At 61.9% G+C, this 442,484-nt stretch carries 444 protein-coding genes, 2 tRNA genes, 1 other RNA gene and 6 pseudogenes (2 of these 453 running past the window's edge); 263 read left to right on the forward strand and 190 right to left on the reverse strand.

Annotated elements, in window-relative coordinates:
• A protein-coding gene (locus ACLGGT_RS10975) for an ATP-binding protein (protein WP_437196105.1) crosses the window boundary here: on the forward strand, positions 1–261 show its 3' end. 2,655 nt of this gene lie to the left of the window's left edge; the window shows 261 of its 2,916 coding nt (coding positions 2,656–2,916); its start codon lies off the left edge, out of view; it ends in the stop codon at positions 259–261.
• Here ACLGGT_RS10975 and ACLGGT_RS10980 read toward each other — a convergent pair.
• Positions 234–935 (reverse strand): winged helix-turn-helix domain-containing protein, encoded by a 702-nt coding sequence (locus ACLGGT_RS10980; RefSeq protein WP_437196106.1) that lies wholly within the window; start codon positions 933–935, stop codon positions 234–236. The two genes, ACLGGT_RS10975 and ACLGGT_RS10980, sit on opposite strands and share 28 nt — an antisense overlap.
• Positions 936–1,094: 159 nt before the next feature.
• Here ACLGGT_RS10980 and ACLGGT_RS10985 point away from each other — a divergent pair, with 159 nt between their 5' ends.
• The 4 genes from ACLGGT_RS10985 (at position 1,095) to ACLGGT_RS11000 (ending at position 7,559) form a co-directional block, all read left to right on the forward strand.
• Positions 1,095–2,036 carry an ABC transporter substrate-binding protein gene (locus ACLGGT_RS10985; RefSeq protein ID WP_008281804.1) on the forward strand — a complete coding sequence of 314 codons (942 nt, stop codon included), beginning with the start codon at positions 1,095–1,097 and terminating at the stop codon, positions 2,034–2,036.
• Between the two features lie 73 nt (positions 2,037–2,109).
• Positions 2,110–3,141, forward strand: coding sequence for a quaternary amine ABC transporter ATP-binding protein (locus tag ACLGGT_RS10990; RefSeq protein WP_081507785.1), 1,032 nt, complete (start codon positions 2,110–2,112; stop codon positions 3,139–3,141).
• Complete coding sequence (locus ACLGGT_RS10995; protein ID WP_437196108.1) at positions 3,138–5,093, forward strand: ABC transporter permease; 1,956 nt, start codon at positions 3,138–3,140, stop codon at positions 5,091–5,093. Before ACLGGT_RS10990 ends, ACLGGT_RS10995 begins: the two co-directional genes overlap by 4 nt.
• 174 nt (positions 5,094–5,267) lie before the next feature.
• Positions 5,268–7,559, forward strand: a complete 2,292-nt coding sequence (locus ACLGGT_RS11000) for an arginine/lysine/ornithine decarboxylase (RefSeq protein ID WP_008281807.1) — start codon at positions 5,268–5,270, stop codon at positions 7,557–7,559.
• Positions 7,560–7,568: 9 nt separating this feature from the next.
• Here ACLGGT_RS11000 and ACLGGT_RS11005 read toward each other — a convergent pair whose 3' ends face one another.
• Positions 7,569–8,918, reverse strand: coding sequence for a glutamine synthetase family protein (locus ACLGGT_RS11005; RefSeq protein WP_008281808.1), 1,350 nt, complete (start codon positions 8,916–8,918; stop codon positions 7,569–7,571).
• Between the two features lie 196 nt (positions 8,919–9,114).
• Between ACLGGT_RS11005 and murJ the strand changes: the two genes are divergently transcribed.
• Entirely contained in the window at positions 9,115–10,653 is a 1,539-nt protein-coding gene (murJ, locus tag ACLGGT_RS11010; RefSeq protein WP_375554189.1) for a murein biosynthesis integral membrane protein MurJ, read from the forward strand.
• A gap of 223 nt (positions 10,654–10,876) precedes the next feature.
• On the opposite strand, the gene ACLGGT_RS11015 is transcribed toward murJ, so the two are convergent.
• Entirely contained in the window at positions 10,877–11,563 is a 687-nt protein-coding gene (locus tag ACLGGT_RS11015; RefSeq protein ID WP_081507790.1) for a rhomboid family intramembrane serine protease, read from the reverse strand.
• 74 nt (positions 11,564–11,637) lie between these two features.
• Between ACLGGT_RS11015 and trpS the strand changes: the two genes are divergently transcribed.
• From trpS to ACLGGT_RS11035, 4 genes are all read left to right on the forward strand, one after another.
• Complete coding sequence (gene trpS, locus ACLGGT_RS11020) at positions 11,638–12,666, forward strand: tryptophan--tRNA ligase (RefSeq protein WP_008281811.1); 1,029 nt, start codon at positions 11,638–11,640, stop codon at positions 12,664–12,666.
• 71 nt (positions 12,667–12,737) lie between these two features.
• The gene (locus ACLGGT_RS11025) at positions 12,738–13,220 is read left to right on the forward strand and encodes an RNA pyrophosphohydrolase (protein WP_081507791.1); all 483 of its coding nucleotides are present in this window, start codon (positions 12,738–12,740) and stop codon (positions 13,218–13,220) included.
• Positions 13,217–13,702 (forward strand): hypothetical protein, encoded by a 486-nt coding sequence (locus ACLGGT_RS11030; RefSeq protein WP_081507792.1) that lies wholly within the window; start codon positions 13,217–13,219, stop codon positions 13,700–13,702. The genes ACLGGT_RS11025 and ACLGGT_RS11030 overlap by 4 nt, the downstream gene beginning before the upstream one ends.
• 49 nt (positions 13,703–13,751) lie before the next feature.
• Positions 13,752–16,649 (forward strand): error-prone DNA polymerase, encoded by a 2,898-nt coding sequence (locus tag ACLGGT_RS11035; protein WP_437196109.1) that lies wholly within the window; start codon positions 13,752–13,754, stop codon positions 16,647–16,649.
• Positions 16,650–16,729: 80 nt separating this feature from the next.
• Here the strand turns inward: ACLGGT_RS11035 and ACLGGT_RS11040 are convergent, their stop codons facing one another.
• Entirely contained in the window at positions 16,730–17,218 is a 489-nt protein-coding gene (locus ACLGGT_RS11040) for a peroxiredoxin (RefSeq protein WP_037298091.1), read from the reverse strand.
• A 90-nt stretch (positions 17,219–17,308) separates the two neighbouring features.
• Between ACLGGT_RS11040 and ACLGGT_RS11045 the strand changes: the two genes are divergently transcribed.
• Positions 17,309–18,511, forward strand: a complete 1,203-nt coding sequence (locus ACLGGT_RS11045) for an NAD(P)/FAD-dependent oxidoreductase (RefSeq protein ID WP_437196111.1) — start codon at positions 17,309–17,311, stop codon at positions 18,509–18,511.
• On the forward strand, positions 18,508–19,065 hold the full coding sequence (rsmD, locus tag ACLGGT_RS11050; protein WP_437196112.1) for a 16S rRNA (guanine(966)-N(2))-methyltransferase RsmD: 558 nt from the start codon (positions 18,508–18,510) through the stop codon (positions 19,063–19,065). The genes ACLGGT_RS11045 and rsmD overlap by 4 nt, the downstream gene beginning before the upstream one ends.
• A 226-nt stretch (positions 19,066–19,291) precedes the next feature.
• Here rsmD and ACLGGT_RS11055 read toward each other — a convergent pair whose 3' ends face one another.
• The gene (locus ACLGGT_RS11055) at positions 19,292–20,545 is read right to left on the reverse strand and encodes an FAD-dependent monooxygenase (RefSeq protein ID WP_437196113.1); all 1,254 of its coding nucleotides are present in this window, start codon (positions 20,543–20,545) and stop codon (positions 19,292–19,294) included.
• Positions 20,546–20,593: 48 nt separating this feature from the next.
• On the opposite strand from ACLGGT_RS11055, the gene ACLGGT_RS11060 reads away from it, so the two are divergent.
• The 7 genes from ACLGGT_RS11060 (at position 20,594) to ACLGGT_RS11090 (ending at position 27,431) form a co-directional block, all read left to right on the forward strand.
• Positions 20,594–21,937, forward strand: a complete 1,344-nt coding sequence (locus ACLGGT_RS11060; protein ID WP_437196114.1) for an amidase — start codon at positions 20,594–20,596, stop codon at positions 21,935–21,937.
• Positions 21,938–21,941: 4 nt separating this feature from the next.
• Positions 21,942–22,562, forward strand: coding sequence for an FMN-binding negative transcriptional regulator (locus ACLGGT_RS11065; RefSeq protein WP_437196115.1), 621 nt, complete (start codon positions 21,942–21,944; stop codon positions 22,560–22,562).
• A 61-nt stretch (positions 22,563–22,623) separates the two neighbouring features.
• Positions 22,624–23,226 carry a glutathione S-transferase gene (locus tag ACLGGT_RS11070; protein ID WP_422002644.1) on the forward strand — a complete coding sequence of 201 codons (603 nt, stop codon included), beginning with the start codon at positions 22,624–22,626 and terminating at the stop codon, positions 23,224–23,226.
• A 222-nt stretch (positions 23,227–23,448) separates the two neighbouring features.
• Positions 23,449–24,009, forward strand: a complete 561-nt coding sequence (gene petA, locus ACLGGT_RS11075) for a ubiquinol-cytochrome c reductase iron-sulfur subunit (protein ID WP_437196116.1) — start codon at positions 23,449–23,451, stop codon at positions 24,007–24,009.
• Between the two features lie 12 nt (positions 24,010–24,021).
• Positions 24,022–25,344, forward strand: coding sequence for a cytochrome b (gene petB, locus ACLGGT_RS11080; RefSeq protein WP_008281823.1), 1,323 nt, complete (start codon positions 24,022–24,024; stop codon positions 25,342–25,344).
• Positions 25,345–25,354: 10 nt separating this feature from the next.
• On the forward strand, positions 25,355–26,206 hold the full coding sequence (locus ACLGGT_RS11085) for a cytochrome c1 (protein WP_008281824.1): 852 nt from the start codon (positions 25,355–25,357) through the stop codon (positions 26,204–26,206).
• A gap of 184 nt (positions 26,207–26,390) precedes the next feature.
• Positions 26,391–27,431 carry a fatty acid desaturase gene (locus tag ACLGGT_RS11090; protein ID WP_008281825.1) on the forward strand — a complete coding sequence of 347 codons (1,041 nt, stop codon included), beginning with the start codon at positions 26,391–26,393 and terminating at the stop codon, positions 27,429–27,431.
• Positions 27,432–27,606: 175 nt separating this feature from the next.
• Here ACLGGT_RS11090 and ACLGGT_RS11095 read toward each other — a convergent pair whose 3' ends face one another.
• Both ACLGGT_RS11095 and mutY read right to left on the reverse strand, forming a co-directional pair.
• The gene (locus ACLGGT_RS11095) at positions 27,607–28,746 is read right to left on the reverse strand and encodes an alkane 1-monooxygenase (RefSeq protein WP_081507798.1); all 1,140 of its coding nucleotides are present in this window, start codon (positions 28,744–28,746) and stop codon (positions 27,607–27,609) included.
• A gap of 30 nt (positions 28,747–28,776) precedes the next feature.
• The gene (gene mutY / locus ACLGGT_RS11100) at positions 28,777–29,838 is read right to left on the reverse strand and encodes an A/G-specific adenine glycosylase (protein ID WP_437196117.1); all 1,062 of its coding nucleotides are present in this window, start codon (positions 29,836–29,838) and stop codon (positions 28,777–28,779) included.
• An 82-nt stretch (positions 29,839–29,920) separates the two neighbouring features.
• On the opposite strand from mutY, the gene ACLGGT_RS11105 reads away from it, so the two are divergent.
• The 3 genes from ACLGGT_RS11105 (at position 29,921) to ACLGGT_RS11115 (ending at position 32,531) form a co-directional block, all read left to right on the forward strand.
• Positions 29,921–30,430, forward strand: coding sequence for a DUF721 domain-containing protein (locus ACLGGT_RS11105; RefSeq protein WP_081507800.1), 510 nt, complete (start codon positions 29,921–29,923; stop codon positions 30,428–30,430).
• Between the two features lie 27 nt (positions 30,431–30,457).
• Entirely contained in the window at positions 30,458–31,066 is a 609-nt protein-coding gene (locus ACLGGT_RS11110) for a DsbA family protein (RefSeq protein WP_437196118.1), read from the forward strand.
• 115 nt (positions 31,067–31,181) lie between these two features.
• Positions 31,182–32,531, forward strand: coding sequence for an aminotransferase class III-fold pyridoxal phosphate-dependent enzyme (locus ACLGGT_RS11115; protein ID WP_008281831.1), 1,350 nt, complete (start codon positions 31,182–31,184; stop codon positions 32,529–32,531).
• A gap of 83 nt (positions 32,532–32,614) precedes the next feature.
• Here the strand turns inward: ACLGGT_RS11115 and ACLGGT_RS11120 are convergent, their stop codons facing one another.
• Entirely contained in the window at positions 32,615–32,899 is a 285-nt protein-coding gene (locus tag ACLGGT_RS11120) for a conserved coiled coil protein (RefSeq protein ID WP_081507803.1), read from the reverse strand.
• 124 nt (positions 32,900–33,023) lie between these two features.
• A pseudogene (locus ACLGGT_RS11125) lies at positions 33,024–33,449 on the reverse strand (alanine:cation symporter family protein); the annotation flags it as partial.
• 72 nt (positions 33,450–33,521) lie between these two features.
• Between ACLGGT_RS11125 and ACLGGT_RS11130 the strand changes: the two are divergent.
• Positions 33,522–33,788 carry a transposase gene (locus ACLGGT_RS11130; RefSeq protein ID WP_437195341.1) on the forward strand — a complete coding sequence of 89 codons (267 nt, stop codon included), beginning with the start codon at positions 33,522–33,524 and terminating at the stop codon, positions 33,786–33,788.
• A pseudogene (locus ACLGGT_RS11135) lies at positions 33,773–34,711 on the forward strand (IS3 family transposase); the annotation flags it as partial. The gene ACLGGT_RS11130 and the pseudogene ACLGGT_RS11135, both read left to right, overlap by 16 nt.
• Before the next feature lie 14 nt (positions 34,712–34,725).
• Here ACLGGT_RS11135 and ACLGGT_RS11140 read toward each other — a convergent pair.
• Both ACLGGT_RS11140 and ACLGGT_RS11145 read right to left on the reverse strand, forming a co-directional pair.
• A pseudogene (locus tag ACLGGT_RS11140) lies at positions 34,726–35,838 on the reverse strand (alanine/glycine:cation symporter family protein); the annotation flags it as partial.
• A 27-nt stretch (positions 35,839–35,865) separates the two neighbouring features.
• The gene (locus tag ACLGGT_RS11145) at positions 35,866–36,300 is read right to left on the reverse strand and encodes a universal stress protein (protein ID WP_008281834.1); all 435 of its coding nucleotides are present in this window, start codon (positions 36,298–36,300) and stop codon (positions 35,866–35,868) included.
• Positions 36,301–36,558: 258 nt separating this feature from the next.
• Between ACLGGT_RS11145 and ACLGGT_RS11150 the strand changes: the two genes are divergently transcribed.
• The 4 genes from ACLGGT_RS11150 to ACLGGT_RS11165 are packed head-to-tail and all read left to right on the forward strand — an operon-like array spanning position 36,559 to position 39,921.
• Positions 36,559–37,005 carry a TIGR01244 family sulfur transferase gene (locus tag ACLGGT_RS11150; protein ID WP_375554175.1) on the forward strand — a complete coding sequence of 149 codons (447 nt, stop codon included), beginning with the start codon at positions 36,559–36,561 and terminating at the stop codon, positions 37,003–37,005.
• Complete coding sequence (locus ACLGGT_RS11155) at positions 37,002–37,721, forward strand: 2-dehydro-3-deoxygalactonokinase (protein WP_437196121.1); 720 nt, start codon at positions 37,002–37,004, stop codon at positions 37,719–37,721. Before ACLGGT_RS11150 ends, ACLGGT_RS11155 begins: the two co-directional genes overlap by 4 nt.
• Positions 37,718–38,938 carry a 3-deoxy-D-manno-octulosonic acid transferase gene (locus ACLGGT_RS11160; protein WP_081507805.1) on the forward strand — a complete coding sequence of 407 codons (1,221 nt, stop codon included), beginning with the start codon at positions 37,718–37,720 and terminating at the stop codon, positions 38,936–38,938. The genes ACLGGT_RS11155 and ACLGGT_RS11160 overlap by 4 nt, the downstream gene beginning before the upstream one ends.
• Positions 38,935–39,921, forward strand: coding sequence for a tetraacyldisaccharide 4'-kinase (locus tag ACLGGT_RS11165; protein WP_437196123.1), 987 nt, complete (start codon positions 38,935–38,937; stop codon positions 39,919–39,921). Before ACLGGT_RS11160 ends, ACLGGT_RS11165 begins: the two co-directional genes overlap by 4 nt.
• A gap of 4 nt (positions 39,922–39,925) precedes the next feature.
• On the opposite strand, the gene ACLGGT_RS11170 is transcribed toward ACLGGT_RS11165, so the two are convergent.
• The 7 genes and pseudogenes from ACLGGT_RS11170 to ACLGGT_RS11200 all read right to left on the reverse strand — a co-directional run bounded on the left by ACLGGT_RS11170 (position 39,926) and on the right by ACLGGT_RS11200 (position 48,423).
• On the reverse strand, positions 39,926–41,239 hold the full coding sequence (locus ACLGGT_RS11170) for a M16 family metallopeptidase (protein WP_437196125.1): 1,314 nt from the start codon (positions 41,237–41,239) through the stop codon (positions 39,926–39,928).
• Positions 41,236–42,576, reverse strand: coding sequence for a M16 family metallopeptidase (locus tag ACLGGT_RS11175; protein WP_437196126.1), 1,341 nt, complete (start codon positions 42,574–42,576; stop codon positions 41,236–41,238). The genes ACLGGT_RS11170 and ACLGGT_RS11175 overlap by 4 nt, the downstream gene beginning before the upstream one ends.
• A 74-nt stretch (positions 42,577–42,650) precedes the next feature.
• Positions 42,651–43,162 (reverse strand): annotated as a pseudogene (locus ACLGGT_RS11180) (DUF3035 domain-containing protein).
• 51 nt (positions 43,163–43,213) lie between these two features.
• A complete protein-coding gene (lspA, locus tag ACLGGT_RS11185; protein WP_008281842.1) occupies positions 43,214–43,684 on the reverse strand; it encodes a signal peptidase II in 471 nt (156 codons plus the stop codon).
• A gap of 7 nt (positions 43,685–43,691) precedes the next feature.
• Positions 43,692–45,281, reverse strand: a complete 1,590-nt coding sequence (gene purH / locus ACLGGT_RS11190; RefSeq protein WP_437196128.1) for a bifunctional phosphoribosylaminoimidazolecarboxamide formyltransferase/IMP cyclohydrolase — start codon at positions 45,279–45,281, stop codon at positions 43,692–43,694.
• A gap of 24 nt (positions 45,282–45,305) precedes the next feature.
• Positions 45,306–47,060 carry a heparinase II/III family protein gene (locus ACLGGT_RS11195; protein ID WP_008281844.1) on the reverse strand — a complete coding sequence of 585 codons (1,755 nt, stop codon included), beginning with the start codon at positions 47,058–47,060 and terminating at the stop codon, positions 45,306–45,308.
• Positions 47,061–47,154: 94 nt separating this feature from the next.
• Complete coding sequence (locus ACLGGT_RS11200) at positions 47,155–48,423, reverse strand: RsmB/NOP family class I SAM-dependent RNA methyltransferase (protein ID WP_437196129.1); 1,269 nt, start codon at positions 48,421–48,423, stop codon at positions 47,155–47,157.
• A 69-nt stretch (positions 48,424–48,492) separates the two neighbouring features.
• Between ACLGGT_RS11200 and ACLGGT_RS11205 the strand changes: the two genes are divergently transcribed.
• Positions 48,493–48,684: a DUF1674 domain-containing protein gene (locus ACLGGT_RS11205; RefSeq protein ID WP_008281846.1), complete on the forward strand. Its 192-nt coding sequence runs from the start codon at positions 48,493–48,495 to the stop codon at positions 48,682–48,684.
• 18 nt (positions 48,685–48,702) lie between these two features.
• Here the strand turns inward: ACLGGT_RS11205 and ACLGGT_RS11210 are convergent, their stop codons facing one another.
• Both ACLGGT_RS11210 and dapB read right to left on the reverse strand, forming a co-directional pair.
• Entirely contained in the window at positions 48,703–49,056 is a 354-nt protein-coding gene (locus ACLGGT_RS11210; protein ID WP_081507812.1) for a dihydrodipicolinate reductase, read from the reverse strand.
• Between the two features lie 58 nt (positions 49,057–49,114).
• A complete protein-coding gene (gene dapB, locus ACLGGT_RS11215) occupies positions 49,115–49,933 on the reverse strand; it encodes a 4-hydroxy-tetrahydrodipicolinate reductase (RefSeq protein ID WP_219436125.1) in 819 nt (272 codons plus the stop codon).
• A 162-nt stretch (positions 49,934–50,095) separates the two neighbouring features.
• Here dapB and rbfA point away from each other — a divergent pair, with 162 nt between their 5' ends.
• From rbfA to ACLGGT_RS11235, 4 genes are read left to right on the forward strand one after another with little or no spacing between them, the layout of a single operon-like run.
• On the forward strand, positions 50,096–50,491 hold the full coding sequence (rbfA, locus tag ACLGGT_RS11220; RefSeq protein WP_037298203.1) for a 30S ribosome-binding factor RbfA: 396 nt from the start codon (positions 50,096–50,098) through the stop codon (positions 50,489–50,491).
• On the forward strand, positions 50,478–51,236 hold the full coding sequence (locus ACLGGT_RS11225; protein ID WP_437196132.1) for a phosphodiester glycosidase family protein: 759 nt from the start codon (positions 50,478–50,480) through the stop codon (positions 51,234–51,236). Before rbfA ends, ACLGGT_RS11225 begins: the two co-directional genes overlap by 14 nt.
• Positions 51,237–51,272: 36 nt before the next feature.
• Entirely contained in the window at positions 51,273–52,178 is a 906-nt protein-coding gene (truB, locus tag ACLGGT_RS11230; RefSeq protein WP_008281851.1) for a tRNA pseudouridine(55) synthase TruB, read from the forward strand.
• Positions 52,175–52,750, forward strand: coding sequence for a DUF1643 domain-containing protein (locus tag ACLGGT_RS11235; protein ID WP_008281852.1), 576 nt, complete (start codon positions 52,175–52,177; stop codon positions 52,748–52,750). The genes truB and ACLGGT_RS11235 overlap by 4 nt, the downstream gene beginning before the upstream one ends.
• Here ACLGGT_RS11235 and ACLGGT_RS11240 read toward each other — a convergent pair whose 3' ends face one another.
• Together ACLGGT_RS11240 and ACLGGT_RS11245 are read right to left on the reverse strand one after the other, a co-directional pair.
• Entirely contained in the window at positions 52,751–53,383 is a 633-nt protein-coding gene (locus ACLGGT_RS11240) for an enoyl-CoA hydratase/isomerase family protein (protein WP_437196135.1), read from the reverse strand.
• Positions 53,380–54,129: an SDR family oxidoreductase gene (locus tag ACLGGT_RS11245; protein WP_437197412.1), complete on the reverse strand. Its 750-nt coding sequence runs from the start codon at positions 54,127–54,129 to the stop codon at positions 53,380–53,382. The genes ACLGGT_RS11240 and ACLGGT_RS11245 overlap by 4 nt, the downstream gene beginning before the upstream one ends.
• A gap of 130 nt (positions 54,130–54,259) precedes the next feature.
• On the opposite strand from ACLGGT_RS11245, the gene ACLGGT_RS11250 reads away from it, so the two are divergent.
• The 4 genes from ACLGGT_RS11250 (at position 54,260) to ACLGGT_RS11265 (ending at position 58,998) form a co-directional block, all read left to right on the forward strand.
• Positions 54,260–55,780, forward strand: coding sequence for a DUF2125 domain-containing protein (locus ACLGGT_RS11250; RefSeq protein WP_437196136.1), 1,521 nt, complete (start codon positions 54,260–54,262; stop codon positions 55,778–55,780).
• 111 nt (positions 55,781–55,891) lie between these two features.
• Positions 55,892–57,244, forward strand: a complete 1,353-nt coding sequence (locus ACLGGT_RS11255; protein WP_437196138.1) for a TldD/PmbA family protein — start codon at positions 55,892–55,894, stop codon at positions 57,242–57,244.
• On the forward strand, positions 57,231–58,010 hold the full coding sequence (locus ACLGGT_RS11260) for a 3'(2'),5'-bisphosphate nucleotidase CysQ (RefSeq protein ID WP_437196139.1): 780 nt from the start codon (positions 57,231–57,233) through the stop codon (positions 58,008–58,010). Before ACLGGT_RS11255 ends, ACLGGT_RS11260 begins: the two co-directional genes overlap by 14 nt.
• Before the next feature lie 67 nt (positions 58,011–58,077).
• A complete protein-coding gene (locus ACLGGT_RS11265) occupies positions 58,078–58,998 on the forward strand; it encodes a DMT family transporter (RefSeq protein ID WP_008281859.1) in 921 nt (306 codons plus the stop codon).
• Here ACLGGT_RS11265 and ACLGGT_RS11270 read toward each other — a convergent pair.
• Positions 58,937–59,755, reverse strand: coding sequence for a glycosyltransferase (locus ACLGGT_RS11270; RefSeq protein WP_008281860.1), 819 nt, complete (start codon positions 59,753–59,755; stop codon positions 58,937–58,939). The genes ACLGGT_RS11265 and ACLGGT_RS11270 overlap by 62 nt on opposite strands.
• A 15-nt stretch (positions 59,756–59,770) precedes the next feature.
• The gene (locus tag ACLGGT_RS11275; protein ID WP_437196142.1) at positions 59,771–60,589 is read right to left on the reverse strand and encodes a putative rhamnosyl transferase; all 819 of its coding nucleotides are present in this window, start codon (positions 60,587–60,589) and stop codon (positions 59,771–59,773) included.
• Between the two features lie 329 nt (positions 60,590–60,918).
• Here ACLGGT_RS11275 and rpsL point away from each other — a divergent pair, with 329 nt between their 5' ends.
• From rpsL to ACLGGT_RS11420, 29 genes are all read left to right on the forward strand, one after another.
• Entirely contained in the window at positions 60,919–61,290 is a 372-nt protein-coding gene (rpsL, locus tag ACLGGT_RS11280; protein WP_008281863.1) for a 30S ribosomal protein S12, read from the forward strand.
• 12 nt (positions 61,291–61,302) lie between these two features.
• Positions 61,303–61,773 (forward strand): 30S ribosomal protein S7, encoded by a 471-nt coding sequence (rpsG, locus tag ACLGGT_RS11285; RefSeq protein WP_008281864.1) that lies wholly within the window; start codon positions 61,303–61,305, stop codon positions 61,771–61,773.
• Positions 61,774–61,793: 20 nt separating this feature from the next.
• A complete protein-coding gene (fusA, locus tag ACLGGT_RS11290) occupies positions 61,794–63,917 on the forward strand; it encodes an elongation factor G (RefSeq protein ID WP_008281865.1) in 2,124 nt (707 codons plus the stop codon).
• 84 nt (positions 63,918–64,001) lie between these two features.
• Entirely contained in the window at positions 64,002–65,177 is a 1,176-nt protein-coding gene (tuf, locus tag ACLGGT_RS11295; RefSeq protein WP_008281866.1) for an elongation factor Tu, read from the forward strand.
• Positions 65,178–65,259: 82 nt separating this feature from the next.
• Positions 65,260–65,568: a 30S ribosomal protein S10 gene (rpsJ, locus tag ACLGGT_RS11300; protein ID WP_008281867.1), complete on the forward strand. Its 309-nt coding sequence runs from the start codon at positions 65,260–65,262 to the stop codon at positions 65,566–65,568.
• Between the two features lie 12 nt (positions 65,569–65,580).
• A complete protein-coding gene (gene rplC / locus ACLGGT_RS11305; RefSeq protein ID WP_008281868.1) occupies positions 65,581–66,423 on the forward strand; it encodes a 50S ribosomal protein L3 in 843 nt (280 codons plus the stop codon).
• Positions 66,420–67,037 (forward strand): 50S ribosomal protein L4, encoded by a 618-nt coding sequence (gene rplD / locus ACLGGT_RS11310; RefSeq protein ID WP_008281869.1) that lies wholly within the window; start codon positions 66,420–66,422, stop codon positions 67,035–67,037. Before rplC ends, rplD begins: the two co-directional genes overlap by 4 nt.
• Positions 67,034–67,330 carry a 50S ribosomal protein L23 gene (locus ACLGGT_RS11315; RefSeq protein WP_008281870.1) on the forward strand — a complete coding sequence of 99 codons (297 nt, stop codon included), beginning with the start codon at positions 67,034–67,036 and terminating at the stop codon, positions 67,328–67,330. Before rplD ends, ACLGGT_RS11315 begins: the two co-directional genes overlap by 4 nt.
• 190 nt (positions 67,331–67,520) lie before the next feature.
• Complete coding sequence (locus tag ACLGGT_RS11320) at positions 67,521–68,279, forward strand: class I SAM-dependent methyltransferase (protein WP_437196146.1); 759 nt, start codon at positions 67,521–67,523, stop codon at positions 68,277–68,279.
• A 269-nt stretch (positions 68,280–68,548) separates the two neighbouring features.
• On the forward strand, positions 68,549–69,391 hold the full coding sequence (gene rplB, locus ACLGGT_RS11325; protein WP_008281872.1) for a 50S ribosomal protein L2: 843 nt from the start codon (positions 68,549–68,551) through the stop codon (positions 69,389–69,391).
• Positions 69,392–69,394: 3 nt separating this feature from the next.
• Positions 69,395–69,673 (forward strand): 30S ribosomal protein S19, encoded by a 279-nt coding sequence (gene rpsS / locus ACLGGT_RS11330; protein WP_008281873.1) that lies wholly within the window; start codon positions 69,395–69,397, stop codon positions 69,671–69,673.
• A 3-nt stretch (positions 69,674–69,676) separates the two neighbouring features.
• The gene (gene rplV / locus ACLGGT_RS11335; RefSeq protein ID WP_008281874.1) at positions 69,677–70,057 is read left to right on the forward strand and encodes a 50S ribosomal protein L22; all 381 of its coding nucleotides are present in this window, start codon (positions 69,677–69,679) and stop codon (positions 70,055–70,057) included.
• Positions 70,057–70,764, forward strand: a complete 708-nt coding sequence (gene rpsC / locus ACLGGT_RS11340; RefSeq protein ID WP_437196147.1) for a 30S ribosomal protein S3 — start codon at positions 70,057–70,059, stop codon at positions 70,762–70,764. Before rplV ends, rpsC begins: the two co-directional genes overlap by 1 nt.
• A gap of 13 nt (positions 70,765–70,777) precedes the next feature.
• Positions 70,778–71,191, forward strand: coding sequence for a 50S ribosomal protein L16 (gene rplP, locus ACLGGT_RS11345; RefSeq protein WP_008281876.1), 414 nt, complete (start codon positions 70,778–70,780; stop codon positions 71,189–71,191).
• A 100-nt stretch (positions 71,192–71,291) separates the two neighbouring features.
• Positions 71,292–71,912 carry a 2OG-Fe(II) oxygenase family protein gene (locus tag ACLGGT_RS11350; RefSeq protein ID WP_437196149.1) on the forward strand — a complete coding sequence of 207 codons (621 nt, stop codon included), beginning with the start codon at positions 71,292–71,294 and terminating at the stop codon, positions 71,910–71,912.
• Between the two features lie 209 nt (positions 71,913–72,121).
• Positions 72,122–72,328, forward strand: coding sequence for a cold-shock protein (locus tag ACLGGT_RS11355; protein WP_008281878.1), 207 nt, complete (start codon positions 72,122–72,124; stop codon positions 72,326–72,328).
• Positions 72,329–72,494: 166 nt separating this feature from the next.
• Positions 72,495–73,073, forward strand: a complete 579-nt coding sequence (locus ACLGGT_RS11360) for a hypothetical protein (protein ID WP_437196151.1) — start codon at positions 72,495–72,497, stop codon at positions 73,071–73,073.
• A gap of 229 nt (positions 73,074–73,302) precedes the next feature.
• A complete protein-coding gene (rpmC, locus tag ACLGGT_RS11365) occupies positions 73,303–73,503 on the forward strand; it encodes a 50S ribosomal protein L29 (RefSeq protein ID WP_008281879.1) in 201 nt (66 codons plus the stop codon).
• A gap of 12 nt (positions 73,504–73,515) precedes the next feature.
• Positions 73,516–73,746: a 30S ribosomal protein S17 gene (gene rpsQ, locus ACLGGT_RS11370; RefSeq protein ID WP_008281880.1), complete on the forward strand. Its 231-nt coding sequence runs from the start codon at positions 73,516–73,518 to the stop codon at positions 73,744–73,746.
• A gap of 79 nt (positions 73,747–73,825) precedes the next feature.
• A complete protein-coding gene (gene rplN / locus ACLGGT_RS11375; RefSeq protein WP_008281882.1) occupies positions 73,826–74,194 on the forward strand; it encodes a 50S ribosomal protein L14 in 369 nt (122 codons plus the stop codon).
• A 1-nt stretch (position 74,195) separates the two neighbouring features.
• The gene (gene rplX / locus ACLGGT_RS11380) at positions 74,196–74,507 is read left to right on the forward strand and encodes a 50S ribosomal protein L24 (protein WP_008281883.1); all 312 of its coding nucleotides are present in this window, start codon (positions 74,196–74,198) and stop codon (positions 74,505–74,507) included.
• Complete coding sequence (gene rplE, locus ACLGGT_RS11385; protein ID WP_081507828.1) at positions 74,500–75,063, forward strand: 50S ribosomal protein L5; 564 nt, start codon at positions 74,500–74,502, stop codon at positions 75,061–75,063. The genes rplX and rplE overlap by 8 nt, the downstream gene beginning before the upstream one ends.
• 19 nt (positions 75,064–75,082) lie before the next feature.
• Positions 75,083–75,388 (forward strand): 30S ribosomal protein S14, encoded by a 306-nt coding sequence (gene rpsN / locus ACLGGT_RS11390; protein WP_008281885.1) that lies wholly within the window; start codon positions 75,083–75,085, stop codon positions 75,386–75,388.
• Between the two features lie 13 nt (positions 75,389–75,401).
• Positions 75,402–75,794, forward strand: a complete 393-nt coding sequence (gene rpsH / locus ACLGGT_RS11395) for a 30S ribosomal protein S8 (protein ID WP_008281886.1) — start codon at positions 75,402–75,404, stop codon at positions 75,792–75,794.
• An 11-nt stretch (positions 75,795–75,805) separates the two neighbouring features.
• Complete coding sequence (rplF, locus tag ACLGGT_RS11400; RefSeq protein WP_008281887.1) at positions 75,806–76,339, forward strand: 50S ribosomal protein L6; 534 nt, start codon at positions 75,806–75,808, stop codon at positions 76,337–76,339.
• An 11-nt stretch (positions 76,340–76,350) separates the two neighbouring features.
• A complete protein-coding gene (rplR, locus tag ACLGGT_RS11405; protein WP_008281888.1) occupies positions 76,351–76,710 on the forward strand; it encodes a 50S ribosomal protein L18 in 360 nt (119 codons plus the stop codon).
• 12 nt (positions 76,711–76,722) lie between these two features.
• Positions 76,723–77,289 (forward strand): 30S ribosomal protein S5, encoded by a 567-nt coding sequence (gene rpsE, locus ACLGGT_RS11410; protein WP_008281889.1) that lies wholly within the window; start codon positions 76,723–76,725, stop codon positions 77,287–77,289.
• Between the two features lie 12 nt (positions 77,290–77,301).
• A complete protein-coding gene (rpmD, locus tag ACLGGT_RS11415; protein ID WP_008281890.1) occupies positions 77,302–77,490 on the forward strand; it encodes a 50S ribosomal protein L30 in 189 nt (62 codons plus the stop codon).
• 218 nt (positions 77,491–77,708) lie between these two features.
• Positions 77,709–78,146 (forward strand): GFA family protein, encoded by a 438-nt coding sequence (locus tag ACLGGT_RS11420; protein WP_437196156.1) that lies wholly within the window; start codon positions 77,709–77,711, stop codon positions 78,144–78,146.
• A 27-nt stretch (positions 78,147–78,173) separates the two neighbouring features.
• On the opposite strand, the gene ACLGGT_RS11425 is transcribed toward ACLGGT_RS11420, so the two are convergent.
• On the reverse strand, positions 78,174–79,148 hold the full coding sequence (locus ACLGGT_RS11425) for a glutathione S-transferase family protein (protein WP_437196158.1): 975 nt from the start codon (positions 79,146–79,148) through the stop codon (positions 78,174–78,176).
• Between the two features lie 298 nt (positions 79,149–79,446).
• Between ACLGGT_RS11425 and ACLGGT_RS11430 the strand changes: the two genes are divergently transcribed.
• The 15 genes from ACLGGT_RS11430 to ACLGGT_RS11500 all read left to right on the forward strand — a co-directional run bounded on the left by ACLGGT_RS11430 (position 79,447) and on the right by ACLGGT_RS11500 (position 95,767).
• Positions 79,447–79,671 (forward strand): DUF6732 family protein, encoded by a 225-nt coding sequence (locus tag ACLGGT_RS11430; RefSeq protein WP_081507831.1) that lies wholly within the window; start codon positions 79,447–79,449, stop codon positions 79,669–79,671.
• Positions 79,668–80,936 carry a sirohydrochlorin chelatase gene (locus ACLGGT_RS11435; protein WP_437196159.1) on the forward strand — a complete coding sequence of 423 codons (1,269 nt, stop codon included), beginning with the start codon at positions 79,668–79,670 and terminating at the stop codon, positions 80,934–80,936. The genes ACLGGT_RS11430 and ACLGGT_RS11435 overlap by 4 nt, the downstream gene beginning before the upstream one ends.
• 65 nt (positions 80,937–81,001) lie before the next feature.
• Entirely contained in the window at positions 81,002–81,646 is a 645-nt protein-coding gene (locus ACLGGT_RS11440) for a precorrin-8X methylmutase (RefSeq protein WP_151978401.1), read from the forward strand.
• Positions 81,643–82,854: a precorrin-6y C5,15-methyltransferase (decarboxylating) subunit CbiE gene (cbiE, locus tag ACLGGT_RS11445; protein WP_151978403.1), complete on the forward strand. Its 1,212-nt coding sequence runs from the start codon at positions 81,643–81,645 to the stop codon at positions 82,852–82,854. Before ACLGGT_RS11440 ends, cbiE begins: the two co-directional genes overlap by 4 nt.
• A gap of 53 nt (positions 82,855–82,907) precedes the next feature.
• Positions 82,908–83,609, forward strand: a complete 702-nt coding sequence (gene cobI / locus ACLGGT_RS11450; RefSeq protein WP_437196161.1) for a precorrin-2 C(20)-methyltransferase — start codon at positions 82,908–82,910, stop codon at positions 83,607–83,609.
• Positions 83,600–85,417 (forward strand): precorrin-3B C(17)-methyltransferase, encoded by a 1,818-nt coding sequence (cobJ, locus tag ACLGGT_RS11455; RefSeq protein ID WP_437196163.1) that lies wholly within the window; start codon positions 83,600–83,602, stop codon positions 85,415–85,417. The genes cobI and cobJ overlap by 10 nt, the downstream gene beginning before the upstream one ends.
• Positions 85,414–86,187 (forward strand): precorrin-4 C(11)-methyltransferase, encoded by a 774-nt coding sequence (gene cobM, locus ACLGGT_RS11460; RefSeq protein ID WP_437196165.1) that lies wholly within the window; start codon positions 85,414–85,416, stop codon positions 86,185–86,187. The genes cobJ and cobM overlap by 4 nt, the downstream gene beginning before the upstream one ends.
• A 312-nt stretch (positions 86,188–86,499) precedes the next feature.
• Positions 86,500–87,072: a helix-turn-helix domain-containing protein gene (locus ACLGGT_RS11465; RefSeq protein WP_008281900.1), complete on the forward strand. Its 573-nt coding sequence runs from the start codon at positions 86,500–86,502 to the stop codon at positions 87,070–87,072.
• Positions 87,073–87,082: 10 nt separating this feature from the next.
• Positions 87,083–87,703, forward strand: coding sequence for a LysE family translocator (locus tag ACLGGT_RS11470; protein WP_437196167.1), 621 nt, complete (start codon positions 87,083–87,085; stop codon positions 87,701–87,703).
• On the forward strand, positions 87,703–88,074 hold the full coding sequence (locus tag ACLGGT_RS11475) for a GFA family protein (protein WP_437196169.1): 372 nt from the start codon (positions 87,703–87,705) through the stop codon (positions 88,072–88,074). Before ACLGGT_RS11470 ends, ACLGGT_RS11475 begins: the two co-directional genes overlap by 1 nt.
• Positions 88,075–88,085: 11 nt before the next feature.
• Positions 88,086–90,530, forward strand: coding sequence for a GcvT family protein (locus tag ACLGGT_RS11480; protein WP_437196171.1), 2,445 nt, complete (start codon positions 88,086–88,088; stop codon positions 90,528–90,530).
• Positions 90,527–91,597 carry an alcohol dehydrogenase catalytic domain-containing protein gene (locus ACLGGT_RS11485; RefSeq protein ID WP_437196172.1) on the forward strand — a complete coding sequence of 357 codons (1,071 nt, stop codon included), beginning with the start codon at positions 90,527–90,529 and terminating at the stop codon, positions 91,595–91,597. Before ACLGGT_RS11480 ends, ACLGGT_RS11485 begins: the two co-directional genes overlap by 4 nt.
• Positions 91,594–92,490: a homocysteine S-methyltransferase family protein gene (locus ACLGGT_RS11490; protein WP_437196173.1), complete on the forward strand. Its 897-nt coding sequence runs from the start codon at positions 91,594–91,596 to the stop codon at positions 92,488–92,490. Before ACLGGT_RS11485 ends, ACLGGT_RS11490 begins: the two co-directional genes overlap by 4 nt.
• 87 nt (positions 92,491–92,577) lie before the next feature.
• The gene (locus tag ACLGGT_RS11495; RefSeq protein ID WP_437196174.1) at positions 92,578–95,025 is read left to right on the forward strand and encodes a GcvT family protein; all 2,448 of its coding nucleotides are present in this window, start codon (positions 92,578–92,580) and stop codon (positions 95,023–95,025) included.
• Between the two features lie 97 nt (positions 95,026–95,122).
• Positions 95,123–95,767, forward strand: coding sequence for a pseudouridine synthase (locus ACLGGT_RS11500; protein ID WP_437196175.1), 645 nt, complete (start codon positions 95,123–95,125; stop codon positions 95,765–95,767).
• Positions 95,768–95,863: 96 nt separating this feature from the next.
• On the opposite strand, the gene ACLGGT_RS11505 is transcribed toward ACLGGT_RS11500, so the two are convergent.
• Positions 95,864–96,370, reverse strand: coding sequence for a PRC-barrel domain-containing protein (locus ACLGGT_RS11505; RefSeq protein WP_008283212.1), 507 nt, complete (start codon positions 96,368–96,370; stop codon positions 95,864–95,866).
• Between the two features lie 228 nt (positions 96,371–96,598).
• On the opposite strand from ACLGGT_RS11505, the gene ACLGGT_RS11510 reads away from it, so the two are divergent.
• Together ACLGGT_RS11510 and ACLGGT_RS11515 are read left to right on the forward strand one after the other, a co-directional pair.
• Positions 96,599–96,784 (forward strand): PLDc N-terminal domain-containing protein, encoded by a 186-nt coding sequence (locus ACLGGT_RS11510; protein WP_008283213.1) that lies wholly within the window; start codon positions 96,599–96,601, stop codon positions 96,782–96,784.
• Positions 96,785–97,054: 270 nt separating this feature from the next.
• A complete protein-coding gene (locus tag ACLGGT_RS11515) occupies positions 97,055–98,632 on the forward strand; it encodes a phospholipase D family protein (RefSeq protein WP_437196177.1) in 1,578 nt (525 codons plus the stop codon).
• On the opposite strand, the gene ACLGGT_RS11520 is transcribed toward ACLGGT_RS11515, so the two are convergent.
• Both ACLGGT_RS11520 and ACLGGT_RS11525 read right to left on the reverse strand, forming a co-directional pair.
• The gene (locus ACLGGT_RS11520; RefSeq protein ID WP_037298994.1) at positions 98,629–99,684 is read right to left on the reverse strand and encodes an AI-2E family transporter; all 1,056 of its coding nucleotides are present in this window, start codon (positions 99,682–99,684) and stop codon (positions 98,629–98,631) included. The genes ACLGGT_RS11515 and ACLGGT_RS11520 overlap by 4 nt on opposite strands.
• A gap of 64 nt (positions 99,685–99,748) precedes the next feature.
• Entirely contained in the window at positions 99,749–100,480 is a 732-nt protein-coding gene (locus ACLGGT_RS11525) for a Crp/Fnr family transcriptional regulator (protein WP_008283216.1), read from the reverse strand.
• 82 nt (positions 100,481–100,562) lie between these two features.
• Between ACLGGT_RS11525 and ACLGGT_RS11530 the strand changes: the two genes are divergently transcribed.
• Positions 100,563–100,958 carry a hypothetical protein gene (locus ACLGGT_RS11530; protein ID WP_437196180.1) on the forward strand — a complete coding sequence of 132 codons (396 nt, stop codon included), beginning with the start codon at positions 100,563–100,565 and terminating at the stop codon, positions 100,956–100,958.
• Between the two features lie 5 nt (positions 100,959–100,963).
• Here the strand turns inward: ACLGGT_RS11530 and ACLGGT_RS11535 are convergent, their stop codons facing one another.
• Both ACLGGT_RS11535 and ACLGGT_RS11540 read right to left on the reverse strand, forming a co-directional pair.
• A complete protein-coding gene (locus ACLGGT_RS11535; RefSeq protein ID WP_437196181.1) occupies positions 100,964–101,305 on the reverse strand; it encodes a phage holin family protein in 342 nt (113 codons plus the stop codon).
• Positions 101,306–101,308: 3 nt separating this feature from the next.
• Complete coding sequence (locus tag ACLGGT_RS11540) at positions 101,309–101,638, reverse strand: DUF883 family protein (RefSeq protein ID WP_037273548.1); 330 nt, start codon at positions 101,636–101,638, stop codon at positions 101,309–101,311.
• Positions 101,639–101,809: 171 nt separating this feature from the next.
• Here ACLGGT_RS11540 and ACLGGT_RS11545 point away from each other — a divergent pair, with 171 nt between their 5' ends.
• Positions 101,810–101,980: a DUF1328 domain-containing protein gene (locus tag ACLGGT_RS11545; protein ID WP_008283220.1), complete on the forward strand. Its 171-nt coding sequence runs from the start codon at positions 101,810–101,812 to the stop codon at positions 101,978–101,980.
• A 53-nt stretch (positions 101,981–102,033) separates the two neighbouring features.
• On the opposite strand, the gene ACLGGT_RS11550 is transcribed toward ACLGGT_RS11545, so the two are convergent.
• Complete coding sequence (locus ACLGGT_RS11550; RefSeq protein ID WP_008283221.1) at positions 102,034–102,852, reverse strand: response regulator; 819 nt, start codon at positions 102,850–102,852, stop codon at positions 102,034–102,036.
• Between the two features lie 111 nt (positions 102,853–102,963).
• On the opposite strand from ACLGGT_RS11550, the gene ACLGGT_RS11555 reads away from it, so the two are divergent.
• From ACLGGT_RS11555 to ACLGGT_RS11570, 4 genes are all read left to right on the forward strand, one after another.
• Positions 102,964–103,134, forward strand: coding sequence for a NepR family anti-sigma factor (locus tag ACLGGT_RS11555; protein WP_008283222.1), 171 nt, complete (start codon positions 102,964–102,966; stop codon positions 103,132–103,134).
• Between the two features lie 20 nt (positions 103,135–103,154).
• Complete coding sequence (locus ACLGGT_RS11560; RefSeq protein ID WP_037299000.1) at positions 103,155–103,697, forward strand: RNA polymerase sigma factor; 543 nt, start codon at positions 103,155–103,157, stop codon at positions 103,695–103,697.
• On the forward strand, positions 103,694–105,451 hold the full coding sequence (locus ACLGGT_RS11565; RefSeq protein ID WP_422002542.1) for a sensor histidine kinase: 1,758 nt from the start codon (positions 103,694–103,696) through the stop codon (positions 105,449–105,451). The genes ACLGGT_RS11560 and ACLGGT_RS11565 overlap by 4 nt, the downstream gene beginning before the upstream one ends.
• Positions 105,452–105,534: 83 nt before the next feature.
• A complete protein-coding gene (locus ACLGGT_RS11570; RefSeq protein ID WP_008283225.1) occupies positions 105,535–105,675 on the forward strand; it encodes an entericidin A/B family lipoprotein in 141 nt (46 codons plus the stop codon).
• An 82-nt stretch (positions 105,676–105,757) separates the two neighbouring features.
• On the opposite strand, the gene ACLGGT_RS11575 is transcribed toward ACLGGT_RS11570, so the two are convergent.
• Positions 105,758–106,354, reverse strand: coding sequence for an exopolysaccharide biosynthesis protein (locus tag ACLGGT_RS11575; RefSeq protein WP_008283226.1), 597 nt, complete (start codon positions 106,352–106,354; stop codon positions 105,758–105,760).
• A 248-nt stretch (positions 106,355–106,602) separates the two neighbouring features.
• On the opposite strand from ACLGGT_RS11575, the gene ACLGGT_RS11580 reads away from it, so the two are divergent.
• Entirely contained in the window at positions 106,603–107,130 is a 528-nt protein-coding gene (locus tag ACLGGT_RS11580) for a hypothetical protein (RefSeq protein ID WP_008283227.1), read from the forward strand.
• Between the two features lie 179 nt (positions 107,131–107,309).
• Here ACLGGT_RS11580 and ACLGGT_RS11585 read toward each other — a convergent pair.
• A tRNA-Lys gene (locus tag ACLGGT_RS11585) sits at positions 107,310–107,385 on the reverse strand.
• A gap of 108 nt (positions 107,386–107,493) precedes the next feature.
• Between ACLGGT_RS11585 and dapF the strand changes: the two genes are divergently transcribed.
• The 5 genes from dapF to ACLGGT_RS11610 all read left to right on the forward strand — a co-directional run bounded on the left by dapF (position 107,494) and on the right by ACLGGT_RS11610 (position 114,622).
• Positions 107,494–108,327, forward strand: a complete 834-nt coding sequence (gene dapF, locus ACLGGT_RS11590) for a diaminopimelate epimerase (RefSeq protein ID WP_081507851.1) — start codon at positions 107,494–107,496, stop codon at positions 108,325–108,327.
• The gene (mtaB, locus tag ACLGGT_RS11595; RefSeq protein WP_008283229.1) at positions 108,324–109,583 is read left to right on the forward strand and encodes a tRNA (N(6)-L-threonylcarbamoyladenosine(37)-C(2))-methylthiotransferase MtaB; all 1,260 of its coding nucleotides are present in this window, start codon (positions 108,324–108,326) and stop codon (positions 109,581–109,583) included. Before dapF ends, mtaB begins: the two co-directional genes overlap by 4 nt.
• Before the next feature lie 193 nt (positions 109,584–109,776).
• Positions 109,777–110,955: an aminotransferase class I/II-fold pyridoxal phosphate-dependent enzyme gene (locus ACLGGT_RS11600; protein ID WP_008283230.1), complete on the forward strand. Its 1,179-nt coding sequence runs from the start codon at positions 109,777–109,779 to the stop codon at positions 110,953–110,955.
• 18 nt (positions 110,956–110,973) lie between these two features.
• Positions 110,974–113,934, forward strand: coding sequence for a DNA translocase FtsK 4TM domain-containing protein (locus ACLGGT_RS11605; RefSeq protein ID WP_437196185.1), 2,961 nt, complete (start codon positions 110,974–110,976; stop codon positions 113,932–113,934).
• Between the two features lie 82 nt (positions 113,935–114,016).
• Positions 114,017–114,622, forward strand: a complete 606-nt coding sequence (locus tag ACLGGT_RS11610; protein ID WP_008283232.1) for a LolA family protein — start codon at positions 114,017–114,019, stop codon at positions 114,620–114,622.
• A 25-nt stretch (positions 114,623–114,647) separates the two neighbouring features.
• Here ACLGGT_RS11610 and ACLGGT_RS11615 read toward each other — a convergent pair whose 3' ends face one another.
• Positions 114,648–115,253, reverse strand: a complete 606-nt coding sequence (locus ACLGGT_RS11615; protein ID WP_008283233.1) for a lytic transglycosylase — start codon at positions 115,251–115,253, stop codon at positions 114,648–114,650.
• 190 nt (positions 115,254–115,443) lie between these two features.
• On the opposite strand from ACLGGT_RS11615, the gene hspQ reads away from it, so the two are divergent.
• Positions 115,444–115,770 carry a heat shock protein HspQ gene (gene hspQ / locus ACLGGT_RS11620; RefSeq protein WP_008283234.1) on the forward strand — a complete coding sequence of 109 codons (327 nt, stop codon included), beginning with the start codon at positions 115,444–115,446 and terminating at the stop codon, positions 115,768–115,770.
• A gap of 44 nt (positions 115,771–115,814) precedes the next feature.
• Here the strand turns inward: hspQ and ACLGGT_RS11625 are convergent, their stop codons facing one another.
• The 3 genes from ACLGGT_RS11625 to ACLGGT_RS11635 all read right to left on the reverse strand — a co-directional run bounded on the left by ACLGGT_RS11625 (position 115,815) and on the right by ACLGGT_RS11635 (position 118,449).
• Entirely contained in the window at positions 115,815–117,392 is a 1,578-nt protein-coding gene (locus ACLGGT_RS11625) for a gamma-glutamyltransferase family protein (RefSeq protein WP_437196188.1), read from the reverse strand.
• Positions 117,393–117,613: 221 nt separating this feature from the next.
• A complete protein-coding gene (locus ACLGGT_RS11630) occupies positions 117,614–118,060 on the reverse strand; it encodes an ATP-binding protein (protein ID WP_437196190.1) in 447 nt (148 codons plus the stop codon).
• A 50-nt stretch (positions 118,061–118,110) separates the two neighbouring features.
• Positions 118,111–118,449: an STAS domain-containing protein gene (locus ACLGGT_RS11635; RefSeq protein ID WP_437196192.1), complete on the reverse strand. Its 339-nt coding sequence runs from the start codon at positions 118,447–118,449 to the stop codon at positions 118,111–118,113.
• Between the two features lie 94 nt (positions 118,450–118,543).
• Here ACLGGT_RS11635 and ACLGGT_RS11640 point away from each other — a divergent pair, with 94 nt between their 5' ends.
• Positions 118,544–119,716 carry a thiolase family protein gene (locus ACLGGT_RS11640; RefSeq protein WP_422002531.1) on the forward strand — a complete coding sequence of 391 codons (1,173 nt, stop codon included), beginning with the start codon at positions 118,544–118,546 and terminating at the stop codon, positions 119,714–119,716.
• A gap of 6 nt (positions 119,717–119,722) precedes the next feature.
• On the opposite strand, the gene ACLGGT_RS11645 is transcribed toward ACLGGT_RS11640, so the two are convergent.
• Entirely contained in the window at positions 119,723–120,187 is a 465-nt protein-coding gene (locus ACLGGT_RS11645; protein WP_008279795.1) for a GNAT family N-acetyltransferase, read from the reverse strand.
• A gap of 132 nt (positions 120,188–120,319) precedes the next feature.
• On the opposite strand from ACLGGT_RS11645, the gene ACLGGT_RS11650 reads away from it, so the two are divergent.
• Positions 120,320–120,775, forward strand: coding sequence for a GAF domain-containing protein (locus ACLGGT_RS11650; protein WP_037297256.1), 456 nt, complete (start codon positions 120,320–120,322; stop codon positions 120,773–120,775).
• A gap of 285 nt (positions 120,776–121,060) precedes the next feature.
• On the opposite strand, the gene ACLGGT_RS11655 is transcribed toward ACLGGT_RS11650, so the two are convergent.
• From ACLGGT_RS11655 to ACLGGT_RS11680, 6 genes are all read right to left on the reverse strand, one after another.
• Complete coding sequence (locus tag ACLGGT_RS11655; protein ID WP_437196195.1) at positions 121,061–121,846, reverse strand: carnitinyl-CoA dehydratase; 786 nt, start codon at positions 121,844–121,846, stop codon at positions 121,061–121,063.
• Positions 121,843–123,891 carry an acetate--CoA ligase family protein gene (locus tag ACLGGT_RS11660; RefSeq protein ID WP_437196197.1) on the reverse strand — a complete coding sequence of 683 codons (2,049 nt, stop codon included), beginning with the start codon at positions 123,889–123,891 and terminating at the stop codon, positions 121,843–121,845. Before ACLGGT_RS11660 ends, ACLGGT_RS11655 begins: the two co-directional genes overlap by 4 nt.
• A 277-nt stretch (positions 123,892–124,168) precedes the next feature.
• The gene (locus tag ACLGGT_RS11665; protein ID WP_437196199.1) at positions 124,169–125,329 is read right to left on the reverse strand and encodes an acyl-CoA dehydrogenase family protein; all 1,161 of its coding nucleotides are present in this window, start codon (positions 125,327–125,329) and stop codon (positions 124,169–124,171) included.
• Between the two features lies 1 nt (position 125,330).
• A complete protein-coding gene (locus tag ACLGGT_RS11670) occupies positions 125,331–126,740 on the reverse strand; it encodes a carnitine 3-dehydrogenase (RefSeq protein ID WP_437196201.1) in 1,410 nt (469 codons plus the stop codon).
• Positions 126,740–127,501: an SDR family oxidoreductase gene (locus ACLGGT_RS11675; RefSeq protein ID WP_437196203.1), complete on the reverse strand. Its 762-nt coding sequence runs from the start codon at positions 127,499–127,501 to the stop codon at positions 126,740–126,742. The genes ACLGGT_RS11670 and ACLGGT_RS11675 overlap by 1 nt, the downstream gene beginning before the upstream one ends.
• The gene (locus ACLGGT_RS11680; protein ID WP_151978455.1) at positions 127,498–128,412 is read right to left on the reverse strand and encodes a 3-keto-5-aminohexanoate cleavage protein; all 915 of its coding nucleotides are present in this window, start codon (positions 128,410–128,412) and stop codon (positions 127,498–127,500) included. The genes ACLGGT_RS11675 and ACLGGT_RS11680 overlap by 4 nt, the downstream gene beginning before the upstream one ends.
• Positions 128,413–128,490: 78 nt before the next feature.
• Here ACLGGT_RS11680 and ACLGGT_RS11685 point away from each other — a divergent pair, with 78 nt between their 5' ends.
• Positions 128,491–129,438, forward strand: a complete 948-nt coding sequence (locus tag ACLGGT_RS11685) for a GlxA family transcriptional regulator (RefSeq protein ID WP_151978457.1) — start codon at positions 128,491–128,493, stop codon at positions 129,436–129,438.
• A gap of 6 nt (positions 129,439–129,444) precedes the next feature.
• On the opposite strand, the gene ACLGGT_RS11690 is transcribed toward ACLGGT_RS11685, so the two are convergent.
• The 4 genes from ACLGGT_RS11690 to ACLGGT_RS11705 all read right to left on the reverse strand — a co-directional run bounded on the left by ACLGGT_RS11690 (position 129,445) and on the right by ACLGGT_RS11705 (position 131,453).
• On the reverse strand, positions 129,445–129,948 hold the full coding sequence (locus tag ACLGGT_RS11690) for a periplasmic heavy metal sensor (RefSeq protein WP_008279805.1): 504 nt from the start codon (positions 129,946–129,948) through the stop codon (positions 129,445–129,447).
• Complete coding sequence (locus ACLGGT_RS11695) at positions 129,948–130,310, reverse strand: hypothetical protein (RefSeq protein ID WP_232279157.1); 363 nt, start codon at positions 130,308–130,310, stop codon at positions 129,948–129,950. Before ACLGGT_RS11695 ends, ACLGGT_RS11690 begins: the two co-directional genes overlap by 1 nt.
• On the reverse strand, positions 130,294–130,887 hold the full coding sequence (locus ACLGGT_RS11700) for an RNA polymerase sigma factor (protein ID WP_437196206.1): 594 nt from the start codon (positions 130,885–130,887) through the stop codon (positions 130,294–130,296). The genes ACLGGT_RS11695 and ACLGGT_RS11700 overlap by 17 nt, the downstream gene beginning before the upstream one ends.
• 74 nt (positions 130,888–130,961) lie before the next feature.
• On the reverse strand, positions 130,962–131,453 hold the full coding sequence (locus ACLGGT_RS11705) for an EF-hand domain-containing protein (protein ID WP_437196208.1): 492 nt from the start codon (positions 131,451–131,453) through the stop codon (positions 130,962–130,964).
• A gap of 224 nt (positions 131,454–131,677) precedes the next feature.
• On the opposite strand from ACLGGT_RS11705, the gene ACLGGT_RS11710 reads away from it, so the two are divergent.
• Together ACLGGT_RS11710 and ACLGGT_RS11715 are read left to right on the forward strand one after the other, a co-directional pair.
• Positions 131,678–132,067, forward strand: a complete 390-nt coding sequence (locus ACLGGT_RS11710; protein ID WP_008279809.1) for a DUF983 domain-containing protein — start codon at positions 131,678–131,680, stop codon at positions 132,065–132,067.
• 21 nt (positions 132,068–132,088) lie between these two features.
• Positions 132,089–132,781, forward strand: a complete 693-nt coding sequence (locus ACLGGT_RS11715) for an NUDIX hydrolase (RefSeq protein ID WP_437196210.1) — start codon at positions 132,089–132,091, stop codon at positions 132,779–132,781.
• 214 nt (positions 132,782–132,995) lie between these two features.
• Here ACLGGT_RS11715 and ACLGGT_RS11720 read toward each other — a convergent pair whose 3' ends face one another.
• Both ACLGGT_RS11720 and ACLGGT_RS11725 read right to left on the reverse strand, forming a co-directional pair.
• Entirely contained in the window at positions 132,996–133,898 is a 903-nt protein-coding gene (locus tag ACLGGT_RS11720) for an EamA family transporter (protein WP_437197413.1), read from the reverse strand.
• A gap of 33 nt (positions 133,899–133,931) precedes the next feature.
• On the reverse strand, positions 133,932–134,948 hold the full coding sequence (locus tag ACLGGT_RS11725; protein WP_037297258.1) for a ribose-phosphate pyrophosphokinase: 1,017 nt from the start codon (positions 134,946–134,948) through the stop codon (positions 133,932–133,934).
• A 102-nt stretch (positions 134,949–135,050) separates the two neighbouring features.
• On the opposite strand from ACLGGT_RS11725, the pseudogene ACLGGT_RS11730 reads away from it, so the two are divergent.
• Together ACLGGT_RS11730 and ACLGGT_RS11735 are read left to right on the forward strand one after the other, a co-directional pair.
• Positions 135,051–135,649: pseudogene (locus ACLGGT_RS11730) on the forward strand (2-hydroxychromene-2-carboxylate isomerase).
• Positions 135,612–136,466 carry an alpha/beta fold hydrolase gene (locus ACLGGT_RS11735; protein ID WP_437196211.1) on the forward strand — a complete coding sequence of 285 codons (855 nt, stop codon included), beginning with the start codon at positions 135,612–135,614 and terminating at the stop codon, positions 136,464–136,466. Before ACLGGT_RS11730 ends, ACLGGT_RS11735 begins: the two are co-directional and overlap by 38 nt.
• 58 nt (positions 136,467–136,524) lie before the next feature.
• Here ACLGGT_RS11735 and ACLGGT_RS11740 read toward each other — a convergent pair whose 3' ends face one another.
• Both ACLGGT_RS11740 and ACLGGT_RS11745 read right to left on the reverse strand, forming a co-directional pair.
• Positions 136,525–138,450, reverse strand: a complete 1,926-nt coding sequence (locus tag ACLGGT_RS11740) for a hypothetical protein (protein ID WP_437197414.1) — start codon at positions 138,448–138,450, stop codon at positions 136,525–136,527.
• Positions 138,365–139,393, reverse strand: coding sequence for a hypothetical protein (locus ACLGGT_RS11745; protein WP_437196213.1), 1,029 nt, complete (start codon positions 139,391–139,393; stop codon positions 138,365–138,367). The genes ACLGGT_RS11740 and ACLGGT_RS11745 overlap by 86 nt, the downstream gene beginning before the upstream one ends.
• 166 nt (positions 139,394–139,559) lie before the next feature.
• On the opposite strand from ACLGGT_RS11745, the gene ACLGGT_RS11750 reads away from it, so the two are divergent.
• Positions 139,560–140,060, forward strand: coding sequence for a L,D-transpeptidase family protein (locus tag ACLGGT_RS11750; RefSeq protein WP_437196214.1), 501 nt, complete (start codon positions 139,560–139,562; stop codon positions 140,058–140,060).
• 3 nt (positions 140,061–140,063) lie between these two features.
• On the opposite strand, the gene ACLGGT_RS11755 is transcribed toward ACLGGT_RS11750, so the two are convergent.
• On the reverse strand, positions 140,064–140,453 hold the full coding sequence (locus tag ACLGGT_RS11755) for a YbhB/YbcL family Raf kinase inhibitor-like protein (protein ID WP_151978468.1): 390 nt from the start codon (positions 140,451–140,453) through the stop codon (positions 140,064–140,066).
• An 81-nt stretch (positions 140,454–140,534) separates the two neighbouring features.
• Positions 140,535–141,188 carry a YggS family pyridoxal phosphate-dependent enzyme gene (locus ACLGGT_RS11760; RefSeq protein ID WP_437197415.1) on the reverse strand — a complete coding sequence of 218 codons (654 nt, stop codon included), beginning with the start codon at positions 141,186–141,188 and terminating at the stop codon, positions 140,535–140,537.
• A 112-nt stretch (positions 141,189–141,300) separates the two neighbouring features.
• On the opposite strand from ACLGGT_RS11760, the gene ACLGGT_RS11765 reads away from it, so the two are divergent.
• Positions 141,301–141,804: a DUF3576 domain-containing protein gene (locus ACLGGT_RS11765; RefSeq protein ID WP_008279819.1), complete on the forward strand. Its 504-nt coding sequence runs from the start codon at positions 141,301–141,303 to the stop codon at positions 141,802–141,804.
• Here ACLGGT_RS11765 and ACLGGT_RS11770 read toward each other — a convergent pair.
• Positions 141,785–142,423, reverse strand: coding sequence for a cation transporter (locus tag ACLGGT_RS11770; RefSeq protein ID WP_008279820.1), 639 nt, complete (start codon positions 142,421–142,423; stop codon positions 141,785–141,787). The two genes, ACLGGT_RS11765 and ACLGGT_RS11770, sit on opposite strands and share 20 nt — an antisense overlap.
• A gap of 74 nt (positions 142,424–142,497) precedes the next feature.
• On the opposite strand from ACLGGT_RS11770, the gene ACLGGT_RS11775 reads away from it, so the two are divergent.
• The gene (locus ACLGGT_RS11775; RefSeq protein ID WP_008279821.1) at positions 142,498–142,950 is read left to right on the forward strand and encodes a MerR family transcriptional regulator; all 453 of its coding nucleotides are present in this window, start codon (positions 142,498–142,500) and stop codon (positions 142,948–142,950) included.
• On the opposite strand, the gene ACLGGT_RS11780 is transcribed toward ACLGGT_RS11775, so the two are convergent.
• Entirely contained in the window at positions 142,911–144,152 is a 1,242-nt protein-coding gene (locus ACLGGT_RS11780; RefSeq protein ID WP_422002506.1) for a glycosyltransferase, read from the reverse strand. The two genes, ACLGGT_RS11775 and ACLGGT_RS11780, sit on opposite strands and share 40 nt — an antisense overlap.
• A 149-nt stretch (positions 144,153–144,301) precedes the next feature.
• On the opposite strand from ACLGGT_RS11780, the gene leuS reads away from it, so the two are divergent.
• Genes leuS through holA form a run of 3 tightly spaced genes read left to right on the forward strand, consistent with a single transcriptional unit; the run spans position 144,302 to position 148,348 of the window.
• Positions 144,302–146,845, forward strand: a complete 2,544-nt coding sequence (leuS, locus tag ACLGGT_RS11785) for a leucine--tRNA ligase (RefSeq protein ID WP_437196216.1) — start codon at positions 144,302–144,304, stop codon at positions 146,843–146,845.
• Positions 146,832–147,323 (forward strand): LPS assembly lipoprotein LptE, encoded by a 492-nt coding sequence (gene lptE, locus ACLGGT_RS11790; RefSeq protein ID WP_437196218.1) that lies wholly within the window; start codon positions 146,832–146,834, stop codon positions 147,321–147,323. Before leuS ends, lptE begins: the two co-directional genes overlap by 14 nt.
• Positions 147,320–148,348, forward strand: coding sequence for a DNA polymerase III subunit delta (holA, locus tag ACLGGT_RS11795; RefSeq protein WP_151978479.1), 1,029 nt, complete (start codon positions 147,320–147,322; stop codon positions 148,346–148,348). The genes lptE and holA overlap by 4 nt, the downstream gene beginning before the upstream one ends.
• Positions 148,349–148,530: 182 nt before the next feature.
• On the opposite strand, the gene ACLGGT_RS11800 is transcribed toward holA, so the two are convergent.
• Positions 148,531–149,760 (reverse strand): sulfotransferase domain-containing protein, encoded by a 1,230-nt coding sequence (locus ACLGGT_RS11800; RefSeq protein WP_437196220.1) that lies wholly within the window; start codon positions 149,758–149,760, stop codon positions 148,531–148,533.
• Between the two features lie 308 nt (positions 149,761–150,068).
• On the opposite strand from ACLGGT_RS11800, the gene ACLGGT_RS11805 reads away from it, so the two are divergent.
• On the forward strand, positions 150,069–150,656 hold the full coding sequence (locus ACLGGT_RS11805; protein WP_437196222.1) for a glutathione S-transferase family protein: 588 nt from the start codon (positions 150,069–150,071) through the stop codon (positions 150,654–150,656).
• On the opposite strand, the gene ACLGGT_RS11810 is transcribed toward ACLGGT_RS11805, so the two are convergent.
• Positions 150,632–151,804, reverse strand: a complete 1,173-nt coding sequence (locus tag ACLGGT_RS11810; RefSeq protein ID WP_437196223.1) for a TIGR03862 family flavoprotein — start codon at positions 151,802–151,804, stop codon at positions 150,632–150,634. The two genes, ACLGGT_RS11805 and ACLGGT_RS11810, sit on opposite strands and share 25 nt — an antisense overlap.
• Positions 151,801–153,132, reverse strand: a complete 1,332-nt coding sequence (locus tag ACLGGT_RS11815) for a mechanosensitive ion channel family protein (RefSeq protein WP_437196224.1) — start codon at positions 153,130–153,132, stop codon at positions 151,801–151,803. Before ACLGGT_RS11815 ends, ACLGGT_RS11810 begins: the two co-directional genes overlap by 4 nt.
• Positions 153,133–153,233: 101 nt before the next feature.
• On the opposite strand from ACLGGT_RS11815, the gene ACLGGT_RS11820 reads away from it, so the two are divergent.
• Positions 153,234–153,500 carry an HNH endonuclease gene (locus ACLGGT_RS11820; protein WP_437196226.1) on the forward strand — a complete coding sequence of 89 codons (267 nt, stop codon included), beginning with the start codon at positions 153,234–153,236 and terminating at the stop codon, positions 153,498–153,500.
• Positions 153,501–153,505: 5 nt separating this feature from the next.
• Here ACLGGT_RS11820 and ACLGGT_RS11825 read toward each other — a convergent pair whose 3' ends face one another.
• From ACLGGT_RS11825 to ACLGGT_RS11850, 6 genes are all read right to left on the reverse strand, one after another.
• A complete protein-coding gene (locus ACLGGT_RS11825) occupies positions 153,506–154,549 on the reverse strand; it encodes an aldo/keto reductase (protein WP_437196227.1) in 1,044 nt (347 codons plus the stop codon).
• Between the two features lie 189 nt (positions 154,550–154,738).
• The gene (locus tag ACLGGT_RS11830) at positions 154,739–155,668 is read right to left on the reverse strand and encodes a hypothetical protein (RefSeq protein WP_437196229.1); all 930 of its coding nucleotides are present in this window, start codon (positions 155,666–155,668) and stop codon (positions 154,739–154,741) included.
• Between the two features lie 268 nt (positions 155,669–155,936).
• Positions 155,937–156,464, reverse strand: a complete 528-nt coding sequence (locus tag ACLGGT_RS11835; RefSeq protein ID WP_422002487.1) for a DUF6505 family protein — start codon at positions 156,462–156,464, stop codon at positions 155,937–155,939.
• The gene (locus ACLGGT_RS11840) at positions 156,461–157,168 is read right to left on the reverse strand and encodes a biotin/lipoate--protein ligase family protein (RefSeq protein WP_008279834.1); all 708 of its coding nucleotides are present in this window, start codon (positions 157,166–157,168) and stop codon (positions 156,461–156,463) included. Before ACLGGT_RS11840 ends, ACLGGT_RS11835 begins: the two co-directional genes overlap by 4 nt.
• Entirely contained in the window at positions 157,165–158,229 is a 1,065-nt protein-coding gene (gene apbC / locus ACLGGT_RS11845) for an iron-sulfur cluster carrier protein ApbC (RefSeq protein WP_008279835.1), read from the reverse strand. Before apbC ends, ACLGGT_RS11840 begins: the two co-directional genes overlap by 4 nt.
• A 1-nt stretch (position 158,230) precedes the next feature.
• Complete coding sequence (locus ACLGGT_RS11850) at positions 158,231–158,425, reverse strand: DUF6494 family protein (RefSeq protein ID WP_008279836.1); 195 nt, start codon at positions 158,423–158,425, stop codon at positions 158,231–158,233.
• A 24-nt stretch (positions 158,426–158,449) separates the two neighbouring features.
• Here ACLGGT_RS11850 and ACLGGT_RS11855 point away from each other — a divergent pair, with 24 nt between their 5' ends.
• Positions 158,450–159,268: a hypothetical protein gene (locus tag ACLGGT_RS11855; protein ID WP_437196232.1), complete on the forward strand. Its 819-nt coding sequence runs from the start codon at positions 158,450–158,452 to the stop codon at positions 159,266–159,268.
• Here the strand turns inward: ACLGGT_RS11855 and ACLGGT_RS11860 are convergent.
• A pseudogene (locus ACLGGT_RS11860) lies at positions 159,262–161,216 on the reverse strand (4Fe-4S binding protein). The gene ACLGGT_RS11855 and the pseudogene ACLGGT_RS11860 sit on opposite strands and share 7 nt — an antisense overlap.
• A gap of 348 nt (positions 161,217–161,564) precedes the next feature.
• Between ACLGGT_RS11860 and ACLGGT_RS11865 the strand changes: the two are divergent.
• The 10 genes from ACLGGT_RS11865 (at position 161,565) to ACLGGT_RS11910 (ending at position 171,412) form a co-directional block, all read left to right on the forward strand.
• The gene (locus tag ACLGGT_RS11865; protein WP_008279839.1) at positions 161,565–162,170 is read left to right on the forward strand and encodes a DUF3305 domain-containing protein; all 606 of its coding nucleotides are present in this window, start codon (positions 161,565–161,567) and stop codon (positions 162,168–162,170) included.
• Positions 162,167–162,799: a DUF3306 domain-containing protein gene (locus tag ACLGGT_RS11870; RefSeq protein WP_437196233.1), complete on the forward strand. Its 633-nt coding sequence runs from the start codon at positions 162,167–162,169 to the stop codon at positions 162,797–162,799. Before ACLGGT_RS11865 ends, ACLGGT_RS11870 begins: the two co-directional genes overlap by 4 nt.
• Positions 162,796–163,416, forward strand: a complete 621-nt coding sequence (locus ACLGGT_RS11875; RefSeq protein WP_375554115.1) for a TorD/DmsD family molecular chaperone — start codon at positions 162,796–162,798, stop codon at positions 163,414–163,416. The genes ACLGGT_RS11870 and ACLGGT_RS11875 overlap by 4 nt, the downstream gene beginning before the upstream one ends.
• A 54-nt stretch (positions 163,417–163,470) precedes the next feature.
• Positions 163,471–163,662 (forward strand): ubiquinol-cytochrome c reductase iron-sulfur subunit N-terminal domain-containing protein, encoded by a 192-nt coding sequence (locus ACLGGT_RS11880; RefSeq protein ID WP_008279842.1) that lies wholly within the window; start codon positions 163,471–163,473, stop codon positions 163,660–163,662.
• A 99-nt stretch (positions 163,663–163,761) separates the two neighbouring features.
• Positions 163,762–166,647 carry a formate dehydrogenase subunit alpha gene (locus tag ACLGGT_RS11885; protein WP_008279843.1) on the forward strand — a complete coding sequence of 962 codons (2,886 nt, stop codon included), beginning with the start codon at positions 163,762–163,764 and terminating at the stop codon, positions 166,645–166,647.
• Positions 166,648–166,659: 12 nt separating this feature from the next.
• Complete coding sequence (gene fdh3B, locus ACLGGT_RS11890) at positions 166,660–167,256, forward strand: formate dehydrogenase FDH3 subunit beta (protein ID WP_008279844.1); 597 nt, start codon at positions 166,660–166,662, stop codon at positions 167,254–167,256.
• Between the two features lie 131 nt (positions 167,257–167,387).
• Complete coding sequence (locus ACLGGT_RS11895) at positions 167,388–168,599, forward strand: formate dehydrogenase subunit gamma (protein ID WP_008279845.1); 1,212 nt, start codon at positions 167,388–167,390, stop codon at positions 168,597–168,599.
• A 2-nt stretch (positions 168,600–168,601) separates the two neighbouring features.
• Positions 168,602–169,912, forward strand: a complete 1,311-nt coding sequence (locus ACLGGT_RS11900; protein WP_437196234.1) for a c-type cytochrome — start codon at positions 168,602–168,604, stop codon at positions 169,910–169,912.
• Positions 169,913–169,916: 4 nt separating this feature from the next.
• Positions 169,917–170,054: a hypothetical protein gene (locus ACLGGT_RS11905; protein WP_008279847.1), complete on the forward strand. Its 138-nt coding sequence runs from the start codon at positions 169,917–169,919 to the stop codon at positions 170,052–170,054.
• Positions 170,051–171,412: a sigma-54-dependent transcriptional regulator gene (locus ACLGGT_RS11910; protein WP_008279848.1), complete on the forward strand. Its 1,362-nt coding sequence runs from the start codon at positions 170,051–170,053 to the stop codon at positions 171,410–171,412. Before ACLGGT_RS11905 ends, ACLGGT_RS11910 begins: the two co-directional genes overlap by 4 nt.
• Positions 171,413–171,416: 4 nt before the next feature.
• Here ACLGGT_RS11910 and ACLGGT_RS11915 read toward each other — a convergent pair whose 3' ends face one another.
• Positions 171,417–172,145: a FadR/GntR family transcriptional regulator gene (locus ACLGGT_RS11915; protein WP_008279849.1), complete on the reverse strand. Its 729-nt coding sequence runs from the start codon at positions 172,143–172,145 to the stop codon at positions 171,417–171,419.
• A gap of 85 nt (positions 172,146–172,230) precedes the next feature.
• Here ACLGGT_RS11915 and ACLGGT_RS11920 point away from each other — a divergent pair, with 85 nt between their 5' ends.
• The 6 genes from ACLGGT_RS11920 (at position 172,231) to ACLGGT_RS11945 (ending at position 176,906) form a co-directional block, all read left to right on the forward strand.
• Entirely contained in the window at positions 172,231–172,965 is a 735-nt protein-coding gene (locus ACLGGT_RS11920; protein WP_151979741.1) for a DUF2182 domain-containing protein, read from the forward strand.
• 15 nt (positions 172,966–172,980) lie between these two features.
• On the forward strand, positions 172,981–173,610 hold the full coding sequence (locus tag ACLGGT_RS11925; protein ID WP_437196237.1) for a DUF1326 domain-containing protein: 630 nt from the start codon (positions 172,981–172,983) through the stop codon (positions 173,608–173,610).
• The gene (locus tag ACLGGT_RS11930; protein WP_008279852.1) at positions 173,610–174,125 is read left to right on the forward strand and encodes a DinB family protein; all 516 of its coding nucleotides are present in this window, start codon (positions 173,610–173,612) and stop codon (positions 174,123–174,125) included. The genes ACLGGT_RS11925 and ACLGGT_RS11930 overlap by 1 nt, the downstream gene beginning before the upstream one ends.
• Positions 174,122–175,234, forward strand: a complete 1,113-nt coding sequence (locus ACLGGT_RS11935) for a dimethylsulfoniopropionate demethylase (RefSeq protein ID WP_437196240.1) — start codon at positions 174,122–174,124, stop codon at positions 175,232–175,234. Before ACLGGT_RS11930 ends, ACLGGT_RS11935 begins: the two co-directional genes overlap by 4 nt.
• Positions 175,235–175,344: 110 nt before the next feature.
• On the forward strand, positions 175,345–176,337 hold the full coding sequence (acuI, locus tag ACLGGT_RS11940; protein WP_437196241.1) for an acryloyl-CoA reductase: 993 nt from the start codon (positions 175,345–175,347) through the stop codon (positions 176,335–176,337).
• Positions 176,338–176,390: 53 nt separating this feature from the next.
• Complete coding sequence (locus tag ACLGGT_RS11945) at positions 176,391–176,906, forward strand: N-acetyltransferase family protein (RefSeq protein WP_437196242.1); 516 nt, start codon at positions 176,391–176,393, stop codon at positions 176,904–176,906.
• Positions 176,907–176,908: 2 nt separating this feature from the next.
• On the opposite strand, the gene ACLGGT_RS11950 is transcribed toward ACLGGT_RS11945, so the two are convergent.
• Entirely contained in the window at positions 176,909–177,703 is a 795-nt protein-coding gene (locus ACLGGT_RS11950; RefSeq protein ID WP_437196243.1) for an alpha/beta fold hydrolase, read from the reverse strand.
• Entirely contained in the window at positions 177,704–178,300 is a 597-nt protein-coding gene (locus ACLGGT_RS11955; protein WP_437196244.1) for an amino acid synthesis family protein, read from the reverse strand.
• Between the two features lie 127 nt (positions 178,301–178,427).
• On the opposite strand from ACLGGT_RS11955, the gene ACLGGT_RS11960 reads away from it, so the two are divergent.
• Positions 178,428–179,315 (forward strand): LysR family transcriptional regulator, encoded by an 888-nt coding sequence (locus tag ACLGGT_RS11960; RefSeq protein ID WP_008279858.1) that lies wholly within the window; start codon positions 178,428–178,430, stop codon positions 179,313–179,315.
• 22 nt (positions 179,316–179,337) lie between these two features.
• Here ACLGGT_RS11960 and ACLGGT_RS11965 read toward each other — a convergent pair whose 3' ends face one another.
• Both ACLGGT_RS11965 and ACLGGT_RS11970 read right to left on the reverse strand, forming a co-directional pair.
• Positions 179,338–180,072 carry an anti-sigma factor family protein gene (locus tag ACLGGT_RS11965; RefSeq protein WP_437196246.1) on the reverse strand — a complete coding sequence of 245 codons (735 nt, stop codon included), beginning with the start codon at positions 180,070–180,072 and terminating at the stop codon, positions 179,338–179,340.
• A 27-nt stretch (positions 180,073–180,099) separates the two neighbouring features.
• On the reverse strand, positions 180,100–180,606 hold the full coding sequence (locus ACLGGT_RS11970; protein WP_437196247.1) for an RNA polymerase sigma factor: 507 nt from the start codon (positions 180,604–180,606) through the stop codon (positions 180,100–180,102).
• Between the two features lie 99 nt (positions 180,607–180,705).
• On the opposite strand from ACLGGT_RS11970, the gene ACLGGT_RS11975 reads away from it, so the two are divergent.
• Positions 180,706–182,199, forward strand: a complete 1,494-nt coding sequence (locus tag ACLGGT_RS11975) for a S8 family serine peptidase (RefSeq protein ID WP_437196249.1) — start codon at positions 180,706–180,708, stop codon at positions 182,197–182,199.
• A gap of 9 nt (positions 182,200–182,208) precedes the next feature.
• Here the strand turns inward: ACLGGT_RS11975 and ACLGGT_RS11980 are convergent, their stop codons facing one another.
• Together ACLGGT_RS11980 and ACLGGT_RS11985 are read right to left on the reverse strand one after the other, a co-directional pair.
• The gene (locus tag ACLGGT_RS11980) at positions 182,209–183,531 is read right to left on the reverse strand and encodes an ABC1 kinase family protein (RefSeq protein ID WP_437196251.1); all 1,323 of its coding nucleotides are present in this window, start codon (positions 183,529–183,531) and stop codon (positions 182,209–182,211) included.
• A 64-nt stretch (positions 183,532–183,595) separates the two neighbouring features.
• A complete protein-coding gene (locus ACLGGT_RS11985; protein ID WP_437196253.1) occupies positions 183,596–184,621 on the reverse strand; it encodes a LacI family DNA-binding transcriptional regulator in 1,026 nt (341 codons plus the stop codon).
• 471 nt (positions 184,622–185,092) lie between these two features.
• On the opposite strand from ACLGGT_RS11985, the gene denD reads away from it, so the two are divergent.
• The 8 genes from denD to ACLGGT_RS12025 are packed head-to-tail and all read left to right on the forward strand — an operon-like array spanning position 185,093 to position 192,481.
• The gene (denD, locus tag ACLGGT_RS11990) at positions 185,093–186,076 is read left to right on the forward strand and encodes a D-erythronate dehydrogenase (RefSeq protein ID WP_437196255.1); all 984 of its coding nucleotides are present in this window, start codon (positions 185,093–185,095) and stop codon (positions 186,074–186,076) included.
• Positions 186,077–186,132: 56 nt separating this feature from the next.
• Positions 186,133–187,101, forward strand: a complete 969-nt coding sequence (locus ACLGGT_RS11995; protein ID WP_437196258.1) for a TRAP transporter substrate-binding protein — start codon at positions 186,133–186,135, stop codon at positions 187,099–187,101.
• A gap of 60 nt (positions 187,102–187,161) precedes the next feature.
• Positions 187,162–187,662: a TRAP transporter small permease gene (locus tag ACLGGT_RS12000; RefSeq protein WP_151978530.1), complete on the forward strand. Its 501-nt coding sequence runs from the start codon at positions 187,162–187,164 to the stop codon at positions 187,660–187,662.
• Complete coding sequence (locus tag ACLGGT_RS12005) at positions 187,659–188,945, forward strand: TRAP transporter large permease (RefSeq protein ID WP_437196260.1); 1,287 nt, start codon at positions 187,659–187,661, stop codon at positions 188,943–188,945. The genes ACLGGT_RS12000 and ACLGGT_RS12005 overlap by 4 nt, the downstream gene beginning before the upstream one ends.
• Positions 188,942–189,832: an L-threonate dehydrogenase gene (gene ltnD, locus ACLGGT_RS12010; RefSeq protein WP_437196262.1), complete on the forward strand. Its 891-nt coding sequence runs from the start codon at positions 188,942–188,944 to the stop codon at positions 189,830–189,832. The genes ACLGGT_RS12005 and ltnD overlap by 4 nt, the downstream gene beginning before the upstream one ends.
• Positions 189,832–191,073, forward strand: coding sequence for a 3-oxo-tetronate kinase (gene otnK, locus ACLGGT_RS12015; RefSeq protein WP_437196263.1), 1,242 nt, complete (start codon positions 189,832–189,834; stop codon positions 191,071–191,073). The genes ltnD and otnK overlap by 1 nt, the downstream gene beginning before the upstream one ends.
• On the forward strand, positions 191,070–191,714 hold the full coding sequence (gene otnC / locus ACLGGT_RS12020; RefSeq protein WP_151978536.1) for a 3-oxo-tetronate 4-phosphate decarboxylase: 645 nt from the start codon (positions 191,070–191,072) through the stop codon (positions 191,712–191,714). The genes otnK and otnC overlap by 4 nt, the downstream gene beginning before the upstream one ends.
• Positions 191,714–192,481: a hydroxypyruvate isomerase family protein gene (locus ACLGGT_RS12025; protein ID WP_437196264.1), complete on the forward strand. Its 768-nt coding sequence runs from the start codon at positions 191,714–191,716 to the stop codon at positions 192,479–192,481. Before otnC ends, ACLGGT_RS12025 begins: the two co-directional genes overlap by 1 nt.
• Before the next feature lie 21 nt (positions 192,482–192,502).
• On the opposite strand, the gene ACLGGT_RS12030 is transcribed toward ACLGGT_RS12025, so the two are convergent.
• The 3 genes from ACLGGT_RS12030 to ACLGGT_RS12040 form a co-directional block, all read right to left on the reverse strand.
• Entirely contained in the window at positions 192,503–193,546 is a 1,044-nt protein-coding gene (locus tag ACLGGT_RS12030; RefSeq protein WP_008279875.1) for a patatin-like phospholipase family protein, read from the reverse strand.
• Between the two features lie 104 nt (positions 193,547–193,650).
• Complete coding sequence (locus ACLGGT_RS12035; RefSeq protein ID WP_437196268.1) at positions 193,651–194,664, reverse strand: NAD-dependent epimerase/dehydratase family protein; 1,014 nt, start codon at positions 194,662–194,664, stop codon at positions 193,651–193,653.
• Positions 194,665–194,683: 19 nt separating this feature from the next.
• The gene (locus tag ACLGGT_RS12040; RefSeq protein WP_437196270.1) at positions 194,684–195,853 is read right to left on the reverse strand and encodes a MalY/PatB family protein; all 1,170 of its coding nucleotides are present in this window, start codon (positions 195,851–195,853) and stop codon (positions 194,684–194,686) included.
• A 98-nt stretch (positions 195,854–195,951) separates the two neighbouring features.
• On the opposite strand from ACLGGT_RS12040, the gene def (ACLGGT_RS12045) reads away from it, so the two are divergent.
• From def (ACLGGT_RS12045) to ACLGGT_RS12065, 5 genes are read left to right on the forward strand one after another with little or no spacing between them, the layout of a single operon-like run.
• Positions 195,952–196,470, forward strand: coding sequence for a peptide deformylase (gene def, locus ACLGGT_RS12045; protein ID WP_008279878.1), 519 nt, complete (start codon positions 195,952–195,954; stop codon positions 196,468–196,470).
• A gap of 3 nt (positions 196,471–196,473) precedes the next feature.
• Entirely contained in the window at positions 196,474–196,968 is a 495-nt protein-coding gene (def, locus tag ACLGGT_RS12050; protein ID WP_437196272.1) for a peptide deformylase, read from the forward strand.
• Positions 196,969–197,026: 58 nt separating this feature from the next.
• Positions 197,027–197,935 (forward strand): methionyl-tRNA formyltransferase, encoded by a 909-nt coding sequence (gene fmt / locus ACLGGT_RS12055; protein ID WP_008279880.1) that lies wholly within the window; start codon positions 197,027–197,029, stop codon positions 197,933–197,935.
• Between the two features lie 4 nt (positions 197,936–197,939).
• Positions 197,940–198,182, forward strand: a complete 243-nt coding sequence (locus ACLGGT_RS12060) for a hypothetical protein (protein WP_437196275.1) — start codon at positions 197,940–197,942, stop codon at positions 198,180–198,182.
• A 3-nt stretch (positions 198,183–198,185) separates the two neighbouring features.
• Positions 198,186–198,425 carry a GlsB/YeaQ/YmgE family stress response membrane protein gene (locus ACLGGT_RS12065; protein ID WP_008279882.1) on the forward strand — a complete coding sequence of 80 codons (240 nt, stop codon included), beginning with the start codon at positions 198,186–198,188 and terminating at the stop codon, positions 198,423–198,425.
• 3 nt (positions 198,426–198,428) lie between these two features.
• On the opposite strand, the gene ACLGGT_RS12070 is transcribed toward ACLGGT_RS12065, so the two are convergent.
• Genes ACLGGT_RS12070 through ACLGGT_RS12080 form a run of 3 tightly spaced genes read right to left on the reverse strand, consistent with a single transcriptional unit; the run spans position 198,429 to position 199,968 of the window.
• Positions 198,429–199,052, reverse strand: a complete 624-nt coding sequence (locus ACLGGT_RS12070; protein WP_008279883.1) for a trimeric intracellular cation channel family protein — start codon at positions 199,050–199,052, stop codon at positions 198,429–198,431.
• Positions 199,049–199,516: a ribonuclease HI gene (rnhA, locus tag ACLGGT_RS12075; RefSeq protein ID WP_008279884.1), complete on the reverse strand. Its 468-nt coding sequence runs from the start codon at positions 199,514–199,516 to the stop codon at positions 199,049–199,051. The genes ACLGGT_RS12070 and rnhA overlap by 4 nt, the downstream gene beginning before the upstream one ends.
• Positions 199,516–199,968 (reverse strand): DUF3429 domain-containing protein, encoded by a 453-nt coding sequence (locus ACLGGT_RS12080; RefSeq protein WP_008279885.1) that lies wholly within the window; start codon positions 199,966–199,968, stop codon positions 199,516–199,518. Before ACLGGT_RS12080 ends, rnhA begins: the two co-directional genes overlap by 1 nt.
• Before the next feature lie 127 nt (positions 199,969–200,095).
• Here ACLGGT_RS12080 and ACLGGT_RS12085 point away from each other — a divergent pair, with 127 nt between their 5' ends.
• On the forward strand, positions 200,096–201,520 hold the full coding sequence (locus tag ACLGGT_RS12085; RefSeq protein ID WP_437196277.1) for an FAD-binding oxidoreductase: 1,425 nt from the start codon (positions 200,096–200,098) through the stop codon (positions 201,518–201,520).
• 13 nt (positions 201,521–201,533) lie between these two features.
• Here the strand turns inward: ACLGGT_RS12085 and ACLGGT_RS12090 are convergent, their stop codons facing one another.
• Positions 201,534–202,499, reverse strand: coding sequence for a fatty acid desaturase (locus tag ACLGGT_RS12090; RefSeq protein ID WP_437196278.1), 966 nt, complete (start codon positions 202,497–202,499; stop codon positions 201,534–201,536).
• A gap of 108 nt (positions 202,500–202,607) precedes the next feature.
• On the opposite strand from ACLGGT_RS12090, the gene ACLGGT_RS12095 reads away from it, so the two are divergent.
• Positions 202,608–203,471, forward strand: coding sequence for a helix-turn-helix domain-containing protein (locus ACLGGT_RS12095; protein WP_219435260.1), 864 nt, complete (start codon positions 202,608–202,610; stop codon positions 203,469–203,471).
• A 13-nt stretch (positions 203,472–203,484) separates the two neighbouring features.
• Here the strand turns inward: ACLGGT_RS12095 and ACLGGT_RS12100 are convergent, their stop codons facing one another.
• The 7 genes from ACLGGT_RS12100 to ACLGGT_RS12130 form a co-directional block, all read right to left on the reverse strand.
• Positions 203,485–203,901, reverse strand: a complete 417-nt coding sequence (locus ACLGGT_RS12100; protein WP_151978552.1) for a hypothetical protein — start codon at positions 203,899–203,901, stop codon at positions 203,485–203,487.
• Positions 203,898–205,232 carry a FliI/YscN family ATPase gene (locus tag ACLGGT_RS12105; protein WP_008279891.1) on the reverse strand — a complete coding sequence of 445 codons (1,335 nt, stop codon included), beginning with the start codon at positions 205,230–205,232 and terminating at the stop codon, positions 203,898–203,900. Before ACLGGT_RS12105 ends, ACLGGT_RS12100 begins: the two co-directional genes overlap by 4 nt.
• The gene (locus tag ACLGGT_RS12110; protein WP_437196279.1) at positions 205,229–205,948 is read right to left on the reverse strand and encodes a FliH/SctL family protein; all 720 of its coding nucleotides are present in this window, start codon (positions 205,946–205,948) and stop codon (positions 205,229–205,231) included. The genes ACLGGT_RS12105 and ACLGGT_RS12110 overlap by 4 nt, the downstream gene beginning before the upstream one ends.
• 75 nt (positions 205,949–206,023) lie before the next feature.
• Positions 206,024–207,061: a flagellar motor switch protein FliG gene (gene fliG, locus ACLGGT_RS12115; protein WP_008279893.1), complete on the reverse strand. Its 1,038-nt coding sequence runs from the start codon at positions 207,059–207,061 to the stop codon at positions 206,024–206,026.
• Positions 207,058–208,752 (reverse strand): flagellar basal-body MS-ring/collar protein FliF, encoded by a 1,695-nt coding sequence (gene fliF, locus ACLGGT_RS12120; RefSeq protein ID WP_437196280.1) that lies wholly within the window; start codon positions 208,750–208,752, stop codon positions 207,058–207,060. Before fliF ends, fliG begins: the two co-directional genes overlap by 4 nt.
• A 31-nt stretch (positions 208,753–208,783) precedes the next feature.
• The gene (gene fliE / locus ACLGGT_RS12125) at positions 208,784–209,110 is read right to left on the reverse strand and encodes a flagellar hook-basal body complex protein FliE (protein ID WP_008279895.1); all 327 of its coding nucleotides are present in this window, start codon (positions 209,108–209,110) and stop codon (positions 208,784–208,786) included.
• A 12-nt stretch (positions 209,111–209,122) separates the two neighbouring features.
• The gene (locus tag ACLGGT_RS12130; RefSeq protein WP_008279896.1) at positions 209,123–210,259 is read right to left on the reverse strand and encodes a sigma-54 interaction domain-containing protein; all 1,137 of its coding nucleotides are present in this window, start codon (positions 210,257–210,259) and stop codon (positions 209,123–209,125) included.
• A 364-nt stretch (positions 210,260–210,623) separates the two neighbouring features.
• Here ACLGGT_RS12130 and ACLGGT_RS12135 point away from each other — a divergent pair, with 364 nt between their 5' ends.
• From ACLGGT_RS12135 to ACLGGT_RS12185, 11 genes are all read left to right on the forward strand, one after another.
• Entirely contained in the window at positions 210,624–210,932 is a 309-nt protein-coding gene (locus tag ACLGGT_RS12135) for a hypothetical protein (protein WP_008279897.1), read from the forward strand.
• Positions 210,933–211,071: 139 nt separating this feature from the next.
• Positions 211,072–212,283, forward strand: a complete 1,212-nt coding sequence (locus ACLGGT_RS12140) for a chemotaxis protein CheA (RefSeq protein ID WP_375554091.1) — start codon at positions 211,072–211,074, stop codon at positions 212,281–212,283.
• Positions 212,283–213,092 carry a CheR family methyltransferase gene (locus tag ACLGGT_RS12145; protein WP_008279899.1) on the forward strand — a complete coding sequence of 270 codons (810 nt, stop codon included), beginning with the start codon at positions 212,283–212,285 and terminating at the stop codon, positions 213,090–213,092. The genes ACLGGT_RS12140 and ACLGGT_RS12145 overlap by 1 nt, the downstream gene beginning before the upstream one ends.
• A complete protein-coding gene (gene cheB, locus ACLGGT_RS12150; RefSeq protein WP_237183463.1) occupies positions 213,092–214,219 on the forward strand; it encodes a chemotaxis-specific protein-glutamate methyltransferase CheB in 1,128 nt (375 codons plus the stop codon). The genes ACLGGT_RS12145 and cheB overlap by 1 nt, the downstream gene beginning before the upstream one ends.
• A gap of 2 nt (positions 214,220–214,221) precedes the next feature.
• The gene (locus ACLGGT_RS12155) at positions 214,222–214,743 is read left to right on the forward strand and encodes a chemotaxis protein CheW (protein WP_081507917.1); all 522 of its coding nucleotides are present in this window, start codon (positions 214,222–214,224) and stop codon (positions 214,741–214,743) included.
• 147 nt (positions 214,744–214,890) lie between these two features.
• Positions 214,891–216,696 carry a methyl-accepting chemotaxis protein gene (locus ACLGGT_RS12160; RefSeq protein WP_437196281.1) on the forward strand — a complete coding sequence of 602 codons (1,806 nt, stop codon included), beginning with the start codon at positions 214,891–214,893 and terminating at the stop codon, positions 216,694–216,696.
• Between the two features lie 67 nt (positions 216,697–216,763).
• The gene (locus tag ACLGGT_RS12165) at positions 216,764–217,168 is read left to right on the forward strand and encodes a response regulator (protein ID WP_037273780.1); all 405 of its coding nucleotides are present in this window, start codon (positions 216,764–216,766) and stop codon (positions 217,166–217,168) included.
• Positions 217,169–217,205: 37 nt separating this feature from the next.
• Entirely contained in the window at positions 217,206–220,973 is a 3,768-nt protein-coding gene (locus tag ACLGGT_RS12170) for an Hpt domain-containing protein (protein WP_437196282.1), read from the forward strand.
• Between the two features lie 62 nt (positions 220,974–221,035).
• Positions 221,036–221,434 (forward strand): flagellar export chaperone FliS, encoded by a 399-nt coding sequence (gene fliS, locus ACLGGT_RS12175; RefSeq protein ID WP_008279906.1) that lies wholly within the window; start codon positions 221,036–221,038, stop codon positions 221,432–221,434.
• On the forward strand, positions 221,431–221,760 hold the full coding sequence (locus tag ACLGGT_RS12180; protein ID WP_008279907.1) for a hypothetical protein: 330 nt from the start codon (positions 221,431–221,433) through the stop codon (positions 221,758–221,760). The genes fliS and ACLGGT_RS12180 overlap by 4 nt, the downstream gene beginning before the upstream one ends.
• Complete coding sequence (locus tag ACLGGT_RS12185; protein ID WP_437196283.1) at positions 221,760–221,981, forward strand: hypothetical protein; 222 nt, start codon at positions 221,760–221,762, stop codon at positions 221,979–221,981. The genes ACLGGT_RS12180 and ACLGGT_RS12185 overlap by 1 nt, the downstream gene beginning before the upstream one ends.
• Before the next feature lie 18 nt (positions 221,982–221,999).
• Here ACLGGT_RS12185 and ACLGGT_RS12190 read toward each other — a convergent pair whose 3' ends face one another.
• Both ACLGGT_RS12190 and ACLGGT_RS12195 read right to left on the reverse strand, forming a co-directional pair.
• Complete coding sequence (locus tag ACLGGT_RS12190) at positions 222,000–222,146, reverse strand: hypothetical protein (protein ID WP_008279909.1); 147 nt, start codon at positions 222,144–222,146, stop codon at positions 222,000–222,002.
• Between the two features lie 55 nt (positions 222,147–222,201).
• Positions 222,202–222,702, reverse strand: a complete 501-nt coding sequence (locus tag ACLGGT_RS12195) for a hypothetical protein (RefSeq protein ID WP_437196284.1) — start codon at positions 222,700–222,702, stop codon at positions 222,202–222,204.
• A 119-nt stretch (positions 222,703–222,821) separates the two neighbouring features.
• Between ACLGGT_RS12195 and ACLGGT_RS12200 the strand changes: the two genes are divergently transcribed.
• The 11 genes from ACLGGT_RS12200 to ACLGGT_RS12250 all read left to right on the forward strand — a co-directional run bounded on the left by ACLGGT_RS12200 (position 222,822) and on the right by ACLGGT_RS12250 (position 234,174).
• Positions 222,822–223,199, forward strand: a complete 378-nt coding sequence (locus ACLGGT_RS12200; RefSeq protein ID WP_050775728.1) for a hypothetical protein — start codon at positions 222,822–222,824, stop codon at positions 223,197–223,199.
• Positions 223,200–223,835, forward strand: a complete 636-nt coding sequence (locus ACLGGT_RS12205) for a hypothetical protein (protein WP_437196285.1) — start codon at positions 223,200–223,202, stop codon at positions 223,833–223,835. It begins immediately after the preceding gene.
• Between the two features lie 127 nt (positions 223,836–223,962).
• The gene (gene flgG / locus ACLGGT_RS12210; protein WP_437196286.1) at positions 223,963–224,751 is read left to right on the forward strand and encodes a flagellar basal-body rod protein FlgG; all 789 of its coding nucleotides are present in this window, start codon (positions 223,963–223,965) and stop codon (positions 224,749–224,751) included.
• An 11-nt stretch (positions 224,752–224,762) separates the two neighbouring features.
• The gene (locus tag ACLGGT_RS12215; protein WP_437196287.1) at positions 224,763–225,425 is read left to right on the forward strand and encodes a flagellar basal body L-ring protein FlgH; all 663 of its coding nucleotides are present in this window, start codon (positions 224,763–224,765) and stop codon (positions 225,423–225,425) included.
• 11 nt (positions 225,426–225,436) lie between these two features.
• Positions 225,437–226,549 carry a flagellar basal body P-ring protein FlgI gene (locus ACLGGT_RS12220; RefSeq protein ID WP_422002406.1) on the forward strand — a complete coding sequence of 371 codons (1,113 nt, stop codon included), beginning with the start codon at positions 225,437–225,439 and terminating at the stop codon, positions 226,547–226,549.
• A 13-nt stretch (positions 226,550–226,562) separates the two neighbouring features.
• Complete coding sequence (locus ACLGGT_RS12225; protein ID WP_437196288.1) at positions 226,563–226,889, forward strand: rod-binding protein; 327 nt, start codon at positions 226,563–226,565, stop codon at positions 226,887–226,889.
• Between the two features lie 3 nt (positions 226,890–226,892).
• Positions 226,893–229,301, forward strand: coding sequence for a flagellar hook-associated protein FlgK (gene flgK, locus ACLGGT_RS12230; protein ID WP_437196289.1), 2,409 nt, complete (start codon positions 226,893–226,895; stop codon positions 229,299–229,301).
• Complete coding sequence (locus ACLGGT_RS12235; protein WP_437196290.1) at positions 229,226–230,899, forward strand: flagellar basal body rod C-terminal domain-containing protein; 1,674 nt, start codon at positions 229,226–229,228, stop codon at positions 230,897–230,899. The genes flgK and ACLGGT_RS12235 overlap by 76 nt, the downstream gene beginning before the upstream one ends.
• Before the next feature lie 8 nt (positions 230,900–230,907).
• A complete protein-coding gene (flgL, locus tag ACLGGT_RS12240) occupies positions 230,908–232,146 on the forward strand; it encodes a flagellar hook-associated protein FlgL (protein WP_008279918.1) in 1,239 nt (412 codons plus the stop codon).
• Between the two features lie 50 nt (positions 232,147–232,196).
• Positions 232,197–232,973: a transglycosylase SLT domain-containing protein gene (locus tag ACLGGT_RS12245; protein ID WP_375554084.1), complete on the forward strand. Its 777-nt coding sequence runs from the start codon at positions 232,197–232,199 to the stop codon at positions 232,971–232,973.
• A gap of 130 nt (positions 232,974–233,103) precedes the next feature.
• On the forward strand, positions 233,104–234,174 hold the full coding sequence (locus tag ACLGGT_RS12250; protein ID WP_437196291.1) for a sigma-54 interaction domain-containing protein: 1,071 nt from the start codon (positions 233,104–233,106) through the stop codon (positions 234,172–234,174).
• Here the strand turns inward: ACLGGT_RS12250 and ACLGGT_RS12255 are convergent.
• The 3 genes from ACLGGT_RS12255 to ACLGGT_RS12265 form a co-directional block, all read right to left on the reverse strand.
• Positions 234,160–236,811 carry a hybrid sensor histidine kinase/response regulator gene (locus ACLGGT_RS12255; RefSeq protein WP_081507931.1) on the reverse strand — a complete coding sequence of 884 codons (2,652 nt, stop codon included), beginning with the start codon at positions 236,809–236,811 and terminating at the stop codon, positions 234,160–234,162. The genes ACLGGT_RS12250 and ACLGGT_RS12255 overlap by 15 nt on opposite strands.
• Before the next feature lie 3 nt (positions 236,812–236,814).
• Positions 236,815–237,309, reverse strand: coding sequence for a hypothetical protein (locus tag ACLGGT_RS12260; RefSeq protein WP_081507932.1), 495 nt, complete (start codon positions 237,307–237,309; stop codon positions 236,815–236,817).
• A 229-nt stretch (positions 237,310–237,538) separates the two neighbouring features.
• A complete protein-coding gene (locus ACLGGT_RS12265; RefSeq protein ID WP_151978570.1) occupies positions 237,539–238,105 on the reverse strand; it encodes a hypothetical protein in 567 nt (188 codons plus the stop codon).
• Between the two features lie 162 nt (positions 238,106–238,267).
• Between ACLGGT_RS12265 and ACLGGT_RS12270 the strand changes: the two genes are divergently transcribed.
• Both ACLGGT_RS12270 and ACLGGT_RS12275 read left to right on the forward strand, forming a co-directional pair.
• Positions 238,268–238,975 (forward strand): hypothetical protein, encoded by a 708-nt coding sequence (locus tag ACLGGT_RS12270; protein WP_437196292.1) that lies wholly within the window; start codon positions 238,268–238,270, stop codon positions 238,973–238,975.
• Complete coding sequence (locus tag ACLGGT_RS12275) at positions 238,972–239,670, forward strand: PDZ domain-containing protein (RefSeq protein WP_437196293.1); 699 nt, start codon at positions 238,972–238,974, stop codon at positions 239,668–239,670. Before ACLGGT_RS12270 ends, ACLGGT_RS12275 begins: the two co-directional genes overlap by 4 nt.
• Positions 239,671–239,685: 15 nt before the next feature.
• Here the strand turns inward: ACLGGT_RS12275 and rpoN are convergent, their stop codons facing one another.
• Positions 239,686–241,008, reverse strand: a complete 1,323-nt coding sequence (gene rpoN, locus ACLGGT_RS12280; protein ID WP_437196294.1) for an RNA polymerase factor sigma-54 — start codon at positions 241,006–241,008, stop codon at positions 239,686–239,688.
• 184 nt (positions 241,009–241,192) lie between these two features.
• Positions 241,193–242,671, reverse strand: a complete 1,479-nt coding sequence (locus ACLGGT_RS12285; RefSeq protein WP_081507937.1) for a flagellin — start codon at positions 242,669–242,671, stop codon at positions 241,193–241,195.
• A gap of 249 nt (positions 242,672–242,920) precedes the next feature.
• Between ACLGGT_RS12285 and ACLGGT_RS12290 the strand changes: the two genes are divergently transcribed.
• Genes ACLGGT_RS12290 through ACLGGT_RS12305 form a run of 4 tightly spaced genes read left to right on the forward strand, consistent with a single transcriptional unit; the run spans position 242,921 to position 247,594 of the window.
• Positions 242,921–243,682, forward strand: coding sequence for a motility protein A (locus ACLGGT_RS12290; protein ID WP_008279922.1), 762 nt, complete (start codon positions 242,921–242,923; stop codon positions 243,680–243,682).
• A gap of 17 nt (positions 243,683–243,699) precedes the next feature.
• On the forward strand, positions 243,700–244,851 hold the full coding sequence (locus tag ACLGGT_RS12295; protein WP_437196297.1) for a flagellar motor protein MotB: 1,152 nt from the start codon (positions 243,700–243,702) through the stop codon (positions 244,849–244,851).
• A gap of 59 nt (positions 244,852–244,910) precedes the next feature.
• Complete coding sequence (fliD, locus tag ACLGGT_RS12300; RefSeq protein ID WP_081507939.1) at positions 244,911–246,536, forward strand: flagellar filament capping protein FliD; 1,626 nt, start codon at positions 244,911–244,913, stop codon at positions 246,534–246,536.
• Between the two features lie 53 nt (positions 246,537–246,589).
• Complete coding sequence (locus tag ACLGGT_RS12305) at positions 246,590–247,594, forward strand: Hint domain-containing protein (protein ID WP_437196299.1); 1,005 nt, start codon at positions 246,590–246,592, stop codon at positions 247,592–247,594.
• A 22-nt stretch (positions 247,595–247,616) separates the two neighbouring features.
• Here the strand turns inward: ACLGGT_RS12305 and ACLGGT_RS12310 are convergent, their stop codons facing one another.
• From ACLGGT_RS12310 to flhA, 3 genes are read right to left on the reverse strand one after another with little or no spacing between them, the layout of a single operon-like run.
• Positions 247,617–248,345, reverse strand: coding sequence for a sigma-70 family RNA polymerase sigma factor (locus ACLGGT_RS12310; RefSeq protein ID WP_081507941.1), 729 nt, complete (start codon positions 248,343–248,345; stop codon positions 247,617–247,619).
• Complete coding sequence (locus ACLGGT_RS12315) at positions 248,342–249,460, reverse strand: hypothetical protein (RefSeq protein WP_437196301.1); 1,119 nt, start codon at positions 249,458–249,460, stop codon at positions 248,342–248,344. The genes ACLGGT_RS12310 and ACLGGT_RS12315 overlap by 4 nt, the downstream gene beginning before the upstream one ends.
• Positions 249,461–249,471: 11 nt before the next feature.
• The gene (gene flhA / locus ACLGGT_RS12320) at positions 249,472–251,622 is read right to left on the reverse strand and encodes a flagellar biosynthesis protein FlhA (RefSeq protein ID WP_151978586.1); all 2,151 of its coding nucleotides are present in this window, start codon (positions 251,620–251,622) and stop codon (positions 249,472–249,474) included.
• A 162-nt stretch (positions 251,623–251,784) separates the two neighbouring features.
• Between flhA and ACLGGT_RS12325 the strand changes: the two genes are divergently transcribed.
• Genes ACLGGT_RS12325 through ACLGGT_RS12345 form a run of 5 tightly spaced genes read left to right on the forward strand, consistent with a single transcriptional unit; the run spans position 251,785 to position 254,847 of the window.
• Positions 251,785–252,303, forward strand: coding sequence for an LPP20 family lipoprotein (locus ACLGGT_RS12325; RefSeq protein ID WP_437196302.1), 519 nt, complete (start codon positions 251,785–251,787; stop codon positions 252,301–252,303).
• A 3-nt stretch (positions 252,304–252,306) separates the two neighbouring features.
• Positions 252,307–253,395: a flagellar assembly protein T N-terminal domain-containing protein gene (locus tag ACLGGT_RS12330; protein WP_437196304.1), complete on the forward strand. Its 1,089-nt coding sequence runs from the start codon at positions 252,307–252,309 to the stop codon at positions 253,393–253,395.
• The gene (flgA, locus tag ACLGGT_RS12335; protein WP_151978588.1) at positions 253,392–254,090 is read left to right on the forward strand and encodes a flagellar basal body P-ring formation chaperone FlgA; all 699 of its coding nucleotides are present in this window, start codon (positions 253,392–253,394) and stop codon (positions 254,088–254,090) included. Before ACLGGT_RS12330 ends, flgA begins: the two co-directional genes overlap by 4 nt.
• 60 nt (positions 254,091–254,150) lie before the next feature.
• Positions 254,151–254,453: a flagellar biosynthesis anti-sigma factor FlgM gene (flgM, locus tag ACLGGT_RS12340; protein WP_008279932.1), complete on the forward strand. Its 303-nt coding sequence runs from the start codon at positions 254,151–254,153 to the stop codon at positions 254,451–254,453.
• Positions 254,454–254,466: 13 nt separating this feature from the next.
• Positions 254,467–254,847, forward strand: a complete 381-nt coding sequence (locus tag ACLGGT_RS12345; RefSeq protein ID WP_008279933.1) for a hypothetical protein — start codon at positions 254,467–254,469, stop codon at positions 254,845–254,847.
• Positions 254,848–254,914: 67 nt separating this feature from the next.
• Here ACLGGT_RS12345 and ACLGGT_RS12350 read toward each other — a convergent pair whose 3' ends face one another.
• The 5 genes from ACLGGT_RS12350 to ACLGGT_RS12370 all read right to left on the reverse strand — a co-directional run bounded on the left by ACLGGT_RS12350 (position 254,915) and on the right by ACLGGT_RS12370 (position 259,423).
• Positions 254,915–255,211 carry a 4a-hydroxytetrahydrobiopterin dehydratase gene (locus ACLGGT_RS12350; protein ID WP_008279934.1) on the reverse strand — a complete coding sequence of 99 codons (297 nt, stop codon included), beginning with the start codon at positions 255,209–255,211 and terminating at the stop codon, positions 254,915–254,917.
• A complete protein-coding gene (locus ACLGGT_RS12355) occupies positions 255,208–256,392 on the reverse strand; it encodes a GNAT family N-acetyltransferase (protein ID WP_008279935.1) in 1,185 nt (394 codons plus the stop codon). The genes ACLGGT_RS12350 and ACLGGT_RS12355 overlap by 4 nt, the downstream gene beginning before the upstream one ends.
• A 55-nt stretch (positions 256,393–256,447) precedes the next feature.
• Positions 256,448–257,215, reverse strand: a complete 768-nt coding sequence (locus ACLGGT_RS12360; RefSeq protein WP_437196308.1) for a glycerophosphodiester phosphodiesterase family protein — start codon at positions 257,213–257,215, stop codon at positions 256,448–256,450.
• Positions 257,212–257,673: a RidA family protein gene (locus ACLGGT_RS12365; RefSeq protein ID WP_008279938.1), complete on the reverse strand. Its 462-nt coding sequence runs from the start codon at positions 257,671–257,673 to the stop codon at positions 257,212–257,214. Before ACLGGT_RS12365 ends, ACLGGT_RS12360 begins: the two co-directional genes overlap by 4 nt.
• A 151-nt stretch (positions 257,674–257,824) precedes the next feature.
• Entirely contained in the window at positions 257,825–259,423 is a 1,599-nt protein-coding gene (locus ACLGGT_RS12370) for a phosphoenolpyruvate carboxykinase (protein WP_219435282.1), read from the reverse strand.
• A 370-nt stretch (positions 259,424–259,793) separates the two neighbouring features.
• On the opposite strand from ACLGGT_RS12370, the gene ACLGGT_RS12375 reads away from it, so the two are divergent.
• From ACLGGT_RS12375 to ACLGGT_RS12405, 7 genes are read left to right on the forward strand one after another with little or no spacing between them, the layout of a single operon-like run.
• Positions 259,794–260,495: a response regulator transcription factor gene (locus ACLGGT_RS12375; RefSeq protein ID WP_422002380.1), complete on the forward strand. Its 702-nt coding sequence runs from the start codon at positions 259,794–259,796 to the stop codon at positions 260,493–260,495.
• Complete coding sequence (locus ACLGGT_RS12380; protein ID WP_008279941.1) at positions 260,495–262,207, forward strand: sensor histidine kinase; 1,713 nt, start codon at positions 260,495–260,497, stop codon at positions 262,205–262,207. Before ACLGGT_RS12375 ends, ACLGGT_RS12380 begins: the two co-directional genes overlap by 1 nt.
• A gap of 4 nt (positions 262,208–262,211) precedes the next feature.
• Positions 262,212–262,649 (forward strand): HPr kinase/phosphorylase, encoded by a 438-nt coding sequence (locus ACLGGT_RS12385; RefSeq protein WP_437196311.1) that lies wholly within the window; start codon positions 262,212–262,214, stop codon positions 262,647–262,649.
• 12 nt (positions 262,650–262,661) lie between these two features.
• Positions 262,662–263,591, forward strand: coding sequence for an RNase adapter RapZ (gene rapZ, locus ACLGGT_RS12390; RefSeq protein ID WP_008279943.1), 930 nt, complete (start codon positions 262,662–262,664; stop codon positions 263,589–263,591).
• Between the two features lie 14 nt (positions 263,592–263,605).
• The gene (locus ACLGGT_RS12395) at positions 263,606–263,998 is read left to right on the forward strand and encodes a PTS sugar transporter subunit IIA (RefSeq protein ID WP_008279944.1); all 393 of its coding nucleotides are present in this window, start codon (positions 263,606–263,608) and stop codon (positions 263,996–263,998) included.
• 16 nt (positions 263,999–264,014) lie between these two features.
• Positions 264,015–264,290: an HPr family phosphocarrier protein gene (locus tag ACLGGT_RS12400; RefSeq protein ID WP_008279945.1), complete on the forward strand. Its 276-nt coding sequence runs from the start codon at positions 264,015–264,017 to the stop codon at positions 264,288–264,290.
• Between the two features lie 48 nt (positions 264,291–264,338).
• Complete coding sequence (locus tag ACLGGT_RS12405) at positions 264,339–265,226, forward strand: lysophospholipid acyltransferase family protein (protein ID WP_008279946.1); 888 nt, start codon at positions 264,339–264,341, stop codon at positions 265,224–265,226.
• Between the two features lie 3 nt (positions 265,227–265,229).
• On the opposite strand, the gene ACLGGT_RS12410 is transcribed toward ACLGGT_RS12405, so the two are convergent.
• Positions 265,230–266,105 (reverse strand): 3-hydroxybutyryl-CoA dehydrogenase, encoded by an 876-nt coding sequence (locus ACLGGT_RS12410; protein WP_008279947.1) that lies wholly within the window; start codon positions 266,103–266,105, stop codon positions 265,230–265,232.
• Between the two features lie 160 nt (positions 266,106–266,265).
• Between ACLGGT_RS12410 and ACLGGT_RS12415 the strand changes: the two genes are divergently transcribed.
• Positions 266,266–267,099: a DUF6473 family protein gene (locus tag ACLGGT_RS12415; RefSeq protein WP_375554070.1), complete on the forward strand. Its 834-nt coding sequence runs from the start codon at positions 266,266–266,268 to the stop codon at positions 267,097–267,099.
• 48 nt (positions 267,100–267,147) lie between these two features.
• Here the strand turns inward: ACLGGT_RS12415 and ACLGGT_RS12420 are convergent, their stop codons facing one another.
• The 6 genes from ACLGGT_RS12420 to ACLGGT_RS12445 form a co-directional block, all read right to left on the reverse strand.
• Positions 267,148–268,074: an electron transfer flavoprotein subunit alpha/FixB family protein gene (locus tag ACLGGT_RS12420; protein ID WP_037297306.1), complete on the reverse strand. Its 927-nt coding sequence runs from the start codon at positions 268,072–268,074 to the stop codon at positions 267,148–267,150.
• Positions 268,074–268,832 carry an electron transfer flavoprotein subunit beta/FixA family protein gene (locus ACLGGT_RS12425; RefSeq protein ID WP_008279950.1) on the reverse strand — a complete coding sequence of 253 codons (759 nt, stop codon included), beginning with the start codon at positions 268,830–268,832 and terminating at the stop codon, positions 268,074–268,076. The genes ACLGGT_RS12420 and ACLGGT_RS12425 overlap by 1 nt, the downstream gene beginning before the upstream one ends.
• A gap of 166 nt (positions 268,833–268,998) precedes the next feature.
• Complete coding sequence (locus tag ACLGGT_RS12430) at positions 268,999–269,571, reverse strand: cob(I)yrinic acid a,c-diamide adenosyltransferase (RefSeq protein ID WP_008279951.1); 573 nt, start codon at positions 269,569–269,571, stop codon at positions 268,999–269,001.
• A 3-nt stretch (positions 269,572–269,574) separates the two neighbouring features.
• A complete protein-coding gene (locus tag ACLGGT_RS12435) occupies positions 269,575–269,781 on the reverse strand; it encodes a twin transmembrane helix small protein (RefSeq protein WP_008279952.1) in 207 nt (68 codons plus the stop codon).
• An 89-nt stretch (positions 269,782–269,870) separates the two neighbouring features.
• Positions 269,871–270,701 (reverse strand): SDR family oxidoreductase, encoded by an 831-nt coding sequence (locus ACLGGT_RS12440; protein ID WP_437196314.1) that lies wholly within the window; start codon positions 270,699–270,701, stop codon positions 269,871–269,873.
• A gap of 39 nt (positions 270,702–270,740) precedes the next feature.
• Positions 270,741–271,361: an SH3 domain-containing protein gene (locus tag ACLGGT_RS12445; protein ID WP_437196316.1), complete on the reverse strand. Its 621-nt coding sequence runs from the start codon at positions 271,359–271,361 to the stop codon at positions 270,741–270,743.
• 157 nt (positions 271,362–271,518) lie between these two features.
• Between ACLGGT_RS12445 and ACLGGT_RS12450 the strand changes: the two genes are divergently transcribed.
• The 3 genes from ACLGGT_RS12450 to ACLGGT_RS12460 all read left to right on the forward strand — a co-directional run bounded on the left by ACLGGT_RS12450 (position 271,519) and on the right by ACLGGT_RS12460 (position 275,120).
• A complete protein-coding gene (locus ACLGGT_RS12450) occupies positions 271,519–273,825 on the forward strand; it encodes a DNA topoisomerase IV subunit A (RefSeq protein ID WP_008279955.1) in 2,307 nt (768 codons plus the stop codon).
• A 65-nt stretch (positions 273,826–273,890) separates the two neighbouring features.
• Positions 273,891–274,676: an inositol monophosphatase family protein gene (locus tag ACLGGT_RS12455; RefSeq protein WP_037297120.1), complete on the forward strand. Its 786-nt coding sequence runs from the start codon at positions 273,891–273,893 to the stop codon at positions 274,674–274,676.
• 78 nt (positions 274,677–274,754) lie between these two features.
• On the forward strand, positions 274,755–275,120 hold the full coding sequence (locus ACLGGT_RS12460) for a hypothetical protein (RefSeq protein ID WP_008279957.1): 366 nt from the start codon (positions 274,755–274,757) through the stop codon (positions 275,118–275,120).
• Between the two features lie 9 nt (positions 275,121–275,129).
• Here the strand turns inward: ACLGGT_RS12460 and ACLGGT_RS12465 are convergent, their stop codons facing one another.
• Positions 275,130–275,480, reverse strand: a complete 351-nt coding sequence (locus tag ACLGGT_RS12465) for a GFA family protein (protein WP_437196318.1) — start codon at positions 275,478–275,480, stop codon at positions 275,130–275,132.
• A gap of 13 nt (positions 275,481–275,493) precedes the next feature.
• The gene (locus tag ACLGGT_RS12470) at positions 275,494–276,240 is read right to left on the reverse strand and encodes a rhomboid family intramembrane serine protease (protein WP_437196320.1); all 747 of its coding nucleotides are present in this window, start codon (positions 276,238–276,240) and stop codon (positions 275,494–275,496) included.
• A 131-nt stretch (positions 276,241–276,371) separates the two neighbouring features.
• On the opposite strand from ACLGGT_RS12470, the gene ACLGGT_RS12475 reads away from it, so the two are divergent.
• Positions 276,372–276,968, forward strand: a complete 597-nt coding sequence (locus tag ACLGGT_RS12475; RefSeq protein WP_437196322.1) for a LysE family translocator — start codon at positions 276,372–276,374, stop codon at positions 276,966–276,968.
• Between the two features lie 12 nt (positions 276,969–276,980).
• On the opposite strand, the gene putA is transcribed toward ACLGGT_RS12475, so the two are convergent.
• Entirely contained in the window at positions 276,981–280,412 is a 3,432-nt protein-coding gene (gene putA, locus ACLGGT_RS12480; RefSeq protein ID WP_437196323.1) for a bifunctional proline dehydrogenase/L-glutamate gamma-semialdehyde dehydrogenase PutA, read from the reverse strand.
• A 101-nt stretch (positions 280,413–280,513) separates the two neighbouring features.
• Here putA and ACLGGT_RS12485 point away from each other — a divergent pair, with 101 nt between their 5' ends.
• Entirely contained in the window at positions 280,514–280,996 is a 483-nt protein-coding gene (locus tag ACLGGT_RS12485) for an Lrp/AsnC family transcriptional regulator (protein WP_008279962.1), read from the forward strand.
• A gap of 70 nt (positions 280,997–281,066) precedes the next feature.
• Positions 281,067–281,152 (forward strand) — tRNA-Leu (locus ACLGGT_RS12490).
• 417 nt (positions 281,153–281,569) lie between these two features.
• On the opposite strand, the gene ACLGGT_RS12495 is transcribed toward ACLGGT_RS12490, so the two are convergent.
• The 4 genes from ACLGGT_RS12495 to ACLGGT_RS12510 form a co-directional block, all read right to left on the reverse strand.
• Positions 281,570–282,964: an MATE family efflux transporter gene (locus ACLGGT_RS12495; RefSeq protein ID WP_437196325.1), complete on the reverse strand. Its 1,395-nt coding sequence runs from the start codon at positions 282,962–282,964 to the stop codon at positions 281,570–281,572.
• A 553-nt stretch (positions 282,965–283,517) separates the two neighbouring features.
• Positions 283,518–284,147 carry an isochorismatase family cysteine hydrolase gene (locus tag ACLGGT_RS12500; RefSeq protein WP_437196327.1) on the reverse strand — a complete coding sequence of 210 codons (630 nt, stop codon included), beginning with the start codon at positions 284,145–284,147 and terminating at the stop codon, positions 283,518–283,520.
• A 123-nt stretch (positions 284,148–284,270) separates the two neighbouring features.
• Positions 284,271–286,514 carry a xanthine dehydrogenase family protein molybdopterin-binding subunit gene (locus tag ACLGGT_RS12505; protein ID WP_437196329.1) on the reverse strand — a complete coding sequence of 748 codons (2,244 nt, stop codon included), beginning with the start codon at positions 286,512–286,514 and terminating at the stop codon, positions 284,271–284,273.
• A 3-nt stretch (positions 286,515–286,517) separates the two neighbouring features.
• Complete coding sequence (locus ACLGGT_RS12510; RefSeq protein WP_081507961.1) at positions 286,518–286,976, reverse strand: (2Fe-2S)-binding protein; 459 nt, start codon at positions 286,974–286,976, stop codon at positions 286,518–286,520.
• A 186-nt stretch (positions 286,977–287,162) separates the two neighbouring features.
• Here ACLGGT_RS12510 and ACLGGT_RS12515 point away from each other — a divergent pair, with 186 nt between their 5' ends.
• Positions 287,163–288,164, forward strand: a complete 1,002-nt coding sequence (locus ACLGGT_RS12515; protein ID WP_437196331.1) for a helix-turn-helix domain-containing protein — start codon at positions 287,163–287,165, stop codon at positions 288,162–288,164.
• Positions 288,165–288,506: 342 nt separating this feature from the next.
• Here ACLGGT_RS12515 and ACLGGT_RS12520 read toward each other — a convergent pair whose 3' ends face one another.
• Entirely contained in the window at positions 288,507–289,361 is an 855-nt protein-coding gene (locus tag ACLGGT_RS12520) for a MurR/RpiR family transcriptional regulator (RefSeq protein WP_081507963.1), read from the reverse strand.
• A 181-nt stretch (positions 289,362–289,542) separates the two neighbouring features.
• Between ACLGGT_RS12520 and ACLGGT_RS12525 the strand changes: the two genes are divergently transcribed.
• From ACLGGT_RS12525 to ACLGGT_RS12545, 5 genes are all read left to right on the forward strand, one after another.
• The gene (locus ACLGGT_RS12525; protein WP_219435297.1) at positions 289,543–290,352 is read left to right on the forward strand and encodes a transporter substrate-binding domain-containing protein; all 810 of its coding nucleotides are present in this window, start codon (positions 289,543–289,545) and stop codon (positions 290,350–290,352) included.
• Positions 290,353–290,431: 79 nt separating this feature from the next.
• Positions 290,432–291,175: an amino acid ABC transporter permease gene (locus ACLGGT_RS12530; protein ID WP_008279970.1), complete on the forward strand. Its 744-nt coding sequence runs from the start codon at positions 290,432–290,434 to the stop codon at positions 291,173–291,175.
• On the forward strand, positions 291,172–292,047 hold the full coding sequence (locus tag ACLGGT_RS12535) for an amino acid ABC transporter permease (RefSeq protein WP_151978620.1): 876 nt from the start codon (positions 291,172–291,174) through the stop codon (positions 292,045–292,047). Before ACLGGT_RS12530 ends, ACLGGT_RS12535 begins: the two co-directional genes overlap by 4 nt.
• Positions 292,048–292,058: 11 nt before the next feature.
• Positions 292,059–292,805 (forward strand): amino acid ABC transporter ATP-binding protein, encoded by a 747-nt coding sequence (locus ACLGGT_RS12540; RefSeq protein ID WP_081507966.1) that lies wholly within the window; start codon positions 292,059–292,061, stop codon positions 292,803–292,805.
• 6 nt (positions 292,806–292,811) lie between these two features.
• Positions 292,812–294,200: an aspartate ammonia-lyase gene (locus ACLGGT_RS12545; protein ID WP_422002310.1), complete on the forward strand. Its 1,389-nt coding sequence runs from the start codon at positions 292,812–292,814 to the stop codon at positions 294,198–294,200.
• Between the two features lie 325 nt (positions 294,201–294,525).
• On the opposite strand, the gene ACLGGT_RS12550 is transcribed toward ACLGGT_RS12545, so the two are convergent.
• The 6 genes from ACLGGT_RS12550 to ACLGGT_RS12575 form a co-directional block, all read right to left on the reverse strand.
• Positions 294,526–295,923: an MATE family efflux transporter gene (locus ACLGGT_RS12550; protein ID WP_437196335.1), complete on the reverse strand. Its 1,398-nt coding sequence runs from the start codon at positions 295,921–295,923 to the stop codon at positions 294,526–294,528.
• 181 nt (positions 295,924–296,104) lie between these two features.
• On the reverse strand, positions 296,105–297,487 hold the full coding sequence (locus ACLGGT_RS12555) for an aldehyde dehydrogenase family protein (protein WP_437196337.1): 1,383 nt from the start codon (positions 297,485–297,487) through the stop codon (positions 296,105–296,107).
• A gap of 43 nt (positions 297,488–297,530) precedes the next feature.
• Positions 297,531–299,186, reverse strand: coding sequence for an acetolactate synthase large subunit (locus ACLGGT_RS12560; protein WP_437196339.1), 1,656 nt, complete (start codon positions 299,184–299,186; stop codon positions 297,531–297,533).
• A gap of 178 nt (positions 299,187–299,364) precedes the next feature.
• Complete coding sequence (locus ACLGGT_RS12565; RefSeq protein ID WP_219435302.1) at positions 299,365–299,697, reverse strand: antibiotic biosynthesis monooxygenase family protein; 333 nt, start codon at positions 299,695–299,697, stop codon at positions 299,365–299,367.
• Between the two features lie 94 nt (positions 299,698–299,791).
• Positions 299,792–300,775, reverse strand: coding sequence for a zinc-dependent alcohol dehydrogenase family protein (locus ACLGGT_RS12570; RefSeq protein ID WP_081507972.1), 984 nt, complete (start codon positions 300,773–300,775; stop codon positions 299,792–299,794).
• Positions 300,776–300,790: 15 nt separating this feature from the next.
• Entirely contained in the window at positions 300,791–301,117 is a 327-nt protein-coding gene (locus ACLGGT_RS12575; protein ID WP_437196342.1) for a hypothetical protein, read from the reverse strand.
• 734 nt (positions 301,118–301,851) lie between these two features.
• Between ACLGGT_RS12575 and ACLGGT_RS12580 the strand changes: the two genes are divergently transcribed.
• From ACLGGT_RS12580 to ACLGGT_RS12615, 8 genes are all read left to right on the forward strand, one after another.
• Entirely contained in the window at positions 301,852–302,103 is a 252-nt protein-coding gene (locus tag ACLGGT_RS12580) for a DUF1427 family protein (RefSeq protein WP_151978634.1), read from the forward strand.
• Between the two features lie 256 nt (positions 302,104–302,359).
• The gene (locus tag ACLGGT_RS12585) at positions 302,360–303,949 is read left to right on the forward strand and encodes an MFS transporter (protein WP_437196344.1); all 1,590 of its coding nucleotides are present in this window, start codon (positions 302,360–302,362) and stop codon (positions 303,947–303,949) included.
• Between the two features lie 85 nt (positions 303,950–304,034).
• Positions 304,035–304,868 carry an alpha/beta fold hydrolase gene (locus tag ACLGGT_RS12590; RefSeq protein WP_437196346.1) on the forward strand — a complete coding sequence of 278 codons (834 nt, stop codon included), beginning with the start codon at positions 304,035–304,037 and terminating at the stop codon, positions 304,866–304,868.
• A gap of 93 nt (positions 304,869–304,961) precedes the next feature.
• The gene (locus tag ACLGGT_RS12595) at positions 304,962–305,546 is read left to right on the forward strand and encodes a glutathione S-transferase family protein (RefSeq protein ID WP_437196348.1); all 585 of its coding nucleotides are present in this window, start codon (positions 304,962–304,964) and stop codon (positions 305,544–305,546) included.
• A gap of 20 nt (positions 305,547–305,566) precedes the next feature.
• Positions 305,567–307,081, forward strand: coding sequence for a VOC family protein (locus ACLGGT_RS12600; RefSeq protein WP_437196349.1), 1,515 nt, complete (start codon positions 305,567–305,569; stop codon positions 307,079–307,081).
• Positions 307,082–307,401: 320 nt separating this feature from the next.
• Entirely contained in the window at positions 307,402–308,169 is a 768-nt protein-coding gene (locus tag ACLGGT_RS12605; RefSeq protein WP_437196350.1) for an amino acid ABC transporter substrate-binding protein, read from the forward strand.
• Between the two features lie 3 nt (positions 308,170–308,172).
• Entirely contained in the window at positions 308,173–308,847 is a 675-nt protein-coding gene (locus tag ACLGGT_RS12610) for an amino acid ABC transporter permease (protein WP_437196352.1), read from the forward strand.
• Positions 308,844–309,593, forward strand: a complete 750-nt coding sequence (locus ACLGGT_RS12615) for an amino acid ABC transporter ATP-binding protein (RefSeq protein WP_437196353.1) — start codon at positions 308,844–308,846, stop codon at positions 309,591–309,593. The genes ACLGGT_RS12610 and ACLGGT_RS12615 overlap by 4 nt, the downstream gene beginning before the upstream one ends.
• A gap of 211 nt (positions 309,594–309,804) precedes the next feature.
• Here the strand turns inward: ACLGGT_RS12615 and ACLGGT_RS12620 are convergent, their stop codons facing one another.
• Together ACLGGT_RS12620 and ACLGGT_RS12625 are read right to left on the reverse strand one after the other, a co-directional pair.
• Entirely contained in the window at positions 309,805–311,061 is a 1,257-nt protein-coding gene (locus ACLGGT_RS12620) for a DUF5996 family protein (protein WP_437196355.1), read from the reverse strand.
• A gap of 186 nt (positions 311,062–311,247) precedes the next feature.
• Positions 311,248–312,711: a catalase gene (locus tag ACLGGT_RS12625; RefSeq protein ID WP_437197416.1), complete on the reverse strand. Its 1,464-nt coding sequence runs from the start codon at positions 312,709–312,711 to the stop codon at positions 311,248–311,250.
• Positions 312,712–313,792: 1,081 nt separating this feature from the next.
• Here ACLGGT_RS12625 and ACLGGT_RS12630 point away from each other — a divergent pair.
• Complete coding sequence (locus ACLGGT_RS12630) at positions 313,793–314,704, forward strand: helix-turn-helix domain-containing protein (RefSeq protein WP_008279992.1); 912 nt, start codon at positions 313,793–313,795, stop codon at positions 314,702–314,704.
• A 264-nt stretch (positions 314,705–314,968) separates the two neighbouring features.
• Here ACLGGT_RS12630 and ACLGGT_RS12635 read toward each other — a convergent pair whose 3' ends face one another.
• Both ACLGGT_RS12635 and ACLGGT_RS12640 read right to left on the reverse strand, forming a co-directional pair.
• On the reverse strand, positions 314,969–315,601 hold the full coding sequence (locus ACLGGT_RS12635) for a LysE family translocator (RefSeq protein WP_437196357.1): 633 nt from the start codon (positions 315,599–315,601) through the stop codon (positions 314,969–314,971).
• A gap of 530 nt (positions 315,602–316,131) precedes the next feature.
• Entirely contained in the window at positions 316,132–316,785 is a 654-nt protein-coding gene (locus tag ACLGGT_RS12640) for a hydrolase (RefSeq protein WP_081507983.1), read from the reverse strand.
• A 701-nt stretch (positions 316,786–317,486) separates the two neighbouring features.
• On the opposite strand from ACLGGT_RS12640, the gene ACLGGT_RS12645 reads away from it, so the two are divergent.
• Positions 317,487–318,287, forward strand: a complete 801-nt coding sequence (locus ACLGGT_RS12645) for an alpha/beta hydrolase (protein ID WP_437196359.1) — start codon at positions 317,487–317,489, stop codon at positions 318,285–318,287.
• A gap of 157 nt (positions 318,288–318,444) precedes the next feature.
• On the opposite strand, the gene ACLGGT_RS12650 is transcribed toward ACLGGT_RS12645, so the two are convergent.
• From ACLGGT_RS12650 to ACLGGT_RS12700, 11 genes are all read right to left on the reverse strand, one after another.
• Complete coding sequence (locus ACLGGT_RS12650; RefSeq protein ID WP_437196361.1) at positions 318,445–318,750, reverse strand: hypothetical protein; 306 nt, start codon at positions 318,748–318,750, stop codon at positions 318,445–318,447.
• A gap of 171 nt (positions 318,751–318,921) precedes the next feature.
• A complete protein-coding gene (locus ACLGGT_RS12655; RefSeq protein ID WP_437196363.1) occupies positions 318,922–319,830 on the reverse strand; it encodes a ring-cleaving dioxygenase in 909 nt (302 codons plus the stop codon).
• A complete protein-coding gene (locus ACLGGT_RS12660) occupies positions 319,827–320,792 on the reverse strand; it encodes a pirin family protein (RefSeq protein WP_437196364.1) in 966 nt (321 codons plus the stop codon). Before ACLGGT_RS12660 ends, ACLGGT_RS12655 begins: the two co-directional genes overlap by 4 nt.
• 15 nt (positions 320,793–320,807) lie before the next feature.
• Positions 320,808–321,032 (reverse strand): hypothetical protein, encoded by a 225-nt coding sequence (locus ACLGGT_RS12665; RefSeq protein ID WP_422002277.1) that lies wholly within the window; start codon positions 321,030–321,032, stop codon positions 320,808–320,810.
• Positions 321,029–321,853, reverse strand: coding sequence for an efflux RND transporter periplasmic adaptor subunit (locus tag ACLGGT_RS12670; protein WP_081507989.1), 825 nt, complete (start codon positions 321,851–321,853; stop codon positions 321,029–321,031). Before ACLGGT_RS12670 ends, ACLGGT_RS12665 begins: the two co-directional genes overlap by 4 nt.
• On the reverse strand, positions 321,850–322,092 hold the full coding sequence (locus ACLGGT_RS12675) for a XapX domain-containing protein (protein WP_437196366.1): 243 nt from the start codon (positions 322,090–322,092) through the stop codon (positions 321,850–321,852). Before ACLGGT_RS12675 ends, ACLGGT_RS12670 begins: the two co-directional genes overlap by 4 nt.
• A gap of 11 nt (positions 322,093–322,103) precedes the next feature.
• Positions 322,104–324,104, reverse strand: coding sequence for an amidohydrolase (locus ACLGGT_RS12680; RefSeq protein ID WP_437196367.1), 2,001 nt, complete (start codon positions 324,102–324,104; stop codon positions 322,104–322,106).
• Positions 324,105–324,246: 142 nt separating this feature from the next.
• Positions 324,247–324,942 (reverse strand): hydrolase, encoded by a 696-nt coding sequence (locus tag ACLGGT_RS12685; RefSeq protein ID WP_437196369.1) that lies wholly within the window; start codon positions 324,940–324,942, stop codon positions 324,247–324,249.
• Between the two features lie 266 nt (positions 324,943–325,208).
• Positions 325,209–326,177: an alpha/beta fold hydrolase gene (locus tag ACLGGT_RS12690; RefSeq protein ID WP_437196370.1), complete on the reverse strand. Its 969-nt coding sequence runs from the start codon at positions 326,175–326,177 to the stop codon at positions 325,209–325,211.
• Between the two features lie 654 nt (positions 326,178–326,831).
• Positions 326,832–326,999 (reverse strand): hypothetical protein, encoded by a 168-nt coding sequence (locus tag ACLGGT_RS12695; RefSeq protein ID WP_437196371.1) that lies wholly within the window; start codon positions 326,997–326,999, stop codon positions 326,832–326,834.
• On the reverse strand, positions 326,996–327,433 hold the full coding sequence (locus ACLGGT_RS12700) for a nuclear transport factor 2 family protein (protein WP_151978668.1): 438 nt from the start codon (positions 327,431–327,433) through the stop codon (positions 326,996–326,998). Before ACLGGT_RS12700 ends, ACLGGT_RS12695 begins: the two co-directional genes overlap by 4 nt.
• A gap of 56 nt (positions 327,434–327,489) precedes the next feature.
• On the opposite strand from ACLGGT_RS12700, the gene ACLGGT_RS12705 reads away from it, so the two are divergent.
• Entirely contained in the window at positions 327,490–328,113 is a 624-nt protein-coding gene (locus ACLGGT_RS12705) for a TetR-like C-terminal domain-containing protein (protein WP_437196373.1), read from the forward strand.
• 178 nt (positions 328,114–328,291) lie between these two features.
• On the opposite strand, the gene ACLGGT_RS12710 is transcribed toward ACLGGT_RS12705, so the two are convergent.
• Both ACLGGT_RS12710 and ACLGGT_RS12715 read right to left on the reverse strand, forming a co-directional pair.
• Positions 328,292–328,579 carry an Atu4866 domain-containing protein gene (locus ACLGGT_RS12710; RefSeq protein WP_199861257.1) on the reverse strand — a complete coding sequence of 96 codons (288 nt, stop codon included), beginning with the start codon at positions 328,577–328,579 and terminating at the stop codon, positions 328,292–328,294.
• 23 nt (positions 328,580–328,602) lie between these two features.
• Complete coding sequence (locus tag ACLGGT_RS12715) at positions 328,603–329,325, reverse strand: SDR family oxidoreductase (protein WP_437196374.1); 723 nt, start codon at positions 329,323–329,325, stop codon at positions 328,603–328,605.
• A gap of 114 nt (positions 329,326–329,439) precedes the next feature.
• Here ACLGGT_RS12715 and ACLGGT_RS12720 point away from each other — a divergent pair, with 114 nt between their 5' ends.
• Positions 329,440–330,324 (forward strand): LysR substrate-binding domain-containing protein, encoded by an 885-nt coding sequence (locus tag ACLGGT_RS12720; RefSeq protein ID WP_437196375.1) that lies wholly within the window; start codon positions 329,440–329,442, stop codon positions 330,322–330,324.
• Positions 330,325–330,433: 109 nt separating this feature from the next.
• Here ACLGGT_RS12720 and bla read toward each other — a convergent pair whose 3' ends face one another.
• The gene (gene bla / locus ACLGGT_RS12725; protein ID WP_437196376.1) at positions 330,434–331,318 is read right to left on the reverse strand and encodes a class A beta-lactamase; all 885 of its coding nucleotides are present in this window, start codon (positions 331,316–331,318) and stop codon (positions 330,434–330,436) included.
• Between the two features lie 186 nt (positions 331,319–331,504).
• Here bla and ACLGGT_RS12730 point away from each other — a divergent pair, with 186 nt between their 5' ends.
• From ACLGGT_RS12730 to ACLGGT_RS12755, 6 genes are all read left to right on the forward strand, one after another.
• Positions 331,505–332,401: a LysR family transcriptional regulator gene (locus ACLGGT_RS12730; RefSeq protein WP_437196377.1), complete on the forward strand. Its 897-nt coding sequence runs from the start codon at positions 331,505–331,507 to the stop codon at positions 332,399–332,401.
• 260 nt (positions 332,402–332,661) lie between these two features.
• On the forward strand, positions 332,662–333,279 hold the full coding sequence (locus ACLGGT_RS12735) for a TetR family transcriptional regulator (protein ID WP_437196378.1): 618 nt from the start codon (positions 332,662–332,664) through the stop codon (positions 333,277–333,279).
• Between the two features lie 54 nt (positions 333,280–333,333).
• Complete coding sequence (locus ACLGGT_RS12740; protein WP_437196379.1) at positions 333,334–335,598, forward strand: prolyl oligopeptidase family serine peptidase; 2,265 nt, start codon at positions 333,334–333,336, stop codon at positions 335,596–335,598.
• A 15-nt stretch (positions 335,599–335,613) separates the two neighbouring features.
• Positions 335,614–336,033 (forward strand): GNAT family N-acetyltransferase, encoded by a 420-nt coding sequence (locus tag ACLGGT_RS12745; RefSeq protein WP_081507999.1) that lies wholly within the window; start codon positions 335,614–335,616, stop codon positions 336,031–336,033.
• Between the two features lie 262 nt (positions 336,034–336,295).
• Positions 336,296–336,823: a hypothetical protein gene (locus tag ACLGGT_RS12750; protein WP_437196380.1), complete on the forward strand. Its 528-nt coding sequence runs from the start codon at positions 336,296–336,298 to the stop codon at positions 336,821–336,823.
• A 15-nt stretch (positions 336,824–336,838) separates the two neighbouring features.
• Entirely contained in the window at positions 336,839–337,237 is a 399-nt protein-coding gene (locus ACLGGT_RS12755) for a CPBP family intramembrane glutamic endopeptidase (RefSeq protein WP_437196381.1), read from the forward strand.
• A 145-nt stretch (positions 337,238–337,382) separates the two neighbouring features.
• On the opposite strand, the gene ACLGGT_RS12760 is transcribed toward ACLGGT_RS12755, so the two are convergent.
• Positions 337,383–338,429: an alpha/beta hydrolase gene (locus tag ACLGGT_RS12760; protein ID WP_437196382.1), complete on the reverse strand. Its 1,047-nt coding sequence runs from the start codon at positions 338,427–338,429 to the stop codon at positions 337,383–337,385.
• A 77-nt stretch (positions 338,430–338,506) separates the two neighbouring features.
• Positions 338,507–339,361: a type I methionyl aminopeptidase gene (gene map, locus ACLGGT_RS12765; RefSeq protein WP_437196383.1), complete on the reverse strand. Its 855-nt coding sequence runs from the start codon at positions 339,359–339,361 to the stop codon at positions 338,507–338,509.
• Positions 339,362–339,477: 116 nt separating this feature from the next.
• Here map and ACLGGT_RS12770 point away from each other — a divergent pair, with 116 nt between their 5' ends.
• Positions 339,478–339,684 carry a ParD-like family protein gene (locus ACLGGT_RS12770; RefSeq protein ID WP_008280023.1) on the forward strand — a complete coding sequence of 69 codons (207 nt, stop codon included), beginning with the start codon at positions 339,478–339,480 and terminating at the stop codon, positions 339,682–339,684.
• A 104-nt stretch (positions 339,685–339,788) separates the two neighbouring features.
• Here ACLGGT_RS12770 and ACLGGT_RS12775 read toward each other — a convergent pair whose 3' ends face one another.
• The 3 genes from ACLGGT_RS12775 to ACLGGT_RS12785 form a co-directional block, all read right to left on the reverse strand.
• A complete protein-coding gene (locus ACLGGT_RS12775; protein WP_437196384.1) occupies positions 339,789–340,001 on the reverse strand; it encodes a hypothetical protein in 213 nt (70 codons plus the stop codon).
• A gap of 68 nt (positions 340,002–340,069) precedes the next feature.
• On the reverse strand, positions 340,070–340,258 hold the full coding sequence (locus tag ACLGGT_RS12780) for a hypothetical protein (protein ID WP_437196385.1): 189 nt from the start codon (positions 340,256–340,258) through the stop codon (positions 340,070–340,072).
• An 854-nt stretch (positions 340,259–341,112) separates the two neighbouring features.
• Complete coding sequence (locus ACLGGT_RS12785; protein WP_375554047.1) at positions 341,113–341,958, reverse strand: LysR family transcriptional regulator; 846 nt, start codon at positions 341,956–341,958, stop codon at positions 341,113–341,115.
• Positions 341,959–342,058: 100 nt separating this feature from the next.
• On the opposite strand from ACLGGT_RS12785, the gene ACLGGT_RS12790 reads away from it, so the two are divergent.
• On the forward strand, positions 342,059–343,369 hold the full coding sequence (locus ACLGGT_RS12790) for an aspartate aminotransferase family protein (protein ID WP_437196386.1): 1,311 nt from the start codon (positions 342,059–342,061) through the stop codon (positions 343,367–343,369).
• 390 nt (positions 343,370–343,759) lie between these two features.
• Here ACLGGT_RS12790 and ACLGGT_RS12795 read toward each other — a convergent pair whose 3' ends face one another.
• The gene (locus ACLGGT_RS12795; protein WP_437196387.1) at positions 343,760–344,713 is read right to left on the reverse strand and encodes an AraC family transcriptional regulator; all 954 of its coding nucleotides are present in this window, start codon (positions 344,711–344,713) and stop codon (positions 343,760–343,762) included.
• A 99-nt stretch (positions 344,714–344,812) separates the two neighbouring features.
• Between ACLGGT_RS12795 and ACLGGT_RS12800 the strand changes: the two genes are divergently transcribed.
• Positions 344,813–345,694, forward strand: a complete 882-nt coding sequence (locus ACLGGT_RS12800; RefSeq protein ID WP_437196388.1) for an NAD(P)H-binding protein — start codon at positions 344,813–344,815, stop codon at positions 345,692–345,694.
• A 109-nt stretch (positions 345,695–345,803) separates the two neighbouring features.
• On the opposite strand, the gene ACLGGT_RS12805 is transcribed toward ACLGGT_RS12800, so the two are convergent.
• From ACLGGT_RS12805 to ACLGGT_RS12820, 4 genes are all read right to left on the reverse strand, one after another.
• Positions 345,804–347,120 (reverse strand): sensor histidine kinase, encoded by a 1,317-nt coding sequence (locus ACLGGT_RS12805; protein WP_437196389.1) that lies wholly within the window; start codon positions 347,118–347,120, stop codon positions 345,804–345,806.
• Positions 347,117–347,791: a response regulator transcription factor gene (locus ACLGGT_RS12810; RefSeq protein ID WP_081508008.1), complete on the reverse strand. Its 675-nt coding sequence runs from the start codon at positions 347,789–347,791 to the stop codon at positions 347,117–347,119. Before ACLGGT_RS12810 ends, ACLGGT_RS12805 begins: the two co-directional genes overlap by 4 nt.
• 216 nt (positions 347,792–348,007) lie before the next feature.
• The gene (locus ACLGGT_RS12815; RefSeq protein WP_008280031.1) at positions 348,008–348,415 is read right to left on the reverse strand and encodes a DUF6220 domain-containing protein; all 408 of its coding nucleotides are present in this window, start codon (positions 348,413–348,415) and stop codon (positions 348,008–348,010) included.
• 3 nt (positions 348,416–348,418) lie between these two features.
• Positions 348,419–348,997, reverse strand: a complete 579-nt coding sequence (locus ACLGGT_RS12820) for an NAD(P)H-dependent oxidoreductase (protein ID WP_037297157.1) — start codon at positions 348,995–348,997, stop codon at positions 348,419–348,421.
• 91 nt (positions 348,998–349,088) lie between these two features.
• Here ACLGGT_RS12820 and ACLGGT_RS12825 point away from each other — a divergent pair, with 91 nt between their 5' ends.
• Entirely contained in the window at positions 349,089–349,994 is a 906-nt protein-coding gene (locus tag ACLGGT_RS12825; RefSeq protein ID WP_008280033.1) for a LysR family transcriptional regulator, read from the forward strand.
• An 85-nt stretch (positions 349,995–350,079) separates the two neighbouring features.
• Here the strand turns inward: ACLGGT_RS12825 and ACLGGT_RS12830 are convergent, their stop codons facing one another.
• A complete protein-coding gene (locus ACLGGT_RS12830; RefSeq protein WP_008280034.1) occupies positions 350,080–351,000 on the reverse strand; it encodes a LysR family transcriptional regulator in 921 nt (306 codons plus the stop codon).
• A gap of 205 nt (positions 351,001–351,205) precedes the next feature.
• Here ACLGGT_RS12830 and ACLGGT_RS12835 point away from each other — a divergent pair, with 205 nt between their 5' ends.
• The 4 genes from ACLGGT_RS12835 to dusA all read left to right on the forward strand — a co-directional run bounded on the left by ACLGGT_RS12835 (position 351,206) and on the right by dusA (position 354,903).
• Entirely contained in the window at positions 351,206–352,192 is a 987-nt protein-coding gene (locus ACLGGT_RS12835; RefSeq protein ID WP_437196390.1) for an alpha/beta fold hydrolase, read from the forward strand.
• Positions 352,193–352,276: 84 nt separating this feature from the next.
• Positions 352,277–352,675 (forward strand): RidA family protein, encoded by a 399-nt coding sequence (locus tag ACLGGT_RS12840; protein WP_151978701.1) that lies wholly within the window; start codon positions 352,277–352,279, stop codon positions 352,673–352,675.
• Between the two features lie 86 nt (positions 352,676–352,761).
• Positions 352,762–353,679, forward strand: coding sequence for an alpha/beta fold hydrolase (locus tag ACLGGT_RS12845; protein WP_437196393.1), 918 nt, complete (start codon positions 352,762–352,764; stop codon positions 353,677–353,679).
• A 210-nt stretch (positions 353,680–353,889) separates the two neighbouring features.
• Positions 353,890–354,903: a tRNA dihydrouridine(20/20a) synthase DusA gene (dusA, locus tag ACLGGT_RS12850; RefSeq protein ID WP_437196395.1), complete on the forward strand. Its 1,014-nt coding sequence runs from the start codon at positions 353,890–353,892 to the stop codon at positions 354,901–354,903.
• Here dusA and ACLGGT_RS12855 read toward each other — a convergent pair.
• Positions 354,878–355,792, reverse strand: a complete 915-nt coding sequence (locus tag ACLGGT_RS12855; protein ID WP_437196396.1) for a LysR family transcriptional regulator ArgP — start codon at positions 355,790–355,792, stop codon at positions 354,878–354,880. The genes dusA and ACLGGT_RS12855 overlap by 26 nt on opposite strands.
• Positions 355,793–355,910: 118 nt before the next feature.
• On the opposite strand from ACLGGT_RS12855, the gene ACLGGT_RS12860 reads away from it, so the two are divergent.
• Together ACLGGT_RS12860 and ACLGGT_RS12865 are read left to right on the forward strand one after the other, a co-directional pair.
• Positions 355,911–356,504: a LysE/ArgO family amino acid transporter gene (locus tag ACLGGT_RS12860; RefSeq protein ID WP_081508016.1), complete on the forward strand. Its 594-nt coding sequence runs from the start codon at positions 355,911–355,913 to the stop codon at positions 356,502–356,504.
• Positions 356,505–356,599: 95 nt separating this feature from the next.
• Complete coding sequence (locus ACLGGT_RS12865) at positions 356,600–357,520, forward strand: DMT family transporter (RefSeq protein ID WP_008280041.1); 921 nt, start codon at positions 356,600–356,602, stop codon at positions 357,518–357,520.
• A 12-nt stretch (positions 357,521–357,532) separates the two neighbouring features.
• Here the strand turns inward: ACLGGT_RS12865 and choV are convergent, their stop codons facing one another.
• From choV to ACLGGT_RS12890, 5 genes are all read right to left on the reverse strand, one after another.
• Positions 357,533–358,561 carry a choline ABC transporter ATP-binding protein gene (choV, locus tag ACLGGT_RS12870; RefSeq protein ID WP_437196397.1) on the reverse strand — a complete coding sequence of 343 codons (1,029 nt, stop codon included), beginning with the start codon at positions 358,559–358,561 and terminating at the stop codon, positions 357,533–357,535.
• Complete coding sequence (gene choW, locus ACLGGT_RS12875) at positions 358,558–359,394, reverse strand: choline ABC transporter permease subunit (RefSeq protein ID WP_008280043.1); 837 nt, start codon at positions 359,392–359,394, stop codon at positions 358,558–358,560. The genes choV and choW overlap by 4 nt, the downstream gene beginning before the upstream one ends.
• A complete protein-coding gene (locus ACLGGT_RS12880) occupies positions 359,394–360,119 on the reverse strand; it encodes a hypothetical protein (protein ID WP_008280044.1) in 726 nt (241 codons plus the stop codon). Before ACLGGT_RS12880 ends, choW begins: the two co-directional genes overlap by 1 nt.
• A 2-nt stretch (positions 360,120–360,121) precedes the next feature.
• A complete protein-coding gene (gene choX, locus ACLGGT_RS12885) occupies positions 360,122–361,051 on the reverse strand; it encodes a choline ABC transporter substrate-binding protein (RefSeq protein ID WP_081508018.1) in 930 nt (309 codons plus the stop codon).
• 103 nt (positions 361,052–361,154) lie between these two features.
• Complete coding sequence (locus ACLGGT_RS12890) at positions 361,155–362,708, reverse strand: ABC transporter substrate-binding protein (RefSeq protein ID WP_151978708.1); 1,554 nt, start codon at positions 362,706–362,708, stop codon at positions 361,155–361,157.
• A gap of 254 nt (positions 362,709–362,962) precedes the next feature.
• Between ACLGGT_RS12890 and betI the strand changes: the two genes are divergently transcribed.
• The 4 genes from betI to ACLGGT_RS12910 all read left to right on the forward strand — a co-directional run bounded on the left by betI (position 362,963) and on the right by ACLGGT_RS12910 (position 367,531).
• The gene (betI, locus tag ACLGGT_RS12895) at positions 362,963–363,550 is read left to right on the forward strand and encodes a transcriptional regulator BetI (RefSeq protein WP_232279164.1); all 588 of its coding nucleotides are present in this window, start codon (positions 362,963–362,965) and stop codon (positions 363,548–363,550) included.
• Complete coding sequence (gene betC, locus ACLGGT_RS12900; RefSeq protein ID WP_219436257.1) at positions 363,547–365,055, forward strand: choline-sulfatase; 1,509 nt, start codon at positions 363,547–363,549, stop codon at positions 365,053–365,055. Before betI ends, betC begins: the two co-directional genes overlap by 4 nt.
• A 73-nt stretch (positions 365,056–365,128) precedes the next feature.
• Complete coding sequence (gene betA / locus ACLGGT_RS12905; RefSeq protein ID WP_437196398.1) at positions 365,129–366,787, forward strand: choline dehydrogenase; 1,659 nt, start codon at positions 365,129–365,131, stop codon at positions 366,785–366,787.
• Between the two features lie 63 nt (positions 366,788–366,850).
• Positions 366,851–367,531 carry a thermonuclease family protein gene (locus tag ACLGGT_RS12910; RefSeq protein WP_437196399.1) on the forward strand — a complete coding sequence of 227 codons (681 nt, stop codon included), beginning with the start codon at positions 366,851–366,853 and terminating at the stop codon, positions 367,529–367,531.
• A 72-nt stretch (positions 367,532–367,603) separates the two neighbouring features.
• Here the strand turns inward: ACLGGT_RS12910 and ACLGGT_RS12915 are convergent, their stop codons facing one another.
• Complete coding sequence (locus ACLGGT_RS12915) at positions 367,604–368,296, reverse strand: metal-dependent hydrolase (RefSeq protein ID WP_422002222.1); 693 nt, start codon at positions 368,294–368,296, stop codon at positions 367,604–367,606.
• A 143-nt stretch (positions 368,297–368,439) separates the two neighbouring features.
• Here ACLGGT_RS12915 and gatC point away from each other — a divergent pair, with 143 nt between their 5' ends.
• From gatC to ACLGGT_RS12975, 12 genes are all read left to right on the forward strand, one after another.
• A complete protein-coding gene (gatC, locus tag ACLGGT_RS12920) occupies positions 368,440–368,727 on the forward strand; it encodes an Asp-tRNA(Asn)/Glu-tRNA(Gln) amidotransferase subunit GatC (protein WP_008280054.1) in 288 nt (95 codons plus the stop codon).
• Positions 368,727–370,214 carry an Asp-tRNA(Asn)/Glu-tRNA(Gln) amidotransferase subunit GatA gene (gatA, locus tag ACLGGT_RS12925; RefSeq protein ID WP_437196400.1) on the forward strand — a complete coding sequence of 496 codons (1,488 nt, stop codon included), beginning with the start codon at positions 368,727–368,729 and terminating at the stop codon, positions 370,212–370,214. The genes gatC and gatA overlap by 1 nt, the downstream gene beginning before the upstream one ends.
• Before the next feature lie 37 nt (positions 370,215–370,251).
• Entirely contained in the window at positions 370,252–370,980 is a 729-nt protein-coding gene (locus tag ACLGGT_RS12930) for a hypothetical protein (RefSeq protein WP_037297337.1), read from the forward strand.
• Between the two features lie 64 nt (positions 370,981–371,044).
• Positions 371,045–371,671 carry an N-acetylmuramoyl-L-alanine amidase gene (locus ACLGGT_RS12935; protein WP_437197417.1) on the forward strand — a complete coding sequence of 209 codons (627 nt, stop codon included), beginning with the start codon at positions 371,045–371,047 and terminating at the stop codon, positions 371,669–371,671.
• A gap of 12 nt (positions 371,672–371,683) precedes the next feature.
• An RNA gene (gene rnpB / locus ACLGGT_RS12940) (RNase P RNA component class A) lies at positions 371,684–372,097 on the forward strand.
• A 35-nt stretch (positions 372,098–372,132) separates the two neighbouring features.
• The gene (locus ACLGGT_RS12945; protein WP_008280058.1) at positions 372,133–372,639 is read left to right on the forward strand and encodes a DUF2244 domain-containing protein; all 507 of its coding nucleotides are present in this window, start codon (positions 372,133–372,135) and stop codon (positions 372,637–372,639) included.
• 123 nt (positions 372,640–372,762) lie between these two features.
• Positions 372,763–373,542 (forward strand): 23S rRNA (adenine(2030)-N(6))-methyltransferase RlmJ, encoded by a 780-nt coding sequence (gene rlmJ / locus ACLGGT_RS12950; RefSeq protein ID WP_437196401.1) that lies wholly within the window; start codon positions 372,763–372,765, stop codon positions 373,540–373,542.
• A 171-nt stretch (positions 373,543–373,713) separates the two neighbouring features.
• Positions 373,714–375,207, forward strand: a complete 1,494-nt coding sequence (locus tag ACLGGT_RS12955) for a pentapeptide repeat-containing protein (RefSeq protein ID WP_437196402.1) — start codon at positions 373,714–373,716, stop codon at positions 375,205–375,207.
• Between the two features lie 223 nt (positions 375,208–375,430).
• A complete protein-coding gene (gene ctaD / locus ACLGGT_RS12960) occupies positions 375,431–377,104 on the forward strand; it encodes a cytochrome c oxidase subunit I (RefSeq protein WP_008280062.1) in 1,674 nt (557 codons plus the stop codon).
• Positions 377,105–377,114: 10 nt separating this feature from the next.
• Positions 377,115–377,255, forward strand: a complete 141-nt coding sequence (locus tag ACLGGT_RS12965; RefSeq protein WP_437196403.1) for a hypothetical protein — start codon at positions 377,115–377,117, stop codon at positions 377,253–377,255.
• 82 nt (positions 377,256–377,337) lie between these two features.
• Positions 377,338–377,748, forward strand: a complete 411-nt coding sequence (locus ACLGGT_RS12970) for a DM13 domain-containing protein (protein ID WP_008280064.1) — start codon at positions 377,338–377,340, stop codon at positions 377,746–377,748.
• Between the two features lie 123 nt (positions 377,749–377,871).
• The gene (locus tag ACLGGT_RS12975; RefSeq protein WP_437196404.1) at positions 377,872–378,258 is read left to right on the forward strand and encodes a hypothetical protein; all 387 of its coding nucleotides are present in this window, start codon (positions 377,872–377,874) and stop codon (positions 378,256–378,258) included.
• Here the strand turns inward: ACLGGT_RS12975 and ACLGGT_RS12980 are convergent, their stop codons facing one another.
• On the reverse strand, positions 378,259–379,191 hold the full coding sequence (locus ACLGGT_RS12980; protein WP_219436265.1) for a hydrogen peroxide-inducible genes activator: 933 nt from the start codon (positions 379,189–379,191) through the stop codon (positions 378,259–378,261).
• Between the two features lie 139 nt (positions 379,192–379,330).
• On the opposite strand from ACLGGT_RS12980, the gene ACLGGT_RS12985 reads away from it, so the two are divergent.
• Positions 379,331–379,558 carry a YdcH family protein gene (locus tag ACLGGT_RS12985; RefSeq protein WP_037297165.1) on the forward strand — a complete coding sequence of 76 codons (228 nt, stop codon included), beginning with the start codon at positions 379,331–379,333 and terminating at the stop codon, positions 379,556–379,558.
• 457 nt (positions 379,559–380,015) lie between these two features.
• Positions 380,016–380,945, forward strand: coding sequence for a dihydroneopterin aldolase (locus tag ACLGGT_RS12990; protein ID WP_008280068.1), 930 nt, complete (start codon positions 380,016–380,018; stop codon positions 380,943–380,945).
• A 10-nt stretch (positions 380,946–380,955) separates the two neighbouring features.
• Here the strand turns inward: ACLGGT_RS12990 and ACLGGT_RS12995 are convergent, their stop codons facing one another.
• The 3 genes from ACLGGT_RS12995 to proS form a co-directional block, all read right to left on the reverse strand.
• Positions 380,956–381,639, reverse strand: coding sequence for an ABC transporter ATP-binding protein (locus tag ACLGGT_RS12995; protein ID WP_375554025.1), 684 nt, complete (start codon positions 381,637–381,639; stop codon positions 380,956–380,958).
• Positions 381,632–382,918 (reverse strand): lipoprotein-releasing ABC transporter permease subunit, encoded by a 1,287-nt coding sequence (locus ACLGGT_RS13000; RefSeq protein ID WP_437196406.1) that lies wholly within the window; start codon positions 382,916–382,918, stop codon positions 381,632–381,634. Before ACLGGT_RS13000 ends, ACLGGT_RS12995 begins: the two co-directional genes overlap by 8 nt.
• Before the next feature lie 266 nt (positions 382,919–383,184).
• Positions 383,185–384,540 (reverse strand): proline--tRNA ligase, encoded by a 1,356-nt coding sequence (gene proS / locus ACLGGT_RS13005; protein WP_437196407.1) that lies wholly within the window; start codon positions 384,538–384,540, stop codon positions 383,185–383,187.
• Between the two features lie 256 nt (positions 384,541–384,796).
• Here proS and ACLGGT_RS13010 point away from each other — a divergent pair, with 256 nt between their 5' ends.
• The gene (locus ACLGGT_RS13010; protein WP_437196409.1) at positions 384,797–386,155 is read left to right on the forward strand and encodes a KAP family P-loop NTPase fold protein; all 1,359 of its coding nucleotides are present in this window, start codon (positions 384,797–384,799) and stop codon (positions 386,153–386,155) included.
• Between the two features lie 65 nt (positions 386,156–386,220).
• Here ACLGGT_RS13010 and argE read toward each other — a convergent pair whose 3' ends face one another.
• Both argE and ACLGGT_RS13020 read right to left on the reverse strand, forming a co-directional pair.
• On the reverse strand, positions 386,221–387,384 hold the full coding sequence (gene argE / locus ACLGGT_RS13015; RefSeq protein WP_437196410.1) for an acetylornithine deacetylase: 1,164 nt from the start codon (positions 387,382–387,384) through the stop codon (positions 386,221–386,223).
• A 2-nt stretch (positions 387,385–387,386) separates the two neighbouring features.
• Positions 387,387–389,207, reverse strand: coding sequence for an ABC transporter ATP-binding protein (locus ACLGGT_RS13020; protein ID WP_008280074.1), 1,821 nt, complete (start codon positions 389,205–389,207; stop codon positions 387,387–387,389).
• A 275-nt stretch (positions 389,208–389,482) separates the two neighbouring features.
• On the opposite strand from ACLGGT_RS13020, the gene ACLGGT_RS13025 reads away from it, so the two are divergent.
• The 3 genes from ACLGGT_RS13025 to ACLGGT_RS13035 all read left to right on the forward strand — a co-directional run bounded on the left by ACLGGT_RS13025 (position 389,483) and on the right by ACLGGT_RS13035 (position 393,205).
• Positions 389,483–391,183: a peptide ABC transporter substrate-binding protein gene (locus ACLGGT_RS13025; RefSeq protein WP_437196411.1), complete on the forward strand. Its 1,701-nt coding sequence runs from the start codon at positions 389,483–389,485 to the stop codon at positions 391,181–391,183.
• A gap of 89 nt (positions 391,184–391,272) precedes the next feature.
• Positions 391,273–392,280, forward strand: a complete 1,008-nt coding sequence (locus ACLGGT_RS13030) for an ABC transporter permease (RefSeq protein ID WP_081508034.1) — start codon at positions 391,273–391,275, stop codon at positions 392,278–392,280.
• Positions 392,273–393,205: an ABC transporter permease gene (locus ACLGGT_RS13035; protein ID WP_008280077.1), complete on the forward strand. Its 933-nt coding sequence runs from the start codon at positions 392,273–392,275 to the stop codon at positions 393,203–393,205. Before ACLGGT_RS13030 ends, ACLGGT_RS13035 begins: the two co-directional genes overlap by 8 nt.
• 271 nt (positions 393,206–393,476) lie before the next feature.
• On the opposite strand, the gene mltG is transcribed toward ACLGGT_RS13035, so the two are convergent.
• Both mltG and fabF read right to left on the reverse strand, forming a co-directional pair.
• Entirely contained in the window at positions 393,477–394,634 is a 1,158-nt protein-coding gene (mltG, locus tag ACLGGT_RS13040) for an endolytic transglycosylase MltG (RefSeq protein ID WP_008280078.1), read from the reverse strand.
• On the reverse strand, positions 394,634–395,893 hold the full coding sequence (fabF, locus tag ACLGGT_RS13045; protein WP_008280079.1) for a beta-ketoacyl-ACP synthase II: 1,260 nt from the start codon (positions 395,891–395,893) through the stop codon (positions 394,634–394,636). The genes mltG and fabF overlap by 1 nt, the downstream gene beginning before the upstream one ends.
• Positions 395,894–396,097: 204 nt before the next feature.
• Between fabF and ACLGGT_RS13050 the strand changes: the two genes are divergently transcribed.
• The 4 genes from ACLGGT_RS13050 (at position 396,098) to folP (ending at position 399,100) form a co-directional block, all read left to right on the forward strand.
• Positions 396,098–397,075 (forward strand): Ldh family oxidoreductase, encoded by a 978-nt coding sequence (locus tag ACLGGT_RS13050; protein WP_437196412.1) that lies wholly within the window; start codon positions 396,098–396,100, stop codon positions 397,073–397,075.
• Between the two features lie 77 nt (positions 397,076–397,152).
• Positions 397,153–397,557, forward strand: a complete 405-nt coding sequence (locus tag ACLGGT_RS13055; protein ID WP_081508036.1) for a c-type cytochrome — start codon at positions 397,153–397,155, stop codon at positions 397,555–397,557.
• Between the two features lie 53 nt (positions 397,558–397,610).
• Positions 397,611–398,009, forward strand: coding sequence for a DUF4864 domain-containing protein (locus ACLGGT_RS13060; RefSeq protein ID WP_151978742.1), 399 nt, complete (start codon positions 397,611–397,613; stop codon positions 398,007–398,009).
• 80 nt (positions 398,010–398,089) lie between these two features.
• Complete coding sequence (gene folP, locus ACLGGT_RS13065) at positions 398,090–399,100, forward strand: dihydropteroate synthase (RefSeq protein ID WP_437196413.1); 1,011 nt, start codon at positions 398,090–398,092, stop codon at positions 399,098–399,100.
• A 133-nt stretch (positions 399,101–399,233) separates the two neighbouring features.
• Here the strand turns inward: folP and ACLGGT_RS13070 are convergent, their stop codons facing one another.
• Both ACLGGT_RS13070 and ilvC read right to left on the reverse strand, forming a co-directional pair.
• Positions 399,234–400,151, reverse strand: a complete 918-nt coding sequence (locus tag ACLGGT_RS13070) for a DMT family transporter (protein ID WP_437196414.1) — start codon at positions 400,149–400,151, stop codon at positions 399,234–399,236.
• Positions 400,152–400,218: 67 nt separating this feature from the next.
• Positions 400,219–401,241 carry a ketol-acid reductoisomerase gene (gene ilvC / locus ACLGGT_RS13075; RefSeq protein WP_081508039.1) on the reverse strand — a complete coding sequence of 341 codons (1,023 nt, stop codon included), beginning with the start codon at positions 401,239–401,241 and terminating at the stop codon, positions 400,219–400,221.
• Between the two features lie 127 nt (positions 401,242–401,368).
• Here ilvC and ACLGGT_RS13080 point away from each other — a divergent pair, with 127 nt between their 5' ends.
• The 3 genes from ACLGGT_RS13080 (at position 401,369) to ACLGGT_RS13090 (ending at position 403,471) form a co-directional block, all read left to right on the forward strand.
• Positions 401,369–401,824, forward strand: a complete 456-nt coding sequence (locus ACLGGT_RS13080; protein WP_081508656.1) for an Lrp/AsnC family transcriptional regulator — start codon at positions 401,369–401,371, stop codon at positions 401,822–401,824.
• On the forward strand, positions 401,821–402,279 hold the full coding sequence (locus tag ACLGGT_RS13085; protein WP_422002189.1) for an Lrp/AsnC family transcriptional regulator: 459 nt from the start codon (positions 401,821–401,823) through the stop codon (positions 402,277–402,279). The genes ACLGGT_RS13080 and ACLGGT_RS13085 overlap by 4 nt, the downstream gene beginning before the upstream one ends.
• A gap of 64 nt (positions 402,280–402,343) precedes the next feature.
• The gene (locus tag ACLGGT_RS13090) at positions 402,344–403,471 is read left to right on the forward strand and encodes an aminotransferase class V-fold PLP-dependent enzyme (RefSeq protein WP_437196416.1); all 1,128 of its coding nucleotides are present in this window, start codon (positions 402,344–402,346) and stop codon (positions 403,469–403,471) included.
• 3 nt (positions 403,472–403,474) lie between these two features.
• On the opposite strand, the gene ACLGGT_RS13095 is transcribed toward ACLGGT_RS13090, so the two are convergent.
• From ACLGGT_RS13095 to ACLGGT_RS13105, 3 genes are all read right to left on the reverse strand, one after another.
• On the reverse strand, positions 403,475–404,677 hold the full coding sequence (locus ACLGGT_RS13095) for a UbiH/UbiF family hydroxylase (RefSeq protein ID WP_437196417.1): 1,203 nt from the start codon (positions 404,675–404,677) through the stop codon (positions 403,475–403,477).
• A gap of 34 nt (positions 404,678–404,711) precedes the next feature.
• The gene (locus ACLGGT_RS13100) at positions 404,712–404,930 is read right to left on the reverse strand and encodes a hypothetical protein (protein ID WP_008280090.1); all 219 of its coding nucleotides are present in this window, start codon (positions 404,928–404,930) and stop codon (positions 404,712–404,714) included.
• 86 nt (positions 404,931–405,016) lie between these two features.
• The gene (locus ACLGGT_RS13105; RefSeq protein WP_037297349.1) at positions 405,017–405,661 is read right to left on the reverse strand and encodes a pyrimidine 5'-nucleotidase; all 645 of its coding nucleotides are present in this window, start codon (positions 405,659–405,661) and stop codon (positions 405,017–405,019) included.
• A 102-nt stretch (positions 405,662–405,763) separates the two neighbouring features.
• On the opposite strand from ACLGGT_RS13105, the gene ACLGGT_RS13110 reads away from it, so the two are divergent.
• Positions 405,764–406,414 carry a GntR family transcriptional regulator gene (locus tag ACLGGT_RS13110; protein ID WP_008280092.1) on the forward strand — a complete coding sequence of 217 codons (651 nt, stop codon included), beginning with the start codon at positions 405,764–405,766 and terminating at the stop codon, positions 406,412–406,414.
• On the opposite strand, the gene ACLGGT_RS13115 is transcribed toward ACLGGT_RS13110, so the two are convergent.
• Both ACLGGT_RS13115 and carA read right to left on the reverse strand, forming a co-directional pair.
• A complete protein-coding gene (locus tag ACLGGT_RS13115; RefSeq protein WP_437196418.1) occupies positions 406,355–408,286 on the reverse strand; it encodes a glycosyltransferase family 2 protein in 1,932 nt (643 codons plus the stop codon). The genes ACLGGT_RS13110 and ACLGGT_RS13115 overlap by 60 nt on opposite strands.
• A gap of 95 nt (positions 408,287–408,381) precedes the next feature.
• Positions 408,382–409,530, reverse strand: coding sequence for a glutamine-hydrolyzing carbamoyl-phosphate synthase small subunit (gene carA / locus ACLGGT_RS13120; RefSeq protein ID WP_008280094.1), 1,149 nt, complete (start codon positions 409,528–409,530; stop codon positions 408,382–408,384).
• Positions 409,531–409,693: 163 nt separating this feature from the next.
• Here carA and ACLGGT_RS13125 point away from each other — a divergent pair, with 163 nt between their 5' ends.
• Positions 409,694–410,152: a GatB/YqeY domain-containing protein gene (locus tag ACLGGT_RS13125; protein ID WP_008280095.1), complete on the forward strand. Its 459-nt coding sequence runs from the start codon at positions 409,694–409,696 to the stop codon at positions 410,150–410,152.
• Between the two features lie 6 nt (positions 410,153–410,158).
• Here the strand turns inward: ACLGGT_RS13125 and ACLGGT_RS13130 are convergent, their stop codons facing one another.
• Genes ACLGGT_RS13130 through ACLGGT_RS13165 form a run of 8 tightly spaced genes read right to left on the reverse strand, consistent with a single transcriptional unit; the run spans position 410,159 to position 419,240 of the window.
• Positions 410,159–411,073 (reverse strand): FAD:protein FMN transferase, encoded by a 915-nt coding sequence (locus ACLGGT_RS13130; protein ID WP_437196420.1) that lies wholly within the window; start codon positions 411,071–411,073, stop codon positions 410,159–410,161.
• A 1-nt stretch (position 411,074) separates the two neighbouring features.
• Entirely contained in the window at positions 411,075–411,647 is a 573-nt protein-coding gene (locus tag ACLGGT_RS13135) for a nitrous oxide reductase accessory protein NosL (protein ID WP_437196422.1), read from the reverse strand.
• The gene (locus ACLGGT_RS13140; protein ID WP_151978896.1) at positions 411,644–412,477 is read right to left on the reverse strand and encodes an ABC transporter permease; all 834 of its coding nucleotides are present in this window, start codon (positions 412,475–412,477) and stop codon (positions 411,644–411,646) included. Before ACLGGT_RS13140 ends, ACLGGT_RS13135 begins: the two co-directional genes overlap by 4 nt.
• On the reverse strand, positions 412,474–413,367 hold the full coding sequence (locus ACLGGT_RS13145; protein WP_437196424.1) for an ABC transporter ATP-binding protein: 894 nt from the start codon (positions 413,365–413,367) through the stop codon (positions 412,474–412,476). The genes ACLGGT_RS13140 and ACLGGT_RS13145 overlap by 4 nt, the downstream gene beginning before the upstream one ends.
• The gene (locus ACLGGT_RS13150; protein ID WP_437196426.1) at positions 413,336–414,670 is read right to left on the reverse strand and encodes a nitrous oxide reductase family maturation protein NosD; all 1,335 of its coding nucleotides are present in this window, start codon (positions 414,668–414,670) and stop codon (positions 413,336–413,338) included. Before ACLGGT_RS13150 ends, ACLGGT_RS13145 begins: the two co-directional genes overlap by 32 nt.
• Positions 414,671–414,673: 3 nt before the next feature.
• Complete coding sequence (gene nosZ, locus ACLGGT_RS13155; protein ID WP_151978893.1) at positions 414,674–416,626, reverse strand: TAT-dependent nitrous-oxide reductase; 1,953 nt, start codon at positions 416,624–416,626, stop codon at positions 414,674–414,676.
• A gap of 2 nt (positions 416,627–416,628) precedes the next feature.
• Complete coding sequence (locus ACLGGT_RS13160) at positions 416,629–418,857, reverse strand: 4Fe-4S binding protein (RefSeq protein WP_437196427.1); 2,229 nt, start codon at positions 418,855–418,857, stop codon at positions 416,629–416,631.
• The gene (locus ACLGGT_RS13165) at positions 418,854–419,240 is read right to left on the reverse strand and encodes a hypothetical protein (RefSeq protein ID WP_437196429.1); all 387 of its coding nucleotides are present in this window, start codon (positions 419,238–419,240) and stop codon (positions 418,854–418,856) included. The genes ACLGGT_RS13160 and ACLGGT_RS13165 overlap by 4 nt, the downstream gene beginning before the upstream one ends.
• A 139-nt stretch (positions 419,241–419,379) precedes the next feature.
• Here ACLGGT_RS13165 and ACLGGT_RS13170 point away from each other — a divergent pair, with 139 nt between their 5' ends.
• A complete protein-coding gene (locus ACLGGT_RS13170; RefSeq protein WP_437196431.1) occupies positions 419,380–419,850 on the forward strand; it encodes an RrF2 family transcriptional regulator in 471 nt (156 codons plus the stop codon).
• 84 nt (positions 419,851–419,934) lie between these two features.
• Positions 419,935–422,262, forward strand: coding sequence for a Tex family protein (locus ACLGGT_RS13175; protein WP_437196433.1), 2,328 nt, complete (start codon positions 419,935–419,937; stop codon positions 422,260–422,262).
• 305 nt (positions 422,263–422,567) lie between these two features.
• Here the strand turns inward: ACLGGT_RS13175 and ACLGGT_RS13180 are convergent, their stop codons facing one another.
• The 4 genes from ACLGGT_RS13180 to ACLGGT_RS13195 all read right to left on the reverse strand — a co-directional run bounded on the left by ACLGGT_RS13180 (position 422,568) and on the right by ACLGGT_RS13195 (position 429,359).
• The gene (locus ACLGGT_RS13180; RefSeq protein ID WP_437196435.1) at positions 422,568–425,027 is read right to left on the reverse strand and encodes a tetratricopeptide repeat protein; all 2,460 of its coding nucleotides are present in this window, start codon (positions 425,025–425,027) and stop codon (positions 422,568–422,570) included.
• 508 nt (positions 425,028–425,535) lie between these two features.
• Positions 425,536–426,402 carry a Hint domain-containing protein gene (locus ACLGGT_RS13185; RefSeq protein WP_081508055.1) on the reverse strand — a complete coding sequence of 289 codons (867 nt, stop codon included), beginning with the start codon at positions 426,400–426,402 and terminating at the stop codon, positions 425,536–425,538.
• 420 nt (positions 426,403–426,822) lie between these two features.
• Positions 426,823–428,043: a glycosyltransferase gene (locus ACLGGT_RS13190; RefSeq protein ID WP_437196436.1), complete on the reverse strand. Its 1,221-nt coding sequence runs from the start codon at positions 428,041–428,043 to the stop codon at positions 426,823–426,825.
• Positions 428,040–429,359 (reverse strand): glycosyltransferase, encoded by a 1,320-nt coding sequence (locus ACLGGT_RS13195; RefSeq protein WP_437196438.1) that lies wholly within the window; start codon positions 429,357–429,359, stop codon positions 428,040–428,042. The genes ACLGGT_RS13190 and ACLGGT_RS13195 overlap by 4 nt, the downstream gene beginning before the upstream one ends.
• Positions 429,360–429,684: 325 nt before the next feature.
• On the opposite strand from ACLGGT_RS13195, the gene ACLGGT_RS13200 reads away from it, so the two are divergent.
• The 3 genes from ACLGGT_RS13200 to ACLGGT_RS13210 all read left to right on the forward strand — a co-directional run bounded on the left by ACLGGT_RS13200 (position 429,685) and on the right by ACLGGT_RS13210 (position 435,070).
• On the forward strand, positions 429,685–432,915 hold the full coding sequence (locus ACLGGT_RS13200; RefSeq protein ID WP_437196440.1) for a glycosyltransferase: 3,231 nt from the start codon (positions 429,685–429,687) through the stop codon (positions 432,913–432,915).
• Between the two features lie 72 nt (positions 432,916–432,987).
• The gene (locus tag ACLGGT_RS13205; protein WP_437196442.1) at positions 432,988–433,731 is read left to right on the forward strand and encodes a hypothetical protein; all 744 of its coding nucleotides are present in this window, start codon (positions 432,988–432,990) and stop codon (positions 433,729–433,731) included.
• Position 433,732: 1 nt separating this feature from the next.
• Positions 433,733–435,070, forward strand: coding sequence for a hypothetical protein (locus ACLGGT_RS13210; protein WP_437196444.1), 1,338 nt, complete (start codon positions 433,733–433,735; stop codon positions 435,068–435,070).
• Here ACLGGT_RS13210 and ACLGGT_RS13215 read toward each other — a convergent pair.
• The 3 genes from ACLGGT_RS13215 to ACLGGT_RS13225 form a co-directional block, all read right to left on the reverse strand.
• The gene (locus tag ACLGGT_RS13215; RefSeq protein ID WP_437196446.1) at positions 435,027–435,761 is read right to left on the reverse strand and encodes a class I SAM-dependent methyltransferase; all 735 of its coding nucleotides are present in this window, start codon (positions 435,759–435,761) and stop codon (positions 435,027–435,029) included. The two genes, ACLGGT_RS13210 and ACLGGT_RS13215, sit on opposite strands and share 44 nt — an antisense overlap.
• Positions 435,762–435,890: 129 nt before the next feature.
• Positions 435,891–436,163: a hypothetical protein gene (locus ACLGGT_RS13220; RefSeq protein WP_437196448.1), complete on the reverse strand. Its 273-nt coding sequence runs from the start codon at positions 436,161–436,163 to the stop codon at positions 435,891–435,893.
• 95 nt (positions 436,164–436,258) lie between these two features.
• Complete coding sequence (locus ACLGGT_RS13225) at positions 436,259–439,171, reverse strand: polysaccharide pyruvyl transferase family protein (RefSeq protein ID WP_437196450.1); 2,913 nt, start codon at positions 439,169–439,171, stop codon at positions 436,259–436,261.
• A gap of 181 nt (positions 439,172–439,352) precedes the next feature.
• Between ACLGGT_RS13225 and ACLGGT_RS13230 the strand changes: the two genes are divergently transcribed.
• On the forward strand, positions 439,353–442,343 hold the full coding sequence (locus ACLGGT_RS13230) for a glycosyltransferase (RefSeq protein WP_437196452.1): 2,991 nt from the start codon (positions 439,353–439,355) through the stop codon (positions 442,341–442,343).
• A 66-nt stretch (positions 442,344–442,409) separates the two neighbouring features.
• On the opposite strand, the gene ACLGGT_RS13235 is transcribed toward ACLGGT_RS13230, so the two are convergent.
• Positions 442,410–442,484, reverse strand: partial view of a cytochrome P450 gene (locus tag ACLGGT_RS13235; RefSeq protein ID WP_219436295.1) — the 3' portion only. 1,086 nt of this gene lie beyond the right edge of the window; 75 of the gene's 1,161 nt are visible here — the last part of the coding sequence; its start codon lies off the right edge, out of view; the stop codon is at positions 442,410–442,412.

The following is a 442,484-nucleotide window of genomic DNA, read 5'->3' on the forward strand; positions in this document are numbered from 1 at the left end:
TTGGCGGCGGCGGTGGACGCAGAGGATGCGGCGGGCGTGGCCAAAGTGGCGCACCGGATGAAGGGGGCGGCGGGCAATTTCAGCTTGCCGGGGTTGAGCGCTGGATTGCGGGCCCTGGAAGAGGCGGCGCGCGCGGGTGACGCGGGGGCGATGCGGGGCGCTATGGCCGCTTTGCCTGCAGAGATTGCGGCGGCGCGTGCCACGCTTTTGCGCGCGGCAGATGGGTTGGCGGATCAGTCCAAGGTGGCGGTGAATACATAGCCCTCGCCATGGGCGGTGGTGATGAGGCGCGGCGCGCCGGGGTCTTCTTCCAGCTTGGTGCGCAGGCGGCGGATGATGACATCGACGGTGCGGGTATCGGGATGCTCTTGGCGGTGGGTGATCACGGTCATCAGCCGGTCGCGGCTGAGCACGGCACCGGGATGGCGCAAGAGTTCGGCCAGCACCTCGTATTCGGCGCGGGTGAGGCGGATGGGTTGCCCATCCGGGCCGGTCAGTTGCCGGGTGGCAAAGGCAAAGCTGAAGCCGTGAAATCGCAGGTTTTGGCGTGAGAGGCGGCGCTGGGCCTCGGTTCGGCGCAAGAGGTTCTTGATCCGGGCCAACAATTCGCGGCGATTGAACGGTTTGCAAACATAATCATCGGCCCCCAGTTCCAGCCCAACGATACGGTCTACGTCATCGCTGAGGCTGGTGGTGAGGATAATGCCGATATCCGAGCGCGCGCGTTGTTCGCGGGTGATCTGCAGCCCGTCCTTGCCATTGAGCGTGATGTCGACAAGCAAGAGGTCGGCGCGGTCGCTGCCCAGCATTGTTTCGGCCCGCTCTGCGCTGTCAAAGGCGGTGACGGTATAGCCATGCGACATCAGATACTCCGCCAGCGTGGTGCGGGTAACGGGCTCATCCTCAATGATGACGATATGGGCGGCTCTTGGCACGTTGGAGCCCTTTGCAAGGTTTCCTCCTGTTAATATTTTTTCACAATTAAGTCCAGTTCGTTCATGCCGCCCCTCTGACGTGTTCATATCCGATCCCTAAGCTCCCCTTACCAAAGCCCGGAAAACGGGCGGGATACATCAACACAGGGAGTTTCAAGAATGACACAGCGTTTACGACTGATCGGCGGGGCCGCCGTGCTCGCCCTAGCGGCGACTGGCGCCTTGGCGGATTCCGAAGATCCGATCGTCATCCCCATTCACAACTGGTCGAGCCAGATCGTGATGAGCAATGTGGTTGGCCAGATTTTCGAATCCATGGGCAACAATGTGGAATATGTCTCGACGGACAGTCAGTCGGTCTATGAATCGGTGCGTCTGGGCGATGTGGCGCTGGAGATGGAGGTTTGGGAGGGGGCATTTGGTGCCTCATTCCGTGCCGCGCTGGAAAAGGGCGGGTTGCATGATGCGGGCGATCACAACGCGGTGACGCGCGAGGATTGGTGGTATCCGATGTGGACCAAAGAGGCCTGTCCGGGTCTGCCTGACTGGCAGGCGCTGAATGAGTGCGCTGCTCTTTTTGCGACGCCGGAGACCGGGGACGCCGGGCGGTTCCTTGGGGGGCCGGTGGACTGGCTCAAGCATGACCAAGAGCGGGTTGATGGGCTGGGCATGAATTTCAAAGTGGTCAATGCCGGTTCTGCCGCAGCCCTCTGGGCGGAAATCGGGGCCGCTGAAAAGACCAAAAAGCCCATCGTGGTCTTTAACTGGACGCCGAATTTTGCCGAAGCTGTTTGGCCGGGCGAATTCGTCGAGTTCCCGACTTGGGTGGAAGGGTGCGACAAGGACCCGGCGGTTGGGCCGAACCCGGACAAGACCTATGATTGCGGCAATCCCGCCAATGGCTACATGAAAAAAGCCGCTTGGGATGGGATGAAAGAGAAATGGCCGGACGCCTATGAAATGCTGACCAAGATCAGCTTTACCAACCCGCAGATCGCGGAAATGGCCAAGCTGGTGGACATCGACGAGATGGAGCCAGAAGAGGCTGCGACGCATTGGCTGGAAGAGAATGGCGATGTTTGGAAGGTCTGGATCAACTGATCCGATCTTAAAATCTGCCCCGCCCGTGGTGCGCCATGGGTGGGGTTTTCCATAACAAACAAGGGGGTGTCGCGTGCCGGTTTCTGAACCCGTGATTTCATGCCGCAATGTCTGGAAACTATTTGGCCCTGCGCCCGAGGCGTATCTGGGCGGCCTTAAGGGCGATCCCGGGTTCGAGGTTATTCGGCAGGCGGGCTATATCTCGGCGGTGCGTGATGTGTCGCTTGATATTGCGCGGGGCGAGATGCTGGTGATCATGGGCCTTTCGGGGTCTGGCAAATCCACGCTGGTGCGGTGCCTGTCGCGGTTGATCGAGATTACCGGCGGCACGGTGTCTGTCGAGGGGCAGGACATTGGTGCGCTGAGCGAGACGCAGTTGATCGAATTGCGGCGCAACAAGATGGGCATGGTATTCCAGAGTTTTGGCCTGCTGCCGCATCGCACGGTGCTGGAGAATGTGGCCTTTCCGCTGGAAATGCGCGGGCAGAATCGGGCCACGCGGCGCAAGCGGGCGCTGGAGGTGATCGAGCTGGTGGGGCTTGGCGGGCGCGAGGATTACTTTCCGCGTGAATTGTCAGGTGGGCAGCAGCAGCGGGTTGGGATTGCCCGTTCTCTCGCCATCGAGCCCGATATCTGGTTCCTGGACGAGCCGTTTTCGGCGCTTGATCCGCTGATCCGGCGCGAAATGCAGGATGAATTCCTGCGTTTGCAGGGGATGCTGGGTAAGACAATTGTCTTTATCACCCATGATTTCGACGAGGCGCTGCGGCTGGCGGACCGGATTGCGATCATGAAAGACGGTGCGGTCGAGCAATGCGACACGCCCGATCAGATCGTTCTGAATCCGGCCACCGATTATGTGCGCAAATTCACCGAAGAGATTGAGAAAGCGCGGGTGGTGCATGCGTCCGGCTTGGCGCGGCCCATCAACGGCGTGATGCCCGAGGGGCTGCCGGTGGCGGGCAAGAGCACGATCCGTGCGCTGGCGCGGCAGTTGATCGACGATCCGCGCGAGAGCTTGCCCGTGGCGGATGAGGCGGGGCGGATTACCGGCGTGCTGAGCCGCAAGGAGGCGCTGGACGTGCTGCTGGGAGGGCAGGCATGAGCGAGAGCGCCCTGCCGCTGGCGACCACCGCCAAACCGCGCCTCAATCCGGCTTGGGTGGTTCTGGGCCTTGCGCTGTGCCTAATTCTTGCTCGGCCCTATTTGCCCGAGGGGCTGATGCGCCCGGTCGAGGGGATGATCCTGCCGCTGGCGGATTGGATCAACGCGGTGTTCACATGGCTGCGCGATGATCTGGGCCTTATCCATGTGACCCGTGCCTTTGCCGATGGGATCGAGTGGCTGCTCGATGTGACGGCGAATATTCTCTATGGCAAGAACCGCTGGCCGCGTATCGGCCCGCTGCCATGGATCGTGGTGGCGCTGAGTGCGGGATGTCTGGGCTATTGGCTGGGCGGTTTGCGGCTGGCGCTTTTGGCGGGGGGTACGTTTGTCTGGATCGCGCTGATGGGGCAATGGCAATGGGCGATGGAAACCCTGTCGGTGATCGTGGTTGCGGCCCCGGTGTCGGTTCTGCTCGGTCTGATGATGGGGGTGGCGACGTGGCGCTGGCGCTGGGTAGAGGCGGTGATGAATCCGGTTCTCAACATCGCGCAATCGCTGCCGCATTTCGCCTATATGATCCCGGTTGTGGTCTTTATCGGGGTGGGCCCCAAGGCGGGGGCGATTGTCACGATCATTTTCTCGGTGCCGCCGATGATCCGCATGACCCTGCTGGGCCTGCGCAAGGTGCCGCCCGAGGTGATCGAGAGCGGCAAGATGTGCGGCAGCACAAGCTGGCAATTGATGACGCGGGTGCGTATCCCGACTGCACGCACCGAGATTTTGGTGGGCGTCAATCAGGTGATCATGCAGTGTCTGGCGATGGTGGTTCTGGCCAGTTTCATCGGCATGCCGGGGCTGGGGCAGAAGCTGTTGCAACTGTTGCAGGCGCTCAAGATCGGGCGCTCGATTGAAATCGGCATCACGATCGTTCTGTTGGCCGTGGCGCTGGATCGGTGTTCCAAGGCCTGGGCCGAGCGGCAGCCGGTGCATCATGAGCCGGGGCTAAGCTGGACCGCGCGGCACCGGGTGATGAGCGTTTGGGCCGCATTGATGGTGGCGGGGTTTGTGCTGTCGGCGGTGGTGCCGTTCTTTGCCGAGGTCGGGCGGGGGCAATCGCTTTCGGTGGCGGACCCGCTGGATGCGATGATGTCTTGGGTGATCGTGACGCTTGATCCGGTGACGCAATGGTTGCGGTGGTTCCTGATCACATGGGTTCTGATCCCGGTGCGCGATGCGCTTTTGTGGTTGCCCTACACGGCGGTGCTTGCCCTGGTCGCGGCGGCGGGGCTGGCGGTGGGCGGCTGGCGTTCGGCGCTGATCTGCGTTGGCTTTATCGGCTATATCGCGATCACCGGCTGGTGGGACCGGGCGATGATCACGGTCTACACGGTGCTGGTGGCTGTGGCTGTGGCGACGAGTTTCGGCTTTCCCTTGGGCATCTGGGCTGCGCGGTATGAGGCGCGGGCCAAGCGGGTCTTGCTGCTGTGTGACAGTCTTCAGACCTTTCCGAGTTTCATCTATCTTATTCCGGTGATCATGCTTTTTGGCGTCAATGATGTGGCGGTGGTGGGGGCGGTGGTGCTGTTCGCTGCCGTGCCGCTGATCCGCTATACCATCGAGGGGCTGCGCGGCGTGCCCGAGGCGGTGATCGAGGCGGCGGATATGTCGGGGGCCACGCGCGGCCAGAGTTTGTGGCATGTGCGCCTGCCCTTGGCGCTGCCCACGATCATGGTGGGGATCAATCAATCGCTGATGTTTTCGCTCTTCATGGTGATCATCGCGGCCTTTATCGGCACGCAGGATCTGGGGCAGGAAATGCAGCGCGCGCTGAGTTCCACCGATGTGGGCAAAGGCCTTGTGCTGGGGTTTGCCGTGGCCTTTATCGGCTTGGCGGCGGATCATCTGATCAACAAGATGGCCGAGGGACGGCGCCGCACACTGGGTCTTTGACCCGGCAGGCGGCATGAGCGCGCGCAAAGCGGCCTTCGGGTCGCAGCGGGGCTTGACCTTGGGGCGCACAGCAGAAACAAGCTGCGCGGAGTAGGATTCCCTCAGAGTTTGGGGGGTCCTCTCGCGACGTTTGGCGTGATCGCCCCCCTGCTGGTCTCCTGAAAGGAGAAGTTGATGAAATTCCACTTTCCCATTGTCATCATCGACGAAGATTTCCGGTCCGAAAACTCTTCCGGGCTTGGTATTCGGGCCATGGCCAAGGCTATGGAGGACGAGGGGTTCGAGGTTCTGGGCGTCACGAGCTATGGGGATTTGTCGCAATTCGCGCAGCAGCAATCGCGCGCCAGTGCCTTTGTTCTGTCGATTGACGATGAGGAATTCAGCCCCGGTCCCGATATTGATCCGGTGATCACCAATCTGCGCAATTTCGTGCAAGAGGTGCGGCGCAAGAATGCCGATGTGCCGATCTATGTTTACGGCGAGACCAAGACGAGCCGCCATTTGCCCAATGACATCCTGCGCGAATTGCACGGATTTATTCATGCGTTCGAGGATACGCCCGAATTCGTGGCGCGCCATATCATCCGCGAGGCCAAGATTTATCTGGAGGGCATTCAGCCGCCGTTCTTCAAGGCGTTGCTGGATTATGCCGAGGACGGGTCGTATTCTTGGCATTGTCCGGGGCATTCGGGGGGCGTGGCCTTTCTCAAAAGCCCGATTGGCCAGATGTACCATCAGTTTTACGGCGAGAACATGCTGCGCGCCGATGTGTGCAATTCGGTCGAGGAGCTGGGGCAGCTCTTGGATCATGACGGCGCGATTGGCGCGTCAGAGCGCAATGCGGCGCGGATTTTCAACGCCGATCACTGTTTTTTCGTGACCAATGGCACCAGCACCAGCAACAAGATGGTCTGGCATCACACGGTCGCCCCCGGTGACGTGGTGGTGGTGGACCGCAATTGCCACAAGTCGATCCTGCATAGCATCATCATGACTGGGGCGATTCCGGTGTTCCTGCGGCCCACGCGCAATAACTTTGGCATCATCGGGCCGATTCCGCGCGGCGAGTTCGAGATTGACGCGATCAAGGCCAAGATCCGCGCCAATCCGCTGTTGAAGGGGGTTGATCCCGATACGGTCAAGCCGCGCATCCTGACCTTGACGCAATCCACCTATGACGGGGTGCTCTACAATACCGAGGTGATCAAGGATCTGCTTGATGGCTATGTGGAAAACCTGCATTTCGATGAGGCGTGGTTGCCGCATGCCAGTTTCCACCCGTTCTATAGCAGTTTTCACGCGATGGGCCGGTCGCGGGAACGGCCGCTGCATTCGGTGACTTATGTGACGCAGTCGATCCACAAGCTGCTGGCGGGGATCAGTCAGGCCAGCCATGTGTTGGTGCAGGACAGTCAGACCACCAAGCTGGATCGCCACCTCTTTAATGAGGCGTATCTGATGCATACCAGCACCAGCCCGCAATACAGCATTATTGCGAGTTGCGATGTGGCAGCGGCGATGATGGAGCCGCCTGCAGGCACAGCGCTGGTCGAGGAGAGCATCGCGGAATCGCTGGATTTCCGGCGGGCGATGCAGAAGGTCGATGCCGAGTTCGGCGATGACGACTGGTGGTTCCAAGTCTGGGGTCCGGATGTTCTGGACGAGGAGGGGATCGGTGAGATGCGTGACTGGGTGCTCAAACGCACCGATGCGCATGGCGTGCAAGCCTCGGATGGGGAGGAGTCTTGGCATGATTTCGGCGAGATGGCGCCGGGGTTCAACATGCTTGATCCGATCAAGGCCACGATCATCACGCCCGGTCTCAATCTGGACGGGCGGTTCGAGCAGACGGGGATTCCGGCCTCGATTGTCACCAAATATCTGGCCGAGCATGGTGTGGTGGTCGAAAAAACCGGGCTTTACAGCTTTTTCATCATGTTCACCATTGGCATCACCAAGGGGCGGTGGAACACGCTCTTGACCGCGCTGCAACAGTTCAAGGACGATTACGACAAGAACCAGCCGATGTGGCGGGCGATGCCGGAGTTTTGCGCCAAGCAGCCGCGCTATGAAGGCATGGGGCTGCGGGATCTGTGCCAGCATGTGCACACGCTTTATGCGAAATACGATGTGGCGATCCTGTCGACGGAAATGTATCTGAGCGATCTGACCCCGGCGATGACGCCGAGCGAGGCCTTTGCCCATATCGCGCGGCGCACCACCGAGCGCGTGGCGATTGACGATTTGGAAGGCCGGGTGACGACCAGCCTTGTGACGCCCTATCCGCCGGGTATTCCGCTTTTGATCCCCGGCGAGGTGTTCAACAAGACCATCGTGCAATATCTGCGGTTCAACCGCGAGTTTGGTCGCGAATGCCCCGGTTTCGAGACCGATATTCACGGGTTGGTGCAGGAAGTGGGCGAGGATGGCGTGACGCGCTATTTCGCGGATTGTGTGGCCGGCTGAGGCCGGGCGTCACACGCTTTCGAGATAGGCGTCATACTCGAAATCGGTCACGTAGCGCGTGAAGCGTTTGAGTTCCTGCATCTTGCATTCCACCAGCATGGTTTGCAGGCGTCTGGAAAAGATGTCCTGCACATGCCGCCCTCGGCGAAAGGCCTGAATGGCGGTGGCCCAGTCGAGCGGCAGGTGGTCGAGTTTCTGGCTATAGGCGTCGCCGTCGATGGGCGGGCAGGGTGCTATTCCCTGTTCGATGCCGATGAGCGCGCCGCCCAGAATGCTGCCCAGCACGAGGTACGGGTTGGCATCGGCCCCGGCGACGCGGTGCTCGATGCGCCGCGCCTTGTGGTTGCCGCCGGGGATGCGGATCGCCGCCGTACGGTTTTCATAGCCCCATGAGATGCCGGTGGGCGCATGGGTGCCGGGCAGAAGGCGGCGATAGGAATTCTGGTGCGGCGCGAAGGTGAGCGTGTTTTCGTGCATCGTTTCCAGCAGCCCGCCCACGGCATTGAGAAGGAGCGGTGTGCCGGTGTCACCGCCATTGTCAAACAGGTTGACTCCGTTTTCATCGACAAGGCTGAAATGCACGTGAAAGCCGCTGCCCGAGCGGTCGCCATAGGGTTTGGCCATGAAGGTGGCGGCCATGCCGTGTTTGCGCGCGATGCCGCGCACGAGGCGTTTGAAGAGCACGGCATCATCGGCGGCCTGTAGGGGATCGGCGACATGAACCATGTTGATTTCGAACTGGCCCGCGCCGTTTTCGGAGATGGCGGCATCGGCGGGGATGCCCTGTTCGTGGCAGGCGTCGTAGACGTCGTTGAGGAATTCGTCGAAATGTTCCAGCTCATCGAGGGAGAGCGCGCCGTCGGAATCGAGCCGTTTGCCGGTCACGGGCGAGCAGGGCGGGCGCGGCTGCGCCTCGCGCGGGTCGCAGAGGTAGAATTCGAGTTCGGTGGCCACCACGGGGGTCAGACCGCGTGCCTTGTAGCGCTGCACGATATTGGAGAGCGCATGGCGCGGGTCGCCGGGAAAGGGGCTGCCATCCTCGGTGTGCATCCAGAACATCACCAGCGCCGAGGGGCGGCTTGTCCAGTTCACCATGACGATGGGCCGCCCGGTATGTTCGCAGATACCGTCGGAATCTCCAGTTTCGAACACCAGTTCGTTATTCTCGATATCCTCGCCCCAGATATCCACGCTGAGCACCGAGAGCGGCAGGCGCAGCCCGTCGTCCATGATCGACTTGGCCTTTTCAATCGGCAGGCGTTTGCCGCGCATCGCGCCGTTGAGATCGCAGACGCAGGCAAAGACGGATTCGATTTCGGGCCGTTCCTGAAGCCATTGGCGGATATTGGTCGTGGTCATTTCACGTCTCTTTCTGTCGGCATGGACGGGAGTGTGCCGATGTCCTCTGCCCTTACCTTGTCGTGTCGTCGCGGGACTGGGTAGCGAAATATGCGTGCGCGCCGGAAAATGCGGGCGGTTTGCGCCGTTTGCGCCCCCTTCCCCCCGGCGTGGTGATGGTCTAATCCTCGTCTCTGATCCCGGCGAAAGGCCCCGCATGAAACCTGTCCGCCTGCTTTCTGGCATTCTCACCGTTGGCGGTTGGACCCTGCTGAGCAGGCTTTTGGGGTTCGTCCGCGATGTGCTGATCGCGAGCTATATCGGCCCCGGCGCTGTGATGGATGCCTTTGTTGCAGCGTTTCGCCTGCCCAATATGTTTCGCCGGTTCTTTGCCGAAGGGGCGTTCAACGCGGCCTTTGTGCCGATGTTTTCCAAGCGGTTGGAGGCGGGCGATAACCCTTTGGGCTTTGCGGCGCTGGCCTGTTCGGGGCTTAGCCTTGTGCTTTTGGGGCTGACGGGGCTGTGCATGGTGTTCATGCCCGCGCTGGTCTGGGCCACGGCAGAGGGATTCGTGGGCGATGCGCGGTTCGACCTGACGGTCGAGTTTGGGCGGATCGTGTTTCCCTATATCTTTTTCATCTCATTGGCGGCGTTGTTTTCGGGGATGCTCAATGCGGCGGGGCATTTTGCGGCGGCGGCCGCCGCGCCGGTGTTGCTGAATGTCTTGTTGATCGGCACGATGAGTTTTGCTGCCGTCACGGGCGGGGCGGTGGCGCAGGCGCTGGTCTGGACCATTCCGGTGGCTGGGGTCGCGCAATTGGCGCTGGTGTGGCATGCGACGCGACGGGCGGGGCTGAGCCTGCCCTTGGTGCGGCCCCGCTGGACGCCAGAGATGGCGCAACTGGTGCGGATTGCCATTCCGGCGGCTTTGGCGGGCGGGGTGGTGCAGATCAACCTTGTGGTCGGGCAATTGGTGGCCTCGAACACCGAAAAGGCGGTGAGTTGGCTTTATTCTGCCGACCGGCTCTATCAATTGCCCTTGGGGGTTGTGGGGATTGCGGTGGGCATCGTGCTGCTTCCTGATCTCTCGCGGCGGCTGAAGGCGCAGGATGATGTGGGCGCACGCATGGCGCTGTCGCGGGCGGGCGAGATCGCACTGGCGCTGACCATTCCCTGTGCCGTGGCGCTGATCGTGATCCCCATTCAACTGGTGTCGGTGCTGTTCGAGCGCGGGGCGTTTGGCGCGGATGACAGTGCCGCGACTGCCTTGGCGGTGGCGATTTACGGGTTGGGCCTGCCGGCGTTCGTGTTGCAAAAGATCCTGCAACCGCTGTTTTTCGCGCGTGAGGATACGCGCAGCCCGTTCCGCTATGCGGTTTGGGCGATGGCGGTGAATGGGGTTTTGGCGGTGGGGCTGGCGATGCTGATCGGCTGGATTGCGGCGGCGATTGCCACGACAATCGCGGCATGGATCATGGTGGTGCAACTGGCCGCCGGGGCGCGGCAGTTTGGCGAGGTGGCGCGGTTTGATGCGCAATTCCGGCGTCGGTTGTGGCGAATCTGTCTGGCCTCGGTGCTGATGGGGGCGGTGCTCTGGGGTGCGGGTGTGGTGCTTGGGCCGCTTTTCGGCATGGGGGGCTGGCGGTGGCTGGCGCTGTTGGTGCTGATCGCGGTGGGCACGCTGGCCTATGCGCTCTTTGGGCAAGGGCTGGGGGCGTTCCGGATACAGGAAATCCGGAGCAGGTTAAGGCGGTAAGAGGGTCGTCTTCACGCGCGGAATCAAGGTGCCGTAGGCACCGCCGCGCGGATCGCTGGGCCGTCCCGCGGCCTAGCGATTTTGAGAAGGCGCGGTTCGCTGAGAGATTATACTGACTCGGCAGGCATAAAGTGGCAGCCACGCCTGTTGTTTCGCTAGTCCCCGGCCCAGCGATCCACGCGGCGGCGCTTCGCGCCTTGATTCCGCGCGGGCAATGCCCCCCTCAGTCGTGACGCAGCTTGGCCCGCAGGCGGGACCAGCCGCCGGGGCTAAGCACGAAGGACGCCAGAAATCCGCTGGCAAAGCCACTGACATCGGCGATCCAGGTGGCATTGCCGCCAAACAACAGGCCAAACACCAGTTGTAGCCCCATCAGCACGCCTATGAGGGTGAAGGCCCGGACCTGATTGGTGCCCATCTGCCCCAGCCTGAGCCACATGATATAGGTAAAGCCGCCGATCAGGCCGTAAACGCCGGGAAAGGCCCCGATGAGCCAGGGCCGCCCCGGTGCCACAAGGCCAAAGATCACGGCCCCCACCACTGTGCTGACCGCGAAGAGAACCAGAACCGCCCAGTGACGGAACACGTCCGAGACGAATTTACCCATCGCCAAAAGCAGCACGCCCGCGAAAAGCGCGTGGGTAAAGCTGCCATGGATGAAGGCATAGCTGAGCAAGCGGCGCAGATGTTCCGCCGGATAGGCATTGTGTTCCAGCATCCAGCCAAGGATTTCGCCGTTGAAGCCGTAATCCTGGATCGCCGCCGCGCGCCAGCCCACGGCATCCGGGCCGCCCACAAGCCCGCGCGCGCCCAAGGTAAAGGCGGCTTCGACCCCCATGATCACCAGAAAGAGGGCGATCAGGAAGGGCGGCAGGGGGTTGACGGGGGCGGGTGGTCCTTGGTCGGGCATGGCACCTCTCCTTGACGGGGCTGTGGCGCATGGGTAAGCGAGGCGGGCAGAGAAATCCACCACGGAGTTGCGTCATGACCGAGGCGGCCTTTACCCCCCGCGTGTTTTCGGGAATCCAGCCCTCGGGCAACCTGCATCTGGGCAATTACCTGGGTGCATTGAAGCGGTTTGCCGAGGCGCAAAACAAGGGCATCCAGACGCTCTATTGCATGGTGGACCTGCATGCGATCACGGTTTGGCAAAACCCGGCTGATCTGGCCCGTGCAACGCGGGAATTGGCGGCGGGGTTCATTGCCTCTGGTCTCGATCCGGCCAAGTCCATTCTCTTCAATCAGTCTCAGGTGGCCGAGCATACGCAAATGGCTTGGGTCTTTAACTGTGTGGCGCGCATGGGGTGGATGCAACGCATGACGCAGTTCAAGGACAAGGCGGGCAAGAATGCGCAGAACGCCTCGCTTGGTCTGTTTGCCTATCCGGCGCTGATGGCCGCCGATATCCTGACCTATCACGCCACGCATGTGCCGGTGGGCGAGGATCAAAAGCAGCATCTGGAATTGACGCGCGACATTGCGATCAAGTTCAACCATGATTACGGCGTTGAGTTCTTTCCGATCCCCGAGCCGGTGATCGAAGGGGCGGCGACGCGGGTGATGTCCCTGCGCGACGGATCGAACAAGATGTCGAAATCCGATCCCTCAGATATGAGCCGCATCAATCTGACGGATGACGCCGACACCATCGCCAAGAAAATCCGCAAGGCCAAGACCGACCCCGAGCCGCTGCCCTCTGAGGCGGCTGGGCTGGAGGGGCGGCCAGAGGCGCGCAATCTGGTGAATATCTATGCAGCGCTGGCTGATATGACGGTGGATCAGGTGATGGCCGAGGCGGGCGGCAAGCCGTTTTCCGAGTTCAAGCCGATGCTGGCGGATCTGGCCGTTGACCGCATCGCGCCGATTTCCACGGAAATGGCGCGGCTGATGCAGGATCTGTCCGAGATTGACCGGATTTTGGCGGATGGTGCGGCGCGGGCGCGCACGATTGCCGCACCGATCCTGCGCCAGACCTATGAGATCATGGGCATGGTCGGCACGCGCGAGGTGTGAGGGGGCTGGCCTCTTGACGCCTACGGCTGCACGCCGCACTCTGCCCGCGACCCAAGCTGAGAGGCCCGACGATGACGCCCGAAGAGATTGCGAAACTGCCCTATCGCCAGTGCGTGGGGGTGATGCTGGTCAATGCGGCGGGGCAGGTGTTTGTGGGCCAGCGGATCGACAATGAGGTTCCCGCCTGGCAGATGCCGCAGGGCGGGATCGACAAGGGCGAGAGCGTGACCGAAGCCGCCCTGCGCGAGTTGTGGGAAGAAACCGGCGTTACAGCGGACAAGGTGCGCGTTGAGGCTGAAACGACCGGCTGGCTGACCTATGATCTGCCGCAGGAGATGGTGCCGCGCATCTGGAAGGGGCGGTATCGGGGGCAAGAACAGAAATGGGTGCTGATGCGGTTTCTGGGCCAAGATACAGATGTGAATATCGCCACCGATCACCCGGAGTTTTCCGAATGGCGCTGGTTGCCGCCCAGTGATCTGGAGGCCAATATTGTGCCTTTCAAGCGCGCGGTTTATTCCCGTGTGCTGGACGAATTCGGGGCGTTGCTGTGATCCGGGCGGCGGTTCTTGCGCTGGGCTTGGTGTTGGCGGGACCGGCGGTTGCGCTGAGTTGCTTTCCACAGGATGTGGCCGAGACCTATCGGCGCGCGGCAGAGGCGGCGGAGACCTATATCGTGGTGCATGGGCGGCTGTCCTTTGATCCGGCGCGTCTGCCCAGCACGGATATGATCCCGCAACAAAAGCCCGCGCATACGCTTATTCCGGCGCGGTTGACGGGGCAGGCGCTGACAAAGGGTGGGTTCGATCAGGCGTTTGATCGTGCCATCACGCTTGATGTGCAATGTTTTGGCCCGTGGTGCGCCTCGGCGGTGCCGGGAACCCAGTATCTGGGATTTCTGGAGCGGCGGGACGGCGGTTATGTGCTGGCGGTGGACCCCTGCGGCGGCATGGGCCATGCAGAGCCGACGCCCGCGATGCTGGACAAGGCGCTGCGCTGTCTGCAAGGGGGCGCTTGCACAGCTGAGCGCCGCTGAGGGCGACCATAGCAGGGCTGGAAATTGGAACAAAAGGTGAACATACTGCATGGGTCTGGGAATCAGTGCCGCCATGCCCTTTGCCGAGCTTTCTGCCACGTCGAATTTCACCTTTCTCACCGGGGCGTCGCATCCTGAGGAGTATATCCGCCATGCCGCGGCGCTGGGCCTGTCGGGTGTGGCGATTGCCGATGTGAATTCGGTTGCGGGCATCGTGCGCGCCCATGCCGCAGCGCGCGAGATTGCGCGCGAGGTCGCCGCGCGGCAGGCACTGGAGGCACGGCAGGGGCCCATCGGGCCACCTGCGCCGCAGCCTGCAGCACCGCCCGATTGGGCCAATTGCCCGCGCCTCATTCCTGCCGCGCGGCTGGTGCTGCGCGAGGGGATCGAGATCACCGCCCTGCCGCTGGATCGCGGCGGCTGGGCCAGCCTTTGTCGCCTCATCAGCCTTGGGCGGCAGCGGGCGATAAAGGGCGCGTGCGATCTGGGGTTGGCGGATGTGCTGGCGGGGGCGGCGGGGCTGCATCTGTTGGTGCACCCGGCACCGGGGCGCGCGTGGCAGGCGCAGCTGCTGCAATTGGCGGCGCACTGGGGGGGCTCTGTCGCGCTCTTGCTCAGCCCGCGCTATGACGGGCGCGATCCGGCGCGGTTCGAGCGGTTGGCGGGGCTGGCGGCGCGGCTGGGCCTGCCGACGGTGGCGGCGGCGGCACCGATCCTGCATCGCGGCTATCGCCGCCGTCTGGCCGATGTGCTGAGCGCGATCCGCCTGGGGGTGACGGTGGACCGACTGGGCCGTCATGCGCTGCGCAATGCCGAACAGCGCCTGCGTTCAGAGGAGGAGATGCGCCGCCTTTTTGCGGGGCATGAGGGGGCGGTCAGCCGCGCCGCGGCACTGGCGGCGCGGCTGGATTTTTCGCTGGATGAATTGCGCTATGAATATCCCAGCGAGGTTGCCGAGAATGAGACCCCCGCGCAGCGGCTGCGGCGGTTGGCGGAGGCGGGGCTTGAGTGGCGTTATCCGGGCGGGGCGCCTGCGCGGGTGCGTGGCATGATGGAGCATGAATTGGCCCTGATCGCCAAGCTGCGCTACGAGCCTTATTTCCTGACCGTGCATGACGTGGTGGCTTTTGCACGCTCACGCGGCATCCTGTGCCAGGGGCGCGGATCGGCGGCCAATTCGGTGGTCTGCTATTGCCTTGGTGTCACCTCTGTCAGCCCCGAGATCGGCACGATGGTGTTCGAGCGCTTTGTCTCTGAGGCGCGCGACGAGCCGCCCGATATCGACGTGGATTTCGAGCATGAGCGCCGCGAGGAGGTGATCCAGTGGATCTATGAGCGTTACGGGCGGCATCGCGCGGGCCTCTGCGCCACGGTGATCCATTACCGCACCAAGCGTGCGATCCGCGAGGTGGGCCGCGCCATGGGCCTGTCAGAGGATTTGCTGGGCGCGATGACCTCGCAGATCTGGGGGCATGGCGGTGAGGGCGCGCTGGAGCCGGCGCGCCTGGCCGAGATCGGGCTTGATCCGCGCGATCCGCGTCTGGCGCGAACGCTGGCGCTGATCCGCGAGATCATCGGCTTTCCCCGGCACCTGAGCCAGCATGTCGGCGGCTTTGTCATCACCGAGGGGCGGCTGGATGAATTGGTGCCCATCGAGAATGCCAGCATGGAGGGGCGCACGGTCATTTGCTGGGACAAGGATGACATTGACGCGCTGGGTATTCTCAAGGTCGATGTGCTGGCGCTGGGGATGCTGACCTGTATCCGCAAGGCCTTTGACCTTTTGGGGCAGCATCGCGGGCAGGCCTATAGCCTGGCCACCCTGCCGCCCGAGGACGCCCAAGTCTACGAAATGCTGAGCCGCGCCGACAGTCTGGGGGTCTTTCAGGTCGAAAGCCGGGCGCAGATGAATTTCCTGCCGCGCATGCGCCCGCGCACCTTTTACGATCTGGTGATTCAGGTGGCGATCATCCGGCCCGGCCCCATTCAGGGTGATATGGTGCATCCGTTCATCCGCCGTCGCAATGGCGAAGAGGCGGTCAGCTTTCCCTCGGATGATCTGGGCCGGGTGCTGGGCAAGACGCTGGGCGTGCCGCTGTTTCAGGAACAGGCGATGCAGATCGCCATCATCGGCGCGGGGTTCACCCCCGAAGAGGCGGACCGTTTGCGCCGGTCGCTCGCCACTTTCAAGAAGCACGGCAATGTCAGTGAATTTCGTGCGCGGTTTCTGCGTGGAATGCAGGCCAATGGCTATGACAGCGATTTCGCCGAACGGTGTTTTTCCCAGATCGAGGGCTTTGGCAGCTATGGGTTTCCCGAAAGCCATGCCGCCAGTTTCGCGCATCTGGTCTATGCGAGCGCCTGGCTCAAATGCCATCACCCGGCGATCTTTGCCTGTGCGCTGCTGAATTCGCAGCCGATGGGGTTTTATGCGCCCGCCCAGATCGTGCGGGATGCGCGCGAACATGGCGTGACGCTGCGCCCGGTCTGTATCAACGCCTCGTATTGGGACAATACCATCGAGCCGGACAGCCGGGGACGGTTGGCGCTGCGTCTGGGGTTTCGCCAGATCAAGGGCGTGGCGCAGGACGAGGCGGACTGGATCGCAGCGGCGCGGGGCAATGGCTATGTCGGCCCCGAGGATGTCTGGCGGCGGGCGGGGGTGGCCCCGGCGGCGCTGACACGTCTGGCCGAGGCGGATGTCTTTGCCGCGCTTGGGCTTTCGCGGCGCGACGCACTCTGGCAGGCGCGGGCGATTGGGGCAGAGCGGCCCTTGCCATTATTCGCGCGCGATATTGATGGAGAGGGGATTGTCGAGCCTGCGGCGCATCTGCCCGCCATGACGCTGGGCGAGGAGGTGGTCGAGGATTATACCGCCCTGCGCCTCAGCCTGCGGGCGCATCCGCTGGCGCTCTTGCGTCACATCCTGACGCCACCGGGACTGTAGGGTTTGGGCGTGGCTGTTTCTTTATGGCCCAAATACTACGGGGAGCGCGAGGGGCTGGCCCCTCGCACCCTTGGCCCGCTTTACATCGCCGCGAGCAGCGATTCGCCGGCGGTCACTTCGCAGGTGCCGGGGCTTTCCTCGACATGCAGCACCGTCACGGTGCCATCCTCGACCGCCATTGCATAGCGCTTGGAGCGCGCCAAGAGGCCAGCGGGCGGCGCGTCGAAATCAAGGCCGATGGCCTTGGTAAAGGCGCTTTCGGCATCGGCGAGCATGGTGATACCGGCCTCTGTGGCGCCGGTGGCCTCGCCCCAGGCCTTCATCACGAAGGGATCATTGACCGAGACGCAGATGATTTCATCCACGCCTGCCGCGTCGAACTGCGCCTTGGTGCGGATGAAGCTGGGGACATGCGCCGCGGAACAGGTGGGCGTATAGGCACCGGGCACAGCAAAGATCACCACCTTGCGGCCCGCGGTCAGGCTCTTGAGATCGACCGCTTCGGGGCCCTTTTCGCCCAGTTTCAGAAGGGTTGCATCGGGCAGTTTGTCGCCGGAAGAAAGGGTCATGGTCGTTCCTTGTCTGTCGAGGGTTTCGGGATGGATGTAGGTATAGGCCGGTGATAGGCAAGTGACCATGCCAAAGAAGGGGAAAGCAAGATGACGGGTGTCGTGGTGATCGGAGCGGGGCAGGCGGGGGCCTCGCTGGTGGCAAAGCTGCGCAGTGAGGGCTATGACGGCCCCATCACGCTGATCGGCGAAGAGCCGGTGCCGCCCTATCAGCGCCCGCCCCTGTCCAAGAAATACCTGCTGGGCGATATGGCGCTGGAGCGGCTCTATCTGCGGCCCGAAAGCTATTATGCCGAAGCGGGCATTGATCTGCGGTTGGGCCTGCGCGTCACGGCGATTGACCGCGCGGCGCAAGAGGTTGTGATCGGCACAGAGCGGCTGGGCTATGCGCATCTGGTGCTGGCCACGGGATCGCGCCCCCGCCACCTGCCTGCGGCGATTGGGGGGGAATTGGGGGGCGTGCATGTGGTGCGCACGCTGGCGGATGTGGATGCGATGGCACCGGGTTTTGTGCAGGGGGCGCGCGTGCTCATTGTGGGCGGCGGCTATATCGGGCTTGAGGCGGCGGCGGTCGCGGCCTCGCGCGGGATGCAGGTGGTATTGGTCGAGATGGCCCCGCGTATCTTGCAACGGGTGGCGGCCAAAGAGACTTCGGATTATTTCCGCGCGCTGCATGGGCGGCACGGGGTGGATATCCGCGAGGGTGTGGGTTTGGAGCGGCTTCTTGGCGATGGTCAGGTCAGCGGTGCGCACCTGACAGATGGGACCGAGGTGGCCGTGGATATGGTGATTGTCGGCGTGGGGATCGTGCCCGATACCGCGCTGGCCGAGGCGGCGGGGCTGGCGATTGACAATGGCATCGCGGTAGATGCCCAAGGGCGCACGTCTGATCCCACAATCTGGGCTGTTGGCGATTGCGCGTCTTTTCCCCATGGCGAGGGGCGTTTGCGGCTCGAGAGCGTGCCCAATGCCATCGACATGGCCGATTGTGTGGCGGGCAATATCCTGGGGGCCGCTGTGGCCTATGTGCCCAAGCCGTGGTTCTGGTCGGATCAATATGATGTAAAGTTGCAGATTGCGGGGCTGAGCACCGGCTATGACCGGATCGTGACGCGCGATGGGGCGGCTTCGGTGTCGTTCTGGTATTTCCGGGGGGATCAGTTGCTGGCGGTGGACGCGATGAACGATCCACGCGCCTATATGGTGGGCAAGCGGTTGATTGATGCGGGCAAGACCGCTGATCCGGCGGTGGTCGCGGATGCGGCGGCCGATCTCAAGGTGTTGCTGGGGTGAGGATCATCGGCGGGGCGCATCGCGGGCGGGCTCTGGCCAGTGTCGGCAAGGGCGATGTGGCGGCGCATCTGCGGCCCACGTCGGACCGGGTGCGCGAGGCGCTGTTCAACGTCTTGGCCGGGGGCTATGGCGATCCCGTGACGGGCGCGCGGGTGCTTGATCTTTTCGCGGGCACCGGGGCGCTAGGGCTTGAGGCGCTGTCGCGCGGGGCGGAGGCCGTGAGTTTCATCGAAAGCGGGCGCAAGGCGCTGTCGCTCTTGCGGCAGAACATTGCACTCTGCCGGGCCGAGGAGGAGACGCGCGTATTCCCTCTGGATGCGCGCAAGCCGGGGAATAATCCCATGGTGCCGCATGATCTGGTCTTTCTCGATCCGCCCTATGGCAAGGGGCTGGGCGAGGAGGCGCTCGCGGCGGCGCTGGCAGGGGGATGGATTTCTGACGGGGCGCTGATTGTCTGGGAGGAAAGTGCTGCAATCACCCCGCCTGAAGGTATGCGGATGATCGAAGAGCGGCGCTATGGCGATACGATGATCCGGTTTCTGGAGCGCGGGTAAGGTAGGTTGATGCCGACTTTTGCCCCATGTGCCCCGCGCGGAATCAAGGCGCGTAGCGCCGCCGCGCGGATCGCTGGGCCGTCCCGCGGACCAGCGATTTGGAGGTGTGGCGCTGCTCTGGCGGGTCACACGGAATTTGCTGGCATAAAGTGGCATCCACTTCCGTTGCTTCGCTAGTCCCCGGCCCAGCGACGGCGCGCCTCAGTGCCAAAATCTGCAGCCCCTCTTACCCTTTCATCAACTCGGGCAAATCCCCTGTCAGCCCTGCGGCCTCGCGGATGAAGCCCCGGCGCAGGCGTGGCATATGGCTGATCGCGCCCATGCCAAGGTCGCGGGCGGTGCGCAGGATCGGGTTGTCATTGGAGAAGAGCCGGTTGGTGAGGTCGGTGGCCAAGGCCAGTGTCGCGGTATCGAACCGCCGCCATTGTTGATAACGGGCAAGCACATCGGGTGCAGCGATATCCTCGCCCCGGCGGTTGGCTTCGGTCATCACCTGCGCCAAGGCGGCCACATCACGCAGACCTGCGTTCAGCCCCTGACCGGCAATCGGGTGCATGCCGTGGGCGGCGTCGCCGATCAGAGCGAGCCGGTCGGCGACAAAGCTGTTGGCCACCGTCAGGCTGAGCGGGTAGGTATAGCGCGCGCCGCGCAGCTTGATCGCGCCCAGAAAATCGCCGAAGCGAGGCCGAAGCACCTCCATGAAATCTGCATCGGGCAGGGCTGCGAAACGGGCGGCGGTGGCGTCTGTTTCAGACCAGACGATCGAGCTGACATTGCCCGGCAGCGGCAGGATGGCAAGCGGGCCGGGGGGCATGAAGAATTGATGCGCGATGCCGTGATGCGGTAATTCGTGTTCGATGGCGGCGACAAGTGCTGTTTGACCATAGCCCCAGCCGGTGCGCCGGATACCTGCGCGCGCGGCGGTGCCTGAGCTACGCCCATCGGCCCCGATCAAAAGCCGCCCGGTCAGGGTTTTGCCCGAGGCAAGCGTGAGGGTGACGCTGGTGGCGGCACTTTCTTGGGCTGTCACCGTGTCGTTGGAAACTTGGGTGATCAGCGGTTGCTCTGCCATGGCCTCGATCAGGGCGCGGCGCAAAAAGCGGTCTTCAAGCATATGGCCCATGGGGCCTTCTTCGATCTCGGCATGGTCGAAATGCAGAAAGAAGGGCGATGGCCCCTCGCCCGCGCGCCCGTCCGAGACCTTGATTTCCAGCATGGGTTGGGCGTTTTCGGCCACGCGGTTCCATATCCCGAGGTTTTGCAAGAGCCGCACGGAGGCGAGCGCCAAAGCATAGGACCGCCCGTCAAACGCCGCGTTCTTGCGGGTCGGTTCGGGCAGGGCGTCGATCACGGTGCTGGAAAGCCCGGCCTGTGCTGCGGCAAGCGCAAGAGCGGGGCCATTCAGGCCACCGCCGACGATGAGAAGATCGCTGTCATGTGTCATGCCGCCCAATATGTGCGTGCGCGCGGGATTGTCCATGCGCCGCTCTGCCGCTAGCAATGGTTTTTGAACGGATAGGGGGACGCGATGCAGAACTGGCTCAGGATGACGGCGGGCGATCTGGGGCGCGGCATTGCGCGCGGCGAGATTGACTCCGAGGCGCTGTGCGAGACCTATCTGGCGGCGATCACCGCCCATCCGCTGCGCGATCGAATCTACAGCTCTGTGACAGAGAGCCGCGCGCGGGCTGAGGCGGCGGCGGCATCGGCACGGGCCAAGGCGGGGCAACGTCTGGGCCTGCTGGACGGGGTGCCGGTCAGCTGGAAGGACCTCTTTGACAGCGCGGGTGTCGCGACCGAGGCGGGATCGGCGCTGTTGAAAGGCCGGGTGCCGGAACGAGATGCCGAGGTGTTGCGCAATGGCACGGCGGCGGGGCTGGTGTGCCTTGGCAAGACACATATGAGCGAATTGGCGTTTTCCGGACTGGGGCTGAACCCGGTGACGGCAACGCCGCCTTGCGTGAACAACGCAGATGCTGTGCCCGGCGGATCATCTTCGGGGGCGGCGGCGAGCGTGGCGTTTGATTTGGCCCCTTGCGGGATCGGGTCGGATACTGGCGGGTCGGTGCGCATCCCTGCGGCGTGGAACGATCTGGTCGGGCTCAAGACCACGTCGGGGCGGGTGTCTTTGCAAGGGGTGGTGCCGCTCTGCCTGCGGTTCGACACGGTTGGACCGCTGGCGCGCTCGGTCGAGGATTGCGCACTGATGTTGGCGGCGCTGGAAGGGCGCAAAGCGGCCGATTTGCGTGGGGCTTCGCTCTTGGGGTTGCGGTTTGCGGCGCTGCGCACGGGCGTGATGGAGGATATTCGGCCCGAGCCTGCGCGTGCGCATGCGCTGGCGCTGGAGATGCTGCGCGATGCGGGCGCGGTGATCGACGAGATCGAAGCCCCAGAGGTGGCCGAGGCGCTACCGCTGTCGCCGGTGCTGTTTACGGGCGAGGCCTATGGTTTGTGGCGCGAGGTGATCGAGGCGGCCCCGGACAAGATGTTTGCGCCGATTCTGGAGCGGTTCCGCAGTGGCAAAGATATAAGTGCGGCGGATTATGTGGCGGGCTGGCGCAAGTTGGAGGCGCTGCGTGCGGCGTGGACCGCGCGGGTTGCGGGCTATGATGCGGTGCTCATGCCTTCGGCCCCCAACCTGCCGCCGGATCAGGCGCGGCTTTTGGCGGACCCTGACTATTACGTGACCGAAAACCTGCTGACCCTGCGCAATACGCGGGTGGGCAATCTTTTGGGGCTGTGTGCCGTGACGCTGCCCACAGGGGTGCCAAGCTGTGGGCTGATGCTCTGCGGTCAGCCCTATGGCGAAGAGCGGCTGTTGCGGGTGGCGCAGGCCGTTGAGGATATTCTCTGCCCCCGGCGCGAGGACTAAGGCCATGCATCCCAATCCTGCTTTTCGTCAGACACCGAGCGAGCGCAATCTGGAATTTGCCCGCGCGCGGGGCTTTGGCATTCTGGCCGTTTGCAGCCCCGAGGGGCCGCTGATGAGCCATATTCCGTTTCTTTTGAATGCCGACGGCACGCGGGCCGAATTTCATCTGGTGCGGTCAAACCCGATTGCGCGGCTTTTGACCGGGCCGTTGCGCGCGCGGTTGGCGATAGAGGGGCCGCAATCCTATGTCTCGCCCGATTGGTATGGGGTCGAGGATCAGGTGCCCACGTGGAATTACGTGGCTGTGCATCTGGTGGGCGAGGTCACGTTGCAGCCGCAGGAGGGGATGCGCGACCTTTTGGATCGGCAATCGGCGGAGTTCGAGGCGCGGCTTGCGCCCAAGCCGGAATGGCGGGCCGAGAAGATGACACCCGAGGTGTTGGAGCGGATGATGCGGCAGATCGTGCCCTGTGCGATGCGCGTGGACGAGATCGCAGGCACGTGGAAATTGGGGCAGAACAAGCCCGAGGAGGTGCGCCTGCGCGCCGCCGATCATCTGGGGCCGGCGGGGCAGGGGCAAGAGAGTGACTTGTTGGCGGAGTGGATGCGCGCGCCGCCTGCCTGAGCGGCTTTACAGCGTTGGGGGCTGCGCCTAGGGTCGCGGCGAACATCTAAAGGAGCGCGCCATGAAACTGATTTCCTCGCCATTGTCCCCCTTTGTGCGCAAGGTCCGCGTGCTCTTGCTGGAATCCGGGTTGGACGATCAGGTTGAGGTGGTCGATGTGACCACCACACCGCTTGAGACCGATCCGCAGGCGGCGGCGGCCAATCCGCTGGGCAAGATACCGGCGCTGGTGCGGCTGGACGGCCCGGCGATCCATGACAGCCGGGTGATCACCCGCTATCTGGATGCGCGCGCTGATGGGCGGTTTTATCCCGAGGCGCGGCTCTGGGAGGTGCTGACGCTGGAGGCGATTGCCGAAGGGATCATGGAGGCGGCGCTCGCGATGACCTATGAGGCGCGGTTCCGGCCCGAAGAGATCCGCTATGCCCCTTGGGTCGAGGGGCAATGGGCCAAGGTTGCAAGGGCGCTGGATGCCGTTGAGGGCCGCTGGATGAGCCATCTCGCGGGGCCGCTCGATATGAGCCATATCGCGCTGGGCTGTGCGCTGGGCTATCTTGATTTCCGCCATGATGCGCGCGGCTGGCGGGTTGGGCATCCGGCGCTGGAGGCGTGGTATGCCAAGATGGCCGCGCGCGACAGCATGATGCGAACAGCCCCCGCATAAGCCCCGCCAACAGGCGAGAGAGGGGGGCCATTGCGCTGTCTGATTTCGCGATAGAAGCCGGTCAAGCGCGACAGATGCGCGCTCTGACCAAATCTTGGGGTATTGCAGGCTGGACGGCCCCCCAAAGCCCCGCTAAATAGCCGCACAGACTGGCCATGGGAATCCCGTGGCCTAACATCGTATGAGGCCGATTGCGGCTCTGATATATAGGGAGTAATTCTCGTGTCCCACGCAGAAGATCACGAAGGCACCCGGAGGGATTTCCTCTATTATGCGACCGCAGGCGTCGGTGCCGTGACCGCAGGTGCGGCCATCTGGCCGCTCATCAACCAGATGAACCCTTCGGCGGATGTGCAGGCGCTGTCCTCGATCCGCGTCGATGTTTCGGGTGTTGAGCCCGGCACGCAGATCAGCGTCAAATTCTTGGGCAAGCCGGTTTTCATCCGTCGCCGCACGAAAAAAGAGATCGAAGCTGCCCGTGCCGTTGAGCTGGCGGAACTGCCGGACCAGAATGCACAGAACCGTAATGACCTCGCGCTTGATGCGTCGGACCAGAACCGCACGCTGGATGAGGCGGGCGAATGGCTCGTGATGATCGGCGTGTGCACCCATCTGGGTTGCGTGCCGATTGGCGACGGATCGGGCGATTTTGGCGGCTGGTTCTGCCCTTGCCACGGGTCGCATTACGACACGGCTGGCCGTATCCGCAAAGGTCCGGCGCCTGAGAACCTGTGGATTCCCGTCGCCACATTCCTCGACGAAACCACGATCCAACTGGGATAAGGAAACGCGCAAATGTCCGGAATTCCGCACGATCACTACGAGCCCAAGACGAGCGGCGAGAAATGGCTGCATTCGCGCCTGCCCATCGTCGGCTTGCTCTATGACACCATCATGATCCCCACGCCCAAGAACCTGAACTGGATGTGGATTTGGGGGATCGTTCTGACCTTCTGTCTGGTGCTGCAAATCGTTACCGGCATCATTCTGGTGATGCATTACACGCCGCATGTCGATCTGGCCTTTGCCAGCGTTGAGCATATCATGCGCAACGTGAATGGCGGCCACTTCATCCGCTATTTGCACATGAACGGCGCGTCGCTGTTCTTTGTTGCGGTTTATCTGCATATTTTCCGCGGCCTCTACTATGGGTCCTACAAGGCCCCGCGTGAGGTGACATGGATCATCGGCATGCTCATCTATCTGATGATGATGGGTACGGCGTTCATGGGTTACGTGCTGCCTTGGGGCCAGATGTCGTTCTGGGGGGCCACGGTGATCACCGGTCTCTTTGGTGCGATCCCGTTCATCGGCGACTCGATCCAAACGTGGCTTTTGGGCGGGCCGGCGGTGGACAATGCCACGCTGAACCGCTTCTTCTCGCTGCATTATCTGCTGCCGTTCGTCATTGCCGCACTGGTTGCGCTGCATATCTGGGCGTTCCACACCACCGGCAACAACAACCCAACCGGGGTTGATGTGCGCCGCACGTCCAAGGATGAGGCCGCTCGCGATACTGTGCCGTTCTGGCCCTATTTCGTGATCAAGGACCTGTTCGCGCTTGCCGTGATCATGGTGGTGTTCTTTGCGGTCGTCGGCTTTATGCCCAACTACCTTGGCCACCCCGACAACTACATCGAAGCGAACCCTCTGGTCACGCCTGCGCATATCGTGCCGGAATGGTACTTCCTGCCGTTCTACGCGATCCTGCGCGCCTTTACCGGCGATGTCTGGGTGGTGATGTTCGCCAGCTGGATCACCGGTGGCATCATCGACGCCAAGTTCTTTGGTGTGTTGGCGATGTTCGGGGCGATCGCGGTCATGGCGCTGGCCCCGTGGCTGGATACCTCTTCGGTGCGGTCGGGCCGCTATCGTCCGATGTTCAAGTGGTGGTTCTGGCTTTTGGTGATCGACTTTGTGGTGTTGACCTGGGTTGGCGCAATGCCCGCCGAGCCGCCCTATTCGACCATCTCGTTGATCGCGTCGGCCTATTGGTTCGCCTATTTCCTGGTGATCCTGCCGCTCTTGGGCGTGATCGAGAAACCCGAGGCCCAGCCTGCCACCATCGAGGAAGACTTCGATGCGCATTATGGCAAGGCCCACACGCCCGCCGAATAAGAAAGGACGGATGACAATGTTCAAGACAACAGGCATTGCGGCCCTTGTGGCCCTGTCCCTCTCGACTGGCGGCGCATTGGCCGCCGGGGGCGAGGGGCATATCGAGGACGTCGCCTTTTCCTTTGAAGGTCCGTTCGGCAAGTTTGACCAAAACCAGCTTCAGCGCGGTCTGAAGGTCTATACGCAGGTCTGCGCGGCGTGCCACGGCCTGCAATATGTGCCGCTTCGGACCTTGGGGGACGAGGGGGGGCCGCAGCTGCCTCAGGATCAGGTCTTTGCCTATTCCGAGCAGTTCGAGGTGTTCGACCCGGAGCTTGACGATTTCCGGCCCGCCACCCCGACCGACCATTTTCCGGCTGTCACCTCTGCCAGCGCGCCGGACCTGAGCCTTATGGCCAAAAAGCGTGCAGGGTTTCATGGCCCCTACGGCACCGGTCTGAGCCAGCTTTTCAACGGCATGGGCGGGGCGGAATATATCTACTCGCTGATGGTCGGCTATCACGAAGCGCCGGAATGCGCGCCGGAGGATTTCACCGGCACGTATAACGCGGCCTTCACCGCCGGTGGCTATCCGGACGAGTGCAAGGATGAGGATGGCCATCACACGGTGCCCGGTAGCTGGATCGCCATGGGTCAGCCGCTCTGGGGTGACGATGTCGAATATGACGACGGCACCGTTGCCACGCTGGAACAGCAGGCCGAGGATGTTGCGGCCTTTCTGATGTGGACCGCAGAGCCCAAGATGATGGCGCGCAAGCATGCGGGCCTGACCGGGGTGATCTTTCTGACGATCCTGTCGGTATTGCTCTATCTGACCAACAAGCGGATCTGGGCGCCGATCAAGGGCAAGAAGACAAGCTGAGTGAGTCGACCCATTTTATGAACTGCAAAGCCCCGCAAGGTCGTCTTGCGGGGCTTTTGCGTGACGTAGGGTCATAAATTTCTCAAACGTGGTCAAATAGCGCAGGGGTTAGGGTGACGCAACGTTTGCAAACGCTGGTCAATCCTCTATGAGTTTGGCAATCGGTACCAAAAAAAACAGGCACATGCTCGATCAACCCCACCCCGCCCCGCTGCCACCCGAAACACGTGCTGGCAGGGAATGGGCGCAACTCCTTGCGAAATACCGCGAGCCGAGTTCGCCCCGTGCTGCATTCGAACTGGCCGTGACCGTTGGTCCGTTCCTCGCACTTTGGGGGCTGGCTTGGTGGGCTTTGTCGCTGAGTTATGTGCTGAGTGTCGTGCTGGCGCTTTGTGCCGCGCCGTTCCTCTTGCGCCTCTTTGCGATCCAGCATGATTGCGGCCACGGGGCCTTTTTCAAGAGCCGGTCGATGAATGACTGGCTTGGCCGGGTGCTTGGGGTGGTGACGCTTACGCCCTATGACGTGTGGCGGCATTCGCATTCGATCCACCACAGCTCCTCGGGCAATCTGGGGCGGCGGGGGATTGGCGATATCGACACGCTGACGGTTGCGGAATATGCTGCGCTGACGCCGTTTCAGCGCCTGAAATACCGGGTTTACCGCAACCCGCTGGTTCTGTTCGGGCTGGGGCCGGGGTATATCTTTTTGCTGGAAAACCGTCTGCCGCTCGGTTTCATGGGCAAAGCGCGCTATTGGGTTAGCGCAATGGCCACCAATGCCGCTTTGTTGCTGGTGCTGGGTTTGGTGGGCTGGTTCGGTGGGCTGATGCCGATCCTCTTGATCTTTTTGCCCTCGACCGTTCTGGCGGCGACGGCGGGGGTGTGGCTGTTCTACGTGCAGCATCAATTCGAGACCACCCATTGGGAGGCCGAGGAAAACTGGCAATTGCATGATGCCGCCCTTGAGGGCAGTTCGCATTACGTGTTGCCCGGCTGGCTGCAATGGCTGAGCGCCAATATTGGGATTCACCACGTGCATCACGTCAACAGCCGTATCCCGTTTTATCGGCTGCCTGAGGCGTTGCGCGATCACGCGCAATTGGCGGAAATCAACCGGATGACCATCCGCGAGAGCCTCGCCAATGCGCGGCTCCACCTTTGGGATGAACAGGGACGCCGGTTGTTGTCTTTTGCCGAGGCACAGGCGGTGATCGAGCGCGCTTGACCTGACCGGTGCGTTGCCTCTCTGACGTGCAGGAGGGGCCGCCAAGCGCATCCATGCAGTTCTTTCTCAGAGGGCTGCACGATCCTTGTCAAACTCCATCAGTTTGACCCTTTGGATACCGCTTACTTCAGTGTCGATACGCCGCGCGCGGCCTTTGGCCCCGGCCGATGTACGTCTAGCGCGGCATCGGGGTGCTGGCGCGATTATAGGGTCGCCAATTGGTGATCTCGGGGTAATACATCTCGCGCCAGCGGCGCACGCGGGGGTTCATCACCCGCCGCCAAATGGGCGGAACCATGGCGGCCATGGTCATCACCGGATAGCCATAGGGCAATTGCGGCGCGTCCGCCTCGGTATAGTTCTGCAAGAGCGGAAAGCGGCGATCGGGTTTGTAGTGATGATCGGAATGGCGTTGCAGGTTGATCAACAGCCAATTTGACGCCTTGTGTGCCGCGTTCCAGCTATGGCGCGGTTGAACATGCTCGTATTTGCCGCCACCGAGATGTTTGCGGGTGAGGCCGTAATGTTCGATGTAGTTTACAAGCTCTAGCTGCCAAATCGCGACAAAGGCTTGCCAGAAAAACAGGCCAAGCCCAATCCAGCCGCCGATCAGAACGGCAAGCAGGGCCATGAAGCCTTGGAGTGCCCAGTATTTGAAAAACGGGTTCTTGAGGTCGTGCCAAGGCAAGTTGCGGCGGGCGAGCATCTCGGCCTCGGCCTTGAAGGCTGACTGCCAGCTTTGCCGCAGCACGCGAGGGAAAAAGCGGTGAAACCCCTCGTTATAGCGGGCTGTGACGGGATCGCGGGGGGTGCCGACGTAGCGGTGGTGCACCAAAAGATGCTCTGACCGGAAATGCGAATAAAGCACCATGGCGAGCAGAACATCGCCAAGAAATCGCTCGCTCCGGTTTTTCTGGTGCATGAGTTCATGGCTATAGTTGATGCCCACAGTACCGGTGATCACCCCCACCCCGAAGAACAGAAGGATGGTTTCCAGCGGGCTGAGATGCGCGTCGCCCGGGCCTGTGACATACCAGATCAACCAATAGAGCAGGCCAAATTGGAACGGTGCCCAGATCAGGGTGATCGCGCGATACCAGGTCAGTTGATCGTCGCGCGTCTCAAGATCGGCATTCTCGGTATAGAGCCCGAGAAAGGCGTCGAGGATCGAGAAAAAATACCATGTGGTCAGAGGCAACAAAAGCACGGTCCAGCCGCCTTGCAATGCGCCCAGCACGGCCACAGGGAGCAAGATAAGCGACATCCAGAAGGGCAGGGCGCGGTGCAGTTGGGCAACCTTGTCGGCGGGTATCATGGAACGGTCCTGAGAAGTTTCGCGCTTGCGTTATGGGGCATAGTTTAGCGCAGCCCGCGCGAGGTCAAAGACCTTTCGCATGAGGGTTGGCAGCTCTGTGGGGCGAAACGCTGCGTCAGATAGGAACATGCCACGTTCGGGGGGCACGCCATTGGGCACAAAGGCCACGTGGACAGTGAGGCGGAGGTGGAAATGAGTGAAAGTGTGGCGCGCTTCGGCCTCTAGCTGCTGCCAGTCGGCGGCGATGGGCGGTGTGGGGAGCGGAGATTCGCCCCAGTCGCTGCCGGGCCAGCCCAGCATGCCGCCCAAGAGGCCGCTATCGGGGCGGCGTTCCAAGAGCCATGCGCCATCGGCCCGCCGTGCGACATAGGCGTGACCATGGCGCACCGGCTTGGGCGTTTTGGGCAGTTTGCGGGGGAGATGTTGGGCGGTGCCTGCGGCGCGGGCCGCACAGGGCGCACGCCACGGGCAAAGACCGCAGGCGGGGGATTTGGGCGTGCAAATGGTGGCGCCAAGATCCATCACCGCCTGAGCATAATCGCCGGGCCGCAAGCGGGGGGTAAGGCGGGCTGCCGCCTCGGTCAACTCGCGCTTGGCGGTGGGGAGGGGGGTATGGATATCATAGAGCCGGGCCATCACCCTTTCGACATTGCCGTCTACCACGACATGCGGTTGATCGTGGGCAATCGCGGCAATGGCGGCGGCGGTATAAGGCCCGATGCCGGGCAGGGCGCGCAGGCCGTCGAGCGTGTCGGGAAATCGCCCGCCATGATCGCGCACCACAACGCGCGCGCATTTCAGAAGGTTTCTGGCGCGGGCGTAATAGCCCAGTCCGGCCCATTCCCCCATGACCTGCGCATCCTCGGCCGCTGCAAGATCGGCGACGGTGGGCCAGAGCGTGGTGAAGCGCAGGAAATAGGATTTGACCGCCGCGACGGTGGTCTGTTGGAGCATCACCTCGCTCAGCCAGATACGGTAGGGATCGGGATGGGCACCAGCCGCGCGGGCTGCGGGGCTGATCCGCCAAGGCAGGTCGCGGGCATGGGTATCATACCACGCAAGCAGGCTTTCGGCCTCGGCGAAATAACGCATAGTTTACCCCCTTGCCGCGCAATCGGCTCTGGTATCCCCTGTCACATGCCATAGATTAGCGCCAGTGAGGAGAGCGCCAACCATGACCAGCCGCAAGGCCGCGACATACGGGTTCAAACGCACCTCGGCGTTGCTGCAGACCAGCATACGCCGCGCCTCCGAGAGCCGTGGATTTGCGCAATCGCGGCTATTGACGCATTGGGCCGAAGTGGTGGGCGACGACATCGCCGCCATCGCGCGGCCCGTCGAAGTGTCCTATGCGCGGCAGGGGATGGGGGCGACGCTCACGCTGCTCACGACCGGCGCGCAGGCCCCGATGCTGGAGATGCAGAAGGAAAAGCTGCGCGAGCGGGTCAATGCCGTCTATGGCTACAATGCCATCGCGCGTATCCGCATCACTCAGACCGCGCCCGTGGGCTTTGCAGAGGGGCAGGTGGAGTTCACCCATCGGCCCAAAGTGGCGGCCCCGCCCGTCGTGGCACCCGAGACGTTGCAAACCGCCACGAGCCTTGCCGCGCCTGTGACCGACGATGGATTGCGGGCGGCGCTGGAAAGGCTGGCGCGCAACGTGTTAACAAAGTCACAACACTGACTGACCCATCAGACCAAGGATAATGATATGAAACACTTGATCGCAACCGGGGCGCTGGCCCTTGCCATGCTTACCGGCCCCGCCGTGGCGCAAGAGGCGGCCCCGGATACATCGCAAATCGTCGAAATGACGATGGGGCCAGAGGATGCCAAGGTGACGATCATCGAATACGCGTCCTTTACCTGTCCGCATTGTGCCAATTTTCACAAGGGGCCGCTCAAGCAGTTGAAGGCTGAGTATATCGACACGGACAAGGTGCATTTCATCTATCGCGATGTCTATTTTGACCGGTTCGGCCTATGGGCGTCGATGGTGGCGCGCTGTGGCGGGCCCGAGAAATTCTTTGGCATCTCGGACATGATTTATGAGCAGCAGGGGGAATGGACCCAAGGCGAGCCTGCCGCGATTGCCGACAACCTGCGCCGGATCGGCAAGGTTGCCGGGCTAGAGCCGGATGCGGTTGAGGCCTGTCTCAATGACACCGAAAAGGCCAAGGCGCTAGTCGCGTGGCATCAAGAGAACGCCGAGGCCCATGGCGTCGAGTCGACGCCGACGCTGGTGATCAACGAGCAGAAATATGCCAACATGGCCTATGATGATCTCAAGGCGATCATCGAGGAAAAGCTGGCGGAGTGATCCACCAAGCGGGGTTGGGTCGGGATTGCGTATCCCGGCCCGTTTATCCCTCTGGACAGTTTCGCACGGCAGTGGCAGAATTTGATCAAATTCCCTCTACCTGCCGGAGCACCCCATGAAAGACGACAATTTCCTGCGTGAGATGAACGCGCGCCATCTGTGGCACCCGATGGGGCATCCCGGTGAGCAGCAGGCCAATGCACCGAAAATCATCAAAAGTGCCGCAGGTGTGCGGATCACCGATATCGACGGGCATGATCCGGTGGATGCGGTGGGGGGCCTGTGGTGCGTCAACCTTGGCTATTCCAACGATGTGGTGAAGCAGGCGATTTCCGATCAGCTTTGGCAATTGCCTTATTATTCTGCCTTTGCCGGCAGCACCAACCCCGCGGCCATCGAAGCCTCTTATGCGGTGCAGGAGTTCTTTGCCGAGGATGGGATGACGCGCGTCTTTTTCACCTCGGGCGGGTCAGATAGCGTGGACACGGCGCTGCGCATGGCGCGGCAATATCACCGCCTGCGGGGGGAACCCACGCGCACCAAGTTCCTGAGCCTGAAAAAGGGCTATCACGGCACCCATTGGGGTGGTGCGTCGGTCAATGGCAACAACCGGTTCCGGATCACCTATGAGCCGCTGTTGCCGGGCTGTTTTCATCTGCCCAGCCCCTATACCTATCGCAACCCGTTCGATGAGACCGATGGGGCCAAACTGGCGGAAAAGATTGCTGCCGCCATGGTGGATGAGATCGAGTTTCAGGACCCCAGCACGATTGCCGCCTTTATCATGGAGCCTATTCAAGGCGCTGGTGGTGTGATCGTGCCGGATGCGTCCTTTATGAAGCATATGCGCGACATCTGCGACCGCTACGGCATTCTGATGATCTCGGACGAGGTGATCACCGGATTTGGGCGCACGGGGGATTGGACCGGAGCCCGGCATTGGGGCGTCAAGCCCGACATGATGACCATCGCCAAGGGCATCACCAGCGGCTATTTCCCTGTGGGCGGCGTGGTTCTGGGCGACAAGGTCGCCGAGGTATTTGAAAAGGCAGGGCCAGAAGGCAGCATCTGGACAGGCTACACCTATTCGGCGCATCCCGTGGGGGCGGCGGCGGTGGTGGCCTGCCTGTCAGAAACGCTGCGGCTGGATACCAAGAGCAATGCCGCCGTGCGCGGCACGCAGCTTTATGAAGGGGTCAAGAAGCTGGCCGAAAAATACGACATCATCGGTGATGTGCGTGGCGGTCATGGCTTGATGATGGGAATCGAGCTGGTCAGCGACCGCGCGAAAAAGACGCCCATGGATGCCGCGACCATGAAGCGGGTGCATCAGGCGACGTATGAGGCGGGGGCGATGGTGCGTCTGGGGGCGCATAATATCCTGATGTCGCCGCCTCTGGTGATTTCCGAGGCTGAGGTGAACGTGATCCTGTCGGCGCTTGACGCCGGGTTTGCGGCAGCCTGAGCAAGCCATTCTACCTCTGAAAAAGCACGCAAGCGCCTGTTATGGCGCTTGCGTGGTGGCAGTTGAAAAGGCTGGGCAGACAGTCAGCCAAACCGACCCCATGCTGATTTCATGGCTTTGGACATGTTGTCCCAAGCCTCGTCTGCGCCGGTCTTGAAATCTTTCCACGCTTCGATGCTGGCGGCCTCGATCTTGTCATACTGGGCTGCCATGTCGGCGCGTTTTTCGCGCAGCTCTTTGATCTGCTCCTGATACTTGATCTGCATGTCGGCAGACGCCTCGCGCGACTGGGCTTGCAGCTTGTCGATTTCGGCTTTCCATTGATCGAGTTGGGCTTGCAGCTTGTTCTGGTATGTCTCTTTGTCCATAACGGGTCCTCCTTGAGGGAAAATCGTCGTGTCGTTCTGACGTCTACCTATGCATGATCTGCGTGAATCCAAAGGGGCCAGCGGACATCCGCTGGCCCCCATGATTGTCAAATCGGGTGAAAAGTTACTCGAACTTCTTGATTTCGCCTGATTTAAGCCGGCTGAGATAGCTGTCCAACTCGCGTTTGACGATGGGCATCAGGATGTAGAGCCCGATGATATTGACCACTGCCATGGCAAAGATCGCCGCATCCGAGAAGTCGATCACCGGGCCAAGATTGGCGGCGGCACCGATCACCACGAAGATGCAGAAGATCACCTTGAACACCAGTTCCTTGGTCTCGCCTTCGCCAAAGAGATAGGTCCAGGCCTTGAGGCCGTAATAGGACCAGCTGATCATGGTGGAAAAGGCAAAGAGCACGACGGCGATCGCCAGAACATAAGGAAACCAGCTGATCGCACTGCCAAAGGCAGCGGAGGTCAGACCAACGCCCGAAGTGCCGCCGACGGTTTGGATCGCGGTGCCCGCTTCGTTGAGCAGGTAATTGCCATCCGGTCTGACGTTGCCCCCTGCATCTAATCCAGTTTGAGATAGACTCTGGCCCAACCGAAAGGACCAGAGATGAAGCGCAGCAGATTTACCGAAGATCAGATCATTGGCATCCTGAAAGAGCATGAGGCGGGTATTTCCGTGGCCGATCTGTGCCGCAAGCACGGTGTCAGCGATGCAACTGTCTATAAATGGAAAGCCAAGTATGGCGGCATGGATGTCAGTGAGGCGAAGCGTCTGAAGGCGCTTGAGGATGAGAACGGGAAGCTGAAGAAGCTGCTCGCCGACGCCATGTTGGACAACTCGGCTCTGAAAGACTTGCTCGGAAAAAAATGGTGACGCCCGCCGCGAAGCGGCAAGCGGTCGCACATCTTGTGGAAGGCCACGGGATGAGCGAACGGCGGGCGTGTCGGGTCATCGGCTGCTGCAGGATGACGATGCGCTATGAGGCGATCCGGCAGGATGATCCCGCGCTGCGGGAGAGGCTGAAGGAACTGGCACGAGTTCGCCGCAGGTTCGGCTATCGGCGTCTGCATGTGTTTTTGCGGCGTGAGGGCCATGAGGTCAATCACAAGCGGCTGTTCCGCATCTACCGCGAAGAGCGGCTGCATGTGCGCCGTCGCGGTGGGCGCAAACGTGCCATGGGAACACGGGCCCCGATGGTGTTGCCGTTGATGCCGAACCAGCGCTGGTCGTTGGACTTCGTATCCGATCAACTGACGGATGGCCGCCGGTTCAGAATCCTAACCGTGGTCGATGACTGCACCCGCGAATGCCTCGCGCTCATCGCCGACACTTCGCTGTCCGGGGCCAGAGTGGCGCGTGAACTGGCGACGCTGTTCGAGGCCCGTGGAAAGCCCGGAACAGTGGTCAGCGACAATGGGACCGAGTTCACCTCGAACGCGATCCTGACGTTCGCCGATGACCGCAAGATCGACTGGCATTACATCGCGCCAGGCAAGCCGACCCAGAATGCCTTCATCGAAAGCTTCAACGGTCGACTACGCGATGAGCTGTTGAACGAGACCCTGTTTCCGTCCCTGAACCATGCTCGCGTCACGCTGGCCGCCTGGCGCAAGGACTACAACACCGAACGCCCCCATTCCCGCCTCGGCTGGCAAACGCCCGCCGAGTTCGCACAGACCTTCACCCCGCAACGGGGCCTGACGCTGCGCAATACGCAAAGCTCCGCGCCAGACCCCGTTGCCCAATCCGCCGAAAACGGCAAAACTCAAACCCGGAGTCTCGCTCACGCTGGATAAAAGTTGGGGGCAACGTCAGGTCCTGCAACAAGCTGCCCGGTGATGATGATCACAAGAGCGGTCATGGTGCAGATCACCACGGTGTCGATGAAAGGCTCAAGCAGCGATACGAACCCTTCGGTGATTGGTTCCTTGGTGCGCACGGCCGAATGGGCGATGGCCGCTGAACCGACGCCAGCCTCGTTCGAGAAGGCGGCGCGTTTGAAGCCCTGAATGAGCGCGCCGACCATGCCGCCCGCAACGCCAAGCCCGGTAAAGGCCCCTTCGAAAATCTGGCCAAAAGCCCAGCCGATCTGATCCGCGTTCATCACGATGATGATAAGCGCTGTGCCGACATAGAGGATACCCATGAACGGCACGACCTTTTCTGTGACCCGCGCGATGGATTTCAGGCCGCCCACGATCACCGCAAAGACCACACCGGCAAAGATCACGCCGGTGATCCAGCCCGGATATGCGCCAACGATGCCTGCAATCTGCTGATGCGCCTGATTGGCCTGAAACATATTGCCGCCGCCAAGCGCGCCAAGGATACAAAAGATCGAGAAGAGCACGGCGAGGATTTTGCCACCCGGCACGCCGCGTTCGGCAAAGCCCTTGGTCAGGTAATACATCGGGCCGCCGGAAACGCGCCCGTCGGGGTATTCGTTGCGGTATTTCACGCCCAAGGTGCATTCGGTGAATTTAGACGCCATGCCCATGAGGCCCGCAAGGATCATCCAGAAGGTGGCGCCGGGGCCACCGATGCTGACCGCAACGGCGACGCCTGCGATATTGCCAAGGCCGACAGTGCCCGAGAGGGCCGTCGCGAGCGCCTGAAAATGGCTGACCTCACCGGCATCGTTGGGGTCGGAGTAGTCGCCTTTGACCAATGCAATGGAATGGCCGATCGCGCGAAACTGGATAAAGCCGAAATAGAGCGTGAACACGGTGGCACCAATCACCAACCAAGCCACGATCCACGGAAAGGAGGTGCCCGGAAAGTTGGAAAAGATCAGATTGACGAACCAGCCGGTTGAACTTGCGAAGATCTGATTGACCTTTTCATCAACGGATTGTGCATGGGCGGGCATGGCAAGCAATGCCGCCCCGACCGCAGCCGCCGCAGGAAATGCGTATCGTTTCATTTTTATCATCCCTGTTGTTTCTATATTTTATGGAACAATGGTGCAGGGCACCGGCGCTGTCTGCACGAGCGCACCGGCGACCGATCCGAACACCCGCGCGCCAATCGCCGACTGACCATCGCGCCCGATCACGATTTGAACGGCGTTCACCTCTTTGGCGATACGGCAGAGCAGATCGGCGGTATTGCCGTAGCGGATCATGGTCTCAACCGGCATCCCGCTGTCCTGCAATTCGGCCACGACGGTGGAAGTGATCGCCTTTTCGGCGCGTTCCATTTCTTCGCGGCGGCGTTTGTGGCGCTCTTCCAGTTCGCTTGCGGTCAGGAAGGAATAGGGCGACCATTCAAGCACATGCGCCAGAACGATGGTGCCGCCCTGAGCGCGTGCGCGGTCTACCGCGAATTCCAAGGCGCGTCGCGATGACACGCTGCCGTCGTAGCCGACGACGAACTTTCCAGACATGACAGGATCTCCCTCGTTGTTGTTGCTTGTCCGGGCATCCTGACGGCGCCCGGTAGGTTACTCTACCAGAGGTTACGTCTGCGGTTTTCCCGGATTTCCCGGTTTTGCAGGCCGAACGCTGTAAATTTCGGCAAAATTCGGGATGTCCTGCAAGAATCTTCGGCTTTGAAGCCGAGTTGCGTGCGTGGCGTATCGCCGCGCGCCGCTCTGTCACGGTGACGTCTGTCCCATTGAATCCGGCGGGGGATTTGCGCATAGATGGGCCAAACCCTGCTGGAGAGCCTCATGGACTTGCGCCTGATTACCCAAGATTTCACTGTGTCCCCGCAGATCGAGGTGGCGGATGTGGCCGCTCTCGTCGATGCCGGATATCGCTCGATCCTGTGCAACCGACCGGATGGCGAGGATTATGGGCAGCCTGCGTTTGATGCCGTTGCGGCGGCGGCAGAAGCGGCGGGGCTGGTGGTGCGGTGGGTGCCCATCCATTCGGGGCAGATGACGCAGGCTGCGCTGGACGAGTTTCGCGTGGCGCTAGAGGAAATGCCCAAGCCGATCCTTGCCTATTGCCGCTCTGGCACGCGCTGCACGATGCTGTGGAGCATCACGCGGTTCGAAGACTTGGGTGCGGACGAGATCCTGCGCGCGACCGCGAAGGCGGGCTATGACATGTCCGGTCTTGTGGCGCAGCTTGAACGCCGACAATGACCGATTGGGCCGCCATCGGCCATGACGGAGCGTGCGCGCGCGCCTTTGTGATGCAGGGCGCGCGGATCGTCGAGCAGGCCGCAGCCCCGGATGAAGCAGCTGCGCGGGCGCAGCTGCTGTCGATGCCGCAGCGGGTGTTCCGGATCGGTGAGGGGCAGGGGGATCACCTGCCCACGCAGGTATTGCCCCAAGGTGGGCGGGGTCTGGCCCCGTTGGTTCAGGACACCCCGCCCGATGTGATTGACGCTTGGGTGCGCCTTTTGCTGATCGGTCTTTTGCAGGCGCGGGCGCAATGGGATGGGGTGGCTTGGGTGGTCGGGCGCGACCTGAGCCATTGGGTGCATCTGAGCGCGGGCGAGGCGGTGAGTTGCCAGAGCTTTGTGACGCCCCGGCTGGTGCGTCTTTTGGGCGGTGCGGTGCTGCCCTGCGCCGAGGCCATGGCTGATACGCTCAGCCGTCCGGAACGATTGGCAGCGCATCTGCGGGGGGCTGAGGTGCGCGGGGATTCAGCCGCGATCACCGGGCATCTGTTGGCGGCGGAATTGGCGGCGGCGCGGCCCTATTGGCTGGGGCAAAGCGTGGTGCTGATTGCGGATGGATCACAAGCAGAGGGCCTTGCCGGGGCGCTGCGAGAGCATGGGGCGCCGGTCGAGCATGTCGCGCCTGAAAGTCTGACTGCATCGGCCTTGGCGGCGCTTGCCGGGGTGCTGGCGTGAGCCGGTCGCTTAGCCTATCGGCCTATTTGGCCTATGCGCGCCGCGCCGGGCGCGCGGGCCCTGTGCCGGATCAGGTGCGCCCGCCCGGACCCTTGATTTGGGCGCATGCGGTCGATGCGGCGCGCGCGGACACGCTGGTGCATCTTGCGGAGCGGTTGGCGGCGCAGCGGCGCGGCTTGCATCTTTTGTTGACCACATCAAGCACGACCCCGGCCCGGACCGACATGGCGGCATCGGTCATCTGGCAGACAGTGCCTGAGGATAACCTGCCCGCCGCTGAGGCATTTTTGGCCCATTGGCGGCCTGATATCTGCGTGTGGACGGGCGGTGATTTGCGGCCTGCGCTGCTGATCTGTGCCTCGCGGATGGCGACCCCGCTTTATCTGGTTGATGCCGACGAGGAAAATCTGGACCGGGCAAGCTGGCGTTGGTTTCCCGACATGCCGCGCGCGGTGCTGGGGCTATTTACGGAAATCCTGACGCGGACCGAAGCGGCGGCACGGCTGGTGCGCCGCTTTGGGGCACCCGAACGGATCGTGACCGTCACGGGCGCGTTCCAAGAAGGGGCGATGACGCTGCCGTTTAATGCCGCCGAGCGCGAAGAGATGGCGGGCCTTTTGCGCAGCCGACCGATCTGGTTGGCCTCGCGCATCCACCGCGATGAATTGGCAACCGTGCTGGAAACCCACCGTGAAGTCAGCCGTCTGGCGCATCGCAGCGTACTGATCCTTGTGCCGGACGATTTGCAGGACTGCGCCGAGATGCGCGCCACGCTGGAGGCGCAGGGTTGGCGGGTGGCGGTCTGGTCCGAGGGCGAGATCCCAAGCGAGACAACGCAGGTGATTCTGGCCGATACGCGGGGCGAGATGGGGCTGTGGTATCGTCTGGCCCCGGTGACGTTCATGGGCTCGTCGCTGGTGTCTGGACAACACGGGCGCGATCCCAATGAGCCTGCCGCGCATGGCTCGGCAATCCTTTATGGCCCCAATGTGGGCCGCTATCTCAATCGCTATTCGCGCTATGCCGAGGCGGGGGCGGCGCGGATCGTGCGCGACAGCCCGACGCTGACAGCGGCGGTGCAGCGGTTGATTGCGCCGGATCAGGCGGCGGTGATGGCGCATGCGGCGTGGGATGTGGCCTCGCGTGGGGCGGCTGTGACTGACCGCATTCAAGATATGCTGCTGGATCGGCTGGATAGGCTGGACGCCGCGCGATGAGCCTGCCCGCCTATTGGTTCACGCCACCGGATCGGCCCGGTTTGCGCGCGCGGCTTTTGACCCCTTGGGCGCTCTGGCGTGCGCGGCGCGCGGGGGCAGATCAGGTTGGCTGGCGTGCGCCGATGCCGGTGATCTCGGTCGATATGTTGGCGGCGGGGAGCGTGGGCAATTTGCCTGCGGTGCTGGCGGTGATCGGGCAGGTTCAGAGGCTTGGGTTTGCGCCCGTGATCCTTGCGCGCGGGGCGGTGGGGCCGGTTCGGATTGATCCGCGCCGCCATGGTGCGGAGGAGGCTGGGGGCGCTGCGCTGCTTGCGGCCGATTTTGCGCCGACTTGGGTTGCGCCCGACTGGGCTGAGGGCGCGCGGGCGGCCTTGGCGGAGGGGTCTGCCGATTGTCTGGTGATGATGGGCGGGCTGCGCGATCCCGCGTTGATCAAGGACCTGTCCATTGGGGTGGTCGATGCCGTGCGCGGCTTTGGCAATGGGCGGTGTCGTCCGGCCGGGCCACTTGCCGAGCCGTTGGAGGCTGCGTTGGCGCGGGTTCACCTGATGCTGACGGTGGGGCCGCATGCCGCGCAGGCGCGGTTTGCAGCGCTATGGGGCGCGCGGATTTCATCGCCGGTGATGGCGGGCGAATTGCAACCGCTGGAAACGGGCATGGATTGGGCGGGCGCGCGGGTCTTGGCCTTTGCGGGGGGCGAAGATCCGGCGCTTTTCTTTGCCATGTTGCGGGGGCTTGGGGCAGAGCCTGTGCGCTTTGAGGCGTTGGCCACCAAGGAAGCCTATGGTCCGGGCCTATTGGCGCGGTTGGAGCGAGAGGCGTCTTTGCGCCGCGCCCAACTGGTGACGACAGAAGAGGATGCCGTGCGGTTACCACTGGCGTTCCGGCGCAAGGTGATCAGCCTGCCGATGCGCTTGCAGGTGCCAGACCTTGCGCCGTTGGATGCGGCCCTGACGCAGGCGGGGCTACGTCAGGACAAATGATCCGTCAGTTGAGGGTGCTGTCCAATCCAACAGGCTGACCCACCACGACAAAGGTCAGCGTTTCCGGATCGAGCAATTCGCGCGCGACACGGTTGATATCGTCGAGCGCGACGGCATTCACCTTGTCATTGCGCGTTACGATGTAATCGGTCGGCAACCCCTCCATCTGCATGCCGACGGCGATGTCGGCGATGGGTCCATTCCCCTCGAACTGCAAAGGGTAGGCGCCGGTCAGATAGGTTTTGGCGTTTTCCAGCTCTTCAGGTGTGACACCCTCTGTGTGGATACGGTCCCATTCGTCACGAATGACAGTGATCGCCTCGGCGACGCGGTCGTTGGCAGAGGCGACAGACCCCATCCAGAGTTGGGCTGCATCCTTGTCCGCGAGATAGGAATAGACGCCATAGGTCAGGCCGCGCTTTTCACGAACCTCGCTCATCAACCGACTTTCAAAGCCGCCACCGCCAAGGATGTGGTTGAGGATATAGGCGGCAAAGAAATCGGGATCGTCGCGGTCGATGCCCGGTTGGGCAAAGGCGACAATGGATTGCGGTGTCGCAAAATCCGTGACCTTCACACCGCCCGGCAGATTGGGCGAGACATTGCCCGGCAGCGGTGCGCCGCTTTCGGGCAGGTCGCCAAGCAGGCTATCGAGAAGGGCGGCAAGCTCTGCCTCGGTGATGTCGCCCACGGCAGAGACATAAAGCCTGTCACGGGCCAGAGCGCCCTGATGTGCGGCCAAAATATCGTCGCGGGTAAGGGCCGTGACGCTCTCGATGGTGCCGTCAAGCGATGAGCCATAGGGATGATCGCCGAACACGAGGCTGTCAAACGCTTGTCCGACGATATCGCGCGGATCGGTTTGCGACGCGTTGATGATCGACAGGATCTGGGCGCGCACACGCTCGATGGCGTCGGGATCAAAGCGCGGCTCTACGAGGCTTGAGCGCAGGAGATCAACCGCTTGATCGCGGTTTTCGGTCAGAAACCGTGCTGAGACGCTGACGCGGTCGTCATTGACGGAATAGCGGAAATCGGCGGCGAGGGATTCAGAGGCGCGCGCAAAGCCCTGCGCGTCCATCTCGGCGGCGCCTTCCTCAAGCAGGCCGACCATGAGATTGGTCACGCCGCGCTTGCCCTCCGGATCAAGAGAGCCGCCGCCGCGAAAGCGCAATTCAAGCGCCACGAAGGGGATCGAGTGATCCTCGACCAGCCAAGCCTCAAGCCCGCCGGGCGTGGTGATTTCCCTGACCTCGATTTCAGCGCGCGCGGGCAGAGCAGCCAGCAAAAGAACGAAACTCAGAACGAAACGGATCATTGCGTGACCTCCGGTGCCATAAGCCAGCCTGTGACAGATTGCGTGCGGTCCAGCACGTCGCGTGCGGCCTGCAGGATGTCTTCTTCGGTTGTGGCCTGAATGATCGCGGGCCACGCTTGCACATCGGCCACGGTCAGCCCCTGTGTCAGCGCCTGACCATAGCGATTGGCCAAGCCGCCGGCATCGTCACGGGCATAGGTTTCCGAGGCGCGGAATTGCGTCTTGATACGCTCAAGCTGTTCGGCATCCACGCCTGTTTCCAGGAATGTCAGAAGCGCCTCGTCCATCGCTGCCTCGGCCTGTTCCAGTGTGACACCGGGGGCGGGCACGACAAAGAGGTCAAAGGTGGTGTCATCCAGCGACAGGCCCGAATAAGACGCGCCAACCTGCACCGCTGTCTGGTTCTGGAATTGCAGTTTCTCGGCCAGAAGGGATGTTTGACCGCCACCCAGAATATCGGCCAGCAGGGTCAGCGCTGCGGCCTTTTCCTGTGCGCCGCTATCACGCTCGGGGGCGAGATAGGAGCGGGTCACATAGGGTTGCGAGACGCGCGCGTCGCGCATCGTGATCCGCCGCTCGGCAAGTTGCGGCGGTTCTTGCGGGCGGGCGCGCTCGGGCAGGGCAGGGTTGGCAGGGATGGGGCCGTAATAGGTGTCGGCCAGAGCGCGCACCGCGTCAGGCGTGACATCGCCCGCGATGATCAGGATGGCGTTATTGGGGGCGTAGAATGTTCGATAGAAGTCAAGCGCCGCGTCAAGATCGAGGGCCTCCATCTCGTGCCGCCAGCCGATGATCGGCACACCGTAGCGGTGATTGAGATACTGCGTCGCGTTCTTTTGCTCACGGAACAGCGCGCCGGGGCTGTTTTCGACCCGTTGATTGCGTTCTTCGATGATCACATCGCGCTCGGTCAGGATATCGGCCTCGTCGAGCTGCAGATTGGTCATACGGTCCGATTCCATCCGCATGACCAGCTCCAGCCGGTCGGCGGCGATGCGCTGGAAATAGGCGGTGTAATCATAGCTGGTAAAGGCATTGTCCGAGCCGCCATTGCGCGCCACGGTGGCGGAAAATTCGCCGGGTTCCATGGTCTTGGTGCCCTTGAACAGTAAATGTTCAAGAAAATGTGCAACGCCCGAGACGCCCGGCGTTTCGTCGGCAGACCCGGCGCGATACCACAGCATTTGCGTGACGACTGGGGCGCGGTGATCCTCGATCACCACCACATCAAGCCCGTTGTCGAGCGTGAAATGCGTCACCTGATCGGTGGTCGCGGCTGATACTGGGGCCGCGAGCGGTAAGAGGGCCAGCGTCAGCCCGGCAAGGAAATGTCGCATTTACGGTCTCCGGTCTAAGTCGCATTTGATCAAGTAGATACGCCTTGGCCGCGCCGTTTCAAGCGGTTGGGTGTTCACTCTGGCGGGGGTGGGCTTGCCGGGGTGAGAACGCCGCGGTTGCGCAGACGTTGTTCCTCTGAATAGGCATCCAGCCATTCGCGGCGGTAGGCCTGAACATAATCGTCGCCGGGCAGGAAGCGCAGCACGTCGACGCGGCCATGCGCCTGACGCAGGGCCTTGTCCTCGGCGGCGAGGGTCTGGCGGATGGCGGGGGTGGCCCCGTAACGGTTCGCGTGATTGACGAGCGCGCCATTGCCTGCGACCCCACCTGCCGAATTGCCCCCAAGGCGGCCAAACCATCGGCGAGCGGGTTTTGATCCGTCAGATTTGCGCCACCGGGGTTCGGGGCAGGCAGGCTGGCCAAATCCTCGGGTGTTTGCAAGGGCTTGCCGGGAATAATGGAAAACTCGTCAGGCCCGTTTCCGGTATGACGAATCTTGCTGAGCGTGACGTCGTCGCGCCCGCCGCACCCGGCCACGAAAGTGGCCACAAGAAGGGTCAGAACTGTTTTTCGCGGCATCGCCATCGCCACTCTCCTGCAAGGTCATGGGAGCCTTATCGCATTCAAAGCCCGAGGTCACGAGGGCTTTTTGCCAGACGGCAGCAGAACCATACCAAAGGCCCCGACGAAAACCGCAATGTCGGCCACGTTGAACGCATAAGGATTGGTAAAGCCGCAGCAAGACATATTAAGGAAATCCGCCACCGCGCCATAGATCAGCCGGTCGATCACATTACCGAGAGCGCCGCCAACCAGCAGCCCCGCCGCCAAGCGGTGCCAGCGGCCCAGGGGTTCGGTATGCACCCACCAGAGCACGGCGCCTGCGATGACCAGCGCCACCGCGATCAGCACCCAGCGTGTGACCGGATCATCACCGGCGAGAATCCCGAAATTGATGCCGTAGTTCCACGCCATGCGGAGGTTGATAAACGGCGGCCACAGGTCAATCGCCCCGAGACTGCGCAGGTCCATCGCATGTACCACAAGATATTTCGTGGCCTGATCCAGCAGGAAGATCCAGAATGCTGTCCAGAAAACAATCCGCATCGGCGCGTCAGTGCCGGAAATGGCGCATGCCGGTGAAGACCATCGCCAACCCCGCCGCATCCGCCGCTGCAATCACCTCGTCGTCGCGCATCGAGCCGCCGGGCTGAATGATCGCGGTGGCACCCGCCTCTGCGGCGGTCATCAGGCCATCTGCAAAGGGAAAGAACGCATCCGAGGCCACGACGCTGCCTTGGGTCAGGGGGGCCGCCAGACCAAGGGTTTCGGCCATGTCCACCGCCTTGCGCGCAGCGATGCGGCAGCTATCGACCCGGCTCATCTGGCCTGCGCCCACGCCCACGGTGGCCCCATCCTTGACGTAGACAATGGCGTTGGATTTGACGTGTTTCGCCACTTTCCACGCAAAGAGCAGATCCGCCAATTCGCGCGGGTCGGGCGCGCGTTTGGTCACGACCTTGAGGTCGCTTGCGGCGATATGGCCGGTATCCTTGTCCTGTACCAGATAGCCGCCGGACACCTGCTTGATCATCCGCCCCGCCGTGGCGGGATCAGCCAGCCCGTCTGTCAAAAGGAGGCGCAGGTTTTTCTTCTTGGCGAAAATACTCATGGCACCGGCGTCGGCCCCGGGGGCAATCACCACCTCGGTGAAAATTTCTGCAATCTCTTCTGCGGTGACGGCATCCAGCGGCTGATTGAGCGCGATGATGCCGCCAAAGGCCGAGGTGCGATCGCAATCAAAGGCGTGTTTATAGGCCTCAAGCAGGGTCGCGCCACGCGCCACGCCGCAGGGGTTGGCGTGTTTGATAATGGCGCAGGCAGGGCCATCGGCCGGGGCGAATTCGCTCACCAGTTCAAAGGCCGCGTCTGTGTCGTTGATGTTGTTATAGCTCAGTTCCTTGCCCTGCACCTGCCGGGCGGTGGCCACGCCGGGCCGGTCCGAGCCATCGGTGTAAAAGGCTGCTGCCTGATGCGGGTTCTCGCCATAGCGCAGGGTTTGCGCCAGCGTGCCAGCAAAGGCGCGGCGGCGCGGCGCGGCATCGTCGATGGCCCCGGCCAGCCATGTGCTGACCGCTGCGTCATAGGCGGCGGTGCGGGCATAGGCGATTTGCGCCAGTCGTTGACGGAAGGCACGTGTGGTCTGGCCGTTATGCGCGTCCAGCTCTGCCAGAAGCGGCGCGTAATCGGCCACATCCACGACCACGGTGACAAAGCCGTGGTTCTTGGACGCGGCGCGGATCATCGCCGGGCCGCCGATGTCGATATTCTCGACGCAGTCCTCATAGTCGCCACCGCGGGCGACGGTTTCCTCGAACGGGTAGAGGTTGACGACCAAAAGGTCGATCGGACCAATCCCATGCGCCTGCATCGCCGCCTGATGCTCGGGATTGTCGCGCAGCGCCAAAAGGCCGCCATGCACCATCGGGTGCAGGGTTTTCACGCGCCCGTCCATCATCTCTGGAAAGCCTGTCACCTCGGCCACGTCACGCACCGCAAGACCGGCGTCGCGCAGCGCCTTGGCGGTGCCGCCGGTGGACAAGAGCTCGACCCCGCGCGCGGCCAGCGCTTGGCCAAGCTCGAGAAGCCCGGTCTTGTCGGAAACAGAAAGAAGGGCGCGGGTGATGGGCGCGTGATCGGTCATGTCGGGCGGTCCTGCCTTGTCGGTTCACTCATCGGCCACGGGATCAAGCGCCTCCTCCTCGACATCGCGGATGCCGACCGGGGTATCTTGCGCCTTGGCCAGTGACCATCTCAGATGGGTCGCATAGTCCATCGCGCGACCGGATAAAACGATCTGTTTGGTCGCACGCGGTTTGAGGCGCGTTTTTTCAAGATACACACTCGGTTGCAAGGACAAAGCGGCGCGCGCGTCGCTGCGGAACACCCAAATTTCGCCGCTGCGCAGCGCCAGAGAGATGGCGGCCCCCCCCATATCGACCGAGGCATCTACATCCGGGTGCAAATGAAAGCGGATATCATAGGCAATGCCCTTCATGCGGGTCTCGTCTAGGGCGCGGTCAAAGCGGCGTTTGTCCGTCTCTTCGATGGCGAGCAGCATATCCTCACCCACCAGCGCGCGCCCGTCCAAGGTAAGGTCGAGTTGACGCACATGGGTAAGGCCATGACCGCGCAGATAGCCGTCCTGCGCCCCTTCAAAGCGCAGCCCGTCGGGGGCCTTGGTCAGGTTGACCGGCACATGGCGCGGCGCTTCGCTCAGCCAGTCGGGGTGGCGTTTGTCATTGCTCAATCGCGCGCTGGAGCCATTGGCCAGCACCAGCGTCGAATGCGAGGGCGTGGCCCGGCCCGCCCGTCGCCATTCTGGCCCAAAACTATGGCCTGAGCCGCAATTGACGATCAGCGGGCGTCGGCCCGAGGTCAGTTCCAACGCAAGGGTCGAGGCATGCGCCCCCGAGGACGCCGCGCCGGTGGGTGGCGGGGCCGCGTCGATGATCACGCTGGTGCGGCCCGCGCCAAGCCGCGCAAAGCCCATGGCAAACCCGTCCGTGCGCCGGGTCTTGACCCCGCTGGTGGCAAGCGCGCTGTCAAGCCGCCCTTCCAGCCCGCGCCCGCCGCCGTGAAATCGGGCCAGCCCGCCATCGGCATGGCGCAGGCTGCGCAGCGTGGGGGCGATCCGTTCGATGGCGCGCCAATGCGCCTCGCCTGCGGTCCTGCCGGATTCGCTGAGCGCCATGGCGGCCCATGTGAGCAGGGTAAAGACCTCTAGCAGCTCTTCTGGGTTGCGGGTGGGCACGCCGCCCTGCGCGTCGATCTGCGTCTCGCATTCTCGCGCCAGCGCCGTCAGCGCCGGATCGAGATGCGGGTGCATCCCCTCAAGCGACAATCCGGCATAGATCAACCCGGTCAGCGCCTCGAACCGAGGCAGACCGGGGCGGGCGGCCTGCCATCGGCGGGCAAGAAAGGCGGTCTGCTGCGCCAAAGAGCGGTAAAAGGGGCCAGACGCCTGTGACGGCTGGCCGCTGAGCACGAAAAGCGCCTGACTGATCCAGCGAATCAGGCGGCGGCCAGTCAGATCCGGGGTCCAGCCCGGTCCGGTGCCGTTGCCATAAAGGTCGATCCAAGCCCAGAGCCATTCTTGCGCGCGCGCCCGTGCCGCCGCATCGCCCGCCGCCGCCAGATCGTCGAGCCAGCCAAAGCCGTGCAGTTGCGCAGCAAAACCCGCGTCGGGCGGGTCAAGTTTCCAGATGAGCGTGTCCGGGGCCTCTATGAGGTGCCCCGCAAAGACGAAATTTCCTGCGCACAGCTGACGGCCCCGCGCGAGATAGCCGATGCTGCGCGGTTCCGGCTGCGACAGAAAGGCGGTGGCAGGGCGGCTGAGCGCGGCGCGGCGTGCCGCCAGCCGGTTCAGCAGGCGCGACCAGCGCTCTGGCCAGCGTTCTGGCAAGGGATCGGATGTGGACATATGCCGTGCCTCTGGACGCTTCTCGCGGCGTTGATGAGCACACTATAGCGGTGGGGGGAATCAAGTCACCGTTTCTTTGTTGGCTTTTCTGGCCTTAAAACCGGAGGCAGGCGATATAGAATCCATCCATTCCACCCAAGTCTGCCCAGTAATCGGGCCGCAGACGCAGCCCGCCTTCTTCGGTGATCCACGCGGGATCAATCCCCGGCTGCGCAAGGGCCGCGCGGTCTACTGTGAGGCCGGGATGACGCGCCAGCGCTTCCTCTACCTGACATTCGCCCTCGTCTGGCAAAAGCGAACAGGTGCAAAAGACAAGCCGCCCGCCGGGTTTCAGGAGGGTCAGCGCATGATCCAGCATCTCAGCCTGAAGGGTGATGAGCGCGCCAAAGTCTGAGCCGTCCTTGGCATGGGGCAGGTCGGGATGCCGCCGAATGGTGCCGGTCGCCGAACAGGGCGCGTCGAGCAGAATTGCGTCATAGGGTCCCCCCTGATGGGCGCGGGCATCCTCGACACGGCAGGTGGCCTCAAGCCCGGTGCGCGCAAGGTTTTCGGCGACACGCGCCATGCGGCGCTCTGACAGGTCCAGCGCTGTCACCTCGGCCCCTGCCGCGGCCAGTTGCAGCGTCTTGCCCCCCGGTGCGGCGCAGAGATCCAGCACTGTTTCGCCGGGCTGCGGGGCCAGAACCTGCACCGGCAAAGCGGCGGCAGCGTCCTGCACCCACCATGCGCCCTCGGCATAGCCGGGCAGGGCCGAGACCTGCCCCGGATCGCTGCGCCGCAGGGAACCCGTAGGCAAAAGCGTGGCACCCAGACGGTCTGCCCAGCCCTGCGGATCCGATTTCAGGGTGATGTCGAGCGCTGCCCCGGCGAAATGTGCGCGTTCCATCGCGGTGACGGCCCCCTTGCCCCAAGCCTCGACCAATGGGCCACGCAGCCAATCGGGCAGGCCGGGCTGGCGCAGGTCGTTCCAACTGCGCGGGGCCTCTTCGGCCACTTTGCGCAGCACGGCGTTGACCAGCCCCTTGAGATTGGCGTGACGCGGGCTCTGGCCGATAATGTCTACGGCGTCATTGACCACGCCATGCGACTCGCCGCCCTGTGCCAGCTCTACGGTTGCCAGACGCAGCACGTTCTGCACGGGCAGGGGCGGCCCCTTGCGCAGGTGGCGCGACAAGAGGCGGTCGGCGCGCGCCAGCCCGCGCAATGTTTCGGAGGCCAGCCGTTGCGCGCGGGCGCGGTCGGCGGGGGCAAGCGGATCAAGCGCGCCGCCCGCGATGAGATCGGACATAAGCCGCCCCTCGCCCAACACGCGGTCGAGCAGATGCGCCGCGGCGGAGCGGGCGGTGAGCTTGGGCTTTTTCATGGGCCATGTCCTTGGCGAAGGGTTGGCTGTGCGATATATCAGGGGGGTCTTGCCAAGGAAAGCCCGTCCATGACCGATGATACACAGACGCCGTCCCGTGATTTGCCCCCCGCAGCACAGCGCGCGCTTGCCGAAGCCGAGGCGCGGCGCAAAGCGGCCGAAGCACTGGACCTGCCGCGCGAATTGGGCGGCCGGCGTGAAGGTTTGGAACCCGTGCGCTACGGCGATTGGGAGAAGAAGGGCCTTGCCATCGACTTTTGAGGGGGCTGGCGCGCGGCGTTATCTCAGGCTGAGATCGGCAAACTGTCCAGCGCCCTGATCCGAGATGAAGCGCAGCGTGTTGCCCTGCACCCGCACGGCCTGACAGTTGGGGCCAAGATCCATGCTGCCCCAATAAAGATCACGGCAGAAGTAATCTCCGTTCCAGCGCCATGCGCCGGTCACATCGCGACCAAAGGCACGGCCTTTGATCTGGCCATCTGAGGTCACGTTCAAGGTGATGCCGAACCGCGTTAGATCACGGCCCTCGATCAGAGAAACGAAGCGGTCGCGTTTTGTCACCGGGGCAAAGCCCTCTGCCATGGCAGGGGCGGCAAGGCCGAGGATCAAAAGAACAGCAAGGACAACGCGCATCGGGACACCATAGACAAGTTGGTTTCTAAGGTGGTTACGCAGGAGTGCCCGGATCGGATCAGTTATCGCCGAGGCCCAGAACGTCGATCATGTCATAGCTACCCGGTTTGCGCCCCAGCCCCCAGAGTGCGGCCTTGAGCGCGCCACGCGCAAATATCGCGCGATCCGTGGCGATGTGGCGCAGGACGATCCGCTCGCCCGCCGCTGCAAAGATCACGTCATGCTCGCCCACGATGTCGCCGCCGCGAATGGCGGAAAAGCCGATGTGCCCGCGCGTGCGTTTGCCGGTGATGCCGTCGCGGGCGCGGTCGCTGGCCCGCTCGAGCGCCACCCCGCGCCCCTCTGCCGCCGCTTCGCCCAGCATGAGCGCCGTGCCCGAGGGTGCATCGACCTTTTGATTGTGATGCGCCTCGACGATCTCGATATCGAAATCCTCGTCCAAGGCCGCTGCCACGCGCTTGGTCAGTTGGGTAAGCAGGTTGACACCAAGGCTCATGTTGCCCGCGCGAATGATGACCGCATGGCGCGCGGCGGCGTCCAGCTTCGTCAAGTGCTCTGCCTCAAACCCGGTTGTGCCGATCACGTGCACGACCCGCGCCTGAGCTGCCAGAATGGCGAATTCCAGCGTGGCGGCAGGCGCGGTAAAGTCGATCACCGCATGGGCGCGCGCGATTGCCTCGAGCGGGTCATCGGTCACTGTGACACCGATCTCGGCCCCGCCCATGGCGCGGCCCACATCCTGCCCGATCCAATCGTGTCCGGGTCGCTCCAACGCGCCGATCAGCTGCGCGCGGGGGCTCTCAGCCAGCGTGCGGATCAGCATCTGGCCCATACGGCCCGAGGCCCCTGTGATCACGATGCCCGGCAGGTCGGTCATTGGTGGCTCCTTGGTGGTGATTGCGGGCCTGCATAGCGCGCCGGGCTTGAAGCGGCAAGGGCGCGGGTGACGGCACGGTCTGGGCAGGAGTATTTCAGCCAAGAAGAAGCTGGGCCGATTTCTCTGCTTGGAAATGCTGGTCCAAGCGATTAGATGCGGGGCATGGCAAAGAACAAGTTTCATGATGGGCCCGGCCCTTCGCAACGGCAGCTTCGCGTGGGCGAGTTGATCCGCAGGACGCTGTCCGAAGTGCTGATGCGCGGCGACATCCACGATCCCGACCTCAACCGTATTTCGGTGACGGTGGGCGAGGTGCGCACCTCGTCTGATCTGAAGATCGCGACGGCCTATGTGATGCCGTTGGGGGGCGAGGGGCAAGACGATCTGATCGCGCTCCTTGCGCGCAACAAGAACGAGTTGCGGCGCATGATCGGCAAGAAGGTGGGGCTGAAATACGCGCCCGATCTGCGGTTTCGGCTGGACGAGACCTTTGACCAGATGGATGAGACGCGACGCCTCTTTGATCAAGATACGGTGCGTCGGGATGTTGAAGGCTAGGCTCGGTCTTTTGCTTGTGGCGGTGTTCGGCTCTGGCGCGGGGCAGGCCGCAGAGTGCCGTGCCGAACGGTTCGAGGGCGAAAGCTATACCGTTTGCGCAGTGGACATGGTGCGCGATGACCTTCGGCTTTTTCTAAACAGCGCCGAGACCGGCACGCCGCTGGGCAGCTTTGGGGCAATTGAAGGCAAGCTGAAGGCCGAGGGCAAAACGCTGGTCTTTGCGATGAATGCAGGGATGTACCACGCAGATCGCAGCCCGGTGGGGCTGTATGTGGAGGCGGGCCAAGAGATGCGCGGCCTTGTCACCCGCGATGGCCCCGGCAATTTCGGGCTGTTGCCCAATGGGGTGTTTTGCATCCGTGATGGCCGCGCCGATGTGATCGAGACCCTGCGGTTTGCGCGCGAGCGCCCGCGCTGTCGTGATGCCAGCCAATCGGGTCCGATGCTGGTGATTGATGGCGCGCTGCATCCGCGGTTTCTGGTGGAAAGCGACAGCCGCTATATCCGCAACGGGGTAGGCACGTCGGAAGACGGGCGGCGGGCCTGGTTCGTGATCTCTGACCGGGCGGTGAATTTTCACACATTCGGGCGATTTTTTCGCGATCACCTGAGAGTGCGCCAAGCGCTTTACTTTGATGGCAAGGTATCGCGTCTGTTCGCGCCGGGCTTGGGCCGCTCTGACATCGGCTTTCCTCTGGGGCCGATGGTGGGCGCGGTGATTGACGCGGATGCTGCGGTGGATTAGGCGCTGCTGGCTTAGGCAACAGGCAAAGGGCCGGGCATGGCACGCAAACGCAAAGGGCGCGAGATTTCGGGGTGGCTGGTGGTGGACAAGCCCGCTGGCATGACCTCAACCGCCGTGGTCAACAAGGTGAAATGGGCGTTGCAGGCGCAAAAGGCGGGCCACGCCGGCACGCTCGACCCTGAGGCGACGGGGGTTTTGGCCGTAGCGCTTGGCGAGGCGACCAAGACGGTGCCCTATATCACCGACGCGCTCAAAGCCTATACGTTTTGCGTGCGATTGGGGCAGGCGACCAACACCGATGACACCGAGGGCGAGGTGATCGCCGAGAGCGACCGCCGTCCCACGGATGAGGACATCAAGGCGCTGCTTGGTAGCTTTGTCGGGGATGTGATGCAGGTGCCGCCGAAATATTCCGCCGTCAAGATTGACGGGCAACGCGCCTATAAGTTGGCGCGTGAGGGCGAAGAATTCGAAGTGGCAGCGCGGCCTCTGTGGGTTGAGGAATTGCTGCTCGTGGACCGGCCTGATGCGGATCATGCGGTGTTGGAAATGACCTGTGGCAAGGGCGGTTATGTGCGCTCGGTCGCACGGGATCTGGGCGAGAAGCTGGGTTGTTTCGGCCATGTGGCGTGGTTGCGGCGCGTTTGGTCGGGCCCGTTCGAGGCCGAGGATGGGTTGAGCATCGAGGACATCGACAAGCTGGCGCACACTCCGGAGTTGGAGGCGCATGTACGCCCGCTTGAAGAGGGGCTCGCGGATGTGCCCATGGTTGCGGCCACGCCCGAGGGCGCGGCGCGCCTGCGCAATGGCAACCCCGGCATGGTGATCGCGCAGGGCATTGAATATGGCGACGAATGCTGGGCCGCGATTGACGGCAAGGCTGTGGCTGTCGGGCGCTACAAGGCGGGGGAACTGCATCCTAGCCGGGTGTTTAATCAATGAGTGGGACTGCCCCCGATCATCTGCATGATCCGGGCGGCAAGGTGCGCTTGCGCCTGCCTGACGGGGTGGTCGGCGGGGCGGAATACTCGGCCTGCGGGCGGTATCGGCAGGTTTTGAGCCGCGATTGGACGGCTGACGGGGTGGCCCCGCGACGGGTGCTATTCGTGGGGATGAACCCGTCAGTCGCGAGCGCCGAGGTCTCTGATCCGACCTGTCATCGAGAAGTGATGTTCGCCAAGGATTGGGGATACTCGTTTTATTTCAAGGGCAACATGCTGGATTGGCGGGCGACCTCGCCCAAAGACCTGCCACGTGATCCCAATGAGGCGTGCAGCGAAGCGAATATCCCGGCACTGGTGGCAATGGCGGAGCAATGCGAAGTGGTTGTGCTGGCGTTTGGGAAACTTCACGCGCGGTATCAAGGGGTTGTGCGGCAGGCCCTGTGCGAGATTGCCGCGACGGGCAAGCCGCTGATGTGTCTTGGGTTGAACAAGGACGGATCGGCCAAACATCCGCTTTACCTGCGCAAGGATACACGGCTCAGGCCATTTCCTATGCCTGTGGTCGGGTGATCAGACCATCACGCGACACATCGCCTTGAGGGTGGTTGCATGGGCGGCTGAGGCGGAGAGGGCTGGTGCGGCCAATTCCTGCGCGGCTGCCAATACGCCGTCGCGCGGGACCACGCGGTCGAAAAGACCCCAGCCGAGCGCCTCTTCCGTGCTGAGCCGCGCCCCGGCCAAAAGGATCATCCGGGCGCGCGCCGGACCGATCAGGGCGGCAAGGCGGGCCGGGTCGCTGGGTTGCGGCAGAAATCCAAGCTTCATCACCGGATAGAATGCGCCCGCGCCTTCGGCGGCGATGCGGATGTCACAGGCGAGCGCCATGCCCATGGCCCCGCCTGCGACCGTACCGTTGAGTGCGGCGATGCTGAGGCCGGGCAGGGCCGCGATAGCGCCTGAGAGGCGTTCCCAAACCGGGCTGGTGGCAAGGCCGCCATGCACGGCCTCAAGATCGGCCCCGGCGGAAAACACGCGGCCTGCGCCGGTCAGGATGAATACGCGGGCCGCTTGCGCGGCTTCGGCGATTTCGGCCAAGTCGGTCAGCATCGCTTCGGTCAGGGCATTGGCCTTGTCCGGGCGGTTGAGGGTGGCAATCCAAAGCCCGCCGTCGCGTTCGAGCGTGACCAGAGGGGCCGTGGTCATACCAGCCCGACCCGGCGGCGGATGGCCTCGTCACGCAAGGAAATCTCTTGTCCTGCAAACTCAGCGGCATCAGGGCTGCACATCCACAAAAGGGCACGGGCGGGCCAGTCGGCGGGGATATGCATGGACCAGTCCAATTGACTAACGGGATTCACGCCGCTGGCCTTGATCTCGCGCTGCATGTCGGTGGCGACGGTGCCGGGCGAGAGACCCATGATGCGCACACCGGCGGATGCGGCCTCAAGATCCGCGCAGCGGGTGAGCATCGCGGCCCCGGCCTTGGAGGTGCAATAGGCGCTCCATCCCTCGAGTGGGCTATGGGCTGCCCCAGAGCTGACGGTCAGGATGCTGCCCGAGCCGCGCGTGATCATGCCGGGCAGGGCCGCGCGCATGCCGTTGAACACGCCCTTGAGGTTGATGTCGATGGCGCGCGCCCATGCTTCTGGATCGGCCTCTGACAGGCTGGTGATCGGCTCGATCACGCCTGCATTGTTGATGAGTACATCCAACTGACCAAAGGCCGTGTGGCAGGCGGCGACGGCGGCCTCCATTTCCCAGTAGCGGCTGACATCGCAGGGGATGGCGATGGCCGAAGGGCCAATTTCGCCAGCCAGTTCGGCAATCGCCTCGGCGTTGCGCGCGACCAGTGCCACCTGCGCGCCCGCAGCGGCAAAAACCCGCGCAGCGGCGGCACCGATCCCTTTGCTGGCGCCGGTGATGAGAACGCATTTGCCTTGCATATCCATAGTATTCCCCTTCATCAGTGCCCCCGTCCTAACGCCGGGGTGGGCCAAGTTCCAGTCAGATCATCCCTTGACCATGATGCCGGGACAACCGAAGTTGTCGGTAACTCCGATTTTCAAAAAGGTGCTCTCGATGTCCTATATGCGCACGCTTGCCGCTTCTACCTCTGTTCTTTGCCTGTCGGCGACAGCTGGATTTGCTGATCTAACCGCCGCCGAAGTCTGGCAGGATTGGCAGAGCTATCTGGAAAGCAATGGCTATACCGTGACGGCCCAGACCGCGCAGGCGGGCGACACGCTGACGATCCGCGATCTGGCGATGCGGTTGGCCGTCCCCGAAGAGGGCGGCACGGTCGAGCTGCGCATGGGAGAGATGCAACTGGTCGAGCAAGGCGACGGATCGGTGGCCGTGATCCTGCCCGAGGTCATGCCGATTGCGATGGACCTCAAGGACGAGACCGGTGAGCAGGTGGCGATCACGATGCAGGTTGCGCAAAAGGGCATGGAAATGGTCGTGACCGGGGACCCAAGCGCCATGACCTATGACTATGCGGCGCAAGAGGTGGCGATGACGCTGAACGATATCGTCACGAGCGAGAACACAGTTGAAATTGGTTTGGCCGAAATTCGCATGACCGATATGGAAGGTCAGCATCAGAGCGCGCTTGATGGTGGCATGCGCGCCGTCACACAAGAGCTGACGGCTGGTCCGGTGGTCTATGAGATTGATTTCACCGACACCGAGGAAGGTGGGCGCGCCGAAATTCAAGGCACGATGGCGCGGCTGAGCATGACCGGGGATGGCGATATGGTCGATGGCGTTGACACCACCGACATGGCGGCGGCCTTGCGCGCCGGGTTTCGGGTGGACAGCCTAATCGACTATGAAGATGGGAACACGGCCTACACGCTGACCAGTGAGGACGGGGTTGTCGAGGGAACGCAAAGTTCGCAAGGCGGTCAGCTGCGCGTGGGTATGGGGCCGGACGGCTTGCTCTATGGCGGCGAGGGGCGCGACGTGCGCATGGCCTTGGAGGGCAGCGCGATGCCATTTCCGGTGACGGCCGAAATGGCGCGGATGGGGTTCAACCTATTGATGCCTGTGTCCAAGAGCGACGAAACGCAGGATTTCGCCTTGGGGCTGGAATTCGGCGGGTTTACCATGGCCGACTCGCTTTGGGCGATGTTCGATCCGGCTGCGCAGCTGCCGCGCGATCCCGCGACGATCAATGTCGACCTGTCGGGTAAGGGCCGGCTCTTTTTCGATCTGCTGGACCCGGAACAGATGACCAAGCTTGAGGAAAGCGACGAGGTGCCGGGCGAGGTTGAAAGCCTTGTTCTGAATGACCTGACGGTGGAGCTTGCGGGTGCCAAGCTGACCGGGGCAGGGGCGTTTACCTTTGATCAGTCGGACTTGACCAGCTTTGATGGGGTGCCCGCACCGGAAGGCGCGATTGATCTGCGTCTGGTCGGGGGCAATGGTCTGCTGGATACGCTGATCGGCATGGGTTTTGTGGCCGAGGATCAGGCGATGATGGTGCGGATGATGGCCGGCATGTTTGCGCGCACGGGGGCGGGCGAGGATGAGCTGACCTCGCGCATCGAAGTGACCGAGGACGGGCAGGTTCTGGCCAACGGTCAGCGTCTGAAATAACGCGAAAATTATCGCACAGAGGGGCCACGGGCGCAGGCGCGTGGCCCTTTTGCTTGGGCGCGGGCTTGCGCGTGGGGGGGCGGCGGTCTACCTCAGGGCGGCAACAAGGAGATGTCCATGGCGAAAGCGCTCGATGAATTGACCCACGCGCTGATTGATGCGGCGCTGAAGGCGGGGGCAGAGTCTGCGGATGCGATAGCCCTGCGCGGGCAGTCGATCACAATCGACATGCGCGGTGGCACGCTAGAGCAGGCAGAGCGGGCCGAGGGCGTGGACATCGGTTTGCGGGTCTTGATCGGGGGCCGGCAGGCGACGGTTTCAGCCTCGGATACCGGGGCCATGACGATTGCGGCCTTGGCCGAACGGGCGGTGGCGATGGCACGGGAAGCCCCGGTTGATCCCTATGCCGGGCTGGCCGATGCGGGGCAGCTGGCGAAAGATTGGGATGTGGCGGCGCTGGAACTGTGTGATCCGGCACCCGAGCCTGCGCCCGATGCCTTGGCACGGATGGCACAGGAGGCAGAGGCGGCGGCCTTGGCGGTTGATGGTGTGACGCAGGTGCAATCCGCGACGGCAGGTTACAGCCACCGCGCGGTGCATATTGCGGCAAGCAACGGGTTTTCGGGTGGCTATGCCCGCAGCGATACCGGCCTGTCTTGCGTGGCGATAGCGGGGACAGGCACCGGTATGGAGCGCGATTATGATGGCGATAGCCGGATTTTCGCCAGCGATTTACGGGATGCGGCGGAGATCGGGCAAAGGGCCGGTCTGCGCGCGGTGGAGCGTCTGGGCGCGCGCCGTCCGCGCACCGGGGCCTATCCGGTGCTGTTTGACGAGCGTGTTTCTGGCACGTTGATCGGGCATCTCTTGGCTGCGGCGAATGGCGCGTCGGTGGCGCGGGGGTCGTCTTGGCTGCGGGGGCGGTTGGGCGAGCAGGTGCTGCCCAAGGCGCTCTCGGTGTTGGAAGACCCGCACCGTACGCGCGTGAGCGGGTCGCGCCCCTTTGATGCAGAGGGGCTGCCGACCGCCAAGCGGGCGATTGTGCAGGACGGCATGCTGATGGGCTGGACGCTTGATCTGGCCAATGCGCGCAAGCTGGGGATGCAGAGCACGGCCAATGCCACGCGCGGCACATCCTCTGCGCCCTCGCCGGGGACGTGGAATATCGCGCTCACGCAGGGCGCGCAGAGCCGCGATGATCTGATCCGCGAGATGGGAACGGGCCTGTTGGTCACGTCGATGATCGGCTCGACGATCAATCCCAACACCGGCGATTATTCGCGGGGGGCGGCGGGGTTTTGGGTGGAGAATGGCGAGATTGCCTATTCGGTCAATGAATGCACGATCGCGGGCAGTCTGCCAGAGATGTTGCGCCGCCTGATTCCGGCCAATGACGCGCGCACGCATTTGGGGCGGGTTGTGCCATCGCTGCTGATCGAGGGGCTGACGCTTGCCGGGGAATGACCTCGCACTCTTGATCGAGGCTGCGCGTGAGGCGGGCCGGATTGCGACCGCCTATGTCGGTGGGCCATTAGAGGTGCAGGACAAGGCCGGGGGGGCAGGCCCGGTGACGGCGGCGGATCTCGCGGTCAATGCGATGCTGGCGGAGCAATTGCGCAGCGCACGGCCCGACTATGGTTGGTTGTCGGAAGAGAGCGAGGATACGACCGCACGATTGGCGGCGGATCGGGTGTTCATTGTCGATCCCATCGACGGCACGCGCAGTTTCATCGAAGGCAATCACAATTGGGCGCATTCGCTCGCTGTGGCGCAGGGCGGTGTGGTGGTGGCCGCCGCGATCTATCTGCCGATGCGCGACAAACTCTATGCCGCGGCTGCGGGTGAGGGGGCCACGTTGAATGGCCTGCCGATCCGGGCCACGGGCCGGGCCGATCTGGTGGGGGCGTCTATTCTGGCCTCCAAGCCGAATTATGCGCCCGAGCATTGGCGTGATGGCCACGTGCCCGAGGTGGCGCGCGCCTTTCGCCCGTCTTTGGCCTATCGCCTCAGCCTTGTGGCGGAGGGGCGCTATGATGCGATGATGACGCTGCGCCCGTCCTGGGAATGGGATATCGCGGCGGGCGATCTGATTTTGCGCGAGGCAGGCGCGATGACCTCCGACCGCCGCGCCGCACCGCTGCGGTTCAACAATCCGGTGCCGATGGTGGATGGTGTTTTGGCCGCGAACCCGATGCTGCACGGAGCTTTGCACGCCGCATTGGCGGGGTGATGCCCCTTGCACCCAGCGGCGATCCACGTCTAATGCGCAGGCGACAGGATCAAAAAACAGGCACATCATGCCCCGCTCCGACAATCTGACCGGCGCCCTCTTGATGATGGGTTCTATGGCGGCGTTTACGCTGAACGACGCCATGATCAAGGCGTTGGCCGGGCAAGTGCCGCTGTTTCAGGTGATGTTCCTGCGCGGATTGGTGACGACGATCCTGGTCGCGTTGATTGCCTGGAAGATGGGCGCGCTCAAGCGGCATTTGCCGCGCGAGGACTGGGGGCCGGTGTTCTGGCGCATGGTGGGCGAGATCGGATCGGCCTATTTCTTTGTCACAGCGCTTTATCACATGCCGCTGGCCAATATCAGCGCGATCATGCAGGCCCTGCCGCTGACGCTGACGCTGGCTGCCGCGCTCTTTTTCCGCGAGCCGGTGGGTTGGCGGCGGATGGCCGCGATCATGGCGGGGTTCATCGGCGTCATGCTGATCGTGCGGCCGGGAACCGAAGGGTTCAACATCTATTCGGTTTATGGATTGGCGGCGGTGGCCTTTGTCACGCTGCGCGATCTGGCAACGCGGCGGTTATCGCGTGATGTGCCCTCTATGCTGGTGACGCTGTTCAATTCGTTCTTCATCATGGCCTTTTTCGGTCTGGGAAGCCTGACCGGAGAATGGGTGGCGTTGGATGGTCGGGCCGCTCTTTTGATTTGCGGTGCCGCGGTGATGATTATTGGCGGCTATCTGTTTTCGATCATGGTGATGCGCGTCGGCGAGATCAGTTTTGTGGCCCCGTTCCGCTATACCAGCCTGATCTGGGCGCTGATCCTCGGCTGGCTGGCCTTTGGAGACTGGCCGCAGACCTTGACCTTGGTCGGGGCCGGAATCGTGGTGGCGAGTGGTCTTTTCACCCTCTACCGCGAGGCGCAGATCAGCCGACGGGCCAAGGCGGATTTGAAAAGACAGCTTTCACTTGGTCCTCGTCCACGTTGAACTGAGACTTGAAGAACGCCGCTTCGCGTGCATCGATCGGATGCATCGGGCCGGTCTGGTATTTGGCATGCGAGTCGTTGTCGCTATGTTTGGCCCGCAAGTACATATGCGGGCCGGGCTGGATCAGCGTGGGCATATCAAAATGCAGCTTGTGATGGCCAAAGTTCATAACGGTCAGCGGATCACCGGGGCGAAACAATACCGCAAGGCCACAGGCCCAAAAGGGCGCCTGAAGCTCTTCGGCGATGATCCCGCGGTCTGAGAGGGTGACGGAATAGCCCCGGTTATAGTCAATGGCTAAATGCCGCCAGCTCTTGCGCATGGTGCGGGTGTGTTTCTCGAACCAGCGCAGGCTGCGCACAAAGCTGAGGCCGACGGCATCATCATCATCGAGGCGGAATTGCATGGAAAGGTCGGTATCCTCGCCCAGTTCCTCCTTGATCGCCAGTTGCATGGCAAGGCGATGCTTCATCGGTTCGCTTTCGATGATTTTGATCTGCGGCACCGGGGCGGTCAGGTCATGCAGCCGGTCCAAGTAGGGTTTCGGCATGTTCTGCCCGATCATCACCAGGAAGGTGAAATCGGGGTTCTGTTGGGCGGCAATCGAGGGCAGGGTGAGGCATTCAAAATGGCGAAAGCGCAGCTCCATCCGGGCGGGGGCATAGAGATAGGCCTCGCGCTCTTTGACAGTGTCATGCATCCGTTTGAAGCCGCCCAAGGCGGGATAGGAAAACCGGCAGATTCCGATCACGCGCATGCCCTGTCCTGACCTCTAGCGAAAGCTGGCGCGGACGTTGTCCGCATCAATATGAAATTGTGCGCGAAAGAGTGCTTCGCCCTCGGCATCCAACAGCGACAGTTTGGGCATTCTGACCCCCTCTTTCTGGCGCGAGTCGTTATAGCCGTTATGCCCGCGCACGAACATCGGTTCCTCTGGCCAAGAAAGCGTGGGCACATTCTGCCAGAGGCGGGCGTGGGAATAGTTCATGATCGTATGACGCACACCGGGGCGCACCGAAAGGGCAAGGGCCGGTGTCCACATATGCTGAAACGTGGCCGAGGCCAGAATCCCATCCGGCGTGGGCGTTGCGACAAATCCATTGACGAAATCAATCGCGACGTGGCGATTGCTGCGCAAAAGCCCACGTGCGTTCGTGGCCAGTTTGCGCAGCCGTTTGACAAAATGCACGGAAACCGCATCGTCATCATCCATGCGGAATTGCAGCGATGGCAAATCGCTGTCGATAAGGGCCTCGTTGATGACCTCTCGCATCACGTCGCGGTGGCGCCCCGGGGCACGGACGATGACGCGCGCCTGTGGCAGGCCGCTGAGATTGTCCATCAGGCGGGCGTGGTCCAGGCGCGGCATATTGGGGCCGATGACCACCAGTAGGGTGAATTCCGGATCGCTCTGTGCGCGCAGGGGCGGCAAGGTGAACTGCTCAAACAGGCGAAAGCGTTCCTGCATCCGTTCGGGGGCATAAAGATAGGCCTCACGTTCGGCGGTTTCAGTATGTTCGACCTGAAATCCGCCAAGGGCTGGATAGGAAAACCGGCACAGGCCGATCACCTGCGAATTTGCATTTTCCATCCTGCCCTGCATGCTTTAGACTGCCGCTATCGACTGTGGCATTGGCCTGCTGTGAACGCAAGTCCGGACCTGTTGACAACCCCCGCGACTCCCCCTATACGCGCCCCATCCATGGCTGAGGGGGTCGCCCCGTCGCCTGTATCAGAACTGTAGTGGTCAAGATCCGGGCGAATGCGCCCCGATCCTCTGGAAACCCACCGCGTCGGACCCGATTGATAGGGTGCGATTGCGGTCTTTGCGTATTGCGGACGCGTGATTCGCTTTTGATTAACCGCATGGGGCTGGTCCTTGTGCAGACACATGTGTTGAGAGACGGGGAAATAACCGGAATGCCAACGATCCAACAGCTGATCCGCAAGCCGCGGCAGCCGAAAGTCAGAACCACCAAGTCACAGCATCTTCAGGGCTGCCCGCAAAAGCGTGGCGTCTGTACGCGCGTCTATACGACGACGCCGAAGAAGCCGAACTCGGCCATGCGTAAGGTTGCCAAGGTGCGCCTGACCAATGGCTTTGAGGTCATCAGCTACATTCCCGGCGAGAGCCACAACCTTCAGGAGCACTCTGTGGTTCTGATCCGTGGCGGCCGTGTAAAAGACCTTCCCGGTGTGCGTTACCACATCCTGCGCGGCGTTCTCGATACGCAAGGCGTCAAGGATCGTAAGCAGCGCCGTTCGAAATATGGCGCGAAGCGTCCGAAGTAAGAGGAATCACAGATGTCTCGTCGTCACGCCGCAGAAAAACGCGAAGTCCTGCCCGATGCCAAGTATGGTGATCGGGTTCTGACCAAGTTCATGAACAACCTGATGATCGACGGTAAGAAATCCGTCGCTGAAACGATCGTCTACAACGCGCTCGAGCGCGTCGAAGGCAAGATCAAGCGCGCCCCCGTGGAAGTGTTCCACGAAGCGCTCGACAACATCAAGCCGTCGGTCGAAGTGCGCTCGCGCCGCGTCGGTGGTGCCACCTATCAGGTGCCCGTCGAAGTGCGCCCCGAGCGTCGTGAAGCACTGGCGATCCGCTGGCTGATCAACGCGTCGCGCTCGCGCAACGAGAACACGATGGAAGAGCGTCTGGCAGGCGAACTGCTTGATGCAGTCCAGAGCCGCGGTTCGGCCGTGAAAAAGCGCGAAGACACCCACAAGATGGCAGACGCAAACAAAGCGTTCAGCCACTACCGCTGGTAAACCTCAGAGGCATTTGAATCATGGCACGCGACTATCCCCTCCAGCGTTACCGGAATTTCGGGATCATGGCCCACATCGATGCGGGCAAGACCACGACCACCGAGCGCATTCTGTTCTACACCGGCAAGTCCCACAAAATCGGCGAAGTCCACGACGGCGCCGCAACGATGGACTGGATGGAGCAGGAGCAGGAACGCGGTATCACCATTACTTCGGCTGCGACCACGACCTTCTGGCAACGTCAGGAAGATCCGGGCGCAGAGGGTGCGTCGGATACCAAGTACCGCTTCAACATCATCGACACCCCCGGCCACGTCGACTTTACCATTGAAGTCGAGCGTTCGCTGGCGGTTCTCGATGGCGCGATCTGTCTTTTGGACGGGAACGCCGGTGTCGAGCCGCAGACCGAAACCGTGTGGCGTCAGGCTGACCGCTACAAGGTGCCGCGTCTCGTGTTCGTAAACAAGATGGACAAGATCGGCGCTGACTTCTTTAACTGCGTCAAGATGATCAAGGACCGCACCGGGGCTATCCCCGCGCCTGTGGCTCTGCCGATCGGTGCCGAAGATCAACTCGAAGGCATCATCGACCTGATCAAGATGGAAGAATGGGTCTGGAAGGGCGAAGATCTGGGCGCGTCCTGGGTTCGCCAGCCGATCCGTGACGACCTCAAGGATATGGCCGACGAATGGCGTGCCAACCTGATTGAAGTCGCCGTCGAAATGGACGACGACGCGATGGAAGGGTATCTCGAAGGCAAAGAGCCCGATGAGGCAACGCTGCGTTCGCTGATCCGCAAGGGCACGCTGTCTCTCAGCTTTGTTCCCGTTCTGGTTGGCTCTGCCTTCAAGAACAAGGGCGTGCAGCCGCTTCTGAATGCCGTGATCGACTTCTTGCCGTCGCCGCTCGACGTTCCTCCGTATATGGGCTTTAGCCCGGATGACGAGACCGAGACCCGTAACATCGCGCGCCATGCCGATGATGCAGAGCCGTTCTCGGCACTCGCGTTCAAGATCATGAACGACCCGTTCGTGGGATCGCTGACCTTTACCCGGATTTACTCGGGTCAAATGAAAAAAGGTGACGCGATGCTCAATTCGACCAAGGGCAAGAAAGAGCGCGTTGGCCGGATGATGATGATGCATGCCATCAACCGCGAAGAGATCGAAGAGGCGTTTGCAGGCGATATTATCGCTCTGGCCGGTCTGAAAGAGACCACCACGGGTGACACGCTCTGCGATCCGACCAAGCCGGTTGTTCTGGAAACCATGACCTTCCCCGATCCGGTTATCGAGATCGCGGTTGAACCCAAGACCAAAGGCGACCAAGAGAAAATGTCGGCGGGTCTGGCCCGTCTGGCGGCAGAAGACCCCTCTTTCCGCGTCGAGACCGATATTGAATCCGGTCAGACGATCATGAAGGGCATGGGCGAACTGCATCTCGACATTCTGGTTGACCGTCTGCGTCGCGAGTTCAAGGTTGAGGCCAATATCGGTGCGCCGCAAGTGGCTTACCGTGAGACCATCAGCCATATGGTCGAGCATACCTACACCCACAAGAAACAGTCGGGTGGTTCGGGTCAGTTCGCCGAGGTCAAGCTGGTCATCACGCCGACAGAACCGGGCGAAGGCTTTAGCTTTGAAAGCAAGATCGTTGGCGGTGCCGTGCCCAAGGAATATATCCCGGGTGTCGAAAAGGGTATCCGTTCGGTGATGGACAGCGGCCCGCTCGCTGGCTTTCCGGTGATCGACTTCAAGGTCGCGCTGATCGACGGCAAGTATCACGACGTGGACTCTTCGGTCATGGCGTTCGAGATTGCTGGCCGGATGGGCATGCGCGAAGGTCTCAAGAAGGCCGGTGCCAAGCTGCTCGAGCCGGTTATGAAGGTCGAAGTCGTGACGCCCGAGGAATATACCGGCAACGTCATCGGCGATCTTACGTCGCGGCGTGGGCAGGTTTCGGGTCAGGAGCAGCGCGGCAACGCGATTGCGATCAATGCAAACGTGCCGCTGGCCAATATGTTCGGCTATATCAACACGCTGCGCTCGATGTCTTCGGGACGCGCCCAGTTCACCATGCAATTCTCGCATTATGAGCCGGTTCCGCACAACATCTCTGAAGAGATCCAGAAGAAATACGCATAACGGCGGTGGGCAATTTGCCCACCCTACCACCCCTGTAGGGTGCGCCATCGCGCACCGCATTCGAACCAAGAAGGAGCCAGAACAATGGCAAAGGAAAAGTTTGCACGTAACAAGCCGCATGTGAACATCGGCACGATTGGTCACGTTGACCACGGCAAGACGACGTTGACGGCGGCGATCACCAAGTATTTCGGCGAGTTCCGGGCCTATGACCAGATTGACGGGGCGCCTGAAGAGAAGGCGCGCGGGATCACGATCTCGACCGCGCATGTGGAGTATGAGACCGAGGCGCGTCACTATGCGCATGTCGACTGCCCCGGCCACGCCGACTATGTGAAGAACATGATCACCGGTGCCGCCCAGATGGATGGCGCGATCTTGGTTGTGAACGCGGCTGACGGCCCGATGCCGCAGACGCGCGAGCACATCCTGCTTGGTCGTCAGGTGGGCATCCCCTTCATGGTCGTCTACATGAACAAGGTCGATCAGGTGGATGACGAAGAGCTGCTCGAGCTGGTCGAGATGGAGATCCGCGAGCTGCTGACCTCCTACGACTATCCCGGCGACGATATTCCGATCGTGCGCGGCTCGGCGCTGCATGCGATGAACGGCACCCAGCCGGAGATCGGCGAGAACTCGATCCGCGCGCTGATGGAAGCGGTCGACAGCTATATCCCGACGCCCGCACGCGCCGTGGACCAGCCGTTCCTGATGCCGATCGAAGACGTGTTCTCGATCTCGGGCCGTGGCACGGTTGTGACCGGTCGTATCGAGCGTGGCGTGATCAACGTCGGCGACAGCATCGAGATCGTGGGCATCCGCGACACCAAGACCACCACCTGCACGGGCGTCGAGATGTTCCGCAAGCTCTTGGATCGTGGGGAAGCGGGCGACAACATCGGCGCACTCTTGCGCGGTGTGGACCGTGAGGGTGTCGAGCGCGGCCAGGTGCTGTGCAAGCCCGGTTCGGTCAAGCCGCACACCAAGTTCGAGGCTGAGGCCTATATCCTGACCAAGGAAGAGGGTGGCCGTCACACGCCGTTCTTTGCCAACTACCGCCCGCAGTTCTACTTCCGCACCACGGACGTGACCGGCACGGTGATGCTGCCCGAGGGCACCGAAATGGTGATGCCGGGCGACAACCTGAAGTTCACGGTTGAGCTGATCGCGCCCATCGCCATGGAAGACGGCCTGCGCTTCGCCATCCGCGAAGGCGGCCGCACCGTCGGCGCCGGCGTCGTGTCGAAGATCATCGAGTAACAACCTTTAAGGGTTCGACGAGGGAGGCCGGATGGTCCGGCCTTCCTCCTATCAACTCCAATGCCGCGAAAGGCTAAGACAAATGCAAAGCCAAAATATTCGCATTCGGCTCAAGGCGTTTGATTACCGTGTGCTGGATGCCAGCACGCAGGAAATCGTCAATACCGCCAAACGGACCGGTGCCCAGGTGCGTGGGCCGATCCCGCTGCCGAACAAGATCGAGAAATTCACGGTTCTGCGTAGTCCGCACGTGAACAAGAAATCCCGCGACCAGTTCGAGATCCGGACGCATAAGCGTCTCTTGGACATCGTCGATCCCACGCCGCAGACGGTGGACGCGCTGATGAAGCTCGACCTCGCCGCTGGCGTGGACGTGCAGATTTCGGTTTAAGGAGAGCAAGAGATGTTGCGCTCTGGTGTGATCGCGAAAAAAGTCGGCATGACCCGGCTTTTCCTCGAAGACGGCAAACAGGTTCCTGTGACCGTTCTTCAATTGGACAAACTTCAGGTGGTGGCACAGCGCACCCCTGAGAAAGACGGCTACACGGCCGTGCAACTCGGTGCGGGAACCGCCAAGGCCAAGCGGACGACGCAGGCCATGCGTGGCCACTTCGCCGCAGCCAAGGTTGAACCCAAGCGCAAGATCGCGGAATTCCGCGTAGCGCCTGAGGCCCTGATCAATGTGGGCGAGGAAATCACTGCTGACCATTACTTTGAAGGTCAGTTTGTGGATGTCTCGGGCACCTCGATCGGTAAAGGCTTTGCCGGTGCGATGAAGCGTCACAACTTTGGCGGTCTGCGGGCCAGCCACGGTGTGTCGATCAGCCACCGTTCGCACGGCTCGACCGGTCAGTGTCAGGACCCGGGCAAGGTGTTCAAGGGCAAGAAAATGGCCGGGCACATGGGGGCTGTGCGTGTCACCACGCAGAACCTTCAGGTCGTCAAGACCGACGCCGACCGTGGCCTTATCATGATCAAGGGCGCTGTTCCGGGGTCCAAAGGTGGTTGGGTGACGATCAAGGATGCGGTGAAAAAGCCGTTCCCCGAGAACGCCATTCTGCCCGCTGCTCTGCGCTCTGCTGCTGAAGAGGCTGCCAAAGCTGCTGAGGCTGCGGCCGCTGCCGCTGCGGCTGAAGCAGAAGCTGAAGCCAAGCGTCTGGCCGAAGAGGCCGCCGCCGCTGAGGAGGCTGCACTGAAAGAGGCTGAGGCCAGCATTCAGGCTGAGAAGAAGGAAGGCGAAGAATGAAACTCGACGTGATCAAACTGGACGGCGGGACGGCCGGCTCGGTCGATCTGGGCGAAGACATCTTCGGCCTGGAGCCGCGCGCAGACATCCTGCACCGCGTCGTTCGTTGGCAGCGCAACAAGGCGCAGGCCGGCACGCACAAGGTCAAGACCCGGTCGGAAACCAGCTATTCCACCAAGAAGATCTATCGCCAAAAGGGCACCGGCGGCGCACGCCACGGTGACAAGAACGCGCCGATCTTCCGCCATGGTGGTATCTACAAGGGTCCGACCCCGCGCAGCCACGCCCATGACCTGCCCAAGAAGGTTCGCGCGCTTGGTCTCAAGCACGCTCTCTCGGCCAAAGCCAAGGCAGGCGCGCTTGTCATCCTTGACGAGGCATCTTCGAACGGCAAGACGGGGGAATTGGCCAAGCAGGTCAAGAACCTCGGCTGGAAGCGCGTGCTGGTGATCGACGGCGCACAGGTGAATGCAGAATTCGCCCGTGCCGCAGCCAATATCGAGGGTCTCGATGTGCTGCCGTCGATGGGCGCAAACGTCTATGACATCCTCAAGCGTGACACGCTCGTGATCACCAAAGCGGGTGTCGAAGCACTGGAGGCTCGTCTGAAATGAGCGCGAAACCTGAACATTACGATGTGATCCGCAAGCCGATCATCACTGAAAAGGCCACTATGGTCTCGGAAAATGGGGCTGTGGTGTTCGAAGTCCACATGGACGCCAACAAGCCTGCCATCAAGGAGGCCGTTGAGGCACTCTTTGGGGTAAAGGTGACGGCTGTGAACACCACGATCACCAAGGGCAAGCAAAAGCGCTTCCGGGGTCAGCTTGGCCGTCGGAATGACGTCAAGAAAGCTTATGTGACCCTCGCCGAAGGCAACACGATCGACGTGACCACCGGTCTCTGATCGTGATTGGGTAACACCCACGCTACGAATTAAGCGTGAACCCCGGCTGCCGAGAGGTGGCCGGGGTTTCGCTTTTCACGGTCTTGTATGACCCTTGTGATCGCTTTTCGCTTGTCGAAAAGGGGCGACTTTCCTCTGGAATGCTGGCATTTATCTGCAAGTTGGCGGCGTTGCAGAGAGTAGGATCGACATGCAGCTTGAAATAGACATTGCCGCCGAGGCAATGGAGGATCGGATCGCGTCACTTAACCTTACCTGCTTTGATCGCGGCGATTATGTGAACCTGATCTTGCAGCGTTCTGAGGTGATGTTTGACCGGCCCAAATCGGGGCGGATCATCAAAGCCTGGCAGGAGGGCGACGATGCCCCGATCCAAGCCGTGGTGGATGAGATGGGAGACACGATAGCGCGTCGTGCGGCAGGCGTCATTCACGCCGAATACAAGTTAATCAAGAGCCTCCTACAGGATCTCAATCCCAAGCGGATCGCGGATATTGGCTGTGGCTATGGGTTTTTCGATCTCTTTGCGGCGCAGGATCTGGGGTGCAAGGTGCTCTTGATCGACTTAGAGGAGAACACGCATCGTCATTTCGGGTTCAACACCGAAGGTGCCGCCTATTCCTCGCTGAGCCGCGCCAAAGGGTTGCTCAAGGCGAACGGGATCAAGGCTGACAGAATTGAAACGCTCAATCCAATGACAAAGCCAGCTGAGACGGCCAAGTCCGTCGATCTGGTTGTCAGCTTTCTCTCCTGCGGGTTCCACTATCCTGTGGATATGTATCTGCCATTTCTCGACAAGGTTTTGCGTCCCGGTGGGGCTGCGATATTCGATCTGCGCCGGAGCACGGCGAAGGTGCAGGCCGAAAAGCTGGAGACGTTCGGCACACTGACAGATCTCGACTCGCCCCCGAAAACACGCCGTGTCATGCTGCACAAGGCTGATGCGTAAAATGCCAGAGGCACTGGACGAGGTGATGATCGGTCTGGGCCTTTGATCACTGGTGGTTTCCGCCTGTAAATCTTGGGCAAACCCCTTGACCGCGCATGTGGCCTCCCTTATCAGACCCCATCCGCAAGGCCCCGGATTCGTCCGGGGCTTCGCTGTTGTTCGCAAGGGCAACTCTAACCGGGGACCTACGGGGCCTCATACCTTGGCCACCCTCGGGGGCTATAACATAGGCGGGTTTACCTGCCGTAAGCAAACGGAAGACAGAAAGCATGGCACTCAAGTCGTATAAGCCGACGACGCCGGGCCAGCGTGGGCTGGTGCTGATCGACCGTTCGGAGCTGTGGAAAGGACGTCCGGTCAAATCTCTCACTGAGGGTTTGACCAAGAATGGCGGCCGGAACAATACCGGACGGATCACGATGCGTCGCAAAGGCGGCGGGGCGAAACGCCTCTATCGTATCGTCGATTTCAAGCGGACGAAATTTGATATCTCGGCAACCGTGGAACGGATCGAATATGACCCGAACCGGACCGCATTTATCGCGCTGATCAAATATGAAGATGGCGAGCAAGCCTATATCCTTGCACCGCAGCGTCTGGCGATTGGTGACAAGGTCATCGCGTCGGCCAAGGCCGACATCAAGCCGGGTAACGCGATGCCGTTCTCGGGCATGCCCATCGGCACGATCATTCACAACATCGAGCTTAAGGCCGGCAAGGGCGGGCAGATTGCGCGCGCCGCTGGCACCTATGCGCAATTCGTGGGCCGCGACGGTGGCTATGCTCAGATCCGTCTGAGCTCGGGCGAGCTGCGTCTGGTGCGCCAGGAATGCATGGCCACTGTTGGGGCCGTCAGCAACCCCGATAACTCGAACCAGAATTACGGCAAAGCGGGCCGTATGCGCCACAAGGGCATCCGCCCGTCTGTGCGTGGTGTGGTTATGAACCCGATCGACCACCCCCATGGTGGTGGTGAGGGTCGGACCTCGGGTGGTCGTCACCCGGTTACGCCTTGGGGCAAGCCCACCAAAGGCGCGCGCACCCGCAACAAGAACAAGGCGTCGCAGGATCTCATCGTGCGCTCGCGTCACGCCAAGAAGAAGGGCCGCTAACACATGGCACGTTCTGTATGGAAAGGCCCCTTTGTCGATGCCTATGTCTTGAAAAAGGCCGAGGCAGCGCGCGAGTCGGGGCGTAATGAAGTTATCAAGATCTGGTCGCGTCGTTCGACGATCCTGCCGCAATTCGTGGGTCTCACGTTTGGCGTCTACAACGGCCACAAGCATATCCCTGTCAACGTCAGCGAAGACATGATCGGTCAGAAGTTCGGTGAATATTCACCGACCCGGACCTATTACGGTCATGCCGCAGACAAAAAAGCGAAGCGGAAGTAAGTCATGGGCAAGGAAAAGAACCCCCGCCGCGTGGCAGACAACGAAGCAATGGCCAAGTTGCGCATGCTTCGTACCAGCCCGCAGAAGCTGAACCTCGTTGCCGCGATGATCCGTGGCAAGAAGGTCGACAAGGCGCTGACCGATCTCACTTTCTCGAACAAGCGCATCGCGCAGGACGTCAAGAAGTGTCTTCAGTCCGCAATTGCCAATGCTGAGAACAACCACAATCTCGATGTGGATGGTCTGATCGTGGCAGAGGCCTATGTCGGCAAGAACCTTGTGATGAAGCGGGGCCGTCCGCGTGCCCGTGGTCGCTTTGGCGCGCTGAAAAAGCCGTTTTCGGAGCTGACGATCAAGGTTCGTGAAATTGAGGAGCAAGCCTAATGGGTAACAAAGTCAATCCGATTGGCATGCGCCTTCAGGTGAACCGTACCTGGGATAGCCGCTGGTATGCCGACACCAAGGACTATGGCAATCTGCTGCTCGAAGATCTTGCGATGCGCAAGTTCATCGGCGAAGAGTGCAAACAGGCCGGGATCAGCCGTGTGATCATCGAACGTCCGCACAAGAAGTGCCGCGTCACGATCCACACCGCACGTCCGGGCGTGATCATCGGCAAGAAAGGCGCCGATATCGAGGGTCTGCGCAAGAAGCTGGCGGCAATGACCGCAAGCGAATTGTACCTCAATATCGTCGAAGTGCGCAAGCCCGAGCTGGATGCGGCCCTTGTGGGCGAGAGCATCGCACAGCAGCTTGAGCGTCGTGTGTCCTTCCGTCGCGCCATGAAGCGCGCCGTGCAGAACGCAATGCGCATGGGTGCTCTTGGTATCCGGGTCAACGTTTCGGGTCGTCTTGGCGGTGCCGAGATTGCGCGGACCGAATGGTATCGCGAGGGCCGCGTGCCGCTGCACACGCTGCGTGCGGACATCGACTATGCTCCCGTCGAGGCCACCACGGCCTATGGGATCATTGGTATCAAGGTCTGGATCTTCAAGGGTGAAATCATGGAGCACGATCCCGGTGCCCGTGACCGCAAGGCCCAGGAACTCCAGGATGGTCCCGCGCCCCGTGGCGCCGGCGGCCGCCGTTAAGGAGGAATGAAAGATGCTTCAACCAAAGCGCACTAAATTCCGCAAGCAGTTCAAGGGCCGGATCAAAGGCGAAGCCAAAGGCGGCTCTGATCTGAACTTTGGCACTTTCGGTCTCAAGGCCACCCAGCCCGAGCGTATCACCGCCCGTCAGATCGAGGCAGCTCGTCGTGCCATGACGCGCCACATGAAACGTCAGGGCCGTGTCTGGATCCGGATTTTCCCGGATGTACCGGTCTCGTCCAAGCCCACCGAGGTTCGGATGGGTAAAGGTAAGGGTTCGGTCGATTACTGGGCCTGCAAGGTCAAGCCGGGCCGGGTCATGTTCGAGATCGACGGTGTGAGCGAAGAGATCGCATTTGAAGCGCTGCGTCTGGCGGCGATGAAATTGCCGATCAAAACCCGCGTCGTGGTCCGCGAAGACTGGTAAGATCAGCGGGTTCACACCCGCCCTACGGATTGCCCCCGTGCGAGAGATCGCGCGGGGGTTTTTCTTTGCCACTTGCTTGGCACCACGCTAAGAGCGAGCCATGCCCAATATCGATTCCCTCTTCGTGACCCGCCTCTATCGTGCCGCCCTGAGCGAGCACGGACCTGCCATTGATGCCAAGGAATTGGAGGCGTCCTGCTATTCCATCGCCGAGGATGACGAGGCGGGGCAGGAGTGGTGCGACGAGAATGGATATCCCGGCTATACCTCTTATGCCTCGCTCAGCGACCTGCCGTGGCGGTTTCCGATCTTTGCCGATCTTGTCAAGGTGCTGGATGTCCATGTGGCGGCCTTCGCCCAGGATCTGGAGTTCGATCTCGACGGCAAGGAATTGAAGCTAGAGGACATATGGATCAACATCCTGCCCGAAGGCGGGATGCACGCCAGCCATATCCATCCGCATTCAGTGATTTCCGGCACAACCTATGTGGCGATGCCTGACGGCGCCAGCGCGCTCAAGCTGGAAGACCCAAGGTCTGCCCGGATGATGGCGGCCCCTGTCCGCCGCAAGGACGCGAGACAGGAATTGCGCACCTTTATCTACGCCAAGCCGGTGGTAGGGGATGTGCTGTTGTGGGAATCATGGCTGCGTCATGAGGTTCCGATGAACATGTCGGAAGACGACCGGATCAGCGTCAGCTTCAATTATTCTTGGAATTGAGGGTGCAAAAACACCCGTTTTCCGCCGAATCTAAGGTCTTTTGGGATTTCCCCTTGTAAAACGCGGCAAACTCCCCCATGTGCAGGGTGCTAACGTTATTCTATTTCGATCATCTGCTCCTCTAAACCGGCTGTCAGTATCTCGATCCAGACCGACCACGCCGCGACTGCCGCATTCCCGCGGGCAGCACTACCAGAGGAGACATCACGATGGCCAACGGCACCGTGAAATGGTTCAATTCCACCAAAGGCTTCGGCTTTATCGCGCCCGACAATGGCGGCAAGGACGTTTTTGTCCACATCAGCGCTGTTGAGCGCGCAGGCCTGACCGGCCTCGCCGACAATCAGAAAGTGACCTTCGACATCGAATCCGGCCGTGACGGCCGTGAGAGCGCGTCGAACCTCCAGCTCGCATAAGCGATCTGATCTGATGGGAACGGCCTCGGGGAAACCCGGGGCCGTTTCTATTTGGTGTGGGATAATTCAAGAGGCTGTATCGCCAAATAGCACGTGAGACTTGACGCGACTGATCAAGGGTTGTGAGGTGCTGAAGTTGTAAAAGTTAGTGTTCAAAGGAAGAACGGTGAAGCGTTCCACCACTTACGAGCTTGATCCGGGGCCGAAGCGCATTCTTTGGATCATCATATGGGCATGTGTGATCAATTTCGTGATCCATCTTTTCCCAATCTCATTGCTGAGCCTGTTTGATATTTATCCGTCTGATTTTGCGCAGGAGATCGCATTAGACCATACCGGGCAGCTTCAAGAAAAACTGAATAGGGCAAATGCTACCGTTGAAATGCTGATTGGCCTTGTCCTCCAGATGACGCTTGCAGCGTTGATGGTGGCTTGGGTTATGATCCGTGAGGTGTTTCGCGGTCTTGCTCGCGGATGGCAGGCCGTTGTTTTGAAACTGGATTGCTATGTGCTGCTCCTAGGTTTGAATGGTTTTTCATGGGGCCTCCTTATGGTTCTGATCCTAAAAGGTTTCGCCGCCTTTGAGGGATCGCGGTTGGGGAGTGCGCCACAGTTTACATTGTTTGCTGTCGCGGGCTTGGTCCTTTTATCTCTGATATTGGCCTTCGCATTTCTTGTAGATCCGGCGAAGGCGCAAGCCAATTTGTCAAATATGAGGGCGACGAGACGGGCGAATGGATGGTAAATGAAGCGAGAGTGTGGGCATAATAACGGTGACAAAGGGAAGGTCTGGTTCTTTATAACCAAGGATGTCCAAACTCCCCTTGCCCTCTGCTACCGCCTCCCGTATAGAGCCCCAATCCGCTTGCCCGGCCAGTCCGGGGATTCGGGTATTTGCAATTCATCCACCGGGTTTCGAGTTACCCTGAGCAAACCGTCAGGGGCTGGCCGGTGTTTTGAGAAAGGAAAAGGCGATGAACGCCAAGGAACTGCGTGACAAGACCCCGGATCAGCTCCGGGAAGAACTCACCAACCTGAAGAAGCAGCAGTTCAATCTGCGTTTTCGGGCGGCTACCGGCCAGTTGGAGAACCCCGCTCAGATGCGTATTGCCCGCCGCGACGCCGCGCGCGTGCTGACCATTCTGAACGAAAAAGCCAACGCGGCAGCAGAGTAAGGAGCCCGAGATATGCCCAAACGTATTCTTCAAGGGGTCGTGACCTCTGACGCAAACGCCCAGACCGTAACCGTATCGGTCGAGCGTCGTTTCAAGCACCCCGTGCTTCAGAAAACCATTCGTAAGTCCAAGAAATACCGGGCTCACGATGAGAACAACACGTTCAAAGTGGGCGATGCCGTTCGGATCATCGAATGCGCGCCCAAGTCCAAGACGAAACGCTGGGAGGTGCTGGAGGCATAAGCCTTTAGCGCCTTTTGGCATTAATCGAAACCCTGGGGACAAGGCAGTGCATCGCCCCCCATAGGTCGGGAGAAACCAAATGATCCAGATGCAGACCAACCTGGATGTTGCTGACAACTCCGGCGCTCGCCGAGTTCAGTGCATCAAGGTTCTGGGTGGTTCCAAGCGTCGATACGCATCCGTGGGCGACATCATTGTCGTCTCGGTCAAGGAAGCCATCCCGCGCGGTCGCGTGAAGAAGGGCGACGTCCGTAAGGCCGTCGTCGTGCGCACCGCCAAGGAAGTCCGTCGTGAAGATGGCACCGCCATTCGCTTTGACCGCAACGCCGCCGTGATCCTGAACAACGCAGGTGAGCCGGTTGGTACCCGTATTTTCGGGCCGGTCGTTCGCGAGCTGCGTGCCAAGAACTTCATGAAAATCATCTCGCTCGCCCCGGAGGTGCTGTAAGATGGCTGCTAAACTGAAAAAAGGTGACACCGTGGTTGTTCTGTCCGGCAAGGACAAGGGCCAAAAAGGCACGATCACCAATGTTGACCCGAAATCCGGCAAGGCCGTGGTTGAAGGCGTGAACATGGCGATCCGCCACACCCGTCAGAGCCAGACCAGCCAAGGTGGCCGCATCCCCAAGGCGATGCCCATCGACCTGAGCAATCTGGCGATTGTTGACAAGAACGGCAAACCGACCCGGGTTGGCTTCAAGATCGAAGGCGACAAGAAAGTCCGTTACGCCAAGACCACGGGGGACGTGATCGATGCTTGATACCGCAACCTATACCCCGCGCCTGAAAGCCCACTTCCGTGAGGCCATCAAGCCTGCTCTGAAAGAAGAGTTTGGCTACAAGAACGACATGCAGATCCCGCGTCTGGAAAAGATCGTGCTCAACATCGGCTGCGGTGCCGAGGCTGTGCGCGACTCGAAAAAGGCGAAGTCGGCTCAGGAAGACCTGACCACGATCGCTGGTCAGCGCGCTGTCGTCACCAAGGCCCGCAACTCCATCGCCGGTTTCCGCGTTCGCGAAGACATGCCGCTTGGGGCCAAGGTCACGCTGCGTGGCGACCGTATGTATGATTTCCTTGACCGTCTGATCACCATTGCGATGCCGCGTATCCGCGACTTCCGCGGGGTTTCGGGCAAGTCGTTCGATGGTCGTGGCAACTATGCCATGGGCATCAAGGAACATATCATCTTCCCCGAGATCAACTTCGACAAGGTCGACGAAGTTTGGGGGATGGACATTGTCATCGCAACCACGGCGAAGACCGACGCTGAAGCCAAGGCGCTGTTGAAGCATTTCAACATGCCCTTCAACAGCTGAGCCGGGGGAGGATAGATCTATGGCTAAGAAATCAATGATCGAGCGCGAGAAGAAGCGCCAGGTGCTGGTTGACCGTTTCGCCAAGAAGCGCGCCGCTCTGAAAGTGATCATCAATGACCAGAGCAAGCCGATGGAAGAGCGTTTCCGCGCCTCTCTCAAGCTTGCGGAACTGCCGCGCAACAGCTCGGCCACACGGCTGCACAACCGGTGCCAGCTTACGGGCCGTCCGCATGCGTATTACCGCAAACTTAAAGTGTCCCGGATCATGCTGCGCGAGCTCGGCTCGAGCGGGCAGCTGCCCGGCGTCGTGAAATCGAGCTGGTGAGGAGGTCAGAGATATGAACGATCCTATCGGCGATATGCTCACCCGTATCCGCAACTCGCAGATGCGTGGCAAGTCCACGGTGTTGACCCCCGCCTCGAAAATGCGCGTGCGCGTTCTCGATGTGTTGGCCTCCGAGGGCTACATTCGTGGCTATGAGATGACACAGGATGCCAATGGCCATCCTGCCATCGAAATCAGCCTGAAATACTATGAAGGCACGCCTGTCATTCGCGAAATGAAGCGGGTTTCCAAGCCCGGTCGTCGCGTCTATCTGGGCGTCGATGACATTCCGCAGGTCCGTCAGGGTCTGGGTGTGTCGATTGTCTCCACCTCCAAGGGTGTGATGTCGGATGCAGCCGCGCGCGCAGCCAATGTTGGCGGCGAAGTGCTCTGCACTGTCTTCTAAGGAGACCAGACATGTCACGTATCGGCAAGAAACCCGTTCCGCTGCCCTCCGACGTCACTGTGACGCTGTCGGGACAGAAGATCGAAGTCAAAGGCCCCAAGGCAACCAAGACCTTTACCGCGACGGATGATGTCACCATCACCATCGAGGAAAATGCGATCTCGGTAATGCCGCGCGGCAAATCCAAGCGTGCGCGCCAGCAGTGGGGGATGACCCGTACGGTCATCGCCAACATGGTGCACGGCGCTCGGGATGTCTTCAAGAAAGAGCTGGAAATCCGTGGTGTGGGCTATCGTGCCCAGATGGCGGGCAACGTGCTCAAGCTGAACCTCGGCCTCAGCCATGATGTCGATTTCCCCATTCCGGACGGTGTAACCGTGACCGCACCCAAGCAGACTGAGCTTGTGGTTGAAGGCACGGACAAGCAGCTCGTTGGTCAGGTCGCGGCAAATATCCGCGACTGGCGGCGTCCCGAACCCTACAAGGGTAAGGGCATCCGCTACAAAGGCGAGTACATCTTCCAGAAGGAAGGCAAGAAGAAGTAAGGACGCGACAGATGGCAAACAGCAAAAGAAAACTGTTCCTCAAACGCCGCCTGCGCGTTCGGAACAAACTCCGCAAGGTCAATGCAGGGCGCGTGCGCCTGAGCGTTTTCCGCTCCAACAAGAACATCAGCGTGCAGCTGATCGACGACGTCAACGGTGTGACGCTCGCGGCGGCCTCGACCCTCGAAAAGGATCTGGGCCTGGTGGGCAAGTGCAATGTCGAGGCGGCCACCAAGATTGGCACCGCGATTGCCGAGCGGGCCCAAAAGGCCGGCATCACCGAGGCCTATTTCGATCGGGGCGGCTTTCTGTTTCACGGGCGTGTCAAGGCAGTTGCCGACGCCGCGCGTGAAGCTGGCCTGAAGATTTAAGGAGACGAGAGAATGGCAAGAGAAGACAACCGCCGCGACCGTCGCGAACGCGAGGAAGCCCCGGAGTTCGCCGATCGTCTCGTCGCGATCAACCGTGTGTCCAAGACAGTCAAGGGCGGTAAGCGCTTTGGCTTCGCGGCGCTGGTGGTCGTGGGCGATCAAAAGGGCCGCGTCGGCTTTGGCAAAGGTAAAGCCAAGGAAGTTCCCGAGGCGATCCGCAAGGCCACCGAAGCTGCCAAGCGCGCAATGATCCGCGTGCCGCTGCGCGAGGGCCGCACCCTGCACCACGACATGGAAGGTCGCCATGGCGCCGGCAAAGTCGTGATGCGCACAGCTCCGCATGGTACCGGCATCATCGCCGGTGGTCCGATGCGCGCCGTGTTCGAGATGTTGGGCGTTCAGGACGTGGTCGCGAAATCGACCGGGTCGCAAAACCCCTATAACATGATCCGCGCCACGCTCGATGGTCTCCGCAAAGAGACCAGCCCGCGTATGGTGGCGCAGCGCCGTGGCAAGAAGGTGGCTGACATCCTGAAAAAGGGTGACGAAGCGCCGGTTGCTGAAGCGGCAGAAGCGTAAGGAACCGGACAAATGGCAAAAACCATCGTCGTCAAGCAGATCGGCAGCCCGATCCGCCGCCCTCAAGATCAGCGTCAGACCCTGATCGGTCTGGGCCTCAACAAGATGCACAAGACCCGCGAGCTCGAGGATACCCCCTCGGTGCGTGGCATGGTCAACAAGCTGCCGCATCTAGTTAAGATCATCGAAGAGCGCGGCTAAATCCGCTCTGGCTGGAGTATCCCAGCCCATCGCACAAAAGCGCCCCGGTCCAAAAGGATCGGGGCGTTTTGCATTTTGCGCCGCTGTCATCCTTTAGTCGCGTCCGACCAGAATCAGCGCCGGGCTCGGACGTGGAGCGTGATAGGTTCAGAGCCGGGGTTGAGCCGAGGGCTTTCGCCTTGGATCACCCATCCGCATCGCTTTGAGGAGGAAGGCCGATGTCTGACCAATGTTCTGGTGGTTGCGACCACATTCACACCCATACCAAACACGCGCCGATCGACAATCACACCTGCCACTGTTCCGTCTGCAAGAACGTCACAGGTCAAGACACCACGCATGTGGTGTTTTACAACCATGGTGATGTTGTTGCGGACAATGAGGCGGGGATGAAACGCCAGCCGTTCAATGCTAACAATCCCGATGGTCCGCTCGAGCTTTGCACTTGCGGGACGTGCGGCGCTCCCATCATGCTGGATGACAAGCAGCATCGCATCCGGGTGATCGTGCCCAATCTGATGGGCTATGGTGACCAGATCGGTGCCGCAAGCTATCATGCGTTCTATGATCCGGCCACAGGCGTACCCAAGCCCAGCGATGGCCGCCCAGTCTATGCCGCGCTGCGCCCTGATTTTGTCTGGCCGCAGTCATCCTGAGCCTTTTTGCCTTGGTCGGGGCGATGCTCAGCCCCGACCAAGTGGCGCATCAAAATCCAGCACCGGATTGATCGGGATGATCCGGTTGGGATTAATGGTGTCATGGCTATAGTGATAGTGGCGTACGATATGCTCGAAATTGACCGTCCCCGCCACGCCCGGCCATTGGTAAAGGTCGCGCAGATAGCCCCATAGGTTCGGATAGTCGACGATACGCGCCCGGTTGCATTTGAAATGCAAATGATAGACCGGATCAAACCGGATGAGCGTGGTAAAGAGCCGCCAGTCGGCCTCGGTCGCGTTGTCGCCCATCACGTAGCGGTGTTGGTCAAGACGGCCTTCGAGCCAGTCGAGACTGTCGAAAAGCGGGTGCACGGCGCTCTCATAGGCCTCTTGGCTGGTGGCAAAACCGGCCTTGTAAACGCCGTTGTTCACGGTGTCGTAGATACGCGCGTTCACAGGCTCGATGGCGGCGCGCAGATCTTTTGGCCAGAAATCGAGTGTGTTGCCGGTGATATCGTCAAAGGCAGAATTGAACATCCGGATGATTTCGGCGCTCTCGTTCGAGACGATGGTTTCACGCTCTGTGTCCCACAGGATGGGCACGGTGACACGACCGGAAATGTCGGGGTCGGCCTTGAGGTAGATGTCACGTGCGTAAGGCAGACCATAAAGACGGTCGCCGGTTGCACAGGGGAAATCGGTGCGAAATTCCCAACCCTCTGACAGCATATCGGGATGCACGATTGAGACGTCGATGTGATCTTCCAACCCTTTGAGCGCGCGAAAGATCAACGTGCGATGCGCCCAAGGGCAGGCCAGCGAGACATAGAGGTGATAACGCCCGCTTTCCGCCTTGAAGCCGCCGTCGCCCGAGGGGCCAGCCGTGCCGTCGGCGGTGATCCAGTTGCGGAATTTCGCGGTCGAGCGCACGAATTTTCCGCCCGTTGATTCGGTGTCATACCAAGTGTCTTGCCATTTACCGTTGACCAGTTGACCCATGTGATTACTCCTCTTTGGCATTAATCTAGGGGCATGGGCTGGCCCCAGTAATCCGCAGCACCGCGCAGCGCCCGTGCAGGGCTGCACATGTCGCGAACGGGGCCGGGGGCTTCGTTTCTTCGTTTGCAGCCTTGGGGCGCTGCGCCTATACACGGCCTATGACGAAGCCCGCAACCGGGCCGGAAAGGTGTGCACGGATCGGCTGACCCATGTCGGGGGCAGATCGCGCGTCGTCGGGGCCGTTTGGCCCGATCGCCCCTTTTCCCCCTGTTGCGCGACCGAGGATAAGGGGACTGCCATGCGACTTGCCACCATTCTGACCGCGCTCTTGAGCGGAACTGCCGCCTATGCCCATCCGGGTCATCTGGCAGAGGTTGCGGGGCATGGCCACTGGTTGGGAGCAGCCGCACTTGGGGCCGCGATTGCCATTGGCCTCTGGTCCGGTCTGCGCGCGCGCAAAGAGCGGGCAGAGACGCAAGAGAACGAAGAAGAGGCCGCCGACGAGGCGCCGCAGGAGGCATGAGCATGGTCAAGACGGGTGTGATGATCTGCGGACACGGGTCGCGCAGTCAATCGGCGGTGGATGAATTCAGCGTATTGGCGGATAAACTGCCGGGCTATCTGCCGGATGACTGGCTGATGGAATATGGCTATCTCGAATTTGCCAATCCGGTGATCCGTGACGGTCTTGACCGGTTGCGCGCGGCTGGCTGCGAGCGAATTCTGGCTGTGCCGGGGATGCTCTTTGCGGCGATGCATTCCAAAAACGATATTCCCACCGTGCTTAATACCTATGCCGCAACGCATGGTATCGAGGTGCGCTATGGTCGCGAATTGGGGGTGGACCCCAAGATGATCGCCGCCGCAGGGGCACGGATACGCGAAGCGATTGACCGCGCCAATGTGAAGTACGGCGAGGTTGGGGTGCATGACACGTGCCTTGTGGTGATTGGGCGCGGCGCGTCTGATCCCGATGCTAATGCCAATGTCGCCAAGATTGCGCGCCTTTTGCATGAGGGTATCGGCTTTGGCTGGTGCGAAGTGGGCTATTCCGGTGTCACCTTCCCGCTGGTCGAGCCATGCCTGCAACATGTGGTTAAACTGGGCTACAAGCGTGTTGTGGTGTTCCCCTACTTCCTCTTTTCCGGCATCTTGATAGACCGCATTTATGGCTTTACCGACCGCGTCGCCGATGAACATCCGGGCATGCAATTTGTCAAAGCAGGGTATTTGGGCGACCATCCCAAGGTGCTGGAAACCTTTGTCGAGCGTGTGACAGAGCAATTGAGCGCCGTGCCGCCCCCCAATTGTGGCACCTGTCAGTATCGCACGCAGATCCTCGCCATCGAGGGCGGCGCGGTGCAGCGGATCACGCCCGAACAGCGCGCCGCCTTGGCTGAGGCACGGGGCACCGGGCATCCGGCCTTTGGCGATGTGCCGCCGCCCACATGCGTCATGTGTAAATATCGCACGCAAATCCTGGGCTTTGAGGCCGAGGTTGGCGCTGTGCAAGAAAGCCATCACCACCATGTCGAAGGGCAGGGGGCCTCTGCGCCTGGCTCGAACGTGGCGGATTGCACGCTGTGCGACACCTTCTGCACCGGTCTGTGTCGGTTGGAGGCGCAGGCGAAGCATCACCACCATGACCATGATCACGGGCATCACCACCACCATGATCACGATCATCCCCATGACCACCATGACCATGATCACGACCATCACCACGCGCCCTATCCCCATGCCCGCCATCCGCATGGGCCCGAAAGCGCGCGGCGGACCAAGGCCTGACTGCGTTTCTTCTTGGTAAAAATACTCCCGCCGGAGGCTCCGACACCGGCCGCAATCGCAAAGGGTTGATTTTGCGCCCCTACGAAAAGAACCCCTCGGCCATCTATGAGATGAGCTTTGCCACGGTACGCCAAGAGGCGCGGCTGGATCGGTTTGGCCCAGGGATGGAGAGCCTTGCGATACGGCTCATTCATGCCTGTGGAATGGTCGAGGTGGCGGATCGGCTGGCGTTTTCCAGCGGGGCCTATGCCGCGGGCCATGCCGCCTTGCAGGCCGGTGCGCCCGTGTTTTGTGATTGCGAGATGGTTGGCGCCGGGATCATCCGCCGCTATCTGCCCTGCAACAATGAGGTGATTGTCACGCTGAACGATCCGCGGGTGCCGGGAATCGCGGCGGAGATCGGCAATACACGTTCAGCAGCGGCAGTTGAGTTGTGGGCAGAGCGGCTAGAGGGGGCCGTGGTCGCGATTGGCAATGCGCCCACGGCGCTTTTCCACCTTTTGGAACTGCTCGATCAGGGGGCACCGCGTCCGGCGCTGATCCTTGGCTTTCCTGTGGGATTTGTTGGGGCGGCAGAGAGCAAGGCCGAACTGGCAGACAATCCACGCGGCTGCGAATTTGTCGCTCTGCGCGGGCGGCGCGGCGGATCGGCGATGGCAAGTGCGGCGGTCAATGCGCTGTCTGCCGGTTTGCCGGAGGTGGGCGCATGACGGCCACTGCGGATCCTTGGCTGCATATTGTGGGCATTGGCGAGGATGGGATGGCCGGACTTTTGCCCGCAACCCGCGCCATTCTAGAGGCCGCAGAGGTGATCGTCGGCGGTGAGCGGCATCACCTTTTGTCCGAGGCTGTGACGGCAGAGCGGATCGCTTGGCCCTCGCCTTTCGACGCGCTGACAGGCCTATTGGCGGGATTGCGGGGGCGGCGCGTCGTGGTGCTGGCCACGGGCGACCCGCTCTGGTTCTCGGTCGGCGCGCGCATCGGGCGGTCTTTGCCCCCCTCCGAGATCGTGTATCATCCGCAGCTTTCGGCCTTTCAACTGGCGGCCGCGCGCATGGGCTGGAGCATGGCGGACCTTGAGACATTGACGGTGCATGGGCGCCCCGTCGAGCAGATGATCGCGTTTATTCAACCTGATGCCCGGCTTTTGATCCTGACCACGGGGGCTGAAACGCCCGCACAGATTGCGCAGTTTCTGACCGAGCGGGGGTTTGGACAATCGCGGATGACAGTGCTGGCCAATATGGGCGGGGCTGAGGAGGCGCGGTTTGACGGGCTGGCCGAAAGTTGGGCGCATGTGGTGCCGCCTTTCAACACGCTGGCCGTCGACTGTGTGGCCGCCCCTGATGCCGCGCTGATGCCACGGGTGCCGGGGCTGGCGGATGACCTCTTTCAGCATGATGGCACGATGACCAAGCGTGAGGTGCGGGCCGCCACGCTGGCCAAGCTGATGCCGATGCGCGGCGCGCTACTGTGGGACATCGGCACCGGCTGTGGTTCGGTTGCGGTGGAATGGATGCGCGGCGCGCGCTATGCCCGCGCGATCGGGATCGAGCCGCGCGCGGATCGGCGCGCGATGGCGGCGGCGAATGCCTTGGCACTTGGTGTGCCACGGTTGGAACTGATCGAAGGCCGCGTGCCCGAGGCATTGGACGGTCTCGAGGCACCTGATGCAGTTTTCATCGGTGGCGGGCTGACCGAGGCGGTGTTTGACGCCGCTTGGGCCGCGTTGCGCCCCTTGGGGCGGCTGGTGTGCAATGCCGTGACGCTCGAGAGCGAGGCGGTGCTGGTGGCGCTCTACAAGCGACACGGTGGCGAATTGGTCAAGTTGCAAATCAGCCGGGCCGAACCGGTGGGGGGCTTGACCGGCTGGCGACCCCTTATGCCGGTCACGCAATGGAGCCTGGTGAAGCGATGAACGGTGGGCGTCGGATTTGAGTAGTTCTGGAACGATGAAAGGCAGGGTCTCGCATGGCCGGTAAGCTTTATGGCGTGGGCCTTGGGCCGGGGGACCCCGAGTTGATGACGCTGCGGGCGCATCGGCTGATTGCTGGCGCGACAGTGGTGGCCTATCCGGCATTGGCGGGCGGCGAGAGTTTCGGGCGGGCGATTGCCGCGGGCGCAATTGCGCCGGGCGCACGCGAGATCGTGATGGATGTGCCGATGAGTGTCGAGCGCGCTCCGGCGCAGGCGGCATATGATCGGGGAGCCGCGGAAATAGCTGACGCGCTTGACGGGGGCGACAATGTGGTGTGCCTCTGTGAAGGCGACCCCTTCTTTTATGGCTCGTTCATGTATCTCTTTGCTCGGCTGAGCGGGCGCTACGAGGTCGAAGTCGTGCCCGGTGTCACCTCGATCGCCGCTTGTGCGGCGCGGGCGGGGCGACCATTGGTGGCGCGCAACGAGCGCTTGACGGTGTTGCCCGGCCCCTTGCCCGAGGCCGAGTTGCGGGCGCGGATCGAAGGGGCCGAGAGTGTCGCCATCATGAAGGTGGGGCGGCATCTGGCCAAGATCCGGGGGGTGATCGAAGGTTTGGGCCTGACTGCCGAGGCTGTCTATGTCGAACGCGCGAGCCTTGCCGAGGAAATTGTCTGCCCCTTGGCGCAAGCACCGGAAAAGGCACCATATTTTTCAATGATTCTGCTCACGAAAGGGGCCGATCCATGGCTGTGAGACCTGTTGTTCTGGCGCTGAGCCGGTCGGGTGAAGCCGTCGCGCACCGTGTAGCCGCGTTGATTGACGGCGATGTGCATGGGCGCGACGGGCGAGTAGACCACGCCGCGGCGTGGTTTCCCAATGCGCTGGATCACGCGCGCGATCTATTTGCCGCCGGGGTGCCGGTGGTGGGGGTTTGTGCCAGTGGCATCTTGATCCGGGCGGTGGCGCCGCTCTTGAGCGACAAACGCGGCGAGCCGCCGGTGGTGTCGGTCAGTGACGACGGGGCGGTTGTGGTGCCGCTCTTGGGCGGGCACCGGGGGGCCAATCGGTTGGCAACGATGATCGCCGAAGGGTTGGGGGCCGTGGCGGCGGTGACGACGGCGGGCGATGTGGCGATGGGCGTGGCGCTCGATGCGCCCCCTCTGGGTTATCGGCTAGCCAATCCCGGCGACGCCAAGGCGGCGATGGCGGCGATGTTGGCGGGTGAGGGCGTCAGGGTCACGGGAGAGAATATATTTGATATCAATGATGTAGGGGGCGCTGTCGAATTGGCAGTGACCGAAGCGCCGGTGGTGGGCAATGATCGGCGGCTGGTCTATCATCCGCAGCGCTATGCGCTTGGCCTTGGCTGCGCGCGTGGATGCGCGACCGAGGAACTGTGGGATTTGGTCTGTCGGACGCTGGAGGAGAGCGGGATTGCACCGGGGGCGATTGCTTGTGTGGCGTCAATTGATCTCAAGGCCGATGAGGCGGCGATGAATGCGGTGGCGCGGCGCTTGGGTGTGCCGTTTCGCCTGTTCTCGGCGGCAGAGTTGGAAGCCTATGCCGGGCAGTTGGCGAACCCATCCGAGGTGGTCTTTGCCGAGGTCGGATGCCATGGCGTGTCCGAGGGGGCGGCGCTGGCGTGTGGTGGGCAACTGATTGTAGAAAAACGGAAAACTGCCAATGCAACCTGTGCGCTGAGCCGCTCTGAGGCGGTCATTACAGAGATGCCGGGGCGGGCGCGGGGACGGTTGAGCGTGCTGGGTATAGGCCCCGGTCAGGCAAGCTGGCGGACACCGGAGGTGTCGCGGCTTGTGGCTGAGGCGGATGAGTTGGTGGGCTATGGCCTTTATATCGACCTGCTAGGACCCTTGGCGGCGGGCAAGAGTCGCAGCGATTTTCCGCTGGGAGGCGAGGAGGCGCGGTGCCGATATGCGTTGGAACAGGCGGGGCAGGGAAAGAGTGTTGCGCTAATTTGTTCAGGAGATGCAGGTATTTACGCGATGGGGGCGCTGGTTTTCGAGCTGCTCGATCGAGGGCCGGAGGCGCAAGGCGTGAGTGACGCGGCGCGGCGGGTTGAGGTTGTGTGCTCGCCCGGTGTGTCGGCGCTTCAGGCGGCGGCGGCGCGGGCGGGGGCCCCGCTTGGGCATGATTTTTGCACGATTTCGTTAAGTGACCTATTAACGCCGCGCGAAGATATCATTCGGCGGTTGAATTCTGCGGCAGAGGGCGATTTTGTGATCGCTTTCTATAATCCGGTATCCAAAACGCGGCGCACTTTATTGTCCGAGGCGCGGGATATTTTGCTCAAACACCGCCCGGCGGATACACCTGTGCTGTTGGCAAGCTCGCTGGGGCGACCGGAAGAATCCTTGCGTTACAGGCGTTTGGTCGATTTGCAGGTGGATGAGGTGGATATGTTAACGGTGGTGCTGGTGGGGTCGTCCAACAGCCGTTTGGCGCAGTTGGGCGAAGGGCCGCGCATGTTCACGCCGCGCGGCTATGCGCGCAAGATTGATGGTGATCTGGCTGAGGTCAGAACAGGAAAGGCATTGAAATGACTGTCTATTTCATCGGCGCAGGGCCGGGTGATCCGGAGCTTTTGACCAAGAAGGCAGAGCGCATCATCGGGCAATGCCCCGTGTGCCTTTACGCCGGGAGCCTTGTGCCAGCCGAGGTTGTGGCCGGTGCGCCCGAGGGCGCGCTGGTGATGGACACCGCGCCGATGACGCTGGAGGATACCCATGCGGTCATTTTAGACAGCCATACCAAGGGCTTGGACGTGGCGCGGGTGCATTCAGGCGATCCGTCACTCTATGGTGCGATTGCGGAACAAATTCGTAAACTTCGGGCGGATGGGATTGATTATCAGATCATTCCGGGGGTTCCGGCCTATGCGGCGGCGGCGGCGGCACTGGGGCAGGAATTGACCGTGCCGGAAATCGCGCAAAGCATTGTTTTAACACGGGTTTCCATGAAGTCCACGTCGATGCCAGAGGGTGAGACGCTGGAGAATTTCGCGCGCACCGGGGCGACGCTGGCGATCCACCTTGGTATCCGTAACCTACGGGAAATACACAGAATTTTGGCACCTTACTATGGTGATGACTGCCCCGTTGTGGTGGCCTATCGCGTGGGGTGGCCGGATCAGATGTTTATCCGGGGCACGCTTGCGGATATCCACGCCAAGGTTCGCGCCGAGAAAATCACCCGTACTGCCTTGATTATGGTAGGAAAAGTTCTGGGCGAGATTACCGATTTCAAGGATAGCGCGCTCTATGATCCGGTCATGCCGCATGTGTTGCGGCCTAAGGTGGTGGCGAAGGCCTAGACCTTACGATTCGTAAGGTTTGTAAGGGGATTTTGTAAGGTCGGCGTTTTTCTTCGCGCGGAACAAGGCCGAAGGCCGCCGCGCGATCGCCGACCCGCCCCCCGGGGCGGCGATTGGCTGAGGTTTTGGCACCCACGGACGTAGGGCAGGCTTTGCCGAGATAAACTGCCCCTCACACGCGTCGGATCGCCACCCCGCGGGTCGGCGATCGCGCGGCTGAAGGAAAGCCGATGCGCCCGTGAAATTTCATTTGATTTTTTCACGGAATCGGCGCAGCGTGAAAATTGAGCGGAAATTTTCACGAGACCCTCCATGCAGCAGACCGAGATCAACGCGATGCGCAGCCTTGGCGCGGACCTGCGCGCCCTGCGCAAGGCGCGCGGGCTGACGCTGGCGGCACTGGCCGAGATGCTGGGGCGGTCGGTTGGGTGGCTGTCTCAGGTCGAGCGCGATCTGTCGGAACCGTCGATCAGCGATCTGCGGCAGGTGGCTGAAGTGCTGGGCGTGCCGATGTCGTTGCTGTTCGGCCATGCGAGCGCGCCCGCCGAGGAACAGGGCTATGTGGTGCGCGCGGGCGCGCGACGGCCGATGGGATCGGGCGAGGAAGGGTTGATCGAGGAGTTGCTCTCGCCGGACCTGACCGATGATTTCGAGGTGATCCATTCGACATTCCGCCCCCGGTCCAAGATGCAGCGCCCGGCGCAGCGTCCGACGCAGGAGGTGGGGTATATCCTGTCGGGGCGGCTGGACCTGAGCATCGGCGCGCGGAAATTCACCGTTGGCCCCGGCGACAGTTTCCGGTTTCGCGGTGAGCCCTATGCCTGGGCCAATCCCTATGACATTCCGTGCGTGGCGATCTGGGTGATCGCCCCGCCGGTGTATTGAGGGCGCGCGCATGAGCTATCACGCCTGGACCGTCTTTGCGCTCTTCTGGGTGGTGTTTGTCACCACGCCGGGGCCGAATGCGGTCAATTGCATCACCAATGGGATGACGATCGGGTTTCGACGCAGCCTGTGGGGGGTGTTGGCGATCCTGACGCAGGCGACGCTGTTTTTGTGCCTGTCGGCGGCGGGGGTGACGGCGCTGATCGCGGCCTCGCCGGTGGCGTTTCAGGTGGCCAAGCTGATCGGGGCGGGGTTTTTGATTTACCTTGGCGTGCGCGGCTGGATCATGGCGCGGCGGCCTGTTGAGGCGGGGGAGGCCCCGAAAGGCTCGGTCTATTGGCGGGCCTTGGCGATTGCCACGATCAACCCCAAGAGTGTGGCGGGGTATCTCGCGGCATTTAGCCAATTCGTGCAGCCTGATGTGCCGATTGGCGCGCAGATGTGGGTGATTTTCCCCACCGCGCTGAGCCTGACGACGCTGAGTTATATGGGCTACACCGCGCTTGGGGCGGGGCTTGGCCGGGCGGCGCTGGGCGCTGTGTTCAATGTCTGGCTGCGGCGGGGCATGGCCGCCTGTTTCGTGATCTATGGCGTGGCCTTGGGCAGCGCCGCAACACCGGGGAGAGGATGATGCACAAGGGATCGTGTCTGTGTGGAGATGTGACATTTGTTGTGACCGCACCCCCGGAAGGGGCGAGTGCCTGTCATTGCGGGCAATGCCGCAAGCAATCGGGGCATGTCTGGGCCTCGGCCTATGTGGCGCGGGCGGAGTTGAGCATTTCCGGACCGGTGAGCTGGTATGCGGCGAGTGACATCGCCAAGCGCGGGTTTTGCCCCAAATGCGGCGCGTTCCTGTTCTGGGCCGCGCACGCGGAGGACACCATCAGTTTCGCGCTAGGGGCGCTGGAGGCGCCGACCGGGCTGCGGTTGGAGAAGCACATCTTTGTCAAGGACAAGGGTGATTATTACGACATCGCGGACGGCGTGCCGCAAACGGATTGAGGGAGAGGGACATGGCGGAGTTTCCGGGCACGGCACGGGTTGTGATCATCGGCGGGGGCGTGGTGGGCGCGTCTTGCCTCTATCATCTGGCCAAGGCGGGGTGGGCGGATTGTGTGCTGCTCGAAAAGAACGAATTGACCGCTGGCAGCACATGGCATGCGGCGGGCAATGTGCCGACGTTCTCGACAAGTTGGTCGGTGATGAACATGCAGCGCTATTCCACCGAGCTTTACGCGCGGCTGGGGGCCGAGGTGGAGTATCCGATGAATTATCACCAGACGGGGTCAATCCGTCTGGCGCATAGCCGCGAGCGGATGCAGGAATTTCAGCGCGCGCGGGGGATGGGCAAGTATCAGGGGATGAACCTTGATATTCTGGGCGTGGATGAGATCACGGCGCGCTATCCGTTTCTGGAAACGCATGATCTGCAAGGCGCGCTCTATGATCCCAATGACGGCGATATTGATCCCGCACAGGTGACGCAGGCGCTGGCCAAGGGCGCGCGCGACATGGGGGCGACGATCCTGCGGTTTACGCCCGCGACCGGGGTGCGGCGCGAAAACGGCGAGTGGATTGTTGCGACCGAGAAGGGCGAGATCCGGTGTGAGTATGTGGTCAACGCCGCCGGATATTATGCGCAGCGGGTTGGCGAATGGTTCAAGCCCTATGGCGGGCGCACCGTGCCGATGATGGTGATGAGCCATCAGTATCTATTGACCGATGAAATCCCGGAATTAGAGGCGTGGAGCCGGGAGCAGGGGCATAAATTGCCGCTCTTGCGAGATGTCGACAGTTCTTATTACCTGCGGCAGGAAAAGCACGGGCTGAACCTTGGGCCCTATGAGCGCAATTGCAAGGCGCATTGGGTCGATCCCTCTGATCCGATGCCGGAGGATTTCAGCTTTCAGCTTTACCCCGACGATCTGGAGCGGCTGGAGTGGTATATCGAGGATGCGATGGCGCGGGTGCCGTTGCTGGGACAGGCGGGGATTGCCAAGGTCATCAACGGGCCGATCCCCTATGCGCCCGATGGTCTGCCGCTGATTGGCCCGATGCCGGGGGTTCCGAATGCGTTCGAGGCCTGCGTCTTTACCTTTGGCATCGCGCAGGGCGGGGGGGCCGGCAAGGTGCTGGCGGAATGGGTGACGGAAGGCGCGACGGAATGGGATATGTGGGCCTGTGATCCGCGCCGCTACACTGATTACACCGACCCGGAATATTGTGTGGCCAAGGGGATGGAGGTGTATGGGCATGAATATGCGATGCATTTCCCGTGGCATCGCTGGCCTGCGGCACCGGATCGCAAGATGTCGCCGGTGCATGACAAGGTTAAGGCCTTGGGCGGCGTGATGGGCGTCTATAACGGCTGGGAGCGGGCCAATTGGTTTGCGCAACCGGGCGATGATACGTCAGAGGCGGCGACGCAGACCTGGGACCGCGCGGGGCCTTGGGAGGCGCGCATCCGTGAGGAATGCGAGGCGGTGCGTGATGCCTGCGGCGTGCTGGATCTGCCGGGGTTCACCCGGCTCTGGATCGAGGGCGCGGGGGCCGATGACTGGCTGCGGGGGTTTGTGACCGGCGGGTTGCCTAAGGTCGGGCGGATGAACCTTGTTTATGTGGCCGATAAGCGCGGTCGCATCGTGACAGAGTTTTCTTGCATCCGTCTGCAAGAGGATAGTTTCGTGCTGATCACGGCCTCGACCGCGCAATGGCATGACGGCGAATTGGTACGCCGCGCCTTGCCCGAGGGGCTGAGTCTGCGCGAGACCACGGCGGAGCGCGACGCGCTGCTCCTGGCGGGGCCCAAGAGCCGCGAGATATTGGCAGGGCTGAGCGATGCCGATCTGAGCCTGCCGTGGCTGAGCCATCAGCATGCGAGTGTTGCGGGGCAAAAGGCGTTTCTGGCGCGGGTCAGCTTTACCGGCGAGTTGGGCTGGGAAATCCATGCCGAAAACGCGGCGATCCCTGCGATCTATGACGCGTTGATTGGCGCAGGTGTGAAACCCTTTGGCATGTTCGCGCTGAATTCCTTGCGCATCGAGAAGGGCTATCGCGCGTGGAAAGGCGATCTGAGCACCGATTATTCGATGTTGGAAGGCGGGCTGGAGCGGTTCGTCAAATTCGACAAGCCGCAGGAGTTTACCGGCAAAGCAGCACTTTTGGCCGAGAAACAGGCGGGCGTGAAGAAGCGTTTTGTCACGCTGATCGTCGAGGCCAAGGCGGCGGATGCGCCCTATATGTCGACGCTCTGGCATGAGGGGCAGATCGTGGGCGAGACCACGAGCGGTGCCTGGGGCTACCGGGTGAATGCCAGCGTGGCCTTGGGCATGCTGCGCGCCGATCTGGCGGTGCCGGGGACCGAAATCGAGGTGGAGATTTACGGAGAACGCTGCCGCGCGGTGGTGCAGCCCGATGCGCCGCTCTGGGACCCTGAGAATGAACGGTTGCGGGCATGACCCTGCCCGCGACCATGCGCGGTGTGATCCTCACCCGTCATGGAGGACCCGAGGCATTGGAATGGCGCGAGGATATCCCGCTGCCACGGCCCGGCCCCGGTGAGGTTTTGGTGCGGGTGCGGGCGGCGGGCGTCAACAACACCGATATCAACACCCGTGAGGGGTGGTATGCGGCAGAGGTGACAGGGGCCACGGGCGAAACGGCGGATGGTGTGGCGCGTGGCGGCTGGGCGGGCGCGCTGGGGTTTCCGCGCATCCAAGGGGGTGACCTGTGCGGCGTTGTGGTGGCGCGGGGGCCGGGGGTTGAGACCCCGGCGCTGGGCGCGCGTGTGACCTGCCCCATCAACATCCCGCGCCCGACCGAGGAAAATCCGGTGGGTTTTGTTGCGCTCGGGTCCGAGATTGACGGGGCCTTTGCCGAATATTGCCTGATGGCGGCGGCTGATCTTTATGACGTGAGCGATGTGCCGCTTTCGGATATCGAGATTGCGGCCTTGCCCTGTGGGTTTGGCACGGCGCTGGGCCTCTTGGAGCGGGCGGGTGTGGGGCCGGGTCAAGAGGTGCTGATCACCGGGGCCTCGGGCAATGTCGGCCTTGCGGCGGTGCAGCTTGCGGCGGCGATGGGCGCGCGCGTCACCGGCATCGCCGCCCCTGCCAAGGCGGCGATAGTGCGCGCTGACGGTGCAGCGGCGGTGATCGCACGCGACGCGCCGTTGCCGCAGAACCATTTTCACGCGGTGATTGACCTAGTGGGAGGGGCGGGGGTTGTCGCGCTGATTGATGCGCTCCGTCCCGGCGGGCATTATGCCGTGGCTGGGGCGATTGCCGGGCCAATGATCACGGTTGATCTGCGACGGATTTACCTGCGTGATATCACGCTGCATGGCTGCACCTATCAGGCACCGCAGGTCTTTGCCCGGCTGATCGAGATGGCGCGCGCGCGGCGCGTGCGCCCCCGGATCGCCGCCACCTACCCGTTGCGCGACATCGCCCGTGCGCAGGCGGATTTTCAGGCCAAGACCCATGCTGGGAAATTGGTACTTTTACCCCCGGAGGACAAAAAATGACCGAAATCACGCTGCTCGATGGCTCTATCGGGCAGGAATTGGTGAAACGCTCGGGTGACCGGGCGACGCCGCTCTGGTCGACGCAGGTGATGATCGACCATCCCGGGATCGTGCGCCTGGTGCATGACGATTATTTCGCGGTGGGGGCCACGGTGGCCTCGACCAATACTTATGCGGTTCTGCGGGATCGTTTGGCGCGCGTGGGATTGCAGGATGAGGTGGCGCGGCTCACGGATGTTGCGGTGGGGGCGGCAGTGGCTGCACGCGATGCGCATGGGGCGGGCCGGGTGGCGGGGGCCATCGGGCCGCTGGTGCAATCCTATCGGCCCGATCTCTGCCCACCTGCGTCCGAAGCGGCGGCGCTTTATGCCGAGAATGTTGCGCTGCTCAAGGATCGGGTGGACCTGATCCTGCTGGAAACCATGTCCTCGGTCGATCAGGCGCGGGGCGGGTTGATGGCGGCGGGGCTGAGTGGTTTGCCGGTCTGGCTGGGGGTGACGGTCATGGATGATGACGGCACGCGGCTGCGCTCGGGCGAGGCGTTGGGGGATCTGGCGGCGCTGGTGGCCGAGTTTGGCCCCGAGGCGGTGTTGATCAACTGCACGCGGCCTGAATCGGTGGCGGCGGGGTTGGAGATCGTGAAGGTGTTTGGCCTGCCCTTTGGGGCCTATGCCAATGGGTTCACCTGTATCAGCGCGGGCTTTCTTGGGGCGGCACCTACGGTCGATGCGCTGGAGCAGCGGCATGATCTGACCCCGGCTGCCTATGCCGAGTTTGCCATGGGGTGGGTGGATCAAGGGGCCAGTATCGTGGGCGGCTGTTGCGAAGTGGGGCCTGCGCATATCGAGGAACTGGCGCTGCGGTTGCGGGCGGCTGGGCATGACATCGTCTGAGGCGTTCATCTGGCCGAAAATACCTCGGGGGTGTGGGGGCAGCGCCCCCACCCTCGTTTCTTTCATCATCGTTTCATGGGGTTATGAATGACCGATCTTCCAACTCAGGCCCGTGTGGTCATCATCGGCGGCGGCGTCGTGGGCTGTTCTGTGGCCTATCATCTGACCAAGCTGGGCTGGCGCGATGTGGTTCTTTTGGAGCGTAAGCAGCTCACGTCGGGGACCACTTGGCATGCGGCGGGGCTGATCGGGCAGTTGCGCGCGACGGCCAATATGACGCGGCTCGCGCGCTATTCGGCAGAGCTTTACACCGGGCTTGAGGCCGAGACGGGCGTTGCCACCGGGTTCCGGCAGGTGGGATCGGTGTCGGTCGCGCTGACGGGCGAGCGGCTGGAGGAACTCAAGCGCAATGCCGCGATGGCGCGGGCCTTTGGCGTGCCGGTCGAGGAAATGAGCCCGGCCGAGATCTACGCGCGCTATCCGCATCTCAACCTTGACGGGGTCACGGGCGGTGTCTGGCTGCCCACCGATGGGCAGGCGGACCCGGCCAATATCGCGCTGGCGCTGGCCAAAGGCGCGCGCAACCGGGGCGCACGGGTGCAGGAGCGCGTGAAGGTCACGCGGATTGCCCGTGCGGGCCGCCGGGTGACAGGCGTGGATTGGCAGGGCGAGGATGGCAGTGCCGGCCATATCGCCTGTGAGATGATCGTCAATTGCGCGGGCATGTGGGGGCATGAGGTGGGCCGGATGGCGGGCACCAATGTGCCGCTGCATGCCTGCGAGCATTTCTACATCGTGTCCGAGCCGATTGCGGGCCTTCGCCAATTGCCGGTGCTGCGGGTGCCGGATGAATGCGCCTATTACAAGGAAGATGCGGGCAAGATCATGCTGGGCGCGTTCGAGCCCGTCTCGAAACCCTGGGGGATGAAGGGCATCCCGGAGAGTTTTGAGTTTGACCAGCTGCCCGAGGATTTCGACCATTTCGAGCCGATTTTGGAGGCGGCGGTGAACCGGATGCCGATGCTGGCCGAGGCGGGAATTCACACGTTCTTTAACGGTCCGGAAAGTTTTACCCCTGATGATGCCTATCATCTGGGGCTTTGCCCCGAAATGGACAATGTCTGGGTGGCGGCCGGGTTCAACTCGATCGGTATTCAGTCGGCCGGGGGGGCGGGGCATGCGCTGTCGCTCTGGATGGATGCGGGGGAGCGACCGTTTGATCTGGGCGATGTGGATGTGGCACGGATGCAGCCCTTTCAGGGCAATAAGACGTATCTTTTCGAGCGCTCCAAAGAGACGCTGGGCCTGCTTTATGCCGATCACTACCCCTACCGGCAAAAGGCCACGGCGCGCGGTGTGCGGCGCACGCCGTTTCATGCGCAACTCTTGGCCCAAGGTGCTGTCATGGGCGAATTGGCAGGCTGGGAGCGGGCCAATTGGTATGCCGAGGCCGGGCAGGAGCGGGAGTATCGCTATAGCTGGAAGCGGCAGAATTGGTTTGAGAACACGGCAGCCGAGGTGCGCGCCCTTCGCGAGGCTGTCGGTCTCTATGATATGTCGAGTTTTGGCAAGCTGCGGGTTGAGGGAGCCGGTGCCGAAGCCTTTCTCAACCATGTCTGCGGGGCGGATATGTCTGTGGCCCCGGGGCGGATTGTCTATACGCAGTTCCTGAATGCCAAGGGCGGCATCGAGGCGGATGTGACGGTGACGCGGCTGAGCGAGACGGCCTATTTGGTGGTGACACCGGCCGCAACGCGGCTGGCGGATGAAACATGGCTGCGGCGGCATGTCGGGGCTCACCCGGTGGTGATCACCGATGTAACGGCGGGCGAGGGCGTGTTGGCGGTGATGGGGCCGAAGGCGCGCGATCTTTTGCGCGCGGTCTCGCCTGATGATTTCTCGAACGACGCGCATCCCTTTGGGCAGGCGCGGCAGATCGAGATTGGCATGGGTGTCGCGCGGGCGCACCGCGTCTCTTATGTGGGAGAGTTGGGTTGGGAGATCTATGTAAGTGCCGATATGTGCGGCCATGTGTTCGAGGTGCTGCACGCGGCGGGCGCGGATCATGGCCTGCGCCTGTGCGGGATGCACGCGATGGACAGTTGCCGGATCGAAAAGGCATTTCGGCATTTCGGCCATGATATCACCTGCGAGGATCATGTGCTGGAGGCCGGGCTTGGCTTTGCCGTGGCGACAGGAAAGGCCGATTTCATCGGGCGCGAGGCGGTGCTGGCCAAGCGCGCGGTGGGGTTGGAGCGGCGCTTGGTTCAGTTTCGCCTGACGGACCCTGAGCCGATGCTCTATCACAATGAGCCCTTGCTGCGGGATGGCGAGATCGTGGGCTATCTGAGTTCGGGGGCTTACGGCCATCATCTGGGGGGCGCGATGGGCCTTGGCTATGTGCCCTGCGCGGGCGAGAGCGCGGAGCAGGTTTTGGCCTCGAGCTATGAGGTCGATGTGGCCGGGGTGCGGGTAAAGGCAGAGGCGTCACTGAAACCGATGTATGATCCCAAATCCGAGCGCGTGAAGGCGTGAGCAGGGTGGGGGGCCAGCCCCCCACGCCCCCCGAGGTATTTCGGGCCAGATGAATGTGGGAGTGGTCATGGCGGGGCGGGTCGTGTAAGGCGCGGCCATGAGTGACTATGATCCGCCAACCGATCCGCTCGAGGTGCTGCATGACGATCATGAGATCGTCGTGGTGAACAAGCCTGCGGGCCTTTTGAGTGTGCCGGGCAAGGGCGAGCATCTGGCCGATTGCCTGATGGCGCGGGTGCGCGATGTGTTTCCCACCGCGCTGTTGGTGCATCGGTTGGACCGCGATACATCGGGCGTGATGATTTTTGCGCTGACGCCGCATGCGCAGCGGCACCTGGGGCTGCAATTCGAAAAGCGGCAGACGCGCAAGACCTATGTGGCGCGGGTCTGGGGGCGGCTGGAGCCGGAGGTGGGCGTGGTTGATCTGCCCTTGATCGTGGATTGGCCCAACCGCCCGCTGCAGAAGGTGTGCCATGAGACCGGGCGCGCGGCGCTGACGGAATGGCGGGTGCTGCGCGCGAGCGAGGAAGAAAGCCGGGTGCGGCTGAGCCCCAAGACCGGGCGCAGCCATCAGTTGCGGGTGCATATGCTGGCGCTGGGCCATGTGATTTTGGGTGACCCTCTTTATGCGAGCGGCGCGGCGCGGGAGCATCCGCGCCTGATGCTGCATTCCGAGGAATTGCGTCTGCGCCATCCGGATGGCGGTGCCGGCGTCAAGTTTCGGGCGGCGGTGCCGTTTTGAGGCCAATGTGGGTCACGGTTTAGCAAAGCCGCCGCGTCAAGAAAAAGGGCCGGGCAAAGATGCCCGGCCCGACCAAGAGAGGATGTGGCGAGGGGGTTAGCCTTGCCATTCTTGCATGGTCTCGAAGTCCTCGACCGTGAGGCTGGTGGTGGCCTGGATCGAAGACGTCACGCTGTCCGCGTCATGGGTCAGGGTGATGTCGTCAAAGTCTACGGCGACCGGCTTTTCGCCCAGCCCGAGAAAGCCGCCAACATCGACGATGACATGCTCGACCTGACCATCATCGGTCACGACAATGTCCGAGATTTCGCCGACATGCTCGTCTGCGCTGTCATAGAGCGCCACGCCTTGCAGATCCTCGGCGGTGAGGGCCGCGCGTTCCTCGCCGGACAGTTCCGGCATGGTTGCGGCGTCGGCATTGGTGGTTGTGTCTGACGTGGCGCCAGTTTTGGCCTCTGGGGTCGAGTTGGCCCCCGATTGGCCGGTGGTCATGTCAGAGGATTCGGTCGCGCTTGGGGCGGTCTGATCGGTGGTGTCCGACTGCGCCAGAACCGGCATTGCGCTGAGTGCGACGATTGCGGTGGTTGCGAGAATGCGTTTCATGGAGGAACTCCTTTGTCCTGCTGTGATGAGAGGCCGCAGAGAAGCGGCGCCCTGTCAATCCAACCGTCAGAGGCGCAGAAGGTTTCAAAAATCGGTCAAAATATACTTGTGATCCTGAGGGAACTTTGAGGGCTTTTGTGCGTTTCTCGGGGACGTGCCCCCGCCTGTTGCGGGCTGGCCTTTGCGGGTTCCAGATGTGGCGCGCCCTGCAAGATTGGAGTTTTGAACATGCTTGAGATTACCGGCATTGGCGGGATCATTCTGTTGATCCTCGATATTTGGGCTATCATTTCGGTTGTTGGGTCGGGGGCGACGACAGGCAAGAAGGTGCTTTGGGTTGTGTTGATCCTGTTGCTGCCGCTCTTGGGCTTTATTCTGTGGTTGTTGTTCGGGCCGCGGTCTGGGCGGGTGTGACGCCGTCTTTGTGCCAAGGCCGAGGGCCGCTTGTCTTTGGTGTCGCCGAATTTTTCAGGGAACCGAACGGGGGGAGGCGCGTTACAAGAGCATGGTCAGCGTGAAGCGCTGACTGTCCGGAGCCTGACTGTCATCCCCCAGATGCAAGCCAAGCTCTGCTGCACCCGGCCCGTGTCCCTAGGGTGCTTGCCCCCGCCTGTCCCGGCGGGGGCATTTACGACAGATCGTCCGGGAAACCGGCCTTTGATTCAACCTCTGATCGGCAGGACCATGACCCAGAGCAGGCCCGCGCAGGGTGATACAGCGGCAGATGCGATTACAGACCTCAAGCTTCTGATTACCGCAGAAGAGGCGTATCCGGCTTTGGAGCGTGCTTTTTTGGAGGCGCAGACAGAGATTTCGGCCTGTTTTCGGGTGTTTGATTTGCGGACGCGGCTGCGCTCGGACGAGGCGCGCGCGATTGGCGCGACGTGGTTTGATCTGGTTGTTCACACGCTTGATCGTGGGGTGTCGATCCGTCTGCTGGTATCCGATTTCGATCCGATCGCGGCGGTGCATCTGCATCGGTTGGCGTCGCAAACACTGCGCCAGATCGCGGCGGTACGTGAAATGGCGCAGCCAGAGGCGCGGCTCGACTTTACCGTGGCATTGCATGAGGCCAAGAGCGGGATATTCCCCCGCGTGCTGTTCTATCCGCTGGTGCGGATGAAAATCCGCGAGATGGTGGACCGCTGGTGCCACATGACCAAGCCGGAACGCGAGCGGTTCCGGGTTGAGACGCCGCGCTTGCGCAGCCTTTGCCGGGTGGATGACCGGGATCAACTGTGTTTTCCGGCGCGGTTGATGGACCTGCATCCGGCGACACATCATCAGAAGCTGGCGGTGTTCGACCGCCGTCTGGTTTATATCGGGGGTCTCGATCTTAATGAGCGGCGGTATGATACCAAGCAACATCGCCAAGAGCCGAACCAGACCTGGCATGATGTGCAGGTTCTGGCGACGGGCCCGGTTGCCAAGGCAGCACAGGCACATCTGGAGGGGTTTCTGGCGGCGGTTGCGCGTAAATCCGCGCCGCCGCCCTCTGTGCCGGGATTTTTGCGCACGCTGTCGCGTCGCCGGTTGAGCGCGCCGATGCGGTTGTCACCGCATACGGTGCTGCGCGAGATCGAGAGCGCGCATTTGGCGGCCATCGCCAAGGCGGAGCGGCTGATTTATCTGGAAACGCAGTATTTTCGGTATGTGCCGCTGGCGCGGGCCTTGGCGCGGCGGGCGCGGCAATGCCCGGAGCTGCGCCTGATCCTTGTGCTGCCGGCGGCCCCCGAGGAGGTGGCGTTTTCGAGTGATCCGGGGCTGGATGGGCGGTTTGGCGAGCATCAGCAGGCGCGCGCGCTGGCCTATCTCAAGGCGGCGTTCGGGCCGGAGCGTTTGGTGATCGCGTCGCCGGTGCAGCCGCGCGCCAGCGACAGCGCCGCGCGGGATGCGCTGGAGGGCGCGCCCCTGATTTATGTGCATTCCAAGGTTTCGATCTTTGATGAGGCGGAGGCGATTGTGTCTTCGGCCAATCTCAATGGGCGCAGCATGAGATGGGACACCGAAGCGGGGCTGCATGTGACCCGGCGCGATCAGGTGGCCGAGATTCGGGCAAAGGTCATGGGCTGTTGGTTGCCAAAAGAGGCGGATTCCTCGTTTCTGGATCTCGAAACGGCCTTTGGCGCGTGGCAGGGCATGGTTGGCAGCAATAGCGTGTTGCCGCCCCGGCATCGTGAGGGATTTCTGGTGGATTACGATTCCGATGTTGCCAAGGCGATTGCCATGCCCCTGCCGGGCATGCCCGAAGAGGTGGTTTAAGGCCCGCTCTTGTCTGGTTCCCCGTCGACTGCGAAGATGTCGAGCAGGGCCAGGGCGATAACCAGAACCGGAATGGCGATGATGCCGCCGATGGGCCCCCATAGCCAGAGCCAGAACACCAGCGACACGAAGATCAGGAGCGGGTTTACAGAAATGTGGCGTCCGACAAGGGCGGGCGTTGCAAACTGGGCCTCAAGCATGTTGAGCGCGAGAAAGATCGCCGGGGGGGCCAGAACCATCAGATCGTCAAAGGCCACGATGCCTGCCACGAGCAGCCCCGCAGTTACGGTCATTGGCCCGACGTAGAGCACGAAGTTAAGCAAGGCCGCGACCATGGCCCAGACGAAAGGCCCCGGCAGGTTGATCAACAAGAGTGCCCCGCCCAAGGCCGCGCCAAGGCCGGCGTTTATGCTGGAAATTGCAAGGAAATAGCGGGCCACCAGCCGTTCGGCATTGGTAAAGCGGCGTAGAATATCGGCGGTATCGTCCGGGGTGCCGATCCAGAGCGACAGCCATGCGTACATGCCCTTGCGGGTCAGCAAAAAGAAGAAAAGCGTACCGCAAAAGACCAGCGCCTGCGCCAGAACCAGAGGGGCCATGAAGAGCGCACTTGTGATGCTTGGGAGGCTGCCGCCTTCTCCGGCGTCCTTTGCGGGGGTTGGAGCGGCACCAAGTGCGGCTTCGACCTCTCGGTTGATTTCTTGCAGACCGCGAATGAGGTTGCTGAATTCCGCGATGATCGAGCGGAGTTCGTATTGGATGCGCGGCAATTCTTCGGCGATCTGCCAGATCACGGGTTCGGCCAGTATGGCCAAGATGCCAATGGCCGAGACCCCGAGGATCAGCACGGTTGAGGCGGCGAGACCTGTGGAAAATCCGATCCTTTCGAAGACATCCGTGACAGGGGCGAGCATGACCCCGGTGACGATGGCCAAGGTCATCGGTGCGAAAATATCCCCGCCGATCTTGAGGGCGGCAAAGCTGAGGATGAGGGCGATCACGATCACCGCCATGCGAAGAGTCGGATCATCGTTGACGAATAATCTGTGCATGACGATGAGAACGCATGAGCGTGCGATTGGTTCCGTGGCGCAGGAAAATGAACCTGTGACGGTTTTAGATCAGCGGGCGGGTCATCGGGGTGCGGTCACGGTCAAGTTGGGCAATATCACAAAGACGGTCACGATCATGCAGCGTCAGTCGACCGTTCTGCCATGTGGCGGCCCCCTGTTCGCGCAGGCGTTTGAGCATCTTGTTGACATGCACCACCGAGAGGCCAAGCGCGTCGGCGAGATCCTGTTGCCGGTAGGGCAGGGGCATGTCTGCGCCACGGGTCAGGCCAATCGCCGCGCCGCGATCAAAAAGGCGCACAAAGGCGCGCGCGATGCGCTCGATCCCGCTCATATGACCGAGGATCGCAAGGCTCTCGCCTAGAAGGTGTTCTTCGACGGCAGCGATCCAGGTCAGGTCATAGGCGCGGTCGGGATGGTCGCGAAACAAGGCCCAAAGGCGTTTGCGGTCAAAGACGCAGAGTTTCATATCTGTTGTCGCCTCGACGGAATGTTGCATTTCCTGCATCACCCCCGCCTGTAGCCCGATGAAATCGCCGGGCATCACAAAGTTGATGACCTGTCGTTCGCCCGAGAGCAGGGTCTTGTAACGCAGGCCCATGCCGCGCAGGGCGGTGTAGAGTTGCGGGCTGTTGGAGGCCTCCATCATCAGGGTGGCGCCGCCTTCAACCTCAAGCTCGCCGGTTTTGAAGCTTTGCATGAAGGCCACCTCTGCGTCCGTCATTGGCGCAAAGATGGCGCGGCTGCGCAGCGGGCAATTCTGACAATCTGTAACCATGGGAAAACTCCGTCGAGATGTCATAGTTTAATGCAGAAGGTCGGAATATGTTCCAGAATGAGGGATGTTTGGACCTGATACGATGAAAGAGCCCCTTATGCCCTATGATGAGACGACGCCGCCGGAGCCGCCGGTTTATATCGTCATGGACAGCAACATATTGATTGCAGAGGATCTTTGCGGGTCGCTGCAGGCGGCGGGCCCCTGTCGTGTTCTCAATGTGCCGCACCCGGATGAGTTGATTCGCGTGCTGGACGGAGAGGCGCGGATTTCGGCGGCGTTTCTGGAAATGCGCTATGATCAGGTGCTGGAGGCGGAGCTGGACCGCGCGCTCGCCCTGCGGGGCGCGCGGATCGTGCTGACCATGGGCGAAGACGACGAGATCAAGGTTGTCAAGCAAGGCTGGGCCATGCTTGTGCGCCCGTTTACCGATGACATGGTGCGCGGTGTGTTGCAGCCCTTGGTCAAGGGTGTGTGACGCGCCTAGGAGCGTGGGGCGCGCGCGGCGCGACCGGCGTTCAAACCCACGGCAAAGGCCTCGGCGACCTGGAGCAGCGGTTCTTTGGGGGTGGCGGGCTGTGGGGCGGTCTCTGGGCCGGTGGACTGACCGCCAAAGGCCAGAAAGCAGATGCCAAGGAGCAGATAGAGAGCCCCGATCACGGCATGGGCGACAAGCGCGCTCTCATAGGTGGCGATCAGAATCCAGAGCGCCACGGTCAGAAAGGCCAAGCCCGCCATGCCAAAAATCACGCCAGCGACGGTAAAGGCCGCCGCGCGCGCCGCATGGCGCGCCCGACGGCGGAAGTGAGAGACAAGGCCGCTCATCGGTTATTTCCGGCCTGTGAGGAACCCGAGCAAAAAGCCCACCCCGACCGCAAGGCCAACCGCGGCTGCGGGTTGGTTGCGCACGGCGTCGGCTGCCTGTTGGCCCATGTCTTCGGCGCGGTGCTGTGCTGCGTGCAGCTGTTCGGAACTGGCGTCGCGCAGCTGTGAGACCTTGCGGCGTGCGCCATCCACCGCCGCATCGCGGGTGGTGCCGCCAAGGCCTGCGAGGGTTTTGGAAATGGCCGAAATATCCTCTCTCAAGGTCGAAATCTGCTGGGAGAGGTGATCCATCTCGTCTTGCGGCGATGTGTCGGCGGATTTTGCCTGTGCCATTGGGGCGTCCTTTCATGTTGTTACGATGGGTCAACGCGGAGGGGCGCGCGAGGTTCCGGTAATTCTGGAAAAAAGCGGTTTCTGAGGGAAAAGACGGGGCGGCGGGAACCAAACAGGGCTGTGACCGTTGGGTTAGCAATCGAAACCATGTTGCTTTGAAAGGAGATTCCAATGCTGTATTGGGCGCTTGTCTTTTTGGTGGTCGCGCTGATCGCCGGTGTTTTGGGGTTTGGTGGCGTTGCCTCGGCTTCGGCGGGGATTGCGCAGATCCTGTTTGTGGTCTTTCTTGTGTTGTTTGTCGTGGCGATGATCGCACGGGCCTTGCGTGGCCGCGCGCCGTGAGTGAGACGGCATAAGACCCCGCGCCCATTGCGCGGGGTCTTTTTCTGGTCAGCTCAGCCCTGAAGGGTTTCGGTGCTGGCAAAGAACATGGCTTGGCTCACGGCGGATTGCACCTGTTCCTCGCTATAGGGTTTGGTGATCAGAAAGGCCGGTTCTGGCCGTTCGCCGGTCAAGAGCCGTTCGGGGAAGGCGGTGATGAAGACGATGGGCCGCTCTCCCAGTTCGTTGAGGATGTGATTGACCGCGTCGATGCCAGAGGATTTATCGGCCAGTTGGATATCGGCGAGGATCATATCGGGCGGGTCTCGACGGGCGAGTTTCACGGCCTCATCGCGGGTGCGGGCAATGCCGGTGACGTCATGGCCCATATCTTCGACAATGGCGCGGATATCCATGGCGATGATCGCCTCATCCTCGATGATCATGATCCGCCCGCTGATCGCATTGGTCATTTCGGTGCGGGCGATGCTCAAAAGCGTGCTGACCTCGTCTGCGGTGCCGCCGATGATCTGGGCGATATCGGAGACGCGAAACCCCTCGATGCTGTGCAGCAACAGCGCCTCGCGGGTGTTCGGGGTGAGGGTGGACAGCCGCCATTGCGCGCGTGCCTCGGGGGAAGAGGCGCTGTCAGCCTCGGCGATGGGGGCACCGGAGGACATCCATATCTTATGAAAGGCATGGAAGAGCGCAGGTTTCGGCGCAAGACCGGCATTGAAGACAGTGCGATCCTCGAGCAGGGCCTCGAGCGTGGCGAGCGCGTAATGATCGCCCGTCTGCTGATTGCCGGTCAGGGCGCGCGCATAGCGGCGCAGATAGGGGAGGTGTTCGGCGATCTGAGTGCTCAGGTCTGGCTGGCGCGGTGTGTCCGTCATGTCTGTCCTCAAAAATGTATCCTTTGAGGGAACCAAACGCCGAGCTGCGTGTTATGTTCCCGACCGGGTGCAGAAAAGTGCCGTTCTCTTAGTGGCAGATGAATAGGCGAAATGGAAAAGAATCGCAGGACCAAGAAATTGACGCAAACGATCGACGAGAATCTCCGGCGTGCCTATGCGGACACGGCCAAGGAGCCCGTACCGGACCGCTTTATCAAGCTGCTGGAGCAGTTGCGCGAGCAGTCGGGCGAGAAGCAAAAGCCGTCTGGTGATGACTCGTGATGGATTCTCGGACGCCCCAAATGGACCCGCGCGACGAATTGATCGGGCATTTGCCTGCGATGCGCGCCTTTGCGTTGAACCTGACGCGCAATTCCGCGACGGCGGATGATCTTGTGCAGGATGCGGTGGTCAAGGCGTGGGGCAATTTTGACAAGTTCAAGCCCGGCACCAATCTGCGCGCGTGGTTGTTCACCATTCTGCGCAACACCTATTATTCCCTGTATCGCAAGCGTCGCCGCGAGGTTGAAGACCCCGATGGCAAGATGGCTGGGCAATTGTCGGAAAAGCCCGCGCATGACGGGCATCTGGCGATGACGGATTTCCACGCGGCCTTTGCGCAATTGACCGATGAGCAGCGCGAGGTTCTGGTTCTGGTGGGCGCAGAAGGGTTTTCCTATGAGGAGGCCGCCGAAATGTGCGGCTGTGCGGTAGGCACGATCAAGAGCCGCACCAACCGCGCGCGCAAACGGCTGGCGGAGTTGATGCATCTGGACGATGAGGATGAGTTGGCGATGACCGATGCCGCGACGATGGCCGTCGTAACCGGAACCTCAGTTGCATGAGGTTGCGTCTGGCCGCGCTGAGCGGGCTCTGGACGCCTAATCTGGCGCTGCAATTGGGCATTGGGTTGAGCCTTGCCATTCTGCCGCTTGGTTTTGTGTCGGTCTATCAGACCTATAAGGTTCTGGAAGAACGGCAGGCCCTGTCGGAAACCGCGCTTTTGGAGCAGACCCAGCAGGCCGTGTCAGAGAGCCGCGACATCATCCAATCCGCGCTGAGCACAGCCGAGACGCTGGCGATCACGGTATCGGTCTTTGATACCGCTGAGGCGACCTGCGATGCGGTGATGGCGCGGGTTGTGGAAGAGAGCCCGATCTATAGTTTTGCGGGGTTTGTCGATGACGCGCTGTCGCTGGTCTGTGCATCGAACGGCGGGCGGCAGGACCTGAGCAATCTTGCGTCCATCCGCTCTGAGCTTACGGGGCGGCGGACCGAGATTTTGATGCATCCGCTGGAGTTCATTGGGGGGATTGCCACGGTTAGCGTGGCGGTTCCGGTGTTCGCGGCGGGGCAATTTCGGGGAACGGTCTGGATCGCGGTGCCGATCAGCGCCTTGAATGACCAACTGTCGACGGTGGTGCCCGATGTTGATCTGGTGCTGTTTCAATCCGAGGGCGAGATTGTCGCCACGGCGGAGTTTTCGGATTTTCGGCGCTCGGTTTTGCCGGCCTCGCATGGGTTGCAGGATCTGGCCGATACCGGGCGGCAGACGTTTCGCGATGTGAATCAGGATGGCAATACCCGCGATTTTGCGGTGGTGCCGATTGTGGGCGACCGGGTATTGGCGCTGGGCAGTTGGGAGCCGCGACACAGGAGCGGATTGCTGCCGGGGTATGAGGGCACCTTTGCGCTTTATCTGCCGCTGGCGATGTGGGTGATCACGATCATCGTGGCCTATATCGGGGTCAATCATCTGGTGATCCGGCATGTGCGCCGTCTGCGATCCTGGATGCGGCTATACGCGGCGGGGCGTGGCGATCTGGACAAGGCCCGGCTGGACAATGCGCCCGAAGAGTTGGAGGTGGTGGCCGAGGCATTTCGGGCGATGACGCGGCGGCTGTCAGAGCAGGAGCGGCGGCTGGAAGAAGACCTGAACGAGAAGACCGTGCTATTGCGCGAGGTGCATCACCGGGTCAAAAACAATCTTCAGCTTATCTCAAGCATGCTCAACATGCAGATCCGCGCGACGGGCAGTCTTGAGGCCAAGCATCTTTTGCGGCGGGTGCAGGATCGGGTGATGGCGCTGTCGGCGATCCACCGATACCTTTATCTGGCGCGCAAGCTGTCGCTGGTGCGGGCCGACAAGCTGCTTGAAGATATCATTCAGCAATTGGTTATCGTCGGAACCTTGGACGATAGGGGGCGGCAGATCGCGGTGACAACCGCGCTGGAGCCTGTGGAAATCAGCCCGGATCAATCGGTGCCCCTGTCTCTTTTGACGACAGAAGCCGCGATTAATGCCGTGAAATATTGCGGCATGACCAGTGGCACCGATGCCTGGATCAACATCGCGTTGAAAGCGGTGTCGGAGGATCGTTTTTGCCTGAGCGTTGTGAATTCGCGCGCGCCAGATGGGCAGGCTGCGGAGGAGGCTGAGGTCACGCCGATTGATGGGTCGGGGCTGGGATCGAAGCTGATTGAATCCTTTGTGGCCCAGTTGAACGGCACGCTTGAGATTTCGCCGCAGCCGGACCGGTATGAGCTGCATGTTGTCTTTCCGATGACATGGCCCACCCAAGACGAGGACGACGCCTGAGTTTGCCGGAAACATGCGGAGCGGAGGGAACCGAATAGGCCGTGCTGCGTTGTCATTGCACAAGAAATCAAACGGAGAACGCAATGACACGTGCAAAACTTTCCCTCATTTCGCTGCTCTTTATGGGTGTTCTGGCAGGCTGCGAGACGGTCGAGGGTGCCGGTCGCGACATCGAGGATGCCGGACAGGCGGTGACGGGTGCATCGCAGGATGTGCAGAGCTGACCGTTTGATCCGACCCTGCAAGACATATGAGGCGCGCATCTGGTTGATGGGCGCCTCAGGTGCATTCAGGGGCGGGCCACGGTCACGACATCACGAGGGTTGCGACGCCGGTCGCGACCCCGATGGCCAAGAGCATCCCGAGCAAGACCAAGAGACCGTCGCCGACAAACATGCCAACGGCGAGCGCGGTAATCACCACGCCCAAGATCGACGAGGTGAAGGGGATCAGTTCGAGGAATGGCATCACCGCGCCCAAGATCAGGCAGAACAGCTGTGGCAGGATCACCAGCGGTTCTGTCACCAGAATGTGCAGCCGCCGACGCGTGACCCGGTCAAGCCAGCGCGCGGGGATGCGAAACCAGCGATAGACCTCTCGCACCCGGCTTGTGCGCAGGCGGGCAGCGCGGCTCCAGCGTGGTAGCCAGAGCGATGAGCGGTGGACCATCTGCTGCAAAGAGACCGCCGCGATGATCAGCCCGCACAGGGTGGTAAAGCCGGGCACCCCGCTGAGGGGCGAGACCAGCGCCAAGGCGGGCAGAATCAGCAAAGGTGCGAAATTGGCGCGGCCGAGCGTATCCACGATATCCCCCACGCTGGTGTAATCGCCGGTCAGCGCATCCCATCCCTGCTCGACCAGATCGGCCGCTGTTTCATGATCCGGTGCTGCATCCTTTGGCATGTCTGGCGCTGTGCTCCTGCTCTGGCCTGTAGTCGTTGTTTGGAAGAATAACGCCGTGGTGGCCCTGTGGTTCCGGCGTTGGGTGGGTCCGGCATGCATCGGTTTTGGCGGAGTATTCAGGTTTTTGGGAACCATACCAGAGGGCGCGCGTTCTTTGAGCACATCACGCCACACAGGCGTGCGTGTCACCGGCCCGCCGCATCTGATGCATTGCGGGTTTGATACGACCCATAGAAGGAGACTTTGCAATGAAACGGCTTCTTACGACAGCACTTTTCACCGGGATGACTTTGGCCAGCGTTGGCCCAGTTCTGGCCATGGACAAGACCCTCTCGGGCCTTGACGTCAAGGTGGATCTCAGCGCTTACGCGGACAACAATGTCCTGAAATATTGGCCGACCCTTGAGGCGGACCTTGCCACGGCGATCGCGTCGAAAGTGACGCTGAATGATACCGCTGACGCGCCAAGAATCGCAGTTGAGATCAACAAAGTGGCGATTGATGGCGATACGATCCTGCCGGATACCGGCGAGTTCAACCAGCTGGAAGGGACGGTTTCGACCTTTGAGGGGCTTAACGATGCCGTTGCCACCAATGCCGATAGCCTGGAGAATCCCGATGAACAGATCGGCAGCTATGCGTTGCAAATGACCGCTGTCAGCGGCGATACCCCGGCCCCCGAAGGTTGGGTCACGATCGAGCCGTCGCAAGACGATTTCTACGCGGCCCTGGTCGATGCCTATGCAACAACCGTGGTCGAGCGTCTGGACGATTGATCTGGCTTAGCGCGGCGATATGGGGCGTGGCGCAGATCTGCGCCCCAGATTGAGCCGATAGGCCCAAAAACCACGAGAGGGCGGCGACTTAACGGTCGCCGCTCTTGGCCATTCAGCGCTATTGCACGCGCGCTGAACGGCATATCGCATCGGGTTTCTTACGCCCATTTTTTGAGTAGTGGTGAGCCGTGCAGGATTCGAACCTGCGACCCACTGATTAAAAGTCAGTTGCTCTACCAACTGAGCTAACGGCCCACTAGACGCGCTATCTAGAAAGAGCGGGGCGGGGGGTCAACCCCGAAAGTGCAAGATTATTCCGCGATCTGCTGGATTCGTCGCGAGGCGCGGTTTATATGCGCGAGCATGGACCAAGTTGATCATACCGGGCTGCCCTTTTTCAAAATGCATGGGCTGGGAAACGATTTTGTCGTGCTGGATGGGCGTGGCCGCGATCTGGGGCTGACGCCTGCGTTGATCATGGCCATCGCCGACCGGCATCGGGGCATTGGATTCGATCAATTGGCGGTGATCTCTCAAGGCATGGGCGATGCACATTTGACCTTTTACAACGCCGACGGTTCGACCTCTGCGGCGTGCGGCAATGCCACGCGCTGTATCGCGCGGCACCTGATGGACGAGAGCGGCAAGGCGCGGCTGGAGCTGAGCACGGCGCGCGGCGCGCTGGTGGCGGTGGATGCCGGTGGCGGGCTGACATCGGTGAACATGGGGCAGCCGCAGCTTGACTGGGCCGAGATCCCGCTGGCTGAGGCGATGGATACGCTGGAATTGCCCATCGAGGGCGGGCCGGTGGCCACGGGCATGGGCAATCCGCATTGCACGTTTTTCGTGGCCGATGCCGAGGCGGTGCCGCTGGCGCAATTCGGGCCGCGTTATGAGCATCACCCGCTTTATCCTGAGCGGACCAATGTGCAGGTGGCCACGGTGATTGGCCCCGACCATATCCGCATGCGGGTCTGGGAGCGGGGGGTTGGGGTGACGCTGGCCTCTGGCTCGTCGTCCTGTGCGACGGCGGTGGCGGCGGCGCGGCGGGGCCTAACGGGGCGCGCGGTGCGGGTTGATCTGGATGGTGGCACGATCCATGTCGATTGGCGCGAGGATGGCGTCTGGATGACCGGCGAGACCGCACATGTGGCAAGCGGCGTGTTCACGCCCGCGTTTCTGGCGGCGCAGAGATGAGCCAAGCGCCGAAATTCACCACGCTGGGCTGTCGCCTGAACGCTTATGAGACCGAGGCGATGAAGGAGTTGGCGGGCCAAGCGGGGCTGGGCAATGCCGTCATCGTCAACACCTGTGCTGTGACATCCGAGGCGGTGCGCAAGGCGCGGCAGGAAATCCGGCGCTTGCGGCGCGAGAACCCGGAGGCGCGGTTGATCGTGACCGGATGCGCCGCGCAGACCGAGCCGGAAACCTTTGCCGCAATGCCCGAGGTGGATGCGGTCATCGGCAATACCGAAAAGATGGCGGCGGACACATGGGCGCGGCTGGCGGGCGATTTTATCGGCGAGACCGAGCGCGTGCTGGTTGATGACATCATGTCGGTGCGCGAAACGGCGGGGCATCTGATTGACGGATTCGGCAGCCGCAGCCGCGCCTATGTGCAGGTGCAAAACGGCTGCGATCATCGCTGCACCTTTTGCATCATCCCCTATGGCCGGGGCAATTCGCGCTCTGTGCCTGCGGGCGTCGTGGTCGAGCAGATCAAGCGCTTGGTGGGGGCGGGGTATAACGAGGTTGTGCTGACCGGCGTGGACCTGACAAGCTGGGGGGCGGATTTGCCCGCGGCACCCAAACTGGGTGATCTGGTGATGCGGATTTTGCGGCTGGTGCCAGATTTGCCGCGCCTGCGGATTTCGTCGATTGATTCCATCGAGGTGGATGAAAACCTGATGCAGGCGATTGCCACAGAGCCGCGCCTGATGCCGCATCTGCACCTGAGCCTGCAACATGGCGATGATCTGATCCTCAAGCGGATGAAGCGGCGGCATTTGCGTGACGATGCCATCCGCTTTGCCGAAGAGGCGCGGCGCTTGCGGCCCGAGATGACCTTTGGCGCGGATATTATCGCAGGCTTTCCGACCGAGACCGAAGCGGCGTTTGAAAACTCGCTGCGGCTGGTCGAGGAGTGTCATTTGACATGGCTGCATGTGTTTCCCTATTCGCCTCGCCCCGGCACGCCAGCCGCCCGGATGCCGCAAGTCAAAGGCCCGGCGATCAAGGCACGCGCCGCGCGGTTGCGGGCCGCCGGTGAGGGGCGGGTTGCCGCCCATCTGGCCGCACAGCAGGGGCGCGAGCATGCCGTGCTGATGGAGGCCCCGCGCATGGGCCGGACCGAGCAATTCACCGAGGTGGTTTTCGACCGCGATCACCCCGAAGGCCAGATTGTGCGGGCGCGTGTCACGGGCTGGCAGGGCGGGCAATTAACGGCGGCCTAAGCGCTCATACTGTGGCCAGAGCGCGTGAGGCCGGGTCGCAATGCGGTTTTTCAGAACGATGAAAGCTGAGCGCCTTGCCAAAAATGCCACAATTCGGGGGCTAGGCCCTTGGTTTTGCTGGACCTGAGGGCAGGGCTTGGGTAGATTCAGGGAAACGGGACGCGAATGATCCCGAACCTTGAGGCAGTATCAGATGTTTCCCGAGCGGTTTGCGAACCTACCGGCCTATGCGTTTCCGCGTCTGCGGACCCTGCTTGACGCTCATGCGCCCGGCGGAGAGGTCGTGCATATGACGATTGGCGAGCCAAAGCACGCGTTTCCGCGCTGGATCGTTGATGTCATTGCAGAAAATGCCGATGGCTTTAACTCTTATCCCGTCAATGAGGGCATGCCTGAGTTGTTGCAGGCGGCCGGCGATTGGGTGGGGCGGCGCTATGGCGTGACGCTTGATCCGGCAAGCCGGATCATGGCGCTGAACGGCACACGCGAGGGGCTTTATAATGCGATGATGGCGCTCAGCCCCGAAGTGAAGGGCGGCAAGCGCCCGGTCGTGCTGGCACCGAACCCGTTTTATCAGGTCTATATGGTGGCGGCGCTGAGCGTGGGGGCGGAGCCGATTTTCCTGAACGCCACCCATGAAACCGGGCATTTGCCGGATTTCGCGGCGCTGTCCGAAGAGGTGTTGAACCGCGTCACGGTGGCCTATCTGTGTTCGCCCGCCAATCCGCAGGGCACAGTGGCGAGCCGCGCCTATTGGGCCGAGTTGATCGGGCTGGCGGAGCGTTATGATTTCCGCATTTTCGCCGATGAATGCTATGCCGAGATTTACCGCGATACGCCGCCGGTGGGTATTCTGGAGGTCGCGCAGGAGATGGGGGCTGATCCTGAGCGGATCGTGGCGTTTCACAGCCTGTCGAAGCGGTCGAACCTGCCGGGGCTGCGCTCGGGCTTTGTTGCCTCTGGCCCCAAGAATATCGCGCAGATGAAGCAGTTGCGCAATTATGCCGGATCGCCCTTGCCGATGCCGTTGCAGCATGCGGCCGCGCGGCTCTGGGCGGATGAGGCGCATGTGATCGAAAATCGCCGTCTTTATGGCGAGAAATATGAGATTGCCGATGAGATTCTGGGCAATCTGCCCGGCTATCGCAGCCCGGAGGCAGGATTTTTCCTGTGGTTGCCGGTCGAGGATGGCGAGGCGGCGACGCTGCGGCTTTGGCAGGAAACCGGCGTGCGGGTGTTGCCGGGGGCCTATCTGAGCCAAGAGGCAGGCGGCGTGAACCCCGGTCAGGGGTATATTCGGGTCGCGATGGTGGCCCCCAAGGATGAGATGGCAGATGGTTTGAGACGGCTGCGCGCCTGTCTCTATGGATGATTGAGGACGAGGGACGAGATGGCATATCAGACGCGCGGGCGCGACCCCTTGCTGGACAGCAACATGGCTGAGGCAATCGAGAAACGCGGCAAGGAATTGCTGGGTCTTGTGCTGATGGCGGTGGCGCTTATGGCGGCGGCGATGGTGGTCTCTTACACTCCGGACGATCCAAGCTGGATGTCGGCCACGGATGCGCCGGTGCAGAACTGGATGGGCCGGTTGGGCGCGTCGGTGGCGGCGCCGCTGTTCATGATCATCGGTTGGGGATCCTGGGGATTTGCCATTGTTCTGGGGGTCTGGGGCGCGCGCATGGCGCTGCACCGGGGCGAGGACCGGGCGATGGGTCGGCTTATTTTCGCGCCGATCTGGCTGGCGATACTGGCGCTCTATGCCGCGTCGTTGACGCCGGGGGCGGAGTGGGCGCAGACCCATAGTTTCGGTTTGGGCGGGCTTTTTGGTGACACGGTTTTGGGGGCCTTGCTGGGTATTCTGCCGGTCGGGGCGAGTGTGGGGCTCAAGCTTTTGTCGTTGGTGCTGGGGGTTGGCGTGCTTGGGATGGGGGCGTTCGTGCTGGGCTTTACACGGGTAGAGTTGCAGCGCATGGGCCGCTTTCTGCTGGTGGGGGTGATCCTGTGCTATGCCGCGCTGATGAAAGCGATGGGTCGTGGCGCGGGTGGTGCAGCCCAAGCGGGGCAGGCGATGCAGGCCATGATGGCGGAACGACGCGCACGCCGGGGTGAGGCGGCTGTTGCGCGCGCGGCGGTGCCGCTGCGGGCAGAGCCTGCGCTGGACGGCGCGCGGGTGCGACGCGCAGATCCCGTTTCGTTGACAGCCCAGCGGCACGCGCCGGTCGCACACAAGCCTGCGCAGCCGGTGGACAAGCCCGGTGGGCTGTTGGCGCGGATGCCGATGCTGATGCGCAAGCCCGAGGTCATGCCCGAGCCGGAATTGGTAGAGGCCGCGACCTATGAGGGCGAGGCCGAGATGCCCGGTGATGACCGGATCCGGGCCAAGATTTCCGATGTGATCAAGGCGCGGGTGCGTCAAAGCCCGGCGGTGCAGATCGCATCTGTGGCCCCCCTGACCAAGGGCCGGGGGCGTGGGCCTGATCCTTTGATCCTGAACACTGCGCCGCGTGGTGTTTTGCCGCCCGAGCCGCCGCTGACGGCGCGTCATGTGGTGCAAACGCCGCTGAGGGCCGAGCCGTTACTGCGCGCCGCCGCCGCACCGGTGAGCATGGCCGCGCCCATGTTGGAGGTGACGGAGGACGACGATTTCGACGCGATGATCGAGGCATTTGGGCAAGATGATGCGCCCGAGATGGCGGCACCTGCGCCGCGCATTCCGATGCCTGAGCCGCGCAAGGTTGTGCAACATGCACCGCGCAAGCCCTTGCAGCCGTCGTCGCGGGCCATGGCCGAAGCGCAGCCGGCGCTGCGTTTTGAGGCCCCCGCGCAGCCGGTTTATGAGTTGCCGCCGCTCAGCCTATTGGCGGACCCCGAGCATATTCAGCGCCATCATCTGAGCGACGAGTCGCTGGAAGAAAACGCTCGGATGCTGGAGAATGTGCTGGATGATTACGGCGTGAAGGGCGAGATCGTCAGCGTGCGCCCCGGCCCCGTGGTCACGATGTATGAGCTGGAACCGGCACCGGGCCTAAAGGCGAGCCGGGTGATTGGTCTGGCGGATGATATCGCGCGGTCGATGTCGGCGCTGTCAGCGCGGGTATCCACCGTGCCGGGGCGATCGGTGATCGGGATCGAATTGCCCAATGACAACCGCGAGATGGTTGGATTTCGGGAAATCCTGTCAAGCCGGGCCTATGGCGATGGCAATCAAAAGCTGCCTTTGGCCTTGGGCAAGGATATTGGCGGTGATCCCATTGTGGCCAACCTTGCCAAGATGCCGCATTTGCTGATTGCGGGGACCACGGGATCGGGCAAATCGGTGGCGATCAACACGATGATCCTGAGCCTGCTCTACAAGCTGACGCCGGAAGAATGCCGGTTGATCATGATTGACCCCAAGATGCTGGAACTGAGCGTCTATGATGGCATTCCGCATCTGCTATCCCCTGTTGTGACCGATCCGAAAAAGGCGGTGGTTGCGCTCAAATGGGTGGTGGCCGAGATGGAGGACCGCTATCGCAAGATGTCCAAGATGGGCGTGCGCAATATCGACGGCTATAATGGCCGGGTCGAGGAGGCGCTGAAAAAGGGCGAGATGTTCAGCCGCACGGTGCAGACCGGGTTTGACGATGACACCGGCGAGCCGGTGTTTGAAACCGAAGAATTCGCACCCGAGAAGATGCCCTATATCGTCGTCATCGTCGATGAGATGGCCGATCTGATGATGGTGGCGGGCAAAGAGATCGAGGCCTGTATTCAGCGGTTGGCGCAGATGGCGCGCGCAAGCGGTATTCACCTTATCATGGCGACACAGCGCCCGTCGGTGGATGTGATCACCGGCACGATCAAGGCGAATTTCCCGACGCGGATTTCGTTTCAGGTGACATCGAAAATCGACAGCCGCACCATTCTGGGCGAGATGGGCGCCGAGCAGCTTCTTGGCATGGGCGACATGCTCTATATGGCGGGGGGCGGCAAGATCACCCGCTGCCATGGCCCCTTTGTGAGCGATGAAGAGGTTGAGGAGGTGGTTAATCACCTCAAGGCTTATGGCCCGCCGACCTATGTGGGATCGGTGCTGCAAGGGCCGGATGAGGACAAGGCCGAGAGCATTGATGCGGTGCTGGGCCTTTCATCAGGCAGCGGGGCCGAGGGTGATGACCTGCTTTATGATCAGGCGGTGGCGATTGTGATCAAGGATCGCAAATGCTCGACCTCTTATATCCAGCGGAAACTGGCGATTGGCTATAACAAGGCTGCGCGTCTGGTCGAGCAGATGGAGGATGAGGGCGTGGTCAGTTCCTCGAACCATGTGGGCAAGCGCGAAGTGCTGGTGCCGGAGCCGCAGTAGGACCGGCGGTGCCTCGCTCAGCTGTGAAAAATTTACGCCCCGCGCTGGTGCAATCCCGCGCGGGGTGTCTTATCTGTGGGGTATGAACAAGATGCGTTTTCTTATGGTTCCCGTCCTCTGGGCGGCGATGGCCCTCCCGGCGGCGGCGGAAAAGCTGTCTTTGCCGGAAATCTCAAACTATCTGAACGGTTTGCGGACCGCCCAAGGTGCGTTTACCCAGATCAACGAGGATGGCACGATCAGCACGGGCCGGATTTTGATCAAGCGCCCCGGTCGGGTGCGGTTTGAATATGACCCGCCCGAACAGGCGCTGGTGGTGGCTGATGGCGATACGGTGGGGATTATCGACCCGCGCTCGAATGATGGGCCGGTGGGCTATCCACTTCACCGCACGCCGCTGAAAATCATCCTGGCGCGCAATGTGGACCTGACGCGCGAGCGGATGGTGGTGGGACATGCGAGCGACGGCACCTCGACCACGGTGCGCGCGCAGGACCCGGCGAATCCTGAGTATGGCAGCATTGATCTGGTCTTTACCGGCAGCCCCGTGGAATTGCGTCAATGGGTGATCCATGACGGCAGCGGCAGCCAGACCACGGTGGTTCTGGGCGATATGCAGCGCGATGTGCGGCTGAATGACGAGAGTTTCGTCATTCCGGGCAAAGAGCGGATGCGGGTGGATCGCTGAGCCCGCGCCGCAGGCCCAGCAAGGATCAGATCAGACCGCGCCCAAGAGCACAGGTGCCAAGCTGCGCGCGGTAATTTTGTGACCGGGTTTCGACACTGTCGGCGACACGCAGCAGCCACGGCTTGCTGTTGAAACTGCCGCGGGCATAGCCGGTGCGCCCGTCGTGATAGGCGAGATACTGGTTGCGCGCGTCCGTGAGCGGGATGCCAAGGCTCTGGTTGGATTTGGCCATGTACCAGCCCATGAAATCGGTGGCATCGGCAATATTGGTGCGCTGAGCGGCGAAACGGCCTGTCTCGCGCTGGTATTCCTCCCATGTGCCGTCCAGCGCCTGGCTATAGCCATAGGCCGAACTGACCCGGCCCGTAGGAATCACCCCAAGGGTCCAGCGAAACGGGGTGCGCGCATCGCTGATGAATTTGCTTTCCTGATAGATCGTGGCCATCTGCACATGGGCGGGCACGCCCCATTTCCGCTCTGTCGCGCGGAAGGCGCGGGCGTATTCGGGGCGCTCGTCCAGAATGGCGCATGCGTGGTCTAGATTGCGCGGGGCGGTGCCATAGCCCGTGCCGCCACCGCCGCAGGAAGCCAGCACAAACAACACCATCAACGCGCGAAGAGTTCTGCTCATATGCCTCTCGCTCTCTTTTTTTATGCAGTTTACTGGAAATTCTGGCCGGGGGAAATCACGAATTCGCCGCGGTTGCGCGCTGCAGCGCTGTAACGCCTACGTTCACAGACTGTTTCTCGCATGATTCAGCCGACTGTTGGACAAACCACCCTTGAAAGGTTTACACTCTGGCATTAGGGGCAAACGCGATATGATTAAAACACGTGCAAAATACCATCTGGGCCAAGTGGTCCGTCACAAGAAACACCCGTTCCGCGGGGTGATCTTTGATGTCGATCCGCAATTCTCGAATACCGAGGAATGGTATGCCTCGATTCCCGAGGATAGCCGCCCATCCAAGGAACAGCCGTTCTATCACCTGCTCGCGGAAAACGAGCAAAGCTACTATGTGGCCTATGTGAGTGAACAGAATCTTGTCGCCGATTATTCCGGCGAACCGGTGGGCCATCCCGATATTCCGGACCTGTTTGGTCCGTTCGAGGATGGGCATTATCCGCTGCATTTCCAGTTGAATTGAGTGGGCGAGGGTGGGTTTGCACCCACCCTCCCTGTGTTGCCTGATCAATAGCCCAAGGCGCAGCCGTCCTTGCGCGGGTCGCTGCCACCTTCAAGCACGCCATCGTCATGGATATAGATCGCCTGCGCGCCGCCAATGGGGCCGGGCATGCGCAGGATGTCGTGGCCCATATCGGCGAGGGTCTGCGCCACAGCGTCGCCATAGCCCCGCTCAAGGTTGAGGCCCAGAGGATCGGCAAAGGCGCGCGGCGCGTCGATGGCGGATTGCGGGTCCATCCCGAAATCGCGCAGGTTCGACACCAGACGTGCATGCCCCGTTGATTGATACGAGCCGCCCATCACGCCGAAGGGCATGGTTACGCGGCCATTTTCCACCAACATGCCGGGAATGATCGTGTGCATCGGGCGTTTGCCGCCGCCGAGTTCGTTGGGATGCCCCTCTTCCAGCGTAAAGCCTGCGCCACGGTTTTGCAGCAGAACGCCGAATTTTTCAGACGCGATGCCAGAGCCGAAACCGTGGAAGATGGAATAGATCAGCGACACCGCCATGCGGTCACGGTCCACCACGGTGATATAGATCGTGTCGCGATGCACGGCCTCGGTCAGGGGTTTGGCGGCGGCCATGGCGCGTTTGGGATCAATCAGCGCGGCGAGTTTTGCGGCGGTCTCGTCTGAGAGCATATAGTCGAGTTTGCGCATGTGATCGGGGTCGGCGATAAAGCGGTTGCGCGCGTCATAGGCCAGTTTGGTTGCTTCGGCCTCGATATGGGTGCGTTCGACGCCAAACGGGTCCATTCCGGCAATGTCGAAATGTTTCAGGATGTTGAGCAGCAGAATCGCGGTGGCACCTTGGCCGTTTGGTGGATGCTCGACCAGATTGGCGCCTTTGTAGTCGCCACTGACCGGGGTGGTATAGTCACTGTGTTGGTTGGCGAAATCGGCCGCTGTGTGGGTGCCGCCCAAGGCGTTGAGCGTGGTGATGATGTCCTCGGCCACTTCGCCTTCGTAATAGGCGGCACGCCCGTCGCGGGCGATGCGGCGCAGCACCTCGGCCTGACCGGGGGCGCGGAACATCTGGCCTGCTGTGGGCGGCGTGCCTGAGGGCATGTAATGGGTGAGGCCATGACCCTGAAGCGCGGCACCCGCCGTGGGCCAGTCAAAGGCCACACGGGGGGCCACTGGCACGCCCTCTTCGGCATAGCGGATCGTGGGGGCGAGGAGGGTATCGAGGCCAAGCCGGCCGTGATCGGCGCTGAGGCGGCAAAAGGCGTCGATGGCACCGGGGACGGTGACGGCATGTGCGCTTTGAAGTGGCACGGTGTCATGGCCTGCGGCGCGCAGGGCGGCGGCAGAGGCCCCGGCGGGCGCGCGGCCAGAGCCATTGAGCGCGTGGATGGTGGGATCGCCCGGTTTGGTGAAGAGGACGAAGCAATCGCCGCCGATGCCGGTCATTTGCGGTTCGCAAATGCCCAAGAGGACCGCGCCAGCAATCGCCGCGTCCATGGCATTGCCGCCGCGTTCGAGAATGTCGATGGCGGTTTTGGCCGCAAGCGGGTGCGAGGTCGCGCACATTCCGTTGGTGGAAAAGGTGGCCGAGCGGCCGGGCTTGTGAAAGTCGCGCATGTCTTGTCCTTGTGTCCGTGATGGGGGGACACTAGGCGCAGTTTGCGGCTTTGCCAATCGGGGGAGAAGAGTAAGCCTCGACGCCGCGCGCTGGGTGGGGGCAATTACACGCGACGCCGAGGGAAGCCATATGCAGCTACGGGTTTCGGTATGACGGGGTTCTGCGGCGCGAGTTGGCCGGGATTAAGGTAAGATTGCGGCGGTCTAACCCTAGGGTTGTGTCAGAGCGGGGCGCGGTGGAATTCGAGGGTCAAATGGTTGCATCCGGCGGCGCGGCGATAGTCGATCTGGTCGGTAAGATCGCGAATCAGAAACCAGCCAAACCCGCCCTCGGGCAAGGCACCGCGCGCGACGTCATGCTCGGGCAAGAGGCCGTCGGGGGGGCAAAGGCCGGGCAGGGCCGCGCCCTGATCGCTGAGTATGGCGACAAGCCGGGCCGGATGAAGCGCAAGCGCGATCTGGATGTCGCCGGGGGTCTCGGGCGGGTAGGCATGTTCCACGATATTGTTCAGCGCCTCGGCCAGCACGAGTTCGACGGTGCCACATGCCTCATCGGGCATGGCGCAGGCGTGCAGCCAGTCGCGGGTGCGCGCCAGCACCTCGCGCACGGCGAGGTTTGAGGCACGGGTGTGAAGCGTGAGGTGCTGAGCCGCAGGATCGGGGATCACGGCGCGCGACCTCTGGCAAGGGTCATCATGGGGCCGCCCATCCTGCCCGATCACCCTGTTGCGCGGGATTGGAGGGTGCGCAGATCGTCATGGATGGTGAACACCGTATCCATCCGTGTGAGGCGAAACACCTTGGCCACATCGGGGGTAAGACAGGCGAGGTCGAGCCGCCGCTCGCCGCCCATTTGTTTCATCGCGGCGACGAGGGCGCCAAGGCCGCTTGAATCGACAAAGGTGACATTGCCAAGATCGAGCACCACATGCCCCGCCCCGGTGGCGGTGGCGGCGCGCATGGCGTCCTTGAAGCGGATGGCGGCGGCGGCGTCGATACGCGCCTCGGCCACGGTGATGATGGTCAGGTCGGGATGGTGAGTGGCGTGCAAGTCCATGGTGCCTCCGGCAGGATACGTAGTAATACAGGGCACGCTAGACCCAATTCCTTACCATTCGGTATGCAGGATCAGGATTTGCGAGGAGGCAAAGATGCAAGAGGTGGTGATTGCCGGGGCGTCGCGCACGCCCATGGGTGGATTTCAGGGCGATTTCGAGGGTGTGCCGGCGGCAGAACTGGGCGGCGCTGCGATTCGCGCGGCACTGCTGGATGCCGGGGCTGAGACCGTGGACGAGGTCTTGATGGGCTGTGTGCTGCCTGCGGGGCAGGGGCAGGCCCCGGCGCGGCAGGCCGGTTTTCTGGGGGGGCTTGGCGAAGAGGTGCCTGCCACCACGCTCAACAAGATGTGCGGGTCGGGGATGAAGGCGGCGATGATGGCCTTTGACCAGATTGCCTTGGGTCATGCCGAGGTGATGATCGCGGGCGGCATGGAATCGATGTCGGGCGCGCCCTATCTTTTGCCCAAGATGCGGGGCGGCGCGCGGCTGGGTCATGCGCAGGTGGTCGATCATATGTTCCTTGATGGGCTCGAGGATGCCTATGACAAGGGCCGCCTGATGGGCACCTTTGCCGAGGATTGCGCCGAAGTGTTTCAATTCACCCGTGAGGCGCAGGATGCCTATGCGCTGGCCTCGTTACAAGGTGCGCTTGACGCGCAAGCCTCGGGGGCGTTCGCGCGTGAGATTGCGCCGGTGACGGTGCGGGGGCGCAAGGGCGAGGTGGTGATCTCTGCGGATGAGCAACCCGCCAAGGCGCGGCCCGAGAAAATCCCGACGCTGAAACCCGCGTTTCGCGCGGAGGGCACGGTGACGGCGGCCAATTCCAGCTCGATCAGCGATGGTGCTGCGGCACTGGTGCTGGCGTCGCGCGCGGCGGCCGAGGCGCGGGGCCTACAGGTGCGCGCGCGGATCATGGGGCACGCGAGCCATGCGCAGGCCCCCGGCCTTTTTACCACCGCCCCGGTGCCTGCGGCGCGCAAGCTCTTGGACCGGCTGGGATGGAGCGTGGCGGATGTCGATCTCTGGGAGGTGAACGAGGCCTTTGCGGTGGTGCCGATGGCGTTCATGCACGAGATGGGCGTGGCGCGAGAGCGGCTTAACGTCAATGGTGGGGCCTGTGCGCTGGGTCATCCGATTGGGGCGTCCGGCGCGCGGATCATGGTGACGCTGCTCAATGCGTTGGAAACACGCGGGCTGCGCCGTGGTGTGGCCGCCATCTGCATCGGTGGCGGCGAAGGCACGGCGATTGCGATTGAGCGGGTCTGACGCCCCTCAGGCCGCCTCGAGATCGCGCCGCATGGTGGCCATGCCCCGGCGGCGCGACAGTTCTTCGTACCCCGCCTTGCGGTAGAGGTTGAGCGCGGGCGCGTTGTCGAGTTCGACCTTGAGGGTGATGGTCAGCGCCTTGAGTTGGCGGGCGGCCTCTTCGGCGAGGGACAAGAGCACCTCGCCGGTGCCGCCGCGCATGCGTTCTTCGACAAACACATAGGTGAGGTGGCGCACCTCGGGGCCGACGCCCACGCGCAGGGCGAAAAAGCCCACTTCTTGCCCGTTCTCATCACAGAGATAAAAGGTTTCGTCCTCAAGGTCGCCCACCCATTTCAGCGCCCATTCGCGTGCGTCAAACGGATGGCTGGCCTGTGGATTGACCAGCGCAAGATCATCCTTGTCGGTCAAAAGGCGTGCCAGAGGTTCAAGATCACGGGTCTGGTTGCGGTGCAGGGTCAGCCGGGACATCTGTCGTATTCCTTATAGTCCATGTCGTAATTTTATCGCGGGCGCGTCTCTGCCATGGGTGGACACAGGATGCAACCCAAAGGCTGCATGCAGGCTCTGGCCTTGGCGCTTGGGCCGTGGCATAGGGCTGTCATGCGTATTGATTATGACCATATCGCCCGCACCATCGCCGCGCTTACCGAAGGGGAGAGCGACGCCGTTGCGCTCATGGCTACGGTGGTGTGCGAGGTGCACCATGCGGATGATCGGTTCGACTGGACCGGGTTTTACCGTGTCACCGCGCCTGAGATGCTCAAGATCGGGCCTTATCAGGGCGGGCATGGCTGCCTGAGCATCCCGTTTTCGCGCGGGGTTTGCGGTGCGGCGGCGCGCACGGGCACGGTGCAATTGGTGCCGGATGTCGAGGCATTTCCGGATCATATCGCCTGTGCGAGTTCCACCCGCTCAGAGATTGTGCTGCCGGTGCGCGACGGGGCGGGGCGGCTGATTGCGGTGTTCGACATCGACAGCGATCAACCGGCGGCCTTTACCGAAGAGGATGCGGCGCGGCTGAGCGAGATTCTGGCGGCTGTGTTCGGACGGATTTGAGGGGCTGTGAGGAGGCAGGACGGGTTTTGGCCTGAAGCGGACATTGGCCCCAAGCGCTTACGCGCGGAATCAAGCCCGAAGGGCGCCGCGCGATCGCTGGGCCGTCCCGCGGCCTAGCGATTTTGAGATGTAGCGCATCTCTTTCAAGTCATACGGACTTTGCTTGCATTAAGTGGCAGTCACTGCCGTTGCATCGCTAGTCCCCGGCCCAGCGACCGCGCGGCTCATCGCACAGGTCCAATGTCCCCTGCAGGCCATTCCCCGCTCTGGCCAATCGAAACCTCGTCAGCGCCCTTTCCACACAGGATCGCGTTTTTCGGCAAAGGCGCGCGCGCCCTCTTTCTGATCGTCCGAGGCGTAGAGGGTATCCACAGTCTCGAACTGTCGCCGGGTGATGCGGTTCATCGCATCCTGAAAGCGCATGGCCTCGGCCTCGCGCACGATTTCCTTGATCGCGGCATAGACCAGCGGTGGTCCGGCGGCGATAGTCTGGGCCATGGCGCGCGCCTCGTCCATCAGCCGGTCGGCGGGGTGGATGTGGTTGACCAGCCCCCAGTGCGCGGCCTCTTTTGCATCGAACCAGCGGCCCGTGATCAAAAGCTCCATGGCGATGTGATAGGGGATACGCTTGGGCAGTTTGACACTGGCCGCATCGGCCACGGTGCCCGAGCGGATTTCGGGCAGGGCGAAGGTGGCGTGATCTGCGGCCAGAATGATATCTGCTGAGAGCGCCAGTTCCAGCCCGCCGCCACAGGCGATGCCATTGATCGCGGCAATCACCGGCTTGTTCAGCCCGCGCAATTCCTGCAATCCGCCAAAGCCGCCAACGCCATAATCGCTGTCGGGGGCCTCGCCCTCGGCGGCGGATTTGAGATCCCAGCCGGGGCAAAAGAATTTTCCGCCCGCGCCGGTCAGGATGGCAACGCGCAGCTCGGGATCGTCGCGGAAGTCGCGGAACACCTCACCCATGATCCGGCTGCTCGCGGCGTCTATGGCGTTGGCGCGTGGGCGATCCAATGTCACCTCAAGCACGGCCCCGTTGCGTTCGGTGCGAATGGGCGTGTCGGTCATGGTCTCTCTCCCTTGGTGATGAGCGCATCCACGGCGACCGCATCCGATGCGGTGCAGAGGAGCGGGTTGATTTCCACCTCTTCGAGGGTCGCGGCATGGGCGATCACATAGTCCTGAACGGCCATGACCGCCTTCAGAATGGCGGCGTGGTTGGCGGCGGGCTGGCCACGATAGCCGCCCAGCAGGGGTGCTGTGCGCAGGTGGCTGAGGGCTTGGGTGAGGTCGGCCTCTGTCACCGGCAAGAGCAGGCTGGTTGTATCGCGCAGGATTTCGGTCAGCGTGCCGCCTGCGCCCAAGGTCAGCACAAACCCATGCGCCGGGTCGCGCAGCACACCGATCAGCAGTTCCGCGATAGGGGCCGCGATCATCTCTTCGATGAGCCAGCTTTGGCAGGGCATGGCGCGGGCCTTGGCCTGAGCCTCGGCAAGGTCGTCCGCGTGGTGGACAAAGATCACGCCGCCTGCCTCGGTCTTATGCGCCAGACCCTCGGCCTTGATGACCAGCGGCAAAGCCATGTCGCTGAGGGTTGTGGTAAGCTCGGCGGGTGTTGCGGCACGGCGCGCCTGTGGGATGCGCAGCCCGTGGGCGGCGAGCGCCGCCTTGGCCTCGGCCTCGGTCAGGGTGCGGGGCTGCGTCGGCGTGCCGGGCAAGAGGAGCGGCAAAGGCGTGCTGCGCGCCTGTCCCAGCCACGCGGCGCGGGCGATGGCGGTGAGCCCATCATCCAGCCCGGCAAGCGGGATCAATCCGCTTGCAATGGCGCGCTCGGCCACGCTCTCTGACAGGCAATCGGGCAGGGTCGCGATGAGCGCGAGCGGTTTGCCCACCCGGCGCTGCGCCTCTGCGCCTGCCTCGAATATGCAGTCCCAAGCGGAGGGATCACAGCGGTCGGGGCGTGGAAAATCAGCGATCATCACGCCGATATCGGCAGGGCCATCAAGAGCGGCGGCAAAGGTGGCGGCCATGGCGGCCGCGTCACCCCAAATGAATGTGTGGTAATCCAAAGGGTTGGCCAGCGCCACCCGTGGCCCAAGTGCGGCGCGCAGGGCGCGGGATTGTGTTGGCGTGAGCGGTGGCAGGGTGAGGGCGTGATCAAGTGCGGTGTCGGCCATCAGGCTTGCCTCGCCGCCCGAGCAAGAGATCGAGACCACGGCATTGCCGGGCAGCGGGCCTGCAAAATGCAAGAGTTTCAGGGTCTCCAGCATCTGCGGCAGGGACGTGACCTGCGCAACTCCCAATCGCGCCAAGAGGGCCGCCGCCCCGGCCCCGCTCCCGGCCAAAGAGGCGGTGTGCGATTGCGTGGCGGCGCGCGCCTGATCAGAGCGCCCGGATTTCAGTGCGACGATGGGCTTGCCTGCCCGGCGCGCCGCCTGTGCCAGCGCCTCGAAGGCGCGCAGATCGCCCACCCCCTCGATATGCAGGCCAAGGGCGGTGACGCGGGGATCCTCTAACAGCGCGCGGCCAAGCGCCGACAGGCCCAGCTGTGCCTGATTGCCCACGGTCATCAGATAGGCAATGGGCAGGCCGCGCGCCTGCATGCTGAGATTGATCGCGATGTTCGAGCTTTGCGTGAGGATTGCCACGCCGCTCTTGCAGCGTTGCCCACCATGCTGATCGGGCCAGAGGAGCGCGCCATCGAGATAGTTGACGAAGCCATAGCAATTCGGGCCGATGATCGGCATGTCGCCCGCGGCGTGCAACAGGCGCGCCTGCATCTCAGCGCCGTCGCCCAGCTCGGCCTCGGCCTCGAGAAAACCTGCGGCAAAGCAGACAGCGCCGCCCGCGCCCATCTCCCGAAGCTGCGCGATTTTGGCAATGGTGGCGTCGCGGTTGACGCCGACAAAGACCGCATCGGGCACGCCGGGCAGGGCGGATAGCGCGGGATAGGCGCGCGCGCCGCCGATCTCTGCCTTGGTCGGATGCACCGGCCAGACCGGCCCGGCAAAGCCCATGGCCACAGATTGCCGGATAAGATTGGCGCACCATGTGCCGCCGCCGATCACGGCGATGGAGGCGGGGCGCAGCAGGCGAGAAAGGTCACGGGTCATCGTGTGGCACTTTGGACAAGAGAAGAGCAGGGGCGCTGCCCCTCTGGCCCTGCGGGCCATTCACCCCGAGGTATTTTGGGCCAGATGAAAGGGTTGGTTAACCATTTTGCGGCAGTTTGACAGGGCGGTACAGGCTGAGGAGCCGATGACCGCGCCAGGTGAAGCCCCCTGTCCGTAACGGGCAGGGGGTGCGCCTGTTTCATCTGGCCCAAAATACCTCGGGGGGTCCGGGGGGCGGCGCCCCCCGGCGTGTCGGCGCCGCAGGCGGCGATCCGTCTCATGCGCCGAGGGGCCGCAGCATTTCGCGGCTGATGATGTGGCGCTGAATCTCGGATGTGCCGTCCCAGATGCGTTCGACCCGTGCATCGCGCCAGAAGCGTTCGATGGGCAGGTCATCCATCAGCCCCATGCCGCCGTGGATTTGCAGCGTGGCATCGGTGACGCGGGCCAGCATTTCGGAGGCGTAGAGCTTGGCGCTGGCGATCTCGCGGTTGGCGGGCAGGCCCTGATCCAGACGCCACGCGGCGTTGAGGGTCAGAAGATCGGCCGCGTCGATTTCGGTGATCATATCGGCCAGCTGAAAGCTGACGCCTTGGAATTTGCCAATGGCCTGCCCGAATTGTTCCCGCTCTGCCGCGTAGCGCAGCGCGTGGTCAAAGCAGCGGCGTGCGCGCCCGACCGCCATCGTGGCCACGGTGATCCGGGTGGCGTAGAGCCATTCGTTCATCACGGCAAAGCCGCCATCCACCTCGCCCAGAACCTGGGCATCGGGCAGGCGGCAATCGTCGAATTCAAGCACCATGTTCTTGTAGCCGCGATGGCTGACGGATTTATAGCCGTCGCGGATTGTGAAGCCCGGCGTGCCGCGATCCACGAGGAAGGTGGTGATGCGTTTCTTGGGCCCCGTGTCGGTCTGATCCTCGCCGGTGGCGACAAAGACGATGACGAAATCGGCGTGATCCGCGCCCGAGATGAAATGTTTGGTGCCGTTGAGCACCCAGTCACCCCCGTCGCGTCGCGCGGCGCATTTCATGCCGCGCACGTCTGATCCGGCGCCCGGTTCGGTCATCGCGAGGGCATCCATCCTCTCGCCGCGCACCGCTGGCAAGAGGTAACGCTCGATCTGTTCGCCCGTGCAGGCCATCAGGATATTCTGCGGTCGCCCAAAGAAATGCGTGAGCGCCATGGAGCCGCGCCCGAGTTCGCGCTCGACAAGGGCAAACTCGAGATGGCTCAGCCCTGCGCCGCCGACGGCCTCGGGGAAATTGCAGGCGTAGAACCCAAGGTCGATGGTTTTTTGCTTGATGGCTTGGGCCACTTCGGGGGGCACTTCGCCGGTGCGCTCAACAAGGGGCTCATGGGGGTATATCTCATTCTCGACAAAGCGGCGCACCGCTCCGACAATCATTTCTTGCTCGTCGGTCAGTCCGAAATGCATCTCAGGCCTCCTTGTGCTGTTTGGCCAATGCCACGACCCGCGCCAGCACATCGGCGCGCGGATCGCAGGATTTGCGGGACTTGAGATCCACATGCAGCATGAACTGGTCCGAGGTGGCGAGGAGCGCGCCATCGCTCTCGCGTTTCATTTCGTGGAAGCAGCGGAGTTTCTTGCCCTCGCCTTGGGTGACGCGCGTCTCGACGCGGATATGCTCGCCGGCATGCGCCTCGGCCAGAAAGCTGATGGTGTTCTCGACGGTGAAATAGCTCAGCCCGCCAGCGATATAGGCTGTATCGGCCCCGACATGGGTCATCACCGCATCGGCGGCATCGCTGAAAAGCTGACCAAAGCGCCCCTCGTTCATATGGCCGTTGTAATCGGTCCAGTCAGCGGGAATGACGCGGCGGGCGCTGGTGATGGGGGGGGCGTCGGTGAGGGTGGTCTTGATCGTCTGCTGGTGTTGGTTGATCAGCCGCCCCGCTGCATTGCCCTGTTGGCGCAGCGCACGCAGCATGGCGACAAGGTTATTGTCGCGTTTGCGTTCGAGTTCGCGAATGCTGAGGTGGCCGGATTGCGCGTCGGACTGATCGGCGATCGTCTGGGCCAGTTCATCCGTCAGTTCCGGCACATCCATGAGTTTGGTCCAGGGCCACGACAGGCAAGGGCCGAACTGGTCGATGAAATGTTTCATGCCCGCCTCGCCGCCCGCGATGCGGTAGGTTTCAAAGAGGCCCATTTGCCCCCAGCGCAGGCCAAAGCCGTAGCGGATGGCGTTGTCGATTTCCTCGGTGGTGGCGATGCCGTCCTTGACGAGCCAGAGCGCCTCGCGCCACACCGCCTCGAGGAAGCGGTCGGCGATATGGGCGTCGATTTCCCGGCGCACATGCAGCGGGAAATGACCGAGCGAGGTGAGGATATCCTTGGCACGGGTGATGAGGGCGGGGGGATTTTTCTCGGTCGTGACCAGTTCGATGAGGGGCAAGAGATAGACCGGGTTGAACGGATGTGTGACGACGATCTGTTCGGGGCGCGCGGCACCGTCTTGCAATTCCGAGGGTTTGAAGCCTGAGGTGGAGGAGCCGATGATCGCCCCTGCGTCGCAATGCTCTTGCAGCGCTTGGAAGACCTTGTGTTTCAGGTCCAGCCGTTCGGGCACGCTTTCTTGTATCCAGTCCGCGCCCATGACGGTTTCGGATAGGGTTGTATGAAAGGTCAGGTGCCCCTCGGCGGGCAGGGCAACGTCATAAAGCATGGGCAGGGCGTGGCGGGCATTGGCCAGCACGGCGTCGATCTTGCGCGCGGCCTCGGGATCGGGGTCGAACACCCGCACATCCCAGCCATTGAGAAGGAAACGCGCGGCCCAGCCGCCGCCGATCACACCGCCGCCGATGATTGCTGCTGTTCTCGTCATTAAACCATGCTCTCCGTATGTCCGTCCACGGCCAGTATCTGGCCCGTTACCTTGCTTGCGGCGGGGGAGGCGAGGAACAGCGCCATATCCGCCAGATCATCCGCCGTGACCCATGTGCGCAGGCTGGTGCCCCGCGCATAGAGCGTGCGGACCTCATCCTCGGTCCGGCCCGAAGCGCGGGCCTCCATTTCCACCACACGCTCCATCCGCGGGCCTTCGACCGCGCCGGGGGCGATGGCGTTGACGCGCACACCGGCGGGGCCAAGCTCCATCGCCAGTGTCTTGGTCAGCCCCACCAGCCCCCATTTGGCGGCCACATAGGGGGTGCGATAGGGCACGCCGTGCAGGCCAGAGGTGGAGGTGGTGATCAGGATCAGCCCCGCGCCTTGCGCCCGCATCACCCGCGCCGCCCAGCGACAGGCGAGAAAGGTGCCAAAGAGATTGACGCCAACACAGGCCTGCCATGCGGCATAATCGAGATCCTCGATCCGGCCTGCGGGGCCGCCGGTGCCAGCATTAGCGCAGAGCACATCGGCCCCGCCCCATGTGGCCTCGACATGCCCCAGAAAGGCGGTCATCTGCGCCTCGTTGGTCACATCCGCCTGACGGGCGATCATCAAAGGGTGGTCCGCCTGCATAAGGGCCACCGCATCGCCATCGGCATCGCAAATCGCCACCCGGTCGCCGCGCGCGGCAAAGCGTTCGGCCAAGCGCTGCCCGATCCCCGACGCGCCGCCGGTGATCACGACGCGCTGGCTCATCCGCGCGGGGCCCGTTTGGTGAGGCGCAGTTTCTGGCGCACCTCGGCGGGGGTCATGAGGCGTGCGCCCAAGCCCTCGATGATGCCCTTTGCCTTTTCCACGAGTTGCGCATTGGTGGCCAAAACGCCACGGTCGAGCATGAGGTTATCCTCGAGCCCGACGCGCACATGCCCGCCTGCCAGCACAGAAGCCGCGACATAGGGCATTTGGTGGCGGCCCAGCGAAAAGGCGGAAAAAGTCCAAGTGTCTGGCACGTTGTTGACCATCGCCATGAAGGTGTTGAGATCATCCGGTGCGCCCCATGGCACGCCCATGCAAAGCTGCACCAGCGCATCGGGTTCCAGAATGCCATCCTTGACCAATTGCTTGGCATACCAAAGGTGGCCGGTGTCAAACGCCTCAATCTCGGGTTTTACGCCCAATTCGGTCATCATCCGGCCCATGGCCTGCAACATGCCGGGGGTGTTGGTCATCACATAATCGGCCTCGGCGAAATTCATCGTGCCGCAATCGAGCGTGCAAATCTCGGGCAGGCATTCGGCGACATGGGCGACACGTTCGGTTGCCCCTGCCATATCGGTGCCCTTGGGTGAGAGGGGCAGGGGGGATTCCACCCCGCCAAAGATCATGTCGCCGCCCATGCCCGCCGTCAGGTTCAGCACAACATCGGTGTCGCTGTCGCGGATGCGGTCGGTCAACTCGCGAAAGAGTTTGAGATCGCGCGAGGGAGCGCCGGTTTCGGGGTCGCGCACATGGCAATGCACCACGGCGGCCCCCGCCTTGGCGGCGGCAATGGCGCTTTCGGCGATGTCTTTGGGCGAGCGGGGGACATGCGGGCTTTTGTCTTGGGTGGCGCCCGATCCGGTGACGGCACAGGTAATGAAAACCTCGCGGTTCATGGTGAGCGGCATGGCATCCTCCGGTTTGTGTGTTTGGGCCAGCCTAGCGTGCTGGTATGGCTTTTGATTTTGCCGTATCAGACAATAATCATGCTGGAATGGACAAAATCACCAAACGCCCCGGTGCGTATCGCGCTGTTGCTCTTTGACAGGTTTTCAAACCTGTGCCTTGCCAATTGTCTGGAGCCGCTGCGCGCCGCAAATACGCTGGGGCCGCGCCGTGGCTTTGACTGGCAGATCCTGACGTTGGACGGCGCGCCTGCGCGCTCGTCCAGTGGGATCGAGGTGCTGGCGCATGGCGGGTTGGGGGCGCTGACGGCCTGCGATTACCTTTTTGTGCTGGCAAGTTATGATCACGACCGGCACGACACTGCCGCCGCGCGTCGCGCGTTGCAAGCGGCGGCGCGGCGGGCGGGGGTGACGGTGGGGCTGGATAGCGGGCCGTGGCTTTTGGCCTCGGCGGGGCTATTGGATGGGCGGCGGGCGACGGTGCATTGGGATTTGCTGGATGCCTTTACCGAGCGGTTTCTGACGGTCACGCCAGAGCGCGCGCGGGTGCTGCGCGATGGCACGCGGATGACCTGTGCGGGGGCGATGTCGGCGCTTGATCTGACGCTGGGGCTGATCAGCGATCACTTGGGCATGGCGGTGCGGCTGGATGTCGAGGCGCTGTTTCTTCATGGCGATCCGCCAGTGACCCCGACACGCGAGGATGTGGCCGTGGGCGATCCGCTGGTGCGCCGGGCGTTGGGATTGATGCGCGATCATGTCGAGCGGCCCTTGTCGCTGAGCGATCTGGCACGGCGGTTATCGTGCCAGCCGCGCACGCTGGATCGACGGTTTCGGGCGGGCCTTGGGGCACCGCCGGGGGCGGTGTACCGGCATCTGCGCTTGGCGGCGGCGCGCAAGCTGGTCGAGAACACGCGGCTGGGTATGGCGGAGATTGCGCTGCGCTCGGGCTACGAATCGCCTGCGGCGCTGACCCGCGCGCTGCGGCGGCAGTATGGCACCACGCCGCGTGCTTTGCGGCACGGCTGAGCGCTGTCAGTCTTTTCGATGTTTTTCGCGTTTGGCGCGGTATTCGGCGATCTGCGCCTCGAGCCGGTCGGCATAGGCGGCGCGGTCGGCGTCGGACATGGCGGCGAGATGTGTCAAAAGCACCTCCTGTCCCATCTCAAAGCGCGCGGCGAACCCATCGCGCTGGGTGCGCATCTGGGCCGCGACCCGGTCAGCGTTAAACGGCACGGCGCGCAGGTCGATCACAAGCGCGTCGAAACTCTCGCCGATGTTTGGGCCGTTGTTCGTGCGGCTGCGCCATGCGTCCCGCATCGCGCGGCCTATGGCGCGGCGGTCGGCATCCGAGAGAGCGCGCGTGAGCGGCCCACCGGCCATATCGAGCCGCGAGGGGTGATGACCGGCGTGATCGCCGCCATGGCGCAGCGCCCAGCCCGCTGCCAACCCCGCCACCGCAAGGTTCAGCGCCAGAGAGGCCACCAAAAGCGCCCGCACCCAAGGCTTGGTCCGGCCAGTGCCCTGCTGCTCTGTCATCAGAAATCTCCTGCCAGTTCAAACACCGCTTCGGGTGTGATATCGACCAGATAGGCCGCCTCGTTGCTGCCAGATAGCCCCTCGGGCAGGGTGGTGCCGATCCAGACGCCCGCCACAACGGCCGTTGTCAGCCCGGCCATAGCGGGCCAACCGCCCAAGAGGCGATAGAGCTGTTCCAAAAGACCAGAGCGCGGCGCGGCGCGGGCGGCCTCAGTCCGGCGGGTGATCCAGACCTGTTCGGCCTCGGCATCGCTGAGCACGCGCGCCAGCAACTCTGCCGACGGTGCGGGCGGATGGGCGCGGGCGGCGTCAAAAAACGCGCCAAGCCCGCCAATATCCTGATCCTTATCGCTCATCGACATATCCCAACTCCTCTTGTCGCCCCGCCAGAAGCGCGCTGAGTGCGCGCTTGCCGCGTGAGGTCAGACTTTCGACCGCCTCGACGGTCACGTCCATGATTTCGGCAATCTCGGGGTTCGCCAACCCGTCGATATGGCGCAGCACCACCGCTTGGCGTTGCCGTTCGGGCAACTGATCGAGCGCGGATTGCAGCGCGTCGGCGCGGGCGCGGTCCTGCATCCGTTCGGCGGCGCTGGCCTGTTCATCCTCGGGCTCTGGTATCGCATCAAGCGGCAGATTGCCGCCGCGCGCCCGTCTGCGCCGGTCGATGCAAAGATTGGCCACCACGCGGTAAAGCCAAGTGCTGACCTTGGCCTCGCCGGGTCGCCAATCGGGGGCCTGACGCCAGAGCCGCAAGAGCGCCTCTTGCGCTACATCCTCGGCCTCGGTGCGGTTGCCCAAGAGGCGGTAGGCATGCGCCATGACGCGCGGTGTCAGGCGCAGCGTGAGGAGGCGCGCGGCCATGGCGTCACCGTCCGCGAACCGCGCCAAAAGCGCGTCATCGGGCAGATCCTCCATGGCGTCGAATGGCATGCGCATCACCCTTTAGCGTATCCTTCGGATCGGCCCCTGACCAGAGGCCCGGCGCGGGGGTATCCCCGCGCCGCAAGATGTTACTCGCTGGCCTTATTGTCTTTCATCATGCCGTGATGCTTGCCGTGCTGGGCGCGCATCTGGGAAAACTCTTCCTCGGAAATCGCGCCATCGCCATCGGCGTCCATCTTTTCGAACATTTTGCCCTTGTTGCGCGCCTGCATCTCGTCGGGGCTGAGCATGCCATCGCTGTTGGCATCGTGCCGCTCAATCATGTGATCGGCATAGGCGGCCATGCGCTCGGCCTGACGTTCAGTCATGCGGGCGACCAGCTCGTCCTTGGACAGGGCCCCGTCGCCATCGCTATCGGCACCTTCGAACCGCGCCTGCATGTGGTTGGCCATCTCTTCTGGCGTGATCTTGCCATCGGCATCGGCGTCCAGCTCTTCAAAGCTGTGCTGCATGCCCATGCCTTTGCCCATCTTGCCCTTGTGGCTGTCGGCCTGTGCCACGCTGAGCCCACCGGCCAGAATCGCCGCTGTCAGGCCCACCATCAGAACTGTCTTTTGCATTATCGTCTCTCCCTCAGGGATTTGATGCCTTGTCGTGAAGCGCCCGGATCGTTGGGGCGTTTCTAAGGTCTCTTACGCGGGGCGCGGGCCGCTCCGTCGCAAGGGATGAAATTTTTTGCAGACGCGGTGCAGGCTTTGCGACATCGCGCCGCAAGGACGGTCTGTCATCTTTCCTCTATGTCCCGCGTGCGCCATGTTTGCGCAAACGCAAAGCGAGGCTTCTCATGGGCGATACGACGATGACACAGACTGACCGCGCCCTTTGGCCTGCGGTGCGCCGGGGGTTTTCCCGGAAATGCCCGAACTGTGGCAGTGGCCCGCTTCTGAGCAGCTATCTCAAGCTGCGCGATACCTGCCCTGTGTGCCGCGAGGATCTGAGCCATGCGCGCGCTGATGATGGCCCGGCCTATCTGACGATTCTGATCGTGGGGCATCTGATGGCACCGCTGCTGCATATTGCCTTTGTACAGTTCCGGCCCGAGCCTTTGGTGCTGTTCACGATATTCGCTATTGGCACCATCGCGCTGTCGCTCTACCTTTTGCCCCGATTGAAGGGGGCCATTGTGGCCTTTCAATGGGCGCGGCTGATGCATGGGTTCAAAGAGAGCCACTAGCCCCGCCGCAAAGGGGCAGGCATGAGCGCAATCGACAAGACCGCTATTCGAGACGCCGCAACCGTCATTGTGCTGCGTGATCCAGAGCGGCCGCATGTTCTGATGGGGCAGCGCGGGGCCGAAGCGGCGTTTATGCCCAACAAATTCGTCTTTCCCGGAGGGGCGGTGGATGCGGGCGATGCCGAAATTCCGCTTGTGCGCCCCTTGCCGCCGCTTTGCGCTGCGCGCCTGACCGAGGATTGTGAGCGCGATCTGAGCCATGCGATTGCCGCCGCCGCCATCCGCGAGTTGTGGGAAGAAACTGGTTTGGCGCTTGGAATGCCCGGCGCATGGCCGGGTGATGTGCCCGGTGATTGGCAAGGCTTTGCCGCGCGCGGTCTGGTGCCGGTGGCCGATCAGCTGCAATTCGTGTTTCGCGCCATCACCCCGCCGGGGCGTCCGCGCCGGTTCGATGCGCGGTTCTTTTTGGTGCATGCCGAGGCGTTGGCGGGGGACCCGGATGATTTTTCCGCTGCCTGCGAAGAATTAAGCCACTTGCAGTGGATTCCCCTGGAAGAGGCGCGCCGGTTTGATCTGCCGTTCATCACCGAGGTGGTGCTGGCAGAGGTCACGGCGCGGGCGCATGACCGCAATCCGCCTGTATCGGTGCCGTTCTTTCGCAATGATGACGAAGAGAGCCTGTTCTTGCGGCTGAAGGGCGCGGCGTCTGGGTGACGTGGGACCTCCCCGAGTTTCCTCTTGCGCGGAATCAAGGTGCCGCAGGCACCGCCGCGCGGCGCCCGACCGCCCCCCGGGCGGGCGCCTTTGCAGCGGCTCATCTCATTGAACCCGCGGAATACTTGGCAGGCATAAACTGCCCATCACTTCTGTTGCAGCGCCCTCCCGCGGTCGGGCACCGCGCGGCTTAACGCTAGGGGCCAAACGCACCTTACCTAAGCGCCACCACCGCGATCACCGAGAGCGTGATCAGCGCAATGCCCCAGCCCTCGCGCCGGGTGATGCGCTCGCCAAAGAAAAGCACCGAGGCGAAGAGCGAAAAGATCACCTCGACCTGTCCGACCGCAAAGACCATCGCCGCGTTTTGGAGCGTGAAGGCGGTGAACCAGCAGAGGCTGCCCGCCATTCCGGTCAGCCCCATCCAGACTGCCGTGCGCCGCGCTGCGATGACGCGCCCCACCTGGCCCGGTTCGCGCCACATCAGCCAAAGCGTGAGGGCGACGGCCTGCATCACCGTCACCATCATCAGCGACAGACCGGCCCGCAATAGCGGGTCTGCGCTGGCAATCTCTAGCGTGGCACCGCGATAGCCCACGGCAGAGACCGCAAAGAACGCGCCTGAGGCCAGCCCAAGCGCTGCGGCACGATTGCCAAAGCGCCGCCACCAACGCCCTTCAAATCCCGGCGTTTCCGACAGGATCAGCACACCAATCAGCCCCAAGAGGATCGCGCCAAGGCCCAGCCACGTGATTTGATCCCCCAGAATCACAAGGCCGACAAGGGCCGTCTGCACCACTTCGGTTTTCTTGAAGGTGATGCCCACGGCGAAATTGCGCTCTGCAAAGAGCGCCACCACGCACCATGTCGCGAGAATCTGCGCCAGCCCGCCCGAAATCGCATAGGCCCAGAACAGCGGGGTGTAGCCCGGCCAAGTGGCACCGGTTGCAGCCAGATAGACCAACGAGAGCGCCACCACGAAAGGTGCTGAGTAGAAAAACCGCGCCAGCGTTGCGCCGCCTGCGCTGAGCGCGCCCATGCTCAGGTGTTTTTGCAGCATGAAACGCAGCGTCTGGAACGCTGCCGCTGCAATCGAGAGAACGATCCACGGCTCCATGCCCGTCACGCGCCGCGTTCGGGCGCGGCTGGCTTAGCCGCCAAACTGTCCCTCATAGACCGGCTCGAGCGTCGGCGTGTCAAAGAGCGACGACACGCTCGTGCCATTCCAGATGTTCAGGATGGCTTGGGCAAAGACGGGGGCTGTCGGGATGATGCGGATGTTGGGCGTGGCACGCACCGCCTCGGTGGGCAGGATCGTGTCGGTGATGACCATGGATTTCAGAACGGATTTGGTGATCCGCTCGACCGCCGGTCCAGACATGACGCCATGGGTGGTATAGGCATGTACCTCGGATGCGCCGTTTTCCATCAGCACTTCGGCCGCTTTGCACATCGTGCCGGCGGTGTCGCACATGTCGTCAACAATGATGCAGATTTTGTCTGTCACATCGCCGATCACGGTCATTTCCGCCACTTCGCCCGCCTTTTCGCGGCGCTTGTCCACGATCGAGAGAGGGGCGGTGATCCGCTTGGCCAGCTCGCGCGCGCGCGCCACACCGCCCACGTCGGGCGAGACCACCATCACATCCTGCATCCGGCCCTTGAACTGGGTCATGATGTCGAGCGCAAAGATCGGGGAAGCGTAGAGGTTATCCACCGGAATATCGAAAAAGCCCTGAATCTGCGCGGCGTGCAGGTCCATGGTCAGCACGCGTTCTACCCCGGCCTCGACGATCATATTGGCGACAAGTTTCGCCGAAATCGGCGTGCGCGCCTTGGAGCGGCGATCCTGACGGGCGTAGCCGAAATAGGGGATTACGGCGGTGATCCGCGCCGCCGACGACCGGCGCAGCGCGTCGGCCATGATCAGAAGCTCCATCAGGTTGTCATTGGCTGGGTTCGAGGTGGGCTGGATGATGAACATATCCTCGCCGCGCACATTCTCGTAGACCTCGACAAAGATTTCCTGATCGTTGAAGCGTTCGACACGGGCGTCGACCAAGCCCACATTGACCCCGCGATGCATCGACATCCGCCGGGCAATCGCCGTGGCAAGCGGCAGGTTGGCATTGCCCGAAATGAGCTTCGGTTGCGATGTGGCTGGCATGATGGGGTCCCCGGCTGTGCAATATGACAGATTCGTGATGTTGACACCGCTTAGCATGTGGTCATGCTCAGGCAAAGCGATGCAGCAAAGGAACGTGCCGAAATGGCCCATATCGACTATTATTTTTCAACCCTCTCGCCCTATGCCTATCTGGCGGGCGCGGGGTTAGAAGAGATTGCGGCGCGGCATGGGGCCAGCCTCAGCTATAAACCGCTCGATATCATGGCGCTGTTTGCGCGCACGGGCGGTGCCGCACCTGCGGACCGGCACCCCATCCGCACCGCCTATCGCAATCAGGAATTGCCGCGTCAGGCCAAGAAACGCGGTATGGCGCTGACGCTTAAACCTGCGTTCTGGCCCACCAATCCTGCGCCGTCCTCCTATGCCATTATCGCCGCGCAGGCGGCGGGGGGTGGTGATCTGGGGGGCTGGTGCAGTCCATTCTGCGGGCCTGCTGGGCGGAAGAGCGCAACATCGCCGAGGATGAGGTGATCCGCGATTGCCTTGAACGCGCCGGTTTCGATCCGGCCTTGGCGGACAAGGGATTGCTCAGCGGGGCGGAAACCTATGCCGCCAACCTCGAAGAGGCGGTGGCGGCTGGCGTGTTTGGTGCGCCCTTCTATGTGGTGGATAGCGGTCAGAGTTTCTGGGGTCAGGACCGGCTTGAGGATCTTGATCTGCATCTGGCGGGCAAGCTCTGATCCCATGCCGCAGGGGGTAAGGGGCGGGTTTCCGACCCATTGGACAGAGCTGGGCCATGGGCCTCGGCATGCCTTGGCGATCCACTGCTCGCTGTCGCATAGCGGCAGTTGGGGGCCGCTGGCGCGCGAGTTGGGCGGCGCGCTGCGCCTTACCGCGTTCGATCTGCCGGGGCATGGGCAAAGCGCGGCCTGGACCGGCGACGGTGAGATTCAGGCAGTCAGCACCGCGATGGCGGCGGGCTTGCTGGAGGCACCCACGGATATCATCGGGCATTCGTTCGGCGCGACGGTGGCGTTGCGGCTGGCGGTCGAGCGTCCGGATCTGGTGCGCACGCTGATCCTTTATGAGCCGGTGTTTTTTGCCGTGGGTCTGCACGATCAGCCCGGTTTGCGCGCAGGCCACGAGGCCGAAATGGCCGAGTATGCGGCGGGCATGGCGGCAGGGGATTTTCTGCGCGCCGCCGAAGGGTTTACCCGCGTTTGGGGCGACCGGCGCGGCTGGACCGCACTGCCTGAGGGCGCGCGCGCGGCGATGGCGGCGCAGATGCCGCTGATCGAGGCCGCGACCGATGCGCTTTATGGCGATGCGGGCGGGATGCTGTCGAGCGGCGCGTTGACGCGGATCAGCGTGCCGGTTCTGTTGATGGAGGGCAGCGCCTCGCCGGCGATCATTGCCGCGATCAATGCGGGGCTGATGGCGCGCATACCAGAGGCGCTGCGCGTGGTGGTGCAGGGCGCGGGGCATATGGGCCCGATCAGCCATGCGAGGGGCGTTGCGGAAGAGATCAAGGGGTTTCTTGGGGGGGTGCAGGGGTAACGCAGGACGGCCCAGCGATCGCGCGGCGGCGCTTCGCGCCTTGATTCCGCGCGCGGCCCTACATCAAATCACTGAGCGCCACCGCTTGACCGGGTGTGTCGGCGAATTCCACCGTTTCGACATCGACCAGCACGACCGCCCCTTGCGGTCCTTCAAGGATCACCCGCGCGCCGTCGCGCCCGATGCCATAGGTTTCGCGGTCTCCGGGCAGGATTGCCAGATCACGGCCCGCGCCGCCGTGGATGCGGTCATGGCCGCCATTGCCCACAAACACATCATCCCCGGCCGCGCCGAGCAGGATATCGGCCTTGGCCGTGCCCTCAAGCCGTGCGCCCTCTGGCCCGGCGACCTCGGTTCGGCCGTGCAGGAATGTGCCCGTCGCGCGGTCCGCATCCCATTCCGGTGCCTGCGCATTGGCCCGCATCAACGCGTCCCAGCGAGGGGTCGTATCGTCGAGATGCCGGAGCGCGCCCCAACTGCCCCATTTCGAGGGGGCGGCGACATCGACGAACGCGTTGAAAAGCGTGCCGCCTGCAGCTGTCCAGCCGCTTAGCAATTCGTCATAAAGCACGCCCATCTGTGGGCTGTAATTGAAGCCGATGAAGAACTCGGTCAGCGCGTCATTCTCGACCACGGCCCCATGCCCCACCACATGCGTGCCGCCCTCATACATCACCAGTCGCAGGCCGTGCTGGGCGGCGATCCCGGCGTGATAGGGCAGGATATCGCGCAGCAATTCCCCCAAGGAGCCCCGGCGCAGCGCCTCGGCGGCCAGATCATAGGCAAGATCATAGCGATGTGCGGCCAGATACGCCTCGGGGTCCGCGCCGAGTTCGACCGCCTTGGCGCGGGCGATGGCCGCGCTGGTGGCGATCCAGCCCTGAATGGTGCCAAGCTGATCCTCGCCGCCCAAGTCAAAGCCGAAATAGCCGGTGACGGCATAGGCGTCAAAGCGGGTGACAGGTGGCGCGGTCAACTGCCCTTGCGCAAGGGCCAGAGGGGCCATCAAGAGCGGCTCTTCCAGCCCCGGCCAGCCGGTATGGGTGCCCACGACGATCGCTAGCCGTTTTTCTTGGCCGGTGAATTCCGCGCGCCAGATATCGGCCATCTGCGCGGCGCGCAGGCCCGCGAATTGCATCCAGGCATCGTCCCCCGCCGCGTCGCCCCAGAGCGCCAGCGCTTGATCACGGGCCCAGACCGTTTGAGGAAACATGAAATTCCAGACCTCGTTGGAATATTCCACATGCGCCTTGAGGTCGGGGGCGAGATGATCGCGCAGATAGGCGGCAGAGCCCCGGATATAGCCATCATCGGCCATATGCGGCATGTTCACCCAAGGGTCAGCACCGATCTGATTGGCGAGCGCGACCATCACCTCGAGCGGCGCGCCGCGCCAGACATAGGTGGCGTCTTGGGGCAGGGGGCGATCTTCCCATGTGACCTGTGGCGCGCCATTGGTGAACATCCAGTCCATGAAGCGGATCACGCGCAGATCGGCCACTTTCTCGATCCAGAGCGGGTTGAAGATCACGCCCAAGTCATGCAGTGCCAATTGATCCTCGCGCACCACGGTGATGTCGCGCAGGGGGTCGGCCGGATCTGTCTCAAGCAGGCTGAGCGCCACCGGACCATCGCCGGGTGTCACATCGAAGCGCACCTCACGTTTGCCATAGTCATACCGGACATTATCGGCGCGGCCGACGACCCGGATCAGCCCGGTGCCCGTATAGCGCAGCACATAGCGCCCTTTCAGATGCGTGGCGGCGGCGGGCTGATCGGTCAGGATGAAGGCCTCGAGCGCCTTGGCTCCGTCGGGCAGGGCCAAGGGCCAGCCGAAGGCGTCGAGATAGCCCCCCGCCAATAACGTCTCGGTGGTGAAGGCGCCCCATTGGTCGGCGCTATGGCCGACCCAAGGGCGCGCGGTTTTCATCACATCGACGAAAGGATGCTGGCTCGACCAATCCGCGATGCCGTTCAGGCCCATGCCCAGGCTTGGGTTGGCGAGGCCTGCGCCGGATGAGATGCCTGCCGTGGCCACCGCTTGCGCCGGGGGGGCTCGCTTGGGTGGTGTCGCGCAGGCCGAGCGCTTGGGCCACTTCTTCGGTCAGGCGGGGATAGGTGTCGCGCACCAGCGGATGCAAGATGTCGGGGAGCGCAAACCCGGTCGGTGCCGGCGTTTCATAGAGCGCGCTATACGCCACGAGCGCGGCCAGAAAATATTGCGTGGCGGTGCCGTGCGGGGCGTCATCGGAATAGAGCGCTTCGACGGGCATCTCCTCTAACAGGCCGGTTTGCAGGCCGGAGAGCACGGATGAGACCGGCAGAAGCGTGATCTCGATGCCGGGGCGCGCCGCCTGCAAACCGGCCACATAATCACGAAACCAGTCGTGATAATCGCTGAGCGCGTAGCCGTGCCAGCGCCGCAGATTGCGATCCGAAGGCGGAAAGCCACGGGTAAAGCCGCCCATGTCGGGCCAGCCTTCGTAGATCACGATGCGCGCGCCGGGCCAGTCGGCGGTGGCGCGGTCGATGACCTCAAGGGTTACCGAAACCGGGCTGGCATTGTCAGGGTTGTCCCCCTCAAACGCGGCATCAGGCGATTGATATTGAATGAAATTAGCCGGCGTAATGAGCACGGTATCAGCGGCACCGCGCCGGGCTGTCACACCGTCAAAGGACCAGTTGGGGGCGATGCCCTGCGTGGCAAAGTCGCGCAGAAACCCCCATTGCCCCGACAGGGTCAGATCGCGCCCTCCTGCCTGTGCCAGTCGCGCCAGCCAGTAGGGCACATTGGTGGCCGGATCGTCGCTGAGGTGATGCACCAGAGAATTGCCAAACACATGCGCGCTGAGCGCTCCACGCTCGGCCTGCGCCGGGATGGTGCCCAGCATGAGAAGCGCCCCGATGAGGCCTATCAGATGTCGCATGGTCCGGTTCCCCCTGTCTTTGCCCCAATATAGAGGCGGCGCGCGCGTCTTGCCACCATCTGCGGTGGCCAGGGGAGAGGGGGAATTTTGAGTATTTGCACCAAGAAGAAAGCAGGGCCTGCACTTCGCGCTTGGCCCGCCCTGAGGGATCAGGCAGAAAGGGGCCATGACGCCTGATGATCTGGTTCTTACCCCACTTGGCCTGCGGTTTCGTGGGCGGCGCTATCCCTGCACCATCGGGCGTGGCGGGGTATCGGCGCGCAAGCGCGAAGGGGATGGGGCGACGCCGGTGGGCGCGCATCGCATCGTGGGGCTGCTCTATCGCCCTGACCGCATGGCGCGGCCCACCGATTGGGCGGTGCCGATCCGGCCCGGTGATCTGTGGTCGGACGATCCTGGCGACGCGGATTACAACCTTATGGTGCGCGCGCCCTATCCGCATAGCCATGAGGTGCTACGCCGCGCCGACCCGCTTTATGATCTGGTGTTGATCACCGATTGGAATTGGCCGCAGGCGGTGCGGGGGCGGGGATCGTGCATCTTTGTTCATCGTTGGCGGCGACCGGGCTATCCCACCGCAGGCTGTATCGGGCTGCGCCCCGATCACCTGCTCCATATCGCGCAGCAGATTACCTTTGGCGCGCGATTGATCGTGCCGCCGCGCTGATACCTATTCGGGATATTTTCGGCTTGCCGTGGCGCGGGCCAGAACCTTTTTGTCGGCGCGCGCTGTGGCGGTCCAGACATAGGTATGCACACCGCCCGGCGGACAGGGGCTTTTGTATTTGAAGGCTCCGAAGGGCAATTGCCCGTCGCTTCCTACCTTCAGGCGCCCGCCGCCGTGGTTGTAGTTGGGCGCATCGCGATCCTTGAGGGAGAATTCGATGGATGTGGTGCCAGCCGGAACCCCGCGCAGCACAAAGGCGGGGCTGCCGACCGTATTGGGCTTGCCGGTGCGGCAGGCAGGGATATTGCCCCAGTCAAAGGATATCGTGAATTCGGCCGCAGCCGTGGTGGCAGACAAGGCAAGAGCGGCAAGCGATAGAGATAAAAGGCGCATTGGTGTCTCCGATGCAATCCGTTTCTACCTGGAAAACACTACACCAGCGCGCCCGACCTGACAACAAATGCGCGTGTCGGCCTAGCCGTAGTCGCGTTCTCCGAAGATCGCAGAGCCAACGCGGATATGCGTGGCCCCCTGCGCAATCGCGCTCTCGAAATCGCCGCTCATGCCCATCGAAAGGCCCGAAAGCCCGTTGCGCGCCGCCATTTTCGCCAGCAGGGCGAAATGCAGGCTGGGTTCTTCTTCGACCGGGGGGATGCACATCAGCCCTTTGACCGGCAGATCGAGCGCGCGGCACTCGGCCACAAACCCATCAATCTCTTGTGGCAGAACGCCCGCCTTTTGCGGCTCTTCGCCAGTGTTGACCTGAAGGAAAAGGTCCGGGCAGCGCCCCATTTCCTGCGCCAGCCGCGCGATGCCCTGTGCGATTTTGGGGCGGTCGACGGAATGGATGGCCTGAAACATCTCCATCGCCTGCCGTGCCTTGTTGCTCTGCAAGGGGCCGATGAGATGCAAGACTATGTCGGTGTAGCGGTCCTGAAAGGCTGGCCATCGCCCGGCTGCCTCTTGCACCCGGTTTTCGCCGAACACGCGGTGTCCTTGATCCAGCACAGCGGCGACGCGCTCTGCGGGCTGCACCTTGGAGACGGCGATCAATTCCACATCCTGCGGCGCACGCCCAGCTGCGGTGCAGGCCTTGTCCATCCGTGCCCTGATTTCGCTCAGACCCATAATCGTCCTCATTCATTGCGTTGTTCTTGCATGCCACAGGGGCCACCCCCCGCACAAGTGCGCGACAGACCGTCAAACGGCTTGCCCCTTAGCCCCGGCTTGGATAGTAGGGATGGAAACAATCCCGGACGGTGCCATGACCCATTCGCGTTTCAAGATCTTCGGCCTGACGCTGGCCAGTCTCGTGCTTCTGAGCGGCTGCGGCGCGTTCCAGAATGCGACCTTGGACCCAGAGGCCATGCGCGTTAAAGGCGGCAGAGAAAGACAGGCGGCCGCGAATGAAGGCTCTCTGCTGGATTCGTTTCGTGGGGCGAGGGACACCGTCAAGGTCAACCGCTTTCTCTGGACGGCGTCTCTGCAGGTGTTGGATTTCCTGCCGATTGAGGCCGCCGATCCCTTTACCGGCGTGATTTCAACGGGCTATGGCACCCCACCGGGGGGCGGGCAGGCCTATCGCGCCACCATTCTGATCAGCGACCCGGCCCTTGACGCGCGGTCCCTCAACGTTGCGCTGCAAACGCGGGGCGGTTCGGTGGATGCCGCAACCGAGCGCGCGGTCGAGGATGCGATTCTCAACCGCGCTCGGCAATTGCGGATCAATGCGGCGCGGTTCTGAGGACCCCCTTGGCATGGCGGCGCTCTGTTAGCGCCTGCCGGATGATCTGTTGCGACGAGTTGACAAAAAGGCCCGCCATGAGCCCGGCCACGATCAGGTCGGGCCATCCGGTCTCGGTGCCCCAAACCGCAAGCGCTGCGACCATCACCGCCACATTGCCGATGGCATCGTTGCGCGAACAGAGCCAGACTGAGCGGACATTGGCATCGCCATCCTTGTAGGCCCTGAGCAAGAGCACGCTTGCAACATTCGCCATGAGGGCAAGAAACCCGATGCTGCCCATAATCTCGGCCTGTGGCACGCCCAGATAGATCACGCGATAGACGGTGCTGCCCAGCACCCACAGCCCCATCGCCATGAGGCTGAGACCCTTGAACAGCGCCGCCGTAGCCCGCACCCGGAGGCTGGCACCGATCACGGCCAAAGACAGCCCATAGGTCAGGGCATCGCCCAGAAAATCCAGCGCATCGGCCTTGAGTGCCTGCGATTGTGCGGCTTGGCCTGCGGCCATTTCCACCCCGAACATCGCGGCATTGAGGGCGATCACGATCCAGAGCCGTTGCTTGTAGGCGGCTGAGAGCCCATCGAACTGGGCCTCATGGCCACAACATCCCGCCATGCTGCACCTCCTTTGCATTTGCGTCAGGGGCAATGTAATCTCTCTAGTAACTAGAGCTTCAAGGGGGTTTCGGGATGTTTTTGTCGATTGGCGAGCTGTCGGCGCGCACGGGCGTCAAGGTGCCCACCATCCGCTATTATGAATCCCGTGGCCTGATTGCTGTGCCTCTGCGCAGTGCGGGCAATCAGCGGCGCTACGGGCGGGCAGAGCTGGAGCGGTTGGGGTTCATCCGCCATGCCCGCGATCTGGGGTTCTCACTCGAGGCGATTGCGGCGCTGATCGAGTTGCAGGATCACCCCGACCGCGGGTGTGGGTCGGCCACCCGAATCGCGCAAGGTCAGCTTGGGGCGGTGCGGGAGAAAATCCGGCGATTGCGCGCACTTGAGACCGAGTTGGCGCGCATTGCAGAGGGATGCACGGGCGAGGGGGCGGCACGCGATTGTTATGTGCTGGCGTCTTTAGCCGACCACGACCTGTGCCGCCGGGATCACCCGGCGGAGGCCAGATCCTCGACCCAGCGAAGCTGACGCGGCAGGCAGATGCCGCGCAGATCATAGCGCGCGCGGATCAGTTCGCGCGCGGTCTTGCCCAACTGCGCCCGTGCTCCGGCATCCTCCAACAAGGCGCAAATCTCATCCACCAGCGCCTCGCGGTCAAAGAAATCCACGAGCCGCCCGGTCTCGCCATGGGTGATGACCTCGCGCACCGGGGCGGTATCGCCTGCGACTATCGCGGCGGAACAAGACATCGCTTCCATCAGGGACCAACTGAGGACAAAGGGATAGGTAAGGTAGACATGCACCCGGCTGACCTGCAAAAGCCGCAGGAACTGATCATAAGGGATGCGCCCAAGAAACCGGACCCGCGCCCAATCTTCATCTGAAATCTGCGCGCGCACCTCATCAATGAAAATCTGCTTCCATGTCTGCCCCTTGGGGGGTCGGGCCCCATAGCTCACCTCGTCCCCGCCGACAATCAGCACCGTTGCATTGGGCCGCTCGCGCAAGAGGCGGGGCAGGGCGCGCATGAAGACATGATAGCCGCGATAGGGCTCTAGATTGCGGTTTACAAAGGTGATCACCTCATCTGCGCGGGTCACGTCGCACTGCCCTTCGATGGTCAGGCGGACATCGGGCAGGGGGGCGGCCTGAACCGTGTCGATGCCATCATGGCTGACCGTGATCCGCTCGCGGAAGGGGCTGGGAAAGGTATCGGCCTGAAACTGGGTCGGGCTGATTCCGGCGTGCCCAGTCTCGAAATGCAGGTGATTGTTGATGTTCTTCATCCGGATGCGCAGGGCTTCGGCCTCGATGTTTTTTGAGGCGAATTCGGGATCGAAGTTGAGATGCGGATAGCCCGCGAGGTGATAGAGCTCGCAATACAGGCCCAGCTTGGCCGTGGGCCAGACATCGCGCAGGAAAAGCGACTCTCCCCAGCCGGGATGGGCCAGAATGAGATCGGGCGTATAGCCCTTTGCGCGCAGGTCTACCGCCGCCTGCCAGCACGCCTCGGCGCGCGTGACCTTGGTATCGAGATCGACCAGCCAGGGATGCAGGCTTTGCCCGTTACGTTTGGGCAGGGCATAGGGGATCACCTGCACGCCTTGCCATTTCATGGCCTCTTTGACCCGCAGGGTCAGCGCCACGCAGTTATGCCCCTGCTGGGCCAGAAGCGGGGCCAGATGTTTGTATTGGCCGGGAAAATTCTGATGGATAAAAAGGATTTTCATAGGTGTCCGCACTTCAAAGGTTGTTCGTGGTTATAATCAGGCGATCGGCCCACGCAAACCCCTTGCATTTTTACGCGCCCCCACTGGACCCGCGCGCGCCAACCGCCTATCACCCCCTGCAACAACCCTATCAGTAAGAGGTGCGCCCCATGTCGCGCTATGCCGCCAGTGACGTCGAAGCGAAATGGCAATCCGCCTGGGAGGCGGGCGATGTGTTTCGTGCGCGCCGCGATGAGACACGGCCGAAATATTACGTGCTGGAAATGTTCCCCTATCCGTCGGGGCGTATCCACATGGGCCATGTGCGCAATTACACCATGGGCGATGTGGTGGCGCGTTATAAGATTGCCACCGGGCATAACGTCTTGCATCCGATGGGCTGGGATGCCTTTGGCATGCCCGCAGAGAATGCGGCCATGGCGAGCGGTGGCCATCCCAAGGACTGGACCTACGCCAATATCGCCGACATGCGCGCCCAGATGAAGCCCTTGGGCCTGAGCATCGACTGGTCCCGCGAATTCGCCACCTGCGATCCGGAATACTATGGCCAGCAACAGGCGCTGTTTCTGGATTTTCTCGAACATGGGCTGGTCTATCGCAAGAATGCGGTGGTGAACTGGGACCCGGTCGATATGACCGTTCTGGCCAATGAGCAGGTGATTGACGGCAAGGGCTGGCGCTCGGGCGCGGATGTGGAGCGGCGCGAACTGACGCAATGGTTCTTCCGCATTTCGGACCACGCCGAGGATCTGCTTGAGGCGCTCGATACCCTCGACAATTGGCCCGCCAAGGTGCGGCTGATGCAGGAGAACTGGATCGGTAAATCGCGCGGGCTGCAATTTGCTTTTGGTCTGATTGACGGGCCAGAGGGGCATGACCGGGTCGAGGTGTACACCACCCGGCCCGATACGCTGATGGGGGCATCCTTTGTGGGGATTTCGCCGGATCACCCGCTGGCCAAGCGGCTTGAGGCCGAGCGCGAAGATGTGGCGGCGTTCTGCGCCGAGGCGCGCAAGGGCGGCACCACCGCCGAGGCGATCGAGAAGGCCGAGAAGCTGGGGTTCGACACCGGGCTGCGTGTGCGCCATCCCTTTGATACCGCATGGGAATTGCCGGTCTATATCGCCAATTTCATCCTCATGGACTATGGCACGGGCGCTATTTTCGGCTGTCCGGGGCATGATCTGCGCGACCATGATTTTGCGCGCAAATATGATTTGCCCATTGTCGATACCTTCCTGCCGGTCGAGGGCGACCATGACATTCAGGCGGCGCCCTATGTGCCGCTCAAATCGGAAGCTGTGCGGTATACGCGCCTGGTGGCGGGGAATGAAATTCAGACCGGCGAGACGGGTGTCAACGCCGCGATTGATTTCTGTGAGGCCAATGGCGTGGGCCAAGGTGTCACGAAATTCCGCTTGCGCGATTGGGGTCTGAGCCGCCAACGCTATTGGGGATGCCCCATTCCGGTGGTGCATTGCGACACCTGCGGCGTGGTGCCGGAAGCCAAGGAAAACCTGCCCATCCGCCTGCCCGATGATGTCACCTTTGACGCCCCCGGCAATCCGCTGGATCGGCATCCGACATGGCGCGATTGCGCCTGCCCGCGCTGTGGCGCGCCCGCGCGGCGCGAGACGGACACGATGGATACTTTCGTCGATTCAAGCTGGTATTACGCCCGCTTTACCGCGCCCCATGCCGCGACGCCCACGGATATGGCCGAGGCTGAGTATTGGATGAATGTGGACCAGTATATCGGCGGCATCGAGCACGCGATCCTGCACCTCTTGTATTCGCGGTTCTTTGCCCGCGCGATGCAGATCACCGGCCATTTGCCGCAGAAGGCGATTGAGCCCTTTGATGCGTTGTTCACCCAAGGGATGGTGACGCATGAGATTTACCAGACCCGCGATGCGGCGGGGCGCCCCGTCTATCACCTGCCCGAAGAGGTGACGGACGGCAAACTGACGGATGGTCGGGCGGTTGAAATCATCCCCTCTGCCAAGATGTCGAAATCCAAGAAGAATGTGGTCGATCCCTCGACCATTATCGCGCAATACGGGGCCGATACGGCGCGCTGGTTTGTCCTGTCTGACAGCCCGCCCGAGCGCGATGTGGAATGGACCGCCTCGGGCGCTGAGGCGGCGCATCGGCATCTGAGCCGCGTTTGGCGCATTGCCGCCGAGATCGCGGCGAGCGACGCGCCCGCCACGCCGGAGGATGACACGCTTTTGCGTGAGATGCACAAATGCATCGACGAGGTGACCAAGGGCATCGACAGTTTCGGCTTTAACGCGGCGATTGCGCGGCTTTATGCCTTTACCAACACGCTGGCGAAATCGCAGGCAGGGACGGGGGCGAAAACCACCGCCGCCCGCACGCTGGCGCAGCTTATGTCGCCCATGACCCCGCATCTGGCCGAGGATATCTGGGCGATGCTGGGCGGTGAGGGTCTGATTGCCACAGCACCTTGGCCGGTCGCCGATCCGGCCATGCTGATCGACGAGACGGTCATATTGCCCATTCAGATTAACGGCAAACGGCGGGGCGAAATCACCGTGCCGGCCGATATGCCGAAATCCGAGGTTGAAAAACTGGCGCTGGCCCACAATGCTGTGGTCAAGGCGCTGGACGGGGCCCAGCCCAAGAAGATCATCGTCGTCCCCGGACGGATCGTCAATGTCGTGGTATAGCCGCCGCTTTTTCCTGATGTCCGGCCTCGCCCTGCTGGCGGGGTGCGGTTTTGCGCCCGCCTATGGGCCGGGCGGGGCGGGTACGGCGCTGATGGGGCGGGTGGTCGTGGAGGCCCCCGATACCCGCGCGTCCTATCTCTTGACGCAAGAAATTGAGACGCGGTTGGGCAGGCCCGCCAATCCGCGCTATGCGCTGATCCCGGTCGTCACGCTGAACACGCAGGCCATGGCGATCAACCGCAATAACGTGGCATCCCGCTTTAACCTATTGGGAACAGTGGCTTATAGCTTGCGTGATCTTGAGACGGGGCTGATTGTCACCTCGAGCGAAGTCACCAGCTTTACCGGCTATTCCGCGACCGGCACGACCGTGGCGGTGCAGGCAGCGGAGCGCGACGCCGAGGCGCGGTTGATGGCGATTCTGGCGGATCAAGTGCTGACCCGCCTCTTGGCCGCAGACCTGCCTCAGCCGGAATGAAGCTCTCGCCGCGCGATGCTATCCGCTATTTCGCCAAGCCGGAGGCGCAGCGCACCGGCATCCTGATCTATGGCGCGGATGCGATGCGTGTGGCGCTCAGGCGGCAAGAGATGCTCGCGGCGCTGCTCGGCCCTACTGCGGATGCCGAAATGCGCCTGACACGTCTGCCTGCGGGCGACTTGCGCAAAGACCCGGCCGCGCTCTTGGATGCGGTCAAGGCGCAGGGGTTCTTTCCCGGCCCGCGCGCGGCCTTTGTCGAGGATGCCAATGACACCGCCGCCGATGCCATTCTTGCGGCGCTCAGCGACTGGCAGGCGGGGGATGCCCAGATCATCGTAACCGCAGGCGCGCTCAAGGCGACATCGAAAATTCGCAAGGCGTTTGAGAGCCATCCCAATGCCTATGCGGTTGGAATCTATGACGATCCCCCCAGCCGAGAGGAGATCGAGGCCACATTGGCCCGCGCCGGTTTGCGCGATGTGCCGGGGCCGGTCATGGCCGATCTGACAGCGCTGGCGCGCGATCTTGATCCGGGCGATTTTCGTCAGACCATTGAGAAGCTGGCGCTTTATAAGTTGGGGGACGCCACGCCGCTGAATGCGGCGGATATCGCCGCCTGCGCCCCTGCCTCGACCGAGGCGGATTTGGATGACATCCTCAATATCGTGGCAGAGGGGCGGTCAGCCGAGATTGGCCCGGTGATGCGGCGGTTGAAGGCGCAGGGCACCCAGCCTGTTGGCCTGTGCATCGGGGCCACGCGGCATTTTCGGGCGCTCTATACCGCTGCGTCGGACCCCGGAGGGGCGGCGCAGGGCATTGCCCGGATGCGCCCGCCCATTTTCGGGCCCCGTCGCGACCGGATGCTGCGGCAGGCGCAAGGCTGGGGCGCGGAGCGCTTGCAACAGGCACTGACGATCCTGACGGATACCGACCTCACCCTGCGCTCCGCCGGACAGCGCGCGCCCGACATGGCACTGGTCGAGCGGGCACTGATCCGGCTGGCGATGCTGGCCACGGCGCGGTGATCCGGGCGAATCTGGGTTAACAGACGGAAATTTAAGAAAATTACGGAGCGGTATCGCGGCTGTATTGCATCGGTGCGGGTTTGGGGGAAGTGTAGGGTTAAGGGGCCGGGCGGTATGCCGCGACAGATCGTACTTTTGAAGGGAGGGCCTTTGCATTCCCCCACCGGAAAGCTGGAACAGCATCAGGCTACCTTGGGTGGGAAAAAGATCGTCGATAGGCGATCGGGTTCGAGTTTGACCCTCCGACCCGGCTCCCACTTGGCTACGGTTGTTCGGGACAAGGTATGTTCCTTAAGGTTGACCTCAATTTCTCGGTCACCAACGAAATCTGCAATGGTTAGCGAAATGCCGTCTATCATGATTGACTGATTGTAAAAGAAACTGTCCATCGGAATGTCCTGAACCATAAATCGCATAACCTGCCGACTATCGACAACGCGCCGCTCCATCAGCACGGCCGTTCCAGAGGGTCTTCCCTTACCTGTTTGCCCTCCGAGTTCATCTCCAAACACTGAAATTGGTTCGAGATTTATCAGGTCTCCTACCTGCCATGAACCATCGTGACCAAAGCCATTCAATAAATTGATTTCCCAAGATAAAACGCCGTTCATGCGCGCAATTTTCAAAGGTTGAAATGCAACGCCATCATGCGCAATCAGCTCTGCGGCTCCAAGTGCATCCTGCACAGGTGAGGGGGCGTAAGTTTCAACACTTGCTGACCACTGTCCCTGCTTATCTTGCTCCGCTGCCAATACCCGACCTTGTGCATAGATGAGCCCATGAAATTCTCCGGGTAGATTTCCGTCTCGCAACGGTTGGTCAAGAATATCAGTGAGTGCGCCAAGTGATCTGGAGAAAATTTCCGAGGTCGTGTTCAGGCCCAGAAACCTTGCGAGACTGGACAAGGCCTCTGTAGGGTCGGCCACAAGATGCTCAAACCTCAAGTCTAGTGCATTGCTGAGTTGAGCCCATGACCCATTGCTACGAAGGCTTACCCTAGCCTGCGCAATCGCATGTTCTTTTTCGACTGTGGTCGCAAAATGCATGTACTCTGGATCATCGAAGAGGCGCGAGTGGGTTGCATGCCGCATGATCGCATCTGCGATGCCTGCCGCATCCCGAGAAACCCGGATCACGCGAACCCCATGCTCAAGGAATTTGGCGGCAAGCTCTTTCGACAGTTCGCCCTGCATCCGAAAAACAAGCTTCTGTGGATCCTTTTGGTCGATGACCTTATTGAAAGCGGCTGTATCCGCTCGAAGCAGCCCCCCGGGTGAAACGAAATCTCGTAAGCGTAGCAGGGTCTTTTGCCTCGCCCGCAATTCAGAATTATGGGTAATATCAAGTAAACCCAAGACCAATTTATAGACGGTGGCTTCGCCTGATTTCGTGGCACCAGATATGATTATCACCTAGTTTCCTCATATGTTTTGAATATCCGGTACAAAATGCAAACGCGGTTATGTCGAGCCGGCCTCGCCAAATAGTCCTTCTACGTCAGCGAAAAGTTTTACGATTTTGTTCCCAAATCAAGGGATTTGTTCTTAGGGCCGAGTCTGCACTGTTTGAGTACTGGAGTTTGGGGCAAGCCTCCTAGACGCGGGATCGGACAGCCCGAACACGAGTGCGTGATATCCAGCCTGTTGCCTGAGCTGCCCCCGTTGCCTTGGGTCAGCCTTTGGGCAATGGTGCCGCACCAACACTCAATAGGGAAATCGCCATGTATGATGTTATCGGCTCTCGGGCCAGTCGCGCCTTTCGCGTGCTGTGGTTGCTGGAGGAAATGGGGGTCGGCTATAATCACATGGCTGTTGCGCCCCGGTCGCCCGAGGCGCTGGCCGCAAACCCTTCGGGCAAGATCCCGGCGCTGCGGGATGGTGATGCGGTGCTGACCGATTCCGCCGCGATCATGACATATCTGGCCGATAAGCATGGGCAATTCACCCATGCCCCCGGCACGGTTGCGCGGGCGCGGCAGGATGCGCTGACGCATCAGATTCTTGACGAGATTGACGGCACGCTCTGGACTGCGGCGCGGCATAGTTTCGTGCTGCCCGAAGAGCATCGGGTGCCGGCGGTGAAAGACTCGCTCAAATGGGAATATGAGCGCAATCTTGCGCGCCTGTCCGATGCGCTGACCGGCCCGTTTCTGCAAGGCGAGACGATGACCATTGCGGATATCCTCTTGGTGCATTGTCTGATGTGGGCGGGCAAGGCCGGATTTGCCGATCCGGACGACAAGCTTAAGGATTACATGGGGATGATGGTCGAGCGCCCGGCCTGTCAGCGGGCGGCGGCGCTGCCCTGAGCGAAAGCTGCGGCGTGCTGCCCGGCCCAAAGGCCGGTGGCAAGGCAGGCGGTGAGCAGGTAGCCACCTGTTGGGGCCTCCCAATCCAGCATTTCCCCGGCGGCGAATACGCCGGGGTGATCCCGCAGCATGAGGCCCGCATCGAGGGCGCTCAGCTGCACCCCACCTGCGGTTGAGATGGCCTGATCCATCGGACGCGGCCCCGTGAGCGGCACCGGCAGGCCTTTGAGCAAGGCAGGCAGATCGCTGGCCCCCCGGCCAAATTCCATCACCAGCGCGAGTTTCACCGGATCGAGGCGAAACGCCTTGCGCAGGCGGTTCTTGAGGCTGTCGCTGGTCTTGGTGCGGGCCAAGCGCTGCGCGACCTCTGATGGGGTGAGATCGGGCAAAAGATCGAGCGTGAGCGGCGCGCCATCGCGCAAGGCTGAGCTGACCTCATAGATCCCGCCGCCCTCGAGCCCTTGGTTGGAAATGATAAATTCCCCGCGTGAGCGCAGCGCCCCGGCGCGCAATTCCACGCCTTTGACCGGTTGGCCGAATTGCGCCGCCATATGGGGCGACCACGCGACGAGAAAGCCCATATTGGCGGGGCGAAACGGGGCCAATGTGGCGGCGTCGAAATGCGCCGCCCATGCCCCGTCCGAGCCAAGCCGCGCCCAGCTTGCGCCGCCGCAGGCCAGCACGGTCACGGTGGGGTGCAGGCGTCGCGCGCCCTCGGGCGTGTCGAAAATCGCGCCATTGTCCCATCCGCACCAGCGCCAGCGGGTGCGGACTTCAACCCCAAGCCCCATTAATTCCGAAAGGAAACTGCGCAGAAGCGGCGAGGCTTTCATCACCTTTGGAAAGACCCGACCCGTAGAGCCGGTGAACACCTCTTGCCCCAAGGTGCGTGCCCAATCCTGCACCGCGTCGGGGCCAAAGGCGGCAAGCATCGGGCGCAGCGCGTCGGCACCGGGGCCGTAGGCGGCGAGAAACTCCTCAAACGGTTCCACCTTGGTCAGGTTCAGCCCGGATTTGCCCGCCATCAGGAATTTGCGACCCACCGAGGGTTTCGCCTCGGCCACCACCACGCGCAGCCCGGCCCGCGCCAGTTCGCGCGCCGCCATCAGGCCCGCAGGCCCGGCCCCGATGACCAGCGCGTCGGTCATGCGGCGGGGATCGCGGGGGTGGGCAGGCCCCGGTGATGCACCACACGCTGCGGATAGGGCATTTCGACCCCTTCGGCGCGCAGGGCGTTCCAAATCGCGAAAAGCACGTCGGATTGGTATTTCCCGGTCACGTCCTCGATCCCATCGACCCAGTATTCGACCGAGAAATCCACACCGCTTTCGCCAAAGGCTTTGAGTTCGCATTCGGGGGCGTGTTTGCCATCTTTCAGCACCTCGGGCACGGCGGCGACGGCGGGTTCCACGAGGGCCGGAATCCGGGTGATATCGGTGTCGTAGCTGACGGAAAAGGCCGCCTCATAGCGGTGCCGTTTGCCGGCGTCGGAATAGTTGACCACGCGGGAGGTGATGAAATCCTCATTGGGCACCACGATCCAGCGCCCATCGACGGTCTCCAGAATGGCGGCGCGGGCGGTCATTTTGACGATGGTGCCCTCTGATCCGTCATCGAGCACGACGTAATCGCCCACGGTCGTCTGCCCCTCCAACAGCAGGATCACGCCCGAGACGAAATTGGCCGCGATCTGTTGCAGGCCAAGGCCGATGCCCACGCCAAGCGCACCGCCCAAGACGGCAATCGCCGTAAGGTCGATGCCCATGATCGACATCAGCAGCAGGAAGGCCGCGCCGAAGATCACGATCTGGCTGGCCTTCATCGCCAGTTCGCGGGTGGCTGGGCGGAGTTCCTGCTGGCGCTTGATAAAATCCTCGGATTGGCTGTTGGACCAGCGCCCAAGCCAGAAAAGCAGCGCGCCAGAGACCGCACCACGAATGAGCGCGAGGGCCGAAAAGCTGATATTGCCCAGATCGACCGATATCGCGGCAAGTTTTTCATTGGCCAGACCGAGCAGGTCAAAGAGATAGAGCAGCGCCACCGGCATCAGCACGAAGCGGCCAAGCGCCCGCAGAAACGGATCAGTCAGGATTTCGCGCACAAAGAGGCGGGCGGCGAGGACGAGAAACAGCCGCTTGCCAAAGGCGATGACATCGCCTGTGCCAAAGATCGAGCGGGTGACGCCTTCGCCGATGCCGGTGAGGCCATAGGCGAGCAGCGGCATCAGGAGCGGCAGGAACATAAAGATGAACCGCCGCGCCGAGGCGATGATGTTCTCTTGCTCTGCAGGGGGGGTCAGAAACCGGGCGAGTGCGGGCCGTATCCGGCGGGTGATCAGCACGGCCAAGAGCCACGCCACCACCAGCAGCCCGAATTGCGACCAGGCGGCGGGGCTAAGCAGCCAGCCCTTGGCCAGATCCCAGCCCTGCATCGCATAGCCCAGTGCCTGCCCGATGATCTCTGGCTGCCCGTCCATCACACACCCCTTGCCTTTTGTCCCGCACACGCCATCCTCTTGCCCGCAGGCTGCGAAAGGATCAAGTTAAACTGTCGGAATGGCCCATTTGCCCGCTTTGCTTGCGCCCTATTCCGCCCGAGGCGCGCCAGAGCCTGCATCACCTTGTGCCCAAGTTGAAGGGCGGCAAAGGGGGCCCGGTGGTGCGTTTGCATCAGATTTGCCACAGCGAGATTCACGCGACGTTGACGGAAGGTGAATTGGCGCGCAGTTATGCCACTGTCGAGGCGCTGCGCGCGCATCCGCGTTTGGCGAAATTCATCGCTTGGGTGGCGCAGCGTCCGCCGGGGTTTCATTCCAAGACCCCCGGCGCGCGGCGCAAGCGGTAGGGGGATCAGAAGGGCATCGGGTGCGCCTTGTGGGTGGCGTCGAGATCGCTCAGCACCTCTGGGGCGAGCGTGATGTCCGCCGCGCCAAGCGCCAGATCAAGTTGGTCCATATCCGTGGCCCCGAAGATGGCGGATGCAAGGAAGGGGCGCGTGAGGCACCAGGCAAGCGCCAGTTGCACGGGGTCGAGGCCGTGTTTCTGCGCCACGTCATGATAGGCCGCGACGGCCTCAAACGCGCGCGGGGTCTTGCGCCCGCCCAGATCGCCGTTGATCGCCATGCGCGAGCCGGTGGGCAGCGCGCCATCCTGATATTTGCCGCTGAGCAGCCCCGCCGCGAGGGGTGAAAAAGCCAGAAGGCCCACATCCTCGTTGACGCTGAGTTCGGCAAGGTCGGTATCATAGAGGCGGCACATGAGGGAGTATTCATTCTGGAGCGTGGCGGCGCGGGGGCCGTGGCCCGCCTCGGCCAGCCGCAGCCATTGCGCCATGCCCCAGGCGCTCTCGTTCGAGAGGCCGAAGGCGCGGATGGTGCCGCGCGCGACCTCGCGTTGCAGGGCCTCAAGCGTCTCCTCCATATGGGCGATTGTCTCGGCGCGGTTCTGGGCTGAGGGGTCAAAGGCCCAGTTCTGGCGAAACATATAGCTGCCCCGGTTGGGCCAGTGGAATTGGTAGAGGTCGATATGATCGGTCTTGAGGCGGCGCAGCGATCCCTCAATGGCCTGCGGGATTGACCCCGCCGTGATCGGCGCGCCGTCGCGGGCGTGTTTGAAGCCCTTGCCGGAATGTTTGGTGGCGAGGATCACATCCGCGCGCCGACCGGAGGCTTTGATCCACTCGCCGATGATTTCTTCGGTGCGGCCGGTGGTTTCGGCACTGATGGGGGTGGTGGGATACATCTCGGCGGTGTCGATGAAATTCACGCCCCGCTCCAGCGCGCGGTCAATCTGGGCATGGCCCTCTGCCGGGGTGTTCTGCGAGCCCCATGTCATCGAGCCAAGACAGAGCGCGCTCACCTCGATCCCGGTCCGGCCCAAGGGTCTTTTCTGCATGGTGTCTCCTGCGGTCTAGGTTTTGGGATGGGATAGGGGAGGAGGGGCGTGGAGGGAAGGGGGATGTTGAGCCATCCGGTCGCAAGGCAAGGCTGTTACGGGTCGCGGTAATATGACTGGCCTTTAGCGGACATTCGTGCCTGATACGGGGAACTGCAGGTGCGAGCCCGTAGCGGACCTTGCGACCGCTTACTTCGTACTCTTTGTTTCTTGTGCGATGGCAGCTACCGCCCGATCAAGTTCCGCAGTCACCTTCGCCTTTTCAGCAGCTTCATACCTCTGCTCTAGCATCGCTATCACAGCCGCGCGCACAACTGGGAAGTACCGCTTGCAGTCCACCTCGGAGAGTTCATGCAGGCCCAGTGAAAGTATGCCATAAGCGTCCTTGTACTTGACCACGGCGGGCGGAAGGTGCGCAGCGAGTTCGCTCACGCGATCCGTCATCCGCATCTGTCTGAATTCGGCCTCACGCTCACCCGATGGGTCCGCAGTTGATCTGGCGGCTTCGACTAACTTCTCAAAGATGCGCCGAAGATAGACAAATGAACCTATACCGATCCCGTGTGCGAATAGGCCAGTGGCCCGGCGCAACTCAGCGAACTCAGCACCGAGAATTTTTCGATAACGCTCAATTTCTGCTCCGGCGACATCTTCCAATGAGGGTGTCTGCCCCATCTTTGTAAGAATGCTCTGCGTTTCGTTGTAGTCAAAAAAATAACTGTAGAGGTGGAGGTCAGGGCGACGCGAACACCACAAGTGCAGTGCAAACTGCCCGCGTTCTAAAGTCAGGCGTTTCGGATCAGGCCCTCCTGATAGTCCGCGCAGTCTCTCTGCTTGAGCTACGTCTGAAGGCGTGCGACCCGTCGACGTCCTAAAGGTGGCGCCCTGACCGCAATAGACGCAATGTGCGTCAAACTGCTGCGCCCCGAACTTTAGCGTACGAAGGAACTCGACGTCACGCTCGGGGTTTAGTTGGACCGCTGCATAGAGCGTATGGTCGAGGCAGAGCGAGCGGACCGAGGGTGGGAGCGGTGCCTCATCCTGACGAGCCTTCAGATCGGCGGCTCGCTGTTCGATCTCGCGCCTAACCCTATCAATCGCCGCATCTTTTTCGACCAATTTTCCATCCTTCCAGCTCGATATCAATACTCGTTACTGAACATGGTAAGCGCAATACTGATTTGAGTGCTGTTAAGCAACGGCCGCTTCGTCCCGCATTGCAGACCTTGCTGTGTATAGCGGCACGTGTCCGCTTTGTCCTTCACCTTGCTCCCTAGTGCCGGACCGCCTGAGCCCTTGCGCGCCTTTTGTCAGGGGGTGAGCGTCTGAGGCCGTGTTCCTGCGCGACCTCAAACCCAAAAGCCAATCAGCCTTTTCTCAACGTGCCTCAGTGCTTGTGCCCATGCCCATGCCCATGGTCGTGATCGTGCCCGTGGTCGTCATCCAAGCTGCCGTGCAACGCGAATTGCTCTAAGCCAGCGTCTTGCGCTTCGATCACGCTGAAGGTTTCGCGCACACCGGCCTCGGTCAGTTCGCGGATGACGGTGAGGAGGGTGTTGGGGGTGTGATCTTCGCAGAGGTCGGCCATTTGTGCCACTTCCTCGCGCGCGACGGGGAGGGCTGCGGCGAGGTCCGGCGCGCCGTAGATGTCGACGAAATGTTGGGCCAGCGCCTGTGTCAGGGTGGCAATCTCGACCTCTTCGACTTGGGTCACGGCGACAAAGGTCACGCGGCCAAAGGTTTCGACCCCGAGCCAGCCGTTGGAAAACGCCTGACGGGATTTGCCGGTCAGGTCCGCCTCGGACCAGTTGGAAAACTCGAACCCGCCCGAGATGCACCATTCGCCGGTGCGCGCGGGGCTGTGGTAGACGCGCTGATCGCTTTCGTCGAAATGGATGGCGCGGGCGAGTTTCATGATTGGGTCTCCAACAGGGTGGTGAGCGGGATGAGATGGGTGGTGTCGCCCTCGCGCAAGAGCATGCCAAAGCGGTCGTCCACGCCCTGAAATGTGCCGGTGCGGCCGTTTTGCGTGATCTCTTCGCCCATGCGCCAGGCAAGGCCGCGCCATTCGGCATGGAGCGCGCGGGGGCCTGCGTCTTCCCATGTGTTGATCCACACGAGGCTGTGGCGCGCCCAAGCCTCTAACAATTCCACGGGGTCGAGTTCGGCGCAGCCTTCGTCATAAAGCGAGGTCTGGTCGGGCTGGTCGCCGGGGCGCTCTGCGATTTGCATCAGCGGCAGATCAAGGCCGATCACCAGCCAGTCGGGTTCGACCTCGGGGTCGGTGCCGCCTGCGGCCACGCGCAGCCGCCCGCAAGAGGCCCCGTTGAGGCGGAGGCCCCCCGACCATTCAAGATGCACGGCCACCTCGGGTGGGGCGAGCGCGCCAAAGGCATTCTGAAAGCCGACGCCGCAGGTGGGCAGCATTACCATGGCCTCCGCCAGAGGCACCTCGGGGGCGAGGACGATGGCGGCCATCAGGTGATTGGCCGTGAGGTTATGCACGATGAGGCCTGCATCGCAGCCCTCTGCGGCAAGGGTGCAGGCCATATCAAAAGGGTGGGTCGCGCCGGTGACGGCGCGCCCTGACATCAAAGGTGGAAAGCTGGGCGTGGTCATGCCAGCCCTGCGTTGATGAGATGGCGGGCCACCTCGCGGAAGGCCTGCGCCTGTGGGCTGTCGGGTTTCGAGACCACGATCGGCGCGCCACCGTCCGAGGCTACGCGAATGTCGAGATGCAGGGGAATTTCCGCCAAGAGCGGCACGCCCAGTTTCTCGGCCTCTGCCCGCACGCCGCCATGGCCGAACACATGCTCTTCATGGCCGCAGTTGGTGCAGATATGCGTGCTCATGTTCTCGATCATGCCCAGCACCGGCACATGCAGCTGGTTGAACATGTCGATCCCTTTGCGGGCATCCAGAAGCGCCACATCCTGCGGCGTTGAGACGATGATCGCGCCATCCACCTGCGCCTTTTGCGCCAGTGTCATTTGCACATCGCCGGTGCCGGGCGGCAGATCCACCAAGAGCACATCCAAAGCGCCCCATTGCACCTGCATCAGCATCTGTTGCAACGCGCCCATCAGCATCGGGCCGCGCCAGACCACAGCCTGACCTTCGTTGGTCATGAGGCCGATGGACATCATCGTCACGCCGTGATTGCGCATGGGCAGGATGGTCTTGCCATCGGGGCTGGCGGGGCGACCAGAGACGCCCAGCATGCGCGGCTGGCTGGGGCCATAGACATCGGCATCCAAGAGGCCGACGCGCCGCCCTTCGGCGGCCAGTGCACAGGCGAGGTTGGCGGAAACGGTGGATTTGCCCACGCCGCCCTTGCCGCTTGCGATGGCGATCAGGTGATTGACGCCGGGAACTTTTTCGGGGCCTTTCGGCTCTGCCTTGCGGGACGGTTTGAGATCGGGCGGAGCCTTGGTCGAATGGCCCGTGAGCACGACCGACACGCTTTCGGCCCCGGCAAGTGCCGTGACTGCCGCCTCGGCGGCGTCGCGCACCGGGGTATAGGCCTGCGCCTTGGCCGGGTCGATTTCCAGCACGAAGCGCACGGTGCCGCCGTCGATGGTGAGGGCGCGCATCACGCCTGCGGCGACGATGTCTGAGCCGCTGACCGGATCGGTGATCTTCTTGAGCGCCTCAAGGACGCTCTCTCTGGTCAATGCCACGTCAGTCCTGCCCTTTGATAATGCCGGTCACGGTGTGTTCGATATCGAGCCCATCGACAGTCAGCACCACCTTGGCGGTGAATTCCTGTCCGGCGGTGGCGCCCTTTTTGCGCAGGCCGTCTTCGATGGCCTGTTGCGAGGTGACGCCCACTTGTTTGAGGAATTTGCGCATCGACATGTTGAAATCGTCACTCATTGGTCTCTCCCTTTGCTGATCTGAATGCTTGACGCCGATATAGGCGGTTTTCTAGGCTTGGGTATGTGCCTGTTGGTGACCCCTTACACGCGACTGTCCCGGATTGCGATGCTGTGGCTCGCAGCGCTGCTGTGGCTTATGCCGGATCTGGCGCGGGCCGATGACAAGCGGTTTCGGCTGAGCGCGCCGGTGGTTCTGGTCGAGTCCGGGTTGCTGGGCTATCTCGTGCCGCGCTTTGCGCTCAAGACCGGGGTGCGGGTCGAGGTGGTGGCAGAGGCAAGCGAGGCCGAGATCATCTTGGGTCAAGAAGAGGGCCGCGCGGTGTTCGAGGGCGCGGGCGCGGTCTGGCGCATGGGCGTTTCGGGCACGCATCCGGGGGCGGCCCAGTTTGCCGATTGGCTGACATCCGAGATCGGTCAGCGCACGGTGACAAGCTATGAGGTGGCCGGTGTGGCCCCCTTTGGCCTGCCGCAGGTTGTGGAAGAGGCCGAGGCGGCGGCGGTGTTCGACGGCGATCCCGCCCTTGGCAAAGAGGTGTCCTTGCTGCAATGCGGGCGCTGTCACGTTGTGGCGCCCGAGAACCGGATGGGGGCGATCGGCTCGACCCCGTCGTTTGCCGTGCTGCGCACCTTTGCCGATTGGGATGCCCGGTTTCAGAGCTTTTTCGCGTTGAAGCCGCATCCCGCCTTTACCCAAGTGGCCGGTGTGACCCAACCCTTTGCCAGCCATCTGCCCTCGCCGATTTCGCCCATCGAGGTCACGCTCGATGAGTTGGAGGCGATCATCGCCTATGTGGCGGGGCTGGCCCCCGCCGATCTGGGCGCGCCGATCCAAGTTCAGTGATCCTTGCGTTTGGTCAGGTAATCTTCGGTGCGGCGGACGCGCGGACGATCCCCCATGGCAAAGGGGTTGTTCGCAGAGTTGAACTGCGCGTTGATGCGGCAGCCTTCGCACATCTGGATCATGCGCGCGGCATCCGAAGTGGCGAACATCGCGTGCTTGCCCGCGAGTTTCTCGGTGATGCGGTTGATTGTGGCCTTGGAGCCAAAAAGCGTGCCGCATTCGACGCAGGCAAATGGCTCTTCTTCGTTCAGCACCACTTGGGTTAGGGCGGTGTCGTCAAGGTTCATGCGCGGTTCAAGCGTGATGGCCTTTTCCGGGCAGATCGTGGCGCAGATGCCGCATTGCAGGCAGGCATCCTCTTGAAAGCGCAATTGCGGTTTGTCCTCATTGTCCATCAGCGCGCCCGAGGGGCACAGCGAGACGCAGGAGAGACACAGCGTACAGGACTCGGTATTGACCAGCACCGCGCCGTATGGGGCGGAGGTGGGCAAAGGCAGGGTGCCACCCGATGGGTTGAGGGATTTGGCGGCAAGGCGCGCGACCTGACGGCGGCTGCCCATCGGCAGGACCGGGCTGGCAAGGGGCGCGGGCGGGGCCGCGCCATAGAGCGCGTCGCAGAGCGCGTCCGGGTCGGTGAGGTCAAGCAGGTGGACGGTGCCTGCGCCGGCCATGGCCTGCGCCAGCGGCACCTCTTGATCCAGCGCGTCGCGTTCGGTTGTGGGGGCGAGCAGGATCGCCACCTCGGCAAAGCCCGAGGCGAGGGCAGCGAGGATCTCAGCATGGCCAAAGCCTGCAAGTGCCGAAACCTCTAGCGGGATCACATCGGCGGGCAGCCCGCGCCCGTGGCGGGCGGCAAGGCGGATCATCTCGGCCCCATGGGGGGTGTCATGGACAAGCAGGCGCGGAGCGGTGCCGCCAGCCTTGCGATAGGCCTGCGCCAGCGTCTGAATGCGGCGGAAGGTCATGTCAGGGGGGGGCGCATCATAGGTAATGGCCCCGAGGGGCAGCGCGCGGCGCAGGCCCCGCAGCCCGCACAGATCATCGGATCAATGCTGACGTGATCACCGTCCGGGCTGATCGCGCCGGTGGGGCAGATATCAAGGCATTTGCTGCATCCGGTCTGTTCGGCGCGGGAATGGGCGCAGATGAGCGGCTCAAGCGCCACGTAAAGCGGCTTTTCAAAGGTGCCGATCATCTGGGCGGCCTGAAAGACCGCGTCGGAGACGGCATGCAGGCTGCCGGGATCAGCGCGCAAATAGCCTTCGCGTTTCTGGGGGGCGGGAAAGAGGGGCGTGCCGCCGCGCAGGTCCAAGAGCACATCGCAGTGCGTCTGACCGCCGTCGCGCGGTGCGGTCCAGCGCAGGGCACCGCGTCCGGCGGGGTTGATCTGTTGCAGCGCGTCGATGCGCAGCTCGAACTGGCCAAGCGCGCCGCTGGCCTGTGTGATCCGGCCCCGAATGGCATCGAAATCGCGGTTCTCGGGCGGGTCCGTCTCGTCGGTCAAGAGCACGGTGACGCCAAGGAGGGGGGCGAGTTTTTCAGCAGCGGGCAGGGCCACATCCGAGGCACCAAGGATAAGGCACAGCCCCTCGGATATGACGTCTACGGTCTTTTGTGGTGGGGTTGGCAGGCTGGCTTCGGCCAGAAGGGCGGCCATTTTGGGTAGTTTTGAGGCTGGATCATCCGACCAACCGGCCCGGTCGCGCAGGTCGATCAGGGGGGGGCTGTCGACCTCGAGATCGGCTGCCAGATCCTCGAACAAACGGGCCTCTTGGGCGCAACAAATAATTGCCTCGCCGGTGGTGATGGCCTTGGTCGCGGCCTCGATTTCATCGGTGCAGAGCGCACTGTGTAGGCGCGAACAGCTTAGGCCGGTGACCTTGGAGAGCCCCTCGGGGTCGAGCGTCTGGCTGGCGGAACAATCGCATAAAATCAGGTGTTTAGGCATGTTTACCCCGGTGTTTGACACGTCTGGGAAGCGGACCGGATCGGTCACTTTGCGCAGAGATTAGGCATGATTCGAAGCCCTCGTAAACCGCTTTTCGAATCGTTCGGCCTTGGGAGAGGGCCGGTTCGGGCGCTGTTTTAAACCCGATTGATTCTGTTTGTTTTCAATATCTTGTCATGCGGCAGTGCAGCATTGAAAAGGGCCAACTGGACATTCTGTCCTTTGAGGCCGCTGACGTGCCGATGGGTGGTTCAAAATGTCCGGATCGGACTCGATGTGGACGGTTGCACACAAAAAGGGCTTTGCGTGGTCCGGAAACCAAACCAATCTGGAACCACGCAGCAAAGGATGCACGACCGCGTGACCTATCGCCACGAAACACAGATGCTTGAGAAACAGATGATGGTGCCCTTGGGCATTGTCATGCGACGTACGCCGGGTGTTACCCGGTGGGCGGCGTGGGCATGGCGGGCGGTGTCGGTTCTGCCGGGGGCGCCGCAGGCGGATTGGCGCGAGTTGCGGCGCGAGGGCGAGGCGGTGGATTTCCACGCCGCGACCGTGCTGCTTGATCTGCATCACACCCAGACCGAGGCCTATTTGCAGGGGCTGTCCGCACGGGTGCCGTCGGTCTTTGTAATCATGCGAAACCGGCCCAATGCTGATCTAGAGCGCGCGCCTTATGAGGTTGTGCTGGTCACAGCCTCGCCCTTTGAGGCGCAGGATTATGCCGACAATGGCGATGATATTGTGGAAAAGGTGCCGATGCCCGAGGGGCTGGTGGCGTTGGTCCGCGATTTTGTCGAAGCACATCATCAGGAAGAGGCGTTTCAGAAGCGTCGCCGTGACAAGCAGGCCGATGGTCGCGCGCAGGACGGCATCGGGGATGCACGGATCGTGCAGCCGCGCGATGTCTTTGCCACGCCAGAGCGGATGCGCCGTGGGAGGCTGAATTGAGCCGCGCGTCTGATTTCTGGTCCCGGCGCAAGGCGCGGGTTGAAGCTGAGGCGCAAGACGAGGCGCGTGCAGCAGAGCAGCTTGCGGCAGCCGCCCGCGAGGCAGAGCTTGAGGAAAAGACCGACGCTGAGCTGTGCGAGGAATTGGGTCTGCCCGATCCTGACGCATTGAAAATGGGCGACGATTTCCGCGTCTTTATGGATAAGGCGGTGCCAGAGCGGCTTCGGCGGCGGGCGCTGCGGCGGCTATGGGTCAGCAATCCGGTGCTGGCCAATCTCGACGGGCTAATTGATTACGCCGACGATTACACCGATGCCGCGATGGTGGTGCCGGGTATGAAGACCACCTATCAGGTGGGCAAGGGCATGCTTGCGCATGTGCAGGAAATGGCACGTCAGGCCGAGGCGCTGGCCCGAGGGCCAGAAGAGGCTGAGGTTGTGGCCGAGGCCGATGGGCCCGAACTGGTGGAAGTCGCAGAGGTCGAGGCCGCGCCCGACCCGGATGCAGGTTCTGAGACAAGCTGTGCATTTGCTGAGGCCGAGACAGTGACGGCACAGGACGACACCCCGCTGCCGCCGCGCCGCAGGATGCGATTTCAATTTGATGAACAGGCTGGAGTATCCGCATGAGCCAAGCCGAGGCGCTGAAAGCCCAAGAGCCCGAGATCGCCGCAGAGGATGCGCTGCGTGCCGATCTCTATGATTTTCTCGCCGCCATTCTGGCCCGCCCGCCGGGTGAGGCGCTGTTGGCACAGACCGCCGCGCTGAACGGGGATGCAACGCCAATGGGCCAAGCCGTGAGCGCGCTGGCGCGTGTGGCTGGGGTGAGCAAGCCTGCCGGGGTCGAGCGCGAGTTCAACGCGCTCTTTATCGGGCTGGGACGGGGCGAATTGCTGCCCTATGCCAGCTTTTATTTGACCGGCTTTCTCAATGAGAAGCCGCTGGCGGGGCTGCGCCGCGACATGGCCGCGCGCGGCATGACCCGTGCGCAAAATGTCTATGAGCCAGAGGACAATATCGCCTCGCTCATGGAGATGATGGCGGGACTTATCAGAGGGCGCTTTGGCAAGCCTGCGACGCTGGCCGATCAACAGGCGTTCTTTGCCAAGCATATCGGCCCTTGGGCCGGGCATTTTTTCACAGATTTGGAGGCTGCGCAGAGTTCGGTTCTCTATGCCTCGGTCGGCGCGGTCGGTCGGGTGTTCATGGAGATCGAGGCGCAGGGCTTTCGAATGAGCGGGGCGTAAGCCCGTATCGCAACCGGCGGAGCGATCCGTCACAACGAGGGGAGGGAGACCTTCATGACCCGGAAGACCGAGGCTGGCAGCAGCCGCCGTGATTTCCTGAAACTGGCCGCCACCGGCGCGCCCGCTGTCGCGGTCGCAACGATGGTCACGACGGGCGAGGCCCAAGCCGCAGAGCCAGACCTGACATCGGATCGGATGCAGGACACCGCGCATACCCGCGCCTATTTCGAGAGCGCCCGCTTCTAGGATCGGACGCCCGTCAACGCTGGTGCGCGGCCAAGTGGCCAGAGCGTCAGGGACAATCGCAGTACCCAGCCCAAGAGGGCCCAGGGAGGAGAGAGAAACATGTTGAGGAAAAAGACCAACGGGGTTGCACGCCGCCCCCAGCGGACCAGTATCCTGTCCGAGGTCGCCGGAACATCGGTGGACCGCCGCGCATTCCTGCGTGGCAGCGGTTTGGCCATCGGTGGCCTTGCCGCAATCGGTGCCATGGGGGGCACCGTGACCCGCGCCAATGCGCAGAGCGCTGCGACGGCGGCGGTGCAGACGGTCAAATCGGTTTGCACCCATTGCTCGGTCGGTTGCACGGTTGTGGCCGAGGTGCAAAATGGTGTCTGGACGGGGCAGGAACCCGGCTGGGATAGCCCGTTCAATCTGGGCGCGCATTGCGCCAAGGGTGCCGCCGTGCGCGAGCATGCCCATGGCGAGCGCCGCCTGAAATACCCGATGAAGAAAGAGGGTGGAGAGTGGAAGCGCATCAGCTGGGAGCAGGCGATCAACGAGATCGGCGACGGCATGATGAAGATCCGCGAAGAAAGCGGCCCGGATTCCGTCTATTGGCTGGGCTCTGCCAAGCACAATAACGAACAGGCCTATCTCTTCCGCAAATTCGCCGCCTATTGGGGCACGAACAACGTCGACCATCAGGCGCGGATCTGTCACTCGACCACCGTTGCGGGCGTTGCGAATACATGGGGCTACGGCGCCATGACCAACAGCTACAACGACATCCACAATTCCAAGGCGATTTTCATCATCGGTGGCAACCCCGCCGAGGCGCATCCTGTCAGCCTGTTGCACGTGCTCAAGGCCAAGGAAGAAAACAACGCGCCGCTCATCGTCTGCGACCCGCGCTTTACCCGCACAGCGGCGCATGCTGATGAATATGTGCGTTTCCGTCCCGGTTCGGACGTGGCGCTGGTCTGGGGTATCCTGTGGCACATCTTTGAGAATGGCTGGGAAGACAAGGAATTCATCCGCACCCGCGTCTGGGGCATGGACCAGATCAAGGACGAGGTGAACAAGTGGACCCCCGAAGAAACCGAGCGCGTCACTGGCGTGCCGGGCGAGCAGCTGCGCCGCGTGGCGCGGACGCTGGCCAATAGCCGCCCCGGTACTGTCATCTGGTGTATGGGTGGCACCCAGCACACCAACGGCAACAACAACACCCGCGCGTACTGCATCCTGCAGCTGGCGCTGGGTAACATGGGTGTGGCCGGTGGCGGCACCAACATCTTCCGCGGACATGACAACGTGCAGGGAGCCACGGACCTTGGTGTTCTGGCCGACACGCTGCCCGGCTATTACGGTCTGGCGGAAGGATCTTGGGCGCATTGGGCGCGTGTCTGGGGCGAGGATATGGATTGGCTCAAGAGCCGGTTCTCGGATGCCACCTATGCGGACACCAAGATGATGAACCTCAGCGGCATCACCGTGTCGCGGTGGATCGACGGTGTTCTCGAAGACAAGGAGAATATGGATCAGCCCAACAATGTCCGGGCCATGGTTCTCTGGGGTCATGCGCCCAACAGCCAGACACGCGGTAAGGAAATGAAAACCGCGATGGAAAAGCTGGACATGCTGGTTGTGGTCGATCCGTTCCCGACAGTCTCTGCTGTCATGAACGACCGTACCGATGGCGTGTATCTGCTGCCGGCGACCACGCAATTCGAGACGCGCGGCTCTGTCACCGCCTCGAACCGGTCGTTGCAGTGGCGTGACAAGATCATGGACCCGCTGTTTGAGTCCAAGGTTGACCACGAAATCCTCGCGCTGTTCGCCCAAAAGTTTGGTTTCCATGACCGGATGTTCCGCAACATCGCGATTGACGAAGCCGGAGAGCCCAACGTCGAAGACATCACCCGCGAGTTCAACAAGGGTATGTGGACGATCGGCTATACCGGCCAGAGCCCAGAGCGGCTCAAGCTGCATATGGCAAACCAGCACACCTTTGACCGCACCACGTTGCGCGCCAAGGGCGGCCCGGCCGATGGCGATTACTACGGTCTGCCCTGGCCCTGCTGGGGAACGGCCGAGATGAACCATCCCGGCACAGCCAATCTCTATGATATGTCGATACCGGTTTCCAAAGGTGGCTTGACCTTCCGTGCCCGGTTTGGCGTGGAACGGGATGGCGATAACCTCTTGGCCGAGGGTGTCTATTCGGCAGGGTCTGAGATTCAGGATGGGTATCCGGAATTCACCATGCAGATGCTGATGGATCTGGGCTGGGACGGCGATCTGACCGCAGACGAGCGCGCCGCAATCGACGCAGTGGGCGGACCTACGGCCAACTGGAAGACCGACCTGTCGGGCGGTATCCAGCGGGTGGCGATCAAGCACGAATGCGCGCCCTTCGGCAATGCCAAGGCGCGGGCGGTCGTGTGGACCTTCCCCGACCCGGTGCCGTTGCATCGTGAACCGCTCTATACCAACCGTCGTGATCTGGTGGCGGATTATCCGACCTATGAGGACCGCAAGGCTTGGCGTTTGCCGACCATGTATGCCTCGATCCAGCAAAAGGATTTCTCGCAAGAGTATCCGATCATCCTCACCTCTGGCCGTCTGGTCGAATATGAGGGCGGCGGCGACGAGACACGGTCAAACCCGTGGCTGGCCGAGCTTCAGCAGGATATGTTCGTCGAGATCAACCCGCGCGATGCCAATAACATCGGCGTGCGGGACGGCGCACAGGTCTGGGTTGAAGGGGCTGAAGGTGCCAAGGTCAAGGTCATGGCAATGGTGACAGAGCGGGTGGCGGAAGGCGTTGTCTTTATGCCGTTCCACTTTGGAGGCCATTTCGAGGGCAAGGACCTGAGGGGGAATTACCCCGCCGGTGCCGATCCCTATGTCTTGGGCGAGAGCACGAACACGGCTCAGACCTATGGCTATGACTCGGTCACGCAGATGCAGGAGACCAAGGCGACTCTCTGCAAAATCATGCCAGCGTAAGGAGGAAAGAGAATGGCAAGAGCAAAGTTTCTCTGCGACGCCGAGCGCTGCATCGAATGCAACGCCTGTGTCACGGCCTGTAAGAACGAGCACGAGGTGCCGTGGGGGATCAACCGCCGCAAGGTGGTGACGATCAACGACGGCAGCCCCGGCGAACGCTCGATCTCGGTGGCTTGTATGCACTGTTCGGATGCGCCCTGTATGGCGGTCTGCCCGGTGGATTGCTTCTATCAGAACGAGGAGGGCATCGTGTTGCACTCCAAGGATCTGTGCATCGGCTGCGGCTACTGCTTCTATGCGTGCCCGTTCGGTGCGCCGCAATTCCCGCAGGCGGGCAATTTCGGCAGCCGGGGCAAGATGGACAAGTGCACCTTCTGCGCCGGTGGCCCGGAAGAGAACCACTCCGAGGCTGAGTTCCAGAAGTATGGGCGCAACCGGATCGCCGAGGGCAAATTGCCCATCTGCGCCGAGATGTGCTCGACCAAGGCGCTGTTGGCGGGGGATGGCGACGTCGTGTCGGCCATTTACCGCGAACGCGTTGTGGCCCGTGGTTTCGGCTCGGGCGCTTGGGGCTGGGGTTCTGCCTACGGCCAGCAAAGCGGCGGCTGAAGGCGCTGTTGCCAATGCCGGAGGTCACCGAGACCTCCGGCATTGGTGCGAAAGCAATCGGAAACCTTAAAGGTTTCCGGTTCGATTTCTTTTGAAGAAATCGTAACATCAAGACTTGGATCGAGGACATCATGCGCGCAATTCTCAGCTTGGCTTTGTGTTTTCTGCTCGCACTGCCTGCCATGGCGCAGGACACGCCAACGGCCACTGGGCCTGACCGGTCCGCCACAGGCGGGGCACAGACGCTAGACGATATTCTGGCCCGGCAGCGCGGCGAGCAGATTGACGACAGTTTCCGCCGCAACGCCACAGGCAACGCGGATGACGCGGCCGGCATGGCGGGGCAGTTAGGCACCTTGGGCGGGGCATCAGATGCCGAAGTGTGGCGTGCGCTGCGCTATGGGTTGGATGATGTGAAGGTCTCGGCCGGTGGGCCGGAGGCGCGCGTTCTCATTCAGGACGGCGGCATGACCTGGCTTGAATTCCGCAAGGGGCCGCTGGCCACCTATGGCGCCTATCTGCTGGGGGGTACGCTGGTCCTTTTGGCGCTTTTCTACCTTGTCCGGGGCAAAATCCGGATCGACGGGGCCAAGACGGGCCGCACGGTTACCCGCTTTCAGGCGGTCGAACGCTTTGGCCATTGGCTGATGGCGGGCTCTTTCGTGGTGCTGGCGATCACCGGTCTGGTGGTTCTGTTTGGCCGAACGGTGGTGATCCCGCTGTTGGGGCATGAGGCGTTCGCGACCATCGCGGTGGCGTCAAAATGGGTGCATAACAACATCTCCTGGGCCTTTATGCTGGGTCTGGTGATGGTGTTCTTTATGTGGGTTCTGCACAATATTCCCAACCGGACGGACCTGAAATGGCTGGCCGTGGGCGGCGGGATTTTCAGCAAGGGTGTGCATCCGCCCGCCAAGAAATTCAACGCCGGGCAAAAGATGATCTTTTGGGCGGTGATCGTGTTTGGCGCGTCGATCTCGGCCACGGGCCTGTCACTGCTCTTTCCGTTCGAGATGCCGATGTTTGCCAAGACCTTTGTCATGCTCAACCAGACCGGATTGCCACAAGCGGTCGGCTTTGGCGAATTGCCGGTGATGCTGGCACCGCATGAGGAAATGCAGCTGGCGACGCTCTGGCACTCGATCATGGCCTTTGTTCTGACCGCGATCATTCTGGCGCATATCTACATTGGGTCGGTCGGCATGGAGGGCGCGTTTGACGCCATGGGGTCGGGCGAGGTCGAAGAGCAATGGGCGCGCGAGCATCATGGCCTGTGGCTTAAGGAGTTGCAGGAAAAGGGCCATGCGCCTGATCCCGGCAAGGCCGCGCATCCTGCGGAATAACCATGGGGGCGCGTGCCTTTGGTCTCTGGCTCTGGGCGCTGGCGGGGGCAAGCCCTCTGGCAGCGCAAGAGTTCACCACGCTCAAGGGGCATGGCGGGCCGGTCATGGGGCTGAGCGTGCTGCCTGAGAGTGGCGAGGTCGTGTCGGTTAGTTTCGACAATTCCGTGGGCCTCTGGGAGGGACGCACCCCGCGCTGGTTCGAAGGTCACGCGGCGGCGGTAGTTGCGGTTGCGGCACTGGAGGACGGGCGGCTTGTGTCGGGGGGCGATGACTTTACGCTGATCGTCTGGGATAGGGAAACCGGCGAAGGCACCCGGCACGTTGGCCACAAAGGCAAGGTTGCGGCGCTCGATGTGTCGCCGGATGGGGCGTGGATTGCCTCGGCGAGTTGGGACGGCTCGATTGGGATTTGGCCGGTGGCGGGGGGGGCTGCGCGCTTTCTGACGGGGCATGATGCGGCGGTCAGCGATGTGGCATTCAGCAGCGATGGGGCGCTTTTGTATTCCTCGTCTGCGGATGGGTCATTGCAGGAATGGCGCTGGCAAGAGGTGGATGCCCCGCCGCGCGAAGTGCTGAATCAGGGGTTTGGGATCAACAAGATCGTGTTGGGGCCTCAGGATGCGTGGCTGGCCTATGGCGCGGTTGACGGGGCCACGCGGGTGATCGACCCAGCAAGCGGTCAGCAGATCGCGGATTTCACGCTAGAGCGTCGCCCGGTGCTGTCGATGGCCTATCACGCCGCGACAGCGCAATTGGCGGCGGGGGATGGGCAGGGCTATATCATGGTGATCGACACGAATGCCTGGCAGATCGCCCGTGATTTTCAGGCCATGGCGCGCGGTCCGGTCTGGGCGTTGGATTTTTCGCCCGACGGGCGTATGATCTATGCGGGTGGGCTGAGCGAGGTCGTCTATGGCTGGCCGGTCGAGATGCTGGGCGCGTATGACCCGGCGGGCGAGACGGATCACAGCTTTTTGCGCGCGCCTGAGGAGATGGAAAATGGCGAGCGGCAATTCATGCGCAAATGCTCCATCTGCCATGCTCTGACGCCGCCGCCTTCGCGCAAGGCGGGGCCGACGCTCTATGGTCTTTTTGGGCGTCAGGCGGGGACAGTGCCGGGCTATGCCTATTCCGATATCCTTGATGGGTCTGGGATCGTCTGGAATGACACAACGATTGACGCGCTCTTCGACCTTGGACCGGATCACTATATCCCCGGCTCCAAGATGCCAATGCAACGGATCACAGCGGCTGAGGACCGGCAGGATATGATTGACTATCTTCGCCGTGCCACCGCAACAGAAGGGAACTGAGAGAATGAAAGCGATGATTGCGGCCTTTATCGCCTGCGCGGTGATTTCCGCCGCCGCCCCCACCGTGCTGCACGAGTTGGGCTATACGTCTGAGGCCAAGCGCGCGGGTGATGCTGTTCGGCTAGGTGACGCGGCCGAATGACGCCGCATCCCGCGCCCGAAGAAACAGCGGAGGATTATGGCCAGAACCTTGCGCATGCGTCGGTATTGATTATCGACGATGAGCCGGGAATGCGCAATTTCCTTATCAAGACGCTGGGGGCGCGGTGCCGTCACGTGGAGCAGGCGCGCACCTGTGCAGAGGGGGCGATGATTCTTGATCAGATGCATTTCGATCTGGTCATTCTCGACAATATCATGCCCGGCAAGACCGGCCTTGACTGGCTGGAGGAGCAGCGGCGGGTCGGGTTATTTGCCGATACGATCCTGATCACCGCCTACGCGGATCTTGATACGGCGATCAAGGCGCTGCGGGCGGGGGTCACGGATTTCGTGCTCAAGCCGTTTCGCGCCAACCAGATCCTGAATTCGGTCGCGCGCGCACTGGACCGCAAATATCTGGCGCGTGAGAATTACCTGTTGCGGCACGAATTGTCGGCGGGCGGGCAGGCGGCGCGCGGTCGGCTGCTGGGACATTCGCCCGCGATTCAAAGCGTGCGGGCGATGCTGGGCAAGCTGGCCCCTGCGCCCACCTCGGTTCTTTTCACCGGGGCAAGCGGGACCGGCAAAGAGATTGCGGCGCGTACCCTGCACGGGCTATCGAACAGGGCCGAGAAGCCCTTTGTCGCGGTCAATTGTGCCGCGATTTCGGCGGATCGGATTGCAGAGGAATTGTTTGGCGTGGTCGAGGATGGCCGCGCGCGCAAGGATGGTTTGCTGCTGCATGCGGATGGCGGCACGCTCTTGCTGGATGAAGTGGCGCAATTGCCCGAACATGTGCAGGCGGCGCTGCTGCGTGTGCTGGAGGACAAGCGTATTCGACCCATCGGGTCTGAACGGGAAATCCCGCTTAATCTGCGGTTCCTGTTTGCCACCAATGCCGATTTGAAGGCGGCGGTGAATGCGGGGCGGTTCCGGGCGGATCTGTTTCACCGGATCAATATCGTCAACGTGGAAATGCCCAGCCTCAAGGAGCGTCAGGAGGATATCGTTGAACTGGCGGCGCTCTTTATGAGCGAATTTTCGGGGGCGTTGGGGATGCCCGCGCTTGATCTCGATGCGGATGTCCTGCTCAAGCTGAGCCGCTATGACTGGCCCGGCAATGTGCGGGAATTGCGAAATCTGATCGAACGGTCAGTGATCCTTGGGGCCTTTCCCGAGGAATTCGCGGGCTCTGGCCGGGGCGGCGGCGAGCAGGCCCTTGAGACGCTGGAATATGTCGAGCAGCGTCACATCATGGCGGTGCTCGATGCTTGCGGCGGCAACCGGGCCGAGGCGGCGCGCCGTTTGGGCGTAGCGCGCAAGACGATTGACCGCAAATGCGCGGCTTGGGGTGTCTGAGGGGCTATTTTGGCGCGCGCGCGGCCATGACATCGCGGCCAAGGGTCAGCGTATAGGCCTCTAGCTCGGTCAGGGCGGTTTGCGCGGCCTCGGCGTCTGAACAGGCCAGCGCATCGGCGATGCGGGTGTGAAGGCCCACGATGGCCTCGCGCGAGCGGGCGGTAAAGGTGATCATATTCATCAGGGGCTGCATCGCCTCGACCGCGCCGGCGAGTTGATAGCTGAGCACCGGGTTGCCCGCACTGTCCACAAGCGCGCGGTGAAACGCCACGTCAGAGGCGCAAAAGCTTTCATCGGTCAGCCCCGGCTGTCCCTGCCGGTGAATCTCGGCGCGCATGGTGGCGAGCGTGTCGGGCGTGCGGCGCTGGGCCGCCAAGGGCGTGCAGGCGCGTTCCAAAGCATAGCGCGCCTCGCAGGCGGTATCAAAGCTGATACTGTTCATGCTGAGGAGCAGCGTGGCGGTGGTGATCTGCTGGCCATAGGCCTCGGGATAGCTGAGGCGGTTGACGAAGGCGCCGCCAAAGGCCCCGCGCTGGGTTCGAATGAGCGATTGCGCGGCCAGCCGTTTCAGCGCCTCGCGCACGGTGGGGCGCGACACGGCGAAGTGATCGGCAAGCTCTGCCTCGGAGGGCAGGCGTTCATCAACGATGAGTTGACCCGAGACGATCGCATCGCGGATCGCCTCGGCTATCTGGGCCGAAAGGTCGGCTTTGTTATCCGGATCAATTTTCATTTGTCATACATTTAAATGTCTGACAATTTAAACGCAAGAGGTGAGTCGCGGGGATGAGGCGATGATTGCAGCACAGGTCAGGCGAATGGGTGGGGGGCACTGGTTGGTGCTGTTCGCGCTTATTCTGGGGGCCTGGGCGCTGCTTTATGCGATGGCGTTGCCCGCAGATTTGCGCGATGGGGCGGTGATTTACGGCGCTGATTTCTTGCAAAGCCTGTGCATTGTCACGCCCGATGCCGCCGGATTTGGCCGCATCATCCTGATGTGGGCGCTGATGTCGGCGGCGATGATGGCCCCCACAGCACTGCCTGCCTTTGCGACCTATGAAGAGCTGAGCCATACCGGCGAGACACAGTTCGGCACGCTGGTGGTGGGGTATCTGGGCGTTTGGCTTGGGTTTTCTGTGATCGCGGCAGGGGCGCAAATGGCGCTGTTTCAGGCCGGATTGCTGACGGCGTTTGGCGATAGCCGCTCTGGCGTCTTGTCGGCGGTTTTGCTGGCCGTGGCCGGGGCCTATCAGTTCAGCCCGGTCAAGGAGGCCTGCCTGTCGAAATGCCGCCGCCCGCTGTCGTTCTTCATGCAGCATTGGGATGAAGGTGCGCTGCGCAACGGCGTGCGGCTGGGGTTGGTGTGCCTTGGATGTTGCTGGGCGCTGATGGCGCTGGCCTTTGTCGGGGGGGTCATGAACCTCGCCTTCATGGGCCTCGCGACGGTGATCATGGTTCTGGAAAAACTGCCCCAAGTTGGGCGCTATCTGACCCGGCCCTTGGGCGCGGTGCTGATCGCCGCGTCGGTTTGGGTTCTGTTCACGTCAATCTAAGAGAGGAGGCCAAAAATGGCTCTGGATACTTTGGGCGCAGTGCCCTGGGCGATCAAGGGGGAGTTGATCCTCAACTGCAACTGCACGGTATTCTGCCCCTGCGTGGTCTCTTTGGGCAAGCATGCGCCCACCGAGGGATATTGTCAGGCGTGGTCGGGCGTGCGCATCGACGAGGGCCATTATGGCGATGAGGACCTGAGCGGGCTCAACGTCGGTCTTATGCTGGAAATTCCCGGTCTGATGGCACGCGGCAACTGGAAGGCCGCGGCCTTTATCGACGAGCGTGCAAGCGAAGCCGCTTATGACGCTTTGGTCAATATCTTCAGCGGCAAGGCGCGCGGCACGACCGGCCTCTTTGGGGTGCTGGTCAGCGAGTTTATCGGGGCCGAACGCGCGCCGGTCATTTTCGAGACCGAAGGCAATGCGCGCCGCCTGATGGTGGGCAAGATGATCCAAGGCGAAGTGGTGCCGGTGCCGGGCCACAAGGGCGAGGATATTGTCGTCACCAACACCGAATACTGGATGGGGCCCGACATCACCGTTGCCACCGCCACCAAGGGGCGCGTGCGCGCCTTTGGCCGGGTGTGGGATTTTGACGGGCGCAGCGCGGAAATCTGCCAGATTGATTGGAAAGGCCCGCGCTGATGCTGCTGGCGGCGGATCATGTGCGCTTGATGGCGCGCTATAATGCGTGGCAAAACGCGCAGGTGATGCGTGCGATAGACGGGGTGAGCCGCAAGGTGCTGACCGAGGATCACGGGGCCTTCTTTGGCTCGATCCTCGGCACGCTCAACCATATTCTCTGGGCGGATCAGATGTGGCTTAGCCGGTTTGATGCCAGCGCCGCACCGCCCGAGACTGGCTTTGAGCAGAGCACAACGCTGACCCCGACAGGGGCCGCATGGAGTGCGGAACGGTTCACCACCGATGGGCGGATCAAGGCGTGGGCGGGGCGGGTGCACAGTATCGACCTTACCGGCAACCTGACGTTTTACTCAGGGTCCGTGGGCGGCGAGATCACCCGGCCGGTGGCCACCTGCGTCACCCATTTTTTCAACCACCAAACCCACCACCGGGGGCAGGTGCATGCGATGCTGACGCGCGCGGGCCTGTCCGCGCCGATTACCGATCTTGTTTTCATGCCTGAGGAGGCCCAATGAACGCTCCGCTTCTGTCCCCGTCGCGCCGGTTGCGCCGCACGCCCTTTTCCCAAGGGGTCGAGGCGGCGGGGGTCAAGGCCTATACGGTCTATAACCATATGCTGTTGCCCACGGTCTTTCGCTCGATCGAAGAGGATTATCGCCACCTCAAAGAGGCGGTGCAGGTCTGGGACGTGGCCTGCGAACGGCAGGTGGAATTGCGGGGGCCGGATGCGGGCCGCCTGATGCAGATGCTGACCCCGCGCGATTTGCGCGGCATGACGCCGGGACAGTGTTTCTATGTGCCCATCGTGGATGAGACCGGCGGCATGCTCAACGATCCGGTGGCGGTCAAGCTGGCCGAGGACCGTTGGTGGATTTCGATTGCCGATAGTGACCTGCTCTATTGGGTCAAGGGGATCGCGCAGGGCTGGCGGCTGGATGTGCTGGTGGATGAGCCGGACGTGAGCCCGCTGGCCATTCAAGGCCCGCGCGCCGATGATCTGATGGCGGCGGTGTTTGGCGACGCGGTGCGCGATGTGCGGTTCTTCCGCTTTGGGCATTTTGATTTTCAAGGCCGGGATATGGTGATCGCGCGCTCGGGCTATTCCAAGCAGGGCGGGTTTGAAATCTATGTCGAAGGCGGCGATATCGGCATGCCGCTCTGGAATGCGCTGATGGAGGCGGGCAAGAGCATGGATGTGCACGCCGGATGCCCCAATCTGATCGAGCGGATCGAGGGCGGATTGCTGAGCTATGGCAATGATATGACCGATGACAACACGCCGCATGAATGCGGGCTGGGCAAGTTTTGCAACACCCATACGGCGATTGGGTGTATCGGGCGGGATGCGCTGCTCCGGGTGGCCAAGGAAGGGCCGGTGCAACAGATCCGCGCCATTGCCATCGAGGGGGCGGCGGTGCCGCCCTGCCGCGAGTGGTGGCCGGTCCTGTCTGAGAAGGGTGCGCGTGTGGGCCGGGTGAGTTCGGCCACGTGGTCGCCGGATTTCGCAACCAACGTGGCCATCGGCATGGTGCGGATGACCCATTGGGAGGCGGGGACAGCGTTGCGAGTGGTGACGCCTGATGGGGAACGCCGCGCCTCTGTGCAGGCGGGGTTCTGGGCCTGAGAGGGGGCATGGGGGCGCTGCCCCCGCCGCCCGTTCCGGGCGTCCCCCCCGAGGTATTTTTTGCCAGATGAAGCGAGGCGCGCGCGCCTTGCAGAAAGAAGGAGAGAGAGATGTTCAAGGCATTGGTCGTCGAGAAAGACGCGGAGAGCGGCAAGACATCGGCGGGCGTCAAAGAGTTGACGCTTGCGGATCTGCCCGAGGCCGAGGTGACGGTTGCGGTCGAATATTCCACGGTGAACTACAAGGACGGGCTCTGCATCGGGCCGGGAGGCGGTTTGGTGCGGTCCTATCCGCATGTGCCGGGGATTGATTTTGCCGGCACGGTCGAGGCGAGTGATGATGCGCGCTACAAGCCCGGCGACCGTGTGGTTTTGACCGGCTGGCGCGTGGGCGAGGCGCATTGGGGCGGATATGCGCAGAAGGCGCGGGTGCGCGCCGATTGGCTGGTACCGCTGCCCAAGGGGTTGGATACCCGCGCGGCGATGGCGGTGGGCACCGCAGGCTTTACCGCCATGCTGGCGGTGATGGCGCTTGAGGATCACGGGCTCAAACCGGGGCATGGCGAAGTGCTGGTCACAGGTGCCTCAGGTGGTGTGGGATCGGTGGCCACGGCCATTCTGGCGCATCTGGGGCATGAGGTGGCTGCCGTGACCGGACGCCCCGAGCAAGAAGGCTATCTGCGCGGACTGGGGGCCAGCCGCATCGTGCCGCGTGAGGACCTGGCGGAGACCGTCAAGCGACCGCTGGAGAGCGAGAACTGGACCGGCTGCGTCGATGCCGTGGGCGGTGCCATGCTGGCGCGGGTGTTGGGCCAGATGAAATACGGCGCAAGCGTTGCAGCCGTGGGATTGGCGGGGGGCGCGGGCCTGCCAGCGACGGTCATTCCGTTTCTGTTGCGCGGCGTCAACCTGTTGGGCATCGACAGCGTGATGCAGCCCTATGCCAACCGGGTCCGCGCCTGGGAGCGGATCGCGCGGGATTTGCCGATGGACAAGCTGGAGGCGATGATCACGCCCGCCACGCTGGAGGATTTGCCGCGTCTGGGAGCAGATATCCTGAAAGGGCAAGTCAAGGGCCGGGTTGTGGTTGATCTGAACGGCTGAGGCTTGCCAAACCCTGCGCCCGCCGCTAGCCATGGCGGGCGGGGGAGTATGGTATGACAGATCAGGCGGGTATCATCATCAGGCTGGCGCGCGAGGCGGATTTCGCAGCGCTCTGGCCCATCCTGCGGGATGTGATCCGGGCAGGCGATACCTATGCCATCGAACCGGGGCTGACCCGCGAGGCGGTGCGTTCTCTGTGGATGGAGATGCCGCGCGCCACCTATGTGGCTGAGCGCGGTGGCGAGGTGCTGGGCACCTATTATCTCAAGACAAATCAGGCCGGTGGCGGGGCGCATGTGTGCAACGCCGGCTATATGGTGGCTGAGGCCGCGCGCGGGCAGGGTATTGCGCGGGCCATGTGTGTGCATTCTCAGGACGAGGCCCGCGAATTGGGCTATCTGGCGATGCAGTTCAATTTCGTGGTCGAGACCAACCGGGGCGCGATTGCGCTTTGGCAGAGCCTTGGGTTTGACACAGTCGGCCATTTGCCACGGGCCTTTCGCCATCCTGAGGCCGGTCTGGTGGATGCGCGCGTCATGTATAAATGGCTGGGCGACGCGGCTGACTAGCCTCAGGCGTGCAGGCTGAGGAATTGCGTGAGCCTGCCCGCGAAGGCCTGTGGCGCCTCGATCAGTCCGAGGTGGCGCAGGGCGGGGTGGATATGGCACTGGCTGCCTGCGATCTCTGACGCGATCGCCTCGGCCATGGCAGGTGTCGAGCCACTGTCATTCTCGCAGGTCATGACAAGCGCGGGCGGTGTCAGAGGTGGCTGGGGCCGGATCAATTCGGTCACGCCCTCTGCCAGCACCAACCGATGCGCCGCGTAGCTGGCGGGATCGGTGGCGAGCACGGTCTGGCGGATGGCGTCTACCTTGGCGGGGTTTTCCGCGCGAAATTCTGGGGTGAACCAGCGGTCCAACGCGGCGTCGATTGTGGCCGCCGGACCGCCCGCAGCGGCATCCCGCGCCTGTGCCGCGACCCGCGCCTGAAGATCGGGGGCGCGTTCGTGGGGGGAATTGAGGATCGCGAGGGCGGTCACGCGGGCAGGATGATCAAGCGCTGCGCGCCGGTTGATCATGCCCCCCAGCGAAAACCCCACGAGGGCCGCGCGCGGAATGTCGAGCCGGTCCATCAAGGAGATGAGTTGGGTTGAGAGCGCGGTGAGGGTAAGCGGGCCGGGGTGCGGCGCGCTTTGGCCGTGGCCGGGCAGATCGTAGCAAAGCACGCGAAAGTGTCGGGCAAGCAGAGGGGCGATCACCCCCCATGTGCTGTGGCGCGAGAGGCCGAGGCCGTGGATCAGCACCACGTAAGGTGCATCCAAAGGCCCGGTCAGGTCATAGGCCGTGCCCTCGGGTGTCGTGGTCATTCAGACCCCCGCCGGATTGTCGACATCATGGCCCATCTCGCGCAGATCTTCGTAGCGGTTGCCGATGCGGTGATGCGGATGACCGCCCACCGAGGCGCCAAGGGCGAGGATGATTTCATCCTCGGCGGGCGCGTCCGGCACAACGGTGTGGATGGTCTGGTAATGCGAGCGCCGCCCGGCGTCGTCCTTGTCCATCAGCGGGATCATCAGCGCTGCGCCTGCGGCACCGCGTGTGTTTGTAAACGCGAGATAGGTCTTGGCCTTGACCGCATCGCGGAACTGGTTGCCGAACCAAAGCGTATGGGTGACGGCCATGGCATGTTCCAATTCGCCACCCATACCCACGACGCTGGCCTTGCCATATCCCTCAAGCCGGTCGCCGGTGACATCAAGGATCATGTCGGTCAGCAGGCGGCCAAGAACCGGGCCTTGATCGCGGATTTCGGGGCCGAGATCCTCGACATGGCCGCGCCCGAACCACGGGTTGCGAATGATCGCCAGGGCGGCGACCAGCAGCGTGGGGTCGGCGACGTCCTTGCCGCCTTCGCGGTGGGTGCGTTGCACGAGGGTAAGGCTGCGGCGAAGCTCTAGGGTCATGGTCTGTCCTGCGTGTTCTGGGGTGCCGAGGCGGCGGGTCGGGGGAAATTCGCACAAAAGCAGCATTCTTGAAAACGAATTATTTTGCTGCAAATATGCGGGAAATTCGAATTGAGAGCGCACCCCTATGAACATCACCGCCCTGCAGACGTTTCTGGCCATTGTCGAGACCGGCAATCTGGTGCGGGCGTCGCAAAAGCTGAACGTGACGCAATCAACGGTGACGGCGCGGCTCAAATCGCTGGAGGAGGAGTTGGGCCAACAGCTTCTCAATCGGCAGAAATCGGGCACGACGCTGACGCCTGCAGGCACCAAGCTGTTGCGCTATGCGCGGATCATGACCGGGCTTTGGCGGCAGGCGCGCTATGAAACGGGCCTGCCTGCGGGGTTGAGTTCGGTCTGCACCTTTGGCTGTGACCGCGAGTTGTGGCACGGGCCGGGGCGGGCGTTTTTTGACGGGGTGGTGCAGGGCCATCCTGATATGGCGGTGTCGGTGCAGCAGGGCGGCGGGCGCGAGTTGGAGGATTGGCTGGCGGCGGGGCTGGTGGATGTGATCCTGACCTATGGGGCCTCGGCGCGGGGCAATCAGACCGCGCATGCGTTGCCGCCCGAGGAATTGGTGCTCTATTCCGACCGCGAAGTGACCTCGATTCGGGCGGATCCCAAGTATATTTTCGTGGACCATGGCGAGGAGTATCGCCGCGCCCATGGCGAGACGTATCACGATGCCGGAATCGCGCGGGTGAGTTTTGACAGTTCGTTTTGGGCGCTGCAATTCCTGCTGGAGCGGGGGGGCTCGGCCTATCTGCCGCGTGCGCTGGCGGCACCACTGGTGTCGGAGGGGCGGCTTTTTGAGTTGCGCGAGGCCCCGATCTATAGCCGCAAGAAGATGCTGGTGGTGAATGACAGTGCGGCGGCCAATTGGGATTGGTTCGCGCCCTTGGTGGGCGCGCTGAGGGCGCGATCTGCGGATTGGCTGGAGCATCCGGACCGGCGGTTTGTCATTCCGGGTTAGGGGCCTTGCGCCCCGCAGCCCCCTACCGCAGAAAGCCGCGCTCTTGGTCCGGGGTCATCGGCTGGCCTGCGCCGGTGGCGGTGAAATAGGCATCAAGCGTTTCGAGCGCGGAGGCTGGGGTATATCCGGCCTCAGCCCCTGTATCACTGGCCTGCGCCATGGCAAATTGCAGCTGCCATCCGGCATCCTCGCGGCAGGCGACGGCGACAAAGCCACCGCGTCCGGGCGTTGCCGCCTCATATTCCCGGCAGAACTGGCCTGCGGCATCGGTGAAGGAGGCGACCACCGTCAGGGCGGTGCCATCAGGCAGTTGCGCGGCATCGCCCGAAGGCAGGCTGTCCAAATGTTCGGTCAGGGCGGTGCTGAAGGGCGCACCAACCGGCGTTTCAGCCCCGTTTGACAGCATCAGCCCCGCGCCCAGACCCACGGCAAGCGCAAGACTGGCGGCGAATGCCATCGGCTGCCAGCGGGTTGGCGCGGCGGGCGCTGGCGCGGTGCGAAGGGGCACCACGTTAGAGGCCTCTGGCGGGGCGCTGGCCGCGCCCATCGCACGGATGCGTGCGACGAGCGCGTCGGAAACCTGCGCCTCGGGCATGTCCTGCATCGCTTGGCGCGCCAATTCCGCGGTCTCGACAAAAAGCGCATAGCGCTCGGCCAAGTCCGGGTCTGCGGCGATGCGGTCGTGCAACGCCTCGGCTTCGCTGCCGGTGATCTCGCCATCGGCGAGGGCCATCAATCTGTCGTCATCCATCTGCATCGGTGTGATCCTTCCCCTGACACGGGGTTAACGGCTGGGGTCTCGGTCTATTCCCACGGATTTTGCAAGCGCTAAGCGCGCCCGACTGAGGCGGCTCATCACGGTGCCTTGGGGAATCTCGAGAGTGGCGGCGGTTTCGGCATAGCTGAGCCCTTCGATGCAGACGAGGTGCAAGACCTGCCGCTGGTCGTTGGGCAATTCCTCCATCGCGCGACGCACGGCGTTCAGGGTCAGGCGATCATCGGTTTGGGCGGCGCTGTCCACGGGATCGGGCTGGGGGCTTTCGTGGATGTCCACCACCTCACCACGGGTGGCATCGCGGCGCAGCGTGTCGATCCAGGCATTGCGCAGGATGCGAAAGAGCCAGGGTTGCAATTGGGTCGCGGGGTCAAACCGGTCGCGGGCGCGAAACGCCCGTTCGGCGGTGATCTGCACCAGATCATCGGCCAGATCGCCCCGACGGCAGAGCGAGAGGGCAAAGCGTTTGAGGGCAGGCAGCAAGGCCACGACATCCTCGGTAAACTTGTCTGGCATTGCGGCGCGGCCTTTGAAACGGGGGCGGGAATAAAACCGGGGTTACAGCGTTTTGTGTAACATGGCATGTTGAGGCAAGGCGACAAGAGGGGAAATTCCGTGCGCGTGTTACGAGCGATACTGGTCTGGGTTCTGATCCTTGGGCTTGTGCCTCTTGGACCTTGGCCTGAGGGGGGCTTTTCTGCTTCGATGGCTTGGGCCGATGACGGCGACGGCGGTGATGGTGACGGCGACGGCGACGGGGATGATGGGGATGACGGGAGCAGCAGCAGTAGCAGCAGCAGTGGCAGCCGAAGCGGTGGCAAGTCTGGCGGGATTGGAACGGGTGAGACCACGCTTCGCGACTATCGCCGCAATCTGCGTGCGCTCTTTCGGGGTGCGTTGCCAGAACCTGCGCGGCAGGCCGCCCGCGCCCAAGCCCCCCGTGCAGCGCCACGCCCAACCGAAGCCCCCAACGAAATCATTGCGCGCGGGCTGAATGATGCGGATGTCGCCGCTTTGGTGGCGCAGGGCTATGGCATTATTGACCGCATTGATCTGGTTAGCCTTGGTGTGAACATCCAACGCCTTTCGGTGCCAGAGGGCACCACACTGGACGAGGCGCGGGCGGCGGTGCAGGCGCTGCCCACGGGCGAGACGGCGGATTTCAACCATTATTACCGGGTCGAAGCCGAGGAAAGCCGCGCGCCGGATGAGGAGACCAGTGATCCCCTGCCTTGTGAGGGGCTGCATTGTCCGGCGCGGGCCCTGATTGACTGGCCCAACCCTCTGGGGCCGAAGGGATGCGGTGCGCCGGTGACGATCGGGATGATCGACACCGGAATCAACACCGATCACAGCGCGCTTGCGGGGGCGCAGGTGGCACTGACGCGGGTGGCCCCTGAGGATTACAACGCCTCGAGTGCCATTCATGGCACGGCGGTGGCGGCGCTGCTGGTGGGCGATCCGGCCTCCCGTGCGCCGGGGCTCTTGCCGGGGGCGCCGCTGGTGGCGGTGGATGCGTTTCACAAGGAGTCTGGGGATGAGCGCGCCGATGCCTTTACGCTGGTACGGGGCCTTGATCAGCTGGTCGGGGCCGGGGCGACGGTTATCAACCTCAGCCTTGCGGGGCCGCCCAACAGCGTCTTGCAAGAGACTTTGGCAGCGCTTGAGGCGGCGCAGACTGTCGTTGTGGTGGCAGCGGCGGGGAATGGCGGGCCAAACGCGCCGCCCGCCTATCCCGCCGCCTATGACAGCGTGATTGCCGTGACAGCGGTGGACAAGGCCGGGGGGATCTATCGCCGCGCCGGGCGGGGGCCGCATGTGGATCTGGCGGCACCGGGGGTCGAGGTCTGGACTGCGGCGTCGGTTCAGGGGGCGCGGTGGAAAACTGGCACCTCTTTTGCGGTGCCTTATGTGACGGCGGCGGTGGCGCTCTGGCAACAGGGCAATCCGGGGATGACCCCGGCAGAGCTGCGCGCGGCGCTTAGCCAGAGCGCCGCCGATCTGGGCGCGCCGGGCGTGGATGACATCTTTGGCCATGGGTTGCTGGATCTGGGTGGGCGCTGCCCGGTGCTGGGAGACGCGGCAATCTTGCCGGTTCTGGCCGACTAGGCACCGTTCTCAGCGGTGGCGCTCAAGCAGTGGGCGCAGTGCGACGCGGGAACGCAATTTGCTGGCCAAAAGGTAAATGCCGCCGATCTTGCGATGCAGGAACATCGTGGCGGGGGGCGGCACATGCGTCAACTCACGCTCTGAGCCCATGGCCATCCCCATGTCGCGCAGGGTGCGAACCAGATCGGAGGCCCCGAAATCAAACGCTGTGCTTTGGCGCAGCGGGGCCATGGCGGTGTTGAACATCTCTAGGATCAGGGCCTGATGCCGGGGGGCGGTGGCGGCGCTGAAATAGCCGATACGCAGCATGGCCGCACGGGTGCGTGCGGCATCCTCGTCCAGTGCCGCGTTGAGCAGGGTGCGAAACTCCTCGGTGAGGGCTGGATCAATCGCCATTACCGCCCCGAAATCCAAAAGCACGATCCGCCCTGTGGCAGGGTCAAAGCGGTAATTGGCCAGATTGGGATCGGTCTGCATCAGGCCAAACTCGAACAGTTCACGCAAGGTCAGGTCAATCAACTGTTGCGCCACGTGATCGCGCAGGTCTTGGGGCGCATCGGTCAGTGCATCTATGGGTTGGCTGTCGACATAGGTCATGGCCAGCACCTCGGGCGTGCTGAGGTCGGGGTGCAGCTCGGGCAGGCGGAATGCATCTGAGCCAGACAGAAGCGTCTGAAACGCCGTCAGGTGGCGGGCCTCTGCGATATAATCCGCCTCTTGATGCAGTTGCGCCTTGGCCTCGTGCAGCATCGGGGCAAGGTCCATCTCGCGCGGGATAAGACCCGGAACGCGCAGGAGCGTTGCCAGATTGTCGATATCGCTGTCGATGCTGGCGCGCACACCGGGATATTGCACCTTGATGGCCAGATCGCGACCATCGGGCGTTTGGGCGCGGTGGACCTGTCCGATAGAGGCGGCGGCGAAGGGGCGCAAATCAAAGCGCTTGAACCGCCCATACCAGCCTGTGCCCCATGCGGTGTTGAGCACGGATTGCAACTGCTTGGGTGGCATATGCGGGGCCTCGGCCCGCAATGCCGCCATGATTGCGGTCATCTCGGGCGGCAGCACAAGGCCCGTATCCATCGAGAGCATCTGCCCCAGTTTCATCGCAGCGCCCCGCATCTGACCCAGATCGCGGGTGACGCGGCGGGCCGTGGCGGGGCTGAGCAATAGGCCGGGCAGATGCGGGCGCTGGCCCTGCGCCATCTGGCGCAGGCCGCCGGCCAGCATATCGCCCACGATGCCGGTGGTCATGCCACCCAGCCGCAGCATGCGCCCAATGCGGTGGCCGGGCACGGGGGCGGTGCGGGTCTGATTGTTCTGTTCGGTCATGCCGCCTGCCTCTGCTCAGCCTTGGTGAGGGGCTAGATGGGGCGGGCGCGCGCGATTGCCAGCCTTAGGCCGTGGCACCGGGCACAAGGCGAAAGTCAATTTGTGTGATCCGGGGCGGGGCCTCGCCCTTGAGGCGGCGCAGGATGTGGTCGGCGGCGACATAGCCGATATGTTCGCGGTTCGAGGCGATGGTGGTCAGCGGCGTGGGCAATGCCTGCCCGATGCTCAGCCCGTTGAAACCGGCCAAAGCGATGTCATGGGGCAGCGCGAGGCCTGCGGTTTGACAATGAAAGACCCCACCGACAGCCATGTCGTCATTGGAGAAAAAGACCGCATCGGGGGCTGCCTTGCTCTGGCTGAGCAACCGGGCCAGCCCTTCACGCCCCAAGGGCACCGAGGAGAGACCATCCAGGATAAGCGTGTCGGATAGGGTGAGGCCCGCATCGCTTAGCGCATCCTTGAAGCCGTCCAGCCGGGCAAGGGCGCGGAAATCTGTGGCGATGTCATGGCCGATATAGGCCATCCGGCGATACCCGCGCCCGATCAGGTAATGCGCCATGGTGCGGCCTGCGGCGCGGTGCGAAAAGCCCACGGCCAGATCGGCGGGGTCTGGGTCTGTATCCATCACCTCGACCACGGGCAGTTCGGCGGCACGCAAGAGTGCGCGCGTGGCCGCGTTGCCAGAGGTCGGCGCAAGAACAAGGCCCGCTGGCCGCCATGACAAAAGATCGCGCAGCAGGTGTTCTTCTCGGCTGGCGTCGTAATGCGAAATGCCCAGGATCGGATGATAGCCATCATCCTCAAGCCGGCGTTCCAACCCTTTGAGCACATCGGCAAAGACGATGTTGGAGAGCGAGGGCAGGACCACCGCGATCTGGCGCGACGCCCCGCCCGCGAGCGTTCCGGCAAGGCGGTTTGGCATGTAGTTGAGCGCCTGTGCGGCGCGCTCGACCTTTTGGCGGGTGGATTTGGCCACGGCGCTGCCGCCCCGCAAGGCGCGGCTGGCGGTGATCTCGCTGACGCCTGCGGCCTTGGCCACCTGAGAGAGGGTGGGCCGACGGATAGGGGGTTCGGGCGCGTTCGGGTCCATATCCCCAGATTGCGCAAAATGACGGCGCTGTCATTGAGAATCTGTAGCAGAGGAATGATTTTTGGGGCTGGTGGCACCTGATGTTTGAGACTGAGAGGAATGGCGGGGCAGGTTCTGTTCGGGCAGAAATAGACCTTGACCCCAAGCGATGAACCGCGCGGTGATCGTCCGTTGCATAGGCGCTGTAATTTGACGGGCGGGCATTTCGTTTCTGAAAATATATGATAATTATCAATGTTTTGATTTGAAGTAACAGTGCCCGTCCGAGGGGACAGGCGGGTGCTGCGCGGCGGTGACCGCGGCGCTTTGAGGCCGCATCTTGGGGATAGGGGCCAAGGTGCCTGTCAGGCCAGATCGCTATCGTTTGCAAATTGGCGCGCGCCCCGATCTTGCGGCAACGAGGCGGTGGGTTAGAACCATGTTGACAGCGCTGTCATAACTTGGTTCAGTCTGGATCGAGGGGGATTTGGCGTGCGTATTCTGATTACCGGAGCGGCGGGATTTATCGGTCAGCGCGTTGTTCGCGCGCTTTCTGAGCGTGACAGCCTGATCGTGGACGGACAGGACCGCCGGATCGCGGCCATCCTGGCCACCGATATTGCCGAGGCTCCGTTGGCTGATCTGGCGCAGTCCTGCCGACGGGTGCATGCGGTGCCCGGCCCCTTGGGCAGTGCCGACGTGCTGGCGCGGATTGTCGAGGATGCGCCCGAACTGGTGATCCATCTGGCCGGTGTCGTCTCGGGGCAGGCAGAAGAGGATTACGCGCTGGGCATGGCCGTTAACCTGCAATCCACGATTGCCCTGATCGACGCCTGCCGTAGCCTGCGCAAGCCGCCGGTCTTTGTCTTTTCCTCGTCGGTCGCGGTGTTTTCCTGCGCCGACAATGACACGATTTCAGAAGAGACCTTGCCTGCGCCGCTGTCTTCTTATGGCACGCAAAAGCTTATGGGCGAGTTGCTGGTGCGTGATGCCAGCCGCAAGGGATTTATCAAGGGCCGCGCGCTGCGCTATCCGACCATCGCGGTGCGGGCGGGCAAGCCCAACCGCGCCGCATCAGGCTTTGCCAGCGGGATCATCCGCGAGCCGTTGGCCGGTGTTGCGGCCGAGTTGCCGGTGGGGCGCGGATTGCGGATGCATCTGGCCTCGCCTGCCAAGGCGCTTGACTATACGCTGACCGCCATTGGGCTGGCGCAAGCCGATCTGGGGCTGGAGACCACCGTCACCTTGCCGGGGATTTCGGTGACAGTTGGCGCGATGCTCGACACGCTAGAGGCCGTGGCGGGCGCAGAGGTGGCGGCGCGGGTGACAGAGCGGCCCGATGCCGCGATCGAGCGGATCGTGACCACATGGCCGGGGCAGATCATAACGCCACGCGCCGAGGCGCTGGGATTTGCACCCAACCGGGATTTTGCCGAGATTGTTCGCGAGTATATGGATAGTCTGACAACAGGCTAACGGGGTGCGGGAGGCCCCGGTGGACTGAACCAACGAAAACAAAGGAGGAGGATCACATGAAACATTTTGCACTCGGAGCGTTTGCCGCGCTGGGTTTGGCCACGGCGGCAGAGGCGCAACAGAATATCGTGGTGGGGCATGCTCTGTCGCCCACGTCGCATTACGGGGTGGGGGCGCAGGCCTTTATCGACACGCTGACCGAATTGTCGGGCGGTGCCTTTGCCGGCGAGCAGGCCCCCGCCGGGCAGTTGGGCGGCGAGCGGGATATGATCGAAGGCTTGCAGATCGGCTCGCTGGATGTGGTCATCACGTCGACCGGCCCTTTGGGGAATTTCGTGCCGCAGGTCTATGCGCTCGATCTGCCGTTCCTGTTTCGCGACTATGACCATGCCCGCACTGTGCTGGATGGCGAGATCGGGCAGAAATTGCTGGATGAGATCAGCAAGAACAATCTGGTGGCGCTGGCCTGGTCCGAGAACGGGTTTCGCCACGTGACCAACTCGCAGCGCGCCGTGCGCACGCCCGAGGATCTGGCGGGGCTCAAGCTGCGGACCATGGAGAACAAGGTGCATATGGCGGCGTTCGAGGGGATGGGGGCCGCCCCCACGCCGATGGCCTTCCCCGAGCTTTTCTCGGCGCTGCAACAGGGTGTGGTCGATGGGCAAGAGAACCCGGTCACGGTGATCACCGCGTCTAAATTCTGGGAGGTCCAGAAATATGTCTCGCTCACCGGGCATGTCTATTCGCCTGCTGCCGTTCTCGCCTCGCCGGTCCTGCTCGATAGTTTGACCGACGAGCAGCGCGGCTGGTTTTCCGAGGCGGCCAAGGCCAGTGCTGCGGCAACGCGGGCAGAGGTCAACCGTCTGGAAGAGGCGGGCGTCGCGCTCTTGCGGGAAAACGGCATGGAGGTGATCACCGATATCGACAAGGCCCCCTTTGCGGCGCTGGCGGAACAGGCCTCGTATTCCGTCTACACGGATCAATACGGTGGCGAGATGATCGAACGGATCAAGGCCGTCGAGTGATCCAAGGCACGAAGCTGATCCCGGTGCGTCCCACGCACCGGGGCGGACGGAAGGGCGCGCATGACGTTGTTTCTGAGATTTGAGGCCATCACCACGCAACTGGCCCTGCGGTTGGCGATTGGCTTTTTGCTGATTGCGGTCGGTCTTGCGCTGTATCAGGTGACGACGCGGTTTGTGTTCGGGCACCCGTCGACATGGTCCGAGGTGATCACGCGCTCGGCGATGATCTGGTGCGTGTTTCTGGCCGTGGCCCCGGCGTTCCGTGAGGGGGCGATGATCGCGGTTGAAATCGTGCAAAAGATCTTGCCGCCCCGTCTGGGCTTTGCGCTTTACCTCGTGTCGATGAGCTTGTCGGTGGTGTTTTTCTGCATTCTCTTTTGGCAAGGCTGGGCGATGACCGAACGGGTCATGTCGCAAAAGCTGGCGGCGTTGGAAATCTCGATTGCTTGGGTCTATGCGGCGCTGCCGGTGGGGTCGGTGTTTATTCTCTTGGCCATTCTGGGTTGCATGTTGCGGGCGGTTCAAAAGGGCGCGGTTGCGTTCTCGGCGGATTTGCAATGAACGCGGCACTGGCGCTATCCCTTGCGATATTCTTTTTGGCTGGCGTGCCGATTGCGGTGGCGATTGGTCTGGCTTCGGTCATCGGGATCGAGGCCAATGGGCGCTTGCCGCTGCTGTTGGTGGCGCAGCGCATGTTCACGGGCATCGACAGCTTTCCGCTGATGGCGATCCCGCTTTTTATTCTGGCGGGCAATCTCATGTCGGCGGGGGGGATTTCGCATCGTTTGGTGGAACTGGCGAAATCCATCGTGGGCGGTATCCAAGGCGGGCTTGCGGCCTCTTGCGTGCTGACGTGCATGATGTTCGCCTCGGTCTCTGGCTCGTCGGTGGCAACGACCTTTGCGATTGGTGCGATCCTGATACCGGCGATGGTGAAACATGGATACCCCGCGCCGATGGCGGCCTCGGTTCAGGCGAGTTCCGCCGAACTGGGCGTGCTTATTCCGCCGTCGATTCCATTGATCCTTTATGGCGTGTCGACGGATACCTCGATTGGGCAGTTGTTCCTTGCAGGCATCGGGCCGGGGTTTTTGGTGGCGGGGTCGCTGATGGCCCTGGTGCTGATCCTGTGCCGCGTGCGGGGTATCGGGCTTGAGGATAGGCGCGACCGGCCAAGGGTTGGCCCGGCGCTCTGGTCTGCCTTGCCCGCGTTGATCGTGCCGGTGGTCATCTTGGGCGGCATTTATTCGGGCGTTTTCACGCCGACCGAGGCGAGCGCCGCTGCTGTGGCCGCCGCCGTGATCGTGGGCATGGTGTTCTACCGCGAGTTGCGGTTTGCGGACCTGCCCGAGATCCTGAAAAAGACAGTGTTGGCGACGGCGGCGATCATGCTGATCATCTCGGCGGCGGCGCTCTTCTCGTTTCTCATCACGCGCTCGGGCCTGCCCAATGAAATCGCGGCTTGGTTCAAGGATATTTTCGAGAGCCGCTTTGCGTTTCTCTTGGTGGTGAACCTGATGCTGCTGGTGGTGGGCATGTTCATCGAGACCTCGGCGGCGATCCTTGTGCTGGCGCCAATTCTGGCCCCGATTGCCGTGTCTTACGGGGTTGATCCCGTGCATTTCGGGCTGATCCTTGTGGTCAATCTGGCGCTGGGGATGATCACGCCGCCGCTGGGCGTCAATCTATTCGCGGCCTGTGCGGTGGCCAATCTCTCGATTGAAAAGGTCATTCCGCATCTTTTCTGGTTCGTGCTGACCGTGTTCGGGGCCTTGATGCTGATCACCTATATTCCGGCCATTACGCTCTGGCCGATGCAGACCATTCTTTCGGTGGGACAATGACAGAGATCGTGCATTTTGTTGGGCTGGGGTCGATGGGCCTTGGCATGGCGCAATCGGCGCTGCGGGCGGGGTTCGAGGTTTATGGCCATGATCCGGACGCGGGGCGTCGCGATTTGCTGTTTGCTGCGGGGGGGGGCGCGCTGAACCGAGGTGCGCCCAAGGCGGCGGTGCTGGTTTGTGTTGTGCTCAATGCCGCGCAGACGCGTGATGCACTCTTTGGGGCGCAAGGCTGGGCCGGAGGGGCGCAGGCGGGCGGTGTGATCCTTGGCTGTGCCACGGTCGCGCCGGAGTTTGCCCGCGAGATGGAAGAAGAGGCCTCGCGCCGGGGGCTGCTCTATCTGGATGCGCCGATTTCCGGTGGGGCGGTCAAGGCGGCCGAGGGGCGGCTCTCGATCATGGCGTCAGGCCGGGCCGAGGCGTTTGACCGGGCCGATGCGGTTTTGGCGGCATTGGCCGAAACGGTGCATCGCTTGGGCGATTGCGCCGGGCCGGGATCGGCGATGAAGGCGGTCAATCAATTGCTTGCGGGCGTGCATATCGCGGCCATGGGCGAGGCGCTAAGCCTTGCCACCTCGCAGGGGCTGGATCTGGCCCGTGTGCTGGAGGTGATCAAGGTTTCAGCGGGTAATTCGTGGATGTTCGAAAACCGCGCGCCGCATGTGATCGAGGCGGATTATGCCCCGCGTTCGGCCATCGACATCTGGCCCAAGGATCTGGGTATCGTGGCAGAGATGGCCGCGCGCGTGGCCCTGCCTTTGCCGCTGGTTGCGGCGGCGCTGGCGGAATATCGCGCGGCGTCGGGCGCGGGATTGGGGCGCGAGGATGATGCGGCCATCACCAAACACATCGCGGCCCGCGCCGGATTGCGCTTGCCGGGGGACGCCTGATGCTGCTGGGCTGTATCGGCGATGATTTCACCGGATCAAGTGATCTGGCCAATACGCTGACCAAGGCGGGCATGCGCACGGTGCAATATGTGGGTGTGCCGGATGCGCCTGCCGATACGGGGGTTGAGGCGGGGGTGGTCGCGCTCAAATCCCGATCTATCCCTGTAGCCGAGGCGGTGGCGCACGCGCTGGCGGCGCTAGAGTGGTTGCGCGCGCAGGGGTGCCAGCAAATCCTGTTCAAATATTGCTCGACGTTTGATTCAACGCCCGAGGGCAATATCGGCCCGGTGGCCGAGGCCTTGGCCGATGCCTTGGGCGCGCGGCAGGTGATCTTTTGCCCGGCCTTTCCGGGGGCGGGGCGGACGGTTTATCAAGGGCATCTCTTTGTGAAGGATCGCCTGCTGAGCGAAAGCGGGTTGCAGCATCATCCGCTGACGCCGATGACCGATCCTGATATTCGCCGCTGGCTGGGCGCACAGGTGCGCGGCACGGTCGGGCATCTGGACGCGCAGATCGTGCGGCAGGGGCCAGAGGCGATCAAGGCGGCCCTTGCGGCACAAGAGCATCGGTTGATTGTCGCGGATGCGGTCAGCGATGCGGATTTGGTGGCCTTGGGCCACGTGGCGGCAGAGTCGCCGCTGATCACAGGGGGATCAGGGATCGCCATGGGCCTGCCTGACAATTTTCGGGCGCGGGGGCAGTTGGCGGGCAAGGCTGGTGCGTGGCACGGGCAGTCTGGTCCGGTGGTCGTTCTGTCCGGGTCCTGTTCCGAGGCCACGCGCGGGCAGGTGGCGCGGCATGCAACCGCGCATCCGGCGCGGGAAATCTCTGCGGCTGACGTCATGGCGGGCCGGGTTGCGGCGTTGGATCTGGCGGATTGGGCCGCTGCGCAGGAAGGGATTGCGATGATCTATTCCTCCGCCGATCCCGCCCGTGTGGCGCAGGATCAGGCGCGGTTCGGGGCCGGGGCGGTGGCGGGGGCCATTGAGGCGCTCTTTGCGGCACTGGCGCGCGCATTGGTGGCGCGTGGTGTGACACGGCTTGTGACTGCAGGCGGCGAGACTTCGGGCGCGGTGGTCGAAGCGTTGGGATTGAAAGAGCTTGAGATCGGACCCGAGATCGCCCCCGGCGTGCCGGTGATACGGGCGGGGCATGACCTTGTGCTGGCGCTCAAATCGGGGAATTTCGGCGGGCCGGATTTCTTTGTCGAGGCGGCGCAGAGGATGGAGACCTCGACATGAGCGAAAACCGCCTGCGCGAAGACCTGTGTTTCTGGGCCAAGTCGCTGTTTGACCGGGGGCTGACCGGCGGGGCCTCGGGCAATATCTCGGTGCGGACCGAGGATGGCGGGCTGTTGGTCACGCCGACGGGGGTCAGCATGGGGCGGCTCGATCCGGCACGGCTGAGCCGGTTTGACGCGGGCGGGCGGCTGATTTCGGGCGATCCGCCGACCAAGGAAATGCCGCTGCACGCGGCGTTCTATGAGACGCGGCAGAGTGCGGGGGCAGTGGTGCATCTGCATTCCACGCATTCCGTCGCCCTCTCGATCCTGCCCGACACGGACCCTGACAATGCCATTCCGCCGCTCACGGCCTATGCGGTGATGCGGGTGGGTAAGGTGGCGCTTTTGCCCTTCTATGTGCCCGGCGACGCCGCGATGGCCGAGGCGATCCGGGGGTTGGCGGGGCGGCGTGCCTCGGTGCTTTTGGCCAATCACGGCCCGGTGGTGGCGGCCAAGGATCTGGAGGCGGCGGTGTTCGCGATGGAAGAGTTAGAGGAAACCGCGAAGCTGGCGCTGATATTGCGGGGCACCGGCGCGCGTCCGCTTGATGCCGGGCAGATCGCGCAGGTGGTGCGCAAATTCGAGGTGGATTGGGACTGATGCGGTTTTCGGCCAATCTGGGGTTTCTATTCACCGACCGGCCTTTGCCCGAGGCGATTCATGCCGCGGCGCGGGCAGGATTTGCGGCGGTGGAATGCCATTTTCCTTATGACTTTGCCGCAGATGAGGTGCGCGCGGCATTGGAGGAAACCGGGCTGCCGATGCTGGGGCTGAACACATGGCCGGGCGACCGGGCGGCGGGCGATTTTGGGCTGACTGCTGTTGCGGGCCGCGAGGACGAGGCCCGCGCAGCGATCCGGCAGGCGGTGGACTATGCGCAGGCCATTGGCGCAGGGGCTGTGCATGTCATGGCCGGATGCACCGATAGCGGGGCAGAGGCAGAGGCGGTATTTCGGAGCAATCTGGCCTATGCCTGTGATCTGGCCGCGCCGCATGGCCTAACGATCCTGATCGAGCCCATCAATCAGCGCGATGTGCCGGGGTATCACCTGTCGTCGACGGCTCATGCTGCCTCTGTCATCGCAGCGCTGAGGCGGGACAATTTGCGGATGATGTTCGACTGCTATCATTTGCAGATCATGGGGGGGGATTTGCTGCGCCGCTTTGCCCGCTATCAGCCTATCATCGGCCATGTGCAGTTTGCCGGCGTGCCGGACCGTGGCGCGCCGGACCAAGGCGAGGTGGATTATGGCTGGCTTTTGCCGCAGATTGCGGCGCTTGGCTGGCCGGGGCCGTTCGGGGCCGAGTACCGGCCCGGTGAGGCGGGCACAGAGGCAAGTTTGGGATGGTTGACGCGGTTCGCCTGAAACTGCACGCAGCAGCACCTCTCAGCCCTGATGCTCGGCCCCGATGCCCTGAAACATGGCGCGCAGGTCCACTGTGCTTTTGACGCCGACATGGTCGTAATTCGCATCAAGCCATGCCGCTGCCGTCTCGCGCCCGATGTCGCGCAAGCGGGTCAGAAACGCCCATTCGACATTCATCTTGGACGAGGCCCCCATCGGTTTCAGCGCTGCTTCATTCTCGATCAGATGCACCTTGACCGGGCGATAGTGATCGGTCGAGAGCTTGTCCTGAGCAATCAGGCGGTCCACGAAATCAATGGCCCGCAGTTCCTTGAGCAGGCTCGCGTTAAAGCTGATTTCGTTCAGACGGTTCTGGATTTCCTGCGCCGAGCGCGGTGCGCCCTTGCGCTCGATCGGGTTGATCTGGATGACCACGATGTCATCGGTGCCAGTCTTGCCATATAGCGGGAAAAGCGACGGGTTGCCCATATACCCGCCATCCCAATAGGGCACGCCGTCGATCTCGACCGCCTGATACATCTGCGGCAGGCAGGCCGAAGCCATCACCATATCGGCGGTCAATTCTTCGCGGGCAAAGACCTTGACCCGGCCCGTTTCAACATTGGTGGCCGAGACAAAGAGCTCGAACGCCGTGCATTTGCGCACCATCTCGAAATCAATGCTTTCTTCTACCAGATCGCGCAGCGGGTTGATGTTCATCGGGTTGAGTTGATAGGGCGAGGCAACGCCAGTGAGCGCGTTCATGAAATGGTAAAACGGGTTGTTTTCCAGCCCCCAGTTGCCGGTCAGACGGTCCAGCGGCGTGCGCTGCATCGGCGAATGTTTGACGCTGCCACTCATGCTGCGCCAAAAGTGGTCAAGCGCCGCGCGTGCGCCGTCGGGCCCGGCGCGGGTAAAGCCATCTGCCAAAGCCACGGCGTTCATGGCCCCGGCTGATGTGCCAGAGACCCCCGCGATATGCAGGCGCCCATCCTCGAGCAGGTAGTCCAGCACGCCCCAGCTAAAGGCCCCATGCGCGCCACCGCCCTGAAGCGCCAGATTGATCGGTTTGCCGGTCTTGCTCATGGGCGGGCTGTCTCCGTCATTGGGGGGCTGAGTTCAGGCGCACGCTAGCAGCGCCGGTCGCGCGACGCCATGGCCCTTGCCGCCCTCTGCCCTTAGATTCCCGCTCAGACCTGATAATAGCTGCGATACCAGCGCACGAATTGGGCAATCCCGTCGCGCACGCTGGTTTGCGGGCGGTATCCGGTCAGTGTTTCGAGCAGGCGGGCATCCGCCCAAGTGGCGGGCACATCGCCCTTTTGCATCTCCATCATGTTGCGGATGGCGGGCCGTTCTAGCGCCTCTTCGATGGCGGCGACGAAATCCAAGAGGCGCACCTTGTCGGAATTGCCGATATTGACGATCCGGTAGGGGGCGACGGGCGAGAGGCTGTCACCGGGCGCGATATCTTCGGGCGTCATGGGGCGCACGGGGGCGGCATCCATCAGCAGACGGATACCGCGCACCAGATCACCCACATAGGTGAAATCGCGATACATCTCGCCGTGATTGTAGATGTCGATGGGGCGACCCGCCAGAATGGCCTCGACGAATTTGAAATAGGCCATGTCGGGGCGGCCCCATGGGCCATAGACGGTAAAGAACCGAAACATCGTGGTGGGCAGGTTCCACAGATGGGCATGGGCATGGCCCATGGCCTCGGTCGCCTTTTTGGTGGCGGCGTAGATCGTCATCGGGCTGTCGGCCTTCATCGTCTCGGCATAGGGCATTTCGGTATTCGCGCCGTAAACCGAGGAGGTGGAGGCCATCAGCAGATGGCGCACCGCATGGCGCTTGGCCGCTTCCATGATGTTGAAGGTGCCGACGATATTGGCGTCGATATAGGCGCGCGGATTTTCAAGGCTGTAGCGCACGCCTGCCTGCGCCGCGAGATGCACGATGATGTCAGGGGCGCAGGCGTCAATCGCGGCGTCCACCGCTGTCTGATCCTCTAGCAGGGCCTCGGTCGCGACAAACCCCGGCTTTTGCATCAGCATCTGGTGGCGGCGTTGTTTCAGGCTGACGTCGTAATAGTCGGTCATGCCGTCTAGGCCATGCACCACCATGCCCTCATCCAGCAGCAGGTTTGCCAGATGATAGCCGATAAATCCGGCGGTGCCGGTGATAAAAACCCGCGTCATCGGCCCGCGCCCCGGACGCTCATTGCAGATCGGCAAAGGCGGTCTGAATGCGCGCGACCGCCTCTGCGACGCGGGCGCGCGGTGTGGCGATGTTGAACCGAAGGAAGCTCTCGCCGCCGGTCCCAAAGGTCGGGCCGTGGTTGGCCACAACGCGCGCGTCCCGTTCGACCCGGCCGGTATACTCTGCCGCCGTCATGCCGGTGCCGGCAAAGTCGATCCACGTCAGATAGGTGGCCTCGAGCGGCATGGCGCGCACACCGGGAATGGCCTGCATTCCAGCCTCAAAGAGTTGCCGGTTGCCATCGAGATAGAGGCAGAGCGCATCAACCCAATCTGCGCCCTCGGGGCTATAGGCGGCCTCGGCCATGAAGAGACCAAAGGAATTGGGCGATATCCCCATCGCGCCCATGCGGGCGGCAAACTGCGCGCGCAGCTTTGCATCGGGCACGATCACATTGCCCAGATGCGCGCCTGCAATGTTGAAGGTCTTGGTGGTGGCGGTCATCATCACCAGCCGATCAGCGATACCCTCGATATGGGGCATGGCGATATGGCGCTGGCCGGGCATCACAAGATCATGGTGAATTTCATCCGACACGAGGATGAGGTCATGGCGGCGGGCGAAATCGGCCACGCCCTCAAGCTCTGCCTTGGTCCAGACCCGGCCACCGGGATTATGCGGCGAGCAGAGGATGAGCATTTTTTCATTGCCCGTCATCAGCGCATCATAGGCGTCGAAATCCATCTCGTAGCGGCCTGAGGTGTTGACGAGGGGACATTCGCGCACCTCGCGCCCCGCAGCACGGATCACGCGGGCAAAGGCGTGGTAGACGGGGGTGAAGACCACCACCGCATCCCCCGGCGCGGTCCATGTGTCGATGCACATCGAGGTACCATTCACCAGGCCATGGGTGGTAAAGATCGCATCCGCCTCGACCGTCCAGCCGTGGCGTGTCTGCATCCACCACTGGATCGCGGCGCGGTAGGCGGCATCGTCGCCATAATAGCCGTAGACGCCATGCTGCGTCATGCCGATCAGGGCCTCTGTGACACAGGCGGGCGGGCGGAAATCCATATCCGCCACCCACATCGGAATCCCATCCTCGGGCGAGACGCCATATTTGGCCTGCATCATGTCCCATTTGTCGGAATGGGTGCCGCGGCGGTCGATGATCTCGTCGAAATTCATAGGGGTCTCCGGCTCTGCGTTTGGCGCGCAGGCTAACCGATCGCGGCCCGAGCGCAAGGGGCGTTGCAGAACGCCCGGTCATCGCCTAAATAGCCGCCATGAAACGGTCCATTCTGATCCATCCCGACCCGCGCCTGAGAAAGGTTTGCACGCCCGTGAAGGACGTGACCGATGCGTTGCGCAAACTCTCGCAGGATATGCTTGAGACCATGTATGACGCGCCGGGCATCGGCCTTGCTGCGCCGCAGGTGGGCGTCATGGATCGTCTGATCGTGCTGGATTGCGTCAAGGATGAGGGGGCCACCCCGCGCCCGATCGTGATGTTGAACCCCGAAATCACCGCCTTTTCCGAGGAAAAGAGCGTGTATGAGGAAGGCTGCCTGTCGATTCCGGATCAATTCGCCGATGTCACGCGCCCTGCAGAGGTCGAGATGCGGTGGATGGATCTGGATGGGGTTGAGCATCAGGAAGGGTTTGGCGGTCTTTGGGCCACCTGCGTGCAGCATGAGATCGACCATCTCGATGGCAAGCTCTTTATTGATTACCTCAGCGCCATGAAGCGGCAACTTATCACCCGGCGCATGCAAAAGCTCAAGCGCGAACTGGCGCGGGGCTAAGCCGTGGCGTCGCGCCCCTGCCTGCGCTGGCCTGATAAGCGGCTGCGGATGCCTGCGGCACCGGTTCCTGAGATCACCGACCAAACGCGCGCCCTCTGGGATGAGATGATCGCGGTGATGGAGGCGATGCCGGGCGTGGGGCTGGCCGCCACGCAATTGGGCGAGATGCAAGCGCTGGCCGTGGTCGATGCCAGCACGGCGCGGGGCCAAGCGGTGCGTATGGCCAACCCCGAAATCCTGCACTCAAGCGTGCAATTGCGCCCCCATGAAGAGGCCAGCCCCTGTCTTCCCGGTGTCTCGGCGATGATCGAGCGGCCACGTGCGGTGACGGTGCGGTTTCTGAATGCCGACGCAGAGGTTGAGGAGCGCGATTTTGTCGGCCTCTGGGCCACGTCCGTGCAGCATCAGATCGACCATTTGCAGGGGCGGATGTATTTCGAGCGTCTGGGCCGGGTCAAGCGCGACATGCTGCTCAGGCGGGCGCGCAAGATCGGCTGAGGCAGCGTTTGGGGCAGCGGCGGATTTGAGTATTCTGGGAACAGGGACAGGGGGCGGCATGCGTGTGATCTTCATGGGAACGCCGGATTTCTCTGTGCCGGTGCTTGAGGCTTTGGTTGCCGCAGGCCATGAGGTGGCGGCGGTTTATTGCCAGCCGCCGCGCCCGGCGGGACGCGGCAAAAAAGACCGCCCCAGCCCGGTGCAGGCGCGCGCCGAGGCGCTTGGCCTGCCGGTCCACCATCCGGTGAGTTTGAAAGAGGCCACGGCGCAGGCAGAGTTTGCAGCACTCAAGGCCGAAGTGGCGGTGGTGGTGGCCTATGGCCTCATCCTGCCGCAGGCCGTGCTCGATGCGCCAACGCGCGGGTGTTTGAACATTCACGCCAGCCTTTTGCCCCGCTGGCGGGGGGCCGCGCCCATTCACCGCGCCATCATGGCGGGGGATACCGAGACAGGCGTATGCATCATGCAGATGGAGGCGGGGCTCGATACCGGGCCGGTTCTGCTGCGCGAGCCTGTGGCGATTGGCCCCCAGGAAACCACAGGGGAATTGCATGACCGATTGTCTGCCCTTGGCGCGCGGTTGATCGTCGCGGCATTGGAGCGGCTCGACGCCTTGACGCCAGAGCCACAACCCGAGGCGGGCGTGACCTATGCCGCCAAGATCGACAAATCCGAGGCGCGGGTGGATTGGACGCGCCCTGCCACAGAGGTGGACCGGCTGATCCGGGGCCTCTCGCCCTTTCCGGGGGCTTGGTGCGAGGTGGGGGGCGAGCGGATCAAGCTGCTTTGTTCTGCCATGGCAGAGGCGCACGGTGCGCCGGGTGTCGTTCTGGCCGACGGGTTGACCGTAGCCTGCGGCACGGGATCTGTGCGGCTTTTGCGCTTGCAACGGGCCGGGCGCGCGGCGCAGGATGCTGACGAGTTCTTGCGCGGCATGCCCTTGCCGCGTGGCACGCAATTGGGGTGACGCGATGTTCATGCAGCTATTCGGTACGGTAGTAATCGCGGGCATCGTGGGTTACGCCAGCGAAAAGAGCGGGTTCACCCGCAATGGCTATTTGCCCTCGATCATCATCTGCATCGGCGGCGCGTTTCTGTTTTACTTTGTCCGGATCATGTTCGGTATCCGCTTCGGCGCGCCGGGGATTGATGCGATCCTGTCCTCGGTAGGGGCGCTGATCATCGTGCCGACCCATTGGCGCAATCGGAGGTAAGGCATGGGCATCATCGGGCTTTTGATCGTGGGGATTGCGGCCGGGTTTCTGGCGACGCGGTTGATGCGGGTTGAGGTCGGCGTGGTGCCGACAATCCTCATTGGCATTGCCGGAACGCTGATCGGGGCCGTGGTCATTCGCATGGTGCTGATGATCACGGGTTTTCTTGGCGGGTTGATCGGTGCGGTTCTGGGCGCGATGCTGCTCGTCTGGCTGTGGAAGATGATCGGTCAGCGGCGCTGAGGTTTATTGCCGTGGCGGGCGCGCCCGGTAGACCGGCAGCCGCCAGCCAAGCGTAAGAGAGCCCACGCGCAGCGCCCACGTCAGGGCGGCGCAGGTGCCCAAGATCACAAGCGGATCGTTGGTGAGCGTTGCGGCAATCACCGCGCCCAAGGCTCCGGCAAAGGCGGCGGTCACGTAAAGCTCGCCTTGTTTGAGCACAAGTGGCACCTCGTTGCAGACGACATCGCGCATCAGCCCGCCCATGCAGCCCGTGACCATGCCCATCAGCACCACGATCACCGGGCTTTGCCCCATCACCATCGCCGCACTTACGCCCGCAGGCACCGCGACGGCCAGCGCGAAACTGTCGAGCCAGAGCAAGAGACGATAGCGGCTTTCGACCAAATGAGCGGTGAAAAACACAAAAAGGGCGGCGACGCAGGCAATGAGGATATAGTTGGGATTGCCCAGCCAGAACACCGGGTTGCGGTCCAAAAGCACATCCCGCAGCGTGCCGCCGCCGACCGCCGTCAGGCAGGCGATAAAGGCAAAGCCCACGATGTCGAGTTGTTGGCGCGAGGCCACAAGCGCGCCGGTCAGTGCAAAGATCAGCACTGAGGCGTAATCGAGCAGGATGAGCGCGCTCATCCTTTGGCCTTGCTTGGCTTGTAGGGGGCCATCCCGGCGCGGGCCAGTTCATCGGCGCGCTCATTCTCGGGGTGGCCTGCATGGCCCTTGACCCATTCCCACGTGACGGTGTGGCGTTTCTGCGCCTCGTCCAGCCGTTGCCATAGCTCGACATTCTTGACCGGCTTTTTGTCGGCGGTGCGCCAGCCGTTGCGCTTCCAGCCATGCATCCAGCCGGTCACGCCATTTTTGACATAGGCGCTGTCGGTGACGATGGTGATGGTTGAAGGGCGCGACAGCGCCTCAAGCGCGGCAATGGCGGCCCAAAGCTCCATCCGGTTGTTGGTGGTATCGGCCTCGCCCCCCGAGAGTTCGCGTTCCTTGAGAATGGCATCGCCGTCCATGGCGCGCATCAGCACCCCCCAGCCACCGGGGCCGGGATTGCCGGAACAGGCCCCGTCAGTATAGGCGAAAAGCGCGGGCATCAGAGCAACACCCCCACCGCAAGGCAGCCGATCACCACCGCCGTCAGCAGCATCCGCAACGCCATCCACCAAGGTGGGGTGAGGCCCCATCGCCAGAATTGCCAATCCAGCGCCAAAAGGCCTGCAAAACCGAAGATGAGGCTTGTTCCCGCCGAGGTTGGCCCGCCGCCGGTCATGAAAAACGCCCAAAGGGCCGGAATGACCGAAAGGCCATAGCAGATGCCTGCCATCGTGCCTGTCGCCCGCGTGGCGAAACCCCAGAGCACGCCCGACATGAACGACAGGATCACCGCGCCGTAAAAAAGCATCACATAGGGTCCGGCAAAGCGCGGCCCGATGGTCTGCGCGGTCCAGAGGCCGAGGTCGGGCAGGACCACGGTCAGTGCCCCCCAGAGAAAGGGCAAGAGGCCGGCAAGGCCAAGAAAGAGCGGGGCGCGGGGTATCATCTGCATGGCGCGCAAAATGACCCGAGGGGCGCGCAGAGACAAGGGGGAAAGCCGTGCATTCGCGTTCCATGCGCCGCTTCTTTGCCTCTCACGAAGGGCTGGACCGATGCGGGCAACGTGATAGGTACAGCGCATGACCCAGACTCCCACCTTGGCCCCAGCCACCCCCGCTTTCATCGACGCGCTGCGCGCGCGCCTGCCCGCGCCCGTGTTCCGCGAGGCCACGCCCGGCTATTTTGAGGAGCCGCGCGGCCGCTGGCAGGGGCAGGGCGTGGTTCTGGCCCCCGGCAACACCGAAGACGTGGCCGAGATTGTCCGTGCCTGTGCCGCTGCGCGCGTGCCGGTGGTGCCCTATGGCGGCGGCACCGGCCTTGTGGGGGGGCAGATCGCCCCCGGTGGCCCGACGCCGGTGATCCTGAGCCTTGAGCGGATGCGCGCGGTGCGCGGCATTTATCCGGCGGAAAACGTGATCGTGGTCGAGGCAGGGGCGATCCTGCAAGATATCCATACCGCCGCTGCCGAAGTGGACCGGCTCTTCCCGCTCAGCATCGCCGCCAAGGGATCGGCGCGGATCGGCGGCAACCTTGCCACCAATGCGGGCGGCGTCAATGTGCTGCGCTATGGCAATGCGCGCGATTTGTGTTTGGGGCTAGAGGCGGTGATGCCCGATGGGCGCATCTGGCACGGTCTGAAACGCCTGCGCAAGGACAACACAGGCTATGATCTGCGCAACCTTCTGATCGGGTCCGAGGGGACCTTGGGGGTGATCACTGCTGCGGCGCTCAAGCTTTCACCGCGCCCCATGGGCGAGGGCACGGCGCTGATGGTGGTCGAGGGACCACGCGCCGCGCTTGACCTTTTGGCGCTGGCGCGTGCGCGCATCGGCGAGGGGGTCAGCGCGTTCGAGATCATGCACCGGGCCGGGCTCGAGTTTCTGGCCGAGACCTTGCCCGATATCCGCCAGCCTTTTGCCAAGATGCCTGAATGGTTCGTGCTGATCGACGTGGGGCTGGCCAGTGGGCTTGATCCGGCGGCGGTGTTGGAGGGGCTATTCGCCGAGGCGTTCGAGGCGGGGCTGGTCAGCGACGGCATGATCGCGCAATCCGAAACCCAGCGGCATCAGTTCTGGGAGGTGCGTGAGCAAATTCCAGAGGCCAACCGGCGCATCGGGTCCATCAGTTCGCATGACATTTCACTGCCGATGTCGCTGATCCCCGATTTTATCGTGCAGGCGAATGTGGTCATCGCCGGGATCGGCGCGTTCCGGATCAACTGTTTTGGGCATCTGGGCGATGGCAACCTGCATTACAACGTCTTTCCCATGCCGGGGCGGGGACGTGCGGATCATGTGGCGGAGCGCGACGAGATCAAGCGTGCGGTGCATGATCTGGTGCATGAGATGGGCGGATCGGTAAGCGCCGAACATGGCATCGGGCGGCTCAAGGTCGAGGATCTGGAGCGCTATGGTGATCCGGTGAAATTGGACGCGATGCGCGCGATCAAGACGGCGCTCGATCCTCTGGGGATCATGAATCCGGGGGCGGTGCTGCGGGGTTGACCCGTGCAGCTGCCTATGTGTCGCCGTCAGAGCGCCCGGGCCAGAGCGGATGCGCCACCGGGTCCTTGGCCTGCCAGAAATACGCAGCGAAAATCTGGGCGTAGGAGCGATAGACATAGCCATCGTTGCGCCGCAGGTAATGGTCGCGCCGCTCCGCATAGAGCGCGGGCAGGCGATACCAGGCCACCTCGGGGTGCATATGATGCACCACATGCAGGTTGTTATTGAGGAAAATCCACGCCAAGGGGCCGCGATCCTCGATCAGTACGGTACGGCCGCTGGCGCGCAGATGGGCGCGATGCTCTAGAAAGGTGCGGATTTTCAGGATCGCCAAGCCCAGCCAGACCGCCAGCAGATAGGCCCAGACCGGCATCGGCACAAACCAAAGCCAAGCCAGCACCAGCGCCACCGCCGGGATATGCCAGAGCCAAGCATCGCGCACGGCACGGTCGCCTGTCTTGATCGCCCGCCAATCGCTGCGCAGAAAAGAGATCTGCGCCACCATTGGCCCGATCAGCATCCGCCCCGCCAGCGTGTTGTTGAACCGCAGCACCGCCCGCACCCAACCCGGCAGCCGCGCCCAGACAATCGGATCAAGGTAATTCGCCTCGGGGTCATCATAGGGGTCGGTGAGAAACTCGTCGCGGTGATGCGCAAGATGGGTGTCGCGGAACCTTGCATAGGGGATAGCAAGGCAGAGGGCGGGAAAGACCAGCGTTTCATTCAGGCGCTGAGCGCGGAACGGGTGCCCGTGCAGCGCCTCATGGCAGAGCGAGGAATGAAGGGCGATGGCGAGGCCGGTGACGACAATGCCAAGCGGCAACGCGAGGGCCGACGCCGCAGTGGTGCCAAAGACCCACATCGCGTAGCAGAGCGCCAGCAGGCCAAGCGTGGGCCATTCAACGCGAGCCGCCTGCCGCGTCTTGGGCGGCTGTCTGCCTGCTTCGGGGCGCGCGTTCAGCTGCGATGGGGCGTGCATTCTGGGTCCTTTTGATGTGCATCTTCCCCTGACAGTCGTTTCAATCTTCTGAGTGCGCCATTTCGGAAATGGTTAACATTTCTCCGCAACTGTGATTATAGTCACCGCATGTCCAAAAAAATCGACAAACGCCTGCGGGCCACCCTGTTTCGAACCCGGCTGACCGAGGCGATGCGCCTTCGGGGCAGCAATCAGAGCATTTTGGCGCGGGCGATTGAGGTGGATCGCTCGACCGTGTCGCAATTGCTCAAGGGCGATGCCGCGCGGCTGCCCAATGCGCAGGTGGTGGGGGAATGCGCCTCGGCGCTAGGGGTCTCTGCCGATTGGCTGTTGGGCCTGACCGACCGACCCGAAACCGCCGCCGACATGCTGGCCAACACGCTGTCGTTGACCGAGGCCCCACGCGCCCTTGTCGATGAACAGATTTTCGCGTGGCACAAGGAGGCGGCGGGATACAAGATCCGCCATGTGCCGGCTGCGCTGCCCGATATGCTCAAGACCCGCGCGATGCTGGAATGGGAATATGCGCCGCATCTGGGCCGTTCCACTGATCAGGCGATTGGCGCATCAGAGGATCGCATGGCCTGGATGCGGGCGGCGCGGTCGGATTACGAGATTGCTCTGCCGCTGTATGAGATCGAGAGTTTCGCGCGCGGCGAGGGCTATTATCGCGGGTTGCCTGCAGATCTGCGCCGCGCGCAGCTTGATCACCTGATTGCCACGACGACGCAGCTTTATCCGCGCCTGCGGCTTTATCTCTTTGACGCGCGGCGGGTTTATTCCGCGCCGATCACGCTTTTTGGGCCGCTGCTGGCGGTGCTCTATCTGGGGCGCAACTATATGGTGTTTCGCGACACCGAACGTATCGAGGCGATCACATTGCATTTCGACGGGCTGGTGCGCGAGGCAGGGGTGACGGCGCGGGAGATCCCCGCGCATCTGCGTGCGCTGCGTGACGGGCTGGTGCGATAGCGGCGCTATCGCGTTACCGCGTGCGACGGGGCAGGGTGGCGTTGTCTTCGGCCTCGGCGCGGGCCGCGTGCAGGGCGCGGCGGCTAAGGTCCGCGCGCTCTTGCAGGATCTGCTGGCGGCGTTGGTGCTGCGAGAGGTCCTGTTCCACGGCGGCGCGCTCTTGCCGCGTGCGGGCCATCTGACTGCGCGTCGCCTCAAGCTGCTGCACAAGGGTGCGCCCCATGAAATGCGCCGTGCTCAGTTGGCCGGGGGTCATCGGCTCGGCCGGGGCCTGTGCGCTCTGGTCGAGCATTTGACCCAGACGGTCGGCCATGTCGAATTGCTGCATTTCCTGCCGCCGCAAATGGCCAAGCTGCATGGAGAGGTGCCCCAACTCGCGGTTTTCCTGCCGGGCCATCAGGGTCAGGATACGGTGCTGGCGCGCGCTCATGCGGCACCGCCTGTCAGCGCGCAAAGGGCGCTGATGCTGTCCTCAAGGCTGGCGGGTTCATGGATATCCTGCCGGATAAAGGCCTCGATCCGGGGCCAGAGGGTGACGGCCTCGTCAAGCGTGGCGTCTTGGCCGGGGGAATAGGCACCCATGAGCATCATGTCGCGGTTCTCCATATACAGGGCAATGAGGCGGCGCAGGCGCATGGCGGCTGCGTGGTGGGGTTTTTCGGCGATGTCCTTCATCACACGGCTCACCGATTGGGTGAGGTCGATGGCAGGATAGATGCCCATCTGCGCCTGATTGCGCGAAAGCACGAAATGCCCGTCGAGAATGGCGCGGGCCGTGTCCACAACGGGATCGTTGGTGGTGTCGTCGCCATCGGCCAGAATGGTATAGAACGCGGTGATGCTGCCCTGACCGGGCAGGCCCGGACCGGCGCGCTCGATCAGGCCGGGGATCATCGAGATGACAGAGGGCGTATAGCCCTTGGCGGTGGGTTGCTCGCCCAATGCCAGACCGATTTCGCGGCGGGCATGCGCCACGCGCGTGAGGCTGTCCATGATCAGCATGACCTGCTTGCCCTGATCGCGGAAATATTCGGCAATCGCGGTGGCGCGATGCGCTGCGCGCAGCCGCAGAAGCGGCGAGCGGTCGGCGGGCACGGCGACGACACAGGTCTTGGCGCGGTTCTCGCCGGTCATGACCTTGGAGACGAAATCGCCCACTTCGCGGGCGCGTTCCCCGATCAATCCAACGACAATCACATCGGCAGAGGTGTAGCGGGTCATCATTTCGATGAGCACGGATTTACCGACGCCCGAGCCTGCGATGATGCCCACGCGCTGACCGCGCCCGACGGTGAGCGCGGCGTTGATCACGCGCACGCCAACATCAAGCGGGGCATCGACGGGCTGGCGCGCAAGCGGGTTTTGTTCGCGGCCCGAGAGCGGGCGGGTTTCCGGGCAATCGGGCGGACCATAGCCGTCAAGCGGCGCGCCTTCCGCATCAAGCACGCGGCCCAAGAGGGCGTCGCCCATGGCGGCGTTGTGACCGCCGCGCATCTTGTGCACCTGACAGCCATGGGTGATGCGCGCACCGGGTTGATCGAGAAAGAGCAGGTTGCGGCCATTGGCAAAGCCCACGATTTCACCGGTGGCGCCCTTGCCATCCTCGGTGTCTATGCGGCAGCGCGTGCCGGGGCTGGCAGGAAAGCCCGCACATTCGAGGATGAGACCATCATAGCGCAGCACCTGACCTGAATAGCCGGGGGGTGGCACCTCGGTCATGGCCTCGGTGGCCTGTGCGAGACGCGCCAGAAGATCGGTCATGCCAGCCCCCCGTCGCGTTCGGCGATCACATCGGAGAAGGTGATATCTTCCATGCGAATGCGTAGATCCCCGCGCCCCAAGGTGGTGTCGGGCGACAGCCGCCCCTTGGCCAATGGGCTGAAATTTTTGATATGCGGTTTGATCGCCATAAGGTCTGCGGGGTTCATCAACACGACGGTATTTTCGGCCCCGGCGGCGATTTGATGGGTGATCTTTTCGATGCGGCGCAGAAAGGGGCGGGGGGCCTCGTCGATTTTCTGCCCGGCCCGTTGGGTGGCCAATTGGCGCACGGCCAGCTCCAGCTTGGTGCTCAGGTCCGCCAAACGTTCGTTTTCGGCGCTGGTGAGGCGGGTGATCGCGGCGGTGAAAGCATCGCGCGTCTCAGCGATATCCTGCGCGGCGTTGGCGCGCGCCTCTTCCAGTGCTTCGGCGCGGGCGGCGGCGCGGGCGGCCTCGATGTCTTGCAGGGCGGCGGCGTGGCCTTCGGCCCAAGCGACACGGCGCTCGGCCTCGATGTCAAAAGTGGCCGGGGGTGGCGCAGGGGTGAAGCTGGCGGTGGGTTTCTCTTCGGGCGTTGCGGTGACAGGCGCGGGCTCTGCTTCTGGCGCGGGCGTGCGCAGGGGGCGCACCACGGTCTGCGGGGCAAAGCTGCTCTCGGCTTGCGTTTCAGGGATGGCAGGATCGCGGCGCTGGAATTGCTGCGAAGAGCGACGCACCAGTGCCAGCAGATCCTCGGGCGTGAGTGCGCCGGGCGCGGGGGAAGGTCAGGGGCAGGCATGGCGGTCATGGTCTCAGACCATCTTTTCGCCGCCGCGTCCGGCGAGCGTGATCTTGCCCTCGTCCGACAGGCGACGGGCGACGGTGATGACCTGTTTCTGGGCCTCCTGCACCTGGCTCAGGCGTACGGGGCCCATGGCCTCCATCTCGTCCATGATATTGGCGGCGGCGCGGGCCGAAACACAGCCCAAGAGCTTGTCGCGCAGGGTTGGGTTGGACCCTTTGAGGGCGAGGATCAGAATCTCGCTGTCGATCTCGCGCAGCACGGTTTGCAGGGCGCGTTCGTCGGATTTGATGAGGTAATCGAACACGAAAAGATTGTCCTGAATATCCTCGGACAGCGTTTTGTCATCCTTGCGGATGTCTTTCATAATCCGCTCTTCCATGTCCTGACGGGTGAAGTTCATGATCCGTGCGGCGGCCTTAACCCCGCCAATCTGCGAGGCGCGCAGCGTGGTGTTGGCCTTGAACTTGGCGCGCATCACCTCTTCGAGGTCGCGCAGCGCCTCGGGTTGTACGGTGTTGAGCGTGGCGATGCGGCGGATGATTTCGGGCTGCGCCTCGGGGGGCAGCAGCTTGAGCACTTCGGCACCTTGGGCATAGTCGAGCGAGGCGATGACCAGCGCCATGATCTGCGGATGTTCATCCTGAATAAGCTCGGCCACGGCAGAGGGGTCCATCCAGTCGAGGATTTCGATCGGGCGTTCGCTGTTGGAGGGCACGATGCGCGAAAGCACAGATTGCGCCTTATGGGCACCAAGCGCCTGATCAAGCACTTGCCGCACGTAATTGCCCGCGCCGATTCCGATGCCGGTCTGGTTGCTGACCAGCCCCAGAAACTCGTTGAGCACGGCATCAACCGTGTCGTGATCGACGCCCTGCACGGTGAACATGGCCTCGCCCAGAACCTGCACTTCGGAGGGGGAAAGGGCGCGCAGGATTTGTGCGGCGGTTTCCTCACCAAAGATCATCATCAGGATGGCGGCCTTTTGCACCGGGGTCAGGTCCGCGCCGGGGCGCGTGCCAGAGGGGGCAGGGAGCGCGAGGGTCATGGCCGGTCCTCACCAGTGGGGGTGATCATGGATTTGAAGACGCCCGCGATGCGATTGGTCTCGGACCCAGCCATCTGGCGGAGGAGGTCGATCTTTTCCTCGTAGGTGATGGCACCGTTGAGGTCCTCGGCATTCGGGGCGGCGGTTTCAAGGCGCTGGCGCAGGGCTGACAGGCTCTCGCCACGGGGTACTTCGATGGCATCGCCATAGGTCATGCCGGTGGTGGCGGTGGCGCCGACGGGGGGCAGCAGGCGATTGAGGATCGGGCGCACGACACCCAGCACGATGATGCCAAAGAGCGCCAGTTGAGCAAGCGTGCGCCCCAGCGTCGGCAGCCAAGCCGCGTCATACCACCGCTCTGCCGAAATGACGGAGGGGGCCACCACAAACGGGGCGCTGGCCACGGTGACGATATCGCCACGCTCTGCGTTATAGCCGATGGCGGAGCGGGTCAGCGCCTCGATTTCCGCGAGGGGCACGGCCTCGGGGGCGGCAGAGGTGGCTTCACCCTCGGCAGGGGCGGCGGGGGTCGGCAGGCGGTGCAAAAGCACGGCGGCATGCACGCGGTTGATCTGAGCGGTCTGCGGCTGGCGGGTTTCCACCCGGCGGCTGACCTCGTAATTGCGGGTCGAGGAGGTGGCGCTGTTGGTGGTGCCGCTCTTGGCACCTTGGGTGGCGGCCTCGGCCATTTGCGCCTCATTCGGGGGCGTGTTGGCCACGGCACCGGGAATGCCGCCCGCCTGCGCGCCGCTGGTTTGCTGGCTGCTGCTTTGCTCGCTGCGCAGGGCGGTGTCGGGCAGGTATTCTTCGCTGGTGATCTCGGAGCGGGTGAAATCCATATCGAGTGTTACTTCGACGGCGGCATTGCCCGCGCCCACGATGGGGGTCAGGAGCGACAGCACGCGGTCGCGGTAGAGGGTTTCAAGCCGGCGCTGGTGCTGCATCTGGCGGTCGGATTCGGCCTGCACCGGGTCTTCTTCGGGGCTGGTCAGAAGCGTGCCGGTCTGATCCACGACCGAGACATTGCCGCGCGGCATATCGGGCACGGCGGCGGCAACGAGACTGACAATGGCGCGCACCTGTGCTTGGTCCAGGGCCATGCCCGGGGCGAGTTCGAGAAACACAGAGGCGCGGGGCGGCTGGCTGTCGCGGACAAAGGCGCTGCGTTCCGGCAGGGCCAGATGCACGCGGGCGGCGCGCACTGGCCGCAATTCCTGAATCGAGCGGGCAAGGTCGAGTTCCTGCATCCGGCGCAGGCGCGCGGATTCGATCTGGCGCGAGGTGCCCATGGGCATTTCGTCAATGGCCGACATGCCGTCGGTCGCCCCTTCGGGCAAACCTTGGGTGGCCAAGAGCATGCGGGCGCTGTGAAACTGATCGGCGGCCACGGTAAGCGCGCCGGAAGAGGGATCAAGCCGGGCGTCCATGCCAGCCGCAGTCAGCGCGTCGAGGGCCAGGGATTTTTCCGCCTCGGGCAGACCTGCGTGAAGGGTTACGCGGTTGGCGGGGGCCAAAAGCAGCCACGCGGCCAGACCAAGCGTCACGACCAACAGCACGCCAATCGCGGGCAGGGCACGGCGCAGGGCAGGCTGGGCGATGAACCCATCCATGCCCGAGAGCGCAAGGCGCGCCCGTTGCACAAGCGAGGTGGCGCCAGCCTGTGCCGGGAGGGTGGTTTGCTGTCCGTCCATAGTCTCTACTTCCGTGGTTCTAGTCTGGGCCTCAGACCGGCATATTCATGATGTCGCGATAGGCGGTGAGCGCCTTGTTGCGGACCTGCATCGTCATCTGAAACCCCAGCGATGCGACCTGTTGCTCGACCATGACGGCGGCGAGGTTTTCGGTCCGCCCGGTTTCGAAATCGCGGGCGGCCTGCGAGGCCTTGCTTTGCTGGGTGTTCACGCTCTCGACCGCCTTGCCCAGCCGTTCAGCAAAGCCCGGCCCCTGCGCGTCGGCCATGGCGGTCGGGCGCTGAATAGGGTCAGGGCGTGCTGCCGCCTGCGAGGCGTGCATCATGCTGACGGAAGAGGAGATGCCGGTCAGGCTCATGTCAGGTCAGGATCAGGCGGCAAGAGAGGTGGGAAGGGCTGCGGGACGCGAGCGTGTCAAAGAGGTGGGGCGGGCAACGAGCATGATATGTTCGGGTGCAATCACCATGCCATCGGCGAGCACCAGCGCGCGCTGCATCACGTTTTCCAACTCGCGCACATTGCCGGGCCAGGCGTGACCGGCGAGGATGTCGCAGGCCTCGGGCGACAAAAGCGGCGTGGGCAGGCCCTCGGGTGTGTGGCGGCGCAGCATGGCCTGCGCCAAGACTGGCACATCCTGCGGACGGGCGCAGAGGGCCAGCGTTTCCAAGGGGAACACGTTGAGGCGGTAGTAGAGGTCTTCGCGGAAGGCCCCGCGTGCGATTTCGGCCTCCATATCGCGGTTGGAGGTGGCAAGGATGCGGACATCAACCTGAGCTTCGGTCTGGCTACCGAGCGGGGTCACGACCTTTTCCTGAATGACGCGCAGAAGTTTGGCCTGAAGCGCCATCGGCATTTCGGAAATCTCGTCAAGGAGCAGCGTGCCGCCGTCGGCGGCGCGCAGATAACCTTTGTTGGCGGTGTTGGCCCCGGTGAAGGCCCCTTTTTCATGACCAAAGAGCAGCGCTTCGAGCATGTTCTCGGGGATGGCGGCGCAGTTGATGGCGACAAACGGTTTGTCGGCGCGCGGCGAGGCCTGATGGATCAGGCGCGAGAGCACCTCTTTGCCGCTGCCGGTGGGGCCGTTGATAAAGACGCTGACGTCAAAGCGAGCGACGCGGCGGGCCATGTCGATCAGCGCGCCAGAGTTCGGGTCGGCGGCGACCATGGTGCCGAACGGAGCAGCCAAGAGATCGGCCACTGCCATCAAGGCGGCATCGCGCAGGGCGGGCAGGCCGCTATCGGGCAGCGATACGGTCAGCATGCGTCCGCCCAGATCCTCGCGCAGAGCAAATTCTGCGGCCTGACCTTCGATCACCACGATCCGTTTCGCCCCCAGCTTGCGGGCCAGTTCCACCAGCGCGCGCTGGTCGGTCACGGGCGCCCCCTGCACCAAGGTGTGACAGGTGGGCTGATAGCCGATGCGAACATTCAGACGACGCCCGTCGAGCAGGGCCTTGAGGGCTTGTGCCTGAGGGAAATTCGCGGCGGTGATGCAGATGTCGGCCATGGGAAACCTCGTTGATTGCGATATGAAAACTGTAAGCAGGGATCGTGCCACGCGGGATTTGGGGGCAATTCACCCCCGGAATTGCCCAAAGTCGCGATTTTGCGGGGAAATTTCGGTCTCAGGACCCTGAAAACGTCGCAACTCCGACGAAAACGCGAGGTGTCGACTGTCACCTGTCGAGGCTTCGTCATTCGGGGAGAGATGTGGCGCTGTCCTTTGGATCATGTTGCGCTTTCAGCGTCGGATCACGCCAAAAGCGAGCGGGCGCGCACCAAAGATACTCGCGAGATATGTCGTCTGGGCGCTCACATTTTTGGGCAGGGGTCCGTTTGGGAACTCAGAAGAGCTCAACTGGTAGGCAACAATGTTATCGAAAACGTATCATCTCAAGTTTCCAAGCCTCGATGCGGCACAGATCGCGGCCCCTTTCATCACGGAGATTCTGGGGAATGCGATTCCGGAATGCCGTATCTCAGGCCTGACCGTCATGATCGGCAAGGAGGGGGACATTTCCGTCAACCTGTTCTTCCCGAGTATCGCGGATCTCAAGAACTTCGAAAAGAAACATGGGGGCTTCATCCAGACGATGAAGAAAACCTTTCTCTTTCGATCTACCGGGTTCGAGGGGGTCTGTATTTTCAATTTCGATGGGAACGCCGAAGATGCCGCCTGAGCGCGGGATTTAGTCTGGCACGCCGGTTGCATCGGCGCATGCAGATGTCACCGGCTAGCAGGCCGACAGATTGAGAAAGACCTGATCACATGGCGAGTGTGTTCCCAAACAAGCTGTGTCCTGAACGAGGGCCGCAGGCATGACGGCGCGTGCAGAGCAGGTGCCCGAGCAGGCCTCTGGCGGGGCGTTGCTTCGCGTCTCGTCGGACAAGATCGGGCGATTGATGGACCTCGTGGGCGAGTTGTCGCTGTCGGTGTCTGAAACCATCAACGCGCCGGAACTGGCCAATCTCGACCTTGTGGGGTTCGAGGCGGCGGCACATCGGCTGTCGATGATCGTGGGCGAGGTGCAGGACGCCGCAAGCGAATTGCGGCTGGTTCCGGTGGATGAGGTGTTTCGCAGGCTCAAGCGCATGGTGCGTGAATTGCAGCGTGAAACCGGCAAGCAGATCGACCTTGAGATGCGTGGCGAGGATACATCCATCGACAAGCTGGTAGCGGACCGTCTTTATGATCCGTTGCTGCATGTGGTGCGCAATTCCGCCGATCACGGACTAGAGCCGCCGGCCGAGCGCGAGGCGGCGGGCAAATCCCCTGCGGGCCGCATTATCCTGTCTGCCGCTCAGGTGGGCAGCGAGGTGCGAATTCAGGTGATCGACGACGGGCGCGGGCTGAACCGGGGCAAGATCCTGTCCAAGGCGCGCGAGCGGGGTCTCTTTGGCCCGACCGAAGAGCCCGAAGATGCCGCCGTTTGGAAGGTGATCTTTGAGCCCGGTTTTTCGACCGCCGAAGCCGTGACAACCCTATCTGGGCGCGGTGTGGGTATGGATGTGCTCAACACCACCATGAAAGATTTGCGGGGGCGGATCGGGGTCCAGAGCGAAGAAGGCAAGGGCACGACCGTGTCGCTGCATATTCCGGTGTCTTTGGCCTTTCTCGATAGCGTGATCCTGCGGCTGGGCACGCAGCTTTATTGTGTGCCCATCGACGATATTGCCGAGATCGTCAAACCGGGTCTCGGGGATCATCTGGCCCTGTCCGCCGAGGGCGGATGCGAGATGTTGCGACAGCGCGACCGGTTCATTCCGGTGTGCCGCCTGGAGAAGTTCTTTGACGGTATGCGCAGCGAATTGCCGCCGCTGTCAGAGATGGTGTTCATCGTGTTCGAGTCGACCTCTGGGCCGATTGCGGTGCCGGTTGATGAAATCCTTGACCGTCAGCAGGTGGTGATGAAGCCGCTTGAAGGCACGCTGACACGGGTGCGCGCGAGCTGGGGCTTTGCTCTCTTGTCTTCTGGCGAGGTGGCGATGGTGCTCGATTGCGAGCGACTGGCAAACGGGGGCGGGCGCTGATGCAGGTCTATGCGGATCAGGCCGGATTCGAGCAGTTGCGCGATTGGTTGAGCCGCCGCTGCGGAATCACCTTTGGTCCGTCCAAGGCTGATCTGCTGCGGCAGCGTATGGAGCGCGTGTTGCGGCGGTTTGATCTGCCCGATCTGAACCATCTCGCGCGCGAGTTGGACCGCGTTGGCGCGCAGGATCTACAGCTTGCGGTGCTGCACGCGGCCTCGATCAACCACACCTATTTCTTTCGCGAGATCGAGGTGTTGGATCAGTTCATGAACCTTGCCCTGCCCGAATTGAAGGAGCGGCCTGAGTTCCGCTTTTGGTCGGCAGCCTGCTCGAGTGGCGAAGAAGCCTATACCGTCGGCATGATGCTGGCCGACCGGTTGGGGCCCGCGGCGCTGAACCGCACGCATATTCTGGGCACTGACATCAGCGATCCGATGGTCGAGCGGGCCGAGTTGGGCATCTATTCGCACCGCCAGTTTTCGCAGACCGATCCGATGGTGCTCAAGCGTTGGTTCGAACCTGCGGGGCTGGATCAATACAGGGTGGCGCCCGAGTTGCGTCGGGCCTGCACCTTTCGGCGCATGAACCTCAAGGCGACACCCTATCCGTTCAACCTTCCGTTTCAGGCCGTGTTCTGCCGGAACGTGCTCTATTATTTCGACCGGGCCGATCAGGTTGCCACGGTGAATGCCCTCTATGACGTGGTCGAGCCGGGTGGCTGGCTGATCACCTCTGTGACGGAATCCGTGCGCCAATTGGGCACCCTATGGGAGCCTGTCGCCACCGGTCTTTACCGAAGGAGGTCATGATGACCCGCTCTGCTGCACCCGTCACGGTGCTTGTCGTAGACGATTCAAGTTTTTTCCGGCGTTTTCTGACCCGGACGCTTGGTGCTGATCCTGGCATCGAGGTGATCGGCGAGGCCGCGAGTGCCGAAGAGGCGCATGAGTTTGTCATGGCGCGCCGTCCGGATGTGATCACGCTTGATCTGGAAATGCCGGGGCTGGGCGGGATGCAATTCCTGCGTCAGACTGTGGCGCGGCTGCGAATTCCCACGATCGTTGTCTCGTCAAGCACGCAGCTTGGGGCGCGCCGCAGTATCGAGGCGCTCGAGGCCGGGGCGGTCGATGTGATGCCCAAGCCGCAAGGCGTGGCACCGGGGATGGTCGACAATATCGCGTTGGCGACCATTGCTGCGCGGGTGCGGGCGGTGGCACAGGTCGATATGCACCGGATGAAGTCGCCGGTTTCGGATCCAGCGCCAGTGCCGTCGCCGACACTGGCCGCTCCTGTTTTATCGCGCGATTGGGTGATCGCGCTTGGCGCGTCGACAGGCGGGGTTCAGGCGCTTGGCTCTTTGTTGCAAGCACTGCCTGCCAATTGTCCGCCTGTCGTGATTGTTCAGCATATGCCTGCGGGTTTTACCGAGGCCTTTGCTCGACGGCTTAACGCGACCTGCGCCATCGAGGTGCGCGAGGCGCAACATGGCGACCGTCTGAGCCCTGGCCTCGCCCTTATTGCGCCGGGGGGCGAGCGGCACATGCGGCTGCGCCGCGCCGCTTCGGGGGCCTTGGCGGTCGAGCTGGTGACGGGCGATCCGGTTTGTTTTTCGATGCCTTCCGTCGACGTGCTGCTGACATCAGCCGCGCAAGTGGCTGCGCCGCGCCTGAGTGCTGCTGTGCTGACCGGCATGGGCAGCGACGGGGCCAATGGCCTGCTGGCTGCGCGTCTTGCCGGGGCGCAGACCTATGTGCAGGACGAAGCAACATCGCTGGTCTTTGGCATGCCTGCACGCGCCTGGGAGAGAGGGGCTGCGCTGGCGCAAGTGCCGCTCGACCAGATGGCGGCGCAATTGCTGGCTTCGGTTGGCACGACATCTGCAACCCAGCGGGCACCCGCCGCCCCGGCCCCCCGAATGACCCATAGAGGAGTCTGACCATGACCAAAACCGCGTTTGCCGATACGCAGACACCGCAGACCGAGCTTCAGGCCGAGCCGTCGGATTCCATTGAGACCATGTATCTGACCTTTCCGGTCGGCTCTGAGCTCTACGGGGTCTCGATTGGCGTCGTGACCGAGATTGTCGGATTGCAACGCATCATGAGCGTGCCCGACGTGCCGCATTACATCAAGGGCGTGATCAACCTGCGTGGCAAGGTGATCCCGCTGATGGACGTGCGGCTGCGCTTTGGCATGCCGGACAAGGCCTATGATGACCGCACCGTGGTGATCGTGTTGCAGGTCAATGATGCGCCGGTGGGCCTGATTGTCGATGGTGTCAACGAGGTGCTCGATATTCCGGCGAACCAGATTGACCGGACGCATAGTTTCTCGGGCTCTGAGGGCCGCAGCCTTGTGTTGGGTCTGGGCCGTCTGGAAGAGCGGGTGGCCATCCTGCTCAATGTCAACCTTCTGGTCGAGGATGACGCGCTTGTCCCGCCAATGATGGCCGAGGCCTGATCCATGGTTGCCCCAGAACCCAATCCCCCGGAGACCGATCCGGACCTTGTTTTCACGTCCCGGTCGGCCGCAACGCCGACGACGGAGACATCCTCCCCCCAGCCCGCGCCGGACCAGCCCGCCGGCGACACCGAAAGGAAAGAAGAGATGACCTCGCAATCCCCGCGCGACAGCAAAGGCAAGGCCAACGAGACAATGGACGATATGAAAGAAATGGATTTCTCGAAGCGCGTTGTGGCCACCACGCTGTTGGCCTCGCTTGGCAATCCCATCATGGTTGCGGATGAGGGTTACAACATCCTCTACTGCAACGAAACCGGGTTCCAGATGTTCGAGCGGATCGAGAATGACATCCGGCGCGATCTGCCGAATTTCCGGGCGCGCGACATCATCGGCAAGAATGTCGATGTGTTCCACAAGAACCCGCATTACCAGCGGCGTATCATGGACAACATGACAGGTCCGCACGAGGGGGCGTTTACCGTCGGAGGCATCTCTCTGGAGTTCACCGCGACGCCCGTGCCGGGCGTCGAGCGCGGCGCGCAATTCGTGCTGGTGGAATGGCGTGACGTGACCGAGATCAAGCGCGTCAAGGCCGAAAATGACCGCACGCTGGATCAATTCCGGCTTCTGCTCTCCGAGATGGCAAAAATGGCCGCGGCGCATTATGCGGGCGAAATCGAAACCTTTATCGACGTTAAGAACTTTGACACAGCAGAGGTTGGCAAGGCGGCTGAGATGCTCAACGCCATGGTGCAGGAAAAAATCGACACCAATAAACTTGCGATGGGTGTTTTCGAAGAATTCGGCGAGGGCAATTTCGATGCGCCCTTCCCCCAGATGCCGGGCAAGAAAGTGTTCATGAACAACGTGATCGAGAAGGTGCGCGGCAACTTCCGGGGGGTCGTTGCTGAAATCCGCACGCTGTCGGATTCCATCGTCGCGGGCAATCTCGACGTGCAGGCGGATCTGTCGAAGTTCAAGGGCGAATACCGCAGCGTGATCGAGTCCTTCGAGCAGGCCTTTGGCAGTCTCAACAGCGCCTTTGCGGTGATTGCAGAGCAGGTGGATCAGGTGGCGACAACGGTCACTCAGGTGGCCCATTCGAGCCAGACGCTCTCGACCAATTCACAGGTTGCCTCGGCCTCGGTCGAAGAGGTGTCTGCGTCGGTCAACCAGACAGACCAGCAGGTGCGCGCCAACGCCGAGTCGACACAGAAAGCGTCGAAGTTCGTGGGCAGCGCCGTGGGTCTGGCCGATCAGGGTGCCGCCAAGATCAAGGACATGGTCACCGCCATGCATGGCATCAAGACCTCCTCTCAGGACATTGCCAAGATCATCAAAGTGATCGACGAGATTGCGTTCCAGACCAACCTTTTGGCGCTGAATGCGGCGGTCGAGGCGGCGCGGGCTGGGCAGCACGGGCGCGGCTTTGCGGTGGTGGCACAAGAGGTGCGCAACCTCGCCGGGCGCTCTGCCAAAGCAGCGCGCGAGACCTCGGATCTGATCGAGGATGCGTCGAACCGGGTGAATGCGGGTGTGCGCATTGCGGATGAGACATCCGAAGCCTTCACCGGCATTTCCCAGCAGATCACGCAGGTCAAGGAAATCGTCGAAGAGATTGATCGCTCTGGCGCGGAACAGTCACGCGGCGTGGCGCAGATTTCGATGGCTATGACCGAAATCGCCAAATCCGCGCTCGATTCCAGCCAACAGGCGGATGAGCTTGCTGCCGGAGCCGCCGAGATGAGTGCGGCCACCCAGCAGATGAAAGAGGAAATCGGCCGCTTCAAGCTGCGTCGCACGGCTGCGGCTATGCCGATGGGGGGCTTCAACGGTCTGACGCCAGAGATGATGGCGCAGATTCAGGCGATGATGAGCGGCAAGCCCAACGGGCGTCTGAACGGCGGCGGATCGCTTGATCTCGACGCACGCGGCTTTCACGGCTTCTGAGGCAAGCGGGGGGCGGCCCGGTGCCGCCTCATTCCCGCGCAATTCCAGATAATTCGGAGTAATGACGATGGTTTACAATGTAATGGTGGTGGACGATGCCGCAATGATGCGGCTCTACATCTCCAGCTTTCTGAAATCCCGCAAGGATTTCAAACTTGTGGCACAGGCCGCCAATGGGCAAGAGGCGCTGGACAAGTTGCCGGATCTTCCGGACCTTGACCTAATCCTGCTCGATATCGAGATGCCGGTGATGGACGGGTTGGAATTTCTGCGTCACGCCAAGCTCAAGACGCGGGCCAAAATCTGCATGCTGTCCTCGGTGACGGTGCAGGGGTCGCCCTTGGCTGCCAAGGCGCGCGAACTGGGGGCGGATGGGGTGGTTTCTAAGCCCTCTGGCACGGTGTCGCATGACCTCGAGGAAAAGACCGGAGACGAGTTGACGCGCGTGATGCGGGCGCTGGTCGGGGCCTAAGGGCCGGAATGCAACCCACTGGGCGGGTGACACCATGATGGACGAGATGGACGAAATCTGGATGCTGTATGCCGATGACGGCGCGCAGTCCCTTGACGCTATGGAAGCGGCGCTCGATGCCCTTGAAGGGGGCGCAGGCGATATGGGCGCGCATATCGGCGCTCTGTTCCGGGCTGTCCATACCTTCAAGGGCAACTCGCGCGTGCTGGGACTGGCCCAGGTCGAGGGGCTGGCGCATCTGGCCGAGGATCTGATCGGGCTGGTGCGCGACGAAGGCGTGCCGATGAGTGGTGAGATCACCGACATCCTGATGCGCACCGGCGATGCGCTGCGCGGGATGCTGGAAGAGACCGCCGACACCCGCGCCGATGTAGAGCCGGGACCGACGGCGGGGCTGAAACAGGATTTGCGCGCGATGATCGGGCGGCTGACAGGGCGCGAGGCCGAGGCACCCGCGGCCCCGTCTGAGGACAAGTCCGCAGAGCCGCAGAATGAGGCAGCGCCGACGCCCGCTGACGTGCAAGAAGAGCCGGAAGCCGCCCCGCCCGCGCCCGCACCCAAACCCAAGGTTCCGGCCTTTGATATGGGTCTGGCGGGGTTGCTGGATCAATTGGATGGCGGCGATGGCGCGGATTTCGACGAATTCGAAGGTGACGATGACGAGCCGGAGTTTGACCAAGATCTAGCCCCCGAGGCAGAGGCCGAGGAAGAGCCTGACGTTGAGCCCGAGCTGGAGCCAGAGCCAGAGCTGGAGGCGGAGCCCGAGCCTGAGCCCGCACCGCAGGTCAAGACCGTAGCCGAGGTTACAGAAGGCAAGCTCTTGGCACCCGACCCGGAGCATCACAAGATTTTCAACGATATGGCCGTCAAGGCGTGCGACGGGCTTGACGCTCTGGTTGCGGATTGGGCCGAGGACAGCAGCCCTCGTGCTGCGCGCAAACAAGCGGATAACCTGCACTATGCGGCCGGGCAATTGAACCTTGCCGATTGGCTGGCCCTGTTGGGACCGTTTCTAGATGCAGATGCCCCGGACCTTACCGCAACCCGCGATCTGAGCAAGGCTATGCGCCGCCTGTTGGGCGGAGAGAGCGCCGAGCCTGAAGCGATGGACATGCCCGCCCCAGAGGCACAGCCAATGCCAGCGCCGGCCCCGGTTGCGGCCCCTGAGCCAGAGCCTGAACCCGAGGCTGCGGCCACCCCTGAACCCGAGGCTGCGCCGCAAAAGAAAACCAAAGCACGGCCCAAACCCGTTGTCGAAATCACCGAAGGCAAGCTGCGGGCAGACCCGACCTATCATCAGATCTTTGCCGATATGGTGGCCAAGACGCTCGAGAAACTAGACGCGCTTTGCTCGGATTGGTCAGAGGCGACAAGCCCAGCCACTTTGCGCAAAGAAGCGGATGGCCTGCGCTATGCCGCGCGGCAATTGGATTTGGCAGACTGGGTTGCGCTGCTGGACCCGATAGCCGACGCCACAGGCATGAGCCGCCCCGACGCCGACGGCCATGTCGCCGCGCTCCGGGCCCGGTATGCCAAGGATTTCACGGCCGGTCAGATCCCCACGCCCACGCCTGAGCCGGTCGATGCGATCAGCGATGGTCGCGCGTTTTTTAACGCGGTTGCAGAGCTTTATCCGCTGATTTCCGACCAAGGCATACGGATGGCGGGCCAAACGCCCTGCACCATGGCCGAGCGGCGCGATTTGGCGGAACGGATTGCCGATCTGGCCGCGCCACGCGGCTATGTGCGGCTGGTTGATAGTGCCCATAGGCTGTCGCAAGAGCCTGCAGGCCAGGCTTACCGCGCGGCGGAACTGGCGCTGTATGAGGAATTGGTCAGCGTCGAGCGCAGCCTGCCCGCCTCGGTCTTCGATGCCGAAAGGATGGCACCAAGCAAGCTTTTGAGCATGTGGTGCGCCGATCATATCTTTGAGACGCTGCAAAGCCTGCGCAAGGGTCTGGAGGCGCGCGGTGGCGAGGCAGAGGCCAATTGGTTCCCGGCCTTCGACACGTTGATGCGGCAGGTTCATTTCGCCTGTTTGAACTATCGGATCGACACCGCGTCGCAACTGACGATGGCGCTGATTGATCTATTCGCGCGGGTGCGCGTTGATCAAAAGGCACCAGATGTGATCCTGCTCCAGATGGGGCGCGGGTTCATCGATACGATGGAACTGGTGTTCGATGCGCTGGATCAGGGCGATACGCCCGATACGTCGCGGATCGAAAAGATGTTTGAAGAGGCGACCAACGCCTGTTTCGTAGCCAGTGGCGTGATGACCGCCAAGAGCATCGAGACGCGGTTGGGCCTGCCACCGGAATTCCACCGCGTGATGTCGCCCGAGAGCGTCAAGACTGCCCATGAGGCGATCAAGGAAGGCTTGCATTTCTACGTTTTGCGCGCCGATCTGAATGATGATGACGCGCTGGCGCAGGGCTTTCTTGAGTGGATTACCACCGGCGTCGTCCGCATGATCACCAACGTGACGGTGTTCTTGGACAAGGCGACCCTGTTTGATTTCCTCGTCGCCTCGACGTTGGAAGAAGATCGGATGGTCGAGCGGCTTGCCATGCTCGACCCAACCGGCGCGCGCCTGATGATGGCGCGGGCGTTGCGGGTAAGTGAGGCTTCTGAAAGCGATGCTGTCGAACCGGACACGCTCGACCTGATCCCGATGTCGGATGTTGGCGACAGCCTCGCGTTGCTCGAGGCGGTGGGGGCGATTTCCGCCAGCCATGCGCAGCTTGAGCATGAATTGACGCAGCTGGCCTCGGTTGATTTGGTGCAGGATGTGCTGGAGGCGCTGCGCGTCGCCGGGGTGGGTGAGTTGGAGCAGCGAGTGCGCTCTGTCCTGCGCGACCGTTTGGAGCAGCATCATCTGCGGCTTCAGGAAATCAGCGAGTCCGGTGCGCAACTCTCTACAGAGCTGTCACATCTGCAACAAGAAAGCGTGGCGCAGCGGTCGCGCCCGGCCGAGGTGCTGTTGCGTCCGCTCAAGGCCTATGTCGCCACACGCGCGCGCAAGATCGGGGTCGATGCAACTGTCACCTATGTGGGCGGCGATGCAATGCTCGACCAAATGTTGATCGAGGAATTGCGCGGCCCGCTCAAGACCCTGGTCAATCTGCGACTGGCGGGAGAATACCCTGCCTCGCGGTTTCATATCTCGGTCGAGGCCGAAAGCGATCACGTGCGCGTCGAGCTGACCGATAACAGCCCCGAGGCTGCGACAGCCCCCGCCTATGCTGCGCTGGCCGATGAGATGGCGCGCAAAAAGGGTGCGCTGCGCCGCGTCAGCCTGCCCGCTGGGGCCGGGGTGCGGTTCCATCTGCGCGTGCCGCAGCATATGATTGTCCTCGATGGCATGGTCGTCCGGGTGGGGCATGTGCGCTATGTGCTGCCTGTGGACACGATTCACCGCATCCTTCAGACCGACCGGCTTTTGCCTGTGTCGGCCTCTGGGGCAACGCGGATGCTCAATATCGACGAGGGCGCGCTGGTGCCGGTGCATCCGCTGATGCCAGAGGCCCCCGAGGCGGCGCGGGGTGCGCGGCTCTATGTGATTTTGAGCAGTAACGAAACGCGCATCGCCATTCCGGTGGACGAACTCTTGGGGCAGCAGCTTGTGATGCTGCGTCCGTTGCAGGGCGTTTTGTCGGGGATGCGCGACATGAGCGGTATCGCCGTCCTGTCGGGGGCGAAGTGGGCATGGTCGTGGCCGTCAGCGCCTTGGTTTCGGGCGATACGCGCACAGCGAGCGTGGCCGCGTGAAACTCTGCCTCGGTGGTCATGCCACCGGGGCTAACATCCTGACGCATTTTGCCGTTTTGAAAAACAGATCTGGCAATCATGTCAAAGGAAGTTTCGATGAGTTTCGCCTTCGCCCGTTCCCGTTACCGTCAGGCCGAGACCCTCGTGCAGGAGGCGGCCACCGACCCCTATGACATCGTTTTTGTCACGCTGCGCGAACTCAACCGCTCGCTTGGTGTCTTGGCGCGCACCCAACAAGAGGCGCGCCCATTGCCCTCTGATCACGTCAATCGGGTGTTGACGGCGATTTACATCCTGCAATCCAGCCTTGATTTCGAGGCGGGTGGCGATCTGGCAGGGGATTTGTTCCAGCTGTACGAATTTGCACGGTTCCACGTGCTCAAAGGTCTTCGGGGCGAGGAGGGCGCGCGCCTGACCGAGGCCGCCGCCGCCATGGGCGATATTCTGGACGCCTGGCAACAGATCGGATCTCAGGTCAAGGCGCAGGCGGTATGACACGTGTGGTACAACAGATGACCTATAGCCTTCTTGGCGATCAGATCCGTAACTTGACGACCGCGCTTGTCGCAGCAGCCGAGACGGGCGATCACGCGGCGGTATCGCGTGCGGATCATGCCCTGCGCTGCGCGGTCATTGCCTTGGTTGGTGGTGCCTCTCTCGCAGAGGATGGCGCGCAGGACCGCATCGCGATCCTGGCCGAGGCGCTGGATGCCGTGCGTCGCACCGCCGATGTGTTATCGGCCAAGGCGGCGCGGCGGGCAGGGCAGGGGCGGGCCAATCTGGTCTATCTCAACTGCGACCGCAAGGTGGGGCCGCGCTGATGGCGCCTGTGTCTGAAACGGCCTGCGGCACCTGTCTGCGGCTGCGCATGTTTCTGACAATTGCGGGCGCGTTGATTGCCGGGCTCTACCTGCAACCCGGATGGGCCACGGCGGTGGCGGGGTTGATGCCGGCACCTCTGTTGATCGGCTGGGCAATCTGCGGTTTTGGAACTCTGGGCTTCGTGCTGCGCCTGCGGCATCATCTGCGGCATCAGCGCTAAAGAAAACCCGGCGCGCCCTCAGCAGAGGCGACGCAGAAGCCGCACCAAACCCCAGACATGCTGACGCCGGGGTTCGCCATGTTCATCACATAGGACAAGTTCCACGCCCACCTTGTGCGGATCGGTGCCGGGGGCGGGTATGAAGGTCTGGCGCATGGCGATCATGGGATGTCCTTTCTCGGGCTTGGTATTTGTTTTCGGGCTGCAAGAAGCCTGCCAATCACGGGGCATGGGCCCAGTCGAGGATCAGAACCTCAAGAATGGCGGGCTCTTCGCCCATGGCGATCAACCGGGCGTTCATCGCCTCTTGCAGGGTTTCAGGCAGGCTGCTGCGCAGCGCCGCAAGGCGTGTATCGGCAGGCAGGCTTTCGGCGGCGCGCAGCATGACATCGGCCAATTCGGCCTGCGCCTCTTGCTGGCGATCAGCCAGTCGCGCCATAAGTTCAAGACTGCCTGCCTCGCGCAGGGCAACGCCCAAGCCGATGCTGAGCGTGCCGCCATCCTCTGGCAGCGATACCGTCACAGGCAGGCTGAGCGGCAGATAGCGGCGCGGCTCTGGCCCTGTGGGGGCCTCTGATGCGGGCGCGGGTGCCGCTGTGGGCTGTGGCACCGCAGGCGTCTGGTTCAGGATCCAGAGACTGGCCAAACCAAGCGCGATTGGCCCGAGACTTGCAGTCACGGCAAAGACAATCAGCGGTTGGCGAGGCGAAATCCGGGTCATGTAAGGCAAAGAGCAAGGATCGCGCCAAGCGGTGCTAAACTGGCGGTCTTTTCTGTCGTTGTGATTGCGTGGGGCCGTGTCGCCCGAGCGACGCAAAAGAACCAAAAGGAGTGGGCAGAGTGGCGGGCGCCTTGTCGAAATTCAGGATTCTGCGCCGGGCTGCGGGACAGGCCACACCGGGCCAGACACCGGATGCCTTTCCTCTGGTGCGGCGAAGCACCAATCTGCATGACATTTCACTGGTCGAGCGGCATTTGCCGGAAATCCTTGGGCGGGCCTTGGCGCGCAGTTGGATTGATCGTGCGTTCAGCACTGCCCTCTTGGCCGATCCCAAGGCGCTGCTTGCACAGCACGACATTCACTTGCCCGAGGCGGTTAGTATCGAGGTGGAAATGACCCCGACGCAGCGGCATCGCTTGGTGGTCTATGAGCAGCGCCCCGATGGCGAGCGGCGGCGCATGATGTATCTGCAACTCGTGATGATGGCGGGCAAATAGATGCGGCGCGTTCTGCTGGTCTCTGCGCTCTGGCTATGTGGCGCGGCGGCGATGGCCGGGTCCACGCCGGATTTCGGTCGCGCTGTGGCCTTGGCTCAGGATGGGCAGGCGGGCGCTGCCGTGGCGATTTTCGCGGATCTGGCACAGGCCGGGCACCGCGCGGCACAGGTCAATCTGGCGGTGATGCTGGCGCGGGGGCAGGGTGTGCCGCAGGACGATCAGGCGGCGGCCTATTGGGCGTGGCGCGCCCGTCTTGCGGGCGAGATGCGGGCGATGGAGGTCAGCGACCTGTTGCTGGGGCGGCTGACAGAGGCGGCGCGCGCCCGTCTGGCCGACCGGCTGAATGCCGATCTGAGCGCGCGGGCCAAGGACGGCGTGCCGGGGCAATTCGCGGCGATTGGCCGGGTTGAGGCGCAGTTGCGCACGCCTGCGAAAATGGACGAGGCGGCGCTGTGGTTCACGCTTGGGGCCGCGTTTGAAGAGCCGGGTGCCGTGGCGCTGCGCGAGGTGGCGATGGCCGATCTGGAGCCAAAGGCACGGTTGGCGGTGCAGGAACGCGCAGGCGCAGAATTTGTCAAATGGTGCGCAGACATGCCCGCCGAGGCGCGCCCCGAGGCGTGCGGGCGTGTGCCTTGAACGGCCTGAGGCTGCATTTTTCGAACATGGGGCTAAAATTGCCGAGGCATTGGTCGTAAGACCTGATTGGGCTGGCACGCGGCTTGCAGACTGAGATCGAACAGAGACCTCAGGAAAGGCAGCGCCGATGTCCTCGAACGTGATGCATGTGGCCAAAACCGGGCTGAACGCCCAGCAGGCCCGCATTCAGGTGATTTCCAACAACCTGGCCAACGTCAACACCACCGGATTCAAGCGCGACCGCGCCAATTTCGAAACGTTGCTCTATCAGACGCTGCGTCCGGCGGGGGCGCAAACCTCGGAAGCCACCGAACAGACCGCGCCCACCACGTTGGGCACGGGTGTGCGCCCTGTCAGCACCGAAAAGATGTATACCCAAGGCAGCCTGACCACGACCGACAACGCGCTTGATCTTGCGATTGACGGCAAGGGGTTCTTTCAGGTGCTGATGCCCGACGGGCGGATCGGCTATACCCGAAACGGCACGTTTTCCCAGAATGCCGATGGTGTGCTGACCACGTCGAGCGGCTATGTCGTGCAGCCCGAAATTCAGATCCCCCCCGAGGCCACCAGCATCAGCATTTCCCGCGATGGCATCATCAGCGTGACCCTGCCCGATGCGGTCGAGGCCGAAGAGGTGGGGCAGTTGACCCTTGCGCAATTCGCCAACCCGCGCGGGCTAGAGCCGGTGGGCGAGACCTTTGTGGTCGAGAGCACCGCCAGCGGCGCACCGGTTGTGGGCAATCCGCTCGAGGATGGCATGGGCGATCTGGTTCAGGGCGCGCTTGAAACCTCGAATGTCAATGTGGTGCAAGAGCTGGTCGAAATGATCGAAGCGCAGCGCGCCTATGAAATCAATTCTCGCTCCATCTCGGCCTCGGACGAGATGATGAGCTATCTCGCCAACAACCTCTGAAGGGGACCATGATGCGCCGTTTCACCTGCACCGCCGCCGCGCTGATCGCGCTGGCGGGCTGCTCCACCAAGATCGAGGAAGCGGAATCGGAGCTTTACGCGCCGGTTTACCCGGTCGAAGAGGTGCAGCAATCGCGCCTGATGCCCACCGGCTCGATCTATGCCGGATATTCCAACGGTCTTTTCGTGGCCGACCGGCGCGCGCGGGCCGTGGGCGATATCCTGACGGTCGAATTCTCGGAGCGGTTTGCCGCGAGCAAGTCGCAGGCCGCGGGATCAAGCAAGACCGACAATTTCGAGCTGGATTTGCCTGACGTTCTGTCCTTTGGCTTTGACGATGGGCGCCTGACAAGCAGCACCACCCGCAGCTATGCCGGGCGGGGCAATGCCACGCAGTCCAATTCGCTGACCGGCCGGGTGTCTGTTTCGGTGGTGCGGGTCCTGCCCGGTGGCAATCTTGAAATCATTGGCCAAAAACAACTGACGCTGAACAACGGTCAGGAATATATCCGCCTGCGCGGTGTGGTGCGGCCTACCGATATTTCCGCCGATAACGTCGTGCGCTCGGACCGGATCGCCCATGCCGAGATCAAATATGTCGGGGCCGGTGACGTGGCCGATACCGCCAAACAAGGCTGGCTGCGCCGCGCCTTTGAAACCGTGTCACCGCTATGAGGGCCCCCGGTATGCTGCGGTTTCTGCTGTTGCTCGTGTGCCTTGTGCCTGGGGCGGCGCTGGCGGACCGGCTTAAGGATCTTGCCGATGTGGCCGGGGTGCGGTCAAACCCGTTGGTGGGCTATGGCCTGGTCGTGGGCCTCAATGGCTCGGGCGATGGCAATTCGGGGCTGACGCGGCAATCCATGCAATCCATCATCTCGCGCCTCGGGCTAGAGGTGGGGACCAATGATCTGGATGCCAAGAATGCGGCGGCGGTGATGGTGACGGCGGAATTGCCGCCGTTTCTCAAGCCCGGTCAGGTGCTGGATGTCACGGTCTCGACCGCTGGCAAGGCCAAGTCGTTGCAGGGCGGCACCCTTCTGATGACGCCTCTGATGGGGGCGGATGGCGAGGTTTACGCCATCGCCCAAGGCAATCTGGTGGTTGGCGGTCTGGGGGTGCAGGGCGGTGACGGCTCGTCTGTCGTGGTCAATGTGCCCACCGTGGGCCGGGTGCCGCGTGGTGCCACGGTTGAGCGTATGGTCGAGACGTCGTTTCTCGAAACCGAATATTTCGTGCTGAATCTTAATCGCCCGGATTTCTCGACCGCGAGCAATGTGGCCGATGCGATCAATGCGCAATTCGGCGACGGCGTGGCCGTGGCCTTTGACGGCAGCTCGGTGCGGGTGCGTGCGCCTGCCGATCCGGCGGCGCGGGTGCCGTTCATGGGGCTTTTGCAGGATATCGAGGTCGATCCCGCCGCGCCGCCTGCCCAAGTCATCGTCAATGCGCGCACCGGCACGGTGGTGATCGGGGGCATGGTGCGGGTGACGCCCGCCGCCGTGTCGCATGGGTCGCTGACCGTGCGGGTGAACGAGGATTTCAACGTCGATCAGGCCGCGACGGTGGTCAATGGTCAGGATGGGGGCGTGGTGGTGCCGGGCAATGCCGTGGTGACACCGGACACACAGATTGACGTGGAACAGGAAAACAACCCCGCCTTCGTTTTCGATCCCGGTGTGTCGCTGGCTTCGCTGGTTGATGCGATCAATGCCGTGGGGGCAAGTGCCGCTGATCTGGTGGCCATTCTTGAGGCGCTGCACCGTGCGGGTGCGCTGCGCGCCGAACTGATCGTGATCTGAGGAGCGCGCCGCCATGACCCTGCCCCCGCTTGCCACAGCGTTTGACGCGCGCCAGACCGCCAGCCTCTCGGATGACCGCATTGCCGCCAAGGCCACGCGCGACGAGGATCGGCTGCGTGGCGCGGCAGAGGGGTTCGAGGCGCTTTTTCTCAATCAGATCCTACAATCGGGCCGCGCTGCGTCGTTTGGAGATTCGTTGACGGAAAGTTCTGCGACCCAGACCGCTCAATCCTTGCTTGACAGCACGCTGACCGAAGTCGGGGCCGGGCGTTCGGGTCTGGGCCTATCAGAGGCAATTTATCGCCAGTTTTCCGCCCATCTGGGCGGAGCACAGGAGTAAACCATGGTCGATTTGATGGACATCGGGCGCGGCGGGGTTCTGGCCTATCGCACAGCGCTTGGCGTGACCGGCGAGAATATCGCCAATGTCGACACGGCCGGCTATCGCCGCCGCGATGCGGTGATGCAAGAGGTGGGTGTGGGCGGCGGCGTGGACGTGGTGGACATCCGCCGCGCCTTTGACGGTCTGGTGGCCGCGCGCAGCCGCGACGCGCAAAGCACGCTGGGCGCGGCGGAAACCCATCTGAGCCATGTGCAGGCGCTTGAAGATCGCCTTCTGCCGGGAGAGGGCGGATTGCCCGATCTGCTGGATGGCTTTTTCGATGCGCTCGACGGGTTGTCGCAGGTGCCTGAGGATCAGGGGCTGCGGCAGGCGGTCCTGAGTTCGGGCACGGCGCTGGCAGGCGGTGTGGCCGATCTGGCCGAAGGGATCGACGTGCTGGCGCGCAATGTGCGCGAAGAGACCGAGCAGACCGTGGCGCAGGCCAACACCGTGCTGAGCGGCCTGGCCGAGGTTCAGGAACAACTGGCGCAAGTGACCGATGAGCGCGCGCGCAATCCTCTGTTGGATCAACGCGACCGGCTGTTGGTCAATCTGGCGGAACTGGTGTCGATTGACGTCGAGATGGATGATGCCGGTCGCGCGACAGTGCGATTGGGGGCCGATGGCAGCGGGCCGCTGGTGCTGGAACGGGGCCGCGCCGGGCGGATCGAGCAGGGCACGGGCGGGCGCTATCTTGTCACCTCTGCTGATACCAAGGCGGTCGAAGTGCAGACCACCCTGCGCGGCGGGATGCTGGGCGGGCTGGCGAGTGCCGCCGGGGCGATGGCGCAGGCGGGCGACGATCTCGACCTCTGGGCCAGCCGGATGGCCGAGGAAATCAACGCGGTGCATGCCCAAGGCCTGACGCCTACGGGCGGGCGCGGTGGGGCGCTCTTTTCCGTGTCGGGATGGGAGGCGGCGCCGGGTGCGCTGATGCGCGGCACGGGCGCGGCCAGTGTTACCATCACAGATGCGACTGTCATGCCCGCGGGGCCGCTTACTCTGGTGCAGGATGCGCCCACGGGTCTGTGGCAGGCGCGGGATGCGGCGGGGCAGATTCTGGCGGCGGGCGAACAGACCCTGAGCCTGCCGGGATTGCGGATCGAGATGAGCGGCGTGCCGCAGGATGGCGACCGGATCACGCTGACGCGGCAGGATGCGTCGGCGCGGCATATGACGCTGGTGCTGAATGATCCGCAGGGGATTGCGGCGGCGGGCACGCTGACGGTGAGCGCCGTGCCGGGCAATCGCGGCACCGCCACGCTGAGTGCCACGGTGCTGAGCGCGCAGGCCTCTGGGCCGCGTGATCTGTCGGGAATATTGAGTGCCGAGCCGGTTGAATTCCTGAGTGCAGGCGTTGTCGGGGTGATCCCGGCAGGCCGCGCGGGGGCTGCTTTGTCGGTCCAGCCGCGCTTTGCGGCGATGGATCTGGGGCCGCTGGCGGGGGCTGCGCCGCAAACGCTGAGCCTGACCACGCCCGAGGGTGTGGCGCAATTCGCGCTGCCTGCGGGGCTGACGACCGACGCCTTGGCGGCGGCGCTGAATTCCGGGGCGGTGCAAACGGCTGAGGGGCAAAGCCTTGGGGCGCTCGGTCTTATGGCCGAAGCGATCGGCGACACGCTGAGCTTCTTGGCGCGCGATGGGGATTTGCCGCTGTCGGCCAGCCTTGCGACCGATCTGGGCAGTTTGGCGGGCGTTGTGGTCGCGGATGCGGCCCCAGCGGCGGTGCTGTCGGTTTTTACCCGTGACGGGCGGCAACTCTCTGGTCCCCCTCTGGGCGCGAGCGCGGCGGCGGCGCTGCTGACGCCGGAAAACGGATTCTCTCCCGATGCGGCCCATAATGCCGATTACCTCGACGGGGCCGCGCCCTATGGCGGGCTGAGCCTGACGCGGCAATCGGTCAGCGGCGATCACGTGGCGCTCTTGGGGCAGGCGGGCGGGATTGCCACCTGGACCGGCACCACCCCCGCCCCGGCCAACCCAAGCGTTGAAATCGGCTATGAGGGGGCCACACAATCCAGCACGCTGCGCCTGCCCGAGGGGGCCAATGCGGCCTGGGCGGCGCAGGAGCTGACAACGGCCCTGCCGGTGCGTGCCGAGGCGGAAACCCGTCTGGCGCTGGATGTGCCCACAAGTGGCGTGCTGTCGTTCCAGCTTGCCGGACAGAACCTGACGCCCTTGACGATTGCGGCCGATCTGGGCGCAGTCGGTGCGGCGGGGCTGCAAGCGGCGATCAACGCGCAATCGGGGCCACGGGCATCCGCGCCGAGCGGGCCCCCAATGGCGGTCGGCTGGTGCTGGTCGAGGATCAAGGCGCAGATATTTCCCTCTCGCGCCTCACCCATTCCGGAGGCGAGGCCGCCTCGCTGACGCGGTTGGCACCGGATGGCGCGGCGTTGGGCACGGTGAGCCTTGGGGCTGGCGGGCCGGATGCGGCGCGGATTTCCGGCACGGTGCGCCTGAGCGGTAGCGCTGGCTTTGGCGTTACCGAGAACGGTGTTTTGCAGGTGGCCGCACCAGATGGGTTCGAGAATGGCCTTATCACACGGCAGACTGGCGCAGCAGGCGCGCAAGTGACCCTGACCCCGGCAGAGCCGGGACCGGGGGATCTGAGCCTGAGACGGATCGCCGTGACCGGGGCCGATGGCCGCGTGGTGACGGCTGAGGCCGATCCGGCGCTTGGCTCGGGGGCCGCAATGGCGCGGGCGCTGGCCGCTGATCTGCGGGCTAAGGCCCCAGCAAGCCGGATCACGGGTGCAGCGCTACCGGCGCTGCCACCCGATGGCGCGCAAATGCGCGTAAGCCTTGGGGCGCAGGATTATGGCATTCGGATGAGCGGCGGCGCGCCGGTGGTGAGCGGCCCCGAAGAGGGCCGCATCACTGCGCGATTTGACGAGAACAACCGCCTCATCCTTGAAACCGAGGGCGGCACACTTGATGGCTCTGCTCTGCGTCTGCCCAGCGATGCGGGCGAGGCGGCGCGCTTTGGCATGGGGGCTGGCAATGCGCCGGTGACAACGGTCATCGGACAGCCGTTCGATGCCGGGAGCCTGCCGTCGAGCTTTACCATCAAGCTCAATGGGCAGGAGCATTTTGTCAGCGTGTCGGCGGGGGCGGTGGTTCTGCCTGTTACGTTCCCCGGCACAGGCTATATCAACACCGCCTTTGGCCGGGTCGAGATCGAGTTCAGCGCCCTTGACGGCGAAATGATGATTGAGGCGCAGCCGGGGGCGGCAGCTGCCGGGTTCGAGACCTTGGGCCTGCGCGCCGAGGTGACAGAAGACGGCGCGCTGCGTCTGACGGCCACGGATGACCGGGTGCTTGGGGTTGAGAATGTCGCCACTGGCGGGGGCTCTGTGCTGCGCCTCAACTCTATTCCTGATGAGGATCTGATCGTGGTGATGGGCGGCACTGGTGCCCTGCGTCTGGCAGGACAGATCAGCGACACGCCCGCGACAGAGCGCGCCCGCGAAGTGCGGGTGCTTGATGCCACCACAGGTCTTGTCGGGCTTTTCGATCGCGACAGTGGCGCGCATCTGGCGTCGCGCACGCTGGATGCGGCGGGCACGGCACGATTTGGCGATCTGGAGATCACGTTGGGCGGTGGGCGCGTGACCGGTGACAGATATTTGATTGCGCCCAACGCAGGCGGGGCCGGGGATGGGCGCAGTGTCGAGGCGATGGCCAATCTGCGGCAGCGCGACGGGCTGACCGGGCGGGGCGGCTATGCCACCGGCTTTGCCAGTCTGCAACAGCGGGCGGGGGCACAGGTTACGGCCAGCGAGAGCCGGGTCGCCACTGCCGAGGCCGAGGCTGAGAGCGCCGCACGCGCCGAGTCAGAATTGGGCGGCGTCGATCTGGATGCGGAAGCGGCGCAATTGATGCAACAGCAACAGGCCTATCAGGCCAATGCACAGGTCCTTTCAGTGGCGCGGTCCCTGTTCGACACCCTGCTGCAAGCGATATGAGGGTTTGAATGAGTATCGGCACCAGTTTTTTTCACAACGTCACCACACGCAACCTGTCGCAGGTCAATGAGCGGATCTCCGATCTTCAGGGGCAGATTTCCTCTGGCGTGAATGATCCCCGCCCCTCTGCCGATCCGGTGCGCGCCTTGCGCCTGTCGGCGGCCAAAGAACAGCAAGAGGCGTTGGATCGTTATTCCAACAATCTTGAACGCGCTGGGGCGCGGCTGGATCAGGCCGACACGGTGCTGAGCGAGGCGGGCAATGTCATGCGCCGGGTGGGCGAGTTGGCGCTGCGTGCGGCATCGGACACGGCGACGGCGACCGAGCGCGACAGTATCGGCACCGAGGTGCGGGCGCTGCGCGACAGCCTCTTGGGCCTTGCCAATGCCCGCGACGAGAGCGGCCGTGCGCTCTTTGGCGGCTATGGCACGCAATCCGATCCGTTTCGCGATGGGCCGGGCGGCGTGGTCTATCAGGGCGATGGCGGGCAATCGCGCTTGCAGGTTTCGGAATCCCTGAGCCTGCCAACAGGGCTGAGCGGGGATGCGGTGTTTGCGATCGGGTCTGAAGGCGGCGATGTCTTTGCCGTGATCGACGACTTTCTGGCCAGCCTTGGCACAGCGAGCAGTGCGCCGCGCGCCAGCGTCACGGGTGCGGGCCAGCTTGACCTTGATCTGACCCTGAGCCGTGCGCCGGCTGCGTGGTCCATGACGCTGGAGGGGCCTTTGGGATCTACGACGATTCCATTTGTCGCCGCAGAAGGGGCCATGTCAGGGGCGGTTGAGGCGATCAATGCCCAGACCGCAGCCACCGGCATCAGCGCCGCGCTTGATCCCGAGACGGGTGGTCTGATGCTCACGGCTCAGGGCGATGTGAAGGTCTCGAATATCGCGCGCGCGCCCGATGCAGGCGGGGTGTTGATGGTGGCACGCGACGCCGAAGGCGGGACGCAAGCGCTGGTGCCCTTTGCGCGTACGCGGGATGCGGTGATTGATCGGTTGCGCGGGGCGTCAGAGCATCTGATCGACCAACGCACGCAATTGGGGGCGCTGTCGGCGGATGCCGCGCGGCAATCGGATGTGATCGACAACCGCAAGCTGGCGATGAGCCAAGCGGTGTCAGGGCTGGAGGATCTTGATCTTGCCAATGCGCTGACGCGGCTTCAGCAATCCATGCTGACGCGGGACGCCACGCAACAGGCCTATGTGCGCATCACCCAGCAAAGCCTGTTCGACTTCCTGCGCTGAGGTTTTCGGGCCTTGTGCCAAACTTGGCCCGACGCTTGCAACGCGGGGGCATGAGACATCTTATCCTTCTGTGTGTGGCGCTTTTCTGGGTGCCGTCCCTTTCATCCGCCAGCCCCGCGAATTGCGAGGCGCTGGCGACGCAGGCCGCTGAGCGTCATGGTTTGCCCAAGGGCCTGTTGCGCGCCATCGCGCGCACAGAATCGGGGCGGGCACTGGGCGACACCGGGACACGGGCCTGGGCCTGGACCTCGAATGTGCGGGGCAAGGGCTATTACTACTCAGGCAAAGACGAGGCGTTGACCCATCTGCGACAGTTGGTTTCGCGCGGGGTTCGGGGGTTTGATGTGGGCTGTATGCAGCTCAATTATCGCTGGCATGGCGATAATTTCGCCACTCTCGAAGAGATGATCGACCCTGTACAGAATATAGAATACGCCGCCCGATACCTAAGCGAATTGCGCGCGGAAACCGGCAGTTGGGACGCGGCAACGCGCTATTACCATTCCCGCGATCCACGGCGCGGCGCGGCTTATCTGGGGCGCGTGCAGGCTGTCATGGCGCGGCTAGGCCCGGTCGAGGCGATGCCAGCTGTGGAACGACAGTCCGAGGTTGCGCGCGCCGCGCCGATGGTCACAGGGCCAAGCCTTCCCCCACGCGAAGCGCCGCGCCTTGCAGACCCGGCACCGCGTGAGGACCGGCGTTTTGCCGGGGCCGCGCCGCTTGTCAGCCGGGTGCAGAACGTGCGGTATTGGGAAACCGCTTCTCTTCCCGAAGGCGCAGTGCCGGTGATGCCCATGCGCAAGACCCTGCAAAAGACGCGCCGCTGAACGTGTCGCGCGTATCCTTGCGTCGGAAATCTATCTTTAGAGAGTCTCGAGACTCCTTTTGCCCGTGCAAGGATCGTCAGAGATGCTGCTATAGCGGTGGTATATCCCTCTGTATACCGGAGCGCAGTTCATGACGAGTTATTGGCCCACCTCTTCCATCACGGAACAGTTTCCCATCGACCTGCGTCTAGACGCTGTGCTCGTGGGCGACGCGCCCGTGATGCGGCGGTTGAAACAGGCGATCAGCATCATCGCCCCTAGCGATGTGCCGGTTCTGATCAACGGGCCGACCGGGGCGGGCAAAGAGGTTGTTGCCAATGCGATGCACCTCATGTCGGGGCGCACAGGGCCGATGATCCCGGTCAACTGTGGGGCCATTCCCGCCGATCTGCTGGAATCCGAACTCTTTGGCCATGAAAAGGGATCGTTCACGGGGGCCACAGCCCAACGGATCGGATTGATCGAACAGGCCGAGGGCGGCACGCTCTTTCTTGATGAGATTGGCGAGACGCCGTTGCATGTGCAGGTCAAACTGCTGCGCGCGCTGGAAACCCAGACCATTCAACGGGTTGGGGGCGGCGCGCCGATTCCGGTCAATTTTCGCCTGCTAAGCGCCACGCATCGTGATTTGCAGCAAGACGTTGCCCAAAAGCGGTTCCGCGAGGACCTTTTGTTTCGGATCGAGGTCTTTAGCCTTAGTGTGCCCGCGCTGTGCGAACATGCAGAGGACATCCCACAAATCCTGCGCACCATGGAGCAGGGCAGCCGGGGCGGCAGTACATTGCAACTGACGCCCTGCGCGCTGGCGTTGCTTATGTCGCAGGACTGGCCCGGCAATGTGCGTGAATTGCGCAATTTTCACGACCGGGCGCAGATCTTGTTCCGCAACCGGACAATCACCGCGGCTGAGGCGCGTATCGCTATGGCACCTCGGTTGAGCTTTGCTGGCGGGGCTCCGGCGGTGCCGGAACCGGCGGTCGAGGCGCTGCCGGAAGGGGTGACCGATCTCAAAGGGATGCTGGCCGGCAACGGATCGCTGGACCTGCGCACCATGTTGCAGCGGGTCGAGGTCAAGGTGATCCAATCGGCACTGGAACTGAGCGACGGGCGTGTCACCCGCGCAGCGGAAATGCTGCGGCTCAAGCGGACCACGCTCATCAGCCGTATGCAGAAGCTGGGCCTTGAGTCAGACGGTCTCTGAGGGCCTGTCGGAGCTGTTTTGCGCCTGCAACAGCGGCGCAAAATCGCTGCGCGCCTCTTGCAATAGCGCCTTTGCGGCGGGGACAAGTTCGCTGGTGCCCGGGTCTGTGCCCGCCCGTGCGAGGGTTTCCGCCTCTGACAGGGTTTCTGTCAATTCCTCCAATCCGATGATGCCGGTCGATCCGACCGCCTTGTGGATGATCAACGCCTTGTCTTCAAGCGAGAGGTCCGTGTCGATCATCGCTGTAAACGCTGCTTCGGCATCGCTTAGGGTGGTGCGGACCAGACGCAGCGCGGTGTCGTGGCCCACCATTTCGCCCAGATCATGCAGCATCGTCGCGGCATCCCTGCTTTCGGCCAGAAGATCGTCGTCTACGCCGTCGCCTTCGCCTTCGCCTTCGTCCGGTGGCGTGACGTCTGGGATCACGTCGCGGCGGGTGTCGCGGATCGCACGGGCAAGGTGTTCCTGCCCAACGGGTTTGGTCAGGATATTGTCCATCGCAACCGCCTGTTCGTCGCCGGTATGCGCTCCGATGAGGGCGGTGACGCCGATGATCACAGCCTGCGCGGATGGCCCACCAGAGGCGCGGATCATTTTGGCCGCTGTGGGCCCGTCCATCACCGGCATGGAGAAATCCATCAGGATCACGTCGAACGCTTGCGCCTGCGCCTTGTCCAGCGCCTCTTGACCATTGGTGGCTGTGTCTGGGCTATGGCCCATGCGCCGGACCATTTCGGTCATCAAGGTTAGGTTTATGTCATTGTCATCAACCACGAGGATCCGCTTGGGGGTTTCGTGAATCGCGCGCTTCAAAGTCGAGAGGGCTGGCGCAGGCTGGTTCTGTGGTGCCTGTGACAGGCGCAGGGGGATCGTAAAGAAAAAGCGGCTGCCGACGCCCGGCGTGCTAAAGAGCCCGAGCGCGCCGCCCTGCCGTTCGATCGCAAGTTTGGCGATGGGCAGGCCCAGACCGGTGCCCATTGCAGAATTCACCTCGCTGCGCCCCACAGTCTCGAAGCTCTCGAAAATGCGCTTCTGATCTTCGGGGGCAATGCCGATGCCGGTATCCTCGACCTCGACCGTCAGATCGAGATTGTCGGGGGCATGGCCACCCAGGCTGAGCCGTATGGAAATGACGCCATTTTTGGTAAATTTGGCGGCATTTCCCGCCAGATTGTAAAGCGTGCGGGAAAAAGCATTGGGCAGCCCTTCCAGCCGGTGACTGTCAAAGTCGCCGTGGGTGATCAACTCGATCCTGTTTTGGGCTTTCTTTGCGAGCGGCTGCAATTCATCCACGATATCGGCAGCGATACGCGCGGGGTTGAACGGCACGGGCGTTTCCGTGCTCTCGCCCAGCCGGGTCAGTTCGAGCACATCATCAACTTGGACCAATGCGCGGGCGCTGCAATCGCGCGCAGTTTTGAGCAAGGCGCGATTTTCGGGATACATGTCGGTTTCGTTGATCAACGACAACGAGGCCATCAATCCATGCAAGGGTGTGCGCATTTCGTGGCTCATGGTCGCCAGAAACATGCTTTTGGCGCGGGCGGCCTGTTCGGCCTGAACCAGCGCGGCACGCAGGTTGGTTTCGGCTTCGACCTGTACCGAGATGTCGCGGATGAAAAGAATGACGATAGGATGACCTGAAATATCGTGATCCTCGACCATCGCGAAATCCACCGGGATCTCTCGCCCAACCGCGCTGCGGCAGGCGGCGACAAAAGGAGCCTTTTCGCGCGGCGCGAGGCCCTCAACGGTGTCACGCGGAACGGTGGGATCAAAAATCAGGATGTCTTCAGCGCGCATGGTCTGCAAATCTTCGGCGGTATACCCCAAAAGACGTTGCGCGCGCGCATTGCTATAGAGGATGCGCGATTGCGGATCGGTCACGATAACCGCGTTCATGGTCGAATTGAACGCGGTCGAGAGCATGGCCGCGATGCGCCCGGTTTCCGCCGTGCGCCGCTCAAGCTCTCGCCAGAGACGCACTGCCAGAACGGCGCCGATGGCCATCAGACAAAAGAGCAACAGGGATTGGATGAAAAAGCGCACAAAGAGGCGCTGCTCCTCAACGCGTGCGCGCGAGGTTTCGATGGTGATCTCTTGGAGCCCTGCGACGGTGATGTCACGCACCATCGGATAGGTCGCATCAACGGCCGTACGAAAGGCCTCGAGTGCCTTTGGGTCATCCTCTTTGATTGCATCGATCCGGTTGGCCAGACGTTCGCGCGCGACCTTGAGCCGTTCAACCCGGTTCAAAAGGTCATCAGACACGGCCATGCGTTGAAGCGTCGCGGTGAAAATGTCCACCCGACTGTAAAAGATGTCAAACTCGCGCTTTACCTTGGTCAGTGTGTCCGATGTGAGGGGGGCGGTGATATCGGGCCGTGTCCCGAGAACCGCGTTGTCCAGGGTTTGCATGAGGCCCAAGTGATCCACCTCGAGCTGGGCCACGACCCAGCCGCCATTGTCGGTGTTGGCGGATCGAATGGCATCAAGGCGCTGCTGAAAGGCCATCGCGCTGACAAGCAGCGCGATGCTTGCAACCAGCATCAGGAACAGCAGAATCTGCGCCGATAGACGCTTGGTCGTATTAAAGACCTTATCGGGTCCAGCGCCTGTTGGTTGAGAGGTCAGCACGGGTCATTCCGCAAGAATGTCAATCTTGTTCAACTGCCAAACACTGAGGGTAAAATACTCTTCGCTCTGGTAGCGGGTGTCGGAATCATACGGGAAGACCAGCCAGAGCGGCCCTTTTTCTCGCACGGAAAAGGCGGCATCATCAATGCGCGCGGCAAGGATCGGCACGTTCTCTTCCAGCCGCGCCTCGGGGAAGGTCACGTTATAGTCGTTGATCGCATAGACGCGCAGAGTGCCCGGCGCGCTGCCCGCGGCATCAAGCACGGCCATAAGCGACGGACCAGAAAAGGTCTTGGGCGTGGTATCTGTCCAGATCGTTGTCGTCTCAAAGCTCTGCTGCGGCAAAGCGAGAAGATCCGCCTCGGTAAATGTCTTGGTCTGGCCACTGCGCAGGTCATTGACGGTCAAGATGACCTCGTCGGCGAAAGCAGGGCTCGCGACGGTCTGAGCAAGGCTAAGGCCAAGGGCTGCGAGGGTCAGAAAAAATCTACGGTTCATTGTGTGTCTCTTTTGGATACCGGAACAGGGCTGGATCGCCTGCTGCGTTTTAACAGAGTTTTTGGATGAGGGGGCGCTATCTAAAGGTATCGAGATATCTAAAGATAGTAACGCCTGACAAAAGTGTAGCGAAATCAACGCATACACTGTTCAGGGGGTGTCTCACATAAACGTGAGTTTTATTCCTATGTTTACTTCTGCGCCCAAGACTTGAGCGGTCGACGTAACGTCACATGATCGGCATGACGCGCACACCTTGGGCGATGCGACGTGCCCAGTTGGTGATATGCGGCTCGAATCGTTGGCGGGCATCGGGCAGGGCGGCGATCAGGACCATGATCGCGCGTTCGCGCCCATCCTGAGGGGCCTTAAGACCAAGCCGCGCATGCTGCCATAGACCATCACTGAAACACACTTCGCCATCGCGGTCTTGCAACAGCCGGGCCGACCATTTGATGCCGAGCGTATCAAAGGCCATGTCATAGGGCGGTTGCTGCGCTGTCTGTGTCCGCACCGCATGGGTCATCAGGAAATCAAAGAGGACATCGGGATCAAGCAAGAGAATATCTGATCCCACCTCGATCCAGCCATCGGCAATGCGCCGGTCGAGTGCGCACCATTCCTGCTGGCCTTGGGCACGAAAGGCGAGGCGTTCGCCCTCGCCATTCGCTTCGGCGATCTCGTAGGTTCGCGCGCCCAGCGTGAGCAATGCAAAGGGGGCACTTGCACTACAGACATGGCCATGGCTCGCGCAGCGAGGGCGGCAATCGGCGCGGGGGGCAACGGTGTCAGTCATGAATGTTTGGCTGTGCATATGCGGCTCTCGATCTTGGGTCCGGGTCTAGCTGTGTCAACGACAGACCTTGGGGGAATGTTAGTGGTTCACTTGGCATGAACCCTGCACGCTAAGGCCAAGGCCGGGCCCCCCGGCAATCCGCAACATCCAAAGGATTCCCGCATGAGCACCCCCCCGACCGAGCTGGAAAACAGCATTCAACTGGCGCTGGAGGCGGCAACCGCCGCCAATGATAGCGCCGAGGACGTGGCGCGCGTATCCACCGAGACATTGGCCGCCGCCGCGCGGCTGGATAAATTCGCCAAGGGCATGAAGCCGCTTTTGTTCGGTGTGGTGGCTGCGGCGGTGCTGTGTGTTGCACTGGCAGGGTTGGTCTATCTGCGGACCCTCTCGGATATGCGCACTGCAACGGCGACGCAGATCGAGGCTTTGACTGTGTTCTCAAAATCCGTGGGGGATTTACAGGCACAGCTTGAGACCTTGGGCGATATGTCGGCGCAGGTTGCGGCGATTGAGGCGGCACAAACCGCAGGGCTTGAGCGGCTGGAGGCGGCTATGACCGCCGAGACCGCACGTCTGGCCGAGGCCATATCTGGCACCGAAGACCCGGCTGCGCCGCAGATGCTGCGCGGCTTGGTGGACCGGATCGAGGCCAGCCATGGCGAAACACGAGATGCCTTTGCCAAGGGTCTGTCGGATCTGCAACTGGCCATAACGCGCATGTTGGCCGAGCGGGCGCACGTGACCCAACCTGTCACCCAAAGCGCGGCGGCCCCTGCCAAGCCTGTCGCCAAGCCCCCGCCCGCAAAAAACCACAGGCCCGGGCCGAGCCGAATCCCTTTGGCTTTCCCTAGGAGGCTCGGTGGATGAGCCTTTCTGATCCATCTCCTCGCGCCAGTGCGCTCGCGCTGGCGTCGGTCAATCCGCAAGGAAAGGCGCTGGGCTTGCGGCCCGGTGACATCCTGCTGCGGGTGGACGGGCACGCGGTCGACGGCAAAACCAAGGATATTCAGGCGCTGTTCCGCGAACACCCCGATCGTGCGCGCGCGCTGTGGATCTGGCGGGACGGACAGGTTTGGCCGGTTCTGGGGCGCAGCGCCATTCTGGGACGTTGGCGCGTGATGCCAAAGCCCGAGGTGATCGTCACCCTGCCGGATCACAGCCCGACGGACCGGATGCAAAACTTTGACGTGATGATTGGCCCGGACGAGACCTATGATGCGCAGCCCCGGACGCCGTCGGTTGTCGCGCTCTTGCCGCCGCTTTACATGATCCAGATGCGGCTCTGGACGCCACTCATCCTATGGGCGGCCTTGACGCTGGTCTCTGTGCCCTTGGGATGGATCGCTGGGGCAGCGCTTCAGATGCTTATCTGCGTCTATTTCTGGCGCGCGGCGCCGATGCTGGTGCGCACGGATCGCATGGCGCGGGGCTTTCGCCTATGGCGGGTCATCGCGGCACGCTCAGAGCGTGAATTGCATCGGCAGATGAACACGCTGGCACCAGACTTGCGGTTTGTCCACGCGCCAGTGCGGTCGGTGCCAAAGCCTGTCGAGGCGCGCTGACGCCCCGACCGTTCCTTACATGCCGTTCAGCTTGCCCTGACGCTTGCGCTGAAAAGACGAGGGGATATGCAGCATGTCGCGGTATTTTGCGACCGTGCGACGGGCCAGAACCGGACCATCAGCGCTGATCATCTGGGCGATGGCATCGTCACTCAGCGGATTGGTGGGGTCTTCACCCGCGACCATCTTTTGAATGCGATAACGCACAGCGGCGGCAGAGGCCCCGCCTTCGCCATCAGCATCCCCGGCGAGAGCGGTGCTGAAGAACCGCTTGAGGCCCATGGTGCCTTGCGGGGTGACCATCAGGATGCCCGTGGTCACGCGGCTGACGGTGCTTTCATGCACGCCAATCGTCTGCGCCACATCGGCCAGTGTCATCGGCGCGATCTTGGCGGGGCCATGTTCGAGAAACGCAGCCTGACGGCGCACGATTTCGGCCCCTACGGCAAGGGCGGTCTGATTGCGATGCTCGACCGCGCGGCGCAGCCAGCGGGCGACGCCAAGACGCTCACCGACATATTCACGGGCGCGTTTGTCTTGGGTTGCGACGGCGGCGCTTTCCTCGTCGACCAGAACGGCGGGCAGGGTCGAGCGGTTGAGTTCAACCTTCCAGCCTGATGCGCCACGGCTGACGATCAGATCGGGCTCGCGCTCGATCAGATTGGCGACGTGGAAATCAGCGCCGGGTTTGGGGTTGAGGCTGCGCAGTTGTTTCAGCGTCGCGCGCAGGTCGTCCATGGTGCAGGCGCAAACACGGGCCAGACCAGTAAGATCAGCGGCCGCAAGACGCGGCAGATTGTTGAGCACGGCGCGAAAGAGCGGCGTCATCAGCCCCTGATCCTCGGCTTGAAGGGCCAGACATTCGGCGAGGGTGCGGGCAAAGAGGCCAGCAGGCTCGACCGCCTGTACCGCGTGCAGCATATGTTCGGCCTCGGTCATATCGAGGGCGCAGGCAAAGGCGATCTCTTCCAGCGGCTCACCCAACCAGCCATTCTCGTCGAGGGCTTCTAGAAAGCGATCCGCGATCAGACGGTCTTGGGTAGAATTGAACATGAGGTCGAACTGGGCCGCGACATGCGCATAGAGCGAGAGCGGGTGATCGGCGATACGCCCGGTCGCGTCATCGGCATCCGCTCCTTTGCCGCCAACATGCGGCAGGCTGGGCAGGGCGCGTTCAGAGCGGGCCACCTCGATAAAGGGATTTTCCTCGGCTTCTTGCTCGATATAGCGTTGCAAGTCGGTGTTGGACAGTTGCAGCAGGGCAATCGCCTGTTGCATGTGGCCGGTCATCACAAGCCCCTGAGTCTGGGCGGCGCGCTGAGAAATTTGCAGGTTCATCGATTTTTCTCCAATCTCGTGCTTAAATACCTATCTGGCCTGCCGTTAGACTGAAGACTCGGAATTCGACGCTTTGGACGGTGTCGATCCATTGACGGAAAAACCTTCTAACCCCCTTTGATTAAAATGAAAAAACCCCAACGATACCGTTGGGGTTCTTTCGATACTGTCGAGATTTCGACGTTTACCGGAGCAGCGAGAGCATGCCCTGGGCCGACTGGTTGGCCTGTGCGAGCATTGCTGTGCTGGCCTGGGACAGAATCTGCGACCGTGCCATCTCGGACGATTCCTTGGCAAAGTCGGCATCCATGACCCCCGAACGTGCGGCCTGAACGTTGACCGTGATGTTGGTCAGGTTCGAGATCGTGCTGTCGAGGCGGTTGGACACGGCACCGAGGTCAGAGCGCGATTGGCTAACCTTTTGCAGGGCTACGTCGATCACCTTGAGGGCACTTGCGGCGCCTTCCAGCGTTGTCAGGTCGATTTCAGCAACAGAGCTGAGTTCGGATGTCGTGGCAGCCGATTCAAAGAACACTTCCCCGGCGGTGGTCTCGTCTGTGCCCACAGAGAATTGCTTGGTCGAGCTCAGTTCCACCTGACCGCTGACGGCAACATCGTTGTCGGTGTCGTCCAGCGTGGCCGTATGGGTGCCTGCGGTTGCGCCTGCAGCAGTGCCATCCGAGTTCTGGGCGGTCACAGCCATTGTCGAGCCGCCGGTGCCGGTGGTGAAATCGGTGATCAGGATGTCGGCACCGGTGGCGTCCGTCAACTTGATGCTGGAATTGTCATCACCCATGGTCGCAGTCACACCGGTCCGACCCGACTGGTTGTTGATCGCGGTGGCAACGCCGCGCAGATCGGAGGTGTCCGAGATAGCCACGGTGCCGATGTTCACGCCATTGACGTCAAAGGTGACGGTGTCGGCGGCAGAGAAGCTTGACAGTTCGAGGTTGGTCGTGGCCGATGCGGTGACGCCGGTCGAGGCGCTGACATTGTTGATCGCGGCGGCCATTTCCTCGGCCGATTGGCCTGCGCTGGTGGTCAGTTCTGCGCTGCCGGCAAAGCCGGTGATGTTGATGGTCGAGGCGGCGGTGATGCCGGTGTCGCTGGTGCCTGCCCCTGCGGCCAGCGATACGTTGGACGTCACAGTATGCGCACCGATGTCGGTGGCAGCGGCGCTGTCCACGCTGATGTTCAGCACCTGGCCCGCGTCAGCACCGATCTGGAACTGCTTGCCTGTGTAAGAACCGTCAAGAATTTTCATACCGTTAAAGGTGGTGTCTTTGGCGACGCGGTTGATTTCGGTCACGAGCTGCTTGGCTTCGGCCCCGAGGTTCGAGCGGTCAGAAGCGGTGTTGGTGTCGTTCGACGACTGAACGGCCAGTTCCCGCAGACGCTGAAGCATGTTCGAAACTTCGACGTGCGCGCCTTCAGTCGTGTCCAGCAGGTTCTTGCCGTCGGTGGCGTTACGAACGGCTTGGTTGAGGCCGGTGATCTGCGAGGTCATCTTTTCCGCGATGGCCATGCCGGCGGCGTCGTCTTTGGCGGCGTTGATGCGCAGGCCCGACGACAGGCGGCTCATGGCCGCGTTCATGTCATCGTTAACGCGGGTCATGTTGGCCTGCGCTGTGATCGCGCTCATGTTGGTATTGATCGTGGTCATTTTCAGTCTCCTGAGTTGGCTTGTTACGTTTGCCGGCGCTTGCTGGCTGTACGCTGCCCAGCGCTTGACAAGAGCAACGGCGGCGGCGGAAAATGTTTAGTGAGATTTCCGAAAATCGTTTTAAGTGTCTGTAACTAAATGAATTAATACTTTTGCGCCTAACCCTGATCGGCTTGGTATGGTTCTTGCCCCTTCTCTTGCGAGACCTGGCAGAGTGCCGGTTGCCACGCTTTTCAGGGAGTCCCGTCAATGGATATTGCGTCGCTCATCGGTTTGATCGGTGCGCTGGGAATGGTGGTCGGCTCAATGCTGGCTGCGGGCGGTCTGGGGCCGTTCATCGACGTGGCGTCGATCCTGATCGTGTTCGGCGGGACGTTCTTTGCCGTCATGTACAAATGCACCATGCCAATTTTCCTGCGCAGCTTTGGCGCGGTGGGCAAGGCGTTCATGCCCAAGGCACCAAGCAAGGAAGAGCTGATCACCAAGATGGTCGAGTTGTCGGATGTCGCGCGCAAGAATGGCCTTATGGCGCTGGAAAATCAGGAAGTGCCCGACAAGTTCTTTTCCAAGGGATTGCAGATGTTGGTGGATGGCGCGGACGAGTCCAAGCTGGTCAAGCAACTTTCTGATGAGATCAAGGCGATGAAGGTGCGCCACGGCGAAGTGCATGAAGCGCTGCGCGGTTGGATCGACATCGCCCCCGCCATGGGTATGATCGGCACGCTGATTGGTCTGGTGCAGATGCTGGGCAACATGGCCGACCCCAAGGCCATTGGCCCCGCGATGGCGGTGGCGCTTTTGACCACGCTTTACGGGGCTTTCATTGCCAATGTGATGGTCGGCCCCGTTCTGTCCAAACTGGAGGGATATACCGCTAGTGAAACCGCGTATCGGGATATGGTTCTGGCGGGCCTGCGCAATATCGCCAAGGGTGAATCCGGGCGCAACGTTCAAGAGCAGATGGTCGCGGTGCTGCCGCCCAAGCTGCAAACCAAACTGCTCGCGGCCTAGGCAAGGTGGTCTGAGCCATGGCGCGCAAACCCATTCCCCTGCCGGTGCCCGTCGAGGACCCCGAGGACGAGTGCCCGAAATGCCCGCCCAAGGGCGCACCGGCGTGGATGGCGACCTTTGCCGATATCGCCACGCTGCTGATGGCGTTCTTTGTTTTGATTTTGTCCTTTGCCGAGTTCAACCAACCCAAGTTCAAGATGGTGGCAGGCTCGCTTAGCATGGCCTTTGGGGTTCAACGGCAGGTGCCGGTGATGGAGCAGCCCAAGGGCACCACGATTCTGGATCTGTCCTTTAGCCCGTCACCCGAGATGTCGGTCACTGAACAGATGACGCAAGACACGACCGAGACAGAGCAGCCCGAAATCCAGCGTCCGGTGACGGAAGAGGATGGCAAGGGCGCTGCCGAGGGCGAGGGGGCCGATGCGCCCGGTCAATCCGAGGCGCGCGAAATGGCCGAGGCTTTGCAAGAGGCGTTGCAGTCTGGTCAGGTCAAGGTCGAGACCCGCGACGGTGAAGTGGTGATGACCTTTGATGCCCCCGATGCCCAAAGCCTGCCGGGACAGTTGACCGAGGCCGCCGAGGCCCTGCAACAGGCCGCAGAGGCGACCGGGCAATCCACATCGGATGTGATGATGCAAGGGCTTGCGGACAGTATACAAGAGATGGCCGAGGTTATGCAGGGCAAGGCCGAGGCAGAAACCCAAGCCGGCCAATCCGCGCGCAGCGCCGCCATTGCCGATGCGCAACTCCAGGTCGCCTTGCAGCAAGAAATCGGCGAGGGGCTGGTATCGGTCGAACAGCGCGAGGACAAAGTGGTGATTACCGTGGGCGAAGGCGGGGCCTTTCCTTCGGGCGGGGCCGACCTGACGGACGAGGCGCGCGATGTCATGGCACGTCTGGCCTTTGCCGCGATGGGCGAAGCCAGCGAGATTGTCGTGACCGGGCATACAGATTCGGTGCCACTTGGTGGCGCGTCGCCCTATCGCGACAATTGGGGGCTCGCGGCGGCGCGGGCATCGTCGGTCGTGCGTGAATTGTCGGGCTCAGGGCTGATCGAACCCGAGCGTCTGACCGCGACCAGCCGGGGTGAATCCCTGCCCGTGGCTGAGAATGACACTGCAGCGGGCCGGGCACAGAACCGCCGGATCGAGATTGAGATTACCTATTGAGGCGTCGGGGCTAACAGCCCGGCGTTGCGCGCCGTTGTCAGGGGCGAAGAGGGCTTATCATGGAAAACGAGATTCTGACCGCGCTCAATCGCGGCGGCACCGGCATCAATATCGCGGAACTGGCTGACTCGCTCACGCAGGCCGAAATCGCGCCCCGGCGGGCGCTGATCGCCGAGCGCATCGACCGGGCCGAGGTGCGCCTGTCGGGCTATGACCGTCTGCGCGGACAGGCCGAACAGATGGGCGGTGCGCTGGAATTGATGCGCGGCCTCTCGTCTCGCAGTCTGAGCAGTGACAACAGCGCCGTTTCGGTCACGGTCAGCGATCCGGGCAAGGTAGACCTCCAAAACGCGCGCATTGGCGTCTCGCAACTGGCGCAATCGCAGGTGCTGAGCTTTGTTGGCTTTTCCGAGGCCGAGGCCGAGATTGGCGCAGGCGCGCTGACGGTGGAATTCGGCAACTGGTCGGCGGATGTTCCGCCCGTATTCAGCGCCGGGACACGGACGGCGCAAACCATCACCTTTCAACCCGGCAGCAGCCTTGCCGACATGGCCGAGGCGCTGAGCAGCCTTGACGGGCTGTCGGCGCGGGTCATTGACCTTGGCGATGGCACGTTTTCGCTGGGCGTCATTTCCGAAACCGGATCGCAGAACGCGCTGCGCCTCAGCGTGGCGGCGGATGCCGATCCGCGCATGGCGCAATTCGACATCAGCGCCGATCCCGGCGCGGTGCAGGTGCAAGGCGCGCAGGATGCCAAGCTTAGCCTCAATGGCATTGCCGTGACCCGCTCCAGCAATCAGATCGACGATCTTTTGCCCGGTGTGACCCTCAATGTGACGGGGCAGACCCTGAGCGATGCCAACCTGTCGGGCCGCGCCAATGTCGAGGGTGCGCTTGAGGTGATGCAAAGCTTTGTCGACATTATCAACGCCACGCAGGGCCTTGTGAAATCGCTGACCGCGCGCGGCTTTGGCGAAGGTGGCGTGGCGGGCGATCTGGCGGGTGACAGCTTGGCCGATGGCGTGCTGCGCGGCATGCAATCGGTGCTTTCCCGTGGCTTTGGCGTGAAGGGCGTGCATCTGTCGGATATTGGTATCCGAACAGAGCGCGACGGAAGCCTGTCGCTTGATGCTGACCGTTTTTCAACGGCGCTGACGGCCAATCCGGCGCTGCTTGATCCGCTGATCCGTGACGATCTGGTGGGTACGACTGTGCAAATCAGTGGAACACCCGGCAGCGGTGCCACGGCGGGCCGCTATGCGTTGACCCGCGATGCCGCCACGGGCGAGGCCACGCTGGCCGGTGTGGCCCTGATCGGTTCGGCGCAGGCCAATGGCGATTGGACTTACCGCGTGCCCTCGGGGCCGATGCGCGGCCTGACGTTGACGGTTGGCACAGGGACAGAGCGGGCTGAAATCAATTTTCAACCCAGCATGGTTGGCAGCCTGCAATCCTATTTGTCGGGCATCCTGGCCGACGGCAACGCGCTAGCGCAGCGCGAGGACGCGCTGGGTGCCTCGATTGTCACCGAAACCACTGCACTCGAAGCGCTGAACTTGCGGTCTGAAGAGGTGCGCACCCGCTATCTTGGGCAGTTCACGCAAATGGAAATGATCGTGACCCAGCTCAATTCAACCGGCGACTACCTGACCAATCTGGTGGAAGGCTGGAATGCGGATCGCTGATCCGCAAAACGGCGCGCGGAACGATGGCGCGGCACCAAGGAAAGGCAAGCGGCATGGCTGAATGGCACGTGGTCTATCAGGTCTTTGGCGGTGCGCCTCTTGGGGCGTGCCCGACCTTGTCGCATGCGGCGGTCGGCGTGGAAGAGTTCGCCGAGTTGCGCGAGGCTGCGCTGTCCGTTGACGGGGTGCTGCTGATCCCAGGGGCGCAGGTAACCCTTAGAGGGGCCGCGTGCACTGTGCTTGGCTCAGGTCGCGCGCAGCCGGGAATCCCCTTGCTTGACGTGATCGAGGCCAAGGGCGAGGCCCGCGATCTGGTTCTTTTGCGGCAGGAAGACACGGGTGAGACCTTCTTTCTCTATCCCCAAGCTGTGCCACATGCGCCGGGAATGGTGGCGCTTATTGTCGATCTGACCGCTGCCGCCTATCGTCTTGATGCGGGCATGCCGTTGGGATTGGTTGCAGGAACCGGACTCTTGACCCCCACGGGCGAGCGCAATGTGCAGACGCTGGTCGCAGGCGATCGAGTGCTGGATACATCAGGCGCAGAGCGGGTGGTGATCTGGGCGGGAGTGACCGAAGTCGATCTTGATCCGCTAACCTCAAATTCGGTGGCACCGGTCAGGTTCGAGGTTGGGGCGCTGGGGGCCGGGCATCCCATGCGCCCGCTCAAACTGTCGCCGTTTCATCATCTGCCTGTGCCGGAGCCGGGTGCCGATGGCGCGCTTTGCCTAGGCCCCGCCTTGGGGTTTGTCGGTTTGCCGGGGGTGCGGGTGGCGCATCTGGCCGGGCGGCTGGCCTATCACCATCTGCTGCTTGATCACCACGCACTGATCCTTGCCAATGGCACCCCGGTCGAGAGCCTTTTTCCCTGTCCTGCGATGATTGCGCGACTGGCACCAGAGCTGCGGGCCGAGGCGCATGCGGCGCTTGCGGTGGCGGGTCATGCTGGGCGGGCCTATGCACCGCTGGCTGAAACCTTGGGCGTCTGGCAAACCCGCGACGCGCTGGCGCTCTGGCCCGAGGCCCTTCCCGAGAACGAAATCCTTTTGGCCGGTTGATCCGCCCGCACGCTCTGGCGGATCACTCTGCTGCGGTGTTGTGCAGCCGCGCCTGCATCAGGTCGCGCAACTGGCCGATAGCCGCTTTTTTGATCTGCGATACGCGCCCGGTTGTGACATCAAGGATCGCCGCGATTTCATAGACGTTAAGCTCTTCGACATAATAGAGTTGCAGCACCAAGGCCGAGCGTTCGGGCAGATCCTGCAGCGCGCTTTGCAGCAGGGCCTTGAGCTGGATATGCTCAACCTCATCCTCGGGGGTAGACCCATGATCGCTAAAAAGCAGCGAGTGATCGGTATAAACCTCGTCGAGCGACTGAAGCTGATTGGTCTGAAAGCGGTTTTCCCAGTCCTGGAATTCCTCGGTCGAAAGTTCGAGTGACTGCGCCAGTTCCGGCACCTCGGGTTCGCGCCCAAGCTTTTGCGACAGCTTGCGGCGGGTGGCCTCGATCTTTTGGCGCATGGTGATGGAGTTGCGGCACAGGTTGGAATTGCGGCGCAGATGGTCGATGATCGAGCCACGAATACGGATGGCCGCATAGGCGGCAAAGCTGACCCCATCACAGACCGAATAGCGTTGCGAGGCGTCGATCAGCCCCAGATAACCCGCCTGCAGCAGGTCGTCGATCTCGATGAAACGACCCACGCGACCGTGGAAATGCCAGGCAAGGCGCTGCACAAGCGGCATGTGCTGTTCGACCAGACGGGTCGGATTGGGTTGTTGTTCCGCATAGGCTTGGGGGGCGATCATGACCGGGACTCCGCATCGGGGCCGTGGTGGCGAAAGAGCATGGGCTGAGCCAAAGGCGCAGGATCATCGTTGGTCGCGGGTTCGGTTGCGCTGTCGCCTTCGATCACGCGCAAGCCCTCGACCAGCCGGTCGTTGGAGGCGCACCAGAGCGGCACCAGACCCACATCAAGCAAGGCCGCCACATCCGTGGTTGCGTCAGGCATGTCCTCGGACCCCGACAGGATCGCAGAGTCTATCCGCTCTGCCCAACGCTGCCGGAGGGCGGCGATGCGCTCGGGGCGCAGACCGCCGGGCACGACCAGCGCGGCGCGGGCCTCTGGCAACTCCAGTGCGACTTCGGCCAAAGATGTGCCATCGCTGCCCCGCCCTGAGATCACGACGATCTGGACAGTGCCCGCTTGCGGCGCGGCGAGGGTGTCGGGGGTGTGAAACAGGGTTGTCATACCCAACAGATGCGATTTCTGTGCCAAGACGGCGCCATCCCCATGCGATCCTGTGCCACAAAAGCAGAATTCTACGGTCAGACCCGGTGTGCGGGTCAGGCGCATCAGGGCCAGTTGCAAGGCGACCTGCGATTTGCCCGCGCCGACCGGCCCGACAAGGACAATCCGGGGGGCCGAGAGCAGGCGATCGCGCAGGATGAGCGGATCAGGCAGGGCCGGGGCCACGGGCTCTGGCGTTTTGTGGTCGGGGGTTTGCGCTTCGGGTGTCTCGGGGGCCGTGGCAGTGGCAGGCACAGTGGCAGGCACAGTGGCAGGTGCAGTGGCCTTGGCCTCGCCCAGCATCCGGTCAAAGGGTTTGGGCGCATGGGCATTCAGAAAGCTGGGCAGGCGTGGTGCAGCTGCTGTGACCGTAGCGGTCATCAGCCCAGACGACGACGGCGTGATCGGGTCAATCGGTTCATCAATCACCACGTCGACGCGCGGCGGCGTGGGCACAGCCCGCAGACGTGGCGCGGGTTTGATCAGGGCCTCGGGATCGTCATCGCTGGCCACGATTACCACTTGCCCGTCAATCAGGTCATTGGACAGGATCAGGGCGTCCGGCCCGAGGCGGCGTTGCACCTGTTCCAGCGCGGTCACGCTGTCGGGGGCGCGAAAGGTCATCGTGCTCATTGGTCACATCCTCAGTTGGACGGTTTTGGCGGGGCGGTTCTGGCACCGCCGATAGAGGCGGCAATCTCGACGCGGCGATTGTCGGGCAGTTCGGAGACGGCCATCACGATGGCATCGACACCATGGGTGCGCAGAAAGGCGGCAAAGGCGCGGCGCAGCGCGGCGGAAACCACCACGACCGCCTGTCGGCCCTGACCGGCCAGCGCTTCCTGCGCCTCGTTCAGCTGGCCAAGGATCTGGCGCGTTAACCCCTGCTCGACGATCAGCCCGGCGCTCTCATGCTTGGACCGGGTCAACAAATCTTCTAGTTCGGGGGCCAGCGTGATCAGGTGCAGGCTATCTTTGAGTGGTGCAATCTGTTGCAAGAGTTGCGGGGCAAGCGCAGGGCGCAGCGCCTCGGCCATATCCTGCGGTTCGCTGAGGCGGGCGGACATGCCTGCCAGGTCTTCGAGGATGCGTGGCAGGTCGGCAATCGGCATCCGCTCTCGCAAGAGCGCGCGCAAAACGGCGGTCAGCACATGCAGCGGCACCAGTTTCGGCACCACGGATTCGACCAGCGTCGGGGCCGAGCGTTCCAGATTGTCCAAGAGCCCCTGCACGTCATCCGCGCCCAAGAGATCGGCGGCATGGGCATAAAGCATCTGGCTGAGATGGGTGGCGACCACAGAGGCGGGTTCAACCACGACGTAGTCATCCGCCTCGGCCTCGGTCTGTTGATGCGGCTGAATCCAGACGGCATCCATGCCAAAGGACGGGTCCTTGACCTCGATCCCGCGCAGCTTCCGGGTGGTGCCGCCGCCGGGCAGCGCCAGCTTGCGATCTGGATAGGCCATATCCTCGGCCACGATGGCCTGACGGATACGGATGCGGTAGCTGTTGGCGGGCAGGCCCATATCGTCGCGGATGCGCACGCCGGGAATGACAAAGCCCATGGCCGTCGACACCTCGCGCCGGATGCCGGTAATGCGCGACACGAGCGCGCCGCCCGCACCCTCTTCGATCAGGGGAATGAGGCCGAAACCGATCTGGATGGTGATGGGGGCATAATCCGTCACCTCTTCGGCGGTGATGGCCCCGCTTGTATCTGGGCGCGTGCCCGGCTGTCCGGCGCTTGCGCCGCCCGGGGCGGGAAGTGCTGCGCGACGCGGCGCTTGGCCGGGAGCAGCCGCAGGTGCGGTCTCACCGGGGGCGAGCTGTTTGCGGGTGGCCCAGGCTACGCCGCCTGCGGCAAGCGCTGCGATGAGAAAGAGCAGGTTCGGCATGCCCGGAATGAGGCCCATGATGGCCATGACCGCCGCCACGGGCAGCCACGCCCGGTGCATGCCGATCTGGCTGCCGATATGGCCCGTCATGTCTTTGGTCGAGGCCACACGTGTCACGATCACTGCCGTGGCGATCGAGAGCAGGAGCGACGGGATTTGCGCCACAAGACCATCGCCGATGGACAAGAGCACGTAGGTTTCCGCCGCTTGGCCCAGCGAGAGCCCGTGTTGTGCGGTGCCAATCACAATACCGCCCAGAATATTGGCGGCGAGGATCAGGATACCGGCAATGGCGTCACCCTTGACGAATTTCGAGGCACCATCCATGGCACCGTAGAAATCCGCCTCTTCGCCCACTTCGGCGCGGCGTGCGCGCGCTTGTTCCGGGGTTAGAATTCCAGCGTTGAGATCGGCGTCAATCGCCATCTGCTTGCCGGGCATGGCATCCAGCGTGAAGCGGGCCGACACCTCGGACACGCGACCGGCACCCTTGGTGATAACCATCAGGTTGATGATCACGAGGATCACAAAAACCACCAGACCCACAGCGAAATTGCCGGCAATCACGAAATTGCCAAAGGCTTCGATCACCTTGCCCGCCGCCCCGCTGCCCTCGTGCCCCGAGGTCAGAACGATCCGCGTCGAGGCCACGTTGAGCGCAAGGCGGAACACGGTGGCAATCAGCAGGACCGACGGAAAAGACGAGAAATCAAGCGGGCGGTAGCTATAGAGCGCGACCATCAGCACCAAAAGCGACAGAAGGATGTTGAATACAAAGAAAATGTCGAGCAGCGCCAAGGGCAGCGGCAGCACCATCATCGCCACAACGGCGAGGATGCCCACAGGCAGCAGGCCAGCCCCGAGTTGTGGGCGGTAAGAGGCACGGCTCAGCGCGGCCATCGGGTATCCCTTGTGTTGCATCACATCGGGGTAATCGGTGCAAATCGCGTGCCAATTTTCGGGTCTCACGACGGGGGGGTGGAATGGGCTTGGGGCTGGCACGCACCTTGCAGGTCTGGCGCTGAAAACCGCGCCTGTCTGGCCCCGTCAAAAGAGGTTCCCATGTTCTCCAGATTGCTTCGTCCCCTGCTCTTGCCGCTGGCCTTGATGCCGCTTGGTGCCTGCATGTCATCCGGTCGTGCGGTCGATGCCCTGCCTGCCGATGCCAGCCCCCGAACCGAGGCCGTGGCCCAGTTGCGGGATGATCTGTCGGGCCTGCCTGTGCCTGCGGCGGCGCAGGCACCTGAGGTGGTGCAATTCACCGGGCTTGGCCTGTCGCAGGTCTCGACCCAGCCGGGGGCCTCGATCAACGAGCGGCGCCTGATGGCGGTCCGCGCTGCGCGGCTTGAGGCGATCCGCGATCTGACCGAGCAAATCCACGGCATCCGCATCAATTCCGAAAGCACGCTGCACGATCAGGTTTTGCGCAGCGACACGGTGCGCGCGGTGGTGGCAGGTGAAATCCGGGGGGCGCGCACCCTGCGGATCACGCCCAAAGGCGACGATTCCTTTGAGGTGGTGCTGGCACTTGATCCCGATACGGTCCGCTACATCCTGCGCGCCGTGCGGCAGCGGGGCTAGGCCATGTGGGGGCATGTGTTTCGGCCGCAATTCTGGTTTCTGGTTCTGCTGAGCAGCCTCTTTTGTGCCGCGGCTGGGGCCAAAGAGGCAACGCTCTGGGTTGAGGCTGAGGGGCGGGCCTATGTCGCCTCTGCCGCCGATCAGGACGCGGCACGCCGTCGCGCGATTGGCGAGGCGCTGGTGACGGCGGCGCTGTCGGGTGGCGCGTCCTTGCGCGGTCATACCGCGATGGACAAGGGGCGTATCACCGCCGATCTGACCATTTTGCGCCCCACGGGGCGTATTCTGACCCACCGTGTCCTGTCTGCCCAGTTGCAGAACGGGGAATGGTTGGTGCGGGTCGCGGCGGAAGTTGGGCCGATGCCGGTGGGTGCCTGTGCGTCGCGCCGGCGGATGACGGTCAGCGCCACGCCGCCGCAAATCCGGGTAACCCCCGAGGCCTCGGCCTGGGCGGAACCCCTAGCGCAGGGGCTGGCACGCGACCTGATTGAGGTACTGCGCGCCCATCCTGATACCGATCTGGAACGGATCGCGCCCGTCTCTGCCGCGCCGGTTGCGGCGGCGCTGGATTACACCGCGCTGACACGGGGGCAATCCCTGCCCGCGCCGGGCGATCACCGCATGAGCCAGAGCATCACCGTGGACCGGCAAGGCAAGCTCTTGCGCCTCACGCTTGACCTTGCGCTGATGGGGCAAGACGGCACCAACGTCACCCGCCGCTTTCAGCGCGAGGCCATGATGCCGCGTGGCGGCTTTGCGGGCTATGTCGCAGGCCAGAGCCGCAGCCGCGCGGAAACCGATCTAACTGCTGGCCTCTTGCAAGAGGTGCGCGCCATGTTGGACGGTCTGGCCTGCCAACCCGCCGAGGCGCGTCTGGCGTTGGGTGCGGATGGGCTGAGCGTGCCCTTGGGGCGTCGGCATGGGCTGACGCGGGCAAGCCTTGCTTTTGTCGATGATCCCAATGACGGCTTCGGCCTGCTGGAAGTGGTCAGCCTCGACAATCGCAGTACCACGTTACGCCCGCTCGATCCCACACGCTCCCCGGCAAGTTTCAATGGCTTGCGGGTCTATTTTGTCGAGGCGGGGCTGTGATCCGGGGCGGAATTGCTGTGGTTTTGGCCTGCCTCTTGCCCCTTGATGCAGCGGCTCTGGACGGACAGGCGGTGCAGGCGGTGATTGCGCAAGCGCTGCGCGATGCAGGGCAGGGGGGCGCGCCGGTGGTCTCGGCAAATCGGCCCTATCCCCCTTGTATGGACCCCCTCAACGTCGCGCCACATCAGGGCGGCTGGCAGGCGGTGCAAGTGACCTGCGCCAGCCCGGGTGGCTGGAGCCGGGTGATCCGCATCGAAGGCGGGGCCGCCGCGCCACGCCTGCCGGGGGTGGCCGACGATGCACCGCAACGCCCCGCTCTGGTGCTGACCGAAAGCCTGCCGCGCGGCACCGTTCTTGAGGCCACGCATCTGCGTGAAGCCCCGATTGGCGCGCGCGCGCGGGGCGATCTGGTGATGTCGCCAGAGACGGCCATCGGTCGCCGCCTCAAAAGCAACTTGGGTGCCGGTCAGCCGCTTTTGGCGCGGCATCTGGAACATGACTGGCAGGTCGATGTGGGTGGCCCGGTGACGATTGCCACCGATCTCGGCGGTATTCGGATCGAGGCAGCGGGCGTCGCGCTGGAGCCCGGCCAGATGGGGCAGGATATCCGCGTGACCAATGCTGGCAGTGGCGAGGTGGTGCATGTTACCGTGACGGGACGCAACAAAGTGACGGTGCGTCCTAACATTCGGTGAAGACCTGCCGTTTTTCACTCCAAGAACAGCGCCCCAATGGCGCCTCACCGGAGAGATCAGATGGTCGATTCAGTCAATTCTTCCCACGCCGCGCGACCGCGGCTCATGCCGGTCTCGACCGAGGCCTCACCGGGCGGTGCCAGTGGTGCCAAGGCACACAAGCCCGTCAGTGCGGTGGATTCCGTGAAACTCAGCTCTTCGGCCTCGGTCGGGGTGATCGAGAAAATGGTCGAGCAAGGCCCGCCCTTTGATGCCGAGCGTGTCTCGCGGATCAAAGAGGCGGTCGCCAACGGCAACTATCCGGTTGATGCCAAGCGCATCGCCGACAGCATTTTTCAGGACTACAGCGCGATGACGCGCTGAGACAAGGCAGAGCATGACCTACTTTGAAATTACCCTCTACGCGCTCGCGGTGCTTTGCATGATCACCCTGCCGCTGCTTGTGGCGGTCTCGGTTCGGATCGCGCGAATGTTGGCGCATCTGAGCGGACAGGTCCTGCGGTTGAGCGATCCGGAGATTGACCATATCGCACGGCGTCTGGGTCACAGACTGGGCCTGAGCGACGAGGCATCGCTGATGAGCATCGCCGACCGCATGGACGAGATGCGCCGCGATTTCGACTGGCTGGTGAGTGACCGCATGATCGAACAGGCCATCGACATGGCCCGATTTGGCCAAAAGCCCGACAGCATCGCCCGCAACACCGGCATTAGCGCCTCGGAGCTGGAAGCAATCCGCAAGCTGCGCAAGCACTAAGCGCAAACAAAGTACGAACCTGCGATAACCACGCCCCGGCCATAGGCCGGGGCGTTTTTTTTGCGCGTCAGCCCACTAGCCCGTCGAACTTGCGCGCGAGCTTCACGTCAAGGCTGCTCAATCCGTCCACATCATGTGTGGTCAGCGTAACCTCGACACGGGAATAGACATTGAACCATTCGGGATGGTGGTTCCACTTCTCGGCCCAGATCGCGGCACGGGTCATGAACCCCATAGCTTCGGGAAAGTCGCTGAATTTATAGGTCTTGGAGATGGCATCACGCCCCTCGACCATGGCCCAGCCATTCTCCAAAAGCGGTGCCAGCGTTGTCTTGCGGGCGGTGTCGCTGAGTTTCTCGGTCATTCGTGATCCTCCTGTGCGGTCTTGCGGAACGGCCCATAGCTGGTGAGGATATCTATATCCTGGTCAACTGCGGCACGCTCGGCCTTGAGATACTGCGCCACCGCCTCGGCAAAGCCGGGATCGCGCAGCCAATGCAGCGAATGTGTGGCCACCGGCAGATAGCCGCGCGCCAATTTATGTTCGCCCTGCGCGCCAGCCTCTACTCTTTGCAGACCCTGAGCAATCGCAAATTCGATAGCCCGGTAATAACAGAGTTCGAAATGCAGGCAGGGATGATCCTCGATCGCGCCCCAATACCGGCCATAAAGCGCCGATGCGCCGATCAGGTTCAAAGCACCCGCGATAGGTTGCCCGTTTCGCAAGGCGAGGATCAGCAATATATCATCGCGCAGCGTTTCATGCGCACGGGTGAAAAAGGCGCGGGTGAGATAGGGCGTGCCCCATTTGCGCGCGCCAGTGTCCTGATAAAAGGCCCAGACCGCGTCCCAGTGTTCGGGCAGGATCTGATCGCCGGTCAGGGTCACAATCTCGCCGCCGAACTCTGCAGCGCGGGCGCGTTCCTTGCGGATCGCTTTGCGCTTGCGCGAGGATAGATCGGCCAAAAAGGCGTCAAAATCGGCATAGCCGCGATTTATCCAGTGATATTGCTGGCTGCGCCGGGGCAATAGGCCAAGGGCTGCGCCCGCCTCTGACTCTGCTTGCGTGCAAAATGTGATATGCAGCGATGACAGCCCATTGCGCAGCGCCACATCGCGCGCGCCCTCAATCAATGCTGCGCGCCCCGTGTCCTCATACCCCGGACGGGTTAACAGGCGGCGGCCTGTCGCGGGGGTAAAGGGCACGGCGATCTGGAATTTCGGGTAATAGCGCCCGCCCGCACGTTCATAGGCATGCGCCCAGTTGTGATCAAAGATGTATTCGCCTTGAGAGTGGGATTTTAGGTAAAGCGGGGCCACGGCGATGATCTGACCATGTTGTTCGGCGCTCAGGTAATGCGGTTGCCAACCGCTGCCCGTGCCGACCGAGCGACTGTCTTCCAAGGCCTTGAGAAAGCGGTAGGTGGTGAAAGGATCGTCTGGCCTGCCTTCGGCGGTTTCGGGACAGGCGCAGGCATCCCAAGCCACCTGCCCGATGTCGGACAGGCGCTCATGCAGGGTGACGGTGATCTGATCTTGCGTCATCTGCCCTGACGGTTCCTTTGCCCCGGCGGATTAATTGGGTCACGCGGCGCGCGGATCAAGCCGGGTAATCGGGCAAATAGCGCTCAAAGGTGATATTGTCGGCATGTTTGCGCGCCTCCGCCTCGGCCTCTGGGCTGCGCACGGTCCAGCAGAGGATCGCGGACCCCTTGGCGCGCAGGGTGTCTAGGCGCGGGGCGGTCAGATCGTCGATGTCATGGCTGACAAAGCAAGCGCCACTTGCTTCGTAATCCGGGATGTCGCGCAGGCGCGCGCGGGTCTCTGCGCGCAACAGCGGCCAATCTTCGGGCGTGTAGGCGCAGGTGACGATACCGCGCGGCGTATCGGGGGCAAGTTGGGCCATCTGCACCACCATATCCGGGTTGAAAGACATGACTGCAACCGGCCCCACATAGCCCGCAAGCGCCGCTGCGGTGGCGGCCTCGAGCGTGCCACAGCTTGCGCCCATTTGCCCCTGCTGATCCTTCAGCTCGATCAAGAGCGGGACGCGGCCTGCCACAAGGTCAAGGATCTGTGGCAGGTCGGGTATCCCCTCATCCCCGCCCAAAAGCGGGATTTGCGCGAGGTCCGCCGCATCGCGTTGCCGCACCGGGCCTTTTTCCGCCGTAAGCCGGCCAAGGTCGTAGTCGTGAAACACTATCGCCTGATTGTCACGGCTCAGTTGCAGGTCGATCTCGATCCCATAGCCTGCCGCAATTGCCGCTGCGATACCTGCGCGTGAATTCTCGGGGCGACCATCGGTCACGTCATGCAGGCCGCGATGGGCCAGCGGGATACGGCGGAAACCGTCGGGCAGCGCTCTCATTTGATTTGGAATACCCCGTCGATTTCCACCGCCACGCCAAAAGGCAATGAGGGGGCCGAAACAGCGGCACGCGCGTGTTTGCCTGCATCGCCCAAGGCCTCTCCGATAAAGTCGGACGCGCCGTTGATGACGGCGGGTTGCTGGGTGAAATCGGCGGTTGAGTTGACGAAACCCGTCAATTTCACCACCCGCACCAGCCGGTCAAGATCACCGCCGCAGGCTGCTTTGACCTGCGCCAAAAGGGCAATCGCACAGGCGCGCGCGGCCTTGGCCCCATCCGCCACGTCAAGATCATCGCCCAGTTTGCCGGTCAAGAGCGTGTCGCCCTCCTTGGCAATCTGGCCCGAGACAAAAAGCATGTCACCGGCCTGCACATAGGGCACGTAATTGGCGGCGGGGGCAGGGGCCTCGGGTAGGGTTACGCCCATCTCTGCAAGCTTTTTCTCGAACTGGCTCATGTCTTTGTCTCCCTTCTGACTACATTGGCAGGACGCTAACGGCAGAGCGCGGCGAAGGAAATCGGAAATCCGACAGGACGCGCGCGATTTGCGCCCAAAGAAAAACCCCCGCCCGTCAAGGCGAGGGTCCAGGCGTTCCCGAATGGGGGGCTTAGCCCAGCGACGCCGCGCGCACATCCTCGTCGATAAAGGGGACATATTGCGCGAAATTATCGGCAAACATCTGCACCAGCTTGGCCGCCTGCGCATCATAGGCGGTGGGATCGGTCCAGGTTCGGCGCGGATCAAGCAGCACCTCGGCCACGCCGGGAACCGCCACCGGCACGTCAAAGCCGAAATTCGGGTCCTTGCGGAACTCCACATCGTTGAGCGAGCCATCGAGAGCAGCGGTCAAAAGCGCCCGCGTCGCCTTGATCGGCATCCGCGAGCCGGTGCCGAATGCGCCACCCGTCCAGCCGGTGTTGACCAGCCAGCAGGTTGCGCCATGCTTGGCAATCTTTTCGCGCAGAAGGTTGCCATAGACCTCTGGCCGGCGCGGCATGAAGGGCGCGCCAAAGCAGGTGGAGAACACGGGCTGCGGTTCATCAATCCCCCGCTCCGTGCCCGCCATCTTGGAGGTGAATCCCGAGAGAAAGTGATACATCGCCTGTGCCGGAGTCAGCCGCGAGATTGGCGGCAATACGCCAAAGGCATCGCAGGTCAGCATGATGACATTCTTGGGGTGCCCACCAAGCGCGGTCTCTGACGCGTTCGAGATGTAATGCAGCGGATAAGCGCAGCGCATGTTGGGCGTCAGGCTGTCATCCTCGAAATCCAGCTCCTGCGTTTCAGGATCGAACACCATATTTTCGATGATCGTGCCGAACATGCCGCAGGTGGCATAGATTTCCGGCTCTGCCTCGGCGCTCAGATTGATGGTCTTGGCATAGCAGCCCCCCTCGAAATTGAAGGTGCCACGATCCGACCAGCCATGTTCGTCATCACCCAAGAGCGTGCGGTTGGGATCAGCCGATAGCGTGGTTTTGCCAGTGCCCGAGAGGCCAAAGAAGATGGCGGTATCGACGGGATTGCCCTCCGCGTGATTGGCAGAGCAATGCATCGGCATGATGCCTTTTTCCGGCAAGAGGTAGTTCAGCAGCGAGAACACCGATTTCTTGTTTTCACCGGCGTATTCGGTATTGCCCACAAGGATCAGCTTGCGGTCGAAATTCATTGCGATCACCGTTTCCGAGCGGCAATCGTGGCGTTCGGGATCCGCCTTGAACCCCGGGCAATTGATGACCGTGAAATCAGCGATGAAGCTGTCCAGCGCGTCGCGCTTTGGACGCCGTAGCATGGTCCGGTTGAAGAGGCTGTGCCACGCAAGTTCCGAAATCATCCGCATGTTGATGGAATGCGCGGGGTCGGCACCGCCGATCAGATCCTGAACAAAAACATCGCGCCCCTTAAGGTAGGTCAGCATATCGGCATAGAGCGCATCGAACCCTTCGGGCGACATGGCGGCGTTGTTTTCCCACCAGATCGTGTCGGCAACACTGTCGGTTTTGACGATATGCTTGTCCTTGGGCGACCGGCCGGTGAATTTGCCGGTGGTCACAAGCAGCGTGCCGCCTTGGCCCAGGGTGCCCTCACCGGCCTTTAGCGCGGCTTCGATCAGGGCCGGTTCGATGAGGTTGTAATGGACCGTTCCCAGCCCCGTGATACCTTGATCCTCAAGCTGGAAATGCGGGTTCACCCGTCCGAATGTCATATTGTCAAGCTCCTGTTCGCCAGATCCGCAGCTTTGCTACGGGATCGTTCAGGGCGCCGCTTGGGCGGCGTCGGTCGGGCAGCATGCCCGGCTGCGCGGCTCTTAACATGCCGCTTTGGAAAAATAACAGGGCAGATTCATATGGTTAGCGCAACCAGCCGCAGGTTAGCGCAACCAAGTGGATGGTGGCGCAAACATTGCACTGCCAGAGCGTGTAAAGTGAGTCAATTTAGCCATTCTCAAGAAATTTCTGCGTCAATCGACCATGGCGACCCGGCTGATTCGCAGATTTGAATTGATCAAACGACCGGAAACAGAGCATAGTGGCACAAAAAATGCAGGCAGACCGAGCAGTAAAAGGAATAGAACTATGTCCAAAATCGCCCTCGTGGACGATGACAGGAATATTCTGACATCCGTATCCATGACACTCGAAGCCGAAGGCTTTGAGGTTGAAACCTATAATGATGGCCAACAGGCCTTTGACGCCTTTAGCAAGAAATTGCCCGATATGGCCGTGCTCGACATCAAGATGCCGCGCATGGATGGCATGGACCTGTTGCAACGCCTGCGCCAGAAATCGCAGATGCCCGTGATCTTCCTCACCTCCAAGGATGATGAGATCGACGAGGTTCTGGGCCTGCGCATGGGCGCCGATGACTATGTGAAAAAGCCGTTCTCGCAGCGCTTGCTGGTGGAACGGATCCGCGCCCTTCTGCGCCGTCAGGATGCAGCCAATGGGCATGTCGTTGTCGAAACCGAAGAAACCAAGGTGATCGAACGCGGCAATCTTTTGATGGATCCGCTGCGCCATTCGGTCAGCTGGAAAGGGCAGGATGTGTCACTCACCGTGACCGAATTCCTGCTGTTGCAGGCGCCGGCCAAGCGGCCCGGCTTCGTCAAAAGCCGCGATCAGCTGATGGATGTGGCCTATGATGATCAGGTCTATGTCGACGACCGCACCATCGACAGCCACATCAAGCGGTTGCGCAAGAAGCTGCGCATGGTCGATCCTGAGTTTTCGGCAATCGAGACGCTTTATGGTATCGGATATCGGTACAACGAAGAATAATGGCTCTGGTCGAGCGGATAGGGGTGCGGAGCGTGCAGCCGCGAAAGGATAACGACCTTGTCCTTGGCGATGATTTTGTCGCACCGGATCGTCTGGACGAAGGAGAGCTGAACGCCCGTCGCGCCAAGCGCGGCTGGTTCAGCTTTCGTGACTCCTCGCTGACGCGCAAGATCATCACCTTCAACCTGATTGCGCTCAACGTGCTGGTTGTGGGTATCCTCTATCTCAATTCGTCACGCGACAATCTCGCGATGCAACGCGCCAACAGCCTGATGGTGCAGACAGCCCTGATCGCGGATGTGGTCGAGGCGCGTCTGCCCGTCGGTGCGCCGGTCAGTTTTGCAACCGGCGATGGGGTGGATATGGCCACCACGCTGGACAATCTGGATATTCAGACCGGAACAGAGGTGTTTTTGTTTGATCGCACCGGCATGTTGGTGGGGCGCAAGCAGGGCGATACGATGGGGCAGGACCGCACTGCGACCCTGCCATCAACGCCAATGACGGATTTTCTCAGCCGGGTGTGGGATCGGATTTCAAGCCCGTTTTCTGGCGTGGATCAGGTCTCTGCCAGCCGTGTGGTCGAGGATGTGGCCCGTGACATGGTCGATCTGGCAGTGGGCGGCGGCGTAGAAGTGCGCACCGCCGAGACCGCGCAGGGCGTTGTTCTGACGGTGGCCGCCCCGGTGATGCAAGGCAATACACCTGTCGCGGTGGTGGCGTTGGCCAATGCCAGCGGCGAGATTGACAAGCTGGCAAGGGTAGAGCGCGAGCGCGTGCTTCAGATGTTCCTGATTGCCACTTTGGTATCGGTGGGTCTCAGCCTCATTCTTGCCTCGACCATTTCGAACCCTTTGGCCGATCTGGCGGCGGCTGCGGAAATCGGGCGCGACCGTAACAAGGGCAAAGGGGCCAAGGGACGTATCCGTATCCCCGACCTGACCGCGCGCCCCGATGAAATCGGGCGTCTTAGCGGTGCGTTGCGCGGCATGGTCTCGGCGCTTTACCACCGGATCGACAGCAACGAGCAATTCGCCGCTGACGTGGCCCATGAGATCAAGAACCCTCTCGCCAGCCTGCGCTCTGCCGTGGGCACCATGCGCATTGCCAAGCGCGACGATCAGCGCGAGCGTCTGTTGGAGGTGATCGAACATGATGTGCGCCGTCTGGACCGTCTGGTGAGCGATATTTCCAATGCCTCGCGGCTTGACAGCGAATTGGTCAAGGAAGAACAAGAATCCTTTGATCTGCTCAAGATGTTGCAGAACCTTGGGACTTATCTGGGCGAAGAGGCGCAGAAGAACGGGATCGAATTCATCATGGATTTCCCGCCTCAGCCCATCGTCACCACCGGGCTTGAGGGGCGGTTGGCACAGGTGTTTGTCAATCTCATCACCAATGCCATCAGTTTCTGCGAAGAGGGCGACGCAATCCGCGTTTGGGCGCGCCGCCGTGCCAATCGCGTGCTGGTGGTGGTCGAAGATACCGGCCCTGGTATCCCTGAACAGGCGCTGGAAAAGGTCTTCCAACGCTTCTACTCCGAGCGGCCCGAGGGGGATTTCGGTAATAATTCTGGCCTTGGTCTTGCGATCTCCAAACAGATCGTCGAGGCGCATGATGGTGTGATCTGGGCTGAAAACATTCGTCCCACCCATGCCGATGCCACCTCGGATCCCTTGGGCGCGCGCTTTGTCGTGGGTCTGCCGGTCTGAGCCGGTGACAGACACGCCTCATCCCGCCGACATCATCCTACATGCCACCTGCGTGGCGCATTCTGGCCGCGCGGTGCTGATCCGGGGGGCATCGGGGCGCGGAAAGTCCGGCCTTGCCCTGCAACTTCTGGCGCTTGGCGCGGGGTTGGTCGCCGATGACCGCACCCGTCTCTGGCTTGAGGCGGGGCGCATCATGGCGGATGCGCCTGAAACCATTCGCGGGCAGATCGAGGCGCGCGGTATGGGTATCCTGCAAATACCCTCGACCGGGCCAAAGCCGCTTGCCTTGATTGTCGATCTGGACACCGAAAGCACGGATCGCTTGCCACCGCTCGAACATGCCGATCTTCTGGGGCAGAGCCTGCTGCTTGTAAAAAAAGCGGATCATGCTCATTTTCCGGCTGCGGTCCTGCTATATCTCATGCATGGGACGTTGATCTGAAGGAGCCATACCATGCCGTCCGAGCCTGACGCTCGAACAGAGGCCGGAAAGACGCGCAATCGCCTTGTTCTGGTCACGGGGCCTTCTGGTGCCGGGCGCAGCACCGCGATCCGTGCGCTTGAGGACATGGGCTATGAAGCGATCGACAATATGCCGCTCTCGCTCTTGCCGCGTCTTTTGGAGGCGCCAAAATCCGACAAGCCGCTGGCACTTGGTGTTGATGCCCGCAACCGTGATTTTTCGACCAATGCCCTGATCGAGATGATCGACCGCAGTGATTGGCACCCCGGCCAACCGTTGCAGGTGCTATATCTTGATTGCCGCGCCGAAATCCTGCAACGGCGGTTTTCCGAAACCCGCAGGCGGCATCCGCTGGCCCCGGACGAGAGTGCCGAGGCCGGAATCGCGCGCGAATTCGATCTGCTCGCCCCGGTCCGTGTTCGGGCTGATCTGCTGATCGACACGTCCGACATGACGCCGCATGACCTGCGCGCAGAATTGGGGCGCTGGTATGGGCCGGGCGATGCCGAAAGCCTTGCGGTCTCGGTGCATTCGTTTTCCTACAAGCGGGGGCTGCCGCGCGGCCTTGATATGGTGTTTGACTGCCGGTTTCTGCGCAATCCCTATTGGCAGCCAGACCTGCGGGCCCTTGACGGGCGTGTGCCCCAAGTGGCGGCGCATATTGCGGGCGATCCGCTCTTTGCAGAATTTCGCCAGCGGGTAACAGAGATTGTCGAACTGCTGCTTCCTGCTTATGAGACCGAGGGCAAGGCTTATCTCTCGATAGGCTTTGGCTGCACTGGCGGACAACATCGCAGCGTGGCGATGGCAGAAACTTTGGGTGCGACCCTTGCGAAAGATGGCTGGCAAGTGTCAATAAGGCACCGAGAACTGGAGCGGCGCAGCGGGGCAGAGGCCCCCGGCCCCGCCCGCGACGTCTGAGGAGTGACGCAGTCTTGATCGGGATCGTGATCGTGGCGCATGGCGGGCTGGCCAATGAGTATCTCAGGGCCGTCGAACATGTGGTGGGGGCCCAGACCGGGGTGATGGCGATTTCCATCGAGGGCGACCATGATCGCACCGCCAAACAAGACGAGATCTGTGCAGCGGCTGATGCGGTCGACACAGGTGGCGGCGTTGTGCTTGTGACCGATATCTTTGGCGGCTCGCCCTCGAACCTGTCGCTGCGCGCCTGTCGCCCGAATGATCGGCGCATACTCTATGGTGCGAACCTGCCGATGCTGATCAAGCTGGCCAAGAGCCGACACATGCCGTTGCCTGATGCGGTGCGCGCAGCGCTTGAGGCAGGGCGCAAATACATCGACAGCCATAATGTATCAGAAGAGTAGGAAGGCAGGGGTGAGCATGGACAAGGTGATCCGCCGGATGGAGATCGTCAACGAAAAGGGGTTGCACGCCCGCGCCGCGGCCAAATTGGTCGAGGTGGTCGAGGGTTTTGACGCCCGTGCAGAGGTCTCTTGCAATGGCCAATCCGCCTCGGGCGATAGCATCATGGGGCTTTTGATGTTGGCAGCGGCCAAAGGAACCACTATTGACGTCGAAGTCGTTGGGCCGGATGCAACCCCTCTGGCAGAGGCGGTTTCGGCACTGGTTGCCGACAGGTTTGGCGAAAGCATGTAAGCGCGCGGGATCGGGAAGTCGCGACACGAGCGGGACAGGAACAAAGCAGTGAACATCAAGGCGCAGCCAGAGTCCGGCACAGAGACGGGCGATACGGTCCTCTATACTAAATACGACCGCCGCAGCCTGACCTATGCCAATAGTTTTGACAACGGGCTGACTTCGTTCATCATCCGCGTGATGGAATGGATGACCGGCAAGATCACCATCCTGCGCATGATCCGCAAATTCGAGAAACGTGGTGCCCCAACCGGTCAGGCGTTTTGGCGCGCGGCATTGGATACCATGGGTATTCCCCTGCTGACCCCGGATGAAGAAGTGGCGCATATCCCGCTTGAGGGGCCGGTGGTGGTGGTGGCCAACCATCCGCATGGTCTGGTGGATGGGATGATCCTTGCCGATCTGATCGGTCGGCGGCGGAGTGATTACAAGATCCTCACCCGCGCGCTTTTGACCGGGATCGACGAGGTGGCGGCCTCTTACATGATCTCTGTCCCGTTTCCCCACGAACCCGATGCACAGCGCAAATCGGTCGAGATGCGTGCCAAGGCGATGGCGCATCTCAAAGAGGGCGGCGTTATCAGCGTATTTCCTTCGGGCGTCGTGGCCTCAAGCGATACGATGTTTGGGCCTGCAATAGAACGGGAATGGAATGTCTTCACCGCGCAGATGATCCGACGGTCCGGTGCGCGCGTCGTGCCAATCTTTTTTCCGGGGGCGAATTCTCGCTGGTATCAGATCGCCAACCGCACGTCCGCCACCCTGCGGCAAGGTTTGCTTTTGCATGAGGTCGTGCATAGCTGCAACAATGCCCAAAAGCCGGTTGTAGGTGCGCCGATCAGCGACGAGCGCATGGCGATGCTGGAAAGCGACCCGCGCGGTTTCATGGAATGGCTGCGCGCCCATACGCTCTCATTGGGCGATAGCAGCAAGTAACGCTCACCGCGTTGGCACGGGCACTTCTCCGCGATAATCGTAGAACCCACGCCCGGTCTTGCGCCCGAGCCACCCAGCCTCGACATATTTCGTCAACAGCGGGCAGGGGCGATACTTGGTATCCGCCAGACCGTCATGCAGCACATTCATGATCGCAAGACAGGTATCAAGCCCGATGAAATCCGCCAATTCCAGCGGCCCCATCGGGTGATTGGCCCCAAGTTTGAGGGACTCGTCGATGGATTTGACGTTTCCAACCCCTTCATAGAGCGTGTAGACGGCCTCGTTGATCATCGGCATCAGGATGCGGTTGACGATGAAGGCCGGAAAATCCTCGGCAGAAGCCGCGGTCTTGCCCAGTTTCTCGACCACGGCGAGACAGGCGTTGAACGTGTCCTTGTCTGTGGCGATGCCCCGGATCAGTTCCACCAGTTGCATAACCGGCACCGGGTTCATGAAATGAAAGCCCATGAATTTCTCGGGCCGGTCGGTGCGGCTCGCAAGCCGCGTGATCGAGATCGACGAGGTGTTCGAGGTCAGGATCGTATGCGGCTCCAGATGCGGCAAGAGTTCATCAAAAATTGCCTGTTTGACTGCCTCGCGTTCGGTCGCGGCTTCGATCACCAGATCGGTCTTGCCCAGATCGGTCAGGGTCTGGGTGGTGGTGATCCGCGCTAGTGCGGCCTCCATGGTGTCTTGCGCGATCTTGCCCCGGCTGACTTGGCGTTCCATGTTCTTGCGGACGGCCGCCATGGCACGATCCAGCGCCTCGGCGCTGATGTCGTTGAGCAGCACATCGTAGCCCGCAAGAGCCATCACATGGGCGATGCCGTTGCCCATCTGGCCCGCGCCAACCACACCGATTCTCGTGATGTCCATCCGCCCGATCCCTGTCCGATTGCTGCAGCAGCATAGGCCGCAGCGGGCGTAGGCCGCAAGGGCATGGGATAGGTAAAATAATCCGCGAATTGGTCGTTTAGCGATTTAGCAAGAGGAATCGTCCACCCTTTCCATGGGTGAGTAGATCAAGGTGGGTAACATGGGATTTGAACGCTTGGGGCATAGGCCCCTCGACTATCGGCCTGTCCGGTATGACGGGTCAAAATTGGTATTTCGCGGCCCGCAGCGCCGCTTGACGGGGGATTTCGTGGCCTGCCTTGGCGGCACTGAAACCTATGGCACCTTCATTGACCGACCCTATCCTGATCTGATGGAGCGATCCTTGGGAACGGCCTGCGTCAATTTCGGCTGGCCAAATGCCGGTGTCGATGCCTTTCTCAAGGATGAGGGCCTGCTTGATTTGGTGTCAGCCGCGCGCGCCGTGGTGTTGCAGGTGCCGGGGGCGATCAACCTTTGCAATCCGTTCTACCGGGTGCATCCGCGCCGCAACGATCGCTTTCTAGAGGCGAGCCCCCGCTTGCGCCGCCTCTATCCTGAGGTCGATTTTACCGAGTTCCACTTTACCCGCCACATGATGCAGCGCTTGGCGGATATTTCGCCTGACCGGTTTGCGGTGCTGCGCGAAGGTCTGCAAGAGGTCTGGGTGGCGCGCATGCAGGCGTTGCTTGAACGGATGACTGCGCCAGTCGTGTTGATGTGGTTCTCGCGGCATCTGCCCGGCCTTGGGCATGAGGCAGCGGGCATCGCGGACGATCCTGCCTTCGTCAGCCGCGCCATGCTGCGCGCTGTGGGGGCCCGTGCGGCCCATGTGGTTGAGGTGGTGATCAGCCCCGAGGCGTGTGCGCAGGGCACACGCGGCATGCGGTTTGATCCGATGCAAGAGGGGGTCGCCGCCGATCTGCCCGGTTTGCTGGCCCATTCCGAGGCATCGCGTGCCCTGTCGCCGGTGTTGGAAACCTTGTTGCGCAAATAAAAAACCCGCGCCGATCAGGCGCGGGTGTGGGTTTCGCTTTGCCGCAAATCAGAGCTTTTTGGTCAGTTCCGGCAGGGCGGTAAAGAGGTCAGCGACAAGGCCGTAGTCGGCCACTTGGAAAATCGGCGCTTCTTCATCTTTGTTGATGGCGACGATGATCTTGCTGTCCTTCATACCAGCAAGATGCTGGATCGCGCCGGAAATGCCCACGGCGACATAGAGGTTGGGGGCCACGACTTTGCCGGTCTGTCCAACCTGCCAGTCGTTTGGCGCATAGCCCGAGTCGACTGCGGCGCGAGAAGCCCCGACAGCGGCTCCCAGCTTGTCCGCAAGCCCTTCGATCAGTGCGAAATCGTCCTTGGAGCCGACACCGCGCCCGCCCGACACCACGACGCCCGCCGAGGTCAGTTCAGGGCGATCAGAGGCCGCAACCTTGTCTTCGATCCATTCCGACAGTCCGGGGTTCGGCGTGGCCGAAATTGTCTCGACCGGTGCTGCGGCCTGTTCGCCCGCTGCGTCAAAGGTCGAGGTCCGGAAAGAAATGACTTTTTTGCCGTCGCGCGATTTAACGGTCTGAATCGCGTTGCCGGCATAGATCGGGCGCTCGAACGTATCGGCATCGACCACGCCTGAGGCGTCCGAAATCACCATCACATCCAGGAGTGCGGCCACGCGCGGCAGCACGTTCTTGGCGTCCGTGGTCGCAGGGGCCACGATATGGCTATAGTCGCCCGCGAGGCTGACGATCAGCGCCGCTGTGGGTTCTGCCAAACGGTGCCCAAGCGAGGGATCCTCGGCCACCAGCACCTTTTTGACACCGGCGATTTTGGCCGCCGCAGCACCAGCCGCCGCCGCAGAGGCGCCACAGCAGAGCGCGGTCACATCGCCCAGTTTGGCCGCTGCCGTGACCGCCTTGGCGGTCGCATCCAGCGACAATTCCCCATCGGTGACTTCGGCGAGAAGAAGAACAGACATCATACGGCTCCCACTTCCTTGAGTTTCGCAACCAGCTCGTCGACCGAGCCGAGGATGACACCCGCCGCGCGGCTTGCGGGCTCGGAGGTGCCGGTGATTTCCAGCCGCGGCGTGACATCGACGCCGTAATCGGCGGCGGTTTTCTCATCCAGCGGCTTTTTCTTGGCCTTCATGATATTGGGCAGGCTGGCATAACGCGGCTCGTTAAGGCGCAGGTCGACGGTGACAATGGTCGGCGTCTTGACTTTGATCGTCTGCAAGCCGCCATCGACTTCGCGGGTGACAACGGCGGTGTCGCCGTCCACGTCAAGCGACGAGGCAAAGGTGGCCTGGGACCAACCCAGAAGCGCCGACAGCATCTGTCCGGTGGCGTTCATGTCGTTGTCGATCGCCTGCTTGCCACAGAGCACAAGGCCGGGTGCCTCTTCTTCGACGATTTTGGCAAGGATCTTGGCCACCGAGAGCGGCTCGATGTCTTGATGCACATCATCGGCGGCGACCACCAGAATGGCCCGGTCCGCGCCCATGGCAAGCGCCGTGCGCAGCGTTTCCTGCGCCTGTTTCACGCCGATAGAGACTGCGATGACTTCGCTGGCTTTGCCTGCTTCCTTGAGGCGAATCGCTTCTTCGACGGCAATTTCGTCAAACGGGTTCATCGACATCTTCACATTCGCAAGATCGACACCGCTCCCGTCCGCCTTCACACGAACTTTCACGTTATAGTCGATCACACGCTTGACAGGCACGAGCACCTTCATTGGCATGGTCTCCCTTAATGGTGGTGGGGGGCAGTGCGCCCCCCGGATAATCTCTCCAGCGCGTTGATACCGGCTCAGCCGCACGGGAAACAGGGCAAAATCGTCACGTTATCGTCCGGCGACGTCGCGTTTCAGGTTTTCAGCGCAAGAATGTTGCCAGAGTGTTTCAGCGATTGGCACCGGGAACCCAAAGAACATCCGCTTTCCCGCTGTCATTGGCCATGCGAGAGGCGACAAAGAACCAGTCGCTCAAACGGTTCAGATATTTGAGCGCCGATTCGTTGACGTTTTCCAGCGCCGACAACTCTACCGTCAGGCGCTCTGCCCGGCGTGACACAGTGCGGCATAGATGCAGATGCGCGGCCAAGGGCGATCCACCGGGCAGAATGAAGCTGCGCAGCGGCTCCAGATGCTTGTTCATGGCGTCAATCTCGGCTTCCAGCCGGTCAACTTGGCTGGAGGCCATGCGCAGGGGCGGATATTCGGCATCCTTGTCACGCTCCATATCCGGGCGGCAGAGATCAGCCCCCAAATCAAACAGGTCATTCTGGATGCGTGCCAGCGCATCGTCGGTTTCGTCCTTGGCATAGAGCCGGGCAAGACCCACGGTCGCGTTGACCTCATCCACCGTGCCATAGGCCGTCACGCGGGCCGAATGTTTGGCCACGCGGGTGCCATTGCCCAGTGCTGTTTCCCCCGCATCGCCGGTGCGCGTGTAGATTTTGTTGAGAACCACCATGGATTATCCTCCCTGCCTGCGGAAATATACGAAAATTAGGATGAGGATGATCGCTATGAATTGCGCGATCAATCGCCATTGCATGAATTTGTTCGATCGTTTGGCATTCTCCACGCCTTCTTTGCCAAAGGTGGAAATGCCTCGGATCAGGATCACCGCCACCGCAATACAGCCCACGGCCATGAGGATGAAAAGCGGGTCTTGCAGCATAAGGTGTCCTTTCGGGGTTGGTGCTGGGGCACATCTAGGCGGCGCGGGGCGAAAAGCGAAAGGGAAAATATGACGCGGGCGCGCGCCCGTCACGCTTTCGAGATCACCCAATCCAGCAGGCGCGTGGGCAGAATGCGGCGCAGCGTGCCCATGAGGTAAGTGGGCGTGGTCACGTAATACCGCGCCTTTGGGCGGGGCGCTTCGAGCGCATGGATCAGTTTCTTGGTGACCGCCTCAGGGGGCAGTTCGAAATTGTCTTTGGCGTAGGGGCCGTAAAGACGCGGGCGCAACTTGTCGCGATATTCGGCCATGCGATGCGCGCTTTCCCAGTCGATCCAGCGTTCAAATGGCGCGCGGGCATTCTCGCGGATTTTTGTGGTCACGGGACCGGGCTCGATCAGGCAGACATGAATGCCACTGTCGCGCATTTCGATCCGCAGCGTATCGGTCAGCCCCTCGAGGGCGAATTTGGTGCTCACATAGGCCCCGCGCCAGCCGAGTGTGACCAGACCCAATACCGACGAGCATTGCACGATGCGGCCATGCCCCTGCGCGCGCATGGCCGGGATCACCTGGCGTGTCAGGTCATGCCAGCCAAAAAAGTTGCTTTCGAAAATCTCGCGCAGTGCGTCGCGCGGCAAATCCTCGACCAACCCCGGACAGGCATAGGCCCCATTGTTGAACAGCGCATCAAGGCGCCCACCGGTGGCGGCCAGCACCTCGGCCACGGCCTGCTCAATACTGGCCTCATCGGCATAGTCGATGCGTGGGCTGTCGAACCCTTCCGCGCGCAGCCGTTCGCAATCGGCTTGTTGCCGGCAGGCGGCAAACACCCGCCAGCCGCGCGCGCGCAACCCGTGGGCTGCGTTATAGCCGATGCCCGAGGAACAGCCGGTGATCAGGATGGAGCGTTGCGTCATGCCCGACCTTGTGGCGTGCGCCGCGCCGCGATGCAAGAGTTAGTCAGAGGCCAGCGTAAGCAGCGTCTCTGCCATCCAGCCGATGCGCCCGGTCTCGACCACGCGCAGCTTGATCCAGCCTTCACCGGGGTCGCGCAGCACGATCACTTCGGTGCCGCGCTTCAGGCTGGCCACGCGACCAAAACCAGTGCCGGGCCCGGTGCGTAGATTGACCGAATTTCCCGAAACCCGGCGCATGTCAGAGGCCGCGGCCAGCGTTTCACCGTCCAGCGCAACTGCTTGCACGGGCTGGGCCACCTCTGGCGTGTCGGGCAGGGCGGTGGGCGTTGCCACACGCACGGTCGGCAGGTTGAGGGAAATGGGATCAGGTGTTGCGTCCCCTTCGGCAGAGGCCAGCGTCAGCACCACTTTATCACCCATGCTGAGGCCCAGATCATGCAGCGAGGTGATGGTGCGCGTGACCTCGGCATCCTGCCGGGGTGTGCCATCCTGCGCCAGTTCGATCACATTCACACGCAAGGGCCGGGCCTGCGGCCGGTGATTGTCAAGAAGGGCACGCGCCTGAATGGAATTGGCCGACGGGCGATAATCAGCCCCGCCGCTCAATTCATAAAAAGACCATCCCAGAAAAGCAAAGCTCACAAGAATAAAGCGCCACATTGCGCATCCCCCCAGTACCATACGACAGATTAAAGTGCTTGGCAGCGCCCCCAGTATATCCGATTCGTGCCGTCGCATGAGGGGAAATCGGAAAAGATTGAAACCTGTGGCCTCTGGATGCTTTACGCCGCAGGGTGGCAGGGCTATCACCATATCCATGAGTGATTTGTTGGACGACCCCAATATGCAGCCCGAGGCTGTGTCAGAGCCGCTCCGCCGTGCGATTGGCGAGCGCTATTTGACCTATGCGCTTTCGACCATCATGCACCGCGCGCTGCCCGATGCGCGGGATGGGTTGAAGCCAGTTCATCGCCGCATTCTCTACGCGATGCGCGAGTTGCGCCTGTCCAGTTCGGGGGGATTCCGCAAATCCGCCAAGATTTCCGGCGACGTGATGGGCAACTATCACCCGCATGGTGACGCGGCGATCTACGATGCGATGGCGCGTCTCGCACAGGATTTCGCGGTGCGCTATCCGCTGGTGGATGGGCAGGGCAATTTCGGCAATATCGACGGCGATAATCCCGCCGCAAGCCGATATACCGAGGCGCGGATGACCGCCTTTGCCGAGGCGCTGCTGGATGGTCTGGCCGAAGATGCCGTCGATTTCCGTGACAATTACGACGGCACCCTGCGCGAGCCTGTCGTGCTTCCGGCGTCTTTTCCGAACCTGCTGGCCAATGGCTCTTCGGGCATTGCCGTTGGCATGGCGACCAATATTCCACCGCATAACATCGCCGAATTGATTGATGCCTGCCTGCATCTGATCAAGTCGCCCGATGCCCGCGACGACACGCTACTGCAGTATATCCCCGGCCCCGATTTTCCCACCGGCGGTGTCATCGTCGAGCCGCCCGAGAGCATCGCACAGGCCTATCTAACCGGGCGCGGCGCGTTCCGTCTGCGCTGCAAATGGGAGTTGGAGGATCTGGGGCGCGGTCAATGGCAGATTGTCGTGACCGAAATTCCCTATCAGGTGCAGAAATCCAAGCTGATCGAGCGGATTGCCGAACTGATCCAGACCCGCAAGGTGCCGATCCTTGCCGATGTCCGCGACGAGAGCGCCGATGACGTGCGTCTGGTACTGGAACCACGATCCAAGAATGTCGATCCCGAGGTGTTGATGGGCATGATGTATCGCAATTCCGAATTGGAAGTGCGGTTCTCGCTCAATATGAACGTCTTGATTGATGGTGTAACGCCCAAGGTCTGCTCGCTGAAAGAGGTGCTGCGCGCCTTCCTTGATTTCCGGCAGCAGGTGCTGTTGCGCCGCTCTGTGCACCGGATGGAAAAGATCGACCACCGGCTGGAGGTGCTGGAAGGGCTGATTATCGCCTTCCTCAACCTCGACCGGGTGATCGACATCATCCGCTACGACGAGGATCCCAAGGCGGCGCTGATGCGCGAGGATTGGGGCCGCACCGTGCCGCGTGCGATGTCTGAGGCGGATTATGTACCGCCCCCACCCACCGCAGAGGCCGGGCTGACCGAGGTGCAGGCCGAGGCAATCCTGAACATGCGGCTGCGCAGCCTTCGCCGTCTGGAAGAGATGGAGTTGCGCGCAGAGCGCGACACATTGATGGCGGAACGTGCGGGGCTTGAGGATCTGCTCGACGATGTATCCCTGCAATGGGCGGCGGTGGCCGATCAGTTGAAAGAGGTCAAAAAGACCTTTGGCAAGACCCATCCCATCGGCGCGCGCCGCACGCAATTCGCCGAGGCGGGCAGCGTCGAAGACGTGCCGCTTGAGGCGATGATCGACCGTGAACCGATCACGGTGGTGTGCAGCCAAATGGGTTGGATCCGGGCCATGACCGGGCATCTCGATCTGAGCCGCGAGTTGAAGTTCAAGGATGGCGATGGCCCCCGCTTCATGTTCCATGCCGAGACGACCGACCGGATTCTGGTCTTTGGCAGCAATGGCCGCTTTTATACTCTGAGCGCGTCAAACCTGCCCGGCGGGCGCGGCATGGGCGAACCGCTGCGCCTGATGGTCGATCTGCCCAATGAGGCGGGCATCGTCGATCTGCTTATCCATAAACCGGGGCGTAAATTGCTGGTCGCCTCTGACGCAGGCGACGGTTTTATCGTGCCCGAGGAAGAGGTGATCGCCCAGACCCGCAGCGGCAAGCAGGTGCTGAACCTCAAAGAACCGGCGCGGGCCTTGGTCTGCCGCCCGGTGACGGGCGATCACGTCGCCTGTGTTGGGGATAATCGCAAGGTGCTGGTATTTGCTCTGGATGAATTGCCCGAACTTGGGCGCGGCAAGGGCGTGCGGCTTCAGAAATACAAGGACGGTGGGTTGTCCGATGCCACCACCTTTGATCTCGCGGCCGGTCTGACTTGGCGCGATCCCGCAGGGCGCACCCGCACGGAAAGCAATCTTGAGGAATGGTTGGGCAAGCGCGCTGGATCAGGGCGCATGGCCCCGCGCGGCTTTCCGCGTGACAACCGCTTTACCTGATCGGGCCTTGTCTGTTGCGGATGCGCGGCGTATAGCCCCGGCCTGACCCAAAAGGAGCCCGTCCCATGGTAGGTAGTGCCAATCTCAACGTCATGCTCAAGGCCGCGCGCAAAGCGGGGCGGGCACTGGCCAAGGATTTCCGCGAGGTCGAGAACCTTCAGGTCAGCATGAAGGGCGCGGGCGATTTCGTCAGCCGCGCCGATATTGCTGCGGAAAAGATCCTCAAGACCGAGTTGATGGGCGCGCGCCCGACCTATGGCTGGCTGGCCGAAGAGGGCGGCGAGGAAGAGGGGCAGGACCCCACCCGCCGCTGGATTGTCGACCCGCTGGATGGCACCACCAATTTTCTGCACGGCCTGCCGCATTGGGCCGTTTCCATTGCCCTCGAACACAAGGGCGAGGTCGTGGCAGGCGTCATCTATGACGCCAGCAAGGACGAGGCGTTCTTTGCCGAAAAAGGTGCAGGTGCCTGGATGAACGAGAGCCGCTTGCGTGTCTCGGGGCGCAGCAAGATGATCGAGTCGATTTTTGCCACGGGCCTGCCTTTTGGCGGGCGGGCCGACCTGCCCGAAACCTTGCAGGATTTGGCACGGCTGATGCCCACCTGCGCGGGTGTGCGCCGCTGGGGATCAGCGGCGCTCGACATGGCCTATGTCGCCGCAGGGCGCTACGAGGGGTTCTGGGAGCGGCGTTTGAACGCGTGGGATCTGGCCGCAGGGGTGATCATCGTGCGCGAAGCGGGCGGCTTTGTCGAACCGCTGCGCTCTGGTGGCAATATTCTGGCCGATGGCGAAGTGATCTGCGGCAACGAGGCGATCTTTGACAAGTTTGCGGGCGTGATCCGGGGCTGAGGCGGGCTTTGTGTTGACGCCCTGAGGAGTGCCACCTACCTTTCCAGCATTGGTGTAACAACTCGGGGAAGGCGATCCATGATCCACAAAAGAAATTTCGCGCACGCTGTTGCCATTGGTGTCATGGTCTTCATGGGGGCAGCCCCAGCTTCGGCTAATGCCATTCTCCGCGATTTGGATCGCTCTGGAATGGTTCAAGGCGATGTCAACATCATGATGCGCAGTGCGGCCAGTCTTTATTCGGAAGGGCGCGGAAAAGTCGGCGATGAGGTGAGTTGGAAAAACCCCAACACGCGCGCTGATGGTGTGGTGCGGATCATCTCGGTGGAGGGCGCTTGTGTCACGCTTGCGCATCGCTTCAGGCCCAAGGGGGCAGAGCCCGCCCGCGGGCTGCGGACCAAACGCTGCCTCATGGACGGCATATGGGTTTTGTCGGCCCCCTGATGCGCCGGGTCAGCGATCTGATGGATGGTTGACCCCGTCCACCCAACCGATCGGGTCTAGATCACGTGGATTGACGCCTTCAATAGCCCCAAGATTGACGCCATATTCATTCGGGTCCGAGCGCCGCTGATGATGCGTGTAGATCCCGCACGTCTTGCAGAAATAGTGCTTGGCCGTGCCTGTGCCCCATTGATAAAGGGTCAGATTATCCGCACCCCGGACCACCTCGACCTTGTCCAAGGGGGCCGAAACCGCCGCTGCCCCACGCCTGCGGCAAAACGAGCAGTCGCACCGCCGCGCAGTCTCGAGCCCGTCCGAGAGCGTCACGCGTAGCTCAACCGCGCCACAGTGGCAGGTCACTTTGAGGGGGTATTCATCGGCGTTTCCTCACGGCTGGAATAGAACTGCGGCGAAAGCGGTAATCAGCCTCTGGATTGGGCGGGGTGCCTGCTGTCGCGCGCCAGAAAAGCGGGCCGCCCAGCCGCATAAATATCGGCAGGGTCAGAAGGACGCCCGCCACGAAGCCGCCCGCATGCGCCCAATAGGCGACCCCGCCCATATCGGGATCGCTGCCGAGGCCAGCCATCACCTGAATGGCAAACCACAGCACCAACAAAATCGCCGCCGGGATCGTGATGACACGGAAAAAGACGATGAAGATCAGCAAGATATCGACCCGCGCGCGCGGAAACAGCAAGAGATAGCCCCCCATCACCCCGGCAATCGCCCCAGAGGCCCCGACGGTTGGCACCATCGACCCCGGACTATCCAAGATCTGTGCCAGCCCCGCCACAACGCCAGTGGCAATGTAGAAAAGAAGATAGGGCAAATGCCCCATCCGGTCCTCCATATTGTCGCCAAAAATCCACAGAAACAGCATGTTGCCCGCTAGGTGCAGCACCCCGCCGTGCAGGAACATCGAGGTCAAAAGCCCGGTGAAGTCACCGATTTGCGTGACTTTGGCGGGGATCATCGCCCAGTCGTAGAAAAAGACATTGAGCGCCCGCTCATCTGAGAAAAGCGGCCAATAGGCCAAGAATATCAACACGTTGAGCGCAATCAGCCCGTAGGTGACATAGGGTGTGCGCCCCGAAGGATTATGATCGCGGATCGGAAACATGCGCGAAAGCTAGCGCGGATCACGGGGGACGGAAAGCCGGTGATTGCACCCGCCGCCACGATTTGCGCAAGAACCGGGTCGCCCAATATCGGGATCGGTGCGCAAAGTTGTCCCATCCATAGGAGATGACGATGACCCAGCTTGCATTTGCGCTTGTGCTTTTTCTTTTGCCGCTGGCCTATAGTCCCGGTCCCGGCAATCTCTTTTTCGCCGCCAATGGCGCGCGCTTTGGGATGAGGGCGACGTTTCCGGCAAGCTTTGGGTATCACATCGCCACATGGCTGGTGACCGCCGCCATAGGTTTCGGCTTTGTCGGCGCGCTTGAGGCTGCGCCGGGGGTCTTCGTCTTGCTCAAACTCGCGGGTGCACTCTACGTTTTCTGGATCGCTTGGGGTTTTCTGCGTGCCGGGGCGCGCGACAGCGCGATTGAGCCACGCCCGGCGTCGTTTCGGGATGGGGCGGTGCTCTTGCTCCTCAACCCCAAGGCCTATGTGATCATCGCGTTGATGTTCACACAATTCCTGAGCGTTTCGGACACCAACCGAACGGTGTTGGTTCTGGGTATCACCACGATTTTTACGCTTAACAACCTAGTGGCCTTTACCCTGTGGACCATGATGGGCGCGAGATTGGGCCAGCTTTTTGCCCGCGCTGGAAGCGCGCGGGCACTGAATACAGCTTTCGGCGTGACCCTGGGGACCGTGGCCCTGTGGATGCTTTTGTCCTGATCCACCCGAGGCTCAGGACATCCCGCTCAAAAGCGCCGCATTGCCCCCCGCCGCAGTGGTATCCACGCAGACATGCCGTTCGTGGAGCGCATGGCCGGTATCGGGTAACCCGGTGATAAGCGGCAGGATCGGACCTGCGCGCCGCGCCATGGCCCCGGCATAGGCGCGCGCCTCGCTTTCGCATCCCCACCAGATCACGCCCGAGAGGCCGCCCATGGTCACAAGCGCCTCGGGGTCAACGCGGCCCGTGGCGATCACCGCCACCCCGCCCAGCCCCTCAACCGCGCGGGCCTGCGCCGCCGCCAGATCTGCCCCCGGCCCCATGCAAAGAAGTGCAGGGCGGACATGGCTGGTCAGGCGGTTAGATTCCCCCGTCGGCCCCGGTAGAACAAGGGCGGCGCGCGGCGTGCGGGCGGCGGCATTGGCCGCATCAAGCGCCTTTTGCGCGGCATTGGCCGACATGGCCTCGGTCCACTTTTCGCCCTGTTCCGGCGCTGCGCGCGCGGTAAAGCGGGTAAGGTAATGCGGCCCGCCCGCCTTGGGCCCGGTGCCCGACATGCCTTCGCCACCAAAGGGTTGGCTGCCGACGATGGCGCCGATCTGGTTGCGGTTGACATAGATATTGCCCGCATGCACCGCCTCGGTCACATGCTGCACGCGGTCGTCGATCCGCGTCATCAGGCCAAAGGTCAGACCATAGCCGGTGGCGTTGATCGCGCCGATCACCCGGTCAAGATCGCCGGATTTGAACGTGGCCACATGCAGGACGGGCCCAAAGATCTCGCGCTCAATCTCGCCGATCCCACCAACCTTGATCAGTGTGGGGGCAATATAGGTGCCTGCGTTAGGGGTTTTCAGCTCGTGCAACAGGCGCCCTTCGGCGCGCGCGGTCTGGATATGCGCGGCAATTCCGGCGCGCGCCTCTTCGTCGATGACAGGCCCGCAATCGGTGCTCAAATGCCAAGGGGTGCCAACGCTCAGCGCATCCATCGCGCCGGTCAGCATCTCTAGGAAATGCGGTGCGATGTCGTCTTGCACATAAAGGCAGCGCAGCGCGGAACAGCGTTGACCGGCCGATTGAAACGCGCTCTCGACAATCGCCTGCACGGCCTGTTCGGGCAGCGCGGTGCTGTCTACGATCATCGCGTTCATGCCGCCGGTTTCCGCGATGAGCGGCGCACCGGGAGCCAGATGCTTGGCCATGGCCGCGCGGATTTTCAGCGCGGTTTCGGTCGAGCCGGTAAAGGCCACACCGCCCACACGCGCGTCAGAGGTAAGTGCTGCCCCCACATCGCCCGCACCGGGCAACAGTTGCAGCGCCGTGGCAGGCACGCCCGCCTTGTGCATGAGGCCCACTGCCAAATGCGCGATGAGCGGCGTCTGCTCGGCAGGTTTCGACAACACGGCATTGCCAGCGGCCAGCGCCGCCGCGATCTGGCCTGTAAAAATGGCCAGAGGGAAATTCCACGGGCTGATACAGGTAAAGGTGCCGACAGGGGCCTCTTCGGGGGCATTGGCGGCGTAGTAGCGCAGGAAATCCACCGCCTCACGCAATTCGGCCACGGCATCTGGGATGGATTTCCCAGCCTCACGGGCCAGGAGCGCGAAAATCTCGCCGTAATTTTCCTCATAGAGGTCCGCCACGCGGTTCAGGATCACGCCTCGGGCGTTGGCAGGTGCGTTCCATGGCGCTGCGGCGGCCAGCGCCGCCTCGATGTCGGCCTTGCTGGCCCAGGCTACGGTGCCCGGCATGTCTGCGGGATCTGCCGGGTTCTCGACCGTTTCGGGGGTTTGGGGTGCAGCCGCGCCCGCGATCAGCGGTGCCGCTTCCCAGCGATGCTGCGCAAAGGGCGCGCGCGCCGCCTCAATCCGGTCCAGCGTCGGTTGATGGCGCAGGTCAAATCCGCGCGAATTGGGCCGTTCGGGCTGAAACAGGTCCGGGCCTTTGGGCAGGTGCGGCTGCGGATCGTTCACCGCCACAAAAGGATCGCGGGCGACCTCTTCGGGGGCCACGTCTTCGTTGACGATCTGGTTCACAAAGCTGGAATTCGCCCCGTTTTCCAGCAATCGCCGCACCAGATAGGCCAATAGATCGCGATGCGCGCCCACTGGGGCATAAATCCGGCACCGCGTGCCCTCTGCCTTGAGGATGATGTCATGCAGCGCCTCGCCCATGCCATGCAGGCGCTGAAACTCAAACGCGCCCTTGTCGCTGCCCATATCGAGAATGGCGGCGGCGGTATGGGCGTTATGAGTGGCGAATTGCGGATAGATGCGGTCGGTCATCGACAAAAGCTTGCGCGCATTGGCGATATAGCTCACATCGGTTGCGGCCTTGGAGGTAAAGACCGGAAACCCGTCGATCCCCGCCACCTGCGCGCGCTTGATTTCAGTATCCCAATAGGCGCCCTTGACCAGACGCACCATGATCTTGCGGTCAAGCCGCGTGGCCAGATCATAGAGAAAGTCGATCACGTGGCTCGCGCGTTGGCCATAGGCCTGCACCACCACACCAAACCCGTCCCATCCGGCAAGCGCGGGCTCTTCCAGAACGGTCTCGATCACATCCAGCGAGAGCGACAGGCGATCGGCCTCTTCGGCGTCGATGTTCAGCCCCATCTTGGCTGATTTCGCCAGGAGCGCGAGGCTGCGCAGACGCGGCACCAGAACCGCCATGACCTGTTCGCGCTGCGCTACCTCATAGCGCGGATGCAGCGCCGAGAGCTTTACAGAAATGCCGGGGTTGCTGCGGATGTCGGCCTGCGTGCAGGCATTGGCAATCGCCGTGATGGCGCGCGAATAGCTGAGGTGATAGCGGGTGGCATCCGCATCAGTGCGCGCCGCCTCACCCAGCATGTCATAGGAATAGCGGTAGCCCTTCTTTTCCATCCCCGCCGCGCGGTCCATGGCCCCTTGAATGGTCTCGCCCAACACGAATTGGCGGCCCATTTCCTTCATCGCGCGGCCCACGGCGGTGCGGATCACCGGCTCGCCCAGCCGCTTGATGGCCCCGCGCAGATGGCCCACGGGGCCGGGCTTTTCATCCTTGAGCACCTTGCCGGTCAGCATCAACGCCCAGGTCGAGGCATTGACCAGCGGCGAGGTGGAATGCCCCATATGCTTGCCCCAGTCCGAAGGCGCGATCTTGTCCTCGATCAGCGCGTCGATCGTGTCGGCATCGGGCACGCGCAAAAGCGCCTCTGCCAGACACATGAGCGCGATGCCCTCATCTGTCGAGAGACCATATTCCGCCAGAAACACCTCCATCAGCCCCGGGCTCGATTGCCCGCGGATGGACCGAACAAGCGCGGCACCGCGCGCGCAGATCCGCGCCCGGTCTGCCTCAGAGAGGTTTGCGGCAGCGGTCAGGCGTGCCAATGTCTCGCTCTCATCTGCATAGGTGGCAAACTCGATGGCGCGGCGGATATCAGTGTCGTATGGCATGCGGATCCCCATGGTTGGATGGCACATCATAGCATCATTGAACCAGTGACTTTTCCTGATTAGAATGAAATCTCAGGTCGGATGGTTTGAATTTGGAGCATATGATGGATCAAAACGAACAGCTTGACCTCGACCGCTTTGACCGGGCGATTCTGCGGGTTCTGGCAGGGGACGGGCGGATCAGCGTCACCGAGCTGGCGCGCGAGATCGGTCTGTCGAAATCACCAACGCAAGCGCGGCTCAGGCGGCTCGAGCGCGATGGCGTCATCACCGGCTACCGCGCGCTTTTCGATCCTATCCGCCTCGGCCTCGACCACGTGAGCTTTGTCGAAGTGCGCCTGCACGACACCCGAGAAGCGGCCCTGGCAGAATTCAACGCCGCCGTGTCAAAGATCCCCGAGATCGAGCAAGTGCATCTCATTGCAGGCAATTTCGACTACCTTATGAAAATTCGCACGCAGAGCATGGCTGATTATCGCCGGGTGCTTGCCGAACATATCTCGACCCTGCCGCATCTGGCCAATACCTCGACCTATGTGGCGATGCAGGCGGTCAAGGAAAATGCGCTCTCGGATGTGATCTGATCCGTGGCGTAGCCCCGGCTATGGCTTTACACCTCCGTCAAAGCGGATATTGTCCGCCCGCGCCCCTCGTGCCCGCGTGGTGGAATGGTAGACACATGAGACTTAAAATCTCCCGGCCGTATGGCCGTGCCGGTTCGAGTCCGGCCGCGGGCACCATGATTATAACATAGGCCGTTGTTTTGAATGGATAAAGCCGCCCATGCTTTCTCTGCTCATACCCCAATGTAAGCACCTTCTGCGCGCGGCTTTACGCCCCCGTGCGAGGCAAGCACCGCGCCAGCCGCCTGTGCAGCGTTGCGGGCATTTCGGTTGGCGGGCAGAGGGTGCCAAGTTCAGATGCACGCCTGCTTAGCGAAAACATAGGCTTGATGGTCGCGAGCGCGCTTTGCCCCGAGGGATGTGTGGAGTTTAGCTGTCTGGCAACAGGTAATCTGCCGGGAGGCAGGGGGCGATTGGACTGAATGGCATCGGTCTTGGGACGCGTCGTGCGGCATCGGCTGGGCCTTTTCCTGCGACATACCTATAACGGATGGTCAACCCTGGTTACCCCATCGAAAAGGCCCCCGCGCAGAGTCACCGGCGCCTGTGCATCAGGCTCATCAGCCGCGCCTGCCGGTCGAACGGCTTTTCCGGGGGCGGCGCACCTGCCTTGCGGTCCATCATCCGCCGCACCATCAGCGCCGCAACACCGGCAAAGATCACGCCGCCCACCGCTTGCCCGATCAGCACTCCTGACGCGCCAAACAGCGCACCGCCCGCAAGAACAAAAGGCACGGTGCCAAGCGTGTGCCGCCCCCAGTTGATCCAGGTAGAGCGGAACGGGTGACCCATGTTGTTGAAGGCCGCGTTCGAGACAAAGATCACCCCGTTGAAGAAAAACGCCAGCGCCAACGGTCCGCAGAACAGGAGGATCAGGTCGCGCGTCACCCCCTCAGCCCCGAAAAGCGCAATGATGGGCCCGCGCAAGGCAAACAGCAGCGCCGTCATCGCAAAGGTGAAGAGGGCGCAGAAGAGCAGCCCATCGCGGTAGGCCTGCCGGACCCGGTCCATCCGCCCCGCGCCAAAGTTCTGGCCGATCACCGGCCCGATGGCACCCGACAGCGCAAAGATCACGCCGAAGGCCACCGGCGTCATCCGTCCCACGATGGCCATGCCTGCGACCGCCGCCTCGCCGAAGCTGGCCATGGCGCGGGTGACGACGGCCTGTCCCACGGGCGTCGCCAATTGGGTCAGGATCGCCGGGGCTGCGATGGTCACGATCGGTACGAAGGCGATGGACATCTCTGGTAGACCGGGCCGCACCAGCCCACCGTGATGGCGAAAGATCGGGATCAGCGCAGTGCCCGCGATCACCAGCCGCGCCGCCACGCTGGCCAGTGCAGCACCTGTCAGGTCGAGCCCAAGGCCGAAGATCAGGATCGGGTCCAGCACCGCATTGACCAGCGCCCCCCAGATCGTCGCCATCATCGCGCGGCGTGCGTCGCCATGGGCGCGCAGGATCGCACCGCCCACCATGCCGACGATCAGAAAAGGCAGGCTGGGCACGATGATTTGCAGGTAATGCACCGCGAGATCCAGCGTCTCGCCCGTAGCCCCCATCAGCGCCGCCAGTCCCGCAAGGTTCAGCCAGACCGTTGCCGCGAAGACCGCGCCAAAAACCACCCCCCAGACAAGCGCTGCCGCCGCCTGCGCGCGGGCCAGCTCGGCGTCGCCCTGTCCCAGCGCCCGGGCCACCAGTGCGCCCGCCGCAATCGCCATGCCGATGCCAAAGGAGGTGGTGAAGAACAGGATCGCGCCCGCGTAGCCCACCGCCGCCGCCAGTTCCGCGTTGCCCAGCATCGCGATAAAGACCATGTCGATGAAATCGACTGCGAAAACCGCCATCAGACCCACCGACGAGGTCAGCGCCATCACCGTGATATGACGAAAGAGGTTCCCCTCTAGAAAAACCGCGCGTGCTTCGGCCATATGGCTTCCGATTGATTGATGGATCGCTGCCCGAAAATGAGCCGTTCCAGATGGTAAGTTCCGCGCCCCATCAGAACACTATTCAAACGTGATCTGAAATAGGCAAATGAAGCAGCCCAAGCCTATCGGACAAGGTCTGACTGGCCAAGGCTGATATCAAGAACGGCGCCGATAGTGTTAAGATCGAGAGGGTTGGTTTCGCCGCTCCAAATCGGCCGAGGGTACATACCCGAGCTTGTCCCGGTGAGCGCAAAGATTTCTGTTTGTCATGGGTAAGTCCTTTGAAGAAAACAAAGTCTTTCGCCTGATTACGCGCTTTGATCACCAAGAGGATCACCAAGTATATCTTGCCAAACAATCCATTCATGGCCTCGTGAAACGCTCGAAATCTCGACGGTTCAAACACCCTATTCGGCGCTCTGGTCTTGAGCAGCTTGGTTCGCGGTTGCCCTGCGGCGCGCGGCTTCTTCGCCCAGCCTTATGATGGCAGCTATCGGGCGGATCATCACCACAAGGTCCGCTATCTAGCCAGCCTCATCAAAGCGGATGATGTCTATGCCCGTGAACGCAGTTTCCCCACCACCTCTGCCGTGGTGAGAATGGCGTGGGCATAGGTTGGGCCGTTGATCTCATGCGCGGCATGCAGCGCATCCGGGGACAAGGCCGCCGTTGCGTCGCGAACGAGGGTCACATGATAGCCAAGTTCGGCCGCATATCGGGCTGACGCTTCGGTGCAGGTATTGGCGATCGCCCCGATAAAGATGACATGGGTGATCCCGCGTTGGCGCAGCTGCACATCAAGGTCGGTATTGGCAAAGCTGGAGGCGCCCCAGTGCTCCTTGACGACAATGTCGCCGTGGTCGGGACCGAACCCCTCGTACCAGTCTCCGCCCCTGCTTCCCTCGGCGAACATCTGGTGGTCATGCGCCGCCGCCTGAAACGGCGTCAGGTGTGCCCATCCCTCGAAATCGCCGGCGCGGTGGCGGTGATGGGGCAGGATGAAGATCGGATGTCCGGCCTCTCGCACGGCCGCGCGGATCTTGATCAGGTTGGCATGCAGATCAACGGCTTTCGAGACATCGCTGAGGGCGGGCCACATCTTGCCATCCTCAGCGAGAAAATCGTTATAGGGATCGACGCAAAGAAGTGCTGTGCTGCCTTGGGGATAGATGGTTTCGTCCATGGGTTTTCCTTTTCGTTCGCGTCAGGCGGGACTGTCCCGCGCGTTATTTGATCTGGGATGAGGGTTGGGGCCGCCAGAATGCGCAGCAGGCATGCTGGTGCCACTTCAAGGGCATGAGCGCTTTCATGCGAAACTGATGAATTTGCTGAACGGCATTTCGCGCAAGCGTCGGCCCGTCGCGGCAAAGATTGCATCGGCGAGGGCAGGGGCGGCTGGCGCGGTCGCGGGCTCGCCCAAACCGCGCACCCGCTCGGCGCGCCCCAAAAGCTGCGTGTGGAAGCGCGGCGTCTGGTTCAGGCGCATTCCCTCGAAGGCATCGAAATTGGTCTGCTGCACGGCGTGGTTTTCGTAGGTCAGTTCGCAGTTCATCGCATGGCCAAGGCCAAAGATCGCGGCCCCGGTCAATTGCGCCTCGGCGTTCGCGGGGTCAAAGACGGTGCCGCAATCGGCGGCGATCCAGACCTCGTCGATGCGGATGCCCCGCTCGGTCAGGGTCACGTCAAGAACCTCGGCCACGGGCACCCCGTGGGTATGCGCAAAGGCGACGCCGCGCCCGCGCCCCGGCCCGATGTCAGCGCCCGCCCAGTTCGCCATCTCGCCCACCGCCTCGAGCACGCGGCGGCTATCGGGGTCGGCGATCAGGCGCAGCCGTTCCTCCAAGGGGTCGGCACCGGCGGCATGGATCAGTTCGGACAGGAAACTTTCGTGAAAGAAGGTATTGGAGCAGGCCCCGGGCGAGCGCCACGACCCGACCGGTATCATCTGCGGCGCGGCATAGCCGGTGACGCGATAGTTGGGGATGGCATAGGGTTGGTCGAAGGCACCCCAGACCAGCATCGTGTCGGGCCCCGGCGGCACGCTGGAGATGCGCCCGAACCAGGACAAGATGAGCGAGGGGCTGACGCTGTCGAGATCATAGGCCAGCACCCGGCGATTCCCCACCGCGCCCCGGCCAACGGCCATGTGCAGGGGGCGGGGATAGTCATGGGTCATGTCCTCCTCTCGGCTCCAGGTGGTCTTGATCGGCGTGCCGGGCATGGTTGCGGCGATCTGGATCGCCTGCACCACATAGTCATGATCGAGCCTGCGACCGAAACTGCCGCCTGCGGGCAGGGCATGAAGTGTGACCTGCGACGGATCGAGGCCGGTCAGCGCCACCGCCGCATCGCGCACCACGGCGGGGATCTGCGTTGCAGTCCAGATCTGCACGCTGTCCGCTTCGACCAGCACCGTCGCGCTAAGCGGCTCGAGCGCGGCATGGGCGAGGAAGGGCGTGCGGTATTCCGCCTCGATCACGGTGGCCCCGGCGAGCGCCGCCTCGACATCGCCGTCTTCGCGCAGGCGGCTGTTGCGAAACGCGTCAGTGCGGGCAGCTGACAGCGCCTGCCACATCTCGGCGGAACTGGCGGGATGGTCGGGGGGCAGCCAATCGACCTCTAGCGCCTGCGCCGCCTGAAACGCGAACCAAGTGTTGTCGGCAATGACCGCCAGCCCCTCGTTCACCGCAACGACCGCGCGCACGCCCTGCATCGCAAGCGCTGCATCGGCGTTATAACCCGCCATGGCCCCACCACGCCCCGGGTTCGCGCGCACAGTGGCGTGCAGCATGCCGGGCAGCACCACGTCGATGCCATAATCCTGCGTGCCGGTTGATTTCGCAACGATGTCGAGGCGCTGATAGGGTTTGCCCAAGCGCGTCCAGTCGGAGGCAGGGCGCAGCGTTACGTCGGTGACAGGCGCGATGGCCGCCGCCTCGCCGGCAAGAGCAGTGTAGGGAATGCGGGTGCCGTCTGGCAAAACAACTTGCCCGTCGTCGGTCCGCAGGTCGGCGCGCTGCACGCCCGTGCGCGCCGATGCAGCGGCCTTGAGAGTTTCGCGGGCAGTGGCACCAGCGAGGCGCAGGGTTTCGTGCAGATCGGCAACCGATGACGAACCGCCGGTGAATTGAGAGCCGGTCAGGCGTGCGACGTTCCTCATCACGTCGCGCATAGTGTTGGCCACCGCCCCATGCTCCCATGCCGGGAAGGGCATGCTTTCACCCACGATGACGCCGTTGAAATAGGCCTGATGTGGCTGGCCGGGGTCGAGCGTGGCGGTGGCCGGGTCGATGTCCAACTCCTCGGCAATCAGCATGGCTTGGGTCGAGGCGATGCCTTGGCCCACATCGGCGCGCGGCACGATCAATGTGATGCCTTGCGGTGTGATCTTGACGAAAGGGGTTAATGCGGCCTCGCCCTGTGCCAGACCGTCAAGCAAAGGATTAGCGATCGGGCGAGACACGAAATAGGCCCCGAAGGCGACCCCGCCCAGAATGGCGGCGGACCCGATCAGGAAGCTGCGGCGGGCGATGGTTCTGGCGCGGCCCATCCCTCACACTTCCCGCATCGCGCTGGCTGCGGCGTGGACAGCGGCGCGGATGCGCGGGTAGGTCCCGCAGCGGCACAGGTTGCCCGACATCGCGGCGTCGATATCGTCATCGGATGGCTCGGGATTGCGGGCCAGAAGATCGGCGGCCTGCATGATCTGGCCGGATTGGCAGTACCCGCATTGCGCCACCTGATGCGTGATCCATGCCGCCTGCACCGCATGCAGAGCGCCGGGCCTTCCCAGCCCCTCGATCGTTGTGACGTCTGCCCAGACATCGCCCAAGGACACCTGACAGGAGCGCACGGCATCGCCGCCAATATGGACCGTACAAGCACCGCAGAGCGCGATGCCACATCCGTACTTCACACTCGTTACGTTCAGCCCGTCCCGCAGAACCCAAAGAAGGGGCATGTCAGATGGTAAATCAACATCATGACTTTTACCGTTCACCGTGAGTAGCATGTTTCACTCCAATCGGTTCGTGGACGTGGCGTGACACCGCGCGCCCTGAGAGTGTAAATCCAGCACTTAGCAAGAGCGACATGCAGATGTGGTCAATCACTGGCAAATCGGGTCAGACGGCCCTGCGGATATGGTCTTGGTCTTTCCCCCGTGGCATAAATGGCCAACTCCTCAAGGACCAAGCCGATGGACAGCCCACAGACCTATTCCCTTTTCATGGGAACCGACGTGTCTTGCCGGATCCTTGGCATCGATCCGCAGGTGATGCTCGAGACGGCAGGTCTGTCCAAACTTGCGCAGGACCGCAGCGAATTGCGCGTGACGGCTGGCCAGTATTTCGACGCCTGGAACACCATTGCACGTCTCTCGCCCCGTCGCGATTTCGTCCCTTATCTGGGGGTCGCGATTTCCCGGGGTCCGGTGATCCCGGTTTTTTTCACCCTTTCCTGTGCCCCAAACCTGGAAACTGGCCTGACGCGCCTGGCACAATTCAAGTCCCTGCTGGGTCCGACCCGGATGCAGGTGTTCAAGGATGGCCAGCTCTTGCGCGCAGAGTATGACAGCGTCGATATCCATAGTCCGATGCCACCCAGCCTTGGCGCCTTGCAGCTTGTCTGCATGCTGGAGAACATTCGGGGGGCCACCGCTCATTTTGTTTGCCCGGTTGCGGCGGGGTTCGACGGCTCAGAAGAGGAAAGGCGACAGATCGCGAGCCATCTGGGGATCATGCCCGAGCGGTCGGCTACAACCTTTGTCACCTTTTCGCCTGAGGACGCGAAACGCCGTTTCATTTCCGAAAACCCCGCCCTTTGGGCGGATGTAGAGGCAGACCTGAAGCTACAGCTGGCGGCCCAGAATGATCCTTTGCCCGCCGCCGCGCGGGTGCGGGCAGCATTGGCCGATCTGATGCTCTCTGGGCGCACAGGTGCCGAAGACGTTGCCATCTCTCTTGGGATCAGCCGCAGCACGCTGCAACGCCGCCTGCGGCAGGAAAAGACGTCTTTTCAAGCAGAGTTAGATGCGACACGGCAGGATATTGCGATTAGGTATCTGACCAAGACAACCCTTGGCGTTGACGCGATCGCACTTGTATTGGCCTACCGCGATGCCAGTAGCTTTTCGAGAAGCTTCCGGCGGTGGACAGGCCAGGCACCCGGTGCCTTTCGTCAGGCAAGACGCCGTGGGTGAACACGGGTTTGGTGACATTAAGCAAGGCCGCCGCCGGTGATCGATTTGATGGCGCAATCGCGTCTCTGGGGCGAGACAGTGCAACATGGACATGCCGCGTAACCATCAGGCTTTATTTCCCATTATTTGCCTTCATGGGTCGAGCCTTGCCGAATGACCTTGATGACCCGAGCGCCACAAGCGGCTTGCCCGGTGACGCGACACAGGTCTGATGCGTGAAACTGGCGGTTCAAGTTTGGCACAGCCTTTGCTCGCGTGGTTCCTGAGCCAACTGACGATGACGTGCGGATCAGAATCAAAACGGAATTCGACCGGGGCGCAGTATCGAGACTGGTCGTTGCGCTACTCGTCGAGATAGGCACCGCTGGAGCGTCGGATTTCATCCAATTGCCGAAGCCGATGCCGTGAGGCGTCACCGCTGGCTGCGGCACAGGCCGCCAATAGAATTTCTGCGACAAGTTGCACAGCGATGGCTGACGGAAAGTAATGCGGACTTGCCGTCGGTGCCAGAAAGAGCCCGTCAGCATAGGGTGCCAATGGCGAACTGGGCCTGTCGGTGATGGCATAAACTGACGCACTCGCGCGACGTGCATATTGCATGGCGTCAATTGTCTGGGCGCAATAGGGCGCGATTCCGAGTGCGAGCACAGTATCGCTACTGGAGATTGTCGAAATACGCTCGCTCGCCGCCACGGTGCCTGCAGGCAAAGACACCAGATCGGGCACCGCAAGTCGTCCGGTTGCCTCGATCATACCAGCTGCCCAATACATGGAGCCTGCGCCAATCACATAGGTGCGCCCGCTGCGACGGACAGCGGCAACAAAGGCCGCAACCTCCTTTGGCTCAAGATGCGCGGCAACCTCTGCGATGTTATTCTGAGCGGCCTCTGTCATGTGACTGACCAGTTTAGCCAATGAGTCACTCTGAAAGGTGCTGCGCAATGCGTCAACCCGCGCCCCAAAGCCGCGCCCCATCAACAGTTTCTGAAAGTCCTGTCGAAACCCATCGTAGCCCTCATATCCCATATGTTGCGCAAGTCGTTGCATCGTCGGGGCGGCCACACCGCAGGCCTGAGCCACAGAGCGCATCGAATCCACTGCAATCCGCTCTGGGTTATCAAGCACATAGCGGGCCGCGACGGCCAACTTGCGCGGCAGGTTTGGCAACGCTTGGGTTAACTTTTCGTCAATTTTCATAACCGGCAAACCTCTTACCTCGGCACCCGCAGTGTTATGCGGAGACTGAATTGGCGCAAGTGTAATTTTTCTTTGTAAAAAATAACAAATGCAATTTTTTTCTGGACTCGTCAGAGGCAAAACTTCATCACTTCCGAAGCAGCACGCAAGACGTGTTGGCACCAGACAACAGGAGAGTGGAATGAGGACTTATATTAAAGCTGCACTGACCGCCGTTGTGGCCACCTTGACCAGCACCGCCGCCATGGCCGACGCTCTTCAAGATATCAAGGATGCCGGAAAGATCGTCGTTGGCGTCAAGCAGGACTACAAGCCTTGGGGGTATCTGACCTCTGACGGCGAGTTGCAGGGTCTTGAGATCGACCTGGCCAAGGATGTCGCCGAGCGGCTGGGGGTCGACGTCGAGCTGGTCCCGGTGGTCGCGTCTAACCGCATGGAATTCCTGCAACAAGGGCGTATCAACCTGATCATCGCAACGATGGGCGATAACGAACAGCGGCGTCAAGTCATCGGCATGATCGAGCCGAATTACTACGCCGGCGGCACCAATGTTCTGGCACCCAAGGCCGCGGGTCTCAAGAATTGGGAAGATCTGAAGGGCGCAGACGTTTGCGCGCTGCAAGGCTCTTACTATAACAAGCGAGTCACGCAACTTTATGGCCCCAATCTGGTCGCTTTTGCAGGCATTCCAGAGGCGACTGCGGCACTCTTGAACGGAAGCTGCATCGCCTTTCTCTACGACAATACGTGGATCGAATCGCAACTGGCCTCTGACGCACAATGGGCCGAGTTTGAAATGCCTTTCCCAACCGAAGATCCGCAGGCATGGTCCATCGCAGTCCCGCTGGAAGAGCTTGACCAACCCTATGGTCAATTGATGAGCGAGATCGTCACCGATTGGCACAAATCCGGCTATCTGATCGAACGGAACGCCGCAAATGGCATCGCGCCCAGCCCGTTCCTGCAGGCAGAGCACGACAGGTTGAAATAACCTGTCCTTGCTGAACTGCCCGGCAGCGCCTGTCTCTGCCGGGCATCTCTTTGCGCTGCGACAGAGGTGATCCGATCCGATGGACTTTGTTAACCCCCTTATCGACTGGCTGCGCCCCGACTGGTTCTTGAACCTTGCCGTGGTCAGCGACGATTACAATCGCGGTCGCTATGTTTCTGGCCTCTGGATGACGATCAAACTTTCGGTCGTGTCGATCTTTTTGTCGCTGGTTGTGGGCGTTCTGGGGGCCGCTGTCCAAGGCGCACCGTCACGCACGTTACGGGTGGCTGTCGGGCTTTTTGTCGCGTTCTTTCGCAACACACCTCCACTGGTTCAGCTTTACTTCTTTTACTTTGCCATCGGCACGGTGCTCCGGATCACCGGCGAGAATGGTTTGCCGCAGCCTTTGATTAGCAATTTCGGATGGGCCATCATCTCGCTGTCGCTGTTTGCGGGCGCTTTGAATGTGGAAATCTTTCGCGCAGGGGTCGAGGCCGTGCCGCGTTCCACGGTAGAGGCCGCCGAGGCGCTCGGATATACGCGCCTGCAAATCTATACCGATATCGTGCTGCCGCTGGCGGTGCGCGTCTCATTGCCGGCGCTTGGGACAAATCTGGTGAACCTGGTCAAGACCACAACGCTCGCCTATGCGATTGCCGTGCCGGAACTGCTTTATGTCTCGGCGCAAATCTGGTCCGAGGATCTGAACGTGCGCGAGATGATGAACGTTTTGCTGGTGTCCTACGTGGGTCTGGTCGCCATCCTGGTCTGGGTCCTGCATCGTTGGGAAAAGGCGCTGCGCATCCCCGGATACGGAGAATGACCATGTATTCCCCACATCTGAAACCCAAGGTTCGCGGCCACATGCCGGTGATGCTGCCCATGCGCCTGCGCGCCGATGGGTTGCCGCTTGCGGATCGGCTCTTCAATCTCTGGACGCTCACAGCGCTTGTGCTGGCCTTGGCCGCCGTGCTGATCGGTCCCGCCTTTGCCCAGCTTGCAACGCCAGACGAACGCACGATCCTCATGATCCTTTTGGAATGGACACCCACCTTGGCCAAAGGGTTTGGCTTTAACGTCCTGATTTCCGTTCTGTCGATGCTGATCGGGACAATTATGGGGGTGTTCCTGGGTGTTCTGCAGGTGTCGCAGATCCGTCCGATACGGCAGTCTGCATGGCTTGTCACACAGTTCTTCCGCAACTCGCCTTGGCTTGTCCTTCTGTTCTATTGCATCCTGCTGATCCCATTCCAGTTCGAGATCTTCGGCGTGAAGATCCCGTTTCCCGGCTGGATCAAGGCTGTGATCGGCCTGTCGTTGCCCGTGATGGCCTATACGTCGGAATTCATGCGGGGTGCGATCCTGTCCATCCCGACGGGCCAATGGGAATCTGCTGAATCCTTGGGGTTCAGCCGCCGGATGACCCTGACGAACATCATTCTTCCACAAACCGTCAAGCGCGTGCTGCCGTCTTGGATGAACCTCTACGCGGTCCTAACGATGGCGACGCCGCTGGTGTCCATCATAGGGGTTGATGATGTTATGGCCCTGACGCGCGCTGCGCTGAGTGCTGAAGGGCGCGCTGATCTTCTGATCCCGATGTACCTTTATATTCTGTCTTGGTTCTTCCTTTATTGTTACCCGATCAGCTCTTTGACGCGCGTTCTGGAACGAAAATACTCGGTGAAACTATGAGTGAGGCTTCCATGACCTGGACCCCCCAACAGCCAATCGTGTCGTTGAAAGACGTGCACAAATCCTTTGGCGCTGTCGAAGTGCTCAGAGGTATCTCGCTCGACGTGATGAAAGGCGAGGTGGTCTGTATCATCGGGCCGTCGGGCTCGGGAAAATCGACCCTGATCCGCTGCATCAATGCGCTGAACGACATTCAGGCAGGCTCGATCACCGTGGAGGGGTTAGAGGTCAACGACCCAAAGCTGGACAAACTCGCCCTACGAAAGAAGGTCGGGATGGTGTTCCAGCAATACAATCTTTTCCCGCACAAGACCGCCTTACAAAACGTGATGATGGCACCAATTAAAGTGCTCAACCAAGACCGCGCAGAGGTTGAAAAACGCGCGCGGGCGCTGATTGCCAAGGTCCGTTTGAACGGCAAGGAAGACGCCTACCCCGGCGAGTTGTCCGGGGGCCAACAACAGCGCGTTGCAATCGCGCGGTCGCTTGCCATGAACCCCGACGTGATGCTGTTTGACGAGGTGACCGCCGCGCTTGACCCCGAGACCGTGAAAGAGGTTCTTACGACGATCAAGGACCTTGCAGCAGATGGCATGACCTGCATCCTCGTCACGCATGAAATGGGCTTTGCCCGCGAGATCGCAGATTGCATTTACTTCACCGATCGCGGGGTGATCGTAGAGTCCGGCCCACCCGCGACCTTCTTTGACAACGCTCAAGACCCCCGCACACAGCAATTCCTTGCTCAGATCCTGTAGGCGCTCATGACTTATCGCACTGAATCCGACAGTCTTGGCGACGTCCAGTTGCCTGATGACACGCTCTATGGGTCCAATACCGCACGCGCATTGGAAAACTTTGCCGGTATGGGGCTGCCTCTCTCGGCCTATCCTGATTTCATGCGCGCTATGGCGCTGGTCAAACGCGCGGCAGCTATGGCCAATCAAGAGGTGGGTGCTTTGGCATCAGACGTGGCAGATGCCATCATCACCGCCTGTGACGAGATCGTGGCTGGCGGTCATGCCGATCAATTCCCCACAGCCCTTCTAGAAGGGTCGGGGGGCACATCCACCAATATGAATTTCAATGAGGTGATCGCAAACCGTGCGGGCCAGATCCTGGGCGACAAACCGGGATGTTATGTGCGCGTCAATCCCAACGATCACGTCAACTGCAGCCAGTCCACCAATGATGCCCTACCGACAGCGGTGAAGCTGGCCTGTGTTCTGACAGGGCCGTCCCTTGCCGCAGAAATAGAAACCTTGATTTCGGCACTGCGCGTCAAGGCTGATGAAACCAAGGACATGTTGCGCACGGGACGGACCTGCATGCAGGCGGCCCAACCGATGACATGGGGGCAGTATTTCTTGGGTCACGCGAGCGCCCTGTCACGCGCATTGACGGCTGTGCAAAGCGCTGTTGAGGCCCTGCGCACCGTCCCGATGGGCGGCACCGCAATCGGGACAGGTCTTGGCGCATTTCCGGGCTATCGCCGCGCCATTGCCCCTGCTCTGTCAGAGGTGTTCGGCATGGAAATCCGTTTGGCGGAGGACTCATTCGATGCCATGCATGCCGCCGACGGGTTTGTGCGCCTGTCGGCAGAACTGCGCAATCTTTCTGCTATTATGGCCAAGCTTGCCGCGGATTTAGTGATCCTTGGCAGCGACGGCGCGTCGGGCTTGGGCGAATTGCGATTGCCGCCTGTGCAACCCGGCTCGTCGATCATGGCAGGCAAGGTCAATCCGGTGATCCCCATGACCGTCCAACAGGTCTGGATGCGCGTGCATGGCCATGATGCCGCCATCGCCATCGCCGCGCAGTCTGGCCAGATGGAGATCAACCATTTCGAACCGCTGATCGCCCTGTCTCTCTTTGAGCAGATGGCGTTGATCACCGCCGCCGCCCAACGCTTTGCGGCGCGCTGCATCGTCGGACTGGAGGTGGATGAGGACCGCAGCTATCTCAACCTCGCGCAATCCTTCGGCGTCTCAACCGTTTTCCTCAAAGAACTGGGGTATACACGTGTTTCGGCCATGGCCAAACGGGCGCTCGCTGAGGGCAAGGCGCTGGCCGATATCGCTGTTGAAGACGGTCTTTTGTCCAAAACTGATATTCGCGATGTTCTGCGCCATGCGTCGGTTCCGGCGGACTGACAGCCGCCACAAGGGTTCTGTCGCAAAGGTCCTAGGGGTGCTGTTGGTGTTGCGGGCGCATCGCGTCAGAAGATCAGCCCGCAGCTATAGCTGGATAGCACGATGGTTGCTTTCAAAGGCACATGTTATCCGAAACCCGTTATCCTGTTTGCGGTGTTTTTCTATCTGCGATTTGCAGCATAAATAGGTCCAGCCTGAGCCTGCTTTCAAATCATCGAAAATTTCGAAATGCATCAAACGACATTGGCAGCCCCAGCGACTATGAGCGCGCCGAACCGGAATTTGCGCAGGGCCCCGACATTTTTCCCACGCAGGGAAAACCGGCTCACCCTACCTCTTGATACATCTCGTGCATGCGCCGTTGCAATTGGAACCGACACTTCAGCTGCTTTAGCGGGTGCGCCTGCTCGGTGATCATCCAAAGGCTCAGCCATCCCGCGATCAAGGCAAAGATGATGCCGCCGACCGCCTGTCCAATAAGCACCCCCGTCGCCCCGTACAGCGCCCCGCCGATCACCACCAGCGGCAGGGTGCCCAGCGTCTGGCGTCCCCAGTTTATCCAAGTCGCATAACTCGGATGCCCGAGGTTGTTAAACGAGGCACTGGCCACGAAGATCACCGCGTTGAAAAAACTGGCCAGCGCCAATGGCCAGCAGAACAGAAGGATCAGCTCCCGTGCCTCGCCCTTGGCTCCAAAGAAATCGGCGATCTGGCCCCGAAACAGGAACAGGATGATCGAGACCACCAGGACGTAGATCGCCGAGAAGATGACCGCGTCGTAGAAGGCTCCCCGCACCCTGTCACGCCGCCCGGCCCCGAAATTCTGCCCCATGATCGGCCCGATCGAACCCGACAGCGCAAGCACTACTGCGAACACGACCGGAGACATCCGGTTGATCACCGCCATGCCGGCCACCGCATCGGTCCCGTATTTGGCCATCTCGCGGGTGACAATGGCAGTGCCAACCGGCGTGGCGACGGTGGCCAAGATGGCTGGAAGCGCGATCTGCATGCCCTCGCGGATATCGTAAAGGAAACAACCGATGCGCGGGATTGCGAAACCATTGTAAAGCCGGATGGTTGGCCACAGCGCCATCAGCATGGTGGCGAACCTTGCCGCAACAGTTGCCCAGGCTGCCCCTTCAAGGCCCAGCCCCAGCGTGAAGATAAAGATCGGGTCGAGCACCCCGTTGACCATCGCCCCGGTCAAAGACGGAAACATCGCGCGCCTGCTGTCACCATAGGCCCGCAGCACCGCCACCGTGGTCATGCCCAACCCGGAAAAGACGGTGGCCGGCAGGATAATCCACAGGTAATCCGCTGCGCGGTCGGCCACCTCACCGGAGGCGCCGAGAAGCCCCAGCAGATAGCCCAGATTAGGCAGCGCCAACAGGGGGATCAGAAGTCCGAAGGCAATGGCGAATATGCTGGCACTGAACGCGTGCTCTCGTGCGGGAACAGTCTTGCCGGCTCCCAACGAATTGGCCACCAGTGAGCCTGCTGCAATCGAAAGCCCGATATTGATCGCGCTCGCGAAGAACATCACCACGCTGGCATACCCGGCCGCTGCGGCAAGCGCGTCCTGCCCAAGCATGGAGATGAAGAACAGGTCGATAAGGTCTACGGCGAAAATCGCCATCAAGCCGATACTCGACGTCAGCGACATGGTCGATACATGCCGCATCATATTGCCTTCTACGAACCGGGCGACGACTTCAACCATGAGACTGCTCCATGCGTGATCAGATCAGACTAAGCGCAACTTGACCGGACGCTCACAAGCCGCGTCAAAAGCGCCGTCCTTGTGCAAACGTACGGGCAGACAATTGGGGAAGCAGGGCGGGCTTTCCTGCGTGCCGGTGAACATGCCGCCTCGGGCAGCGTTGTTTTGGGGCTGTTTTCCATTAACTCTTGCGCATCAGGATCATCTTTTCCTGTGTCATGTCTTGCATCGTGAAGGGGATGCCACCGGTGCCGTATCCGGATTCCCTGCGGCCCGCAAAAGGCATCCAGTCGGTCCGAAAGGCCGTCGGATCGTTGATCATGACCGCCGAAGCATCAAGGCGGTTGGCCGCGCGCAGGGCGACGTCGATGTCCTGTCCAAAGATGCTGGCCTGAAAGGCCGTCGGCAGCGCGTTGGCGCGGCGAATGGCGTCGTCGAGATCATCGTAGCGATAGACCGCGACAATGGGGCCAAAGACCTCCAGCATGGACATCTTCGCGTCATGGGCCGGATCCAGCAGCACCGCCGGGCTCAGGGTGGTTTCGGACAGGCGTTCACCTCCGGTCGCGAGGACCGCCCCGCCTGACACCGCCGCGCGGGTCCAATCTGCGACACGGTCGGCCTCGCGCGGCAATATCAGCGGTCCGACCTCGGTATCCTCAAGGGTCGGATCGGCCGTGCGCAGCGTGCCGACGCGGGCGACCAAGCGGTGCGTGAAATCGTCGGCGATATCGTTGTGAACGTAGATGCGCTGTGTCGATACGCAGACCTGACCGGCATGGTAGTATCCACCTTTGACAATCGGTTCGATGACCTTGCCAAGATCGGCACTGCGGTCGATGATGGCTGGTGCGGCACCGCCATGTTCCAGCGCCGAGCGTGTTCCCGGCGCGAGCTTGGCCTTCAGGGACCAGCCGACCCTTGCCGAGCCGATGAAACTCAGGAAGGCAACCCGGCTGTCGGTCGCCAGCTTCTCGGCGAGCGTAATGTCATTAGTGACGAAGGTCTGGCACCAAGGTTCGGGCAGGCCAGCCTCGTGGACCAGCGCCACGACGTCGAGGCAGGACAGCGGTGTTGCGCTTGCCGGTTTCACGATGACGGGGCAGCCGGTCGCGATGGCTGGGGCGATCTGATGCACGATCAGGTTCAGCGGGTGATTGAATGCGGAAATCGCCGCGACGATGCCGATGGGTTCTTTTGTGGTAAAGGCCCAGCGGTCGTCCGCCGCCGCTGACAGCCCCATCGGGATTTCCCGGCCAGCGGAGGTGCGCAGTTCGTCAGCGGCGTTTTGAATGCCATCAATGGCGCGATTGGTCTCGACGATGGCATCAGGCAGAGGTTTGCCGCCCTCGCGCGCGATCTGCATGGCAAGATGGTCGCGCCTGCCCTCCATCAGAACCGCCAGCCTGCGCAGGATCGCGACCCGCTGATGCGGCTTGAGCCAGCCATCGCGATCCCCGAACACGCGGCTGGCGGCTTGAAGCTTGCGCTCCAGCGCGGCGGCATCGTCGGTTTCGATCTGGGCGATCGGTGCACGATCAAAGGCCTGCACGACAGTCAACATCTCCGATCTCCTCGCATCTCAGGGGTCTGCGTTCTGCGACGGGTCATGAACATTCGACATCGGGTGTGCGGTTGCGCAATTCGTCGACCAGAACGCGGGTATTCTCTGAATAGTCGACCGGCACATCGACCAGATGGACCCCGCCGCCCTCAAAGGCAGCTTCGAGTACCGGGAAAAGGTCTTCGACCGCACTTACGCGCGATCCTTTCGCGCCGTAGGCCTCGGCATAGCGCACGAAATCCGGATTGCCGAAGGTCATGCCGAAATCGGGAAAACCGTCGACCGACTGTTTCCAGCGGATCATCCCGCAGGCGCTGTCGTTGAGGATCACCACGACAAGGTTCAGCCCAAGCCGCACCGCTGTTTCCATCTCCTGCGAATTCATCATGAACCCGCCATCGCCACAGACAGCCATCACGCGGCGCTCGGGGTGAAGCATGGCTGCCATCATCGCCGAGGGAAGTCCCGCCCCCATTGTGGCGAGCGCATTGTCGAGCAACAGCGTATTGGCCACATGGGTGCGGTAATTGCGGGCGAACCAGATCTTGTACATGCCGTTGTCAAGGCAGACGATGCCGTCTTCTGGCATGACCCGGCGAACCTCGTGCACAAGACGCTGAGGCGTCACCGGGAAGCGATTTTCTTCAGCGCGATCGTTGAGCCGGGCCAAAATCCTCTGGCGCAATTGGAGCATTCCCTCGTCGGGTGACACTCTGCCTTCCAGCCGCTCTGCAAGGCCTTTGACAGACGCGCCAATGTCGCCGATCACCTCGATATCCGGATGGTAGACCTGTTCGACCGTCGCGGACTCATAGCTGACATGGACAACTCTGGGTCCGCCATCGTTTTTCATCAGGAACGGTGGCTTTTCGATCGTGTCATGGCCGATGGCGACGATCAGGTCGGCGCGTTCGATAGCCTCGTGAACATAGTCCCCCTCGGAAAGCGCGGCGGTCCCGACATAGAGGTTTGAGCCGCCATCGACAGCGCCTTTGCCCATCTGCGTGTTGAAGAACGGCAAGCGGGTGCGCGCCATGAAGCCTGACAGCGGCTCGACCAGCGCGGGCCGGTTGCCCGCCGCGCCGATCATGACCAGGGGCCTTTGGGCGGCAAGGATCATCTTGGCCGCGTTGTCGAGCGCGGCGGCACTGGCGACCGGACGGTCGTAGGAATGGCGCGGAATGACGCTGGCGCCCTCGGCGTTCGCCGCCGCGACGTCCTCCGGCAGTTCGAGATGCACGGGCCCCGGCCGTTCCTCGGCCGCGACGCGAAACGCGTCACGCACCGCCGCGGGAATGGCGGCGGGGCTCAGGATCTGGCGTGTCATCTTTGTGAGCGGCCTCATCGAGGCGACGATGTCGACGATTTGGAACCGGGCCTGCTTGGCGCTCATCACCGGCTTCTGTCCGGTGATGAGGATCATCGGCATGGCACCCAGATGCGCATAGGCCGCGCCGGTCACAAGGTTCAGGGCACCGGGGCCGAGCGTGGCGAGGCAGACGCCGGGCCTGCCGGTAAGCCGCCCATGCGTCGCCGCCATGAACGCGGCCGCCTGCTCATGCCGTGTCAGAACCAGCTCGATGCGAGAGGTGCGCAGGGCCTCGACGATGTCGAGGTTTTCCTCGCCGGGCACGCCGAAAATTCGGTCAACCCCTTCGTTCTCCAGTGCGGCGACAAACAGGTCTGACCCTTTGGGCATGATTTCAGTCCATTTGTTAATTGTTTCGACCAAGGTCAACCCAGATGCTCACGATCTGTGAAGCTGTCAGGCTTCGACCGATCCATAATGGTCCTTCAAGGTATCCGAATACTGTAGCATGGGGCTGCGAAGATCGCAGAGCGCGAGTTGCGGCAATGGTGCCAATCTTGCCTTGAATCTAAGCCTCACTTTGAAAGATCGGCAGCGACACGGGGCCTTGTGGCGACTCGGCTTCGACATGCATGACGCTGATTTCACCGTCATAAAGGCCATCGAGAATGCCGACAAACTGCTCATGCGCCGTACTCGGCTCAAAGTGTTCGACATGATCTGCGTAGCTGCGCCATGCGACGATCAAGGTCGCCGTGCCCGGCGCCTCGACTCCAAGGCCGACGGTGTGACCGCGATACCCTTGCGCTTTGCGCAAATGCATTGCTGCGTTCTCCATGGCCTTGAAGAACTCTTCGGCCTTTCCGGGTGCCAGTTGGAAGGTAGCAATTTCTATAACCATGACAGCTCTCCTTCAGTTCCCTGATGCGCTCTCGAAAACGGAGCTGCATCTATTCCCGGTTTTTCTATTGCCGGACATGCGATTAACCGAGGGCTCAAGGTTGACTGGACGCATTCTCGTCGACGACGGCGATCCCGATTTTGCCGCGTACGCCATTGCGCGGGCGCTCCAGCAGGGCGTGGGCGTCGGGGATGCCGGCCAGCGGGTAGACCGCGCCGACATGCGGCTTCAACAATCCTCGGTCAACAAGGGTTGCAAGCTCGTCCAGCTTCCCCCGGTTCTGACGTGTAAAGACAAAATGATAGCTGGCGTTGCACCCCCAGGCCTCGATCAGATTCTGCGGATTGGGAATGTCGACGATCGAGACGATGCGACCGAGTTGTGCGAGCACGCGTGGGCTGCGTTCAAGCGTGTCGCCCCCGATCGTGTCAAGGACGACGTCCACGCCAACGCCGCCAGTCTCGCGGTTCACGACGGCCACGTAGTCTTCGGTGCGATAGTCGATCACCACATCGGCACCGAGGCTGCGCACAAAGTCGGCATCATAGCCCGAAGCGGTCGCCACAACAAACGCGCCAGATGCTTTGGCGGCCTGAACCGCAACATGCCCCACGCCGCCAGCCGCGCCGTGGACAAGGACAGTTTCGCCAAGGCGCAAGCCCGCCCGCGTGAACAGCGCCTCCCAGACCGTGCCGCCCACGAGGCTGAGGCTGGCTGCCTCAAGATGGGTGAGACCAGCCGGCTTGTGACCAACAATCGCCTCGCTCGCGACGTGGTACTCGGCATAGCTGCCGTGACCCCCGAAAATCTGCGGTGTGTACCAGACGGCATCGCCAGGCTTGAATGCCGATACGCCAGAGCCGACGGCTTCCACAACGCCTGAGACATCGTGACCGGTAATCGCAGGCAATGGCACCAGATCGGGGTAGTCGCCGCGACGCACCTGATAATCGAGCGGGTTGATAGAGGTTGCATGGACCCGGACCAATACCTCCCCAGCGCCGGCCTTGGGGGTCTCATATTCAGAAAGAGCGAAAGCGTCGGGGCCGCCGAATTCAGTGAGGCTCATAGCTCGCATGATTGTTCTCCAGTTTCAGATGAATTGATATCGCGCATTTGCGATCTTCTGGTTCAAGGCGTCCGCTTTGAAGGTTGGTGTGGGGTCGTACTCATGCCCCCGGAAGAGTGCCGAATACTCACTTCGTTTCGGCATTCTGCCGTCTACGCGCTCCTTGGCGCACACCGTGGAAAGCAGGTGACACGTGCTGTTCGATGCGCCGTTCTCACCCAAACTCGGACCCAAGCGTTGCGCACCACTGCGCGGCATGCAGACGGGTTGGTTAACCTTGATCAAGCCGATGAAAACGAGCGGCACCTCTACGTCCTGAGGCATGGATGCTAGGTCGTTGGGATAGGGCATGATTTATTCCCTGAGATTGCACTGGATCCGAACTGCGCTTAGCAAAGTTAGCAAATCCATCACTTGCGCGCGGTGCTGAACTTGCTTGGCATGGACCGCTCTTGCTATCCATTCTGCGTGGAATTGCGGGAGCAAATGGCAAAAACGGGGATACGGTGCCTTGTTTGCGGACTTGTCTGCGTGACCTACCGACCTTTTGGTAAAGAAACCTTTGTTCTCGCAGTGCGGGGCCAAGGTTCACCGCTAGGCGGCCTGTAGCGTAATTGGTGCCTCCGCGTCGCTATCGCGTGGCCCCAAATGCCAGACCGTCCTGGCCACGTCCTCAGGCCACGCCCTCTCCCCTCAAACCGCGCACCTCGCCAAGATCGCGTGTGGTGCGAGCATGAATCGTAGGTTTCCACCGTTTATCATCGCCAGCCGGACATTTGGTTCCGTAAAGACAGGATGCTGACGGCCCCCGACCGCAATGGGCCAGACTGAGCGAGCCGTTCAATTTGCTCCGGTAGAACTCGTTGCAGGCCTTGCTGCGACGGCTCCGATTTTGCAGTCAATCGCACGCGGCAGCGGCGATTCACGCCGGGGGCAGAGGTCCGGACAAAGGGCCCCCTTTGCGTTCCGATCGCGCAGAGCGGAAAGGCCGCAAGATCGGCACCGTCGAGGCAGCATCTGCGCCGCGTGGCGGTGGACCGCACGATATCCTGCCCTTGACCTGATCCTAAGGGAGGCACCCCCTCATGAGCCAGTTTCAACCGTTCATCTTTTCGCTGGTTGTCGGTCTCGTCATCGGCATGATCTATGGCCTCGTTTCGGTTCGTTCGCCCGCACCACCGATAATCGCCTTGCTCGGTCTCTTGGGCATGCTTGCCGGAGAGGCCGGAGTTCAATGGCTCAAGGGCCATGCAAGCGTCGTGCAGTCGGTTCTGCACGCCAAGTCCTTCGCGCTTCCCACCCGGGATAGCTCTGCGAGGAAATCAGATGCGTCCTGAAGATCAACGCATCCGGTCCATCGCAGCTCAAAAGGAGGACGGGTTTTCGATCGCTCGGCAGGTGCCGAAGTGCTCATCGCAAGCCATGGCCTGGCGGCAATCCGTTTCTGGCGCTGCGTCATCCAACACGTCCCGCAACGTTGATGGGGTGTCGTCGCGCGTCCTGCGTCCGTTCAAACCATGGAAAATCTCATGTCCAAAGCAGATCTGACCGTCTTTGCCAGCGCCGGCCGCTTACCCTCAACTGGAAAATTCAATGCTTGAGAAAATGTCGGAGGATACTGGCAGCGCCCGCCCGCTAAGCTACCCGGTCTTTCGGGCGCTCTGGATCGCGACGATTGTCTCTAATGTCGGGACCTGGATGCATGATGTGGGTGCCGGATGGCTGATGACCTCGCTGTCGCCCAGCCCGCTGCTGGTCGCATTGGTCCAGACCGCGACGACGCTACCGATGTTCCCGCTTGCCCTGCCGGCCGGAGCACTGGCCGACATCGTGGATCGGCGCAAGATGCTGCTGGCAGCGCAGGTGCTTGGTCTGCTTGCGGCGATGACCCTGGCGATGCTGACGGCGGCTGGGCTTGTCTCTCCTGGCATCCTGCTCGCCGCGACGTTCATGCTAGGCATTGCGGCCGCGCTCAGTGCTCCGGTATTTCAGGCGATCGTCCCGGAATTGGTGGACAGGCAGGCCCTACCGGACGCCATCGCGCTGAACAGCCTCGGCGTCAATATCTCGCGCGCGGTGGGCCCGGCGCTGGGCGGGGCGATCGTTGCCATAGCCGGCATTCCAGCCGTTTTCGCGCTGAACGCGCTTTCCGTGCTGGGCGTGCTTGTTGTGCTGGTCACCTGGAAGCGCCCTCAGGCCGCCCGCACCCTGCCACCCGAGCATTTCTTCGGCGCCCTGAAAGCCGGTTACCGCTATACGCGCCATTCTCCTGCGCTGCGCCTTGTCTTGATCCGGGCGATGGGGTTCTTCCTGTTCGGAAGCGCGCTCTGGGCGATGCTGCCGCTCATCGCGCGACGCGGCCTTGGTCTTGATGCAGCCGGGTATGGCGTGCTTCTTGGCTGCATGGGTGCCGGGGCTGTCGCCGGTGCGATCCTGCTCAAGCGGGTGCGGACAATAGTGCCCGCCAATCCGGTGTCTGTCGCCGCGACACTCCTCTTCGCGCTTGCAACGCTGGCGCTCGCGCGGGCCAGCCATGCCTGGGTCGCCGGAGCCGTTCTCTTCCTGGCCGGTCTGGGCTGGATCGGCATGCTGACGTCGCTGAACGTTGCCGCGCACATGGCTGCGCCGGGATGGGTCAAGGCGCGGGCGCTGGCGGTCTATCTACTGACGTTTCAGGGTGCGATGACATGCGGCAGCGTCCTATGGGGAACGCTTGCCACCGGCACCAGCGTCACCACGGCTCTGGTGATCGCGGGCGTGGGGCAGATCCTGGCCGTTGTCCTGGCGGTCCGCTGGCGGTTGCCGCAGCATTCGGGCACCGATCTTGCGCCCTCGCACCATTGGGCGGACCCCGTCGTTTCCGTGCAGCCGGGCATGGACCGCGGTCCGGTCCTGATCGAAATCGAATATCGGGTCGAGCCTTCGCGGCTGGTCGAGTTCGTGTTTGCCCTACGACGTTTCAAGTCTGTGAGGCATCGCGACGGGGCAATTCGATGGGATGTCTGGGAAGATGTCGCCGAACCGGGGCGGATCGTCGAGACGTTCGTGGTGGAAAGCTGGGTCGAGCATCAGCGCCAGCACGAGCGGGTGACCCGGGCCGACCAGTTGGATCAGGACCTCCTGAACGAATACCACTTGGGCGACAAGCCGCCAGTTGTCCGCCACCTGCTGCGGCCACCATGACACGCCGCAAGACGCCCAAGGCCTGACGTCCTTCTGCCTGCCCGAACCACCCATCAACTCAAGTTGCACTTCAGAGAGCTTTTCCATGGCATTTGTCACCACATCCGACGGGACGCGCCTTTTCTACAAAGACTGGGGTCCGAAAGATGCCCAACCCGTCATGTTTCACCACGGTTGGCCGCTGAGCGCCGACGATTGGGACAACCAGATGCTGTTCTTCCTGTCCCATGGCTACCGCGTCATAGCCCATGACCGCCGCGGACATGGGCGATCCGACCAGACCGACAGCGGCAATGACATGGACACCTATGCTGCCGATGTTGCCGAGATCACCTGGGCGCTGGGCCTGCATGACGTGATCCATGTCGGGCATTCGACCGGGGGCGGCGAGGTTGCGCGCTATGCGGCGCGGGCCGAGCGGGGCCGTGTCGCTGGCGCGGTGCTGATCGCTGCGATCCCGCCGGTGATGGTGCGGTCCGATGCGAATCCGGATGGCGTGCCGCCAGAGGTCTTCGACGGGTTGCGCGCTGCGCTGTCAGCCAACAGAGCGCAGTTCTTTCTCGATCTGCCAAGCGGCCCATTCTACGGCTTCAACCGGCATGGCGCGAAGGTCAGTCAGGGTCTGATCAACAATTGGTGGCGGCAGGGCATGTCCGGCGGCGCAAAGGCACATTTTGACTGCATCGCCGCATTCTCCGAGACCGATTTCAGCGAGGATATGGAAGCGATCACTGCACCGGTTCTGATCCTGCACGGCGAGGATGACCAGATCGTGCCGATTTCGAATTCGGCCCACAAGGCGATCTGGCTGGTCAGGGATGGCACGCTGAAGTCGTACACCGGCCTTTCACACGGGCTTTTTGCCACGCATCCGGATCTCATCAATGCCGATCTTCTTGCCTTCGCGCGCTCGGCCTGACGCGATGGGGTATCGCCAGTATGCTGCGTCCATCATGCGCGCAGATCACGCGGTGATCTCTGACGTCACAGTTCATCCCGGAAAGGGAACGCAATGCCCACTGTCTACTACGCCCCGGCTGGCTGCTCTCTGGTACCGCACATCGTGCAGGAATGGATCGGAGCACCCTACAAGGCGGTCAAGGTAAGGGTCGGCTCGAAAGAGCTTCTCGCCATGAATCCCGCCGGCACCGTTCCGACCTGTCGGGAAGACAGCGGCTGGCTATTGACTCGGGCCGGCGCGATCCTCGATGATCTAGGGCAAAAGCTATCGGAGGCCGGACTGTCCGGCGGTGATAGTATCCGCGCGAAATGCTGGTCTGCCTTTCTCACCTCGGACCTTTACGCCTCATTCTGGCTGATCTTCATGCCCAAACGCCACACAATCAACAAGAGCGATGCAGCCCGGAAGGCAACGGTCGGGGCCGGGGTCAAGCTGGCCTCTCAGCATCTCGGAATTCCGAACCGCCATCTCGGCGGACGATCGGTGATTGATGCCTATGCTTTCCCGATGATCCGTTGGGGGGCGAAAATTCTGCCAGGCGGGCTTCAGAACTTTTCCGATGCGCAGAGTCTGCGTGACAGGATCGCCGCAGGAGCCGCCGTCCAAAAGATCATTGCGCGGGAGGGCAGTGCGTGAGCGCAGGTGATGCCGGAGGAATGATGAGTGGACTTCACCACGTCACCGGCATCACCGCTGATGTGCAGGCCAATGTCGATTTCTATGTTGGCTTCCTTGGCCTCAAACTTGTCAAGCGGACGGCGGGCTATGCGGATTCCGAGCAATTGCACCTGATCTACGGCGATGGCTTGGGCAGCCCCGGATCCCTTCTGACCTTCCTCGTCTGGGAGGCCACAGGCCGCGGACGGACTGGCATCGGTCAGGTTCTGGAAATTGCACTAGCGGTTCCCCCGGCCTCCATCGAACGCTGGCTGAGCAAGGCGCTCGCGGCGGGTGTCCCGTTCGAGGGGCCATCGCGTGAATTCGGAGAGCCGGTTGTACGGCTCAGGGATCCAGATGGGCTGATCGTGAAACTGGTTGGCGTCGCCTTGTCGACCCCCGCTCCGCTTCTGGAGGGACCCATACGCTTGCGGGGCGTAACCGTCCTCACCGATAAGGCCAGAGAGACCGCAGAGTTCTTGACAGTATTCGGCTATAAGTACGCCCAACACACAGGCCTGACGCAACGCATGACGTCAGAGACAGATGTGGTCGATGTTCGGGACGCATCGGGCTTCGTACCCTCCGTCGCAGGGGCCGGCGTGCCCGATCACGTGGCCTTTCGGGCGAAGGATGCCGATGACATCCGAACCCTGCGGCAATCGCTCCTGGATCATGGGCCGACAGAAATTCATGACAGAAAGTACTTCCTGTCGCTCTATGTTCGCGATCCGGCTGGCATCCTGATGGAATACGCTACTGACGGGCCGGGCATGACCATTGACGAAGCACCGGATGCCCTTGGCCGGACCCTGTTCTTTCCGCCGCATGTGGCGGGCCACACCCAAGATATCGAGGCCATGCTGCCTCAATTCTCGATGCCGGGCCAAGAGCGGCTCCCCGTCCGAAAGCTCCCCTTCGTGCACCGCTTCAACCGGCCAGAAAGGCCCGACGGCACTACTCTGGTGCTGCTCCACGGTAGCGGAGGAAACGAGGCCGATCTGATGCCGATCGCGCGCCGCATCGCCCCGCAGGCGACGCTTCTGGGGGTGCGTGGCCGGGCCACCGAGGAACAGATCAATCGCTGGTTCCGCCGGTTCGACGCCACGACATTCGATCAGGCCGATATCCAAAGCGAAGCCGCAGCCTTCGCCGCTTTCGTCGAGGACGCGGTGATCAACTACGGGATCGATGTGACCCGGCTTTCCTTTCTCGGCTATTCCAACGGCGCGAACTTTCTGGCCGCCGTGATGCAGGTCTACCCGTCCGCTGTACGCCGTGCTGTTTTGCTACGCGCGGTTCAGGTCCTTGATCCGCTACCGGCGGAGGATCTCTCTGGAACGCTTGTGCTGATGGTCAATGGGCGGGACAGTTACGCTCCAGTGCTGGCCGATAATCTGAGGGCGCAGGGTGCGCGGGTCGACACCCGAACAGTACCCAGCGGCCATGAGCTGACCGCCGCAGACGTCGCCGAGGTGGCCGACTGGCTTGGACTGGGCTATGCGGGCCAATGACTGGTCAAGGCGAAAAAGCGGGGCTCCGGAACATCGCCCAAGACCATAGACTTCACTGCGGCCAATCTCCCCTGCGTCGGATGCATAGCCGCCATGCCCAACCGCGTTGCGGCTGGAAACGACATCTCAGCTCAGGGACATTTGTCGCGGTTCCGGTCGTTTTGATGGAACGGGTTTCGAAGATTACGGCCAAAATGCTCGGTCCATTCCGATATTTCCCGTCTGTGGGGATGCCGGGACCTGATTTCCGGTCGCTCTTGTGGTTGCCCACATGGGTGGGCATCTCTGCCCCTGTTGCAGACACCAAGGAGTCTCTCGCCATGACCTATATCCTTCGCGCCGCCACTCTGGCCGGATTTGTCGCCGCTTCTGCCGCCGCTGCTCAGGCCGAGGACGGCACTTTGACTGTCGGCATGTCCGGCGCCTATTTCCCCTTCACCTTTGTGCGCCAAGATGTCCTGCAGGGTTTTGAAGTTGATGTCATGAATGCGGTGGGCGAGGTGGCCGATCTCGACATCCAATTCGAAACCATGTCCTTTTCCGGGCTGGTGGGTGCGCTAGATGCGGGCCGTATTGACACCATTGCCAACCAAATCACCATCACGTCAGAACGAGAGGCGAAGTTCGCCTTTACCGAACCCTATGTGATCGACGGTGCCCAAGTGGTAACGCGCAAAGGCAATGACGCTATCGCCGGGGTCGACGATCTGCGCGGCAAGATAGTGGCCGTAAACCTCGGTTCGAACTTTGAACAGTTGCTGCGCGATCTGCCTTTTGCCGGTGAGGTCGAGATCAGGACCTACGACAGCAATATCGAGCAGGACACCGCACTTGGCCGCGTCGATGCCTTTGTGATGGACCGGGTGTCCTCGGCTCAGGTGATCAAGCAAAGCCCACTGCCGCTGCAACTGGCTGGCCAGCCGTTTTCGGAAATTCGCAACGCCCTGCCGTTCCGTGATGACGAAGACGGCCGCGCCCTGCGCTCCAAGGTCGATGCAGCACTTGTCGTTTTGCGCGAGAACGGCACCTTGACCGAGATCTCTGAGAAGTGGTTCGGGTCCGACATCACCACGCTTTTGGCGGAATAGTCCGTGCGGGGGCTCGACATCGGGTACATGGTCGGCTTGATGCCGGTGATCCTGAGCTATGTGCCGCTGACGCTGGCAATGGCATCAGTGGCCATGGTTTGCGCGCTGGTGTTGTCAGCCCTTCTGGCGGTTGAACGGGTTGTGCGTGTGCCGATTTTGGATTGGCTGGTGATTGTCTTTATCAGCTTCTTTCGCGGCACTCCGCTTCTGGTGCAGCTTTTTCTGTTCTACTACGGGCTGCCACAGGTACTGTCTGTTCTGACCAGGATCGACGGGGTCACGGCGGCGATCCTGGGTCTGATGCTGCACTTCGCGGCCTATATGGCAGAATCAATCCGCGCCGCAATCATCAGCGTCGACCGCAGCCAGTGGGAGGCGGGCCAGTCTATTGGGATGACCCAGTTGCAGTTGATGCAGCGCATTATTCTGCCGCAGGCCGCCCGTGTGGCGGCGCCAACGCTGGTCAATTACTTCATCGACATGCTCAAGGCGACCTCGCTCGCTTTTACCCTTGGTGTCACCGAGATGATGGGCGCCGCCCAGAAAGAAGCTGCCGGCAGCTTCCTTTACTTCGAGGCCTTTCTTGTCGTGGCGGTGATCTACTGGGGTATGGTCGAAGCGCTCAATCAGGGCCAGAAAGCTTTGGAGAGCTATCTCGATAAGGCTTACGCGCGATGACATCGACGACCGGAATCTCGATCAGGGGACTGACAAAGACATTCGGCGGAAAGCCGGTCCTTGACGGTATCGACCTCGACATTGCTGCAGGCGAGCGAGTGGTGATCATCGGTCCCTCGGGCACCGGAAAATCGACCCTGCTTCGCTGCCTCAACTACCTCGACCGGCCGGATGCTGGTCTGATCTCTATTGGCGATCTGACGGTGGATGCCGCCCATGCACGCAACTCTGAAATCCTTGGCCTGCGGCGGCGCACCGGGTTCGTGTTCCAGAACTACGCGCTTTTCGCCAACAAGACGGCGATTGAGAATATCATGGAGGCGCTGATAACAGTGCAGCGCTTGCCCAAGTCCGAGGCCGTTGCGCGCGCCAAAGCTGTGCTTGCCGAGACCGGTCTCGCCGACAAGGCCGACAGCTATCCAGCGGCGCTATCCGGCGGGCAGCAGCAGCGGGTCGGCATTGGCCGCGCGATGGCACTTGGAGCGGAGCTGATGCTGTTCGACGAACCGACTTCGGCTCTGGACCCGGAGTTGGTCGGAGAAGTGCTCGATCTGATGCGCCGGGTTGCGGAGCAGAGACAGACAATCCTGATCGTCACCCACGAGATGCAGTTTGCCCGCGAGATTGCCGATCGCATCCTCTTCATGCACGGTGGCAAGATCGTCGAGCAGGGCACACCGGCGCAGATCTTCGAAGCGCCACAGGATGTGCGGCTCCGGCGGTTTCTGGCCCGGATAGATGGTTGAAGCCAGTGCACGTTGTTCGAATTTGGTGTTCGTCGTTTCAAGGCTGAGTTCGTGAGGGGGAGCCTTAGAAGAAGGCCAGTCTGTGAGAACGCAAGCTGCTCCGGGGCTTCGCGTGACAGTGCGAACAGAGTGTCGCCCGGATAGAGGCCCTCGGAAACCGTGATCCGTAAATCGCCAAGGGCTTTGAGCCCACAAGGTCGATCCACGACGGTCAGGTCTTTGATGGGGACAACACGTCTTGCCATTCCGGATGGCGACCGATCATCGCCTTCGCGAACGGGCAGAGTGGGATGATGACCACCTGATCCTGCCGCGCGTCCTCGATCGCCTGTTGCAACAGCCTTGCTCCAACCTTGCGACCCCGCAAGGCGTCGGGGATTTCGGTGTGATCAATGATGATCTGGCTTGCGCTGACGCGGCTATAGCTCATCTCGGCCTCGACACCATCAACGACAAGCCGATAGCGCCCCTTTGACGGGCCGTCTTCCCGCTCGACCGTGCCATCCGTCGCCAAGGCGGCAATCGTCTGTGTGGCATTGGGCGCGCGCACGTGACGCGGGCGTCCATGGGCGCATTCCAGAAGGTCGCGGTCCCATCCGCCAAGGTTGGCCGCGGCCTCGTAGGTCGAGACCAAGAACGCCATCAACGTCTCTTCGGGATCTGGCGCGCTCTGTACCGCCTCGTAGGGCAGCATGAATTCCGACAGCCCCGCGTGCCAAAAGGCCGCGTCGGGACGCACCGGCGCGCTTCGGTACCCGGTGGGGGACGGATAGGCGTAGGCATAGAAGGCGGGGTAGTCGATGCCATTGCCGCCCGGCCAGAACCCGGCGGCGGACATTTCGCGGTCATAGGCTTCCTGCGCCACGTCGTCTGGCAGAAACGGGATCCCGGCGGGATGTAGCGGGGCGCGCCGCCCCGAAAAACGGGTCACGGCGAGATCCAGCGCGCCCCAGAACAGGTGGACCGGGCTGGACTTGCCGACAAAGGACGTTCGGAACCGGTGGAACACCCTGTCGATCGCCACCAATGCCTGATGGTAGCGCTGCACCGCGTCCCGGTCATAGGGCCGGTCGCGATGATCCTCGCTGAACGGCACGGGGTAGGGCACCTTGTTCGGGGTATCGTTGAAGCTCGGCGTGCCCCCAAGGTCGGTGATCAGCGTCTCGAACTCTGCACGAAATGCCGCGACCGTGGTCGGCCCGAGCGCGAAAGACGCCCGGTGGCCGTTGCCACAGCTTCCCACGACCATATGCACTCGAAAGTCGAACAGGAGCTCGATGCCCGGACCGTCGGGGATCAGAGAAGATGCCAGCCCCGTCGGCGTGACATAGAATGTCGCGTTCCAGGAATGGTTAAGCCACGGCGTATGCGCGAGCCGGTATTTACCTGCAATCTGCAAAAATAGGTGGAGGGCAGAGCAGGTCTCTCGCCACCCGAGGTAGTCGAGGTGAGGCCATTCGGTGCTCATCGCGTTTCTTCTCCCTTCACCCTGTGTCACGATGGACTCTGGTCATTCGATCCTCTGTCGATTGAAAGGCGGCTCGGCATTCCCGTCGGTAGCGCGTGTCGATAGCGTCTCTGTCGGCTCTGTTGTGAAGGCCTGCTTCGAGGGGCCCCCGATTTATTCATCTCATTCTTTCCGCGCTGGCTTGGTTCAGAATTGCGGGTCCATCGCATCAAGCGCCGCGCAGACACCCGCGCCGAAATCTGGATGAACCCAGTGGAACAGCCGGATCTGCCGCTCGGTGATGGCGGCAGGAACGCCACACATAGCCGTGGCGATATTGGCGTAGAGCCGGTCTTTCTGCTCTTGGTCGAAAAGCTGGAACAGCGCGCGCGGCTGGATGAAATCGTCGTTGCCGTCGCGATGGTCGAACCGGCCGACCGGACCCTGAAGGTCGATCGTTGGTTCGGCGAAGGACGCATCCTGCTGCGGACCGTCTAGGCTGTTCGGCTCGTAATAGGCGTCCGGATTGGCTGCGGCGTCGAAAAAGCGCATCGCCCCGTCCTTGTGATAATGATGCACTGGGCAGCGCGGTCTATTGACCGGCAGCGCCTCGTAGTGGGTGCCCAGCCGGTAGCGATGGGCGTCGGCATAGGCAAAGATCCTGCCCTGCAGCATCCGGTCCGGCGAGTGGCCGATGCCGCGCACGACGTTTGACGGGCTAAAGGCAAGCTGCTCGATCTCGGCAAAATAGTTGTCGGGATTGCGGTCAAGTTCGAGCACGCCGATCTTGATCGGGGGAAACTCCGCATGGGGCCAAACCTTGGTCAGATCGAACGGGTTAAACGCGAACGCCTCCGCTTCGTTCTGTGTCATGATCTGCAACTCTACAGTCCATTGCGGGAACTCCCCCGCCTCGATCGCGCCGAACAGCGCCTCTTGATAGCCTTCGCGAGTTCGCCCCACGACGTCTTGCGCTTCGCTGTTCGTGTAATGGCGATGACCCTGTCGGGTCTTGAAGTGGAACTTGACCCAGACCCGCGTGCCCTCGTTGTTCCAGAGGCTGTAGGTGTGACTGCCATAGCCGTTCATATGCATTGGGCTGACGGGCAGGCCGCGATCCGAGAACAGCATTGTCACCTGGTGCAGGCTCTCGGGTGAGAGCGACCAGAAGTCCCACATGGCGGTGGGTGATCGCAGGTTGGTGCGCGGGTGGCGTTTTTGCGTGTGGATAAAGTCTGGAAACTTGAGCGGATCGCGCACGAAGAAGACCGGCGTGTTGTTTCCGACGAGATCCCAGTTGCCTTCGTTGGTATAAAACTTGAGCGCAAAGCCACGCACATCCCGCTCATGGTCTGCAGCACCCGCTTCCCCGGCCACGGTTGAAAAGCGCGCGATCATTGGCGTCACGGTGCCGGGTTGCAGCACGTCTGCACAGGTCAGATGCGATATGTCGCCTGTGATCCTCAACGTCCCATACGCGCCCCAGCCCTTTGCATGGACAACACGTTCGGGAATTCGCTCGCGGTTCTGATGGGCCAGTTTCTCGATCAGCTGCCAGTCCTGAATCAGAACAGGGCCACGATCCCCGGCGGTGAGGCTGTTCTGATTGTCGGCGACGGGTGCGCCAGCAGTGGTTGTCAGACGTGATGTCGGGGAATCTTGGGTAGTCATGGTCAATCCTGTTCGTTGGAGCCATGCCGTTTTCCGGCTTGCTTTGTCCGCCCACACAAGATCGTGCTGGTTCGCAGAGGTTTGGGCGCAAAGCGTTGCAGTGAGACAGGTCTAGCGCGTGCCGTCCGCCCCCACGTTCCTGATCCTGCTACGACGATGCCGCTCTTGCGATTTGATGCGCACGGGCCGGTCACTCGGGTCTGCGTGCGGAAGGTCGCAGTTAGTCCACTGCGTCTACTTACCGGTATCTGTATCGGGCTTGCTCTGGACGGTTGAGTTTCTGCGAATGGCTTGAATTCCTGCTGTCGGTCAGTGGCCGTTACGCCAGAGGGGGTGGTGCCGCACCGACGTGATCACCCGGTCTTTTCCGACAAATCGACAGCGCATTTCATGGTACGTGTCAGGCCATAGTCCGACCAAGCCGCGCCCGGCCACGAAAGCGAAGCAGCCGAAGATGGCGGAAACGACGCGCTGACATTGCTGCAATGGCACCGCTCTTGCGGATAGATTTGCCGTCCTCCACGAACTGACGCCCGTCAATTGCCTGACCAAAGCACCTGATTTGGTCGCCGCAATCAATTCCTCCCTAACAGCTGTTGCAACCGGACTTGATGGTGGCTTTCGCAAGAAATCCTTGTCCGTTATCGGGATTTTTTCCTGATTTATATATGACTATCAAATACATAATATTTGGTAAGAAGAGCAGATTGAACTCAGGTTTGCGTCGCGATGCCCAAGACGTTTTTCGCTTGATGCAACCTGTTCCTGCTTGTTGGTGGCGCAACAAACTCCTGACCATGGGGAACACTCAGGGCGAACCGCCGCCGCGTCATCGGTCTTCGTTTGTTGCGATCAACGTCAGATTCGACTAATATTCTCAAGGTCAACGTAGATAGTGAAACATCGGTACCAACGCTGCCGAACAGACATGTTTGTTTTGAAGTTCGGCTTGTCTCCCTGATGGGAGATGCAACGATGACACTGCCTGCATATTCGTCCTCCCCATCGCGAAGGTCGACAGGCGTCTTAATCAACGGGCGCGAAAACCCTTTGGCGCGCGTGTGGCTCTAGAGGGACGACAATGACCTTTCATGCGCATTCTTCATTCGCCCAGTGGCACAGCGAGGGCCAACATGCGTCCTATGTGCGGGCCAGAAAATCATCCGGTGGGGTCTTGGATCTTCTGGAAGTGGCACGCCCGGCCGGAGACATGTCTCGCCCGGCCTTGCCGGACATCGTCCTAATGGAGGACATGCTTGGCTGTAGTCGTGTCAGGGGAAACTTGGGAGGAGGCCGCTTTGATGTGAGAACCGGTAAAGGCACTCTCGCCTTGGCCGCGCCTGACTTTGCGACCACAGTGATCAATGACGAAAGCCATCGGCTTCGTAGCTTGGTGTTTCCCTTGGCGCAGTGGCAGGACGTGCTCGACGAGGCCGCCGACGGTCGGTTCTCGTTAGACACCTCCTTTACCTACGGCCTAGTGTTGGACTCGCCGTCCATCCGGTCGGCGCTGCGGAACCTTTGGGCACTCTGCGAGGACGAAGGGGCACCGTCGCGGCTGCTTGCGCGGGCCGCGGGCTGCGAGATCCTCGCCGAACTCTGCCGCTTGGGCGGAACGCCGTTTGCTCCGGCAAGGGGCGGCCTTGCGCCGTGGGCAGAACGTCGTTGCCTCGAGCTGATGCATGAGCGGTTCTCGGAAGACATCAGTCTGGATAATCTGGCGGCCGAGGCGCGGCTCTCACCCTACCATTTCGCCCGCATGTTCAAACAGAGCGTCGGGGTGCCGCCACGGGTCTACATGACGCGGCTGAGAGTGGAGAAGGCGTGCGAACTGCTCGAACACACGGACCTGCCGGTCACGCAGATCGCGCTTGAGGTTGGCTATTCGTCCAACCAGGTCCTCGCCAGAGTTTTCGTCAAGCTAATGCGCGTGAGCCCGTCCGATTATCGCAGGGCCGTTCGTGACCCGGTGCGCTCCTACACGCTGCGGTGATGCTTGCCGGTGTAAGCCGGGACGCAGGCACGTATGTCCCAGACCCAACGAAAAGGGACGTTCACGCATGTTCCGTTCAGGGTTGATGCGTGTCTTGCCCAGGGTCGAACATCATCAGGCCGGCGGTGCCAAGAGTTGTGGCATCTTGCTCTCTAGAACCTCCCGGTGTTCCGCCAGCTTCCCGCCCTCGACGCGGAAGATGTCGACGCCTATCTGAGGCGCTTTGGCCCAGCCACGGGTCAGCCCGTGCATGGCGACGTGGTCTTATGTGGCGGTCAGCGCAGACCAGATCATAATCGCCCCGAAGGCGAGGAAGATGATCCCGGTCAGCATGCGTCCACGCTTTGCATGTTCGGGCTTGCTCAGGAGCCGCACCGCCTGTCGCGCTCCGATCGCGTAGCCCCCGAGAATGACGAATTTCACGACCACGAATGTTGAAACCAAAAGGGCCAAGACAGCCGTTCCGCTGCCAGCCGGAAGAAACTGGGGAAACAGCGCGGCGAAAAAGAGTACGGCCTTGGGATTGCTGATGCCAACGCCGAAGGAGTTGATCCAAAGCGCCAATCCACTTTGTTCGCGGATGGTCTTTTGTGCCGACGGATGTGGTTGCGGGGGCGCGGCGCGTAGAAAGGTCAAACCGAGCCAGATGATGTAAAAGGCTCCGGCAAGGCGCAGTGTTAGAAAGGCGGCAGGATAGGTTTGGAGCAGCGCCCCCAATCCGACGACGGACAGCGTGGCCAGCAGCGCGATTGCGACTAGATCGCCGCTAAGTGCGCCCAGTGCGCGCCGCCAGCCGTGGGCGACGGCGTTGTTCACGATGAACAACGTAGAGGGGCCAGGCGTCGCGGTCTGGACGGCGCTGACAATCACGAATGTAAGGTAGGCAGAAAGGTCCATATCACTCACCGAGCAAAGGGTTGATGTAGGATTGGGCGCAGTAGGCTCAGCGCCTTCGGGTTCAAAGATGGTGCGGACAGGCAGGCCCGCGCGGTCAATCGCTGGAGATCCGCAGGGCTTTGCACAATGCCTGGCGTGCAAGGGCCTGTGCCGGTCGAAACGGGGGGCACCGAACAAGTGCCCGGTTGGTAAAGGAACGAATGCACGGTTGGAATGCGCCCGTGCTCCGTATTGGCGACATCGGTGCCGGTCAGGCGCCGTGACATGGCGCAGGACGCCGGGCGCATGGCAGCTTAGGGCGACCGGCTTGTTTGCCCCGAGACAGCTTTCGATCAGCGCACGCGCGTTCGCCTGTTTGGCCGTGTTCGTAACGAGCCTGTTGGCCTCTCTATCCGCCTTGAACCGCCGCGTCTGGCCGGTCTGGACGTTGGGCGGCTGCCCGCCCTATTGAGAGGCCAAGGCGATCTCGGCACCTGTGTCCTTGAACGCGTAAGAGGGAGCGGCCAGGCGCTTCGTCATCCCCGCCGAGGTTAGGCGGCGACGCTTGGAACCTCTGTGTTGAGCAGCTGCTGTTCCCACAGATAGGCGATGGCGCTGCCGCCAAGATGGTCCCTTAGGGCGTCGTTAAGAGCGATTGCAGTCTCGGCCCGGGCCCAGTCGCGCTGCCATTCCGATGCCAGTGCCAGCCAAGTCATCATGTTGATGCCGCCCGCGATCATCCGCTGAATAGCGACCTCATGAGCCTCGACCGACGTGCCACCAGACGCGTCGGTGATGACGGTCACGTCCCAGCCTTCGCCCGCCGCTTGGAGTGCGGGCATTGCCACGCAGATCTCTGTCCAGAGACCGGCGATAACCAACTGCTTGCGGCCGGTCGCCTTGACCGCTTCCACGACCTTCGGATCTTCCCAGGTGTTGATTGTCGTGCGGTCGATCACCTCTTGGTTGGGGAACACTTCGCTGACATGGGGGAAGAGGTCGCCACCCCGGGCGGCGATGACGGTTGTCAGGATTGTGGGCACGCCGAATACCTTTGCGCATTTGGCCAGTGCGGTGGTGTTGTTCACCACCATGTGCGGGTCGTGGCTATTCAGGTTCGCGAGTTGATAGGGCTGATGGTCGATCAGAACGAGGACCGAATCCTCGGGTCGAAGAAGCGAGTCGAGGCCGTTGCGGAAGGTCATGATATCATCCTTTGCGTATGAGAAAGAGGTGAGTCCTTATGACAAAAACTAGAGAAGATGCCTAAGGAGCGCGGCGCGGGAACTGCCGCGACAGTGCCGATCTTGCTGTGATGTCGCTTTTGCCAAGCGCGCTTCCCTTGCTGAACGCAAACTGCAAAAGGCTTGTGCACCGCAACTTTGCGGTTGGTCGGGATGCCGGACAATGCCGATATCTGTCGGCTGTCGAGGGCCGAACGGGTCCGTCAGAACCGGCCACCGTTGATCCGGATGAAGATTTGGATGACCTCGCACGCGCCCCATAGCGGTCGTCCGGCGTGGCCTGCCCTGAGGGCGAGACCATAGTCGCGGTGGCCAGATGCGTCCGCAGAAGGGCGCTCGACCGAAACAGCCCCAGTCTCGCGGCTCTGTTTCTTCGGCACAGATCAGAAAGGCAGCAAGATCGGCACCTTCGCGACAGCTTCGGCGCTGCAGGGCATAAGGGCGCTGGCTAGAGTTTACCCATTGCCGTTCCGCGAGCCACGAACTCCTGCGCCATCTTCAACTCGATGTGATTTCGCTGGTCGTTGGTCTTGTGATCGGCGTGACCAGTGGCGCTTTGTTGGTCCCTTCAACGCGCCTGCGCTTGATGTCTGTCCGTTCACGCTTCACGGCGCGACGACCAGTGGCAGCATTGTGTTCCAACTCACAAAGGAGATACGACCGTGCCCAATACCCTGAAAACCCTGACCGCCGCAGCCTTGGCCGGCAGTGTTGCCTTCGGCGTCAATGCCAACCCCGTCCCTAACATCGTCCTTGTCCACGGCGCTTTCGCCGATGGATCCGGGTGGCGCGGGGTCTACGATGAGCTGACCGCGCGTGGCTATGATGTGAGCATCGTGCAAAACCCGCTGACCTCTTTCGCCGACGATGTCTCGGCAACCCAGCGTGTGCTGAACAGGCAGGACGGCGCGGTCATTCTCGTCGGCCACTCCTATGGCGGCAGCGTGATCACCGAGGCCGGCACCGATCCGAAGGTTGTCGGCCTCGTCTATGTCGCCGCATTCGCGCCCGAGGTCGGCCAATCCACGCTTGATCAGTACTCCGAGATCCCGCCGCCTCCGAATTTTGTGCCCGAAGAGCAGCCGGACGGCTTTGCCTACCTGAATGCCGACCACTTCCATGCCGGCTTTGCAGGTGACACCGATGAGGCCGAGGCGGCGTTTCTGCGTGATGCTCAGGTGCCAATCGCGATGGCCGCACTTGCAGCGCCGGTGACTGTCGCTGCCTGGAAGACCAAGCCCAGCTGGTTTGTCGTCGCCACCGAGGACGGTGCCATCGCGCCAGATCTCCTTCGCAGCACTGCCCGTCGGATCGGCGCCGAGACGACTGAGGTGCGCGGCAGCCATGTCGTGTTCCTGACGCAGCCGAAGGCGGTTGCCGACGTGATCGATGCGGCAGCCAAGGGGGCGGCAGAGGCCGTCCAAGGCACGGATGCCGGGGCCGCCGCTGCTTCGACGGAGTGAGATGGAAAGACGCTATGAGTCTCAATGCGTGACCTCGGTTCGGGGTGCAAAGATCATGCACTGCCCAATGCGAAAATCTGAATTTGGGATGCTCGAAGTTAAAAGGGTGGCGCAATAGGCTGACGAATAATCTCAAGTGCGGGACGCGAAAGAAGAGCTATGTCTGGGCCGGGTCAGATAGCAGCCTGCGCAGAGTGGACATATCGTGCGTTGTGGTCGCGTGTCCGGCACCGGGGTTTATCGCCATTCGACAATCAGCTTGCGAGCCTGCATGGACCGCTTCGCCCTCTCGCACGCGGGTAAGCGGGACATGCAGGTCGCGGGTGTGGCAGCCAAAGTAGTTAGGCAATTCGGCCAGATCGGCCGCGTAGTCAAAGCGTTTTGGCGTATGACCGTTGAGGCTACCAAAGGGGTCGCCCGTCGCATCACCAGTGCCGACAAGGCCGCCCGACAGGCCACCCACGGCCTTCAGTTGCCGCCCGCCCGCTTAGGGTGCGAACAATGCAGCACCGGCCGGAACAAGGGCCGCGCCGCAGTCGAAGGTTTCGTTGGTCTCGGTCCCCGACTGTGCAGGAGCACGAGGGCTAGCTAGGCCCGTGCCGGTGGATGCGGCCAGCACTGTGTGGATCGTCCGTCATATATGCCCGGACAGTGGCGGGAGAATGTGCTCGATGCGCGCGCGGTCCGGTTCGTAACGCTTAGGGAGCATCAGGTTGCGGCCCAGTGCCTCCTCCGGCTCGTCGATGGCAAAGCCCGGCGGGTCCGTGGCGATCTCGAAGAGCACGCCGCCCGGTTCGCGAAAGTAGATCGCCGTGAAGTACTGGCGGTCGATGATCGGCGTCACGTCGAGCCTCGCGGCACGCAAGCGTTCCTGCCAGTTGCGCTGCTCTTCGGTGTTGCGGGCGCGGAAGGCGACGTGGTGGATGGTGCCCGCGCCCTGTCGGGCGGTCGTTGTGGCATCGTCGCGCACGAGATCAATGACGCTGCCCATTTCTCCGCCCGGCGCGCGCAGGCGCAGGCGCGACAGGCCGGGGCCGGTCTCCTCGCCAAGCTCCTCGTAGCCCATGATCCCGGTCAGGAGCCGCGCGGTCGGCTCTGGATCGGCAAGGCGTAGCGTGACCGAATGGAAGCCGCCGGGCGCCATGTCGGCGGTCTCGGCGATTTCGATGGACAGCCGGTCGGGGTCGGCGAGCGTGATCACCCTGGCACCAAACCGCTCCTCCGGCCCGTCAAAGTTGACATCGCCCTGCGCCAAAAGGTCCACCCATGCGTCAAGGCCCGCTGCATCAGAGGCGTAGGCCACGGCAGAGGCCATGCCGTTGCCCGCCTGTCCGGGTCCGGAACCGACGAAGGGAAAGAAGGTCATGATAGTCCCCGGCGTTCCGGCGCGGTCCCCGTAGTAAAGATGATACGTGCCGGGATCGTCAAAGTTGACCGTCTTCTTCACCAACCGCTGGCCAAGCGTGCCGGTATAGAAATCGAGATTGGTCTGCGGGGCAGAGCAGATGGCGGTGACGTGGTGCAGCCCCGGGATTGCGGTCATGCCTGGTGATCCTCACGGCCCGTGGCGCGTTGCTGGGGACTGTTCGTCTCGGGCAGCGGGATGAATTCCGCCTCGTCGCCGGGCACGGTGTCGAAGCGACCGCGCCGCCATTCCTCTTTAGCCTGCTCAATGCGTTCGGGGCGCGAAGAGACGAAGTTCCACCAGATGTAACGCGGGCCCTCCATTGGCTCGCCGCCAAAAAGCATCAGGCGTGCGTCGCGCTCGGCCGTGATCACCGCCTCGGCGCGCGGAGCGAGGATCAGCAAGGTCCCAGGCTCGTGGGTCTTTCCATCGACAGCGATCGGGCCGGTCAGGATGTAAAGTGCGCGCTCGTCATGCGTGGCCTCCACGCGATAGGTCCCGCCCGCCGCCAGAGCGATGTCGGCATAGAGCGTCTCAGAAGCCGTCGCGAGTGGCGAGCGCACGCCGTGGAGCGCGCCTGCAATCAGGCGGAGAGTCAGCGCGCCGTCCTCGATGGTCGGCAGGGCCGGCTCACCATGATGGATAAAGGCCGGATCGGATTCTTCCTCCGCAGCCGGTAGCGCCATCCAGGTCTGCAACCCAAATAGCCGCTGCCCGGTGCGCTTGAGCTCGGGCGCGGTCCGCTCGGAGTGGACGATCCCGCGGCCCGCGCGCATCCAGTTCACGGCACCGGGACGGATCGCCTGTTCGGTTCCGAGACTGTCACGGTGCAGGATCTCACCCTCCAAGAGATAGGTTACCGTCGCGAGGTTGATGTGCGGATGCGGCCGTACATCAATGCCCTGATCGGTTAGGAACTCGGCTGGTCCCATCTGGTCGAAGAAGATGAAGGGCCCGACCATCTGACGCGCGGTCGAGGGTAGGGCCCTGCGCACAGTCATCTCGCCGAGATCGACAGCGCGCGGAACGATGACTGTCTCAATGGCATCGACGCTTTCGGCGTCACCGAGGGTTGGGTCGGGGCAAGGGCTCCAGCTCATGTTTTGGTCTCCTGTTTAGGTGTCTTCGGGCTGGCGACCGGCTGTGGTCACCAGAGAGTATATCTTGGGCGCGGCACTTGATGCAAAAGTTCCAAGCCCAAGCCTGCGCGCGCCGAAATCGTGCATCCAGCTTCCGAGAGTAGAAACGGCCGTCGCAAGCCCAAGGATCGCCAAAGCCCTGCACCCGTAGGGGGCGAAGGCCAAGGACACTGGCATCGAAACTGCGGTGGTCTCGCTCATTGCGCTACCTCGGTCTGGCCGATCTCCGAGAGGACCATTACGGCCATGCCGGGCCGCAGCAGCGCATCGGGGTTTGGAAACCGCGCCCACACGGTTACGGTGCCAGTCTCTGCGTCGACCTCGGGGCTTGCTGCATGGGGGCTCGCCTCTCCGGGATAGATCCTGTCGCCGGGGAGCCGCAATTTTACTCGGACGGTTTCCAGCAACTCGGCAACCGTCCTGGACCCGGTCGCTTCGAGGGAGGCGAGCCGTTCAGCATAGGGTGCTTGGTAGGCGACGACCGCCGGGTCAAGCGTGATGATCGTCGCCAGTGGCGGGGCAACCTCCGCCTCGAGGAAGGTGCCGACGGCAACGGCCGGCGGCGAGATGAGGCCAGTGATCGGGGCGCGTATGATCGCACGTTCGAGATCGAGCGCCGCCCGCCGCCGCTCGGCCTCTGCCAGCGCAACCGCGGCCTCGGCCATCGCCCTTTCGGTGCGGGCGGGACCCACAGTGGCATCCGCAGCGACCCCGCGGTCAAGCATCTCTTCCTGACGGGCGGTTCGCCGGGCCGCCCCGTCGAGGCGTGCCTGCGCCTCGGCAAGCCGCGCCTCGGTCATCTCCAGTGCGAGTGCCACATCGGTCGGATCAAGACGGATCAGCGGCTGCCCCGCTTTGACGTGATCACCACCCTCGAAGAGGATTTCAGCTACTACGCCGTTCAGGCGGCTGGACAGGACCGCACGGTCGGAGGCTTCGATCCGTCCTTCAAAGACAAGTTGTTCGGCGACGGCCATATGCGCGGTCGTCACTGCGAACAGAAGGGCAAGACAGCGCGTCATCCCTCCGTCTCCTGACGCTCGGACGTTGCGAAATGTTTCGCGTGCAGGCAATGGGCGGCGGCCCCTGCGGCTGTCGTCCGGTCCCTAAGCCATGAAACCGCCGTCTCGCCCAGCAGTATTCCGAGCGGGCCAAGGAGCGCGATGATTGGCGGCGCGGGCGAGCGTGTGCCAAAAAGTGCGTAGAGCCCCCCGACGGCGAGCCCGAACGCAAACGACACAGCATAGGGTTTCCAATCCATCCTGCCTCCCCTCACACCGCAAAACACGAACAGCCGAGCGCGCCCCAGAAGGACTTTACATCTTTCACGGGAATGGGGTTCGTCCAGGCAATCCCGTGGTCATGGCCGTGCAGCGAGCAGGCGCTGGCACAGCCATCGTGGCATGCGCGGTCAATACGCGTCTCGGTGGCACCGGTCGCCTGCCGTGCGCCCGGACTTGGGACCGCGCCGACTGGGCTCCAGCCCGGCGAGGCGGGCGGCAGCGGCGGTGCAAGATCGGAGAACGGGCCCTCGCCATGCACGATACGGCCGCCGACCATGGTCAGGACGGCGTTTATCTGCCGGATCTCGTCAGGCGGCACGCTCAGGTAATCTGCCGAGAGCACTGCGAGATCGGCATACATGCCGGGCGCCAACGTGCCTTTTTCATTCGCCTCGCCCGAGAACCATGCCGACCCATGCGTCCAGAGCCGCAGCGCCTCCTCGCGCGTCAGCAGGTTGTCCTCGCTGTAAAGCGGCATGCCGCCCAGCGTCTTGCCGGTGGTCATCCAGTAGAGGCTGACCCACGGGTCGTAAGAAGCCACGCGTGTTGCATCGGTGCCAGCACCGACCGGGGTGCCCATGTCGATCATCCGCCGGATTGGCGGTGTCGCCTGCGCCGCCTCCGCGCCGTAGCGGTCTACAAAATACTCCCCCTGGAACGCCATTCGATGCTGCGTAGCGATGCCGCCGCCAAGCGCCGTGATCCGCTCGATGTTGCGCGGCGTAATCGTCTCTGCGTGGTCGATGATGAACCGCGTCTCGAACGGCTGGCGCTGGTTCACACGCTCGAAGACGGTTAGGAACCGGTCGATCGTTTCGTCATAGGTTGCATGGATGCGGAACGGCCATTTGTTCACCGCCAGCAACTCGACGATCGGCTCCAGTTCGCTTTCCATTGTGGGGACGAGATCGGGACGGGGTTCGAGGAAGTTTTCGAAATCCGCTGCCGACCAAGTCAGGTTCTCACCCGCTCCGTTCATCCGTAGCATGTTCGATCCCGCACCGGGTTCGGTCATTGCTACCCAGTTCTCATAGTCCGAAAGCTCTGCACCCGCAGTTTGTGCAAAAAGATTGAACGCGATTCGAACCGTTAGTTGATCCGCGTCGTGCAGCTGCTGGATGACGGCGTAATCATCCGGATAATTCTGCCCGCCGCCACCGGCGTCGATCACCGATGTGAGACCGAGGCGGTTCATCTCGCGCATGTAATGGCGGGTAGAGTTGATCTGCTCCTCGAGGGGCAGCTTTGGCCCCATCGCGAGGGTGGAATAGAGGATGAGCGCCGAGGGCTTGGCGATAAGAAGGCCCGTGGGGTTGCCTTGGGCGTCCCGCTGGATCTCGCCACCCGGCGGATTCGGCGTCTCCTTCCCGAAACCCAGCACCGCGATGGCCGCCCGGTTGATCAACGCCTGACCGTAGAGGTGCAGGATGAAAACGGGTGTGTCGGGCGCGGCGGTGTTGATCTCGTCAAGCGTCGGCATGCGCCGCTCGGCGAACTGGAACTCGGACCAGCCGCCGCCGACGCGGACCCATTGCGGGGCAGGGGTGCGGTCCGCCTGTTCCTTCAGCATCCGCAGCGCGTCAGCGAGTGAGGGAACGTTCTCCCACCTGAGTTCCATATTGTAGTTGAGCCCGCCACGGATCAGGTGCGTGTGGCTGTCGTTGAGGCCGGGAATCACGCGACGGCCGCCCGCGTCGATCACATGCGTGTCCGAGTCTGCCAGCCACATGATCTCGTTCTCTCTTCCCGTTGCCAAGATGAGACCATCCCGGATCGCGACGGCGTCGGCGTCTGGCGTCGCGGGATCAAGCGTCGTCACACGCGCGTTTCTGATGATCGTGTCGGCCATGCCGTCCTCCGTGTTGGATTGTGCCTGCGCAGTGTCGGGTGCAAAAAGCCCAAGCGCGCCAAGCGCGGCACCTGATTTCGTGACCCACCGGCGGGTGACCGGCGCGGCGGTTTTGATCGGGTGTTGTCGCGTCTCGTGCATGTCAAACGTCCCAGCCGCACTGTTCACCCCAGCCTGAAAGTAAGGGCGGGCCTGCGGGGCGATGCAGGCCCGCTCGATGCGTCGGCAGGGAATGGGGCGGCTGCGGGGCAGAGCAGCCGCCGGACCCGGCGCATCGAGATCGCTATTCGGTGGCGGCGGCCGATCCGGCGGCTACGGGTGCCAGACGCTCTCCATGCTCGACCCGCTCAGGCGCCTTGTGAACCATGGTGTAGGCGTAATCGACGCCCATGCCATAAGCGCCAGAATGCTCCCGCACGAGGCTCATGACGGCATCATAGGTCTCACGGTGCGCCCAATCGCGCTGCCATTCCAGCATCACCTGCTGCCAGGTCACCGGCACAACCCCGGCCTGGATCATGCGCTGCATAGAGTAGTCATGCGCCTCCTGCGAGGTCCCGCCGGAGGCGTCAGCGACCATGAATATCTCGTAGCCGCCCTCGGCCATTGCGCTGAAGGCGAAAGAGTTGTTGCAGACTTCGGTCCAGAGCCCAGAGACAATGACCTTCTTCTGGCCGTTCTTGGCGAGCGCATTGCGCACCTTCTGGTCGTCCCAGGAGTTCATAGAGGTGCGCTCGAGCAGCGGATGATCGGGGAAGACTGCCAGCAGTTCCGGATACGTGTGACCAGAGAAGCTTTCGGTCTCGACCGTGGTGATCGTGGTCGGGATGTCGAACACCTTGGCCGCCTTGGCGAGGGCCACAACATTGTTTTTCAGAACCTGCCGGTCGATCGACTGAACGCCAAAGGCCATTTGTGGCTGGTGGTCGATAAAGATGATCTGGCAGTTGTCCGGGGTTAGTAGTTCAGGCTTGGTCATGTGCTCTCTCCTTGGGTGATTTCATGTGTTCTTGGGTGTTTTCGCTTGCCTCAAGGTGCCGCGATTGATCGGGCATCAACCCGGAATGCGCGCCATCACCGTGATCTCGACATCAAAACCGGCGAGCCAGCAGACGCCGAACGCTGCCAAAGCGTGTGGCGTTTGGTGGGAAAGTGGCATCGCGTTTCGACATGGCACAGTTCCTTTGTTTGGCACGATAAGCGTTGCCTGCACGGACAATCGCAGCAGGGCGGGCCATGGGTGTTTCAGCCCGTGATGAAAGCCAGCAGGTCGGCGTTCAGCACGTCGGCGTTCACCGTCAGCATGCCGTGCGAGAACCCCGGATAGGTCTTGAGCGTGCCATTGGGCAGCAGTTTGACCGCCTTTTCGGCCGAGGCTGCAATTGGAACCACCTGATCATCCTCGCCATGCAGGACGAGCGTCGGCACGGTCATCGCCTTCAGGTCCTCTGTCTGATCGGTCTCCGAGAAGGCCTTGATGCCGTCGTAATGCGCCTTGGCGCTGCCCATCATGCCCTGCCGCCACCAGTTCTGAATGACGCCCTCGTGGACCGTCGCACCCTCGCGGTTAAACCCGTAAAACGGACCGGCGGGCACGTCGCGGAAGAATTGCGCGCGATTTCCGGCGAGAGCCGCGCGGAAACCGTCGAAAACCTCCATCGGCGTGCCCTCGGGGTTCGCGTCGGTCTGCAGCATCAGCGGCGGGATGGCGGCGACGAGAACGGCCTTGGCCACCCGGCCAGCCGGTCCACCGTGCCGCGCCACGTAGCGCGCGACCTCACCGCCGCCGGTGGAATGGCCGATGTGGACCGCGTTGCGCAGGTCCAGCGCCTCGGCCAGGGCAAAGGCATCTGCGGCGTAGTGGTCGATGTCGTGGCCGCTGTCGACCTGCTCCGAACGGCCATGTCCGCGCCGGTCATGTGCCACCACCCGGTAGCCCTTTGAGAGAAAGAACAGCATCTGCGCGTCCCAGTCGTCGGAGGTCAGCGGCCAACCGTGATGAAAGACGATCGGCTGAGCGTCCCGCGGGCCCCAGTCCTTGTAGAAAATGCGATTGCCGTCGGGGGTAGTGATCTCTGCCATGTCAAAATCTCCTTGTGTTTGATCCTGGGCAAAACTTGGAAGGGACAGCGCACTTGCCGTGGCAAAAGCACCAGCAGAGGCGAGAGCCGTGCGCCGCGTCAGTGTCGTGTGGGGCAGATCATTGATGCGCATTGCTGATCCCTTTCTTTGTCAGGCGTCATCGGTGTTCGGCATGCAGTACATCGGGAATTTCGAAGACATCTTAGGCGGCCTCCGCCTCGTCGGCGTTGCGTGTTCTGCTGTGCATGTGCCGAATTTGCGCATTGTTGCATCCCGCTGTTTGCACGATGCGAGTCCGGTTTTGTCCGGCATCCGCATCGGCGCAACGCGGAAGAAGGTATGTGTCGACGTACGGGAATTCTGGACCTCGGAAGCCGTCTCGATCCGACGACAGCGACCCTCAATGATCTCACATGCCCGGCGATACTCTCGAACGCCGTTTCATCATTTTTGACGATAGAGAACAGAGGATTGCACGGCGCCTAAATCGACATGCGGTCACGACATCTGGAGTAACAATGACCCAAGCACGGACAACGCCTCATGCCTAACAAACTCCCCCAGTCGACGAACCCATCCGGCGTCGCAAGTTCTTTTTCCCGACGTTTCAGTCAGGCTTTCGCGGCCGTCAGCCGATCAAAGCGTGATGACTCCTGATGGTCGATCCGGCACATCGACTTTGCAAGGATCTGTGCGCGATAGCTGCACGAAGACGCGGTGCGCAAGGTCGCGGAATGACGTGGGCCGCTGCCCGGTCATCCGCTCAACGCCCGGGGTCATACAGTCTTAAGCGCCCGCCGAGATTTTTGCGCCCAGACCCGTGAGCGTCTTGGCGTAGTCAGGCGGAAGGCCCTGCGCCACGAAGCGCGCTGCCAGAGCGGCAGGATCAAGAGAAATCTGGCGCACCGGCCTGCCAATGACATCGGTGATGAGGACCCGCTCGACCACCATCATGCTGTCCCTTCATACGCAGCGGCGGCAGCCTCGGTGCCGCCCAAGGCTGTCAGCACGACAAGCGGGTTCCAATAGTCGCGGTAGTGCGCAATGCGCCCTTCCCGCACAGTGACCACCGAAATGTACTTTTGATTATAAGGAGCACCTGTATTCACGCCCGTACCGCTGCAGGAAAACTCGAAGACCACCGTATCGCCAGCAGCATGTACGCTGCCGAGCTCCATCGGCCCGAAGATGAGCAACGGGCCGAGCTTTTCAAGATGCGCCGCAAGGGCAGCCTTGCCGTCCAGCCGCTTTGGCAGCCCGTCAGGCGCATAGGGGAACTCAAAGATCACGTCATCTGTGAAAAGACCGAGCAAGCTGTCCGCAGGGGCGAGCCGGTCACCTAATGCTGCGCGCAGCAGGTCAGAGAAACTATCGAACTTGTCAGCCATGATGGAACCTCATATGGATGGAACGGTAACGTATCGACCACATAGGAGTACTTTCGTTGGAACGCAACCGTTCCGTCGTTAAATCCCGACGAAAACCTTCCGGGGCTGCCGTGCAACGTGCCGATCTGACCGACGCGCTCTATCGCGCTTTCTTCGAGGAATGGGCGGAACGCGGCTTTGCCGCCATAAGCCTAGAAAGGGTTGCCGCTAGAGCGGGGGCCGGCAAAGCCGCGATCTACCGTCGCTTTTCGTCGCACCACGAATTTGCAGTCGCGGCAGTGTCAACGATTGGGTTGACGATCGCCATGCCCGACGACCATGGAAGCCTGGAGGCCGATGTACTTGCCTTTATGATCCGCCTGAGAGTGGTCCTTCGCCATCCCATGATCCGACGCATCCTACCGGATCTTCATGCCGAGGCCGCACGGTCCGCGCCGATGCGAGATCTGAACACTCAGGTTGCCAAAGCGCGCCGGGAGCAGGCACAGGTCGTTCTCGATCGCGCGATTGCGCGGGGCGAGTTGGACCAGGCCGTCGATCGTGATCTGGCCCTCGATCTGCTTCCCGCACCGCTCTACTGGCGCATGGTGGTTTTGGGGATCACCCCGACGCGCGACCAACTTGCGACCGAAGCAGTCGCAATTGTCGCGGCACTAAGGGCGTCCTCTCCCCGGTGCTAACTCTCTTGTTCACGACAATCCTACCGAAGGCTCTATAGCCGTTTCGGGCTGGAGAGATTGAAATCCATTGGTGGTGAGTAGTCACATATAGTCCGGAGATCTGCGTCGGCTCCCCTCAGGCGGAAGAGCCGACGACTTCCGGATTAAAACGGGTGAGAATGTGCCAGCGTGATCGTGGTTACTTCCGATAGAGAACCATGCCCGCATGATGCAGCACATCGGGTTCAACGAATTCACCGTCGGCGGTAAAGCCGCTGTCGTCCCAGTATTCGATATATGTGCCGTTGATCTCATAGCGGCCTTCGTAGGCGCGTTCTCGTTCGCCGCGGGCCTCGACGTAGCGGCCATTCGGCAGCAGTTCGTGCCGGATGCGGTTGTCGGCGGTGACCCACATCCCGACATAGGGGTGCGGGGTTTCACTCCGGGCGAATTCGGCACCGATGGCCAGAAGGACGGCGGTGAGCATGGCTGATTTCTCCATGGTTGACCTCAATTTGCGGATGCTGTGGGGCGGATGGTGATCTCGGTTGTGTCCACGGTCGCCGGGGCGTTGATCAACTGGCTTACGGCGCGTGCGATATCAACCGTTTTCAGCGCAATGGCGCGGTAATCCCCGATGAGCGCCTGCGTCTCTTCGTGGGTGATGGTGGAGGCGAGTTCGCTCTCTACCACGCCGGGGTTCACGCAGGTGACACGGATGGCGCTACTTTCCTGACGCAGCCCGTCCGATATCGCCCGAACCGCAAATTTTGTGCCGCAATAGACGGCCGCCGTCGGTACGGCCTGCAACGCGCCGATAGAGCCGATGTTGATGATCTGGCCTTCGCCTTGCCGTTCCATGACCGGAAGAACGGCCCCAATCCCCCACAAAACGCCCTTGATGTTCACGTCCACCATCCGCTCCCATTCGTCGAATTTGACGGCGGACATGGGCGACAGGGGCATCACGCCAGCGTTGTTCACTAGCACGTCGATGCGGCCCCACAGGTTGAGCGCCGTTTGCGCAAATTCCTGCATGGAGCGAAGCTCGGTGACATCAAGCGACCAAGTCGCGACCTCGGCCCCATGGCCACGCAGGTCCTGTGCGATGGCGTCCAGCCGATCCGTGCGGCGCGCGCCCATCAAGATTTTCGCGCCCTGCGCTGCAAGCGTGCGCGCGATGCCTTCGCCGATGCCGCTGGAGGCGCCGGTAATCAAGATGACCTTGTCCATGATTTTCTCCTTATCTGCCTGTTGCAAAAAGCAAGATGGACGCAGATCATTGTGAACGGTATACCGTTATTGCTGGACTGGTTGGTTAGCATTGCGCGACAATGGGGGCGTCCTATGGACTTGAACTTGCTGCCACTCCTGCTCGCCGTTGCCGAAGAGCAGAACTTTCGCGCTGCGGCGGACCGGCTCGGTGTGACGCGATCCGCTGTGAGCCAAGGCATACGCCGGCTGGAGGATGCCTTGGGCATACAGGTGGTCATGCGCACGACCCGCTCGGTTCGCCTGACCGAGGCTGGTGCCCGGCTGGTCGAGAGCCTGCGCGCTCCAATGGCGGCGGTACAGGACGCGCTTGAGGCCAATGAAGATGTGCCGAGTGGGCGGCTGCGATTGGCCGTCACATCCATTGCCGAGGAGTTTCTGTCGGGGCCGTTGCTCGCGCGTTTTGCCGAGGCGCATCCCAAGGTTACGGTGGATGTGACGGTCATAGATGACGCGTTGGATATCGTCGCCGGTGGTTACGATGCAGGTGTCCGCTTGGGCGAAGTGATCGAGCAGGATATGATCGCCGTGCCCGTTGGCGGCCCGCAACGCGAAGTGGCGGCAGCCACGCCCGTCTACATCGCGCGATATGGCGCACCGAACCACCCCAAGGATCTGCTCGATCATCGTTGTGTCGGATGGCGACCCGCCCCCGACACGGCCCCGTGGCGATGGGAGTTCGAAGATAATGGCAAGCCCTTCGATGTCATGGTGGATCCACAGGTGACAACCAACGACCTGCGTCTGATGTTGCGGGTGGCTTTGGCGGATGGTGGTATCACCTTTGCGCCATGGGACTGCATGAGAGAACATTTCGATAGTGGCGCACTGGTCCCGTTGCTTACGGGCTACCTTCCGCCGTTTTCAGGATTCTACCTGTATTTCCCGCAGCGTCAGAACATGGCACCAAAGCTGCGGGCGCTGATCAATCACATTCGCCAGTGGCGATTTGTGGACTGATCACGATTTCGCGGTCGGAGCCTCGCAATCGTAGTCTGGAAATCTCTGCGCGCTTCGACTTGCGTTGGTGGAGGGGGGCCGCGCCTCGTTGGGCGCGGCCGCGACCATCTCACCGGCTTGTCACGACCTGCATGACGGCTTTGGACAGCTCGATCACAGCGCCGTTGCGGGTGTTAAAGTCGGCATCTGCATCCGACAGGAAGATGGCGATGAAGTAGGGTTCCCGATCCGGCGGCGTCACCATCGCCACGATGTTGCGGTTGAAATTCCCGCTTCCCGATCTGTCGGCGACATGCCAGCCCGCTGGCGTGCTCGCACGGATCAGTGCGCCCGTAACGCCACCGTCGCTCATCCAGTCGACCAGTTGCGCGCGCGATTGCGGGGACAGTGCATCGCCCGTCAGCAACGTCTCCATCGTCGACACCATCGCTTCGGGCGTGGTTGTATCGCGCGGATCGTCCGGCGCGAAGGTGTTCACGTCTGGCTCGCGGCGGTCCAGACGGCTCACCGGATCGCCGATCTCGCGCAAAAATGCGGTCACGCTTTGCGGTCCTTCGATCCGGTCGATCAGCAGATTGGTCGCCGTGTTGTCGCTCATGTCGAGCGCGGCGTGGCATAGTTCGCCCACGCTCATCGTTTCGCCGACCATCTTTTCGGTGACAGGCGCATACTCAAGGACTTCTGCGGCCTTGATCGCAATCCTTTCTTCGAGGTCGAGGTCGCCCTCATCGACACGATGCAAGACGGCGCCGCACAGCATGGTCTTGAAGGTGCTGGCCATCAGGAACCGCTCCTCGGCACGATGGCTGACGGTCCAATCCGAGCCGCTGTCGCGGATCACAACACCGACGCGCGCGTCGAGCTTTTGTTCGATGCGGTCGATGGTTGCGGCAAGATGCAGTTTCGGGTTCTGGCCAAAGGCAGGGGCGCCTGTCAGCAGTGCGAGGGAAACCCCGGCAGCCAGTAGGGGCAGCGTCGCGGCATGTGTCAGCATGAGTTCATCCTTGTCTGAATCGATGGCGCATGGCACCGCTTCGTCGCCTGCTCAAGGCGAGTGATGACGGGCGACCATCAAGGTCTGGAATTTACGAGACATCAAATGATGTCACGCCGCGCCCCTTAGTTTGCTGCTTTACGGCCATCAAACGACAAAGTATCACGCTTGGCATTAGCTGGAGTAATGCCGATGGATCGCCCGGACCTGCCTCTGAACGGTCTCCGCGTGTTCGAGGCGGCCTATAGGCAGGGTAGTTTCACCCGCGCCGCCATAGAGTTGCGCGTCACCCAAGCCGCGGTCAGCCATCAGGTGGCACGGCTCGAGGACCGGCTCGGCGTCACATTGTTCGTGCGCGCATCCGGCGGATTGGTGCCGACCGATGAGGGCAGGGCGCTGTACCCTGTTCTGGAACACGGCTTCGACGCAATGGCGCGAACGCTCGACCGTATTACCGGACATCGCCACATCGAGACGTTGAAGATCGGTGTTGTCACGACCTTTGCCGTCGGTTGGCTTTGGCCGCGTCTGCCTGAGTTCCGGCGGGACCATCCGTCGATTGATCTTCGCATCTCGACCAACAACAACCGCGTCGAGATCTTGCGCGAGGGGCTCGACATGGCGATCCGCTATGGCAGCGGTTCCTGGACCGGGCTTGAGTCTGACGTGCTGCTCGAGGCTCCGCTCGCACCGCTGTGTGCGCCGTCGATGGCCGAATATCTGACGACCCCTGAAAGCCTCAGCCGCGAGGTCCTGCTGCGGAGCTATCGCAGCGATGAATGGCCGCGCTGGTTCGCAGAGGCAGGGGCACTCTGTCCACCGCTGACCGGTCCGATATTCGATTCCTCGCTCGCCATGGCCGAGATTGCATCGGATGGCGGGGGCGTGGCGCTCCTCCCGGTGGAAATGTTCACACGCCGCATTGCGGATGGGCGGTTGGTTCAGCCGTTCTCCACGATGGTGTCTGCGAGTAGGTATTGCCTGACATGGCCTGCGGACCGACCGCCTACACCTGCCATGCGAGATTTCAGAAGTTGGCTGCTTGCTGCATCGGCAGAACCAGCCTTGGGCACCAGTGCCTAGCACCTGTACCCACCAGCACTTTGGGATCGCCCAATCCGGGGGTTCTCGCAGCCTGCGGGCATGATCTGGCTTAGTCAGTGATCGTGGTGGCGCGTGGCGAGCCAAAAGAACAGCTACCCTCTTGCGCTTACTGTCACTAAGTGACATCTAGTGCCCATGTCACTTAGTGACACAGGTGGTGTGGGTGCGACGAAACTGTTCACTTGCCCGACGAGAAAAACAACCCATTGGCACCCTCGTGAGGGAACGGAGGCCACAGAGTGACAGACGGATCGAGACTAGAGGACGCGCGGCTCGACGTATCCCGACATGCAGCAAGGCTGTTCTGGGAGAAGGGCTTTGATGCGACCAGCGGTGACGACATAGCTGCGGCGGCTGGCATCTCGACGCGAACTGTCTGGCGATATTTCCGATCCAAGGAAGCCTGCGTCGAACCGGTGTTGAAAGTCAGCGAATTGCGCTTCGCGGCACTGCTCGGCCAATGGCCTAAAACCGAAAGCATCGACCAATTCCTGGCCCGGTCCATGACGACATTCATCTCTGACGATGCCTTCGTCCGCGACAGCATTGCCGCTGTCCGGATCCTCGCGATCCTGCACCGCGAACCGGCCCTGCGCTCGGCCTGGCTCATGGCGTGTAATGCGGCGGAGATGGAGCTAATCGGCGTCGTCGCCGATCGTGCGGCGCGGACTGCGGACGATTTCGAGGTCAGGCTCTGCGCCGCTGCCATCACAGCAGCGATGCGCCTGGTGGACGAAGAGATCAGCGCGGCCGTGATCAACGCCGGTATGCACGTGACGTCTGAGGAGGCAACGGCCCGCATCCTTTCGGCGATCCGGGCCGCCGCGACACTCCCCATCTGCGACGCCGTCGCCTGACGGCGGCAGCCCACTCGGGCCAGCGCGTCCGAAAGGAAAAAAGGAAACATCACCATGACAGTACGAAGCAGCCGGCCCGCCGGGCGCATATCCATCCGCCGATTGCGACAAGAGATGTCCAAGCGACAGGGGCGTCTCTCGGTGACGCAGCACCTTCTTGGCGCTGCCGCCACGGCGCTGCTCCTGTCTAACGCCCCCGCCTTTGCAGAGGATGATATGCCAATGACCTATCCGGACACACGTCAGACCGATACCGAAGAGCTGCATTTCGGCGTCACCGTCGCCGACCCGTTCCGCTGGCTGGAAAACGATCCGCGCCAGGATGACGAGGTCGCGCAATGGATTGCGGCGCAGAATGCCGTCTCAACGCCCTATCTCGAGGGTCTTTCCGGGCGGGATGTCTTTCATCGCAGGCTGACGGCGATGTTCGACCACGAAACTTTGACCCCACCGGTCGAGCGCGGCGGCCTCTACTTCTTCACGCGCAACGGCGGGCTCGACAACCAGGCGCAACTTCTGGTGCGTGAAGGGGCTGACGGCGCGAACCGTATCCTGATCGACCCGAATACCTGGTCAGAGGATGGCACCGTGGCGCTGGCCGAATGGGCCGCCTCGCCCGATGGCACGTTCGTGGCATTTGCCATGCAGGACAGCGGATCGGACTGGCGGACCATTCGGGTGATCAACACATCGACAGGCGAGATCCTGGACGACACGGTGGAATGGGCACGGTTCACCACGATCGCCTGGCATCCCGATGGTTCGGGGTTCTATTATTCCCGGTTTCCCGAACCCGAGGCAGGGGCAGCCTTTAGCGCCGGCGTCGAAGGCCATGCCGTCTATTTTCATCGCCTTGGGTCGCACCAGTCAGAAGATCAGCTGATCCATGCGGCGACGGCGGGACAAGCTCTGTTGCATTCTGTCGATGTCACGCCGGATGGCCGTTACCTGATCGTCTACACGTCCGCGCTGACGGGGGGCGTTGCGGTCACGGTGACGGACCTGTCTTCCGCCGATCCTGCGCCTGATACCATCATCGAAAGCTACGATGATCGTTGGCTCTTGCTGGGCAACGTCGGCACGAAACTCTTCTTTGCAACGCAGAAGGATGCGCCTCGGGGTCGGATCGTAACGATGGACCTCTCGGAGGCGCAGCCCGAGTTTTCGGAAATGATCCCGGAACGGCCCGATGCAGTCTTGCGCGAAGGTGGATCCGCGATGCTGGGCGACCGGCTGCTGCTGTCCTACACGATCGATGTCCAGTCGCAGGCCGAGCTTTACAATCTAGATGGAACGTTCGAGGGCACAGTCCCGCTGCCGGGGCCCGGCAGCACCGGCATCGTCCGTGGTCGTCCCGGTGCGAACGAGGCCTTCTTCGCCTTCACCAGTTTTGATGCGCCGCTGACCGTCCTGCGTCTTGACGTCGATGCAAACCGCACGACGGTCTGGGCCGAACCCGAAATCGCAACCGATCTCGACACAATCACGGTCGAGCCGCATTTTTACACCTCGCAGGACGGCACGCGGGTGCCACTCTTTGTTGTTCGGCGCAAAGACATTGACGGTCCGGCGCCGACAATGCTGAATGCCTATGGCGGTTTCGCGATCAGCATGGTGCCACATTTCTCGCCCGCCGCCATGGCCTGGGTTGAGCAGGGCGGCGTGTACGCAGTGGCGAATATTCGTGGCGGTGGCGAGTACGGCCAAGCGTGGCACCATGCTGGCCGGCGCGCCAACAAGCAGAACGTGTTCGACGACTTCATCGCTGCCGGTGAGTATCTGATCAACCAAGGCATCACGCCTGCTGATGGACTCGCGATCCATGGAGAGTCGAACGGCGGGTTACTGATCGGTGCCGTCGTCAATCAAAGACCGGACCTCTTCGCCGCAGCCCTGCCGGGGGTGGGGGTGCTCGACATGCTGCGGTTTGATCGCTTTACAAGCGGCGCCACCTGGGTTGAGGAGTTTGGCAGCCCTGCCGTCGAGGAAGAGTTCCAAACCCTTCTGTCGTATTCGCCCCTCCACACAATCCGCGAGGGTGCGCGCTACCCTGCAATTCTTGTCACGACGGCGGATACGGACAACAGGGTCGTTCCGGCGCATTCTTTCAAATATACGGCCACGTTGCAGGCCGCCGACATCGGGAACAGGCCGCATCTTCTGCGCGTGGAAACCCGCGCCGGGCACGGGACCGGCAAGCCAACTAACATGGTTATCGCAGAGTTCTCCGACATGTGGGCCTTTGCTGCCCACTGGACCGGGCTCGAGGTCAGCCCCGGTTGCCGGTGCAACCATCTCCCTAGTTCGACCAAATACTGACGAGAGGATATCACAATGACCGAGATCCGCCCTGCCGAAGGTTCCGAAGGTGAAGCACGCGACCGTATTCTGGCGCTTCTTGATCTTCATTCCAAAGCGATCGGGAAATCATTCAAGTCCGAGACGGTGTTATTCGAGGCTCATGAAGACGGTCGTTACCTCGGTGGTCTCGCTGCCCGTTTTTCGCTTGATCTGAAGTGGGTGTTCGTCGAGCTCTTGGCAGTAGCCGAGGAGAGCCGTGGCAAGGGGGTCGGTGGCCAGTTGATGGCGCGCGTCGAGCAGGAAGCACGCCTGCGAAGGATGGACGGCATATGGCTCGACACATTCTCGTTTCAGGCACCTGAGTTCTACAAGCGCTTGGGCTACAGCGAATTTGGCCGGATCGACGGTTATCCTGAGAACGAGGCACGGCTCTTTTTTGTGAAGCGGCTCTGAAATCTGAAGGTCGGGCCCTCCTGTAATGATTGGCTAAAACTCGATGTTGAATGCTTTCCAAGCGTTTTGGCGAAGGGGGCAGGATCTGGATACGGATACGGGTATCAACGCAGATTTCCACTAGGGCCGTGCTTGGCATGCAAGGGCTGCTCTAACGGGCCTCCACTGCGCATAGGAGATCAGCCGCAGAACCCAAAGCGGGCCGCGATTGCGTAGGGCGCGGCATTACGTTCCCCGTGGGTGGACTGAAGAAAGGAAGAGAATGCGTCGCAAACGTGAGAGTTGGTTCCTGGAACCTGACGAGATGGTACGCACACCGCGGGTTCCTGCCGACTTGGAATACCATCGCGTCTACGCGGACGAAAAACGGAAGATCGTCCGAGGAATCGTCGCGATCATCCTGCTATTTGCGGGTCTCGTTCTTTTCGCGCAAGTGTGCCTCGCCGTGGCCTCGGCCATCGACACCCAGCTTCTCGGGCGGACAGGCTTCACGCCTCTGATGCACGCTGCGGGGGCCTTGTCCTTGGCTTTGCTCATTCCATACAGCATGCTGCTACAGCGCTGGCTCTATGGAGTTCCCGCCCGCTCCCTGCATTCGGTGGCAGGACGATTCAGGTTCGGGGTGTTCGGTCGCGCATTGATTGTATTCGGCCCCTTGCTCCTCATCGTCATGTCAGTCGGATTTCTTCTGACACCCGGTGACACAGTCCCATGGAGCACGGCGGACCTGGTCGCGTTCTTCATCATCGGCATGACGCTCACCCCGCTGGCGGCCGCTGGTGAGGAATAGGGGCTTCGTGGCTTGATGTTCCGGGTTGTTGGCAGTTGGACACGTGAATCGCTGTCCGGTGCAATGCTCGGTATCGGCGTCACGACGGTCTTGTTCTCGCTTTTTCACGGTACTTTGGACCCTTACATTCTTGGCTCGTATCTCGTGCTTTTCGGTGCGATGGCCACCATAACCTGGAGAACGGGGGGCCTTGAGGTCGCCGTCGTGCTGCACGCGGTCTACAACGTCAGCGCCCTGGTTCTGGCCACGACGCTCCATCTCGACCTGGGGGGCGACCTGAGCAGCCGTGGTGAGATCGCCGGAACCCCCGCCAACCTCGTGCCGAGCGCCGGGCTTGTCGTCATCACTGCGATTGTCTGGTGGACCACGCGTAAAAGCGGACCGGCGCGGACGCCGGCAACATCGAGCGCGTGATCTGTATCAGCAAGCTTCGGAGTTGCCTGAAGCATGTTGCAATCAGCGGTTTTCGGAGATCGAGAGGAAACCCTTTGCATGAGCATGCTTCTACCAGTTTCCAGAACGACGCGCTGAGCGCGACTGCTCCGCGCTTCTCTTGGGTCTAGTCTTGCCTGATCCCTTGAACGAAATCCGCAACTGCATCCACGACCGAGGGAGCAATCGGAATGGCCGCGTTGGTGTAAGTCGCGAGGTTCGCCGAAGCGTCTTCGGATGCCACGGTCTTGAGGACGTGATTGACGTCAGGAAGCAATGCGAGGGTCGCATCAGCTGTGGCATCTGCCAGCATACGTGCGTCCGTCACGCTGACCTGCAGGTCGCGCGTGCCTTGCAGAACGAGCATGGGAACCTCTACACGGGCTGCCAGTTCGATAGGGTCGTATGATATTGCGTCGATCAAGAAGCCTTGGACCTCTGCGCCAAAAAGGGGCCGCAATGGGGGACTCATGGTGCCCGTATCCACCCGATTGCCACGCTTCAGTGTGGCCATGGCCGCCTCGGCCTCCTGCAGGAAAGGCGCATTCGCGGGGTTGGCGCGCAGCTGCTCGCCTATCACTTCGTCCAAGGGTCGGCCGATGCTGGCGATCAGGATCAACCCGCAGGCGTCCGGGATGCGCGCCATGGCGGCCAAGGCGACCAGCCCGCCCTCGCTGTGCCCAATCGGGATGACGCAGCGCGTGCCGTCCTGAGTGGGCAGCCGCTTCCTGATGGCGGCAGTCCAGGCAAGAAGATCGTCGCCATAGCTTGCGATCCTCACATCGTTCGGGTCCGGAATGGCGCCCTTGGATTCGAACATGCCGCGCTTGTCGATGCGCACCGATGGGTAGCCCCGCTCGGCCAGTGCTTCGGCAAGCAGTCTGTATGGCGCCGCCGCGATGCCAAGGGGCGAATTGCCGTCGCGGTCCGTTGGCCCGGAACCGGGCACGACCAGAAACACCGGCACGTCCGCCGGAAGCGGCCCATGCTCGGTCGGTAGGGTCAAGGTTCCCCTGAGGGGGCCAGTCGGGCCCGATGCGGTCAGTTCTTCCTCAATCGGCATGCTTTCCCCTATGTCCAAATCGCTGCCTGTTTGGGCGCTCGCGGGCGGTGTCATTGCGAAGCCCAGTGATAAGGCGAACAGTCGGGCGATGATGACGGGCGAAGGTTGCATGGGGATGATGCTCCATGAATTTTCTGAGTAGGGAATGGGCAACCGCGCGGTGCAGTTCGACGAAGAGCTCTGATCGCTCAGGTTTGTGCAACCGCCAGATCGACCCCCGGCATATGCAGGCCCTGGTGCGAGAGCGTGAAGATCTCGAAGCCTTCCGCTGTAACCCCGATCGAATGCTCGAATTGCGCCGACAATGACCTGTCCCGCGTCACGGCGGTCCAGTCGTCGGTAAGGATCTTCACGTCAGGCTGTCCGAGGTTGATCATCGGTTCCACGGTAAAAATCATCCCTTCCCGAAGTTCGGGTCCTGTGTTTCGTTTGCCGACATTCAGGATGTTCGGCGAGTCGTGAAAGACTTGCCCTATGCCGTGACCGCAGAAATCACGGACGACGGAACACCGCTGCGACGCAGCGTAACTCTGGATGGCATGACCGATGTCACCCAACCGCGCGCCGGGACGCACCGCCCGGATGCCCCGCATCATTGCCTCATGCGCGATACGGATCAGCCGCTCGGCGGCAATCTTGGGTTTGCCCACGGCGTACATGCGGCTGGCATCACCATGCCAGCCATCAAGGACAAGCGTCACATCCACATTCACGATATCGTCCGCGCGCAGCTTTCGCGCCGTGGGGGCACCGTGGCACACCACGTGATTGACCGACGTGCAGCAGGCGTATTCATAGCCTTTGTAGCCCAAAGTGGCCGGTCGGGCGTCATGTGTCGCGGCGAAGTCGAGAACGAAGGTGTTGATCTCGGACAGGGGCGTTCCGTCCCGGACAAGGGCGGCGATCTCGTCCAGACATCGGGCGGTCAGGGCCCCGGCGCGGCGCATGCCCGCAAAGGCGTCCGGCCCGTAGAGCTTGATGCGTTCCGTCCGCCGGGCGCTCTGCGCGGGCGGAGCGACAGGGACGTTGATGTAAGTGGCCACCCGGTGTCCCTTCTTTGTTGGTGAATCTTCTTGCCGACGCCGCCCGATTGACGGATCATCACAGTGTGTATGCGTTTCGTATATGATTCGTATATTTGTTAAAAGGAGTGATCCGGATGGGCATCGTGAAGATCGCAGAGGAACTGCACGAGGAACTGCGCAAGTCGAGCACCGTCATGTGCCGTTCGATCAACGCTCAGGCCGAATTCTGGATGAAGGTCGGCATGTTGGCCGAGGCGAACCCCGGCCTGTCCTACATCGAAATCATGGCCCAGCAACGCAAGCTGGCCGATGTGAAGATGCCCGAGATCAACGCCGCCTGAGAGGCTGATTTGTCGGCCAGAGTTGTCAAGTCTGCGGCGGCGTCACTCAAGGCGATTCGACCCTTGTCCCATGTCTCTGCCTCGATGCCGAGGCTTCTCGACAGCTAGGCGTACGTCAGACGCCGCGTCGCGTCATGCGCGTCGGGGGCTTCGGCCTCCGTCTCTTTTGCGTCCAGACCGGCGATACCGCCAAGGCCGTGGCCCGCGCCTGCGATCATCAGCAGCGCGTTGGCTCCCGGCGCGTCGGTAAACGCGTTGGCATTCCATTCAGGGCCGCGCGGCGTGACGTGCGGATTATCCCCGGCCCCGAAACCCACGTGGATCGGGCTTCAGCGTGATGTGTAATCCACGTCCAAGAAGGGAAACCGCGCCGCGCTTTCCGGGGTCAGGTCGCCGCCACCGCGACCGGCGCGGTCAACAGGATACCTGCGCCAATCCGCGGCTCCGAGAAATCTGGCCCCTGCAGCTGTGCGCCAAGCAAAAGCGCCAAGGTGTGCCCGCCAAAGGACCAGCCGGCACCCGTGATCCGGTCTTGGTTCAAACGGCCCGCGACGGCCGGCGCCTGACGTTCCACCTCCCCAAGCGGCTCAAGACGTCTGAACCCACACCATCAGAACGCACCGGCTCAGATGATCCCAAGGACTGACCGCCCGCCTATCAGGCCGACCCCACCCTCCTGACTGCCAGTTGACGCCAAGGGACCTTAACGATGGTCGCCATTTTCTCAACTACGCCATGTTCACGCAATCTTCGTCGGCACCTTGCGCGGCGACGGGGGTTCGCAGCGATGCGGACCGCCGCCGCAAACAGGTACACAGAACTCTGGAAGGAATTAAGATGCGAGATATCTCATTGTCACAGTGTCATCGAACGACGACGCGCCTCTTGGTCGTGGCAGCAGTCACGGTCTTGGTGGCCGGGTGTATGCAGGACGACAGCTCTTCGTCAGAAAGGTTAAAGAGGGCCCATCTGCAGAACCTGACCAGCGAGACCGCGCTCAATGCCCAGATCATGTCTGATCGGGCGCGCGAGCAACGCTGCGACCGCGATCCAACCCGAAGCGAGTGCTGACGTCGTCAGGCTCTTGGGCGTGATCCACCCCGTTGACCGCGCTTGTGACGCCAACTGAAGAGTTGGACGTCGCCCAACGAAGCGGGTCATGCGCCAATTAGGGCTGGATCATATCAGACTGAACGCGTGGAACGGGCGACGGCGCCTAAAGCCCGAATGCGCCCGTTCTGCTATCTGCAAGGGCTGTTTTCCCGATGGGTTCGGTCCACCTAGACGGGGAATTCTGCCGAGATCCACGTCGCCTTCGTTCGCGGGGTGGGCTCATCTCTTTCCATCATGGATGGTCGAACGGGCGCTCAAGGCTTCAGCGATTTCCGACTTCACCGATGTCTTTGCGCGAAAGAAACCAGAGTTTGTCTACGTCAGGTTCAGCGCGACGAAGCGGCCAAAGGAGCGGCTCGCGGGGGATGGGCGTGCGGAGGCGTAAGCGAGCGAGATGCCGAGTTTGGGCAGAGGAGGCAATCCGTTGGTGATGATGGAAAGGTCGCTGGGCACGGCGGCGCGGGTCGCCACGCTGACCGCGAGGCCGGAGCGGGCGATGGCCAGCAGGCCCGCAAGCCCGTTGCTGGCGTGGGCCACGCGATAGGGGCGGGAACCGGCATCCATCGCGCGGCGTGCCTCGATATGGTCGAGCGAGTCGGGTGCCGAGAGGGCGAGCGGTAAAATCGGTTCCTGCAGCAAGGCGGGCGCGTCGGTTGACGCGATCCAGACCAGCGGTTCATAGCGGATGATGTCGGACGGGTCCGCCGTGTCTGGCAAGGACACGATCGCGAGGTCGATGCGGCGGCGTTGCAGCAGAGGCCGCAGTTCGACAGTGGGAGCGCTGATCACCTCGATCTCGATACCAGGATGCGCGGCACCATAACGCCGCAGCAAGTCGGGGAAGAAGGCGGTCAGGTAATCCTCGGGGCAGCCGAAGACGATTGAACCGCAGAGACCGTCCTGTCTGATCGAACCGAGCGTTTCGTCATGGGCGGCAAGGACACGTTCGGCTCCGGGAAAGAAGCGCTCTCCCGCCACTGTAAGAGCGACGCCGGACCCGGTGCGGTGAAAAAGCTCCTCGCCCACGAGGTCCTCCAACCGCTTGATCTGCAGGCTGACCGCTGACTGCGTACGTCCGATGCGTAAAGCCGCGGCGCGCATGGAGCCGGATCGGGAGACGGTGACGAAGCTGCGCAAAAGGGCGATGTCGAGATCGGGCATATGAGGCTTTCTTGATTCGGGATGCAGTGAAATGAATTATACTCAATAGCCGATCTGCGTTAGGTCTCGTCGAGACTCATTTCATAGAAGGGACGACGAAATGCCCAACGCGAACCGACACTCCAGCTTTTGGTCAGATGTGGACAGCCACGTGATGCGCTACGGCCCGGTGTTCGAACGGCGGATCATCGACCGCGCCGAGGGGTGTTTCGTCTATGACACTGACGGCAAGCCTATCTTGGATTTCACCTCGGGGCAGATGAGTGCCGTGCTGGGGCATTCGCACCCGGAGGTGGTCCGGGTCATTCGCGAGCAGGCAGGGCGGCTGGATCACCTGTTCAGCGGCATGCTCTCACAGCCGGTGGTCGCGCTATGCAGCCGGCTGGGCCGCATGGTGCCGGGGCTGGAGAAGACACTGCTGCTGTCCACGGGTGGCGAAGCCAATGAGGCGGCGATCCGGTTGGCGAAATGCGTCACAGGCAAGCACGAGATCGTGGCATTTACCAAAAGTTGGCACGGAATGACGGGGGCTGCGGCCTCGGCCACCTACAGTGCGGCGCGCAAAGGGTACGGCCCGGTGACGGTCGGCTCCTTCGCGATCCCCGCACCGCATGCCTATCGGCCGCGCTTCACCCACAGCGATGGCAGCCTTGACTGGCAGACAGAGCTGGACGACGCCTTTGCGCTGATCGACGCGCAGTCGACGGGCAGCCTTGCGGCCTTTATCGCAGAGCCGATCCTGTCGTCGGGCGGGATCATCGAGTTGCCTGAGGGCTACCTTGCCGCGTTGAAGCGCAAGTGTGAGGAGCGCGAGATGCTGCTGATCCTTGATGAGGCGCAGACCGGGGTGGGGCGTACCGGCACAATGTTCGCGTGCGAGCGGGACGGGGTTGTGCCGGATATCCTGACCCTGTCAAAGACATTGGGCGCGGGGCTGCCGCTGTCGGCGGTGATGACCAGCCGGGAGATCGAGGAGAAAGCGCACGAGCGCGGGTACACCTTCCTGACCACACATGTTTCTGACCCTCTGCCGGCTGCCGTGGGGCTGGCTGTACTGGACGTGCTGGAGCGCGACGGGCTAATCTCGCGGGCGACACAGGCCGGGGCCTTGTTGCGCGACGGGTTGCTGGCGTTGCAGCAGCGCCACGACTGCATAGGAGACGTACGCGGACGCGGCTTGTTGCTTGGGCTAGAAATCGTGACCGACCGAAATAGCCGCGTACCGGACCTCGAGATGGGCGACCGGATTGCCGAGGCGGCGATGGAACGCGGTTTGAGCATGAACATCGTCAAAGTACCCGCCATGGGCGCAGTCTTTCGGATCGCGCCACCGTTAACGGCGACGGATGCGGAGATCACGCACGGGCTGGATATCTTGGGCGAAGCGCTGGAAGTGGCGGTGCGCCGATGAGGTCCACATCGCAAGTTCCATGTCGGCTGCCGTTTCGGCAAGGTCATGTGCGGCGCCGGAACCGAGGGGACCTGCGAGACCGCGGATAATCCCTTAGGCTGAGAGAACAGTCTAGCGCTCCTTGCGCCAAGGTCCGGCCGCTAACTTGGATGAAGACACCTCAAGGCCGGAAAATTCCCGGGAAAATTCGCCCCGCTGCTTCGGTTGCTGGACGCCCCACTGGCGCTTCTTCTTTGCGGTTAGACAAGAAACGTCCATTTCATCGGTGACCAGACCCATGAGTTTTGGCATCAGCCCCACATTCCACGCGACAATATCACAACACTGTCGGCTATCGAACCGTGAGCATGGATGCGTTCTGCGGGCGAGCGTGCAGTTCCCTTTGTCATGTCAATCGTTTGACGCGCAATAACGGCGCAGTGCCGAACGGGATGTCCCGTTGCGCGCCTCGCGTGCGTAGCGCCTTGGGGGATGACCCGTCTGGCGTTTGAATGCTGCCGCGAAGGCACTTTCCGAACTGTAGCCGACGTCTGATGCGATCCTCGCCAAAGCGGCTTCTGACGCCAAGAGCCGGTCCATGGCCAGCAACATGCGCCACTGGGTCAGGTATCCGAGCGGCGTTCGCCCGGTGATCTGCCGGAAGCGCTCGGCGAATATTGTTCGAGAAAGCCCGGCCTCGGCGGCCAGACCAGCCACCGTCCAGGATCGCGAAGGCTCGGCATGGATGGCCGTAACCGCACGCGAAATGTTGAGGTCTGAAAGTGCGGCAAGCCAACCGGTAACGCCGCTATGGTCCTGAGCGAGGAACACACGAAGCGCCTGCACAAGAATGAGGTGGGACAAATGTGCGATGGTCAATGCGCTGCCCGGTTCCGGCTCTTGCAACTCGCGCGCGATGCGGTTGAGCGCCCACGCCAGCACCTCTCCCCTTTCGCCCCCTTTGACGACCAGAATAGGGGGCAGGGACGGAAGAAGCATCTCGGCGGCTGGCCCCGAGAGCAGGAAACGGCTTCCGGCCATGAAAAACTCTCCACCGCCGCCATAGCTGGCCGTGCCACCATGTGCGACGGGCGCATAAATTTCATGGGCATCGGTTCCATGGCTGACGGAACGCGCTGACATAATGAACGGCAATCCATGTGGCAGGATCACGCAATCCCCGGCATCCAGCCACACCGGCTTACCACCGTCCACGGTGATCCAGCATCCACCCTTGATGACAGAGTTACACTTCAACCCGACATGGCGCTCGAACTGGATGGACCAATCGCCCGCCGCGTCGAATCCGGCCGCGACGCAATCGTGAGGCTGAAGCAGAGCGACAATTCCGGACAATGTATCCATGACAATCCGGACGATGGCTATAAAAATGCGGATTTACAAGCATAGAAAGTCCGAGCGATTTGCGTAGATGGTCAAGTGTCAAATGAAAAAGGAAATACCATGATCCTGATCACGACCCCTACTGGTGATATCGGTGCCCGCGTTCTGTCGAACGTTCTGGACGCAGGGGAAAAGGTCCGTGTTATCTTGCGCGATGCCTCAAAGCTCGACGCGGACACGCGAGGCCGGGTCGATATCGTCGAAGGCTCTCACGCCGACGGTGGCGCGATTGCACGGGCGCTCGATGGAGTCTCGGCGGTGTTCTGGCTGCCGCCGGGATCACTCCGTGCGAAGACCCCCGAAGACGCCTATGTCGACTTCTCACGCGCGTTTTGCACCGCGCTGCCCGGATCGTCAGTGAGCCATATCGTTGGCGTCTCGGCCCTCGGGCGAGGATGGCCCAAGCCCGCAGGCCTCGCCACCGCAAGTATTGCCATGGACGATATGATCGCTGCCACCGGCGTAGCCTATCGCTCGCTTGCCTGTGCTTCACTCATGGACAATATCGCGCGTCAAATCGGTCCGATCCGCGAGCAGGGCGCATTTTACCAGCCAACGCCGGGCGATCTGAAACTTCCGCATGTCGCGAAGGCCGATGTCGCCGCGATCGCCTCTCGGCTGCTGATCGGACAAGACTGGGACAGCGCCGCGGAGCTTGCGCTTTGCGGACCAGAGGACCTGAGCTTTGAAGAGATGGCGAGGGTCCTGTCCGACGTGCTCGGCCGCGAGATCGCATTCCACGAGATGTCAGTGAAGGATTTCGACGGCGTGATGCGCGGCGTGGGTGCGTCAGAGGGCATGGCGCAAGGCTATGTCGAGATGATGACCGCCAAGAACGAGGGGATGGACAACGCGGCGTGCCCCAAGGATCGCTCCGCGACGCCGACGACGTTCCGGACCTGGTGCGAGACAGAGCTTCTGCCTTCCATTCAGGCGCAATGATGCGCAGCGAGAGGCGTTTTCTTGTATTGCCGCTCTCTGTCAAAAGCGGCCCTTCCCCGACATTCGAAAGCGGTCGGTCGTGGCATGGACGGTCGCACCCGTCCATGCCTTAAACGGTGCCCAGATCAATGCGAAAGACTGTGCCGCCACCGGGCGCATCTCGGATCTCCACGCGGCCGCCATGTTGATCCATGACCTCCCGTACGAGGTTAAGGCCGAGGCCACTCCCGGTGGTGCGTGGTCGAAGGCGGTGAAAGGGCTCGAAGACGCGCTCACGCTCGGTGGGCGGTATTCCCGGGCCGTCATCCTCGACCTCGAAGGCCGTCCCAAGAACGCGGACGACAACATTGGTCCCGCCGTGATCGATGGCGTTCTGAACAAGGTTCATCAGCACGCGCTCCAACGCTGCCGCGTCGCCGATGCAGGGTTCGTTGCCCAGGACATCAAGCGAGATGGAACCTCCGTTGGCGATGACGAGCGGTGCCATATCTCCGACAAGGCGTCGGCCAACCTCCGCAGGGTCGATTGCCTCGTCTTGGCGGTTGTTCTCAAGGCGGTGCAGGTCGAGAAGTTGTTCAGTCATGGTCGCGAGCCGTTGCACGTCCAGCGCCAAGGCCCGGACGGCCGTGCTGTCGGCCGCATCGACCTTGCTCGCCAGAACGGCGATGGGCGTGCGCAGTTCGTGCGAGGCCGACGCGATGAACCGCTGCTGGCGTTCGTATCCGTCGTCAAGGCGGCGCAGGGCGTCGTTCACCGCCCGCACAAGCGGCGCGATCTCTTGCGGGACATAGGCTTCGCTCAGACGGCGCCCTCGGCTATCCGCGTTGATCCCCTCTGCCTCCCGCGCGATACGCGACACGCCTGCGAGCGATCGTCTGACAATCCAGGGTGTGACGACCAGCGAGGTCAGGGTCAGCAAGATGAAGATCGGCAGGATGATCGTGTTGGTCGCAAACACCACCATAAAACCCAGGTCCGACAGCGGACCATGTCCAAGGATGGTCAGGGTGCCTATGTCCGTATTCTCTCTCCGGATCACCGCTGCCAGATCGTGGGGCGCGACACGGTCACGCATCTGCGCATAAGACAGGTCGCTCAGGCGGCCCAGCAGAGACGCGTAATGTTCGGGCACCCTACCGAAGACCACGCTCGCCCCCCCGTCGTCCTCGGCCACGAACCAAAGGTCTGGCGCCTTGCCCCGCAGGTCGGCCAGATCCGGCGTCATCACGACGGTCAGGCCGCCTGCGGCATCGCGCTCCACCGCTTGCGCGATGATCGGGATGATCTGTTCATCGGTGTAGGGCCCGCCGCTGTCGACGCGGAGCGCGATTGCGATGAGGATGGCGAAGGAGACAAGAAGCGTGAGGAAGTGGAAGACCAGCGGATAGACGATCAGTGGTCGTTTGAGCGACGGCGACCGCGTCATGGGGCTTCGCGCAACAGGTAGCCGACCCCGCGAATGGCGTGGATCTCGATCCTCGCGCCAGCCGCGGTCAATCTCCGGCGCAGACGGGAGATATGAGAGTCGAGCGTGTTGGACTGGATTTCGTCGTCGAAGCCGAAAACCGCGTTCTCCAGTGCCTCCCGCTGCACGGTGCGCCCGCGACGCTTGATCAGCGCCGCAAGGACCCGCAATTCGCGCCGCGGCAGGTCGATCCTAGCGCCGTCCACCTCCACTTCCTCGTAGGCGAGGTCAAAAACGAGCGATCCGGCACGGATTGTCGCGCGGGCCAGTTTCGCAGGACGGCGAAAGACCGCCCGGATGCGGGCGAGCATCTCGTCGATGGAAAAGGGTTTGGTGAGGTAATCGTCCGCGCCGCCGTCAAGGCCCGCGACACGGTCATTCACGCCGTTGCGTGCGCTGAGCACGATGACGTGGATCCCAGGGTTGTCAGCCCGCAAAGAGGGCAGCAACGACAGGCCTTCGCCATCGGGCAAAGACCTGTCGAGCAGGACCAGATCGAACGTTCCAAGCTTGCTGGCTTCCCGTGCGGATTCCACTCCGTTCGCGTGATCCACGATGAACCGCTCACGTTCGAGGACCTTTCGCAACGATTCAGCAAGCCGAGGCTCGTCTTCGACCAAAAGGATCCTCATGTCGCCACCTCAAAATGCTTGGGTTTCTTCTTGGCTGGGGCCCTCTTGCCCGGCCTTTTCGGATGCGACTTAGGTCAGCCCGGGTCCGAACGGCAAGCAACAACTGTAAAAGCTCGAAAACATGCGGATTTCCTCCGATGGGCGGTTCCGGATCGGCTCATGAGGGCTGCTCGTGCCGGACGTGCGTGGGATCTTTCGTCAGAAGTTGTGCATGGGTCAGTCTCTTATGGCTCGTGCGGAACGACGCCGCTCGACCTTGAACAGGACGATAAGTGAGGCCGTCAGCAAGAGCGCCGCGTTGAAAGGGTGAAGCGCAAGAGCCCCAGAGCCGAACGATGCCAGCGCGAGTTGGAGCGCGTAGAGGAGGCCGATCACACCGGCCCACCATCCGAACCCTCTCAGACGCCGCACGATGAGGGAGCACCAGAGGAGCGTAAAGACCGGGATCGCAATGACGCCGCCAAATGCGCCGTGCAGGTCCCAAGGCAGCCCGGCAAAGAGCGCCTGCCCGGCCAGAAGGAACTGAACGGCGAGAAGTGCGGGCAGGCTGAATGCTGCGGCAATGAACGGAGCAGGCGTGCCGAGACGAAGCTCGGCGAGGGTGTCGTGGGTCGTTTTTGTCATGGTTCAGGCCGCCCTCTGATCGAGGATGGTCGGTGTCGCGATAAAGTCCTTCAGGGCGCGGACATAGCTTTCCTGGGCGGCTGCCAGTTCCGCAGACTTCAGCTTGTCGGCCCGGAACACCAGATGCGGAGAATGCCACGGCAGGCCGCAGCGCAGCGCTGTCGCCTTGAGCGGCGCCATGAGTTCATCCATCGTGAAGTGGTTCGCACCGTCGCGACCGTAGGCCGCAGGCGCATTGCCCGCCGTTGCGGCGATCATCAGCGGCGTGCCGGCCAGCCTGTCACCCTCTGTCGCGGCATGGATGTAGTACATACGCGTCAGCACGGCATCCTGCCAGGCCTTCAGAAGAGGGGGCGTCGAATACCACTGGATCGGAAACTGTAGAACGATCCGGTCGGCTTCCAGAAGCGCGCGCGCTTCGGCTTCGCCGTCGGCATGCATGTCGATAACGCCGCTCGGATAACGCGCCGACATGTCCACCACTTGCGCACCTGAGACAGTGCGGGCGGCGGCTTGCAGGGCTGCATTGGCCTTCGATCTCCCGAGGTCGGGGTGAAAAAGCAGGATGAGAGTCTGGGTCATGGGAGCCTCCTTCGGCTTGGGAATGATCCGAAGATGGTTCAGCGTAAAAAATTCTTCCAATGGATATAAAAGATAACTTATTATTTGTTTTATGAATTTACGTGGCATCGACCTGAACCTTCTTGTCGTCCTTGATGCGCTGCTTGACGAGGCGCATGTCAGCCGTGCCGCGCATCGCCTGAACATGTCGCAACCTGCCGTCTCGAGCGCCCTGCAAAGATGCCGGGACCTGTTCGGTGATCCCTTGCTCGAGCGTGGGCGCGGCGGCATGACCCGCACGGTCTTGGCACAGACACTGCGCGCGCCGTTGCGGTCCATCCTGTCGGAGGTGGATGCTCTGATCGATCGCGGAGAGGTGCCATTGGACCGGATCGAACGCGTGGTCCGCATCACTGCAGCCGACGATCCTGCCACCCTGCTGGCGTGCCCCTTGATCGAGGATATCTCAAGGACTGCGCCGGGCGTCACCATCGTGTTCAAGCCGTGGCAGGGCCAAGAGGCCGTGACGCGCGAAATTCTGGACGGGGCGACGGACATCGCCATCGCTGTCCTGGATCGCGAGATCGAGAACATCGAGATTCGAAAGTTGATCGACGTCGACTACGTGGTTGCCATGCGACGCGATCATCCTGCCGCTGCCGGGTTCACCATAGATGCCTGGCTGGCCTGGCCGCATGTCGTCGTATCTGGTCAGGGCGATCTCCGGACTCCGCTGGACGCGCAATTGGCGGCCTCCGGGCGGCGACGCCGCGTCGGTCTCACCGTTCCCTCCTTCCAGCTTGTGCCGAGGGTGCTGGCAGAGACCAATCTGATCGCCATGCTTCCCCGGCAGAGCGTGGCAACGAAGGTCGAATTCGATCTCGTGTTTCACCAACCGCCGGTTTCGGTCGATGGTTTTCCTTTGCACATTGCCTGGCACGCCCGGCAGAACCGCGACACTGCCGTCCAACATGTTGTAGAGGTCATTCGCGCCGTGTTTCGAGAAACAGGCGTATGATTTCCAGCCACGCGCCCGACTTGGCGCGCCAACCGTTCATGGGTCGAGGTCATCTCCGGACGCGAGCGGACGAGTGCCGGAGCGGTTAACCGTTGAATCGCTCGGGAAGACGCTGTTCCTTGAACGCTGCATCAATCCAGTCGATGAAGGCGCGTGTCTTGGCCGGAAGAAAGCTCCGCGAGGCGTAGTACACCGAAATCCCGCCGTCGTCCGCGTACCAGTCCGGGAGAAGGCGGATCAGGCGACCGTCCTCGAGGTCCGACAAGACCTCGGCCACTGCGAGGAGGGCGATGCCAAGCCCTAGTTTTGCTGCCTCGCGGATCGCGCTTGGTTCGTTCACGACGACAGTTTCGTTAAGCGCTGCCTCCATCTCTTGTCCGGCTCTGTTGCGCATGATCAAGTGCCGGATACGACCAGTTCGCAGGACACGCATCGCAATTCCGTCGAATTCGGCAAGCCCGGCCGGATCGGTCGGACCGCGTCGGCCCGCCATATAGGCTGGCGAGGCGACAGCGACGACGTGGAGCGGCGCGAGCCTGCGGGCGACCGTCCCCGGCGCGCGTTCAATCGCGCCGCCGATGGCGGCATCGTACCCTTCCGTGACCAGATCGACGACGCGGTTCTCGAAATGCCATTCGGCCCGGATCAGAGGATATTGCGCAAGAAAGCCGGGCAGGAGCGGCAACACATGCGCCAGCCCGAACGAAGGCGGCATGCTGAGCTTGAGCGTACCAGCGGGCGTCGGCCCCTGTGCGGTGACCGCTGAAATGGCGCCCTGAAGCCTGTCGAGCGGTTCTCCCACCGAGGCGAGAAAGCTTTCCCCCGCCTCGGTGAGCCTCAGTCCGCGCGTCGAACGGTGGAACAGCCGGACGCCCAGATTACGCTCCAGCATGGCGACGCTGCGGCTGACCGCGGCTGGCGTCAGGGCAAGTATGCGGGCAGCCCCGGAAAAGCTGCCGCACTCTGCGCTTCGTACAAACGCTTCAAGATTCGAAAGAGTTTCCATACTCCCAGCTTCAACGATTCGTTGAAAGAAATGCAAGCCGATCGCGACTAACGCAGACGGCCCACAACGAAGATATTCCCGTCACTCGCCACGCAATGAGCCGCGAAAACGGAAATCACCCAAACCGAGGTCGCCTGACCAAAGCCAATTCGCGACATTCCGCACGTGGTCCGGTCGCCCTTTGGGCAACGAAAGGAGCTCAACCATGTCTTCCAGTCGTCAACCGCGCCTGACGCTCAATCGTCGTGACGCCCTGTTCGCGGGCTCCGCACTCACCGCGAGCGCCGGCCTTCAACTGGGCGCCGCTCATGCCGCCGAACCCACACCTCTCGACCTGCCATCAGGAGACCTTTCCATGGGCTACATTACCACCGACGATCACGTGCAGATTTTCTACAAGGATTGGGGCCCGCGCGACGCCCAGCCGATCGTCTTTCATCACGGTTGGCCACTCAGCTCCGACGACTGGGACGCGCAGATGCTGTTCTTTCTCTCAAAGGGCTACCGGGTGGTGGCACATGACCGGCGCGGACATGGCCGTTCGGAGCAGGTCGACAGCGGCCACGACATCGACCACTACGCCGCAGATGCCTTTGCCCTGGCCGAGGCGCTGGACCTGCGCAACGCGGTCCACATCGGCCATTCCACCGGCGGCGGTGAGGTCGCGCGCTACGTGGCGCGGCACGGTGGACCGGCTGGCCGGGTGGCCAAGGCCGTTCTCGTCGCCGCCATCCCGCCGCTGATGCTGCAGACCGACGCGAACCCCGAGGGCACGCCGATGGAGGTTTTCGACGGTTTCCGCGCGGCTCTCGCCGGAAATCGCGCGCAATTCTTCCGCGACGTGCCCGCCGGTCCGTTTTACGGGTTTAACCGCGAGGGTGCGACGGTCCACGAGGGCGTCATTCAGAACTGGTGGCGGCAGGGCATGATGGGCAGCGCCAAGGCGCATTACGACGGCATCAAGGCCTTCTCGGAGACCGATCAGACAGAGGACCTGAAGGCGATGACCGTGCCGACGCTCGTCCTGCATGGCGAGGATGATCAGGTGGTTCCAATTGCGGCCTCGGCCGAAAAGGCGGTCAAACTGCTGCCCAATGGCACGCTCAAGACCTATCCGGGGTTCTCGCATGGCATGCTGACGGTCAACGCCGACGTGCTGAACGCCGACCTGCTGGCTTTCATCACGGGCTAGGCGACTGGCGGCGCGGCGTCGACGCCGCGCCTTCACCCCCTTTTTGCAACCGGCAAACATCTTCGCCCTCAAAGGAAATGATCCATGTCCAATCGAAACGCCATCTTCCCCGAAAACCGACACGCGCTTTACGAGGCACACGGCTATTCCGCTGCCGTTCGCTCCGGCGATCACTTGTTCGTCTCCGGGCAGGTCGGCAGCCTTCCTGACGGCTCGCCCGAGCCCAACTTCGCGAAACAGGTTAACCTTGCGTTCCAAAACCTTGACGCCGTGCTAACGGCGGCGGGGGCAAGCTTCGACGACATCATCGACGTGACCACATTCCACACCGACCCTGACACGCAGTTCGATGCGATCATGCCGGTGAAGAACCGCTACTTCCCGGCGGCTCCCCACCCGACCTGGACGGCGGTCGGGGTGAATTGGCTCGCCGGTTTCGATTTCGAGATCAAGGTCATCGCTCGCATTCCCGGCCAAGCCTAACGCCCGCTGATCGGCCATGAAGTGTCCCGAGACGAGGCACTTACCCTAGGGACAAACCCGGTCAAAACCAAGAAAGGAAACCCAATATGACAACCACCCCTGCGCAAATCCGCTACAGATCCCGACAGATCGGCGATGTCGACGTGTTCTATCGCGAGGCAGGCCCAGCCGATGGCCCGGTGATCCTGCTTCTGCACGGGTTCCCGACGGCCAGCCACATGTTTCGCGACCTGATGCCGCTTCTGGCTGATCGCTATCGGCTCATTGCCCCCGATCTGCCTGGCTTCGGGCAGACCAAGGCACCGCCGCGCGGGACGTTCACCTACACCTTCGACCGGCTCGCCGATGTGATCGGCGGGTTCACAGAAGCCCTGTCGCTCGATCGATACGCGCTCTACATCTTCGATTATGGCGCGCCGGTAGGTTTGCGCCTCGCGATGCGTCACCCGGAACGGGTCTCTGCGATCATCAGCCAGAACGGCAACGCCTACACCGACGGTTTCAGCGACCAGTGGGGTCCGTGGGAGGCCTATTGGCGCGACGGGAGTGACGCCAACCGCGAGGCCTGCCGCCCTTCGCTATCCCCCGACACGATCAGGAACTGGCAATACGGCACCGGAGCCGATCCCGAGCGTCTTGCGCCCGATGGATACGAACTCGACATCGCTTACATGGCGCGGCCCGACGCAGAGGAAATCCAGCTCGACCTGATCCGCGACTACCGCACCAACGTGGCGCTCTATCCGGATTTCCACACGTATTTCCGTCAGCACCGTCCACCATTGCTGGCCACTTGGGGGCGTCATGATCCGGCGTTCATTCCTGCGGGCGCAAGAGCCTACAGGCGTGATCTGCCGGACGCCGAGGTGCATCTGCTGGATGCGGGACATTTTGCGTTGGAGACGCACGCTGGCGAAATCGCAGCGCTGATACGTGAGTTCCTCGGTCGCGTTCTGTCGGTGGGAAATCAAGACACCGATGCGCTCTCAATGTCCAGAAAGTGAATAGCGGAGTGAAAAGCCATCTGGGCCTGCCTTCTGGAGGATCGGACACACCCACCAGGCAGACAACGACCTTTGCCCACTTCAGACCCCGCGCACTTACCGCCGTTCGCCTGTCTTCGTTCGGGGCAGGGTGGCAGGTCATCCGTCGTATGCGTATGGTGTACACTGCTGGTGAGTCGTAAAAGATGGCGGGCCCGAGGAGACCTATGAATGCCTAGAAACGCAGCCGCCGCGGCAGCGCGTCTATCCTGTGCCCCTATGATGGACTGGACGGATCGGCATTGCCGTTACCTGCACCGGCTGCTCAGTCGGCAGACATTGCTGTATACTGAAATGGTCACCGCGCCTGCTTTGGTGCGGGGGGGAGCGGTGCATTTGTTGGAGCATAGTTCCGAGGAATATCCGGTTGCTTTGCAACTGGGGGGATCGGACCCGGCGGAGTTGGCGCAGGCGGCGCGGATGGGGGCGCAGGCGGGCTATGCAGAGATCAACCTCAATTGCGGGTGCCCGTCGGATCGGGTGCAATCGGGGCGGTTCGGGGCGATCCTGATGACGGAACCGGCCCTTGTGGCCGCCTGTTGCGTCGCCATACGCGAGGCGCAACCTGTTGAAGTCACAGTTAAATGTCGGATCGGAGTGGATGATCAGAACCCAGAGGAGGTGTTGCCGGAGTTTCTGGCACATATCGTTGCGGCGGGTGTGCAGCGGGTTCAAATCCATGCACGCAAAGCGTGGCTCGACGGTCTGAGCCCCAAGGAAAACCGCGATATTCCACCTTTGGACTATGATCTGGTGCAGCGGATGAAGATGCTTTTTCCCAATCTGCACATCTCGATCAACGGGGGAATTACTTCGCTGGATCAAGCGGTTAGCCTGCTTGATCAGGGGCTTGACGGTGTTATGGTGGGGCGGGCCGCCTATCATCAGCCTGCGGATATTCTGTGTGCGGCGGATCGGCGGATTTTTGGCACCTCTGGTCCAGACACCACACCAGAGGGTGCCGTGCACGCCATGCTCCCCTATATCGAGGCGCATCTCGCAAGCGGTGGGCGGTTGAACCAGATCACCCGGCATATGTTGGGGCTGTTCGCGGGAAAACCGGGCGCGCGGGCGTGGCGACGGCACTTGTCAGAAGGTGCTTCGCGGCCCGGCGCGGGGCCGGAACTGGTCGAGCGGGCCTTGGCCGAGGTTACAGACCTTACAGAGTCTCCCGTGATTTTGTAAGGTCCTGCGGCATGCGCAGGCTACGCCGCGCGCCACGACGCAAAGCGCGGGTCACAGGCGCGAGTGCCGTGCCGAGCAACCGGCTCCATTGCCAATAGAGCGGCGTGTCGAGCGGGCAATCGGCGCGCAGAAGGTGGAGTGTGCCGCGCGCCAGGTCGTCGCTCAAGAGCGCCTCGGGGGCCATGCCCCAGCCCATGCCAAGACGGGCTGCGGTGACGAACCCCTCGGACGAGGGAAGCCGGTGACAGGGGGGGCTGAGCGCGACGCCGGTTGCCTGCGTGATCCAGCGATGTTGCAACTGATCGTGGCTGTTGAATTGCAACATGGGCGCTACGCCAAGACGGCCCGGCGTGATCCCGTCCGCGAAATGGCGGGCGATGAAATCGGGGCTGGCGACGGCCTGATAGCGCAGCAGCCCGAGTGCGATGACATCGCAGCCGGGCAGGGGGCTGGCACGGGTGGTGAGCGCGCCCAGAACCTCGCCGCGCAAGAGCCGGTCATGCGAGACATCCTGATCGTCGATCACCAGATCAAAGAGGTGATCGGGCAGGCTGGCCAAAGCCTGCGGCAGCCATGTGGCGAGGCTGTCGGCATTGACCGCCAACCGCAGCCGGGTTTGCGGTGCGGGGGCAAGACCTGTGAGGTCCTCGCGAAGCCGCGCCTCGAGCAGGGCAATCTGATCGGCATGGGCGGCAAGGCGTTGACCGGCCGGCGTGGCGGTGCAGGGGGTGGTGCGATGGACAAGCTGCGCGCCGACGCGGGTTTCCAGCGCTTTGAGCCGCTGAGAGATGGCCGATTGTGTGAGGCCGAGGGCCTGTGCTGCGCCCTCGAAACTGCCGGTTTGCAGAATGGCCGAGAGCGTGACGAGATGATCAGGCGGCATGGGCATTAGATACTCTTATCTTGAATTAGCATATTGAATTTGAGTAATGCCCGCCGCACCGCTAGGCAAGCCCCTGTGACAGACGCGGATTTGCGTATTTGAAGACCGGGGAAAGGGTAGGCGGATGCAGGCGGGACTGGCGGGATTTGCGCTTGGGTTAAGTTTGATCATGGCCATTGGGGCGCAGAATGCCTTTGTGCTGCGGCAGGGGTTGCGGCGCGCGCATGTGCTGGCGGTGGTTCTGGTCTGCGCCATTTCCGATGCCATTCTGGTGACGGCGGGTGTGACCGGCTTTGGCGTTCTGGCCGAGGCGGTGCCGGGGCTGGAGCGGATCATGCGCTTTGGCGGTGCTGCGTTTTTGCTGGCGTATGGCGCGCGCAGTTTTCTGGCCGCGTGGCGCGGCGCGGCGGCGCTGGAGGCGGGCGAGGGGGCAGGCAGTTTGCGACGCGCTGTCCTGACCTGTCTGGCGCTGACATGGCTTAATCCGCATGTGTATCTGGATACGGTGGTTTTGCTGGGGTCCATATCGACGCAATATGAGAACCGGTTTGCCTTTGGTCTGGGCGCGGTCTGTGCGAGTTTTGTTTTCTTCTTTTCACTGGGCTATGGCGCGCGCCTTCTTGCGCCGCTCTTTCGGCGGCCCGCCAGTTGGCGGGTGCTGGATGCCGGGGTGGGCTGTGTGATGTGGGCCATCGCATTTGGCCTGTTGCGAGGTTAAGCCATGCGTGAGGCGGCAGGGTGTGTTGCGCTATGCGCATGGATAAGCGCCAAGCCAGTCTCGACAGGCGGCCAGAGGCATGAATTAATGCAAGCATGAGCGCGCAAGAGGCAAGCAGAGCAGAAAGCACGGCACGGCCGGGCTGGGGCATCTTTTGGATGGTGGTGACCGGCATCCTCTTTGTGGGGGTGACCGCGCTGGTCAAGGTGCTGGGCACGCGCGTGCCGGCACCGCAGGCGGCCTTTTTGCGCTATGCGATGGGGCTGGTGTTTCTTCTTCCGATGCTGGGATCGCTTTGGCGCCTGCGGTTGGCGCGTGGCACCTGGGGATTTTTTGCCGCGCGCGGGGTCGTGCATACGGTGGGCGTGGCGCTGTGGTTCTATGCCATGGCGCGGATTCCCATCGCCGATGTGACCGCGATGAATTATCTGGCCCCCATCTATGTCACCCTTGGGGCGGGGCTATTCTTGGGCGAGCGTTTGGCGTTGCGCCGGGTGCTGGCGGTGGGTGTTGCACTGATCGGTGCGCTGATCATCCTGCGGCCCGGATTTCGCGAAGTGGGGCCGGGGCATCTGGCGATGATCTTTGCCGCCATCTTCTTTGGCGCGTCCTATCTGATTGCCAAGGTGGTGTCGGGGCGCAGCAGCCCCGGCGTGGTGGTGGCGATGCTGTCGATCACGGTCACGCTTGGTCTGGCCCCTTTGGCGGCGGCGGTCTGGGTCACGCCAACGCCATGGGAGTTGGCGATCCTCTTTGCGGTGGCCACCTTGGCCACGGCGGGGCATTACACCATGACGCTGGCGTTTCGAGCCGCCCCTCTGGCGGTGACGCAGCCGGTGACCTTTCTGCAACTCGTCTGGGCGGTGCTTTTGGGGGCGCTGGTGTTTGGCGAGGGGGTGGATGTGTTCGTGGTTCTGGGCGGCATGGTGATTGTGGGCGCGGTCAGCTTTATCAGCTGGCGCGAGGCGGTGCTGAAGCGGCGGATCACACCGACGGTTTCGGCGACCAAGGTCTGAAGGGGCGTACGCCTAAGCGCGCGGATCAAGCAGCTTGGCCAAGATGCGGTTGCGGGTGATCTGACCCAAGAGCTGGCCATTCTCGATCACGCCAACGGGGCGGTCATGGCCTTGGGCGCTTTCCATCACGTCCTGAATGCTGGCGTTGGGGCCAACGCAGGTGTCGGGCGTGCCGCTGGCCGGTTCCATCACGTCGCGGGCGCAGAGCACGCCCAGAGGGTTCATATGGGCCACGAATTCCGCCACATAGTCGGTGGCGGGATTGGTAAAGATATCCTGCGGCGTGCCGCATTGCACGATGCGCCCGCCCTCCATGATGGCGATACGGTCGCCCAGTTTGAACGCCTCATCCAGATCATGGCTGACAAAGATGATGGTGCGGCCAAGGGTTTTTTGCAGGTCGATGAGTTCATCCTGAAGATGGTTGCGGATCAGCGGATCGAGGGCTGAAAACGGCTCGTCCATCAGAAGGATCGGGGCATCGGTGGCAAAGGCGCGGGCCAAGCCCACGCGCTGTTGCATGCCGCCCGACAGCTCGCCCACGCGGCGCTCGGCCCAGTCGGAGAGGTTGACGAGGGCCAGTTGCCGGTCGACGCGGGCGGCGCGCTCGGGCTTGGGCATGCCTGCAAGTTCAAGGCCGAGGCCCACGTTCTCGCGCACAGAGCGCCAGGGCAGGAGGCCGAATTGCTGGAACACCATGGCGATATGATGCTGGCGCAATCGGCGCAGGGTGGCGGGGGTGGCGTTGGTGACATCGACCATGCCGGTGCCGTCGTGGATTTCGACCGTGCCGCGCACCACCGGGTTGAGGCCGTTGACGGCGCGCAGGAGGGTGGATTTGCCCGATCCCGAGAGGCCCATCAGCACGAGGATTTCGCCCGGCGCAACCGCGAGGTCGCAATCATGCACGCCGAGAACCTGACTGGTTTTCTGCTGGATCTCTGGCCGGCTCATGCCCTGATCCATCAAGGGCAGGGCGGTTTCGGGCGCATCGCCAAAGACGATAGAGACCTTGTTGAAATTGACGATTGTATCGGTCACTTGCGCCCCTCCATCCGCAGCATGCGGTCAAGGACGATGGCTACGACGACGATCATCAGCCCGGATTCAAAGCCTAGCGCGATATTGACGGTATTGATCGCGCGCAGCACCGGCACGCCGAGGCCATCCGCGCCCACCAGCGCGCCGATCACCACCATGGACAGTGACAGCATGATGGTCTGGTTAAGCCCCGCCATGATCTGCGGCAGGGCGTAGGGGAGTTCCACCTTCCAGAGCGTCTGGCGATTGGTGGCGCCAAAGGCCTGTGCCGCCTCTAGCAGCGGCTGGGGCGTGTTGGAAATGCCCAGATGCGTCAGGCGAATGGGGGCAGGGACGACAAAGATCACCGTGGCGATCAGCCCCGGCACCATGCCGATGCCGAAAAACACAATCGCGGGAATGAGATAGACAAAGGGCGGCAGCGTCTGCATGAGGTCGAGCACCGGGCGCATCCCGTCATAGAGGCGCGGGCGGTGCGCAGCGGCGATGCCAAGGGGCACGCCAAGCGCCATGCAGAATACGCAGGACGAGATGACGAGCGTCAGGCTTTCGGTGGTTTCTTCCCAATAGCCTTGGTTGAGGATGAAGAGAAAGCCCAAGAGCACGAACAGGCAGGTTTTCCAACTGCGCTGCAAGACCCATGTCAGGGCGACAAAGACGCCGATGATGACCATGGGATGCGGGGTTTGCAGCACCCAGAGAAAGGCGTCGATCAGCCCTTCCATGAGCACCGACAGCATGTCGAAAAAGCCCGCCGCATTGTCCTGAAGCCAGAGGAAAAAGCCTTCGGCCCATTTCCCCACCGGGATTTTGTGATCGCTCAGCCAGTCCATCAGTTCGCCTTGTTCAGTGGAATCCAGTTTGCTTGTTTTTCATACAGGATAGCCGCATGTTCGATCATGACGCGAACAATCTTGGATTTGAGATCGGCACCCTGCCGGATGGTGCCGGTGGTCGTCATGGCATCGGTGCAGGTCTCGAGTAACACAAGCTCGCCGTCGCGGAGCCGGTTTCGCAAATGATCGTTGACCCAAACCGACGTCGTCTGGGTTGCCCCGGGCCTGCGGTAATTCTGCATTCGTCGTCGCAGATTAACCGTTTCGCCGACATAGACGGATCGGCTCACCGGCAATCTTATGCGGTAGAGTCCAGCGCGTGCAGGCAGGTGCGGAAAGTGCAGAGACTCATCTAGAAACTGAATTTCGCCCACGCTTTGCCAAAAAAATTCGATGTTGATGCATGTAGGCGCGACAGCTTGGATAGTTGCGCCCGGCGGCTCCGCCGGGCAGCCCCCGACCGCCCCCCCGGGCGGGGGCTTCTCCCCCACCCGCGGTCGGGGGCTGCCCTCAGGCTTTTCCAACGACGCCTCGGGATAATTGCCGATTGCTCCCCTTGATGGCTTGATCCTACGAATAAGGCCTTCTTCGGCAAGCAAGCGGCAGCGTGCATTAACCTGTTGATGGCGCAATCCTGTCCCCGGGATCCTACGCTTGATTTCCGCGTCTGTGATCCCGGGCTGGTCCTTGATCAGGGCGAGGATGTCATCCCTGAGCGCCATGCTCAGAGGCCGAGGGCCGCTTTTACGGCGGCCATGGCATCGCCGCCGTCTTTGGTGGTCACACCGTCAAGCCAAGGGCCGATGGCATCCGGATTGGCCTTGAGCCAGCTGCTTGCCGCGTCTTCGGGCTTGGCCCCGTCATTCAGGATCGCGCCCATGATCTCGTTTTCCATGGCCAGCGAGAATTCGAGGTTTTCCAGCAGCTTGCCCACATTGGGGCATTCCGCGACATAGCCTGCGCGGGTATTGGTATAAATCGTGGCCCCGCCCAGATCAGGGCCGAACCAGTCATCGCCGCCCGTCAGATAGGTCAAGTCGTGATTGGCGTTCATCGGATGCGGTTCCCAGCCGAGGAACACGATGGGCTCTTCGCGGCGATCCGCGCGGCTGACCTGCGCCAGCATCCCCTGTTCCGAGCTTTCCTTGACCTCGAACCCCTTGAGGCCAAAGGCATCCGCCTCGATCATATCGAGGATCAGACGGTTTCCGTCATTGCCGGGCTCGATGCCATAAATCGTGGACTCAATCGCATCGGCATGCTGTGCAATCGTTTCAAACGAGTTGATGCCAAGCGCGGCCCCGGCGGCATTGGTGGCCAGCGTGTATTTTGCACCGACGAGGTTGGCACGAACCGTGTCAACGGTGCCAGCCTCGCGGTAGGGGGCAATATCTGCCTCCATGGTGGGCATCCAGTTGCCCAGAAACACGTCGATATCGCCCTTGGCGAGCGACGTATAGGTCACGGGCACCGAGAGCACCTTGGCTTCTGTCTCATAGCCCAGCGCCTCGAGCACAAGAGAGGTGGCGGCGGTGGTGGCAGTGATGTCGGTCCAGCCGACATCGGCGAAGGTCACGCTGTCACAATTGGCCATGGCCGGTCCGGTGGCGGCGGTGGCAAGGGCGATAGCGGTCAAGGTTGTCTTGAAGCTCATGTGATATTTCTCCCATGGTTGATTATTCCGGGGCAGGGCCCGGTTTGGCAAAGGCCCGAGGATAGGCTACCCCGGGCCTTGCAGTTAGGTCAGGCGGGATGGATCAGGCCATCCACCAGCGCTCGATAAAGCGCATGCCGTCCACATCCCAATTCGCCCCGAGCGTGTCGGAATGCGCAATTTTGTTGGAATTGCCAAAGACGTAATTGGCAAACATCGGCACGATCTGACCGCCATCGTCGCTACAGATCGCCTGCATCTCGAAATACATTTCGCGACGCTTGTCCTCGTCCAGCTCCGAGCGGGCCTTGAGCATCAGCTCGTCAAAGCGGTCGTTGCACCAGAAGGTATCGTTCCACGCCGCGCCGCATTTATAGGCGGTGGCGAACATCTGATCTTCGACCGGGCGACCCGACCAGTAAACTGCGGAGAAGGGCTTTTTCATCCAGACGTCCGACCAGTAGCCGTCATTCGCCTCGCGCACCGGGGTCAGGGTGATGCCCGCCTGTGCTGCCGAACTCTGATAGAGGACCGCCGCATCGACCGCGCCGCCAAAGGCTGCGTCCGCCGCCGACAGTTTGACCTCAAGGCTGTCAAGACCCGCCTGCTTGAGGTGGAATTTGGCCTTGTCGGGATCAAAGCTCTTTTGCTCAAGCTCGGTGTTGAAGAAGCGCTGCCCGCGACCGATGGGGTGGTCATTGCCGATCGAGCCATAGCCGAACAGGATCTTGTCCACGAGTTCCTGACGGTTGATGCCGTATTTCAGGGCAAGGCGCACGTCGGGGTTGTTGTAGGGCTCTGCCCGGGTGTCCATGGCAAAGGTGAAATGCTGCGTGCCTGCGACCGAATTGATCTGGATGTTGGGGTTGCGCGCCAGAAGACCCACGGTTTTGAGGTCGAGCCGGTCGACCACATCCACATCGCCCGAGACAAGCGCCGTGGTGCGCGCGTTCTGGTCGACAATGGCCAGCACTTCGGCGGTGTCGAACCATGCCACATCGCTGCGCCAGTGGTTCGGATTGCGTTCGAGCGCATAGGACACGCCGGGATTGAAATCCTTGAGCACATAGCTGCCGCAGCCATCGCCCGATTTCCAATCAATGCTCTCGCCTTCGGCCTTGCAGATCACGAGGTGATAGTCGCTGAGGAAGTATGGGAAATCGGCATTGCCGCCATCCAAGGTGAAGACAACGATGTCATCGCCTTCGGTCGTGATATCGGTGACCGGGGCCACCAGCGGGCCTGCGGCCGAGGTCGAATTTTCGCCGCGGTGGAAATTGATCGAATTGACCACATCCGCCGCTGTCAGGCTTTTGCCGGAATGGAAGGCCACGCCCGAGCGCAGCTTGAAGCGCCATACCGACGCATCTGCCGAAGCTTCCCAGCTTTCGGCGACTTCGGGGATGAGCGAGCCATCGGCGGCCACTTCGGTCAGGCGGCCATGAATGGCAAAGCCGAGCGAGGTGGTAAAGCTGTTGGACCAGGTGCCCGGATCGAGGGTGTCGGTGGTCTGGCCATGGCCGATGGCCGCGCGCAGATGCCCGCCGCGCGACGGCGCGGCCTTGGCCCGCAGAGGCAGGCCCGCAATAAGGGCTGCCCCGGCCGTGGTGGCCATGAAACCGCGTCGGTTGATGCGGCCGGAATTAAGGATGGTCATGTTGGTCTTCTCCCTTTGGTTTGCTTTTCCGAACCGGCCTTTTGTTCTCTGGAGTGACCTCGCGAGATCGCGCGGCCCCCTGCCGCGTGGCGGTCGGTTTATACCTGCCAAGGCTAATATGACGCTGTGATGAAATACAACGTCATTTTGGCAGGGGGGCAGTGTTGTGATGCAGTCCCTCGTGTTTTTTATTGATTGACGAGTCAATTAAACACGATTAGGCCAGTCTGGCAACAGGTCTTTGGAGGGGGGGCATGCCGAAAATCGGGATGGAGCCGATCCGGCGCACGGCGCTGGTAGAGGCCACGATTTCTGAGATCGGCGCGCATGGCAGCCTTGATGTGACCGTGGCGCAGATCGCCCGGCGCGCTGGCATGTCGAGCGCGCTGGCGCATCATTATTTCGGGTCCAAGGAACAGATGTTCGTGGCCGCGATGCGCCATATCCTGACGCTTTACGGGGCCGAGGTGCGCGGTGCGCTGATCATGGCCAAAAGCCCGCGGGAGCGGATCGAGGCCATCATCCGCGCCAGTTTCACCCCCGCGCAGTTCCGCGGCGAAATGGTCTCGGCCTGGCTCAATTTCTATGTGCAGGCGCAGCGCTCGGACGAGGCGCGGCGGTTGCTGCATATCTATCAGCGGCGGTTGCGGTCGAACCTGCATCACGCCTTTCGCGCCTTGGCCCCCGATGAGGCGCGCACGCTCACGCGCGGCCTCGCGGCGATGATTGACGGGCTTTATATCCGTCAGGCGCTGCGCGAAGGGCCGATGCAACCCGGCCTCGCGATTGATGTGCTGCTGCATTACCTCGACACCAGCCTACCCCAGAAGGACAAAGAATGACCGCGCCCAATATCTTGATTTTTATGGTTGATCAGCTCAACGGCACCCTCTTTCCCGATGGTCCCGCCCCGTGGCTGCACGCCCCCAATCTCAAGGCGTTGGCGGCGCGGTCGACGCGGTTTGCCAATGCCTATACTGCCTCGCCCCTGTGCGCGCCGGGACGGGCGAGTTTCATGTCCGGTCTTTTGCCGTCGCGGTCCCGCGTCTATGACAATGCCGCCGAATTCGCCGCCGATATTCCCACCTTTGCGCATCACCTGCGCCGGGCGGGCTATCAGACCTGCCTCAGCGGCAAGATGCATTTCGTGGGCCCCGATCAGTTGCACGGGTTCGAGGAACGGCTGACGACCGATATCTATCCCGCCGATTTCGGCTGGACCCCGGATTATCGCAAGCCGGGCGAGCGGATCGACTGGTGGTATCACAATATGGGGTCGGTGACGGGCGCGGGTGTCGCGGAAATCTCGAACCAGATGGAATATGATGACGAGGTGGCGCATAACGCGCGCGCCAAGGTTTATGATCTGGCGCGGGGGCTGGATGCGCGGCCTTGGTGTCTCACGGTCAGTTTCACCCACCCGCATGATCCCTATGTGGCGCGCAAGAAATACTGGGACCTCTACGAAGACTGCGACCATCTGCTGCCCGACGTGCCCGCGATGGATTATGCCGATCACGATGCCCATGCGCGGCGGATTTTCGACGCCAACGACTGGCGCAACTTCGACATCTCGCAAGAGGATATCCGCCGCTCGCGCCGGGCCTATTTCGCCAATATCTCGTATCTCGACGACAAGATTGGCGAGATTCTCGAGGCGCTAGAGAGCACTCGGCAAGAGGCGATCATCCTCTTTGTGTCGGATCATGGCGATATGCTGGGCGAGCGTGGGCTGTGGTTCAAGATGTGTTTCTACGAGGGGTCTGCCCGCGTGCCGCTGATGATTTCCGCGCCCGGCATGGCACCGGGGCTGATCACCGATCCGGTCAGCAATATCGACGTTTGCCCCACGCTTTGCGAACTGGCGGGGGCGGATATGTCCGAGGTGGCCCCTTGGACCGAAGGGCAATCGCTGGTCTATCTGGGGCAGGGCGGCAGGCGCGAGGCCCCTGTTGCGATGGAATATGCCGCCGAGGCGTCACAAGCGCCGCTGGTGTCACTGCGCTATGGCAAGTGGAAATACAACCGCTGCGCGCTTGATCCCGATCAGCTATTCGATCTGGAGGCCGATCCGCATGAGTTGACGAATCTGGCCAATGATCCGGCCCATGCCGGGACATTGGCACAGTTGCAGGCCAAGGCCGAGGCCCGCTGGGATTTGGCGGCCTTTGACGCCGCCGTGCGCGAAAGTCAGGCGCGGCGCTGGGTGGTCTACGAGGCGCTGCGCAAGGGCGGATATTACCCTTGGGATTACCAGCCCCTGCAAAAGGCATCCGAGCGGTACATGCGCAATCACATGGACCTCAACGTGCTGGAGGAAAGCAAACGCTTTCCGCGGGGCGAGTGATGCGTTCATCCTTCTGTAAATACTCGATTTCTGCCGGTTTCGGCGGAGATTGCGCGCAAGGAAAGAGAGACTGATGCAAGCCGATTATGTCATCGTGGGCGCAGGCAGCGCGGGCTGTGCCATGGCCTATCGTCTGGCCGAGGCCGGGAAATCCGTGCTGGTGATCGAGCATGGCGGCACGGATGCTGGCCCCTTTATCCAGATGCCCGGCGCGCTGAGTTACCCGATGAACATGAAGCGCTATGACTGGGGCTATCTGAGCGAGCCCGAGCCGCATTTGGGCAATCGCCGTCTGGTCTGTCCGCGTGGAAAGGTGATTGGTGGCTCTAGCAGCATCAATGGCATGGTCTATGTGCGCGGCCATGCGCGCGATTATGACCACTGGCGCGATCAAGGCTGCGATGGCTGGGGCTATGCCGATGTGCTGCCCTATTTCAAGCGGATGGAGAACTGGCACGACGGCGGGCATGGCGGCGATGCGGGGTGGCGCGGCCATGATGGCCCGCTGCATGTCAGCCGGGGGCGGCGCGATAATCCGCTGGTGCGCGCCTTTGTCGAGGCGGGCAAGCAAGCGGGCTATCCCGAGACGCATGACTACAACGGCCATCAGCAAGAGGGGTTTGGCCCCTTTGAGATGACCGTCCACAAAGGGCAGCGCTGGTCGGCGGCCAATGCCTATCTCAAACCGGCGCTGAAACGCGACAATTGCGATATTATCCGGGGGTTTGTCCGCCGCGTGGTGATAGAAGAGGGGCGCGCGGTGGGCGTCGAGGTGCTGATCAAGGGGCGCAAAGAGGTGGTGCGCGCGCATGCCGAGGTGATCCTTGCCGCGTCTTCGATCAACTCGCCCAAGATCCTGATGCTGTCGGGCATTGGCCCTGCCGCGCATCTGGCCGCGCATGGCATTCCGGTGGTCGCGGATCGTGCGGGTGTGGGCCAGAACCTTCAGGATCATCTGGAGCTTTATATCCAGATGGCGGCAAGCCAGCCCGTCAGCCTTTACAAATACTGGAACCTCTTTGGCAAGGCGTGGGTGGGCGCGCGCTGGCTTTTGAACAAAAGCGGGCCGGGGGCCAGCAACCAGTTTGAAAGCTGTGGCTTTATCCGATCCGGTGCGGGCGTGGATTATCCCGATATCCAGTATCATTTCCTGCCCATCGCCGTGCGCTACGATGGCAAGGCGGCGGCCGAGGGGCATGGCTTTCAGGCGCATGTCGGGCCGATGCGCAGCCCGTCGCGCGGCGCTGTGACCCTGCGCAGCGCCGACCCTGCCGATGATCCGGTGATCCGCTTTAACTATATGAGCGAAGCGCAGGATTGGGAGGATTTCCGCAAATGTATCCGCCTAACGCGCGAGATTTTCGCGCAAGACGCCTTTGCGCCCTATGTGAGCCATGAGATTCAGCCGGGTGCGGCGGTAGAGAGCGACGACGCGTTGGATGATTTCATCCGCGAGCATGCCGAGAGCGCCTATCACCCCTGCGGCACCTGCAAGATGGGGCGCGCCAGTGATCCGATGGCAGTGGTGGACCCAGCGGGCCGGGTGATCGGGGTCGAGGGGCTGCGCGTGGCGGATTCGAGCCTGTTTCCGCGCATCACCAATGGCAATCTCAATGCGCCGTCGATCATGGTGGGCGAAAAGATCGCCGATGCCGTGCTGGGCCGCAGCCCGCTGCCGCCCGAGAATGCAGAGCCCTGGATGCATCCCGACTGGGCGCAAAGCCAGCGCTGAGCCGTTAACCTTTTGTTCACCTTCTGTCTTGCAGCCGGGGGGCGGCCTCCGGCATAAGGGGGTATGTTAAGGATTTGTTTACTCATCGTTCTCGGTCTGGTCCCGCTCTCTGCCGGGGCTGAGGGGTTTGGCGGCCTTGTCCGAGTGATCGACGGCGACACGCTTGATGTGGGCGAGGTTCGCGTGCGCTTGCACGGGATCGACGCGCCGGAACTGGGGCAGATCTGCACCAACCCCGATGGCGCGACCTGGGATTGCGGCACATGGGTGGCCGAAGAGGTGCGCGCCCGGATCGAGAACCGCGAGGCGCGCTGTCAGGCGGTGGAGAGGGACCGCTATGATCGCACCGTCGCACGTTGCGAGGTGGTGGGGCAGGATGTGGGCCGGATGCTGGTGGCGGATGGCTTGGCGCTGGCCTATCGCAAATATTCGATGGCCTATGATCTGGATGAAAAGGCGGCTGTGATTGCCGGGCGCGGTCTGCATGAGGTGCTGATGGCACGCCCCGAGGATCATCGCCGCATGGTGCGCGAAGAGCGCGCGGCGGAAGCCCAGGCAAACGCGCCCGCGCCGCAAGCGGGCTGCGTGATCAAGGGCAATCGCAGCGGGTCTGGCAATCAGATTTATCACATGCCGGGGCAGGCGGATTATGACGCGACCGTCATCAGCGAGGCCAAGGGCGAACGCTGGTTCTGTTCCGAGGCCGAGGCCCGCGCCGCAGGCTGGCGGCGTGCCAAACGCTGAGCGGGGGATGAGGCCCCGGGACAAGCCCAGGGCGTCAGCGGAATATTTTGGGAACAGTGAAAGGTGCCGCGCTTACAGCGTGATCGGTTGCATCACCTGCGGTTCGATAACATCGACACCGGGCAGGGCCGCGATAAGCGTTTCGGCGGATTGCTCCAGAATCGGGAAGGTCCGGTAGTGGCAGGGGATCACCGTCTTGAACTCAAAAAAGGTTTTGGCCGCATAGGCGGCGCGGCGCATATCCATAGTGAAATGCCCGCCCGCGCAGAGAATGCCGATATCGGGCGCATGCAGCGCGTTGAAGACGCCCATATCGGCCATCACATCGGTATCGCCCGAAACATAAATCACATGCCCCTCACCGGCGATCATATAGCCACATTCGCTGCCCGTAACCTGCGGCCCGGCATCCGTGGCGATCGAGGTGGAATGGGTGGCATGCACCATGGTGATCTGAACGCCGCCCAGATCGACCGTGCCGCCTTTGTTAAAGCCGACGGTGGCGATGTTTTCCTTGGCCTCCCAATGGGACATGAGGTCATATTGCCCCACCACCGGCACGCCGAGGCGCTTGGCCAGTGGCAGCACATCGGCGACATGATCGAAATGCGCGTGGGTCAATAGGATATGGGTGGCCCCTTCAGTGGCGGGGCCGTGCTGATCCTCGGGCAGCATCGGGTTGCCATTGAGCCAAGGGTCAAGGAGCAGGACCTGTCCGCCAATCTCGATCCGAAAGGAGCTATGGCCGAGCCATGTGATGTGCATTGTCACCTCCGCTTGTGTTCATCCTCGCCCTTACCTTAGCGAGCGTGTCAGCCAAGGAAAGGGGCAGATGCGTGACCCTGATCCGCTTGCGCCCGCGCGGCCCCGGCGCTAAACGCAAGCCAAACGGATCACGGGAGAGTCTCATGTCGATTGATCTCGAAACCGCCGCCAAGGTGGCCAAACTGGCACGGATCGCAGTGCCGCAAGAGGCGCTGCCGGCGCTGGCCAATGAATTCAACACCATTCTCGGCTTTATCGAGCAGTTGAACGAGGTGGATGTCACGGGTGTAGAGCCGATGACGAGCGTCACGCCCATGCGCCTCAAGCGGCGCGAGGATGTGGTGAGCGATGGCAATCAGCAGGCGGCGGTGCTGTCGAACGCGCCCGATGCGCGCGAGGGGTTCTTTGCCGTGCCGAAGGTGGTGGAATAATGACCGATCTCAACCGGATGACGATTGCCGAGGCGCGCGATGCGCTGCGCAAAGGGGATGTGACGAGCCTTGAGTTGACCGAGGCCTGTCTGGCGGCGGTGGATGGGGCAGGGGCGCTGAACGCCTTTGTGCATCACACACCCGAGGTTGCCCGCGCGCAGGCGCAGGCGGCGGATGCGCGGATTGCCAAGGGCGATGCGCCCGCGATGTGCGGCATTCCCCTTGGTATCAAAGACCTCTTTTGCACCAAGGGCGTGCCAAGCCAAGCGGCAAGCCGCATTCTGCAAGGCTTCAAGCCGGAATACGAATCGACCGTAACGCAGAACCTGTTTGACGCGGGCGCTGTGATGCTGGGCAAGCTCAACATGGACGAATTTGCCATGGGATCGAGCAATGAGACCTCTTGCTATGGCAATGCCGTCAACCCGTGGCGGCGTGGCAATGACGAAACCGCGCTGACGCCCGGTGGATCGTCGGGCGGGTCGGCCAGTGCCGTGGCTGCCGATCTTTGCCTTGGGGCGACCGGCACGGATACCGGCGGCTCGATCCGCCAGCCTGCGGCCTTTACCGGCATCACCGGCATCAAGCCCACCTATGGGCGTTGTTCGCGTTGGGGCATTGTGGCCTTTGCCTCGAGCCTCGATCAGGCCGGGCCGATGACCAAGACGGTGCGCGATAGCGCGATCATGCTCGGCGCGATGTGCGGGCATGATCCCAAGGACAGCACCTCGGCTGATCTGCCCGTGCCCGATTTCGAGGCGCTGCTGACGGGGGATATTCGCGGCAAGGTGATCGGCATCCCGCGCGAATACCGGATGGAGGGCATGCCCGCCGAGATCGAAAAGCTGTGGTCTGACGGGGCCGATATGCTGCGCGCGGCGGGGGCGGAGATCCGTGATATTTCTCTGCCGCACACCAAATACGCGCTGCCCGCCTATTACGTGATTGCCCCGGCTGAGGCCTCTAGCAACCTCGCGCGCTATGACGGGGTGCGCTATGGCCACCGCGCCAAGCTGGCGCAGGGCGATGGTATCACGGAAATGTATGAGAAAACCCGTGCCGAAGGCTTTGGCCATGAGGTGCAGCGCCGCGTGATGGTGGGCACCTATGTGCTGTCGGCCGGGTTCTATGACGCCTATTACAATCGCGCCCGCCGGGTGCGCGCCCTGATCAAGCGCGACTTTGACGAGGCCTTTGCCGCCGGTGTCGATGCGATCCTCACACCGGCCACGCCAAGCGCTGCCTTTGGGCTGGGCGAGATGACGGATGCCGATCCGGTGCAGATGTATCTGAACGATGTCTTTACCGTGACGGTCAATCTGGCCGGTTTGCCGGGTGTTGCCGTGCCCACGGGGCTGGATGGCAATGGCTTGCCGCTGGGTTTGCAACTGATTGGGCGGCCTTGGGAAGAGGGCGATCTGCTTAACACCGCCTATGCGCTGGAACAGGCCGCAGGTTTTGTGGCAAAGCCCGCAAAATGGTGGTAAGGCCCCGGTCGATACGGCTTTTGGCAGGATGAAAGAGATGCGGTTCACACTTGGTTTGGTTGCGCTGATGGCGCTGGTGGCCTGCGCCCCCGCTGTGCCCGATAGCGGTGCCGGGGTCGGCTTTCAGAACTATGACACCTATCAGCGCGACAAGGCCGCGCGCGAAGCGGCGCTGGCGCGCGGCGTTCTGCCGCCGCCCGATGCCGTCTCGTCCGAGCCGCTGAGTGCGACAGGTCAGACCACGGCAGGTGCCGACGATGCCGCCACCATTGCCGCCGAAGCGCGCGCAGCGCTTGATGCGGCGGCGGCGAATTCCGGTGTTGCACCGCTTCAGGCCAGCCCCTCTAACCCACCGCCCGCCGTCGAGAATGCCGCTGGCATTTCGCAGGAAAACAACTTTGACGCTGTCGGTGCCGAGCGGTCGATTGCCGAGGATGCGGCACGCATCGCCAACAACCGCGCGCAATATCAGGTGGTGCAGCCGGAGGCGATTGGCAGCCGCCCAAGCGATGTGGGCCCCAATATCGTGGATTTCGCGCTAAGCACGAAACATGCCGTGGGCACGCCGGTCTATCGACGCCTTAGCATCAATTCCGGCTCGAAATTCGAGCGCAATTGCGCCCAATACCCCTCTGCCGATCAGGCGCAGCTTGATTTCCTGCGGCGCGGCGGGCCCGAGCGGGATCGTCAGGGGCTGGACCCCGATGGCGATGGCTATGCCTGCAACTGGGACCCGCGCCCGTTCCGCAACGCGGTGCGCGGCTGACGCGCGCGTGATCTGGCACCCCTCGCCCAATATCGGCCTGCGCCGGGGGGGCGTGTGCCCGAATATGATCGTGCTGCATTATACCGCGATGGTCACGGCCGAGGCGGCGCTTGAGCGGCTTTGCGATCCCTCTGCCGAGGTGTCGGCGCATTACCTGATCTGCGAGCGTGGCCGCCTCTGGCATCTGGTTGACGAGGGCGCGCGCGCCTGGCACGCCGGGGCAGGGCAGTGGGGGGATGTGACAGATGTCAACTCGCGCTCTATCGGCATTGAACTGGCCAATACCGGCCTGCATCCGTTTCCCGAGCCGCAGATGCGGGCGCTGGAGGGTCTGATGGTGGGCATCATGGCGCGGTGGTCTATCCCGCCTGCCCGTGTCATCGCCCATTCCGATATGGCGCCCGCGCGCAAATGCGATCCGGGGCCGCGTTTTGACTGGCGGCGGTTGGCGCGGCAGGGGCTGTCTATCTGGCCTGCGCAGGGATCTGAGGCCGCCCCAGAGCAATTTCCACACGATGCCGCGCGGTTTGGCTATGTCCGGTCCGAAGGTGTGAGCGAGGCCGATATCCTGCGCGCCTTTCGCCTGCGGTTTCGCCCGCATGTCACCGGCCCGCTTGACCCGCAGGATTGCGCGATGATGGCGGACCTCGCCGCGCGCTTCGCCGTTGACCGCGCCGCCCCAAGCGCCTAAGTCAGCCCTTGCGCGGAGGGCCGGATGGCCGCGGCACCTGCAAGGGTGACGAGGAAAGTCCGGACTCCACAAGACAACGGTGCCGGGTAACGCCCGGCTGGGGTAACCCAAGGGAAAGCGCCACAGAGAAGAGACCGCCCCAGAGTGATCTGAGGTAAGGGTGAAACGGTGGGGTAAGAGCCCACCGCGGGACGGGCAACCGGACCGGCACGGCAAGCCCCACCGGGAGCAATGCCAAATAGGGACCGCGCGCGGGGGCTGGTCCTGGACCCTGGTCCGGGATACCGCCCGCAGGCACGTCTTGGCCCGGCGGTCCGGGTTGGCAGCTAGAGGGGCGTTGGCAACAGCGTCCCAAGAGGAATGGTCATCCAGCCTCGGATTACGGTCCGGGGTAGACAGAATCCGGCTTACAGGCTCTCCGCGCCCTTTTCATTTCTAAGCTTCGGGTTAAAACCCCTCGCATGCCGTATGAATGGACCGCGCCTCGCACCGAGGCTGATACAGATAGAACACTCTCACTCTGGCCGCACCGCTCGCTGCCGCGCCGGGGCTTTGCCGCCTTTGTGCTGGCCACGTTCACGCTGATCACCGTGCCGCTCTATCCGCTTCTTGGCACGGCGGTGCTTTGGGGGCTGTTGCCGTTTCTGCTTATGGCGGTGGCGGGGATGTGGTGGGCGTTGGAACACAGCTATCGCACCGCGCGGCTGACCGAGGTTCTGACCATCGCGCCCGAAGAGGTGCATCTGGTGCGCACCAACCCGCGCGGCGATGTGCAGGAATGGGCCTGCAACCGCTATTGGGCGCAGGTCAATATGCATGACACCGGCGGGCCGGTTGCGCATTACATCACGCTCAAGGGATCAGGTCGCGAGGTCGAGATTGGCGCGTTCCTGTCGGAAGAGGAGCGGATGGCGCTTTATGGCGAATTGGCGGATGCCCTGCGCCCGCCCGGCACGGTGGTGGGGTAGCCTGTGCCGCCCCGGCCTTTGCGCCGGGGCCTCTTCATTGGGGCGCGGGGTCCCGGGTCAAGCCCGGGACGGGAACGCCAAGCGCCCCCTTTTCCACACCACCGCGACCTGCTACCAACCGCCATGCTCAGCTATCAGCACCATTACCACGCGGGCAATCCGGCGGATGTCCACAAGCACGCAGCGCTTGCCTGGGTGTTTGACTATCTGTGCCAAAAGCCGAAACCGCTCAGCTATATCGAGACCCACGCCGGGCGCGGCCTCTATGATCTGGGCGATGCCGCGGCGCTGAAAACTGGCGAGGCGGCGCAGGGCGTGGCGCGGCTTGAGGCGCGCTTTGCCGCCGATCACCCGTATCGCCGCCGTCTGACCCAGACCCGCGCGGCCCATGGGGCCAGCGCCTATCCCGGCTCGCCCTTGATCGCCGCGCAGAGCCTGCGCCGGGTGGACCGCCTGCATCTGGCCGAATTGCACCCCGGCGAGAACACGCATCTGCGGCGCAATCTGGCGGGCTTTGACGTGCAGATCCGCCAGCAGGACGGGTTCGAAATGGCACAAGAGCTGTGCCCGCCCACACCCCGGCGCGGCCTTTTGCTGGTGGACCCCAGCTATGAGGTCAAGACCGAGTATGAGAGCATCCCCCGCAACCTGACCCAGATCGCCCGCAAGTGGAATGTGGGCATCCTGATGCTCTGGTATCCGATCCTGACGAGCGGGGCGCATGAGGGGATGCTGATCCACCTTGGCGCGGCCTTTCCAGAGGGCTTGCGCCACGAGGTCGCCTTTCCCCCCGTGCGCGCCGGTCACCGGATGGTTGGCTCGGGGTTGTTTGTGGTCAATGCGCCCTATGGGCTTGAGGGGGAATTGGCGCAGGTGTCACAGGTGTTCGCGGCGAAGGGGTGAGGGGGATTTGTAGTGTTGTCCTCCTCGGGCCTGACCCGAGGACCTCTGGCCCCGTTGCCCCCTGTCATCCTCGGGCCTGACCCGAGGACCTCTGGCTTCCCGAAAACCTCCCCCTTGCCCCAAGGCCCCGATCTCGCCAAGGTTGCAGCGCGGGTTGGTAAAGGTGCGCGCATGGATCAGACGGATTTGACCATCACATTGCCGCTCAGCGCGCAGCAAGGGCAGATCATTCTTCTTGCGCTGGGCATTGCCGTGGCCAGTGTGATCGTCTGGGTCGCGACAGAAACGGAAACCCGCAAACCTGCGCCGCTGGCCCTGCTCAAGGCCTTTGGCTGGGCAATGGTGCCGATCTGGCTTTTGCTCTTTGGTGGCACGCTCTGGCAGGTCTGGCAGATGCTCTCGGGTGGCGACACCGCGTTTGCGGGCAGACAGTCACTGGGCGCAGGCGCTCTGGTTGCGGCGCTTCTTGGTGCGCCCTTCGTGGTCTGGGGCACGGTGCTGAAACAGCGCACGGTGGATTTCCAGCAAGAGGGCCATATCACCGACCGCATCAACAAGGCGGTGGAGCAGTTGGGGGCGGAAAAGAGCGTCAAGCGCAACGGCACAGAAACTACGGAACCCAATATCGAGGTCCGTATCGGCGCGATCCTTTCACTTGAACGCATCGCGCAGGACAGCACGCGCTATGACAAGGGACGCGATCATGTGCGAGTGATGGAAATCCTGTGTGCCTATGTGCGGGAGAATGCTCCTGCAGATAAGGCCAAATTTGGTAACTTTCCCCCCGGCTGCAATCAAATCGATCTGGAGAAAAAGCTCGCAGAAAGCCCATATGATTGGTTGTCAAAGCTGAAACGACCTAGGTCCGACGTTTTGCTCGCGATTTTAGTCATAGGCCGTCGTAGCAAAGAACAAATTCTCATAGAAACGAGCTATACTGATGGGAAAGGCAAAGGCTACACCCTTGATCTCTCCAATTCATGCTTGCGCAAGGGAAACTTCGAGGGTTTAAACTTCTCGAATGCTAATTTCTATAAAAGTCTTCTTGAGGGCGCTTACTGCCAAGACGCTGATTTTTCTGGGTCGAATTTCATCTACGCGGGTCTTACGGGAATAAATGGTTCGAGATCAAAGTTTTCCGGTGCGCGTGTTCAGATGGCAGACCTATCATATGCGAATCTCGATCATGCTGATTTTACTGATTGCATTTTTTCCCATACCCATCTTGTCCGAACTGATTTTGAGAATGCAACCTTTCGATTTGAAAACAATGATAAAGGGCGAAACCTTAATCGAGCTTTTTTCGTTAAATCAGATCTGAGGAATGCAGAACTCAAAGGCGATTTAATCGGAGTGATTTTTCATTATCCCCTTTCGGAGGACAAAGGCTATCCTCGAGAATTGACATACGCGAGGTTTAGAAATGCACGTGTTTCATTCGAAGGTGACTTTTTAGGGCGGCCTAAAGTTTACAAGTTCGGATCCCTTCATTGGCTTAAAGTGACCTATGGAGACGCATCTGTAGGAGTTGATGGGGACTTCCGGCCCGCGCACTGGCCGGATTGGGCATTGCCAGATATAGGCCCCCACTCCTTCGAAGCCGAATACCAGAAATGGCGCGCCAGCCCCGACACCTACACACCCCCGCCCAAACCGGAGGGGTGAGAGGCAGGTCTTTTCCCTCGGCCGCTGCACCCAGAGGCGACGCCCCCAAATCCCCCCGTTATCCCCGCCCCCTCTCGCAAGGGGGTGCGACAAAATTCTTTGATCTGCATCAAATTCGCGCATTGCCGCGCCCCCCCAGACATTCTAAAACCCTGAAACATCACGGGCATGTGAGACTCAAGCTCTCCCCATGCCCCGCACCAACACCAGCAGGAGGCACACAATGGCAGATGCAGCCATTCACGGCCACGAACACGAAGATCAGCGCGGGTTTTTCACCCGGTGGTTCATGTCTACGAACCACAAGGATATCGGTATCCTCTATCTGATCGTTTCGGCGTTTGTCGGCCTGATCTCGGTCACGTTCACCGTCTATATGCGGATGGAACTGATGGAACCGGGCGTTCAATACATGTGCATGGAAGGCGCACGGTTCATCGCCTCTGATGTTGCCGAATGTACGCCCAACGGTCACCTCTGGAACGTGATGATCACCTATCACGGCGTGCTGATGATGTTCTTTGTCGTCATTCCCGCCCTCTTTGGTGGGTTTGGCAACTATTTCATGCCCTTGCAGATCGGCGCGCCGGATATGGCGTTTCCGCGTATGAACAACCTGTCGTTCTGGCTCTATGTTGCGGGCACCTCGCTGGGTGTGGCCTCGCTCTTGGCGCCGGGTGGCAATGGACAACTGGGTTCGGGCGTGGGTTGGGTGCTTTATCCGCCGCTCTCGACCAATGAGGCGGGCATGTCGATGGACCTTGCGATTTTCGCGGTCCATGTGTCGGGCGCATCGTCGATCCTTGGGGCGATCAATATGATCACCACCTTCCTCAACATGCGCGCGCCGGGCATGACGCTGTTCAAGGTGCCACTGTTTTCCTGGTCGATCTTTGTCACCGCCTGGCTGATCCTGCTCAGCCTGCCGGTTCTGGCGGGGGCGATCACCATGCTGCTCACCGACCGTAATTTTGGGACCACCTTCTTTGATCCCTCGGGCGGCGGCGATCCGATCCTTTACCAGCACATCCTGTGGTTCTTTGGCCATCCGGAAGTGTATATCATCATCCTGCCCGGGTTTGGCATCATCAGCCATGTGATCGCCACCTTCTCGCGCAAGCCGATCTTTGGCTATCTGCCGATGGTCTGGGCGCTGATCGCGATTGGGGTTCTGGGCTTTGTCGTCTGGGCGCACCACATGTACACCGTGGGCATGTCGCTGACGCAGCAGAGCTATTTCATGCTGGCGACGATGGTCATCGCGGTGCCGACGGGCGTCAAGGTGTTCTCTTGGATCGCCACGATGTGGGGCGGCTCGATCGAATTCCGCACGCCGATGCTTTGGGCCTTTGGCTTTCTCTTCCTCTTCACCGTGGGCGGCGTGACCGGCATTGTCCTCAGCCAAGCTGCCGTGGACCGCGCCTATCATGACACCTACTACGTCGTGGCGCATTTCCACTATGTGATGAGCTTGGGGGCCGTGTTCGCGATATTTGCGGGGATTTACTTTTACTTCCCCAAGATGACCGGGCGCATGATCCCTGAATGGGGTGGCAAGCTGCACTTCTGGGCGATGTTCATCGGTGCGAACCTTACCTTCTTCCCGCAGCACTTCCTGGGTCGTCAGGGCATGCCGCGCCGCTATATCGACTATCCCGAGGCCTTTGCGCTGTGGAACTGGTGGTCGTCGATTGGGGCCTTCCTGTCCTTCGCGTCGTTCGTGTTCTTCTTTGGCCTCGTGATCTATGCCCTCTTCCGGGGCGCCCGCGAGACCCGGCCGAACCCGTGGAACGAATATGCCGACACGCTGGAATGGACCCTGCCGTCGCCGCCGCCGGAGCACACCTTTGAGCAGCTTCCCAAGCGCGAAGACTGGGACAAGCAGCCCGCACACTAAGGCGGACCGCATGAAACACAAAGGCCCCGGAGAGATCCGGGGCCTTTTGCATGGCGGCAGCCCAACCCTGCGGCGTGCGGCATTGCCCAAGCATCGCATCCGATGCGCGGCCCTGCGATTGGCGCGCTATCACCAAGGTGATCGCCGGTGATCACCTGTGACCGGCCCCGCGATTGCCATGCGGCCAAGCGGTGCCTAAGTGCGATTTCCACACAGTCTAAAGGGAGATTTCAATGCTTATCACGCGTCGTCACTTCGCTGGCCTCACTCTGGCCGCTGCCGCCACAGCGCTTGGGGCCGCGCCATCCTTTGCGGCCTCGGATATCCGCAAGGGCACGCTTTCGGGTCGGCAGGGTTATACCGTGTCGGGAACGGTCAAGATCAAGAAAAAGGATGGCAAAACCGTCGTTCATCTTGCAGATGACTATCTTTTTGATCCCAGCAAGAACCCACCGGATATCAAGATCGGTTTTGGCAATGGCGAGCAATATGCCAAGGGTTCCAAGATCCACGACAAGCTGACCGTCAAGAAAGGGGCTGCAAGTTTCGAGGTGCCCGCCGGGATCAATACCGACGACTTCCAAGAGCTCTATATTTATTGCGAGCAGTTCAGCGTCATTCTGGGTGTCGCCCCGCTCAAGTGATCTGGCGGCGCATCACACCATTGAAAGCCGCTGGAAATGGCGGTTTTTTCTCGTCTTACTCCTTGCCCCATGATGCTCAAACGCGCAACGTTTACGCGCCGCCGAGTTTGAGAACCAAGGCCGATGTATGCACAGGATTCCTTTTTCGATCTATCCACCGGGGGGCAGATCGGCCTTGCTGGGCTGAGCGGTTTTCTTTTCATTCTGTTCATTCTGGCCGCCAGAGTTTTGTTGCGGCATCGGGGCATCTGGAGCAGGCTTTTGGGGGCTCTGGTTCTGTTCTGGCTCTTTATCTGGCTCTCGCCCCAACTCTATTACGAATACTACCGCCTGCTGATCCCAAGCCTGCCTGCTCAATGGGTGATATGGCCGCCGCGCAACCCAAGTGAGGGGATTGTGCTTTTGGTGTTGCAAGGCCCTCAGAGCCTTGCAGCGCATGGGCAGGCCGTCTTGGGTTGGTGTCTTTTGGCCGCGCCCTTTATTCGTGGTTCAGCCAAGCGTCGCCAGTAATCATTCCAGCCGCACCAGAGCGGCAAAGCGGTCGCGCGCCACCTCTCGGATCACCCGCACGATGCGTTCCACCATCGGCCCATGCGCCGAGCGCCTGCGCCACGCCACCCCGACCGAGCGCAGGAACCTGTCCTGACGAAAGCTGAGGATCGCCACGTCGCCGGTTTCGGGGGACACTTCGGACTGCACATAAAGCGCAGGCAGAAAGCAGATGCCCATGTTCAGGGCCGTCATCTGGCGCAGGGCGTCAAGGCTGGTGCCCTCATACTCTTGCCGTAGCTGCGCGCCCACCTCTTCGCAGAGCGTGACAATCTGCGTATGCATGGGATAGCCGCGCGGCAGCGCCAGAATATCCTGACCCGCCAGATCCGCATCCTGCGCCGAGGCTTGCCCCGCCAGCGGATGATCCTGCGCCACCGCCAGCTTGAGCGGTTCGCGAAACAGGCGCTCTACGGCAATATCGCCCGAGTTGAGCGGCAGTTGCGCAAGGATCAGATCATGCCGCCCCTCAAGCAGTTCTTCTTGCAATACCGTGGGGGCGGCATCGCGGATAATGAGCTTGAGCCCCGGATAGGTCCGCCGCAATCGCCGCACCACATAGGGCAGGAAATAGGGGCCAAGCGTTGGGCTGGCCCCAAGACGGATGGTGCCAGCCATACCCTCGCGCGTGGATTGGGCCAGACTGCCGAGAACCTCGGCCTCTTCGATCATCTTGCGGGCATGGGCCAGAACCTCGCGCCCGCCCGGTGTCAGGATGGCCCCACGATGCCCGCGCTCGACCAGCGTCATCCCAAGCGCGGTTTCCAGACCAAGGATTTGCTGGCTCAGCGAGGGTTGGCTGACGCCCACGCGTTCGGCGGCCTTGCGGTAATGCCCGGTCTCGGTCAGGGCGATGAAATATCGCAATTGCCTGAGCGTTATGTCTTGTGCCATGTCACCCCCCTTGTCAGATCCTAAGATAGGAAACTCCTATCGAATTTTAATATCCCATTGGATTTTATCTGCGTTGGTTCTGCCCATATCCCAAGTGTCAGCACGATGCCCCGCTGATGCCCCAACAAGGAGACCCCGCATGACGCCGCGCCGTATTTCGCCCCAATCGCTGCTTAGCCGGATGGCCACCCTGCGCCGCCGCCATCAGAACATTGATGCCCTGATCACAACAGAGCACCAGCGTCCGATGCCCGACATGGCCGTGTTGAAGCGGCTGAAACAGGAACGCCTCGGGCTCAAGGATGCCATTCACGTCACCCGCCTGATGCTGGCGCGGTGCACCCCGGACACGGTGCGCACCGGCTGATCGCACACCCAAGTCTTGAAAGTCTGACCATGTCCTATCTCTATCTCTCGGTGATGTCCTCGCGCCTGTTTCACAGTGCCGATCTTGATGGCCTGCACGAGGCCCTGACAGAAACGCCGCACACATCCACCCAAGGGGTTCCGCACGCCGGGTCGCACCCTGTCCTTGTCCAGTCTCCGCGACAGCCCTCTGCCGCAGACACGCCTTGCCCCGCATGCAAGGTATGAGGCCAGCGACCTGCGCCCTCATCCCGGGCGCCTAGCGTGCGAAGAACAGACCCCGGAGCGTTCCGGGGTCTGTTGCGTTTCGGGGCCTGCAGCGTGGCGGAACGCCGGGCCAACAGAAAGAATGCTGCGCGGGTTCCTGACGCCCTCGCACGCTAGGCGGTCGCATTCACCCTTTCGGCGGCTTGGTTCTGCATGCTATCCCAATGGCCAAGCTACGCAGGACCGACAGCATGACCCACGAAATTCGCCTCGCCTTTGAGCATCCTTCTGCCCGCGCGCGCGCCACCTCGCCCGATGGGCCGCTTGATCGAATTTCCGTGCGCGATCACGTGGTCGAGGTCGAGATCGGCGCCTTTCAGGCCGAGCGCGGCACGACGCAGCGCATCTGCTTTAATGTCGTGGTCGAGGTGCGCCCGCTGACCGATGCCATCGAGGATGATGTGGACCGCATCCTGAGTTATGACAAGGTGACAGAGGCGATTGCCGCTGAACTGGCAGAAGAGCGGTTGAACCTGCTGGAAACCCTCGCCGAACGCATTGCAGAGCGCATCCTGTGGGAGCCGCAGGCGGTGCGCACCTTTGTGCGAATCGAAAAGCTGGATCGCGGGCCGGGCGCGCTTGGGGTCGAGATTGTGCGCTCTGTGAATGATCTCAAGACCAAACCGATCACGCCCCATGCCGCGACGACGCCGCATCCGCATGTGGTGTTCCTGACCAATACCGCGATCCGCTCGCCCAACCTCTCGCGCTGGCTCGATCAGCTTGAGGCGCGGGCAGAGCCGGTGATCCTCTGTGTGGGCCGTGCCGACGAAGTGCCGCCCCAGACCGGCCACCGCATGACACAGCGCCGTGTCGATCTTTTGGCGATGGAGCAGAACGCTTGGGTTCTGGCCGGGCGGGATGAGCGCTGCGTCGTGGTGGCCACGCGCACCGAATTGGATTGGTCGATGAAACACGGCCAGATCAGCGTCTGGGCCCCGTCCAAGATCGTGCTTGATGCCGTGGACGGGCCGGGTGTGGCCACCGATGATCCGGTGGCGCTCGCCGCATGGTTCGCAGGCTATATCGAGGCGTCGGACCTGTTGATGATTGGCGAAACGCCCCCCAAATCCTGCCGCGTGCCGGTGCTCTTTCAGGATGTGGCGCAATCGGGGCTGTGAGTGGCGGGCGTCAGCCCGGCACAACCTTCCCCTGATCCAGCCGCAAGATACGGTCCATACGCGCCGCCAGATCAAGGTTATGCGTGGCAATCAGCGCCGAAAGGCCGGTGCCCCGCACCAACCCCGTGAGCGCGGCAAAGACCTGATCCGAGGTGCCGGGATCAAGATTGCCGGTCGGTTCATCCGCCAAAAGCACGCGGGGCCCATTGGCCAGCGCCCGGCAAAAGGCCACGCGCTGTTGTTCACCCCCCGACATGGCCGAAGGCCGGTGCCCGGCGCGCGCCCCCACGCCCACCTGTTCCAATAGCGTCTGCGCCCGCGCCACGGCATCCCGCCGCGCCACGCCATTGGCCAGTTGCGGCAGCACGATATTTTCCAGCGCGCTGAACTCGGGCAGAAGATGGTGAAACTGATAGACAAAGCCCACCTCTTGCCGCCGCACCATGGTGCGCCGCCGGTCCGTGAGGCCGGTCATGTCCTCGCCCCCGATCTCGACCCGCCCCGCATCGGGCGTATCAAGCAGCCCCGCGATATGCAGCAGCGTGGATTTGCCCGCGCCTGACGGGGCGACCAGCGCCACCATCTCGCCGCGTGCAAGGGTCAGGTCAACGCCGTTCAACACCCGCACCTCAGAGGTCTGCCCGCGATTATAGATCTTCTCGACGCCCGACAGGCGCAGCATGGCCTCACTCATAGCGCAGCGCCTCCACCGGGTTCATCCGTGCCGCCCGCCGCGCCGGAAAGATCGTCACGACAAAGCTGAGGCCCAGCGACAGCATCACCGCCGACAGCACATCCTCGGACCTCAGTTGCGCGGGCAGCCGGTAGATGCCGCGGATTGACGGATCCCAGACCTGACCGCCCATCGCCATATTCACAAAGCTGAAAATCGGGTCGATATAAAGCGCGAAAAGACAGCCCAGGATCACCCCCATCGCCGTGCCGATCATGCCGGTAAAGGCCCCGCAGATAAAGAATACCCGTAGGATCGACCCCTCGGTCAGGCCCATGGTGCGCAGGATGCCGATATCCCGGCCCTTGTTCTTGACCAGCATGATCAGGCCGCTTGTGATGTTCATCGCCGCAATCAGCACAAGGATCGAGAGGATCACGAACATCACGTTATCCTCGACCTCGAGCGCGCGCAGGAATGACCCGCTCGCATCCTGCCACGTCCAGAGCAAGGCGCGCTCACCCGCCGCCTCCAAGAGCTGCACGGTCAGGTCGTCGACGCGCTCAGGCTCGGCCACCATCACCTCCAACTCATCGGCACGTCCGTCGCGGTTGAAAAAGCTCTGCGCCTCGGCAAAGGGCAGATAGGCGCGAACCCGGTCGATGTCATAGCGCCCGGCGGTAAAGATATAGACCACCTCATAGGCATTGACGCGCGGGCTGGTGCCCAAGGGCGTTTTGACCCCGTTTGGGGAAATCAGCTTGATCCGGTCGCCCACTGTGACGCCCAGTTCCTGTGCCACGCCAGAACCAATGGCGATCCCTTGGTCAAAGCGCGCGATGTCGCCCACGCCGGTCTCAGGGTCGGCGACGCGGGGGATGGTCGCCAGATCCTGCGCCGTGATGCCATACACCTGCACGCCCGCGTTGCGGTCGCGGGCATTGGCCATGACCTGCCCTTTGACAAGCGGGGCCACGCGCGTGACGCCGGACACCGCGCGCACGCGGTCCGCCATGGCGGCATAATCCTCTAGGCTGCGGTCCACCCGGCCCGTCGCATCCACCGCGCCGGAATTATAGACGGTGACATGCGCATTGGCGCCAAGGATCGTATCGACGAATTCCGCACGAAAGCCCGAACGCACGGCCAGCGTGGCGATAAGGGCAAAGACCGCAAGGGTGATGCCGATCAGGCTGATCCAAGTCATCACGCTGACGCCGCCCTCGGCCCGTTTGGCGCGCAGATAGCGCCAAGCGATCAGCCATTCAAAGGCGGCAAAAGGGGCGGGTGTTCTGGCCATTCCGGCTCCTTCGGTCTGGGGTTCGGGCGGAGAGTGGGGGTTTCGGGTAGGGGCGTCAAGGGAGGGGGGGCTTGGATCTCCCCCGCGCGGAATCAAAGCGCGTAGCGCCGCCGCGCGGATCGCTGGGCCGTCCCGCGGCCTAGCGATTTTGAGTGGGATCGCATTGCTGAGGGGTCATACGGGTTTGGCTAGCATAAAATGGCAGCCAAATCCGTTGCATCGCTAGACCCCGGCCCAGCGACCGCGCGGCTCTCCCCCTCACACCCTCACAAACTCGGCCGCAGCACATGCCCCGCATAGATCTGCGCCAGCTTTTCCACCGCCTGCTCGGGCGGCAATTCCTCGCTGATGCCCGTGCGGCGGCTGGTCAGTTCGACCACGCCATTCTTCAATCCACGCGGCCCCACGGTGATGCGCCACGGCAGGCCGATCAGGTCCATCGTGGCAAACTTGCCGCCCGCCCGCTCGTCGCGGTCATCGTAAAGCGGCTCCATCCCCAAGGCCACCAGCGACGCATAAAGCGCCTCGCAGGCGGCATCCGCCTCGGCATCGCCTTGCTTGAGGTTCACGATGCCCGCATGGAACGGCGTCACCCCTTCGGGCCAGATGATGCCCTTGTCATCATGGTTGGCCTCGATGATCGCCCCGATCAGGCGGCTCACGCCAATGCCATGGCTGCCCATATGCACCGGCACGGATTTGCCATCCGGCCCCTGCACATTGGCCCCCATCGGTTCGGAATATTTGGTGCCGAAATAGAAAATCTGGCCCACTTCGATGCCCCGGCTGGCGCGGCGGCGCGCGTCGGGGATCGCCTCGTAAAGCGCGGCATCATGCGTCTCGTCGGTGCGCGCATAGGGCGTGGTCCATTCGGTGACGATGGCCTCGCATTCGGCGCGGCTGGCGTAATCCACCACACGGCCGCCAAGGCGCAGATCGGTGATGGCGCTGTCATAGAACACCTCTGATTCGCCGGTATCGGCCAGAACCAGAAATTCATGCGTGTCATCGCCACCAATTGGGCCGCTATCCGCCCGCATCGGAATGGCCTGCAATCCCATCCGCTCATAGGTGCGCAGATAGCTGACCATATGGCGGTTATAGGCGTGCAGCGCGTCTTCCTTGGTCAGGTCAAAGTTATACCCGTCCTTCATCAGGAATTCGCGACCCCGCATGACGCCGAACCGGGGCCGCACCTCGTCGCGGAATTTCCACTGGATGTGATAGAGCGTCAGCGGCAGGTCTTTGTAACTGCCGACATGCGCCCGGAAAATATCGGTGATCAGCTCTTCGTTGGTCGGACCATAGAGCATGTCGCGATCATGCCGGTCCTTGATCCGCAGCATTTCCGCGCCGTAATCGTCATAGCGCCCGGATTCCCGCCACAGATCCGCCGATTGCAGCGTTGGCATCAAGACCGGAATATGGCCGGCGCGCACCTGTTCTTCATGCACGATGTTTTCCAGCTTGCGCAGGATCTTGAACCCCAAGGGCAGCCAGGAATAAATCCCGGCGCTCGCCTGCTTGATCATCCCCGCCCGCAGCATCAGCCGATGCGAGGCAATCTGCGCCTCCGCGGGGGTTTCCTTGAGAACGGGCAGAAAATAACGGCTCAGACGCATGGGCAGGGCACCTTTGAGAGGAAATGCTTGATGGCGTCGGAGTATCCTAGGGCAGGGGGCGGGGCAAGAGTGGAGGGTTGGTCCATACAACTAGGTGGCTTCAGAACTTAAACCAACAGCGCCTCAATAGCTCGGCTTGCGCGAGAATATTATGTTTGCACTCGCGCTAAAATAGCTGTTCTGATTGTGATGATTGAAGAATGATGTGGGTTACTGCATCAAAGTTGAATTCTGGACCTTGGCTCACGGAGTATTTATGTATTTGTTTCCGCAAGATGGTGATTTAGTCCTTTACGAGACGGGTTTCGAAGACGACTTGCTTGGTCGTCGTACAATTTCAAAGCAACTTTCCGACTTGGTTGAAAGGATAGAAGATCCGCTTGTGATCGCGTTAGATGATAAATGGGGCTCCGGTAAAACTTTCTTTTTGAAACGATGGGTTGCCGCACATTCGCTAGAGAATGAGGGTAGGGCGACTACGGTATACTTTGATGCCTTCGAGAATGACTATTTGTCCGACCCTCTTGTCTCCATTATCGCTGCCGTCAGCTTGCGGATACCAGACGAAGGCAAAAAGACGCTAGAACGTTGGAAGGCAGCCGCCAAAAAGCTTGCTCGACCGGCATTGGCGATTGGGCTCAATCTTGCAACTTTTGGCGCGAAACAACATCTGGACGATATGGGTGACATCGTCGCCGAGACTATCGGCTCAGAAGTCAAAGGTGCCGCTCTGGACCTCTGGGATGCAGAGCGCGCGCGCAAGGATGCTATGATTGCGTTCAAAGACTTACTGTCAGATTTAACAAGTAAAACTGAAGCTCCGATAGTCATCGTCGTTGATGAATTAGACCGTTGTCGTCCAGACTATGCGTTATCTGTCTTGGAGGTTATCAAGCATTTCTTTTCGGTTCCAAAAGTACACTTTATTCTCGGGGTGAACGGGCAGGCGCTCGAGAATACTGTAAAAGCTCGGTACGGCGGCGATATTGACGCAGAGCGATACCTTAGGAAGTTTATAAATCTGTCATTTTCTCTGCCTCAAATCATAGACCGCAGGAATGGTACTCAAGCGATCGTAACTTACGCTTCTCAGGCAAGTTCTGAAATGGAGCTGCCAAAGAAAGTGTCAGAAAGGACCATAAACCTTCTGGGGCTTGTAGCCAGAAACGAAGAGGTTTCTCTCAGGGATGTGGGCAAAGTTCTTGCGCGAATTGCCCTTCTTCCGTCCGACGCAACGAGAGCAAATCTCTTGGACGGCTGGAGAGACGTTTTATGCGTCCTGATCGTCAGTTCAGTGGTTAGGCCGGATTTGCACAAAGCGTTTTTGTCTGGCGAAGCATCTCTTGCAATGATCATGGATTTTTTAGGAACAAACGAACCGGAACTCACTTACCCAAAGATTGATCAACATAATCAATCATATAACCACAACACAACTTTGTGGTTTGTTTCTATCGTGTTTTGCTGCTCGCCCGTACAACTAACCGACCTCGGGTATCTACCGGACTGGAGTTCAAGGGTTGGGACTGCTTTCGATAATTTTGGGAGGCATCATGATCCCAAGAAAATACCAAATGAAATTCAAAAACTTTGGGTTGATGTGTTCAGAAGTTAGGTAGAGGTCGAAGCATAGAGCATCAAAAGAATACTCTTTTGTTCGATGCCTCTGATTTATCCCCCTCACCCCGCCAACCGCCCCAAGAGCGCGCGCATGAACGCGTGCCCGGCCTCGAATTGCGCCACGGTGATATATTCATCGGGCTGATGCGCCTGCGCGATATCGCCGGGGCCACAGATCACGGCGGAATAGCCCGCTTCTTGAAACTGCCCAGCCTCGGTGCCGTAACTGACCACATGGCGGCCATTGTCGCCGGTGATCTGGCGCACGAGGCCCTCTGCCGCGCCCGCCTCTTCGGGTTGCAGCCCCGGCACGCGGAAACGGGGGCGCAGGTCAATCCGCGCCTCAGGGCGCACCGCCTGCATCGCCGCCTCTGCCGCGCGCACCTCTGCCTCAAAGCGGGCACCCCAGTCTTCGGCATCCTCGCCCGGCACCATCCGCATATCCATGCCAAAGTAGCAGTCTTTGGCGGTGATGTTATGCGCCGTGCCCCCCGAAATCTGCCCCACATGCAGCGTGGTCCAAGGGGGGTCGAACAGCGCGGCCAGCTCTGTTGCCGGTTGCGCCCGGTTTTCGGCATTGCGGGCATTGGCCCAGTCGATCAAGGGCGCTGCGGCCATGATCGCATTGACGCCGGTGTGCATCAGCGAACTATGCACCTCATAGCCCACCACATGCACGTTATAGCCAATCCCGCCCTTGTGGCCCGTGACCGCCTGCATCATCGACGGCTCGCCGATAATGGCCAGCTCCGCGCGCGGCAGCACTTCGAGCATGCGCTCAATCATCGGTGGCGCGCCCAGACAGCCCACCTCTTCGTCATAACTCAGCGCCAGTTGCAGGGGCCGCGCCACGCCGGAATGATGCGCCTCGACCAAGGCCCAGATCGCCAGCGCGTCAAATCCTTTCATGTCACAGCACCCGCGCCCGTAATATTTACCGTCACGTTCGACCACGGCAAAGGGATCGCTAGCCCAAGGCTGGCCATCCACCGGCACCACATCGGTATGACCCGAGAGCACGACACCCCCCGCCACCCAAGGCCCGACATGCGCGAAAATCGCGGCCTTCTCGCCCGTCTCGTCATAGTGGCGATGCGATTCTATCCCGTGGCTCGCCAGATACTCCTCGACCCACTCCACCAAAGGCAGATTGCTGTCGCGGCTCACAGTCGGAAAACCCACCAGCCGCTCCATGATCTCGAGCGGCGTCAATCGCGCGACCATGCTCAATACCCGCTTTCTGAGGTCAGCACGAAATGCCCCGGATCCACCTCTTTATACACCGATGGTCCCGGATCGTATCCGACCCGGTGGATGGGCGAGGGGATCGGCTTGAAATTCAGATCCTTTTCGGATTTCCGCAGCTTTGGATCGGCAATCGGCACCGCCTTCATCAAGGCCTGCGTATAGGGATGTTGCGGGTTTTCGAACACCGCCGCGCGCGGCCCCCGTTCGACAATGCGGCCCAGATACATGACGCCCACATCATGGCTCACGCGTTCGACCACGGCCATGTCATGGCTGATAAAGACGTAACTCAGGCCCAAATCGGCCTGTAATTCCATCATGAGGTTGAGCACCTGCGCCTGCACGCTGACATCGAGCGCGCTCACCGCCTCATCCGCGACGATGAGCTTGGGGTTGAGGGCCAGCGCACGGGCAATCGCCACCCGTTGCCGCTGCCCGCCGCTCAACTCATGCGGAAAGCGCCGCAGGAAAGAGCGCGGCAATTCCACCCGGTCAAACAGCATCGCCACCCGGTCTTCGATCTCTGAGGCGGACACCAGCCCGTAATTCTTCATCGGCTCTGCCACCTGCGCCGCCAGCTTCATCTGCGGATTGAGGCTGGCGAACGGGTCTTGAAACACCATCTGCATATCCACGCGGGCGCGGCGCAGATCGCGCGGGGCAAGCGCCATGATATCGACACCGTCCAGCACCACCTCGCCGGCCATCGGCTCGACCAGCCGCAGGATCGAGCGGCCCGCAGTGGATTTGCCACAGCCCGATTCCCCCACAAGCGACAGCGTGCGCCCCTTTTGCAGGGTAAAGGACAGATCCTCGACCGCATGCACATTGGCCAGCGTCCGGCGAAAGAACCCACCCTTGACCGGAAAGCGCGTGGTCAAGCCCTTGACGCGCAACAGCTCTTTGTCGTGCCCCTTGATCGGTTTGATCTCTTGCGCGTCCGATCCCAAAAGGCGCATCGGCTCTGGCCAGACCTTGCCCCGCATCTCGCCCAGCTTGGGCACAGCGGCGAGCAGCGCCTTGGTATAGTCATGGCTTGGCGCTTCGAATATCTGTGCAACCGGCCCTTCTTCGACCTTGGTGCCGCGAAACATCACCACCACCCGGTCCGCCATCTGCGCCACCACGGCCATATCATGGGTGATGAAAATCACCGCCGTGCCGGTTTCGCGCTTGAGCCGATCAATCAACGCCAGAATTTCGGCCTGAATGGTCACGTCAAGCGCGGTCGTCGGCTCGTCCGCAATAAGCAGGCGCGGCTTGCACGCCAAGGCCATGGCGATCACCACCCGCTGTCGCATCCCGCCAGACAATTCATGCGGATATTGCTGCAACCGCCGCTCCGGCTCTGGGATACGCACCTCGCGCAATAGCTCTAGTGCCTGCGCCCGTGCCGCCGCCTTGTCTAGGCCGCGATGCACGCGCAGCCCCTCGGACAATTGCCGCCCCACGGTAAAAACCGGGTTAAGCGCGGTCATCGGCTCTTGAAAGATCATCCCGATCTCATTGCCCCGGATCGTGCGCATCAGGCTCTGATCCGTCTTGGCCAGATCGACCGTGCCGCCCTCTTTGCGGTCAAACAGGATACGCCCACCCGCAATCGTGCCGCCGCCATACTCGATCAGCCGCATCAACGACAACGATGACACCGATTTGCCAGACCCGCTCTCGCCCACGATACAGACCGTCTCGCCGGGGTTCACGGCAAAGGACACATCCTCGACCCCCACCACCGGGCCATCCCGCGTTTCGAACGCAACCCGGAGATTCTCGATCTGGACAATGGGCGTATCCAGCATGGGCGCTGCCTCTGTATTCAGGGGATGATGCTTAAACGCTACTCACTTTCGCGCGCCCCTGTCAAACAACGCCGCACGTTGCACGCGATGTTGAACAATCGCGCAAATGGAATGCTTGCATTTTATCAGGTTCCGGTCTGAGATGCCCATGCCAGTCAAGGTTGTGGGAGCCCCGCACCGGACACGGCATGCGCCCGGCCAAGCCTAACGTGCCGCGGATCAACGAATGAGACGGCCTAAAAATCGCTGTCCAACATCGGAGGAAGACCAAAGCCATGACCCTGAAATCCCTATTGCTTGGCGCAACCGCCGCCACCAGCCTCGCCTCTGTCGCGATGGCAGAGCGTGGCGCGGATGGCCATGTGAACCTGATCTATTGGCAAGCGCCGTCCATCATGAATCCCTATCTTTCGGGCGGCACCAAAGAGGTTGAGGCCGCCAGCCTCGTGATCGAACCCTTGGGCCGTTACAACACCAAGGGTGAGATGATCCCCTATCTGGCCGAAGAAATCCCCACCGTCGCCAATGGCGGCGTGTCCGAGGATCTCACCTCGATTACATGGAAGATCAAGCCGGGCATCACCTGGTCGGATGGCACGCCCTTTACCGCCGATGACGTGAAATTTACCGCCGAATACTGCATGCACCCCGAAGGCGGCTGCGCCCAGCTTGGCAAATACGAAGGTGTCTCCTCGGTCGAAGTGATCGACGATCTGACCGTCAAGGTGAACTTTTCCCAGCCCACCCCGGTGCCCTATGGACCCTTCATGGGCGGTCAGGCCCCGATCATTCAGGCCGCGCAATTCGCCGACTGTCTGGGGGCCAAGGCGCAGGAATGCGCCGATGCCAATTTCGCCCCCATCGGCACCGGCCCCTTCAAGGTGGATGAATTCCGCCCCAATGACGTGATCTCGCTTTCGGCCAACCCCAATTACCGCGACCCGGCCAAGCCGCGCTTTGCCACGATGACCTTTAAGGGCGGCGGCGATGCCACGGCGGCAGGGCGCGCGGTGCTGGAAACCGGCGAATTCGACTATGCATGGAACCTGCAACTTGCCCCCGACGTGATCGCCAATATGGAGGCGGCGGGCAAAGGCGTGGCCATGTCGGCCTTTGGCACGCTGGTCGAACGGATCGAGATGAACATGACCGATCCGTCGCCCGACCTGCCCGAAGGCGAGCGCGCCACCGCCAAACATCCGCACCCGATCCTGACCGACCTGCGCGTGCGCAAGGCGCTCTCGATGGCGATCGACCGCGCATTGCTGACCGAAATCGGCTATGGCAAGGCGGGGCGACCCACCTGCAACCTGGTGCCGGCACCGGAAATCTTTGCCTCGGACAATACCGATTGCCTGACGCAGGATATCGAAGGCGCCAAGGCGCTCTTGGAAGAGGCAGGCTGGACCGTGGGCGCAGGCGGCATCCGCGAAAAGGATGGCAAGAAGCTGTCGCTGCTATTCCAGACCTCGACCAATGCCGTGCGTCAGGATTTTCAGGCGCTGATCAAACAGTGGTGGTCCGAAATCGGCGTTGAAACCGAACTGCGCAACATCTCTGCCTCGGTGTTCTTTGGCAGCGATCCGGGCAGCCCCGATACCTTCCCCAAATTCTATGCCGATGTGGAAATGTATGCCAACAACTTCGACGGCACCGATCCGCAAAGCTATCTGGCGGGCTACACCTGCGAAAAGGCCCCGCGCCCCGAAACCCAGTGGCAGGGCGAGAATATCAACCGCTTCTGCGATCCCGCCTATGATGCGCTGGTCAAAGAACTGGGCCGCACCGCCGAACTGGACAAGCGCGGCGAGATTGCCAAGAAACTCAACGACATGCTGACCAAGGACAGCTACACCATCGTGCCGCTGGTGGACCGTGGCCGCGTCTCGGCCCGCTCCAACTCGTTGGGCGGGGTAGAGCTGAACACCTGGGACACCGAGCTGTGGAACGCCGCCGACTGGTTCCGGATCAAGTGATCTGACGCCAAAGGCCGCTCCGGGGCATTCTCCGGGGCGGCGCCTTGCTTGCCCGACAACGATAAGAACGACCCGCAAAGGCGCCGCGCATGCTGACCTATACGATCCGACGGCTTGTCCTCGCGATCCCGACGCTGCTGTTCATCAGCCTCGTGATCTTTCTCCTGCTCGAACTGGCCCCCGGCGACCCGATGGCGCAGGTGCCGCTGACCGTGCCCCCCGACGTCAAGGAAAAGATGCGTCTGGCGCTTGGTCTGGGCGAGCCCACGCATATCCGTTTCGTCAAATGGATGTGGCAATTCTTTGTGGTCGAGCCGATGATGCTGATCGACTGGCTCTTTGGCACGAGCATGGCCGAGGGGCAGCAGCGCGTGCTCAGCTGGCAATTCCGCTCGCCGGTGATGGATGTGATCGTGCAGCGCATGCCGCAGACCCTCTGGGTGGTGGCGATGTCCTATGTGGTGGGCATCCTTATTGCGCTGCCTATCGGCATCTATTCCGCCTACCGGCAATATTCCGTATTCGATCAGACCGGCACTTTCATCACCATGGTCGGCTATTCCGTGCCGCCGTTCTTTTCCGGCGTGTTGGTGATCGTGATCTTTTCCGTGCAACTGGGCTGGCTGCCCTCGATCTATGACACCACGCTGGTGGTGGTGGACTGGACCACGTTCAAACAGCAACTGATGCAGATGGTCATGCCGGTCATGGTTCTGGCGCTGCAAACGACCGCCCAGATCAGCCGCTTCATGCGCGCCTCGATGCTCGACAATCTGGGTCAGGATTACGTGCGCACGGCGCGTGCCAAGGGGCTGTCGGAATGGTCGGTGGTCATGGTGCATGTGCTGCGCAACTCAATGATCCCGGTGATCACGGTCATCGCCCTTGGCGTGCCGTCGATCTTTGGCGGGGCGATCATCACCGAACAGATTTTCAAGGTGAACGGGCTTGGCCAGCTTCTGATCACCGCGATCGAGGCCAACGACCTACCGATGGTGCAAACCGTGACCTTCATGATCGCGGTGCTGATCGTGTTTTTCAACATCGTCGCCGATGTGCTCTACGGCGTGTTCGACCCGAGGATTCGCTATGACTGAACCCCAAACCCCCATCGCGGCCCTCAAGGATACCGGCCCCACCGCCCCGCCGCGCAGCCAATGGCGCGATGTCTGGGATCAGTTCAAGAGCCACCGGGGCGCGCTGATTGGCGGGATCGTTCTGCTCGTCATCATCGCCGCTGTCTTTCTTGGCCCGCTGGTCTGGCCCTATGACGCCACGTTCATCGACATTCGCGCCCGCAATCAGGGGCCAAGCTGGACGCATCCCTTTGGCACCGATCAACTGGGCCGCGATACGCTGGCGCGGATGATGGCGGGGGGGCAGACCTCGATTGCGGTGGGGTTGACGGCGATGCTCTTGGCGCTTGTGCTCGGCTCACTGGTCGGGGTTCTGGCGGGGTTCTTTCGCCGCCTTGACGGGCCGCTCATGCGCCTCACCGATCTCTTCCTGTCGCTGCCGCTTCTGCCGCTTCTTTTGGTGATGGTGCTGCTCTTCCGTGAGGCGCTCAATGGCGTGTTCGGCCCCGAGCGGGGTATTTTCATCCTCATCGTGGTGGCCATTGGCGTGACAAGCTGGATGCCCACCGCCCGCATCGTGCGCGGCGATGTGCTGGCCTTGAAAGAACGCGAATTCATCCTCGCCGCCCGCTCTATCGGAACCACCAATTTCGGCCTCATCACCCGGCATATCCTGCCCAATGTGATGTCGCCAATCATGGTCTCGGCCACGCTCGGCATCGCCAATGCGATCATCACTGAAAGCGCACTGTCGTTCCTCGGCTTGGGATTTCCCCCCGATTTCCCGACATGGGGGCGGCTCTTGAACGACGCCACGCAGTATCTACAAGACTACCCCGAGCGCGTGTTCTGGCCCGGCCTTGGCATCTCGCTCACGGTGCTGTCGATCAACTATATGGGCGACGGGTTGCGCGATGCGCTCGATCCGAGGATCCGGGGGCGGTGAGGGGGCTTTAACGCATGGTCAGTATGTCACCCGCGCGGAACAAGGCGCGGTACGCGCCGCCGCGCGATCGCTGGGCCGTCCGTCGCACCGAAGGTGCGCCGCGTTATATCGGCACACCTCTGGTGTGACGGCCTAGCGATTTTGAGGCGTAGCACTACTCTGATGGGTCATACGGCCTTGGCTGGCATAAAGTGGCATCCAATTCCGTTGTTTCGCTAGACCCCGGCCCAGCGACCGCGCGGCTCGCCGCTTGGAAACGCCCCTTAACCCCTCAGTTATTCCCGCGCTCTGCCTCGATGGCGCGCCAGCGGGCGACGTTGCGGTTATGCTCGTCCAAAGTCTCTGCAAAGGCATGGCCGCCGGTGCCATCGGCCACGAAGAACACGTAATCCGTGGTGTCGGGATCAACTGCTGCCTCGATGCTAGCGCGGCCCGGATTGGCGATGGGCGTGGGCGGCAGCCCCTCGATCACATAGGTGTTCCAGGGCGTCGCGCCGCGCAATTCGCTCTGCCGCAGACCCCGGCCCAACACGCCCTTGCCCTCGGTCACGCCATAAATCACCGTCGGATCAGTCTGGAGCCGCATGCCGCGATTGAGCCGGTTGACGAACACGCTGGCCACTTGCCGCCGCTCATCCGCCACGCCGGTTTCCTTTTCGATGATCGACGCGAGGATCAGCGCCTCTTGCGCGGATTGCAGCGGCAGGCCTTCGGCCCGCCCTTGCCACGCGGCTGCCAGAATGACCGCCTGCGCCTCGCTCATCCGGGTCAGCACGCTCTCGCGCGTGTCGCCGGCGCGCACCTCATAGCTGTCGGGGGCAAGCGTGCCCTCGGCTGGCACCTCGGCTACTTCGCCGGTCAGCACATCGACGGATTTCAACCCCTCGACCACCTGCCAGCTTGTCACGCCTTCCGCCAAGGCCACGCGATAGCGCGTATCGGCCTGTTCGCGCACCTGCGTGAATTCCGCCGGAACCTCGCCCTCGGCGGCTGGATCGAATTTGGCCCGTTCCTCATAGCGGCCCGTGGCGGCGTCCAATTCCCGCACCACCACTTCGGCGCTTGTCACGCCCAGGCGATACACAACTTCGGTTCCACAGGTGCTGGCCCCACCGCGCGTGATGATATCGGTGATCTCCGCCATGCTGGCCGCTTCCGGGATCAGCCAGCTTCCGGCCTTAAGCAACGCGTCCTTCTCGGAATATTCCGCACCGATGCGGAAAATCGCGCCGCTCGTCACCGCCCCGTCGCTCTCTAACCGGCTCGAGACCCGGCGCATGGTGCTGCCCGGTTCAACCCGCAGGCAGATCGCATCCGACAACGGCCCGCGCGCCGAATACTGCTGCTGCCCCCAGAGGATCACCCCGCCCAGCAGAAACACCGCCACCACCAGCAGCGTCAGGAAATTCGAGACGATGTGTCGCCACATCAGCGCGGTTTCCCGACGATCAGCGCCGCATTGGTGCCGCCAAAGCCAAAGCTGTTGCTCAGCGCCACGTCAATCTTGCGCTCGCGCTTGGCATTGGGGGCCAGATCAAGCGGCGTTTCCACCGATGGATTGTCCAGATTGATGGTGGGCGGGGCCACCTGATCACGGATTGCCAGAATGCAAAAGATCGCCTCAACCGCGCCCGCAGCCCCCAAAAGATGCCCGACCGATGATTTCGTCGAACTCATCGTCACATTCGCCGCCGCATTGCCCAAGAGCCGCTCTACCGCCTGCAATTCGATGGTATCCGCCATGGTCGATGTGCCATGCGCGTTGACGTAATCAATATCCGATGGGTTCAGACCGGCGCGCTGTAGCGCCGCCTGCATCGCCCGGAACCCGCCATCGCCCGTCTCGGAGGGGGCGGTGATGTGATAGGCATCGCCCGACAGACCATAGCCCAGAATTTCGGCATAGATTTTCGCGCCACGCGCCTTGGCATGCTCGTATTCCTCAAGCACCACCACGCCCGCACCTTCGCCCATGACAAACCCGTCGCGGTCCGCGTCATAGGGGCGGCTTGCGGCCTGAGGATCATCCGCGCGCTTGGTCGAGAGCGCCTTGCACGCGTTGAACCCGGCAATCCCGATCTCGCAGATCGAGGCTTCGGCCCCGCCCGCCACCATCACATCCGCGTCGCCCCACTGAATAAGCCGCGCCGCATCGCCAATCGCATGCGCGCCGGTGGCGCAGGCGGTCACGACCGAATGGTTCGGTCCCTTGAACCCATAGCGAATGCTCACCTGACCCGAGATCAGGTTGATCAGCGCGCCGGGAATGAAGAACGGCGATACCCGCCGCACGCCTTTTTCGCGGATGATACCGGCCGTTTCCTCGATCGAGCGCAGCCCGCCGATGCCCGATCCCAGCATCACGCCAGTACGTTCGCGCGCGGCCTCATCCTCGGGCATCCAGCCTGAATCCTCGACCGCCTGTTGGGCAGCGGCAATGCCATAGAGGATGAAATCATCAACCTTGCGGCGCTCTTTCGGCTCCATGTACTTATCGGAATGAAACGTGCCATCGGTGCCATCGCCAAGGGGAATCTGGCAGGCGTATTTCGTCACCACATTGACGGGGTCAAAGCGGATGATGGTTCCCGCCCCCGATTGCCCCGCCAATAGCCTGCTCCAGGTCAGTTCGACCCCATCAGCCAGCGGGGTTACCAGACCCAGACCTGTGACAACGACACGCCGCATGATGCTGCCTTTCCCTTGTGTGTTCTTTTGCTGCTCTTACCCCGCCTTGGCCCCAAGGGGCAAGAGCATCGCACCATCCCCTGCAAGGCCCCGCCAACCGCCGTCACTTCGGCTGGGCTGAACTCTGCTTCAAAAGGATTGGATTGACCGCGCCCACCCCCCGCACCCATAGCTGGCGCGCAGCTATCACAAGAGGGCAGAGCCATGGCCGATATCACCTTGCACGAGATCGAAACGCGCACCACTGCAGCCCTCATTCGGCATGGGGCGGCCCCTTGGATCGCCGCCGAGGTGGCCCGCGCTGTGCGCGCCGCCGAAAGCATCGGCAACCGCATCTGCGGCCTCTACTACCTAGAAAGCTATTGCCAGCAATTGCAGACAGGTCGCGTCAACGGCACGGTCGAGCCAGAGGTAAGCCAACCGCGCCCCGGCGCGGTCTTGGTCGATGCGCGCATGGGCTTTGCCCAACCCGCCTTTGCCCGTGGCATCGACCGTGCCGCCGCAGCCGCGCGGATCAATGGCGTCGCCAGCCTTGCCATCGGTCACGCCCATACCTGCACCTCACTGGGCTATTTTACAGAACAGATCGCACGGCGCGGGCTGATCGGATTGGGGATGACCAATGCCTCGCCCATCGTTGCCGCACCGGGCGGCAAGACGCGGGTGATCGGCACCAATCCCATCGCCTTTTCCGTGCCAGACCGGCAGGGCGGCCTTGCCATGCAATTCGATCAATCGACCACAGTCGTGGCGCTGGGCAAGATCACCATGGCCAAGGCGGCAGGCCAGCCTATCCCGCTGGGCTGGGCGCTTGACGTTAAGGGAAACCCCACCACCGATCCCGAGGCGGCGCTGAGCGGCTCCTTGGTCAGCATCGGCGGGGCCAAAGGCTGGGGCCTTGGCCTCATGGCCGAGCTTTTGGCCGCAGGCCTGACCGGCGGCGTGGTCAGCCGCGATGTGAACCCGCTCAAGGCACCGAATGGCCCGCCGCATGATCTGGGGCAATATTACCTGCTGATGGACCCGGACCTATCCGGTGTCTTCTTCGACCGGCTGGCGCAGGTGGCCGAGGGTGCAACCACGGACGCAGGCGCGCGCATGCCGGGGCAGGGCAAAAAGCCGTGCGATCCCGTCACCGTCCCGGATCCGCTCTGGGCGCAGGTGCGCGATCTGGCCGGTTGATCCCGATCAAGGCATGGGGCACGCTCCAGACCTATAAAAGAGAACCACCGCCTTTGGACACCGCAAGGAGACCTCTTATGCGCGCGACACTCTCGATCGTAATCTTGGCAAGCCTCACTTTGACAAACGCCACGCAAGCCCAGGACATCCGAGCCGGAACCCAGACCTATGAACGCTATTGCGCCGCCTGCCATGGGCATGACGCCACCGGCTTTGGCCCGATGCGGGCGGTGCTGACACTGCTTCCCACCGATCTCACCGCGCTCAGGGCCACCAACAATGGCCATTTCCCGGTTGAACGGGTGGTGCGTCGCATCGACGGGCGTGATCCGCTGGTGTCGCACGGCAGCCCGATGCCGATCTATGGCAGCTTCTTTGAGGATCGCGATACCGGCCTCAAGACCGAGCGCGGACAAATCATCCTGACCAGCCAGCCGGTGATTGATCTGGTGGCCTATCTCGAAACGCTGCAAAAACCCTGACCGCTTGACGCAATCATAGAGGGGGCTATCTCTGGCATAGCGAGAGGTGTGCCATGCGCTCTATCATTCTGTCTTTGATCCTGATGCTCGGTCTCGCAGCGCCCCTGCGCGCACAAGAGGGGGCACAGGCTGTCATCACCGCGCAGATCGAGGCGTTTCTGGCACAGGATGTCAGCCGCGCCTATGGCTATGCCAGCCCCTTCATCCAGCAGAAATTCGCAACCCCCGAGCAATTCGGCGCCATGGTGCGCGACGGTTATCCGATGGTCTGGCGTCCCTCTGACGTGACCTTTCTTGAGATGCGCGAGATTGCCGGGCGGCTCTGGCAAGGCGTGCGCGTCGTGGATGCGGCGGGCGCGGGCTGGATCGTAGACTATGAGATGATCGAGACGCCAGAGGGCTGGCGCATCAACGGCGTTCAGGTGCGCCCCGCCCCGGATGCCAGCGTTTGATCCCGCGCAGGCGGGCTTGACCGCAGGGGTTCACCCGCTTACCTCACCGGCCTGATCCCCATGCCGCGTTGAGGCCCCATATGCCCTATTACCGTCCCATCCCCCGCACCGATCCCGCCCGCCCCGCCGGCGCGCTGACGCTTGCGGGCGGCTGGTGCTGGTTCGATACGGTCGAGGTGCTGGATCGCACCGCGCCCTCTTACCTCATGCCCGCCGCTGACCTGCCGATTGAGGCGCTGCATCGCCTCACCACGCCGCGCGCGCCGGTGGCGGGGCTCGATATGACCGCGCCGCAGATCATGGGTATTCTAAACGTCACCCCAGACAGCTTTTCCGACGGCGGTCAGCATTTTGATCCCGAAGTGGCGCTGGCCCATGCCCGTCAGATGGCCAGTGACGGGGCCGCAATTTTGGACGTGGGCGGCGAATCCACCCGCCCCGGTGCCGCCCCCGTGCCCGTTGAGGATGAAATCACCCGCACCGCCCCGATCATCTCGGCCCTGCGCGCGGGCCTGACCACGCCCATTTCCATCGACACCCGCAAGGCGGCGGTGGCGCAGGCCGCTCATGCGGTGGGGGCCAATCTGATCAACGATGTGGCGGGGCTAACCTATGATCCCGCCTTGGCCCCCTATGCCGCCACCCATGCCCTGCCGGTTTGTGTGATGCACGCCCAAGGCTCGCCCGAGACCATGCAGCAAGACCCGCGCTATGACCATGTGCTGCTCGATGTCTACGACTGGCTCGCCGCCCGGATCGAGGCGCTTGAGGCCCTTGGTATCCCTCGTGCGCGCATCATAACCGACCCCGGTATCGGCTTTGGCAAGACTGTTGCGCATAACCTGACCCTCCTGCAAAACCTCTCGCTCTTTCACAGCCTCGGCTGTCCCGTTCTTCTTGGTGCCTCGCGCAAGCGCTTTATCGGCGAGATCAGCCGCACGCCGGTTGCTGCTGACCGTATCCCCGGCTCTCTCGCCGTGGCCTTGGGCGGTGTGGCGCAAGGGGTGCAGATCCTGCGCGTGCATGACGTCCCCGAGACCCGCGCCGCACTTGATCTCTGGCGCGCCACTCTCGCCGCGCCGCGCGCCTAGGCTTTTCAAAATCAGCTTCAGGGCTGTGACTTGTCCACAGGATGCGGCCGGTTTCTTACCAAATCCTGATCTGGGCGCACGCATGGGGCTGAACCTTACAAAATCCGGGGTGATTTCGTAAGCTCTGTAAGGCTCACCTTGCGCCAAAGACCCGCCGCAAAGCGCCCCATTGGCTCATGCCAACACCGACCAGAATCAGCGTCATCGCCGCCAGCAAACTTGGCGGCAAAACCTCGGACAGCACGAGCGCCCCAAGGATCACCGACCACACCGGCACCATGTAATTGACAAGGCTGAAAAAACTCGGCCCCGCCTCGCGGTTGACCTGCACCAGCAACAGTTGCGCCACGCCAGTTGGCAGGATGCCAAGATAGAGCAAGGCCAATAAACTCTTTGTATTCAAATCAGTAGGCAACCCCTCAACCACCAACGCCAAGGGCACAATCATCCCCGCTGCCAGCGTCAACACCAAAGCGGACAGCGACAAACGATCCACCTCTGGCGACAGACGTGTAGCAATCGAGCCGATCGCATAGCCCCCCGCCGCCCCAAGGCAGGCCAATCTTGCCAAGGATTCCAGATCCTTACCGGTCGAAGTGAAGGCTTCTGGCCCGATCAACACGACAACCCCCGTCGTACCCAGAACAAACCCCACCAAACGCCGCACATGCATCCGCTCTCCGGGCACCAGAAAATGCGCCAAGGGCAAGATCAAAAGCGGCACCGCCGCCATACACACCCCGGCAAACCCCGAGGCCACAGATTGCTGTGCCCAAGACAAGAGGATGAATGGTAAAACGTTTGAAAACAACGCCATGACAAGTGCGAATTGCCAGATGCGCGCCCCACCCGGACCGCGCAAAGCGGGCAATTTCCGCCCTTTCAACCGCAGCAGACAGAGCAAAAACCCCGCCCCCAACACGATCCGCACCGCCGCCACGAAGAACGGTCCCGCCCCGGTCAACGCGACCGAAACGAACATAAAGGACGCGCCCCAGATCACGCCCAAGGCACCGATCCTCAGCCAGTTGAGTGCGGAAATCTCTTGCATGGAGGGGCCTTTCAGACACGAAAGGGCACCCGCAGGGGATGCCCTTTCGCTTTGGATTTCAAGGACTTCAGTTCTTGCTTTGATCCACCAGCTTGCCTGCGGAAATCCACGGCATCATGGCGCGCAGCTTCTGGCCGACTTCTTCGATCTGATGCGCGTCGTTCATGCGGCGCGTGCCCTTAAAGAAAGGCTGGCCCACGGCATTCTCCTGCATGAAATCACGCACGAATTTGCCGGTCTGAATGTCGCGCAGAATGGCCTTCATCTCTTTCTTGGTCTGCTCATAGGGCAGAACCCGCGGACCGCTGACATATTCACCATATTCGGCGGTGTTCGAGATCGAATAGTTCATGTTGGCGATACCGCCTTCATAGATCAGATCGACGATCAGCTTCACCTCGTGCAAGCACTCAAAGTAAGCCATTTCAGGGGCATAGCCCGCTTCGACCAGCGTCTCGAAGCCCATGCGGATAAGTTCGACAAGGCCACCACAAAGCACGGCCTGCTCACCAAAGAGGTCGGTCTCGCACTCTTCGCGGAAGTTGGTCTCGATGATCCCCGAGCGCCCGCCACCGATGGCCGAGCAGTAAGAAAGCCCAATTTCCAAGGCCTTGCCGGATGCATCGTTGTTGACCGCCACAAGGCAGGGCACGCCGCCGCCCTTGACATACTCGCCGCGCACCGTGTGGCCGGGGCCTTTGGGCGCCATCATGATGACGTCAACGCCTTCCTTCGGTTCGATCAGGCCAAAATGGATGTTGAGGCCGTGGGCAAAGGCAATCGCCGCGCCGGGGCGGATGTTGTCATGCACGTATTTGCGATAGGTTTCGCCCTGCAATTCGTCGGGCATGGTGAACATCATCAGGTCGCACCAAGCTGCGGCTTCTGCGATACCCATGACCTTTAGGCCCTCAGCCTCGGCCTTCTTTGCCGATTTCGAGCCTTCGCGCAGGGCGACGACCAGATTTTTTGCGCCTGAATCCCGCAGGTTAAGCGCGTGGGCATGACCTTGGCTGCCATAGCCAAGAATGGCGACCTTTTTGTCTTTGATCAGGTTGATGTCACAGTCACGATCGTAATAGACGCGCATGGCGTTCTCCTCTTCGGTTGATAGGCGCATCATAGGCATGACCGGGCGAAAGAGACTGGTGATTTCGGATTATTTCTGGTAAAGTTCAGCGTAATCATTCTCCATAAGCTAGAATATGGAAGAAACTATGCTCGATGATACTGATCGCCGCATCTTGCGCCACTATCAACATGCCCCCACCCTTGGGGCGTCGGACCTTGCAGAGCGCGCGGGCGTGACCTCGGCAACCTGCGCCCGCCGGCTAGAGCGGATGCAGCAAGAGGGCGTGATCCGGGCCAACCGCGCCGTGATCGACTGGCGCGCGCTTGGCTATGAGGTTGAGGTGTCGTTGCGCATCACGCTGGATAAAACACAGCCCCGCGCCTTTGACGAGTTCATCGACGCCGCGAGAGACGTGCCTGAAGTCATTGAAATACAGACATTTCTTGGCCGTGTTGATCTGCGCCTTTCGGTCATTGCGCGCGATATGGCGCATTACCAACAGCTTTATCGCAGCGCCATCCTGACCCTGCCGCATATCGCCGATATCGAGGCGCTGATGCATGTGGCGCGGATCAAATCCGACGAGGTGCTGCCGCTGTGATCGAGCTTGATACCCTCGACCGGCTGATCCTGCGCGAGATGGTGCGCGATGCCACTCAATCTGCAAGCGCGATTGGCCGCACCCTTGGCCTGTCTCAGCCCGCCACATGGCGACGCCTGCAACGGTTGCGCGATACGGGGGTCATCAAGGGGCAACGCCTTGAATTAGATCACGAGAAGCTCGGTTTCGGAGTCTCGGTATTCCTTGGCGTCAAACTTGCCACCAAGGGCCGGGTCAGTCTGGAAGATTTCGAGCGCGCCGTCAGCGCCATCCCTGAAGTGCAGACGGTTGAGCATATCTTGGGACTTTACGATTATCGCCTGCGGGTCGTGGCGCGCGATATTTCTGATTTTGAACGTGTTTTGCGCCGCCGGATCATGACCCTGCCGGGGGTGGGCGATGTCGAGGCGAATGTCCTTTTGAGCGAGGAGCGCCGCCCCGGCCCCATCGGATGACGTGCCGCACTGGACTTATGGGTGATCCCGCGCCATCTTGCCCGCAAGATAGAGGAGACATTCCATGACGGCCCTGCTTGACCATGTCGATCCCGATGGACTTTTGGAGTATTCGGTGGTGTTCACCGATCGCTCGCTCAACCATATGTCTGCCTCTTTTCAAGAGGTTATGTGCGACATTTCATCCATGCTCAAGGATGTCTATGCCGCGGATGCGGTGGCGCTAGTGCCCGGTGGCGGGTCTTATGCGATGGAATCTGTCGCCCGGCAGTTTGGCCGTGGCGCACATGCGCTTGTCGTGCGCAACGGCTGGTTCTCGTTTCGCTGGAGCCAGATTTTCGACGCAGGACAGTTCACCTCTGACACCACAGTCTGCATGGCCCGGCAAACTGGCAACGGGGCGACCACGCCCTTTGCCCCGGCCCCCATCGAAGAGGTCGTGGCAAAAATCCATGAAGCAAAGCCCGACGTGGTCTTTGCCCCGCATGTGGAAACCTCGGCGGGGTTGATCCTGCCTGACGATTACATCACCGCCTTGGCCAAGGCGGCGCATGAGGTGGGCGCGCTCTTGGTGCTGGATTGCATCGCTTCGGGCTGTGCTTGGGTTGATATGCGCGCGACGGGCGTTGATGTGCTGATTTCTGCGCCGCAAAAAGGGTGGTCGGCCTCGCCTTCTGCCGGTTTGGTGATGCTTTCGGCGCGCGCTCTGGAACGGCTGGAAGAAACGACGTCCGACAGTTTTGCGCTCGACCTGAGGAAATGGCGCGCGATCATGCAGGCCTATGAAAAGGGCGGCCATGCCTATCACGCGACCATGCCCACCGACGCGCTGCGCGGATTCCGCGACACGATGATCGAGACCCGCGATTATGGGTTCGAGCGGCTGCGCGATGCGCAATGGGACTTGGGCAATGGCGTACGCGCGATGCTGGCCGCGCGCGGCGTGACCTCTGTCGCCGCCGAAGGCTTTGGCGCGCCCGGCGTTGTCGTCAGCTACACCAGCGATCCCGATATCCAGAATGGCAAGAAATTCATGGCAGAAGGTATGCAGATTGCCGCCGGCGTGCCGCTGCAAGTGGGCGAGCCCGAGGGCTTTCGCACCTTCCGTCTTGGGCTTTTTGGTCTAGATAAACTCTATGACGTGCCCGCCGCACTCAAGCGGTTGGAAACGGTCCTAGACAAGGTGCTCTGAGCTTTAGCCCCGTGCGCCAAGACCCATCTGCATCAGGGTTTTGCGCACTGGGGCCAGCGAGTAAATCGCGCTCAGCGCCTGTGCGCGCGCATCCCGCAATGGCTGTGTGCTCAGCATCGACGCGCGATTGAGCAGGTCGATCCCCGTCACGCGCGCCTGCACCTCGAAATGCCTGCGACGATGATAGGTGTCGAGCATGGTGCGGTCGCCCAAAGCCTCGGGGTTCGCCTCGGCCAGTTCCAGCAACACCCGCATATCGCCAAGCGACATATTGAGGCCCTGCGCGCCAATCGGTGGCACGACATGCGCAGCCTCGGCGACAAGCGCCACGCGCTCGCCTGACATGCGCTCTGCGACTTGGCTGATGATCGGCCAGACGGTGCGGCGTGATGCCAATGTCAGCGGGCCAAAGAGGTGGCAAGAGCGCACATTCATCGCAGCCTCGAGTTCGGGCTCCGGCAGGGCGGCCAAACGCGCAACCTCTGGCCCTTCTTCCATCCAGACGATGGCCGAGGATGGCCGCCCGTCGTGATCGGGCAGGGGCACAAGGGTGAACGGCCCGCCAGAACGGTGGATTTCAGTCGAGACATTGTCATGCGGGATTGGGTGGGTGACGGCAAAGGCAAGCGCCTTTTGACCGTAACGCGTTGTTTTAACGTGAATTCCTGCCGCCTCGCGGATAGGGGAGCCCCGCCCATCGGCAGCGATCACCAAGCGGCATCGCACCCGAGTGCCGTCGCTCAGCCCCACGCGCGCCTCGGCTTCGCGGGTAAAGAGCGTGGCGGTGCCGGTGCCGGGTTTGAACGTGACCGAGGGCAGGCTTTCCAGATGCGCCACCATTTCACGGCGCAAAAGCCAGTTGGGCAGGTTCCAACCAAAAGGGCGCTCGGAAATATCGCTGGCGTTGAATTCGCGCACGACGCGGGGTTCGGGCAATTCGCCACCCGCATCGACGATCCGCATGACTTGCAGGTCCGTGGCATGCGGCGCAAGACGTGCCCAAAGGCCCGCCCGATCAAGGAGCGCCTGCGCCGGCTGCAGGAATGCCGTGGTGCGCAGGTCTGATCCAGCCGCATCGCGCGCCGTCACAGGCGGGGCTGGATCGACGCAAAGAACCGAAAACCCCGCGCTGCCAAAGACGGCAGCCGCGGTCAGGCCAGCAACACCGCCGCCTGAAACCACGATATCATACGACGCCTGCGTCATTCTCAAAGTCTCCGAAATGGGATCTAGCGTCGGCTCAGCCCCGAGAAATCAGGATCAGCATCACCCAGATGACCGGAACCAGCGCCAGTGCCGGGATATAAAGCCCCGGAATGCCCCAGATCGCAATGCTCGTCGCCCATCCCGCCAGAAAAACCGCCACGCTGAGCAGGATCGGGCCAACGGCGGCGGCATCGGGATCATGGCTTTTGGCGGTGTCGTGGGCGGCAGTGGTGGGGGCTGTCGTCGCGGTCATGGCGGGCCTCATGGATCAAAGATTACTCTTGTGATGCGTAAATATGTCCCGCCCCCCGCGATCAAAGGGACGTATCGCCGCAGCGCTTAGATCAGCCGCGCCAGAAACCCGCCCAGATCATCGGTGTGGTGATGGATGTGTTCGGCTTCGATCCGCTCGGGGGCGACATGCACGGTTCGCATTCCCATGGCATGCGGGGCCGCGAGATTGCGGGGCTCATCCTCGAACATGGCGGCTGTATCGGGGGCGCTCTGGTCTTGTGTCAGAATGGTCCGAAACGCCTCGGGTTCCGGTTTGGGCCGGTAGCCTGCGTGTTCCACGCCGTAAACGGCGTCAAACGCCCCCAAAAGCCCGCGCGCCGCGATCACCCGCTCGGCATAGGGGGCAGAGCCGTTGGTATAGACGATCTTGCGCCCCGGCAGGGCGCGAATGGCGGTATTGAGCGCGGCATCCGGTTCCAGCTTATCGAGCGAAATGTCATGCACCGCCTCAAGATAGGGCCCGGGATCGAGATCATGTAGCCGCATCAACCCCGCCAGCGTCGTGCCATGTTCACGCCAATAGTCATGTCGCAGCCGGTCTGCCTCGGCATGGGTGACACGCAGCATATCCATTACAAACCGGGTCATCCGCGCCTCGATCTGATCGAAAAGGCGGGCAGAAGGCGGGTATAGCGTGTTGTCGAGGTCAAAGACCCAGGTGCGGATATGGGTGAAATCAGGTTTGGGCATGGCGCTGATATAAGCGGGCGCGACATTGCGCGCAATCGCCCAAGGCTTGATCCCGCGCTCAAAGCGCGTAAGGTTCCCAGCCAATGCACAGAACAAACGGACATGCCGATGAAACCGCCCCCTACAGATGCCTATTCGTTGATCCTTGAGGCAATCGATGTCGGCATCTTCAAACCCGGAGACCGTCTGGTCGAGAGCGATCTGGCCGAACGCTTTGGTGTGTCGCGCACGCCCATCCGCGAGGCGTTGCAGCGGCTTGAAACGCAATCCATGCTCACCCGCGACGGGCGCAGCCTGATCGTGTCCTCTTTGGATTACAATCAGTTGGCCGAGCTTTATGTGGTGAGGGCAGAGTTGGAAGGGCTGGCGGCAGAGCTGGCCGCGCGCCATGCCACGCCCGAAGAGGTGCGGGTGTTGCGGGATATGGTGGAAGATGATCGCGCGCTCTTGGGCAAGCCGGTGGAACTCGCCCGTGCCAATCGGCGGTTTCACAAGCAGATACATCTTGCCTCGCACAACCGCTTTCTGGTGCAACAGTTGGACCTTGTGCATCGATCCATGGCGCTTTTGGCGACCACGTCTCTTGCGGCGGTCGGTCGGGATGAGGATGCGCTGCGCGAACATGATGCGATCGTGGCGGGGATTGAGGCACATGATAGTGCAGGGGCCGCGCAGGCCCTGCGGGATCACATCTCAAAGGCCTTTGTGACCCGGCTCAAGCTTGATTCCGGAGAGGTCAAATCCACCGTCTGAGTTTGGTTGACCACGCGCCGTGACCGAGAGGCCATGCGTGGTTTTGTCCCAAAAGAATGGCTTTAAGATGAGCTCATACAGCGCCTTATAGGCGGCAATTGTCCCGAGTGGTGTGTAAAAATGCATCGTCGGGGCCCATGCCATCAGATGCCGGTGTCGCGGCCCCGAGACCGAAGCCATGTGAATAGAGACATTCAGAACCTCTACCAGCAAGAACAGGCTGCCCAACGCCACCAGCAGCGCATGTGGGACGACCGTGTCGAGCGGGTGGGGCAAGCCAAAGAGAACCAGCCAAAAGGACCAAAGGACCGGTGCCAGCAGGAATTGTGAAAGCGCCGAGACGAAATGCGCCTGAAACCCCCAGAACTTGCGCGGTCCAAGCTGTGCATAAAGCAGTCTGGGCTGCCGCATATGCACCAGATAGGTGGTCATATACCCCTTGAGCCAGCGAGAGCGCTGTTTGATCCAAGGCCAGGCTCGGCAATTGGCCTCTTCCTCGGTTACTGTATGGATCATCTCCGTGCGATAGCCATGCCGGGCAAGGCGAAAGCCAAGGTCGGCATCTTCGGTCACATTGTGCGCGTCCCATCCGCCCAATTCCTCGAGCACGTCACGCCGGAAATAGAGTGTGGTCCCGCCAAGGGGAATCGCCAGCCCGAGACGCGCCATGCCCGGCATCAAGGTGCGAAACCATGCCGCGTATTCGATGGTGAAACAGCGCGCCAGCCAGTTTTGGCCGGGGTTGTAATAGTCGAGAATGCCCTGAAGGCAGGCCACCTCTCGGGGTACCTGCTGAAAGCGGCGCGCAATGATCGTGATCTGATCGGCCTCGGGCGCATCCTCGGCGTCGAAAATGCCAATGATGTCGCCCTGACAGAAATCTAGCGCGTAATTCATCGCGCGCGGCTTGGTGCGTGGTTTGCCATCGGGTACGATCACGGGCCGCACCCATGGCGGCAGATCAATTCCCGCCAATGTCTGACGGGTCAGCGCGTCTTCTTCCTCGAGTACGAGGATGACGTCGAGCAGGCATTTCGGATATGTCAGGCGACTGAGGCGGGCGATAAGCGCATGGGCAATCTCGGTTTCGCGAAAGAGCGGTACGAGGATTGATACCTTGGGCAGGGGCCGTGGCGAGGAAGGGGCGGGGGGCGCATCAGAGCGGCCAGAGGTCTGTGCTACAAAGGCCGCGATTTTCAACCCGGCAGAGACGATGAGCGTAAAGCAGGCCCAGACCGCAAAGATGGAAAAAACCGTGATCGGAAAGGCGAGGCTGAGCGCCACAAGCACCGCAAGGGCCGCGAGCGTCAGGTGCAGGCGGCGATTTTGATGGGCACCCCAGGTTCGACAACTCTCGATCTCGGGCACGCGCGCCTCGGCCATGCTGCGCAAGATGTCGCGATGCTCATGCGCGATGCGGTCCTGTATCGCGTGGCGCGGGGCCATCACCACGCGCGCGCGGTCCAGCTTGCGAGGCAGGGCAGGGCGCAGAGAGGCAAGGCTATCTGGCCCGCCAGTGGCAAGAACAGGAACGCCAGCAGCGGACTGGATCGGCAGCACGCCATGTTTCAAAAGAAATCGCGGATCAAGACCGGACTCAACCAGTTCTGCGCGCATCACATCCTCGGCGCTCAGCCGCGTGCTTGAGAGGCGGCGGGCGTGGGCGGCGAGCAAGTCGTCTTCCGTGGCCAGCCCCTCGGCTTGAAGAATGCGGTCGAGCGACGTGTCGCAATGCCGCCGCACCAATTCGGCCAGCGTGGCATCCGAACGGCTGATCTTACCGGCGCGCACCAATTCGCGGCCCAGTGGGTTGATCGGCACCCGCGCGCCAGACCCTTGCGCCCGCATGTGACGCAGTTCGGAAATTCCCATATCGCGACCTTTCCCCTTGCGGTTGAGGAAAGACTAGGGCGCGCTTGGTTAACGATGTTTTAACGACAGGTTAACAGCCGAGGGATTATTTGGACTTATTTGGCCATAGAGGCCGCGAATCGCTCAAACAGGTAAAAGCTGTCTTGCGGACCGGGGCTGGCTTCGGGGTGGTGCTGCACCGAAAAGACCGGACGATCCTTGATCCGGATACCGCAGTTTGATCCATCAAACAAAGAGACATGCGTCTCGACCACCCCGGTGGGCAGGGTCTGGCTGTCGACGGCAAAGCCGTGATTCATCGACGTGATTTCCACCTTGCCGGTTTCCAGATCCTTGACCGGGTGGTTGGCGCCGTGGTGGCCGTGGTTCATCTTGATGGTCTGAGCCCCAAGCGCCAAGGCCAGCATCTGATGCCCAAGGCAGATGCCAAAGAGCGGCAGCCCCGCCTCGAGCACACCTTGGATCATGGGCACGGCATATTTGCCCGTGGCCGCCGGGTCGCCGGGGCCGTTGGACAGGAACACGCCATCGGGGGAATGGGCCAACACATCCTCGGCGGTGGCGCTTGCGGGCAGCACGGTCACATCGCATCCGGCGCTTGCCAAACAGCGCAGGATATTGCGCTTGGCACCGTAGTCGACCGCAACAACCTTGTGACGCGCGTCGGTTTGGCGCAGATAGCCCTCGGGCCAGGCCCACCGCATTTCGTCCCACCGATAAGACTGCGCGCAGGTCACATCCTTGGCCAAATCCATGCCTTCGAGCCCGGCAAAGCTGCGCGCACGTCCCACCAAAGCCTCGACATCGAATTTGCCGTTGGGATCATGGGCAAGGGCCACATGCGGCGCGCCCTGCTGACGGATCGCACGGGTCAGGCGGCGGGTGTCGATGCCGCCAATCGCGATGCGGCCCCGCCGTGCAAGCCAGCTTGTCAAGTGTTCCTGCGCCCGCCAGTTGCTCGGCTCGGTCGGGTCCCATTTGACCACCATGCCTTCGGCTACCGGCTCGGCGGTTTCGTCGTCTTCGATGTTCACGCCGGTATTGCCGATATGCGGAAAGGTGAAGGTCACGATTTGTCCGGCATAGCTGGGATCGGTCATGATCTCTTGATAGCCGGTCATCGCCGTGTTGAAGCAGAGTTCCGCTGTGGTCACGCCGACCGCGCCGAACCCGTAGCCATAGAACAGCGAGCCATCGGCAAGGGCTAGACAGGCGGTCGGACGGGGGGTGGACGCTTGGGCCATGGGGGCGAGTCTCCGGCTCGGGCAAATTTGCGCATACCTACGGGTGGGCTGGGGGCGGGTCAAGGGTCTGATCGTGGTGCTGGGGCGACCAGCACGGCGGTTGCCATCGCCCACGCTTGGCGCTAGGCTCCCGCTCTTGTGACGATCATGGGGATGAAACGGAATGGAACTGCGGGCACGGGTCGATCAGGCCCTGAAACAGGCGATGCGCGACAAGGCGGCAGGCCGTTTGGCGACCTTGCGTCTGATCAACGCGGCGATCAAGGATCAAGAGATTGCCGGGCGCAGCGCGGACGGGACTATCCCGGTCGGAGACGCGGAAATCATGGCCATTCTCGCCAAGATGACCAAGCAGCGCAACGAGAGCGTGCGCGCCTATGAAGAGGGTGGGCGGCTTGATCTGGCCGAGCGCGAGCGCGACGAGATCCGCATCATCGAAGAATTCCTGCCGCGCCAATTGGCCGAAGACGAGATTGCCGCAGCAATCGACAAGGCGATTGCCGATGTGGGGGCCACCACGATCCGCGACATGGGCAAGATCATGGGCAAGCTCAAGGAACGCCACGCGGGCCAGATGGATTTCGGCGCGGTTGGTCCGCAGGTCAAGGCGCGGCTGGGGTAAGCTGCCTCAGACGGCGGCGCTCTGCACCACCCTGACGCCAGAGATGGCAGATTCGGCCCGTTTGATGTCTTGGGCGGACATCAGGCACATGGCGGTGCTGAGCGCATCAGCCATGGCGGCGCTTTGTGCGGTGACGCTGATGAGGTGCCAGCGTGGCGTAGCAGGGGTGCCGGTGCGGGGATCCAGGATATGACCCGCTGTGCCCTCTGCATCAAAGACGGTGCCACGCGGGGCAGAGGAGGCCAGAGCGCGGTCGCGCAGGCCCAGATGCGGGCGGCCGGGCGTGTCTAGGATCACGGGCCAGTCGCCGCCATCCGGATGCCCACCAAGGGCGCGCAACTCTCCAGTGTCGATCAAGATGTCGCTCAGCCCTTCGGCCTGCAAAAGATGCGCGATGCGATCCGCGATATAGCCCTGTGCGATGCCATTAAGCGTGAGCGCCATACCGGGCCGCAGATTGATGGCGGTTGCGCTGTAGCGCAGATCGCTCCACGTTCCATGGGCGCGGGCATTGGCAATCTCGGCCTCTGACGGGGCATGTCCTGCACCATAGCTATGCGCGTAGAGATCCCAAAGCGGTTGAACAGTAGGATCAAAGAGCCCATCCGTGGCGCGATGTGCTGTGGCGGCGATGGATAGGCAATCCAACAACTCGAAAGGTGGTGCGTCGAGGTGCCCGCTGGCGTTCAGTTGGCTGAGCGCGGAGGTCGCGCGGTAGAGGCTGAAGACCTGCTCCAGCCGTTCGATCTCGGCGCGGGCGGTTTCGGTGATCCGCTCTGCCTCGGGGTGGCTGAGCGTGATCGTGGCGCGTGCACCCAAGGCGATCCCCTGCCAGCGGTGCAGGGGTGTGGCCTGAGCAGAGCGGGAACACGAAAGCGCTGCGGCAGAGATGGTCAAAAAACGGCGGCGGGAGAGGGTCATGTCAGTTCTGCCTTTCGCGGGACAGGTGTTTTAGCCGTGCTTCGAAATCTTCGTCTTCGGCGCGGTCGGTGATGCCGGTGGCGATTGGCACGGCCGATAGCACATCGATATCCGCCACCTCGGCCAGCCGCTGAACATGCCCGCCGCGCGTATCGGCAAAGGCGGCAGCATCCTTTGCCTCGAGAAACGGCACCAATTCGGGCGCGTCCATGCCGCCCGTTGCCGTTGATCCGACCACGTAATGGGCCGATGTCGCGTCGATCCAGTTCTCGGCGCCGGGCTGGTCCCAACTGGCGGCGGCGGCCATGTCGTTGACGTAGATGGCCGTTATGGCGTGGCTTTGCTCTGGCATGCGTTGATAGGCGATGGCGTCGCGCACCTGACTGAAGAAGAGCGGGTGATCCAGACCCTCAAGATGGACCTGCGCCTTGGGGCCGGGATGCTCGAGCAGGTCCATTTGGCAGTAATGTCCGGTTGCCTCGGCCGTCAAAGGCACAGGGTCAGGGCGTGTGGCCACCTCTTCCTTGCAGGCGGCAAGGGCGAGGAGCAAGAACAGGAATGGGAGCCATTTCATGGTGTGACCCTCCGCAGCGCTGCGACCGCCAGACCAAAGGCAGCAAGGGGCCAAAGCAGGACCGAGATCAAAGCATGGAGCGCCGGAATGGTCTGGGCCGCCCCGCCAAGGCCAGAGGCCGCCGCCGTCGCCTCGGATGCGGCAAGGTTGTAGAGGCGAAAGGCATCGGCGGGATTGGCCAGCAAAAGCCACGGCAGGGCACGGGCGGTAAAGACCCCGCCACCATCTGCCACGACCGCCGCCAAAAGACCCAGATCGTAGAGCACGACCAAGGCCAGCCAGACGCCGATTGCCAGCCCCGCCGCTGCCCCCGGACGCCGCGCGATGGCCGAGAGCGCATAGCCCAAGGCGAGAAACACCGCCCCCAACAGGATCGAGGACCAGAAGAGGCGCAAAAGCGCGGGCAGGCCTGTCACCGCCTCGGGATCGGTGGCAAGCGCGGTGATGGCCGCCAACCCATAGCCCGCGCCCACAGCAATCGTCAGCACCGCCAGATGGGCGATAAACTTGCCCATCAGGATGCCGGTTCGAGAGACCGGATAGGTCAGCGTCAGCGAAAGCGTGCCGCGCTCGATCTCGCCTGCCACGGCGTCAAAGGACATCAAAAGCGCCATCAACGGCACGAGATAGACGCCAAGAGACGTCAGGCTTGCCACCGTGACCGAGAGCGCATCCACGCCCACGTCGCCGGTTGGGGCGCTGCCCGCCGCCGAGAGGACAAGTGCAAAGAGCGCCATCAAAGCAACGGTGATCGTCACCCAACGATTGCGAAGCGCGATGCGGAATTCGGTGGTGCCAAGGGCGAAGACGGGGCGAAAGAAGGCGGTCATTGGTCATCTCTCCGGCTGAAATGGCTGTAGAGGTCTTCAAGGCTGGGCGGGATGATTTCGACGTCCTCAATCAGCCCTTTCAGCGCAGCAATATGGCCAAGGCGGGTCAGCTTCTCGTCATGGGCGCAGGTCAGATCGACCATGACGCCGTTGCGCCGCCCTCCAGACAGTTGCGCCGCCACCTGATCCGCCGCGCCCGGGCGTGCCGAGATTTGCAGCCGAATTGGCAGCGCGGCCTGACGGCGCAGGGCATGCAGCGTGTCATTCGCCATGAGCCGCCCCTTGGATAGGATCACGATCCGGTCGGTGCGGGCCTCGACCTCGGTCAGGGCATGGGAAGAGAGCAGGATTGCAGCACCTTCTGCGGCGAGACCGTCGAGGATGGCGTAGAACTCGCGGCGCGACACCGGGTCGAGACCACTGGTCGGCTCATCAAGGATCAAGAGGCGAGGTTGGCCGATGAGGGCCTGAGCCAGCCCGACACGCTGGCGCATGCCCTTGGAATAGGTGCCGATGCGGCGGCGGGCGGCCTCGCCCAATCCCACACGCTCCAACAGGCCCATCGCCTGCGCCGGATCGCAATCGCGCAGGCGCAGGTAGAGGCGGATTTGTTCAAGACCGGTCAGGGCCGGGTGAAAGGCCACGTTTTCGGGCAAATAGGCGGTGCCCTCGCGGGCGGCCTGACTGCCGGGGGCGGCCCCGAGCACCTCGATCTGACCAGAGGTGGCGGGGATCAGGCCAAGGACGATCTTCATCAACGTGGATTTGCCTGCGCCATTGTGGCCAAGGAGCGCCACCCGTTCACCGGGGGCAACGGTAAAGTCCACCGCATCAAGCGCGGTGACGCCGTCGTAGCGCTTAGTGACTTGCGAGAGGGTCAAACGGGGCATCATCTGTCTTTCTGTTGCGTGCGGCGGTCATGGCTTCAGCTTCCATTGCGGCGATAGTATCCGGCACTGTCACGAGGACGGGCCGCATCAGGGGCGCGCTGTCCAGCACGCCACCGGGCAGGGAGGCGGGGAAATGTTTCTGGCTCCAGCGGATCAGTTGCACAGCGGGTGCGCCCATCAAGAGGCTGGCGGCGGGTTGCGACCACAGGATGTGGTCCATCAGGTCATTGGGGCGAAAGCTGGCATCGGCGATGCCATTGCCATCCAGATCAAAGGCGGGGTGGTCCGACCAATAGTTGCCGCGCCCGTCATAGCTCCATTCCACATCCTTGGTGCCGACGTATTTCACCTGCGTCCGGTTGCCGACAAAGGCGTTGCCGGTGATCGCATTGCGTTCCGATCCGGCGGTGAAATGAATGCCGATCTCGCAGCCTTCAAAGCGGTTGTCATAGATGAGGTTGCGGTGAGCGTTGTAGATAAACGTGCATTTCTCTGCGCCGCCCCGCACCAGATTGCCGCGAATATCGGCGTTGTTGGCGTAGTTGAGCATGAGGCCGTGACTGCGGTCTGCGAGGCTGAGATTGTCATGCACGGTAATGCGGTTCGAGAACATCAGCGCAAAACCAAGGGTGTTGCCGATCGAGATATTGCCCGACACCTCGGAATTGTTGGCATACATGTAATGCACCGCAAAACGCAGGTCGCGCATCAGGTTGCGGCGAAAGATGCCGTCGTTTGAGGCATTCACAAAGATTCCGTCACGGCCAAGGCGGATGTCGTTATCCTCGATGATCGTGCCCGGCGCATTCCAGACATAAACCCCATTGCCACGGCTGTTCATATGGTGATCCGTGCGCCCGACAATGCGATTGCCGCGCACGGTGGCGTCCTTGGGACCATGCACATCGACGCCGTAGAGATTGCCCAAGATGTCGTTGTCTTCGACCAGCACGCGCGCGGCACTCCGGGTGATCTGAACGCCGCTGTCGATAGCGTCGTGATCGCTGCCCGATCCGGTCAGGGTGAGGCCGCGCACGGTGATATCGCTGCCGGTAATGGTGACAACGCTGCCAACACCGCCTGCGTCGATGGTGGCTTTGCCTTGCCCGTCGAGGGTAATCGCGTGATCGAGTGTCACCGGGCCCGCATGCAGGCCCGGTTCAAGGGTCAGCACATCGCCGGGCAGTGCCCCGGCGATGGCAGAGGTAAGCGCCCCGATCTCGGCTGGCACCCGGCGTTCCGCCGCATCGACCAAGGTCGCTGCGCCGCACAAGAGGATCAGGCTGAGAAAGAGGCGCAACATGGCTTAGGCGCCTTTCGGTTCTACGAACATGCGACCGCGCATTTCCATGTGCAGCGCATGACAGAACCACTGGCAATAATACCAGTAGACCCCCGGCTTGGCCGCCACAAAGGTGGCCGAAGCGGTGGCCTGCGGGGCAAGTTCCATCGCCACGCCGTGATCGCCCATGCAGAAGCCATGTGTCAGATCGTCGATGTCATCGAGGTTGGTGATGATCACCGTCACCTCATCGCCTTCCTTGACGGTAAAGCTTTCGATGCTGAAGGCGGGGGCCACGCTTGACATATAGACACGCACTTTGTTGCCATCGCGAATGATCGTATCGGCCCATTCGTCGATGTTGACCCCGTCCTTTTCAGCCTGCGCGCGGGCATCAGCCCACATCGGATCGTTACGGTCCCAGGCATTGCGCGGGTTCACAACAGAGCGGTGGACGATGATGCTGTCATGCGGTTCTGCAAAGGTCGGGCTGTCATGCAAGAGCGTCAGGTTGGTGCCGTCCAACGAGAAAAGCTGCTCGTTCTCGGGTTTCAGAGGGCCGACGTTGAGAAAGCGATCCTTGGAAAACTTGTTCATCGAGATGAACCACTTACCATCCGCCTCAAGCGTCTCGCCCATGGAGGTGGAGTTGTGGCCGGGCTGGTAATGCACATCCACCTTGGAGCGGATCGGATCGACGTTTTCGCCCGCATAAGCGCGCACCGCATCCTCAATGTTCCAAATCACCACCTGACTGTCGAGAAAGAGCGTGGTGAGCGCGTTGCCCTTGCCGTCAAAGGCGGTGTGGAGCGGCCCGAGGCCCAATTCCGGCTCGGCCACCACGACAGAGCGTGGATCGGCCCCCTCGTAGAACACGGCATCCAACTTGCGCACGTCGATCACCGAAACAGTAGGCGAGAGTTTTCCGGCGATGCAGAGGTGGATCTTGTCTGGTGCCATGTTGCAGCCATGCGGGTTGTTTGGCACGGGGATGTAGCGCGTATAGTCCTTGTTCTGGCCTTTGCGCCCGTCGATCACCTTGACGCCGTTCAATTCGATGAAATCGCCCGCCGCGATGCCTTTTTCGATTTCGGCAAGGTTGAAGACGACGACGTGATCGCGCTCGGCTTCCGTCATCTCAGGCAGCGAGATGCCCATTTCCGAGTTGTAAGAGGTCGAGAAGGCATACTTGCCGTCGTAATCGGCATCGGTATTGTCAAGGTTGCCCGAGACCATCACCTGCCACGCCACTTCCATCTTGTCCGCGTCGATGGCGGTGTAGAAGTTCACATATTGCGACGGGTCATCCAGAATTTGGCCGTCATTGACCATCGGGCCCTCATCCTCGCCATTGGCAAAGACATAGTTGGTGCGCGGCCATTTTTGCGGGCGCAGACCGTGGATCGCCTTGGCATTGGGGATTTCGAGGATCTTGTCCGCCTTCATCACGTCCAGCCGCACACGCGCGACGCGGGTATTGGCCTTGTCGTTCATAAAGAGGAAGCGACCGTCATATTTGCCCTCGGTAAAGGACATGTGGACATGGTGCAGGTCGCCGTTGTCATGCACCTTTTTGCCATTGGCCGCGAGGTAGTTCTTGGTGCGCTCTGACATGCCCTCGGTCAGCACCTTGAGGGATTCATTGGTCTGACCCCAGCCGGTTGCCGAACAGCGGTTGAACACTGGAATTCGCATGAATTCACGCATCGACGGAATGCCGAGGATACGCACCTCGCCGGTCTGACCCGAAGACCAGAACCCGTAATATTCATCGAGTTCGCCGGGGGCCAGATGCGATGAGGCCGCAGCCGCTTTGGCTGTTGTCGGCGCGGTTGCAGCGGCGGTCGCCACACCGGCGGCCCCACCCAAAAGCGCCATACGCGAGGCACCCATGGCCCCAAGGGCCGCAGCCCCGCCAGCAGTGGCGCCCAACAGGCCCCTGCGGCTGATCCCGGATTTCTTGACATCGTTTGACATGATTATTGTCCTTTCTTCATGTTGGGGTGGTTTGCGATCATCCGGTCCAGCGCTGCTGCGCTTTCAGAGGCGCTCTTGCGGCGCTTCACGTTCTTGATGACGACCGGACATTTGGTTTCCGACTGGTAGAGGACCTGACAGTGCAGACAGTTCAGGCACTCGTTCGGGTTGATCTCGCCAGTGGGATGGATGGCCTGAACCATGCATTCATGGGCGCAGGTCTGGCAGGTGTTGCCGCATTCGCGGTAGCGCTTTAGCCAATCGAACATGCGCAGGCGGGCAGGGATCGCGAGTGCGGCACCAAGCGGGCAGAGGTAGCGGCAGTAGAACCGCTCGACAAAGAGGCCTGCCGCCAAAAGGGCCAATGCATAGGCGACAAAGGGCCAAGCACGCGCGAATTTGAGCACGATGGCGGTTTTGAATGGCTCGATCTCGGCCAGATGTTCGGCCTGTTCGATCGAGGCCAGTGAGACCCCGAACAGGCCAAGAAAGATCATGTATTTGATCGGCCAGAGGCGTTCATGCAGGCCCCAAGGCAGGGTCCATTGCGGCACGCCCAGTTTGCGCGCGATGCGATTTGTCAGCTCTTGCAACGCGCCGAAGGGGCAAAGCCAGCCGCAATAGGCCCCGCGCCCCCAAAAGATCAGCGCTGCGGCGACTGCGAACCACAGGATAAAGGTCAGCGGATCAAGCAAAAACGCCTGCCAGCTGAAATCCGAGGTCAGCGCGCCAAAGAGCGCCATCAGGTTGACGACCGACAGCTGCGCATTGGCATACCAGCCCAGAAAGACCAGCGTGACGGTGAGAAATCCCATGCGGAACCAGGTTGTGACCCGTTCGGAGCGCACCAGAAAGCTTTGGAAGAAGAACGCGAGCGTGAGAACTGTCAGCATCACGCCAAGGCCCACGATTTCGACGGTCTTGTCGCGCCAGATCCGGGACCAGAGGGCGGTTTGCGCGGCGCTCTCGCTTGCGGTCTCTTGCGCCAGCGGCGGTGCTGGTGTCGGGGCGGCCACCGGGCGCAGGTAGGCGGCGGGCAGCTGATAGCCCAGATCGAAGGTGGTAAAGACCCTCTCGATGGCCGCGACATCGCGCTGCGCCAAAAGTTGCAGGCGCCACGGCTCTGCGGGGTCAAAGCCAGCATCGGCGGGGATTTTGAAGATGTCCATTTCCGAGAGCGCGGGCGCGCCATCGGCCATGATCTCGCCCACGCGGCGGTGGCCCCGGTCGCGGAACCGCACGGAATCTTCGCCCTGCACCAGAATGATGCGATCAAACACCCCGCCCCGCACATAGCCCGACCCCTTAAAGGAATAGAGACCACGGGCGGCGACCAGAATGGCGTGTTCCCCCTCGTCCAGCCAGTCGGCGAGATTGGCGAATTCCGCCTCGCCCAGCAGTTGCCGCCCGATGGCAGGCACGCTGATGAGTGTGGCATACATGTCGATATAGGTGTCGTCCTCGGGCGCGGTGATCGGGCGGGCAGCGGCGCGGGGATCATCCATCGCGGCAAAGGCGGCGTTGACTTGCCCCACATCCAGCGACATGCGGCGCAGCGTGCCATCGCCGGTCAGGGTAAACCAATCGCTGGCCGCCTGCGCATCAGGGTTCAGCTCGAATGTTGGGCCGGTGTGGGCCGCGAGTGGCGCAAGCCCCCCCAGCCCTAGCGCGCGGGCGACACGGATGCCCGAACGGGTGATCGAATCGTCGATCACCATGATCGTGACCGTCGCGCCCGAGATGATGTCGAGCTCATGCCCCGATCCGCCTGCTTCGGCCTCGGCCACCAGATCAAGGCCCACGAAATCCGCAACCAGTTTGGATACCTTGGCCTCGGGGATACCGATGAGGACGATGGGTTCGGAATGTTTGACCAGCTTTACGCCGGTCAGCTTGGCATCCAGTCCGACGGCGACCATCACATGGATGGGCTTGCCGGAATAGCCGGTAGTGCCCACGAAATCGGACGTGATGAAAGCCCAGCCAATCGTTTCTCCGCCGCGCAGCACCGGGGCCACGGGCAAGTCGCTGCGCATTGCGCCATAGCTGTCTGCACCCTCGACCAGCGTCGCGGCGGGCACTTTGGCCAGATATGTTTCAAGATAGGGGGATTGCGCCTGAACCGCCGGGGCCAAAGCCAGCAGGGCGATCCAGAAGGCGGCGATACGTGCCAAAAGGCCGAACGCGCGCAGGCGCAAGAAGAGAGCAAGGGGCATCAGGGGGTCTTTCATGCTGTCGCCTTTGCCGCCGGGGGCGCGCGGCTTTGAGCGGTCAGGATCATTTCGGGATGATGCAGGTCTGCGCCGGGCTGATCCCGATCAGCAGCCGTCACGCGCTGCGCGCCAAGCTCGAACTCTGCGGTGAGCAAGACGTGAGAGCCGGTCTGCAAACACTCGTCGCAGAGTATCTTTTCGCAATGCGGCAGGTTTACCGGCGTGCCATCGCGGGCAAGATGCACGGTTTTCTCGCCCTCGGCCCCCGCGCAGATCACCATTTGCGTCAGAGTGGCCTTGAACGCGGCAACACCTGCTGCCCGGCCCGCAGTCAAAGCGCCCAACGCCAAGGAAAGCGCAAGGAGGCTGGTCAGCAGAAGGAGGGCGTATTTCCGTATCATTGGGCCAGCATGTCGTGAGTCGCAAAGCCCGACCTTGATATGGGTCAAATGAAATAACTCTTTTGTGATGAGACGTGACAAGCTGACCACTTGCCAATTCAAAATCTTTCAGAATTATGTCAGTTAGCTGGAGGCCGTTATGCGTCTAACTAAGTTTACAGATTATTCTCTGCGTGTTCTGCTTTACGCCGCAACCTTGAAACCCGGTGAATTGACCACCATCGAGGAGACGGCAAAGCTCTATGACATTTCTCGTGCACATCTCAAGAAAGTGGTGTTGCAACTGATCCATGAGGGGTTTCTGGAGGGGATCCGCGGCCGCAGCGGCGGCTTTCGGTTGGCGCGTGCCCCCGGTGAAATCAACCTTGGGCAGGTGGTGCGCAAGATGGAGCCTGAGTTCGCTCTGGCCGAATGTTTTTCTCCAGACAATGCCTGTCGGGTCACCAAAGGCTGTCGGCTGCCCATCGTGCTCAACCTCGCCCTGACCAATTTCCTCAACACGTTTGACGATTTCACACTGGCGGACCTCGCAATTTCTCCGCGCTATTTCGAGACACCGAAGCTGGATCAATATCCACGACGTGGGCCGCATCTCGCGGATTCGGTCTGACGCCGGTCCGCCACGCGCGGCCCCTTGGCCTCGGCGTCATCTGCGTTTATCACAAACCTCTCAGATCATCCGAGGGGGCCCAGAGTGACAGACACAGCCGAGCGTATCGCCCGAATTATCGCCACTGAAATCGACGCGCGCCCAAATCAAGTGGTTGCCGCAGTGGGGCTGCTTGATGGCGGTGCGACGGTGCCCTTTGTTGCGCGCTACCGCAAAGAGGTGACGGGTGGCCTTGATGATACGCAACTGCGCAATCTGGCTGAGCGACTGACGTATCTGCGCGAGCTAGAGGCGCGGCGTGTGGCGATCCTGAATTCCATCAAGGATCAGGGCAAGCTGACAGAGCCGCTGGCCCGCTCTATCGCCGGGGCCGAAACCAAGGCGGTGCTCGAGGATATCTATCTGCCCTTCAAGCCCAAGCGCCGCACCAAGGCGATGATCGCACGCGAAAACGGGTTAGAGCCACTTTTGCGCAGGATTTTGGCTGAGCGGTCTGCGGTGCCCGAGGATTTGGCCGCAGGATACCTGAGCGAGAGCGTAGCGACAGTGAAAGAGGCGCTTGAAGGCGCACGCGACATTCTGGCCGAGGAATTGACAGAGAATGCCACGCTGTTGGGCCGTTTGCGCGAGTTCATGCGCGCAGAAGCGGTGATCAGCGCTCGTGTGCTGCCGGGCAAAGAAGAGGCGGGGGCCAAGTTCTCGGATTACTTCGATCATCGAGAGCCTTGGGCAAAGATTCCCGCGCATCGCGCCTTGGCGATTCTGCGGGCCGCCAAGGAAGAGATCGTGACGCTCGATATTGCCCCCGATCCTGACACCGGCGCGCTACGGGCCGTGGGTATGATCGAGGCGACGATTGGCATTCCCGGTAACGCGCCCGGTGATATCTGGCTGCGCAGCGTTGCCGCTTGGACCTGGCGGGTCAAGCTGAGCCTGTCGATGTATGTCGATCTGATGGGCGAATTGCGCAACCGCGCCCATGACGAGGCGATCACCGTGTTTGCGCGCAACCTCAAGGATTTGCTGTTGGCCGCCCCGGCTGGACCACGCCCAACCTTGGGTCTGGATCCAGGTATCCGTACTGGCGTCAAGGCTGCGGTGGTGGATGCCACAGGCAAGCTGATCGAGACTGCAACGCTCTATCCATTCCAGCCCAAGAATGATTTGCGCGGCGCGCAGGTGGCTGTGCTGGAGATGGTGCGCAAACATGGCGTCGAATTGATCGCCATCGGCAATGGCACCGCCAGCCGCGAGACCGAGCGTATGGTGGCGGAGGCGCTAAAGCTCTTGCCGCAGGGGGCCAAGCGCCCGATGAGCGTGATCGTGTCCGAGGCCGGGGCGTCGGTCTATTCCGCCTCGGAACTGGCGGCCAAGGAGTTTCCGGGGCTCGATGTCAGCTTGCGCGGTGCGGTGTCGATTGCGCGACGGCTGCAGGATCCGCTGGCCGAACTGGTCAAGATCACGCCGCAATCCATCGGCGTGGGACAGTATCAGCATGATGTCGATCAGCGGCGTCTGGTGCAGGCGCTGGATGCCGTGGTCGAGGATGCGGTGAACGCGGTTGGTGTTGATCTCAATATGGCGTCGGCGCCGCTACTTGCCCGCGTGGCGGGGCTGGGGGCGTCCTTGGCGCAGGCGATTGTGGCGCATCGTGACGCTGAGGGTGCATTTCCGTCGCGCAAAGCACTGCTCAAAGTGGCGGGGCTGGGCCCCAAGGCGTTCGAGCAATGCGCCGGGTTCTTGCGTATCCGGGATAGTGCGGAACCTCTGGATGCCACCTCGGTTCACCCGGAGGCTTATGGCGTGGCGCGCCGGATCGTGCAGGCCTGTGGCCGCGACATTCGCGCCATCATGGGCACGCCTGAGGCGCTAAACGGTCTGCGGGCCGAGGATTTCGTGGATGACAAATTCGGTCTGCCCACGGTTCGAGACATTCTGACAGAGCTGGAGAAACCCGGCCGCGATCCGCGCCCAAGCTTTGTCACCGCGCGATTTGCCGATGGGGTGGATGATATCAAAGACCTCAAACCCGGTATGCTGATGGAGGGCACAGTGACGAATGTCGCGGCCTTTGGCGCGTTTGTCGACATTGGCGTGCATCAGGACGGGCTGGTGCATGTCAGCCAATTGGCCGATCGGTTCGTCAAGGACCCGCATGAGGTGGTCAAGGCGGGCGATGTGGTCAAGGTGCGCGTGACAGAGGTTGATGTTGCGCGCAAACGCATCGGCCTGAGCATGCGCAAAGACGGCGCTGCGCCCGAGACGCGCGCCAAGGACGCGCCAGTGGCGGCCAGAACTGCGAAGTCCGGCAAACCTGCCAGCGCGCCGGTGCGGCCACCAAAATCTGAGCCGCAGGCCACGCAAGGGGCCTTGGGCGATGCCCTTCGCGCAGCTCTGCGGGGCAAATCCTAACCTTCGGTTTGGATTGGGTGGCGGAAGGTCATTGCCTAAATGTAAGTGGCAGACGCATGGGGCGTGCTCCGTATGTGTCTGTTTTCATAAATTGTGTACGAGTTTGCGAGACCTGAGTATCGCAGATGTGGGTATTCCCATGCTGCTGATAGATCGGCTGTTGGTGGTAAGGATGGGGGCAGCAAATGCCCAAACCCACACCAAAACTGAAGGCGCTTCAGATCAAGACATTGTCTGCGTCAGGCCGAAATGTGGGTGGTTGCGGCAATGGCCTTGACCAGACTATCCCAGAGACCGGCGCGCGATCATGGATACTGCGCGCCACTGTCGATTTTTGGACATATCGCTGGGCGGTAAGGGTGCACGAGCCGCCGGACCGTAGACAGCGCGCGCAGTGTAACCCGAGCCTCTGAGTCCTCATCACAAAGATGTAACGCCAGAGCGCGCGTCAATAGCCCGGGGCCGGTTTTAAACCACCGATGATCCTTTTCTCGGTCGAGGCAAGAGGCCACTGCTTTTTCAAAGGCAGTTTCGATAACGCTATGGCCGGGCGTTGCCATAAGCAGATCGGTCACAACCGCCCCACGACCATCGATGAAAAACCCTGCCTCTTCCGTGTGGTCGATGAGCGGGTCAACATCTCTGCTTGGCCATTGCGTCGCAGACAGCGTAAGACCACCCTCGACCAAAAGAACGCCCAGCATCAGAAGATCAGCCTTTTGTTCACGATCAGGAGCCTTCGCAAAGGCCCGGGCGGCATCAGAGCCGGCGTTTTTCCGTAGCCAACTTTGTGCGTTGCGAATGTCATGCAGAACCACCTGACGCCGCGATACCTGACGCCAAGCATCCAACAGCTGCTCTCGTTCCGAACTTGTTTCGGGAATATCAAACCAAATAGCATGGATCAGATCGGGCACTTTAGGGATACAAACATCTTGTGGGGGCTCAACGTCCAATGCCTGTTTTGCTACTTTGGCCCGCGCCGGAAGGAAAAAATCGGCAATCGCGCTCATATTACTGCCCAGATCGCCTTCGTCCCAGCCTGACGCTGCTAGAATACGGGCTTCGTTCAACAACGTGCCAACACGGGTAGCGCGAGGCCGACTTATCAGAGCTTCTTCCAAACGGCCTGCGTCTTTCGACAGCTTGGCAACGTAGCCTTCTGCCGTGTTCAAATCGGATACCAGAAGAGACATCTCGATCATATCGACAACCGGTGCTCGTGCGGCCCCCGATGCCGCCTGTGTTTCACAGGCCATCAGCGTTTCACCAATTTTCCCCAAGGAGAGCCCGGCGGAGACGTAACAAGCTAAACGCCAATCCTCATCGACGCCCGAACAAACCTTCTCAAGAAGGTCTGCAACGCGGTGGGCTGCACCGGTTGCAATCAGCGCTTGGGTGGCAAGACGCAAGAATTGGGGGTCGGCGGGCCAGCGGTGGCAACAAGCCCAGAGATAGCGAACCGCCAGCATGCCAAATCCTCCAGAGACGAGAACACGCCCCAGACGCTCTGCTGCCTCAGACTCTCGGCGCGCTACAGGATGGCTCCGAACCCAGTCCAGGGCAGCGCGCGGCCCGTTGCGCAAGAGCTGGTCCTCGATCGCAAAAGCATGCAGGTCAGTGATAGGCCATGAACGGGAGGCAAAAGATTTGCTTAGGCGCTCTGCAAGGTCTGAAGAGCGATTTAGCCAGATGTGCCGCACGATCTGCAGCGCCCGGTACCATGGGATGTCATCCGAGCCGGCCACGATCTGCAGCACGTCGTCGTCTGAGAGGCCATTTTGAGCCCGCGGCGCATCAAGCTGAAGCATAAACCTGTCGATGTCGAACTCTGGAGAAGCAAGGCCAAGATGGCGCTCCTCCTCGCATATTGGCGCAACAAGACCTTGAGCGTCCTTCGTCTGTGTCGCGTGCACGGCATCAAGACGTGCAATCGCTTCGTCTGCCAACACATCGAATGCTGACAAATTCAGGCTCTTTATCTTAGACCACAGCAGCCGCGCGTCTTCCACGGCACCTTGATCTTCGGCGAGGTTGGCACGCAGTTGTAAAAACCAAGGAGCAAACTGCGTATCCTCAGGCGCGCTTTCTGCTAGGCGCATGGCGCGCTGGTAATCTCCGGCACCACGGCATGCTTGCGCAGCACGCAAAACGATTTCGGGATGATCCGAATGATGCATAAGCGCTTCGTTTGCAAAACTGACAGCACCTGCGTTATCGCCGGATTGCAATGCGATTTCGATCCGCGCGAGATGTGCCAATTCGTGATCCGGGCGAAGTGCTAAAAGTCGCTCACAAAAAGATGTCGCATCCTCTAATTTTGCCGCCTTTCGGTGCAACGAGATGACGAAAGCAAGATCATCTGGCGCTTCGATAGTCCTCGATGTCATGATCCCAATGGCTTCAACATGCCTCTGTGCAAGGTCGAGTGCTTCAGCAGTCTTCCGATGTAAAATTGGCTCATTGGCTAGGGTTGCGAGGGCCTTGTGCCCAATATCCGCAGCCGCGTCCGCTTCTCCGCGTGCAAGCGTCATCTCAACAAGTCCGACCCACGCCCAGAGGTGATGAGGATTTGCATCGACGATCTGGCGGAACAAAGACTCGGCCAAGTGGGTCTCACCAGCTTCGGCGAGACCACCCGCGACGCCAAAGCGCAAGGCTGCAAGCCAACCTTGGTCACCAGTTTGGCCATCAAGTTGAAACGCCAGACTGCGCAGGGTCTGAGCAAAAGTGCCGCTATGATCGTCACGGTCGCACTTGGTCATACATGTGCCTTTGCGTTTTTCTGTCTCACTCTACACGTGGTCCCAGTCAGTAGCGCTCAATTCGCCAAGTGGTTCAATGCTCGTAAATAAGTGTCGATTCTTCACGAGCGGCCAAACGGGCTATCTGACGTCCGAACCGCATCTTCGGAAACCTCGGCAAGGATGGACAATCAGGGTTGAAAATGGCCCCGTGTAGATCAGAGACAACCTGAGAGAATAGACCGAGAACCAAGGTATCACGATCCAGCACATCCACCCCGGCCAGCCACAGCCAAACGCTTGTGACGAGCGCTAGAACAGCACCGTCCGGCATGCGTGACTCGATCCACATCATCGCAAGCATCAGCGAAGGCTAGGATCAAGCCATGCCCAGTCACAGAAGTTTTATCCGATTTGGACCAGTGTCCTATCGCCTGACACGCCAATTGGCGCAGGTGGATCAACCGAACCACCTCTGACAGCAAAACGGCGGCCTACACACTTTGGACGCGTGAAATTACCCTGAATATCAGGCGGCGTCTTTGATGCCCAAACGTTTGCGAAGTGTAGCAGGCAAATACCGAGACGTCGTGATCCGAGGAGTAGAGTTCTCGGATATCGAGCGGGCGTCGCCATAGAGCGATACATACTCTTGGTAATTGTCGAAGGCTTGCCTCCCGACGTAGTCTATATACGTCTCTACCGGCAGACCCTCGGCCAAGATCACGTCATGGTTCTCAGTCTCGACATGGTAAACCGAGTGACTGTCGCCCAACTCGGCCAACGGAACCTGCGTGATGGAATAGCCATTGACCATCGCACCGGCGTTGACGAGCAAACCATCGATGAAAAGAGCGTGGTCTGCCGTCAAGGTCAGGTCGCGCACCGGCAATCCGTTCTCTAGCGCGCCTTGGTCCACACGGATAAGGTCATTGCGCGCGGCAGACCCGAAGCGCGTGGACGTCGTCTGCTTTCCTACCCACATCACCCGGGTCAGGGTGCCATCCGACTTGACGACCTGTGTGCCGATTTCCAGATCCTCAACATTGATATCGCCCTCTGCCGTCGCAATCCGCGTACCTTCGGCAAAGCAGGCCCGATCAAATGTTTCACCACTATTCAGTGCCAAAGTAGGCGGGACAACAACAGGTTCCTGATCAAGAAAGACGGCAAAGAAACCCGGAAATTCCAAAAACTCAAATACCGGCCAGATCGTGCCGTCCACCTCCATTGTGCCGAGGTACTCATAATTCAGAGAATTGGTTGGCTCAAAATAGGTGTCACCGATTTCGAATGTCGTGTCTGCATCGCCATCCGTGATGGTAAAGTTTCCGTTCTGAATTGAGGGCGAGCCGCTGCTGTACGTAATGGAGTGCGTTGACGTAAATGAGCCCATTTCAGTTTATCCTTGATGATTAAATGCATATCGCGACTTTACACCCATCTATAAGCAGGTTGCGTCAGGGGGTCCAGCAACTTAACAGATAAGTTTACGCGCGAAGTAAAAATTCTTAAGAAAAACAATTGTTTGCATTGGGAAATGTCCTGCAGGAAGTTTTCACTCTGACCTAAGTTTGGACGAGAGCCGCAAGATTGCGAGCTGAGGTGCCTCTTCGACCACGCCGTATTTCAAGCCTGTGTTCGATGCAATGTCATGGGAAAAACGCGCTGGATCATACGGGCTTTGCCCTCTTGAACCAAGATGCTTCACGGTCGCGAAAAACCCACTTTCATTGGCCGACCGATTTTTCAGATGTCCTTTGAAAAGAGGCAACTGCGATGCGCGTAATTCATGACCATGATACGATTACGAGGCTTACTTAATCACGGTCTCCATTATCTTGCGAAACGAGACGGCTTGTTCCAAGAAGCTTGTTACTTTGACAGGTTGGTCGGCTACGCTCGAGGTGCCGGTATCAAGAGCTTCAAGGATTTGACGGCGTAATTCTCCGGGGCCTGCACCAATGGCGATAAGGCGCACTCGAGAAACAGCATTATGTTCGACCGTCCCACCACTGTCAGTCTGGATCACCTTGATGCCTCGGGCCAGAGCTTCGCGTATAGTTAGGCCAAAAGTCTCTTTCCACTGCGACATGAACAACAACACGTCGATCCCGGCATAGAAATCGTCCATGTCGGAGTGATGATACCGGGGAACGACCCGCCACTCTCCCGGGAGCCTGGACAGGTTTTGCCCGGCCCACCAACTGCCATCAAGGCTGCCATCGACCAGACGTACGCCGAAATCAGAGCGCGGTAGGTCTTTGAATGCCTCGCGGATTTTCAGCCAACCTTTGATTGCCGAGGGGCCCCCAACAAAGCCAAAGACGATCCGCGGGTCTGCTGCGCGTCGCGCGGCCTGTTTGGCGGCAAAATCCGAGCGTGGCATATGCACACCGTTTTCCCACACCACCCCAAGACCCGGAGCCAAACCTGAGGCTTCACAGAGGGTGCGGGCGAAATGGCTGGGATAGGTGACAACATCCGCGAGAGACGCCGCGTCTTGTAGCGTCTGGAACCGCGCCTTGGCTGCGCCAAAATCTGCGACACAGCCCTTGCAGGCGTCGATCTGAACGGGATCTTGCGCGCAATACACCTGATCGGGTTTTACCATGAACTGCCGTTCGCATATCCACCAATAGTCATGCACAGAAATCACAATCGGCACCTGTGCGCGTTTGGCAACGCGCAGGATATCCACCCCGATCTCCTGAATGCAATGCACATGCATCAGGTCAGGTGACAGATCGGCTATCAGATCGCTGACTACGCCCCCAATCTCGGGGTTATCGTAGAAATACTTGTAGGTGCGGTTCTGCGGCACATTGATCAGGTAATTGTCGATCCCCATGACCTGAGACCGTAGAACGGAATAGGGCTGCAACTCTGGGCGGCTGATCAGCGAGATCACACTGACCCTTGCGATGTCTTCGTTCACCAGTTCTCGGGCCACTTGTTCGGCGACAACGGTCGCGCCGCCATAGGTGTAGGGGGCAAAGAACACATTGACGAGCAGGATATGAGGACGCTTTGTCATGGCTTCACCCAGTCGAGCAGGGCAGGGGCGATAATGTGGGGCTCCGCCTGCACACTCCATCGGGTCTCAAGCGTTTCTCGAGCTGCGCTGCCCATGACGCGGGCGCGAGCTCTGTCATTCGCGAGAGCTTCCAACGCAAGCCGCCAGTCGCTGGGGGCGCTTGCGATAAATCCGGTGCGCCCATGGTCGATCATTGTGGGCAGGTCCCCAACCGCGCTCACGATGGAGGCCAGCCCCACCGCTGCGGCATCAATCACGCGCACACCGCTTTTGCATCTGTTGAACAAGTCATCCTGAAGCGGCATCACCGCGACATCAGCCCGCGCCAGATTGGTAAGGTAGGCATCATAGCTCAAGAACGGATGATGCTCGGTTTGCTTCATAAGCGATGCAGGCAGCTTATCGGTTTGAAAATGGCCAAGGATGGTCAAGCGGCGCGTGGGATCGGCGGTCACAAAGGCTGCAACGTCGGTCTTAATCAGATCGAAATCCGCCTCGTGGCCCTGGGATCCGCTGGCGAAGACGACGCGAAACAGACCATCAGCCGGACCACGTGCGGTAATTGCGGCAGCCCCGTTTTGCAAAGTGTCGGGGTCAGCAAAGTTTCGTCTGACGTAAACCGGGCGAGGCGTGTAAAGCCGTGCGAGATCGGCCAACCCGGGCGTCGAGACGGTCACGATATCGGCCCCATTCATCATGGCGGCATAGCGCGGTGCCACGGTTAGAAAATGTGTCTTGAGCATCGGATCAAGGTTCGCCATGTTTTGATAGGTCTCATAGGCTGCGACCGAAAACAGTGGATCGTCGATGTCGAACAGAATCGGCAGGCCAAGTCGGCGTGCCTCGTAGCGATACATTTGCGTCAACGGTGTGTCTTCCAGCCTGTATTCGCAATAATGCGTCGCCCTTTGTAGAAGCCGCAGCGCCCTCGGGGTGTCTTCGTAATGCGCAAAATCGAACTCGACATTCTGCGATTTCCACAGCACCTGAAGCTGCTCGACGCGGTATTTTCGGCACTGTGACAGGTTGAGATCACCAATCAGCGCAACACGCGGACTCGTCTTCTGGTTGATGCGCGCATGAAACCCCTCGCCACGGGCCAGTTCCGACCAAATGGTTTGCATCTGGCGCTCGGGAGTAAATGAGGTGTTTGGGGCAAACGCTGCAGGGGCCTGACGGCCAAACAACGACGGTGCCGATCCGCGTAGATAGAGCCCCGCAAAATAGCGCGATCGGTTCAGCGCTTCGGCAAGACCGTATTCGCGCGTTACCGATATAAAGCGGCGCAAGAGTGACAGACGGACGAATTGCGCCAAATCAGAGTTTTCCTGCCTGAGTCCAAATTAGGTTATGATTACTCGGTACTTAGGCAACTGCGTTCAACTTCACATTTTCACGCATACACAGAATCATGCATCTTGCACGATGGCCGTTGTGGAGTTTCCAAATGGAATGTGACACACCGGTTACATGATAAGAATGTCGCCCTTTCTTACCGCTCTCCAGCCACCTTGCATAGGCGGGCGACGGCCCTTTCTTCTGGTTACAAGCCAGAATTTTGGTGCCAAGATTTTTAGTGCCGAGTTCCTATCAAGCAGTATGTTGTCGGCCGCATGAATACAATCCTAAGGCGCACTTGAGATGACCACCGTAAAAAGCACGCAACGAAATGACAAGACCACAGATATCGGTGGTTTGCAGACACTCCTGATGGCGAATGGCGAAGTCTTTGCAAACTTCACCGAGATGCCGCGCGACATTGTGGAAATCGCCATTGGCTCTGCAAGTGCCCAAATGCGTGGCTGTGCGCCGGACGCATTGGCATCCTTCGGGGCGGCGCGCCTGAACGGTCTAGACTCCCGGGATTTGAAGAACAGCATTTGGTCGGAACCCGCAGAAAAGGTGCCAGGCGACACCTACGCGGTCTGGATCAATGAACTTGCGGACTGGGCCCTTTCCGGCACGCAGACCATTCAGATCATGCTTGTTGATCGCAACGCCCCCTGTCGGATCAAGATTGATCATCCCATCGTCATAAAAGGGGATACTTCGGATTTGTTCTTGCGAGCGCATATCGCGTCTCATCGCAGCAAGGCTATGCTGCACGTTACGTTTTCAGAGTCTGCGACGCGGGAAATTAGGACCTGCAAGGTAGCATTTGCGCCCAGTTTTCTTGGTGGGCGTCACTCTCAGGGGTATCAGCAGGTCAGCTTGCCCCTGCCTAAAAGTGTAGGGCCAATGGAAGTGAGACTTGCGGTCCATCATGAAGAATATGTCGATGATGGATCAGGGATCGAGCCCTTCGTCTTTCTGGCGGATGTGCATGTCGGCAACCAGAGCAAACCAGAGGATTCATTTCTTAGCCCCATGATGCTCGTGGGCACCGAGATTCCCTGTGATGGTGTTTGGCTTCGGGCTGATCTGCCAGCCTATCTGATGCCCAATGACGACATCCATTTGCGATATGGTGGCAAGACCGAGGTTAGAACAATCCCAATGAGCCCAAAAATCAGCGTGGATGACAGGCAGGGGCACACGCTGCAAATTGAAAGCTCGGATGCCGCTCTTCTCAGCTTGTACATTGATGGCTCACCCCAAGGGCAGCTCTCGGTGGGGCCGGGACAGACGCCTTTTCGTTTGGCGGATAAATATTTAGACGGTGCAACGCATCACATCAGCATACGTGATCTGTCTGGAACGGTGCGGCTCTTTGAAACACTGACCCTTGTTCCATCAATTCTGACCCCGGCGGATGTGTTGCAGCGCGAAAGCCGCGCACCGTTTCCAGCGTCTATTTTTGCGCAGACACCGCGCCGCTTTGCCAGTCTTCGCAAACTCTTCGAGACGGTCACGCCAGAGACTGATTTCGCCCAGATCATCCATGCGCTCGACACGGTTGAGGCGGGCTATGACTGTGTCACGCTCAAGCCTCTGGCATTCCCAGAAGTGGCCACACCGAAAGTGTCCATTGTTATCCCGGCGCACAACAAGGTCGAGGTGACGTATCTCGCGCTCTGCTCGCTGCTTATCGCGCCCAATGAGGCCAGCTTTGAAGTCATCGTGGTGGATGACGGATCAACCGATGAGACCGCTACGCTCGAGACTGTCGTCAGCGGGATTACCGTCCTCCACAATCCCGAGCCGCAGCGCTTTATCCGGGCCTGTAATGCCGGGGCCGATCAGGCCCGTGGGGAGTATATCGTCTTGCTCAACAACGATGTTGAGGTGACGACCGGTTGGCTGGATGAACTTCTTGCCGCCTTCGAACGCTTTGACAATGTGGGTCTTGTCGGGTCCAAATTGCTTTATCCGGACGGGCGTTTGCAGGATGCCGGTGGCATCATCTGGGGCACGGGCAATCCGTGGAACTATGGCAACTGCCAGAACCCGGAAGAGCCGCGCTTTTGTTATGCCCGACAGGCGGATTACCTGTCTGGTGCCGCGATGATGGTGCCGAAATCCGTCTGGAAAGCGGTGGGCGGGCTCTCCTCATACCTCGAACCGATGTATTTCGAGGATACGGATTTCGCATTCAAGGTCCGCGAGGCGGGCTATTCGACCTGGTTCGTTCCGTCTTCTGTCATCTATCATTACGAGGGGATGACTTCGGGCACCGACGTCAGCTCAGGGTTCAAACGCTATCAAGAGATCAACCGACCCAAGTTCAAGCGCCGCTGGATCGAGGCCTATAGCCAGTTTGGCCGCGAGGGGCAAAATCCCGATCTCGAGAAGGACCGGGGCATCAAGGGGCGCGTGCTTTTTGTCGACTATACCACACCGCGTCCCGATCAGGATGCGGGCTCTTATGCTGCACTGCAAGAAATCAGGCTGGTGCAGTCGCTGGGCTACAAGGTCAGCTTCCTGCCGACAAATCTGGCGCATCTGGGCACATATACCGAAGACCTCCAGAAACTCGGGGTCGAGATGATCTACGCCCCGTTTTTCCTGAGCGTGCAAGAGTATCTGTCCCGACACGCCGCAGATTTCGACGCCTTTTACGTCACAAGGTTCTATGTCGCTCAGGATGTTCTGGGCCACCTGCGCAACTACGCGCCAGAGGCCAAGATTCTCTTCAACAACGCCGACCTCCACTTTCTGCGCGAGATACGTGCGGCGCGCGCCGAGAATGACGAGAACCGCTTGCAAATTGCGCGGAAAACTCGGGACGAAGAATTGGCCATCATCAACCAGGTCGATGTGGTGCTGAGCTACAACGAATTGGAACATGCCGTGATCGAGGCCTATAGCGAAGGCCGCGCAACGGTTGTGCGCACCCCTTGGGTCGTTGATATACCCGCCGCCGTGCCGCCGCTCTCAGAGCGCAGGGGAATGTCCTTTCTTGGCAGTTTCCGGCATCACCCGAATGTTGAGGGGGTGCACTGGTTCGTTCGGGAAGTCATGTCACACCTCTCCACACAGCAGGACGCTCCCATGTTCTCGATTTATGGCTCCGGCATGCCCTCTGACATCGCCGCTCTTGCAAGCCGGACGATCTTGCCTGTTGGCTTCGTGCCGCAGGTCGCCGATGCCTATAACCCGCATCGCATCTTTCTGGCGCCGCTGCGCTCTGGGGCAGGGATCAAGGGCAAGGTCATTGATGCCTTGGCGCATGGGATCCCTTGTGTCCTCTCCCCCGTCGCAGCAGAAGGCATAGGGTTGCGCGACGGTCAGGAATGTTTCATCGCCCGTACCCCCGCCGAATGGATTTCCGCAATCTCTCGCTTGAACGAGGACGATGCGCTCTGGCTCCGGATGTCCGAGGCCGCGCGGTCCTATGTTGCAGAGAATTATTCGTTCACCCGTGGCCGCCACGCCATGCATGAAGCCTTCGAAGCTGCGGATATGTTCCTGCCGGGGATCGTTGCAAAATGAAACATCAGACTTTGCCCTCGGAAGGTGCGCTAATGTTCGCAAGAAACCCACAAAGAAAGACGCGATAGCCGCATGCGCACTGTCATCCTGCACCACCACCTTTTCAAGAACGCTGGCACCTCGCTAGATCAGATATTGAAGGGCAATTTCGGCCCTGCTTGGGTCACGCGAGAGTTTTCAGCGTCGCCCTCCCGACATGGCAACACGCCAGAGGTCGAATCCTGGATTCGCGATAACCCCGAAGCGGTGGCTTTTTCGTCGCACACAATGATGGGGCCGCCGCCGCAGGTCGAAGGCGTCCGAATTGTCTCCATGGTCCTGTTGCGTGACCCAATAGACCGTATCAAATCCGCATACCGTTTCGAGAGAACGCAGGTGGCGGAAACCTTTGGGGCGGTTCTCGCAAAGCACACAGACCTCGAAGGCTACGTAAAGGTGCGGCTTTCTCTCAAGCAAGACAGACAGTGCCGAAACTTTCAGACTTATCGACTGGCTGCGCTTGTCCCAGGCAAGGGGTCTGAGCTGGAGCGGGCAAAACAGGCGCTAGAGCGCATCACTATCGTAGGGCTTGTGGCAGATTTCAGCGGTGCCGTTGCCCGCCTGAAAGCCGAGATATCCGACACATTCCCAAATTTCAGGTGGGAGGAAGTTCATAGCAACCGCTCAGATGCGACATCCGCCACGCAAGAGCAAAGCGACCTCAATGAACTCTTGAAGCAGTACAATGCGGATGACTTAGCGCTAATAGCACACTGTGTCCAAGCAACTGCCAGTTCCGCAGAGTTACATTTGAGCAAAAAGGACACGATACAATAGTATGTTGACGTTGCGTGATCCATTCATCGAAAATACTCTGAAAGACCTTCGAGCCGCCAATCAATGGTGCGGACCCCAAGCACTTTATCGTTTCCAGCAGGATCTCGCCTTGACCGGGAAATTTCAGGTCCGTGACGCCGCGACTGGCGCATTATGCAGTGCGCAGGCGCATTTCTACGCCCCTCCGCATGGCTGCCTTTATTGGTTCGACGCAGAGGAACCCTTCGGCGTAATTGCGGACTCTCTGCGGCTTGGTTGTCCAGTTCTTGCGCTTGTGACGGCGCATAACGTTTATCCAGTCGCAAGCTCTGAAGGATCGCCGCTGATCGAGCGAGCGCGTCTATTGCTAAAGGAAAAAAGCCGACCTGAGCGTTACATTGATCCCAAGGCACGGCCGCTGGTTTGCTTAGGGCATCCCAACTTCGCGCATTTCGCGTGGAACGAATTTCCCGGGCTCTGGTATTTGGCAGGCTCAGGTGCTGCGTTTGACGTTCAGGTACTTTACGATCCGCTACAGTTGGTCGAGCCATTCTGCACTGCCCGAAACCTGAACTGCAGCCATATTGATGATGTTGAGAGCGTGCAAGGCTGGCAGGAGCGGCCAATCGTAATCCCTGGCTCTGTTTATTGTACCGCTGATGTCAAACACGACATTCTGGCGTTGATGGGGTTGCCAATCGAGTATCACCCCACGTCTGAGCCGCGTATATATTTAAGCATTCGCGAGACTGGCCGAACACTGAAGAACCAAGCCACTATCTTAGCTTGTTTGGCAAACAGGCTTTTGGATGACATGCCCAACGCAACATTGGTTCTGGATGGCTTTTCACTACCCTTGGATTTTGACCGACCGGTCTACGATCGCCTACGTCCGACGTTTGAAACGCGTATCGCAGGCGCAAAGAGCATTATAGCTAGCCTTGTTGAGGCGCTACCTGCGGCGAGACGCGCGCACTTGAAAGATATCACAGGCGTTTCTCTGAAAGAAGCGCTATGGGAGATTGCATGCTGCCATGCCTATGTAACCCATGCCGGGACAATGCAGCACAAGGCAGGATGGTTTTACCCGCTACCGGGCATCCTTCACGGCAATCAGGCCAGCATAACGCCCGCTAGTTTGCGGTGGACTGCCTCAATGATGGAAGGGGCCATTGCTCCTGAAGGGGTTGATCCCGCGTTGGTAGAAGACCAAACAGTTCAGGGCATGCCTCGGGACAATACGCGCAATAGAGATTATAGCTTTCGCGATGCAGACCTAATGGTAGACAGCATGGTTAAAAGTCTCCTCAGGATGTTCAATCCGTCGGAGCAAAAAGCAAGTTCAGATCGTTTGTCTTGAGCGTCTGTTTCCAGATGAGCGTGTCGCTCCCTAACATCTTTTCTGTCCAATGCCGCACTGGACCGAATGCCTCAATCTCGGGGAGTGCAGCGACTAGCATCTGCCGGTATAGGTCAGCAATTTCTGCAGGTGCTAGATAAAGTTTGCGGTTCACGAACAAGAACGGAACTAATCCAGTGAATGGAATTGCCTCGAACATCGCTTCTGTAACGCCGGGCCAGCGAATTTCGAATACGTCGTCAAGACACAGGATTCCGTCCTGTGCGACGCATGCCGCAAAACGTCCGATATCATGAAAGACATCCTGTCTGGAATGTCCTGCGTCGATATGCACAAAGCGGAAGCGCTGCTGGGCGATTTTTGACAGTTCGGGCGAACGTGTAGAACACTCATGAAAATGCACGCGAGAAGCGATGGTGATCGGAAGACTTTCGGCAACGTTCGTGAACCGTGGCGATTTTTTCAGGTCGATTAAGTCGATTCTCTCGTCTTCTCGCAAAGCGACAACACCCAAAAATGCAGTGCCGCCATGTTCGACACCCATTTCCAAGATGTTGCCTCTGATATTGCGCTGTTCTTGAAGCGCCAGTAGGGCATACCACGCGATAACGGATTCCAGTGGAAACGGAACACCATCATTACGAAAACTAATGTAATCTTTATGCAATCTGGCGATCGTGCCTAAAAGCATGCTTCAGTCCTGCTCGCTAATTCGCTTAGTTCTATTCTTTCACTATTGCCAAGGGTTTAAAATAGAACCCATGCATTATGCGGATCATTTTCCTCTGCGAAAAAGTTTAAAACAAATCTGCGGTAGTTTCTAGGGACGCGGTGTAACCCCAGCCCCGTCAAGATTGAATTGCTGGAGGTCAAAGACGTCGATTGCTACAGAATCGTGGCGGTTCTCGGCAAAGCATTTTGCGAGGCCGATAAAGAACTTGCCCTCGAAAACACCAATCTCTGCAATCGGACCGGCACCGATGGCCTGTCTCAGCGGCCATATGCTTTGCCAGAGTTGGGGGATACACCACCCATCGACCTTGTGAATGCCAGTCTGGAGATATGCGTTCAAATCCGTGCGCGCTGCGTGCATCTGGGGCTGGTCCTTGAATTCATGGTGTCAGAGGTAAAGGGCGTTGAACTGATCCAAAGCCTATCAGGCAAAACCCCCGCAACGCCAGAGAGGGATCACGAAAAGAACTCTTGCAAGCGACGCTTAAGCGTCCCGTCCGCAATCACGGGCAGGGCGACGTGATGCGTGTCGACCCCTGCAAGGACCTCGACCTGAGCGTTCCCAAGACCCGCCAAGGCCTGCGCGCGAGCAACATCTGGCGCGTAATCGCCGCCAATGATCTGAACCAGTTTGGTTTCGGGTTTTGCGTTCAGAGCGCCCCGAAGATCATAGGATTGCAGATCGCCGCTGAACAGCTCCACCAACCCCTGCTGGACATGCGGCAGTTCATCATGGTCCGCCAGAGCCGGTGTCACAAAGCCAGCCAGTGAAATCACCTCATCTGCACCGATCGCCAACCCGGTGCGAAGCGCAGCATATCCCGCCGCTGACCCCCCGATGGTCAAAACCTTTCCGCCGCCAAGCTCTGCCACACGTCGGGCCAAACCAGACTGCATCTCAGCTTCGGTCTGACCAAATTCAGGGAGTCCGTTCAAATAGACCCGTCCATATGGATCGCGCAGGTAGATCACATTTGCGGGGATCTCAGATAAAAGAAGGTCGAGATGCCGATCACTCAGGTGGCTTAGCCCCCCGAGGAACCCCCCAAAGACAAGGATTGTGCCGCGCGCGCCAGCTTTCTTGACGATGCGAACATCCGCATCCTGCGTCACTTCTGGACGCGGGACCGCCGAGCCGAGCGCTGATATAGCGGCCAACAGGCTGCGTGCTGTCGGCCCGGTGGCAGGATGATCCGTCAAACTTGCCAGCACGGCCCGGCCATGCTCGTCCTGACCCACGCGCAAGCTGAACAACGCGAACTGCAATCGCCAGTTGGCACCGGTCTGCGCCGTGGCGTCGATCTGCGCGAGGGTCTCAAAAATCGCGCGATCCTCGGAATGATCGAGGAAAATCCGGTTGAGCCGATACAAAGACCGCCACTCGAGCGGATGCAGGTCGAGCGTCCTCCGCAACACCGTGAGCGACAGATCAAAGCGGCCTGCCGCCGCCGCAAACCGACACAGACGGCAGAGCGTTTCAACATCCTCCGCGCCCGCCTCCCAAAGCGACAACACCGCATCGGTCGCCGCATCCATCGTGCCGACGAGTGGCAATACCTGGCTTTTAATGCGTGCGGCATAGGCTGGAAGCGGCCCGGCGCGTTCCGCCCGTTCGAGCATGTCGATGGTCAGGGCTGTATCCCCGCTGACATGGGCACGCATCGCAAGCCGAAGTTGCACCACGGAACTCTCAGGTTTCAAGTCATGAACCGATTTCAGAAACGTGACCTGTTTTTTTTGCGGCACAGAGCCCAAGAGCGTATTCAGCGCTGTGGTCATCATCGGCTCGTCAATCTCGATCTCTGCCAACCGGGTCAGAAAGAGCGTGCAGGCCGCATCATGCTGTGCAGCCTTACAGAGGCTTTGCAGATGAGACATCAGGACCCAAGGATTCTCGGGTCGTGCCTCTGAGAGAGCAGATGCAAGCGTGACCGCCTGCGCCGCATCGCCCTTGGCCAGCGCATATCGCACCTCTGCCAGTCGCGCGGGCAGAAAATCAGGCTGTTGGTCGAGGGTGGCATCAATCTGGCGAGAGGCCCCGTCCAGATCTCCCCCCAAGATCATTTGATTGACGGCGGCGCTGTCCCATTGGGTCTGCGAAGTCTCGGTCATGAAGTTTCCTTTTTTCGCCGGGGGTGTCGTGGTCGGGTTTGATGTCGAAGCTCTGCCGCGTGCCTGCATGTTTTCCTCGCGGATCGCGCGAACGAGTGCGGCGTCCGGATCAGCACCAGAGAAGACGTCCGCACATCGGACATGTTTGCGCCCAGAAGTTAGGAGTTTGGCCACATCTTGCCAATGAGAATCAAGCTGCACGGCAATGGCATCCGGCAAGCACGGCGGATCACTCGCCAAGAGGCTGGGCAGAGCGTCGAGCGCCTCGGCCCAACTGGTGGCAATATCCTGCGCGCGGTTCATTTGTACGGCTTGCCCCATAAACTTGTGGAGCAGGGGCACCGCCACGAGCTTTGATGCCACCCCGTAAGCTGCAGCGGTGATATGGCCATGCAGCGAACTGCCGAGATAGGCGTCGGAGCCCGCGATGACCGCCGCCATATCAATCAGATGCTCGGTATCGGTGATGGAAAAGGTGCAATCAGGCTTCAGCCGGCGGATCTCCTCCGCAATCGCGTGGTCACCGTGGCATCTTCCGAGCGCGACCAGTACCGCAACCGTGCCTGTCCTGCGCAGCGCGCCCTCAAGGGCGTTTGCAAAGCTCGGGATGTCGACACCTGCCAGACTGCGCGCCTTGACGTGGAGTGCCACAACCCTCTTCTCGTCAGGTATCCCAAGACTGGCGCGGATATCGCGGAACCTGTCTTTCACCAACGCAAGCGGCCACAGGCGCGCAAGGTCCAGGGCCGTATCGGGGATCACAGACGGCCTTCGACCTGACCACAATTCCAGTCCTTTGGCACTATCGTTGTCGCGCACCACAAAGCGGTCTGCAGCATCCACCGTCCGCTGCAACCACTCAGGCGCCTGCCGGTCCACCCTCTGCTGCAACACGCCTGGCCCGTTCCAAATGACGGGCAACCCCTGCCGCACCGCCTGCGCGGTGGCGCCGATCCACAACGCGGCATAGGCTGTCGCCGAATAATCCGGCAACTCGAAATCCTTGGTATGCACAATGTTCCCGCCCCCGATCAGGACGGCATCAAAGCTGTCGACATCTCGGACAAACTCCGGGTAGGAGAGAGGCAAGACGGCATCGCGGTAGCGGGTCGCATGGGCGGTTGGAGAGATTGCAACCACTTCGACACCCAAAGGCCCAAGACGCTGCTTGGCGATCAAAGGGAACAGCAGGTCACCGTAGTTCTCGACATCAAACGTGCCAAAAATCGCAAGACGAAGCGGGCGCTCTTTGGGCATGTTCCACCTCCAAGTGGCGCGACCGGGCGCGGCGTGCGCTCAGGCTTATGGGCGGCATCCGGATATTCGACTTGCCATTCTTTTGCCGGAACATCAGTGTGTTGGCAAGAGCGGGGCCCGGACACAGATGCGTCTTAGTGTGGGTTCAACTCGTCCAAATGCGACAGGAGCCCTGCCTTAGATGACTGACCACATTGCAAATGTGGGATTTGACCACCAATCCGCCCCCCGGCTGGCGACACTGGTTCAGGACGCAGAGGCGCTGTTCAAGGCGGAACGCTTTGTCGAGGCGATGGCCGTCTTTGACACTGCCGCCCAACTCCATCCACCGCACAGCACCGTGCTGATCCGTCTTGCAGGGCTCTCGACCCGCATGGGGCAGTTGGACAAGGCGCAAGCGTATCTGAGTGTTCTGCGCGAGCGCTTTCCGGATTTTCAGTGGACCCCCATGGTCGAAGGTGATCTGGCCATGGCGCGGCTTGATTATGCCCGTGCAATCGCGCTCTACCGCGAGGCACAGACCCGGATGCCCGATAAGGCAGCGATCAAGACGCGCTTGGATGAGGCCGTGGCCGAGCACGCCCGTGAGTTTAGCTGGAATGCGCCGGTCGAGATCGAAATATGGCCAGCGTCCGGCCCGTCGACCTTTCTTGAGGTCGCTCCACAAGACCGGGTGCTCGTCGTGTCATGGGACCTTGGCCATAATGTTGCCGGGCGCGGCATCACCATGGCCGAAACCATCTGCGACACCCGGCCCACCGCCATGGCCGGGCCCCTCTTCCCCACCTATGGGGATGCCCTATGGTCGCCACTGGCCGAAGCAGATCGCCGCGTGCCGATCGCAGGCTGGCGCGCTCCTCATTTTCGCCACTTCCTCGAAGGTGCCCTGAAGCTGGTCAAGACCTGGCCCGCAGCAACGGTCTGGGTGTCGAAACCCCGCTTTCCGGGGCTTCTCATCGGCCTGCTATACCGGGAAATCCTTGGTGCCCGCATTATTTGCGACCTAGACGATGATGAATTGGCTTTTGTCAAAGGGTCTGCGCCACGCGATTTCAACAGTTTCCTAGCAGAGTTCAATCCGCAAGATTGGGATCGCCCGCATGGTCGAACCTGGACAGAACTTGGGATGGGCATTCTGCCATTTGTTGATGCCGTCACCTCTTGCAACCCGGTCCTTGCGTCCCGCAATACCGCCACATTGGTTCGCCACGGCCGCTCTCGAATCGCCGCGCAAAACGCCATGGCACGTCGAGACGCCACGCGCTCGGAGCTTGGCTATACGCCCTCGGATCGGGTGGTGTTGTTCCTTGGAACCCCCCGGAGGCACAAGGGCCTTGTTGAACTGGCACATGCTGTTGTCGCCTTGAACCGCCCGGATGTGGAACTCTGCATCGTTGGTTCGGTGGCAGACCCGGACATGGAACGCGAACTCTCCGCCATACCAGGCCTCAAACTGCGCCGGATTGGTGCGCAACCCTTCTCGCGCGTGCTGGACCTAAATGCCGTGGCGGATGTGGTGGTGCTCTTGCAGGATCACGATAGCCCGATCACCCAAAGCCAGACACCTGCCAAGCTGACTGACGCCATTGCCGTCGGGACCCCGGTTCTTGTGACCGAGGCAGGCCCCGTTGCCGATGTGATCGCCTCGGGCGCCGCCATGGCGATCCGCAAGGGCGACATTTTGGTCCATCGCCTTGAGGCCGCGCTTGCGGCTGATCGGCAATCAGGTCACGCACACCCGTTCTTTGCCAACGAGATGTCCTATGAGGCGAACCGTCCAAGAGCGTTGCAGGCGATTGCGGCGGCGCATGCGGCCCCGCCGCGCGTCTACCCGGACATGCCCGGCCTGTTGTCGTTTCTGCGCCGCGAAATGCCTGGGGTGCTCTCGTCAGATATTGGCACTCTCACTGCACCATGGCTGGCCCATGCAACCGCGCCTGCGCCTCTGGTGGACCCTGACCAACCGATCAACGTGGTTTTCTTCTGGAAACAGAATGATTCAGGTCTTTATGGACGTCGGCAAGACATGCTGTTGCACGAACTCTCGCTCAGGCCGGAAGTCGGGCGCATTCTGCACATCGACGCTCCCTTTCCTGTGACGGACTTCCGGGTTCACACAAACCCGATGCGTGCGCCCGTCAATGCCGAAGGGCCGATCATCGCCGCGACCACTTTGGCCCGGATGACGGGTCTGGCCGACGAGGGCAATATTCACCGTCGCAGCTTTTTAATCGGAACTCCGGGTCAGACCATGCTGGGCCGCCCGGTTCACAGCCATGAAAGCTTCCCAAACGCGGTCGAGGCTTGGATGGACGATCTCGACATGCGCACCAATTGTATCGCGTGGGTCTGTCCGGTGGTTCAGGGATTCGAACAGGTTCAGCAACGGCTCCGTTTTCCCTTTGTCATCGGTGATTATATCGACGACCAACGCTGCTGGCCCATGTCCGAGCAGCGGCGCCGGAAAATTGAACAAAACTATCGCTTCATGGCGCAGACCGTGGATGTCGCGATCACGAACTGCGCTGCCATGCAAGAGGCCCTGAAACAAGAGTCGCTTGCGCCTCTGCTCGTGCCCAATGGCATCGACATGCGCGCCGAAATGCCCGTTGCCGCCCCCGAAATCACCCGTCTGGGTGGCCCGGTGATCGGCTATTGCGGCAATATGGACGACCGCTTTGATTTTGAGCTGGTCGAGGCACTGGCGCAGGCAAGACCGCAGTGGCAAATCGTTCTGATCGGCAAGCTGTCCCGCCCTGCACACCGGGAACGGATGACCGCCTTGCCGAATGTTCATCTGCTTGGCATTCGCCCTTACGATCAGGCACGGGCCTGCATTGCGGGTTTCGACGTGGCAATTGTTCCGCACGAGCGCTCTGACCTGTCGGATCGGATGAATCCGCTCAAGGTCTATGTCTATCGGGCGCTTGGCTTGCCTGTTGTCGCGACGGACATTGCCAATCTTGATGATCTGCGCGACGATCTGACCATCGCAGAAGGTGCCGATGGCTTTGTGACCGCAATCGAGGCGGCGTTGGTCAGGGTGGCAAAACAGGGGCGGCGGTTCTTGCCCCCCGATCTGAGAGCATCCCTGTCTTGGCAAAACCGCATGGACACAATCTGGTCAGAGGTTGACCAGCGCCTGCGCTCCAAGATGTCTGGATCCGTGTAAAGCGGTTGCTCAAACCGGGGCGGCACAGAATGCTAATCTGCGAAAAATCAACGGCTTTAGCCGCTTTCATAGGGTCGACAGGCAGAGCCGACACAGGCGATATCCCCGTGTAATCGACCACTGCGTTACCAGCCGATCAGG

The sequence above is a fragment of the Roseovarius sp. MS2 genome (genome assembly GCF_051447875.1).
Lineage (GTDB): Bacteria > Pseudomonadota > Alphaproteobacteria > Rhodobacterales > Rhodobacteraceae > Roseovarius > Roseovarius mucosus_A.

Excerpts from the sequence above, each read along its gene's own strand:
- ACLGGT_RS10985 (WP_008281804.1), top strand. The coding sequence starts at position 1,095 with ATGACACAGCGTTTACGACTGATCGGCGGGGCCGCCGTGCTCGCCCTA.
- ACLGGT_RS10995 (WP_437196108.1), top strand. The coding sequence starts at position 3,138 with ATGAGCGAGAGCGCCCTGCCGCTGGCGACCACCGCCAAACCGCGCCTC.
- ACLGGT_RS11000 (WP_008281807.1), top strand. The coding sequence starts at position 5,268 with ATGAAATTCCACTTTCCCATTGTCATCATCGACGAAGATTTCCGGTCC.
- ACLGGT_RS11005 (WP_008281808.1), bottom strand. The coding sequence starts at position 8,918 with ATGACCACGACCAATATCCGCCAATGGCTTCAGGAACGGCCCGAAATC.
- murJ (WP_375554189.1), top strand. The coding sequence starts at position 9,115 with ATGAAACCTGTCCGCCTGCTTTCTGGCATTCTCACCGTTGGCGGTTGG.
- ACLGGT_RS11015 (WP_081507790.1), bottom strand. The coding sequence starts at position 11,563 with ATGCCCGACCAAGGACCACCCGCCCCCGTCAACCCCCTGCCGCCCTTC.
- trpS (WP_008281811.1), top strand. The coding sequence starts at position 11,638 with ATGACCGAGGCGGCCTTTACCCCCCGCGTGTTTTCGGGAATCCAGCCC.
- ACLGGT_RS11025 (WP_081507791.1), top strand. The coding sequence starts at position 12,738 with ATGACGCCCGAAGAGATTGCGAAACTGCCCTATCGCCAGTGCGTGGGG.
- ACLGGT_RS11035 (WP_437196109.1), top strand. The coding sequence starts at position 13,752 with ATGGGTCTGGGAATCAGTGCCGCCATGCCCTTTGCCGAGCTTTCTGCC.
- ACLGGT_RS11040 (WP_037298091.1), bottom strand. The coding sequence starts at position 17,218 with ATGACCCTTTCTTCCGGCGACAAACTGCCCGATGCAACCCTTCTGAAA.
- ACLGGT_RS11045 (WP_437196111.1), top strand. The coding sequence starts at position 17,309 with ATGACGGGTGTCGTGGTGATCGGAGCGGGGCAGGCGGGGGCCTCGCTG.
- ACLGGT_RS11055 (WP_437196113.1), bottom strand. The coding sequence starts at position 20,545 with ATGGACAATCCCGCGCGCACGCACATATTGGGCGGCATGACACATGAC.
- ACLGGT_RS11060 (WP_437196114.1), top strand. The coding sequence starts at position 20,594 with ATGCAGAACTGGCTCAGGATGACGGCGGGCGATCTGGGGCGCGGCATT.
- ACLGGT_RS11065 (WP_437196115.1), top strand. The coding sequence starts at position 21,942 with ATGCATCCCAATCCTGCTTTTCGTCAGACACCGAGCGAGCGCAATCTG.
- ACLGGT_RS11070 (WP_422002644.1), top strand. The coding sequence starts at position 22,624 with ATGAAACTGATTTCCTCGCCATTGTCCCCCTTTGTGCGCAAGGTCCGC.
- petB (WP_008281823.1), top strand. The coding sequence starts at position 24,022 with ATGTCCGGAATTCCGCACGATCACTACGAGCCCAAGACGAGCGGCGAG.
- ACLGGT_RS11085 (WP_008281824.1), top strand. The coding sequence starts at position 25,355 with ATGACAATGTTCAAGACAACAGGCATTGCGGCCCTTGTGGCCCTGTCC.
- ACLGGT_RS11090 (WP_008281825.1), top strand. The coding sequence starts at position 26,391 with ATGCTCGATCAACCCCACCCCGCCCCGCTGCCACCCGAAACACGTGCT.
- ACLGGT_RS11095 (WP_081507798.1), bottom strand. The coding sequence starts at position 28,746 with ATGATACCCGCCGACAAGGTTGCCCAACTGCACCGCGCCCTGCCCTTC.
- mutY (WP_437196117.1), bottom strand. The coding sequence starts at position 29,838 with ATGCGTTATTTCGCCGAGGCCGAAAGCCTGCTTGCGTGGTATGATACC.
- ACLGGT_RS11105 (WP_081507800.1), top strand. The coding sequence starts at position 29,921 with ATGACCAGCCGCAAGGCCGCGACATACGGGTTCAAACGCACCTCGGCG.
- ACLGGT_RS11110 (WP_437196118.1), top strand. The coding sequence starts at position 30,458 with ATGAAACACTTGATCGCAACCGGGGCGCTGGCCCTTGCCATGCTTACC.
- ACLGGT_RS11115 (WP_008281831.1), top strand. The coding sequence starts at position 31,182 with ATGAAAGACGACAATTTCCTGCGTGAGATGAACGCGCGCCATCTGTGG.
- ACLGGT_RS11120 (WP_081507803.1), bottom strand. The coding sequence starts at position 32,899 with ATGGACAAAGAGACATACCAGAACAAGCTGCAAGCCCAACTCGATCAA.
- ACLGGT_RS11130 (WP_437195341.1), top strand. The coding sequence starts at position 33,522 with ATGAAGCGCAGCAGATTTACCGAAGATCAGATCATTGGCATCCTGAAA.
- ACLGGT_RS11145 (WP_008281834.1), bottom strand. The coding sequence starts at position 36,300 with ATGTCTGGAAAGTTCGTCGTCGGCTACGACGGCAGCGTGTCATCGCGA.
- ACLGGT_RS11150 (WP_375554175.1), top strand. The coding sequence starts at position 36,559 with ATGGGCCAAACCCTGCTGGAGAGCCTCATGGACTTGCGCCTGATTACC.
- ACLGGT_RS11155 (WP_437196121.1), top strand. The coding sequence starts at position 37,002 with ATGACCGATTGGGCCGCCATCGGCCATGACGGAGCGTGCGCGCGCGCC.
- ACLGGT_RS11165 (WP_437196123.1), top strand. The coding sequence starts at position 38,935 with ATGAGCCTGCCCGCCTATTGGTTCACGCCACCGGATCGGCCCGGTTTG.
- ACLGGT_RS11170 (WP_437196125.1), bottom strand. The coding sequence starts at position 41,239 with ATGATCCGTTTCGTTCTGAGTTTCGTTCTTTTGCTGGCTGCTCTGCCC.
- ACLGGT_RS11175 (WP_437196126.1), bottom strand. The coding sequence starts at position 42,576 with ATGCGACATTTCCTTGCCGGGCTGACGCTGGCCCTCTTACCGCTCGCG.
- lspA (WP_008281842.1), bottom strand. The coding sequence starts at position 43,684 with ATGCGGATTGTTTTCTGGACAGCATTCTGGATCTTCCTGCTGGATCAG.
- purH (WP_437196128.1), bottom strand. The coding sequence starts at position 45,281 with ATGACCGATCACGCGCCCATCACCCGCGCCCTTCTTTCTGTTTCCGAC.
- ACLGGT_RS11195 (WP_008281844.1), bottom strand. The coding sequence starts at position 47,060 with ATGTCCACATCCGATCCCTTGCCAGAACGCTGGCCAGAGCGCTGGTCG.
- ACLGGT_RS11200 (WP_437196129.1), bottom strand. The coding sequence starts at position 48,423 with ATGAAAAAGCCCAAGCTCACCGCCCGCTCCGCCGCGGCGCATCTGCTC.
- ACLGGT_RS11205 (WP_008281846.1), top strand. The coding sequence starts at position 48,493 with ATGACCGATGATACACAGACGCCGTCCCGTGATTTGCCCCCCGCAGCA.
- ACLGGT_RS11210 (WP_081507812.1), bottom strand. The coding sequence starts at position 49,056 with ATGCGCGTTGTCCTTGCTGTTCTTTTGATCCTCGGCCTTGCCGCCCCT.
- dapB (WP_219436125.1), bottom strand. The coding sequence starts at position 49,933 with ATGACCGACCTGCCGGGCATCGTGATCACAGGGGCCTCGGGCCGTATG.
- rbfA (WP_037298203.1), top strand. The coding sequence starts at position 50,096 with ATGGCAAAGAACAAGTTTCATGATGGGCCCGGCCCTTCGCAACGGCAG.
- ACLGGT_RS11225 (WP_437196132.1), top strand. The coding sequence starts at position 50,478 with ATGTTGAAGGCTAGGCTCGGTCTTTTGCTTGTGGCGGTGTTCGGCTCT.
- truB (WP_008281851.1), top strand. The coding sequence starts at position 51,273 with ATGGCACGCAAACGCAAAGGGCGCGAGATTTCGGGGTGGCTGGTGGTG.
- ACLGGT_RS11235 (WP_008281852.1), top strand. The coding sequence starts at position 52,175 with ATGAGTGGGACTGCCCCCGATCATCTGCATGATCCGGGCGGCAAGGTG.
- ACLGGT_RS11240 (WP_437196135.1), bottom strand. The coding sequence starts at position 53,383 with ATGACCACGGCCCCTCTGGTCACGCTCGAACGCGACGGCGGGCTTTGG.
- ACLGGT_RS11245 (WP_437197412.1), bottom strand. The coding sequence starts at position 54,129 with ATGGATATGCAAGGCAAATGCGTTCTCATCACCGGCGCCAGCAAAGGG.
- ACLGGT_RS11250 (WP_437196136.1), top strand. The coding sequence starts at position 54,260 with ATGTCCTATATGCGCACGCTTGCCGCTTCTACCTCTGTTCTTTGCCTG.
- ACLGGT_RS11255 (WP_437196138.1), top strand. The coding sequence starts at position 55,892 with ATGTCCATGGCGAAAGCGCTCGATGAATTGACCCACGCGCTGATTGAT.
- ACLGGT_RS11265 (WP_008281859.1), top strand. The coding sequence starts at position 58,078 with ATGCCCCGCTCCGACAATCTGACCGGCGCCCTCTTGATGATGGGTTCT.
- ACLGGT_RS11270 (WP_008281860.1), bottom strand. The coding sequence starts at position 59,755 with ATGCGCGTGATCGGAATCTGCCGGTTTTCCTATCCCGCCTTGGGCGGC.
- ACLGGT_RS11275 (WP_437196142.1), bottom strand. The coding sequence starts at position 60,589 with ATGGAAAATGCAAATTCGCAGGTGATCGGCCTGTGCCGGTTTTCCTAT.
- rpsL (WP_008281863.1), top strand. The coding sequence starts at position 60,919 with ATGCCAACGATCCAACAGCTGATCCGCAAGCCGCGGCAGCCGAAAGTC.
- rpsG (WP_008281864.1), top strand. The coding sequence starts at position 61,303 with ATGTCTCGTCGTCACGCCGCAGAAAAACGCGAAGTCCTGCCCGATGCC.
- fusA (WP_008281865.1), top strand. The coding sequence starts at position 61,794 with ATGGCACGCGACTATCCCCTCCAGCGTTACCGGAATTTCGGGATCATG.
- tuf (WP_008281866.1), top strand. The coding sequence starts at position 64,002 with ATGGCAAAGGAAAAGTTTGCACGTAACAAGCCGCATGTGAACATCGGC.
- rpsJ (WP_008281867.1), top strand. The coding sequence starts at position 65,260 with ATGCAAAGCCAAAATATTCGCATTCGGCTCAAGGCGTTTGATTACCGT.
- rplC (WP_008281868.1), top strand. The coding sequence starts at position 65,581 with ATGTTGCGCTCTGGTGTGATCGCGAAAAAAGTCGGCATGACCCGGCTT.
- rplD (WP_008281869.1), top strand. The coding sequence starts at position 66,420 with ATGAAACTCGACGTGATCAAACTGGACGGCGGGACGGCCGGCTCGGTC.
- ACLGGT_RS11315 (WP_008281870.1), top strand. The coding sequence starts at position 67,034 with ATGAGCGCGAAACCTGAACATTACGATGTGATCCGCAAGCCGATCATC.
- ACLGGT_RS11320 (WP_437196146.1), top strand. The coding sequence starts at position 67,521 with ATGCAGCTTGAAATAGACATTGCCGCCGAGGCAATGGAGGATCGGATC.
- rplB (WP_008281872.1), top strand. The coding sequence starts at position 68,549 with ATGGCACTCAAGTCGTATAAGCCGACGACGCCGGGCCAGCGTGGGCTG.
- rpsS (WP_008281873.1), top strand. The coding sequence starts at position 69,395 with ATGGCACGTTCTGTATGGAAAGGCCCCTTTGTCGATGCCTATGTCTTG.
- rplV (WP_008281874.1), top strand. The coding sequence starts at position 69,677 with ATGGGCAAGGAAAAGAACCCCCGCCGCGTGGCAGACAACGAAGCAATG.
- rpsC (WP_437196147.1), top strand. The coding sequence starts at position 70,057 with ATGGGTAACAAAGTCAATCCGATTGGCATGCGCCTTCAGGTGAACCGT.
- rplP (WP_008281876.1), top strand. The coding sequence starts at position 70,778 with ATGCTTCAACCAAAGCGCACTAAATTCCGCAAGCAGTTCAAGGGCCGG.
- ACLGGT_RS11350 (WP_437196149.1), top strand. The coding sequence starts at position 71,292 with ATGCCCAATATCGATTCCCTCTTCGTGACCCGCCTCTATCGTGCCGCC.
- ACLGGT_RS11355 (WP_008281878.1), top strand. The coding sequence starts at position 72,122 with ATGGCCAACGGCACCGTGAAATGGTTCAATTCCACCAAAGGCTTCGGC.
- rpmC (WP_008281879.1), top strand. The coding sequence starts at position 73,303 with ATGAACGCCAAGGAACTGCGTGACAAGACCCCGGATCAGCTCCGGGAA.
- rpsQ (WP_008281880.1), top strand. The coding sequence starts at position 73,516 with ATGCCCAAACGTATTCTTCAAGGGGTCGTGACCTCTGACGCAAACGCC.
- rplN (WP_008281882.1), top strand. The coding sequence starts at position 73,826 with ATGATCCAGATGCAGACCAACCTGGATGTTGCTGACAACTCCGGCGCT.
- rplX (WP_008281883.1), top strand. The coding sequence starts at position 74,196 with ATGGCTGCTAAACTGAAAAAAGGTGACACCGTGGTTGTTCTGTCCGGC.
- rplE (WP_081507828.1), top strand. The coding sequence starts at position 74,500 with ATGCTTGATACCGCAACCTATACCCCGCGCCTGAAAGCCCACTTCCGT.
- rpsN (WP_008281885.1), top strand. The coding sequence starts at position 75,083 with ATGGCTAAGAAATCAATGATCGAGCGCGAGAAGAAGCGCCAGGTGCTG.
- rpsH (WP_008281886.1), top strand. The coding sequence starts at position 75,402 with ATGAACGATCCTATCGGCGATATGCTCACCCGTATCCGCAACTCGCAG.
- rplF (WP_008281887.1), top strand. The coding sequence starts at position 75,806 with ATGTCACGTATCGGCAAGAAACCCGTTCCGCTGCCCTCCGACGTCACT.
- rplR (WP_008281888.1), top strand. The coding sequence starts at position 76,351 with ATGGCAAACAGCAAAAGAAAACTGTTCCTCAAACGCCGCCTGCGCGTT.
- rpsE (WP_008281889.1), top strand. The coding sequence starts at position 76,723 with ATGGCAAGAGAAGACAACCGCCGCGACCGTCGCGAACGCGAGGAAGCC.
- rpmD (WP_008281890.1), top strand. The coding sequence starts at position 77,302 with ATGGCAAAAACCATCGTCGTCAAGCAGATCGGCAGCCCGATCCGCCGC.
- ACLGGT_RS11420 (WP_437196156.1), top strand. The coding sequence starts at position 77,709 with ATGTCTGACCAATGTTCTGGTGGTTGCGACCACATTCACACCCATACC.
- ACLGGT_RS11425 (WP_437196158.1), bottom strand. The coding sequence starts at position 79,148 with ATGGGTCAACTGGTCAACGGTAAATGGCAAGACACTTGGTATGACACC.
- ACLGGT_RS11430 (WP_081507831.1), top strand. The coding sequence starts at position 79,447 with ATGCGACTTGCCACCATTCTGACCGCGCTCTTGAGCGGAACTGCCGCC.
- ACLGGT_RS11435 (WP_437196159.1), top strand. The coding sequence starts at position 79,668 with ATGAGCATGGTCAAGACGGGTGTGATGATCTGCGGACACGGGTCGCGC.
- cbiE (WP_151978403.1), top strand. The coding sequence starts at position 81,643 with ATGACGGCCACTGCGGATCCTTGGCTGCATATTGTGGGCATTGGCGAG.
- cobI (WP_437196161.1), top strand. The coding sequence starts at position 82,908 with ATGGCCGGTAAGCTTTATGGCGTGGGCCTTGGGCCGGGGGACCCCGAG.
- cobJ (WP_437196163.1), top strand. The coding sequence starts at position 83,600 with ATGGCTGTGAGACCTGTTGTTCTGGCGCTGAGCCGGTCGGGTGAAGCC.
- cobM (WP_437196165.1), top strand. The coding sequence starts at position 85,414 with ATGACTGTCTATTTCATCGGCGCAGGGCCGGGTGATCCGGAGCTTTTG.
- ACLGGT_RS11465 (WP_008281900.1), top strand. The coding sequence starts at position 86,500 with ATGCAGCAGACCGAGATCAACGCGATGCGCAGCCTTGGCGCGGACCTG.
- ACLGGT_RS11470 (WP_437196167.1), top strand. The coding sequence starts at position 87,083 with ATGAGCTATCACGCCTGGACCGTCTTTGCGCTCTTCTGGGTGGTGTTT.
- ACLGGT_RS11475 (WP_437196169.1), top strand. The coding sequence starts at position 87,703 with ATGCACAAGGGATCGTGTCTGTGTGGAGATGTGACATTTGTTGTGACC.
- ACLGGT_RS11480 (WP_437196171.1), top strand. The coding sequence starts at position 88,086 with ATGGCGGAGTTTCCGGGCACGGCACGGGTTGTGATCATCGGCGGGGGC.
- ACLGGT_RS11485 (WP_437196172.1), top strand. The coding sequence starts at position 90,527 with ATGACCCTGCCCGCGACCATGCGCGGTGTGATCCTCACCCGTCATGGA.
- ACLGGT_RS11490 (WP_437196173.1), top strand. The coding sequence starts at position 91,594 with ATGACCGAAATCACGCTGCTCGATGGCTCTATCGGGCAGGAATTGGTG.
- ACLGGT_RS11495 (WP_437196174.1), top strand. The coding sequence starts at position 92,578 with ATGACCGATCTTCCAACTCAGGCCCGTGTGGTCATCATCGGCGGCGGC.
- ACLGGT_RS11500 (WP_437196175.1), top strand. The coding sequence starts at position 95,123 with ATGAGTGACTATGATCCGCCAACCGATCCGCTCGAGGTGCTGCATGAC.
- ACLGGT_RS11505 (WP_008283212.1), bottom strand. The coding sequence starts at position 96,370 with ATGAAACGCATTCTCGCAACCACCGCAATCGTCGCACTCAGCGCAATG.
- ACLGGT_RS11510 (WP_008283213.1), top strand. The coding sequence starts at position 96,599 with ATGCTTGAGATTACCGGCATTGGCGGGATCATTCTGTTGATCCTCGAT.
- ACLGGT_RS11515 (WP_437196177.1), top strand. The coding sequence starts at position 97,055 with ATGACCCAGAGCAGGCCCGCGCAGGGTGATACAGCGGCAGATGCGATT.
- ACLGGT_RS11520 (WP_037298994.1), bottom strand. The coding sequence starts at position 99,684 with ATGCACAGATTATTCGTCAACGATGATCCGACTCTTCGCATGGCGGTG.
- ACLGGT_RS11525 (WP_008283216.1), bottom strand. The coding sequence starts at position 100,480 with ATGGTTACAGATTGTCAGAATTGCCCGCTGCGCAGCCGCGCCATCTTT.
- ACLGGT_RS11530 (WP_437196180.1), top strand. The coding sequence starts at position 100,563 with ATGAAAGAGCCCCTTATGCCCTATGATGAGACGACGCCGCCGGAGCCG.
- ACLGGT_RS11535 (WP_437196181.1), bottom strand. The coding sequence starts at position 101,305 with ATGAGCGGCCTTGTCTCTCACTTCCGCCGTCGGGCGCGCCATGCGGCG.
- ACLGGT_RS11540 (WP_037273548.1), bottom strand. The coding sequence starts at position 101,638 with ATGGCACAGGCAAAATCCGCCGACACATCGCCGCAAGACGAGATGGAT.
- ACLGGT_RS11545 (WP_008283220.1), top strand. The coding sequence starts at position 101,810 with ATGCTGTATTGGGCGCTTGTCTTTTTGGTGGTCGCGCTGATCGCCGGT.
- ACLGGT_RS11550 (WP_008283221.1), bottom strand. The coding sequence starts at position 102,852 with ATGACGGACACACCGCGCCAGCCAGACCTGAGCACTCAGATCGCCGAA.
- ACLGGT_RS11555 (WP_008283222.1), top strand. The coding sequence starts at position 102,964 with ATGGAAAAGAATCGCAGGACCAAGAAATTGACGCAAACGATCGACGAG.
- ACLGGT_RS11560 (WP_037299000.1), top strand. The coding sequence starts at position 103,155 with ATGGACCCGCGCGACGAATTGATCGGGCATTTGCCTGCGATGCGCGCC.
- ACLGGT_RS11565 (WP_422002542.1), top strand. The coding sequence starts at position 103,694 with ATGAGGTTGCGTCTGGCCGCGCTGAGCGGGCTCTGGACGCCTAATCTG.
- ACLGGT_RS11570 (WP_008283225.1), top strand. The coding sequence starts at position 105,535 with ATGACACGTGCAAAACTTTCCCTCATTTCGCTGCTCTTTATGGGTGTT.
- ACLGGT_RS11575 (WP_008283226.1), bottom strand. The coding sequence starts at position 106,354 with ATGCCAAAGGATGCAGCACCGGATCATGAAACAGCGGCCGATCTGGTC.
- ACLGGT_RS11580 (WP_008283227.1), top strand. The coding sequence starts at position 106,603 with ATGAAACGGCTTCTTACGACAGCACTTTTCACCGGGATGACTTTGGCC.
- dapF (WP_081507851.1), top strand. The coding sequence starts at position 107,494 with ATGGACCAAGTTGATCATACCGGGCTGCCCTTTTTCAAAATGCATGGG.
- mtaB (WP_008283229.1), top strand. The coding sequence starts at position 108,324 with ATGAGCCAAGCGCCGAAATTCACCACGCTGGGCTGTCGCCTGAACGCT.
- ACLGGT_RS11600 (WP_008283230.1), top strand. The coding sequence starts at position 109,777 with ATGTTTCCCGAGCGGTTTGCGAACCTACCGGCCTATGCGTTTCCGCGT.
- ACLGGT_RS11605 (WP_437196185.1), top strand. The coding sequence starts at position 110,974 with ATGGCATATCAGACGCGCGGGCGCGACCCCTTGCTGGACAGCAACATG.
- ACLGGT_RS11610 (WP_008283232.1), top strand. The coding sequence starts at position 114,017 with ATGAACAAGATGCGTTTTCTTATGGTTCCCGTCCTCTGGGCGGCGATG.
- ACLGGT_RS11615 (WP_008283233.1), bottom strand. The coding sequence starts at position 115,253 with ATGAGCAGAACTCTTCGCGCGTTGATGGTGTTGTTTGTGCTGGCTTCC.
- hspQ (WP_008283234.1), top strand. The coding sequence starts at position 115,444 with ATGATTAAAACACGTGCAAAATACCATCTGGGCCAAGTGGTCCGTCAC.
- ACLGGT_RS11625 (WP_437196188.1), bottom strand. The coding sequence starts at position 117,392 with ATGCGCGACTTTCACAAGCCCGGCCGCTCGGCCACCTTTTCCACCAAC.
- ACLGGT_RS11635 (WP_437196192.1), bottom strand. The coding sequence starts at position 118,449 with ATGGACTTGCACGCCACTCACCATCCCGACCTGACCATCATCACCGTG.
- ACLGGT_RS11640 (WP_422002531.1), top strand. The coding sequence starts at position 118,544 with ATGCAAGAGGTGGTGATTGCCGGGGCGTCGCGCACGCCCATGGGTGGA.
- ACLGGT_RS11645 (WP_008279795.1), bottom strand. The coding sequence starts at position 120,187 with ATGTCCCGGCTGACCCTGCACCGCAACCAGACCCGTGATCTTGAACCT.
- ACLGGT_RS11650 (WP_037297256.1), top strand. The coding sequence starts at position 120,320 with ATGCGTATTGATTATGACCATATCGCCCGCACCATCGCCGCGCTTACC.
- ACLGGT_RS11655 (WP_437196195.1), bottom strand. The coding sequence starts at position 121,846 with ATGACCGACACGCCCATTCGCACCGAACGCAACGGGGCCGTGCTTGAG.
- ACLGGT_RS11660 (WP_437196197.1), bottom strand. The coding sequence starts at position 123,891 with ATGACCCGTGACCTTTCTCGCCTGCTGCGCCCCGCCTCCATCGCCGTG.
- ACLGGT_RS11665 (WP_437196199.1), bottom strand. The coding sequence starts at position 125,329 with ATGCATTTCGGACTGACCGACGAGCAAGAAATGATTGTCGGAGCGGTG.
- ACLGGT_RS11670 (WP_437196201.1), bottom strand. The coding sequence starts at position 126,740 with ATGACGAGAACAGCAGCAATCATCGGCGGCGGTGTGATCGGCGGCGGC.
- ACLGGT_RS11675 (WP_437196203.1), bottom strand. The coding sequence starts at position 127,501 with ATGAGCCAGCGCGTCGTGATCACCGGCGGCGCGTCGGGGATCGGGCAG.
- ACLGGT_RS11680 (WP_151978455.1), bottom strand. The coding sequence starts at position 128,412 with ATGCCGCTCACCATGAACCGCGAGGTTTTCATTACCTGTGCCGTCACC.
- ACLGGT_RS11685 (WP_151978457.1), top strand. The coding sequence starts at position 128,491 with ATGCTGGAATGGACAAAATCACCAAACGCCCCGGTGCGTATCGCGCTG.
- ACLGGT_RS11690 (WP_008279805.1), bottom strand. The coding sequence starts at position 129,948 with ATGACAGAGCAGCAGGGCACTGGCCGGACCAAGCCTTGGGTGCGGGCG.
- ACLGGT_RS11695 (WP_232279157.1), bottom strand. The coding sequence starts at position 130,310 with ATGTCGATGAGCGATAAGGATCAGGATATTGGCGGGCTTGGCGCGTTT.
- ACLGGT_RS11700 (WP_437196206.1), bottom strand. The coding sequence starts at position 130,887 with ATGCGCATGCCATTCGACGCCATGGAGGATCTGCCCGATGACGCGCTT.
- ACLGGT_RS11705 (WP_437196208.1), bottom strand. The coding sequence starts at position 131,453 with ATGCAAAAGACAGTTCTGATGGTGGGCCTGACAGCGGCGATTCTGGCC.
- ACLGGT_RS11710 (WP_008279809.1), top strand. The coding sequence starts at position 131,678 with ATGGGCGATACGACGATGACACAGACTGACCGCGCCCTTTGGCCTGCG.
- ACLGGT_RS11715 (WP_437196210.1), top strand. The coding sequence starts at position 132,089 with ATGAGCGCAATCGACAAGACCGCTATTCGAGACGCCGCAACCGTCATT.
- ACLGGT_RS11720 (WP_437197413.1), bottom strand. The coding sequence starts at position 133,898 with ATGGAGCCGTGGATCGTTCTCTCGATTGCAGCGGCAGCGTTCCAGACG.
- ACLGGT_RS11725 (WP_037297258.1), bottom strand. The coding sequence starts at position 134,948 with ATGCCAGCCACATCGCAACCGAAGCTCATTTCGGGCAATGCCAACCTG.
- ACLGGT_RS11740 (WP_437197414.1), bottom strand. The coding sequence starts at position 138,450 with ATGGGCCTGAACGGCATCGCGGATTGGTCGAGCCAGCATCCTTTCGTC.
- ACLGGT_RS11745 (WP_437196213.1), bottom strand. The coding sequence starts at position 139,393 with ATGCGACATCTGATAGGCCTCATCGGGGCGCTTCTCATGCTGGGCACC.
- ACLGGT_RS11750 (WP_437196214.1), top strand. The coding sequence starts at position 139,560 with ATGACGCCTGATGATCTGGTTCTTACCCCACTTGGCCTGCGGTTTCGT.
- ACLGGT_RS11755 (WP_151978468.1), bottom strand. The coding sequence starts at position 140,453 with ATGCGCCTTTTATCTCTATCGCTTGCCGCTCTTGCCTTGTCTGCCACC.
- ACLGGT_RS11760 (WP_437197415.1), bottom strand. The coding sequence starts at position 141,188 with ATGGGTCTGAGCGAAATCAGGGCACGGATGGACAAGGCCTGCACCGCA.
- ACLGGT_RS11765 (WP_008279819.1), top strand. The coding sequence starts at position 141,301 with ATGGAAACAATCCCGGACGGTGCCATGACCCATTCGCGTTTCAAGATC.
- ACLGGT_RS11770 (WP_008279820.1), bottom strand. The coding sequence starts at position 142,423 with ATGGCGGGATGTTGTGGCCATGAGGCCCAGTTCGATGGGCTCTCAGCC.
- ACLGGT_RS11775 (WP_008279821.1), top strand. The coding sequence starts at position 142,498 with ATGTTTTTGTCGATTGGCGAGCTGTCGGCGCGCACGGGCGTCAAGGTG.
- ACLGGT_RS11780 (WP_422002506.1), bottom strand. The coding sequence starts at position 144,152 with ATGAAAATCCTTTTTATCCATCAGAATTTTCCCGGCCAATACAAACAT.
- leuS (WP_437196216.1), top strand. The coding sequence starts at position 144,302 with ATGTCGCGCTATGCCGCCAGTGACGTCGAAGCGAAATGGCAATCCGCC.
- lptE (WP_437196218.1), top strand. The coding sequence starts at position 146,832 with ATGTCGTGGTATAGCCGCCGCTTTTTCCTGATGTCCGGCCTCGCCCTG.
- holA (WP_151978479.1), top strand. The coding sequence starts at position 147,320 with ATGAAGCTCTCGCCGCGCGATGCTATCCGCTATTTCGCCAAGCCGGAG.
- ACLGGT_RS11805 (WP_437196222.1), top strand. The coding sequence starts at position 150,069 with ATGTATGATGTTATCGGCTCTCGGGCCAGTCGCGCCTTTCGCGTGCTG.
- ACLGGT_RS11810 (WP_437196223.1), bottom strand. The coding sequence starts at position 151,804 with ATGACCGACGCGCTGGTCATCGGGGCCGGGCCTGCGGGCCTGATGGCG.
- ACLGGT_RS11815 (WP_437196224.1), bottom strand. The coding sequence starts at position 153,132 with ATGGACGGGCAGCCAGAGATCATCGGGCAGGCACTGGGCTATGCGATG.
- ACLGGT_RS11825 (WP_437196227.1), bottom strand. The coding sequence starts at position 154,549 with ATGCAGAAAAGACCCTTGGGCCGGACCGGGATCGAGGTGAGCGCGCTC.
- ACLGGT_RS11835 (WP_422002487.1), bottom strand. The coding sequence starts at position 156,464 with ATGAAACTCGCCCGCGCCATCCATTTCGACGAAAGCGATCAGCGCGTC.
- ACLGGT_RS11840 (WP_008279834.1), bottom strand. The coding sequence starts at position 157,168 with ATGACCACGCCCAGCTTTCCACCTTTGATGTCAGGGCGCGCCGTCACC.
- ACLGGT_RS11850 (WP_008279836.1), bottom strand. The coding sequence starts at position 158,425 with ATGAGTGACGATTTCAACATGTCGATGCGCAAATTCCTCAAACAAGTG.
- ACLGGT_RS11855 (WP_437196232.1), top strand. The coding sequence starts at position 158,450 with ATGCTTGACGCCGATATAGGCGGTTTTCTAGGCTTGGGTATGTGCCTG.
- ACLGGT_RS11865 (WP_008279839.1), top strand. The coding sequence starts at position 161,565 with ATGCACGACCGCGTGACCTATCGCCACGAAACACAGATGCTTGAGAAA.
- ACLGGT_RS11875 (WP_375554115.1), top strand. The coding sequence starts at position 162,796 with ATGAGCCAAGCCGAGGCGCTGAAAGCCCAAGAGCCCGAGATCGCCGCA.
- ACLGGT_RS11880 (WP_008279842.1), top strand. The coding sequence starts at position 163,471 with ATGACCCGGAAGACCGAGGCTGGCAGCAGCCGCCGTGATTTCCTGAAA.
- ACLGGT_RS11885 (WP_008279843.1), top strand. The coding sequence starts at position 163,762 with ATGTTGAGGAAAAAGACCAACGGGGTTGCACGCCGCCCCCAGCGGACC.
- fdh3B (WP_008279844.1), top strand. The coding sequence starts at position 166,660 with ATGGCAAGAGCAAAGTTTCTCTGCGACGCCGAGCGCTGCATCGAATGC.
- ACLGGT_RS11895 (WP_008279845.1), top strand. The coding sequence starts at position 167,388 with ATGCGCGCAATTCTCAGCTTGGCTTTGTGTTTTCTGCTCGCACTGCCT.
- ACLGGT_RS11900 (WP_437196234.1), top strand. The coding sequence starts at position 168,602 with ATGGGGGCGCGTGCCTTTGGTCTCTGGCTCTGGGCGCTGGCGGGGGCA.
- ACLGGT_RS11905 (WP_008279847.1), top strand. The coding sequence starts at position 169,917 with ATGAAAGCGATGATTGCGGCCTTTATCGCCTGCGCGGTGATTTCCGCC.
- ACLGGT_RS11910 (WP_008279848.1), top strand. The coding sequence starts at position 170,051 with ATGACGCCGCATCCCGCGCCCGAAGAAACAGCGGAGGATTATGGCCAG.
- ACLGGT_RS11915 (WP_008279849.1), bottom strand. The coding sequence starts at position 172,145 with ATGAAAATTGATCCGGATAACAAAGCCGACCTTTCGGCCCAGATAGCC.
- ACLGGT_RS11920 (WP_151979741.1), top strand. The coding sequence starts at position 172,231 with ATGGGTGGGGGGCACTGGTTGGTGCTGTTCGCGCTTATTCTGGGGGCC.
- ACLGGT_RS11925 (WP_437196237.1), top strand. The coding sequence starts at position 172,981 with ATGGCTCTGGATACTTTGGGCGCAGTGCCCTGGGCGATCAAGGGGGAG.
- ACLGGT_RS11930 (WP_008279852.1), top strand. The coding sequence starts at position 173,610 with ATGCTGCTGGCGGCGGATCATGTGCGCTTGATGGCGCGCTATAATGCG.
- ACLGGT_RS11935 (WP_437196240.1), top strand. The coding sequence starts at position 174,122 with ATGAACGCTCCGCTTCTGTCCCCGTCGCGCCGGTTGCGCCGCACGCCC.
- acuI (WP_437196241.1), top strand. The coding sequence starts at position 175,345 with ATGTTCAAGGCATTGGTCGTCGAGAAAGACGCGGAGAGCGGCAAGACA.
- ACLGGT_RS11945 (WP_437196242.1), top strand. The coding sequence starts at position 176,391 with ATGACAGATCAGGCGGGTATCATCATCAGGCTGGCGCGCGAGGCGGAT.
- ACLGGT_RS11950 (WP_437196243.1), bottom strand. The coding sequence starts at position 177,703 with ATGACCACGACACCCGAGGGCACGGCCTATGACCTGACCGGGCCTTTG.
- ACLGGT_RS11955 (WP_437196244.1), bottom strand. The coding sequence starts at position 178,300 with ATGACCCTAGAGCTTCGCCGCAGCCTTACCCTCGTGCAACGCACCCAC.
- ACLGGT_RS11960 (WP_008279858.1), top strand. The coding sequence starts at position 178,428 with ATGAACATCACCGCCCTGCAGACGTTTCTGGCCATTGTCGAGACCGGC.
- ACLGGT_RS11965 (WP_437196246.1), bottom strand. The coding sequence starts at position 180,072 with ATGCAGATGGATGACGACAGATTGATGGCCCTCGCCGATGGCGAGATC.
- ACLGGT_RS11970 (WP_437196247.1), bottom strand. The coding sequence starts at position 180,606 with ATGCCAGACAAGTTTACCGAGGATGTCGTGGCCTTGCTGCCTGCCCTC.
- ACLGGT_RS11980 (WP_437196251.1), bottom strand. The coding sequence starts at position 183,531 with ATGACCGAACAGAACAATCAGACCCGCACCGCCCCCGTGCCCGGCCAC.
- ACLGGT_RS11985 (WP_437196253.1), bottom strand. The coding sequence starts at position 184,621 with ATGGACCCGAACGCGCCCGAACCCCCTATCCGTCGGCCCACCCTCTCT.
- ACLGGT_RS11995 (WP_437196258.1), top strand. The coding sequence starts at position 186,133 with ATGAAACATTTTGCACTCGGAGCGTTTGCCGCGCTGGGTTTGGCCACG.
- ACLGGT_RS12000 (WP_151978530.1), top strand. The coding sequence starts at position 187,162 with ATGACGTTGTTTCTGAGATTTGAGGCCATCACCACGCAACTGGCCCTG.
- ACLGGT_RS12005 (WP_437196260.1), top strand. The coding sequence starts at position 187,659 with ATGAACGCGGCACTGGCGCTATCCCTTGCGATATTCTTTTTGGCTGGC.
- ltnD (WP_437196262.1), top strand. The coding sequence starts at position 188,942 with ATGACAGAGATCGTGCATTTTGTTGGGCTGGGGTCGATGGGCCTTGGC.
- otnK (WP_437196263.1), top strand. The coding sequence starts at position 189,832 with ATGCTGCTGGGCTGTATCGGCGATGATTTCACCGGATCAAGTGATCTG.
- otnC (WP_151978536.1), top strand. The coding sequence starts at position 191,070 with ATGAGCGAAAACCGCCTGCGCGAAGACCTGTGTTTCTGGGCCAAGTCG.
- ACLGGT_RS12025 (WP_437196264.1), top strand. The coding sequence starts at position 191,714 with ATGCGGTTTTCGGCCAATCTGGGGTTTCTATTCACCGACCGGCCTTTG.
- ACLGGT_RS12030 (WP_008279875.1), bottom strand. The coding sequence starts at position 193,546 with ATGAGCAAGACCGGCAAACCGATCAATCTGGCGCTTCAGGGCGGTGGC.
- ACLGGT_RS12035 (WP_437196268.1), bottom strand. The coding sequence starts at position 194,664 with ATGACGCGGGTTTTTATCACCGGCACCGCCGGATTTATCGGCTATCAT.
- ACLGGT_RS12040 (WP_437196270.1), bottom strand. The coding sequence starts at position 195,853 with ATGAATTTCGACGAGATCATCGACCGCCGCGGCACCCATTCCGACAAA.
- def (WP_008279878.1), top strand. The coding sequence starts at position 195,952 with ATGAAACGGTCCATTCTGATCCATCCCGACCCGCGCCTGAGAAAGGTT.
- fmt (WP_008279880.1), top strand. The coding sequence starts at position 197,027 with ATGCGTGTGATCTTCATGGGAACGCCGGATTTCTCTGTGCCGGTGCTT.
- ACLGGT_RS12060 (WP_437196275.1), top strand. The coding sequence starts at position 197,940 with ATGTTCATGCAGCTATTCGGTACGGTAGTAATCGCGGGCATCGTGGGT.
- ACLGGT_RS12065 (WP_008279882.1), top strand. The coding sequence starts at position 198,186 with ATGGGCATCATCGGGCTTTTGATCGTGGGGATTGCGGCCGGGTTTCTG.
- ACLGGT_RS12070 (WP_008279883.1), bottom strand. The coding sequence starts at position 199,052 with ATGAGCGCGCTCATCCTGCTCGATTACGCCTCAGTGCTGATCTTTGCA.
- rnhA (WP_008279884.1), bottom strand. The coding sequence starts at position 199,516 with ATGCCCGCGCTTTTCGCCTATACTGACGGGGCCTGTTCCGGCAATCCC.
- ACLGGT_RS12080 (WP_008279885.1), bottom strand. The coding sequence starts at position 199,968 with ATGCAGATGATACCCCGCGCCCCGCTCTTTCTTGGCCTTGCCGGCCTC.
- ACLGGT_RS12085 (WP_437196277.1), top strand. The coding sequence starts at position 200,096 with ATGACCCAGACTCCCACCTTGGCCCCAGCCACCCCCGCTTTCATCGAC.
- ACLGGT_RS12090 (WP_437196278.1), bottom strand. The coding sequence starts at position 202,499 with ATGCACGCCCCATCGCAGCTGAACGCGCGCCCCGAAGCAGGCAGACAG.
- ACLGGT_RS12095 (WP_219435260.1), top strand. The coding sequence starts at position 202,608 with ATGTCCAAAAAAATCGACAAACGCCTGCGGGCCACCCTGTTTCGAACC.
- ACLGGT_RS12100 (WP_151978552.1), bottom strand. The coding sequence starts at position 203,901 with ATGAGCGCGCGCCAGCACCGTATCCTGACCCTGATGGCCCGGCAGGAA.
- ACLGGT_RS12105 (WP_008279891.1), bottom strand. The coding sequence starts at position 205,232 with ATGACCGATCTTCTGGCGCGTCTCGCACAGGCCACCGAGGCCATGACC.
- fliG (WP_008279893.1), bottom strand. The coding sequence starts at position 207,061 with ATGACCCTCGCGCTCCCTGCCCCCTCTGGCACGCGCCCCGGCGCGGAC.
- fliF (WP_437196280.1), bottom strand. The coding sequence starts at position 208,752 with ATGGACGGACAGCAAACCACCCTCCCGGCACAGGCTGGCGCCACCTCG.
- fliE (WP_008279895.1), bottom strand. The coding sequence starts at position 209,110 with ATGAGCCTGACCGGCATCTCCTCTTCCGTCAGCATGATGCACGCCTCG.
- ACLGGT_RS12130 (WP_008279896.1), bottom strand. The coding sequence starts at position 210,259 with ATGGCCGACATCTGCATCACCGCCGCGAATTTCCCTCAGGCACAAGCC.
- ACLGGT_RS12135 (WP_008279897.1), top strand. The coding sequence starts at position 210,624 with ATGTTATCGAAAACGTATCATCTCAAGTTTCCAAGCCTCGATGCGGCA.
- ACLGGT_RS12140 (WP_375554091.1), top strand. The coding sequence starts at position 211,072 with ATGACGGCGCGTGCAGAGCAGGTGCCCGAGCAGGCCTCTGGCGGGGCG.
- ACLGGT_RS12145 (WP_008279899.1), top strand. The coding sequence starts at position 212,283 with ATGCAGGTCTATGCGGATCAGGCCGGATTCGAGCAGTTGCGCGATTGG.
- cheB (WP_237183463.1), top strand. The coding sequence starts at position 213,092 with ATGACCCGCTCTGCTGCACCCGTCACGGTGCTTGTCGTAGACGATTCA.
- ACLGGT_RS12155 (WP_081507917.1), top strand. The coding sequence starts at position 214,222 with ATGACCAAAACCGCGTTTGCCGATACGCAGACACCGCAGACCGAGCTT.
- ACLGGT_RS12160 (WP_437196281.1), top strand. The coding sequence starts at position 214,891 with ATGACCTCGCAATCCCCGCGCGACAGCAAAGGCAAGGCCAACGAGACA.
- ACLGGT_RS12165 (WP_037273780.1), top strand. The coding sequence starts at position 216,764 with ATGGTTTACAATGTAATGGTGGTGGACGATGCCGCAATGATGCGGCTC.
- ACLGGT_RS12170 (WP_437196282.1), top strand. The coding sequence starts at position 217,206 with ATGGACGAGATGGACGAAATCTGGATGCTGTATGCCGATGACGGCGCG.
- fliS (WP_008279906.1), top strand. The coding sequence starts at position 221,036 with ATGAGTTTCGCCTTCGCCCGTTCCCGTTACCGTCAGGCCGAGACCCTC.
- ACLGGT_RS12180 (WP_008279907.1), top strand. The coding sequence starts at position 221,431 with ATGACACGTGTGGTACAACAGATGACCTATAGCCTTCTTGGCGATCAG.
- ACLGGT_RS12185 (WP_437196283.1), top strand. The coding sequence starts at position 221,760 with ATGGCGCCTGTGTCTGAAACGGCCTGCGGCACCTGTCTGCGGCTGCGC.
- ACLGGT_RS12190 (WP_008279909.1), bottom strand. The coding sequence starts at position 222,146 with ATGATCGCCATGCGCCAGACCTTCATACCCGCCCCCGGCACCGATCCG.
- ACLGGT_RS12195 (WP_437196284.1), bottom strand. The coding sequence starts at position 222,702 with ATGACCCGGATTTCGCCTCGCCAACCGCTGATTGTCTTTGCCGTGACT.
- ACLGGT_RS12205 (WP_437196285.1), top strand. The coding sequence starts at position 223,200 with ATGCGGCGCGTTCTGCTGGTCTCTGCGCTCTGGCTATGTGGCGCGGCG.
- flgG (WP_437196286.1), top strand. The coding sequence starts at position 223,963 with ATGTCCTCGAACGTGATGCATGTGGCCAAAACCGGGCTGAACGCCCAG.
- ACLGGT_RS12215 (WP_437196287.1), top strand. The coding sequence starts at position 224,763 with ATGCGCCGTTTCACCTGCACCGCCGCCGCGCTGATCGCGCTGGCGGGC.
- ACLGGT_RS12220 (WP_422002406.1), top strand. The coding sequence starts at position 225,437 with ATGCTGCGGTTTCTGCTGTTGCTCGTGTGCCTTGTGCCTGGGGCGGCG.
- ACLGGT_RS12225 (WP_437196288.1), top strand. The coding sequence starts at position 226,563 with ATGACCCTGCCCCCGCTTGCCACAGCGTTTGACGCGCGCCAGACCGCC.
- flgK (WP_437196289.1), top strand. The coding sequence starts at position 226,893 with ATGGTCGATTTGATGGACATCGGGCGCGGCGGGGTTCTGGCCTATCGC.
- flgL (WP_008279918.1), top strand. The coding sequence starts at position 230,908 with ATGAGTATCGGCACCAGTTTTTTTCACAACGTCACCACACGCAACCTG.
- ACLGGT_RS12245 (WP_375554084.1), top strand. The coding sequence starts at position 232,197 with ATGAGACATCTTATCCTTCTGTGTGTGGCGCTTTTCTGGGTGCCGTCC.
- ACLGGT_RS12250 (WP_437196291.1), top strand. The coding sequence starts at position 233,104 with ATGACGAGTTATTGGCCCACCTCTTCCATCACGGAACAGTTTCCCATC.
- ACLGGT_RS12260 (WP_081507932.1), bottom strand. The coding sequence starts at position 237,309 with ATGAACCGTAGATTTTTTCTGACCCTCGCAGCCCTTGGCCTTAGCCTT.
- ACLGGT_RS12265 (WP_151978570.1), bottom strand. The coding sequence starts at position 238,105 with ATGACTGACACCGTTGCCCCCCGCGCCGATTGCCGCCCTCGCTGCGCG.
- ACLGGT_RS12270 (WP_437196292.1), top strand. The coding sequence starts at position 238,268 with ATGAGCACCCCCCCGACCGAGCTGGAAAACAGCATTCAACTGGCGCTG.
- ACLGGT_RS12275 (WP_437196293.1), top strand. The coding sequence starts at position 238,972 with ATGAGCCTTTCTGATCCATCTCCTCGCGCCAGTGCGCTCGCGCTGGCG.
- rpoN (WP_437196294.1), bottom strand. The coding sequence starts at position 241,008 with ATGAACCTGCAAATTTCTCAGCGCGCCGCCCAGACTCAGGGGCTTGTG.
- ACLGGT_RS12285 (WP_081507937.1), bottom strand. The coding sequence starts at position 242,671 with ATGACCACGATCAATACCAACATGAGCGCGATCACAGCGCAGGCCAAC.
- ACLGGT_RS12290 (WP_008279922.1), top strand. The coding sequence starts at position 242,921 with ATGGATATTGCGTCGCTCATCGGTTTGATCGGTGCGCTGGGAATGGTG.
- ACLGGT_RS12295 (WP_437196297.1), top strand. The coding sequence starts at position 243,700 with ATGGCGCGCAAACCCATTCCCCTGCCGGTGCCCGTCGAGGACCCCGAG.
- fliD (WP_081507939.1), top strand. The coding sequence starts at position 244,911 with ATGGAAAACGAGATTCTGACCGCGCTCAATCGCGGCGGCACCGGCATC.
- ACLGGT_RS12305 (WP_437196299.1), top strand. The coding sequence starts at position 246,590 with ATGGCTGAATGGCACGTGGTCTATCAGGTCTTTGGCGGTGCGCCTCTT.
- ACLGGT_RS12310 (WP_081507941.1), bottom strand. The coding sequence starts at position 248,345 with ATGATCGCCCCCCAAGCCTATGCGGAACAACAACCCAATCCGACCCGT.
- ACLGGT_RS12315 (WP_437196301.1), bottom strand. The coding sequence starts at position 249,460 with ATGAGCACGATGACCTTTCGCGCCCCCGACAGCGTGACCGCGCTGGAA.
- flhA (WP_151978586.1), bottom strand. The coding sequence starts at position 251,622 with ATGGCCGCGCTGAGCCGTGCCTCTTACCGCCCACAACTCGGGGCTGGC.
- ACLGGT_RS12325 (WP_437196302.1), top strand. The coding sequence starts at position 251,785 with ATGTTCTCCAGATTGCTTCGTCCCCTGCTCTTGCCGCTGGCCTTGATG.
- ACLGGT_RS12330 (WP_437196304.1), top strand. The coding sequence starts at position 252,307 with ATGTGGGGGCATGTGTTTCGGCCGCAATTCTGGTTTCTGGTTCTGCTG.
- flgM (WP_008279932.1), top strand. The coding sequence starts at position 254,151 with ATGGTCGATTCAGTCAATTCTTCCCACGCCGCGCGACCGCGGCTCATG.
- ACLGGT_RS12345 (WP_008279933.1), top strand. The coding sequence starts at position 254,467 with ATGACCTACTTTGAAATTACCCTCTACGCGCTCGCGGTGCTTTGCATG.
- ACLGGT_RS12350 (WP_008279934.1), bottom strand. The coding sequence starts at position 255,211 with ATGACCGAGAAACTCAGCGACACCGCCCGCAAGACAACGCTGGCACCG.
- ACLGGT_RS12355 (WP_008279935.1), bottom strand. The coding sequence starts at position 256,392 with ATGACGCAAGATCAGATCACCGTCACCCTGCATGAGCGCCTGTCCGAC.
- ACLGGT_RS12360 (WP_437196308.1), bottom strand. The coding sequence starts at position 257,215 with ATGAGAGCGCTGCCCGACGGTTTCCGCCGTATCCCGCTGGCCCATCGC.
- ACLGGT_RS12365 (WP_008279938.1), bottom strand. The coding sequence starts at position 257,673 with ATGAGCCAGTTCGAGAAAAAGCTTGCAGAGATGGGCGTAACCCTACCC.
- ACLGGT_RS12370 (WP_219435282.1), bottom strand. The coding sequence starts at position 259,423 with ATGACATTCGGACGGGTGAACCCGCATTTCCAGCTTGAGGATCAAGGT.
- ACLGGT_RS12375 (WP_422002380.1), top strand. The coding sequence starts at position 259,794 with ATGTCCAAAATCGCCCTCGTGGACGATGACAGGAATATTCTGACATCC.
- ACLGGT_RS12380 (WP_008279941.1), top strand. The coding sequence starts at position 260,495 with ATGGCTCTGGTCGAGCGGATAGGGGTGCGGAGCGTGCAGCCGCGAAAG.
- rapZ (WP_008279943.1), top strand. The coding sequence starts at position 262,662 with ATGCCGTCCGAGCCTGACGCTCGAACAGAGGCCGGAAAGACGCGCAAT.
- ACLGGT_RS12400 (WP_008279945.1), top strand. The coding sequence starts at position 264,015 with ATGGACAAGGTGATCCGCCGGATGGAGATCGTCAACGAAAAGGGGTTG.
- ACLGGT_RS12410 (WP_008279947.1), bottom strand. The coding sequence starts at position 266,105 with ATGGACATCACGAGAATCGGTGTGGTTGGCGCGGGCCAGATGGGCAAC.
- ACLGGT_RS12415 (WP_375554070.1), top strand. The coding sequence starts at position 266,266 with ATGGGATTTGAACGCTTGGGGCATAGGCCCCTCGACTATCGGCCTGTC.
- ACLGGT_RS12420 (WP_037297306.1), bottom strand. The coding sequence starts at position 268,074 with ATGTCTGTTCTTCTTCTCGCCGAAGTCACCGATGGGGAATTGTCGCTG.
- ACLGGT_RS12425 (WP_008279950.1), bottom strand. The coding sequence starts at position 268,832 with ATGAAGGTGCTCGTGCCTGTCAAGCGTGTGATCGACTATAACGTGAAA.
- ACLGGT_RS12430 (WP_008279951.1), bottom strand. The coding sequence starts at position 269,571 with ATGGTGGTTCTCAACAAAATCTACACGCGCACCGGCGATGCGGGGGAA.
- ACLGGT_RS12435 (WP_008279952.1), bottom strand. The coding sequence starts at position 269,781 with ATGCTGCAAGACCCGCTTTTCATCCTCATGGCCGTGGGCTGTATTGCG.
- ACLGGT_RS12440 (WP_437196314.1), bottom strand. The coding sequence starts at position 270,701 with ATGACGCAACGCTCCATCCTGATCACCGGCTGTTCCTCGGGCATCGGC.
- ACLGGT_RS12445 (WP_437196316.1), bottom strand. The coding sequence starts at position 271,361 with ATGTGGCGCTTTATTCTTGTGAGCTTTGCTTTTCTGGGATGGTCTTTT.
- ACLGGT_RS12450 (WP_008279955.1), top strand. The coding sequence starts at position 271,519 with ATGAGTGATTTGTTGGACGACCCCAATATGCAGCCCGAGGCTGTGTCA.
- ACLGGT_RS12455 (WP_037297120.1), top strand. The coding sequence starts at position 273,891 with ATGGTAGGTAGTGCCAATCTCAACGTCATGCTCAAGGCCGCGCGCAAA.
- ACLGGT_RS12460 (WP_008279957.1), top strand. The coding sequence starts at position 274,755 with ATGATCCACAAAAGAAATTTCGCGCACGCTGTTGCCATTGGTGTCATG.
- ACLGGT_RS12470 (WP_437196320.1), bottom strand. The coding sequence starts at position 276,240 with ATGTTTCCGATCCGCGATCATAATCCTTCGGGGCGCACACCCTATGTC.
- ACLGGT_RS12475 (WP_437196322.1), top strand. The coding sequence starts at position 276,372 with ATGACCCAGCTTGCATTTGCGCTTGTGCTTTTTCTTTTGCCGCTGGCC.
- putA (WP_437196323.1), bottom strand. The coding sequence starts at position 280,412 with ATGCCATACGACACTGATATCCGCCGCGCCATCGAGTTTGCCACCTAT.
- ACLGGT_RS12485 (WP_008279962.1), top strand. The coding sequence starts at position 280,514 with ATGATGGATCAAAACGAACAGCTTGACCTCGACCGCTTTGACCGGGCG.
- ACLGGT_RS12495 (WP_437196325.1), bottom strand. The coding sequence starts at position 282,964 with ATGGCCGAAGCACGCGCGGTTTTTCTAGAGGGGAACCTCTTTCGTCAT.
- ACLGGT_RS12500 (WP_437196327.1), bottom strand. The coding sequence starts at position 284,147 with ATGGACGAAACCATCTATCCCCAAGGCAGCACAGCACTTCTTTGCGTC.
- ACLGGT_RS12505 (WP_437196329.1), bottom strand. The coding sequence starts at position 286,514 with ATGGGCCGCGCCAGAACCATCGCCCGCCGCAGCTTCCTGATCGGGTCC.
- ACLGGT_RS12510 (WP_081507961.1), bottom strand. The coding sequence starts at position 286,976 with ATGCTACTCACGGTGAACGGTAAAAGTCATGATGTTGATTTACCATCT.
- ACLGGT_RS12515 (WP_437196331.1), top strand. The coding sequence starts at position 287,163 with ATGGACAGCCCACAGACCTATTCCCTTTTCATGGGAACCGACGTGTCT.
- ACLGGT_RS12520 (WP_081507963.1), bottom strand. The coding sequence starts at position 289,361 with ATGAAAATTGACGAAAAGTTAACCCAAGCGTTGCCAAACCTGCCGCGC.
- ACLGGT_RS12525 (WP_219435297.1), top strand. The coding sequence starts at position 289,543 with ATGAGGACTTATATTAAAGCTGCACTGACCGCCGTTGTGGCCACCTTG.
- ACLGGT_RS12530 (WP_008279970.1), top strand. The coding sequence starts at position 290,432 with ATGGACTTTGTTAACCCCCTTATCGACTGGCTGCGCCCCGACTGGTTC.
- ACLGGT_RS12535 (WP_151978620.1), top strand. The coding sequence starts at position 291,172 with ATGACCATGTATTCCCCACATCTGAAACCCAAGGTTCGCGGCCACATG.
- ACLGGT_RS12540 (WP_081507966.1), top strand. The coding sequence starts at position 292,059 with ATGACCTGGACCCCCCAACAGCCAATCGTGTCGTTGAAAGACGTGCAC.
- ACLGGT_RS12545 (WP_422002310.1), top strand. The coding sequence starts at position 292,812 with ATGACTTATCGCACTGAATCCGACAGTCTTGGCGACGTCCAGTTGCCT.
- ACLGGT_RS12550 (WP_437196335.1), bottom strand. The coding sequence starts at position 295,923 with ATGGTTGAAGTCGTCGCCCGGTTCGTAGAAGGCAATATGATGCGGCAT.
- ACLGGT_RS12555 (WP_437196337.1), bottom strand. The coding sequence starts at position 297,487 with ATGTTGACTGTCGTGCAGGCCTTTGATCGTGCACCGATCGCCCAGATC.
- ACLGGT_RS12560 (WP_437196339.1), bottom strand. The coding sequence starts at position 299,186 with ATGCCCAAAGGGTCAGACCTGTTTGTCGCCGCACTGGAGAACGAAGGG.
- ACLGGT_RS12565 (WP_219435302.1), bottom strand. The coding sequence starts at position 299,697 with ATGGTTATAGAAATTGCTACCTTCCAACTGGCACCCGGAAAGGCCGAA.
- ACLGGT_RS12570 (WP_081507972.1), bottom strand. The coding sequence starts at position 300,775 with ATGCGAGCTATGAGCCTCACTGAATTCGGCGGCCCCGACGCTTTCGCT.
- ACLGGT_RS12575 (WP_437196342.1), bottom strand. The coding sequence starts at position 301,117 with ATGCCCTATCCCAACGACCTAGCATCCATGCCTCAGGACGTAGAGGTG.
- ACLGGT_RS12580 (WP_151978634.1), top strand. The coding sequence starts at position 301,852 with ATGAGCCAGTTTCAACCGTTCATCTTTTCGCTGGTTGTCGGTCTCGTC.
- ACLGGT_RS12585 (WP_437196344.1), top strand. The coding sequence starts at position 302,360 with ATGCTTGAGAAAATGTCGGAGGATACTGGCAGCGCCCGCCCGCTAAGC.
- ACLGGT_RS12590 (WP_437196346.1), top strand. The coding sequence starts at position 304,035 with ATGGCATTTGTCACCACATCCGACGGGACGCGCCTTTTCTACAAAGAC.
- ACLGGT_RS12595 (WP_437196348.1), top strand. The coding sequence starts at position 304,962 with ATGCCCACTGTCTACTACGCCCCGGCTGGCTGCTCTCTGGTACCGCAC.
- ACLGGT_RS12600 (WP_437196349.1), top strand. The coding sequence starts at position 305,567 with ATGATGAGTGGACTTCACCACGTCACCGGCATCACCGCTGATGTGCAG.
- ACLGGT_RS12605 (WP_437196350.1), top strand. The coding sequence starts at position 307,402 with ATGACCTATATCCTTCGCGCCGCCACTCTGGCCGGATTTGTCGCCGCT.
- ACLGGT_RS12615 (WP_437196353.1), top strand. The coding sequence starts at position 308,844 with ATGACATCGACGACCGGAATCTCGATCAGGGGACTGACAAAGACATTC.
- ACLGGT_RS12620 (WP_437196355.1), bottom strand. The coding sequence starts at position 311,061 with ATGAGCACCGAATGGCCTCACCTCGACTACCTCGGGTGGCGAGAGACC.
- ACLGGT_RS12625 (WP_437197416.1), bottom strand. The coding sequence starts at position 312,711 with ATGACTACCCAAGATTCCCCGACATCACGTCTGACAACCACTGCTGGC.
- ACLGGT_RS12630 (WP_008279992.1), top strand. The coding sequence starts at position 313,793 with ATGACCTTTCATGCGCATTCTTCATTCGCCCAGTGGCACAGCGAGGGC.
- ACLGGT_RS12635 (WP_437196357.1), bottom strand. The coding sequence starts at position 315,601 with ATGGACCTTTCTGCCTACCTTACATTCGTGATTGTCAGCGCCGTCCAG.
- ACLGGT_RS12640 (WP_081507983.1), bottom strand. The coding sequence starts at position 316,785 with ATGACCTTCCGCAACGGCCTCGACTCGCTTCTTCGACCCGAGGATTCG.
- ACLGGT_RS12655 (WP_437196363.1), bottom strand. The coding sequence starts at position 319,830 with ATGACCGCAATCCCGGGGCTGCACCACGTCACCGCCATCTGCTCTGCC.
- ACLGGT_RS12660 (WP_437196364.1), bottom strand. The coding sequence starts at position 320,792 with ATGAGCTGGAGCCCTTGCCCCGACCCAACCCTCGGTGACGCCGAAAGC.
- ACLGGT_RS12665 (WP_422002277.1), bottom strand. The coding sequence starts at position 321,032 with ATGAGCGAGACCACCGCAGTTTCGATGCCAGTGTCCTTGGCCTTCGCC.
- ACLGGT_RS12670 (WP_081507989.1), bottom strand. The coding sequence starts at position 321,853 with ATGACGCGCTGTCTTGCCCTTCTGTTCGCAGTGACGACCGCGCATATG.
- ACLGGT_RS12675 (WP_437196366.1), bottom strand. The coding sequence starts at position 322,092 with ATGGATTGGAAACCCTATGCTGTGTCGTTTGCGTTCGGGCTCGCCGTC.
- ACLGGT_RS12680 (WP_437196367.1), bottom strand. The coding sequence starts at position 324,104 with ATGCACGAGACGCGACAACACCCGATCAAAACCGCCGCGCCGGTCACC.
- ACLGGT_RS12685 (WP_437196369.1), bottom strand. The coding sequence starts at position 324,942 with ATGACCAAGCCTGAACTACTAACCCCGGACAACTGCCAGATCATCTTT.
- ACLGGT_RS12690 (WP_437196370.1), bottom strand. The coding sequence starts at position 326,177 with ATGCGCATCAATGATCTGCCCCACACGACACTGACGCGGCGCACGGCT.
- ACLGGT_RS12695 (WP_437196371.1), bottom strand. The coding sequence starts at position 326,999 with ATGATGGTGGTCGAGCGGGTCCTCATCACCGATGTCATTGGCAGGCCG.
- ACLGGT_RS12700 (WP_151978668.1), bottom strand. The coding sequence starts at position 327,433 with ATGGCTGACAAGTTCGATAGTTTCTCTGACCTGCTGCGCGCAGCATTA.
- ACLGGT_RS12710 (WP_199861257.1), bottom strand. The coding sequence starts at position 328,579 with ATGCTCACCGCCGTCCTTCTGGCCATCGGTGCCGAATTCGCCCGGAGT.
- ACLGGT_RS12715 (WP_437196374.1), bottom strand. The coding sequence starts at position 329,325 with ATGGACAAGGTCATCTTGATTACCGGCGCCTCCAGCGGCATCGGCGAA.
- ACLGGT_RS12720 (WP_437196375.1), top strand. The coding sequence starts at position 329,440 with ATGGACTTGAACTTGCTGCCACTCCTGCTCGCCGTTGCCGAAGAGCAG.
- bla (WP_437196376.1), bottom strand. The coding sequence starts at position 331,318 with ATGCTGACACATGCCGCGACGCTGCCCCTACTGGCTGCCGGGGTTTCC.
- ACLGGT_RS12730 (WP_437196377.1), top strand. The coding sequence starts at position 331,505 with ATGCCGATGGATCGCCCGGACCTGCCTCTGAACGGTCTCCGCGTGTTC.
- ACLGGT_RS12740 (WP_437196379.1), top strand. The coding sequence starts at position 333,334 with ATGACAGTACGAAGCAGCCGGCCCGCCGGGCGCATATCCATCCGCCGA.
- ACLGGT_RS12745 (WP_081507999.1), top strand. The coding sequence starts at position 335,614 with ATGACCGAGATCCGCCCTGCCGAAGGTTCCGAAGGTGAAGCACGCGAC.
- ACLGGT_RS12750 (WP_437196380.1), top strand. The coding sequence starts at position 336,296 with ATGCGTCGCAAACGTGAGAGTTGGTTCCTGGAACCTGACGAGATGGTA.
- ACLGGT_RS12755 (WP_437196381.1), top strand. The coding sequence starts at position 336,839 with ATGTTCCGGGTTGTTGGCAGTTGGACACGTGAATCGCTGTCCGGTGCA.
- ACLGGT_RS12760 (WP_437196382.1), bottom strand. The coding sequence starts at position 338,429 with ATGCAACCTTCGCCCGTCATCATCGCCCGACTGTTCGCCTTATCACTG.
- ACLGGT_RS12770 (WP_008280023.1), top strand. The coding sequence starts at position 339,478 with ATGGGCATCGTGAAGATCGCAGAGGAACTGCACGAGGAACTGCGCAAG.
- ACLGGT_RS12785 (WP_375554047.1), bottom strand. The coding sequence starts at position 341,958 with ATGCCCGATCTCGACATCGCCCTTTTGCGCAGCTTCGTCACCGTCTCC.
- ACLGGT_RS12790 (WP_437196386.1), top strand. The coding sequence starts at position 342,059 with ATGCCCAACGCGAACCGACACTCCAGCTTTTGGTCAGATGTGGACAGC.
- ACLGGT_RS12795 (WP_437196387.1), bottom strand. The coding sequence starts at position 344,713 with ATGGATACATTGTCCGGAATTGTCGCTCTGCTTCAGCCTCACGATTGC.
- ACLGGT_RS12800 (WP_437196388.1), top strand. The coding sequence starts at position 344,813 with ATGATCCTGATCACGACCCCTACTGGTGATATCGGTGCCCGCGTTCTG.
- ACLGGT_RS12805 (WP_437196389.1), bottom strand. The coding sequence starts at position 347,120 with ATGACGCGGTCGCCGTCGCTCAAACGACCACTGATCGTCTATCCGCTG.
- ACLGGT_RS12810 (WP_081508008.1), bottom strand. The coding sequence starts at position 347,791 with ATGAGGATCCTTTTGGTCGAAGACGAGCCTCGGCTTGCTGAATCGTTG.
- ACLGGT_RS12815 (WP_008280031.1), bottom strand. The coding sequence starts at position 348,415 with ATGACAAAAACGACCCACGACACCCTCGCCGAGCTTCGTCTCGGCACG.
- ACLGGT_RS12820 (WP_037297157.1), bottom strand. The coding sequence starts at position 348,997 with ATGACCCAGACTCTCATCCTGCTTTTTCACCCCGACCTCGGGAGATCG.
- ACLGGT_RS12825 (WP_008280033.1), top strand. The coding sequence starts at position 349,089 with ATGAATTTACGTGGCATCGACCTGAACCTTCTTGTCGTCCTTGATGCG.
- ACLGGT_RS12830 (WP_008280034.1), bottom strand. The coding sequence starts at position 351,000 with ATGGAAACTCTTTCGAATCTTGAAGCGTTTGTACGAAGCGCAGAGTGC.
- ACLGGT_RS12835 (WP_437196390.1), top strand. The coding sequence starts at position 351,206 with ATGTCTTCCAGTCGTCAACCGCGCCTGACGCTCAATCGTCGTGACGCC.
- ACLGGT_RS12840 (WP_151978701.1), top strand. The coding sequence starts at position 352,277 with ATGTCCAATCGAAACGCCATCTTCCCCGAAAACCGACACGCGCTTTAC.
- ACLGGT_RS12845 (WP_437196393.1), top strand. The coding sequence starts at position 352,762 with ATGACAACCACCCCTGCGCAAATCCGCTACAGATCCCGACAGATCGGC.
- dusA (WP_437196395.1), top strand. The coding sequence starts at position 353,890 with ATGCCTAGAAACGCAGCCGCCGCGGCAGCGCGTCTATCCTGTGCCCCT.
- ACLGGT_RS12855 (WP_437196396.1), bottom strand. The coding sequence starts at position 355,792 with ATGCCCATGCCGCCTGATCATCTCGTCACGCTCTCGGCCATTCTGCAA.
- ACLGGT_RS12860 (WP_081508016.1), top strand. The coding sequence starts at position 355,911 with ATGCAGGCGGGACTGGCGGGATTTGCGCTTGGGTTAAGTTTGATCATG.
- ACLGGT_RS12865 (WP_008280041.1), top strand. The coding sequence starts at position 356,600 with ATGAGCGCGCAAGAGGCAAGCAGAGCAGAAAGCACGGCACGGCCGGGC.
- choW (WP_008280043.1), bottom strand. The coding sequence starts at position 359,394 with ATGGACTGGCTGAGCGATCACAAAATCCCGGTGGGGAAATGGGCCGAA.
- ACLGGT_RS12880 (WP_008280044.1), bottom strand. The coding sequence starts at position 360,119 with ATGGCGCTCAGGGATGACATCCTCGCCCTGATCAAGGACCAGCCCGGG.
- choX (WP_081508018.1), bottom strand. The coding sequence starts at position 361,051 with ATGAGCTTCAAGACAACCTTGACCGCTATCGCCCTTGCCACCGCCGCC.
- ACLGGT_RS12890 (WP_151978708.1), bottom strand. The coding sequence starts at position 362,708 with ATGACCATCCTTAATTCCGGCCGCATCAACCGACGCGGTTTCATGGCC.
- betI (WP_232279164.1), top strand. The coding sequence starts at position 362,963 with ATGCCGAAAATCGGGATGGAGCCGATCCGGCGCACGGCGCTGGTAGAG.
- betC (WP_219436257.1), top strand. The coding sequence starts at position 363,547 with ATGACCGCGCCCAATATCTTGATTTTTATGGTTGATCAGCTCAACGGC.
- betA (WP_437196398.1), top strand. The coding sequence starts at position 365,129 with ATGCAAGCCGATTATGTCATCGTGGGCGCAGGCAGCGCGGGCTGTGCC.
- ACLGGT_RS12910 (WP_437196399.1), top strand. The coding sequence starts at position 366,851 with ATGTTAAGGATTTGTTTACTCATCGTTCTCGGTCTGGTCCCGCTCTCT.
- ACLGGT_RS12915 (WP_422002222.1), bottom strand. The coding sequence starts at position 368,296 with ATGCACATCACATGGCTCGGCCATAGCTCCTTTCGGATCGAGATTGGC.
- gatC (WP_008280054.1), top strand. The coding sequence starts at position 368,440 with ATGTCGATTGATCTCGAAACCGCCGCCAAGGTGGCCAAACTGGCACGG.
- gatA (WP_437196400.1), top strand. The coding sequence starts at position 368,727 with ATGACCGATCTCAACCGGATGACGATTGCCGAGGCGCGCGATGCGCTG.
- ACLGGT_RS12930 (WP_037297337.1), top strand. The coding sequence starts at position 370,252 with ATGCGGTTCACACTTGGTTTGGTTGCGCTGATGGCGCTGGTGGCCTGC.
- ACLGGT_RS12935 (WP_437197417.1), top strand. The coding sequence starts at position 371,045 with ATGATCGTGCTGCATTATACCGCGATGGTCACGGCCGAGGCGGCGCTT.
- ACLGGT_RS12945 (WP_008280058.1), top strand. The coding sequence starts at position 372,133 with ATGCCGTATGAATGGACCGCGCCTCGCACCGAGGCTGATACAGATAGA.
- rlmJ (WP_437196401.1), top strand. The coding sequence starts at position 372,763 with ATGCTCAGCTATCAGCACCATTACCACGCGGGCAATCCGGCGGATGTC.
- ACLGGT_RS12955 (WP_437196402.1), top strand. The coding sequence starts at position 373,714 with ATGGATCAGACGGATTTGACCATCACATTGCCGCTCAGCGCGCAGCAA.
- ctaD (WP_008280062.1), top strand. The coding sequence starts at position 375,431 with ATGGCAGATGCAGCCATTCACGGCCACGAACACGAAGATCAGCGCGGG.
- ACLGGT_RS12965 (WP_437196403.1), top strand. The coding sequence starts at position 377,115 with ATGAAACACAAAGGCCCCGGAGAGATCCGGGGCCTTTTGCATGGCGGC.
- ACLGGT_RS12970 (WP_008280064.1), top strand. The coding sequence starts at position 377,338 with ATGCTTATCACGCGTCGTCACTTCGCTGGCCTCACTCTGGCCGCTGCC.
- ACLGGT_RS12975 (WP_437196404.1), top strand. The coding sequence starts at position 377,872 with ATGTATGCACAGGATTCCTTTTTCGATCTATCCACCGGGGGGCAGATC.
- ACLGGT_RS12980 (WP_219436265.1), bottom strand. The coding sequence starts at position 379,191 with ATGGCACAAGACATAACGCTCAGGCAATTGCGATATTTCATCGCCCTG.
- ACLGGT_RS12985 (WP_037297165.1), top strand. The coding sequence starts at position 379,331 with ATGACGCCGCGCCGTATTTCGCCCCAATCGCTGCTTAGCCGGATGGCC.
- ACLGGT_RS12990 (WP_008280068.1), top strand. The coding sequence starts at position 380,016 with ATGACCCACGAAATTCGCCTCGCCTTTGAGCATCCTTCTGCCCGCGCG.
- ACLGGT_RS12995 (WP_375554025.1), bottom strand. The coding sequence starts at position 381,639 with ATGAGTGAGGCCATGCTGCGCCTGTCGGGCGTCGAGAAGATCTATAAT.
- ACLGGT_RS13000 (WP_437196406.1), bottom strand. The coding sequence starts at position 382,918 with ATGGCCAGAACACCCGCCCCTTTTGCCGCCTTTGAATGGCTGATCGCT.
- proS (WP_437196407.1), bottom strand. The coding sequence starts at position 384,540 with ATGCGTCTGAGCCGTTATTTTCTGCCCGTTCTCAAGGAAACCCCCGCG.
- ACLGGT_RS13010 (WP_437196409.1), top strand. The coding sequence starts at position 384,797 with ATGTATTTGTTTCCGCAAGATGGTGATTTAGTCCTTTACGAGACGGGT.
- argE (WP_437196410.1), bottom strand. The coding sequence starts at position 387,384 with ATGGTCGCGCGATTGACGCCGCTCGAGATCATGGAGCGGCTGGTGGGT.
- ACLGGT_RS13020 (WP_008280074.1), bottom strand. The coding sequence starts at position 389,207 with ATGCTGGATACGCCCATTGTCCAGATCGAGAATCTCCGGGTTGCGTTC.
- ACLGGT_RS13025 (WP_437196411.1), top strand. The coding sequence starts at position 389,483 with ATGACCCTGAAATCCCTATTGCTTGGCGCAACCGCCGCCACCAGCCTC.
- ACLGGT_RS13030 (WP_081508034.1), top strand. The coding sequence starts at position 391,273 with ATGCTGACCTATACGATCCGACGGCTTGTCCTCGCGATCCCGACGCTG.
- ACLGGT_RS13035 (WP_008280077.1), top strand. The coding sequence starts at position 392,273 with ATGACTGAACCCCAAACCCCCATCGCGGCCCTCAAGGATACCGGCCCC.
- mltG (WP_008280078.1), bottom strand. The coding sequence starts at position 394,634 with ATGTGGCGACACATCGTCTCGAATTTCCTGACGCTGCTGGTGGTGGCG.
- fabF (WP_008280079.1), bottom strand. The coding sequence starts at position 395,893 with ATGCGGCGTGTCGTTGTCACAGGTCTGGGTCTGGTAACCCCGCTGGCT.
- ACLGGT_RS13050 (WP_437196412.1), top strand. The coding sequence starts at position 396,098 with ATGGCCGATATCACCTTGCACGAGATCGAAACGCGCACCACTGCAGCC.
- ACLGGT_RS13055 (WP_081508036.1), top strand. The coding sequence starts at position 397,153 with ATGCGCGCGACACTCTCGATCGTAATCTTGGCAAGCCTCACTTTGACA.
- ACLGGT_RS13060 (WP_151978742.1), top strand. The coding sequence starts at position 397,611 with ATGCGCTCTATCATTCTGTCTTTGATCCTGATGCTCGGTCTCGCAGCG.
- folP (WP_437196413.1), top strand. The coding sequence starts at position 398,090 with ATGCCCTATTACCGTCCCATCCCCCGCACCGATCCCGCCCGCCCCGCC.
- ACLGGT_RS13070 (WP_437196414.1), bottom strand. The coding sequence starts at position 400,151 with ATGCAAGAGATTTCCGCACTCAACTGGCTGAGGATCGGTGCCTTGGGC.
- ilvC (WP_081508039.1), bottom strand. The coding sequence starts at position 401,241 with ATGCGCGTCTATTACGATCGTGACTGTGACATCAACCTGATCAAAGAC.
- ACLGGT_RS13080 (WP_081508656.1), top strand. The coding sequence starts at position 401,369 with ATGCTCGATGATACTGATCGCCGCATCTTGCGCCACTATCAACATGCC.
- ACLGGT_RS13090 (WP_437196416.1), top strand. The coding sequence starts at position 402,344 with ATGACGGCCCTGCTTGACCATGTCGATCCCGATGGACTTTTGGAGTAT.
- ACLGGT_RS13095 (WP_437196417.1), bottom strand. The coding sequence starts at position 404,677 with ATGACGCAGGCGTCGTATGATATCGTGGTTTCAGGCGGCGGTGTTGCT.
- ACLGGT_RS13100 (WP_008280090.1), bottom strand. The coding sequence starts at position 404,930 with ATGACCGCGACGACAGCCCCCACCACTGCCGCCCACGACACCGCCAAA.
- ACLGGT_RS13105 (WP_037297349.1), bottom strand. The coding sequence starts at position 405,661 with ATGCCCAAACCTGATTTCACCCATATCCGCACCTGGGTCTTTGACCTC.
- ACLGGT_RS13110 (WP_008280092.1), top strand. The coding sequence starts at position 405,764 with ATGCCGATGAAACCGCCCCCTACAGATGCCTATTCGTTGATCCTTGAG.
- ACLGGT_RS13115 (WP_437196418.1), bottom strand. The coding sequence starts at position 408,286 with ATGGGAATTTCCGAACTGCGTCACATGCGGGCGCAAGGGTCTGGCGCG.
- carA (WP_008280094.1), bottom strand. The coding sequence starts at position 409,530 with ATGGCCCAAGCGTCCACCCCCCGTCCGACCGCCTGTCTAGCCCTTGCC.
- ACLGGT_RS13125 (WP_008280095.1), top strand. The coding sequence starts at position 409,694 with ATGGAACTGCGGGCACGGGTCGATCAGGCCCTGAAACAGGCGATGCGC.
- ACLGGT_RS13130 (WP_437196420.1), bottom strand. The coding sequence starts at position 411,073 with ATGACCCTCTCCCGCCGCCGTTTTTTGACCATCTCTGCCGCAGCGCTT.
- ACLGGT_RS13135 (WP_437196422.1), bottom strand. The coding sequence starts at position 411,647 with ATGAAATGGCTCCCATTCCTGTTCTTGCTCCTCGCCCTTGCCGCCTGC.
- ACLGGT_RS13140 (WP_151978896.1), bottom strand. The coding sequence starts at position 412,477 with ATGACCGCCTTCTTTCGCCCCGTCTTCGCCCTTGGCACCACCGAATTC.
- ACLGGT_RS13145 (WP_437196424.1), bottom strand. The coding sequence starts at position 413,367 with ATGCCCCGTTTGACCCTCTCGCAAGTCACTAAGCGCTACGACGGCGTC.
- ACLGGT_RS13150 (WP_437196426.1), bottom strand. The coding sequence starts at position 414,670 with ATGTTGCGCCTCTTTCTCAGCCTGATCCTCTTGTGCGGCGCAGCGACC.
- nosZ (WP_151978893.1), bottom strand. The coding sequence starts at position 416,626 with ATGTCAAACGATGTCAAGAAATCCGGGATCAGCCGCAGGGGCCTGTTG.
- ACLGGT_RS13160 (WP_437196427.1), bottom strand. The coding sequence starts at position 418,857 with ATGAAAGACCCCCTGATGCCCCTTGCTCTCTTCTTGCGCCTGCGCGCG.
- ACLGGT_RS13165 (WP_437196429.1), bottom strand. The coding sequence starts at position 419,240 with ATGATACGGAAATACGCCCTCCTTCTGCTGACCAGCCTCCTTGCGCTT.
- ACLGGT_RS13170 (WP_437196431.1), top strand. The coding sequence starts at position 419,380 with ATGCGTCTAACTAAGTTTACAGATTATTCTCTGCGTGTTCTGCTTTAC.
- ACLGGT_RS13180 (WP_437196435.1), bottom strand. The coding sequence starts at position 425,027 with ATGACCAAGTGCGACCGTGACGATCATAGCGGCACTTTTGCTCAGACC.
- ACLGGT_RS13185 (WP_081508055.1), bottom strand. The coding sequence starts at position 426,402 with ATGGGCTCATTTACGTCAACGCACTCCATTACGTACAGCAGCGGCTCG.
- ACLGGT_RS13190 (WP_437196436.1), bottom strand. The coding sequence starts at position 428,043 with ATGACAAAGCGTCCTCATATCCTGCTCGTCAATGTGTTCTTTGCCCCC.
- ACLGGT_RS13200 (WP_437196440.1), top strand. The coding sequence starts at position 429,685 with ATGACCACCGTAAAAAGCACGCAACGAAATGACAAGACCACAGATATC.
- ACLGGT_RS13205 (WP_437196442.1), top strand. The coding sequence starts at position 432,988 with ATGCGCACTGTCATCCTGCACCACCACCTTTTCAAGAACGCTGGCACC.
- ACLGGT_RS13210 (WP_437196444.1), top strand. The coding sequence starts at position 433,733 with ATGTTGACGTTGCGTGATCCATTCATCGAAAATACTCTGAAAGACCTT.
- ACLGGT_RS13215 (WP_437196446.1), bottom strand. The coding sequence starts at position 435,761 with ATGCTTTTAGGCACGATCGCCAGATTGCATAAAGATTACATTAGTTTT.
- ACLGGT_RS13220 (WP_437196448.1), bottom strand. The coding sequence starts at position 436,163 with ATGCACGCAGCGCGCACGGATTTGAACGCATATCTCCAGACTGGCATT.
- ACLGGT_RS13225 (WP_437196450.1), bottom strand. The coding sequence starts at position 439,171 with ATGCCCAAAGAGCGCCCGCTTCGTCTTGCGATTTTTGGCACGTTTGAT.
- ACLGGT_RS13230 (WP_437196452.1), top strand. The coding sequence starts at position 439,353 with ATGACTGACCACATTGCAAATGTGGGATTTGACCACCAATCCGCCCCC.